429 protein-coding genes, 2 tRNA genes and 3 pseudogenes (1 of these 434 running past the window's edge) are annotated in these 446404 nt (G+C 64.7%); 205 read left to right on the forward strand and 229 right to left on the reverse strand.

The window, feature by feature from the left end; all coding sequences use genetic code 11:
• Window positions 1–23 precede the first annotated feature (23 nt).
• Window positions 24–275, reverse strand: coding sequence for a GlsB/YeaQ/YmgE family stress response membrane protein (locus ACSQ3Q_RS12035; RefSeq protein ID WP_436134606.1), 252 nt, complete (start codon window positions 273–275; stop codon window positions 24–26).
• 116 nt (window positions 276–391) lie between these two features.
• A complete protein-coding gene (locus ACSQ3Q_RS12040; RefSeq protein ID WP_436134607.1) occupies window positions 392–1060 on the reverse strand; it encodes an adenylate/guanylate cyclase domain-containing protein in 669 nt (222 codons plus the stop codon).
• Window positions 1061–1167: 107 nt separating this feature from the next.
• On the opposite strand from ACSQ3Q_RS12040, the gene ACSQ3Q_RS12045 reads away from it, so the two are divergent.
• Entirely contained in the window at window positions 1168–1557 is a 390-nt protein-coding gene (locus tag ACSQ3Q_RS12045; protein WP_436134608.1) for a hypothetical protein, read from the forward strand.
• A gap of 61 nt (window positions 1558–1618) precedes the next feature.
• Here ACSQ3Q_RS12045 and ACSQ3Q_RS12050 read toward each other — a convergent pair whose 3' ends face one another.
• Window positions 1619–2194: a C40 family peptidase gene (locus ACSQ3Q_RS12050; RefSeq protein ID WP_436134609.1), complete on the reverse strand. Its 576-nt coding sequence runs from the start codon at window positions 2192–2194 to the stop codon at window positions 1619–1621.
• Between ACSQ3Q_RS12050 and ACSQ3Q_RS12055 the strand changes: the two genes are divergently transcribed.
• The 3 genes from ACSQ3Q_RS12055 (at window position 2175) to ACSQ3Q_RS12065 (ending at window position 4286) form a co-directional block, all read left to right on the forward strand.
• A complete protein-coding gene (locus ACSQ3Q_RS12055; protein WP_436137072.1) occupies window positions 2175–2384 on the forward strand; it encodes a hypothetical protein in 210 nt (69 codons plus the stop codon). The genes ACSQ3Q_RS12050 and ACSQ3Q_RS12055 overlap by 20 nt on opposite strands.
• Window positions 2385–2397: 13 nt before the next feature.
• Window positions 2398–3555, forward strand: a complete 1158-nt coding sequence (locus ACSQ3Q_RS12060; protein WP_436134610.1) for a PQQ-dependent sugar dehydrogenase — start codon at window positions 2398–2400, stop codon at window positions 3553–3555.
• A 125-nt stretch (window positions 3556–3680) separates the two neighbouring features.
• Window positions 3681–4286: an isochorismatase family protein gene (locus ACSQ3Q_RS12065; RefSeq protein ID WP_436134611.1), complete on the forward strand. Its 606-nt coding sequence runs from the start codon at window positions 3681–3683 to the stop codon at window positions 4284–4286.
• A gap of 171 nt (window positions 4287–4457) precedes the next feature.
• On the opposite strand, the gene ACSQ3Q_RS12070 is transcribed toward ACSQ3Q_RS12065, so the two are convergent.
• The 3 genes from ACSQ3Q_RS12070 to ACSQ3Q_RS12080 are packed head-to-tail and all read right to left on the reverse strand — an operon-like array spanning window position 4458 to window position 7794.
• Window positions 4458–5384 (reverse strand): Fe-Mn family superoxide dismutase, encoded by a 927-nt coding sequence (locus ACSQ3Q_RS12070; protein WP_436134612.1) that lies wholly within the window; start codon window positions 5382–5384, stop codon window positions 4458–4460.
• 53 nt (window positions 5385–5437) lie between these two features.
• Window positions 5438–6814: a chromate efflux transporter gene (gene chrA / locus ACSQ3Q_RS12075; RefSeq protein ID WP_436134613.1), complete on the reverse strand. Its 1377-nt coding sequence runs from the start codon at window positions 6812–6814 to the stop codon at window positions 5438–5440.
• Entirely contained in the window at window positions 6811–7794 is a 984-nt protein-coding gene (locus tag ACSQ3Q_RS12080; protein WP_436134614.1) for a chromate resistance protein ChrB domain-containing protein, read from the reverse strand. Before ACSQ3Q_RS12080 ends, chrA begins: the two co-directional genes overlap by 4 nt.
• A 158-nt stretch (window positions 7795–7952) precedes the next feature.
• On the opposite strand from ACSQ3Q_RS12080, the gene ACSQ3Q_RS12085 reads away from it, so the two are divergent.
• Window positions 7953–9875: a propionate--CoA ligase gene (locus tag ACSQ3Q_RS12085; RefSeq protein ID WP_436134615.1), complete on the forward strand. Its 1923-nt coding sequence runs from the start codon at window positions 7953–7955 to the stop codon at window positions 9873–9875.
• Window positions 9876–10876: 1001 nt separating this feature from the next.
• Complete coding sequence (locus ACSQ3Q_RS12090; RefSeq protein ID WP_436134616.1) at window positions 10877–12046, forward strand: pyridoxal phosphate-dependent aminotransferase; 1170 nt, start codon at window positions 10877–10879, stop codon at window positions 12044–12046.
• A 158-nt stretch (window positions 12047–12204) separates the two neighbouring features.
• Here ACSQ3Q_RS12090 and ACSQ3Q_RS12095 read toward each other — a convergent pair whose 3' ends face one another.
• The 4 genes from ACSQ3Q_RS12095 to ACSQ3Q_RS12110 all read right to left on the reverse strand — a co-directional run bounded on the left by ACSQ3Q_RS12095 (window position 12205) and on the right by ACSQ3Q_RS12110 (window position 19450).
• Window positions 12205–16089 carry an EAL domain-containing protein gene (locus tag ACSQ3Q_RS12095; protein ID WP_436134617.1) on the reverse strand — a complete coding sequence of 1295 codons (3885 nt, stop codon included), beginning with the start codon at window positions 16087–16089 and terminating at the stop codon, window positions 12205–12207.
• Between the two features lie 154 nt (window positions 16090–16243).
• The gene (locus tag ACSQ3Q_RS12100) at window positions 16244–17170 is read right to left on the reverse strand and encodes a DMT family transporter (RefSeq protein WP_436134618.1); all 927 of its coding nucleotides are present in this window, start codon (window positions 17168–17170) and stop codon (window positions 16244–16246) included.
• Window positions 17167–17763 carry a methylated-DNA--[protein]-cysteine S-methyltransferase gene (locus ACSQ3Q_RS12105; protein ID WP_436134619.1) on the reverse strand — a complete coding sequence of 199 codons (597 nt, stop codon included), beginning with the start codon at window positions 17761–17763 and terminating at the stop codon, window positions 17167–17169. The genes ACSQ3Q_RS12100 and ACSQ3Q_RS12105 overlap by 4 nt, the downstream gene beginning before the upstream one ends.
• A 61-nt stretch (window positions 17764–17824) precedes the next feature.
• Window positions 17825–19450: a DNA-3-methyladenine glycosylase 2 family protein gene (locus ACSQ3Q_RS12110; protein WP_436134620.1), complete on the reverse strand. Its 1626-nt coding sequence runs from the start codon at window positions 19448–19450 to the stop codon at window positions 17825–17827.
• 146 nt (window positions 19451–19596) lie between these two features.
• On the opposite strand from ACSQ3Q_RS12110, the gene ACSQ3Q_RS12115 reads away from it, so the two are divergent.
• The 3 genes from ACSQ3Q_RS12115 (at window position 19597) to ACSQ3Q_RS12125 (ending at window position 23235) form a co-directional block, all read left to right on the forward strand.
• Window positions 19597–20985 carry a phosphomannomutase/phosphoglucomutase gene (locus ACSQ3Q_RS12115; RefSeq protein ID WP_436136989.1) on the forward strand — a complete coding sequence of 463 codons (1389 nt, stop codon included), beginning with the start codon at window positions 19597–19599 and terminating at the stop codon, window positions 20983–20985.
• Between the two features lie 79 nt (window positions 20986–21064).
• Window positions 21065–21856, forward strand: coding sequence for a carbon-nitrogen hydrolase family protein (locus ACSQ3Q_RS12120; RefSeq protein WP_436136990.1), 792 nt, complete (start codon window positions 21065–21067; stop codon window positions 21854–21856).
• Window positions 21853–23235: a 3-deoxy-D-manno-octulosonic acid transferase gene (locus tag ACSQ3Q_RS12125; protein ID WP_436134621.1), complete on the forward strand. Its 1383-nt coding sequence runs from the start codon at window positions 21853–21855 to the stop codon at window positions 23233–23235. The genes ACSQ3Q_RS12120 and ACSQ3Q_RS12125 overlap by 4 nt, the downstream gene beginning before the upstream one ends.
• Before the next feature lie 188 nt (window positions 23236–23423).
• Here the strand turns inward: ACSQ3Q_RS12125 and ACSQ3Q_RS12130 are convergent, their stop codons facing one another.
• The 6 genes from ACSQ3Q_RS12130 to ACSQ3Q_RS12155 form a co-directional block, all read right to left on the reverse strand.
• Window positions 23424–24761, reverse strand: coding sequence for a TolC family outer membrane protein (locus ACSQ3Q_RS12130; RefSeq protein ID WP_436134622.1), 1338 nt, complete (start codon window positions 24759–24761; stop codon window positions 23424–23426).
• Between the two features lie 79 nt (window positions 24762–24840).
• The gene (locus ACSQ3Q_RS12135; RefSeq protein ID WP_436134623.1) at window positions 24841–25182 is read right to left on the reverse strand and encodes a rhodanese-like domain-containing protein; all 342 of its coding nucleotides are present in this window, start codon (window positions 25180–25182) and stop codon (window positions 24841–24843) included.
• A gap of 23 nt (window positions 25183–25205) precedes the next feature.
• A complete protein-coding gene (locus tag ACSQ3Q_RS12140; RefSeq protein ID WP_436134624.1) occupies window positions 25206–25919 on the reverse strand; it encodes a protein-L-isoaspartate O-methyltransferase family protein in 714 nt (237 codons plus the stop codon).
• A gap of 44 nt (window positions 25920–25963) precedes the next feature.
• Window positions 25964–29176: an efflux RND transporter permease subunit gene (locus ACSQ3Q_RS12145; protein ID WP_436134625.1), complete on the reverse strand. Its 3213-nt coding sequence runs from the start codon at window positions 29174–29176 to the stop codon at window positions 25964–25966.
• A 14-nt stretch (window positions 29177–29190) separates the two neighbouring features.
• Window positions 29191–30372 (reverse strand): efflux RND transporter periplasmic adaptor subunit, encoded by a 1182-nt coding sequence (locus ACSQ3Q_RS12150; protein ID WP_436134626.1) that lies wholly within the window; start codon window positions 30370–30372, stop codon window positions 29191–29193.
• A gap of 2 nt (window positions 30373–30374) precedes the next feature.
• Complete coding sequence (locus ACSQ3Q_RS12155) at window positions 30375–31094, reverse strand: TetR/AcrR family transcriptional regulator (RefSeq protein WP_436134627.1); 720 nt, start codon at window positions 31092–31094, stop codon at window positions 30375–30377.
• Window positions 31095–31262: 168 nt separating this feature from the next.
• Here ACSQ3Q_RS12155 and msrA point away from each other — a divergent pair, with 168 nt between their 5' ends.
• Complete coding sequence (gene msrA / locus ACSQ3Q_RS12160) at window positions 31263–31802, forward strand: peptide-methionine (S)-S-oxide reductase MsrA (protein WP_436134628.1); 540 nt, start codon at window positions 31263–31265, stop codon at window positions 31800–31802.
• A gap of 22 nt (window positions 31803–31824) precedes the next feature.
• On the opposite strand, the gene ACSQ3Q_RS12165 is transcribed toward msrA, so the two are convergent.
• Complete coding sequence (locus ACSQ3Q_RS12165) at window positions 31825–32367, reverse strand: DUF6714 family protein (protein ID WP_436134629.1); 543 nt, start codon at window positions 32365–32367, stop codon at window positions 31825–31827.
• Between the two features lie 322 nt (window positions 32368–32689).
• On the opposite strand from ACSQ3Q_RS12165, the gene ACSQ3Q_RS12170 reads away from it, so the two are divergent.
• From ACSQ3Q_RS12170 to ACSQ3Q_RS12210, 9 genes are all read left to right on the forward strand, one after another.
• On the forward strand, window positions 32690–33115 hold the full coding sequence (locus ACSQ3Q_RS12170) for a transcriptional repressor (RefSeq protein ID WP_436136991.1): 426 nt from the start codon (window positions 32690–32692) through the stop codon (window positions 33113–33115).
• A complete protein-coding gene (locus ACSQ3Q_RS12175; protein WP_436134630.1) occupies window positions 33112–33783 on the forward strand; it encodes an ATP-binding cassette domain-containing protein in 672 nt (223 codons plus the stop codon). Before ACSQ3Q_RS12170 ends, ACSQ3Q_RS12175 begins: the two co-directional genes overlap by 4 nt.
• 5 nt (window positions 33784–33788) lie before the next feature.
• Complete coding sequence (locus ACSQ3Q_RS12180) at window positions 33789–35024, forward strand: FtsX-like permease family protein (RefSeq protein ID WP_436134631.1); 1236 nt, start codon at window positions 33789–33791, stop codon at window positions 35022–35024.
• A gap of 15 nt (window positions 35025–35039) precedes the next feature.
• Window positions 35040–35516 (forward strand): hypothetical protein, encoded by a 477-nt coding sequence (locus ACSQ3Q_RS12185; RefSeq protein WP_436134632.1) that lies wholly within the window; start codon window positions 35040–35042, stop codon window positions 35514–35516.
• Window positions 35517–35577: 61 nt separating this feature from the next.
• A complete protein-coding gene (locus ACSQ3Q_RS12190; RefSeq protein WP_436134633.1) occupies window positions 35578–35829 on the forward strand; it encodes a hypothetical protein in 252 nt (83 codons plus the stop codon).
• Between the two features lie 146 nt (window positions 35830–35975).
• Complete coding sequence (locus ACSQ3Q_RS12195) at window positions 35976–36569, forward strand: DUF3299 domain-containing protein (RefSeq protein ID WP_436136992.1); 594 nt, start codon at window positions 35976–35978, stop codon at window positions 36567–36569.
• 56 nt (window positions 36570–36625) lie between these two features.
• On the forward strand, window positions 36626–37192 hold the full coding sequence (locus ACSQ3Q_RS12200) for a hypothetical protein (protein ID WP_436134634.1): 567 nt from the start codon (window positions 36626–36628) through the stop codon (window positions 37190–37192).
• 265 nt (window positions 37193–37457) lie between these two features.
• Complete coding sequence (locus ACSQ3Q_RS12205; protein WP_436134635.1) at window positions 37458–39599, forward strand: TonB-dependent receptor domain-containing protein; 2142 nt, start codon at window positions 37458–37460, stop codon at window positions 39597–39599.
• 299 nt (window positions 39600–39898) lie between these two features.
• Window positions 39899–40726, forward strand: coding sequence for an NPP1 family protein (locus ACSQ3Q_RS12210; RefSeq protein ID WP_436134636.1), 828 nt, complete (start codon window positions 39899–39901; stop codon window positions 40724–40726).
• A 643-nt stretch (window positions 40727–41369) separates the two neighbouring features.
• Here ACSQ3Q_RS12210 and ACSQ3Q_RS12215 read toward each other — a convergent pair.
• Window positions 41370–41717 carry a response regulator gene (locus tag ACSQ3Q_RS12215; protein ID WP_436136993.1) on the reverse strand — a complete coding sequence of 116 codons (348 nt, stop codon included), beginning with the start codon at window positions 41715–41717 and terminating at the stop codon, window positions 41370–41372.
• A gap of 155 nt (window positions 41718–41872) precedes the next feature.
• On the opposite strand from ACSQ3Q_RS12215, the gene ACSQ3Q_RS12220 reads away from it, so the two are divergent.
• The 6 genes from ACSQ3Q_RS12220 to ACSQ3Q_RS12245 all read left to right on the forward strand — a co-directional run bounded on the left by ACSQ3Q_RS12220 (window position 41873) and on the right by ACSQ3Q_RS12245 (window position 50090).
• On the forward strand, window positions 41873–43753 hold the full coding sequence (locus ACSQ3Q_RS12220) for a PAS domain-containing hybrid sensor histidine kinase/response regulator (protein WP_436134637.1): 1881 nt from the start codon (window positions 41873–41875) through the stop codon (window positions 43751–43753).
• 138 nt (window positions 43754–43891) lie between these two features.
• A complete protein-coding gene (locus ACSQ3Q_RS12225; RefSeq protein ID WP_436134638.1) occupies window positions 43892–44584 on the forward strand; it encodes a response regulator transcription factor in 693 nt (230 codons plus the stop codon).
• Window positions 44581–45945, forward strand: a complete 1365-nt coding sequence (locus ACSQ3Q_RS12230; RefSeq protein WP_436134639.1) for an ATP-binding protein — start codon at window positions 44581–44583, stop codon at window positions 45943–45945. The genes ACSQ3Q_RS12225 and ACSQ3Q_RS12230 overlap by 4 nt, the downstream gene beginning before the upstream one ends.
• A 173-nt stretch (window positions 45946–46118) precedes the next feature.
• A complete protein-coding gene (locus tag ACSQ3Q_RS12235; RefSeq protein WP_436134640.1) occupies window positions 46119–48305 on the forward strand; it encodes an ABC transporter permease in 2187 nt (728 codons plus the stop codon).
• Window positions 48306–48348: 43 nt separating this feature from the next.
• A complete protein-coding gene (locus tag ACSQ3Q_RS12240) occupies window positions 48349–49428 on the forward strand; it encodes an ABC transporter ATP-binding protein (RefSeq protein ID WP_436134641.1) in 1080 nt (359 codons plus the stop codon).
• An 8-nt stretch (window positions 49429–49436) separates the two neighbouring features.
• On the forward strand, window positions 49437–50090 hold the full coding sequence (locus ACSQ3Q_RS12245) for an HAD family hydrolase (protein WP_436134642.1): 654 nt from the start codon (window positions 49437–49439) through the stop codon (window positions 50088–50090).
• A 75-nt stretch (window positions 50091–50165) separates the two neighbouring features.
• Here ACSQ3Q_RS12245 and ACSQ3Q_RS12250 read toward each other — a convergent pair whose 3' ends face one another.
• Both ACSQ3Q_RS12250 and ACSQ3Q_RS12255 read right to left on the reverse strand, forming a co-directional pair.
• A complete protein-coding gene (locus tag ACSQ3Q_RS12250; RefSeq protein ID WP_436134643.1) occupies window positions 50166–50393 on the reverse strand; it encodes a hypothetical protein in 228 nt (75 codons plus the stop codon).
• Between the two features lie 180 nt (window positions 50394–50573).
• A complete protein-coding gene (locus tag ACSQ3Q_RS12255) occupies window positions 50574–51116 on the reverse strand; it encodes a DUF1697 domain-containing protein (protein ID WP_436134644.1) in 543 nt (180 codons plus the stop codon).
• Between the two features lie 184 nt (window positions 51117–51300).
• On the opposite strand from ACSQ3Q_RS12255, the gene ACSQ3Q_RS12260 reads away from it, so the two are divergent.
• Window positions 51301–52257 (forward strand): AEC family transporter, encoded by a 957-nt coding sequence (locus ACSQ3Q_RS12260; protein ID WP_436134645.1) that lies wholly within the window; start codon window positions 51301–51303, stop codon window positions 52255–52257.
• A gap of 68 nt (window positions 52258–52325) precedes the next feature.
• Here ACSQ3Q_RS12260 and ACSQ3Q_RS12265 read toward each other — a convergent pair whose 3' ends face one another.
• The 4 genes from ACSQ3Q_RS12265 to pdxH form a co-directional block, all read right to left on the reverse strand.
• Window positions 52326–53030 carry an SDR family oxidoreductase gene (locus tag ACSQ3Q_RS12265; RefSeq protein WP_436134646.1) on the reverse strand — a complete coding sequence of 235 codons (705 nt, stop codon included), beginning with the start codon at window positions 53028–53030 and terminating at the stop codon, window positions 52326–52328.
• An 84-nt stretch (window positions 53031–53114) separates the two neighbouring features.
• The gene (locus ACSQ3Q_RS12270) at window positions 53115–54116 is read right to left on the reverse strand and encodes an NADP-dependent oxidoreductase (RefSeq protein ID WP_436136994.1); all 1002 of its coding nucleotides are present in this window, start codon (window positions 54114–54116) and stop codon (window positions 53115–53117) included.
• A 124-nt stretch (window positions 54117–54240) separates the two neighbouring features.
• Window positions 54241–54846, reverse strand: coding sequence for a TetR/AcrR family transcriptional regulator (locus ACSQ3Q_RS12275; RefSeq protein ID WP_436134647.1), 606 nt, complete (start codon window positions 54844–54846; stop codon window positions 54241–54243).
• A gap of 209 nt (window positions 54847–55055) precedes the next feature.
• Entirely contained in the window at window positions 55056–55703 is a 648-nt protein-coding gene (gene pdxH / locus ACSQ3Q_RS12280; protein WP_436134648.1) for a pyridoxamine 5'-phosphate oxidase, read from the reverse strand.
• A gap of 110 nt (window positions 55704–55813) precedes the next feature.
• On the opposite strand from pdxH, the gene ACSQ3Q_RS12285 reads away from it, so the two are divergent.
• From ACSQ3Q_RS12285 to ACSQ3Q_RS12295, 3 genes are all read left to right on the forward strand, one after another.
• Window positions 55814–56386, forward strand: coding sequence for a TetR/AcrR family transcriptional regulator (locus ACSQ3Q_RS12285; RefSeq protein ID WP_436134649.1), 573 nt, complete (start codon window positions 55814–55816; stop codon window positions 56384–56386).
• A gap of 194 nt (window positions 56387–56580) precedes the next feature.
• Entirely contained in the window at window positions 56581–57042 is a 462-nt protein-coding gene (locus ACSQ3Q_RS12290; RefSeq protein ID WP_436134650.1) for a (2Fe-2S)-binding protein, read from the forward strand.
• Between the two features lie 27 nt (window positions 57043–57069).
• Window positions 57070–59352 carry a molybdopterin cofactor-binding domain-containing protein gene (locus tag ACSQ3Q_RS12295; RefSeq protein WP_436134651.1) on the forward strand — a complete coding sequence of 761 codons (2283 nt, stop codon included), beginning with the start codon at window positions 57070–57072 and terminating at the stop codon, window positions 59350–59352.
• Window positions 59353–59381: 29 nt separating this feature from the next.
• Here ACSQ3Q_RS12295 and ACSQ3Q_RS12300 read toward each other — a convergent pair whose 3' ends face one another.
• Window positions 59382–60326: a LysR substrate-binding domain-containing protein gene (locus tag ACSQ3Q_RS12300; protein ID WP_436134652.1), complete on the reverse strand. Its 945-nt coding sequence runs from the start codon at window positions 60324–60326 to the stop codon at window positions 59382–59384.
• Between the two features lie 99 nt (window positions 60327–60425).
• Between ACSQ3Q_RS12300 and ACSQ3Q_RS12305 the strand changes: the two genes are divergently transcribed.
• Window positions 60426–61193: an SDR family NAD(P)-dependent oxidoreductase gene (locus tag ACSQ3Q_RS12305; RefSeq protein WP_436134653.1), complete on the forward strand. Its 768-nt coding sequence runs from the start codon at window positions 60426–60428 to the stop codon at window positions 61191–61193.
• Between the two features lie 50 nt (window positions 61194–61243).
• Window positions 61244–61834 carry a nucleotidyltransferase family protein gene (locus ACSQ3Q_RS12310; RefSeq protein WP_436134654.1) on the forward strand — a complete coding sequence of 197 codons (591 nt, stop codon included), beginning with the start codon at window positions 61244–61246 and terminating at the stop codon, window positions 61832–61834.
• Between the two features lie 106 nt (window positions 61835–61940).
• Here the strand turns inward: ACSQ3Q_RS12310 and ACSQ3Q_RS12315 are convergent, their stop codons facing one another.
• Both ACSQ3Q_RS12315 and ACSQ3Q_RS12320 read right to left on the reverse strand, forming a co-directional pair.
• Window positions 61941–62468, reverse strand: a complete 528-nt coding sequence (locus tag ACSQ3Q_RS12315) for a superoxide dismutase family protein (protein WP_436134655.1) — start codon at window positions 62466–62468, stop codon at window positions 61941–61943.
• A gap of 154 nt (window positions 62469–62622) precedes the next feature.
• Window positions 62623–63216, reverse strand: a complete 594-nt coding sequence (locus ACSQ3Q_RS12320) for a gamma-glutamylcyclotransferase (protein WP_436134656.1) — start codon at window positions 63214–63216, stop codon at window positions 62623–62625.
• Window positions 63217–63338: 122 nt separating this feature from the next.
• Here ACSQ3Q_RS12320 and ACSQ3Q_RS12325 point away from each other — a divergent pair, with 122 nt between their 5' ends.
• Window positions 63339–63857 carry an OmpA family protein gene (locus tag ACSQ3Q_RS12325; protein WP_436134657.1) on the forward strand — a complete coding sequence of 173 codons (519 nt, stop codon included), beginning with the start codon at window positions 63339–63341 and terminating at the stop codon, window positions 63855–63857.
• Between the two features lie 127 nt (window positions 63858–63984).
• On the opposite strand, the gene gloA is transcribed toward ACSQ3Q_RS12325, so the two are convergent.
• Complete coding sequence (gloA, locus tag ACSQ3Q_RS12330; RefSeq protein ID WP_436134658.1) at window positions 63985–64398, reverse strand: lactoylglutathione lyase; 414 nt, start codon at window positions 64396–64398, stop codon at window positions 63985–63987.
• A complete protein-coding gene (locus tag ACSQ3Q_RS12335) occupies window positions 64395–64946 on the reverse strand; it encodes a PaaI family thioesterase (protein ID WP_436134659.1) in 552 nt (183 codons plus the stop codon). Before ACSQ3Q_RS12335 ends, gloA begins: the two co-directional genes overlap by 4 nt.
• Window positions 64947–65188: 242 nt before the next feature.
• Between ACSQ3Q_RS12335 and ACSQ3Q_RS12340 the strand changes: the two genes are divergently transcribed.
• Genes ACSQ3Q_RS12340 through ACSQ3Q_RS12355 form a run of 4 tightly spaced genes read left to right on the forward strand, consistent with a single transcriptional unit; the run spans window position 65189 to window position 68981 of the window.
• Entirely contained in the window at window positions 65189–65680 is a 492-nt protein-coding gene (locus ACSQ3Q_RS12340) for a MarR family winged helix-turn-helix transcriptional regulator (protein ID WP_436134660.1), read from the forward strand.
• Window positions 65670–66989 (forward strand): MFS transporter, encoded by a 1320-nt coding sequence (locus tag ACSQ3Q_RS12345; protein ID WP_436134661.1) that lies wholly within the window; start codon window positions 65670–65672, stop codon window positions 66987–66989. Before ACSQ3Q_RS12340 ends, ACSQ3Q_RS12345 begins: the two co-directional genes overlap by 11 nt.
• A gap of 43 nt (window positions 66990–67032) precedes the next feature.
• On the forward strand, window positions 67033–67551 hold the full coding sequence (locus tag ACSQ3Q_RS12350; protein ID WP_436134662.1) for a MaoC family dehydratase: 519 nt from the start codon (window positions 67033–67035) through the stop codon (window positions 67549–67551).
• On the forward strand, window positions 67548–68981 hold the full coding sequence (locus ACSQ3Q_RS12355) for an MATE family efflux transporter (RefSeq protein ID WP_436134663.1): 1434 nt from the start codon (window positions 67548–67550) through the stop codon (window positions 68979–68981). The genes ACSQ3Q_RS12350 and ACSQ3Q_RS12355 overlap by 4 nt, the downstream gene beginning before the upstream one ends.
• A gap of 250 nt (window positions 68982–69231) precedes the next feature.
• On the opposite strand, the gene ACSQ3Q_RS12360 is transcribed toward ACSQ3Q_RS12355, so the two are convergent.
• Window positions 69232–70035, reverse strand: coding sequence for an SDR family NAD(P)-dependent oxidoreductase (locus ACSQ3Q_RS12360; RefSeq protein ID WP_436134664.1), 804 nt, complete (start codon window positions 70033–70035; stop codon window positions 69232–69234).
• Window positions 70036–70106: 71 nt separating this feature from the next.
• Window positions 70107–70493, reverse strand: coding sequence for a hypothetical protein (locus ACSQ3Q_RS12365; RefSeq protein WP_436134665.1), 387 nt, complete (start codon window positions 70491–70493; stop codon window positions 70107–70109).
• Between the two features lie 229 nt (window positions 70494–70722).
• Here ACSQ3Q_RS12365 and ACSQ3Q_RS12370 point away from each other — a divergent pair, with 229 nt between their 5' ends.
• From ACSQ3Q_RS12370 to ACSQ3Q_RS12485, 24 genes are all read left to right on the forward strand, one after another.
• A complete protein-coding gene (locus ACSQ3Q_RS12370; RefSeq protein WP_436134666.1) occupies window positions 70723–70881 on the forward strand; it encodes a hypothetical protein in 159 nt (52 codons plus the stop codon).
• 3 nt (window positions 70882–70884) lie between these two features.
• Window positions 70885–71088 carry a hypothetical protein gene (locus tag ACSQ3Q_RS12375; protein WP_436134667.1) on the forward strand — a complete coding sequence of 68 codons (204 nt, stop codon included), beginning with the start codon at window positions 70885–70887 and terminating at the stop codon, window positions 71086–71088.
• Complete coding sequence (locus ACSQ3Q_RS12380) at window positions 71085–71342, forward strand: hypothetical protein (RefSeq protein WP_436134668.1); 258 nt, start codon at window positions 71085–71087, stop codon at window positions 71340–71342. Before ACSQ3Q_RS12375 ends, ACSQ3Q_RS12380 begins: the two co-directional genes overlap by 4 nt.
• Before the next feature lie 236 nt (window positions 71343–71578).
• Window positions 71579–72682: a protein rep gene (locus tag ACSQ3Q_RS12385; protein WP_436134669.1), complete on the forward strand. Its 1104-nt coding sequence runs from the start codon at window positions 71579–71581 to the stop codon at window positions 72680–72682.
• Window positions 72682–73488, forward strand: a complete 807-nt coding sequence (locus ACSQ3Q_RS12390) for a DNA adenine methylase (RefSeq protein WP_436134670.1) — start codon at window positions 72682–72684, stop codon at window positions 73486–73488. Before ACSQ3Q_RS12385 ends, ACSQ3Q_RS12390 begins: the two co-directional genes overlap by 1 nt.
• Complete coding sequence (locus ACSQ3Q_RS12395; protein WP_436134671.1) at window positions 73488–73694, forward strand: hypothetical protein; 207 nt, start codon at window positions 73488–73490, stop codon at window positions 73692–73694. Before ACSQ3Q_RS12390 ends, ACSQ3Q_RS12395 begins: the two co-directional genes overlap by 1 nt.
• A gap of 4 nt (window positions 73695–73698) precedes the next feature.
• Window positions 73699–73989 (forward strand): hypothetical protein, encoded by a 291-nt coding sequence (locus tag ACSQ3Q_RS12400; protein ID WP_436134672.1) that lies wholly within the window; start codon window positions 73699–73701, stop codon window positions 73987–73989.
• Window positions 73990–73992: 3 nt separating this feature from the next.
• Window positions 73993–74430 carry a hypothetical protein gene (locus ACSQ3Q_RS12405; RefSeq protein ID WP_436134673.1) on the forward strand — a complete coding sequence of 146 codons (438 nt, stop codon included), beginning with the start codon at window positions 73993–73995 and terminating at the stop codon, window positions 74428–74430.
• Window positions 74427–75074: a hypothetical protein gene (locus ACSQ3Q_RS12410; RefSeq protein ID WP_436134674.1), complete on the forward strand. Its 648-nt coding sequence runs from the start codon at window positions 74427–74429 to the stop codon at window positions 75072–75074. Before ACSQ3Q_RS12405 ends, ACSQ3Q_RS12410 begins: the two co-directional genes overlap by 4 nt.
• A 94-nt stretch (window positions 75075–75168) precedes the next feature.
• Window positions 75169–75333, forward strand: a complete 165-nt coding sequence (locus tag ACSQ3Q_RS12415; RefSeq protein WP_436134675.1) for a hypothetical protein — start codon at window positions 75169–75171, stop codon at window positions 75331–75333.
• An 11-nt stretch (window positions 75334–75344) separates the two neighbouring features.
• On the forward strand, window positions 75345–76184 hold the full coding sequence (locus tag ACSQ3Q_RS12420) for a major capsid protein P2 (protein WP_436134676.1): 840 nt from the start codon (window positions 75345–75347) through the stop codon (window positions 76182–76184).
• 2 nt (window positions 76185–76186) lie between these two features.
• Window positions 76187–76468, forward strand: coding sequence for a hypothetical protein (locus ACSQ3Q_RS12425; protein WP_436134677.1), 282 nt, complete (start codon window positions 76187–76189; stop codon window positions 76466–76468).
• Window positions 76469–76470: 2 nt separating this feature from the next.
• The gene (locus tag ACSQ3Q_RS12430) at window positions 76471–76719 is read left to right on the forward strand and encodes a hypothetical protein (RefSeq protein ID WP_436134678.1); all 249 of its coding nucleotides are present in this window, start codon (window positions 76471–76473) and stop codon (window positions 76717–76719) included.
• On the forward strand, window positions 76698–77099 hold the full coding sequence (locus ACSQ3Q_RS12435; protein WP_436134679.1) for a hypothetical protein: 402 nt from the start codon (window positions 76698–76700) through the stop codon (window positions 77097–77099). The genes ACSQ3Q_RS12430 and ACSQ3Q_RS12435 overlap by 22 nt, the downstream gene beginning before the upstream one ends.
• On the forward strand, window positions 77092–77625 hold the full coding sequence (locus tag ACSQ3Q_RS12440) for a hypothetical protein (protein WP_436134680.1): 534 nt from the start codon (window positions 77092–77094) through the stop codon (window positions 77623–77625). The genes ACSQ3Q_RS12435 and ACSQ3Q_RS12440 overlap by 8 nt, the downstream gene beginning before the upstream one ends.
• Window positions 77622–78194, forward strand: a complete 573-nt coding sequence (locus ACSQ3Q_RS12445; protein ID WP_436134681.1) for a hypothetical protein — start codon at window positions 77622–77624, stop codon at window positions 78192–78194. Before ACSQ3Q_RS12440 ends, ACSQ3Q_RS12445 begins: the two co-directional genes overlap by 4 nt.
• 317 nt (window positions 78195–78511) lie before the next feature.
• A complete protein-coding gene (locus tag ACSQ3Q_RS12450) occupies window positions 78512–79189 on the forward strand; it encodes a transglycosylase SLT domain-containing protein (RefSeq protein ID WP_436134682.1) in 678 nt (225 codons plus the stop codon).
• A 4-nt stretch (window positions 79190–79193) separates the two neighbouring features.
• Window positions 79194–79583, forward strand: coding sequence for a hypothetical protein (locus ACSQ3Q_RS12455; RefSeq protein WP_436134683.1), 390 nt, complete (start codon window positions 79194–79196; stop codon window positions 79581–79583).
• Between the two features lie 2 nt (window positions 79584–79585).
• Entirely contained in the window at window positions 79586–79999 is a 414-nt protein-coding gene (locus tag ACSQ3Q_RS12460; protein WP_436134684.1) for a hypothetical protein, read from the forward strand.
• Entirely contained in the window at window positions 79999–80421 is a 423-nt protein-coding gene (locus tag ACSQ3Q_RS12465) for a hypothetical protein (RefSeq protein ID WP_436134685.1), read from the forward strand. Before ACSQ3Q_RS12460 ends, ACSQ3Q_RS12465 begins: the two co-directional genes overlap by 1 nt.
• A 3-nt stretch (window positions 80422–80424) precedes the next feature.
• Window positions 80425–80580 (forward strand): hypothetical protein, encoded by a 156-nt coding sequence (locus ACSQ3Q_RS12470; protein WP_436134686.1) that lies wholly within the window; start codon window positions 80425–80427, stop codon window positions 80578–80580.
• Window positions 80577–81005 carry a DUF1353 domain-containing protein gene (locus tag ACSQ3Q_RS12475; protein WP_436134687.1) on the forward strand — a complete coding sequence of 143 codons (429 nt, stop codon included), beginning with the start codon at window positions 80577–80579 and terminating at the stop codon, window positions 81003–81005. The genes ACSQ3Q_RS12470 and ACSQ3Q_RS12475 overlap by 4 nt, the downstream gene beginning before the upstream one ends.
• Window positions 81002–81166, forward strand: coding sequence for a hypothetical protein (locus ACSQ3Q_RS12480; RefSeq protein WP_436134688.1), 165 nt, complete (start codon window positions 81002–81004; stop codon window positions 81164–81166). The genes ACSQ3Q_RS12475 and ACSQ3Q_RS12480 overlap by 4 nt, the downstream gene beginning before the upstream one ends.
• Window positions 81163–81321 carry a hypothetical protein gene (locus ACSQ3Q_RS12485; RefSeq protein ID WP_436134689.1) on the forward strand — a complete coding sequence of 53 codons (159 nt, stop codon included), beginning with the start codon at window positions 81163–81165 and terminating at the stop codon, window positions 81319–81321. The genes ACSQ3Q_RS12480 and ACSQ3Q_RS12485 overlap by 4 nt, the downstream gene beginning before the upstream one ends.
• Before the next feature lie 196 nt (window positions 81322–81517).
• Here the strand turns inward: ACSQ3Q_RS12485 and ACSQ3Q_RS12490 are convergent, their stop codons facing one another.
• From ACSQ3Q_RS12490 to ACSQ3Q_RS12510, 5 genes are all read right to left on the reverse strand, one after another.
• A complete protein-coding gene (locus ACSQ3Q_RS12490; RefSeq protein ID WP_436134690.1) occupies window positions 81518–81865 on the reverse strand; it encodes a hypothetical protein in 348 nt (115 codons plus the stop codon).
• Between the two features lie 374 nt (window positions 81866–82239).
• Window positions 82240–82677, reverse strand: a complete 438-nt coding sequence (locus tag ACSQ3Q_RS12495; RefSeq protein ID WP_436134691.1) for a response regulator — start codon at window positions 82675–82677, stop codon at window positions 82240–82242.
• Complete coding sequence (locus ACSQ3Q_RS12500; RefSeq protein ID WP_436134692.1) at window positions 82664–84190, reverse strand: sensor histidine kinase; 1527 nt, start codon at window positions 84188–84190, stop codon at window positions 82664–82666. Before ACSQ3Q_RS12500 ends, ACSQ3Q_RS12495 begins: the two co-directional genes overlap by 14 nt.
• Window positions 84191–84754 carry a YfiR family protein gene (locus ACSQ3Q_RS12505; protein WP_436134693.1) on the reverse strand — a complete coding sequence of 188 codons (564 nt, stop codon included), beginning with the start codon at window positions 84752–84754 and terminating at the stop codon, window positions 84191–84193.
• An 8-nt stretch (window positions 84755–84762) separates the two neighbouring features.
• Window positions 84763–86658, reverse strand: a complete 1896-nt coding sequence (locus tag ACSQ3Q_RS12510; RefSeq protein WP_436134694.1) for a TonB-dependent receptor plug domain-containing protein — start codon at window positions 86656–86658, stop codon at window positions 84763–84765.
• A 220-nt stretch (window positions 86659–86878) separates the two neighbouring features.
• Between ACSQ3Q_RS12510 and ACSQ3Q_RS12515 the strand changes: the two genes are divergently transcribed.
• Complete coding sequence (locus ACSQ3Q_RS12515; protein ID WP_436134695.1) at window positions 86879–89905, forward strand: EAL domain-containing protein; 3027 nt, start codon at window positions 86879–86881, stop codon at window positions 89903–89905.
• 48 nt (window positions 89906–89953) lie between these two features.
• Here ACSQ3Q_RS12515 and ACSQ3Q_RS12520 read toward each other — a convergent pair whose 3' ends face one another.
• From ACSQ3Q_RS12520 to scpA, 16 genes and pseudogenes are all read right to left on the reverse strand, one after another.
• A complete protein-coding gene (locus ACSQ3Q_RS12520; RefSeq protein WP_436134696.1) occupies window positions 89954–90190 on the reverse strand; it encodes a hypothetical protein in 237 nt (78 codons plus the stop codon).
• 15 nt (window positions 90191–90205) lie between these two features.
• Entirely contained in the window at window positions 90206–90502 is a 297-nt protein-coding gene (locus ACSQ3Q_RS12525) for a response regulator (RefSeq protein WP_436134697.1), read from the reverse strand.
• A 14-nt stretch (window positions 90503–90516) separates the two neighbouring features.
• On the reverse strand, window positions 90517–91758 hold the full coding sequence (locus ACSQ3Q_RS12530) for an HD domain-containing phosphohydrolase (RefSeq protein WP_436134698.1): 1242 nt from the start codon (window positions 91756–91758) through the stop codon (window positions 90517–90519).
• A gap of 92 nt (window positions 91759–91850) precedes the next feature.
• Window positions 91851–92807, reverse strand: a complete 957-nt coding sequence (locus ACSQ3Q_RS12535) for an ATP-binding protein (RefSeq protein ID WP_436134699.1) — start codon at window positions 92805–92807, stop codon at window positions 91851–91853.
• Between the two features lie 12 nt (window positions 92808–92819).
• The gene (locus ACSQ3Q_RS12540) at window positions 92820–93662 is read right to left on the reverse strand and encodes an HDOD domain-containing protein (RefSeq protein ID WP_436134700.1); all 843 of its coding nucleotides are present in this window, start codon (window positions 93660–93662) and stop codon (window positions 92820–92822) included.
• Entirely contained in the window at window positions 93659–93988 is a 330-nt protein-coding gene (locus ACSQ3Q_RS12545) for a hypothetical protein (protein ID WP_436134701.1), read from the reverse strand. Before ACSQ3Q_RS12545 ends, ACSQ3Q_RS12540 begins: the two co-directional genes overlap by 4 nt.
• Window positions 93989–94006: 18 nt before the next feature.
• Entirely contained in the window at window positions 94007–96937 is a 2931-nt protein-coding gene (locus ACSQ3Q_RS12550) for an EAL domain-containing protein (protein WP_436134702.1), read from the reverse strand.
• Between the two features lie 373 nt (window positions 96938–97310).
• Complete coding sequence (gene bioB / locus ACSQ3Q_RS12555) at window positions 97311–98351, reverse strand: biotin synthase BioB (RefSeq protein WP_436134703.1); 1041 nt, start codon at window positions 98349–98351, stop codon at window positions 97311–97313.
• 390 nt (window positions 98352–98741) lie between these two features.
• The gene (locus tag ACSQ3Q_RS12560) at window positions 98742–99212 is read right to left on the reverse strand and encodes a VOC family protein (RefSeq protein WP_436134704.1); all 471 of its coding nucleotides are present in this window, start codon (window positions 99210–99212) and stop codon (window positions 98742–98744) included.
• Between the two features lie 86 nt (window positions 99213–99298).
• Complete coding sequence (locus ACSQ3Q_RS12565; RefSeq protein ID WP_436134705.1) at window positions 99299–100147, reverse strand: YdcF family protein; 849 nt, start codon at window positions 100145–100147, stop codon at window positions 99299–99301.
• 5 nt (window positions 100148–100152) lie between these two features.
• The gene (locus tag ACSQ3Q_RS12570; RefSeq protein ID WP_436134706.1) at window positions 100153–102201 is read right to left on the reverse strand and encodes an acetyl-CoA carboxylase biotin carboxylase subunit; all 2049 of its coding nucleotides are present in this window, start codon (window positions 102199–102201) and stop codon (window positions 100153–100155) included.
• Between the two features lie 23 nt (window positions 102202–102224).
• Window positions 102225–102668, reverse strand: a complete 444-nt coding sequence (locus tag ACSQ3Q_RS12575; RefSeq protein WP_436134707.1) for a PH domain-containing protein — start codon at window positions 102666–102668, stop codon at window positions 102225–102227.
• Window positions 102669–102689: 21 nt separating this feature from the next.
• Entirely contained in the window at window positions 102690–104222 is a 1533-nt protein-coding gene (locus tag ACSQ3Q_RS12580) for an acyl-CoA carboxylase subunit beta (RefSeq protein WP_436134708.1), read from the reverse strand.
• Window positions 104223–104274: 52 nt separating this feature from the next.
• Window positions 104275–105285, reverse strand: coding sequence for a methylmalonyl Co-A mutase-associated GTPase MeaB (gene meaB, locus ACSQ3Q_RS12585; RefSeq protein WP_436136995.1), 1011 nt, complete (start codon window positions 105283–105285; stop codon window positions 104275–104277).
• A gap of 315 nt (window positions 105286–105600) precedes the next feature.
• A pseudogene (locus ACSQ3Q_RS12590) lies at window positions 105601–105762 on the reverse strand (GIY-YIG nuclease family protein); the annotation flags it as partial.
• 641 nt (window positions 105763–106403) lie between these two features.
• A complete protein-coding gene (gene scpA / locus ACSQ3Q_RS12595) occupies window positions 106404–108590 on the reverse strand; it encodes a methylmalonyl-CoA mutase (RefSeq protein WP_436134709.1) in 2187 nt (728 codons plus the stop codon).
• Window positions 108591–108735: 145 nt separating this feature from the next.
• On the opposite strand from scpA, the gene ACSQ3Q_RS12600 reads away from it, so the two are divergent.
• Window positions 108736–109371: a GntR family transcriptional regulator gene (locus ACSQ3Q_RS12600; protein WP_436134710.1), complete on the forward strand. Its 636-nt coding sequence runs from the start codon at window positions 108736–108738 to the stop codon at window positions 109369–109371.
• 60 nt (window positions 109372–109431) lie between these two features.
• Here the strand turns inward: ACSQ3Q_RS12600 and ACSQ3Q_RS12605 are convergent, their stop codons facing one another.
• On the reverse strand, window positions 109432–109935 hold the full coding sequence (locus tag ACSQ3Q_RS12605) for a GGDEF domain-containing protein (protein WP_436134711.1): 504 nt from the start codon (window positions 109933–109935) through the stop codon (window positions 109432–109434).
• 9 nt (window positions 109936–109944) lie between these two features.
• On the opposite strand from ACSQ3Q_RS12605, the gene ACSQ3Q_RS12610 reads away from it, so the two are divergent.
• Window positions 109945–110334 carry a hypothetical protein gene (locus ACSQ3Q_RS12610; RefSeq protein WP_436134712.1) on the forward strand — a complete coding sequence of 130 codons (390 nt, stop codon included), beginning with the start codon at window positions 109945–109947 and terminating at the stop codon, window positions 110332–110334.
• A 687-nt stretch (window positions 110335–111021) separates the two neighbouring features.
• Window positions 111022–112881, forward strand: a complete 1860-nt coding sequence (locus tag ACSQ3Q_RS12615) for an AMP-dependent synthetase/ligase (RefSeq protein WP_436134713.1) — start codon at window positions 111022–111024, stop codon at window positions 112879–112881.
• Between the two features lie 18 nt (window positions 112882–112899).
• Here the strand turns inward: ACSQ3Q_RS12615 and ACSQ3Q_RS12620 are convergent, their stop codons facing one another.
• A complete protein-coding gene (locus ACSQ3Q_RS12620) occupies window positions 112900–113838 on the reverse strand; it encodes a GSU2403 family nucleotidyltransferase fold protein (RefSeq protein ID WP_436134714.1) in 939 nt (312 codons plus the stop codon).
• 45 nt (window positions 113839–113883) lie between these two features.
• Window positions 113884–115017: a saccharopine dehydrogenase NADP-binding domain-containing protein gene (locus ACSQ3Q_RS12625; RefSeq protein WP_436134715.1), complete on the reverse strand. Its 1134-nt coding sequence runs from the start codon at window positions 115015–115017 to the stop codon at window positions 113884–113886.
• 171 nt (window positions 115018–115188) lie between these two features.
• Between ACSQ3Q_RS12625 and ACSQ3Q_RS12630 the strand changes: the two genes are divergently transcribed.
• Entirely contained in the window at window positions 115189–115638 is a 450-nt protein-coding gene (locus ACSQ3Q_RS12630; RefSeq protein WP_436134716.1) for an Lrp/AsnC family transcriptional regulator, read from the forward strand.
• Window positions 115639–115861: 223 nt separating this feature from the next.
• Here the strand turns inward: ACSQ3Q_RS12630 and ACSQ3Q_RS12635 are convergent, their stop codons facing one another.
• Entirely contained in the window at window positions 115862–116449 is a 588-nt protein-coding gene (locus tag ACSQ3Q_RS12635) for a lysophospholipid acyltransferase family protein (protein WP_436134717.1), read from the reverse strand.
• A gap of 342 nt (window positions 116450–116791) precedes the next feature.
• On the opposite strand from ACSQ3Q_RS12635, the gene dusA reads away from it, so the two are divergent.
• Both dusA and ACSQ3Q_RS12645 read left to right on the forward strand, forming a co-directional pair.
• Window positions 116792–117820 (forward strand): tRNA dihydrouridine(20/20a) synthase DusA, encoded by a 1029-nt coding sequence (gene dusA, locus ACSQ3Q_RS12640; RefSeq protein ID WP_436134718.1) that lies wholly within the window; start codon window positions 116792–116794, stop codon window positions 117818–117820.
• A gap of 62 nt (window positions 117821–117882) precedes the next feature.
• The gene (locus ACSQ3Q_RS12645; protein WP_436136996.1) at window positions 117883–118383 is read left to right on the forward strand and encodes a GNAT family N-acetyltransferase; all 501 of its coding nucleotides are present in this window, start codon (window positions 117883–117885) and stop codon (window positions 118381–118383) included.
• A gap of 12 nt (window positions 118384–118395) precedes the next feature.
• Here ACSQ3Q_RS12645 and ACSQ3Q_RS12650 read toward each other — a convergent pair whose 3' ends face one another.
• The gene (locus tag ACSQ3Q_RS12650; RefSeq protein WP_436134719.1) at window positions 118396–121209 is read right to left on the reverse strand and encodes a bifunctional diguanylate cyclase/phosphodiesterase; all 2814 of its coding nucleotides are present in this window, start codon (window positions 121207–121209) and stop codon (window positions 118396–118398) included.
• A 217-nt stretch (window positions 121210–121426) separates the two neighbouring features.
• Here ACSQ3Q_RS12650 and ACSQ3Q_RS12655 point away from each other — a divergent pair, with 217 nt between their 5' ends.
• The 3 genes from ACSQ3Q_RS12655 (at window position 121427) to rsxB (ending at window position 125018) form a co-directional block, all read left to right on the forward strand.
• Window positions 121427–122518 (forward strand): GTP pyrophosphokinase, encoded by a 1092-nt coding sequence (locus tag ACSQ3Q_RS12655; protein WP_436134720.1) that lies wholly within the window; start codon window positions 121427–121429, stop codon window positions 122516–122518.
• A gap of 206 nt (window positions 122519–122724) precedes the next feature.
• A complete protein-coding gene (gene phaZ / locus ACSQ3Q_RS12660) occupies window positions 122725–124305 on the forward strand; it encodes a polyhydroxyalkanoate depolymerase (RefSeq protein WP_436134721.1) in 1581 nt (526 codons plus the stop codon).
• On the forward strand, window positions 124302–125018 hold the full coding sequence (gene rsxB / locus ACSQ3Q_RS12665; protein ID WP_436134722.1) for an electron transport complex subunit RsxB: 717 nt from the start codon (window positions 124302–124304) through the stop codon (window positions 125016–125018). Before phaZ ends, rsxB begins: the two co-directional genes overlap by 4 nt.
• 52 nt (window positions 125019–125070) lie before the next feature.
• Here rsxB and ACSQ3Q_RS12670 read toward each other — a convergent pair whose 3' ends face one another.
• Window positions 125071–126561: a methyl-accepting chemotaxis protein gene (locus tag ACSQ3Q_RS12670; protein ID WP_436134723.1), complete on the reverse strand. Its 1491-nt coding sequence runs from the start codon at window positions 126559–126561 to the stop codon at window positions 125071–125073.
• Between the two features lie 148 nt (window positions 126562–126709).
• Here ACSQ3Q_RS12670 and dapC point away from each other — a divergent pair, with 148 nt between their 5' ends.
• The 6 genes from dapC to ACSQ3Q_RS12700 all read left to right on the forward strand — a co-directional run bounded on the left by dapC (window position 126710) and on the right by ACSQ3Q_RS12700 (window position 134372).
• On the forward strand, window positions 126710–127915 hold the full coding sequence (dapC, locus tag ACSQ3Q_RS12675; protein ID WP_436134724.1) for a succinyldiaminopimelate transaminase: 1206 nt from the start codon (window positions 126710–126712) through the stop codon (window positions 127913–127915).
• 11 nt (window positions 127916–127926) lie between these two features.
• On the forward strand, window positions 127927–128760 hold the full coding sequence (gene dapD / locus ACSQ3Q_RS12680) for a 2,3,4,5-tetrahydropyridine-2,6-dicarboxylate N-succinyltransferase (RefSeq protein ID WP_436134725.1): 834 nt from the start codon (window positions 127927–127929) through the stop codon (window positions 128758–128760).
• A 79-nt stretch (window positions 128761–128839) separates the two neighbouring features.
• Window positions 128840–130003: a PilT/PilU family type 4a pilus ATPase gene (locus tag ACSQ3Q_RS12685; protein WP_436134726.1), complete on the forward strand. Its 1164-nt coding sequence runs from the start codon at window positions 128840–128842 to the stop codon at window positions 130001–130003.
• 151 nt (window positions 130004–130154) lie between these two features.
• A complete protein-coding gene (gene dapE / locus ACSQ3Q_RS12690) occupies window positions 130155–131336 on the forward strand; it encodes a succinyl-diaminopimelate desuccinylase (protein WP_436134727.1) in 1182 nt (393 codons plus the stop codon).
• Window positions 131333–132220, forward strand: a complete 888-nt coding sequence (gene prmB, locus ACSQ3Q_RS12695; RefSeq protein ID WP_436134728.1) for a 50S ribosomal protein L3 N(5)-glutamine methyltransferase — start codon at window positions 131333–131335, stop codon at window positions 132218–132220. Before dapE ends, prmB begins: the two co-directional genes overlap by 4 nt.
• Before the next feature lie 112 nt (window positions 132221–132332).
• Window positions 132333–134372 carry an ABC-F family ATP-binding cassette domain-containing protein gene (locus ACSQ3Q_RS12700; RefSeq protein ID WP_436134729.1) on the forward strand — a complete coding sequence of 680 codons (2040 nt, stop codon included), beginning with the start codon at window positions 132333–132335 and terminating at the stop codon, window positions 134370–134372.
• Between the two features lie 475 nt (window positions 134373–134847).
• On the opposite strand, the gene phbB is transcribed toward ACSQ3Q_RS12700, so the two are convergent.
• From phbB to ACSQ3Q_RS12720, 4 genes are all read right to left on the reverse strand, one after another.
• On the reverse strand, window positions 134848–135585 hold the full coding sequence (gene phbB, locus ACSQ3Q_RS12705) for an acetoacetyl-CoA reductase (protein WP_436134730.1): 738 nt from the start codon (window positions 135583–135585) through the stop codon (window positions 134848–134850).
• Window positions 135586–136002: 417 nt separating this feature from the next.
• On the reverse strand, window positions 136003–136776 hold the full coding sequence (locus tag ACSQ3Q_RS12710) for an EAL domain-containing protein (RefSeq protein ID WP_436134731.1): 774 nt from the start codon (window positions 136774–136776) through the stop codon (window positions 136003–136005).
• Between the two features lie 173 nt (window positions 136777–136949).
• On the reverse strand, window positions 136950–138128 hold the full coding sequence (locus ACSQ3Q_RS12715; RefSeq protein WP_436134732.1) for an acetyl-CoA C-acetyltransferase: 1179 nt from the start codon (window positions 138126–138128) through the stop codon (window positions 136950–136952).
• 178 nt (window positions 138129–138306) lie between these two features.
• Window positions 138307–140007: a PHA/PHB synthase family protein gene (locus tag ACSQ3Q_RS12720; protein WP_436134733.1), complete on the reverse strand. Its 1701-nt coding sequence runs from the start codon at window positions 140005–140007 to the stop codon at window positions 138307–138309.
• Window positions 140008–140135: 128 nt separating this feature from the next.
• On the opposite strand from ACSQ3Q_RS12720, the gene ACSQ3Q_RS12725 reads away from it, so the two are divergent.
• On the forward strand, window positions 140136–140510 hold the full coding sequence (locus ACSQ3Q_RS12725) for a hypothetical protein (protein ID WP_436134734.1): 375 nt from the start codon (window positions 140136–140138) through the stop codon (window positions 140508–140510).
• Here the strand turns inward: ACSQ3Q_RS12725 and pgeF are convergent.
• From pgeF to ACSQ3Q_RS12740, 3 genes are all read right to left on the reverse strand, one after another.
• On the reverse strand, window positions 140430–141308 hold the full coding sequence (gene pgeF / locus ACSQ3Q_RS12730) for a peptidoglycan editing factor PgeF (protein ID WP_436134735.1): 879 nt from the start codon (window positions 141306–141308) through the stop codon (window positions 140430–140432). The genes ACSQ3Q_RS12725 and pgeF overlap by 81 nt on opposite strands.
• A complete protein-coding gene (gene maiA, locus ACSQ3Q_RS12735; RefSeq protein ID WP_436134736.1) occupies window positions 141305–141973 on the reverse strand; it encodes a maleylacetoacetate isomerase in 669 nt (222 codons plus the stop codon). Before maiA ends, pgeF begins: the two co-directional genes overlap by 4 nt.
• Window positions 141974–142060: 87 nt before the next feature.
• Complete coding sequence (locus ACSQ3Q_RS12740; RefSeq protein ID WP_436134737.1) at window positions 142061–142516, reverse strand: MarR family winged helix-turn-helix transcriptional regulator; 456 nt, start codon at window positions 142514–142516, stop codon at window positions 142061–142063.
• A gap of 140 nt (window positions 142517–142656) precedes the next feature.
• Between ACSQ3Q_RS12740 and ACSQ3Q_RS12745 the strand changes: the two genes are divergently transcribed.
• From ACSQ3Q_RS12745 to ACSQ3Q_RS12755, 3 genes are all read left to right on the forward strand, one after another.
• The gene (locus ACSQ3Q_RS12745) at window positions 142657–143352 is read left to right on the forward strand and encodes a fumarylacetoacetate hydrolase family protein (protein WP_436134738.1); all 696 of its coding nucleotides are present in this window, start codon (window positions 142657–142659) and stop codon (window positions 143350–143352) included.
• A 117-nt stretch (window positions 143353–143469) separates the two neighbouring features.
• On the forward strand, window positions 143470–144021 hold the full coding sequence (locus ACSQ3Q_RS12750; protein WP_436134739.1) for an NUDIX hydrolase: 552 nt from the start codon (window positions 143470–143472) through the stop codon (window positions 144019–144021).
• A 45-nt stretch (window positions 144022–144066) separates the two neighbouring features.
• The gene (locus ACSQ3Q_RS12755; protein WP_436134740.1) at window positions 144067–144213 is read left to right on the forward strand and encodes a DUF1737 domain-containing protein; all 147 of its coding nucleotides are present in this window, start codon (window positions 144067–144069) and stop codon (window positions 144211–144213) included.
• 651 nt (window positions 144214–144864) lie between these two features.
• Here ACSQ3Q_RS12755 and ACSQ3Q_RS12760 read toward each other — a convergent pair.
• From ACSQ3Q_RS12760 to ACSQ3Q_RS12785, 6 genes are all read right to left on the reverse strand, one after another.
• The gene (locus ACSQ3Q_RS12760) at window positions 144865–147171 is read right to left on the reverse strand and encodes a penicillin-binding protein 1A (RefSeq protein ID WP_436134741.1); all 2307 of its coding nucleotides are present in this window, start codon (window positions 147169–147171) and stop codon (window positions 144865–144867) included.
• Window positions 147172–147197: 26 nt separating this feature from the next.
• Window positions 147198–149288 carry an NAD-dependent DNA ligase LigA gene (gene ligA, locus ACSQ3Q_RS12765; RefSeq protein WP_436134742.1) on the reverse strand — a complete coding sequence of 697 codons (2091 nt, stop codon included), beginning with the start codon at window positions 149286–149288 and terminating at the stop codon, window positions 147198–147200.
• Window positions 149289–149301: 13 nt separating this feature from the next.
• Complete coding sequence (locus ACSQ3Q_RS12770; protein ID WP_436134743.1) at window positions 149302–150435, reverse strand: cell division protein FtsZ; 1134 nt, start codon at window positions 150433–150435, stop codon at window positions 149302–149304.
• 100 nt (window positions 150436–150535) lie between these two features.
• Window positions 150536–154060 carry a chromosome segregation protein SMC gene (gene smc, locus ACSQ3Q_RS12775; RefSeq protein ID WP_436134744.1) on the reverse strand — a complete coding sequence of 1175 codons (3525 nt, stop codon included), beginning with the start codon at window positions 154058–154060 and terminating at the stop codon, window positions 150536–150538.
• Window positions 154061–154311: 251 nt separating this feature from the next.
• A complete protein-coding gene (locus tag ACSQ3Q_RS12780; protein ID WP_436134745.1) occupies window positions 154312–155382 on the reverse strand; it encodes a diguanylate cyclase in 1071 nt (356 codons plus the stop codon).
• Between the two features lie 48 nt (window positions 155383–155430).
• Window positions 155431–158586 carry a bifunctional diguanylate cyclase/phosphodiesterase gene (locus tag ACSQ3Q_RS12785; protein ID WP_436134746.1) on the reverse strand — a complete coding sequence of 1052 codons (3156 nt, stop codon included), beginning with the start codon at window positions 158584–158586 and terminating at the stop codon, window positions 155431–155433.
• A 502-nt stretch (window positions 158587–159088) separates the two neighbouring features.
• Between ACSQ3Q_RS12785 and ACSQ3Q_RS12790 the strand changes: the two genes are divergently transcribed.
• The 5 genes from ACSQ3Q_RS12790 (at window position 159089) to ACSQ3Q_RS12810 (ending at window position 165672) form a co-directional block, all read left to right on the forward strand.
• On the forward strand, window positions 159089–159661 hold the full coding sequence (locus ACSQ3Q_RS12790) for a hypothetical protein (protein WP_436134747.1): 573 nt from the start codon (window positions 159089–159091) through the stop codon (window positions 159659–159661).
• Between the two features lie 447 nt (window positions 159662–160108).
• Window positions 160109–161482, forward strand: coding sequence for a diguanylate cyclase domain-containing protein (locus ACSQ3Q_RS12795; RefSeq protein WP_436134748.1), 1374 nt, complete (start codon window positions 160109–160111; stop codon window positions 161480–161482).
• Window positions 161483–161568: 86 nt separating this feature from the next.
• The gene (locus ACSQ3Q_RS12800; RefSeq protein ID WP_436134749.1) at window positions 161569–161805 is read left to right on the forward strand and encodes a hypothetical protein; all 237 of its coding nucleotides are present in this window, start codon (window positions 161569–161571) and stop codon (window positions 161803–161805) included.
• 143 nt (window positions 161806–161948) lie between these two features.
• Window positions 161949–162416, forward strand: coding sequence for a CopD family protein (locus tag ACSQ3Q_RS12805; RefSeq protein WP_436134750.1), 468 nt, complete (start codon window positions 161949–161951; stop codon window positions 162414–162416).
• A 37-nt stretch (window positions 162417–162453) separates the two neighbouring features.
• Window positions 162454–165672 (forward strand): PAS domain S-box protein, encoded by a 3219-nt coding sequence (locus ACSQ3Q_RS12810; protein ID WP_436134751.1) that lies wholly within the window; start codon window positions 162454–162456, stop codon window positions 165670–165672.
• Window positions 165673–165718: 46 nt separating this feature from the next.
• Here ACSQ3Q_RS12810 and ACSQ3Q_RS12815 read toward each other — a convergent pair whose 3' ends face one another.
• Complete coding sequence (locus ACSQ3Q_RS12815; protein WP_436134752.1) at window positions 165719–166723, reverse strand: zinc-dependent alcohol dehydrogenase family protein; 1005 nt, start codon at window positions 166721–166723, stop codon at window positions 165719–165721.
• A 143-nt stretch (window positions 166724–166866) separates the two neighbouring features.
• Between ACSQ3Q_RS12815 and ACSQ3Q_RS12820 the strand changes: the two genes are divergently transcribed.
• On the forward strand, window positions 166867–167745 hold the full coding sequence (locus ACSQ3Q_RS12820) for a LysR family transcriptional regulator (protein WP_436134753.1): 879 nt from the start codon (window positions 166867–166869) through the stop codon (window positions 167743–167745).
• 222 nt (window positions 167746–167967) lie between these two features.
• Here the strand turns inward: ACSQ3Q_RS12820 and ACSQ3Q_RS12825 are convergent, their stop codons facing one another.
• Entirely contained in the window at window positions 167968–168930 is a 963-nt protein-coding gene (locus ACSQ3Q_RS12825) for a LysR family transcriptional regulator (RefSeq protein ID WP_436134754.1), read from the reverse strand.
• Between the two features lie 105 nt (window positions 168931–169035).
• Here ACSQ3Q_RS12825 and ACSQ3Q_RS12830 point away from each other — a divergent pair, with 105 nt between their 5' ends.
• The 4 genes from ACSQ3Q_RS12830 (at window position 169036) to ACSQ3Q_RS12845 (ending at window position 173267) form a co-directional block, all read left to right on the forward strand.
• Complete coding sequence (locus ACSQ3Q_RS12830) at window positions 169036–170139, forward strand: alkene reductase (protein WP_436134755.1); 1104 nt, start codon at window positions 169036–169038, stop codon at window positions 170137–170139.
• 300 nt (window positions 170140–170439) lie between these two features.
• On the forward strand, window positions 170440–170823 hold the full coding sequence (locus tag ACSQ3Q_RS12835) for a nuclear transport factor 2 family protein (protein ID WP_436134756.1): 384 nt from the start codon (window positions 170440–170442) through the stop codon (window positions 170821–170823).
• 268 nt (window positions 170824–171091) lie between these two features.
• Window positions 171092–172111, forward strand: a complete 1020-nt coding sequence (locus tag ACSQ3Q_RS12840; protein ID WP_436134757.1) for an alpha/beta hydrolase — start codon at window positions 171092–171094, stop codon at window positions 172109–172111.
• A 217-nt stretch (window positions 172112–172328) separates the two neighbouring features.
• Window positions 172329–173267 carry a LysR family transcriptional regulator gene (locus ACSQ3Q_RS12845; protein ID WP_436134758.1) on the forward strand — a complete coding sequence of 313 codons (939 nt, stop codon included), beginning with the start codon at window positions 172329–172331 and terminating at the stop codon, window positions 173265–173267.
• Window positions 173268–173331: 64 nt separating this feature from the next.
• On the opposite strand, the gene ACSQ3Q_RS12850 is transcribed toward ACSQ3Q_RS12845, so the two are convergent.
• Together ACSQ3Q_RS12850 and ACSQ3Q_RS12855 are read right to left on the reverse strand one after the other, a co-directional pair.
• Window positions 173332–174243, reverse strand: a complete 912-nt coding sequence (locus ACSQ3Q_RS12850; protein WP_436134759.1) for an amino acid ABC transporter substrate-binding protein — start codon at window positions 174241–174243, stop codon at window positions 173332–173334.
• A 9-nt stretch (window positions 174244–174252) separates the two neighbouring features.
• Complete coding sequence (locus ACSQ3Q_RS12855; RefSeq protein WP_436134760.1) at window positions 174253–174708, reverse strand: VOC family protein; 456 nt, start codon at window positions 174706–174708, stop codon at window positions 174253–174255.
• A 418-nt stretch (window positions 174709–175126) separates the two neighbouring features.
• Here ACSQ3Q_RS12855 and ACSQ3Q_RS12860 point away from each other — a divergent pair, with 418 nt between their 5' ends.
• Together ACSQ3Q_RS12860 and ACSQ3Q_RS12865 are read left to right on the forward strand one after the other, a co-directional pair.
• Window positions 175127–176956 carry an ABC transporter ATP-binding protein gene (locus tag ACSQ3Q_RS12860; protein ID WP_436134761.1) on the forward strand — a complete coding sequence of 610 codons (1830 nt, stop codon included), beginning with the start codon at window positions 175127–175129 and terminating at the stop codon, window positions 176954–176956.
• A 211-nt stretch (window positions 176957–177167) separates the two neighbouring features.
• Window positions 177168–177494 carry an EthD family reductase gene (locus ACSQ3Q_RS12865; protein WP_436134762.1) on the forward strand — a complete coding sequence of 109 codons (327 nt, stop codon included), beginning with the start codon at window positions 177168–177170 and terminating at the stop codon, window positions 177492–177494.
• A gap of 46 nt (window positions 177495–177540) precedes the next feature.
• On the opposite strand, the gene ACSQ3Q_RS12870 is transcribed toward ACSQ3Q_RS12865, so the two are convergent.
• Complete coding sequence (locus tag ACSQ3Q_RS12870) at window positions 177541–179586, reverse strand: tetratricopeptide repeat protein (protein WP_436134763.1); 2046 nt, start codon at window positions 179584–179586, stop codon at window positions 177541–177543.
• Between the two features lie 234 nt (window positions 179587–179820).
• Here ACSQ3Q_RS12870 and ACSQ3Q_RS12875 point away from each other — a divergent pair, with 234 nt between their 5' ends.
• Window positions 179821–180099: a helix-turn-helix domain-containing protein gene (locus tag ACSQ3Q_RS12875; RefSeq protein WP_436134764.1), complete on the forward strand. Its 279-nt coding sequence runs from the start codon at window positions 179821–179823 to the stop codon at window positions 180097–180099.
• 75 nt (window positions 180100–180174) lie between these two features.
• Here ACSQ3Q_RS12875 and ACSQ3Q_RS12880 read toward each other — a convergent pair whose 3' ends face one another.
• A complete protein-coding gene (locus tag ACSQ3Q_RS12880) occupies window positions 180175–181170 on the reverse strand; it encodes a Bug family tripartite tricarboxylate transporter substrate binding protein (RefSeq protein WP_436134765.1) in 996 nt (331 codons plus the stop codon).
• 58 nt (window positions 181171–181228) lie between these two features.
• The gene (locus tag ACSQ3Q_RS12885) at window positions 181229–182326 is read right to left on the reverse strand and encodes a lactonase family protein (RefSeq protein ID WP_436134766.1); all 1098 of its coding nucleotides are present in this window, start codon (window positions 182324–182326) and stop codon (window positions 181229–181231) included.
• Window positions 182327–182693: 367 nt separating this feature from the next.
• Between ACSQ3Q_RS12885 and ACSQ3Q_RS12890 the strand changes: the two genes are divergently transcribed.
• The 4 genes from ACSQ3Q_RS12890 to ACSQ3Q_RS12905 all read left to right on the forward strand — a co-directional run bounded on the left by ACSQ3Q_RS12890 (window position 182694) and on the right by ACSQ3Q_RS12905 (window position 186318).
• Complete coding sequence (locus ACSQ3Q_RS12890; protein WP_436134767.1) at window positions 182694–183665, forward strand: Bug family tripartite tricarboxylate transporter substrate binding protein; 972 nt, start codon at window positions 182694–182696, stop codon at window positions 183663–183665.
• A 101-nt stretch (window positions 183666–183766) separates the two neighbouring features.
• A complete protein-coding gene (gene kdgD, locus ACSQ3Q_RS12895; protein WP_436134768.1) occupies window positions 183767–184678 on the forward strand; it encodes a 5-dehydro-4-deoxyglucarate dehydratase in 912 nt (303 codons plus the stop codon).
• A 148-nt stretch (window positions 184679–184826) separates the two neighbouring features.
• Window positions 184827–185294: a nuclear transport factor 2 family protein gene (locus tag ACSQ3Q_RS12900; protein ID WP_436134769.1), complete on the forward strand. Its 468-nt coding sequence runs from the start codon at window positions 184827–184829 to the stop codon at window positions 185292–185294.
• A 64-nt stretch (window positions 185295–185358) separates the two neighbouring features.
• Complete coding sequence (locus ACSQ3Q_RS12905; protein WP_436134770.1) at window positions 185359–186318, forward strand: 2-hydroxyacid dehydrogenase; 960 nt, start codon at window positions 185359–185361, stop codon at window positions 186316–186318.
• Window positions 186319–186405: 87 nt separating this feature from the next.
• Here the strand turns inward: ACSQ3Q_RS12905 and ACSQ3Q_RS12910 are convergent, their stop codons facing one another.
• Both ACSQ3Q_RS12910 and ACSQ3Q_RS12915 read right to left on the reverse strand, forming a co-directional pair.
• Window positions 186406–187695 carry a M20/M25/M40 family metallo-hydrolase gene (locus ACSQ3Q_RS12910; RefSeq protein ID WP_436134771.1) on the reverse strand — a complete coding sequence of 430 codons (1290 nt, stop codon included), beginning with the start codon at window positions 187693–187695 and terminating at the stop codon, window positions 186406–186408.
• A gap of 90 nt (window positions 187696–187785) precedes the next feature.
• Window positions 187786–188652 (reverse strand): LysR family transcriptional regulator, encoded by an 867-nt coding sequence (locus ACSQ3Q_RS12915; protein ID WP_436134772.1) that lies wholly within the window; start codon window positions 188650–188652, stop codon window positions 187786–187788.
• A gap of 96 nt (window positions 188653–188748) precedes the next feature.
• Between ACSQ3Q_RS12915 and ACSQ3Q_RS12920 the strand changes: the two genes are divergently transcribed.
• Window positions 188749–189156, forward strand: a complete 408-nt coding sequence (locus ACSQ3Q_RS12920) for a nuclear transport factor 2 family protein (RefSeq protein ID WP_436134773.1) — start codon at window positions 188749–188751, stop codon at window positions 189154–189156.
• A gap of 15 nt (window positions 189157–189171) precedes the next feature.
• On the opposite strand, the gene ACSQ3Q_RS12925 is transcribed toward ACSQ3Q_RS12920, so the two are convergent.
• Window positions 189172–190098, reverse strand: coding sequence for a LysR family transcriptional regulator (locus ACSQ3Q_RS12925; protein ID WP_436134774.1), 927 nt, complete (start codon window positions 190096–190098; stop codon window positions 189172–189174).
• A gap of 109 nt (window positions 190099–190207) precedes the next feature.
• On the opposite strand from ACSQ3Q_RS12925, the gene metE reads away from it, so the two are divergent.
• Entirely contained in the window at window positions 190208–192616 is a 2409-nt protein-coding gene (metE, locus tag ACSQ3Q_RS12930; protein WP_436134775.1) for a 5-methyltetrahydropteroyltriglutamate--homocysteine S-methyltransferase, read from the forward strand.
• 36 nt (window positions 192617–192652) lie between these two features.
• Here metE and ACSQ3Q_RS12935 read toward each other — a convergent pair whose 3' ends face one another.
• A complete protein-coding gene (locus tag ACSQ3Q_RS12935) occupies window positions 192653–193606 on the reverse strand; it encodes a ketopantoate reductase family protein (RefSeq protein ID WP_436134776.1) in 954 nt (317 codons plus the stop codon).
• Window positions 193607–193742: 136 nt separating this feature from the next.
• Here ACSQ3Q_RS12935 and ACSQ3Q_RS12940 point away from each other — a divergent pair.
• The 7 genes and pseudogenes from ACSQ3Q_RS12940 to ACSQ3Q_RS12970 all read left to right on the forward strand — a co-directional run bounded on the left by ACSQ3Q_RS12940 (window position 193743) and on the right by ACSQ3Q_RS12970 (window position 200247).
• Window positions 193743–194082: pseudogene (locus ACSQ3Q_RS12940) on the forward strand (TA system antitoxin ParD family protein).
• Window positions 194083–194260: 178 nt separating this feature from the next.
• Window positions 194261–194428, forward strand: coding sequence for a hypothetical protein (locus tag ACSQ3Q_RS12945; protein ID WP_436134777.1), 168 nt, complete (start codon window positions 194261–194263; stop codon window positions 194426–194428).
• Window positions 194429–194637: 209 nt separating this feature from the next.
• Window positions 194638–195159 (forward strand): MarR family winged helix-turn-helix transcriptional regulator, encoded by a 522-nt coding sequence (locus ACSQ3Q_RS12950; protein ID WP_436134778.1) that lies wholly within the window; start codon window positions 194638–194640, stop codon window positions 195157–195159.
• A 44-nt stretch (window positions 195160–195203) separates the two neighbouring features.
• Complete coding sequence (locus tag ACSQ3Q_RS12955) at window positions 195204–196661, forward strand: efflux transporter outer membrane subunit (protein ID WP_436134779.1); 1458 nt, start codon at window positions 195204–195206, stop codon at window positions 196659–196661.
• 185 nt (window positions 196662–196846) lie between these two features.
• Window positions 196847–198187, forward strand: a complete 1341-nt coding sequence (locus tag ACSQ3Q_RS12960; RefSeq protein WP_436134780.1) for an HlyD family secretion protein — start codon at window positions 196847–196849, stop codon at window positions 198185–198187.
• Between the two features lie 15 nt (window positions 198188–198202).
• The gene (locus tag ACSQ3Q_RS12965) at window positions 198203–199849 is read left to right on the forward strand and encodes a DHA2 family efflux MFS transporter permease subunit (RefSeq protein WP_436134781.1); all 1647 of its coding nucleotides are present in this window, start codon (window positions 198203–198205) and stop codon (window positions 199847–199849) included.
• 239 nt (window positions 199850–200088) lie between these two features.
• Entirely contained in the window at window positions 200089–200247 is a 159-nt protein-coding gene (locus ACSQ3Q_RS12970; RefSeq protein WP_082516826.1) for a DUF3309 family protein, read from the forward strand.
• 139 nt (window positions 200248–200386) lie between these two features.
• Here ACSQ3Q_RS12970 and ACSQ3Q_RS12975 read toward each other — a convergent pair whose 3' ends face one another.
• The 6 genes from ACSQ3Q_RS12975 to ACSQ3Q_RS13000 form a co-directional block, all read right to left on the reverse strand.
• Complete coding sequence (locus ACSQ3Q_RS12975; protein ID WP_436134782.1) at window positions 200387–200959, reverse strand: hypothetical protein; 573 nt, start codon at window positions 200957–200959, stop codon at window positions 200387–200389.
• 221 nt (window positions 200960–201180) lie between these two features.
• Complete coding sequence (locus ACSQ3Q_RS12980) at window positions 201181–201642, reverse strand: YiiD C-terminal domain-containing protein (protein ID WP_436134783.1); 462 nt, start codon at window positions 201640–201642, stop codon at window positions 201181–201183.
• Between the two features lie 64 nt (window positions 201643–201706).
• Complete coding sequence (locus ACSQ3Q_RS12985) at window positions 201707–202519, reverse strand: expansin EXLX1 family cellulose-binding protein (protein ID WP_436134784.1); 813 nt, start codon at window positions 202517–202519, stop codon at window positions 201707–201709.
• A complete protein-coding gene (locus tag ACSQ3Q_RS12990; protein WP_436134785.1) occupies window positions 202519–203082 on the reverse strand; it encodes an NUDIX hydrolase in 564 nt (187 codons plus the stop codon). Before ACSQ3Q_RS12990 ends, ACSQ3Q_RS12985 begins: the two co-directional genes overlap by 1 nt.
• Before the next feature lie 129 nt (window positions 203083–203211).
• Window positions 203212–204054, reverse strand: coding sequence for a sensor histidine kinase (locus tag ACSQ3Q_RS12995; RefSeq protein WP_436134786.1), 843 nt, complete (start codon window positions 204052–204054; stop codon window positions 203212–203214).
• Between the two features lie 60 nt (window positions 204055–204114).
• Window positions 204115–204783: a LuxR C-terminal-related transcriptional regulator gene (locus tag ACSQ3Q_RS13000; RefSeq protein ID WP_436136997.1), complete on the reverse strand. Its 669-nt coding sequence runs from the start codon at window positions 204781–204783 to the stop codon at window positions 204115–204117.
• Between the two features lie 631 nt (window positions 204784–205414).
• On the opposite strand from ACSQ3Q_RS13000, the gene ACSQ3Q_RS13005 reads away from it, so the two are divergent.
• The 5 genes from ACSQ3Q_RS13005 to ACSQ3Q_RS13025 all read left to right on the forward strand — a co-directional run bounded on the left by ACSQ3Q_RS13005 (window position 205415) and on the right by ACSQ3Q_RS13025 (window position 210910).
• Complete coding sequence (locus tag ACSQ3Q_RS13005) at window positions 205415–205888, forward strand: hypothetical protein (protein ID WP_436134787.1); 474 nt, start codon at window positions 205415–205417, stop codon at window positions 205886–205888.
• Between the two features lie 160 nt (window positions 205889–206048).
• Window positions 206049–206510, forward strand: a complete 462-nt coding sequence (locus ACSQ3Q_RS13010; protein WP_436134788.1) for a hypothetical protein — start codon at window positions 206049–206051, stop codon at window positions 206508–206510.
• Window positions 206511–206550: 40 nt separating this feature from the next.
• Window positions 206551–208338, forward strand: a complete 1788-nt coding sequence (locus ACSQ3Q_RS13015) for a DUF4384 domain-containing protein (protein WP_436134789.1) — start codon at window positions 206551–206553, stop codon at window positions 208336–208338.
• 39 nt (window positions 208339–208377) lie between these two features.
• The gene (locus tag ACSQ3Q_RS13020) at window positions 208378–209646 is read left to right on the forward strand and encodes an SEL1-like repeat protein (RefSeq protein ID WP_436134790.1); all 1269 of its coding nucleotides are present in this window, start codon (window positions 208378–208380) and stop codon (window positions 209644–209646) included.
• Between the two features lie 415 nt (window positions 209647–210061).
• Window positions 210062–210910: an inositol monophosphatase family protein gene (locus tag ACSQ3Q_RS13025; protein WP_436134791.1), complete on the forward strand. Its 849-nt coding sequence runs from the start codon at window positions 210062–210064 to the stop codon at window positions 210908–210910.
• 152 nt (window positions 210911–211062) lie between these two features.
• Here the strand turns inward: ACSQ3Q_RS13025 and ACSQ3Q_RS13030 are convergent, their stop codons facing one another.
• Window positions 211063–211977, reverse strand: coding sequence for a LysR family transcriptional regulator (locus ACSQ3Q_RS13030; protein WP_436134792.1), 915 nt, complete (start codon window positions 211975–211977; stop codon window positions 211063–211065).
• A gap of 215 nt (window positions 211978–212192) precedes the next feature.
• Between ACSQ3Q_RS13030 and ACSQ3Q_RS13035 the strand changes: the two genes are divergently transcribed.
• From ACSQ3Q_RS13035 to ACSQ3Q_RS13075, 9 genes are all read left to right on the forward strand, one after another.
• Complete coding sequence (locus ACSQ3Q_RS13035; protein ID WP_436134793.1) at window positions 212193–213716, forward strand: CoA-acylating methylmalonate-semialdehyde dehydrogenase; 1524 nt, start codon at window positions 212193–212195, stop codon at window positions 213714–213716.
• Window positions 213717–213962: 246 nt separating this feature from the next.
• The gene (locus ACSQ3Q_RS13040) at window positions 213963–214349 is read left to right on the forward strand and encodes a lysozyme inhibitor LprI family protein (protein ID WP_436136998.1); all 387 of its coding nucleotides are present in this window, start codon (window positions 213963–213965) and stop codon (window positions 214347–214349) included.
• A gap of 46 nt (window positions 214350–214395) precedes the next feature.
• Window positions 214396–215562 carry an acyl-CoA dehydrogenase family protein gene (locus tag ACSQ3Q_RS13045; RefSeq protein WP_436134794.1) on the forward strand — a complete coding sequence of 389 codons (1167 nt, stop codon included), beginning with the start codon at window positions 214396–214398 and terminating at the stop codon, window positions 215560–215562.
• Between the two features lie 320 nt (window positions 215563–215882).
• Window positions 215883–216353: a TfoX/Sxy family protein gene (locus tag ACSQ3Q_RS13050; RefSeq protein ID WP_436134795.1), complete on the forward strand. Its 471-nt coding sequence runs from the start codon at window positions 215883–215885 to the stop codon at window positions 216351–216353.
• A gap of 52 nt (window positions 216354–216405) precedes the next feature.
• Complete coding sequence (locus tag ACSQ3Q_RS13055; RefSeq protein WP_436134796.1) at window positions 216406–216807, forward strand: DUF488 domain-containing protein; 402 nt, start codon at window positions 216406–216408, stop codon at window positions 216805–216807.
• A 123-nt stretch (window positions 216808–216930) separates the two neighbouring features.
• A complete protein-coding gene (gene mmsB, locus ACSQ3Q_RS13060) occupies window positions 216931–217824 on the forward strand; it encodes a 3-hydroxyisobutyrate dehydrogenase (RefSeq protein WP_436134797.1) in 894 nt (297 codons plus the stop codon).
• Between the two features lie 133 nt (window positions 217825–217957).
• Entirely contained in the window at window positions 217958–218620 is a 663-nt protein-coding gene (locus ACSQ3Q_RS13065) for a hypothetical protein (protein WP_436134798.1), read from the forward strand.
• A 115-nt stretch (window positions 218621–218735) separates the two neighbouring features.
• On the forward strand, window positions 218736–219161 hold the full coding sequence (locus ACSQ3Q_RS13070; protein ID WP_436134799.1) for a DUF2946 family protein: 426 nt from the start codon (window positions 218736–218738) through the stop codon (window positions 219159–219161).
• 241 nt (window positions 219162–219402) lie between these two features.
• A complete protein-coding gene (locus ACSQ3Q_RS13075; RefSeq protein WP_436134800.1) occupies window positions 219403–221571 on the forward strand; it encodes a TonB-dependent siderophore receptor in 2169 nt (722 codons plus the stop codon).
• Between the two features lie 156 nt (window positions 221572–221727).
• Here the strand turns inward: ACSQ3Q_RS13075 and icd are convergent, their stop codons facing one another.
• Window positions 221728–222987 carry an NADP-dependent isocitrate dehydrogenase gene (gene icd / locus ACSQ3Q_RS13080; protein ID WP_436134801.1) on the reverse strand — a complete coding sequence of 420 codons (1260 nt, stop codon included), beginning with the start codon at window positions 222985–222987 and terminating at the stop codon, window positions 221728–221730.
• Window positions 222988–223183: 196 nt separating this feature from the next.
• Between icd and ACSQ3Q_RS13085 the strand changes: the two genes are divergently transcribed.
• Together ACSQ3Q_RS13085 and ACSQ3Q_RS13090 are read left to right on the forward strand one after the other, a co-directional pair.
• Window positions 223184–223486 (forward strand): hypothetical protein, encoded by a 303-nt coding sequence (locus tag ACSQ3Q_RS13085; protein ID WP_436134802.1) that lies wholly within the window; start codon window positions 223184–223186, stop codon window positions 223484–223486.
• Between the two features lie 209 nt (window positions 223487–223695).
• A complete protein-coding gene (locus ACSQ3Q_RS13090; protein ID WP_436134803.1) occupies window positions 223696–224184 on the forward strand; it encodes a DUF192 domain-containing protein in 489 nt (162 codons plus the stop codon).
• A gap of 194 nt (window positions 224185–224378) precedes the next feature.
• Here ACSQ3Q_RS13090 and ACSQ3Q_RS13095 read toward each other — a convergent pair whose 3' ends face one another.
• Entirely contained in the window at window positions 224379–224960 is a 582-nt protein-coding gene (locus ACSQ3Q_RS13095) for a superoxide dismutase (RefSeq protein ID WP_436134804.1), read from the reverse strand.
• Between the two features lie 244 nt (window positions 224961–225204).
• Window positions 225205–226533 (reverse strand): exodeoxyribonuclease VII large subunit, encoded by a 1329-nt coding sequence (xseA, locus tag ACSQ3Q_RS13100; protein WP_436134805.1) that lies wholly within the window; start codon window positions 226531–226533, stop codon window positions 225205–225207.
• 363 nt (window positions 226534–226896) lie between these two features.
• Here xseA and ACSQ3Q_RS13105 point away from each other — a divergent pair, with 363 nt between their 5' ends.
• The 6 genes from ACSQ3Q_RS13105 to adk all read left to right on the forward strand — a co-directional run bounded on the left by ACSQ3Q_RS13105 (window position 226897) and on the right by adk (window position 231189).
• The gene (locus ACSQ3Q_RS13105; protein ID WP_436134806.1) at window positions 226897–227541 is read left to right on the forward strand and encodes a MotA/TolQ/ExbB proton channel family protein; all 645 of its coding nucleotides are present in this window, start codon (window positions 226897–226899) and stop codon (window positions 227539–227541) included.
• 172 nt (window positions 227542–227713) lie between these two features.
• Window positions 227714–228148 carry an ExbD/TolR family protein gene (locus tag ACSQ3Q_RS13110; protein ID WP_436134807.1) on the forward strand — a complete coding sequence of 145 codons (435 nt, stop codon included), beginning with the start codon at window positions 227714–227716 and terminating at the stop codon, window positions 228146–228148.
• Between the two features lie 5 nt (window positions 228149–228153).
• On the forward strand, window positions 228154–229221 hold the full coding sequence (lpxK, locus tag ACSQ3Q_RS13115; RefSeq protein ID WP_436134808.1) for a tetraacyldisaccharide 4'-kinase: 1068 nt from the start codon (window positions 228154–228156) through the stop codon (window positions 229219–229221).
• A gap of 82 nt (window positions 229222–229303) precedes the next feature.
• Window positions 229304–229486 (forward strand): Trm112 family protein, encoded by a 183-nt coding sequence (locus tag ACSQ3Q_RS13120; RefSeq protein ID WP_436134809.1) that lies wholly within the window; start codon window positions 229304–229306, stop codon window positions 229484–229486.
• A 5-nt stretch (window positions 229487–229491) separates the two neighbouring features.
• Window positions 229492–230319, forward strand: a complete 828-nt coding sequence (gene kdsB / locus ACSQ3Q_RS13125; protein WP_436136999.1) for a 3-deoxy-manno-octulosonate cytidylyltransferase — start codon at window positions 229492–229494, stop codon at window positions 230317–230319.
• 213 nt (window positions 230320–230532) lie between these two features.
• Window positions 230533–231189 (forward strand): adenylate kinase, encoded by a 657-nt coding sequence (adk, locus tag ACSQ3Q_RS13130; protein ID WP_436134810.1) that lies wholly within the window; start codon window positions 230533–230535, stop codon window positions 231187–231189.
• Between the two features lie 195 nt (window positions 231190–231384).
• Here adk and ACSQ3Q_RS13135 read toward each other — a convergent pair whose 3' ends face one another.
• The 3 genes from ACSQ3Q_RS13135 to ACSQ3Q_RS13145 all read right to left on the reverse strand — a co-directional run bounded on the left by ACSQ3Q_RS13135 (window position 231385) and on the right by ACSQ3Q_RS13145 (window position 233334).
• Window positions 231385–231855 (reverse strand): DUF6152 family protein, encoded by a 471-nt coding sequence (locus ACSQ3Q_RS13135; RefSeq protein ID WP_436134811.1) that lies wholly within the window; start codon window positions 231853–231855, stop codon window positions 231385–231387.
• Window positions 231856–231917: 62 nt separating this feature from the next.
• Window positions 231918–232340, reverse strand: coding sequence for a hypothetical protein (locus tag ACSQ3Q_RS13140; RefSeq protein ID WP_436134812.1), 423 nt, complete (start codon window positions 232338–232340; stop codon window positions 231918–231920).
• Between the two features lie 31 nt (window positions 232341–232371).
• Entirely contained in the window at window positions 232372–233334 is a 963-nt protein-coding gene (locus ACSQ3Q_RS13145; RefSeq protein WP_436134813.1) for an asparaginase, read from the reverse strand.
• Window positions 233335–233416: 82 nt separating this feature from the next.
• On the opposite strand from ACSQ3Q_RS13145, the gene lexA reads away from it, so the two are divergent.
• Both lexA and ACSQ3Q_RS13155 read left to right on the forward strand, forming a co-directional pair.
• Window positions 233417–234091, forward strand: coding sequence for a transcriptional repressor LexA (gene lexA, locus ACSQ3Q_RS13150; RefSeq protein ID WP_436134814.1), 675 nt, complete (start codon window positions 233417–233419; stop codon window positions 234089–234091).
• 868 nt (window positions 234092–234959) lie between these two features.
• Window positions 234960–235967, forward strand: a complete 1008-nt coding sequence (locus ACSQ3Q_RS13155) for a D-2-hydroxyacid dehydrogenase family protein (protein ID WP_436134815.1) — start codon at window positions 234960–234962, stop codon at window positions 235965–235967.
• A 196-nt stretch (window positions 235968–236163) separates the two neighbouring features.
• Here ACSQ3Q_RS13155 and ACSQ3Q_RS13160 read toward each other — a convergent pair whose 3' ends face one another.
• The 4 genes from ACSQ3Q_RS13160 to ACSQ3Q_RS13175 form a co-directional block, all read right to left on the reverse strand.
• Window positions 236164–237291 (reverse strand): branched-chain amino acid ABC transporter substrate-binding protein, encoded by a 1128-nt coding sequence (locus tag ACSQ3Q_RS13160; RefSeq protein ID WP_436134816.1) that lies wholly within the window; start codon window positions 237289–237291, stop codon window positions 236164–236166.
• A 120-nt stretch (window positions 237292–237411) separates the two neighbouring features.
• Window positions 237412–238038, reverse strand: coding sequence for a hypothetical protein (locus ACSQ3Q_RS13165; RefSeq protein ID WP_436134817.1), 627 nt, complete (start codon window positions 238036–238038; stop codon window positions 237412–237414).
• On the reverse strand, window positions 238038–238472 hold the full coding sequence (locus ACSQ3Q_RS13170; RefSeq protein ID WP_436134818.1) for a DNA polymerase III subunit chi: 435 nt from the start codon (window positions 238470–238472) through the stop codon (window positions 238038–238040). The genes ACSQ3Q_RS13165 and ACSQ3Q_RS13170 overlap by 1 nt, the downstream gene beginning before the upstream one ends.
• Before the next feature lie 6 nt (window positions 238473–238478).
• On the reverse strand, window positions 238479–240050 hold the full coding sequence (locus ACSQ3Q_RS13175) for a leucyl aminopeptidase (RefSeq protein ID WP_436134819.1): 1572 nt from the start codon (window positions 240048–240050) through the stop codon (window positions 238479–238481).
• 23 nt (window positions 240051–240073) lie between these two features.
• Here ACSQ3Q_RS13175 and lptF point away from each other — a divergent pair, with 23 nt between their 5' ends.
• From lptF to ACSQ3Q_RS13205, 6 genes are all read left to right on the forward strand, one after another.
• Window positions 240074–241180, forward strand: a complete 1107-nt coding sequence (gene lptF, locus ACSQ3Q_RS13180; RefSeq protein ID WP_436134820.1) for an LPS export ABC transporter permease LptF — start codon at window positions 240074–240076, stop codon at window positions 241178–241180.
• A complete protein-coding gene (lptG, locus tag ACSQ3Q_RS13185; protein WP_436134821.1) occupies window positions 241177–242283 on the forward strand; it encodes an LPS export ABC transporter permease LptG in 1107 nt (368 codons plus the stop codon). Before lptF ends, lptG begins: the two co-directional genes overlap by 4 nt.
• A 22-nt stretch (window positions 242284–242305) precedes the next feature.
• Window positions 242306–242680, forward strand: coding sequence for a sirohydrochlorin chelatase (locus tag ACSQ3Q_RS13190; RefSeq protein WP_436134822.1), 375 nt, complete (start codon window positions 242306–242308; stop codon window positions 242678–242680).
• A gap of 74 nt (window positions 242681–242754) precedes the next feature.
• Window positions 242755–243696 carry a CysB family HTH-type transcriptional regulator gene (locus ACSQ3Q_RS13195; RefSeq protein ID WP_436134823.1) on the forward strand — a complete coding sequence of 314 codons (942 nt, stop codon included), beginning with the start codon at window positions 242755–242757 and terminating at the stop codon, window positions 243694–243696.
• A gap of 134 nt (window positions 243697–243830) precedes the next feature.
• Window positions 243831–245003 (forward strand): pyridoxal phosphate-dependent aminotransferase, encoded by a 1173-nt coding sequence (locus ACSQ3Q_RS13200; RefSeq protein ID WP_436134824.1) that lies wholly within the window; start codon window positions 243831–243833, stop codon window positions 245001–245003.
• A 27-nt stretch (window positions 245004–245030) separates the two neighbouring features.
• Window positions 245031–245579, forward strand: coding sequence for a hypothetical protein (locus ACSQ3Q_RS13205; protein WP_436134825.1), 549 nt, complete (start codon window positions 245031–245033; stop codon window positions 245577–245579).
• Between the two features lie 65 nt (window positions 245580–245644).
• Here ACSQ3Q_RS13205 and ACSQ3Q_RS13210 read toward each other — a convergent pair whose 3' ends face one another.
• The 9 genes from ACSQ3Q_RS13210 to ACSQ3Q_RS13250 form a co-directional block, all read right to left on the reverse strand.
• Complete coding sequence (locus ACSQ3Q_RS13210; protein WP_436134826.1) at window positions 245645–246556, reverse strand: DMT family transporter; 912 nt, start codon at window positions 246554–246556, stop codon at window positions 245645–245647.
• A gap of 456 nt (window positions 246557–247012) precedes the next feature.
• Complete coding sequence (kdpE, locus tag ACSQ3Q_RS13215; RefSeq protein WP_436134827.1) at window positions 247013–247717, reverse strand: two-component system response regulator KdpE; 705 nt, start codon at window positions 247715–247717, stop codon at window positions 247013–247015.
• Between the two features lie 5 nt (window positions 247718–247722).
• The gene (locus tag ACSQ3Q_RS13220; protein WP_436134828.1) at window positions 247723–250491 is read right to left on the reverse strand and encodes a DUF4118 domain-containing protein; all 2769 of its coding nucleotides are present in this window, start codon (window positions 250489–250491) and stop codon (window positions 247723–247725) included.
• Between the two features lie 32 nt (window positions 250492–250523).
• Window positions 250524–251096, reverse strand: coding sequence for a potassium-transporting ATPase subunit KdpC (gene kdpC, locus ACSQ3Q_RS13225; protein ID WP_436134829.1), 573 nt, complete (start codon window positions 251094–251096; stop codon window positions 250524–250526).
• A 10-nt stretch (window positions 251097–251106) separates the two neighbouring features.
• Entirely contained in the window at window positions 251107–253206 is a 2100-nt protein-coding gene (gene kdpB, locus ACSQ3Q_RS13230) for a potassium-transporting ATPase subunit KdpB (RefSeq protein WP_436134830.1), read from the reverse strand.
• 9 nt (window positions 253207–253215) lie between these two features.
• Window positions 253216–255021: a potassium-transporting ATPase subunit KdpA gene (gene kdpA, locus ACSQ3Q_RS13235; protein WP_436134831.1), complete on the reverse strand. Its 1806-nt coding sequence runs from the start codon at window positions 255019–255021 to the stop codon at window positions 253216–253218.
• Window position 255022: 1 nt separating this feature from the next.
• Complete coding sequence (kdpF, locus tag ACSQ3Q_RS13240; RefSeq protein ID WP_436134832.1) at window positions 255023–255121, reverse strand: K(+)-transporting ATPase subunit F; 99 nt, start codon at window positions 255119–255121, stop codon at window positions 255023–255025.
• Window positions 255122–255384: 263 nt separating this feature from the next.
• Window positions 255385–256356, reverse strand: a complete 972-nt coding sequence (locus ACSQ3Q_RS13245) for a magnesium and cobalt transport protein CorA (protein ID WP_436134833.1) — start codon at window positions 256354–256356, stop codon at window positions 255385–255387.
• Between the two features lie 456 nt (window positions 256357–256812).
• Window positions 256813–257772 (reverse strand): helix-turn-helix transcriptional regulator, encoded by a 960-nt coding sequence (locus ACSQ3Q_RS13250; protein WP_436134834.1) that lies wholly within the window; start codon window positions 257770–257772, stop codon window positions 256813–256815.
• A 93-nt stretch (window positions 257773–257865) separates the two neighbouring features.
• On the opposite strand from ACSQ3Q_RS13250, the gene ACSQ3Q_RS13255 reads away from it, so the two are divergent.
• Complete coding sequence (locus tag ACSQ3Q_RS13255; RefSeq protein ID WP_436134835.1) at window positions 257866–258474, forward strand: glutathione S-transferase family protein; 609 nt, start codon at window positions 257866–257868, stop codon at window positions 258472–258474.
• Window positions 258475–258513: 39 nt separating this feature from the next.
• Here ACSQ3Q_RS13255 and rng read toward each other — a convergent pair whose 3' ends face one another.
• The 7 genes from rng to ACSQ3Q_RS13290 all read right to left on the reverse strand — a co-directional run bounded on the left by rng (window position 258514) and on the right by ACSQ3Q_RS13290 (window position 265925).
• Window positions 258514–260001, reverse strand: a complete 1488-nt coding sequence (gene rng, locus ACSQ3Q_RS13260) for a ribonuclease G (protein ID WP_436134836.1) — start codon at window positions 259999–260001, stop codon at window positions 258514–258516.
• A gap of 167 nt (window positions 260002–260168) precedes the next feature.
• Window positions 260169–260783 carry a Maf family protein gene (locus tag ACSQ3Q_RS13265; RefSeq protein ID WP_436134837.1) on the reverse strand — a complete coding sequence of 205 codons (615 nt, stop codon included), beginning with the start codon at window positions 260781–260783 and terminating at the stop codon, window positions 260169–260171.
• 104 nt (window positions 260784–260887) lie between these two features.
• Entirely contained in the window at window positions 260888–261355 is a 468-nt protein-coding gene (gene rlmH / locus ACSQ3Q_RS13270; protein ID WP_436134838.1) for a 23S rRNA (pseudouridine(1915)-N(3))-methyltransferase RlmH, read from the reverse strand.
• Window positions 261356–261432: 77 nt separating this feature from the next.
• The gene (rsfS, locus tag ACSQ3Q_RS13275) at window positions 261433–262365 is read right to left on the reverse strand and encodes a ribosome silencing factor (RefSeq protein ID WP_436134839.1); all 933 of its coding nucleotides are present in this window, start codon (window positions 262363–262365) and stop codon (window positions 261433–261435) included.
• Between the two features lie 217 nt (window positions 262366–262582).
• The gene (hemF, locus tag ACSQ3Q_RS13280; protein ID WP_436134840.1) at window positions 262583–263551 is read right to left on the reverse strand and encodes an oxygen-dependent coproporphyrinogen oxidase; all 969 of its coding nucleotides are present in this window, start codon (window positions 263549–263551) and stop codon (window positions 262583–262585) included.
• Between the two features lie 164 nt (window positions 263552–263715).
• A complete protein-coding gene (gene purD / locus ACSQ3Q_RS13285) occupies window positions 263716–264993 on the reverse strand; it encodes a phosphoribosylamine--glycine ligase (RefSeq protein ID WP_436134841.1) in 1278 nt (425 codons plus the stop codon).
• A 212-nt stretch (window positions 264994–265205) separates the two neighbouring features.
• Window positions 265206–265925, reverse strand: a complete 720-nt coding sequence (locus tag ACSQ3Q_RS13290) for a YebC/PmpR family DNA-binding transcriptional regulator (protein ID WP_436134842.1) — start codon at window positions 265923–265925, stop codon at window positions 265206–265208.
• Between the two features lie 236 nt (window positions 265926–266161).
• Between ACSQ3Q_RS13290 and ACSQ3Q_RS13295 the strand changes: the two genes are divergently transcribed.
• The 8 genes from ACSQ3Q_RS13295 (at window position 266162) to ACSQ3Q_RS13330 (ending at window position 275007) form a co-directional block, all read left to right on the forward strand.
• Window positions 266162–267694: a helicase HerA-like C-terminal domain-containing protein gene (locus ACSQ3Q_RS13295; RefSeq protein WP_436134843.1), complete on the forward strand. Its 1533-nt coding sequence runs from the start codon at window positions 266162–266164 to the stop codon at window positions 267692–267694.
• Window positions 267695–268118: 424 nt separating this feature from the next.
• Complete coding sequence (locus tag ACSQ3Q_RS13300) at window positions 268119–268970, forward strand: glycine-rich domain-containing protein (RefSeq protein ID WP_436134844.1); 852 nt, start codon at window positions 268119–268121, stop codon at window positions 268968–268970.
• Window positions 268971–269038: 68 nt separating this feature from the next.
• A complete protein-coding gene (locus tag ACSQ3Q_RS13305; RefSeq protein ID WP_436134845.1) occupies window positions 269039–269611 on the forward strand; it encodes a LysR family transcriptional regulator in 573 nt (190 codons plus the stop codon).
• Between the two features lie 92 nt (window positions 269612–269703).
• Window positions 269704–270552, forward strand: a complete 849-nt coding sequence (locus tag ACSQ3Q_RS13310) for an enoyl-CoA hydratase-related protein (RefSeq protein WP_436134846.1) — start codon at window positions 269704–269706, stop codon at window positions 270550–270552.
• A 274-nt stretch (window positions 270553–270826) separates the two neighbouring features.
• Window positions 270827–271840, forward strand: coding sequence for a threo-3-hydroxy-L-aspartate ammonia-lyase (locus ACSQ3Q_RS13315; RefSeq protein ID WP_436134847.1), 1014 nt, complete (start codon window positions 270827–270829; stop codon window positions 271838–271840).
• A 178-nt stretch (window positions 271841–272018) separates the two neighbouring features.
• Window positions 272019–272663 (forward strand): uracil phosphoribosyltransferase, encoded by a 645-nt coding sequence (upp, locus tag ACSQ3Q_RS13320; RefSeq protein WP_436134848.1) that lies wholly within the window; start codon window positions 272019–272021, stop codon window positions 272661–272663.
• A 248-nt stretch (window positions 272664–272911) separates the two neighbouring features.
• Complete coding sequence (locus ACSQ3Q_RS13325; RefSeq protein ID WP_436134849.1) at window positions 272912–273922, forward strand: BMP family protein; 1011 nt, start codon at window positions 272912–272914, stop codon at window positions 273920–273922.
• Window positions 273923–274032: 110 nt separating this feature from the next.
• A complete protein-coding gene (locus ACSQ3Q_RS13330; RefSeq protein WP_436134850.1) occupies window positions 274033–275007 on the forward strand; it encodes a 5'-methylthioadenosine/S-adenosylhomocysteine nucleosidase in 975 nt (324 codons plus the stop codon).
• A 111-nt stretch (window positions 275008–275118) separates the two neighbouring features.
• Here the strand turns inward: ACSQ3Q_RS13330 and ACSQ3Q_RS13335 are convergent, their stop codons facing one another.
• A complete protein-coding gene (locus tag ACSQ3Q_RS13335; RefSeq protein WP_436134851.1) occupies window positions 275119–275577 on the reverse strand; it encodes a DUF4087 domain-containing protein in 459 nt (152 codons plus the stop codon).
• An 88-nt stretch (window positions 275578–275665) separates the two neighbouring features.
• Here ACSQ3Q_RS13335 and ACSQ3Q_RS13340 point away from each other — a divergent pair, with 88 nt between their 5' ends.
• From ACSQ3Q_RS13340 to ACSQ3Q_RS13370, 7 genes are all read left to right on the forward strand, one after another.
• Window positions 275666–277234, forward strand: a complete 1569-nt coding sequence (locus ACSQ3Q_RS13340; RefSeq protein ID WP_436134852.1) for an ABC transporter ATP-binding protein — start codon at window positions 275666–275668, stop codon at window positions 277232–277234.
• 210 nt (window positions 277235–277444) lie between these two features.
• Window positions 277445–278506: an ABC transporter permease gene (locus tag ACSQ3Q_RS13345; protein ID WP_056165574.1), complete on the forward strand. Its 1062-nt coding sequence runs from the start codon at window positions 277445–277447 to the stop codon at window positions 278504–278506.
• 102 nt (window positions 278507–278608) lie between these two features.
• Window positions 278609–279532: an ABC transporter permease gene (locus ACSQ3Q_RS13350; protein ID WP_436134853.1), complete on the forward strand. Its 924-nt coding sequence runs from the start codon at window positions 278609–278611 to the stop codon at window positions 279530–279532.
• A gap of 85 nt (window positions 279533–279617) precedes the next feature.
• On the forward strand, window positions 279618–280256 hold the full coding sequence (locus tag ACSQ3Q_RS13355) for a LysE family translocator (RefSeq protein WP_436134854.1): 639 nt from the start codon (window positions 279618–279620) through the stop codon (window positions 280254–280256).
• Between the two features lie 3 nt (window positions 280257–280259).
• Complete coding sequence (locus ACSQ3Q_RS13360; protein ID WP_436134855.1) at window positions 280260–280928, forward strand: DUF4230 domain-containing protein; 669 nt, start codon at window positions 280260–280262, stop codon at window positions 280926–280928.
• Window positions 280929–281024: 96 nt separating this feature from the next.
• Entirely contained in the window at window positions 281025–281510 is a 486-nt protein-coding gene (locus ACSQ3Q_RS13365; protein WP_436134856.1) for a hypothetical protein, read from the forward strand.
• Between the two features lie 15 nt (window positions 281511–281525).
• On the forward strand, window positions 281526–282263 hold the full coding sequence (locus ACSQ3Q_RS13370; protein ID WP_436134857.1) for a helix-turn-helix domain-containing protein: 738 nt from the start codon (window positions 281526–281528) through the stop codon (window positions 282261–282263).
• Between the two features lie 56 nt (window positions 282264–282319).
• Here the strand turns inward: ACSQ3Q_RS13370 and ACSQ3Q_RS13375 are convergent, their stop codons facing one another.
• Complete coding sequence (locus ACSQ3Q_RS13375; protein ID WP_436134858.1) at window positions 282320–282721, reverse strand: VOC family protein; 402 nt, start codon at window positions 282719–282721, stop codon at window positions 282320–282322.
• A 123-nt stretch (window positions 282722–282844) separates the two neighbouring features.
• Between ACSQ3Q_RS13375 and ACSQ3Q_RS13380 the strand changes: the two genes are divergently transcribed.
• Window positions 282845–284119 carry an amidohydrolase family protein gene (locus ACSQ3Q_RS13380; protein WP_436134859.1) on the forward strand — a complete coding sequence of 425 codons (1275 nt, stop codon included), beginning with the start codon at window positions 282845–282847 and terminating at the stop codon, window positions 284117–284119.
• 256 nt (window positions 284120–284375) lie between these two features.
• On the opposite strand, the gene ACSQ3Q_RS13385 is transcribed toward ACSQ3Q_RS13380, so the two are convergent.
• From ACSQ3Q_RS13385 to ACSQ3Q_RS13415, 7 genes are all read right to left on the reverse strand, one after another.
• Window positions 284376–285041, reverse strand: coding sequence for a DUF1569 domain-containing protein (locus ACSQ3Q_RS13385; RefSeq protein ID WP_436134860.1), 666 nt, complete (start codon window positions 285039–285041; stop codon window positions 284376–284378).
• Between the two features lie 210 nt (window positions 285042–285251).
• Window positions 285252–286418, reverse strand: a complete 1167-nt coding sequence (locus ACSQ3Q_RS13390) for a GGDEF domain-containing protein (RefSeq protein WP_436134861.1) — start codon at window positions 286416–286418, stop codon at window positions 285252–285254.
• Between the two features lie 206 nt (window positions 286419–286624).
• Window positions 286625–287911, reverse strand: a complete 1287-nt coding sequence (locus tag ACSQ3Q_RS13395) for a hypothetical protein (protein WP_436134862.1) — start codon at window positions 287909–287911, stop codon at window positions 286625–286627.
• Between the two features lie 243 nt (window positions 287912–288154).
• Window positions 288155–288922: a hypothetical protein gene (locus ACSQ3Q_RS13400; RefSeq protein WP_436134863.1), complete on the reverse strand. Its 768-nt coding sequence runs from the start codon at window positions 288920–288922 to the stop codon at window positions 288155–288157.
• A gap of 156 nt (window positions 288923–289078) precedes the next feature.
• Window positions 289079–289657 (reverse strand): hypothetical protein, encoded by a 579-nt coding sequence (locus ACSQ3Q_RS13405; RefSeq protein ID WP_436134864.1) that lies wholly within the window; start codon window positions 289655–289657, stop codon window positions 289079–289081.
• Window positions 289654–289953, reverse strand: coding sequence for a J domain-containing protein (locus tag ACSQ3Q_RS13410; protein ID WP_436134865.1), 300 nt, complete (start codon window positions 289951–289953; stop codon window positions 289654–289656). The genes ACSQ3Q_RS13405 and ACSQ3Q_RS13410 overlap by 4 nt, the downstream gene beginning before the upstream one ends.
• A gap of 94 nt (window positions 289954–290047) precedes the next feature.
• Window positions 290048–290761 carry a YebC/PmpR family DNA-binding transcriptional regulator gene (locus ACSQ3Q_RS13415; protein WP_436134866.1) on the reverse strand — a complete coding sequence of 238 codons (714 nt, stop codon included), beginning with the start codon at window positions 290759–290761 and terminating at the stop codon, window positions 290048–290050.
• Window positions 290762–291036: 275 nt separating this feature from the next.
• Here ACSQ3Q_RS13415 and ACSQ3Q_RS13420 point away from each other — a divergent pair, with 275 nt between their 5' ends.
• Together ACSQ3Q_RS13420 and ACSQ3Q_RS13425 are read left to right on the forward strand one after the other, a co-directional pair.
• Window positions 291037–292266: a nucleoside recognition domain-containing protein gene (locus ACSQ3Q_RS13420; protein ID WP_436134867.1), complete on the forward strand. Its 1230-nt coding sequence runs from the start codon at window positions 291037–291039 to the stop codon at window positions 292264–292266.
• 194 nt (window positions 292267–292460) lie between these two features.
• Window positions 292461–292862: a lysozyme inhibitor LprI family protein gene (locus tag ACSQ3Q_RS13425; RefSeq protein ID WP_436134868.1), complete on the forward strand. Its 402-nt coding sequence runs from the start codon at window positions 292461–292463 to the stop codon at window positions 292860–292862.
• 223 nt (window positions 292863–293085) lie between these two features.
• Here the strand turns inward: ACSQ3Q_RS13425 and ACSQ3Q_RS13430 are convergent, their stop codons facing one another.
• Window positions 293086–293913 carry a ZIP family metal transporter gene (locus ACSQ3Q_RS13430; RefSeq protein WP_436137000.1) on the reverse strand — a complete coding sequence of 276 codons (828 nt, stop codon included), beginning with the start codon at window positions 293911–293913 and terminating at the stop codon, window positions 293086–293088.
• 678 nt (window positions 293914–294591) lie between these two features.
• On the opposite strand from ACSQ3Q_RS13430, the gene ACSQ3Q_RS13435 reads away from it, so the two are divergent.
• The gene (locus ACSQ3Q_RS13435) at window positions 294592–296874 is read left to right on the forward strand and encodes an EAL domain-containing protein (protein ID WP_436134869.1); all 2283 of its coding nucleotides are present in this window, start codon (window positions 294592–294594) and stop codon (window positions 296872–296874) included.
• A gap of 34 nt (window positions 296875–296908) precedes the next feature.
• On the opposite strand, the gene ACSQ3Q_RS13440 is transcribed toward ACSQ3Q_RS13435, so the two are convergent.
• The 3 genes from ACSQ3Q_RS13440 to sbcB form a co-directional block, all read right to left on the reverse strand.
• Window positions 296909–298237 carry a protein kinase domain-containing protein gene (locus tag ACSQ3Q_RS13440; protein ID WP_436134870.1) on the reverse strand — a complete coding sequence of 443 codons (1329 nt, stop codon included), beginning with the start codon at window positions 298235–298237 and terminating at the stop codon, window positions 296909–296911.
• Window positions 298238–298269: 32 nt separating this feature from the next.
• Window positions 298270–299517 carry a cystathionine gamma-synthase family protein gene (locus tag ACSQ3Q_RS13445; protein ID WP_436134871.1) on the reverse strand — a complete coding sequence of 416 codons (1248 nt, stop codon included), beginning with the start codon at window positions 299515–299517 and terminating at the stop codon, window positions 298270–298272.
• 221 nt (window positions 299518–299738) lie between these two features.
• Window positions 299739–301178: an exodeoxyribonuclease I gene (sbcB, locus tag ACSQ3Q_RS13450; RefSeq protein ID WP_436134872.1), complete on the reverse strand. Its 1440-nt coding sequence runs from the start codon at window positions 301176–301178 to the stop codon at window positions 299739–299741.
• 201 nt (window positions 301179–301379) lie between these two features.
• Here sbcB and ACSQ3Q_RS13455 point away from each other — a divergent pair, with 201 nt between their 5' ends.
• Window positions 301380–302843, forward strand: a complete 1464-nt coding sequence (locus ACSQ3Q_RS13455) for a lytic murein transglycosylase (protein WP_436134873.1) — start codon at window positions 301380–301382, stop codon at window positions 302841–302843.
• 28 nt (window positions 302844–302871) lie between these two features.
• On the opposite strand, the gene ACSQ3Q_RS13460 is transcribed toward ACSQ3Q_RS13455, so the two are convergent.
• The 4 genes from ACSQ3Q_RS13460 to dnaE all read right to left on the reverse strand — a co-directional run bounded on the left by ACSQ3Q_RS13460 (window position 302872) and on the right by dnaE (window position 309876).
• Window positions 302872–303138, reverse strand: a complete 267-nt coding sequence (locus ACSQ3Q_RS13460) for a DUF2789 domain-containing protein (protein WP_436134874.1) — start codon at window positions 303136–303138, stop codon at window positions 302872–302874.
• A 344-nt stretch (window positions 303139–303482) separates the two neighbouring features.
• Entirely contained in the window at window positions 303483–305831 is a 2349-nt protein-coding gene (gene clpA / locus ACSQ3Q_RS13465) for an ATP-dependent Clp protease ATP-binding subunit ClpA (RefSeq protein WP_436134875.1), read from the reverse strand.
• Window positions 305832–305888: 57 nt separating this feature from the next.
• Window positions 305889–306257 (reverse strand): ATP-dependent Clp protease adapter ClpS, encoded by a 369-nt coding sequence (gene clpS / locus ACSQ3Q_RS13470; RefSeq protein ID WP_409887207.1) that lies wholly within the window; start codon window positions 306255–306257, stop codon window positions 305889–305891.
• 79 nt (window positions 306258–306336) lie between these two features.
• Window positions 306337–309876 carry a DNA polymerase III subunit alpha gene (dnaE, locus tag ACSQ3Q_RS13475; RefSeq protein WP_436134876.1) on the reverse strand — a complete coding sequence of 1180 codons (3540 nt, stop codon included), beginning with the start codon at window positions 309874–309876 and terminating at the stop codon, window positions 306337–306339.
• 188 nt (window positions 309877–310064) lie between these two features.
• Here dnaE and ACSQ3Q_RS13480 point away from each other — a divergent pair, with 188 nt between their 5' ends.
• The gene (locus tag ACSQ3Q_RS13480; protein ID WP_436134877.1) at window positions 310065–310865 is read left to right on the forward strand and encodes an outer membrane protein assembly factor BamD; all 801 of its coding nucleotides are present in this window, start codon (window positions 310065–310067) and stop codon (window positions 310863–310865) included.
• On the opposite strand, the gene ACSQ3Q_RS13485 is transcribed toward ACSQ3Q_RS13480, so the two are convergent.
• Both ACSQ3Q_RS13485 and ACSQ3Q_RS13490 read right to left on the reverse strand, forming a co-directional pair.
• On the reverse strand, window positions 310828–312876 hold the full coding sequence (locus ACSQ3Q_RS13485; RefSeq protein WP_436134878.1) for an ATP-dependent DNA helicase: 2049 nt from the start codon (window positions 312874–312876) through the stop codon (window positions 310828–310830). The genes ACSQ3Q_RS13480 and ACSQ3Q_RS13485 overlap by 38 nt on opposite strands.
• Entirely contained in the window at window positions 312876–313187 is a 312-nt protein-coding gene (locus ACSQ3Q_RS13490; RefSeq protein ID WP_436134879.1) for a YdcH family protein, read from the reverse strand. The genes ACSQ3Q_RS13485 and ACSQ3Q_RS13490 overlap by 1 nt, the downstream gene beginning before the upstream one ends.
• Here ACSQ3Q_RS13490 and ACSQ3Q_RS13495 point away from each other — a divergent pair.
• Window positions 313186–313992 (forward strand): PP2C family protein-serine/threonine phosphatase, encoded by an 807-nt coding sequence (locus ACSQ3Q_RS13495; RefSeq protein ID WP_436134880.1) that lies wholly within the window; start codon window positions 313186–313188, stop codon window positions 313990–313992. The two genes, ACSQ3Q_RS13490 and ACSQ3Q_RS13495, sit on opposite strands and share 2 nt — an antisense overlap.
• A gap of 252 nt (window positions 313993–314244) precedes the next feature.
• Here ACSQ3Q_RS13495 and ACSQ3Q_RS13500 read toward each other — a convergent pair whose 3' ends face one another.
• The 5 genes from ACSQ3Q_RS13500 to ACSQ3Q_RS13520 form a co-directional block, all read right to left on the reverse strand.
• A complete protein-coding gene (locus ACSQ3Q_RS13500) occupies window positions 314245–314955 on the reverse strand; it encodes a hypothetical protein (RefSeq protein WP_436134881.1) in 711 nt (236 codons plus the stop codon).
• Window positions 314952–316049, reverse strand: a complete 1098-nt coding sequence (gene zapE / locus ACSQ3Q_RS13505) for a cell division protein ZapE (protein ID WP_436134882.1) — start codon at window positions 316047–316049, stop codon at window positions 314952–314954. Before zapE ends, ACSQ3Q_RS13500 begins: the two co-directional genes overlap by 4 nt.
• A gap of 81 nt (window positions 316050–316130) precedes the next feature.
• Window positions 316131–317558 (reverse strand): dihydrolipoyl dehydrogenase, encoded by a 1428-nt coding sequence (lpdA, locus tag ACSQ3Q_RS13510; RefSeq protein ID WP_436134883.1) that lies wholly within the window; start codon window positions 317556–317558, stop codon window positions 316131–316133.
• Window positions 317559–317650: 92 nt separating this feature from the next.
• Entirely contained in the window at window positions 317651–318931 is a 1281-nt protein-coding gene (odhB, locus tag ACSQ3Q_RS13515; RefSeq protein ID WP_436134884.1) for a 2-oxoglutarate dehydrogenase complex dihydrolipoyllysine-residue succinyltransferase, read from the reverse strand.
• A 57-nt stretch (window positions 318932–318988) separates the two neighbouring features.
• Window positions 318989–321868 (reverse strand): 2-oxoglutarate dehydrogenase E1 component, encoded by a 2880-nt coding sequence (locus tag ACSQ3Q_RS13520; RefSeq protein WP_436134885.1) that lies wholly within the window; start codon window positions 321866–321868, stop codon window positions 318989–318991.
• 230 nt (window positions 321869–322098) lie between these two features.
• On the opposite strand from ACSQ3Q_RS13520, the gene ACSQ3Q_RS13525 reads away from it, so the two are divergent.
• Window positions 322099–323163 (forward strand): AI-2E family transporter, encoded by a 1065-nt coding sequence (locus tag ACSQ3Q_RS13525; protein WP_436134886.1) that lies wholly within the window; start codon window positions 322099–322101, stop codon window positions 323161–323163.
• An 84-nt stretch (window positions 323164–323247) separates the two neighbouring features.
• Here ACSQ3Q_RS13525 and ACSQ3Q_RS13530 read toward each other — a convergent pair.
• The 5 genes from ACSQ3Q_RS13530 to tolB all read right to left on the reverse strand — a co-directional run bounded on the left by ACSQ3Q_RS13530 (window position 323248) and on the right by tolB (window position 326881).
• Window positions 323248–323323: transfer RNA gene (locus tag ACSQ3Q_RS13530), tRNA-Lys, on the reverse strand.
• A gap of 42 nt (window positions 323324–323365) precedes the next feature.
• On the reverse strand, window positions 323366–324184 hold the full coding sequence (locus ACSQ3Q_RS13535) for a tRNA threonylcarbamoyladenosine dehydratase (RefSeq protein WP_436134887.1): 819 nt from the start codon (window positions 324182–324184) through the stop codon (window positions 323366–323368).
• A 2-nt stretch (window positions 324185–324186) separates the two neighbouring features.
• Complete coding sequence (ybgF, locus tag ACSQ3Q_RS13540; RefSeq protein ID WP_436134888.1) at window positions 324187–324978, reverse strand: tol-pal system protein YbgF; 792 nt, start codon at window positions 324976–324978, stop codon at window positions 324187–324189.
• Window positions 324978–325517 (reverse strand): peptidoglycan-associated lipoprotein Pal, encoded by a 540-nt coding sequence (gene pal / locus ACSQ3Q_RS13545; RefSeq protein WP_436134889.1) that lies wholly within the window; start codon window positions 325515–325517, stop codon window positions 324978–324980. Before pal ends, ybgF begins: the two co-directional genes overlap by 1 nt.
• A gap of 44 nt (window positions 325518–325561) precedes the next feature.
• On the reverse strand, window positions 325562–326881 hold the full coding sequence (gene tolB, locus ACSQ3Q_RS13550; protein WP_436134890.1) for a Tol-Pal system beta propeller repeat protein TolB: 1320 nt from the start codon (window positions 326879–326881) through the stop codon (window positions 325562–325564).
• Window positions 326882–327088: 207 nt separating this feature from the next.
• Here tolB and msbA point away from each other — a divergent pair, with 207 nt between their 5' ends.
• Window positions 327089–328879 carry a lipid A export permease/ATP-binding protein MsbA gene (gene msbA, locus ACSQ3Q_RS13555; RefSeq protein WP_436134891.1) on the forward strand — a complete coding sequence of 597 codons (1791 nt, stop codon included), beginning with the start codon at window positions 327089–327091 and terminating at the stop codon, window positions 328877–328879.
• A gap of 149 nt (window positions 328880–329028) precedes the next feature.
• Here msbA and ACSQ3Q_RS13560 read toward each other — a convergent pair whose 3' ends face one another.
• From ACSQ3Q_RS13560 to mltG, 6 genes are all read right to left on the reverse strand, one after another.
• Entirely contained in the window at window positions 329029–329673 is a 645-nt protein-coding gene (locus ACSQ3Q_RS13560; RefSeq protein WP_436137001.1) for an ankyrin repeat domain-containing protein, read from the reverse strand.
• A 98-nt stretch (window positions 329674–329771) separates the two neighbouring features.
• Window positions 329772–330578 carry a TatD family hydrolase gene (locus ACSQ3Q_RS13565; protein WP_436134892.1) on the reverse strand — a complete coding sequence of 269 codons (807 nt, stop codon included), beginning with the start codon at window positions 330576–330578 and terminating at the stop codon, window positions 329772–329774.
• Between the two features lie 61 nt (window positions 330579–330639).
• Window positions 330640–330999: a PilZ domain-containing protein gene (locus ACSQ3Q_RS13570; protein WP_063460474.1), complete on the reverse strand. Its 360-nt coding sequence runs from the start codon at window positions 330997–330999 to the stop codon at window positions 330640–330642.
• Window positions 330996–332033 (reverse strand): DNA polymerase III subunit delta', encoded by a 1038-nt coding sequence (locus ACSQ3Q_RS13575; RefSeq protein WP_436134893.1) that lies wholly within the window; start codon window positions 332031–332033, stop codon window positions 330996–330998. Before ACSQ3Q_RS13575 ends, ACSQ3Q_RS13570 begins: the two co-directional genes overlap by 4 nt.
• On the reverse strand, window positions 332030–332704 hold the full coding sequence (gene tmk, locus ACSQ3Q_RS13580) for a dTMP kinase (RefSeq protein ID WP_436134894.1): 675 nt from the start codon (window positions 332702–332704) through the stop codon (window positions 332030–332032). Before tmk ends, ACSQ3Q_RS13575 begins: the two co-directional genes overlap by 4 nt.
• A complete protein-coding gene (mltG, locus tag ACSQ3Q_RS13585; RefSeq protein WP_436134895.1) occupies window positions 332701–333687 on the reverse strand; it encodes an endolytic transglycosylase MltG in 987 nt (328 codons plus the stop codon). The genes tmk and mltG overlap by 4 nt, the downstream gene beginning before the upstream one ends.
• Window positions 333688–333732: 45 nt before the next feature.
• On the opposite strand from mltG, the gene ygfZ reads away from it, so the two are divergent.
• Entirely contained in the window at window positions 333733–334647 is a 915-nt protein-coding gene (gene ygfZ / locus ACSQ3Q_RS13590) for a CAF17-like 4Fe-4S cluster assembly/insertion protein YgfZ (RefSeq protein ID WP_436134896.1), read from the forward strand.
• A gap of 165 nt (window positions 334648–334812) precedes the next feature.
• Here ygfZ and ACSQ3Q_RS13595 read toward each other — a convergent pair whose 3' ends face one another.
• From ACSQ3Q_RS13595 to ACSQ3Q_RS13605, 3 genes are all read right to left on the reverse strand, one after another.
• Window positions 334813–335670: a YbgC/FadM family acyl-CoA thioesterase gene (locus ACSQ3Q_RS13595; protein WP_436134897.1), complete on the reverse strand. Its 858-nt coding sequence runs from the start codon at window positions 335668–335670 to the stop codon at window positions 334813–334815.
• A 21-nt stretch (window positions 335671–335691) separates the two neighbouring features.
• Complete coding sequence (locus ACSQ3Q_RS13600) at window positions 335692–336615, reverse strand: alpha/beta hydrolase (RefSeq protein WP_436137002.1); 924 nt, start codon at window positions 336613–336615, stop codon at window positions 335692–335694.
• Window positions 336616–336733: 118 nt separating this feature from the next.
• Window positions 336734–337612, reverse strand: coding sequence for a 2-keto-4-pentenoate hydratase (locus ACSQ3Q_RS13605; protein ID WP_436134898.1), 879 nt, complete (start codon window positions 337610–337612; stop codon window positions 336734–336736).
• Window positions 337613–337682: 70 nt separating this feature from the next.
• On the opposite strand from ACSQ3Q_RS13605, the gene ACSQ3Q_RS13610 reads away from it, so the two are divergent.
• Window positions 337683–338819 (forward strand): iron-containing alcohol dehydrogenase, encoded by a 1137-nt coding sequence (locus ACSQ3Q_RS13610; RefSeq protein WP_436134899.1) that lies wholly within the window; start codon window positions 337683–337685, stop codon window positions 338817–338819.
• Window positions 338820–339054: 235 nt separating this feature from the next.
• The gene (locus ACSQ3Q_RS13615) at window positions 339055–341904 is read left to right on the forward strand and encodes an EAL domain-containing protein (RefSeq protein ID WP_436134900.1); all 2850 of its coding nucleotides are present in this window, start codon (window positions 339055–339057) and stop codon (window positions 341902–341904) included.
• 54 nt (window positions 341905–341958) lie between these two features.
• On the opposite strand, the gene ACSQ3Q_RS13620 is transcribed toward ACSQ3Q_RS13615, so the two are convergent.
• The 3 genes from ACSQ3Q_RS13620 to ACSQ3Q_RS13630 all read right to left on the reverse strand — a co-directional run bounded on the left by ACSQ3Q_RS13620 (window position 341959) and on the right by ACSQ3Q_RS13630 (window position 346574).
• A complete protein-coding gene (locus tag ACSQ3Q_RS13620) occupies window positions 341959–343161 on the reverse strand; it encodes a phospholipase (RefSeq protein ID WP_436134901.1) in 1203 nt (400 codons plus the stop codon).
• 151 nt (window positions 343162–343312) lie between these two features.
• The gene (locus tag ACSQ3Q_RS13625; RefSeq protein ID WP_436134902.1) at window positions 343313–344143 is read right to left on the reverse strand and encodes an HDOD domain-containing protein; all 831 of its coding nucleotides are present in this window, start codon (window positions 344141–344143) and stop codon (window positions 343313–343315) included.
• A gap of 61 nt (window positions 344144–344204) precedes the next feature.
• Entirely contained in the window at window positions 344205–346574 is a 2370-nt protein-coding gene (locus ACSQ3Q_RS13630; RefSeq protein ID WP_436134903.1) for a Tex family protein, read from the reverse strand.
• Between the two features lie 180 nt (window positions 346575–346754).
• Between ACSQ3Q_RS13630 and ACSQ3Q_RS13635 the strand changes: the two genes are divergently transcribed.
• From ACSQ3Q_RS13635 to ACSQ3Q_RS13655, 5 genes are all read left to right on the forward strand, one after another.
• Window positions 346755–347168: a hypothetical protein gene (locus tag ACSQ3Q_RS13635; RefSeq protein ID WP_436134904.1), complete on the forward strand. Its 414-nt coding sequence runs from the start codon at window positions 346755–346757 to the stop codon at window positions 347166–347168.
• A gap of 62 nt (window positions 347169–347230) precedes the next feature.
• The gene (locus tag ACSQ3Q_RS13640; protein ID WP_436134905.1) at window positions 347231–348370 is read left to right on the forward strand and encodes a DUF72 domain-containing protein; all 1140 of its coding nucleotides are present in this window, start codon (window positions 347231–347233) and stop codon (window positions 348368–348370) included.
• A 197-nt stretch (window positions 348371–348567) separates the two neighbouring features.
• Window positions 348568–348855 (forward strand): hypothetical protein, encoded by a 288-nt coding sequence (locus tag ACSQ3Q_RS13645; protein WP_436134906.1) that lies wholly within the window; start codon window positions 348568–348570, stop codon window positions 348853–348855.
• Between the two features lie 9 nt (window positions 348856–348864).
• Complete coding sequence (locus ACSQ3Q_RS13650) at window positions 348865–349632, forward strand: histidine phosphatase family protein (RefSeq protein WP_436134907.1); 768 nt, start codon at window positions 348865–348867, stop codon at window positions 349630–349632.
• Between the two features lie 5 nt (window positions 349633–349637).
• Window positions 349638–350582 (forward strand): NAD(P)H-hydrate dehydratase, encoded by a 945-nt coding sequence (locus ACSQ3Q_RS13655; protein WP_436134908.1) that lies wholly within the window; start codon window positions 349638–349640, stop codon window positions 350580–350582.
• Window positions 350583–350734: 152 nt separating this feature from the next.
• Here ACSQ3Q_RS13655 and ACSQ3Q_RS13660 read toward each other — a convergent pair whose 3' ends face one another.
• Window positions 350735–351913, reverse strand: a complete 1179-nt coding sequence (locus ACSQ3Q_RS13660) for a multidrug effflux MFS transporter (RefSeq protein ID WP_436134909.1) — start codon at window positions 351911–351913, stop codon at window positions 350735–350737.
• 249 nt (window positions 351914–352162) lie between these two features.
• On the opposite strand from ACSQ3Q_RS13660, the gene ACSQ3Q_RS13665 reads away from it, so the two are divergent.
• The gene (locus tag ACSQ3Q_RS13665) at window positions 352163–352540 is read left to right on the forward strand and encodes a DUF4288 domain-containing protein (RefSeq protein WP_436134910.1); all 378 of its coding nucleotides are present in this window, start codon (window positions 352163–352165) and stop codon (window positions 352538–352540) included.
• Between the two features lie 496 nt (window positions 352541–353036).
• The gene (locus ACSQ3Q_RS13670; RefSeq protein ID WP_436134911.1) at window positions 353037–353501 is read left to right on the forward strand and encodes a hypothetical protein; all 465 of its coding nucleotides are present in this window, start codon (window positions 353037–353039) and stop codon (window positions 353499–353501) included.
• Here ACSQ3Q_RS13670 and ACSQ3Q_RS13675 read toward each other — a convergent pair.
• Window positions 353478–353942: a hypothetical protein gene (locus ACSQ3Q_RS13675; protein WP_436134912.1), complete on the reverse strand. Its 465-nt coding sequence runs from the start codon at window positions 353940–353942 to the stop codon at window positions 353478–353480. The genes ACSQ3Q_RS13670 and ACSQ3Q_RS13675 overlap by 24 nt on opposite strands.
• A 542-nt stretch (window positions 353943–354484) precedes the next feature.
• Here ACSQ3Q_RS13675 and ACSQ3Q_RS13680 point away from each other — a divergent pair.
• From ACSQ3Q_RS13680 to ACSQ3Q_RS13690, 3 genes are all read left to right on the forward strand, one after another.
• Window positions 354485–354919: a DUF4279 domain-containing protein gene (locus tag ACSQ3Q_RS13680; protein WP_436134913.1), complete on the forward strand. Its 435-nt coding sequence runs from the start codon at window positions 354485–354487 to the stop codon at window positions 354917–354919.
• Between the two features lie 535 nt (window positions 354920–355454).
• Window positions 355455–355955: a hypothetical protein gene (locus ACSQ3Q_RS13685; protein ID WP_436134914.1), complete on the forward strand. Its 501-nt coding sequence runs from the start codon at window positions 355455–355457 to the stop codon at window positions 355953–355955.
• A gap of 627 nt (window positions 355956–356582) precedes the next feature.
• Window positions 356583–356975 carry a hypothetical protein gene (locus tag ACSQ3Q_RS13690; protein ID WP_436134915.1) on the forward strand — a complete coding sequence of 131 codons (393 nt, stop codon included), beginning with the start codon at window positions 356583–356585 and terminating at the stop codon, window positions 356973–356975.
• An 80-nt stretch (window positions 356976–357055) separates the two neighbouring features.
• On the opposite strand, the gene ACSQ3Q_RS13695 is transcribed toward ACSQ3Q_RS13690, so the two are convergent.
• The 5 genes from ACSQ3Q_RS13695 to merT form a co-directional block, all read right to left on the reverse strand.
• A complete protein-coding gene (locus tag ACSQ3Q_RS13695) occupies window positions 357056–357427 on the reverse strand; it encodes an SMI1/KNR4 family protein (RefSeq protein WP_436134916.1) in 372 nt (123 codons plus the stop codon).
• Between the two features lie 122 nt (window positions 357428–357549).
• A complete protein-coding gene (locus ACSQ3Q_RS13700; RefSeq protein WP_436134917.1) occupies window positions 357550–357948 on the reverse strand; it encodes a DUF6869 domain-containing protein in 399 nt (132 codons plus the stop codon).
• 97 nt (window positions 357949–358045) lie between these two features.
• Window positions 358046–358273: a GDCCVxC domain-containing (seleno)protein gene (locus ACSQ3Q_RS13705; protein WP_436133455.1), complete on the reverse strand. Its 228-nt coding sequence runs from the start codon at window positions 358271–358273 to the stop codon at window positions 358046–358048.
• The gene (gene merP / locus ACSQ3Q_RS13710) at window positions 358270–358569 is read right to left on the reverse strand and encodes a mercury resistance system periplasmic binding protein MerP (protein ID WP_436133456.1); all 300 of its coding nucleotides are present in this window, start codon (window positions 358567–358569) and stop codon (window positions 358270–358272) included. Before merP ends, ACSQ3Q_RS13705 begins: the two co-directional genes overlap by 4 nt.
• Window positions 358569–358943, reverse strand: coding sequence for a mercuric ion transporter MerT (merT, locus tag ACSQ3Q_RS13715; protein ID WP_436133457.1), 375 nt, complete (start codon window positions 358941–358943; stop codon window positions 358569–358571). The genes merP and merT overlap by 1 nt, the downstream gene beginning before the upstream one ends.
• Window positions 358944–358985: 42 nt before the next feature.
• Here merT and merR point away from each other — a divergent pair, with 42 nt between their 5' ends.
• On the forward strand, window positions 358986–359423 hold the full coding sequence (gene merR / locus ACSQ3Q_RS13720) for an Hg(II)-responsive transcriptional regulator (RefSeq protein WP_436133458.1): 438 nt from the start codon (window positions 358986–358988) through the stop codon (window positions 359421–359423).
• Here the strand turns inward: merR and tnpC are convergent.
• From tnpC to ACSQ3Q_RS13755, 7 genes are all read right to left on the reverse strand, one after another.
• Window positions 359412–360938 (reverse strand): IS66 family transposase, encoded by a 1527-nt coding sequence (tnpC, locus tag ACSQ3Q_RS13725; RefSeq protein ID WP_436136946.1) that lies wholly within the window; start codon window positions 360936–360938, stop codon window positions 359412–359414. The genes merR and tnpC overlap by 12 nt on opposite strands.
• Before the next feature lie 84 nt (window positions 360939–361022).
• Complete coding sequence (tnpB, locus tag ACSQ3Q_RS13730; protein ID WP_436133459.1) at window positions 361023–361385, reverse strand: IS66 family insertion sequence element accessory protein TnpB; 363 nt, start codon at window positions 361383–361385, stop codon at window positions 361023–361025.
• Complete coding sequence (gene tnpA / locus ACSQ3Q_RS13735) at window positions 361352–361690, reverse strand: IS66-like element accessory protein TnpA (protein ID WP_436133460.1); 339 nt, start codon at window positions 361688–361690, stop codon at window positions 361352–361354. Before tnpA ends, tnpB begins: the two co-directional genes overlap by 34 nt.
• Before the next feature lie 138 nt (window positions 361691–361828).
• Window positions 361829–362350, reverse strand: coding sequence for a hypothetical protein (locus ACSQ3Q_RS13740; protein ID WP_436134918.1), 522 nt, complete (start codon window positions 362348–362350; stop codon window positions 361829–361831).
• Window positions 362351–362753: 403 nt separating this feature from the next.
• Window positions 362754–363863, reverse strand: coding sequence for a diguanylate cyclase domain-containing protein (locus tag ACSQ3Q_RS13745; protein ID WP_436134919.1), 1110 nt, complete (start codon window positions 363861–363863; stop codon window positions 362754–362756).
• A gap of 282 nt (window positions 363864–364145) precedes the next feature.
• Entirely contained in the window at window positions 364146–364592 is a 447-nt protein-coding gene (locus ACSQ3Q_RS13750; protein WP_436134920.1) for a type II 3-dehydroquinate dehydratase, read from the reverse strand.
• 62 nt (window positions 364593–364654) lie between these two features.
• A complete protein-coding gene (locus ACSQ3Q_RS13755; RefSeq protein WP_436134921.1) occupies window positions 364655–365659 on the reverse strand; it encodes a TRAP transporter substrate-binding protein in 1005 nt (334 codons plus the stop codon).
• A gap of 202 nt (window positions 365660–365861) precedes the next feature.
• Here ACSQ3Q_RS13755 and ACSQ3Q_RS13760 point away from each other — a divergent pair, with 202 nt between their 5' ends.
• On the forward strand, window positions 365862–366647 hold the full coding sequence (locus tag ACSQ3Q_RS13760) for an IclR family transcriptional regulator (protein WP_436134922.1): 786 nt from the start codon (window positions 365862–365864) through the stop codon (window positions 366645–366647).
• A gap of 57 nt (window positions 366648–366704) precedes the next feature.
• Here the strand turns inward: ACSQ3Q_RS13760 and ACSQ3Q_RS13765 are convergent, their stop codons facing one another.
• From ACSQ3Q_RS13765 to ACSQ3Q_RS13860, 20 genes and pseudogenes are all read right to left on the reverse strand, one after another.
• A complete protein-coding gene (locus ACSQ3Q_RS13765) occupies window positions 366705–367304 on the reverse strand; it encodes a methylated-DNA--[protein]-cysteine S-methyltransferase (RefSeq protein ID WP_436134923.1) in 600 nt (199 codons plus the stop codon).
• A 50-nt stretch (window positions 367305–367354) separates the two neighbouring features.
• A complete protein-coding gene (locus ACSQ3Q_RS13770; RefSeq protein WP_436134924.1) occupies window positions 367355–368260 on the reverse strand; it encodes an SDR family oxidoreductase in 906 nt (301 codons plus the stop codon).
• 201 nt (window positions 368261–368461) lie between these two features.
• Window positions 368462–369397 carry a glutathione S-transferase family protein gene (locus tag ACSQ3Q_RS13775; RefSeq protein ID WP_436134925.1) on the reverse strand — a complete coding sequence of 312 codons (936 nt, stop codon included), beginning with the start codon at window positions 369395–369397 and terminating at the stop codon, window positions 368462–368464.
• A gap of 30 nt (window positions 369398–369427) precedes the next feature.
• The gene (locus ACSQ3Q_RS13780) at window positions 369428–371113 is read right to left on the reverse strand and encodes an isovaleryl-CoA dehydrogenase (protein ID WP_436134926.1); all 1686 of its coding nucleotides are present in this window, start codon (window positions 371111–371113) and stop codon (window positions 369428–369430) included.
• A complete protein-coding gene (locus ACSQ3Q_RS13785) occupies window positions 371110–371589 on the reverse strand; it encodes a GNAT family N-acetyltransferase (protein ID WP_436134927.1) in 480 nt (159 codons plus the stop codon). Before ACSQ3Q_RS13785 ends, ACSQ3Q_RS13780 begins: the two co-directional genes overlap by 4 nt.
• A gap of 2 nt (window positions 371590–371591) precedes the next feature.
• On the reverse strand, window positions 371592–372608 hold the full coding sequence (locus tag ACSQ3Q_RS13790) for an NADP-dependent oxidoreductase (protein WP_436134928.1): 1017 nt from the start codon (window positions 372606–372608) through the stop codon (window positions 371592–371594).
• A gap of 94 nt (window positions 372609–372702) precedes the next feature.
• Window positions 372703–373134: a PaaI family thioesterase gene (locus ACSQ3Q_RS13795; RefSeq protein ID WP_436134929.1), complete on the reverse strand. Its 432-nt coding sequence runs from the start codon at window positions 373132–373134 to the stop codon at window positions 372703–372705.
• Between the two features lie 153 nt (window positions 373135–373287).
• The gene (locus tag ACSQ3Q_RS13800; RefSeq protein WP_436134930.1) at window positions 373288–374082 is read right to left on the reverse strand and encodes an SDR family oxidoreductase; all 795 of its coding nucleotides are present in this window, start codon (window positions 374080–374082) and stop codon (window positions 373288–373290) included.
• A 186-nt stretch (window positions 374083–374268) separates the two neighbouring features.
• Window positions 374269–374478: a hypothetical protein gene (locus tag ACSQ3Q_RS13805; RefSeq protein WP_436134931.1), complete on the reverse strand. Its 210-nt coding sequence runs from the start codon at window positions 374476–374478 to the stop codon at window positions 374269–374271.
• A gap of 2 nt (window positions 374479–374480) precedes the next feature.
• The gene (locus tag ACSQ3Q_RS13810) at window positions 374481–376346 is read right to left on the reverse strand and encodes an acyl-CoA dehydrogenase (RefSeq protein ID WP_436134932.1); all 1866 of its coding nucleotides are present in this window, start codon (window positions 376344–376346) and stop codon (window positions 374481–374483) included.
• Window positions 376347–376394: 48 nt separating this feature from the next.
• Window positions 376395–376868 carry a hypothetical protein gene (locus ACSQ3Q_RS13815; protein WP_436134933.1) on the reverse strand — a complete coding sequence of 158 codons (474 nt, stop codon included), beginning with the start codon at window positions 376866–376868 and terminating at the stop codon, window positions 376395–376397.
• A 183-nt stretch (window positions 376869–377051) separates the two neighbouring features.
• Window positions 377052–377516: pseudogene (locus ACSQ3Q_RS13820) on the reverse strand (PaaI family thioesterase).
• Between the two features lie 27 nt (window positions 377517–377543).
• The gene (locus ACSQ3Q_RS13825; protein WP_436134934.1) at window positions 377544–378719 is read right to left on the reverse strand and encodes an acetyl-CoA C-acyltransferase; all 1176 of its coding nucleotides are present in this window, start codon (window positions 378717–378719) and stop codon (window positions 377544–377546) included.
• A gap of 37 nt (window positions 378720–378756) precedes the next feature.
• Entirely contained in the window at window positions 378757–380856 is a 2100-nt protein-coding gene (locus tag ACSQ3Q_RS13830; RefSeq protein ID WP_436134935.1) for a 3-hydroxyacyl-CoA dehydrogenase NAD-binding domain-containing protein, read from the reverse strand.
• 326 nt (window positions 380857–381182) lie between these two features.
• On the reverse strand, window positions 381183–381878 hold the full coding sequence (locus ACSQ3Q_RS13835; protein ID WP_436134936.1) for an ABC transporter ATP-binding protein: 696 nt from the start codon (window positions 381876–381878) through the stop codon (window positions 381183–381185).
• A gap of 3 nt (window positions 381879–381881) precedes the next feature.
• Window positions 381882–382673, reverse strand: a complete 792-nt coding sequence (locus ACSQ3Q_RS13840) for an ABC transporter ATP-binding protein (RefSeq protein ID WP_436134937.1) — start codon at window positions 382671–382673, stop codon at window positions 381882–381884.
• Between the two features lie 2 nt (window positions 382674–382675).
• Window positions 382676–384022 (reverse strand): branched-chain amino acid ABC transporter permease, encoded by a 1347-nt coding sequence (locus tag ACSQ3Q_RS13845; RefSeq protein WP_436134938.1) that lies wholly within the window; start codon window positions 384020–384022, stop codon window positions 382676–382678.
• A gap of 4 nt (window positions 384023–384026) precedes the next feature.
• Complete coding sequence (locus ACSQ3Q_RS13850) at window positions 384027–384980, reverse strand: branched-chain amino acid ABC transporter permease (protein ID WP_436134939.1); 954 nt, start codon at window positions 384978–384980, stop codon at window positions 384027–384029.
• Between the two features lie 68 nt (window positions 384981–385048).
• Window positions 385049–386281, reverse strand: coding sequence for a branched-chain amino acid ABC transporter substrate-binding protein (locus tag ACSQ3Q_RS13855; RefSeq protein WP_436134940.1), 1233 nt, complete (start codon window positions 386279–386281; stop codon window positions 385049–385051).
• Window positions 386282–386549: 268 nt separating this feature from the next.
• Complete coding sequence (locus ACSQ3Q_RS13860) at window positions 386550–388193, reverse strand: 3-(methylthio)propionyl-CoA ligase (RefSeq protein WP_436134941.1); 1644 nt, start codon at window positions 388191–388193, stop codon at window positions 386550–386552.
• A gap of 210 nt (window positions 388194–388403) precedes the next feature.
• Here ACSQ3Q_RS13860 and ACSQ3Q_RS13865 point away from each other — a divergent pair, with 210 nt between their 5' ends.
• On the forward strand, window positions 388404–389090 hold the full coding sequence (locus ACSQ3Q_RS13865; RefSeq protein WP_436134942.1) for a Crp/Fnr family transcriptional regulator: 687 nt from the start codon (window positions 388404–388406) through the stop codon (window positions 389088–389090).
• A 45-nt stretch (window positions 389091–389135) separates the two neighbouring features.
• Here the strand turns inward: ACSQ3Q_RS13865 and ACSQ3Q_RS13870 are convergent, their stop codons facing one another.
• A complete protein-coding gene (locus ACSQ3Q_RS13870) occupies window positions 389136–390842 on the reverse strand; it encodes a carboxylesterase/lipase family protein (RefSeq protein WP_436134943.1) in 1707 nt (568 codons plus the stop codon).
• A gap of 183 nt (window positions 390843–391025) precedes the next feature.
• On the opposite strand from ACSQ3Q_RS13870, the gene ACSQ3Q_RS13875 reads away from it, so the two are divergent.
• The 6 genes from ACSQ3Q_RS13875 to ACSQ3Q_RS13900 all read left to right on the forward strand — a co-directional run bounded on the left by ACSQ3Q_RS13875 (window position 391026) and on the right by ACSQ3Q_RS13900 (window position 395726).
• Entirely contained in the window at window positions 391026–392063 is a 1038-nt protein-coding gene (locus ACSQ3Q_RS13875; protein ID WP_436134944.1) for an AraC family transcriptional regulator, read from the forward strand.
• A gap of 78 nt (window positions 392064–392141) precedes the next feature.
• Window positions 392142–393623, forward strand: coding sequence for a protein adenylyltransferase SelO (locus tag ACSQ3Q_RS13880; RefSeq protein ID WP_436134945.1), 1482 nt, complete (start codon window positions 392142–392144; stop codon window positions 393621–393623).
• A complete protein-coding gene (gene msrB / locus ACSQ3Q_RS13885; protein ID WP_436134946.1) occupies window positions 393620–394033 on the forward strand; it encodes a peptide-methionine (R)-S-oxide reductase MsrB in 414 nt (137 codons plus the stop codon). Before ACSQ3Q_RS13880 ends, msrB begins: the two co-directional genes overlap by 4 nt.
• 32 nt (window positions 394034–394065) lie before the next feature.
• On the forward strand, window positions 394066–394605 hold the full coding sequence (locus tag ACSQ3Q_RS13890) for a septation protein A (RefSeq protein WP_436134947.1): 540 nt from the start codon (window positions 394066–394068) through the stop codon (window positions 394603–394605).
• A gap of 10 nt (window positions 394606–394615) precedes the next feature.
• Window positions 394616–394879, forward strand: a complete 264-nt coding sequence (locus tag ACSQ3Q_RS13895) for a BolA family protein (protein ID WP_436134948.1) — start codon at window positions 394616–394618, stop codon at window positions 394877–394879.
• A 61-nt stretch (window positions 394880–394940) separates the two neighbouring features.
• On the forward strand, window positions 394941–395726 hold the full coding sequence (locus ACSQ3Q_RS13900; protein ID WP_436134949.1) for a peptidylprolyl isomerase: 786 nt from the start codon (window positions 394941–394943) through the stop codon (window positions 395724–395726).
• A gap of 176 nt (window positions 395727–395902) precedes the next feature.
• Here ACSQ3Q_RS13900 and ACSQ3Q_RS13905 read toward each other — a convergent pair whose 3' ends face one another.
• The 4 genes from ACSQ3Q_RS13905 to ACSQ3Q_RS13920 form a co-directional block, all read right to left on the reverse strand.
• Entirely contained in the window at window positions 395903–396685 is a 783-nt protein-coding gene (locus tag ACSQ3Q_RS13905) for a DUF1624 domain-containing protein (RefSeq protein ID WP_436134950.1), read from the reverse strand.
• Window positions 396686–396837: 152 nt separating this feature from the next.
• A tRNA-Pro gene (locus tag ACSQ3Q_RS13910) sits at window positions 396838–396914 on the reverse strand.
• 225 nt (window positions 396915–397139) lie between these two features.
• The gene (gene infA / locus ACSQ3Q_RS13915) at window positions 397140–397391 is read right to left on the reverse strand and encodes a translation initiation factor IF-1 (RefSeq protein ID WP_436134951.1); all 252 of its coding nucleotides are present in this window, start codon (window positions 397389–397391) and stop codon (window positions 397140–397142) included.
• Window positions 397392–397722: 331 nt separating this feature from the next.
• A complete protein-coding gene (locus ACSQ3Q_RS13920; RefSeq protein WP_436134952.1) occupies window positions 397723–398946 on the reverse strand; it encodes an HPP family protein in 1224 nt (407 codons plus the stop codon).
• On the opposite strand from ACSQ3Q_RS13920, the gene ACSQ3Q_RS13925 reads away from it, so the two are divergent.
• The 8 genes from ACSQ3Q_RS13925 to asd all read left to right on the forward strand — a co-directional run bounded on the left by ACSQ3Q_RS13925 (window position 398838) and on the right by asd (window position 405964).
• On the forward strand, window positions 398838–399152 hold the full coding sequence (locus tag ACSQ3Q_RS13925) for a hypothetical protein (RefSeq protein ID WP_436137073.1): 315 nt from the start codon (window positions 398838–398840) through the stop codon (window positions 399150–399152). The two genes, ACSQ3Q_RS13920 and ACSQ3Q_RS13925, sit on opposite strands and share 109 nt — an antisense overlap.
• Window positions 399153–399319: 167 nt before the next feature.
• Window positions 399320–400507 (forward strand): ABC transporter substrate-binding protein, encoded by a 1188-nt coding sequence (locus tag ACSQ3Q_RS13930; RefSeq protein WP_436134953.1) that lies wholly within the window; start codon window positions 399320–399322, stop codon window positions 400505–400507.
• 167 nt (window positions 400508–400674) lie between these two features.
• Window positions 400675–401316, forward strand: a complete 642-nt coding sequence (locus tag ACSQ3Q_RS13935; protein WP_436134954.1) for a LysE family translocator — start codon at window positions 400675–400677, stop codon at window positions 401314–401316.
• Window positions 401317–401332: 16 nt separating this feature from the next.
• Window positions 401333–402196, forward strand: coding sequence for a branched-chain amino acid ABC transporter permease (locus ACSQ3Q_RS13940; protein ID WP_436134955.1), 864 nt, complete (start codon window positions 401333–401335; stop codon window positions 402194–402196).
• 208 nt (window positions 402197–402404) lie between these two features.
• Entirely contained in the window at window positions 402405–403415 is a 1011-nt protein-coding gene (locus tag ACSQ3Q_RS13945; RefSeq protein WP_436134956.1) for a branched-chain amino acid ABC transporter permease, read from the forward strand.
• Window positions 403405–404181 (forward strand): ABC transporter ATP-binding protein, encoded by a 777-nt coding sequence (locus ACSQ3Q_RS13950; protein ID WP_436134957.1) that lies wholly within the window; start codon window positions 403405–403407, stop codon window positions 404179–404181. The genes ACSQ3Q_RS13945 and ACSQ3Q_RS13950 overlap by 11 nt, the downstream gene beginning before the upstream one ends.
• Before the next feature lies 1 nt (window position 404182).
• Window positions 404183–404899: an ABC transporter ATP-binding protein gene (locus ACSQ3Q_RS13955; protein ID WP_436134958.1), complete on the forward strand. Its 717-nt coding sequence runs from the start codon at window positions 404183–404185 to the stop codon at window positions 404897–404899.
• Between the two features lie 213 nt (window positions 404900–405112).
• Complete coding sequence (gene asd / locus ACSQ3Q_RS13960; protein ID WP_436134959.1) at window positions 405113–405964, forward strand: archaetidylserine decarboxylase; 852 nt, start codon at window positions 405113–405115, stop codon at window positions 405962–405964.
• 68 nt (window positions 405965–406032) lie between these two features.
• Here asd and ACSQ3Q_RS13965 read toward each other — a convergent pair whose 3' ends face one another.
• From ACSQ3Q_RS13965 to ACSQ3Q_RS14060, 20 genes are all read right to left on the reverse strand, one after another.
• Window positions 406033–406242, reverse strand: a complete 210-nt coding sequence (locus tag ACSQ3Q_RS13965) for a hypothetical protein (protein ID WP_436134960.1) — start codon at window positions 406240–406242, stop codon at window positions 406033–406035.
• A 128-nt stretch (window positions 406243–406370) separates the two neighbouring features.
• On the reverse strand, window positions 406371–407195 hold the full coding sequence (gene hutG, locus ACSQ3Q_RS13970) for an N-formylglutamate deformylase (protein ID WP_436134961.1): 825 nt from the start codon (window positions 407193–407195) through the stop codon (window positions 406371–406373).
• 155 nt (window positions 407196–407350) lie between these two features.
• Window positions 407351–408763: a formimidoylglutamate deiminase gene (locus ACSQ3Q_RS13975; protein ID WP_436134962.1), complete on the reverse strand. Its 1413-nt coding sequence runs from the start codon at window positions 408761–408763 to the stop codon at window positions 407351–407353.
• Window positions 408753–410075, reverse strand: coding sequence for an imidazolonepropionase (gene hutI / locus ACSQ3Q_RS13980; protein ID WP_436134963.1), 1323 nt, complete (start codon window positions 410073–410075; stop codon window positions 408753–408755). The genes ACSQ3Q_RS13975 and hutI overlap by 11 nt, the downstream gene beginning before the upstream one ends.
• Window positions 410076–410142: 67 nt before the next feature.
• Window positions 410143–410820 carry a HutD/Ves family protein gene (locus ACSQ3Q_RS13985; RefSeq protein ID WP_436134964.1) on the reverse strand — a complete coding sequence of 226 codons (678 nt, stop codon included), beginning with the start codon at window positions 410818–410820 and terminating at the stop codon, window positions 410143–410145.
• Entirely contained in the window at window positions 410817–411704 is an 888-nt protein-coding gene (locus tag ACSQ3Q_RS13990; protein WP_436134965.1) for a phytanoyl-CoA dioxygenase family protein, read from the reverse strand. Before ACSQ3Q_RS13990 ends, ACSQ3Q_RS13985 begins: the two co-directional genes overlap by 4 nt.
• Before the next feature lie 65 nt (window positions 411705–411769).
• A complete protein-coding gene (hutU, locus tag ACSQ3Q_RS13995) occupies window positions 411770–413506 on the reverse strand; it encodes a urocanate hydratase (RefSeq protein WP_436134966.1) in 1737 nt (578 codons plus the stop codon).
• A gap of 204 nt (window positions 413507–413710) precedes the next feature.
• Complete coding sequence (gene hutH / locus ACSQ3Q_RS14000; protein ID WP_436134967.1) at window positions 413711–415252, reverse strand: histidine ammonia-lyase; 1542 nt, start codon at window positions 415250–415252, stop codon at window positions 413711–413713.
• A 63-nt stretch (window positions 415253–415315) separates the two neighbouring features.
• On the reverse strand, window positions 415316–416134 hold the full coding sequence (gene hutC, locus ACSQ3Q_RS14005) for a histidine utilization repressor (RefSeq protein WP_010465686.1): 819 nt from the start codon (window positions 416132–416134) through the stop codon (window positions 415316–415318).
• A 6-nt stretch (window positions 416135–416140) separates the two neighbouring features.
• The gene (locus ACSQ3Q_RS14010) at window positions 416141–416920 is read right to left on the reverse strand and encodes an ABC transporter ATP-binding protein (RefSeq protein WP_436134968.1); all 780 of its coding nucleotides are present in this window, start codon (window positions 416918–416920) and stop codon (window positions 416141–416143) included.
• Window positions 416917–417753 carry an ABC transporter permease gene (locus ACSQ3Q_RS14015; RefSeq protein ID WP_436134969.1) on the reverse strand — a complete coding sequence of 279 codons (837 nt, stop codon included), beginning with the start codon at window positions 417751–417753 and terminating at the stop codon, window positions 416917–416919. The genes ACSQ3Q_RS14010 and ACSQ3Q_RS14015 overlap by 4 nt, the downstream gene beginning before the upstream one ends.
• 137 nt (window positions 417754–417890) lie before the next feature.
• Entirely contained in the window at window positions 417891–418856 is a 966-nt protein-coding gene (locus tag ACSQ3Q_RS14020; protein WP_436134970.1) for an ABC transporter substrate-binding protein, read from the reverse strand.
• A 482-nt stretch (window positions 418857–419338) separates the two neighbouring features.
• Entirely contained in the window at window positions 419339–420745 is a 1407-nt protein-coding gene (locus tag ACSQ3Q_RS14025; RefSeq protein WP_436134971.1) for a HAMP domain-containing sensor histidine kinase, read from the reverse strand.
• Window positions 420742–421434: a response regulator transcription factor gene (locus ACSQ3Q_RS14030; RefSeq protein ID WP_436134972.1), complete on the reverse strand. Its 693-nt coding sequence runs from the start codon at window positions 421432–421434 to the stop codon at window positions 420742–420744. Before ACSQ3Q_RS14030 ends, ACSQ3Q_RS14025 begins: the two co-directional genes overlap by 4 nt.
• A 9-nt stretch (window positions 421435–421443) precedes the next feature.
• Entirely contained in the window at window positions 421444–421905 is a 462-nt protein-coding gene (locus ACSQ3Q_RS14035; protein WP_436134973.1) for a hypothetical protein, read from the reverse strand.
• 15 nt (window positions 421906–421920) lie between these two features.
• Entirely contained in the window at window positions 421921–422391 is a 471-nt protein-coding gene (locus ACSQ3Q_RS14040) for a Spy/CpxP family protein refolding chaperone (protein ID WP_436134974.1), read from the reverse strand.
• A gap of 176 nt (window positions 422392–422567) precedes the next feature.
• The gene (locus tag ACSQ3Q_RS14045; protein WP_436134975.1) at window positions 422568–422843 is read right to left on the reverse strand and encodes a hypothetical protein; all 276 of its coding nucleotides are present in this window, start codon (window positions 422841–422843) and stop codon (window positions 422568–422570) included.
• A 42-nt stretch (window positions 422844–422885) separates the two neighbouring features.
• Window positions 422886–423086, reverse strand: a complete 201-nt coding sequence (locus tag ACSQ3Q_RS14050) for a hypothetical protein (protein WP_436134976.1) — start codon at window positions 423084–423086, stop codon at window positions 422886–422888.
• Window positions 423087–423223: 137 nt separating this feature from the next.
• Window positions 423224–423535: a hypothetical protein gene (locus ACSQ3Q_RS14055; protein WP_436134977.1), complete on the reverse strand. Its 312-nt coding sequence runs from the start codon at window positions 423533–423535 to the stop codon at window positions 423224–423226.
• 139 nt (window positions 423536–423674) lie between these two features.
• Window positions 423675–423935 carry a hypothetical protein gene (locus ACSQ3Q_RS14060; protein WP_436134978.1) on the reverse strand — a complete coding sequence of 87 codons (261 nt, stop codon included), beginning with the start codon at window positions 423933–423935 and terminating at the stop codon, window positions 423675–423677.
• Between the two features lie 502 nt (window positions 423936–424437).
• On the opposite strand from ACSQ3Q_RS14060, the gene ACSQ3Q_RS14065 reads away from it, so the two are divergent.
• Window positions 424438–424638, forward strand: coding sequence for a hypothetical protein (locus ACSQ3Q_RS14065; RefSeq protein WP_436134979.1), 201 nt, complete (start codon window positions 424438–424440; stop codon window positions 424636–424638).
• 165 nt (window positions 424639–424803) lie between these two features.
• Here the strand turns inward: ACSQ3Q_RS14065 and ACSQ3Q_RS14070 are convergent, their stop codons facing one another.
• The 3 genes from ACSQ3Q_RS14070 to ACSQ3Q_RS14080 form a co-directional block, all read right to left on the reverse strand.
• On the reverse strand, window positions 424804–425160 hold the full coding sequence (locus ACSQ3Q_RS14070; protein WP_436134980.1) for a helix-turn-helix transcriptional regulator: 357 nt from the start codon (window positions 425158–425160) through the stop codon (window positions 424804–424806).
• A gap of 1004 nt (window positions 425161–426164) precedes the next feature.
• The gene (locus ACSQ3Q_RS14075; protein ID WP_436134981.1) at window positions 426165–426428 is read right to left on the reverse strand and encodes a hypothetical protein; all 264 of its coding nucleotides are present in this window, start codon (window positions 426426–426428) and stop codon (window positions 426165–426167) included.
• A gap of 367 nt (window positions 426429–426795) precedes the next feature.
• On the reverse strand, window positions 426796–427197 hold the full coding sequence (locus ACSQ3Q_RS14080; RefSeq protein WP_436134982.1) for a hypothetical protein: 402 nt from the start codon (window positions 427195–427197) through the stop codon (window positions 426796–426798).
• A 276-nt stretch (window positions 427198–427473) separates the two neighbouring features.
• On the opposite strand from ACSQ3Q_RS14080, the gene ACSQ3Q_RS14085 reads away from it, so the two are divergent.
• Together ACSQ3Q_RS14085 and ACSQ3Q_RS14090 are read left to right on the forward strand one after the other, a co-directional pair.
• A complete protein-coding gene (locus ACSQ3Q_RS14085) occupies window positions 427474–427836 on the forward strand; it encodes a hypothetical protein (RefSeq protein WP_436134983.1) in 363 nt (120 codons plus the stop codon).
• 1028 nt (window positions 427837–428864) lie between these two features.
• Complete coding sequence (locus ACSQ3Q_RS14090) at window positions 428865–429491, forward strand: SMI1/KNR4 family protein (RefSeq protein WP_436134984.1); 627 nt, start codon at window positions 428865–428867, stop codon at window positions 429489–429491.
• A gap of 235 nt (window positions 429492–429726) precedes the next feature.
• Here ACSQ3Q_RS14090 and ACSQ3Q_RS14095 read toward each other — a convergent pair whose 3' ends face one another.
• Complete coding sequence (locus tag ACSQ3Q_RS14095; protein ID WP_436134985.1) at window positions 429727–430125, reverse strand: DUF6869 domain-containing protein; 399 nt, start codon at window positions 430123–430125, stop codon at window positions 429727–429729.
• A gap of 90 nt (window positions 430126–430215) precedes the next feature.
• A complete protein-coding gene (locus ACSQ3Q_RS14100; RefSeq protein ID WP_436134986.1) occupies window positions 430216–430374 on the reverse strand; it encodes a hypothetical protein in 159 nt (52 codons plus the stop codon).
• 353 nt (window positions 430375–430727) lie between these two features.
• Here ACSQ3Q_RS14100 and ACSQ3Q_RS14105 point away from each other — a divergent pair, with 353 nt between their 5' ends.
• From ACSQ3Q_RS14105 to ACSQ3Q_RS14120, 4 genes are all read left to right on the forward strand, one after another.
• Entirely contained in the window at window positions 430728–431258 is a 531-nt protein-coding gene (locus tag ACSQ3Q_RS14105; protein WP_436134987.1) for a hypothetical protein, read from the forward strand.
• A 54-nt stretch (window positions 431259–431312) separates the two neighbouring features.
• Window positions 431313–431693 (forward strand): hypothetical protein, encoded by a 381-nt coding sequence (locus tag ACSQ3Q_RS14110; protein ID WP_436134988.1) that lies wholly within the window; start codon window positions 431313–431315, stop codon window positions 431691–431693.
• An 87-nt stretch (window positions 431694–431780) separates the two neighbouring features.
• Complete coding sequence (locus tag ACSQ3Q_RS14115) at window positions 431781–432101, forward strand: hypothetical protein (protein ID WP_436134989.1); 321 nt, start codon at window positions 431781–431783, stop codon at window positions 432099–432101.
• Window positions 432102–432402: 301 nt separating this feature from the next.
• Window positions 432403–432687 (forward strand): hypothetical protein, encoded by a 285-nt coding sequence (locus ACSQ3Q_RS14120; protein ID WP_436134990.1) that lies wholly within the window; start codon window positions 432403–432405, stop codon window positions 432685–432687.
• Window positions 432688–433283: 596 nt separating this feature from the next.
• Here ACSQ3Q_RS14120 and ACSQ3Q_RS14125 read toward each other — a convergent pair.
• Complete coding sequence (locus ACSQ3Q_RS14125) at window positions 433284–433958, reverse strand: hypothetical protein (RefSeq protein WP_436134991.1); 675 nt, start codon at window positions 433956–433958, stop codon at window positions 433284–433286.
• A gap of 59 nt (window positions 433959–434017) precedes the next feature.
• Window positions 434018–434572, reverse strand: coding sequence for a hypothetical protein (locus ACSQ3Q_RS14130; protein ID WP_436134992.1), 555 nt, complete (start codon window positions 434570–434572; stop codon window positions 434018–434020).
• Between the two features lie 130 nt (window positions 434573–434702).
• Here ACSQ3Q_RS14130 and ACSQ3Q_RS14135 point away from each other — a divergent pair, with 130 nt between their 5' ends.
• A complete protein-coding gene (locus ACSQ3Q_RS14135; RefSeq protein WP_436134993.1) occupies window positions 434703–435023 on the forward strand; it encodes a hypothetical protein in 321 nt (106 codons plus the stop codon).
• 93 nt (window positions 435024–435116) lie between these two features.
• Here the strand turns inward: ACSQ3Q_RS14135 and ACSQ3Q_RS14140 are convergent, their stop codons facing one another.
• Entirely contained in the window at window positions 435117–435473 is a 357-nt protein-coding gene (locus ACSQ3Q_RS14140) for a DUF6984 family protein (protein WP_436134994.1), read from the reverse strand.
• Window positions 435474–436102: 629 nt separating this feature from the next.
• On the opposite strand from ACSQ3Q_RS14140, the gene ACSQ3Q_RS14145 reads away from it, so the two are divergent.
• Complete coding sequence (locus tag ACSQ3Q_RS14145; protein WP_436134995.1) at window positions 436103–436498, forward strand: hypothetical protein; 396 nt, start codon at window positions 436103–436105, stop codon at window positions 436496–436498.
• 139 nt (window positions 436499–436637) lie between these two features.
• Here the strand turns inward: ACSQ3Q_RS14145 and ACSQ3Q_RS14150 are convergent, their stop codons facing one another.
• Together ACSQ3Q_RS14150 and ACSQ3Q_RS14155 are read right to left on the reverse strand one after the other, a co-directional pair.
• The gene (locus ACSQ3Q_RS14150) at window positions 436638–437003 is read right to left on the reverse strand and encodes a hypothetical protein (RefSeq protein ID WP_436134996.1); all 366 of its coding nucleotides are present in this window, start codon (window positions 437001–437003) and stop codon (window positions 436638–436640) included.
• Between the two features lie 37 nt (window positions 437004–437040).
• Window positions 437041–437199: a hypothetical protein gene (locus ACSQ3Q_RS14155; protein ID WP_436134986.1), complete on the reverse strand. Its 159-nt coding sequence runs from the start codon at window positions 437197–437199 to the stop codon at window positions 437041–437043.
• Window positions 437200–437904: 705 nt separating this feature from the next.
• On the opposite strand from ACSQ3Q_RS14155, the gene ACSQ3Q_RS14160 reads away from it, so the two are divergent.
• The 4 genes from ACSQ3Q_RS14160 (at window position 437905) to ACSQ3Q_RS14175 (ending at window position 441784) form a co-directional block, all read left to right on the forward strand.
• Entirely contained in the window at window positions 437905–438417 is a 513-nt protein-coding gene (locus ACSQ3Q_RS14160; protein ID WP_436134997.1) for a hypothetical protein, read from the forward strand.
• Between the two features lie 150 nt (window positions 438418–438567).
• A complete protein-coding gene (locus ACSQ3Q_RS14165; RefSeq protein ID WP_436134998.1) occupies window positions 438568–439437 on the forward strand; it encodes an alpha/beta hydrolase in 870 nt (289 codons plus the stop codon).
• A 797-nt stretch (window positions 439438–440234) separates the two neighbouring features.
• On the forward strand, window positions 440235–441113 hold the full coding sequence (locus ACSQ3Q_RS14170; RefSeq protein ID WP_436134999.1) for a hypothetical protein: 879 nt from the start codon (window positions 440235–440237) through the stop codon (window positions 441111–441113).
• An 8-nt stretch (window positions 441114–441121) separates the two neighbouring features.
• A complete protein-coding gene (locus tag ACSQ3Q_RS14175) occupies window positions 441122–441784 on the forward strand; it encodes a hypothetical protein (RefSeq protein WP_436135000.1) in 663 nt (220 codons plus the stop codon).
• Between the two features lie 62 nt (window positions 441785–441846).
• Here the strand turns inward: ACSQ3Q_RS14175 and ACSQ3Q_RS14180 are convergent, their stop codons facing one another.
• Window positions 441847–442677: a hypothetical protein gene (locus tag ACSQ3Q_RS14180; RefSeq protein WP_436135001.1), complete on the reverse strand. Its 831-nt coding sequence runs from the start codon at window positions 442675–442677 to the stop codon at window positions 441847–441849.
• A 660-nt stretch (window positions 442678–443337) separates the two neighbouring features.
• Between ACSQ3Q_RS14180 and ACSQ3Q_RS14185 the strand changes: the two genes are divergently transcribed.
• Complete coding sequence (locus ACSQ3Q_RS14185) at window positions 443338–443802, forward strand: hypothetical protein (protein ID WP_436134911.1); 465 nt, start codon at window positions 443338–443340, stop codon at window positions 443800–443802.
• On the opposite strand, the gene ACSQ3Q_RS14190 is transcribed toward ACSQ3Q_RS14185, so the two are convergent.
• From ACSQ3Q_RS14190 to ACSQ3Q_RS14200, 3 genes are all read right to left on the reverse strand, one after another.
• The gene (locus ACSQ3Q_RS14190) at window positions 443779–444243 is read right to left on the reverse strand and encodes a hypothetical protein (protein ID WP_436135002.1); all 465 of its coding nucleotides are present in this window, start codon (window positions 444241–444243) and stop codon (window positions 443779–443781) included. The two genes, ACSQ3Q_RS14185 and ACSQ3Q_RS14190, sit on opposite strands and share 24 nt — an antisense overlap.
• 135 nt (window positions 444244–444378) lie before the next feature.
• Window positions 444379–445035: a hypothetical protein gene (locus ACSQ3Q_RS14195; protein ID WP_436135003.1), complete on the reverse strand. Its 657-nt coding sequence runs from the start codon at window positions 445033–445035 to the stop codon at window positions 444379–444381.
• Between the two features lie 833 nt (window positions 445036–445868).
• On the reverse strand, window positions 445869–446404 hold the 3' portion of the coding sequence (locus ACSQ3Q_RS14200; RefSeq protein ID WP_436135004.1) for a tyrosine-type recombinase/integrase. 88 nt of this gene lie beyond the right edge of the window; the window shows 536 of its 624 coding nt (coding positions 89–624); its start codon lies off the right edge, out of view; it ends in the stop codon at window positions 445869–445871.

A 446404-nucleotide genomic window follows, 5' to 3' on the forward strand; every position in this document is an offset into this window, starting at 1 on the left:
CCTCACCGCAGGCCTCTGCGCCGTCATGGCTTGCTCTGGATAAGGCTGAACGCCGCCAGCAGCAGCATGGCGCCGACGACCGAGGCGATCCAGCCCGCTGCTTCGCCCTGTTCATACCAACCCATGGCCAACCCGAGGTAGGTGGTCAAGAAGGAACCCGCCACACCGAGCAGAATGGTCATCACCCAGCCCAGTTTGTCATCGCCGGGCTTGAGCGCCCGGGCCAGGAGTCCCACCAGCAGTCCGACGACCAATGTTCCAAGCACTGTTCCCATGATCTTTTCTCCCGCATGCGGCGAAGGCGATCTACAGAATCTAAGGATCGGGGGTGATGAAACTTGTCGGACAACGGGCATTGCGCGCGTCCCATCGCCGGTAGGCAGCCAGGGAATCAAGAGTTGCGCCAAGGCCGCTCAAACAGGCATTTCTCAAACAGGTGCGAGCGCAGCACCAGGCCGGATATGTCGTAGTCGGCCGGCGCACAGGCGTAGCGGTTGGCCGGCAAGCTGGCATGGGCCAAGGCCGTGAGCAGAATCTGGCCAGCACCGGCGATGTCTTCACCCAGCTTGCACGCGCAGTTCATCTCGGGTCCGAATAGGTCCTCGTGGGCCACCACCAGCGTGGGGCCAAAACCGATGCCGGCGCTGACGTGCAGCGCGCGCTCCGGCGGCAACACGGCGTTCATGGCATCCAGCGCGCGCAGGGTGTCCAGGGCCGCCTCCAGTGCCTGTTCTGCGGTGGCAAACACGGCAAACAGGTTGTCGGCCTCCTGCTTGATGACTTCGCCGCCGTTGCCGGCGATGGCAGGGCGTGCGGCCTGTTCCATCTGGTGCAGCATCGCCAGAAAGTGGACGATGCCGTGGCGCGCTGTGATGCGCGAGAAGCCGCACATATCGAGCACCAGGATGCCCACGTCCCGCACAAACGCGTTTTTGATCGTGGCATCAATGGCCGCCGCGTCGCCGGGCTGCTGATTGCGAAGCGACAGCAGGCGCCGCAAGAATGCCTTGTCGTGGGGCGTATTGAGGGCGGGGGAGTCCGAGGGCGGAGTGGCAGACATGGGCAGCGGGCTGTGGGCGGTGTCTGACATCGTAGCGCGGCAGGTGCTTGCTGTGCGAGCCTGCCTGCCGGCCTACATTGGGCTGTCTCCACAGAAAAGGAAGACCGATGAAAAGAACTTTCAAGAACCGATCTTTCCCCCTGATTTTCGTGGCTGTCCTCGCCATGGGCACCGCTCTGGTAGCACCTCACACAGCGGTAGCACAAAGCGGTGACGAGGCTTCGCTTTCGCGCGGCGCTGTGCCGGACACCACGCCGCAGCAACACTACCAGACCGCCATCCGCGAGGCGGGCGGCGGCCTCAAGGTCAGCTTGGAAGAATGCCGCGCGATGCCGTCTGGCGAGCGCAGATCTTGCGAATCCCAGGCTCGGGCGCGTTACCAGTCAGACATGGCCAAAGCCAAGGGCATCCTGCGCGGCGACCCCTCGGCCGGGCCGGTGAATGTGGTGGGGGGCCCGATTCGTGGCACCGAGACGACGTACGAGATCAAGAAGTAACCGCCAGGGGGCACAGCGGTTGTGCGCGAAGGGCGCCACAGCCGGGCGCCCGAGCCGAAAGTTACTTGGCGTTGGCCGAATCGTCGGCTGCAGATGCGGCCACGCGGCGCGCGCCATTGAAGCGGCGTGTCCAGTAGCTCACGCCCATATCTTCCACACGGATTTCGCTGCCGCTGCGGGGCGCGTGGATGAATTTGTTGTTGCCCACGTAAATGCCCACGTGGCTGAAATTGCGGCGCATGGTGTTGAAGAACACCAGATCGCCCGGTTGCAGGTCTTTCTTGTCTATGACCTGGGTGGCAGCGGCCTGCTGGTCTGCCCGGCGGGGGAGCAAAAGGCCGACGGTTTGCTCGTACATCGCGCGGACGAAGCCGCTGCAGTCAAAGCCGGTTTCGGCGCTGTTGCCGCCCCGCTTGTACGGTACGCCCAGGAAACCCATGGCGTTGACGACCAGGTGCGAGGCGTTGTCCGCCACGATATGGGCCTTGTCTGCCACCTTGTGGCTCACGTCCTCCAGCCGCGTGAGCAGGCCTTTGTCCGCGATCAAACGGTCCATTTCGTCAGAGTTTGCCGCTTGGGGCGCAGCCTGGGCGGAAGCCGCGCAGGTCAGGAAAAGAATGCAAAGCCATCTGGACATGGGGACGGAGGGTAACACGGTACGCTTACTTATCAAAAATAATTACATTCGCAACCCATTGATTTTGTTCAGAGAAATCAAATCCGGGCTTGGCGGTAGGCGTAAACCACGCGTGCCGGGGGACAGTGCTGGCGGCGTAAAAACAGGTGCGCAGGCCCAACTTTTAGCGGTAGATTGCTTCTCTTCGTGAGAGGAAATGGGTCATGTTCGGAATAAAAATCACGCCCCTGCGGCAGGGTGCAAAGGCCCAAATTGCTATTCTTTTGGTAGCAATGGGCATTCACGCCAGCTGCAGTGCCGATGGCCCACCGCCCGCTGTGTCCCTGGTGCCCGTGGCGAAGGGGCTCGATCACCCGTGGGCAGTGGCTTTTCTGCCGGATGGCCAGTTTCTGGTGACGGAGCGGCCGGGGCGAATGCGCGTGATCAGCCCCAGCGGGCAGGTGAGCCCGGCCTTGATGGGGATGCCCACCGTAGCCGCGGGCGGGCAGGGCGGGCTGCTGGATGTGGTGGTCGACACAGCTTTTGCGCGCAACCGGCGCATCTTTTTTTGCTTCTCTGAGCCCGCAGCTGCCGGCGCCTTGGGCAACAGCGCGGCGATGGCGCGGGCCACGCTCTCGGCCGATGGCCGCAGCTTGGAGGACGTCAAGGTCATCTTCAGCCAGCGCCCCAAGGTCTCGAGCTCCCAGCACTTTGGCTGCCGCATCGTGCAGGCGGCAGACGGCAACCTGTTTTTGACCCTGGGCGAGCGCTACCAGCGCCGGGATGACGCCCAGAAACTCGACAACCACCACGGCAAGATCGTGCGCGTTACGCCCGACGGCGCAGTGCCAGCGGACAACCCCTTCCGCCAGCAACCAGGCGCATTGCCAGAAATCTGGAGCTACGGCCACCGCAACCCGCAGGGCGCTGCGCTCGCGCCCGACGGCAAGCTGTGGATGCACGAGCACGGCCCGCAGGGCGGCGACGAAGTCAATCTGCCGCAGCCCGGCCGCAACTACGGCTGGCCGGTGGTCACCCATGGCGAGAACTACGGCGGCGGCAAGATTGGCGAAGGCACGGCCAAGGCCGGGATGGAGCCGCCGCTGCACTATTGGGTGCCGTCCATCGCCCCATCGGGCATGGTGTTCTTGACCAGCAGCAAATACGGCGACGCCTGGAAGGGCAGCCTGTTCATCGGTTCGCTGAAGTTCGGCACGCTGCACCGGCTGCAAGTGGGCCAGAACAAGGTGCTGCGCGAGGAAAAACTGCTGCAGGGCAACGGCGAGCGCCTGCGCGACGTGCGCCAGGGGCCAGACGGGCTGCTCTATCTATTGACGGACAGTCCGCAGGGCCAACTCTTGCGCCTGCAGCCTTCCTCCTGAATTTCACACCTGCCGCAGGCGCTGCAGCTTGCAAGCCCCGGCATTCGCCCGCGTGGCCGAGTCAGGCCAGGCTGCGACAATGCCGGCATTTCCGCGAACTGCCGCCCCGCGCGGCCCCCCCACCCATGCTGCTTGACGCCACTGAATCCCAACTCGTCCTGGTCGACTACCAGGAGCGCCTGATGCCCGCCATCTTTGAAGGCCCCGCCGTGCTGGCCAACGCCCGCCGCCTGGCCGAGATCGCCCGCATGCTGGATGTGCCCGTGTGGGGCACCGAGCAAAACCCCTCGCGGCTGGGCGCCAACGACCCCGCGCTGCGCGCCCTGTGCGAGAAGACCCTCGCCAAGATGCAGTTCAGCGCCGCCGAAGAAGGCCTAGGCGAGTGGCTGCGCCCACCCGCCAAGCCTCAGCAGGGCGGCAACGCGCGCAGCCTGCCCAAGCACCTGCAAAAGCCCGCCACCCAGGGCGACGAGCGCGGCACTATCGTGATAGCCGGCTGCGAAGCCCATGTGTGCTTGCTGCAGACGGCGCTGGACCTACTGGAAGACGAGTTCGAGGTGTGGGTGGTGACCGACGCCTGCGGCTCGCGCACCGAGCGCAATCGCGATGCGGCCTTCGACCGCCTGGCCGGTGCCGGCGCCGAGCTGGTGACGACTGAGATGGTGGCGTTCGAATGGCTGGGGAGCTGTGAACACCCGGCATTCAAGGACGTGCTTGGGCTGATCAAATAGCCGATTTTTTAGTATTTTTGGCCTCTAGCGCTTATTCCATAAGCCTCTAAAGCTACCAAATTAATAGCAATTGATATTTGGGGCGATGGCGGATGTGCGCAGCTGGCACCTGTAAACCGTCGGGTTCAATGGCCAGTCGCGCAGAGGACCACAGCCATCGCTGCCTCCGATTCACCCAGCCTGCAGCGCCTCCGCCTTGGCACAAACGGCGTTGCCGGAGGCCACCCAGCCGTCCATGCCACCTTGCAGAAACCGCGCGTCAAAGCCCGCGGCGCGCAAGCGCAACGCGGTCGAGCGGCCAACTTCATGGCCATAAACGCAGTACACCACCACGGCTTCGCTGGCAGACAGCTCAGGAGCCCAGGTGTCGATGGCGGTAGGGTCGCGCCAACGGGCATTGGGGATGGCCGTGGTGGCCGCCTCGTACACACCGGCGCGGCGTACATCGATGAGTTGTGTCGCTGCTTGCGCGTCTTGAATGGACGCATGCAGCCCTTCGCTCGCGGCGTGTACGGCGTGTTGATAGCGCTCGTAGACCGCGGTCCAGTGGATATTGGCCATGAACGCATCCACATAGGCGCCCGCTGCCGCGCCGTGGTCGAGGTGGTAGGCGTGCTCGTACATGTCGAGCGCGAGGATGGGCACGCCCCCCGCTGCAACCTGGGTGTGGTCGCTGGACCACTGGTTGACGAGCGTGCCTTCGCGCGGCTGGAACACTAGCAGCACCCAGCCGGAGCCGCCGCCCAGCGCCTTGCCCATGGCGACGAACTCTTCGCGCCAGCGCTCCACGCTGCCAAAGCTAGCAGCCAGCGCCAGCTGCATGCCGGGGGCAGGCGCCATACCAGCGCCGCCCAGGCTGCCAAAGTAGAGCTCGTGCAGCAGCATCGAATTGCCCGCGATCAGTTCCTCGCGCTTGAGGCCGTTGAGTGCAAAGCCGGGCGCCGAGGCGAAGGCCAGATCAGCGAGTTGCCCGCGGATGGCATTGAGCCGCGACACCGCGCCACCGTAGTTGTTCTGGTGGTGGCTGCGCAGCAGCTTTTCGGACAGACCCGGCAGCGTGGCTGGGTCAAAGGGGAGGGCTTGGGGGCGTGCTTGCATAGTGAGAGCCTTTATAAAAAATACCGGAGGAATCCGCGCTCTGGGGATCGGCTTCAGACGAGGTACGGCTTGAGAAGCGTCACCGCCAGCCCCACCGCGCCACAGGCGCCCAGCAGCGGCAGCACGCCGATCTTGAAGCGGAACAGCGCCACCCCGGCCGCCACGGCAACCACGGCCGAGACCGCGTCAAACCGGCCGCCAAAGCCCTGCGGCCACAGCAGGTGGTACGCAAAAAACAGCGCCAGGTTCAGGATCACGCCCACCACGGCGGCGGTGATGGCCGAGAGCGGTGCGGTAAACCCGAGCTTGCCGTGGGTGGCCTCGACCAGCGGGCCGCCGGCCAGGATGAAGATGAACGAAGGCAAAAAGGTGACGAAGGTCACCACCACCGCGCCCGCAGCCGCGCCGGCAAACACCGCATCCGGCCCCCAGACCTGCTGCAGCCAGGCTCCCACAAAACCCACAAACGCCACCACCATGATCAGCGGGCCGGGTGTGGTCTCGCCCAGTGCCAGGCCGTCGATCATCTGCGGGCCGCTGAGCCACTGGTACTGCTCCACCGCGCCCTGGTACACATAGGGCAGCACGGCATACGCGCCGCCAAAGGTGAGCAGCGCGGCCTTGGTAAAGAACCAGCCCATCTGCGTGAGCGTGCCCTGCCAGCCCTGCGTGGCTACCAGCACGGCCATGGCCGTGAGCCACAACACCAGGCCGGCGCCCAGCACCTTGGCCAGGTGGCTGCGCGAAAAGCGTGCGTGCTCGGGCGTGGGCGTGTCGTCGTCGATGAGCGCGGGGCCGTAGCCCTCGTGCGCATTGGCATGGCCGCCACCCAGTGCAAACACAGCGGGCCAGCGCCGCGCGCCAAAGTGCCCGATGAGGCCCGCAGCCAGCACGATGGCCGGGAAGGGCGTGTCAAACGCAAAAATGGCCACGAAAGATGCGGCTGCGATGCCCCACATCCACCCGTTTTTGAGCGCCCGCGTCCCGATGCGGTGCGCCGCATGCAGCACCAGCGCCGTCACCGCGGGCTTGATGCCATAGAAGATGCCCGCCACCACTGGCACGTCGCCAAAACGCAGATACACCCACGACAACGCAATCAGGATGAACAGTGACGGCAGCACAAACAAGGCGCCCGCCACGATGCCGCCCCAGGTGCGGTGCAGCAGCCAGCCAATGTAGGTGGCCAGCTGCTGTGCCTCGGGGCCGGGCAGCAGCATGCAGTAGTTGAGCGCGTGCAGAAAGCGCTGTTCGCTGATCCAGCGGCGTCGCTCCACCAGCTCGGCATGCATGATGGCGATTTGCCCAGCCGGCCCGCCAAAGCTGATGAAACCGAGCTTGAGCCAGAACAGCAGGGCTTCGCCAAAGCCGACGGGGGCGGGGCGCTCGGTGGCGGAGCTGGCGGGTGAGGTGGGGGTGGTCGTGCTCATGGTGCGGCGGTGGGGGAGGAGGGGGTGGATGGGTTTCGCGGCGGGGCAGATGCAGCAGGCGGCACGGCGTACAGCGCATCAAAGATGTGCCCGGCCGCTTGGACCAGGTGGTCGTCGCTGGAGTGCAATTCGCGCAGACCGGCCAGCACGGCCTCCAGCCCTGCTGCCTCGGCTACTGGCATGCCACCGGCGTCCAGGTAGTGCACGGCGCGCGCCACGCGCTGCAGCCGGGGGTCGAGCTCCAGCCCAAAGCTTGCGATCAGCACTTCAAAGGTGACCAGCGCGCCCACGTGGGTGAACCGCGCCCCGTCAAAATCAAAGCCCAGCACGTCCTGGGGCGCCGACGCCGGATCGGCCAGCCACACGAATTGCGCGCCCGGGTCGATAAAGCGGCGAATCAGCCAGGCACAGGCCAGCCGGTCCACCCAGGGGCGCGCGCGCGTGGCCCAGCGCTGGTTCTGAAAGCGGGCCGTTTCCAGCCGCGCAATGCCGTGGGCGGGCTCGGCGGTGGGCTCGCCCGGGGATAAATGCGCTTCGAGCGCATGGCGTAGCTGGGCCAGGTCGGCGTTGGCTTGCGCCGCGGCAATGCCCGGGTAGTAGTCGATGCGGTGCAGCGCCTGCAGTGCCTCCGCCACACTGCGCAGGCGGCGGCGCGCTTCGGTTTCCGTCAGATGGGGCAGGTCGGCCTGCAGGGCGGTGGCTGTGTTGCGCCATTCGGTGAAGGCGTCGGTGCGGTCGAACAGTGCTTCGATCTCTTGCCGTTGGGTGTCATCGCCCGGCGCCATGGTCAGCACCATGGCCGTACCGCCGTGTTCTCTGACTTCCACCGCGATGGGGGTCAGCAGGGCCGCATGGTCCTGGGGCAATAGGTAAGCGCCGTCGCGCAGGGCGGCGCAGCCCAAAGTCTTGAGATTGCGCCAGATGCGCAGCCGGACGGCGTTGGGCTGCGTGGGGAGCGTCATGATGAGTGTGGACCACATGAATTGAAGTATATGTGTTTGATGATGAAATAGATATATCTATTTCTGATATCAACATTCGGAAGAGGTTGGGGTAGGTTGGGGCTGTGGGTGATGTCCGCGTCAGCTTGCCGCAAGACCATCATGAATAATTAAGAATTCAGAACCCGAAAATTCAAGTGGGCGCGAAAGATGCCAGGAGACAACCCATGAGCCGTTATGCCGACTTCTACCGCCAGTCCATCGATGACCGCGACACCTTCTGGGCCGAGCAGGCCCGTTTGATCGACTGGCACACGCTGCCAACGCAGATTTGCGACTACAGCAATCCGCCGTTTGCCAAGTGGTTCGTCGGCGGCACCACCAACCTGTGCCACAACGCGGTAGACCGGCACCTGGCCGCGCGCTCCGCGCAGCCTGCGCTGGTGGCGATCTCCACGGAGACCGAGACCGAGCGCAGCTATACCTTTGCCGAGTTGCACGCCGAGGTGCAACGCATGGCCGCGGTGCTGCAATCGCTGGGCGTGAAGAAGGGCGACCGCGTGCTCATCTACATGCCCATGATTGCCGAGGCGGCCTTTGCCATGCTCGCCTGCGTGCGCATCGGCGCGCTGCATTCGGTGGTATTTGGCGGTTTTGCCTCGGGCTCGTTGGCCTCACGCATCGAAGACGCCGAGCCCGTGGCTGTGGTCAGCGCCGACGCCGGGTCGCGCGGCGGCAAGGTGGTGCCGTACAAGCCGCTGCTGGACGACGCGATTGCGCTCTCCAAACACAAGCCCACCGCCGTGCTCATGATCAACCGGGGCCTGGCGCCCATGCACCTGCAACCGGGCCGAGACCACGATTGGGCGGCGTTGCGCGAACAGCATCTGAACACCGTGGTGCCCTGCGAATGGGTCGAATCCACCCACCCCAGCTACACGCTGTACACCAGTGGCACCACCGGCAAACCCAAGGGCGTGCAGCGCGACACGGGCGGCTACACCGTGGCGCTGGCCGCCAGCATGAAGCACATCTTTGATGCCAAGGCGGGGGACACCTACTTTGCGACCAGCGACATTGGGTGGGTGGTGGGCCACAGCTATATCGTCTACGGCCCGCTGATCGCCGGCATGACGACCATCATGTACGAGGGACTGCCCACGCGGCCCGATGCCGGTGTGTGGTGGAGCATCGTCGAGAAGTACCAGGTCACGCACATGTTCTCGGCGCCCACAGCGGTGCGGGTGCTCAAGAAGCAGGACCCGGCGTACCTTAAGAAATACAACGTCAAAAGCCTCAAGGCCCTGTGGCTGGCGGGCGAGCCGCTCGATGAACCCACGGCGCAGTGGATCAGCGACGCGCTTGCGGTGCCCATCATCGACAACTACTGGCAGACCGAAACCGGCTGGCCCATCCTGACCCTGGCCAACGGGGTGGAGCCCCAGACCGCGCGCTTTGGCAGCCCGGGCAAGTCCATGTACGGCTACGACGTGAAGCTCATCGACGAGGTCACCGGAGGGGAGCTGACCGGCCCTCACCAGAAGGGCGTGGTGGCCATCGAAGGCCCGCTGCCTCCGGGCTGCATGCAGACCGTGTGGCGCGACGATGCGCGTTTTGTGAGTACCTACTGGAAAAGCATCCCCGGCCGCTTGATCTACAGCACCTTTGACTGGGGGATCCGAGACGCCGACGGCTACCACTTCATCCTGGGCCGTACGGACGACGTGATCAACGTGGCCGGGCACCGCTTGGGCACTCGGGAGATCGAGGAGAGTATTTCGGCCCACCCCAACATTGCCGAGGTGGCGGTGGTGGGAATTGCCGATGCGCTCAAGGGGCAGGTGGCGATTGCGTTTGCGGTGGCGCGGGATGCGTCAGCGCTGGGGGATGAGGCGGCGCGGTTGAAGCTGGAGGGTGAGGTGATGAAGCAGGTGGATGGCCAGCTCGGTGCGGTGGCGCGTCCGGCGCGGGTGTACTTTGTGACGGTGTTGCCCAAGACGCGCAGCGGCAAGCTGTTGCGGCGGGCGTTGCAGGCGGTGGCTGAGCGGCGGGATCCGGGAGATTTGACGACGATGGAAGATCCGGCTGCGTTGCAGCAGGTGAGGGAGTTGGTGGGGTGACCGGTTTCTTATCCGTTCGGGCTGAGCTTGTCGAAGCCAGGGCTCGGCGCTTCCCCCTTCGTTCTGGCTGGGCTCGTCGAAGGCTTGGCGTATTGCAGCCCCGTACCGTTCGGGTTGAGCTTGTCGAAACCTGGGCTTGATCGTTTCGTGCGCTGAATTGGCCGCATGCCTGGATTCAGGGCGGAGGCCGGGAGTCGCCCGGCGTGCGAGTAACTTTCTTTTGCGTCGCCAAAAGAAAGTCACCAAAGAAAAGGCGACCCCCAGTCTGCGACCCCTGCGCTTCGCTACGGGGCAACCTGCGTCGGGACGGTTGCAGGGTGCGCCGTGGAACTCGCTTTGCGCTGGCGCGCGCCGCTTGGACAGCCACGGCGAGCTAGATAACGAGGCATGCACGCTCCGACGCGCATGCTCACCCCGCAACCGCCCCGCCGCAGGCGCAGCCAGCAGGGGGTGGACAGCCAACAGCCCAACATCCACACGGGCCATTGCTGCGCTCGGCCCTGAACGCGCGTGCGCTTCGCGCCGCGACCGCGAGGCCGAGCGCAGCAATGGCCAGTATGGCTGTCCTCTCCCAGTCCCTTCAGGATGCGCCGAGGAGCGCAGCGGCCAGCGGATCAGGGCTCGCGATTGTTTGAGCGAAGCGAGTTCGAGCGAGACCCCGCTGGACGCGAGCACCGCAGGTTGCCCCACTCGCCCAACGGGCGAGTGGGGACGCAGGCTGTAGGGTCGCCCTTTCTTTGGTGACTTTCTTTCGGCGACGCGAAAGAAAGTTACTCGCACGCCGGGCGACTCCCGGCCTCCGTCCTTCAACCAAGCATGCGGTACAAACCAGCGAGCTTGCGAGCGCACCCCGGTTTCAACAAGCTCAACCCGAACGGGCGAGGGCGGGCGAACGCCTTGGCTTCGACGGGCTCAGCCTGAACGGGCGGGGGCGAACACCCCTCGAGCGGACGCTATGCTCCACCGTCGCCACATCCCCAGCCCGCCAAGGCCCCCTTCCCATGCGCCCCACAGTCCAAAACCTAGAAACCTCCAAAATCCGCGAAGTCGCCAACGCCGGCATGGGCCGCGCGGATGTCCTGGCCTTCTGGTTTGGCGAGAGCGACGAGGTCACCCCCGAGCCTGTGCGCCAGGCCGCCATCGAATCCCTGCAGCGCGGAGAAACCTTCTACTCCCACAACCTCGGCCTGCCCGAGTTGCGCCAAGCCATCGCCGCCTACGCCAGCGAACTGCATGGCGGCCCGATCGGGGCCGATCGCATCGCCGTCACCTCCGGCGGTGTGAGCGCATTGATGATCGCCATGCAGGCCTTGGTGGATGCCGGGGACGAGGTGGTGGCCGTCACACCCGTGTGGCCCAACCTCACGGCGCAACCCGCCGTGCTGGGGGCGCGGGTGCGCTGTGTACCCCTGCGCGCCGACGGCGGCGCGTGGACCTTGGATCTGCAGGCGCTGCTCGACGCCATCACGCCCGACACACGCCTGCTCATCGTCAACGCACCCAACAACCCCACGGGCTGGACGCTCACGCGCGCGGAGCAGCAGGCCATCCTGGACCACTGCCGGCGCACCGGGACCTGGGTGCTGGCCGACGAGGTGTACGAGCGCCTGTACTACGAACCCACACCGAACGGCTGCGCGCCCAGCTTCCTGGACATCAGCGCGCCGGAAGACCGGCTCGTGGTGGTACAGAGCTTTTCCAAGAGTTTCCTGATGACCGGCTGGCGCCTGGGCTGGCTGGTGCTGCCGCCCTCGCTGGTGGACGCGGTGGGCAAGCTGATCGAGTTCAATACCTCGTGCTCCAGCGTGTTCACCCAGCGCGCAGGCCTTGCAGCGCTGGCGCATGCGGGCGAGATCACGCCGCCCCTGGTGGAGCACATGCGCAGGTGCCGCGACACCTTGCTGCCGCGGCTGGCGGCGTTGCCGCAGGTGGAGGTGGCCAGCCCGCTCGGCGGCATGTATGCGTTTTTCCGGCTGCACGGCTTCGATGACTCGCTGGCGGTGGCCCAGCAACTGGTGGCCGAGGCGGGCCTGGGCCTGGCGCCGGGCAACGCGTTTGCCCCCGAGGCACAGGGCTGGCTGCGCTGGTGTTTTGCGTCCAAGGACCCGGCGCGGCTGGAGGCGGGCGTGCAGCGGCTGCAGGCCTGGCTGGCAAAGTCTGCCCGGGGTTGAGGTGGTGGGCGGTTGCGGGTCGGCCTGCAGCGCCGCTGCTGCGCCGTGGGCGCGCGATTGGCCGCTGAGCCGAGCCCGTCGGCTGCACCCTGCCGGTTTCCAAATACTCCTGAATTGATAGCTGGCAGCGCTTGATGGATAAGCGCTAGAGGGCTTTTTTATCGAAAACCGCCGTGCGCCGGCCGCTGCCAGCCCGCGGGTGGCTGCCACGTCGACACCCAGGCAAGGAAATCCGCCAGTGGCATGGGCCGCGCGATGCAGTAGCCCTGGGCTTGCGTGCAGCCCAGCTGCAGCAGCATCTGGCCTTGCTCGATGGTTTCCACGCCCTCGGCGATGACGCGGTAGCCGAAGGAGCGGGCGAGGCCGATGACGCCTTGCACGATGGCCAGATCACCCGGGTCGCCCATCATGCCGTGCACAAAACTCTGGTCGATCTTGAGCGTGTCCATGGGCAAGCGGCGCAAGTACGTCAGCGACGAGTAGCCCGTGCCGAAGTCGTCGAGCGACACCACCACCCCCATGGCCCGCAGCGCGGTCAGGGTGTGCGCCACGGCCGCCAGGTCGTAGAGCGCAGCGCTTTCGGTGATCTCGATCTCAAGCAGGTGGCCGGGCACGCCGGGGTGGCGCGCCAGGCACCCGGCCATCCAGTCGCCAAACTGCGGGTGCTGCAGGTGCTGGGCGGCGATGTTCACACTCAGCGGGAGGTTGAGCGGCAGGCCGAGCGGCTGCCCCGCCGGGGACGCGCAGCCCTGCATCTGCTCCAGCACCGCAAAGGCCGACTCGATCACCCACTCGCCAAAGCCGATCTCCAGTTCGGTGCCTTCCAGCAGCGGCAAAAACTCGCCCGGCGGAACCAGGCCGCGCTCGGGGTGCCGCCAGCGCGCCAGTGCTTCAGCGCCCACCACCGCGCCACTTTTCATGTCGACCTTGGGCTGCAGGTACAGCGTGAACTGCGCATCGGCCAGCGCATCGCGCAGGTGGCGGCCCTGTTCTCGCAGCAGCTGCAGCGCGCGGTCCTGTGCAGCGTCGAACTGGTGGAAGCGGTTGCGCCCGGCCTGTTTGGCAGCGTACATGGCCTGGTCGGCGTGGCGCAGCAGTGCGTCGGCATCGGCTGCGTCTTGCGGAAACACCGTAAAGCCGATGCTGGCCGTGACCACCACGCGCTCGGTGTCCAGCGTGTAGGGGGCCGACACGCTCTCCATCACCTGGCGCAGCATGTGCTCGCAGGCCTGCACCGATTCCAGCTCGGGCATCAGGATCACGAATTCGTCGCCACCCAGGCGGGCCACGGTGTCCAGCGGCCGCAGCGCGCGCGTCAGGCGGCCGGCCACCACCACCAACAGGCGGTCGCCTGCTCCATGGCCCAGGCGGTCGTTCACGGGCTTGAAGCCGTCGAGGTCGAGGTACGCCACGCCCAGCTGCGTGCCGCGGGCGCGCGCCTGCGCCATGCATTCCTGCAGTTTGCGCGCCAGCAGCACGCGGTTGGGCAGGCCGGTGAGCGCGTCGAACAGCGCCATGCGCTGCAGCATCAGTTCTTGCTCGCGCTGGGGTGTCACGTCGATCGCCACGCCCAGCATGCGCTCGGGCCGTCCGGCCGCGTCGTGCGCGACGATCTTGCCCAGGTTGCGCACCCAGCGCACGGCGTCGCCCGCCTGGCTTACGCGCCAGGTGGCGTCAAACGGGGTGCCGGGATGGGCGCTGTGGCGGGCCAGCTCGGCGTTGATGCGGTCGATGTCGTCGGGCGCGATACCGCTGGTCCACTGCGTGGCGGCCAGGGCGGCCTCGCCAGGGTCGGCGGGCGGCAGGCCGCGCATGGCCCGCCAGCGGGCGTCGCCGCTCACGGTGCCGGCCTGCAGGTTCCAGTCCCACAGGCCCAGCGATGCGGCCGAGATGGTGAGCGACAGCAGCTCCTCGCGTTCGCGCACCTGCTCTTCGTTGCGTTTGCGGTCGGTGATGTCGAGCACCGAAAACAGCCAGCAGGGCTCGCCGTCGAACTCGGTGGCCCGCATGGACTGCAGCACGGTGCGTGGCGCGCGGCCCCGCGGGTTCAGCGTGATCTCGTAGTTGCTGACTTGGCCGGTGCCGCCTTCGGAGGCGAGCAGGCGTTCGCGGTCCACGGCCGAGAAGATGCCCAGCTTGACAGCGGTGCTGCCAATGGCTTCCTCGCGTGGAATGCCCAGCATCTCCTCCCACGCGGGGTTGAGGTCCACATACCGCCCGTCGCTGCAGCGCGACAGGCCCATGGGGTAGGGCATGAGGTGAAAGATGCGCGAGAACCGCTCTTCGGACTGGCGCAGGCGCTGCTCGGCGCGCTTGGCCTCGTCGATGTCCTGCATCACGCCGCGCACGCGGGTGACGCGGCCGTTTTCGATCACCGGTTCGCCGCGCGCGCGCACCCACAGCAGCCGCCCGTCGGTGTGCAGCACTTCCATCTCCATGCTCCACTCGGTGCGCTCCAGGATGCTCTGGCGAAAACGCTCGCGCAGGGGTTCACGGTGGGCCGGCGCCACGTGGCGGTCGATGTAGTCGTGCGGCAGGGGCGAACCCGGGGGCAGGCCGTGGATGTCAAAACACACGTCAGACCAATAGATGAGGCCTTTGCCGCGCTCGTCCTCCCACGCGCCCAGCCGGGCCAGGCGGCCGGCCTGCTGCAGCAGGCTGTTGAGGGCGCGCAGCTCTTCGCTGGCGCGGTGGGCTTCGGTCATGTCGTGGAAAACGAAAACAAAGCAGTTTTCGCCATCGATAAGCACGGAGCGTGCCGACATCTGCCCGGGCACCCGCACGCCGTGGCGCTGCGCGACCAGCGGCAGGCGGTCGACCTTGCCGTCGCGCTGCAGGGCTTCCACCAACCGCGCGCGCTCGTGCTCTGTGGCCCAGATCTTGAGTTCGGTCGATGTGCGCCCGATCACGGCGTCGCGCGGGATGCCCAGCACTTCGCAAAACGCCGGGTTCACGTCGATGTAGCAGCCGTCCACCAGGCGCGAGATGCCTGCCGGGTCGGGCAGCGTTTGGTAGAAGGTGGTGTATTTGGCTTCCGATGAACGCAGCGCGTCTTCGACCTCGCGGTGGGCCGTGATGTCCACGTCCATGCCGATCAGCGCCGTGGGCCGGCCCTGGGCATCGCGCCGCGCCACCGTGCCGCGCGACATCAGCCAGCGCCAGCGCCCGGAGGTGTCCAGCACGCGGAACTCCGCCTCGTAGGTTTCCTCCTGGCCGTCCTTGGCGCGGGCCAGCTTGGCGGCGTTGCGCTCGGCGTCCAGCGGGTGGCGGCGCGCGTACCAACGCTCCCACAGGCCTTCCACCTTGTCTTCTTCCGGGCGGATTCCAAAGGTCTCGTAGAACTTGCCGTGGCAGCGGAACTGCCGCTGCAGCACATCCCATTCCCAGCGCCCGCCGCCCAGGGAGTCCATGGCCAATTGCAATTGCTGCTCGCGCTGGACCAGCGCCTGCTGGGTGCTGGTGCGCGCCAGCTCTGCCCGGGCCTTGCTGGCCAGCAAGAGGCGGCCCACCCCCAGCATGAGAAAACCAGCGCCGTGGTGCCAGGGCAGGGTGGTGGGCCAGGGGCCGCCCGCGCCCGGGACCTGGTTGGCCAGCCACAGGCACGCGGACACCGTGAGCGGCAGCGTGACCGTGAGGCCCGCCAGCGCCATCCACGCGGCCGAGCGCAGCGGCAGGCGCCGTGCCACGCGCCGCCACAGCCATGCCACCAGGCAGGTGGCGCCCAGCACCAGCACCGCGGGCGGCGTGGCCTCGGGTGCCATCAGCACCACGGCCAGCAGCGCCATCACCGCGGTGATGGCGGCGGGCAGCGCGCCAAAATAAAGGCCCATGAACGCGACCACGGTGGGGTAGGCCACCAGCCGCAGCTCGGGTGCGTTCCAGTGCAGCGCGGCAAACGAGGCGATCGACACCGCGCCGCCGGTTGCGCCCAGCAGCCACTGCGTGCGCCGCGAAGGGCGCAGGGCCTCCTGGGGCGGCAGCCAGTCGAGCACCAGCAGCAGCACCATCAGCACCGTGCCCGCCATGAGGGTGTTGTTACCCATGGCGGTGTGTGCTGGGGTGGAAGGTCAGAGGGGTGGGAGCGGTGTCAGCACCTGTGGGTGCAGCGCCCGGAGGCGCCCCGGTGGCGGCGCGGCCCGCGCGGCGGAACGCAGGGGTGGGGTCGCAGCAGCCGGGGGGGAAAACCATTCCCCGAGTTTATGGCCGTTCAGGCACCGTCCGGCAGGGCCACAGCGTCCTGATAAGCCCCGTTGACAGCATCGTGCCGCAGACGATCACCAGTGCGCAGCCCACCATCCATGGCGTGATGCGCTCGCCCAGGAACACCGCCCCGTACATCACCGCGAACACCGGGGCGATGAAGGTCACCGCCAGCGCGCGGCTGGGCCCTGCGTTGGCGATGAGGCGAAAGTACAGGATGTAGGCGATGCCGGTGCACAGCACCGCGATGGCCACGATGCACAGCCAGGCGCGTGTGCCGGGCATCTGCGCAGGCCACAGCCACACCGTAGGCAGCGCCAGGCCCAGTGCAGCCCCGAGTTGGCTGCCCGTGGCCGTGGCCAGCGGCGGAATGCCGACCAGGTAGCGCCGCGTGAAGCTGGCCGACAGCCCGTAAAAAGCCGACGCGAGCAGGCAGGCGCCGATGGCCCACTCGGCGCTGTCGCTCTTGAAGCCCGTGCCCGCCGGCGCGCGCCAGGCCAGCAGCGCCACACCCACAAAACCCAGCGCCAGGCCCACCCAGCGCAGGCCGGTGATGCGGTCGCGCAGCCAGAGCCACGCGATCAGCGCGCCAAACAGCGGCACCGTGGCGTTGAGGATGGACGACAGCCCGGTGGCGATGTGCAGCACCGCCCACGAGAACAGCGAAAACGGAATGGCCGAGTTGATGATCCCCGCGAACATGATGGGCCGCCAGTGCTGGCGAAACGCCGCAAGCTCCCCCTGGCGCAGCATGATCGGCCACAGGAACACGGTGGCCAGCGCCACGCGCAGCCCGGCAGTGGGCAGGGGGCCGAACTCCGACGCGCCCAGGCGCATGAACAGGAAGGACGAACCCCAGAGCGCGGCCAGCAAGATGAATTCGCCGATCCAGGTGATGACGGGTTGGTTGCCCGGGCTGTTCATGCAAGGCCTTTCTCTGAGTAGAACGACGGGATGAGGGGGTCGGGCGCAAACAGCCCGCGCGACGCGGCGGACGCCGCGGGCGCTGCCAGCGCTTTTTCCAGCGCCAGCAGCGCGGTCTTGCGGTCGAGCCCGCCAGCGTAACCGGTCAGGCTGCCGTTGGCACCCAGCACCCGGTGGCAGGGCACGACCACGCTGAGCGGATTGCGGCCCACCGCCGCGCCCACCGCGCGCACGGCCCGAGGCCGGCCCAGGCTGTGGCTCAGCTGCCCATAGCTTGTGGTGCCGCCGCGGCCAATCGCCAGCAGCGCGCGCCACACGTCTTGCTGAAACGGTGTGCCGCCCGACAGATCGAGTGGCAGATCGAACGCCTCGCGCTCGCCGCCAAGGTACTGCTGCAGTTGCAGGGCCGCCTCTTGCAGCAGCGGGTGTGCGTCGGTTTCGGCCCAGGCGGTGTCGCCCTGCAGCCAGCGGCTGGGCTCGTGCCGCTGGCCTTCAAACCAGAGGCCGCACAGCCCGGCCGGCGACGCGGCCAGGCGCACGGGGCCGAGCGGGGTGCTGGCACGGGACTGCACGGTGTGGGGGTGGTAGAGCATAAAAATCCTCAAGAATTTGAATAAAAATGGCCTCCAGCGCTTGTTGCATAAGCGCTGATAGCTATTGTTTTGATAGTAAATCGGGCGCGGCTGGGTTGGCCGCTGTCGGCAGTGCGGCCGGCGCACCCGCCGCCCAGGCGCGCAGCACCGCGTAGCTGCGCCAGGGCCGCCAGGCCTCTGACGCGGCCGTGGCTGCGCGGGCCGGGTTCTTCTGGCCTTGTACGCCCAGTGCCTTGTGCAGCGCCACGTCGCCGGCCGGAAACGCATCCGGCCAGCGCAGCACGCGCATGGCGATGTACTGGGCCGTCCAGTCGCCGATGCCGGGCAGGGCGCACAGCGCGGCCGTGGTGGTGGCGACGTCGGCGCCCGCGTGCAGCGCAAGATCGCCGCTGTCCACGGCCCGTGCCAGGGCCACGATGGCCGCCTGGCGCTGGCGCACGATGCCCAACTGGCCCAGGGTGTCGCCGCCGGCCGCAGCCAGCGTGGCGGCAGTGGGGAACAGCCGGTGGAGCTCAGGCCAGGGCGTTTCGATGGGCTCCCCCAGCCGCTCCACCAGCCGCTGGCCCAGCGTGCGCGCGGCGGCCACGGTGATCTGCTGGCCGAGCACAGCGCGCACGGCCAGCTCAAACCCATCGAAGGCGCCCGGCACCCGCAGGCCATCGCCGCCGGGGAAATGCGGGTGCAGCACGGCGTTGACGGCGGCGGGGTCGGCGTCGAGGTCGAGCATGGCGCGCACGCGGCGGATCACCAGCGGCAACACGGGATAAAGGCTGTCGCTGGTCTGCAGCAGCACCTGATGGCGGGCTACGTCAAAACGGGCGCTGAACCAGCCGGTGGTCTCCGTCGCCATGCCGGTGCAGGCCGCCGGCAGGCGCACGGTGCGCCGCAGTGTGGCTTCAGGCGGCAGCACCCATTCGACGCCATGGAACTGCCGGCGCTCAAAAAACGCCAGCAGCGCAGGCACATCAAACGGCGGGCGCCAGGCCAGGCGCAGTGTGTTGCCCGTGTCGGGCGCCCCGGCCTTGGGCGGCGCGGTGCCGCTGCGCCGCAGCTGGGTGGGGTTGAGCCCGTAGTGCCCCGCAAAGGCCGCGTTGAAGCGCCGCACGCTGGCAAAACCGCTGGCCAGCGCCACCTGGGTGACGGGCATGCGGGTGTCGGTGAGCAGCTGCTTGGCGGTGAGCAGGCGGCGCGTCTGCAGGTATTGGAGGGGCGAGACGCCCAGCGCGGCCTCAAAAATACGGCGCAGGTGGCGGTCGCTCACCCCCAGGCGTTCGGCCAGGCGGGCCACGGTGGCGCCGCTGTCGGCTTGGGTCGTTTGAGACGGGGCGGCCGTGGGCCACAGGTCCGGCGCATCCAGCAAGCGCACGGCCTGCTGCACCAGGATGCTGCTCGCGTCCTGCACCGACCACACCAGCGCCTGGGGCGCCAACTCGGGCCGGCAGCGCAGACAGGGCCTGAACCCCGCGCTCTCGGCTTGGGCGGCCAGGGCGAAGAAGCGGCAGTTCTCGCGCCGGGGCGCTCGCACGGCACACACCGGGCGGCAGTAGATGCCGGTGGAGGTCACGCCGGTGAAGAAGCGCCCGTCAAAACGCGCATCCCGCGCCAGCACGGCCAGGTAGCGGCCCTCGTCCGCGGCGATGTCGGGGGCGGGAGCAGTGGTCGTGGCGGTCGCGGCGGGCAGGTTCATGGGCCGGATCTTAGAAGGCTGGTACCAATGCACTGGCCGTTTTCGGACATGTGCCTCATGGCGTCCTGGGTACCGGCTGGAAGGCCGCAAGAGCGCCGCCTACAATGCGGCGGACTTATCCATTCCCCCTAGTGAAAGGCCCCTACGTGCAACCCACGCCCGCCATTTTCAAAGCCTACGACATCCGCGGCATCGTGCCGTCCACGCTGAACGAAGAAGTCGCCCTGGGCCTGGGACGGGCCTTTGGCACGGCCGCCCGCGCCGAAGGGCAGACGACCGTCGCCGTGGGGCGCGACGGGCGCCTGTCGGGCCCGGCGATGTCGGCGGCGTTGATCCAGGGCTTGGTCGAGGCGGGCATCGAGGTGATCGACGTGGGCCTGGTGACCACGCCCCTGTTGTACTTTGCGGCCAGCACGCTGTGCAACAGCGGCATCCAGGTCACCGGCAGCCACAACCCCAAGGACTACAACGGCTTCAAGATGGTGCTCAATGGCCGCGCCATCTATGGCGACGAGATCCAGGGCCTGCGCCGCACGATGGAAGCGAAAAGCTGGCAGCTGATGCCCGGCGGCTCGGTGCGGCATGTGGATGTGCTGCCCGCGTACACCGAGCGCATCGTGGGGGACATCAAACTGGCCCGCCCCATCAAGATCGTGGTGGATTGCGGCAACGGCATTGCCGGCGCGTCCGCCCCCGGCATCTTCCGTGCGCTCGGCTGCGAAGTGGTCGAGCTGTTCTCTGAGGTAGACGGCAACTTCCCCAACCACCACCCCGACCCGAGCAAGCCTGAGAACCTGCGCGATCTGATCGAGGCCCTGAAGACCAGCGACGCCGAGCTGGGCCTGGCGTTTGACGGTGACGGCGACCGCCTAGGGATCGTGACCAAGGAAGGCACCAACATCTTCCCCGACCGCCAGATGATGCTGTTTGCGCAGGACGTGCTCTCGCGCGTGCCCGGCGGCGAGATCATCTTCGACGTGAAGTGCACCCAGCGCCTGGCGCCGGCCATTGCCGCGGCGGGGGGCGTGCCCGTGATGTACAAGACCGGCCACTCGCTCATCAAGGCCCGCATGAAGGAGACCAACTCCCCGCTGGGCGGCGAGATGAGCGGCCACATCTTCTTCAAGGAGCGCTGGTATGGCTTTGACGATGGCACCTACGCCGGCTGCCGCCTGCTGGAGATCCTGAGCAAGAGCGCCGACCCGAGCGCCGTGCTCAACGCGCTGCCCACCAGCTTCTCGACCCCGGAACTCAACGTGGCCTGCGCCGAAGGCGAACCCCACCGCCTCACGGCCGAGCTGCAGGCGCTGGCCGCAGGCACCTTTGCTGCGCCGGCCGTCGTGAACAGCATCGATGGCCTGCGCGTGGACTGGCCGGACGGCTTCGGCCTGATCCGCGCGAGCAACACCACGCCCGTGCTGGTGCTCCGATTCGAAGGGCAGAGCCAGGAAGCCCTCAGCCGCATCGAAGCCGCCATGCTGGCCCTGCTGCACCGCGTGAAACCCGACGCGCACGTGGGCGCGGCCAGCCACTGACCGCAACCCTGCTTGAACGCGCGGCGCATTGATCCGCGCGGTTCCGACCTTTTCCGCAACCCTAGCCACCTTGCCTGCTGTGAACTCGCACCTGTCCACCCCTTTGCGCATTGCCGCCGCCCAGTCGCCGTCTGTCCCTGGCGACGTGGCGCGCAACGTGGTCACGCACCTGGCCTTTGTGCGCGCGGCGGTGCTCCAGGGCGTGCAGGTGCTGGTGTTCCCTGAGCTCTCGCTGACCGGGTACGAACCTGCGGCGCTGGCCGCCAACGTGCTGCATGCCGACCACGGCGCGCTGGCGCCGCTGCGCCAGGCGGCGCGCGACCACGGCATGGCCATCGTGGTGGGCGGGCCTGCGGCCCCCGCGGTCGATGGCGCATTGCCGGCCATCGGCGCCTGGGTGCTGGCGCCAGACGGCAGCGCCGCGCTGTACCGCAAGCGCCATCTGCATGCCAGTGAAGAAACATTTGCCAGCGCCGGCACCGAGGATGCCCAGGTGCACCTGCTGGCGGGCGAGCCCACGGCCATCGCCGTGTGCGCGGACATCACGCACCCCGAGCACGCCCAGGCCGCCCACAGTGCTGGCGCGGCGCTGTATGCCGCGGGTGCTGTGATCAGTGCCAGGGGCTACGGCCCTGAATCCGAATTGCTGCACGGCTACGCGCGCGACCATGGCATGGCCGTGCTGCTGGCCAACTTCAGCGGATCGACGGGCGGGTATGTGAGTGCAGGGCGCAGTGCGGTCTGGGAGCCCGGTGGCCGGTGCGTGGTGGCGGCGCCGGGCGACGCGCCCTGCCTGGTGTGGGCAGCGCGCGGCGACATGGGCTGGAGCGGCGGCGTGTTTGACGTGGACCTGCACCTCGCCGCGGCATGAACCCGGCCCGCGCGCTGTATTCGGTCGTCACCTGGGGCGCCCAGCCCCTGTTGCGCCGCAAGCTGCGCCGCCGCGCCGTGGCCGAGCCGGGTTATGGCCTGGCCATCGGCGAGCGTTTTGGCCAATATCCGGCCCCCATCGACAGCCTGATGCCCCACAGCAGCTCCGACCCGCTGGGCCGGTTCGTGTGGATCCACGCTGTCTCGCTGGGTGAAACCCGGGCCGCCGCCATCTTGCTGGCCGCGCTGCGCGAGCAGCTGCCCGGCATGCGCCTGCTGCTCACGCACGGCACCGCCACCGGCCGGGCCGAGGGCGAAAAGCTGCTGCTGCCTGGCGACGTGCAGGTGTGGCAACCCTGGGACACGCCCGGCGCCGTGGCCCGGTTTCTGCGCAAGTTCCGCCCGGCCATCGGCGTGCTGATGGAAACCGAGGTCTGGCCCAACCTGGTGGCGGGCTGCCGCCGCCGTGGTGTGCCGCTGGTGTTGGCCAACGCGCGGCTCAACGCCAAGTCATTGCGCAATGCCCAGCGGCTGGCCGCGCTGGCGCGCCCGGCCTATGGCGCCCTGACCGCCGTGTGGGCCCAGACCGACGACGACGCCGACCGGCTGCGCGCCATTGGCGCCCAGGTGCGCGGCGTGTTCGGCAACCTCAAGTTTGATGTGGTGCCGGACGCCCGCCAGCTGGCCCAGGGCCGCGCGTGGCGCGATCAGGCAACGCGCCCGGTCGTCATGCTGGCCAGCAGCCGCGAGGGCGAAGAGGCGCTGTGGCTCGAAATTTTCAAGCAAAAAAGGCCGCCAGCGCTTATTCAGAAAGCACAGGGTGCTATCAATAGTGAAGCAAATGGCGCCCAGGTCGCTGGCGGCGTGCAGTGGCTCATCGTGCCGCGCCACCCGCAGCGTTTTGACGAAGTGCACCAGCTTTTGCTGCGCGCGGGCCTCACGGTCTCGCGCCGCAGCACCTGGGCCGGGGTTCCAGAAGCCGCCGACGTGTGGCTGGGCGACTCGCTGGGCGAAATGGCGCTGTACTACGGCCTGGCCCACGTGGCGCTGCTCGGCGGCAGTTTTGCCCCGCTGGGCGGCCAGAACCTGATCGAGGCCGCAGCCTGCGGTTGCCCGGTGGTGCTGGGCCCGCACACCTTCAACTTTGCCGAGGCGGCCGAGTTGGCCTGCAGCGCGGGCGCGGCCCAGCGTGTGCCCGACATCGGCGCCGGTGTGGCCCATGCCACGGCGTTGGCACTGGACTCCAGCCAACAACGTGCCGCCAGTGAACGCGCTGGGCGCTTTGCGACAGAACACCGGGGCGGGGCAGAGGCGACGGCGCGGGCGATCCTTGAAATCGTGTTGCCGCGCGCGGCAGGCGCGGCGGCCCTGGCAGGCTAGGCGCTCTCAGTCCAGCGTAGGCGCTAGGGCTACCCGCTGCAGGGCGCGAGTCCCCCACCCGCATGCAGTTCGCAGGCACTGCATTCTTTTGGCCATCTCCAGAAAACTCCGAGCCCGGCACCCCAGTGTGCGGAGGGTGCTGCCGCTAGGCGCGTGGCCGGGCAACGCCAAGCCGAGCGCTGGGCCGTTTACCGGGCCAGCAGCGCGTTGATCGCCTCAACGTCCTGCTGCGTCAGCGTGCCCGCTGCCTGGCGCAGCTTGAGCGTGCCCAGCAGCACGTTGTAGCGGGCCTGGGCCAGGTCGCGCTTGGTCTGAAAGAGCTGGCTTTGGGCGTTGAGCACATCGATGTTGATGCGCACGCCCACTTGGTAGCCCAGCTTGTTGGCGTCGAGCGCGCTTTGGCTCGATGCCTCGGCGGCTTCCAGCGCCTGCACCTGGCCTTGGCCCGATTGAACGCCGAAGAACGCAGCGCGTGTGGCCTGGGCCACGTTCCGGCGCGTGGTTTCAAGATCGGCAGCGGCTTTTTCTTCGAGCGCCAGGGTTTCGCGGACGCGGTTTTGCACCGAGAACCCGGCGAACAGCGGCAGATTGAACGCCACGCCCACGCTCGCGCTGTTGGTGCGGTTGTTCACGCCCGGCGATGTGATCGTGCCGTTCGGGTTGCGGGTGACGTTGTAGCCCACCTGCAGGTCCAGGGTGGGCAAGTGGCCGGTTTCGGCTTTTTTGGTTTCAAGGCGCGCAATGTCGAGGGCGATGGCGGCCTGGCGCACGCCGGGCTGCTGGTCGCGGGCGGTGTCGACCCAGGTGATCACGTTGTCGGGCTGCACGGTGGGCAGCGGCACGGGCAGGGCCAGGGGCTTGGGCACGGTGCCGGTGATGCCCACCAGCTGGTCCAGGGCCAAACGCTTCACGCGCAGGTCGTTCTCGGCCGCGATTTCCTGCGCCACGACCAGGTCGTAGCGGGCCTGGGCTTCGCGCGAGTCGGTGACGGTGGTGGTGCCGACTTCGAAGTTGCGCTTGGCGGAGGCCAGTTGCTCGGACACGGCGGCTTTTTGCGCCCGCACAAAGGTCAGGGTGTCCTGCGCGGCCAGCACGTCAAAGTAGGCCTGGCTCACGCGCACCAGCAGGTCCTGCGTGGCGGCATCGAGCTGCGCCTGGGCCACGTCGACGCCGCGCTGGCCTTGCTCCAGCGTGATGCGGTTGGCGGGGCGAAACAGCGGCTGCGAGGCCTGCACGCCCACCGTTTGTGTCGTGCCCGTGTTCTCGATGGGCGGACGGCTCAGCTCCACATTCCCCCGGGACAGCCCTGCGGTCATCCCCACGCTGGGCAGCAGCCCCGCACGCGCCTGGTCGGCACGGCGCGCCGCGGCATCGAGCTGCGCGCGGGCCGATTGCCACGTGGTGTCATAGGTGCGGGCCGATTCCACCAGCTCCATCAGGCTCTGGGCATGCACCGGTGCGCACAGGGCCGCACCCAGTGCCAGGGACAAAAGAGACAGCGAAAGTGGCCGTAGCGGGGTCGTCATGAAGGTCCTTCGGAAAGTTCTGCGGATCGTCGGTGGAGGCAAAAGCGGGAGGCGTGGCGGCTGCGGTGGTGCCAGTGCGTCAGTAGCGCGGCACGGTGGGGTCGTTTTCGTGCGACCACGCATCAATGCCGCCCGAGATGTTGGCCAGGCGCTCGAAGCCGTGGTGCTCCAAAAAGGCTGCCACGCGCAGGCTGCGGGCGCCGTGGTGGCACAGGCAGGCCACGGACCGCGTGGGGTCCAGCTCGGCCAGGCGCCCGGACAGCTCGCCCATGGGGATTGCCAGCAGCTCGAAACCATCGGCGCGCACGCTGGCGGTTTGCAGCTCCCAGGGTTCGCGCACGTCCAGCACCAGGGGCTGGCTGCCTTCGGGGGCCGAGGCGAACCAGGCAGACAGCTGGGCGGGGCGGACGTGATCGATCATGCAGAACTCCGAAGAACGGAAAATCAGAACGTGAAGCCGGATGGCTCGGGGAAATTCACCAGGCGCGGCGCGATGGTGTCCCAGGGGGAGGTGGTCTCAAAGCGGTCGCCGGTGCGGCGGGTCAGCGTGAAACGCATCACGGGCTCGCCGCCCACGATGGCGCCCAGGCGGCCACCGTCGCGCAGCAGGGAGAGCAGGGCGGGGGGGACTTCGGCCACGGAGCCGCTGAGCACGATCACGTCGAAGGGGCCATCAGGAATCGCATCCAGCGCGCCGTCGGCCTGGCGCACCTCGGCGTTCTGGATGCCGGCGTCCAGCAGGTTTTCGCGGGCCATCTCGGCTAGCTCGGCGTTGATTTCCAGCGACACCACGCGGTGGGCGCGGTGGGCCAGCAGGGCGGCCATGTAGCCAGAGCCGGTGCCGATCTCGAGCACGCGGTCGGTCGGCTTGATTTGCAGGTCTTGCAGGATGCGTGCTTCCACACGGGGTTGCAGCATGCTCAGGCCCAGGCGCACGGCTTCTTCGGCATCGTTGCCCAGCAGCGGCACCTCGATGTCCATGAACGCCATGTTGCGATAGGCCGGCGGCACGAAATTTTCGCGGTGCACCACGGCCAGCAGCTCCAGCACATCGAAGTCGAGCACGTTCCAGGGGCGGATCTGCTGCTCGATCATGTTGTAGCGGGCCTGGGCGACGGGGTCGCTGGTGTTGGCGGAGGTGTTCAGGGGCATGTTCATGGGGGTTCTCCGTGGGCGGGTGTCGGGGCCAGAGGGGTCACCCTCTAGGACAAACCCTCGATTTTAGGGGGCGTTGCCCGGGCACCACCGAACTTGCGGCGGGCCCAAGCAGCCAGGTCATCCATGTAGCAGTAGACAACCGGGACCACCACCAGCGTGAGCAGCGACGAGGTGATGACGCCGCCAATCACCGCCTGGCCCATCGGGGCGCGCTGCTCGGAGCCTTCAGACAGCGCAAACGCCAGCGGCACCATGCCAAAGATCATGGCCAGCGTGGTCATGAGGATGGGGCGCAGCCGGACACGTGCGGCCAGCAGCAGGGCGTCGGCGCGGGGCAGGCCGGGCACGGTCTGGCCCTCGTCGTTCACATGCTCGTCGCGGGCGCGGATCGCAAAGTCCACCAGCAAGATGGCGTTCTTGGTCACCAAGCCCATCAGCATCACCACGCCGATGATGGAGAACATCGACAGCGTGGAGCGGAACATCAACAGCGCCAGCACCACGCCGATCAGCGTAAGCGGCAGCGCGGTCATGAGCGCCAACGGCTGCAAAAAGCTCTTGAACTGGCTCGCCAGGATCATGTAGATGAAGATGATCGCCATGACCAGGGCCGAGATGGCGTAGCCAAACGACTCGGCCATGTTCTTGGTGGAGCCGCCAAACTGGTAGCGGTACCCGGGCGGAAAGCTCACGCCGTCCAGCGTCTTCTTGATGTCTGCGGAGACTTCCCCGGCTGAGCGCTGCGATACGTTGGCGTTGACTGCCACTTCGCGCGTCAGGTCGCGCCGGTTGATCTGGTTGGCGCCGGTGGATTCGGTCACGCTCGCCACCTGATTCAGCCGCACGATGCGCGTGGTGCCGTCGGCGTTGGCCAAGGCAAAGGGCAGTCGCTCCAGGTCTGCGGTAGCGGTGCGGGCTTCAGGCGCCAGGCGCACATTCACGTCATAGGTCTGGTCGTCTGGCGCGCGCCAGTTGCCCACGGTGGTGCCCGCGACCAGGGTGCGCAGCGAGGTGGCCATCTGCGCCACCGACAGACCCAGGTCCGAGGCCGCGTCACGCCGCACCTCGACCGCGATCACCGGCTTGTCGGGCTTGGCGCTGGTATCGAGGTCTACCAGGCCAGGGATGTCGCGGATCTTGGCGGTGACCACCTTGGTCAAGCGCTCGAGCTCCTGCAGGTCGGGGCCCTGCAGCGAGAACTCCACCTGCTTGTTGCCGCCCACGGCGTCCAGCAGGCCCACGTGGGTGATGGTGATGCCCGGCACTTGCTTCAGCCGCTCGCGCAGCACGTCAGACATCTGGTCCACGCTGCGGCTGCGGTCCTTGCGGTCGACCAGGCGCACATAGATGTTCGCGTAGATCTTGCCCTGCGCGTTACCGGTGTTGATGGTGGCCAGCGTGTAGCGCACCTCGGGCATTTCGCGCAGGATGCCTTCTACCTGCCGCGCCTTGGACTCGGTGGCTTCGAGTGACGAGCCGACGGGGGTATAGAAGTTGAGCGAGGTCTCGGAGAAGTCGGCCTTGGGTACGAACTCGGTGCCCAAAAGCGGAACCATGAAAACGCTCAGTACAAAGATGCCGAGTGCGATCAGCATTGTGGCCACCTTGTGCACCAGCGACCAGCGCAGGATGCGTTGGTAGCCCTCGGCCAGCGCGTCGGTGGCGCGGTCGAACCAGCCGGTGACGCGCCCGATGGTCTTGTCGTAGAAGGTGACGGGCACCGTCTTCTGGCCATGCGCATGGATGCTGGGGTCGTGCCAGATGCTCGAGAGCATCGGGTCGAGCGTGAAGCTCACAAACATCGAGATCATCACCGCCGCAACGATGGTGATGCCGAACTCGTGGAAGAACTTGCCGATGATGCCGCCCATGAAGCCGATGGGCATGAACACCGCCACGATGGACAACGTGGTGGCCAGCACCGCGAGACCAATCTCCTGCGTGCCGTCCATGGCGGCTGCGTAGGCGCCTTTGCCCATCTGGACATGCCGCACGATGTTCTCGCGCACCACGATGGCATCGTCGATCAACAGGCCCACACACAGGCTCAGCGCCATCAGCGTGATCATGTTGATGGTGAAGCCGAACATGTTCATGAACAAGAACGTGCCGATCAGCGCAATCGGCAAGGTGAGGCCCGTGATCACGGTGGACCGCCACGAGTTCAGGAACAGGAAGACGATCAGCACGGTGAGGATGGCACCCTCGATCAGCGTCTGGCGCACGTTGTTCACCGCCACGCGGATGGGGCGGGAGCTGTCGCCGATGGTCTCCAGGCGTACGCCGGGCGGCAGCTGGTTCTTGAGTTCGGCCACGGCGGCGTTCAGGCCATCCACCACCTCGATGGTGTTCTCGCCCTGCGACTTCTGCACCGACAGTAGCAGCGTGCGCTGGCCGTTGTACAGGGCCAGGCTCTCGACCTCCTGCGCGCCGTCGTTGACGCGGGCGACCTGGTCCAGGCGCACGGGCGCACCGTTCTTGCGGGCCACGATGATCTTGCCGAAATCTTCCGGCCGTTCCATGCGCGCGTCGATCTGCACCACGCGCTCTTGCGCCAGCGAGCGGATCGCGCCGACGGGCAGGTCCTGGTTTTCGTTGCGCACGGCGCTGGCGACCTGGTCGGGCGTCACGCCAAAGGCTTCCAGCGCCTGCGGGTTCAGGTAGATGTTGATTTCGCGCTTGGTGGCGCCCACCAGGTTCACGGCGCCCACGCCGCGCACGTTCTCCAGGCGTTTTTTCAGCACCTGCTCGGACCACGTGGTCAGCTCCACCGCGCTGCGCGGGGCCACGCCTTCCTTGCCGGCCTGGGTGTCCTTGGTATCGGGCAACACGGCCAGCGACCACACGGCGCGGCTGGCCGGGTCAAAGCGCAGCACACGCGGCTCCTTGACCTCGGTGCGCAGCAGGGGGCGCACGGTGGCCACCTTTTCGCGCACGTCCTCGGCGGCCTTGCGGCCATCGATGTGGAGCTGGAACTCGATGATGACGACGGCCGTGCCTTCATAGCTGCGCGAGGTCAGCGCGTTGATGCCGGCAATCGAGTTGACGCCTTCTTCGATCTTCTTGGTGACTTCGCTCTCCACGATCTCGGGCGAGGCACCGGGATAGTCCACGGTGACCACCACGACGGGGAAGTCGATGTTGGGAAACTGATCGACCTTAAGGCGCTGGTAGGAGAACAGGCCCAGCACCACGATGGCGAGCATCACCATGGTGGCGAACACGGGGTTCTTAAGACTGACTTGGGTAAACCACATGGCGGGCGGCCCGGTCAGGGAGCGGTGCGGGGTGCGGATGCCGAAACAGCAGCAGCGGCGGCAACTGGCGCGGCCGCAGCCACGGCCGTGCCTTCGCGCAGCTGGCCGATGCGGCCGGCGATCACCGGCGTGCCCTCGGCCACACCTTCAATCGCCACCCAGGTCTGCCCGTTCACGACGGAGCGCGCACCGGTCTTGACGCCGACGTACGCAATGCGGCCGTCTTTCAATGTCTGCAAGTAGGGCGCTGGTTTGTCGGTGCGCACAGCATCCAGCGGCACGGTCAGCACCTCGGCACGGCCGGTGTCGAGCGTGCCCTGTACGAAGAGGCCCTGGCGCAGCGGTGTTTCACCCTTCGTCTGCTCCACCCGCAGGTATACCGGCACCGTGCGGCTGCCGACCTGGGCGCTGGGGCTGATGCGCGCCACGGTGGCGGGCACGGGCGCAGCCGTGCCTTCCGTGGTGAGCAGGGCCTTCTGGCCGACGCGCACCGCCAGCGAATCGGCGGGGCTGAGCAGCGCCTCGAGCTCCAGGCGCGAGAGGTCCACCACCTCGATGATGCGGGTGTCCACGGCCACGCGTTCCCCCGGCTGGGCCAGGCGCTGGGCCACCAGGCCGGTGATCGGGCTCTTGAGCACGGTGTCGTCCAGCGCCTTGCGCGCCACATCGGCGGCCGACACGGCGGCCTGGTAGCTTGCTTGCGCGGACTCCAGGCTGGCTTGCGAGGTGACGAGGGCCGTGGAAGAGATGAAGCCCTGGTCCACCAGCGCCCGGTTGTTGGTGTACTGGCGCTGGTTGATGTCCACCTGGGACTTGGCGGCGTCTGCCTGCTGCTGCGCCTGGCGCAGGCGGGCGCGGGCCTCGGTGGGGTCGATGCGGGCAACCTCCTGGCCGGCCTTGACGCTGTCGCCCTCGCGCAGCGTGAGGCCCTGCAACTCACCGCCCACACGGGCCTTGACCATGGCCGATTCGACCGCGCGCAGCGAACCCGACACCGGCACGCCCAGTGTGAGGTTCTGGCGCCGCACGGTGATGACCTCGTCCGCGGCCAGCTGCAGCGGCGCCTGCGCCTTCTGGGCCGTGGCCTCAGCCAGCGCTTTTTGCTGCGCCTGGCGGCCCGCCATGGCGCGCCATACGCCGCCACCCACCAACACGACAACGATGGCCACGGCCACCCAGGGAATCCAGCGTTTCATGGTCAGGCGCCGCGTGAGGGCGGAGAAGAAGGGGACGGGGGGACGGAGGAGGGAGCAGAAGCCGGGGGCCGCACCAGCAGCCCATGCAGAACGTTGTCGATCTGCGCCTCGATGTACAGCTCGGGCTTCAGGCCCAGGGCTTCTGGAATGCAGGCGCCTACCGAATGCTTCCACATCATGAGGAAGATCATCGGCGCCAGCACCACGTGCACGATGTAATCAAGCGGCACGGGACGAAACTCGCCGCGCTCGATGCCGCGCTCGATGATGCGGCGGATCAGCATCTGCCCTGGCAGGATCACCTCCTGCTGATAAAACTCGGTGATCTCCGGGAAGTTCTGGGCCTCGCTGAACATCAGCTTGGTGATGCCCGAGGCGTTGGTGGCGCCGATGCGCTCCCACCACACCTGGTAGCAATAGCGGAGCAGGTCGCTGGTGGTGCCGTCAAACGCCTGGAGCTCCGCGCGCCACTCCTCAAACCGCCCGGCAATGTTGTGGCGCACCACGGCCTTGAAGAGTTCTTCCTTGCTCGGGAAATACAGGAACAGTGTGCCCTTGGAAACCCCGGCCCTCGCCGCCACCTCATCCACTCGGGTCGCGGCAAAGCCCTTCTCGACAAAAAGGTCCAGCGCCGCTTCCAGCAGCTCGCCAGGGCGGGCTTCCTTGCGGCGCTCGCGCTTGGTGCCCTGTGGGGCTGAAGGGGGTTGGGGCGTGGGGGACAAGGGGAGAATCTAGTTAATGACTGACCGGTTAGTAATGTAGCAAGCGCCTGCCAGAGCGTCAAGGAAACATGGCATTCGTTGCTGGCGCGCGATGGGATCCGCTGACCGCAAGCAGTGCGGCACGTTGCCGCCACCCATAATCTTTTAAGTAGACCCAAGGAGCCATCCATGACTGTGCAAACCATCACCCTCGGAGGCGGCTGCTTCTGGTGTACCGAAGCCGTGTTCGACCGCGTGCGCGGCGTCACCGACGTCGAAAGCGGCTACACCAACGGCCACACCCTGAACCCCAGCTACGAGCAAATCTGCCAAGGCGACACCGGCCACGCCGAGGTGGTGCGCCTGAAGTTCGATGCCGACGAGATCAGCCTGGAAGAGATCCTGGAGATCTTCTTTCACACGCATGACCCGACCACGCTGAACCGCCAGGGCAACGACGTGGGCACGCAGTACCGCAGCGGCATCTATTACGAGACGCCTGGGGACGCCGAGATCGCCCACAACATGATCCGCCAGATGTCGCAGGACAAACTGTTTGGTGCGCCCATCACCACCGAGGTGAAGCCGCTGGAGAACTACAGCACGGCCGAGGCCTACCACCAGGACTACTTTGCGAAGAACCCGAACGGTGGGTACTGCGCGTTTGTGGTGGGCCCCAAGGTGGAGAAGTTTCGCAAGACGTTTGCGCGGTATGTGAAGGGCTCGTAAGGCCGACAAGAATACGGCGGGCTCAATTTTCGAGATATTTCTTCAGTTTTAGTAGGGCTATATATTCGTCTCTATTTTCTGTCTTGTCGATCGCCTCTGCACTGGAAAAATCGCACTCTACAATAAAATGCTCTACCCAACCTGAATAATCAGCAAGACGTTCGTAAACTTCCAGCAAACACGACTTTTGCTTGGATGTCAGTAATTGAAAAAGCTTGATGTACTCGGACGGCTGATTGTTTTCAATAGCCTCTAAAAATTGAGTTTGAAATAAATCCAATGCCGTGCCCGTCAGCAAAAAGATGGGCAGGTAGTAGTGCAACCCTGCAGCATCCATAAATAGCAAGGGTAATTCGTCGTGAGCCTTGCTGAATGCGCTTACTAAGGTTCTCCAGTCATTGCGTGTATCTTTTTCACGAGCGGAATTGTATTCGGGGGAATTTTTTTCCAAATATCCGTCTATTGCGTCCGCCTCGAAATAGCCGACGCCATCGTGCAATTGAACTCCATCAAATGCGGCGTAAATTCTTTGCTCCAAGTCGAGGGGTAGTCCAAGAAAGTTCATGGATTGTTTATTGCAATAGACATAGCTGTCACATGGATTGAACATGGCGGCGTCGGAGTTTCGTACCTCGTGAGCTAAGGTGCCATGGGCGATGATCTTCCGTGAACCGTATCCGCAATAGTTCGGCACCGCCTTCAGTCCTGTAGAGGGCGCCAGTGTTGATTAGACACGGCGACCACGGTCGCGTTGGCTGCTGGCACGCAGAGGTAGTGCACCGCGTGGCCGTGGCAGAGCATAATGCAACTCGATTGCGTTAAATCTCGCCTTCGCAACCATGCCTACATCTGAAATTCCCCGTTATCTCTGGTCGCTTCCGTCCGGCATGCGCGCCACGCGCGCCACCCGTGCCCTTGCTGCGCTGTATGCCGCCCGGCCAGAGGCAGCCCTCTCCGAGTCCGAAGTGGAGACCGCCCTGGCCGCCGCGGGCGCCCAGGTCAACAAAGTCACCGTGTACCGCATGCTCGACCGCTTTGCCGCCGCCGGTCTGCTGCACAAGCAGGTCGACGCCGCCCGTGTCACGCGTTTTGCGCTGGCGTCCGCCGTGGGCGACGGCGCCGCGCCGCGGTTTGAATGCGACGACTGCCACCGCCAGTTCCGCCTGTCGCAAGGCTCGGCCAAGGTGCAGACCGCCCTCAAGCAGGTGCTGCAGGCGCTGGCCACGGCCGGGCATGAAAGCCTGGCGGTCGACATTGCAGTGCGCGGCCGCTGCGCGGGCTGCGCACACCCTGGGCAGGGGGCGCCAGCGTGATCCGCACCCGGGGCCTGGCTTACCAATACGCCGGCAGCGACACACCGCTGCGTTTTCCCGACGTGGACCTGCGCCAGGGTGGCACGCTGCTGCTGCGCGGCCGCTCGGGCACGGGCAAGTCGACCTGGCTGTCGCTGATTGCCGGGCTGCGGGGCTCGGGCGGGGGCGATTTGTTTGTGGCCGGCATCCAGCTGGGCACGCAGCGGGGGGCCGAACTGGACGCCTGGCGCGCGCGCAGCATCGGTTTTTTGCCGCAAAAGCTGCACCTGTCCGGCGCGCTCACGGTGGCGGACAACCTGGCGCTGGTCTACTTTGCGGCCGGCTTGCCGCGCGACGATGGCGCGATTGACCGTGCGCTTGTGCAACTGGGCGTGGCCGAGCTGGCCGCACGCAAGCCGCACCAGATCTCCGGCGGGCAGGCGCAGCGCGTGGCGCTGGCGCGGGCCGTGCTGCTGGCGCCCGAGCTGCTGCTGGCCGACGAGCCCACCGCCAGCCTGGACGACGAAGCCGCCGCCGACGCGCTGGCCCTGCTGCGGCAAAGCGCTGCCGCCTGCGGCGCGAGCCTGGTCATCGCCACCCACGACCAGCGCGTGGTGTCAGCTTTGGCTGGTGCGCAGCAGCTCAATTTGAATGAAATAGTGCCCCAGCGCTTGTTGGACGGGCGGTAGTAGCTATGAAAAACATAGTAAAACTGGCCCGCCTGTCCTGGCGCTACCTGTGGTCGCGCCCACTGGCCGCGGTGCTGAATCTGCTGGTGCTCACGCTGGGCCTGGCGGCCATCACGCTGGTGCTGCTGGTGGCCACGCAGCTCGAAAAGGCGTTTGAGCGGGACCTCGACGGCATCGACCTGGTGGTGGGCGCTAAGGGCAGCCCGCTACAGCTCATCCTGGCGGGCGTCTTCCACATCGACGTGCCCACCGGCAACATCCCGCTGCAAGAGGTGCAGGCGCTGCAAAAGAACCCGCTGGTCGCCCAGGTCATCCCGCTGAGCCTGGGCGACAGCTACCAGGGCTTTCGCATCGTCGGCACCACGCCCGACTATGTGACGCACTACGGCGCCAAGCTGGCCCAAGGCGCGCTGTGGCAGCAGCCCATGGACGCCGTGCTGGGCGCCAACGTGGCGCGCAGCATCGTGGCAGCCAGCCACGGCGACGCGCCACTGGCAGGTGCCACCTTTGTCGGCAGCCACGGCCTGGGCGCAGGAGGGCACGCGCACGGCGACCACCCGTACCGCGTCAGCGGCGTGCTGGCGCCTTGCGGCTGCGTGCTCGACCGCCTCATCCTCACCAGCACCGAATCCATCTGGATGGTGCACGAGACCGCCACGGCCACCGAGCCCGAAGACCTGGAAATATTGAAGGAAGAGCGCGAAGTGACCGTGGCCCTGGTGCGCTACCGCACCCCCATGGCCGCCATCACGCTGCCGCGCCAGATCAACGCCGACACCGCCATGCAGGCTGCCGCGCCCGCCATCGAGGTCACCCGCCTGCTGCGCCTGCTGGGCGTGGGCGCCGATGTACTGCGCGCCTTTGGCGGCGTGCTGCTGGCCGTGGCGGCGCTCAGCGTGTTCATTGCGCTGTGGAACGCCGTGCGCGAGCGCCGCGCCGACCTGGCCATGCTGCGCATGCTGGGCGCCCCCCCGGGCCGTGTGGCCGGGCTGGTGCTGTGGGAGGCGCTGTGGCTGGCGGCCATCGCATCGGCCCTGGGCCTGCTGCTGGGCCACGGCCTGGCGCACCTGCTGGGCTGGGTGCTGCAGGGGCAGGGTCTGCTGCCGGTCACGGGCCTTATCTGGCTGCCCGCCGAAGCCGGGGTACCGCTGTTGGCTGCCGCCGTTGCCGCGCTGGCGGCGCTGCTGCCGGCTATGCAGGCGTACCGCACGGACGTGGCGGATCTGCTCAGCGAAGCATGAAAGCCCCGTAAGAACATGAAAGTCGGCGACCAAGTTCGAGTCCTGGCGATTCCCGAGTGGCTCACCCACGACCTCCCCGAGGAGGACATTGCTCGTCTCAATGCCCAAGTCGGAGAGGTTGTCCAGATCCGAGAACTTCAAAGCCACAGCCATCTTTGGTTTTCCTTCTCGGACGGAAGTGAGGGCTTCGCGCTCCACCGCCGAGATGTGGAACCAGTCAGGTCTGGCTCGCTATGGCGCGGGCCACTCTTAAGCTTTGTGATTGTCTTCGTGGCCTTTGGCGGCTATGCATTTGCCAGCGCACTAGCGGGGCCGTGGCGCATCGATGTGGCGTTTCTCGGCTTGCTACACGTAGGGTTGCCCTATGGGCTTGCAGCTGGCGCACTTCATCTTGGCCTGCTGGCCGTGTCACGTTGGCAGCGTTCTGGCAGTTTTGGAGCGCCTAACTATTCGCTCAAGCGGCCGCATCGATCGCTTCACCGGCGCCGCTGACTTGGGCCGCGCCAGTTTCAACCCCTTGTTTTCTCAGCATCACCTTGAAGGACCCAACATCATGAAAAAGCTCCTCACCGCACTCGCCCTGGCCCCCACGCTCCTCGTCGGCGCCCTGGCGCATGCCCAAACCCACAACGACAAAGAGACCAAAGAGGACATCGCCCGCCACCGCGCCATGGCCGCGGCGCACGAGGCTGCTGCCAAGTGTCTGGAGTCCGGCAAGGGCGAGGACACCTGCCAGAAGGAACTCCAGGCCGCATGCAAGGGTCTGGGGATTGGCAAATACTGCGGCATGAAGCACGCGCACTGAGGCGATGGGCCTCCCAGCTCACTCCCATCTCTGAAACGCTACAGGTCAGGTCTACCGCCATGGCAATCCACCGCACTCACCGTCACCCCGCAGCACAACCCGACGCCGAAGCCAGCCGCACCCGCGCAGCCCGGCACGCCTGTGCGATGTTGGTGCTGGCGTGGGCCGGGGCCGTGCTGGCACAGTCGCCGGCCGCTGGACCCACGGGCAAACCAGCGCCGGGAGAGTTTGAACGCGCTACAGGCAAAACGCCCGGTACCGCGCCCACCACGGCGCCAGCGCTCTCGTCCCCCGTGCCTGTGGGCGCGGGCACTGTCATGTCGTCGGGTAGTGGGGCGGGCTACCACAGCCCCAACAGCCCCATTGCGCCGCTGCCCCAGCGCAACGACGTGGTGCCGTGGTCGGTGCTGAGCGACCTGACCAAGAAGACCACCAAGGACGGCATCCTCCCTGTGTTCAGCGAGGTGCAAAAGGGCATGGACAAGACCGTGCAGCGCATCCAGGGCTTCATGATGCCGCTCGACGCGAAGGCGACCCAGACGCATTTTTTGCTCACCTCCGTGCCGCTCACCTGCTCGTTTTGCCTGCCCGGTGGGCCCGAGAGCATGGTCGAGGTCAAGGCCAAGACGCCCGTGCGCTACTCGCTGGAGCCGGTGGTGGTCGAGGGCAAGTTCACTGTGCTCACCAACGATCAGTACGGCCTGTACTACCGCGTGGTGGATGCCGTGCCGGTGAAATAATCGCCGGGTTGCCGCCGCTTTCTTTGCACGCCTCCCTCGCTCCTTAGTCTTCCCCAGTGACTTCCGCCTCGCGCCCCCGCCAGTCCAAGCCCTCGCGCGCCCAGCGCGGCGCGGGGCAGGGCGCGCCGTGGCGCGTTTTGGCCGGGCGGGTGCCCGCGCACATGGTGCACATGGCGCTGGCCTGGCTGCTGCTGGCCCTGGTGGCAGTGCCCACGCTGGGGCGCCTGCACCAGGTGGCGCACGGTGGCGCGCTCGACCGGGTGCACGCAGGCCAGGCGTTGGTGCAGGGTGGGGCGCCGGCGGGTGCTTCGGCTGCCTCTTCCGCTTCTAAACCATCTGCGTCCGCCGCGGTCGATGCTGCCGCGCTGGCCACCAGCCCCGTTCACAGCCATGACCACGGCCACGGCCATGAGTCCGCACAGTGGCTCCCGCTGCTCCTGGCCGGCCACGCCCCTGTCGATTGCCTTTTGCTCGACCAGCTTGCGCTGGGCGACACCTTGCACCGCGCCCCCGTGGCGCTGCCCCCAGCAGTGCCAGCGCAGGCACTGCCCACGCACCATGCCGGGCTCACCGCCGCCGCGCATGTCGCGCTGTTCCAGGCGCGTGGCCCGCCCCGGGCCTGAAGCGCCGCACCTCTGAGGCCGCTTTTGTTCCATGCACCTGCAGCGCTGCATTGCCAGCGCGACCGCAGGCCGGGACGCAAGCCGTTGCCCTAGGGGTTACTGCCGGCACTTTCTCCTTTTGCTCCTGATTTCATAGCTGACAGCGCTTGTGTATCAAGCGCTAGAGGCACTTTTATTCATAGCTTCCGCCCTGTGGCGCGAAGCCGCGCGCCGCGTGCCTGGCCCTGCCATCGCGGCGCGCACCTGCCCTGATGCAAGCACCACCATGACCAAGACCTCCGCCGTTCCCCACACCGCCGCCCGCCGCACCCGTCCAGCCCTTCGCCCTATTGCCCTGGCCGCCATGCTGGCGCTGTCGGGCACCGGCATCGCACACGCGCAGACAGCCCCGGCTGCGGCCCCGTCCGCGCCTTCCAGCACCGGCGTGGCCGACGCCGCACCCAGCCTGCCGCCCGTCACCGTCTCGGCCAGCGGCCTGCAGCTGGGTGCCAATGAGATGACCACCCCCGTCACCGTGCTGGAGGGCGACGAACTCGTGCGACGCCGCGAGGCCACGCTGGGCGAAACGCTCAACAGCGAGCCCGGCATCACCAGCAGCCACTTCGGCGCGGGCGCCAGCCGCCCCATCATCCGCGGCATGGACGGCCCGCGCGTCAAGGTGCTGAGCGACGGCGCCGAGCTGCACGACGCCTCCACCATCAGCCCCGACCACGCCGTGGTGTCCGAGCCGCTGCTGGCGACGCAAATCGAAGTGCTGCGCGGCCCCTCGGCCCTGGTGTATGGCAACGGCGCCGTGGGTGGCGTGGTCAATGTGCTCGACGGAAAAATCCCCACCGCCATCCCCCAGAAGGGCTACGAGGGCAGTGCCGAGCTGCGCGCCAACTCCGGCGCCGGTGAAAAAGCGGGCGCCTTCTCGCTCACGGGCGGCACCGGCAACTTGGCCGTACACGTCGAAGGCGTGGCGCGCGACGCCAGTGACTACCGCGTCGGCAAAGGCTGGGCGCCGGATGGCGAACCCACCCGCAAGGTGCTGGGCAGCTTCAACCGCACCGACACCGGCAGCGTCGGCCTGTCGTGGGTGGGCGACCGCGGCTACCTCGGCGCCGCCTACACGCGCCAGACCGCCAAGTACGGCCTGCCGGGCCACAATCACAGCTTTGAAGGCTGCCACACGCACGGCGACCACCTGCATTGCGGCGCCCATGCGGGCGATGAAGAAGACGGCCACGACCACGGCGCCGAGGCGGGCGACGTGCCCGTAGTCGACCTGCGCAGCGAACGTTTTGACATCCGCGGCGAACTGCGCAACCCGTTCGCTGGCTTTTCGGCTCTGCGCCTGCGTGCTGGGGTCACTGACTACGTGCACGACGAGGTCGAGGACGGCGCCATCAGCACCACCTTCAAGAACAAGGCCTACGACACCCGCATCGAGCTGCAGCACGAGCCCATCGCCGGATTCAAGGGCCTGATCGGCCTGCAAACCTCGCAGCGCAAGTTCAGCGCCGACGGCGAAGAGGCCTATGTGGAGCCCACCATCACCCGCAAGCTCGGCTTCTTTGCGCTGGAGGAATACCGCCTGGGCGACTGGCGCTTTGAAGCCGCCCTGCGCCACGACCGCCAGACGGCCGAAGCCCAAAACAGCAGCATCGAGCGCAGCCACAACGGCACGTCGGCATCGCTGGGCGCGGTGTGGAAGTTCACGCCCGGCTACCAGGTCGGCACCTCGTTCACCCGCGCCAGCCGCGCCCCGTCGGCCGAAGAGCTGTACGCCAACGGCCTGCACATGGCCACCAGCACGTACGAACGCGGCAACGCCGACCTGAAGTCCGAGATCTCGCAGAACATCGACCTGAGCCTGAAGAAGACCAGCGGCGACACCACCTTCGGCGTCAGCGTGTTCAAGAACCGCATCAACAACTACATCTACGGCCGCACGCTCGATGAAATCGATGGCCTGCAACTGCTGCAGTACAGCCAGGCTGATGCCACCTTCACCGGCATCGAAGGCCAGGTGCGCCAGCGCCTGAACCGCAACCTGGGCATCACCCTGTTCGGCGACACCGTGCGCGCGCGGCTGGCCGGCGGTGGCCTGCTGCCCCGCATCCCCGCCACCCGTGCCGGTGTGCGACTTGACGGCAACTGGAACGCGTGGGAAGGCCAAGTCGAATGGGTGCAGGTCGCCCGCCAGAACCGCGTGGCAGAGTTTGAGAGCGCCACGCCCGGCTACGGAATGTTGAATGTGGGTGTGAGCTACAGCAGCCAGCTCAGCGGCGGCACGCCGTGGCAGGTGTATTTGAAGGCGAACAACCTGACCGACCGCCTGGCGTATGCGCACACCTCGTTCATCAAGAACGCGGCGCCTTTGATGGGGCGCAATATCACTGTGGGGGTGAAGGTGGCGTTTTGAGGGTGTAGGCAATTGCCAAATGGTGTTTCGTAACCGGGCTGACAGGGACGGCAGCGCCCTGTCGGTAACGGTTGCGGTGTGTGAGTTGATTGGAGGGATTCTCAAACCGCGAATTCATGCGGTTGACTGCCATGTCGCGATTTCGGCGTAGCTTCTCAATTCATTTGACCGTTGCGCAGTGCGGCCGAGCCACGATCTTCAGATCCTCCGAAGTCAATGAAAATTTTGCCTGCATTATTTTTAGTGACAGACACTGCGACTAGCCCCTATAGTAATTTTTTCAATGGAGGCTATTCATCATGCGTAAAAGTCAGCAGTTCTGGTGCTTCGCAGTTTCATTGTGTCTAAATGTTTGTGCATCTTTTGGTGCGCTTGCTGCAGACCCTTCAGCAACATTTAATCCCCTTGGTCAAACGACGGATCCTTCCACGTTAGCGGTCGCACCAGTTTATGATTTCGACACGGATAGCTGCCTTCCTGCCGTAGCAATTTCAGATAATGTGGCGAATACTAGGGCCGCTGGTATCAAACCTTCAAAAGGAAGCATTACTAGTGGTTGTCGAGATCCCAGTTTTATGAACTCTTCCAATACCTACCACCGAAAGGTTTGTGCCGCACCATCAACAGGATCGCCAGACAAGGTTTTTTGCGTTCGCATGTTCGCCTTGTATTTTCAAAAGGATCAATCCACAACTACAGGATCGGGCCATCGGAATGACTGGGAGTACGCTCTGATCTGGCAGGAAAATGACAATGTGACACACGCAAGCTACAGTGCGCATGGAAAATTGTATACATCTGAGATAAGCAAGCTTCCGTTGGATCCTACTACTCACACTGTGAAATTTGTTTATCACAAAGACGGTGGCGGAACCCATGCTCTGCGATTCGCGAAAAAAGGAGAAACTAATCCAGAAAACCCTACCAAAACTTGGGTAACTCCGGCTATCGCTGACTGGCAAACAATGTCTTCTAGTGCATTGGCGACCGAACAATTGCAAGCAGGTTTCAATGATTTGAGCTATGGGAAGGCTAATACGCCGTTTGCCAAGCGTTTCGTTGGTGAAATTTCCAAGCACATACCAAAAGGTTATCCCGGGAAATCCGCTTGGACGTCTGGAATGTAACTCTATAAATCTGCTGTCTATTTAAACTCGAATAGGTGGCAGTATCTATTTGACGATTTTTATGTTGATTTCTGGCTGCGATGCCAGAGAGGGATTTAATAGTCACTATTAAAAAATTGACAGCCTTTTTCATATAGGAGAAGAAACTGCAATATCAAGCGCAGCACGTCTTCTCGCGTTTTGCTTTAAGTGCAACGCAATGGCCGCGGAGTCATCCTCGTGTCTAAAAGCCCCCGCCGTCCAGCTGCGATCTCCTGTAGCGGCCCGCTTGCCTAACTACATGTCCTCTTCGCCCAGCACCTCGGCAACTAAGGTGATCAGGCGCTGCCGCAACTCCGCGGTGTCGGCGGAGGTGATGGATGAAATAAGGCGCGTTGGCAGCATTGAGGGTTTGGGCTGGTAGCAGTGAGTCCCAGCAGGTCTGCGACTGTCAGGCAAGGGGGCGTGGTCGGGGATCGTCGCCGTGATCTCGATTTTTGCCGGAATTCCAAGCCATTTATACCTTTAGCGCTTGATGCATAAGCGCATATAGCTATAATTTTAATAGCAGTCAAGCCGAACCCGTTCAGTGAAGGTTGAGGGCCGGTGCGCCCACTTCTCGGCCCACAGCCGACCGCCTGCTACTCCGGGAGCCCGGAAACCATCACTCCGGAAACAGCTTGCGCACCTGCTCCAGAGTCACCGGCTTTTCAAAGTAGTGGTCCACTTCCACAAAGGTGGCCTGCACCCGGGGGTCGTCACTGGGGGAGCCCGTGACCGCCACCAGCACGACGTCGTCGCCGAACTGTTCGCGCAGGCAACGCACCAGGCCCAGGCCGTCCATGCCGGTCATCGCGATGTCCAGCATCACGCAGTCGGGTTTTTCTGCCTGTACCAGCTCCAGGGCCTGCTCTGCGCTGTAGCAAGCTAGCGCGTTGTGGCCCATGAGGGACAGCAGCGTTGCCAAAGAGTCAGCCGCATCCTTACAGTCATCCACTACATAGACCGTCATGCGCGACACGGGGACCTCCGACAATAGTTATTAAAGTTTCACGATTGTGAAAAATAGTATTTTGCCTTCGCCCTGACCCAACGCCAACCGAACCCATGTCCCGAGAGCAATATTTACAGCACCCTCCGCCGCACACTGCGGTTGACGAAAGCCACATGGATCGGTTTCGGTTGCTGGTGGAAGCTGTGCAGGACTACGGCATTTTCATGCTCGACCCGGCGGGCATCGTCCGGTCGTGGAACCTGGGTGCTGCGCGGCTCAAGGGGTATGAGGCTTCCGAGGTGATCGGCCAGCATTTTTCCATCTTCTACCCCGATGATGCGCGCGCGGCGCGGTGGCCGGATGAAGAGCTGCGCATCGCCACCCGGGTGGGCAAGTACGAGGAAGAGGGCTGGCGCGTGCGCAAGGACGGGAGCCGGTTTTGGGCCAACGTGGTGATTACCGCGCTGCGCGACCCGAGCGGCACCATCGTGGGGTTTGGCAAGGTCACGCGCGACCTGACCGAGCGGCGCGAGCACACGGAGGCACTGCGCCAGAGCGAGGAGCGTTTTCGCCTGCTCATCGAAGGCGTGCGCGACTATGCGATCTACATGCTCGACCCACAGGGCATCATCCAAAGCTGGAACAGCGGCGCGGAGCTGATCAAGGGCTACTCGGCGCAGGATGTCATTGGCAAGCACTACAGCATGTTCTTTCGCAGCGAGGACGTGGCCGCTGGCCTGCCCGAAAAGGAGCTGCATGACGCCCTGCAGGGGGGGCGCACCGAGGAAGAGGGCTGGCGCGTGCGCAAGGACGGCTCCACCTTCTGGGCCAACATCGTGATGACACCCATCCATGTGGGGGGCGTGCTGCACGGCTTTGCCAAGGTGACCCGCGACATGACCGAGCGTATCCGGCTGCGCGACCTGGAGCATTCGTCGCAGCGCATGAATGAATTTTTGGCCATGCTGGCGCACGAGTTGCGCAACCCGCTGGCGCCGATTCGCAATGCGGTGTCGATCCTGCAGCTGGAGCCAGCGCCCAGCACCACGGTCAGAACCAGCCGCGACATGATCGACCGCCAGCTCTCGCACATGACCCGGCTGGTCGACGATCTGCTCGATGCCGGGCGGCTCACCAGCGGCAAGATCCGCATCAAGCCCGAGCAGACCTTGTTCAACCAGGTGGTTGCCGTGTCGGTCGAGGCGCTGCGCCCCGAGATGGACGCCCGCTCGCACACCTTTGTGCTCGACATGCCGCCGGACAATATCTGGGTGAACGCTGACCCGACGCGGCTGGCGCAGGTGCTGCAGAACCTGCTGGGCAATGCGTGCAAGTTCACGCCCCACGGCGGTCATATCCGGCTGACGGCGCGCATTGCCAATGCGCGCCTTCGGGTGGAGGTGTCGGACAACGGAGTGGGCATCGAGCCGGCCGCGCTGGAGCATATTTTTGAGCTGTTCTCGCAGGGCGACGGCCTGGCCGCGTCGCGGCAGTCGGGGTTGGGCATCGGGCTGTCGCTGGCGCGGTCGCTGGTCGAAATGCATGGCGGCACCATCTCGGCGACGAGCGGCGGCACGGGCAAGGGCAGTGTGTTCAGCTTTGAGCTGCCAGGCGCGACGCACGACAGCGATGCGTTGTCGGACGGCGGCGCTGGCGATGACGGCCCCGGGGGCGGCGTCCTGGTGGTGGACGACAACCGGGACGCGGCGGACAGCCTGGCCGAAATACTGCGCCTGCTCGGGTTCAAGGTGCGCACCGCCTACGACGGGGCGGCCGCCCTGACGGCCGTGCGCCACGAGACGCCGGCGGCGATGCTGCTGGATATCGGCATGCCCGACATGGACGGGCCCGCCGTGCTGCGCGCGGTGCGCGAATTGCCCGGCGGCGACACCGTATTTGCCTGCGCCGTCAGCGGCTTTGGGGCCGAGGACGAAAAGGCCGGGCGTGCAGATTTCCGCGGTTTTGATGCGCGCCTGCAGAAACCGGTGGACCTGGAAGACCTGCGCGTGTTGCTGGAGAAGTCGCAGGCGGTGCGGTTGCCCGGCGGGATGTAGCACCAAGCGTCAGGGCACCACGGCAGGCACGCACGGCCAGTGCATCCAGCGCCGGCTTTCCCGCTTTCGACTTGCTTTCACCGCCCCTCGGTGTAAGCACAGTGGCTGGCCGGCACCCCAGGCGGCATCATTGCCGTCATGAAATTGCTGTTGGTCGAGGATGACTTTGATCTGTCGGGCGCGTTGAGCCGAAGCCTGGTGGCGCGCGGCTTTGAGGTGCTCTGCTGCGCCGACGGCAAAGAAGCGCTGCTGGCCGCACGCCGCACGGCGTTTGACGTGATCACGCTCGACCTGTCGCTGCCCAGCCTGGACGGACTGGAGGTGCTGCGGCGCCTGCGCGACGGCGGCAACAGCACACCGGTGTTGGCCCTCACCGCGCGGGGCGCCGTCAACGACCGCGTGGCGGGGCTGGAGGCGGGCGCCGACGACTACCTGTCCAAGCCGTTTGACCTGGACGAACTGGTGGCCCGGCTGCGGGCGCTCACCCGGCGGGTGGGGCGCGACGGGCAGTTGCGCTGCGGCTCGCTGTTTCGCGACCCGGACAGCGGGGTGTTCTTCAAGGATTCGACACCGCTTGATCTTTCGCCGCGCGAGGCCGAACTGCTGCGCCTGCTGATGTCGCGCGTGGACCGCGTGGTGGGCAAAGAGGAGTTGCGCACCCAGGTGTTTGCCGGCGCCGATGAACAGGTGCAGGCCGATGCCATCGAGGTGGTGGTGCACCGCCTGCGCAAGAAGCTGGCCGGCACCAACACCGAAATCATGACCCTGCGCGGGGTGGGCTACCTGCTGTGCGACGGCGACAGCCTGCTGGCGCAAAAGGGTGTCAAGTGAGCCGATCTGCCGCTTCCGGCACGCCGGGCACACCCGGCCTCCCCGGCACTTGGCGGCGCTGGCACCCGCGCGGCGGCTCGCTGCGCCGCCTGCTGCTGGTCTGGCTGCTGTCGGGCTTGTGGGTGGCGGTTGCCGTGGTGACGGCGGTGTACTGCGTGCAGCAGATGGCGCGCCAGGCCGAGCTGCAGGACAACACCTTGCGGGTGGCACTGAGCTTTTGGCCCAGCGCCCGTACCAGCGTGGCCTGGTCGCGCGAGAGCCGGCTGGACGGTGAGCGCCTGGCAGGCCACCCCGACTTGCCGCCCGTGCCGTCGACCGAGCTGCCGCTGCCTGCCGCGCAGGGCGCCGTGCATTTCTACACAGGGCAGATGGATGGGCGCATGGCCCGCGTGGCGGCGGCCCTGCACCGGGCTGCGGGCGATACCCCCGCCGTGGTGCGCCAGGTGGCCAGCCCGTGGAGCGAGCGCTGGCCCGATGTGGGTGCCCTGGTGCACGATCCCGGCCTGCGCACCGTCTATGCACTGGCCGCGGCCCTCAGCGTGCTGATCGCGGTGGTGGCCCAGGTGGCGGCCACTTGGCTGCGCGATGCCGACGTGGCCCTGACCCGTGGCGAGGGGGGCGACGCCGTCTACGCGGGCCCGTCCGAACTGGCCCCCTCGGTCACACACCTGCGCGAACTGCAGCGAAGCCAAAGCCGTTGGATCGAAGAGCAGCGGCGCTTTCTGGCGGACGCCACGCACCAGCTGCGCACGCCCATGGCGGTGCTGCGCACGCAGCTGCAGTCGGCCATCCACGGCGATGTGCTGGCCGCCGATGCGCTGCAGCAGATGCTGCACACGGTCGACCGCGCCTCGGGCCTGGCCAACCAGTTGCTGAGCCTGACGAAGGTCGAGCAGCTCAAGCGCGTGGGGCAGTTGCCCCAGGTTGATCTGCACACCATGGCGCGCGACGCAGTGATGGAGCTTGCCCCGCTGATTGCTGCCAAGCGGCTGGACTTTGCCTTGGAAGGGCCCGAACTTTCTGCCCCCGGCGACCACGCCCTGCTGGGCGAGCTGGTGCGCAACCTGCTCGCCAACGCCATCCACCACACCCCAGCCCACGGACGAATGGGCGTGTTGCTGCGCGACGGCACGGGGCAGGTGGAACTGCTGGTGTGGGACGAAGGCCCCGGCGTGGACGACGCGGTGCGCCCCCGGTTGTTCCAGCCGTTTTCTGCGGCCAAGGGCGGCGTGGGCCTGGGCCTGTCGATCTGCCGCCAGATCGGCGAAGCCATGGGGGCCGAAGTGGACCTCTTCAACCGGCTGCAGGACGGCCGGGTCATCGGCGTGGACGCGGTGGTGACCTGGGGGCAGGGGCCATGACGCCGTGCCTGCGATGCCCGACAACGCTCCTTTCGCAGTTCATTTTTACGAACGCAGCGCAGGCCCGGCCTGCGACTGCGGCCTCCGCGGGCCCGGCAGCAACGACTGGGAGCGACGCACGCCTGTTCCCGTACCCGCCCTGGCTTTTGCCCCTTTAACCACCGTGATCCAGCATGAAACTCCATAACAACCAACCCATCCTGGCGTGGTCCGCCCTGGGGCTTGTGGCCTTTGCGCTGCTGCCCTGGTATGCGCTGCCCGACGGCATTGGCAGCCTGCAAGGGCTTGGCCACCTCATCGGCGATCCACAAAGTGCCACGGGCCTGGCGCAGGTGCTGGTGCACCACCGCCACTGGCTGTGGCCTGCGCTCCTGGTGCTGGCGGCGGCACTGGCCAGTTGTGCGCTGCCCGCGGGGCGCCGGCAGGGCGCCATCCTTGCCACGCTGGGCTTTGCCGGTGTGGCGGCCATCGTGGTGCAGGGCGCACTGATCGGCTTGCCAGACATGGGCCACAACCCCCTGGCGCAATGGTTTGGCACGCCCACGCAGCCGGCGCTGGGCTGGGGAGCGTTTGGTGTGCTGGCGGCGATGTTGATGCTGGGTGCGTTCGGTGTGGCACGCATGGGCGCGTTTCGGGGCGACCTGTTTGTGGCCGCCGCGGTCGTGGTGTGTGGCGCGCTGCTGGTGACGTTTGTGGCCTACCCGGTCACGCGCACGCTGGCCGGGGCATTCTTCAATGAGCAGGGCGCTTTGGACCTTGCCCAGGCCTGGGCGCGCATTGCCAACGAGCGCATCTGGGGCCTGGCCTGCCTGTCGGGCAACCAGCGCTGTGGCGTGGCCTGGAACACGCTGCTGCTGGCGGTGATGACCGGCGCCGGCACGACTTTCTTGGGCACCTTGCTGGCGCTGATCGAAGACCGCAGCAACTCGCGCCTGCGCGGCGTGCTGCGCATCCTGGCGCCACTGCCCATCATCACACCGCCCTTCGTGGTGGGCCTGGGCCTCATCCTGCTGTTTGGCCGCGCCGGGCTGGTCAACCAGTTTCTGGAATGGGCCTTTGGCATCGAGCCCGGGCGCTGGTTCTACGGTTTTTTTGGCGTCTGGCTGGCGCAGATGTTCGCGTTCACGCCCATCGCTTTCATGATCGTGCGCGGCGTGGTGCAGGGCGTGAGCCCGTCGCTCGAAGAAGCCTCGCAGACCCTGCGGGCCGACCGTTCGCGCACCTTCTGGCGCGTGACCTTTCCGCTCATCCTGCCGGGCCTGGCCAATGCATTCTTGGTGGGCTTCATCGAGAGCATTGCCGACTTTGGCAACCCCATCGTGGTGGGCGGCCAGTTCTCGGTGTTGTCGACCGAAATTTTCTTTGCCATCGTGGGCGCCCAGTTCGACCAGGGCCGCGCAGCCACGCTGGCGTGGATCCTCACGGCCTTTGCGCTGGCCGTGTTTGCACTGCAGCGGGGCGTGCTGGGCAAGCGCAACTTCACCACCATGTCAGGCAAGGGCGACGCGGGGGTGCCCATGCAGTTGCCCAATGGCGTGCGCAACGTGGCGCTGGGCGTCGCCGGGCCCTGGCTGCTGTTCACGCTCATCGTTTACGTGTTTGCGTTTTGCGGCGGCTTTGTGCAGACCTGGGGCCGCGACTACACGCCGACGCTGGCGCACTTTCGCACCGCGTTCGACATCGGACTGGAGGGCGGCATCACCTGGCTGGGCGCCGCGTGGCCGTCGCTGTGGGTCACCGTCAAGCTGGCGGCGATTGCCGCGCCGCTGACCGCCGTGCTGGGCCTGTTGATCTCGTGGCTGCTGTCGCGCACCCAGTTCAAGGGGCAGGGCGCGTTCGAGTTCTCGGCGCTCATGGCGTTTGCCATCCCGGGCACGGTGCTGGGGGTCAGCTACATCCTGGCCTTCAACGTCCCTCCGCTTGAGCTCACCGGCAGCGGGCTGATCATCGTGCTGTGTTTCATGTTCCGCAATCTGCCGGTGGGCGTGCGGGCAGGCTCGGCGGCGTTCCGCCAGCTCGACGAGTCGCTGGATGAAGCCTCCATCATGCTGCGCGCCTCGACCGCCCGCACGCTCTGGACGGTGGTGCTGCCGCTGCTCAAGCCCGCCGTGGCTGCGGCGCTGATCTACAGCTTTGTGCGCTCCATGACCACGGTGTCGGCCGTGATCTTCTTGGTAACCGCAGAGACCGAGCTGGCCACCACCTTCATCCTGGGCCGCGTGGGCCAGGGCGACTACGGCGTGGCGCTGGCATACAGCACGGCACTCATCGTGCTGATGGCGCTGGCCACCGCGCTCATCAACTGGACCGTGGGCGACCGCAAGACCGGCCGCCGCGCCATGGGGGCTTCGGCCCACTGACCTCTTTCATCTCTCTATTCACTTACCTCCTCTGGTGATGACCATGAATCAAACTCCCTACGGTATCGAGTTCCAGGGTGTCAGCAAGCGCTACGGCGCCTCGCCCAAAGACCCGCTGGTGGTGGACCACATCAGCTTTGTGGTGCCGCGCGGCACGCTCACCACCATCCTCGGCCCCTCGGGCTGCGGCAAGACGACCACGCTGCGCATGATCGCGGGGCTGGAGTCGCCCTCGGGCGGGCGCATCCTCATCGAAGGCCACGACGTCACCACGCTGGGCCCGGCCGAGCGCAATGTGAGCCTGGTGTTCCAGAGCTACGCACTGTTTCCGCACATGAACGTGCTCGACAACGTCTGCTACGGGCTCACGATGTCGAAGATGAAGAAGCCCCTGGCGCGCGAAAAAGCCCGCGCCACGCTGGAGACGGTGGGCCTGCTTGGCCTGGACCAGCGTATGCCCAACGAACTGTCGGGCGGCCAGCAGCAGCGTGTGGCCCTGGCCCGCGCGCTGGCGCTGGAGCCCGCCGTGCTGCTGTTTGACGAGCCGCTGTCCAACCTGGACGCCCGCCTGCGCCGCGCCATGCGCGAGGAGATCCGCAGCATCCAGCAGCGGCTGCAGCTCACCGTGGCCTACGTCACCCACGACCAGAGCGAGGCCCTGGCCGTGAGCGACCAGATCATCGTGATGAACAAGGGCACCATCGCCCAGAGCGGTGCCCCCAGCGAGCTTTACGAGCAGCCGTCGTCCGAGTTTGTGGCGGGCTTCATGGGCGAGGCGATGTTGTTCGAGGGCCGAAACCACGCGGGCGAGGCAGCCAACAATGGCGCAGGCAGCTATGCCGAGCTGGGCCCGCTGCGTGTGCCATCGCCCGCATCGCTGGCATCAGGCACCGTCAAGATCGCCGTGCGGCCCGAGGCCTGGCTCATTGGCCCGGCCACCGCCCAAGGCCTGGCCGCGCGACTGACAAAACGCACCTACCTGGGCAGCATCATGGAATACACCTTTGCCAGCGCGCTGGGCGAGATTTTTGTGGTGTCGCCCCAGGTGCAGACCCCGCTGGACGTGGGCGCCCCGGTGAGCCTGAGCCTGGCCAGCCACGGCGTGTCGGTCGTTGCCGGGTGAGGTCCGCCATGCCCTACCAAGTCGCCATTTTTGATCTGGACAACTGCCTCATGGACGCCCGCGTCGTGGGGCCGCTGTTCGAGCCCGCGTTTGACGCCATCCGCCGCGCCAACCAGGGCATGCTCACACCCGCGGTGCTGGAGCAGTCGCTGCACCAGTGCTGGTACACCGCCTTCGACCTGGTGGCCAAGCGCTACCACTACACACCGGCCATGCGCGAAGCGGGGTGGAACGCGTTTTCGCAAATGCAGGTGGGCGACCGGCTGGAAGGCTATGCCGACCTGGCGCTGGTGCCCACCATCCCGGTGCGCCGGTACCTGGTCACCAGCGGGTTTCGCCGGCTGCAGGCGAGCAAGATCCGCGCGCTGGGCATCGGGCCGTGGTTTGAACGCGTGGACATCGACGCCATCGACGAGGGCGATGGCCCGCACGGCAAGCGGCCCCTGTTTGAGCAGATTCTGGAGGCCGAAGGCTGCGCTGCCGACGAGGTGCTGGTGATTGGCGACAACCCGCTGTCCGAGCTGGGCGTGGGCCAGGCGCTGGGCATGACCACCGTCCAGACCGTGCGGCCGGGCGTGCGGCCATGGGATGAAGCCGACCACCGGGTGGAGGGCTTGGGCGGTGTGCTGAAACTAGTGGCCACGGCGCACGAGCGTGCGTAGCCCGTTGCGGTGGCGTGAAGCCGGCAGACCGCAGTCCCATCAAAAAAGGGGCGACAGGCCGCCCCCGAGGCCGGGTCAACAGACGGCCGAGAGCGAATCCACGATGAGCTGCTGCCGCACGGTGAGCGCGGCGTAGCCTTGTTGAATGAGCCGTTTCACGGCGGCGTGGATTTCGGTTTCTGAGTAAAGCATCGATCCCTCCAGATGTGGCTTTGGGTTGGCAACCACCCCGAGCCGCGGCGTGCGGGGCAGGGCGGGGCGCGTTGAAGCGCCGTGGCCGATCGCGCAGTTTTTGATCTGCAAGTTGCGTTTTCCGAGGTGCAACTGGCGATGCGTCGACGGGCCAGCGCCTAGCTTCGTAGGTTTGGCCGCTACTCAAGCGCCGAAGGAAAAGGGCAAAAACCGGCTATTTCTGCCGCGGGGCGCGCGCCTCGGATGCCCGTCGTTGGGCAATCATGAATGTGGGGCATGAAACCGGCGGGCTCATCCATGCTTGTCCACCAGCCGGCACACCGTGCCCCACGTGCGGGTGGTGGCAGGCAGGGCGAACAGCGTCTCGGCAAACACCTGCGGGTTGCCCATGCTTTTGCCGCGTAGGTGGTTGAAGCTCATCATCTCGGCCGGCGCATAGGCCACCACATGCACATCGCCCCGTGCGTTTGTCACCGGCAAGCCCAGCGGCACTGCGGCGTCGGCATGCAAGAAGGTGACGTAGAAGTCGTAGATCGCATCGCCCGCGATTCCGCGAAACGGATCGCTGGCCGCCAGCGCAGCCAAGTGCGCCATGTCCCGCAAGAACACCGGCTCGACAAACCCGTGCTGCAACTGCAGGGCCGCTTGCACGCCGCGCAGGATGCTGCGGGCGCGGCGCGTACCCCCGCGTGCGTTGAACGCTACCGTGCCATTGGTCTGAAAGGACGCAGCGGCCTCCGCACCAGCCTGCAGGAACAAGTCTTCCAGCACCGCACGCGACGGCGCGTTGCCGTGCCCTAGATTGAGGTTGCGAAAGAAGGCGGCGAACTTCATTGGTGCTCCCTGGCGCTGGCCGCCGTCAGCTGGTCGTACGGGCCAAATTTATAGCAAAAATTGGCCTCTAGCGCTTGATGTATAAGCATTGGTAGCTATATAAACAATAGCAATTCACGCAATTGCACTCTGCGCCAACGGCCACAATAGACGCTTTTCCTGCGCCGCTGCCTGCTGTTTCGCAATGAATTCGCCCGTCGTCACCTCGCTGCTTCCCGTCATCCTGTTTATTGCCATCGGCTTTTATGTGGGGCGCCGCGGCTGGATACGCGCTGAGGCGGTGAAGGACCTGGCCAACCTCGTCTTCATGGTGCTTACACCCGCGCTGCTGTTTCGCACCATGAGCTCGGTCCACATCGAAGACCTGGACTTCGGCCCCATCGCCATCTACTTCGCGGCGGCCATGCTGGTTTTTGCCGCCGCCCTGGCGGTGCTGGGGTTCTCCAGCCTGGCGGCGGCCCGCGCGCTGGCCAACACCTTCAGCAACACCATCATGATCGGCGTGCCGCTGGTGGGCCTTGTGTTTGGCGAAGCCGGGCTGGTGACGCTGTTCACCTTGATCTCGGTGCACGCACTCATCTTGCTGACCGCGGCCACCGTGGTGTTCGAGCTGGCCTCAGCCCGCGAACACGCCGGCCGCGCGGGCGGGCCGCAGCAGGCCATGTGGCGCACGGTGCTGCAGGCGGTGCGCAACGGCATCGTGCACCCGGTGCCGCTGCCCATCATTGCCGGCCTGCTGTTCGCGCAAACCGGACTCGCCATCCCCGCGGTGGTGGACAAACCGATGCAGTTGCTGGGCCAGGCGCTGGGCCCCATCTCGCTGCTCCTGGTGGGCGTGACGCTGGCGTTCACCAAGGTGGGTCACCATTTCAAAGCCGCCCTGCGCATCGCCGTGGTCAAGTGCGTGGTGCACCCGCTGGTGCTGGCGGGGCTGGCCTGGGCGCTGGGCCTGTCGGGCATGCCGCTGGCGGTGATGATCGTGGCGGCCTCATTGCCGGTGGGCGCCAACGTCTTTTTATTCGCCCAGCGCTACCAGGTGGCAGAGGACGAGGTAACGGCCAGCGTGGCCGTGTCGACCACGCTGGCGTTGATTACGGTGCCAGTGGTGATCCTGGGTGTGACGCGCTGGGTGGCGAACTGACGGTTGGGGCGCAATGCCCCGGTGCCACCCAGAGCGGGAGCGTGGGTGTTGTCGGGACGGTGGTTCGCTTACTGAACTGGGGGCAGGTAGGCAGGGCGCGGCGCCGTCAAGCCTTGCTTGACCTGCTGGGTGATCTCGTCGGCGAGCACTTCGTCGGCACCGGCTTCCAGGCCATCGAGTGCGCGCTGAACAATGTCTTCAGCGCTCGTTTTGGGGACATCCAACCCGCGCGTCAGATCGGTATCCACATAGCCCATGTGCAAGCCCAGCACTTGAGTCTTCTGGCCGGCCAGTTCGTGGCGCAGAGCGTTGGTCAACGACCATGCTGCCGACTTGCTGGCCGAATACGCCGCCAGATCCCCCGCGTTGAACCACGATGCGACCGACAGTACGTTGAGCAGCGCGCCACCCCCATTGGCCTTGAGCACCGGCGCAAACGCTTTGCTCATGTTCAGCACGCCGAAGAAGTTGGTGTCGAAAATGCGGCGCGCCACCGCATCGCTGTCTTCTGCCAAAAAACCGCCGGGCTGGGCGATGCCTGCGTTGTTGATAACCAAGGTCACATCCGACGCCTGCCGTGCGGCCGCCTGGATCTGTTCAAGCGAGGTCACGTCCAGCTGCAAAGGTTGTACGCCCGCCAGAGTGACGGTGGACGGGTCTCGAGCGGCCGCGTAAACCTTGCGGGCACCCCGAGCAAGCAACTGGCGGGCAAACGCCAACCCGATTCCGCGGTTGGCACCTGTGACGAGAACGACTGCGTTCTGGATATTCATGAAAACTCCTGCGAAGACTGAAAATCAATGAGATATGACGGACGTCATATGAAAAATCAAAACCAATGGTTGAAGTGGCGTCAATTACCGCAGCTTGATCACCACCTTTCCTTTGGCGCGCCCGCTTTCTACGTAAGTCAGGGCTTTGTTGGTCGAAGCGAAAGGAAAAACCTTGTCCACCACCGGGCGGATGGCACCGGATTCGATGAGCGACGTGATCTGGCCCAACTGGCTGCCTTGGGCGCGCATGAAGAGAAATGAATATTTCACGTTGCGGCTTTGGGCCTTTTTACGGACGCCATAGCTCAGGATGCGGGTGGCTAGTTTCAGAAACCAGGGACCTCGGATCGACTCTGCAAACGCTGGATCGGGCGGTCCGGAGATGGAGATAAGCCGCCCGCCGGGCTTGAGTACCTCGAGGGATTTGGCGAGCGTCTTACCGTCCTGGCTGTTCAGCACCAAGTCGTAGTCGTGAAGGACTTTCTCAAAATCGTCCTTTCGGTAATCGATGACGGTATCGGCACCCAGGCCTTGAACCCACGCAACGTTGGCTGGCCCTGTGGTGGTGGCCACGGTGGCCCCAAGGTGTTTGGCCAGTTGAATGGCAAAGGTGCCGACGCCGCCAGAGCCTGCCTGGATGAATACCTTGTGCCCCTTTTTCAGCTGGGCCATTTCCACCAGGGCCTGCCATGCGGTCAACCCCACCAGCGGGATGGAGGCAGCCTCTTCCATGGTCAGGTTGCGGGGCTTCATGGCGACTGAATCCGCTTTGACCGCCACATATTCTGCGAAGGTGCCGATGCGGAAATCGTCAGGCCGGGAATACACCTCGTCGCCCACCTTGAAACGCGTGACGCGGCGGCCCACCCGGGTGACGACTCCCGCAACATCGTGTCCCAAAACAAAGGGGGTGCGGTAGGGCAGGATCAGCTTGAATTCGCCGTTGCGAATCTTGGAATCCAGGAGGTTGACACCGGCGGCGTGGACCTCTATCAGTACCTCGTCTTCACCCATTTCTGGATCGGGTATTTCGGCCGCCTTGAGGCTGTGGTTTTTGCCATAGCGCTCGACGATGAATGCTTTCATGGATTTTTGGTGCTCGCTGGAATGGATGTGACTTGGCAAACATTGCGGATCTCTAGTCATGGACATCCGCATGATGATCGTCATATTAATAAGGGAAAAAAGACGCGTGCGGATCTGGACTCCATCACGCGTCTGCGCTGTCCAGTCTTTTCAGGGTCGCTGCGCAGAATGCGTCGGACAGCGCAGGTTCATCCACCGCGCGGGCCAGCATCAGCGTACCCACCATCGCGGCGACCGTGGCCAGGGCGCGCTCGTGGGCGCCGGGCTGTCCCCAGTCAGGCATCTGCCGCGCGACCAGATCGATCATCTCCTTGATGCGCAGCGTGGCCGCGCGGCGCACCTCGGGCGACTGCCGCGGCATCTCAGACCCCAGGGCCGACACCGGGCAGCCGTTCTCGATGCCTTGGACGTGCTCTTTGGAGAGGTAAGCCGCGGCAAGTGCCCGCAGAGATTGCTCGGGCGGCACGGCCGCAACGATGTCGGCGGCGGCAGCATTTGCCGCGGCGCCGGCCCGGTCGGCAGCCTCGGCCAGCATGGCTTCGCGTGAGTCGAAGTGGGCGTAGAAGGCACCGTGGGTAAGGCCTGCTTCTTTCATGATGTCAGCGACGCCCGTCCCGCCGTAGCCGCTGCGGCGGATGGCACGCGACGCGACATCCACAATGCGTTCGTGCGAAGCCTCTTTGGCGGCAGTGCGCTGGTTGACGGGTGTTTTTCGCATGATGCGCATCATACAATGATGCGGTATTGCATGCAAATAGTGCGGCACTTCGCGCAGCAGTTGAGGTGCATGCCGGTTTGCGGGTAGCGTTTTAAGCGACCGACTGAGCGCGGCATGCCCCGCAGGGTTCGTGGCGTCGGAACTCAGACACGTACGCCGCATGCCGTTGGATTAGTCCTCCGTGCGGGGGCGGGCAACAATGAGCCGCCGATGGGGAGCGCTCAAGGCGCCAGCCGCTCCCGCACCCACGCACCCTGGTCCAGCCGGTAGCGCAGCCGGTCGTGCAACCGGCTCTTGCGGCCTTGCCAAAACTCCCACTGCTCGGGTTTGAGCCGGTAGCCGCCCCAGTGCGGCGGGCGGGGCGGTTGCAGCAAAAACTGCGCGCCGTACTTGGCGGCATTGGCCACCAGGGTGCCGCGGCCGGGGATGACCTGGCTTTGTGGGCTGGCCCAGGCGCCGATGCGGGAGTCCAGCGGGCGGCTGGCAAAGTAGGCGTCACTTTCCTCGTCGCTGACTTTTTCGACCGTGCCTTCGATGCGTACTACGCGCTCGAGCTCGACCCAGTGGAACTGCAGCGCCGCAAAAGGGTTGCCTGCAATCTGGCGGCCCTTGCGGCTGTCGTAGTTGGTAAACCAGACAATGCCGCGCTCGTCGTAGCCCTTGATGAGCACGATGCGCGTGCTGGGCCTGAGGTCGCCGCCCACGGTGGCGAGGGTCATGGCGTTGGGCTCAGGCACCTGGGCGCTGATGGCTTCGTTAAGCCACTGGTCAAACTGCTGCAGTGGCTCGGCGTGCGAGGCGTCTTCGTTGAGTTCGGCGCGCTCGTAGCTTTTGCGGAGGTCGGCGATGGAGGTCGTGGTCATGCACATGATTGTGCATGGGCGACCCGGGGCAGAGAATGCACACCGGAGCGAATGACGGCAGGGTATTTCGAGGCCCAGTTGTTGTCGAATGGATATTCGCTTATATTGCCGCACCGATGAAGCACAAAGACGACGAAAAGCAGCGTGCGATTGCCCAGGCCACCTTTGAACTGGTAGCCCAGACGGGTTTGAGCGGCCTGACACTGGCCGAGATCGCACGGGCTGCAGGCGTGGCTACCAGCACGCTGTACGTCTACTACCCGTCCAAGGACGAACTGATCAGCCAGCTGTACCAGGATGCAAAGACGGTGACGGCGGCACGCCTGATGGAAGGCGTGGAGCCTGGCATGCCCTACCGGGCGCGTGTGCGCCGCACCTGGTGCAACCTGCTGCGCCACCGGCTGGACCAGTATGCCGAGGTGATCTTCCAGGAGCAGTACTACAACTCGCCCTGGTTCACCGAGGGCAACCGCGAATTTTCGACCCGCCTGATGGCCGGTTTTTTTGCCCTGATGGAAGAGGGGCAGCAACAAGAGATCTTGAAGGCCGTGCCGGTGCCGCTGCTCACGGCCAGCCTGGTCGGGTCGGTGCGCGAGACGGCCAACCTCATCCGCACCAAGGTGTTGCCCGATGAGGATGCCATGCACCAGATGGCTTTCAGCCTTTGCTGGGACGCTCTCAAGGCCTAGGCCCGAAGCAGGGACAACAGACCGTTGGAAGCGCAGATGCGACGCACCCATACCTCTTTTAATCGAATGAAAATTCTCTTAACTGCGCGATACGCCCCGAACGCACTGCTGCAGGAGCGATGGCGTCGCTGACGCTGCTCCAACGATCAAAAACTGCTCGCCCCACACCTGAATCCACCCCACGGAGAACCACGATGCCCACGCTCAACATCAACGGCAAAAACACGGCGGTCGACGCCGACGAATCCACGCCCATCCTCTGGGCCCTGCGCGACACGCTGGGCATGACGGGCACCAAGTTTGGCTGCGGCCAGGCCTTGTGTGGCGCCTGCACGGTGCACCTGAACGGCGCGCCCATCCGCTCCTGCATCACGCCGATCTCCGCCGCGGCGGGGCAGAAGATCACGACCATCGAGGCGGTGTCCACCACCGACAAGGTCGGCAAGGCGGTGCACGCAGCCTGGGTCAAACACGATGTGGCGCAGTGCGGCTACTGCCAAAGCGGCCAGATCATGAGCGCCACCGCGCTACTGCAGGGCAAGAAGAAGCCCACCGACTCCGACATCGACGCCGCCATGGCGGGCAACGTGTGCCGCTGCGGTACCTACGTGCGCATCCGCGCTGCCATCCACGACGCCGCCAAGACGCTGGCTTGAGCCCACCACTGAGTCCAGGAGAACACCATGCACTTCGAATCTCAAGCCCTGCAGTTAGAGGCCCACAATTTCATGCCAAAACACCTTCTAGCGCTGATGGAACAAGCGCAAGATGCTAGTGATTTAGGAGCAACAGACGGGACAGGCGGTGTGGCGCGCCGCACCTTCCTCAAAGTATCGGCCGCCTCGGGCTTTGCGCTGGGCGCGTTCCCGTTGGTGGCCGCAGCCCAGGGCGCGGGCGCTGCGGCACCGGCGGGGCTCAAGCCTTTCGAGCAACCCTCGGCCTTTGTGCGCATCGACGCCGATGGCACCGTCACCGTCACGATCAACCGGCTGGACTTTGGCCAGGGCGTGCAGACCGGCCTGCCCATGATCCTGGCCGAAGAGCTGGACGCTGACTGGAGCAAGATGCGCAGTGTGCACGGCGACGCCAACCAGGCCTATGCCGACCCGGCCTTTGGCATGCACCTCACGGGGGGCTCCAACTCCATCAAGAACTCGTATACCCAGTACCGCGAACTCGGCGCACGCACCCGGGCCATGCTGGTCGGGGCGGCCGCAGCGCAGTGGGGCGTGGATGCATCGGCGCTGCGCACCAGCAACGGCTTTGTGGTGGGCCCGGGCGGCAAGAAGCTCGGCTACGGCCAACTGGCCGAGGCCGCGATGAAGCAGCCTGTGCCCGAGAAAGTCACCCTCAAGGACCCCAAGCAGTTCCGCATCATCGGCAAGCCCACAGGCCGGCTCGACGCCAAGGCCAAGTCCAGCGGCCAGCAGGACTACGGCATCGACGTGCGCCTGCCCGGCATGCTGACGGCCGTGGTGGCGCGCCCGCCGGTGTTCGGCGCCAAGCTCAAGTCGCTGGACGACTCCGCTGCCAAGGCCGTCAGGGGTGTGAAGGCCGTGCTGCGCGTGCCCACCGACCGGGGCGGCGAAGGCGTGGCCGTGGTGGCCGACGGCTACTGGGCCGCCAAGCAGGGCCGCGATGCGCTCAAGGCCGAGTGGGACCACAGCCGCGTGGGCCAGCCCGACACCGCCCGCTTGCTGGCGCAGTACCGCGAACTGGCCGCCAAGCCCGGCCTGGTGGCCATGCAAGCGGACACGGCACCGCTGGCGGGCGCGGCGCACAAGATCAGCGCCGAGTTTGTCTTCCCCTACCTCGCGCACGCGCCCATGGAACCGCTCAACTGCACCGTCAAGCTCGACGGCGACAAGGCTGAACTCTGGATGGGCACGCAGATGCCGGGCCTGGATGCCATGGCCGCCGCCAAGACGCTGGGCGTGCCACCGCAGAACATCAAGGTGCACACGCAGATGGCCGGTGGCGGCTTTGGTCGCCGCGCCATCCCCACCAGCGACTATGTGGTGGAGGCCTGCGGAGTGGCCAAGGCCGCGCGCATGGCGGGCATCACCGCCCCGGTCCGCACCCTGTGGAGCCGCGAGGACGACATCAAGGGCGGCTACTACCGGCCCATGCACGTGCACCGCGCCGAGATCGGGTTTGATGCAGAAGGCAAGATCCTGGCGTGGGACCACACCATCGTCGGGCAGTCCATCCTCAAAGGCTCGCCGTTCGAGGCCTTCATGGTCAAGAACGGCATCGATGCCACGGCCGTTGAAGGCATGAAAGAGCCCTACGACGTGCCAATGAAACTGTCGGTGCACCACCCCGAGGTCAACGTCCCGGTGCTCTGGTGGCGCAGCGTGGGCTCCACCCACACGGCCTACGCCATGGAGACGCTGATCGACGACGTGGCCCGCGCCACCCAGCAAGACCCGGTGGCCTACCGCATGCGCCTGATGGGCGACAAGCACCCGCGCCACAAGGCGGCGCTGCAGCTGGCCGTGGCGCAGTCGGGCTACGGCAAGAAGAAGCTGGCGCCCGGCCGTGCGTGGGGCGTGGCGGTGCATGAGTCGTTCCAGTCCGTGGTGGCGTACGTGGTCGAGGCCTCGGTGAAAGACGGCACGCCCAAGCTGCACAGCATCACGGCCGGCGTTCACTGCAATCTGGTGGTCAACCCCAAGAGCGTAGAAACGCAGGTGCAGGGCGCGGCGCTGATGGGCCTGTCGATGTGCCTGCCAGGCGCGGCCATCACGCTCAAGGATGGCGTGGTCGAGCAGAGCAATTTCGGGGACTTCGCCGTGCCGCGCATCACCGACATGCCGCTGGTGGCCGTGCACGTGGTACCCAGCGCCGAGCCGCCCACCGGCATGGGCGAACCCGGCCTGCCGCCGCTGGCGCCAGCGTTTGCCAACGCCATCGCCCAGATCACGGGCAAGGCCCTGCGCGAGCTGCCGTTCAAGCTGGCGTGATCTGACACCCGCGCCACCCAAGGGCCGCCTCAGGCCCCGGCTGGCGCCGGCGGCGGAGATCGCACGGGTAGGGTAGGTAACGCGAATGCCGAGTCCGCTTTGACAAGGTCCAAAAATGCGGCCAGCGTGGCCGTGGGGAGCCTGCGGCTGGGGTAGTACAGGTAAAAACCCGGGATGGGCGGACACCAGTCGCCCAGCACGCTCACCAGCGCGCCAGTGGCCAGCGCGGCCCGGGCGTACGGCTCGTACAGGTACGCAAAGCCGACGCCATCGAGGGCGGCCTGCAGGATGAGCGGCATGTCGCCCACGGTCAGGCGGCCGGGCACATCGACGGCAACTTTCTCGCCGGCTTTTTCAAACTCCCACGCAAAGCGCACTCCGCTGGGGAAGCGGATGCGCACGCAGGGCATTTGCAGCAGGTCGCGCGGGCTGCGCGGCGTGCCGACGCGTGCGATCAGCGCGGGGGAGGCCACCACCATCAGTTGCTGCGCTGTCCCGATGGGCAGCGCCACCATGTCCTGCTGCAGGCGTTCGCCGTAGCGCACGCCCGCGTCAAAACCGCCTTCCACAATGTCGACGAGGCCGTCGTCCAGCACCAGCTCGACCTGTGCCTCGGGGTACCGCGCCAAGAAGTCGGCGACGAGCGGCCCCAGCACAAGGTCGCCCGCAGACCGCGGCGCGTTGATGCGCAGCAGGCCCTGCGGCGTGTCACGGAAAGCATTGATGCCGTCGATGGCAGCGTCGATGTCCTGAAGGGCAGGGCCGACGCGCGCGAGCAGCTGGCGCCCTGCGGGCGTCAGGGCCACGCTGCGCGTGGTGCGGTTGAACATGCGCACACCCAGGCGCTCTTCCAGCGCACGCACGGCATGGCTGATGGCCGAGGCGGACAGGCCCAGCTCCTGCGCGGCAGCCCGAAAGCTCAAGTGGCGGGCGATGCTGGTCAGCAGCTTCAAATCGGCAAGGTCAAGGCTCATTGATGAATTAGCTTCATGGGTCCATGTATTTTGAGGCTATTTGTGTTCGCTTTATTCAACAATAAGCTGCCCGCTGATTTGCAAACCAAGGGAGAAAACATGCAAAACAGCGAGTGGAATCTGGCCGGGAAGACCTTTTTGGTCAGCGGCGCGTCGTCGGGCATCGGTGCCGCCACGGCCGTCGCGCTGGGGCGCCAGCGGGCCCAGGTGGTGCTGGCGGCGCGCCGCACGGCCGAGTGCGAAGCGGTGGCAGAACAAGTGCGCGCAGCGGGTGGCCAAGCCTATGTCACGGCGCTGGACGTGACCGACGAAGCTAGCGTGCAGCGCAGCGTGGAAGCCACGGTGCAGCACTTTGGCCGCCTTGACGGCGCCTTCAACAACGCCGGCACGCTGGGTGCCGCGGGCCCCTTGCACACGCTGAGCACGGCGGATGTGCAGGCGGTGCTACAGGCCAACACGCTGGGCATCTTCTATGCGCTCAAGCACCAGATCGCCGCAATGCTCAAGACAGGCGGCGGGGCGATCGTCAACAACCTGTCGATCTCGTCCCAGGTCGGCTTCAATGGCATCAGCGCCTATACCGCCAGCAAACACGCTGCGCTGGGGCTGACACGCAATGCAGCTATGGAATATTTTCAGCAAGGCATTCGCGTGAACGCGCTGAGCCCGGGCCCCACCGTGACCCCGATGGCGCTGGCCGCGTTTGGCAACGAAGACGCCATGCGCGGGAGCCTGCAGACGTCCCCCGCCGGGCGGCCGGCGCTGCCGTCGGAGATGGTGGGCCCGGTGCTGTTTCTGCTCTCGGACGCAGCCAGCTTCGTGAGTGGACACAGCCTGGTGGTGGACGGCGGATACACGCTGGCCTGACGTCGAGCGCACCACGCCAGACCACGCCGGTGTTGGCATAGCATGGCGCGATGCATGACCCGTCCGCCACCCACCTGCCACGCCCACTACAACCGGGTGCCCACGTCGTCCTGGTCCTCGCCTCGGGCCGGGGCGAGCGTTTTGCGGCATCGGGCGGTGCGGTGCACAAACTGCGCGCACCCCTGGCAGGCATGACGGTCTTGGAGCACACGCTGGCCGCCGTGCGCGCAAGTGGCCTGGCCTGGCACCTGGAGGATGTCGGCCACCCCGGCATGGGCGATTCGATTGCGGCGGCCGTGCGCGCCACCGCAGGCGCCGGCGGCTGGCTGGTGCTGCCGGGCGATCTGCCGCTGGTCCAGCCCGCCACATTGCTCAGTGTGGCTGCCGCCCTGGCACACAGTGCAGTGGTCGTGCCCCTGTACCGCGGCGAGCGCGGGCACCCGGTGGGTTTTGCGGCGCAGTGCCTGCAGGATCTGCTCGCGCTGTCGGGCGAACAGGGCGCCGCCGGCATCGTGCGCCAACATGCCCAGCAGGGCGGGGTGCAGAGCGTGGAAGTGCAGGACGAAGGCACGGTGACCGATATCGACACCGTGGCAGACCTGGCCCGCGCCGAGCGCATCCTTGCGGCCCGCAAAGACTGACCCACGCCAAAAAAGAAAACCCGCCGGCTGAAGCATCAGCGAGCGGGTGTGGGTGAGCTAAAGGCCGCGGCTTTGCGCAGCCCCTCGGCTCCGCAGCGCGCTTGTTTTACTTCGCTGCGATCACTGCGCAGGCCAAGCGCGGGCCTGCGTTACCAGTGGGCTGGGTCTTGTAGTCATCCGGGTCGCGGTGAACGATCAAGCCCTTGCCAACGATGTCGTTGGCGGTGCTGCCCACGCGAATCGTGCTGGATTCAAAGTTGAACGTGGCCGCGCCATTGGCGTCGGCCTTGAGACTGGGAAGGTCGCCGGTGTGGTGCTCGCCCATGCCGTGGTGGCCGTGGGACTTGCCGCCGGGGTTGAAGTGGCCGCCGGTGCTCATGCCGTCGCCACTGGAGCAATCGCCCTTTTCATGCACATGAAAGCCGTGTTCCGCATTGGGCTTGAGGCCGGTGATGGAGCCCGACACTTTCACAACGTCGCCCGACTGGACGAATGTGACCGTACCCGCGGCGGTGTTGCCGCGTGTGGGTTCGAGCTTGGCGGTCGCGCTGGGGCCTGACGACGAGTACGCCGCGCAGCCGGCCAGGGTGACGGCCGCAAGGGCTGACAGGGCAATTCCGAAACGATTTTTCATGTGACGCACTCCTTGATAAACAAATGAACAAAAAAACACGCAATGGTGACAACGGTTCGGGTACGCAGGGCGGTCGCAGTTGTATTTTTTTGTTGCCATGGCTCCTCACGCCCGATAGCCATTAGTACGCCCGGAAGGAAGACACAGCAAGGATCTACGCTTCTTTTTGAGCCAGCGCAATCAAACGTGCCAGGGCGCGGTCGTGAATGCCATGCTTGCGCAGCTCGTCGTAGGTGGCCTGGGCGTAGTCGCGGGTGGTGCCAAATCGCCCGCAGGCCTCTTCAAAAATGCGGCAGTACTCATGGTCGGCCAGCTCGCCCGTGTGGTTGGGGCTTTTGCGCGAGAGGGTGAACGCCAGCGCTTGCACTGTGCCATGGGGTGTGCGGCAGGGCAGCCAGCGCGGGTCGTACACGGCGGTGACCATCTCGCGCTGCCACAGGTTGATCATGACCTGCCGCGCATGCGCCTTGTCCACGCGGAACACCATGCCGCGGCAGCTGCCGCCCGACAGCATGCCGAACACGAGACCCGGGCATTCGGGGGTGCCGCGGTTGATGCGGCTCCACATCTTGAGCGCCCGGTGCCAGCCATGCACGGTGGCGGGGCGGCGCTCGGCGTAGTCGAAATCGGGACGCCAGATGAGCGAGCCGTAACCAAACACCCACAGGTCCTGGTGGCCGCCCCATTCCCCGAGCGCACGTTCCAGCATGGGGGCCGGGTCGCGAAGGGGCGCGGGAAGATTCGTCATGGGCTCACTCTACAATTGAAAACTTTGCTTTTGGGCGCTGCGGGTTTTTGCACTGGCAGGCCGCGCGGCAGCTCCGCCTTCATTCATTCATTCTTCATTTTTAACCACAACAGGAATCTCCCATGTCTAGTTCTGACGACGATAGCCAACAACGTTTTGCCCTGGGTTTCCTGTTTGCCTTGATCGCGCTGGTCATCTCGGTGGTGGTCGGCACCGTGGTGGTCAAGCGCGTGGGCGCCTCGGGTGCGGCCAAGCCAGGCGCCACCGCCGTGGCCAGCAGCGCGCCAGCCGCAGCCGTGGTGGCCGACGTTGCCAGCGTGCGGGTTGAAAACGGCGTCGTGAAGTTCTACTTTGCCAGCGCCAAGGCCGAGCTGGCGGCGGGCGCCAACGAGGCGCTGGCGGATGTGGTCAAGGGCGTGGCCGACGGCAAGAAGGCCGTGGTCTCGGGTTTTCATGACGCCACGGGCGATGCGGCACTGAACGCCGAGTTGGCCAAGCAGCGCGCCTTTGCGGTGCGCGATGCGCTCAAGGGCCTGGGCGTGGCGGAAGACAAGATCGAGCTGAAGAAGCCTGAAGTCACCACGGCCACCGGCAGCAACGCCGAAGCCCGCCGCGTGGAAGTGGCGCTGGGCGCCGTCTGAACGATCTTTGCCGGGCTTCTTGCCCGCACCCACAAAAAAACCCGGCCTCGCCGGGTTTCTTATTGCTCAAAAATGCCGCCAGCGCTTGATGTATAAGCGTGAGAGGCTATGAAAGTTATAGCACCAGCTACCGCAGGCCTGCACCGCCCGTGCCTTCTGCACGCTGGATCAACTCAATCTTGTAGCCGTCGGGGTCCGTCACGAACGCGATGACGGTGGTGCCGCCCTTGACGGGGCCGGCCTCGCGCGTCACGTTGCCGCCCGATGCCTTGATCTTTTCGCAGGCTGCGTAGGCGTCAGGTACCCCCAGCGCGATGTGGCCGTACGCCGTGCCCAGGTCGTAGCTCTCGGTGCCCCAGTTGTAGGTCAACTCGATCTCGGCCTGGCCGGGGTTGCCGCCATCAAAGCCCAGGAACGCCAGCGAGTATTTGTACTCGGGGTTCTCGGACTGGCGCAGCAGCTGCATGCCAAGGACTTGGGTATAGAAATCAATCGAGCGTTGAAGGTTGCCAACGCGCAGCATCGTGTGGAGGAATCTCATCCTTTGGATTGTGAAGGCAGATCAAAAACCAGGCAGGTGGTGGTGGCGTGGGCGTACAGCGTGCCGTCGGGGCCGACCAGGCGCGCCTCGGCGGTGGCCAGTTGGCGCCCGCAGTGGATCACCCGGCCTTCGGCGCGCACGCGCTGCACCTTGGGCGTGAGCGCCTTGACGAGGTTCACGCCCAGCTCGGCCGTGGTGTAGCCGCGGCCGGCCAGCATGCGCGTGTGCACCGCGCAGCCCAGGGCTGAATCGAGCAGCGTGGCAAACCAGCCACCATGCACCGTGCCCATGGGGTTCAAGTGCCCCGGGCCTGGCGTGCCCTGAAAGATGGCCAGGCCTTCGCCGACTTCCAGCAACTGGAAGTCGAGCGTACGAGCAATGGGCGGGTAGGGCAGCTCGCCGCGCAGCATGGCCTGCATGGCTTGCAGGCCCGTGAGGCCCGCGACCTGGTCAGGCCGGGCCACGCCCGCGCCCACGCCAGCTTCGAGGCGTGCGGTGATTTCGCGTTCCTGCGCGAGCCATTGTTCGAGTTGGTGGGTCTGGGTCATGCGGTACCTCGGAGGGGGTGGGGTGAAGAACTCTAGGGATCCTTGGCACGAATCATCGCGCCGTGTGCGCTGCGGCCTCGGGCGGTCTGCGTCGCAGCAAATACTCGCAATAGCTATGGCTAGTGCTGCGGTTTGCGCCTCGCAGCCCATCCCGATCCGCAGCGCACACTGGCCGCTCGATTCGTGCAGAGGATCCCTTGCAATAACTTGCATATACAATTATTGTAGATACAATTTACCGCATGCAAGCTCCAATCGCCTTTGATGATGCTCCTGCGACGGTGCTGCCCCAGGGCTGTACCAACTTCAAGCTGCGCCAGTTGATGCGTCGCGTGGCGCAGCACTACGACAACGAAATGGCCCGGTGCGGGCTCAAGACGACGCAGTATTCGCTGCTGTCCCACGTGCTCAAGCTGGGGCCGATCCGCCCTGGCGATCTGGCGGCGGAGATGAAGATGGACGCCTCCACGCTCACCCGCAATCTGCGCCCGCTGGTGGATGCGGGCTGGGTCACGCTGGAGGCCGGCGCCGATGCACGCAGCCGCCTGGTGCACATCACCGACGCCGGGCGCGAGAAGCGGGCCGAGGCGCAGCGCTGCTGGAAGGTGGCGCAATTGGCCCTCAACGAGACCCTGGGGGCAGGGCGGGTGAACGCCCTGCATGCCCTGGTGGACGACTCGCTGACGTTGCTGGCCAGCATGGAGGACAAGCAGGAGCACGGCGATGACCAATGAAACCCACCCCTCTCGCAACCTGGGCGGCGGCAACGTTTTTGTGACGCCACCAACCGCGCCCGACGACGCTCCGATAAAAAAGCCCGTCGCGCCCGTCGCGCTGTGGCTGGTGCTGCTGGCCGCTGCGGGTGCGTTTGCCCTCACCATGGGCACGCGCCAGACCATGGGCTTGTTCCTCTCGGCGCTCAATACCTCGACCGCTTTAGGCATTGGCAGCATCAGCCTGGCGTTTGCGTTTGGCCAGCTTTGGTGGGGCCTGACCCAGCCCTTTGCGGGCGCGGTGGCCGACCGCATCGGCACCGGCCGCGTGATCCTGCTGGGGGTGGCACTGGTGGCGCTGGGCACGTTTATCACGCCGTACATGACCACCACCGCAGGCCTCATCTTTGCCATCGGCGTGCTGGCTGCGGGCGGGGCAGGCATGGCGGGGCCGTCGGTGCTGATGGCCGCCACGGCGCGTCTTGTGCCGGCCCACAAGCGCGGGCTGGCCAGCGGCATCGTCAACGCGGGCGGCTCGTTTGGCCAGTTCATCATGGCGCCCATTGCCATCAGCCTGACCGCTGCGCTGGGTTGGGCCAGCGCCATGCAATGGCTGGGTGTGCTGGTGCTGCTGGCGCTGCCGGCGGTGTGGGTGCTCAAGGGCAATTCCAACGCTATGGCTGCGCAGGCCGCCGCGGCATCGGGCCAAAAGGCGCTGACGACACGCGAGGCCGTGGCCCAGGCGCTGGCCACACCCAGCTACCGCTACCTGGCCCTCGGGTTTCTGGTGTGCGGTTTTCATGTGGCCTTTTTGGCCACGCACCTGCCGGGTGTCATTGCCGCGTGCGGATTGCCTCCTGAAGTGGGTGGCTGGGCGCTGGCGGTGATCGGCCTCTTCAACATTGTGGGCAGCCTGGCCATGGGCTGGGCCGTGGGGCGCTGGCGCATGAAGTCGCTGCTGTCGCTGCTGTATGCCACGCGCGCTGTGGCGGTCCTGGTCTTTTTGTTCGCCCCCAAGACGGCCCCGGTGGTCATGGTTTTTGCGGCGGTAATGGGCGTGACGTTCCTCTCCACCGTGCCGCCCACGGCCGGGCTGGTCGCCAAGATGTTCGGCACGGCCAACATGGCAATGCTGTTTGGCGTGGTGATGTTGTCGCACCAGATCGGCGGTTTTTTGGGCGCGTACCTGGGCGGCAGCGTCTTCCAGGCCACGGGCAGTTACGACTGGGTCTGGTACATCGACATCGCGCTGGCCGCGGGCGCGGCGCTGGTGAACCTGCCCATCCGCGAGGCACCGCTGGCACGCCGCACGGTGGCTGCCGCGGCCTGATCTGAGCCACTCCCATCCTCCTCACCGCTGAAAGCAATCTGCCATGACTTCTCATCTGGCCGCGGCCGCCGCCGCCGCATTGCCGGCTTCCCCCGAGCCGTTGTACCTGGACGACCTGGCCGTCGGCGACCGCTTCACCAGTGGCGAGCACGCCATGGACGAGGCACAGATCAAGGCCTTCGCGGCCCAGTTCGATCCGCAGCCGTTTCACCTGGACGACGCAGCCGGCCGCGCCACATTGTTCGGTGGCCTGGCCGCCAGCGGCTGGCACACGGCGTCCGTCACCATGCGCCTGCAGGTGACCACCGGCCTGCCGATTGCGGGCGGCATCATCGGCGCCGGCGCGGAAGTCAGCTGGCCCCGGCCCACGCGCGCTACCGATGTTCTGCACGTGGTGAGCGAGGTCCTGGAGATCCAGCCGTCCAAGTCCAGGCCGGACCGCGGCATGGTCACGCTGCGCAGCGAAACCCGCAACCAGCAAGGCGATGTGGTGCAGATCTCCACGGTGCGCATCGTGGTGCCACGCAGGCCCGCGGCGGCTGAGCCCGGGGCGGCTTCATGAGCGGCGCAGCCACAGCGCCGGCAGCGCCCGCGCCACTCGATGCGCGCACCCGCATGCTGCTCGAGGCACCCATCGCCCCCACCTTGCTGCGCCTGGCCATGCCCAATGTGCTGGTCATGCTGGCGCAGGCCGGCGTGGGCCTGATCGAAACCTACTTTGTCGGCAAGCTCGGCACCGATGCGCTGGCTGGCATGGCGCTGGTATTCCCGGTGGTCATGCTGATGCAGATGACATCGGCGGGCGCCATGGGCGGCGGCATCGCATCGGCGATTGCGCGGGCGCTGGGCGCGCGCCGACGGGATGACGCCGATGCGCTGGTGCTGCACGCTCTGGTGATTGCCGCGGTGTTCGCGCTGGTCTTTACCGTGTCGGTGGTGGGAGGAGGGCGCTGGCTCTACACCCGCATGGGAGGCACGGGCGGCGCGCTGGAGGCGGCGTTGGTCTACTCCAACTGGGTGTTTGCGGGTGCTTTCCTGGTTTGGCTGTTCAACACGCTCTCGGCCGTGATCCGCGGCACGGGCAATATGGCCGTGCCCGCGTATGTGACGGTGCTGGGCGCGTTCGTGCTGCTGCCGCTGTCGCCGCTGCTCATCTTTGGCTGGGGCCCGGTGCCAGGCCTGGGCATTGCGGGCGGGGCGCTGGCGCTGATGGCGTACTACGCAGTGGGCAGTGTGGTGCTGGCGGGCTACCTGTGGTCGCCACGGAGCCTGCTGCGCCCCTCGTTTGCGCACATCCGTTTTCGCTGGACGCTGTTCAAGGACATCTTGCGGGTGGGGTTGGTCGGAACGGTGTCGACCGTGGCCACCAACCTGGCGATTGGCGTGACGACCGCGCTGGTCGGCGGCTTCGGCACGGCGGCCATCGCGGGCTATGGCACGGCGTCGCGGCTTGAATATCTATTGGTACCGCTCGTGTTCGGCCTGGGCGCACCGCTGGTGGCCATGGTCGGCACCTGCATCGGCGCCGGCCAGCGTGAGCGGGCCCTGCGCGCCACCTGGATCGGTGCCGGGATGGCGTTTGCGATGGCTGAGGCCATCGGCCTGTGGGCCGCTGCCTATCCGGGCACGTGGCTGCGGCTTTTCAACAGCGATCCCGCCATGCTGGACGCGGGCGCGCTGTACCTGCGCACCGTCGGGCCGGTCTATGGCTTCTTCGGGTTGGGGCTGGTGCTGTACTTCGCATCACAAGGGGCAGGGCGTTTGTTGTGGCCGGTGATCGGCAACATCGCCCGGCTGGTCGTGGCAGTAACGGGCGGCTGGCTGGCGCTGCGCTGGGGCGGTGGCCTGACCGCCGTGTTTGCCGCGCAGGGCGCAGCGCTGGTGCTCTACGGGGTGATCAACGCCTGGGCGATTGCCGGCGGCGCCTGGTTTGGGCGGGTGGGCTGGCCGCGCAGCATGTCGGGCTTGCTTAGCAGGGTCTCGCAGGCTTGAAATATGAGTAAAAACAGGCTCTAGCGCTTGACACATAAACGCTAATAGCTATTAATTTAGTAGCACATCGGAATTTTTGCCTTGCAGTGCGAGCGAACCTTTGGGCGAATCGGTTGAATTGAGGTCTCGCGGATGGGCGATAGCACCACGTGAAGCGCAGCCACAGCGACACTGTTTTGACAGCGCGACAGAGCCCGCCGCAGACCCCGAGGCCGCGGATTCGCACCACGCTGATCCGTGAGCAGTGTCCTCAGACCGGCACCGTGTAGTTGAGCGTCATGCGGCCGCCGTCCACGGTCACGATCTCGCCCGTGACGTAGCTCGCCGCGTCGCTGGCCAGCCAAGCGACCACATCGGCAATCTCGGAGGGCTCGCCCAGGCGCTTCATCGGCGTACGGCTCAAGATGCGGTTCTTGGCGTCATCGCTGGTCAGCACGGCCTTGGCGGCGAGCTCGGTGGCGATGGTGCCGGGCGCCACCGCGTTCACGCGGATGTTCTGGTCAGCCAGGGCCAGCGCCATGACACGGGTGAGTTGATTCACGCCGCCTTTGCTCACGTTGTAGCTGGAGATGCTGGGAATCGTCAGCACGCCGTTGACCGAACTCATGTTGATGATTGAGCCGCCACCCGTGGCCACCATGGCCCGCGCGACCGCCTGGCCGACCAGAAACGAGCCCTTGAGGTTGACGCGAAGCACCGCATCAAAATCCGCCTCGGTCACCTCCAGAAAGTCCGCCGCCCGAAAAATACCGGCGTTGTTCACCAGCACATCAATCCGCCCGTGCGCCGCCAAGGTCTGCGCCACTAGCGCATCCACCTGCGCCTTGTCGCCCACGTCGCAGCGCACATAAAGTGCACCCAGCTCCTGAGCCAGCGCCTGGCCGCGGCTGTCGTCCACATCCACGATCACCGGCTTGGCACCTTCGGCGGCAAAGCGGCGCACGCAGGCTTCACCAATCCCTTGCGCGCCGCCGGTGACGATGCAGACACGGCCTTGGTGGCCGAAGTGGACGGAGGATGGGCGGGTGGGAGCGAAGGTGTTTGGAATGGTCATGGGTGAATGGTAGCCAGATGGCATGAAGGCGGACTTGGGAGCTTGGCCTTGGCGACCCGACTGGACGCTGCTTATGACTTTATACGATGTATATCAAGTTGATTATTAGAACGATTATCTAACCTCGCGTCAGCATTAGAGAATCCGCCCAAACCCATTACAAGCAAAATGCTCGCGGCGGCCCCGCCGAGTTTCTTTACAAACCCCCGCCACTCCTCCGCGTCGTCGGTTTTCTCGGTCTTCTCGGCGCGCTCAAGTTCGAAGTCCGCGATCACGGCCGCTGGCTGATCCCCCAATATTTCCGCGATCTTGAACGCGACGAGGGGGCCCGGAACAACTTTGCCGGCCTGGTATTTCGCAATCAAGCTGGATGGCACGTTGAGCGCCTTAGACAGCTTGTAGTCGCTGGTGATGTTGCGTTTTGCCTTCACGGCGGCGAGGTATTCGAGGGTCTTCATGGGCTGGCTTCCTTAGGCAACATGCCTTAGGGGAGGCAATGTAGTGCGTGACGGCAACGCATGCAACAGGGGGATTGGTTAGCCGCATGCTTGACGATATTGCATGCATGCAGTTAAATCGCGCCGTCCCCCGGTCTGCACCCACAACCTGGCGGGCTGGCGCTTTCACCCGGTTTCTAGCTGATCGGGGGACACCCTTCCGAGGCGCTGGACCGTTTGAAAGCGCCACATGTCCTCAGCGTTCATCCGCTACCACTTCGACTACCGATATTTCTTCGTCGTGGCCCACGGCAGGGTCGGCAAGGCCTTCTTCGGCGAAGGCCCCCACTGTGGATTTGGCACCGCTGTCGTAGACGACTTCGGCAACCTCGTCGCGGTGGAGGTCTAGACCATGGCCACCACCGTCAAAACGGCTCACGGGCGAGCCATCACCGCATCCCCCCAGCTTGTCCCCGTCCTAGGCGGCCTTCCTCAGGAACGCGTGCAACTGATCGTGCGGCAGGGGCCCATGGTTATCTCGGACGCCCTGTCTAAGGCAGATGCCTACATGCTGGGCATGGGGCTGATCGCTGCCGCTGGCGACCTGGCCCCATGAGCGCCGTCGCCACGCCCGCCAAGCGGGTTCCGGTGGACGGCCTAGCCGGCATCACCCTTCCTCCGGCCGTTCTGGCCAAAGAGATCCACAACTCCATGCACTGCCTCGATATCGCGCGGATGTACCTGCGTGAGGCCCGCATGCGCGCTTGCAACGACTACCCGGTGGTCTGCCCCATCGGTATCGCTGTCGTGGCCCTGGAAGAGGCCATTGAGGCCGCTGTCGCTCGTCGCGCAGCACTGGAGGCCATGTGATGGGCGCAGCGTCTCAGGACACCCCGCGCGGGGGTGTCGCGCAGTCTCGGTATACACGCGAAATCCATACACACGGCGGGGGCCTACAGGAGAAGCTCGATACACGGCGCAATGGCCTGCGCCGGCGTCACACGGCCCTCAGGACCTCGCAATCCATCCTGTTCGTCAAAAACCTGGAACCGAAAGCCCAACACCGCACTGTGTGGTGCCACCGGCATGTGATCGACGATGTGGCCATGCCGGTTTTCCGGAAGCTCGACGGCGGCCGGGCCCGGCTGGGCAAAGTCAAGACCTGCGGCAGCGTCTGGGCTTGCCCCGTGTGCGCCGCCAAGGTGGCCGAGCAGCGCCGCCGCGAGCTGCAGCACGCCATGGTGGCCCACGTGGCCGCTGGTGGGCACGCCTACCTGCTGACCTTCACCTTTCCGCACTACGTGGGCCAGACGCTGGCCGATCTGATGGAGCCTTTCGGCAAGGCCCGCCAGTCGTTCCAGAACTGCAGGAAGTGGAAAGCGGTGATGGAGCTGGCCAACAAAGTCGGCGTGGTCAACAGCCTGGAAGTCACCTATGGCGGCGCGAACGGCTGGCACCCACACCTGCACATGCTCGTGTTTTGCGATGCCGGCGCCTTCGCCGAGGGCCCGGCCGACGACGCCGGCCGCCTCACGAGCCCGGCCATCGAGCATTTGCGCGGCCACTGGGTGCGCCTGCTGGAAAAGCGCGGCCTCGTGGACGCCAGCAACCGCAACTGGGCCGGCCAGTACGCATTGGACGTGCGGGGCGGCAAGGACGCGGCGGACTACATCGCCAAGTGGGGCCACGATGAGACCTGGGGCATGTCCTCGGAACTCACCAGCAGCCACGCCAAGATCGGCAAGCGCGACAACTGGGGCGCGCGCGAGCACTACACCCCCTTCCAGCTATTGGAGCTGGCCCGGGGTGGTGATGGGCACGCCATCTGCGCCTTCCGCGAGTTCGTGGCCGAGTTCGACGGGCGCCGCATGCTGACCTGGTCGCGCGGCCTCAAGGACCACTTCGGCATCGATGAGATCGACGACGACGAAGCCGCGGCCGAGCCCGAACTCACCCTTGACGACGAACACCAGGTGGGAACCATCGAGCAAGAGCAGCTGCAGGTGCTCACGCGCTTCGGCCGCCTGGGCGACTTCCTGGCCTTTGTCGCCGAGCACGGCCACCGCGAGGATCCCCAGCAGCTCATTGATGACTGGGTGGCCGCCGCCGCCGAGTTCGGGGGAAGGCAGGGCAGGGGGGACATCCTGGTCGACCGCCTGCGCATCACCGATCACAGCTACTTTTTCGTCCCCGACCTGGTGGAGGGTTGATGGCATCGAGCACCAACACCAGCGCCGATGCAGTACTGCGCTACCCGGGCGGCAAAAACGGCGCCGGCGTGTACCAAACCATCATCAGCGCGATTCCCCGGCATCACACCTACGTCGAACCCTTCGCAGGTTCGGCCGCCATCGCCAGGCGCATCGCGCCGGCACCCACCACCATCCTGATCGAGCGCGACCCCGCGCAGCTGGCAAAGCTGCAGGCGGCGATGCCAGCAGCTGACTTCATCTGCGCCGATGCAGTACCGGTGCTGCAAAACCTGACGATGGGTGATGACCTGGTCGGGTGGTTTTTTTACCTAGACCCGCCTTATCTGCACAGCACGCGCAAGGATGTCAGCCTGTACCGGTTCGAGCTGGACGACGCCACGCATCACCACCTGGTCACATCGCTGCTGCCGGCGCTGTCCGATCGCGGCGCGTGCTGGGCGCTGTCCGGGTACCGAAGCGCCATGTATGACGAGGCTGCAGCCAGCTCGAGCTGGCATCGCCTGGACTTCACGGCAATGACCCGGCGCGGCCCAGCCACTGAATCCCTGTGGACCAACTACGACCCGTCGACCATCGTTCCCCATGACCTGCGCTACATCGGCGGCAGCTTCCGGGAACGCGAACGCATCAAGCGCAAGGCCGGCCGCTGGGTACAGCGCGTTCTGGCGATGCCGGATCTAGAGCGCCAATTCATCATGGCCAGCCTCGCCGCTGTTGACGGTGGGATCCCATCGCCAGCAGCGGCGGGGCAGGCCTTGGACCCCGCGCCGGGCGGTCCCCGGCATTCAACTGGAGAACGCTGATGCGTCAATTCAACACCTGGAACAACGTGCAGGTCAAAAACGAGGATCACGAGAATTTCGGCCGCGCCGGCAAGGTCGCCGACACCAACGGATATGCCGAAAACGAGGTGCCGGTGATGCTGGATGCAACGCCTGAGACAGAGGATCAGCCAGCGCAGCCAGAAGAGCTTCTGGTGTTCGACGCTTCCGACCTGCGGGCGCTGTAAAGCCATGGCCCGCAAGTCCGAGCGAGTGGGGCGCGGCAAGTGCCCTATGTGCGGCGACCGCGTCACGTTCCATCGGACGGCGGGCGGCATGCTGAACTACGAGTGTGACGCCGACGACTGCGGCCACAACGGCTACGCGCACGTCGGCGGCGCGTGTGAAAAGAAGTGGCTGCGCAGCATCGAGAGCGCGCCGGGCCCGGTTGCCGCACCGGTACCGGTCCCCCCGGGCGATCCACAAAACCCGCCGCTGGGCGCCACCGCCAATGCCCGCAAATCCGCAACCCTGCTGGGATAGCCCATGACCGCCAAAACCGAAGCCATCGACCCCCTGGAAAACGCCGTGTTCACTCCGGTGGACGCGCCCAAGGGCCCCGCGCAAGAGCAGCAGCAAGCCGAAGCCGACGAGGCCGCGCAGCAAGAGGCGCAGATGCTGCAGGCCGTGAGCCTGGGTGTCTCCAAGATCGTGTTTGCCGGCCTGCGCGCCCTGCGCTCCGCCATCTCCAAAAGCATGCCGGAGATCCTGGAGGAGTGGCCGGACGAAGTGCTGCGCGGCCCTGCCGACGCAGCGGCGCCGGTCCTGCAAAAGTACATGGAGCGCATCACCGCGCTGGCCGGTCGCAACCCCGAGCTGGCAATGCTGGTGGTGGCATTGGTGCCCCTGGCCATGGGCTACGTGTCTGCCGTCGAGAAGCACTCGCGCACTATCGAGGCCGTGCCTGTGAAGGCGCCCACGTGAAGCCATTCCGCTGGGCCGCGTTCGGTGCCACCGGTACCGGAAAAACCGCATGGGTCGTGCAGCAGCTTGCAGCCATCAAGCCGCCCCGGCTGATGGTCTGGGACCCCAAGCACGATGACATGCTGAACGGGGTTGGCCAGCCCTTCACCGATTTCGGCGCGTTCGTGCGGGCGTGCAAGGGCAAGGCGTTCAAGGCGCGCTACCTGATGAACCACGACTTCAACCCGCACGAGCAGTTCGCCCGCTTCTGCGAGCTGGCATGGCGTGAGGGCAATGTGGTGCTGTTCGTCGACGAGCTGGCCGAGGTGACCAAGGCCAGCCACGCACCGGCGGCCTGGAAAAAGATCGTCAACGTGGGCAGGCGCTATGAGAACGGCACCAAGTCGATCAGCATCATCGGCGCGAGCCAGACGCCCACCGAAGTGGACAAGTCCTTTCTGAACAACTGCGACCTGATCCACACCGGCCGCCTGGGCAACATCGCGGCGGCCAAGTCCTTTGCGCAACAGTGGGGCATCAACGCGGCCGAGATCAGCGGCCTTGAACCCCTGCATTGGTTGGAAAAACGCGACACGTCGGCAGAAATAACACGCGGCGTCATCAAATTTTCGACCCGCTCCAAGGGTCCAAAACAGGCGCCTTAGGCGGTCCGCCTTAGGGGGCGGATTTTCTTTTTTGTCGGGCACAGGTTTTCATCGGGGCATCGTTTCAACAACCCCGGATGCCTGAGGCCCCGACATGAACCTGACCACTTCCCAGCTCACCAAAATTGCAATCGCGCTGGGCGGTTGCTTCGCAGCCTACAAGTTCATCGACAACCCCGCAGCGCGCACCATGGCGCTGGGTGTTGCCGGCGTGATCGTGGCGCGCCAAGTGCCCTACATCTCCGACGCGCTGAACTGATCGGGGCCGCTATGAACAAGCAAGTACCTCTTGATCCGTTTCAAAACGTCGTCGCCTCTGGTGTCGCGATCTCCGACCTGATCAAGCTCAAGGGCTCGGTTCTGGAGAAAATCACCCTCACGCTGGGTGGCACCTTCACCAAGTCGATGATCACCAAGATCGAGCTCAAGGCCAACGCCAAGACGATCTGGGAATCGGATGGCTCCAAGCTCGATGCGTCGAATCTGTACATGGGTGGCGCCGTCGATGCGACCATCCTCAAAATCGACTTCATGGACCGCAAGGCCGTGACACCCAACGCACGCCAGGCGGGTTCCATCGACCTGAGCCAGGGCTCGGGCATCGAGACCATTCGCCTCGAAGTGACCATTGCCGGCGCCACCTCGCCCACCATCAAGGGCCTGGCCGACGTCTCGCCGCCCACCAATGACCCGGCCGAGGTCTACATCCGCCCGCTGATCGCCCGGCGCCATCGCGCCACGCAGGTGATCGGCGGCGCGGGCACGTTCTCCATGCTGATCCCTCACATCGAGCCCTCGGGCGGCGGCAGCAACTACCGTCGTGTGTACTTCTACAGCGCCAACATGACCGGCATCAAGACGGTGCGCGAGGGTATCAACGAATACGAGTTCTCGAAGCTGGAAAACGAGGCATCGCAGAAGGACAACTTCCGCGTGCCGCAGGCCAACCTCGTGGTGTTTGACCCTGTGCAAGATGGCCAAATGTCCGGCCGCACCTGGGACACCCGCAAGGCGGTCGGCGTGGCCTCTGCCATCTTCTACGGCACGTTCTCGGCCGGTGAAACCATCACCATCGAGACCGAAGAGCTGATCCCTTACGCACCGTTCTGACCATGAACGAAGCGGAACTGATCGCAACGCAGGACCGCCTCCGTCCGCTCCGGATGTTTGTCGGGGCGTTCTCTGGCGCGCTTGCTGGCTATGACCAGGCTGTGCAGGGCCAGGATGGCTACTCGTGGAGCATCCCCGGGCAGTTCCAATCCATCGGCCCCAACGGCGTGGCTATCGAGGGCCGGCCTGTCACGATCTCTCGCAACGGCGGCGTGTTCATCTCGCCCATGGTTGTGTTGATCGGTCTGGGCGCGGCCGCTGTGCTGCTGCTTCGCAAGGGCTGACTATGGCGCTCAACCTGGCAATACCCGGTGTTGGAAGCCTGGGCTTCGGCATGGGCTTGCCCCCGCTGCAGCTCAGTAGCTCGGCCAGCTCGGGCATGGACCAACGCGGCGCGCACTTCGGCGCGAGCAACGGCGATTTCATCGTGAACATGGGCGGCTCTGGCACTTCGCTGCAAGGGGCGTCCGGTGGTGGGATCAACTGGTGGCTGATCGCTGCAGGGGTCGCCGCGTGGTACTTCCTCAAGAAGTAACCGCCACCGACTGGACGCCCGAGGCCGTGGAGGCCATGCGTCCATCGGTCGAGGCCAGCCCGTGGGGCGGCTTGGCCAACCCTCACGAGGCGCTGCGTGGCGCGCACCTCTTCACCTTCGCAGACGGCGGCCAGCGTGCGCTGGTGGCCCTGCGGCCGGTGGTCTTTGGTCGTGGCACACGCCTGGATGTGGTGGGCCTCGTGAGCCAGGGGGATCGTCTGCACGGTGCAGCGTTCGACCAGGCGCTGATGGCCACCGCCCGCTGCTTCGGCGCCAGCGTCCTCGCCATGACCACCGCCCGAGAACACATTGAACGCCAGTGCATCCGCCAAGGGTGGGAGCGCACTGGCTCCGTGATGACGAAAGCAATCCATGTCTGAAAGCAACAGCGACACCTCGCAGAGCACCAACCAGACCGACAACCGCAGGGTGATCGGGCAGGGCGGGGCGTCGGCCGAAGGTGGCTCTTCCATCACCATCAACACGCTGGACAACGGCGCGGTGAACGCTGCATTTGCCTATGGCAATGACGCGGGCAAAGCGGCCTTCGGCTTCGGTGGCCAGACCATCGATTTCGCGGGGGAGACCGTCATGGCGGCGCTCGGGTTTGGGGGCAAAGCGCTGAATGCGGCGCTCGATGCCAACAGCGATGCCCTGGCTTTTGCCGAGTCCACCAACAACACCGCGCAGCGCAACGCCTACAACTTCGCGGGCGATGCCCTGGGCGGCTCTCTGGGCCTTGCCACCTCGGCGATGAACAAAGCGTTCAACGCCTCGGAATACGTGGGCGCGATGGTCAAGGATGCCTACGCCGACGCCAAGGGCCGGGGCGCCCTGACCGACAAGATTCTGATCGGCGCCGTGCTGGCCATGGCCGTCGTCGCCTTTGCTGCGGTGAAAAAATGAAACCATCGGCCATTTACACCTTCTCGGTGCCCGCAAACAGCGTGTACCAGCTCCAAGTGAGCGGGGAATATTTCAAAATCCTCGCCGCCGATGGCGCCGTGGACATGCGCGCCGAGTGGGGCACCCTCAAGGGTCTGATTGCTGGCCAGGGCCTCGAAACGACGCCCTTCCAGCGCCTGGAGATCACCGACGTTTCGGGCTCCAGCAACAACATCCGCCTGTTCATCGGCGATGAGAAGTTCATCGACGGCCTGGCGGGCTCTGTCACTGTGTCTCAGATGGTGGTGCCGCGTTCCTCGGCCTTCTCCAACCTGAACAAGACGGTGACCAACGCCAGCGCGCAGCTACTCGCGGCCAATGCGGCGCGCCAGTACCTGCTGATCCAAAACAAGGACACCGCGGGCAATCTGTACATCTCCTTTGGTGCCGGTGCGGCCACGGTGGCGAACGGCGTGCGCATCATCCCTGGCGGCTCTTACGAGCTGCCGGGCGGCGTGTGCACCACGCAGGAAGTCCGGGCCATCGGGGATATCCCCAGCAACGCCAACATCGTGACGGTGGAGGGCTGAAGCATGCCTATTTCATCTGGATCAGCGGGCGGCCTGCCGGGCTTGAACCTCAAGGCCTATGCGTACATCACATCGGCAGGCGCATTAGTTCGGGGTCTGAATATCGCTTCAGTGACTCGGACGGGTGTCGGCCTTTATGACGTAGTTTTCACAACGCCAATGTCTGGGACCTCTTACGTGGTGCGGCTGACAACGGACCGCCAGGGCTTCTACCTGGGGGGTATGGCAAGCAAGGTAGCGGGCGGGTGCACTGTATCGCCAACCACGGCGAACTCGTTTGCAGCGGCAGACGCGGCGGGCCTCTGGGAGTTCTATGAATGAACCGCTTGCTCTACCTGCTGGCGGGCGTCGTGGTGGTGCTGGTGGCGGTGGACCTGGCGCAGCGCCAGGCCGCGCCGGGCGCACCGGCCTGGGACGGCATGTTGCCCGATGGCTGGCAAGGCCTCGTGCCCGAGTGGGGCGACCAGGCAGAGCCGCCAGAGCCAGTGCCTGACGACGGCCAATCAGGCAATGGGCAAGTCATCTCCACCAACCTCTTTGAAGACATGATCAATTCCGCGAAAACCTCCCTGGGCCTGTGGCGCCCGCCTGCCGCCTACGCCGGCATGATCGCCACCGCTGAGACCACGCACGGCATACCGCGTGACATGCTGGCCCGCCTGCTGTGGCAGGAGTGCCGCTACCGCGAAGACATCATCACCGGCCGCGTGGCCAGCTCGGCCGGCGCGCTGGGCATCGCTCAATTCATGCCAGCCACGGCGCGCGAGATGGGCATCGACCCGCTGAACGTGCCGCAGGCCATCGACGCGGCCGGCCGCTATCTGGCCAGGCTGTACAACAAGTTTGGCAACTGGACCGAAGCCCTCGCCGCCTACAACTGGGGGCAGGGGAACGTACAGCGCAAGGGCCTGGGCTCCGCGCCCCAAGAAACCCGCAACTACTACAGCCAAATCCTCGCGGACGTGAACGCGGGCAACGGCACCAACTGGGCTTGAGACCATGAGCGCTGCAACTTCCCCTGGCCCAAACAACCTGCTGATCCTGGCCGTGCTCGGCATCGGCGCCTACTACCTCATGAGCCGCCGCGCGATGGCGCAGCCGGTGTACCAGCAAGGCGGCCAGCCCGGGCGCACCGCGCAAAACGCGTCGATCATCGGCGCCGGCCTGGGCGCGCTCAACAACCTGTTCAGGGGTAGCGGGTCCAGCGGCTCTGGCGTCCCGCTCAATGGCACGTACGACGGCCGATCGCAAACCCAGTGGGATGTGACTCCGCAGGGCCCGGGCGGCCCGCAATACAACAACCCGAGTGCCTACGTGGCAAACGACGGCGTTGCGGCCAATCCGCCCTTCAACAGCGCGTACGACTTCTCTAACGAGTATTGGTACTGAGCATGGCCATCGACCGCAAAGCCATCATGGTGGTCGCCGCAGTGGCTGGCATCGGCCTGCTGCTGTACATGCGCAAGTCCGGCAACTCGGCGGCCTTGGGCAGCTCGGGCGGCCTGTTGGGCGCCGCCAGCTCAGCCGCCAACTGGGCCAGCCAGCCCATCGTGATCAACACCACCACGAAACCGCAGGTGGTCGACGGCACGGCCTCGGGCACCAGGCCAGCGGCTGCGCCTGCACCTGCCCCCGCCGACGTCGGCAGCACGCGGCCGACTGTTGCGCCAGGCGGCGCCGTGTGGGGCGGGACCACGGGAAGCGGCCCCCAGATCACCGGCGTGGACAACGGCAGCAGCTACGGCAAGCCAGGGCCCAACGGCACTTGGATTTGGCCTGACGGCACCACCTCGAAGCAGTTCTGATGCGAGTTGCGCCGGTCTCTGCCGATCTGTTGATAAAGCTGGCGCTGCTGGCCGGCGGCGTCATCGTCGTGGCCTACGTGGTGCGCAAGGCTTCCACGGCGGCCGGCGATGCTGCAGGCGCGGTCTGGAGCACGGCCAGCCAGGCGGTGCGCGATGGCGCCTGGGCAGTGACTCCCTGGAACAACGAAAACGTCGTCTACCAGGGCGTGAACAACACGCTCTTTCCAGACGGCTCCGACACCCTGGGCACCTGGCTCTACGGCATCACGCACCCAGAACCGCGCCCGGAAAACATCGGCACCAACAGCGCCTTCTACGTGCCCACCGGCTGGGACGTCACGCCCCAAGGCCCCAACGGTCCCCGATACAACAACCCCAGCGCCTACATCGCCCCCGTGGGCGCGCACTCGATTTACAGGTGACCCATGCACTTCAAGAAAACCGCCATTGCCCTCGCCATCGCTGTGCTGCTGTCCGGCTGCGGCGGCCTGCACGTGTCCTGGGTGGCCACTGCAAGCTACAACGCCACCGCGATCACGCAGATGGAGTCCACTCATTCCGGCGAGGAAAAGCGGAAGTGAAGTTCACCACCGCGTTAGACCTGCGCCGGGTCGAGGATGTGAGCCGCGACGGCCGGGGCACCTGGGTGCTGCTGGCCCCGCTGGGTTTCGAGTGCTCGAGCATCGGCGCCGGCAGCGTGCCTGCAGGGTTCGTGACAGACCTGGCCAGCGTGCCCCGCCTGCCGGTGGCCTTCTTTCTCGCCGGCGGCCTGGCCCACGCAGCCGCCGTGCTGCATGACTGGCTCTACACCACGCACCAGGTCGACCGTGCAACAGCGGACGCCCTGTTTGAAGAGGCCGCCATTGCCTGCGGCGTGAGCCCGTGGAGGGCCTGGGTGATGTGGCTGGGGGTGAGGGCAGGGGGCGCGAGTTCCTGGGCCGCCACGGGCCCCGCGCAGCCCGCCAACGTGGCAATACAAATTCAACAAGAGGGATTTCTTCCATGAGTTTCGAACTCCTGCTGCAGCTGGCTGGGCCGCTGGGCGTGGGCGTCGGCGTGTACGCCGCCATCCGCTCCGACCTGGCCCGCATCTCGCTGCTCGCCCAGCACGCGCACGAATCGGCCGGCAAGGCCCACGAGCGCATCGACCGGATCAACAGCAAATGAACCTGAAAGCCTTCATCCCCACGCCGGCCGAGTTCGGCCGTGAAGCCCTGATCTTGCTAGGCGGCGCGCTGATCGCCGCCTTCTTGATGCGCCAGCTCCCATCTGTGCGCCAGTACATCCGCGAAGCCTGGGGGGAGCCAGGCGGGCACACCTGACGATAGGAGATCCACATGGCCAAACGACGCATGCCACCCCGCCACAAATCCGGCCCCAAAAAGGGCCAGTTCAAAAAGCGCCGCTGACCGCAGCGCGAGAACTCCAAGGGTTTGAGCCGCCTCCGGGCGGCTTTTTCATTGGCAAATCAGGGTCTAGCGCTTATCCGACAAGCGCTGATAGCTATGAAATTGATAGTCAAACGAGCTGCAGCACCACCAGCGCACCAGGCGCCCGGAACTCTTGCTCATTGGCCGCGACCCAGCGCGCCGGCGCCCGCCAGTTGATCGCGGCCTCCAGCTCGCGCACCTTGCCCAACAGGAACTGATGCGACCAATGAGCCTCGGCGCAGGCATCGGCAAACCCCCAGCTCGTGAGCCAGTACAGCGCCTGCAGCGGCGCGGCCGGCACCGGCGATTCCTCGCGCAGCCACCGGCGCAACGTGGCCTCGTGGACGTCGAGCACTTTGCAGACCCGCACAAAACCAATCTCTTCGACAAACAGGCGCAGCTGTGCTGCACCACGGACACGTGGCACCTTCAACATGAATCACTCCTGGGGTTTTTGGTTATCGAGCTGGCGCCGCTCGATGGGGATGATGGGCGTGGCCCCGGAAGGCCAATGCGCCGAAAAGCGGGAGGTTGTCTTAGGCCAGGCTGGGCGCCAGGCCGTCGAAGAAGCCGGCCTTCTTCCTTGACTTGATACGATGTATATTATGTAAAATCAATCAGGCGAGGCAGCGTTGCAAATGTCTTGTCCCTCTGCCCAAAACCTTAGCCCCCCTGTCCGTCGTGAACTTAAGTTGTCGACAACGCGTCGATGCAAAGCCAAGTCCATCCTACTGTGGCGCGTAACACCGGCTGCTTTGAGAGCGCCCAAACGTATAGCCAGGACTTCGCTTCGGTCAATCTCTTGTGAGATCAGGGCGTGCGATTCACACCCAACCAGTACGACCCCGCTTGGCAGACAACGTCTGCCATTTCACCGAAGTCCATGGGTTTGACGACGTAGCTATTGACCCCCAGGTCATAGGATTGCGCCACATCGCGTTCTTCCTGCGAAGACGTCAGCATCACTACGGGAATCCGTCGCGTGCGCTGGTCTTCCTTCATGACACGGAGCACCTCCATGCCGTCGACACGGGGCATTTTCAGATCCAGAAGCACAAGCTTCGGACTGGCCTCATCGTGCTGCGAATACTCGCCACGGCGGAACAGATAGTTGATGGCCTGCTCGCCGTCTTTTACCCACAGCATCTTGTTGGCAAAGCCGCGTTTTTTCAGCGCCCGTATCGCGAGCTCTGCGTCGTTGGGACTATCCTCGACAAGGAGAATATCGACCTCTTCAAACAACTCCATCGCAGCTCTCCCGTGGGACGGTGAAATAAAAGGTAGCCCCTTCGCCTGGGTTTCCGTCTGCCCAGACCCGGCCTCCGTGCCGATGGACTATCCGCTGGACCAGTGCAAGGCCCACGCCCGTTCCAGGGAACTCGGTGGCGTCATGCAGCCGCTGAAACACCCCGAACAACTTGTCCTTGTACTTCGGGTCGAACCCGGCTCCATTGTCACGCACAAAGAAAATGTGTTCCATATCGTCGGAGATGGCTCCGATCTCAATGCGTGGATGGGGCTGTTTCGAGGTGAATTTGAGGGCATTCGACAAAAGGTTGGTCCATACCTGGCCCAGGAGCACCCGGTCTCCCAGCGCCACGGGCATCGCCCCAATGTGCAAGTTCACATTGCTGAAATCATCGCGTTCCTTGAGCGCATTCCAGGTGGTGAGGACCACATCGCCCATGTCTACCCCCCCTACTTTGAGCGCCCGTCGGCCGAGGCGCGACAGTGCGAGCAGATCGTCGATCAGCACGCCCATCCGTCGCCCTTCGTTCTGAATGATCTGGATCTTTCGCCTGGCTTCATCGTCCAGGCTGGCACCGTGGTCTTCCATCAAAGCGTCAGAAAAACCCACCACCCAGCGAAGCGGTGCACGTAAATCGTGCGAGACGGAATAACTAAAGCTCTCGAGTTCCTGGTTGGCAGTTTGCAGTTGCATTGTGCGCTGGGATACGCGTTGTTCCAACTCGGCATTGAGTTGGCGTATCTCCTGTTCAGCGCGCTCGCGCTCTTGCACTTCGCGTCCCATTGCCCGGTTGGCCATCTGCAGGTCTTCAGCGCGCCGCGCAATCTCTGACAGCATTTCATTGAAGGCATCAGCAAGGTAGCCGAGTTCGTCTTGCGTAGTCTTGGTAACGCGCAGGGAAAAGTCCTTGTGCTCAGTGACCTGCCGGGCTACCTCGGTGACAGCGAGGATGGGTTTCGTCAAAGCCGACTGCAGCCACGCTGAAATAACTGCAGCCACCAGCAAGCTCAGCGCAGTCACGCTGGCCAAGATGCCAAGGTAGCTGCGAAACCGCTGCACCAGTTCGTAGTCGGAACTCAGGTAGACCGTGCCCACGATCTCGTTATTTTCAAGAATTCTCTTGGAGACCGCCAACTCGTTGCCTTGCAGCTGCACTCCATCCGCTTGTGGCAGCGGGGGGATTTTGTGTCCTTCGGCGGCGCCCTCCCCTCTGTATTGCGCCACCAGCTTGCCCCGGGCGTTGTAAATGGCAGCGGCTCGGATCTGGCGTCGGGTTTCCAGCAAAGAAAGATTGGCCTTCGCTGACTTGTGATCATCAAACGCCAAAGCCGGGCCCGTCGCGCGGCCCAGGATTTCGGCCTGGGTCAGCAAATCACTGACGGCATGCTGTTTGTAGGTCTGAAGTTCGTACCAGGCCAGCGCGGACCCTGCCACGGCCAGCGAAACGAAGGTCGCTGCGAGCATGGCCAGCAAGAACTTGTAGCGGAGTGAGCGTGCAACAGCATTGAGCATCTAGCGCCCCTCGGCATGAACCTTCTGGGCGACCGCGAGCAATCGCGAGCTCAGACGCAACCCGCTTTTTTCCACAGGGTCGAGTGACACTTCGAAGCGAACATGCCGGTCTACCAACAGAAAGTTGATCATGGCCCCGTGCGCCAGACCCGTTGGCTCCTCGGTCACGACGAGGATAGGCCGCGTTTGCAAGGTGCTCCTCAGTGGTTTCAGCCGCGCAGCGTCCCCTTTGCCGACGAAGAGGATCGCCATGTCTTCCAGCGGGTCCCCTGCCTTGAAGCGGCGCACCGCAATGCTGCGCGATTGGCTCTTGCGGCCCTGAACGATGTGCGCCAGTTCGTCAGCGATGGCATCGGCGCCTAGCACCCCGATCGTGAAGGGGGTTTGCACGGACCCTAGGAATCCATCCGGCCATTCGACGTAGCCGGCAAACTTGTAGAGAAACGCCGCCTTCACTTGCGACTCTTCACTCGGTGAATCGGGTTGCGCGGCGCTGGGGCGGATGGCCATGCCGAGCAGAAGCACTACCAAGGTCAGGCTTTGCTTCCAGTGCAGCGCAGACATCCAAGCTCTCACAAAGTCCACCTGATGCGCAACGCAATATTGCGGGGAATCTCTCTGCGGCTCAGTGCTGAGCTGAATTCCGTGTGAGCGCTGTCAAACAGGTTTTGCCCCACGATCGAAAGATCAACGCCTGGGCGCACGGCCCAGCCAAAACGCACATCCACGGCTGTGTACCCCCGCACCGCCGGATCTGGCAAAGCCCCGACCCTGCGCACGATGACATCGAGCTCCTGGCGGTTGGGCAGATTGAACCCTGCGCGCAGCATCCATTGGTGGCCGGGGTCGTTGCCCAATGCACGCGGGCCCTCCGGGTCGGTGCTTCCGGGCAGTATGCGCAAGTTCTTGCGCAAGACCGACACCCCTCCCGCGAGCCGCAGATTGCGCGCTGCTTGCCATTCGCCCCATGCCTCCAGCCCCCAAGTCTTGCCCCCGATCATGTTCTGCACTTGTGCGCCGGGAGCCGGCTGCCCGCTGCGCAGTTTGTCCCAGTGGTGCTGAAATGCCGTGACCGAATAGGACAGCGTTGACGAAGGCTGGGCCCGGTATCCCAGTTCGAGAACCTTGGCAACTTCGGACTCGAAATCAGGGCCCCCTGCGATGATGAAGGGCGGATTGGGCGGCAGCCGGATGTCCCGGTCCAGGCGAGCCGGCGCGCGCACGGCACGCGAGACTGCGCCCCACCACAGTTGCTCCTGGGACGGCTTCCATTCCAAACGTGCGCTTGGAAGGGACTCCCATCCCGTGAAGTCATTCCTTTCGAATTTTGTGCCAACGGTCACGTTCAGGCGGTCCGTCAGGCGGAACTCATCTTGCACAAACAGGTTTGTCCAGCGCAATCTTGCTTGGGCCGGCACAAAGCCAAAAAGGACGCCAGGGCGAATGATGTCGTTCGCCTGCCTGTACCCCCCGCCCCAAAGCAACCGGTGCGAGCCTAGGGGCACCCCGTGCTGAAACTCCACGTCAAAAACGCGCTGCCGTGGTTGGTACAGCAATGCATCCTTGCGGTCCGTAAAGTCGTAATAAGCCTGAAGCCGGATGTCTTGCCCCGCGTCAAGTTTTCGCGACAGGCGTCCAAGGATGTTGGCGCCAGAGGCCTCGACCTTCCCGATGTCGGTGCGGCCAAAGAAGCCGCGGGCGTCCGTGGCCCCCTCGTAGACATCGCCTTGTACGGTCAGTTCGGTGGTGTGATCCGCCCAGTCGGCCCGCCAGCCCAGTTGTCCCCGTGAACGTCCGTCCGTAGCAGGTGCGGTACCTGCCTGCACCACCGGCCGCGTGGCATCGGCCTTGCCATAGACGCGAAAAGTGCCGCCTTCCCCCAGCACACCGCCGTATCGAAAAGAGGCGTCGCGCCCTTGGCTGCCGGCGCCAACCACCAACAACCCTCCCTGGGTGTTGGCAGACGACTTGCTGATCACATTGATCACGCCGTTGACCGCGTTGGCGCCCCACAAGGTTCCGCCTGGGCCGCTGATGACCTCGATCCGATCGATGTCCTCCAGCATGACGTCCTGCTGATCCCAGAAGACTCCAGAAAAGAAGGGCGTGTAAACCGTTCGCCCATCGATCAGGACCAGCAACTTGTTACCGATGGCGTTATTGAAACCCCGCGCACTGATGGCGTATTGGCTCGCGTCAAGGCGGGCCACCTGAAGATTGGGCGCCAGCCGCAACGCCTCCGGCAGGGTAGTGGCGCCCGAACGGCGGATGCTCTCGGACGTGATCACAAAGATGGAGGCTGAGGCATCCCGCAGCAGTTCGGGGTGCCTAGAAGCGGACGTGACCTGGATGTTCGCCAGCTCCTCGAGCGAAAGCTCGGCCAGGGCAAAGGCTTTGCTATCCTGCGCATGCACGGCAGACAAGGACAGCGCCAGCAGTCCGCTCAGGTACGTTCGGGTCTGTATCACTGCCTACCTCCCACGTGTGCGCCAGCTTTTGTAGCCGGACTTGAAACAATGGTAGGTTGAAAACCTTGCGCTGCAAACATTTCAACTGCGGTTGCGCACCCAAACGACGGAAACTAAGAATTTCTTGATGCGCGGGGTGTCGCCCCCTAGACTGTTCGCAGCACGGCAGTGTTCCACAGGCCAAGTCCTGTGGAAGGAGGAATATTTGCAAGCCGCCCCTTTGAACATCCTGATGGTTGAGGATGAGCCAAACGATGCAGAACTCGTAACACACGCGTTGCGGCGCGCGTCGTTGAACTTCACGAGCCGTCGCGTTGACAGCGAAGCGCGGCTGCGTGAGGAACTGACCGGCTGTACGCCGGACATCGTCCTCTCGGACTTCAGCATGCCGCGCTTCAACGGTATCGCTGCTTTTGCCATCGTTCAAGAGTTGTGCCCCGACGTACCGTTCATCTTTGTGTCGGGAACCATAGGAGAAGAAAACGCCATCAAGGCGCTCAAGAGCGGAGCCACGGACTACATCCTGAAGCACGACCTGGGACGCCTCGCCCCGGCAATACAACGCGCCCTCAACGATGCGGAGTTGGCGCGACAACAGCAGCGCACCCAGGAGGCCCTGCGGCACAGCGAGTTGCGGTTTCGACTGGCCGCGTCCACGGGCGACGTGTGGGACTGGTATGTCGAGACTGGGATTGCGCAGATTTCAGCCCAGTGGAAGCGTCGATTGGGCTATGAGGATCACGAAGTGGAGAACACGGCCGCGGGGTGGCTGAACCTGCTCGAGCCCAATGACCGGCGGATGGTGTTGACCGCTTTCGCAGAACATATCAAGAACCGCGTCCCCTACGACGTCGAGTACAGAGCGTTGGCCAAGGACGGAACCTATCGATGGTCCCATGCGAAGGGGCAAGCGATGTGGAATGAGAGTGGTCAAGCCACCTACATGGCTGGCTCGGTGGTCGACATCACCGAGCGAAAACATGCGGAACTCAAGGTCAAGCGCCTCAACCGGATTTATGCCGTCCTGAGCAGCATCAACTCATTGATAGTGAGGACCGAAAACCGCCAAGAATTATTCGATGAGGCCTGTCAAATCGCTGTGCAGTCCGGAGGCTTCCGCTTGGCTTGGATAGGCATCGCACAAGCTGATGCGAAAAATGTCACCCCCGTCGCATGGGCCGGTTCGGGAGAGGACTACATTGAACATATCCCCATGGGGCTCGACGAGCGCAATACCGGGGAATATGGGTTGGTCGCCCAATGCATAACCAATTCACAAGCGGTATTGGTGCAGGACGTTCAACAAGAAATTCGTATCAAGTTGCAGGACGAGGCCATTCGCAGAGGATTTCAGAGCTTTGGCCTGTTCCCCCTGTCGGTGAATCAGAAAACCTTGGGGTTGATGGCACTTTATTCAGAAGAGAAGAATTTCTTTGATGATGCAGAAATTCGCCTGCTGCAGGAATTGGCGTCGGATATTGCGTTCTCACTCGACCACCTTGAAAAGTCAGAACGACTCAATTACTTAGCGTACTACGATGCACTGACCGGCCTTCCCAATCGGAGCCTCCTCCAGGATCGACTCAACCAGGTGATCCAGCGCACCGGAAGCACTTCTGCGGAAGAAAACGGATCCGTCGCCCTGGTGTGGATGAATATAGACCGTTTCAAGAATATCAACGACACGTTAGGACGACACGGCGGTGATGCACTTATTCAGGCGTTTGCGAAGCGCATGATTGAGGCACTGGGATCCAGCGACAATCTGGCGCGCATGGGGTCGGACCAATTTGGCATCATCGTGACCTACAGTGGCGCTCCTGCCGAAATCGCCCATCTTCTGACCGAGAAAATATTCCCGCTGATGGACCAGCCGTTCAGGTCCGACGGAAAGGAGCTATACCTCACGTTCCGCACTGGAATTTCGCTTTTCCCCGACGACGGCGAGGACGCGGACTCCCTTTTTCTGCACGCGGAAGCTGCTTCGCGCGATGCGGGGTCGGCCAAGGGCCGGTATCAGTTCTATACCTCGGCGATGAACAAGCGCGTGCACAGTCAGCTCAGTATCGAGAGCAAGCTGCATAAGGCGTTGGAGAACCAAGAGTTTGTCTTGCATTACCAGCCCAAGGTCGCGCTTCTCGACGGACGCGTTAACGGGATGGAAGCGCTTATCCGCTGGAACAGCGCAGACGAGGGATTGGTTTCGCCTGCCGTGTTCATCCCCATTCTTGAGCAGACTGGGATGATCATCGACGTGGGACAGTGGGTGATTGAAAAAGCGATTGAGGATCATCAAACCTGGAGCAGCCAGGGATTGGTACCGCCGCGGATCGCCGTGAATGTTTCGCCAGTTCAGATGCGTCAATCCGAATTCACCAAAGTGCTGAGAACCTGCCTCGCAAAAGCCCAGAGCAAAGCGGTGCCTTTGGATATTGAGATCACCGAAAGCCTATTCATGGAGGATATTGATGCCAACATCCAGCGCTTGCATGACATCCGGGAGATGGGCGTGCGGATCGCGATCGATGACTTCGGAACCGGCTACTCTTCCCTGGCATATCTCAAGCGCTTCCCCATCGACTTCCTGAAAATCGACCAGAGCTTTGTGAGAGATGTAATTCATGACCCTGATGCCGCTGCGATCTGCACTGCCATCATCGACCTGGCACACAATCTCAAGCTAAAGGTGGTAGCCGAGGGCGTTGAAACGGAAGCGCAAATGAACTACCTCTACCGCAAGAATTGCGACGAGATTCAAGGCTACTTTTTCAGTAGACCCATCGCGGCCGATGAATTTGGCAGGCTGCTGGCAGATGGCAAGGCGCTTCAAATACCCAGCCAAACCTCGGGTATCGCCAAAAGAATTCTGGTCGTTGACGATGAGCCTGGCATTTTGGCTTCAATGCGGCGTTTGCTGCGGCGCGACGGGTACGAAATACTCACCGCCAACAGTGCGCGTGAAGGTTTTGATATTTTGGGCCGCCATGAGATTCAGGTCATCCTCTCAGACCAGCGCATGCCCGAAATGTCGGGTACGGAGTTTTTGTCGCGCGCCCGAGAACTCTACCCAGACACCATTCGAATCGTGCTTTCGGGGTATACCGATCTGGAGTCCATTTCGGACGCGATCAACCGCGGCGCAATCTACAAGTTTTTGACAAAACCTTGGGACGATGAGCTGCTGCGAGAAAACATCCGCGAGGCGTTCCGGCACCATGAGACGGCGCAGCGGAAGAACGCGCAGTAGCGACTGCCCAGAGCCGCGGCGGCAAGACCGCGCCGACTCCTTTGCTACCTAGCGTGGGACCGCATAGTGCTCCGGGCCCAAAACCTCGCCGTCCGGCCCCCATGCCACTTGCGTCAACCCGGGCTCCAGCGCCTCGAGCCGCCTGCGCTCGAGCTCCATCTCGCTCAACTGGCCGAACTCCTTGCGCCCAACGTCTGCCAGCTCATGCTCGTGGCGCAACTGGTCGGCACGCTCCAGCGCGGCCCGCACATGGCTCAACAGGTCTTTCTCATCCCACGGCTTCAAGAGATACCGAAAGACCTATGCATCATTGACGGCGCGCATCAAATTTTCAGAATCTGACGACGCACTCAACACCATCCGTATTGCCCGGGGTTGGATGGAACGAACCAGTCCCAGAAATTCCACGCCCGTCATGAGCGGCATCCGATAGTCGGAGATCACCACGTCAAATGGTGAGGCCCTCAGCTTGCCGAGCGCGACCTCCGGCTCCACCGTCTCTTCAATCCGCAAATCCGGGCCAAAGCCCGCGCGAAGGCACCGCTTGATTGCCATGAGTACATTGGGCTCATCGTCCAGCAACAGTATCTTCTGCATGTCAGGCCCTCAAATCACGGCTTGATCGGCAAGATCATGTCGACGCCGTCGCGCCCCTCACGTATCCGGAGCCGTCTGATCAACTCCTCTGTGAGCACATGGTCGGCGGCTAGCAACACCGCGCCTTCCGCGGACAAGAGATCGCGCGCCAACACCATGCCCGGGCGCAGCTGTGAGGTCCGCAGCATCCTGGGCGGTATTTCCGCCCCGGGCGCTGCCTTCAAGAGCATCTGCAAAAACACGTCCACCACCTCCGGGTGGAACTGTGTTCCCCGGCCCCGCGCGATCATCGACCTCGCATCGCTGGCGTTCAACGGAGTTGAGCTGAGGTGCCCCATCTGCAGGTCGTCGTAGGTATCGGCGACAGCCAGGATGCAGGCTGACATCGGGATCATCTCGCCGACCAAGCCGTCCGGGTACCCCAGGCCATCGTGGCGCTCGTGGTGGCTGCGAATGATGTTGCAAACGGCTTGCATGTCGTCAAGTGCCATCAGCGCCTGCTCGCCGAGGGTGGCATGGCGCCGGTACTGGGCGGTCTCATCGTCCGAGAACTTGGGCACGGGCCGCGCCAGCAAAGTATCTGGAAGCGAAATCTGGCCGATGTCATGCATGAGCCCCGCAATGAAAGCGTCCTGCTGGTCGGACTCGCTCATGTTCATCGCCCGTGCGGTCCGCCGCGCCAGATCGGCCACGCGGCGCGAATGGCCGGAGAGCTGCCCTCCCCTCCACTCCATCAGGTTGGAGAACACCTTGATCGATGTCAGATAGTTCTTTTTGAGCTTCTGGCTCAGCTGGAGCAGCTCGCTGGTGCGCGCGGCGACCTTTTCCTCCAAGGTTTCATTCAGTTCGGTCAGCGCCTGATTCTTGGTATGAAGAAGTGCCTCGAGACGCTCCTTTTCATGTTCAAGCGCCTGGCGCTCAAACACCTGATGGGCCGTGGCCAGCACCTCGCCGTCGTCCCATGGTTTGGTGATGTACCGGTAGACCTGGCCGCTGTTGATTGCCTCGATGGTCGAGCCAATATCGGCATAGCCCGTCAGCAGGACGCGTGTGGTCTTCGGCCAGCGCTTGCGAATCTGCTCTAGCAGCTGGGCGCCGCTCATGCCGGGCATCCGCATGTCAGAGAACACCAGATCTGCCGGATCCTGCTCCATGTGCTCCAGGGCGTCAGCGCCACTGGTGGCGGTGGCCACCACGTATCCGCTGCCCCTGAACAAGCGCTTGAGCGCAGCGACGATATTGGGCTCGTCGTCCACACAGAGAATGCGCCAGACGTGCCCGCCCTCTTGCGGCCCCGCGGTTGTCGGGGGTGTCGCCTCAGGCGCAGCGGTTAGGTCGATGTCAGAGCTCACACCTCGGCCTCCGCTGGATGGTGTATCGGCAGGGTCACCCGAAAGCGTGTACCGACGCCCTGCTCACTGAAGACGTCGATGCTTCCCAGGTGCTTTTTGACAATGCCATAAGAAAGCGACAACCCCAGGCCAGTCCCCTTGCCAACCGCCTTGGTCGTGAAGAATGGGTCGAATATCCTGCCCAGGTTCTCCTTTGCGATGCCCTCACCCGTGTCCTGAATTTCCACCCACACTTTTTCGTCGTCGGCTCCCGTACTGATGGTGATGGTTCCCCTTTCGGACTGAATGGCATGCGCGGCGTTGACGAGCAAGTTCATAAAGACCTGATTGAGTTCAGACGGCAGACATTCGATATCGGGAAGCTCCCCGTACACCTTGACGACTTCCGCCTTGTATTTGATTTCGTTGTTGACGATATTGAGCGTCGAATCAATGCCGTGGTGCAGATCTGCCATCACCCATTTCTGGGATGTATCTACCCGAGAGAAATCCTTCAGGTTTTGGACGATGTTCCGCACCCGCGTAATGCCATCCTTGGATTCGGCCATCAGCGACGGGATGTCTTCCTTGAGGTAATCGAGTTCAATTTTGTCGCGCAGCGCCTTGAGGCGCGCCGCGACAGGTGTACCCGCCAATGCCGACTCCGCTTCTTCGTAGGCAGTGAGCATCTGGAACAGGTCGCCCAGATAGCGCTCCAAAGTCCCGAAGTTGGAAAAAATGAAACCAATCGGGTTGTTTATTTCGTGCGCAACGCCGGCGGCAAGCTGTCCGATGGAAGCCATCTTTTCAGACTGCATCAGCTTGTCCTGGGCGTCTGACAGCTTTGCGTTCAACCGCGTCAGCTCCTCATTGGACCGGAGCAACTCTTTGACCCGGTCTTCCGTCACTTCCATGGAAGACAAGGCGGGCGCTACCGTTGCCCCGTTCGCTGATGGAGAGTCGTGAGAGTTCATGTCATTACCTCTTCAGGCCAGCAAAGCGTGGCAGACGATTTCGTGCTGCTCAGTGACCACTTCAAAAACTTCGGCATAGTCTGCATCGCTCAGCGCCAGGCGCCCCCAGGATTCCAGCGCCAACAGCGGCACCATGTCGTTTTCCTTATGGGATAGGTCAAGGCCGTGTGCAACGTTATCGGCCACATGGACCAGATCCGTCAGGCTTTTCGTACTGGAGGGTGGCGGGCGATGGTGGCATGAGATGGCGGCCACGATCTCGGGCGCAAAGTGCCAGTGCTCAGCCACGACTCCGCCCACTTCCGCGTGGTCCACGCCGAAATGGTGTCGCTCTGCGATATACATCAGGCAGTCATGCTCCACCTGGTAGGCGATGGCTTGCGCGTACTCCTCTTCGTAGGAGCTGACAAGCACCAGCCGCCCGATGTCGTGAACCAAGCCCAAAGTAAAGGCGGCATCCTCGTCAAGCTTGGCGCGTTTCGCCAGTGCCCTAGCTGTCAACGCCGTACCGATGGAATGGCGCCAAAAAGCGTCGAAGTCAAAACCCCGGCAGCGAACACCGGCGAATCCACCCACCAGGCCCGCGGCCGTGGCGACACTGCGCAAGGTGCGCAGTCCCAAAATGGCGGTGGCTTCTGCAATGGACGTGACCTGGCGGGGAAGGCCATAAAAAGAAGAATTTGCCAGACGCAGTGTCTTGGCAGCAATCGCCTGGTCGTGCGATATCTTCACTGCCAGCTGCTCCGCCGAAATTCGGCTGTCGCTAAAAGACTGGATCAACTCCAGCACCACGGCAGGCAGCGCGGGTAGCTCGTGAATACTGCGCAAGATCTCATCCGTAGTGAGGTGCTTCATGGCTTCTCCACAGAGCGGTAACTCAAGATGAGATGGAACAAAGGATTGAGTTGGCGCGCCTGCATGGCAGGCCGAAAAAGATGCAACAAGCGTTTTTCGGTGTCCGCCTGCAGGGCCGCAGGGTCCCCCTTGCTGTGGGCAGCCTCTGTCTCGGCAGGCGGGTTCACAAAGATGGTCTCCACGCCACGCCGCTGCAGGCTGTTCAAAGCGCTGCGCGTAATCGGTGCACCCGCTGGCAGCAGAAGCTGCCCGTGGGCGTCCAGCACCGGTTGGGCAAGGAGCAAGCCGTTCGGGATGACATCAACAGTGGTGGAAAGTGTTTGCATGGACGTCATTTCTGGACCTTAAGCCGCGCTGCTCGGAACCAGTACCAGCAAACGCCCGCGCGAGTGGTCGTCGCCCCCCACCGAACGACACACCACGCGGAAAGCACCCCCAGCGACTTGTACGTCGTGGTAGCTTTGATCCGCCGCCTGCCATACCTTGCGCAAGTCAGCGGGCAACACCTTCTCGGCGTCTTCGCCCAACAGCGGGGTCGCCGCGCCAAACAGGGCCTCGGCATCGGCGTTCACAAAAGCCACCATGCCCTCCAGGTCCACACCGATGACTGCGGCAGGAATGTTGTCGAGCACCTCGCGGGCCACGCTCAGGCTACTCTCTTCGCGGTGTATTTGCTCCCGTTGATTCGTGAGCAACTGTTGCAAGCGCTCATTGACCGCACTGAGTTCTTCGTTGGCGCTGAGCACGGCGCCGGCAAGGCGCCGGTTTTCGTCGACCATCTCCTTTTGGGAGAATGCTTCTGCCACATGGCCGCGAAGCCGCTCGTCGTCCCACGGCTTGGTGAGAAACTTGTAAATGGCCCCCTCGTTGATCGCGTCGGTGATGGATTGCAGCTCGGTGTAGCCGGACAGCACCATCCGCACCGTATCGGGGTACAGCTCCTTGGCGCGGCGCAAGAACTCCACCCCCGTCATGCCCGGCATGCGCTGGTCCGACACGATGACATCCACCGAGTTTTCTGCCAGTCGCTGCAGACCTTGCGCGCCGCTGTTCGCGGTAACGATGTGATAGCCGTCACGGCGCAACAGGCGGCGCAGTGCCGAGACGATGCTGTCTTCATCGTCCACCAGCAGCAGGGTGCGCTGATGGGTGCGGCGCAGCAGCAGATGGTCGGGCAGCGCCGTGCGTTCGCTCAACAGGGCGCCCATGGCTTCGGCCGAGATCGGCCCGCTGAAGTAAAACCCCTGCATTTGGTCGCATCGGTTTGCGATGAGCAGCGCCAGCTGGCCCTCAGTCTCCACGCCCTCGGCCAAGACCTTCATCTGAAGGCTGTGCGCCATATTGATGATGGCGCGGGTGATGGACACATCCTGCGATGCAGCAGTGACGTCATGGACAAAAGTGCGGTCGACCTTGACCACATCGATGGGCAGCGTGCGCAGGTAGCTCAGGCTGGAATACCCCGTTCCGAAGTCGTCGAGCGAAATCTCGATCCCCAACGCCTTCAATTCACCCAAAATGCGTGCGATGCGCGCGCTCTCACCCATCAACGCGCCCTCGGTCACCTCCAGGCCCAGCAGCCGCGGGTCGAGGCCGGTTTCGATGAGGATTTTTTGGATCTTCTGGGCCAGGTCGGGCTGCTGCAGCTGGCGGGCCGACAAGTTGACCGCGATCCGGAAGTTCGTGTGCCCCGCGCGCTGCCACTCCAGCGCTTGCCGACAGGCGGTCCGCAAAACCCATTCACCAATAGGCACGATCAGGCCGGTTTCTTCTGCCACCCGGACATAGCTGGACCTCGGTATTGACGTGCCGTCCGGGGGATTCCATTCCAGAAACGCTTCCGCCCCAATCACAGTGCCGCTGACCAGCTCCAGCTTGGGCTGGAAGTGCAGATCGAGTTCGTTACGCTCCAGTGCGCGGCGCAGGCCAGACTCCATGGCCAGCCGGGAGATGGCCTTGGAGTGCATCCCCGAGCTGAAAACACAGATCTGGTTCTTCCCCAGCTCATGGGCGCGGTACATGGCCGCCTGGGCCTGTTGCAACAGTTTTTCCGGATCTTCGCCATGGGCGGGATACAGGGCGATCCCGATGTTGCACGTCACCTTGATCTCGTTGTCGCCAATCGCGATCGGCTGCGAGAGCGCATCGACCAGGGTCGACGCAATGCTGCGCGCCTCCATCTCGTCCACGTCCTTGTCGCGGGCCAGCACCAGCGAAAACTCCCCACTGCCGAAGTGGGCGAGCAAATCACTTTGCAAGGCCTGGGGCTGAAGCCGCCTTCCGACCTCTATCAGCAACTGATCGCCAGCCGCGTAGCCCAGTGACTCACTCACGAGCTTGAGCCTGTCGATCTCCAGGTTCAGCAGCGCGATCTGGCGCCCCTCCCTGGCGGCCTCGCGGATCCGCGTGTCGAGATATTCCGTGAGCGCGTTGCGATTGGGCAGCCCCGTGATCTCATCCGTGTTGGCCAACTTGTCGATCCGCTGCTCGGCCGCGCGCTGTTGCGTGATGTCCTGCAAAAGCGTGACGGTACGCACCACCGTGCCGGTGCTGTCGGCCTCGGCAAGGACCCGGTGCAACACGGTGCGCAAACTGCCGTCGGAATAAACAATCCGGTGCTGGAACTCGCACACGTCGTCGGGGGACACGCCCTCGCTGATGGCCTGTACATACGGCCGCTCCACCGGGGGAACCCGTGACAGCAGCCAGTCGCTCCCGGCGGGGGCATCTGTCTGTGGAATTCCGAAGATCGCGTGCATTCCGGAAGACAGCGTGACGGTGCCCGTGACCAGGTCCGACTCGGCAGACCCGATGCGCGCCAGTTCTTCAGCATTGCGAAACAGCTGCACGCGCTGCTCGGCGTAACGGGTGGCCGTCTTGATGGCGCTGACATCGTGCAGGGTGACCAGGTCCGCAGGCTGCCCGCCCAGGAGGATCTTGGCGCCCCACACCTGGGCATTGAAGCGATCGCTGTTTTTGCGTTGGCATTCGATTTCGTACGCCATCCCGACCACACCCGCGATCCGGGCGCTGACTTGAGCTCGCACCATGTTTCTGTGTTCCGGCACACAGATCAGCATGGGGTCCATGCCTCCCAGCATTTCCTCTTTGCTGTAGCCAAAAAGCTCCAGGAGCTTTGGGTTGACAAAAAGGAACCGGCCGTTTTGCACGACAAACACCGCCGTCTGCACCTGCTCCATCAGCAGCCGGTAGTCGGCTTCGTAAAGCTCGGTGTCCGTCTGGGTCGCGTGGCCAACGGCTTCGTCGCTATGCATTGCCGTGGACTTTCGCAAACACGGCTGTGACGCAGCAACAAAGCAGCTTCAGCGGAATCAGGCGGTTTCGACTCAAGGAGGCACCTCGACGATGGGGGTGAACTCTGCGCCGAGGCACTGTGGCGGGTGCCCGGCGGAAAGAGTTGGAAATGAACCTTCCAAACAACTCTACCGAGGTCGCCGCCACTTGTCACGGCGTAAACCCCAAGCTGGTTGAATACGCGCCTCCATCCGTGTCGCGCCATGTCCACACAATCACCACGAGCGGCGTGTGTTCACAGGGGCCACTGCACTTCCCTTGACGGGCTGATGCCCTTGCTGACTCCGGGGCGTGATTTGCGCAGTCCCCAAAGTCAGCGGTGGGAATGCCCTCTTATTCTTCACCCACTGACGTGGTGGTGCGGTGCCCGTTAAGGCCCAGCTTGGAAAGCAGCTGCACATCGGCCTCCACATCGGGGTTGCCCGTGACCAGCAGCTTGTCGCCATAAAAAATCGAGTTGGCGCCCGCCAGGAAGCACAGCGCCTGCACGGCCTCGCCCATCTGCTGGCGCCCAGCGGACAGTCGCACGCGGGCTGTGGGCATGGTGATGCGGGCCACGGCGATGATGCGCACGAAGTCAAAGGGGTCCACCGGCTCACTGTCTGCCAGTGGTGTGCCCGGCACGCGCACAAGGCTGTTGATGGGCACCGATTCGGGATACGGGTTGAGGTTGGCCAGTTGTGCGATCAAGCCCGCGCGGTGCACCGGTGCCTCGCCCATGCCGACGATACCGCCGCAGCACACGCTGATCCCGGCTGCGCGCACGTGCTGGAGGGTATCGAGCCGGTCCTGGTAGGCGCGGGTGCTGACCACGTCGGTGTAGTACTCGGGCGCGGTGTCGAGGTTGTGGTTGTAGTAGTCCAGGCCCGCGTTCTTGAGCGCCAGCGCCTGGTGCGACTCGAGCATGCCCAGCGTAGCGCAGGTCTGCATCCCCAGGTCTTTCACGGCGCCGATCAGGGCGCTCACCTTTTCGATGTCCCGGTCCTTGGGGGCACGCCAGGCTGCGCCCATGCAAAAGCGGGTGGCCCCCGCGTCTTTTGCCGCCTGGGCGGCGCGCACAACTTCATCCACCTCCATCAACTTGCTGGCCGTCACGCCAGTGTCGAACTCGGCAGCCTGGGGGCAATAACCGCAGTTTTCGGGGCATCCCCCGGTTTTGACCGACAGCAGCGTGGCCAGCTCGATGTCGCCGGCAGGCCAGTGCTGGCGGTGCACGGTCTGCGCTTCAAACAAAAGCTCCATCAGAGGCTTGTCGAGCAACGCTTGGATGGCATCGACCGTCCACTGGCCTGGGTCCTGCTGCGCTACCGGCGTGGTCCGGCGGTGCAGTTGGACAGGTTGAGGTGCCGCTGGGGTAGAGGTGGCAATCGGCATGGCGTTCAGTTCCCTTCAAAACATCTGCGCTGCGCCGCAAGAGACGGCTGACAGGCAGGGGTTACACAGCAGCACTTTTCCGGTTGGACCGGCGTGCGGCGACTTGGGGCGGATTCTGGGGGAGAAAAAGGCGCACTTGCACACCTGGAGGGCACAAAAACTGCCAACAAAATCCCAGCAAGAACGCCGCGCAATTTCAGAGGTTTTTACGCGCCGAACCCTGGGGTTTGCGCGCCGTTACCTGCGTCGGAGGGATGGTCGCCAACGGCATCGCCGTAGTGCCTGCAACACCACGTTATCTGCTGCGATCTCCCGTCCGGACGGTCTAGCGCACGCTCAGAGATCGCCGACGTTACGGGCCGTTTGACGGCGCTGCCGAGGCAGTACCGCTCAGCCCAACGCCGCAATCACCTCCGGTGGCGCCTGTACCAGCTCGATCAGCACCCCCTCCCCCGCAATCGGAAACTCGTCATTGCTTTTGGGATGCAGGAAAGTGATGTCGTACCCCGCAGCGCCCTTGCGGATGCCCCCTGGCGCAAACCGTACCCCCTGGGCGGTGAGCCATTGCACGGCCTGGGGCAAATCGTCGATCCACAGCCCGATGTGGTTGAGCGGCGTGGTGTGCACGGCGGGTTTCTTGTCGATGTCCAGCGGCTGCATCAGGTCCACCTCCACCTTGTAGGCGCCCTGCCCCATGGCCAGGATGTCTTCGTCCACGTTCTCGCGCTCGCTTTGAAAGGTGCCGGTCTGCGTGAGGCCCAGCATGTCCACCCACAAGGTCTTCATGCGGTTTTTGTCGGTGCCGCCGATGGCGACCTGCTGAATGCCCAGGACCTTGAAGGGGCGGATGGGTGTCGTCATGGCGTTACTCCTAATTTGATAGCTACAAGTGCTTATAAATCAAGCGCTGGAGGCCTATTTTTCTCAGAATAGGACTTTCTAGCGCATCAGACCTCACCCAGCGCCCAACTGCTGAGCGTGGCGAAGTACTCGCGCAGCCAGGCGTTGTAGCGGAGGTAGAGCGGTGTGGGTGCCGCCACTGCAAATGCGCGCGAGTAGCCGATGCGGTTGGCAATGCGCTGCGCCCGCACGGTGTGGAAGTCGCTGGTCACCACAGCCACCGGCGTTGCCAGGCCCAGGCCACGCGCCTCCAGCAGCGGCAGGCTGTACCGCAGGTTCAGCTCGGTGCTGGTGCTGCGCTCCTCCTGCAGGACACGCTCAAGCGGCAGGCCCTGCGCGCGCAGGTAGTCGCCCATCACCTCGCCCTCGCTCAGGGTTTCACCAAAGTCCACACCACCGGAAACGACGACCCACGCATCAGGATGCGCTTGCGCCAGTTCGCGGGCCCTGTCGAGCCGCGCGCGCAACGCTGGCGATGGTTTGCCATGGGGCGTGCCGCTGCCCAATACGATGATGGCGCCCAACGGCATGTTGGCAGCAGCGCCGTTGAAGGCCTCTACCCGCTGGGCGAGCGTGGCCCAGAACACCGCCACGCTGGCCACCCACATCGCCAACAGCCACCAAGCCGCGCGCCACAAGCGCTTGCGCCACCGCGCCTGGGCCAGCCACGCGTGCACCGCATGCCAGCGCCACGCCAGCGCGCACAGCGTCAAACCGATTGCACCAGGCACCGTCACGCCCACAGTGAAGAGGCCCATGCCCATCAAGACCAGGCCGTCCACCAGCAAGACCGGCCCCAATGCAAGGCACGACAAACGCCCGACGGGCCAGCGGCGCGGGGTGGAAGGCGTGGACGGCGCGGCGGGCCGCACCTTAGCGGCTGATCCCGCAGTCATGCCGGTCACTGGAATTCAATGATCACGTCGTCCACCGCCAGCGATTCACCCTTGCTCGCCAGCACCTTGCCCACCACGCCGTCTTGCGCGGCAAAGAGGATGTTCTCCATCTTCATGGCTTCGATCACCGCCAGCTTTTCGCCCGCCTGCACCTTTTGGCCGGGCTGCACCGCCACGTCGACCAGCAGGCCGGGCATCGGCGAGAGAAGGAACTTGGACAGATCCGGCGGCGCCTTGAAGGGCATGAGCTGGTGCAAGCGCGCGCCCAGCGGCGACAACACGATCGCGTCAATCTGCGTGCCGTTGTGCGCGATGCGCAGGGCCAGCGGGTTCTTGCCTGCGCCCCGCTCGACCTGCGCGGTGAACCCTGCGCCATTGCACTGGCCCTGCACGCGGACCTGGCCCAACGTGGCGGCGCTACTGATCTGATAGCTCTTGTCACCCACAGCCACCACACTCGATCCAGACTTGTCCTGGAAGTCGGTCACCGACACGGCGTGGTGTTCGTTCTGGCCCTCGGCACCCATCACCACCACCACGAACTGCTCGCCCACCTTCACCTCGTGCCCCGCCAGCTGCCCGCTGATGCCCGAGGCACGCGCGCGGTAGCGGCGGTTCATGAAGGCCGCCAGCGCCACCAGGAACAGCGGGTCTTCGTGTGGCACGTCTTCGGAGTGGAAGCCCTTGCCGTAATGCTCCGCGATGAAGCCGGTGTTGAATTCGCCACTCACAAATTGCGGGTGTGCCAGCAGGGCCGCCTGGAACGGGATGTTGCTGCTGATGCCACGGATCACAAATCCATTGAGTGCCGCGCGCATCTTGGAAATCGCATGGTCACGGTCGGTGCCGTGCACGATGAGCTTGGCGATCATCGAGTCGTAGTACATCGGGATCTCGCCGCCTTCGTACACGCCCGTGTCCACGCGCACACCGAGTTTCTTGTCGGTGTCGCCCTGGAACATGGTCTCCTCGGGCGGCTGAAAGCGCACCAGGCGGCCGGTGGAAGGCAAAAAGTTGCGAAACGGGTCTTCGGCGTTGATGCGGCACTCGATGGCCCAGCCGTCGCGCTTCACATCGGCCTGCGTGAGCGGCAGCTTCTCGCCCGCAGCCACGCGGATCATCAGCTCGACCAGGTCCAGGCCGGTGATGCATTCGGTCACCGGGTGCTCCACCTGCAGGCACGTGTTCATCTCCAGAAAGTAGAAGTCCTGGTCCTTGCCGACCACGAACTCCACCGTGCCGGCCGACTGGTACTTCACCGCCTTGGCCAGCTGCACCGCCTGCTCGCCCATGGCCCTGCGCGTGGCATCAGAGATGAAGGGCGACGGTGCCTCTTCGATCACCTTCTGGTGGCGGCGCTGGATGGAGCATTCGCGCTCGTTCAGGTAGATCACGTTGCCATGGCTGTCGCCCAGCACCTGGATCTCGATGTGGCGCGGCTCCTGCACGAACTTCTCGATGAAGATGCGGTCGTCGCCAAAGCTGTTGCGCGCCTCGTTCTGGCAGCTGGCAAAACCTTCAAACGCCTCCTTGTCATTGAACGCCACCCGAAGGCCCTTGCCCCCGCCGCCAGCCGATGCCTTGATCATCACGGGGTAGCCGATTCCCTTGGCGATCTCGACCGCAGCTTCAGGTCCGGCGATGGCGTCGTTGTAGCCCGGGATGGTGTTGACCTTGGCCTCGTTGGCGAGCTTCTTGGACGCGATCTTGTCGCCCATGGCCGCGATCGAGTGCGCCTTGGGGCCGATGAAGGCGATGCCTTCGTCCTCGCAGCGTTTGGCAAAGGCTTCGTTCTCCGACAGAAAGCCATAGCCCGGGTGGATGGCTTGCGCGCCGGTCTGTTTGGCGGCGGCAATGATCTTGTCGGCCAGAAGGTAGGACTCTCGGCTGGGCGCGGCACCAATGTGCACGGCCTCGTCTGCAAGCTTGACATGGCGGGCTTCCCTGTCGGCGTCGGAGTAGACGGCGACGGTGGCGATGCCCATCTTCTTGGCGGTAGCGATCACGCGGCAGGCGATCTCTCCGCGGTTGGCAATCAGAATCTTGGTGAACATAAAGCGTTCCTCAAAAGGGGAATTCAAAAACCGGTAACTAAAACGTCGGGACAGCGTTGGCGCAGGGCATCAATGAAGCGTTGCTTCTCGCGCGGCGATACCAGGATGGTCCGTTCGTTGGCATAGCGGATGCGCAAGCGATCTAGCGACAGTGCAGGCGACGACACCCAGCTGCGCGATGGCGATATTTCGCGCACGTCTGTCAAGGCAATGCGCCAGCGAAATGGCCCACCGCGAATAGACAACTGCGCATCAGCCGTGAGTGTGTAGTTGGTGTCCAGCAGCAGCCACGCGGGCAGGATCAGGGCGAACGCAACCACCGCCAGCAACACCATCGCATCTGTCACCGAACCCGACTGCATGGCCAACGGCAACGCAACCGCGGCGGCGGACATGCCAGCCAGGGGACCAATAGCAAAAAGCCATGTATCCACCCTGGATGTGAAGAATGCGCGCGGTTGCGTCATCGCCCAAATCCCCTGACCCGCTTACAAAGGGATGTTCCCGTGCTTGCGCCAGGGATTTTCAAGTTTCTTATCGCGCAGCATCACCAGTGACCGGCAAATGCGCTTGCGCGTTTCGTGCGGCAGGATCACGTCGTCGATGAAGCCTCGTGCGCCCGCCACGAACGGGTTGGCAAAGCGCTCCTTGTATTCCGACTCGCGGGCGGCCAGTTTGACGGGGTCGTTCTTGTCCTCGCGGAAGATGATCTCCACCGCGCCCTTGGCGCCCATCACCGCGATTTCGGCCTGGGGCCAGGCCAGGTTGACGTCGCCACGCAGGTGCTTGCTGCTCATCACGTCGTACGCGCCGCCGTAGGCCTTGCGGGTGATGACGGTGATCTTGGGCACGGTGCACTCGGCATACGCGTACAGCAGCTTGGCGCCGTGCTTGATGATGCCGCCGTATTCCTGGCTGGTGCCGGGCATGAAGCCGGGCACGTCGACAAAGGTGACCACCGGAATGTTGAACGCATCGCAAAAGCGCACGAAGCGCGCGGCCTTGATGCTGGACTTGATGTCCAGGCAGCCGGCCAGCACCAGGGGCTGGTTGGCCACGATGCCCACGGTCTGGCCTTCCATGCGGGCCAGGCCGATGACGATGTTCTTGGCGTAGTCGGGCTGCAGCTCGAAGAAGTCGCCGTCGTCCACCACCTTGGTGATCAGCTCCTTCATGTCGTAGGGCTTGTTGGCGTTCTCGGGCACCAGGGTGTCGAGGCTGCGGTCCATGCGGTCGGCCGGGTCGTTGCTCGGGCGCACGGGCGGCTTTTCGCGGTTGTTCAGCGGCAGGTAGTTGTACAGGCGGCGCAGCATCATCAGCGCCTCCACGTCGTTTTCGAACGCCATGTCGGCCACGCCGCTCTTGGTGGTGTGGGTGCCGGCGCCGCCCAGTTCTTCGGCCGTGACTTCTTCGTGCGTCACGGTCTTGACCACCTCGGGGCCGGTGACGAACATGTACGAGCTGTCCTTGACCATGAAGATGAAGTCCGTCATGGCCGGGGAGTACACGGCGCCGCCGGCGCAGGGGCCCATGATCATGCTGATCTGCGGGATCACGCCGCTGGCCAGCACGTTCTTCTGGAACACGTCGGCATAGCCGCCCAGGCTGGCCACGCCTTCCTGGATGCGCGCACCGCCCGAGTCGTTCAGCCCGATGACCGGTGCGCCGACCTTCATCGCCTGGTCCATTACCTTGCAGATCTTCTCCGCATGGGTTTCACTCAGCGCGCCGCCGAATACCGTGAAGTCCTGGCTGAAGACGAACGCCAGGCGCCCGTTGATCATGCCGTAGCCCGTGACCACGCCATCGCCCGGAATTTTGTTTGCTTCCATGCCGAAGTCGGTGCAGCGGTGCTCGACGAACATGTCCCACTCTTCGAAGGTGCCGTCGTCCATCAGCAGTTCGATGCGTTCGCGCGCGGTGAGCTTGCCCTTGGCGTGCTGCGCGTCGATGCGCTTTTGCCCGCCACCCAGGCGTGCCTGGGCACGCTTTTTCTCTAGTTGATCCAGGATGTCTTGCATGGTCGTCCTTTGATGAAATTTCGGTGAAATGGTCAGGGAAGCTGCTTGCTATTTATTTGATAGCTGGTGGCGCTTGATGGGCTTGCGCTAGCAGTAGATTTCTTGCCGCAGTGGATGCAGCGATGCGCCCTGCGATCACATCGGCCTGCATCTGGGGCAGCAGCTCTTTCACAGCCGGGTGCTGGCGAAACGCGAGCTTGAGGCCCGCGTCGATGCGCTCCCACATCCAGGCCAGCGATTGTTTTTCGCGCCGCGCGGCCAGGCGGCCGTTGGCGGACTGCATGTCGCGAAACAACGCCACAGTGGTCCAGAAAGCATCCACCCCCTGCCCCAGCAAGGCGCTGATCTGCAGCACGCGCGGTTGCCACAGCGCGCCGTGCGTCGCGTGGTCAGGGTTGCCGTGCATGCCGAGCAGGCGCAGGCTGGAGGTGATCTGCGCCTCGGCCCGCGTGGCGGCGTTCTTGTCGATGTCGGCCTTGTTGATGACCACCAAGTCGGCGATCTCCATCACGCCCTTTTTGATGGCCTGCAGGTCGTCGCCAGCGTTCGGCAGCTGCATGAGCACGAACATGTCCGTCACGGCCGCCACGGCAATCTCGCTCTGGCCCACGCCCACGGTCTCGACGATGACGATGTCGTAGCCCCCGGCCTCGCAGACCAGCATGGCCTCGCGGGTCTTCTCTGCGACGCCGCCCAGGGTGCCGCTCGACGGGCTGGGGCGGATGTAGGCCTTGTCGTGCACCGACAGATGCTCCATGCGCGTCTTGTCGCCCAGGATGGAGCCGCCCGAGACAGTGCTGGAAGGGTCGATGGTGAGCACGGCCACGCGGTGGCCCAGGCCGATGAGGTACAGGCCGAGGGCCTCGATGAAGGTGGACTTGCCCACGCCGGGCACGCCGCTGATGCCCAGACGAAAGGCCTTGCCGGTGTGCGGGAGCAGCGCGGTGAGCAGCTCGTCCGCCTGCGTGCGGTGGTCGGCGCGGGTGGATTCGAGCAGCGTGATGGCCTTGGACATGGCGCGGCGCTGGATGGCGCCGGCGGGGCCGGTAATTCCGGAAAGCAGGTTGTTCGAGGGTTGAGGCTGGCCTTCGACAAGCTCAGGCTGAACGGTTTTGGGTGTTGGAGCTTCAAGGGTTGCAGGGATGCAAACGTCAGAGCTTCGGTATGTTTGCGCTTCGTCAGCGGCTCGATCTCCAGCGCCCGCGTCTCCCCCCACCCGTTCGGGCTGAGCTTGTCGAAGTCTGGGCGATCCTGCAAGCTTGCCCTGCGACCGCGCCAGTTCCTGAACGCGGTCCCAATCGCCGGCCATCAATGCTTCCTTCTTGGCCCGAGACCAGCCTTTAATTTGCTGCTCGAAAGCGATCGCGCCCTCACGGGTCTCAAACTCACCTTGCCAAACCAGTTCAACAGGCTTTCGCAGCGACGTGTAGCCGATGTCGCCGTTTTCATGCTGCTGCATGCGCAACGCAATGTCGTCGGTGTGGCCGACGTAGTAAGACCCGTCGGCACAACGCAGGATGTAGACGTAGAAGGGGCACATGCTTCAGCGATTGACAAGGCCGGGCGTTCGCACCGCGCCGTGGCGTTCAGCCCCACCCACCCAAAGCCGCTCAGCCAGAGGCTGTCGAACACCGTCACAGGTTTGTGCCCTGGCTTCGACAAGCTCAGCCCGAACGGGCGGGAACCCGATTGGGCCAAGGTTCCGCTCAGCTAGATGAATCCCCAACCGTTCAGCCTGAGCTTGTCGAAGGCCATCACAGGTTTGAGCCCTGGCTTCGACGAGCTCAGCCCGAACGGGCAGGAACCCGATTGGTCTAAGGTTCCGCTCAGCTAGATGAATCCCCAACCGTTCAGCCTGAGCCTGTCGAAGGCCTTCACAGGTTTGTGCCCTGGCTTCGACAAGCTCAGCCCTAACGGGCAGGAACCCGATTGGGCCAAGGTTCCGCTCACCTAGGTGAACCCCCAACTGTTCAGCCTGAACTTGTCGAAGGCCGTCGCAGGTTTGTGCACTGGCTTCGACAAGCTCAGCCCGAACGGGTGCGAGTCCGATTGGGCCAAGGTTTCGCTCACCTAAATGAACCCCCAACCGTTCAGCCTGAGCTTGTCGAAGGCCGTCGCAGATCCTAGCCCCGGCTTCGACAAGCTCAGCCCGAACGGGCAGGGAGCAAATGAACAGCTCGGTCACGCCGCCACTGCCTTGCGAATCTGCTCCAGCACATCCTTCGCACTAGCCGGAATCGGCGTGCCGGGCCCGTAGATACCCTTCACGCCCGCTGCGTACAGGTGCTCATAGTCCTGCGCTGGGATCACCCCGCCAACGAACACGATGATGTCGTCAGCACCCTGATCCTTGAGCGATTGGATGATGGCGGGCACCAGCGTCTTGTGGCCCGCGGCGAGCGTGCTCACGCCCACGGCGTGCACGTCGTTCTCGATGGCTTGGCGCGCGCATTCCTCGGGCGTCTGGAAGAGCGGACCCATGTCCACGTCGAAGCCCAGATCGGCAAATGCCGTGGCCACCACTTTGGCGCCGCGATCGTGGCCGTCCTGGCCCAGCTTGGCGATCATGACGCGGGGGCGGCGGCCCTCGGTGTCGGCAAATTCGGTGATTTCAGCCTTGAGTTTGTCCCAGCCTTCGGCCGAGTCATACGCGGCTGCGTACACACCGGTCACCTTTTGCGTGTCCGCGCGGTGGCGGCCGTAGACCTTTTCCAGCGCGTCACTCACCTCGCCCACCGTGGCGCGCAGGCGCACGGCCTTGATGGCCAAGTCCAGCAGGTTGCCGCTGCCGTCTTCTGCTGCAGAAGTGAGAGCATCCAGTGCTTGCTGGACCAGCGCTGGGTCGCGATTTGCCCTGATATTTTTAAGGCGCTCGATCTGCCCATCGCGCACCTTGACGTTGTCGATCTGCAGGATGTCGACCGGGTCTTCTTTCTTGAGCTTGTACTTGTTGACGCCCACGATCACGTCCTTGCCGCTGTCGATCCGCGCCTGCTTCTCTGCCGCAGCAGCCTCGATCTTGAGCTTGGCCCAGCCGCTGTCCACGGCCTGGGTCATGCCCCCCATGGCTTCGACCTCTTCGATGATCTTCCAGGCGGCGTCCATCATGTCCTGGGTGAGCTTTTCCATCATGTAGCTACCGGCCCAGGGGTCGACCACGTTGGTGATGTGCGTCTCTTCCTGGATGATGAGCTGCGTGTTGCGCGCGATGCGCGAGCTGAACTCGGTGGGCAGCGCGATGGCTTCGTCGAGCGCGTTGGTGTGCAGGCTCTGCGTGCCGCCAAACACCGCGGCCATGGCTTCGATGGTGGTGCGCACGATGTTGTTGTAGGGGTCCTGCTCCGTCAGCGACCAGCCCGAGGTCTGGCAGTGAGTGCGCAGCATCAGGCTCTTGGGGTTCTTGGCGCCGGTCTCCTTCATGATGCGGCACCACAGCAGGCGCGCGGCGCGCATCTTGGCGACTTCAAGGTAGAAGTTCATGCCGATGGCCCAGAAGAAGCTCAGTCGCCCGGCGAACTCGTCCACGTCCAGGCCCGAGGCGATGGCCGTCTTCACGTACTCCTTGCCGTCGGCCAGGGTGAATGCCAGCTCCAGCGCCTGGTTGGCGCCCGCCTCCTGCATGTGGTAACCCGAGATGGAGATCGAGTTGAACTTGGGCATGTTGCGTGCCGTGTAGCCGATGATGTCGCCGATGATGCGCATCGAGGGCTTGGGCGGGTAGATGTAGGTGTTGCGCACCATGAACTCTTTCAGAATGTCGTTCTGAATGGTTCCCGAGAGCTGGTCTTGCGAGACGCCCTGCTCTTCCGCCGCCACCACATAGCCCGCCAGCACGGGCAGCACGGCGCCGTTCATGGTCATGGAGACGCTGACCTTGTCCAGCGGAATCTGGTCGAACAGGATCTTCATGTCCTCGACCGAATCGATCGCCACGCCGGCCTTGCCTACGTCGCCGGTCACGCGGGGGTGGTCGCTGTCGTAGCCCCGGTGGGTGGCCAGGTCAAACGCCACGCTCACGCCCTGCCCACCAGCGGCCAGCGCCTTGCGGTAGAAGGCGTTGGATTCCTCAGCGGTGGAGAAGCCCGCGTACTGGCGAATGGTCCAGGGCCGCACGGCGTACATGGTCGCCTGCGGGCCGCGAAGGTAGGGCTCGAAGCCCGGCAACGTGTTGGCGTACGGCAGGCCGGCAGTGTCTTCGGCGGTGTACAGCGGCTTGACGGTGATGCCGTCGGGCGTTACCCAGTTGAGCGCTTCGACATTGCCTCCAGGGGCGGACTTGGCTGCAGCCTTGGCCCAGGCCTGCAGCGACGCGGGTGCAAACTCGGGCGTCGGCGTTGCGGACGGTGCGTTGTGGGGCGTGTCACTCATGGCGAAGCGGTCTCCGAAGATGGCGTTGGACTGGGGGCGGGCAATGCGCTGCAAGCTGCGCCGGGAGCCTCCCCCGATGTGGCGGCGAGTTTACATCATTCATAATTATTGATTCAAAATATTCCTCCCCGCTTACAATCCACCCATGTCCGCTGTCACCCTCACGCCCCGCGCCCTCTATGAAGAAGTTGCGGAGCAGCTGCGCCAGCGCATTTTTCGGCGCGAGCTGGAGCCTGGCAGCTGGATTGACGAGCTCAAGATCGCCGAGGAATTCGGCATCAGCCGCACCCCCCTGCGCGAGGCGCTAAAGGTGTTGGCGGCCGAAGGGCTGGTCACGATGAAGGTGCGCCGCGGTGCCTATGTGACCGAGATGAGCGAGAAGGATCTGCGTGATGTGTACCACCTGCTGAGCCTGCTGGAGAGCGATGCCGCCGGCGTGGTGGCCACCACCGCGAGCCCTGCCCAGCTGCAGGCATTGCAGGACCTGCACGACGAACTGGAGGCCGCGGCCAGCGAGCGTGAGCGGTTTTTTGCCGTCAACGAGCGCTTTCACATGCTGCTGCTGGACCTTGCCGACAACCGCTGGCGCAGCCAGATGGTGGCCGACCTGCGCAAGGTGATGAAGCTCAACCGGCACAACTCGCTGTTCAAGCAAGGGCGCATCGAGGATTCGCTGAACGAGCACCGCGCCATCCTGGCCGCCATGGTGGCCCGCGATGCCAAGGCGACGGTGAAGGCCATGCAGGCCCACTTTGCGCACGGACTGGAAGCGGCGACCTGACCTGAACCACCGCCTTCCGCCCCGCCTGCGGCGCACCCCAGGCCCAGGGGCTGCGGCGCGTCAGCCCGCCATCTCCACCCGGTTGCGCCCCCCGGCTTTGGCGATGTAGAGCGCCTCGTCCGCTCGGCGCAGCAAGTCGCTGAAGCTGCGGTCACCCCCGCCCGCAGCGGCCACGCCCATCGAAATGGTCATCGGGATCAGCGCGCCGCCCGCATGCAGCGGCTCCCGGGCGACCAGCGCACGCAGGCGCTCGCCAGCGGCCAGCGCAGCCGCAGCGTCCAGCCCGTCCCATAGCACCACGAACTCCTCGCCGCCATGGCGGGCCGCCAGGTCGCTGCCGCGGCATGCGGCGCGCAGGTGCTCCGCCACGTGGCGCAGCGCCACGTCGCCCACCTCGTGGCCATGGCGGTCGTTGACTTGAAGTGGTCGATGTCGATCACAGCCAGGGCCAGGCTGCGCCCCTGCGGGCGTTGCATTTCGACAAACCGCCGCTCCCCCACCGTGACCAGCGTGCGCCGGTTGGGCAGGCCGGTCAGGTAATCGGTGGACGCGGCCAGCTCCCATTGCCGGCCGATGCGTTCGGAGCACATCATCAAGAAGGCCGTGGTGCCCACCACGGGCAGCAGCGCCGTGATCATGGGGCTGGCGATGTTGATCCAGGCGCCGTCGCCGGTGATGTCGAACGACGGGCTGACGCCGCGCCCCAGAAAATACGCCGCCCTGAACACCATGAACCCCGCCACCAGGGCGAACAGGCCTGCCACCACACGGCGGCTGTGTACACCCTCGGGCGCTTTCTGCGAAACGAGCAACACGAAGCTTGCGAGCAGCAGGAAGGTGCAGCAGACCGACAGGATGAACACGCGCATGCGGGTGTCAGGCGCAAGCACCGCAAACCACAGGATGCCGATGAACCCGACCAGGGCCGGGGCAAACAGCCAGCGCGGGTCGGGCAACCCATAGAACTGGCGCAGCGCGCGCTGGTAGCCCGTGCAGCCCAGCATGACCAGGCCGTTGGCCAGTGGCGACGCCAAGCCCAGCGGCATCTGGTACTGAAACGCATACAGCACGGCGCTGCCGGCCAGCAGCAGCGTGGCAGTGCGCCAAGTCTCGGTACATGGGCGGAGCGCCGCGGGGAAGTCCTTGCGCATCAGACCCAGCACCCACCCGTTAGCCAGCATCATCAGCATGACAACAATGAAGATGGTGACGGGATCCATGGCGAAGACAGGGGTGATGGCAGGGTGCGGTGGAGTCAAATACCAATGGGCGGGCGGCAAGCGGCGTTGCGGCCCGTACCGGAGCGCTCAAGGTGGGGCATTGTGGCCGAGCCAGGCCCCGGCCACCACAGCATTCGCGCGTGTCCCTGGGTCCGAGGGCCATGCGGGCGCGAAGCCATGAGTGTGACCAGACGCACATGTGCCTGCACGCTGGCTACTGACACCGCGACTCTGGGTTCATGGGTCCGTCTCTGCGCGGCAGCACATCATGCTGGACTGATACGGCAGATCATTCCGGGAATCGGAACGCACCATTTGCAACACAAGTGCGCTCGGCGCGGGCGTTTGCGGTGGCTTCGATCGGTATGATTCCGCGGGTTTCTACTGAGGCTGTGCGCCCTCGGCGCGCACGGCCTTCACCGCAGGTTTCATGCTCCCCACACCCACCGATATCGCCAGCGTCCAGACGCTGCCCCAGCTTCTCGCCTACCGCGCCGCGCGCACCCCCGATAAAGAGGCCTACCGCGCCTTCGACAGCCCCACCCAGGCCTGGACCAGCCTCTCCTGGTCAGACACCGCCCGGCGCGTCGACCAGTGGGCCCAGGCCCTGGCCGCTATGCAGCTGCCCCCGGCTGCGCGCGTAGCCATCCTGCTGCCCAATGGCCTGAACGCCATGTGCGCAGACCAGGCCACGCTGGCCACGGGCGGCGTACCGGTGCCGCTGCACGCCATCGACAACCCCGGCAGCATCGCCTACATCCTGTCGGACTGCGAAGCTTCCATGCTGATCGTGGGCCAGGCGGAGCAGTGGGCCAAGGTTCAGGCCGTGGGTACGCCGTTTCCGGCACTGCGGGCCGTCGTCATTGCCGACGACGATGCCGCGGCCATTGCGGCCCTGCCACCCACCGAGGGCGGGCCCATCGTCGGGTCGCTGGCGCAATGGCTGGCGGGTGCGCAACAGGCGGGCACGCTCGCCGCATCGACGCCCCCTACCGAGGACGACCTGGCCGCCATCGTCTACACCTCCGGCACCACCGGTAAACCCAAGGGCGTGATGCTGACCCACCGCAATGTGGTGAGCGACGTGAAAGCGGTGCTCGACCGCATTGCGCCCACGGTGGACGACGTGTTTTTGTCGTTCCTGCCGCTGTCGCACACCTTCGAGCGTACGGGTGGCTACTACCTGCCCATCGCTGCGGGCAGCTGCGTGGCCTATTCGCGGTCGGTGGCGCTACTGGCTGAAGATTTGAAGACCGTGCGCCCTACCGTGCTGGTGTCGGTGCCGCGCATCTATGAGCGCATCCACGCCAAGCTGCTCGAAAAACTGTCGCCATCGCCCTGGAAGATGCAGCTGTACGAGGCCGCCCAGCACAAGGGCTGGACGCAGTTTTCCGCCACGCAGGGCCTGCCCGCCCCGGCGGCCGACGACGGCAAGGCCGCAGGCTGGATGGCCGCCCTGCCCTGGCCGCTGCTGCAGATGCTGGTGGCCAAGCCGCTGCTCGCGCAGTTTGGCGGGCGCGTGCGCGTGGCAGTCAGCGGCGGCGCACCGCTGTCGCCCACCGTCGCCAAGTGCTTTCTGGGCCTGGGACTGCCGCTCATCCAGGGCTACGGCATGACCGAGACCGCGCCCGTGGTGTCGGTGAACTCGCTGGACGACAACGACCCGGCGTGTGTGGGCAAGGCCCTGCCGGGCGTGGAGGTGCGCATCGGCGAGAACCGCGAGTTGCAGGTGAGCGGCCCCATCGTGATGAAGGGCTACTGGAAGCGGCCCGAAGACACCGCCCGCATTCTGAGCGCCGACGGCTGGCTGGGCACGGGCGACCAGGCCGATATCGTGGGCGGGCGCATTTACATCAAGGGCCGAATCAAGGAGATCATCGTCACCTCCACCGGCGAAAAGGTGCCGCCCGGCGACCTGGAACTGGCCCTGCTGGCCGACCCGCTGCTGGAGCAGGCCTTTGTCGTGGGCGAGAACCGTCCGTTCATCGCCTGCGTGGCGGTGCTCAAGCGTGACGAGTGGCAGCGCCTGGCCGCGGACCTGGGCCTGTCCGCTCAAGATGCCGACAGCCTGAACCACCCCAGCGTGCACCGCGCCGTGCTGGCCCGCATCGAAAAGAACACCGCCAGCTTCGCCCGCTACGCCGTGCCGCGCGCCGTGCACTGCACGCTGGAGCCCTGGACGATTGAAAACACCTTCATGACGCCTACGCTCAAGCTCAAGCGCAACAACCTGACGGCGTATTTTGCTGAGGCGATCGACGGGATGTACCTGAAGCCGGGTGGGCGCTGAGCAGCCCGATACTCGGCCTCACGACAGCAGCATTCCCTGGTCAAGCAGGCTTTGAACGATGTCGGCCTGGCGCCGATCCCGGTTGCGCTTGAGTGGCTCACGCGCGGGGGCTTTGTCTGCCATCCAGCGCTTGAATTCCACGAACGTCGCTGGAGCGATGGTGCGCATCATCGCCATGTGACCAGTGGCCGATGCCACCACGTGCTCAAAGCGCGGCGCATTGGTCAACACCGACGCGCGGACCGCCTGCACAGGCCACAGGTCGCCTTCGTCAGCCGAAAAGCGAAACGGATGCGGGTCGTCTCCTTCGGCCATTCTGCGCAAGAAATCCACTTCGAAGCCTTTGGCGTTGATCGCGGTCTCGTTCTGCCCTTCCTTGCGCTGAAAGGTGGAATCCGCGCGCTGAAGCACCTGCAGCATCGACACGTCGGAGCGCTTCATCTCGGTGATGAACCGCATCTTGCTGCGCGCATCCCACAGCAGATCCACGTCCTGCGTTGCCAGCGCGCCTTGCACGATGCGCACGCCCGCCGCGCTTTCGTACGCGTACAGCGAATGCGTGCCGACCACGGTGAAGTGATCCGCCAGGCCAGCAGTTTCGAGCGCCAGCAGAATGTCGATCACCATCGTCGGTGTTCGGCCCACTTTCAGGGCCTTGTTCAGCCGCTGCGCATCCGTCAGAGCAGTGCGCAGGGTCCTGAGGCGATCTTCCAACACAGCCTTACGACCGGTGAACTCCTTGTAAATGGCCTCGGTCTGTTCATTGCGCGGGCCGACGCGCTCCTGGCTGTTGTCGCGCTGGGTCTTCACGAGATACTCGTAGGCGCCCTGCACCTTCCAGTACATGCCGCCCGCATACTGAGACGCTTGTTTGCGCGTGCGCTGGTACTCCTCGAAGATGGTGATCGAGTCGATGAACTGCCGCGCAGCGCTGTCGGGAAGAGGGAGAAAGTCCATTAGCCGTGTAAATTTTGTTTTTGCATTTTATACGGCCAATGTTGGTCAAGCACATTTTTCGAGTGCCGGTGCGCCCTCTCCCGCATACGCTACCCCGAACCGATTCCTCAAAAAATCCGCAAGCTGCACCGCCTCCTGCCCCACAAACCCGTGCTGTGGCAGCCGCACCTGCGCCACCAGGTCCAGCGCCGTGCAGATACCCGCCGCTGTGGTGAGTTGAATCGCGCTCAACCTATGCCCTGCCACCTCGGTGCCCACGATGTGGGCCGAGTAAGAGTCCTGCACCAGCCGCCCGCCGCGCATGCCCGCCGCCGTGGCAAAGATGACGATCACGTCCTGGTCGGTGGTGGGCACCGCCGTCTCCAGAATGTCCTTGAGCAGATCGCGCCGGTCACGTAGGCGCAGGTCGTTCAGCAGCAGCTTGAGGATGGCGCAGTGGCCCGGGTAGCGGATGGACTGGTAGTCCACCTGCCGCGCCTTGCCCGCCAGCGTTTCGGTCAGCGTACCCAGGCCACCCGAGGTGTTGAAGGCTTCGTACTCGACACCATCCAGCGCAAAAGTCTCCAGCCCTTCCAGCGCCGGCACGGTGGTGCGCACGCCGTCCACGATGGCTTCGCACGGGTTGCAGTATTCGTTGATCAGGCCTTCGGTGCTCCAGGTCAGGTTGTAGCGCAGGGCACCCTGCGGATAGCGCGGCAGTGCCCCCACACGCATGCGCAGGGTGTGCAGGCTGTCGAAGCGGCGGGCCAAGTCGTTGCCCACGATGCCGATGAAGCCCGGAGCCAGGCCGCATTGGGGCATGAGCACGCTGCGGGCGTTGGTCGCCAGGGCGCGGATGGCCTGCGTGCTCTGCACGTCTTCGGTGAGGTCAAAGTAATGCACGCCCGCCTCGGCGCACAGGGTGGCCACGGGGACGGCGCAATGGAACGGCAGTGCGTTCAAAACCGCAAAACGGCCATCGATGGCGGCCCGCAGGCTTGCGTCGTCGGTGGCCAATTGGGTGGACACGCCCAGAGGCGCCACTTCGGCCAGACGCGCAGGATCGCGGTCCACCACCAGGACGTCGTAGTCGCCCGTTTGCTGCAGCAGCAGCGCCATGGCAAAGCCGACGTGGCCCGCACCCAGGATGGTGATGGCGCGGCCGGGGGCGATGTGGGAGGGGGTGGAAAAGATGGTCATGGCGGCACTCCCGGTGGTGGTCACCGCGGAAAGCAGTGAGTGGTGTTGCAGATGCCCTGATGCTAGGCAATGGCACTGTCAATGTGTAGCGTGCAAAGCGTCGAAAATCTCTTTCTGTTTTGTCATTTCGACGAATACCATGGTCGTAGTGATTTTCAAAGGAGCACAACGATGACCCCAGCCCTGGACGACACCGACCGCCAGCTGCTCAGCCTGCTGCAAGCCAACGCGCGCGAGGGCACGGCCACGCTGGCGCGCCAGCTGGGGCTGGCTCGCACCACCGTGGTGGCGCGCATCGCGCGGCTGGAGCGTTCGCGCGTCGTCGTCGGGTATGGGGTGCGGCTGGGCGCCCGGCTCGATGCCACGACCGTGCGCGCGTGGTGCTCGATCAGCGTGTTGCCCAAAACAGCGCCCACCGTGCTGCGCGCGCTGGAGGCCATGCCCGAGGTCGAAGAGGTATCTGCCGTGAGCGGCCCTTTTGATTACCTGGTGTTCTTGCGCTGCCCCAGCCATGAGCAGCTCGACGCCCTGCTCGACAAGGTGGGGCAACTTGACGGCGTGCACCAGACGCAAACCAGCATCGTGCTCAGCCGCAAGATCGACCGACGACAGGTGGGGTGACATCCCCCTGAGCGGCTTACGCCGCTTTCCCCCTTCTCTCGCCTTGCTGCGCGAGCCGGAAAGGGGGACGCTGCCGGCGCAACGGGGCGACCTTGCGCGGCAGCCCTCGCCTGGGCTGAGCCAGTAGCGACCGGCACGCTCGCAAAAGCCTTCAGATGCTATGTTTTTGGAGCTTCCAGCGCTTACCTAGCAAGCGCTAGAGGGTAATTCGACTACAAACTGCTCAGGCGTCGAACTGCGTCGGGTTCTTGCCCTGAATGGGCGCATAAAACGCTTTGATGCGCACCATGTCGCCGTCCAGATCTCCCGTGGGCTCGAACACCGGCCCCAGGCCCCCCACCTTGCGGCCATAGTCCACAAAGGCCAGCACGATGGGCACGCCCGCCTGCTGGGCGATGTAATAAAAGCCCGTCTTCCAATGCCGCGTCTTGCCGCGTGTGCCCTCGGGCGGCACGATGAGTTGCATGGGGCCGTCCGCGTCCCGCATTGCCTGGGCAGAGCTGGCCACCAGGTTGTTTGCCTGGTCCCGGTTCACCGGAATCCCGCCCAGCCAGCGCATCACCCCGCCAAACGGCGCCTTGAACAGGCTCTGCTTGCCCATCCAGTACACCCGCAGGCGCAGCGAAAACGCCAGCATCAGCGTGTACGGCAGATCCCAGTTGCTGGTGTGGGGTGCGGCGATCAGCACGCTTTTGGCAGCGTGGGCCGGCAGCACACCTTCCACCTTCCAGCCCGTCAGGCGCAAGGTCGCGCGCGACAAGGCGCGCAGCAGGGTGTTGACAACCGGCGTGTCAAAAATCGTGTGGTGCATGGGAAAACAGCGGCAGGCGGGGCCTTCAGAAGGGCGGGCCGCACTGCGGGCATCGATAAGTAACAAAAAGCGTCGCGAGTATCGCCGATGCCGGTGAGGCCCCGCCTTGCGGCAGGACAAGCCGGCGAGCACCGTTCACGGGGTCAAGAGCGTGCTGCTACTATATTTATAGCTATAAGAGCTTGTAGATCAAGCGTTAGGGCCAATATTTATCCATAACCACAGGCTGGCGCAGCCCCACAGCCGATGGGATAATCGCGCCTCCTCCCTGCAGCGCCGCCCGAGTCTCGGGCCAGCGCATCCTGCAGCCCTTTCCCCTTCTTCGTTGCCCTTTTGCCTGCTGTGGAATCCCCCGCTTTGAGCCCTTGGCGCATGTCCGTCGCGCCCATGATGGACTGGACAGACCGACACTGCCGCTACTTTCATCGGCTGCTGACACGCCAGACCCTGCTCTACACCGAGATGGTGAACGCGGGCGCCGTCATCCACGGTGGCACCGAGCGGCACCTGCGCTTCAACACCGAAGAGCACCCCGTAGCCTTGCAGCTGGGCGGCAATGAGCCCGACAAGCTGGCCCACGCCGCGCGCCTGGGCGAAGAGTGGGGCTACGACGAAATCAACCTGAACTGCGGCTGCCCCAGCGACCGTGTGCAGCGCGGCGCCTTTGGCGCCAGCCTGATGAAGGCGCCGCAGTTGGTGGCCGACTGCGTGAAGGCCATGAAGGACGTCGTGGATGTACCGGTGACGGTCAAGCACCGCATCGGCATCGACAAGGCCGAGGACTACGGCTTTGTGCGCGACTTCATTGGCACCGTGGCCGAGGCCGGCTGCACCGTGTTCATCGTGCATGCGCGCAACGCGTGGCTGCAGGGCCTGAGCCCGAAGGAAAACCGCGACATCCCGCCCCTGCGCTACGAGGTGGTGCACCAGCTCAAAGCTGAGTTTCCGCAGTTCACCATTGCGATCAACGGCGGCATCCAGGCCGACGAGGTGGTGCAGCAGCAGCTCGAGCACCTGGACGGCGTCATGATTGGCCGCGAGGCGTACCACAACCCCTGGTGGATGGCCCGCTGGGACCAGCTCTACTACGGGGGTACACCCTGCCCGCTGACCCGCGAAGAGGTGGAAGTGGCGATGGTGGAATACATGGAGCGCGAGGCCGCCCAACACGGCACGCCCTGGCCCCACATCGCCCGCCACATGCTCGGCCTGCGCCACAGCCTGCCTGGCGCACGCATCTGGCGCCAGGTGTGGAGCAACCACCTGCTCAAAGACCGCCCCGCGCGTGAGGTGCATGCGCTGGCCAAGGCGGCGTATGGCAATGCGGCACTGGACCCTACTCCTGAACCATTGACCCAGGCTGTGGCCTGACCTCCGCGTTGCGCCGCGTGCCAAAGCGCGATCTCACCCCAAGATCCGGCCCGCGCCCCGCGGTGTTTCTGCGTGCGCCAGTCTCGGCCGATGCCGCGCGCCTAACCGCACTGGCGCAAAAAAGCCGTGCACTCCACGCCCGCTGGACTAGTGCGCCCGCCAACCCTGAGGCGTTTTCCGCGTGGTTGGCGAGGATGGATTCAGACACGGCCCATGGCTTTCTGGTCTGTCGGCACGACCCCACTGGGGCGGAAGAGATTGCGGGCGTGATCAACGTCACGCAGATCGTGATGGGGTCCTTTTGCAGCGGTTACCTGGGCTACTACGCCTTCTCAGGCTATGAGCGGCAAGGGCTCATGCGCGAGGGCCTGATGCACGTGCTGCGGCACGCCTTCGGTAATCTCAAGCTGCACCGCCTGGAGGCGAACATCCAACCCGGCAATCTGGCCTCCATCACCCTGGTCCGGTCTTGTGGATTTGTGCAGGAAGGGTTTTCTCCACGCTACCTCAAGATCAACGGCCGCTGGCGCGACCACGAGCGCTGGGCGATCCTCGCCAACTGACACGCGCGGCGATCAACCTGGCCGCACGATGCGATCCACCCAAGCCGCGATGGGCTCAGGCCGCCCAAACAGGTAGCCCTGCAGGCATTCGCAGTCACTGCCGGTCAAAAAATCTGCCTGCGCCCGGGTCTCCACGCCTTCGGCCACCACCCGCAGGTTGAGGTGGCGGGCCACCGACAGGATCGACTGCACGATGGCCGTGTCGTTGGGATCGTCGGGGGTGTCCTGCACAAAACTCTTGTCGATCTTGAGTTCGTACAACGGGAGGCGTTTGAGGTACGCCAGGCTGGAGTAGCCGGTGCCGAAGTCGTCGATGGAAAAGCGCACGCCCAGCTGCACGATTTCGGTCATGCGGGCGATGGTGTCGTCGAGGTTCTCGATCAGCAGGCTTTCGGTGACTTCGAGGATCAGGTTGCGCGGATCGGCCCCGGTGTGGGCGAGCACGTGGCGGATGCGCTCCACGAAGTCGTCCTGGCGGAACTGCCGCTCGCTGACATTCACCGACAGCGATAGGGCCCGGCCTGCAGCCTGCAGGCGCGCCAGGGCTTCGCAGGCCTGCAGGATCATCCAGTCGCCCATGCGCAAGATGAGGCCCGAGCTTTCGGCGATGGGGATGAAGCGGCTGGGTGGTACGTTGCCGCGCACCGGGTGCTCCCAGCGCATCAGCAGCTCGCCGCCCACCACGCTGCCGGTGGCGTCCACCTGGTTTTGCACAAAGGCGGCCAGCTGGCCCTCGGCATGCGCCTTCTTCAGGTCTTGCTCCAGCGCCAGCCGCTCCTGCACGTCGGCCTGCATGGCGGCTTCATAAAAACGGATGCGGTTGCGGCCCAGATCCTTGGCGCGGTACATGGCAGTGTCTGCTTCGCGCAGCAAGTCCTCGACACCCTCGCCGCGCTTGGGAAACAGCGTGATGCCGATGCTGCCGGTGCTGCTGTAGAGGTGGGTTTCGATGGTGTAGGGCGTCTCCAGCGCGGCGCGCACTTCCTCGGCCACCAGCAGCGCGGCGCGGCCGGCCGATTCCACATCGGCGGCCACGTTGTGCAGCAGGACGACAAACTCGTCGCCGCCCAGCCGCGCTACGGTGTCGCCCCCGCGCAGCAGGGCCGACAGGCGTTTGCTGACTTGCAGCAGCAACGCGTCGCCCAGCGGGTGGCCGCGCGCGTCGTTGATCTGCTTGAAGTTGTCCAGGTCGATGTAGAGCAGCGCGCCGACCTGCCCCGCCTTTTGCGCGCTGTAGAGCGCGTGATCCAGCCGGTCGAGCAGCATGCGCCGGTTGGGCAGGCCAGTGAGGCTGTCAAAGTACGCCAGCTGGTGGGTGCGCGCCTCCGCCTGCTTGCGTTCCGTGATGTCGCGCGACAGCGCGATGAAGCGCGGCGCCCCCCCTTGCACTGCGCTTTCCTTGCGGGCGATGGACAGCTCAAACCAGTGGGTGTCTCCGCCCAACTCCAGCCGGTACTGGTGGCCGGCTGAGTAGCCCGTGTGGTGGGCTGCCGCCAGCGCGGCATGGCAACCGGTGGCAGCCTCGGGCGGCACCACGTCCACCAGGCGCCGGCCGAGGAACATCTCTGGCGGCACGGCCAACAGGTCGGAGCGGGCCGAGCGGTAGTGGTGGATGCGCCCGTCCAGATCAATCTCGAACAGCAGGTCCGGAATGGCGTTGAGCGTGCTCTCCAGGTCGTCGCGGGCAGCACGCAGTTCAGCCGTCATGCTGCGCGCCAGCGCCGCGGTCCGCTCGCGCCCGGTGGCCAGCAGCCAGGTGAACCAGCCCAACAGCAGGCTCATCGCAGTGCCGAGAACGGCCACAGGCAGGTGGCTGTCGTCCTGATGGCGCAGGGCAAAGGCCGAGAGGGGCGCCATCTGCAGCGTCCAGCGGCGCCCGCCCAGTTCGAGCACCCGGTTGCTGAGCAGCGTTGACGCGGTGGTGGACATCGGCGTGCCAAAGACCAGCGTGTCGGCACCGGTCGCGCCCGCGCTGTCCATGATCTGCAGGCCGATGTCGGCATCGATCTCCTTGCGCATGCCCCCCATCACATCGGCCAGCCGAAACTGTGCCGACACCCAGGCCACCAGGGCGTCGCGCCGCCCTTGCACCGTGCGCGTGTCGGCGCTGGCGCTGTAGATGGGTAAAAACACCCAGAAGCCGGGCTCGCCCCCAGACAGCAGCGCCACCCGGCTCGACAGGGCAAGTTCGCCGGTGTCGCGCGCGCGGTCCAGCGCCTCCTGCGCGGCGGGCACGGTCAAGGTGTCGAAACCCAGCAATTTGAGGTTGTCGCCCACCGGCGGCGCAATGTGGGTGATGGGCGCGTAGACAGCGCGCTCCCCGTCGGGTTGCATCCGGTAGGCCGGGAAACCGCGCGCGCGCATGTCCGCTGCATGTGACTGCAAGGCGGCCGCCGGTAGCCGCTGAATGAGCGAGATGGCCTTCAGGCCCGGCCGGGTTTCCGCCAGCCGCAGCGCCCCCACGTAGGCCTCGAATTCCTCGCGGTCGATGCGCTCGGAGCCTTCGAAGTACCCTTTGGCGCCGCGCAGCACGACCTCATAGGTCGCCATGCGGTCCTTGAGGTTGTAGGCAATCTGGTCGGCCGCGACCTGGAAGTTTTTGTCTCGATTGGCCCGCGCGCCACGCTCCTCGCTGTGCCAATACAGAAACGTGAGGCCCAGCATCAACAGAACGACCAGGGCCGGCAGCACCAGCGGCACCCAGGGGCGCCGGGTGGTGGCCTCGCGATCGCCCTCCTCCGCACTTAGCCCGCCAGCGCGCAGAGCGTCAGCTACCACGCTGTCGGCGCCGGGCTGGAGGTTTGTGGGTGGAAGTTGGGGTTTCATGCGCGTGGGCTACCGGCAGTGCCAGCGGGCAAATCGCTTCAAATCGTGACAGCTTACGGTGTCTGCACCATTATGAGCATCCGTCCGGCACGGGAAAACCAGCATTTGCACCCACACTGGGGCCCACCAGCCCCCGGGGCCCGACGGCTATGCTCCCCGGGGTCGCGGCACCGTGGGGCAGCGCGCAATTTGACCAACTACAACGCAGAGACCTGGCATGCCATCGCTTGATTTCGACCTGGAGGAATCCGCCTTTCGCGCTTTTTACGCGCAACACTCCCCCGCGCTCGAAGACGCCTGCGCGGCGTTGACGGGGCTGGTGGCCGCCACGGTCACGCTCGATGGTGGCGTGGACATCGCCAAGGTCGAGGGCCGAGTCAAGGACGCCGACGAATGCATCCGCAAGTTCGTGCGCAAGTATCGACCGGCGCTGGAAGAGAGCAACACCCCCTACGACATCCAGAGCTACATCACCGACCTGGTGGGCGTGCGGGTGGTATGCCTGTACGAGGACGAACTGGAGAAGATTGCCCAGATCGTGCGCGCCCATTTCGCGGTGATCGACGTCACTGACAAGGTGAGCGCGGTAGAAAGCACGGAGGCATCGTTTGGCTACAAGGGCCTGCACCTTGATCTGCGGCTGAGCGCCGCCGAGCGGGCCCTGCCCGAGCATGCGGCCTATGCCCACCTGCCCTTCGAGCTACAGGTGCGCACCATCATCCAGGACTCGTGGAGCGTGCTGGACCACCGGATCAAATACAAAAAATCGATCCCGGGCCAGCTCAAGCGGCGCATCAATGTGCTGTCGGCGCTGTTTGAGCTGGCCGACCGCGAGTTTCGCCAGATCCGCGATGCCACGGCCGAGGAACTGCTGCAGGCCCCTGACGAAACGGCCGAACCCCTGGAAGACACAGCGGAAGACGACAGCACCCTGGCGCCGAGCAAAACCCAAGCGCCCAGCAGCGAGCTCAATGCGTTCACCTTTCTCAAGATCGCCACGCACTTTTTCAAGGACTTCGAGTTTGAGCCGTCGAAGGTGGACAGTTTTGTGGACGATGTGCAGGCATGGTCGCGCGGGATGACGCGGGCGCGGTTTAACGCCCTGATGCGCGAGACTGTGGGCGTGGTCAAGCGCTACAAGCAGCACTTTGAGGAACAAAACCCCCAAGCCAGCTTCAACCCATACACGGTGATCCGGCACTGCCTGTACCTGAGTAACAAGGCAGCCTTCCGCCCAGCGCTGCGCAATTCGGCCAGGGAGTCGTTTGAGGCTTGGCTACATGAACACGGGGAACAGAAGGCCCATTAACTGAGTCAAATTGACACCTATCGCTTGCTCAGCAATGGTTTAATGCTATTATTTTAATAGCATCCACTGGATTGGCGGGTGGGGAGAGTGGAGGACTGGCCAAATCAACCCCGTGTCACAAAGGTGACTCCCGACTGGTGGTTTTCCTCCATGCGCTTGTTACCAAGTGCTGCTATATTGCACTGCAACATAACGGAGTTTCGCCCATGCTGTACCACATCTACGAGACACAGCGCTCTCTGATGGAGCCCTTCACCGATTTCGCTCAAGCGGCTGCCAAGCTCTACAGCAATCCCCTGTCCCCCTTCAGCCAAAGCCCTCTGGCCCAGCGCATGTCGGCGGGCTACGACCTGCTGTACCGCCTGGGCAAAGACTACGAAAAGCCGGCTTTTGATATCCACTCGGTGGACGTGGACGGCGTCGGTGTGGCGGTGCATGAGCGCATCGAAGTGGACAAGCCGTTTTGCGAACTCCGCCGCTTCAAGCGCTTCTCGGACGATCCGGCCACCCTGGTCAATCTCAAGACCCAGCCGGTGGTGCTGATCGTGGCGCCACTGTCCGGCCACTACGCCACGCTGCTGCGCGACACCGTGCGCACCATGCTCAAGGACCACAAGGTCTACATCACCGACTGGAAGAACGCCCGCCTGGTGCCGCTGGCCGACGGTGAGTTCCACCTGGACGATTACGTGAACTACGTGCAGGAGTTCATCCGCCACCTGCAAGGCATCTACGGAAACTGCCACGTGATCAGCGTCTGCCAGCCCACGGTACCCGTGCTGGCTGCGGTTTCGCTGATGGCCAGCCGGGGCGAGACGACCCCCCTGACCATGACCATGATGGGCGGCCCCATCGACGCGCGCAAGTCGCCCACATCAGTGAACAATCTGGCGACGAACCGCAGCTACGAATGGTTCGAGAACAACGTGATCTACCGCGTGCCGGACAACTTCCCAGGGGCCGGCCGCCGCGTCTACCCCGGCTTTCTGCAGTACACCGGCTTCGTGGCGATGAACCCTGATCGCCACGCGTCCAGCCACTACGACTACTTCAAGGACTTGATCAAAGGGGACGACACCAGCGCCGAAGCCCACCGCAAGTTCTACGACGAGTACAACGCCGTGCTCGACATGGATGCCGACTACTATCTCGAAACCATCGAGACGGTGTTCCAGGAATACAAGCTGGTCCACGGCACCTGGGACGTGCGTTCGCCTGACGGCAAGATCGAGCGTGTACGCCCCCAGGACATCACCGCCACCGCCCTGTTCACGGTAGAGGGTGAGCTCGACGACATCTCCGGCTCGGGCCAGACCGAAGCCGCGCACGACCTGTGCAGCGGCATCGTTCGCAAAGAGCAACGCCACCTGGAGGCCAAGGGGGCCGGCCACTACGGCATCTTCAGCGGCCGCCGCTGGCGCGATGTGGTGTACCCCCAGGTGCGTGCCTTCATCCATGAGCACGAAAAGCCGCAAAAGAACGCCGTCCCGGCCGTGATCGAGACGCCGGACGACAACCCACCCCGCCAAGTCGCAGCCAAGGTGGCGGTGCCCAAAAAGGCCCCGGCCCCCAAGGTCGTTGCCAAGCCTGCGGTAAAGACGCCGAGTGCGCCGGCAGTGGCCACACGCTGGGTCAAGCCAGCCGTAACGGGTCGCGGCAAGCCCGCTGGTGCAGCCGCCTCGGCTGAAGCGGCCGAGGCACCTGCGGCCAAGGGCAAGACGGCTGCTGTCACCGTCACCGCATCGGCGACGCCCCGCACCCGCCGCGGCACGGCGCGCAAGGCTTGAGCGTCCCACAGACGACTGCTCTCTCGCCCGCAGCCCTGTCCACGCTTGCGGCGCGGATTGACGCGGCCTTGCCCCAGACGCAGTGCACCCGCTGCGGCTATCCAGACTGCGCCGCTTACGCGCAGGCCATTGCGGGTGGCTTGGCCGCCATCAACCAATGCCCCCCCGGCGGCGCAGAGGGCATTGCCCGCCTGTCCGCCATCACAGGCCAGCCGGCGCTGCCGCTGAGCGCCGAGCACGGCGAGGAGGCGCCGAGGGCGGTCGCTTTCATTGACGAATCCTGGTGCATCGGCTGCACGCTGTGCATCAAGGCCTGTCCGACCGACGCCATCGTTGGCTCGAACAAGAAGATGCACACAGTCATCGAGCCGTACTGCACGGGCTGCAAACTGTGCGTCCCCGCCTGCCCGGTGGACTGCATCCAACTCGAAAACGTGAGCGGCACCGCCACCGGCTGGGCCGCGTGGTCTGCGCCCATGGCACTGCAGGCGCAGCAGCGCTACCAGGGGCACCGTACGCGCGTGCCACTGGAAGCCGACGAAGACGAAGACGTCGCAACGGCCAGTGCCGCAGCGCCCGCAGAAGGGCACCAGTGCGACAGCGCAAATTCCGTCAATGGCGGAGAAGCCGAAAAAGCGCAGGTGTTGCGCCAAGCCGCCATCGCTGCGGCAATGGAGCGGGCCCGTCAGCGGCGTGCTCAGGCGCCTCGGTAAGCAGTCTCCGGCGACCTAGCTTAGGACACACCCGAGCCCGGCAGCCCGGATCTCAGCGCGCAGCCAGGGTCTTGTACACCCCACAGCCCACATATTCATCGCCCACGCGGCTCACGTAAGACATCTTGGTCTGCACCGCGCCCGTCGCGGGGTTGGTGATGTCGTATTCCACCCATCCGGGCGCATGGTCGGCCTGGGCGGCGATGTCGCTCACGAGCCGGTCACCCGCGATGCCTGGGATGTCTTGGACTCGGGTGCCCACCTTGGCCGCGTTGCCGCCAAAAGCCAGGTAGGTGCCAGCGGTGTTCAGCACAAACACGTACATGTCCCGGTCGTGGTAGGGCTGGCTTTTATCGGTGATGCTGCGCAAGAACTGATCGCGCGAGGTGCTTTTGTGCAGCGCCACGGCACGGTTGACCAGGGCCACCGCTTCGTCCGCCGTGCCCTGTTGCAGTCTGAAGGCAGACACTGCCCGCGACAGGGTAGATGCCCGGCTTTCCAGGGCTTCGGCCTGCTGCACCGCATGGCCCACCATCTGTGCGTTGTGCTGGGTGATCTGGTCTAGTTGCTGAACGGCAGCGCTGACCTCGCGCAGGCCGGTGCTTTGTTCGGCGCTGGAGCCAGAAATTTCGGACATGCTGGCCGCCACGCTGCGGATGCCGCCGGCCATGTCAGAGATGCCTTCGCCCGCGGAGCGGATCAAGCCCGCACTCGCCTCCACCTGGCTGACCGACGCGCCGATCAGCTCGCGGATTTCGCGCGCTGCGTCACTCGAGCGCTTGGCCAGCGTGCGCACCTCAGCGGCCACCACGGCAAAGCCACGGCCTTGCTCGCCGGCCCGCGCGGCCTCCACCGCGGCATTCAGCGCCAGGATGTTGGTCTGAAAGGCAATGCTGTCGATCACGCCGATGATTTCGGTCATCCGCCGTGCACCTTGCTGAATGGCCTCGACCGACTGCACCGCGCGCCCCATGGCCTGCGCGCCGGCGTCGGCAGCGGTGCGCACCTGGGCGGCGCGCGCGTCGGCGCTTTGGGCTGTCTGGGCATTGTTCTGGACAGCGGACGAGAGCTGCTCGACGCTTGCCGCGGTCTGCTCGAGGTTGGCGGCTTGCTGCTCGGTACGGTCGGCCAGCGAGCGATTGCCCTGGGCCAGGCTTTGCCCTGCATGCGCGACCAGCGCTGCGTTGCTGCGGATGTCGGCCACCATCGACGACAGCGTGATCACCATGCGGTCCAGCGCCTTCGCCATCTCTGCGACTTCATCCTGGCCATAGTTGCCACGGGCTTGCGCGCGCAGATCACCGCCCTGCGTTAACTCTATGGTGCGCGCCAGCCCCGCAAGGTCTGTAGAGAGACTGATGAAAAGCGCCAACACGGCGTACGCCACGATCACGGCCGCCAGCGCAATCGCCCACCATGGTGCTCCCCACGCTGCGGTAGCCAGAGCGGCCGCCACCAACACGCTGAGCGAGACCAGTTTGCCAGGCAGATGCCACCTGCGCATCCACCAAAGTCCTGGGCGCAGCGGTAGGAATCCTGACATCGTGTCTCCTGTTTTCGTTCTGGCAATGGCGCGAATCCTAGGGGCGGCCACTTACGGCGGATTGACAGCCTTGAACACGGTGCATCGCCGAAGTGTTCCTCAGCTATGGCACCGAAGCGCCCGGGGCCATCGCCCATAATGGCGCCCCATGAATCCCCTGCTTTCCCATCTGCAGCCCTACCCTTTCGAGCGGCTGCGACAGCTCTTTACGGGGGTGACACCACCCACCGCCTACTCCCCCATCAGCCTTGGCATGGGAGAGCCGCGCCATCCTACACCGCAGTTCATCAGGGACGCACTCAGCGGAAACCTCCATGGGCTGGCCAGCTACCCGGCCACGGCCGGCGATCTGAAACTGCGCGAAGCCTTCACCGGATGGCTGCAAAAACGCTACGCACTCAAGATGGACCCGGCCACCCAGGTGTTGCCCGTCAACGGTTCGCGCGAGGCACTGTTCGCGTTTGCGCAAACCATTGTCGACCCCTCCAAGGGCGAGACCCTGGTCGTCTGCCCCAACCCGTTTTATCAAATCTACGAAGGCGCGGCACTGCTCGCCGGCGCCCAGCCTTGCTACGCGCCCAGCGACCCGGGCCGCAACTTCGCCGTCAACTGGGATACCGTGCCTGAAGCCGTGTGGGAGCGCACCCAGCTGCTATTTGTATGCTCACCCGGCAACCCTACGGGCGCGGTCATGCCGATCAGCGAATGGCAAAAGCTGTTCGAACTGAGCGACCGATACGGCTTCGTGATCGCCTCTGACGAGTGCTACAGCGAGATCTACTTCCGAGACGAACCACCGCTCGGTGGCCTGCAAGCCGCAGAGCAGCTGGGCCGACATGATTTCAAGAACCTGATCTCCTTCACCAGCCTGTCCAAGCGCAGCAACGTGCCGGGCTTGCGCAGCGGTTTCGTGGCTGGCGACGCGGCGCTGATCAAGGCGTTTTTGCTCTACCGCACGTACCACGGCAGCGCCATGAGCCCTATCGTGCAGGCTGCCAGCATCGCGGCCTGGGGCGACGAGCAGCATGTCGTTGAAAACCGCGCGCTCTACCGCACCAAGTTTGCTGAGGTCACACCGTTGCTGGCCGCTGTGATGGACGTGGCGCTGCCCGATGCCGGTTTCTACCTGTGGGCCAAGGTCCCCGATGCGCTGGCCATGACCGACGCCGAATTCGCCCGAGCGCTTCTGGCTCAATACAATGTCACCGTGCTCCCCGGCAGCTACCTGGCCCGCGAGGCCCAAGGCAGCAACCCCGGCGCCCAGCGCGTGCGCATGGCCCTGGTGGCCGAAACCGAAGAATGCGTGGAAGCTGCTCTGCGCATCGTGCAATTCATCCAATCCCGTACTGCCTGACAGACAACCACATGACCCAACAACTGCAAACCATCATCGACAACGCCTGGGAAAACCGCGCCAGCCTTTCGCCCGCCGCTGCCCCCAAAGAGATCCAGGACGCTGTCGAGCATGTGATCGCCGAGCTGAACAACGGCACGCTGCGCGTGGCCACGCGCCAGGGCGTGGGCCAGTGGACGGTGCACCAGTGGATCAAAAAAGCCGTGTTGCTGTCGTTCCGCCTGAAGGACAACGAGCTTGTGAAAGCCGGAGACCTGGGCTTTTATGACAAGGTGCAGACCAAGTTTGCGCACCTGTCCGAAGAAGAGATGAAAGCCACCGGCGTGCGCGTGGTGCCGCCCGCCGTGGCCCGCCGCGGCAGTTTCATCGCCAAGGGCGCAATCTTGATGCCCTCGTACGTCAACATCGGCGCTTACGTGGGCGAAGGCACCATGGTCGACACCTGGGCCACCGTGGGCTCGTGCGCGCAAATCGGCTCCAACGTGCATCTGTCGGGCGGCGTGGGCATTGGTGGCGTGCTGGAGCCCCTGCAGGCCGGCCCCACCATCATTGAAGACAACTGCTTCATTGGCGCCCGCTCCGAGGTCGTCGAAGGCGTGGTCGTCGAAGAGCATTCGGTGCTGGGCATGGGCGTGTACCTGGGCCAGAGCACTCCGATTTTCAACCGCGCCACGGGCGAGATCAGCTACGGTCGTGTGCCCACAGGCTCTGTGGTGGTCAGCGGCAATCTGCCCAAGACGGCCGCCAACGGCACGCCCTACAGCATGTACGCTGCCATCATCGTCAAGCAGGTGGACGCACAGACGCGCTCCAAGACCAGCATCAACGACCTGCTGCGCGACTGAGCACAGGTAAGCCAGCAACGCACACGCCAGGCGCGACCCACGCGGCCGCCGACGAAGACGACAACTTGAGGGACACCCCATGAGCACAATGGAACGGATTCTTCGGCTGATGGCCGAGAAAAAGGCCTCCGACGTCTACCTGTCGGCCAATGCGCCGGCGTTGATCAAGATCAATGGCGAGTGCGTGCCGATCAACAATCAAATCCTGCCGGCGGACGCGCCACGCAACCTGCTCTCCGAAGTGGTCCCCCCGGACCGCATCGAAGAGCTGGAAGAAACCGGCGAGCTCAACATGGGCGTGCCGCTCAGCGGAGTGGGTCGGTTCCGCGTCAGCGCCATGCGCCAGCGCGGCAGCTACGCGGTAGTGATCCGCTTCATCTCGCAGCACATTCCTGAGTTCGACTCGCTGGGCCTGCCGCCCGTGCTGCGCGATCTGATCATGGAAAAGCGCGGGCTCATCCTCGTCGTTGGGGCCACGGGCTCAGGCAAGAGCACCACGCTCGCGTCCATGATCGACACCCGCAATGAAGTGTTGACCGGCCACATCCTCACCATTGAGGACCCGGTCGAATACCAGTTCAAAAACAAGAAATCCATCGTCAACCAGCGCGAGATTGGCAGCGACACCCAGTCTTTGCAGACCGCGCTGAAGAACGCCCTGCGCCAGGCTCCCGACGTGATCCTGATCGGCGAAATCCGCGACCGGGAAACCATGTCGGCGGCCATTGCCTATGCGCAGTCGGGCCACCTGTGCCTGGCAACGCTGCACGGCAACAACAGCTACCACGCGCTCAACCGGATTCTGTCGTTCTACCCTGTGGAAGTGCGGCCCACCATGCTCGGCGACTTGGCATCGGCGCTCAAGGCCGTGGTGTCGCAGCGCCTGGTGCGCAAATCAGATGGCGGGCGCGTGCCGGCGGTGGAAGTGATGCTCAACTCCAAGCTGGTGTCTGAGCTCATCGAAAAAGGCGACTTCGGCGGTGTGAAGGAAGCTATGGAAAAGTCCATGGCCGAAGGCTCGCAGACCTTCGAGGAAGCCCTGGCCCACCTCATCATGGAGTCCAAGATCGACCGCAAGGAAGGCCTGGCGTACGCCGATTCGCCCACCAACCTCATGTGGCGCCTGCAAAATGACTTCTCTTTGGCCGCCAACGCCGCCAAGGCCCAAAAAGAAGCACGGGACACCCCCGACGACCAGCCCTCGTTCACCGAAATCGTGCTGGACGTCAAGCCGGCGGCTTGAGTGCCCCCCCTGAGTCGCCACCGGCGCCTTGCCCTCAGGAGGACGACGCCCTCGCTGCGGGGCGGCCCTTGCTTGGCGTCCCGCGCTTGGGCTGCGTCAGTAGTGCGACAGCGCCTTGAAACAATCACCGAGTCCTAACTCACTTGCCTCCATGTCCCGCACCCTGCACCTGGCCGAACAGCTTATCTCCCTGCCCTCCATCACCCCCGAGGACGCGGGTTGCCTGGATGTGCTGGCGGCCCGGTTGGCCCCCCTTGGCTTTGTGTGCGAGCGGCTGGACAGCGGCCCGGCCGACTTCCGCGTCAGCAATTTATGGGCAAAAAGGCCTCTAGCGCTTGATACGCAAGCGCAGAAAGCTATCAAAACCATAGTATTTGCAGGTCACACGGATGTGGTGCCCACCGGGCCGCTCGCGCAGTGGACCAGCGACCCCTTCGTACCCACGCACCGGGATGGCAAGCTTTTTGGCCGGGGTGCCAGCGACATGAAGACCTCGATTGCTGCCTTCGTGGTGGCGGTTGAAGAGTTTCTGGCGGCGACGCCTGAGCCGCTGATCCAGCTGGCGTTTCTGCTCACCAGCGACGAGGAAGGCCCTTCGGTCGACGGGACCAAAGTGGTGGTGGAGCAGCTCACGGCGCGCGGCGAGACGTTGCACTACTGCATCGTGGGCGAACCCACCTCGGTCGAGCGCACGGGCGACATGATCAAGAACGGCCGGCGCGGCACGCTCAGTGGCAAGCTCACCGTGCGCGGAATCCAGGGCCACATTGCCTACCCACAACTTGCGCGCAACCCCATCCACCAGGCGCTGCCTGCGCTGGCCGAGCTGGCATCAACCGTGTGGGACCAGGGCAACGCCTTCTTTCCGCCTACCAGCTGGCAAATCAGCAACATGCACGGTGGCACCGGCGCCACCAACGTGATTCCTGGCGAGGTCGTGGTGGATTTCAACTTCCGCTTCTCCACCGAATCCACCGCCGAGAGCCTCAAGCAGCGCGTGCATGCCATGCTCGACCGCCACGGCCTGGAATACGACCTTCGCTGGACGCTGGGTGGTCAGCCCTTCCTCACCACACCCGGTGAGCTCGTCAGCGCTGTGCAGCAAGCCATCACTGCAGAAACCGGTCTCACTACTGAGCTGTCGACTACCGGCGGCACCAGCGACGGCCGCTTCATTGCGCAGGTCTGTCCTCAGGTCATCGAGCTGGGCCCGCCCAACGCGAGCATCCACAAGATCGACGAGCACATCGTCGTGGCCGATATTGAGCCGCTCAAGAACATTTACCGCCGCACGTTGGAAAACCTGGATGCTGCGGCGAGGGCCACTGCATGACGACCGTACAGGAGCTCATCGACTCCGTCGCCGCGCGCTTGACCGCAGCGGGGGTTGCTTTCGGTCACGGCACCACCAACGCTTTCGATGAAGCCGCGTGGCTGGTGCTCTGGCAGCTGGGACTGCCGCTCGATGATCTGGACAGCGTCGAAGGCATGCCCGTCACCGGAGAGCAGCGTGACGAGGTAGAGGAACTGCTGAGCGAGCGCATCACCACACGCAAACCAGCCGCCTACCTCACGCAAGAGGCCTGGCTGCAAGGCATACCCTTCTATGTGGACGAACGCGCCATCGTGCCGCGCAGCTTCATTGCAGAGTTGCTGGCCGATGGCAGCGTGGACGAATTTTTGAGCGAGAACACCCGCCGGGTGCTCGACCTGTGCACCGGCAACGGCAGCCTGGCCGTGCTGGCTGCCATGGCCTGGCCCGAGGTGGTAGTGACGGGAGCGGACATCTCGCCCGATGCCCTGGCCGTCGCGCGCATTAACGTCGACAAGCATGGCCTGCAAGACCGCATCACCCTGCAACTGTCGGACGGCTTGGCGGCCCTGTCCGGTCCGTGGGACCTGGTCCTGTGCAATCCACCCTACGTGAACGCAGCCAGCATGGCAGCTTTGCCCGCTGAATACCGTGCAGAACCAGAACTCGCACTGGCGGGTGGTAGTGACGGCATGGATTTCGTCCGCCAGCTGTTTGCTGCTGCGCCCGCTTGCATGAGCGAAGACGCGGTGATCGTGCTGGAGATCGGCAATGAGCGTGCAAACTTCGAAGCGGCCTTCCCCCAATTGCCCGTTTTTTGGCTCGACACCAGCGCTGGGGAAGACCAGGTTTTGCTGGTGACTCGGCAGGCTTTGATCGCCCAACCCCGCCTCACGGCACAATAGAGGGTTGCGCGCCACGTCTTTGGCAGCGGTTTGTCCGTTGGCAAAAGGCCTTTCGCTCCTTGATTTTTCACGCCACCCGCCCTGCGCGGGTGCGCTTTTTTCTGAGCTCCGGATGATCACCCTTAAAAACGTCACCCTGCGACGCGGCGCCAAAGTCGTGCTTGGCAGCGTTTCCGCCACCATCAACCCGGGCGAAAGTGTCGGTCTCGTGGGCCGCAATGGCGCCGGCAAGTCCAGTCTGTTTGCGCTCTTGAGCGGCAAGCTGCACGAAGACGGGGGCGATTTCTACATCCCCACCAGCTGGCGCATGGCCGAGGTTGCGCAGAACATGCCCGAGACCGACCAGCCAGCCACCGAGTTTGTACTGGAGGGCGATACGCGCCTGGCCGAGGTGCAACGCCAATTGGTAGAGGCCGAGGCCAGCGACGACGGCATGGCTATTGCCCACGCCTATTCGGACCTGCACGATGCCGGGGCGCACGATGCGGTCGCACGCGCACAGGCGCTGATCCTGGGCCTGGGCTTTCGGGTCAGCGAGCTGGACCAGCCGGTCAACAGCTTTTCAGGCGGCTGGCGCATGCGCCTGCAGTTGGCACGCGCGCTGATGTGCCCTAGCGACCTACTACTGCTGGATGAACCCACCAACCACTTGGACTTGGATGCCTTGGTCTGGCTCGAAGCCTGGCTCAAGCGCTACGCAGGCACCATGATCGTGATCAGCCATGACCGCGAGTTTCTGGATGCCATCACCAATGTCACCCTGCAAATTCAGCAGGGCGAGCTGAACCGCTATGGCGGCAACTACAGCAAGTTCGAGGAATTGCGCGCCCAGCAGCTCGAGTTGCAACAGGCCAGCTTCTCCAAGCAGCAGGAGAAGATGGCCCACCTGCAGAAGTTCATCGACCGCTTCAAGGCCAAGGCCAGCAAAGCCAAGCAGGCGCAAAGCCGGGTCAAGCAGCTCGAACGCATGGAAAAGATTGGACCGGTGCTCGCGGAAGCGGACTTCACGTTTGAGTTCAAGGAACCGGCCAACCTGCCCAACCCGATGCTGGCCATCAGCGACGCCTCGTTCGGCTATGTGGACGAGGACGGCGTTCCGACCACCATTCTCTCGAACGTCAACCGCTCGGTACTGGCGGGCCAACGCATCGGCATTCTGGGCGCCAACGGCCAGGGCAAGTCGACCCTGGTCAAGACTATTGCGCGCACCATGAAAGCCCTGGGCGGCAGCGTGACCGAGGGCAAGGGCCTGAATATCGGCTACTTTGCCCAGCAGGAACTCGACGTGCTGCGCCCCGCAGAAAATCCGCTGGAGCACATGATCCGCCTGGCCAAGGAGTTGGGCCCCGACATTAAGCAGCCGAGCCGCGAGCAGGATTTGCGCAGCTATCTGGGTACGTTCAATTTCACGGGAGACATGGTCAAGCAAGCCGTGGGCACCATGAGTGGTGGCGAAAAGGCGCGTCTGGTGCTGGCCATGATCGTCTGGCAGCGCCCCAACCTGCTGTTGCTCGACGAGCCTACCAACCACTTGGATCTGGCCACACGCGAGGCGTTGGCCATGGCGCTCAACGACTTCGACGGCACCGTCATGCTGGTCAGCCACGACCGCTCGCTGCTGCGCTCGGTCTGCGAGGACTTCTGGATGGTGGGCCGAGGCGCTGTGGGCCCCTTTGATGGCGATCTGGACGACTACCAGCGCTATCTGCTCGACGAATCGAAGCGCCTGCGGGAGGAGGCACGTTTGGCCGACCAGGCGCGCCCCGCCTCCGATGGCCCAGTAGCGACGGCGGTGTCAGCGGTGCCCGTTTCGCCGCCACCTGTCGCGGTTGCAGTCGCATCGCCCCCTGCCCCTTCGTCTTCGAAGGACGGGCGGGAGCAGCGAAAGCTGGATGCGCAGGTCCGCCAGCAGCAGGCGGAAAAATCCAAGCCCCTCAAAAAAGAGCTGGAACAAATCGATAAACGCCTCGCCGCGTTGACCGCTGAGCGGGCCGCCCTGGAGCAAAAATTGACCCAGCCTTTGCCTGCCGCCGAAATCGCAGACTGCGGGAAACGGCTGAAAGCGGGCAGTGACGAAACAGCCCGATTGGAAGAGCGCTGGCTCGAAATTTCTTCAGCGATCGAAGAAATCCAGGGCGCCATGGCAAGCTGAGAATGTAAAACCCTGTAAATTTTAGATGACTCTTTAGCGGCTCTCCGCTTGCCACACTAGGGTTGTACGCTATAAATAGGATAGCAATAGGGATTGTAAGCGGCGGGGCCATTCCGGTTGCATTTTTTTGTGAAACGCTGTCAACGCAACCTGAATCGAACGCGTTGTTGGTACATCACAGGAGTTTTCCAGTATGAATACCACCGCAATCTTGTCCGCCTGGCCCGAAGACGAACGCGACCGCAAGCGCGCTCCGGCCCGTTTCTAAAGCGTTTCCATGGTCGTTCGCTCTAGTCAGACGACCCCTGTAGGGAGCAGCTTCCGGTGGTTTCCGCGAACCACTCCAACCGCAGCCGCGCACACTGACTTCAGGCGCTGAGCTTCCGAAAGTCCCTTGTAGTCAGTCTGCTGATTCAATTACCCAACAAAAAACCCCGCTTCGCGGGGTTTTTGTTTTTCTGGCACCAGGGCGAAATCAGCCCATGTGCAGCCCGCCGTTGACCGAGAAGTCGGCGCCGGTCGCGTAGCCGCCCTCATCCGAGGCCAGCCACGCGATGATCGAGGCGATCTCGCTCGGCTCGCCCAAGCGCTTCACGGGCACCGTGGCAACAATCTTTTCAAGCACGTCGGGCCGGATGGCCTTGACCATGTCGGTGCCGATGTAGCCGGGGCTCACGGTGTTGACCGTCACACCCTTCGTCGCCAGCTCCTGGGCCAACGCCATCGAGAAGCCGTGCATGCCGGCCTTGGCAGCCGAGTAGTTGGTCTGGCCGGCCTGGCCCTTTTCGCCGTTCACCGAGCTGATGTTGACGATGCGGCCCCAGCCCTTTTCCACCATGTCCGCCACCACCTGCTTGGTGACGTTGAACATGCTGTTGAGGTTGGTTTCGATGACCGCATCCCAGTCTTCGCGCGACATTTTGAGGAACATGCGGTCGCGGGTGATGCCGGCGTTGTTCACCAACACATCGATGGTGCCGTGCTCGGCCTTGGTTTTGCCGAATGCCTCCACCGTGGAGTCCCAGTCACCGACGTTGCCAACCGAGGCGTAGAAGCTGTAACCCAGGGCCTTTTGCTCGGCCAGCCATTTGGCGTGGTCGCGGGTGGGGCCGCACCCTGCAATGACCTTGAAGCCGTCCTTGTGCAGGCGCTGGCAGATGGCAGTCCCGATGCCACCCATGCCCCCGGTGACGTATGCAATTTTTTGGCTCATCAAACTCTCCTTTTTCGTTGGTGATTGAACTGCTCAGCAGCCACTCTACCCAAGAAATGGGACGCATCCGTGAAGGTAAACACTGAACCGATGGTCTTTTTGTGGGAGCTTTGAGCCCGCTAAGGAAACACGTGCAGCCCAGTCACGTTTTTGGTGCACGTTCGACGAAAAATTCGAGCCGCGGATCTTTCCACGCCAGGCAATTGTCACGGGATGTACGAACCGTCCGAGTTCAAAGTGAGCGGGAACCACGGCCCTGGGGGGCGCCCGCACCGATCGAATTCGCGAGAGATGTGCGTTTCGGAAAGGATCGTGCAGGACCAGCACACGCTGTAGTTACTTCAATCGTTTGCGATGCCGCAGACCGATCAAGCGCAGGTGCACGCGGCGCAGTGATTTCGTAGGGGCTTGCTTAAGTCATCGCGCCAGCGGCAGCGTCTCCCACCCCGGCTTGGCGAACAGATAGCCCTGCTGATACTGGATTCCCATGGATCGCAGATACGCCGATTCCGCCGACGTCTCCACACCCTCCGCGACGATGTCGATCGACAACTTCTGGCACACCAGCGCAATGCCCGCAACGATGGCTTGGCGCACAGGGTCGTCGTTCAGGTTGCGAATCAGTTCCATGTCGATCTTGAGAACATGCGGCTGGAATTGCGCCAGCATGTTGAGACCGGCGTAGCCGGCGCCAAAGTCGTCGATGGCAGTGATCAATCCTTGGCGGCGGTACTCGTTGAAAATCGATTTCAGGTGCGCGCCATTGCGCAATTGCTCGCCCTCTGTCACCTCGAACATGATGCGGTTGTGAGGGAAGTCAAACTCTTGAGCAGCCTCCATCGTGGCGCGGATGCAGGTCTCCGCGCGGTACACCGCGTTGGGCAGAAAGTTGATGCTCAACCGGCATTCGGGCAGTGCTGCCAAACCCAGGCGCGACGCGAGTTCGATGGCTTTCACCCGGCATGCCTGGTCAAAACGGTAGCGGTTGGCGTCGTCCACCCACGAAAGTACGGTGCCCGCTGGCTCTCCGTTGATACCGCGGACCAGCGCCTCGTAGGCAAACGGGCGGTCCCGTTCCAGGTCCATGATGGGTTGAAAGGCCATCGTGAACTCGAAAGGGAGCTGCGTCTTGTCGCGGCACGACTGGCAGCCGACGGGCTCAAAGGGTTGGGCAAAGATCGTCTCGGTCATCGTCAAAGCACGGTATCTCTGATTTGCAGGGACTCTCGATCCATGTTGCAAAAAGGCATGGGAGAAGAAAAGGCCCGTACACACTGCGCGAAGACCGCAGGCGCACGGGCCTTGGCACTGACGGACCGCGGGAACAAGTCCGGGGCCCGTCCCTTGCAAGTTACCCGGCGCTCTCAGCGCTCCAGCGCGAGCGAAACGCCCATGCCACCGCCAATGCACAGTGCGGCGATGCCTTTCTTCGCGTCGCGGCGCTGCATTTCGTGCAGCAGCGTCACCAGGATGCGGCAGCCGGATGCGCCGATGGGGTGGCCGATGGCAATGGCGCCGCCGTTCACATTGACCTTGGAAGGATCGATCCCCAGTTCCTTGTTCACGGCGCAAGCCTGCGCGGCAAAGGCTTCATTCAGTTCGAACAGGTCCACGTCGGCAGCGTTCCAGCCTGCACGCTCGAGCGCCTTGCGGGTAGCGGATACGGGGCCCATGCCCATGGTGGCGGGGTCGAGGCCGGTGGTGCCAAAGGCTGCGATGCGGGCCAGTGGCTTGAGGCCCAGGGCCGCTGCCTTCTTGGCACTCATCACGACCACGGCCGCAGCGCCGTCGTTCAGGCCCGAGGCATTGCCGGCCGTCACGCTGCCGGCTTTGTCGAAGGCGGGGCGCAGGCCTGCCAGCGCCTCGGCGTTGGTCTTGCGGTTGAGGTATTCGTCGGCGTTGAAGAGGATGGGATCGCCCTTCTTTTGCGCCAGGCTCACGCCCACGATTTCATCGGCGAACTTGCCGGCGTCCTGCGCGGCAGCGGCCTTTTGCTGGCTGGCAAGGGCCAGGGCATCCTGCATGTCGCGGGTGATGCCGTACTGCTTGGCAACGTTCTCGGCCGTGATGCCCATGTGGTACTGGTTGTACACGTCCCACAGGCCGTCCACGATCATGGTGTCAACCATCTTCCAGTCGCCCATGCGCTGGCCGTCGCGCGAGCCGTTGAGCACGTGTGGAGACAGGCTCATGCTTTCTTGCCCGCCGGCGACCACGATTTCGCTGTCGCCCCAGGCCACGGCCTGGGCGGCCAGCATCACGGCCTTGAGGCCGGAGCCGCACACGGCATTGATGGTGAGCGCCGGGGTCTCCTTGGCCACGCCAGCCTTGATGGAGGCCTGGCGCGCGGGGTTCTGGCCCACGCCCGCGGTCAGCACCTGGCCCATGATGACTTCGCCGACCTGGTCGGACGACAGACCCGCGCGCGCAATGGCTTCACGGATCACGATGGCGCCCAGTTCGGTCGCGGGTGTCTTGGCCAGCGCGCCACCAAACTTGCCCACAGCAGTGCGGGCGGCCGAAACGATGACGATGTCTTCCATGGAATGTCCTTGTGGTTGGAGATGATTGCTCAGTGATTTTGACAGCGCTGAAGGTCAGTGCTTTTGCGTATCCGTGGACAGCGCCATGAAACGGGCCTGGGACAGGTGCGGCCCGTCGGCCCAGGCGCAGTTCCCTTGCGACGGATAACGCTGGCGCCGACCCAGAGCCTGTCTCATCTCAAGCCTTTTGCTTGACATAGCTGCCCGGCGCCGGCTCGAGGGCCTTGAATTTGCTGCCTTTGCCATAGGCCTTGGGTGCCGCAATCTGCTTGCCGGCGTGGCCCTTGAGCCAACCCGACCAGTCGGTCCACCAGCTGCCGGGGTGTTCGGTGGCGCCGCCGAGCCATTGGTCCAGCGTGGCGGGCAGTTTGCCGTCGGCACGGATCCAGTGGCTGCGTTTGCCTTTGGCCGGCGGGTTGATGACGCCCGCGATGTGGCCCGAGGCGCCCATCACAAACCGCTTCTTGCCAGGCAGCACCTGGGTGGAGGCATAGGCGGCATTGATCGGCACGATGTGGTCCTCACGCGAACCGTAGATGTACACCGGCAAGTCGAGCGCCCCGAGGTCCATCTTTTCGCCACACACGGTGAGCTTGCCGGGCTGGACCAGGCTGTTTTCCAGATAGAAATTGCGCAGGTACCACGCGTAGAACGGCCCCGGCAGGTTGGTGCTGTCGCTGTTCCAGTACAGCAGGTCGAACGGCGGTGGCGTCTCGCCCTTGAGGTAGTTGCCCACCACGTAGTTCCAGACCAGGTCATTGGGACGCAAGAAGCTGAAGGTCGAGGCCAGGTCCTGCCCTTTCATGAGCCCGCCCTTCCCCAACTGCATCTCGCGGTACTTCACAAAAGGCTCGTCGATGAACACGTCCAGGATGCCGGTGTCACTGAAATCGATCAGCGTGGTGAGGAAGGTGGCGCTGGCCACCGGCTCTTCGCCACGCGCGGCGAGCACGGCCAGCGCGTTGCTCAGGATGGTGCCACCCACGCAAAAGCCCAGGGCATTGATCTGCTCGGCACCGGTGATGTTCTGCGCCACCTCGATCGCGGCCATAGCCCCGTCTTCGACATAGTCGTCCCAGGTCTTGTCGGCCAGGGTGTTGTCGGGGTTGCGCCAGCTCACCACAAAGGTGCGGTGGCCCTGCTCCACGGCATAACGAATCAGCGAGTTCTCGGGCTGCAGATCGAGGATGTAGAACTTGTTGATGCACGGCGGCACCAGCAGGAAGGGGCGCTCGTACACCTTGGCGGTGAGCGGCTTGTATTCGAGCAACTGGAACAGCTCGTTCTCGAACACCACGGCGCCCTCGGTCGTGGCCACGTTGCGCCCCACTTCGAACAGGCTCTCGTCGGTCATCGACACATGGCCCTGCGTGATGTCGTGCAGCAGGTTCTGCATGCCCTTGGCAATGCTTTCGCCCTTGGTCTCGATGGCTTTCTTTTGCGCTTCGGCGTTAAAGGCCAGGAAGTTGCTGGGCGCCATGGCCGCCATCCATTGCTCTACGCCAAAACGGATGCGGGCCTTGGTTTTTTCATCCGACTCCACCGCGTCCGCCAGGCCCATCAGGGTGCGCGCGTTGAGCAGATACGCCGCGGCAGAAAATGCGGCCACTGGGTTGCTCGCCCAGCCTTCGCCCGAGAAGCGTTTGTCCTTGACCTCGGGTGCGCCCTGCAGGCCCTGGGCCCAGAGGTCTTGTGCCTCCTTGAGGTACTGCTGCTGCAATGCCTGCAGCTTGGTGGGCGAGAATTTAAGCGCTGGGGAGGACTGTGCGGGTGCGCCCAGGTCCATCTTTTGGAACGACTGCAGCGCCTGTGACCAGCTTTGCCCGAAAATCTGCTGGAACTGCTGGGCGCTCTCGGCCCACGGTGATTCAGAATTCATGCTCTTTCCTCGATGGTGTGGTCGTTCGCAGCGGCTGGGCTTTCGCTGAGATTGTTGCCCACCGCGCTGTGCAAGGCAACGGGTTCGCCCCGTGCTGGCACCGACCACTTGTTCAAACCCCGCAACCAATGTACCTGATCGTCATCGCCTGGACCTACGTCACTCTCATGATGGCTGTGGCCGAAGCCACCAGCTCCACCGGCACCGTGCTGGGTGCGGTCATCACCTTCCTGCTGTATGGGGCGCTGCCGATGGGGATTCTTGTGTACATCCTGGGCACGCCGTCGCGCAAGCGGTCGATCAAGGCGCGCGAAGTGGCTGAGCAAGCGGCCTACGACGCGGAGCAGCACGCGAAGGCAGCGCAGCCAGCGCCAGATGAAAGCACTGCGGGCGACACTGCAGACGATGACAAAGCGCCCGCTTCAGTCGCGCCAGATGCAGGTCGCGAAACGTCCGCTGCCCCCGAGCACACCGGTGTCGCGCCGGTGCGAAAAGAACCGTGACGCGTTGGACACGGTGCACCACCGCGCGCTGCTGTCGTTGCCGTAGATGGCGGTGATGCCGAGCGCCTGCAGCCGCAGGCGCGCCAGGCCTGCCAGATCGCAGAAGTATTTGCCCGGCGCCCCGGTGGGCATAAAGCAGGCTTGCGCCGCAGGCGAGACATCGCAGAACGCCGCGCGCACCTCTTGCCCGACCTCGAAGGCCGCAGGGCCGATGCACGGGCCCAGCCAGGCCAGCGTGTCCGTCGCCACGGGTTCTGGCGGCCGCGCTATTGATTTGATAGCTGTATGCGCTTTACTGTCCAGCGCCAGGGCCTCAAAACGCTTGAATACCGACTCCAAAACCCCCTGCCCATCCGTTCCTGCCAGCCCGCGCCAGCCCGCATGCGCCGCTGCCACCACGGCGCCCGAGCGGTGGGCCAACAACACCGGCAGGCAGTCGGCCACCATGATCGTGCAAGCCACGCCAGCGGACGAAGCCAGGCAGGCATCGGCCTCGGTGCCGTCGGGCGTGTCAGTGTCCAGATGCGCCACGCCTTCGCCATGCACCTGCTGGAGGAACACCGGGCGTGTTCCGGCAGACACCGCCTGCACGCGGTCCTGCAGGCGCAGGCGGTTGGTGCGCACGGCCGCGGGGTCGTCGCCCACGTGGGTGCCCAGGTTCAGGCTGTCATAAGGCGGCAGGCTCACGCCGCCAGCGCGCGTGCTGCACAGCGCATGCACGCCCGCGGGCAACGGCCAGTCGGGCACCAGCCAGTCGGCTGGCACGTTGTCAGGGTTGAAAGGTGCGGCGGACGTCAAGTTTCGTGGTCCGGGCAGGCCGAGGGCTGGGCTTGCTGGAAGGCCGGCAGCGCCAGGCAGGCGTCGTGCGCGGCCAGGGTCAGCGGCAGGCCGTCCAGGTTCACCTTGAACCGCTGGGCGTTGAAGATCTGCGGCACCAGGCAGCAATCGGCCAGCGTGGGCGTGTCGCCCCAGCACAGCACCGACGGCGGCAAGCCCTGGCCCGCGCGTTCCTGGGCGAGCAGCGCCAGTTGCCGCTCGAAGGCCTCGAGCCCGCTGCGCGCCCAGTGGTGGTACCAGGCGTTCTTGGCGTCTTCATCCACCTTGAGTTCACGCACCAAATACTTGAGCACGCGCAGGTTGTTGATGGGATGGATCTCGCACGCCACCATCTGCGCCAGGGCCCGGACGCGGGCGCGTGCCAAAGGCTCGGCCGGTAGCAGCGCCGGCGTGGGGTGGGTTTCTTCAAGGTATTCGATGATTGCCATCGATTGGGCCAAAGCCACACCGTCGTCGGTCACCAGAGTGGGCACCAGGGCGTCGGCCGCGAGGCGGGTGTACGCGGGCTGCTGGTGCTCGCCCTTCACCAGATGCACAGGCACATAGTCGTAACCGAGCCCCTTGATCGCCAGAGCGATGCGCACGCGGTACGAGGCCGACGATCGGAAGTAGTTATAGAGCTGCATGCAAGAAATCCGTGAGTGAGTCGGCAAGCCTTGGTGCCCACCGGGCAGGCGCCTGAAGACGCGAACGGTGCGGCCCGGAGGCCCGTTTCAAGCGCCCGAGGCGCCGGCAGGGTCCTGGTGGTTGTAGACCACCTTGGTGAGGATGGCCATGAGGTCGCTGCGTTCCTGCGCGTTGAGCGGGGCCATCAGGCGCTCCTGCACGCGCTGCGCGGCATCGCGCATCTGCAAGGCGGCGACCTCGCCTTCGGGGGTGATCCACAGCAGCTTGCGGCGGCGGTCGCGGGTGTCGGGTTCGCGGCGAATCCAGCCGCGTTTTTCGAGCCGCCCGATCACCGAGCCCGACGTGGCCGCGTCGAAAGCCACGCGGGACGCCAGGGTGACCTGGTCTTCGCCCGGCTGGGCCAGCAGCTCGTGCAGGATGGCGAACTGCACGGGCGTCACGTCAAAACCGGCCGTCTCTTCCATGAAAAGCGCGACGGTCCGCTGGTGGGCGCGGCGCACCAGGTGGCCTGGCGTGTTGTGGAAATCGAAGCTCTTTGCCATGGGCGCGAGTGTAGCCTCAGAGAGCGCGGCGCCCTCAGCCATGGCACACTGCCAGGCTCCAGCCTGGGCGCCTGCAGCGCGGCCTGCAGATCCCATCGGCCCCCTTCTCCATCACATCCCGAGACAAGCGAAAGGCAGACATGAGCTACGTGTTTTCTCCCGCGCCGGTGGTCAGCGTGCCCGTGGTGGGCAGCGGCGACCGCTTTCCCGTGCACCGCATCTACTGCGTGGGCCGCAACTACGAAGAACACGCCAAGGAAATGGGCTTCACCGGCCGCGAGCCGCCCTTCTTCTTCATGAAGCCAGCCGACGCCATCGTGGTCGTCAATGCCGGCGAAACCGGCCAACTGCCCTACCCCACCCTCACCGCCAACCTGCACCACGAGATCGAGCTCGTGGTCGCCATCGGCAAAGGTGGCAAGAACATCGTCGCCGCGGATGCCCTGGCGCACATCTACGGCTACGCAGTGGGCCTCGACATGACGCGCCGCGATCTGCAAAACGACATGAAGAAACAAGGCCGCCCCTGGTGCATCGGCAAGGGTTTTGACGCCAGCGCGCCCATCGGCCCGATCACCCCCGCCGCGCAAGCGGGCGACGTGGCCAGCGCCGGCATCTGGCTGCAAGTGAACGGCGCAGACAGGCAGCGCAGCACCGTCGCCCAGCTGATCTGGAACATTGCCGAAACCATCGAACACCTGTCCGCCGCCTGGGAGCTGCAGCCCGGCGACCTGATCTACACCGGCACGCCCGAGGGCGTGGGCGCGGTGGTGCGCGGCGACGCGCTGGAAGGTGGCGTGGACGGCCTGGGCACGCTGCGACTGAACGTGGTGTAGGGCCCGGCGGGCGCCTGCCCTACCGCGGCAGTGGCGCCGCAACACTATGCTTTTCATAGCTGCCAGCGCTTATAGAACAAGCGCTGGCAACCTGTTTGACCAAAAATTCAACCCCGCATGACCTTCCGCAGCCCCATCAAACACTGCCGCACCTGTGGCACTGCCGTGGTCTACCGCCTGCCGGACGATGGCGACACCAAACTGCGCGCGGTGTGCCCGGCGTGCCACACGGTGCACTACGAGAACCCGCTCAACGTCGTCGGCACCGTGCCCGCGTTGCCCGACGGCCGCGTGCTGCTGTGCAAGCGCAACATCGAGCCGCGCTGGGGCAAGTGGACCTTGCCCGCGGGCTTTATGGAACTGGACGAAACCACGGCCCAGGGCGCCGCGCGCGAAACCGACGAGGAAGCCGGCGCGCAGATCGAGATGGGCCCGCTGTTTTCGCTGCTCAATGTGGCGCGGGTCGGCCAGGTCCACCTGTTCTACCGGGCCACGCTGCTCAGCGACCAGTTCAACCCCGGGCACGAAACCATCGAGGCCCGGCTCTTTACCGAGGACGAGGTGCCTTGGGACGAGATCGCCTTCCGCACGGTGAAGGAGACGCTGGAGGCTTATTTTGCGGACCGCAAGGCGGGCAGTTTTGGGCTGCATTGCATCGATATTGAGTAGACAGTGCAGCAGCCGCTGAGGACTCCACCCACACCCGCCCGTCCCATGCCGTCCCCTGCCCCATCGATACCCGCCGAGCCGGCTTTGGCCCCACCGGACAACCTGCCCCGCTACCGCCTGCTCACCGGTCCCGACGACTCGGGCTTCTGCCGGCGGGTGAGCGAGGTGCTGTCGCTGGGCTATGTGCTGTAAGAACCTGTTCAAGATCTTTTCGGGGTCGCGCAAGTGCCTTGCCGGGATGGGATGCAAGGCGCGGTGCGCAGTGGATAGCTTGGGCTTGCACAAGCGCCGCAACGCCGCAGACCGCCCGGCAAGTCACTGCCCGGAGGGTTGGAGTGAAATCGGGCGACTGGAGGCTCCGGTTGCACCCCAACGCGATCCCCGAAGAGATCTTGAACAGGTTCTCAGGCTCCCCGCGGCCACCTTCAATGGCGAAACGGTGGTCGTGGCCCAGGCCGTTATCTGGCCAAGCGTGCGCCACGCAGCGTCCTGATCGCGAACAGGACGGGTGATTCGCCGACAGGTGGTGAGGGCTCGAGCCAGCGAAAGCTGGCCTCCTCGACGCGCCCCCCCAGCTTGGTTAACCCTCCTCACCTCACAGCACGCAAGCGCCCTCCATCAAGTGATGCCTTGATGGGCATACGCAGCGGCGGATTCTTGATAAAAATGGCTTCCAGCGCTTGATACATAAGCGCCACAAGCTATTGAATCGATAGCAATCATCCACCTGGGCGTAAGACGAAAGTTCTATCTGCTTTGTTCGCAGCATCGCACCGCGACCCGACGAAAGACCAGTCCACACTCGCCGGCCCGGCACCCGCACTCGACCAACCTCAATGACCGTCAGCCGCCTGATCGTTCCTCCGCCGGTGGCGGCGGCATCGACGAACCCGGCGGGTCCTGCGTCACCGGCGGCAAGCCGCCCGGCCAGGGTGCCGGAGGCTGCCCGGGCGCCTGCGGCGCAGGCTGACCCTCGCCGCCGCCAAACAAACCGCGAATCCAGTCGCGCATGGTGCCCAGCGATCCATCGCCCGGCGGCGGTGGCATGGCGGCGGGCGGCGGGCTGGTGTCGAACTCGTCGAAGAAGCGTTCCTGCCCGTCGATCACCTTGTTGCGGATCGCCTGCTGCATGAAATCGCCCACCATGGGCAGCGCGCTGCGGGCGCCCTGGCCCCACTGGTCGCTGCGCAGCGTGACACGGCCGTCGTTGAAACCCGCCCAGGCACCCGCCACCACGCGCGGGTTCATCAGGATGAACCAGCCATCGGTGTTGTCTTGGGTGGTCCCGGTCTTCCCCGCCACGTCGGCCTGGATGCCATAGCGTGAGCGGATCGCCGTGGCCGTGCCCCGGTCCACCGCGCCGCGCATGGTGTTGCGCAGCGTTTGTGCGGCACGCGCATCAAACACCACTTCAGGCACCGGCTTGAGAAAAGTCTCCAGCACCTTGCCATGGCGGTCTTCGATGCTGGTGATCAGCACCGGCTCGATATAGCGGCCCAGGTTCACGATGCTGCTGTAAGCCGAGATCATCTCCTTGAGCGTGACCGGGCTCGTGCCCAGCGCGAGCGACGGCACTTCTTCCAGCGGCGACTGCCGCACGCCCAGCGCCCGCGCCACCTGGGCCACGCGTGCGGGGCCCACCTGGTGCATCACCTGGGCAGTGATGGTGTTCTTGGACAGCGCCAGGCCATCCGCCAGGGTCATCGGCTGGTCGCTCGGCGGCCCGCCATCGGTGGGGCGCCACACGCGTCCGCCGCCCAGCGGGATCTCGACCGCGGCATCCATCAGCACGTCATTGGGCGAGGCGCCGTTGGCAAACGCGGCGCCATAGACAAAAGGCTTGAAGGTGGAGCCCGGCTGGCGCCGTGCTGCCTGCACGTGGTCAAACGGGTCCTGCGCAAAGTCGCGGCTGCCCACCCAGGCCAGCACGTGGCCGGTGACAGGGTCCTGCGCCAAAAAGCCCGCCTGCACGCGCGTCTTCTCACCGCGCAGCTTCTGCAAAAAGGCGTCGTCGGCCAGGAGCGCCTTGAGCGCCTCGTCGGGCGCCTGGCCCTTGTCCACCGCGGTGCGGTACTCGGCGCTCTCGCGCACCAGCGTCTGCACCAGCTCGTTGCCCGGCACCCAGCCGTCACGTTTGCTCCAGGCCGCATCGGCCACGGTTTGCAGCTGCTTGCCCTGGCGCGCCACGGCCAGATTGGCGAAGTTTTGCAGGCGCGAATCGATGGTGGTGCGGATCACCAGACCATCGGCATACAGGTTGTAGCCATGGCTGTCGGCCCAGTCGATGAGCTGCTTGCGCAGCTGCATCGCAAAGTGCGGTGCCGGCCCCATCACCTCGGTCTGGCGTTCAAAATCGACGCGCAGCGGGCGCTTTTGCAGGTCGTCGAACTGCGCCTGCTCAAGCTTGCCGCGCTTGACCATCTGCGACAGCACAATGTTGCGCCGCGCCTGGGCGCGCTCGGGGTTGAGCACGGGGTTGTAGTAGGCCGTGCCCTTGAGCATGCCGATCAGCGTGGCGCTCTCCAGCACGTTGAGCTTGTCCGCCGACTTGTCGAAGTACGTGCGCGCGGCCATCTCGATGCCGTATGCGTTGTACAGAAACGGCACGGTGTTGAGGTACGTCTCCAGGATCTCGTCCTTGGTGTACGAGGACTCGATCTTTACCGCCGTGATCGCCTCCTTGAGCTTGCGCGTCAAGGCCTGCGGAAACACGCGCGAGCGGCCGATCTCTTCAGGGAACAGGTTGCGCGCCAGCTGCTGCGTGATGGTGGAGCCGCCCTGCGGAGCGCCGCGCAGCGTGTGCACCACCGACGACGTCGTGCGCTTCCAGTCCATGCCGAAGTGGTCGTAGAAGCGGTGGTCTTCGGTGGCGATCAGCGCGTCCACCACATTGGGCGATATCTTGTCGAGCGCCACCCATTCGCGGTTGGCCCAGCGGTATTCGGCCAACAGCTTGCCGTCGGCCGACACCAGCTGGGCGGGCAGCTCGCTCTTGGCCTTGCGGATGTCGCCCACGCTGGGGGTGAACGGCACCAGGGCCACGATGTACAGCAGCAGGATGGCCGGGCCGGTGGCCGCTGCCAGCAGCAGCCAGCGGTACAGGGGGCGGGCCCACAGGGCCGCGAAGAAGTTTTTAATGGATTGCAGCAACGCGTGGGTTCCAATGTTCAGGGTCGTCAGGCCGCGGGCCGCGCAGCCAGCAGTGCGAGCATGCCGGCTTCGTCCAGCACCGGCACGCCCAGCTCTTCGGCCTTGGCGAGCTTGCTGCCCGCCTCTTCGCCCGCGATCACGTAATGGGTCTTCTTGCTCACCGAGCCAGCCACCTTGGCGCCGGCGGCTTCCAGCATGTCCTTGGCCGCATCGCGGCTCAGCGTGGGCAGCGTGCCGGTCAACACCACCGTCTTGCCAGCCAGCACCTGCGGCGCCTTCTGCGCAGGTGCGCCTTCGGGCCAGGTCACGCCGCAGGCACGCAGTTGCTCCACCACTTCGCGGTTGTGCGGCTGTTCAAAAAAGGTGTGGATCGCCTGCGCGACCACGGGGCCGACGTCGTTCACTTCCAGCAACTGCTCCACGCTCGCTTCCATGATGGCGTCGAGCGTGCCGAAGTGGCGCGCCAGGTCTTTGGCCGTGGCCTCGCCCACATGGCGCAAGCCCAGGCCGAACAGAAAACGCGGCAGCGTGGTCTGCTTGGATTTCTCGAGCGCGGCCAGCACGTTCTGCGCCGATTTTTCAGCCATGCGCTCCAGGGCGATGAGCGAGGTCAGGCCCAGCCGGTACAGGTCGGGCAAGGTGCGGATGACGTTGGATTCGACCAGCTGGTCCACCAGCTTGTCGCCAAGGCCTTCGATGTCCATGGCGCGGCGCGCGGCAAAGTGCAGGATGGCCTCCTTGCGCTGTGCGGCGCAGAACAGGCCGCCGGTGCAGCGGTGGTTGGCCTCGCCCTTTTCGCGCACCACGTCGCTGCCGCACACCGGGCAGGTCTGGGGCATCTTGAAGTTGGGCACGTAGCCCACGCGGTTGCCCGGCATCACGCCCACGACTTCGGGTATCACGTCGCCCGCGCGCCGCACGATGACCTGATCGCCCACGCGCACGCCCTTCTTGCGGATCTCGAACAGGTTGTGCAGCGTGGCGTTGGTGACGGTGACACCGCCCACGAACACCGGCGCCAGGCGTGCCACGGGCGTGATCTTGCCGGTACGGCCCACCTGCACGTCGATGCCTTCCACCTTGGTGGCCATCTCCTGCGCGGGGTACTTGTGCGCCACGGCCCAGCGCGGCTCGCGTGTCTTGAAACCCAGGTCGCGCTGCAGCTGCAATGAGTTGACCTTGTAGACCACCCCGTCGATGTCGTAGGGCAGCGCGTCGCGGGCCGCGCCCACCTGCTGGTGATACGCTACCAATTCAGTAGCACCCACCGCAATCTGGACCTGCGCTGCGACCGGAAAACCCCACAATTTCAGCGTCTGCAGCAGCTCGTAGTGCGTTCTAAAAACCGGGCCGCCTTCGCTGGCTGGCGTGATCGCCCCCAGGCCGTAGGCAAAGAAGCTCAGGGGACGCTGGAGGGTGATGTTCGAGTCCAGCTGGCGCACGGCACCGGCCGCCGCGTTGCGCGGGTTCACAAAAGTCTTGCCGCCCTGCTCGCGCTGGCGCTCGTTGAGCGCATCGAAATCGGCGCGGCGCATGTAGACCTCACCGCGCACTTCCAGCAGCGCAGGCACCTCGGCGGGCAAGGTCAACGGGATCTGGCGAATCGTGCGGATGTTGTGCGTCACGTCCTCGCCCACTTCGCCATCACCGCGCGTGGCGGCCTGCACCAGACGGCCGCTCTCGTAGCGCAGGCTCATGGCCAGGCCGTCGAACTTGGGCTCGGCCACGTATTCGACGGCAGGGTCTGATTCGGCCAGCCCCAGCTCCCGCCGCACGCGGGTGTCGAACGCCTGCGCGCCCGTGGCTTCGGTGTCGGTTTCGGTGTGGATGCTGAGCATCGCCACGGCGTGGCGCACGGGCGTCAGGCCCTCCATCACCGCCCCGATCACACGCTGCGTGGGCGAATCCGAGGTGATGAGGTCCGGGTGTTCGTTCTCCAGCGCCTGCAGCTCGCGGAAGGCCCGGTCGTATTCGGCGTCGGGCACGGTGGGCTCGTCCAGCACGTAGTACTGATGCGCCCAGCGGTGCAGCTGATCGCGCAGCGCTTTGATTTTGATAGCAGCTTGCGCTTGACTGGTCTGCGCTGCGGCCGAAAAAAGATAGGAATTCTCCGTCATGCGGGTCCCAAGGCTAGCTGAACAGCCTGCGCGCCAGCACCGACCCCGCCGACAGATCGCGGCCGTCCAGCTGGTCGTACAGCAACTCAAGGTCCGCGGTGATCGGGTCCATGGCCATGGCTGGCAGGGGCTGGCCGTTCTGGTCGCAGAGCACGCCGTCCATGGCGTCGCACAGGGCCTTGGCCACATCGCGCAGGCGGGCGAAGGGTTGCTCGGAGCGGTGGACTTGCGCCACGTCCAGGCTCAGGGTGATGTCGCGGATCGCACTTTGCTCGGGGTCTTCGGCCAGGGCGGCGGCGGTGTCGTAGCCCAGCGTGAGCAGCGGCGGCAGGCCCTGGGCACTGGCGGGCAGCACCAGGCGCCCGGGCATCACGCCGGGCACAAACCCGAGGCGGCCTGCATTCTGCTGCACGTAGCCGGGGCTCCAGGCGGCCTGGCGGGCGCGCAGCATGAAGGCCAGCTGCGCGTCGTGGTCCCCGGCGAACTGGTCCAGCTCGCGGGCGCGGGCCACCTCCTGCAGCATGTCGGGGAAGTCCGGCGCGGCGTTGATCGCATCGGCAAACGCCTGTGCCTTGACCACGAACTCCGAAAACTCGATCTCGTTGAGCGCCCCGGTGCGGTTGGCCAGTTGCACCCCTGCCTGAAAGCTCTGGTAGCGCTGGCCGGGCGCGGGCGTCTCCCACTGCTGGGTGGCTTCGTTCAGGCCCTCGATGGCAAACGGTTTGCTGCCGGCGCGGCGCGTGGGCGGCATCGCCGCCAGTGCAGCATCGCCCGAGACGATGTGCTCGGGCTGCAGCGAGGCCATCACGTCGATGAGCGGGTCAAGCCCCGGCCGGCGCTCTGCCGAGAACGCGGGCACGGGCATCTGCAGCGCCTCGGTCGGGTCTACGGCGTGTTCGGACGAGGGATCGGTCCCCCGGTCCAAGGCCTCCAATTCGCTGGGGGTCAGCTCCACCGGGCTGACACCGTCGAAACCGGGCTCCTGGCGCAGCAGCGCCGGCTCGCCCGCACGGTCGCCATTGCGCTCAGGCTCTTGCGGCAGCGCGCGCTTGGGGGCGTTGCGGCGCGAAGTCCAGGTGTTGTAGGCCACGATGAGGGCCAGCACCAAACCGCCAATGATCGCCAGACTGAGTTGAAGTGTGCTCATAAAACGATATTGCTAGCTATTCCACTGCGCAGTGTGCCGCCGGGCTGGCCCGCACCATGCGTGGTGCAACGGCGCGTAGACGAAAGGCGCGGAGCGCGAGTCATACCTCAGCCATCGACAGTGCGCTTTCCATGTCCACCGCCACGATGCGCGACACACCCTGCTCCTGCATGGTCACACCGATGAGCTGTTCGGCCATCTCCATCGCGATCTTGTTGTGGCTGATGAACAGGAACTGCGTGCCCTTGCTCATGCTCGATACGAGCTTGGCATAGCGTTCGGTGTTGGCGTCGTCCAGCGGCGCGTCCACCTCGTCCAGCAAGCAGAACGGCGCGGGGTTGAGCTGGAAGATGGCGAACACCAGCGCAATCGCTGTGAGGGCCTTTTCGCCCCCCGACAGCAGGTGGATGGTCTGGTTCTTCTTGCCGGGTGGCTGCGCCATCACCTGCACGCCAGAGTCCAGAATTTCGTCGCCCGTGATGATGAGCTTGGCCTGCCCGCCGCCGAACAGCTCGGGGAACATGCGACCGAAGTGGCCGTTGACGGTGTCGAAGGTGCCCGAGAGCAGCTGGCGCGTTTCGCCGTCGATCTTGCGGATCGCGTCTTCCAGCGTGTTCATCGCTTCGGTCAGGTCGGCCGTCTGCGCGTCGAGGAAGATCTTGCGTTCGCTGGCCAGCTTGAGTTCGTCCAGCGCCGCCAGGTTGACGGCACCCAGGGCCGCAATCTCACGGTGCAGGCGGTCGATTTCGGGTTGCAGGCCGCCCACGCGCACGTTGCCGTCGGTGATGGACTGGGCCACGGCTTCCAGGTCGGCCTGGGCGTCGGCCAGCAGCGTGGTGTATTGCTCCAGGCCCAGGCGTGCGGCCTGTTCCTTGAGCTGGAATTCGGTGATGCGCGCGCGCAGCGGGTCGAGGGCGCGCTCGAGCTGCATGCGGCGTTCATCACTCGCGCGCAGCTTGGTCGTGAGGTCGTCGTACTCGCTGCGTTGGGCACCCAGCGCTTTTTCGCGCTCCATCTTTACTTCCAGCGCGGCCTGCAGGCCGCCTTGCGCAGCGGCGTCGGACAGGCGGGCCAGCTCGTCACGCGCGCGCTGCTCTTCGTCGGCCAGCGCCGTGGCCTGCTGCGTGGCGGTTTCGATGGATCGGTTGAGCTCGCCGCGGCGCGCCTCCAGGCTGCGCTGCGAGAAGGTGGCCTCTTGCGCCTGGCGCTCCAGCGCGCGTTGCTGCTCGCGGCAGGCCGCCAGCTTGCGCTCGGCTTCGATCACCTTGTCGCCCAATTGGGCCTCGCGCTCCTGGCTGTCGGCCAGCTGCATGTCGAGTTCTTCAAAACGCGCTTCGGCGGCCACGCGGCGTTCCTGCAAGTCGGCCAACTGCGCCTCCACCTCGGCCAGGTCGCCGTCGATCTGTTGGCTGCGGGCGCGGGTCTGCTCCGCCAGTTGGCTCAGGCGCAGGGTTTCGACCTGCAGCTCGTGCGCGCGGCTTTGGGTTTCGGTGGCTTCGCGGCGGGCGGCCACCAAGCGCTGGGAGGCATCGGCATACGCGGCCTCGGCGCGGACCAGGGCGGTGCGCGATTCTTCGGCGATGAGCGCCTGCGCGCGCAATTCTTTTTCGAGGTGCTCGATCTCCTGCGCGCGGGCCAACATGCCGGACTGCTCGGAGTCCTGCGCGTAAAAGCTCACGCTGTGGGCGCTGACCGCGTGGCCGGTAGGAACAAACACCACCTCCCCGGGTTGCAGTGTGCTGCGGCGGGCCAGGGCGTCGTCCAGCGTGGGGGCGGTGTAGCAGCCTTGCAGCCAGTCCACCATCACGGCGCGGAGGCCGGCATCGATCAGGCGCAGCAGGTCCGACAGGCGGGCGTGGGGCGACGATGGCTCGGGGTGGCCTGCCGCGGGGGCGCTGTAGAAAGCCAGCCGGGCTGGCGGCGCATCGTTGCCGCCGGAGCCGAGGAAGCCGCGCACCATGTCCAGGCGCCCTACTTCCAGCGCGGCCAGTCGCTCGCGCAATGCAGCTTCCAGCGCGTTTTCCCAGCCGGGTTCTATGTGGATGCGGCTCCACAGGCCTTGCAGGCCGTCGAGGCCGTGTTTGGCGAGCCAGGGGCGCAGCTTGCCGTCGGTCTTGACCTTTTCCTGCAGCGCCTTGAGCGCTTCCATGCGCGCCGACAGGTCGGCCTGGCGCGCACTTTCGGTGTTGACGGCCTGCTGGCGGGTGCGGCGGTCGTCGTCGAGCTGGGGCACCGACTCTTGCAGCTCGTGCAGGCGGGCTTCGGTGGTCTCGGCGATCTCCTGCGCTTCTTCCAGTTGCTCGCGCAGGTTCGTCAGCCGGGCTTCATCGGGCGCGGCCAGCGCATTGCGGTCGGTGCGCAGGCGCTCGAAGCGGCCATCGAGCTGGCGGCTTTGTTCGTCGATGCTGCGCTGCTCAGCCGCCAGCACGCCAATCTGTTGCTGCACCTGCACCACGCTGCTGCGCTGCTCTGCCGTGCGGCTTTGCGCCTGGCGCAGGGCGTCTTCCAGGTCGGGCAGCTGCAGGGCCTGCTCTTCGACCTGGGCGGCCAGCAGCTCGGCGCGCTCTTCGGCGTCTACGCCGGCGCCAGCCAGGTTTTCGAGCTCGATGTCGGCCTCTTCCTTGCGCGACTGCCACTGCGCAATCTGCTCGGCCAGGGTGACCAGACGTTGCTCCACGCGCTGGCGGCCTTCGACCACGTAGCGGATCTCGGCTTCGAGCTTGCCGACTTCGGCCGTGGCCTCGTACAGGCGGCCCTGGGCCTGGTTGACCTGGTCGCCCGCGGCGTAGTGCGCCTGGCGGATGGTCTCGAGGTCGGACTCCACCGCGCGCAGGTCGGCCATGCGGGATTCAAGGTCGTTGACGGCCTGCAGGCCATCCAGGCGCACCTTGTTCTGCTGCTCTTCGGCGTCGGCGCGCTTCAAGAACCACAGCTGGTGCTGCTTGAGCGTGGCGTCGGCCTGCAGCGTGTTGTATTTGGCGGCCACCTCGGCCTGCTTTTCAAGCTTTTCGAGGTTGGCGTTGAGCTCGCGCAGGATGTCTTCGACGCGGGTCAGGTTCTCGCGCGTGTCCGACAGGCGGTTTTCCGTCTCGCGGCGGCGCTCTTTGTACTTGGAGACGCCGGCGGCTTCTTCGAGGAAGAGGCGGAGTTCCTCGGGGCGGCTCTCAATGATCCGGCTGATCGTGCCCTGGCCGATGATGGCGTAGGCGCGGGGCCCGAGGCCCGTGCCCAGGAACACGTCCTGCACGTCGCGGCGGCGCACCGGCTGGTTGTTCAGGTAGTAGCTGCTGGTGCCGTCGCGCGTGAGCACGCGGCGCACCGCGACCTCGCCGTACTGCCCCCACTGGCCGCCGGCGCGGTGGTCGGAGTTGTCGAACACCAGCTCGACGCTGGCGCGGCTGGCCTGCTTGCGCGTGGTGGTGCCGCTGAAGATCACGTCCTGCATCGACTCGCCACGCAGCTCGCTCGCCTTGCTCTCGCCCAGCACCCAGCGCACCGCATCCATGATGTTGGACTTGCCGCAGCCGTTCGGGCCCACCACGCCCACCAGTTGGCCGGGCAGCATGAAGTTGGTGGGTTCAGCGAACGACTTGAAACCGGAAAGCTTGATGGAGGTTAGACGCACGGCTCAGAAGGCGGGCAAAAAGGGGCAGGTTTCAAGGGGCAAGGCGGCGCGGCACGGGCATTCCGGGCAGGGAACACACAGGCCGCGGCAAGGGCGGAATGATACCGCGCTGCCCGGGCCCCTCCCCTGCGGGCCGGCCCCTTGGCAGCGCCCAAGGGCCGCAACTCGGGAATATTTGGCAAAAATAGGCCCCAGCGCTTATTCCATAAGCACTTGTTGCTATCAATTTTGCAGAACCCTGCCCGAGGGTTTCAGGGCAGCACACACACCTGGTTGCGCCCGTCGGCCTTGGCCTGCAGCAGCGCCTGGTCGGCACGGGCCACGGCTTCGGTCAGGTGCTGCAGGCAGGGGATTTCGCAGACGCCGATGGAGACCGACAGCGGCACCGGGTCGGTGATGGCCCCTACGCTCTTGCGCAGCTTCTCGGCTACCACCAGGGCGTCGGCCAGCGGCGTCTGTGGCAGGCACACCATGAACTCCTCGCCGCCCCAGCGCACCACCTCGTCCCCCCGGCGCAGGGCGTCCTGCAGCGTGCGCGACACCGCCTGCAGGGCCAGGTCGCCCACCGCATGGCCGTGCTGGTCGTTGATGCTCTTGAAGCGGTCCAGGTCGAGCATGAGCAGCGACGACGCCGGCTCGAACAGCGACGAGCGGTACACGCGCCGGTCGATCAGGTCGAGCGCATGGCGATTGAGCAGGCCGGTGAGCGCATCGTGGTAGGCCGCGCGCTGCAGTTCGTTGCGCTCGGCGGCCACGGTCATGAGCGAGCCGAACAGCTCGGCCAGCGTGGCAAACAGGCTGAGGCCGACCTCGTCGAAATAGCCGTCACGGTCGGCATACAGCACAAAGATGCCGCTGTAGCCGTTGAAGGCGGAGTTGATCGGCAGCGCCACCACATGGTGGATGCCATGCTGGCGCGCCGCCTCGCGCCAGGGGCCGAACAGCGAAAACTGCGACACGGTAAAGGGCTCGGCGGTCGTGCCGGATTGCAGTGCAGAAAACGCCGGCCCGTTGCGAGTGAGCAGGTTGCGCTCAATGGTGAGGTTTTCAGCATAGGCACTGGCCGGGCCGGCGAACACCTGCGGGCGGATCGTCTCGGTGTCCGAGGGGCCGAACCATGTCCAGGCCAGGCGGACGTGGGGCGTGATGTCCACGATGGCCTGGCAGATGCCCCGGATGATCTCGAGCTCGCTGCGGCCCAGGATGAGCTGCGCCGAGCGCTTGAGCAGCATCTCGGCAATGGCGGATCTTTCTCGTTGGGGGTCAAACGCCCCGGTCGGCGTTGCGGGCGCGACAACGGGCTTCTTCTTCAACAGGAACATGGCGTGTGGTGTAAATCCTTGGGGTTGCAGTCGCGGTGACAAAACCGGTCACGCATGCTGCAGACCCGGGACATTGGTGCTGCGCACCAGCGCCTCGAACTCGGCCACCGGCACCGCCGGGCTGAACAGGTAGCCCTGCCAGGCGTGGCACTGATGGCGTTCCAGAAACTCGCGCTGGGCTTCAGTCTCCACCCCCTCGGCAATCACCTTCAGACCCAGGCTGGTGCCGAGGGCCACCACGGTGCGGGCGATCGCAGCATCGTTGGGGTCGGTGAGCACGTCGCGCACAAAGCTCTGGTCGATCTTGAGCTGGTCCAGCGGCAAGCGCTTGAGGTAGGCAAGCGACGAGTACCCCGTGCCAAAGTCATCCAGCGAGAAGCCCAGCCCATAGCCCTTGAGCTGGCCCATCTTTTCGATGGTGTCTTCCACATCCTGCAGCAGCAGGCCTTCGGTCATCTCGAGCTTGAGCTGATGCCCCTCGACCCCGGAGCTGGCCAGCGCCGCCAGCACCTGGGCCACAAAGTCGTCCTGGTGGAACTGGCGCGGGCTCACGTTGACGGCCAGGCTCAGCGCCGCGAGTTCGGGGTGCAGCGACCACTGCGCCAGTTGCGCACAGGCCGCGCGCAGCACCCATTCGCCCAGCGGCAGGATGAGGCCGGTTTCTTCGGCCAGCGGGATGAAGTGCGCGGGCGAGACAAAACCGTCGCGCGGATGGCGCCAGCGCAGCAGCGCCTCGGCGCCGGTGATGCGGCCCCGGTCGATCTGTGGCTGGTAGTACAGCTCGAACTGGCCCTCGGCCAGGCCGATGCGCATGTCGCGCTCCAGCGTGGCGCGCGCCGTTACCGAGGCCTGCATCTGCGGGTCGTAAAAGCGCAGCGTGTCGCGGCCCGCGTTCTTGGCCTGGTAGAGCGCCAGGTCGGCGCGCTTGAGCAGCTCGTCCACCGTCTCGCGCATGCCGCTGAAGATCGTGACGCCCATGCTCAGCGAGCTGTGGTGTGACGCGCCGTTCAGGGTGTAGGGCTCGCGCAGCGTGGCCAGAATGCGCTGGCCGACCTCTTCGCTGCGCGCCGCGGCGTCTTCGGGGTTTTCGCCCAGGTCCTCCAGCACCACCACAAACTCGTCGCCGCCCTGGCGCGCCACCGTGTCGTCCTCGTGCACGCAGCTGCGCAGCCGGTGCGCTACCTGCAGCAGCAAGTTGTCTCCGCTGTCGTGGCCGCGCGTTTCGTTAAGCGTCTTGAAGTTGTCCAGGTCCAGCAGCAGCAAGGCGCCGGTGCGCCCGTGGCGCGCGCTGGTGGCCAGCGCCTGCTGCAGCCGGTCCATCAGCAGGCGGCGGTTGGGCAGGCGCGTGAGCGGGTCGTAATAGGCCAGGTGGTTGATTTCTTCCTCGGCCGCCTTGCGTTCGCTCAGGTCCTGCATGGTGACCAGGTGCCCACCCTCGACCAGCACGCCCGACACCTCGACGGGCCGCATCTGGCCATCGCTGCAGCGGATGGTGTACTCGTGACCCGGAATCACGCCATCGCCCGCCGCGGCACGCGCGCCTGCGTCGCGCCAGCCCTGGCGCACCGATTGACGCTCCGCAGCATCGGGATACGCGCGCTGCCACCACGTGTCCACATCCGGCACGTCCACTTCGCTGTAGCCACAAATTTGCACATAACGCTGGTTGCGAAAGCTGATGCGCCCATCCGGCTGCACCAGGCACACCCCCATGGGCAGGCGCTCCAGGATGGCCCGCAGCCGGTGCTCGTTAGTGCGCAGGGTTTCTTCCATGCGCTTGCGCGACGTGATGTCGTGCACCACGGCAATGTGGTGGTCGGGCGTGGCGCCGGGCACCCACATGGGAGAGACCGTCAGGTCCACCCACACGGCATGGCCCTGCTTGTGGATGTAGCGCTTTTCGAGCCGGTACTCGGGCACCTCGCCATTTTTCAGGCGCTCCAGGTTCAGCGCATCGGCCTGCAAGTCAGCGGCGTGCGTGAGCGCGCGGATGTTCAGCGCCTGCATCTCTGCGGTCGTGTAGCCCACAATGTCGCCATAGCGCTGGTTGGTGCGCAAGAAGCGGCCGGTGGAGGTGTCCAGCAGCGCCACCCCCACGCTGGCCTGGTTGAACAGCGCGCGGAACCGCTCCTCGCTCTCGCGCCGCGCGGCTTCGGAAGCCTGCGCACGCGCCAGCGCCATCGTGCGTTGGCGCACCAACAGACCTACGGTGGACGCCAGCAGCAGCGACATCAACGCGCCGGCCAGCCCCGCCAGCAGCGGCAAGCGGGCCTCAGACGGTGACAGAAACGACCGCGTGGGATGGAACGTGAGCCGCCAGCGGCGGTCATGCACCACCAGATCCCGCACAAAAGGCTGGGCATCGGGCAGCGCCGCAGATGTCTGCGCCAGCAGCGGCCGCACCGTGGCGTCTGCGGCGCCGGAGCGCACCGAGCCGTGGTCGGCAATCGACAGCGCGATGCCGTTGAGCAGGCCCTGGCTTCCGAGCGCCTGCACCAGGTCGTGCACGCGGATGGTGGACGCGACGGCGCCCATAAAGCGAGGTTCGGGCGTGCCCGCCGTGTAGTCGAACACCGGCACGCGGATCACGAAGCCCTGGCGGTGCGTGGCCTCCTGCAGCAGGTCGAACGGGGCCGAAGCCACCGTGTTGCCGCTGTCGCGGCTGTATTGCATGGCAGCCAGGTTGGCGGGTTGGGTACTGATGTCCAGGCCCAGCACACTTTCGTTGCCGGCCATGGGCCAAAGGTACTCGGCCACGAAGTATTCGGCCCGCTCGCCCGGCGGCCGGATGGCAAAGTTAGGGAAACCCTGCGGCGACAACGAAGTGTCGGCCCGCACCCGCGCCTCGTAGGCTGCCCGCTCGGTGCCGGGCACCCAGCGTGTGAAGGAAAGGTTGCGCACCCCGGGGTACCGCTGGCCCACCTCCAGGTCGCCCGCTGCGCGTTCGAACTCAGCGCGCGTAAGGCGCGGATTGGCGGTGAACAGTCCGCGCAGGCCGTTGACGATTTCGGTGTGCCCTTCGATGCGCTGGCCCAGTGCGTCGGCAAAACCGCGCGACTCTTGCATGAACCGCGCCTGCCCGACCTGGGCGACCGACTCCGCCTGCTGCCACGCCAGCCACAAGCTGAGCGAGACCCCCAGCACAGCCACGCCCAGGCCGGCCATCCAGTGCCGAGCGGGACCATTGCGCGTCAGGGGTTCCATGGCATCGAACAGGTGGGCATTCAAAACGATCAGGACAACGTTTGCGCAGTGGGAGTGGGGGTCGCGGGCCTTGGCAGGGCAAGGCTGTCGCTCAACGCAGGATAGCGCCAATCCTTGTAGCGCTGGTGTCGGCGATCGAATAACAACTGGTTACCGTCATGTTTTCTGCAAAAAGTGCCGTTAGCGCAACACTGTCATGCGCGGGCCGCTATGAATTGATGAGCAAATTTCATCACCTGCCGCCGCACGGGCGGCGCTCGGCGGTAACCGCCACTGGGTGCTGAGCAGACCGGCTGCGGTTCATGTCCCCACTCCAGCGCCAAGACCGCTTCACGTGAACTCTCACACGCCATCCGCCGCCAAAATGGGACATGTGCCAAAGGACCTGTGACTTGCCGACTGAACGCGACCCAGGAGGTTGCGATCTCAGAAGCCCGCGGCGTCCTGCAGCGCCTCGCGCCAGGTTTTTTGGCGGCCAGCGTCGTGAGACGGAGTCAAAGCGATGAAAGGCCCCCGCCTGATCTTTATGGCCCAGCCGTCGCCTGACGTAACGGCGGCGATGCGGATGGCCATTGCACGCAATGGTCTGCAGAACAGCAACCTGTCGCCCGAGGACAACTGGCACCAGACCCTGTCGGACCGCTATGCAGACACACCGGCAACGCGCCACAAGATGTTGCGAGCAGGGGAGCAAGTCAGAGCGCAGGCCTGCACTTTGGAGCTCAATCGGATTCGAGACCAAGTGCACAAAGAGCAGGGTCACGAGACTATCCACTGGGCATTCCGAGCGCGCGGAAGGACTCCCTGCTTCAACGCCTTGCTCGCGGCCGTTCAACAGGCACTGAATGACGAAGGGCTGGCGACATCGTCGGGCCACACGCCGCACAGCACAATCAGCTATCGAGCGCCAACGCGGCTAGGGCCCACCAGGATGGACCCGATCGCCTGGACTATCGGCGAGCTTTTGCTGGTCGTGGGTGGCCAAAGCGAACGCTACAGCTACGAGGCCATTGGCCGGTGGCCACTGCAGCCCGCTGCGCCCGACCGCTCCAGCACGCAGCTCAGCCTGTTTTGAGTCGGCTCCATCCAAGTCCGGCTATGGCGGTTTGCTCTCTCTAGTGCTCACTCGAAGATGAATGCCCGTACTGGCGCAAGCGCCGTGCCAGCATGCACAAGGTGGTGACCGCACTGCGCAAGGAGCGTCCTGGAGGAGTATCCGACCCTGTGGCGCGTTTCGCCGAGCTTGAGGAAGCTGGCGCACACGCAGCGTGCGGCGGTGCCCATGAAAAACTTGAATAAAAAATGGCCCTAGCGCTTATTCCATAAGCACCAATTGCTACTCAATTGATAGTAAACATCACTGCACGCAACACGGCAGCTTGCCAAACGGCCGCCCGTTGGGGCCAGGCCGGCACACGTCAGGCCAGCACACGCCCCCGTCACGTTGGTGCACCTGGCACAACGCCCGCCGCGCGCCATTGCACAATGGGCTTCTCCCCCACAGGGTACGTACGGCCTGCCAATGCAAAGCATCCCTTCCGCGAACATCGTCGATCTGCTGCTGGACGCGGTCTGCATCGTGCAGCCGGACAGCACCATTGTTTTTGTCAGCCCGGCGTTCGAACGCATCTTTGGCTATGCGCCCGAAGAAGCCGTGGGGCGCCGCATGCTGGACCTGGTGCACCCCGAGGACTTGCCGAGCACCCGGCAACAGGCGCAGCAGGTGATGGACGGGCAGTTGCAGCTGCATTTTGAGAACCGCTATGTGCGCAAGGACGGCTCGCTCGCGCACATCCGCTGGACGGCGCGCTGGCTGCCCGACCTCCAGGTGCGCTTGGCCGTAGCGCACGACATCACCGAGCGCAAGCTCAATGAATTCATGCATGCGGCGATCTACGAGATCTCGGAGGCCGCCCACACGGCGCAAACGCTGGACTCGCTGTTCCAGCGCATCCACGCCATCATCGACCGGCTGCTGCACGCGGCCCACTTTTCGGTGGCGCTGCACGACGTCGACAGCGGCACGCTGAGCTTTCCGTACCACGCGCATCCCGGCCAGCGCGCACATTCGGCGGCGCCCCTGCCCATCTCGGCCGAGCAGATCCGGCTGTGCCGCGAAGTCATTGAGAACAGCACCACGCAGCTCATCACGCCCGAGACGCGTGGCGAGCTGCATGGGCATGAACCCGCGTGCGGCGCCCCGCTGTACTGGCTGGCGGTGCCTCTGACCACCCAGCGCGGCGTGCTGGGCGCGCTGGTGCTGCAAAGCGATGGCGAACAGGGGCGCTACACCGACAAGGACAAGGAACTGCTGCAGTTCGTGTCCATCCAGGTGGCGGCCGCCATCGAACGCAAGCAGCTGCACGAGCGGCTCGAGCGCATGGCCCAGTACGACCAGCTCACACAGCTGCCCAATCGCCAGCTGTTCCTCGACCGCTTGCGCACCGCGCTGGCGCGTGCGCGGCGGGACCAGAGCCTGCTGTCGTTGCTGTTCATTGACCTGGACCGGTTCAAGCAAGTGAACGACACCCTCGGCCACGCGATGGGCGATCTGCTGCTGCAGCGTGTGGCGCAGCGCCTGCAGGCCTGCGTGCGGGGCTCCGACACGGTGGCGCGGATCGGCGGCGATGAGTTTGTGGTGCTGCTGGAGGGCGGCCATGCGAGCGACCACGCCACCGCTGTGGCCGGCAAGATCCTGTCGGCGTTTGATGAAGCCTTTGACCTGAACGGGCAAGCGCTGGCCGTCCAGCCCAGCATCGGTGTGGCGGTCTACCCCGACCATGGCGCGGACGAGCACCATTTGCTCACGCACGCGGACGAGGCGATGTACCTGTCCAAAAAACACGGCGGCAACCAGGTGCGCACGGCTGCGCCGCGGGGCGTGGTGGGGGCATGACGCGGTCCGAGGGGCCCGCCCCACCCCGGCCGCCCTCTCGCTCTGGCTGGGCCGTGGTGCGCGGGCTGGCTGTCGCTTGCTTTGCCATGGCATTGGCAATGCCGGTCGCGTTCGCCATCACGGTGCTGCTGCACCCCTTCTGGTCGTGGCTGGAGGCCTCCATCGGCCTGGAGAGCATGGGCCGCCACGGACCCGATGAGTGGTGTTATGTCGCGGTGTGGGGCGTGATGGTGCTGGCGGTGCTGCTCGCGGGAGCAAGCCGCTGGAGGCGGGCAGACCGGCCGCAGCGCGAAGCGGGTGATCCGGGCCCGCGGCCCCGCTGAGACCGGCAGGGACGCCGGGCCTTGTGACGGCCTGCAGCCACGGGTGCTGGAGCAGTGCGAAATCAAATTGGCGCGGCACAATCCACACGCAGGCTTCACCGCCCGCAGTCTCTGACTTCTTTCGCCCCACACCCACGCACCCCATGCTCTACAACGCCCTCAAGCTCGCCCACCTCCTGTCCCTCATCGTGTGGATCGGCGGCATGGTCTTTACCCATTTCTTTTTGCGCCCCGCCGCCCAGTCGCTGGAGCCGCCGCAGCGCATCCGATTGATGCACGACGTACTTCAGCGTTTTCTGGCCGCGGTGACGGTCGCAGTGGTGGTGGTGCTGGCCAGCGGCCTGTGGATGATCGGCCGCGTGGCGAAGCAAGCCGTGCAAGCGGGCGGATCCTTCGCCATGCCGCTGGACTGGACGCTGATGGCCACGCTGGGCCTGGTGATGATGGCCATCTTTGGCCACATCCGCTTTGCGCTGTTCAAGCGGCTGCAGCGCGCCGTGGCCGCATCCGACTGGCCCGCGGGCGGCCAGGCATTGGCTGCCATCCGCACCTGGGTTGCCGTCAACCTTGCGCTGGGCGTGGCCACCATCGCGGTGACGCTGTTGGTCTGAAGGATTCCGCTGCCGCGCGCCACCAGTGCAGACCACCATGACACCGCACAAACACCTCGTCGCGAAACTCATCGCCTCGTTGATGCTGGTGGTGGCCTTCGGCGCGTTCCTGCAGGGCGCGTTGGACCCGGCGTGGTCCCGCCCTTTTGTGCCGTGGCAGGCCCGCAATGGCGTGATGGCACCGTTGCTGGTGGTGGTTGCCAGCATCTGCTGCCTGCTGCTGGCCTTTGAAGGACGCCGCCCCCGCTGGGTGGACCACGTGGCCTTGCTGGGCGAGGCTATCGTGGTGGCCGTCCCGGCCCTCGTGCTGCTGCAGCATGTGCTCGGACTGGACCTTGGGCTGGACCTTGTCCGCACCGATGCCGCGGCGGGCCACAGTGCTTCGCACCCAGGGCGTATTTCACCCAATGCCTGCATAGCGCTGATGTGCTGGGGTATTGCGCTGGCGCTGCTGCGGCGCGCCATCGGCGGCAAGCGCACGGCCAGGCTGTGGGCCATCGCCGCGTGGACCGGGGCAGCCATGGCGATCAGCGTGGCGGCGTTGGTGGGACACATGCTGCACCTGAAAGCGCTGTACAAGGTCGCCGACCTCAACCGGATGCTGCCGTCCACGGCCGCCGCGCTGAGCCTTCTGAGCGTGGTGCTGTGGCTGCTGCGGGACCGGATTTTCGAAAAAACGCAACGCTCCACCGACAAACATGGCGTGCTGATCGCCACCCGTTCGATCGCCATCCTGACCCTGGTGGCGCTGAGTTCGGGCTTGGCCGGCTTTGCCGTGCTCCGCGACACGCTCGAAAAATCGGTGACCGACAGCACGCTGTTGTCGGCCACCACCAACGCCACCTCGCTTGCCAATACGCTGGACATGGCTTTGTGGGTGCCCCGCACCATTGCCGACCGACCCGCAGTGCAGGAAGGCCTTTCGAGGATGGCGCGCGACCCCCTCGACGCGGCGGTGCGGCAGGCCCTGCTTGGGTTGGCAAACCACTTCGTCGCCACGGGTGCCGATGGAGTGCGGTTCGAGGCCGTTGACGGAAGCTTGATCGCATCCGCCGGTACGCTGCTCGGGGGCAATGCCGCGTCGGTGCATCCGCTCACGGTCGCGCAGCCCAGCGCCCGACTGCTCTGGCAGGACGGCTACGTGCTGGCTGCCGCGTCGGAGGTGCGTGTGGCGGGGCAGCTGGTGGGCCGGGTGCTGACCGAGCAGCGGCTGCCGATTTTCGACGCCCTGCTCAACGCCATCCGCGCCAGCAACGACAGCGCGGACGCGCTGATCTGCAGCCTTGACGGCGCCCACGCCTTGTGCGCTCCTTCCCGGTTCTACGCCCAGCCCTTCAAGGTGCCCATGTTCAATGCTGCCGGCGAGCTCAACCTGCCGGCCAACCGTGCCGTGGCTGGGGAGACAGGCGTGAGCATGGTGCAGGACCTTCGCGATGTCGAGGTGGTGGCAGCCTTTGCGCCGGTGGCGCGGTACGGACTGGGTTTTGTGGTGAAGTCCGATGTGCAAACGCTGTTTGAGCCCGTGCGCGCACAGATACGCATGTTGGGCCTGTTGCTGGTGGCGCTGGTAACTGCCGGCACGGGCGCGCTGCTGGTGCGCGTGCGGCCCTTGCTTCAGCAAGTCATGCACGAGCAGCGCAGAACCCGCGTCATCCTTGAAAACTCCAACGACGCCTTCATTGCCATGGACGTGCACGGCAAGATCACCGACTGGAACGCGGCGGCCGAGCGCACGTTTGGCTGGCCTCGGGACCAGGCCATTGGCAAGGACATGGCACGCCTCGTCATCCCCGCGAGCCAGCGGGCGGCGCACCACGCCGGGTTCGCGCATTTTCTGCGGACCGGTGAAGGCCCGGTGGTCAACCAGCGCCTGGAGGTGATGGCACTGCATGCCGACGGCCGCGAGATCCCGGTGGAGTTGGCCGTGGCGGTGCTGCAGGATCACAACGGCTACAGCGCCAACGCGTTTGCACGCGACATCAGCGAGCGGCGCGCTGCCGAGGCCCGGCTGGCCCTGAGCGAGCAGCGCCTGCGCGACATCACCGACAACGTGCCGGCGATGATCTCTGTGTTCGACCGGAATGAGCGCCTGACGTTCGTCAACCCGCAGTGCGCCGCCGTGTACCGCATGACCCGCGAAGAGATGCTGGGAAAGACAGTGCTTGATATCAGGGGCGGCCAGGACCACCGGCAGCTGCAGCCCTACATCGACCGCGTTCTGGCGGGTGAACAGGTCACGTTTGAAAGCACCTCGGTGCTGAACGGAAAGACCCACTGCTTTCAGCAGAACTACGTGCCGCAACTGCATGCCGACGGCACAGTGCAAGGCTTTTATTCGGTGTCTTTTGACGTGACCGAACGCCGCCAGTCGGAAGAGCGTGCCCGGCGCAGCGAAAAACGCCTGCGCGACATCACCGACAACTTGCCGGCCCTGATTTCGTACATCGACTCCGAACAGCACCTCACCTTCCTCAATGCGACGTTCCACGCCTGGCAGGGTGTGGATCCCGACAGCGTGCTGGGGCGAACCCTGCTCGATGTGATCGGCCCGATGCTGTACGCGGAGCGGCGTCCGTTTTTGGAGCAGGCGCTGGCGGGCCAACGGGTGGCGTTCGAGGTGGAGTCGCAGGCGCTGGGCATCCGCCGCTCCCTGCAGACCGAATACATCCCCGATCTGGCGCCCGACGGCAAGGTGCTGGGCATCTACACGATCAGCACCGATGTCTCGCGCCTCAAGAGCGTTGAGCGCCAGCTGGGTGTCCTGGCACGCAATGACCCGCTGACGGGCTTGGCCAACCGCTACGCCTTCAACGAGAAGCTGGCCGAAGCGCTGGCGCGGGCGCAGCGCACCCACGACGTGCTGGCGCTGCTGTTTCTCGATGTGGACCGCTTCAAGGCCATCAACGACCGATTCGGGCATGCGACCGGGGACGCGGTGCTCAAGGAGGTGGCCGCGCGGCTGGTGACCGCCGTGCGGGCCACCGACACCGTGGCGCGGCTGGCCGGCGACGAGTTTGTGGTGGTGCTGGAATCGTTGCGCAGCGCTGCCGAGGCGCAGCCGGTCGTGCAGAAAGTGCTGGCGCAGTTTGCCAAGCCGTTCTTGGTGGAGGGGCTGTCCCTGCACGTCACCACCAGCATTGGCGTGTCAGTGCACACGCAGGGCCCCGTCACCGCAGAGGACCTGCTGGCGCGCGCCGACAAGGCCCTGTATTGCGCCAAGGAGGCTGGGCGCAACCAATACGCTATTGAAGAGTAATGGGAAGCGCGGGGCGCAACCCCGCACAGCGCAGCCCGCCTCCCCCTCAATGCACGATGGCCAGTTTGCCAAAGTGCCGCCCGCCAGCGCTCAGCTCGGCATACGCGGCCTGCGTTTCGTCGATGCCAAATACGCGGTCGATGGCCGGGACGATGCGGTGGGCTGCAATGGCCTGCGCAGCCTGCGCCAGGTCGGCCACCGAGCCCGTGTTGTTGCCCACGATGCGCAGCGCCTTCACGATGACCGGCAGCATGTCGATGGACGCGACCGACCCCGTAATGAACCCGACCGTGAACACCGTGCCACCGAAGGCCGCGGCGGTCAGTGAGCGCGGCAGCGTGGCGGCACCCACGGTCTCCACCACCAGGTCGGCGCCGCGCCCGTTGGTGATCCGCAGCACTTCCTCATCCCATGCGGGCGTGGCGCGGTAGTTGATGAGGTGGTCTGCGCCCAGCTGGCGCGCACGCTCCAGCTTGTCGTCGGACGACGAGGCCAGGATCACGGTGGCACCGCTGGCCTTGGCAAACTGCAGCGCAAAGATGCTGACGCCACCCGTACCCAGCAGCACCACCACGGAGCCCGGGCGTGCCGACGCCGAACGCACCGCATTCCACGCCGTGGTGGCCGCAATCGGCAGCGCGGCACCCTGCACAAAGTCGAGGTGCGGCGGCAGCGGCACCAGGCTGGCCGCCGGCACGGCTACGTATTCGGCCAGGGAGCCTGGCAGCGTCACGCCGCGCAAGGCCGCCACATGGCCCGGCGTGATGGCGCCACCCAGCCAGCCGGGCATGAAGTGCGGGACCACCCGGTCGCCTATGGCAACGCCGGTCACGCCCTCGCCCAGCGCGGCCACTTCCCCTGCACCATCGGCCACAGGCACCATGGGGAAGCCCGCCACGGGGAACCCGCCCGTGGCAATGACCACGTCCAGAAAGTTGAGCGAGGCCGCCCGCAGGCGCACCACCACCTCGCCACGCGCAGGTTCGGGATCGGGCAGCTGGGTTACCTTGAAGGCGGTGAGTGAGGGTGCGGTGAGCTGGATGGCTTTCATGGGTGACAGGTCCTGAAAAAGGTTGGAACGGAGAAAAATGGAGCGGGCAACCAGCGGGGCTGCACCTGCCGCGTCAGTGTGATTCACCATCCAATCCAGATAAACTGCCAACCACTTCGATCATTTGAAATCAGGAATTGCAAATGGACATGCTCGACAGCATGCGGGTCTACGTGTTGGCGGTGGAGAAAGGCAGCCTCAGCGCGGCCGCTGTGGCCACAGGGATCTCGGCCACCATGGCGGGCAACCACCTGCGCACGCTGGAGAAGCGGCTTGGTATGCAACTGCTGCACCGCACTACCCGGCGCCAGCACCTGACGGCCTTTGGCGAGGACTACTACGCGCGCTGCAAGGAGATCCTGCGGCTGGTGGCCGAGACTGACGCGCTGGCGCAAAACCAGCAATTGGCCCCGGCCGGAAAGCTGCGCATCAGCGCGCCGGTCACCTTCGGCGCCGAGGCGTTGATGCCCGCGCTGTCCACCTACCTCGACCGCTACCCCGAGGTCAGCGTCGATGTGGTGCTCAACGACCGCGTGGTGGACTTGCTGGAGGAAGGGTTTGAAGCCGCCATCCGCATCGGCCCCCTGCCCGATTCCGCGCTGATCGCCCGGCCGCTGATGCCGTACCGGTTGATGGTCTGCGCGGCTCCCGCGTACCTCGCCCGCCGTGGCACACCGCAGCGGCCTGCCGATCTGACGGGCCACGATTGCCTGGCGTTCACGCCATCCGCACTGACGCCATGGAGCTTGGCGGACGACAGCGGCGTGTGCCGCGTGCCGGTGTCGGGGCGTCTGCAGGTGAACAACGGCCAGGCGCTGCGGGTGGCCGCGCTGCACGGCCTGGGCATCCTCCTGCAGCCGGCCATCCTGCTCGAAGACGATGTGCGCGCAGGCCGCCTGGTGCAGCTGTTTGCCGACTACGAACTCCCGAGCCGGCCCATGAGCGTGGTGTATCCGCCGGACCGCTACCGCTCGCCCAAGCTGCGCAGTTTTGTGGATTTTTTGCTGGAGCGGTTTCCGTAGTGGATGGACGGCGTGTGAAACCCAGCAGTTGCCGTCGACGCAAGAACGAGCGCCACTGTTTGGACGCCACTGGGTTCACCTGCACGAGCCGAGGAGCCCTGCTCAGTTGGGCCAGCGGTCCATGCCCGCATGTCCAGTAGACACACTTGCCTCAGTGCCGACGCGCCGCGCAGGTTTTACGAAAGCTTGCCGAGCCGCAGTGAGGCTCAATCAACAAGACCGTTACGGTGCGTTGGCATCCAGCATGAAATCAATGAATGCACGAAGCTTTCCGGGCATGTGCACCCGGTGCGGGTAATAAAGATGAAACGCGTCATCCAGCCCACTGTGCTGCTTCAATATATGTCGCAACTGGCCGCTAGACAGCTCTTGCTTCGCGAAATCCCTGAACACAAATCCGATGCCATGACCTTGGACGGCGGCATCCACGACAGACCTCATTTCGTCAAATATGAGCCGTCCATGAATATCGATTTGAACCACTTGGCCATTGGCATCGAAATTCCACTCAAACCACCGGCCTCCCACGGAGTAGCGTTGCCGAATACAGTCGTGTTTCAGTAAATCGTCGAGGGACTTGGGTTCATTGCGCCCATGAAAATAAGTCGGGGCGGCTATAACGATTCTTCTTTGGACCGGCCCCAGCTGCTTGGCCACCATGTCGTTCTGAACTCTTTTGCCCATGCGTATGCCGACATCAAAACCAGCATTAACGATATCGCTCAGCAGGTTGTCCAGTGATATCTCGACATGGATCAACGGAAAACTCGCAAGAAAGGCTTCAATATGGGGTTCGATCAACATACGGTAAGCGACGTATGAAGTGTTGATCCGCACGGTGCCAGAAGGCTGATCGGTCGCCAGCAAGGTTTCTGACAGCGAGTTTCTAATCAGCGCGAGTGCTGGCGCCAATTTTGAATTCAGCGTTGCTCCAGCCTCGGTCAGGCTCACGCTGCGAGTCGTACGGTTAAAGAGCCGCACATTCAACTGGGCTTCCACCGTCTTGATGGTTCGTGACACCGCCGTGGGCGTAACGCCCAATTCGGCTGCCGCCCGGGCAAAGTTCATATGCCTGGCCACAGCCTCAAACGTCAACAGTCCTGGCAAATGCACTGGCGGGGAGGCGAGCTCTACCGCGGTGCGTCCGCCCTGCAAATCCCGTCCCATTGTGACTTTCTTGTTCATACTGTATGTCGACGAGTGACTATTTACGTCATTATCACCGGCCTCCATACTTCTGGCATTCCACAAATTTGCCACGCAACTTAGTTGCCGAAGGGGTATAGAAAAATGACGTTTAGCAGCTCTTCCAATGACCTTTTTTCGCCAGTGACGATGGGGGCATTGACGCTAGCAAACCGCGTTGTTATGGCACCGTTGACGCGCAGCCGCATGGGCCCCGATGGCATACCCAATGAAATGCATGCCCGCTATTACGCACAGCGGGCCAGCGCCGGTCTGATCATCAGCGAGGCGACCAATATCTCCGCCCAAGGACGGGGCTACGCATTGACCCCCGGCATTTGGACGGAAGAACAGGTAGCCGGCTGGAAAAAAGTGACCGACGCTGTGCACGCAACGGGTGGCCTGATCGTGTGCCAGTTGTGGCACGTAGGTCGTTTCTCCCATGTGGATCTGCAGCCGGACGGGGCCGCTCCGGTGGCACCGTCGGAGATACGGGCAAAAGGGCAAACCTATACCGAAAAGGGAATGCTGGATGTCTCGATGCCGCGGGCCCTGGAAACGCGGGAGATCCCCGGCATCATCCAGCAGTACCGGCACGCCGCCGAATGTGCACAACGCGCCGGCTTCGATGGTGTGGAAGTGCATTCGGCAAACAGCTATTTGCTTGACCAATTCCTGCGCGACTCGACCAATCAGCGTGACGACGAATACGGCGGCTCCGTCGAAAATCGCAGCCGGCTCACGCTGGAAGTCGTTGAGGCAGTCGTGGGGGTGTGGGGACACGATCGGGTCGGCATTCGGCTTTCCCCTGTGACACCGGACGCAGGCAACACGCCGCTAGACAGCCAGGTCATGGAGACCTATGGCCACTTGATTGAGCAACTCAATCGTTTCGAACTGGCATACCTGCATTTTGTTGAGGGCGCGACGGCCACATCGCGGTCGGTGCCCGACGGGGTGGACCTCGACGCATTGCGTGCAGTTTTCAAAGGCCCCTATATCGGCAACAACAACTACGACTTCCAGCTCGCGGTGAATCGCCGCGCAGAACGCAAGGTCGACGCAGTGGCATTTGGTCGCCCCTTCATTGCAAATCCAGATCTGGTACGCCGGTTGAAAGAAGGCGTTGAATTGGCCGTAGCTCCGCGCGACACGTATTACGGCAACGGCGCCGAAGGTTATACGGACTGGCCTGCGCTCGCAGACTAAATCGGCAGGTTGCCGAACCAATGTCCCATTGGGACGCCGGTTTTGCAATCGGCCTTGCGGCTCCAGCGCATATTCCAATCACTAATCAATATTTCATGAAGCAAAAGTTGTCAGTAGGCCCCATGCCTGCTTTTGACGGTCTCACGGAATCTGCAATCGAATTCAACTTCCAGCAGGATTAATCAAGTGAAAAACACTTTCATCAAAACCTTTATTTTTTCGGCAATGGCTATCGGCATGGGCACAACGACCCTCGCCGCAGACCCGTTAACCCGTCTCCCAACCCACCAAGGAAACACCATGAGCAAGCCTACCTACGTGCAGGATTACCAAGCCATTTCCGAGATGCTCAACAAGTACACCGAGGGATGCAAGCAAGCCAAGAGCAGCATCATGAAGTCCGCTTTCAATGCCCAGGCGACGATGTACAGCGTCGGCCCCGATGGCAAGCTGACCGGCGGCGCGATTCCAATTCTGTTTGAAGGTGTCGACAAGGATTTCCGCCCGTCTCCTGATGCCGAGGCCGCGATCACCCGCATTGAGATCGTTGGTACAGCAGCAAGCGCCCGGATCGACGCCAATGGCATGTCGGGCATCTCCTTCACCGATTTTTTCCATCTGCTGAAGGTCGATGGCAAGTGGACGGTGGTCAGCAAGATTTTCCACACGCACGCCGCGCCTTAACAGCAATCTGCGCAGCCAATCCAACGCCCCAGTCATTCGGCTGCTCGGCACGAAAACGGCGGGCGCGCCGCGTGGGGGAATGACGCACGGCCGTCGCCGACCGCGGTCCGCCACGCCTTGACGCGTTCCCATCTGGCTTTTGTCGACCGCGTTTTCCCATGCCTGTACCACCACCAGGCCGTGACAGCTATCCCATTTACGCAACCGTACTAGGTCGGGACGCCGGTTCCAGCTTTGCTTCACGCGCCCTCACAAAAAAGAAAACACTATGAAAACCATCACCTCCGCCCTCGCCGTTTCCGCCCTCGCCCTGTCGATGGGTGAAGCGTCTGCCGCCATCCTGCCCGGGATGGAACACACCACAGCGAAATTCTTGCAGTCGCTCGAAGGTGGCAAGACGCTCGATTCCATGACGCCGGTCGAGGCCCGCGCCGCGCTGGTGGGGGCGCAGTCCGGCACCAAGGTGGCATTGGCGGCGGCTGATGTGAGCGAGAAGACGATCCGCTTCAATGGCAGCGACCTGAAGCTGACCATCGTGCGCCCGGCTGGCACCAAACAAAAGACCCTGCCCGCGTTCATGTACTTCCACGGCGGCGGCTGGGTGCTGGGCGACTTCCCAACCCACGAGCGGCTAGTCCGTGACTTGGTGTCTGGCTCGGGCGCGGTGGCGGTCTTCGTCAACTACACACTGTCGCCTGAAGCTGGATACGGCGTGGCCATCGACCAGGCGTATGCCGCGACCAAATGGGTGGCCGAACATGGCAAGGAGATCAAAGTCGACGGCAAGCGCCTTGCCGTAGCCGGCAACAGTGCGGGCGGCAACCTGGCCGCGGTGGTTGCCTTGATGGCGAACGAGAGAGGCGCGCCTGCGCTGCGATCACAAGTGCTGTTGTGTCCGGTGACCGACGCAAACTTTGACACGCAGTCATACAAACAGTTTGCCAACGGGTACTTTCTGACGAAAGACCTGATGGAGTGGTTCTGGAACAACTACACGACCGACGCCAATGCGCGCAAGCACATCTACGCTTCGCCGCTGCAGGCGACCGCCGAGCAACTCAAGGGCTTGCCGCCAACGCTCATCCAGACTGCCGAATTCGATGTCCTGCGCGATGAAGCCGAGGCCTACGGCCGCAAACTCGACGCTGCGGGCGTGAAGGTGAAGTCGGTGCGCTACAACGGAATGATTCACGATTTTGGGCTGACCAACGCGTTCAGCCATCTGCCGGCGCCCCGCAGCGCGATTGCACAGGCATCCCAAGAACTTAAAGGTCACCTTGGCAAGTAACTTCAAAAGGTATCCAGTCCTGCTGGTGGCGCAACAGCCGTTGAATGACTGAACGGCGAGGCCCGTCAAAATGGTTGCTGTCGGTGCAACGGGTCAGATAGGACCCGATGTCTGGGGTAATTCGTTGGAGGGTCCAAGCTGCGGTCAATAATTGACTCGCAGTGCCGTCAGGTCACGCCAGGGCCGGGCGCTAGGGAAGGATTGATCGGATAGACCCATGCTCAGCGAACTGAAGACCTTTATCGCCGTCTGCCGCCATGGCACCTTTGCCGCAGCCGGCGATCGCATCGGCCTCTCGCAATCGGCAGTCAGCAGCCAGATCAAGCGACTGGAGGAGACGCTGGGATTTGAACTGTTCGACCGCACCGGCCGCTCTGCCACTCTCAATGCGGCCGGACAGGCCACGTTGGTGCGTGCCGAGGAGATCCACGCCCTGTACGCCAAGCTGGCGGAACTGCCGAGTGAGGGAATCGCGACTGGCCTGCTGCGCATCGGCGCCATCGCTTCGGTTCAGCCCACCTTGCTCGCCCGGGCTTTGGCGTTATTGCGCGGTGAACATCCGCAGCTGCGTGTGCATGTGGTGCCGGGCGTCTCCATGAAGCTCATGGACGAGCTTGATGCAGGGAAGATCGACGCGGCCGTCATCATTCGCCCGCCGTTTGGGATGCTGCCGGACCTCACCTGGCAATCTCTGATTCGCGAGCCCTTCGTGCTGTTGGTGGCGGCGGACGTAAAGGGCACAGACTGGCGCGCGCTGGTGCAGGATCAGCCTTTCCTGCGGTACGAGCGCACGTCTTTTGGTGGGCGGATGGTGGAGAGGTTTTTGCGCCATGAAGGCCTGGCCGTCCACGACGCCGTCGAGGCGGATGAGATACCTGCGTTGATCCACATGGTGGCCAAGGGACTGGGTGTAGCGCTAGTGCCCCTGGTGGAGGCACACCAGCCCCTGCCCCCCAATGTGCGCGTGCTGACCCTGGGCGCGAAAACCTTCTACCGCGAGATCGGTCTGCTGCAGCGCCGTCCACGCGCCAGTACGCCCGCAGTAGCTCTTTTTTCCGAATGCCTTCGGCAAGCCGCCGAGGTGCAGACGCAAGCCCCAGGGACAGGGCGGGCACCCCCACTGCGCAAGAAAACCGGGCGCCGTGCCCGGTCGTGAAACCTGCGATTCGGCACCGCTGCCCAGGATGTGCAACGTCGAGGGAGACCGCATTCCCTGCACATCAGCGCGGGGCGTAATCCTCCATCGGCTTGTCGGAAGGATTGGCCCAGGCGGCCTTGGTCTGGGCATTGGCGGGCAGTCCTACTTTGATGCCCTGGGGCGGTATGGGCTGCATGAACCACTTGTCGTACAGGCGCGAAACTTCTCCACTTTTGGCGAGCGCGATCACGCTTTTGTCGACGACAGCCTTGAAAGCAGGATCGTCCTTGGGAATCATGATGGCGATGGGCTCCACGCTGAGAACGGGTTCAAGGATCTTGTATTGCGCGGGCTCGCGACTGCGGGAGATCAGCGTCGCGAGGATCTGGCCATCGGCGACAAACGCGTCCGCACGACCCGTCTCCAGCAGCAGAAATCCTTCGCTGTTGTCCTTGCCCAGCAGCTCCGTTACTTTCCCCCCTGCATCCTTTCCAATCTTGCGCACCGCCTGTACGGCCGTGCTACCGGTCGTTGCGGCCACCGTCTTGCCTTCGAGCTGGGAGGTCCCGGCAATGGGTGAAGACGCCTTGACTGCAATACGGACCCCCTCGACAAACAGCGTCGGCGCAAAGGCAACATCCTGCTGACGCGCCGCGTTGTTGGTGGTGGTGCCGCACTCCAGATGCACAGTGCCGTTGCGCACCAATGCAATGCGGTTTTGTGGGGTCACCAACTGGTACGTCACGTTGAGCTTGTCGAGCTTGGCGGCGGCCTTGATATCGGCCGCAATGCGCTCGCAAATCTCCACATGGAAGCCCGTGTACTGGCCTGGTCCTAGCGTGAAAGACATGGCGCCTGACGCGTCACGAACGCCGATCACCAGCTTCCCTGATTCCTTGATGGACTTGAGAGTATCGACCTGGGCAGCCGCGTTCCCCATGCTCAGAACCAGAGCGACAGCGGATGCGAGTGCGTGAATGCGGGGGAGTTGCATGGTGCCTCCTTATTTAGCGAACAGGGAGCCCAGGTCCGCGAAGGACTTCATCTCCACCGCGTTGCCCGATGGATCCAGGAAGAACATGGTCGCCTGCTCGCCGGGCTCTCCCTTGAACCGGATGTACGGCTTGATAACGAAATCGGTGCCGCGTGCTGTCAGCTTGTCCGCCATGGCTTGCCAAAGGTCCATGGGCACGACCGCACCGAAGTGCCGCACTGGAACGTCGTGGCCATCCACCGCGCTATGGCTCCGATGCCCGCATTCGTCAGGCGCCAAATGCGCAACGATCTGGTGCCCGAAGAAATTGAAATCAATCCACGCGTCCGAGCTGCGGCCTTCCGGGCAACCGAGCAGTTCTCCATAAAATGCCCGCGCCTCCGCCAGGTCGCGGACTGGAAACGCTAGGTGAAAAGGGATGGGGGACGAGAGGTGGCTGGCTTGGGAGAGGATCGCGGAAGTCATGGGAATGTCTGTTGAAGCGTTGATGACGATCAAACTGTAGGCAAACAGAAACACAAATAAAAACGATAAATATCGTTGCTGAGCATCAACATAAGTGATGAGTCGAGTTCTTTCGCCCGCAAAGAGAGTGCTTCCCAGCGAAGTGCCGCGCTCAACGTCTGGCGTGCCGCCCAAAGAAGCGATCCCGATCTTCTTGCCACGCTAGCCGACAGGGCGCACGGGGTGAACTCGCGTCAGTTCGTCAGCAGAATGACAGCGCGTCAAAACCCGCAAAAGATGACGTCAGCGACTGAGCATGGAAACACCACCGCAGGCAGGGGGCCGGCGGGTTCACCTACAGAAGCCGCGGTCAAGCCCACCGCTGACAGACCCTCAACGTTCCCGCCCCCTACCATCGGGTAAAGAGGAGCCTTGCTACGTGTTCAAGTTTTTCGAAAGCCGACTTCCCGCCTACCCCCCCGCCGAACCCCACCTGCCCCCGAAGGACTTCATGGCCTTTGTGTGGGACGGCACGCGTGGCCTGCGCGGCTACGTGGTCGCCATGGCGGCGCTCTCCGCAGCCATCGCGGTGTTCGAGGCCCTGTTGTTTGCGGTGCTGGGCCGTGTCATTGACTGGCTCTCTACCGTGGCGCCTGCCGCGCTGTGGGCCGAGCGCAAGGGCTCCATCGTGGCCGTCGTGGCGCTGCTGCTGGGCTCATTGCTGCTGGTGTCGGTGCAGACCTGCATCAAGCACCAGGTGCTGGCCATCAACTTTCCGCTGCGCCTGCGCTGGAACTTTCACCGTCTGATGCTCGGCCAGAGCATGGCGTTTTATGCCGACGAGTTTGCCGGCCGCATCACCACCAAGATCATGCAGACGGCGCTGGCGGTGCGCGACATGATCTTCACCACCACCGACGTGGTGATCGGCATGGGTATCTACCTCGTCACCATCCTGGTGTTGCTCGCCGGGTTTGATGCGCGGCTGATCGTGCCGTTTGCGGTGTGGATCGTGGCCTACGGCCTGGCGTGCTGGTACTTTGTGCCGCGCCTGGGCAAGGTCGGCAAGGCGCAGGCCGATGCGCGTTCGGTGATGACCGGGCGCATCACCGACGCCTACACCAACATCGCCACCGTCAAGCTCTTCTCGCACACGCGGCGCGAGTCCGAATTCGCGCGCGCCGCCATGGATGCTTTCAAGCTCACCGGCTACGCGCAGATGCGGCTGGTGAGCCGGTTCGAGATCGTGAACCAGATGCTGGTGGTGGGCATGATCCTGGGCGCCTGCGGCACCGCGCTGTGGCTCTGGTCGCTGGGCGAGGTGGGCGCAGGCGCTGTGGCCGCCGTCATTGCAATGACGCTGCGGGTCTCGGGCCATGCCCACTGGGTGATGTGGGAGATGACCACGCTGTTCGAGAGCGTGGGCACCATCCAGGACGGCATCAACACGCTGACGAAGCCCCGCACCGTGGTCGACGCCCCAGACGCGCAGCCACTGCACGTCACGCAGGGCGAGGTGCGTTTTGAGAACGTGAGCTTTGCCTACGGCAACGGACGTCCGTTCATCGACCAGCTGAATCTCACCATCCGCGCGGGCGAAAAGATCGGCCTCATCGGCCGTTCGGGCGCGGGCAAGTCCACGCTGGTCAACCTGCTGCTGCGTTTTCATGACGTGCGCTCAGGCCGGGTACTGATCGACGGACAGGACATTGCCCACGTCACGCAAGACAGCCTGCGCCGCAACATCGGCATGGTGACGCAAGACACCTCGCTGCTGCACCGCTCGATGCGTGACAACATCCTGTACGGTCGGCCCGACGCGACCGAGGAAGAAATGCACGCCGCCGCGCGCCGCGCCGAGGCTTCGGAGTTCATCGACAACCTGAGCGATCTGCAGGGCCGGTCCGGCTACGACGCGCAGGTGGGCGAGCGGGGCGTCAAGCTCTCGGGCGGGCAGCGCCAGCGCGTGGCGATTGCGCGCGTGATGCTCAAGGACGCGCCCATCCTGCTGCTCGACGAGGCCACCAGCGCGCTCGACTCCGAGGTCGAAGCTGCCATCCAGCGCAGCCTGGACAGTCTCATGCAGGGCAAGACCGTGATCGCCATTGCGCACCGGCTGTCGACCATCGCGGCCATGGACCGGCTGATCGTGCTGGACGCCGGTGCCATCGTGGAGGAAGGCACGCATGCGCAGCTGCTGGCGCAGGGCGGCGTGTACGCGCGGCTGTGGGGGCACCAGAGCGGTGGATTTCTGGGCGAAGAAGAGTAACCCCCTGAGGAGGGGCATCAGTCTTACGGCCGCGCGTCTTGCAGGGAACACTGCGCTACCGCCTGACCGAACTCTCACTGTGGTGGCAGCTATGAGTACGCCCCTTGCTCCGTTGAGGTGTCGCGCAGGAGGCTGCAGGCGCAGGCTGTGCGCGCTTACCGTGCGGACCCATGGCGGCCATCGCGGCGGCCCTTTATTGGAGACACCCTGCATGATCAAGATCACGGCCCTGTACCGCTGGCGCGAGGGCGCCACGTTCGACCACGACTACTACCACGGTGAGCACATGCGCATTGCCCGCGCCGCGCTGCAGCCGCTCGGCCTGGTGCGGCTGGAGAGCGACCGCGTGCTCTACCCCGGCGAGCCGCGCCCCGGCCAGGTGGTGGCGCTGACGAATGCGTTCTTTGCAGACCTGAAGCAGGCCCAGTCCGCCGCCAGGCAGACCGCGGCCGAGCTGACGGCCGACATCCCCAACTACACCAACATCCAGCCCGAGTCGTACATCGCGCAGATGCTGGGGCACGAGGTCGCGGCCTGATTGCCATCCGCTAGCGGCTGCGGAAGCGTGGAGGATGGATCGTCCGTCAGTCCCGCTCGCGCATCGCCTTGAACAGCAAGCCCAGGCACACCGCCATGCCCACCAACGGGACGGCCGCCAGCACCGCCACCACAGCCCGCGCAACGGGCGACCAGTCGAAGTCGCGCGCGGTGCGCCAGGCGCCGTACGCGGCCACCAGCCCCAGGATGAACATGCCCATGCGAAAGCTCGAACCGGGCTTGACGAAAGCAATCAGCAGCACCGCGTTGGCAACACCAACGGCCAGCGCGACGTGGCCGAGGTGCAGCGAGAAAGAGGTTTGAGAAGTCGCGCGGCTGCGCACTGGGGCGCGGTCATCGTCTTCGATGCCGCTGTCCTGGTCGTCATTCTTGTTGACCGGGTTGCGCGATCGCACAGCGGCTGGGCTCTTTGGGGCCGGCGCTGTGGGCGCTGTGGCCTGCGCTGCGCCCCCGGCCCTGCCCCATTCCGATGCGGAAATTCCGGCTGCTGCTACCCCGGCCGCCATCCCCACCGTGGTTGCAGCTGCGTCCCGCCCTCCCACCCTGATCTCCAGCCCGCGCTGCTGCAGCACGGCGCGCAACCGGCCCGGCTCGCGCAGGGCCGACACCAGTGCGCGCAACGGGCACTGCTCTGCCGGCGCAATGCGCAGGTCGTCCGCGCGCAGCGTGGCGCCCCGTGTGTTTGCCAACATGAAAAGCGCCTTGGCTACCAACGCGTCCTTGGGGCCACCCGCGCCGTCTTCGATAAAAACGGCCAGGTTGTACGTCGCGTTGCCGTGGCCGGCTTCGGCCGCCTGCGCGTACCAGGCGCGGGCCTCGGCCGGGTTCACCGGGCTGCCGTGCCGGCCGTGGTGGCAGGCCAAGCCCATCTCGTAGGCGGCTTCGGGGTGGCCTTCGCGCGCGTACCAGCCCACCAGGTCGCGGCGGATGGAGCCTGTCCACACCATGGGCCCGCCCGCCGAGTCTGGCGACCCGCGGGTGGGCGCTAGCGGCGCCAGGCTGAGGCCCCCCGGCGAGCCGCCCTCTTGCGCCTGCTGCTGCTTCTTTTCCTCTTGCTGCCGCTGCACCAGCGCGGCGGCGCTCCACTTGGCGGCCTCTTCGGCGTTCACTGCGCCACCCCAGCCCCGCTCGTACATCACCGCCAGCAGGCGCTTGGCCGGCTCGTAGTCCCAGTCGGCGGCGCGCTGGGCCCAGTAGCGGGCGCTTTCGTAGTTGGGCACTTCCCAGCCGGTGACCGCCTCCAGGGCGTGTTCATACGCCGCGATTTCGTGGCCCTGCGTGGCGGCGGCCTCCAGGCCGTCAGCAGCTTCAATACGTTTGCGGCTGTACAGCGCCATTTGCGAAAACTGGACAAAGGCGTCGTCCACGGCCTTGCGTTCGCTGTCGATGATCTGCAGCAGCAGCTCGCCCGATGCCGACTTCAACCGCGCCATCAAGGTCTGAATGCGGCCCTTGGCCTCGTCCGGAAACCTGTCATAAAAGCCCTGGGCATCAAGCTTTTTCTGCGCGTCGGGCGCCCCCATCAGTTGCAGCACTGCCGCCAGGTCAAAGTGCCGGCGCTGGCCCAGGGTGCCAAACCGCAGCGCGCGGCCCATGGCGTAGATGGCGTGCGGGTTGCCGCGCGCGGCGTGGCGGCGGTACTCGGTCCAGGCTGCGGCGTCGTCGCCCGCCTTGCGCGCACGCACTGCGCGCTCCACCTGCAGGTCGGGCTCCTCGGGCACGTCGCCATTGCCCAGGTAGTGCACGCCGCTTTGCGGGTCGTACAGGTTCAGGCCCAGCAGGGTGGCCTGCTCCCAAGCGTGGTCGAACGCTGCGGCCACGTGGTCGGAATGCATGTTGATGCCAAAGCCCAGCGTGGGGTCATCGGTAACGCCGTCTTCGCTCCCGTCGAGCCAGACCTCCATGGTTTCAGGGTAGCGCGCGTGCATTGCCCGGCCCCAGACGAGAAACTTCGGGTTCTGGACCCCTGGCGAGCCGTCGAACACGCGCTCAAATTGCGCATCGGCTTCGGCCTTGGTGGCGGGCCAGGGCCAGTCGGCCGGTTTCTCCCAGAGCTGCAGCGTGTAACTCATTCCATCCCCCAAGATGCGGCATCTTTTTTATGTCTGGAGATTCTAGGACTGGCTATGGGACCTTTGCCGGCTTGCCCAGCCGGGCGCGCGCGGCGCCACCAGCATGACACGCGAGCACTCTTGCGGCGAGAATTTGAATAAAAATAGGCCCTAGCGCTTATTCCTATTGCACTTATTGCTACATATTTAGTAGCAATTCAATTTCAACCCGTTTTTTTAACACTCGAACATCCCATGACCGCCCTCACCCCCATCCCCCTCGAGATGCCCATCCCCACGGGCGATCAGCTCAAGGCAGCGCGTGTTGCCGCCGGGCTCAGCCAGGCGCAGGCGGCGGAGCTGATGGGTTACCCGCTGCAGACGGGCAGCCGGGGCGGTGTGCAGTCGCGCACCTGGCAGGCGCTGGAGAGCACGAGCGACGAGCGCAACATGCAAGGGCCGGTGTTTGCGATGTTTCTGTTGCTCACGGGGCAGCATCTGGGGTTCGTGCTGACCCCACGTGCGCAAGGCTGACAGTGACGCGGCAGCCAAAAAAAAAGCGGGACAGCCCGCAAAGGCCATCCCGCCAAATCCCTGACAAAGGAAAACTTATTCAGCCTTGATGTTGGCCGCCTTGATCACTTGCGCCCACTTCTCCACTTCGGCTTTCTGGAAGGCGGAAATCTGCGCCGTGTTCATGTCGGCCGGCTCCATGCCAAAGCCCTTCAGGCGGTTTTGCATGTCGGGCTGGGCGAGGATCTTGCGGATCTCGTCATGCAGGCGCGTGACCACCGGCGTGGGCGTGTTGGCCGGCACAAAAATCGCCTGCCACGACTGCACCTGGAAGTCGGCCAGGCCGTTCACGCCGGACTCGGCCACCGTGGCCACATCGGGCATGGAGGCCAGGCGCTTGGGCGAGGTGACGGCAATGGCGCGCAGCTTGCCGCTCTGGATGTGCGGTGCAGCGACCACGGTGGTGTCGAACATCATGTCCACCTGGCCGCTGATCACGTCCTGGATGGCGGGACCGCTGCCTTTGTACGGAATGTGCGTGAACTTCACGCCCGACTTGTAGGCCAGCAGTTCCACGGCCAGATGCTGCGAGCTGCCGGTACCTGCCGATGCAGAAGACAGGCCGCCGTCCTTCTTGGCCTGGGCCGCAGCCAGCACGTCCTTGAGGGTCTTGTGCGGGCTGTTGGCAGCCACCACCAGCACCACGGGGTTGGTGCCGATCAGCGTGACGGGTGTGAAGGACTTGATGGGGTCGTAGCCCAGCTTGGGGTACAGGCTGATGTTGATGGCGTGCGAGCTCACGGTGCCGCCCAGCAGCGTGTAGCCATCGGGTGCGGCGCGCGCTGCGGCTTCGGACCCAATGCTGCCGGCCGCGCCACCCTTGTTCTCGACCACCACGGTGGTTCCCAGGGCGGTGCCCAGCTGCTGGCCGATCAGGCGGCCGAGCGTGTCGGTGGTGCCGCCAGCGGCAAACGGCACCACGTAGCTGATGGGCTTGCCCGTGGGCCAGGTGCCCTGCGCGGCGGCTGGCAGGCCAATGAAGCCCACGGCGGCGGCAAGGACCGCTGTGTGGATGAGGGTTCTGCGTTGCATGGGGTGTCTCCTGGGAATAAATGTTTGTGAGGGAAGTAGGAAGCGGGAGCGCATAGATTCAAGGCAGGTCCACGATCTCGATCCAGTTGGGGTTCTTGCCCGCGGGCACGCGTGTGGGGGTACCCAGGATGCCGGTGGCGGGGTCGATGGGGTGCAACGAAACTTGGTGGGACTCCTGCCCCGCCGCGATCAGGAAGCGGCCCGACGAATCCACTGCAAAACCGCGCGGAGATTTTTCAGTCGGCACCTGGCCCAGGGGCTGCAGCTGGCCCGTGGCCGCATCGACGCGGAAGCTGCTGAGCGTGCTGGAGGTGCGTTCGGACGCGTACAACGTGCGGCCGTCGGGCGACAGGTGGATGTCGGCCGCCCAGGGCTTGCCGGTAAAGCCGGCCGGCAACGCTGTGGTGCGCTGCACCGCGCGCAGCGTGCCGCGCGTTGCGTCATAAGCCATCACGTGGACGGAGGCGTCCAGTTCGTTCAGCAAATAAACAAAGCGCTGCCCCTTATCCCACACGAAATGGCGCGGTCCCGATTTTTCGGGCGTCACTGCGGTGAGTGCGGGCTCGTTGGCAGAGAGCTTGCCGGTCTCGGCATCGAAGCGCCAGGCTGACAGGTTGTCGCCGCCCAGGCTGGTGGCAAACACATTGCGGTTGGTGGCATCGGCATGGATGGCGTGCGCGTTGGGCGCCGTGGGGATGAGCTGCTGCACGGCGCCCACGGCCCCATCCTTGCCAATGCTGTTGACTGTAATCTTGTGGCCCGGGTAAGACGCCGCAAACAGCCAGCGCCCCGTGGCATCGGTATCGATATTGGCCATGCTGTCGGCCAGCGGCGCCTCGCCCAGCTTGCGCAGCTTGCCGCTGGCGGGGTCGATCGCCAGGCTCACCACCCGAAACGGCTGCGAGCGCAGTGCCACGTACAGCACCTTCTTGTCTGGGCTGACCGCCATGGGCATCGCCATGCCGCCCAGCGCGGTGGTGTCCACCGGCTTGAGCGCCGCAGCGTTTCGATCGAGCTCGAACACCGACACGTCCTGGCTGTCGGCGTTGGAGACATACACCCAGGTGGCCGCCCACGCGCCGGGTGTGGCCAGCGCCGCGGCGACTGCCAGTGCGAGTTGTGCGGCCCTGCGGCGGGCATGCGGTACAGCGTTCATTTGGCTCCCCTTTTTTTTTGATGGCGGGCCCGCGGCCAGTGGCTGGTCTGCGGGATATCTGGTTGTTGTCTTTGGCACCGCGCACTGGGTAGCGGAGCGTCATACCGCCGACTGGAGATATGTTGTCATACAACTAGAGCGACATTGTGGCGCGACCGGCACTGCTCTGTACAAAGGGATTACCCGAGGTTTTTTCGGATCTCTAAAATTTGATTTCCCCTCTGTGGAGATGACTAGATCAGCGCAAAAAACTCAGTGATTACCCTAATTTTTTGGCCGTATCGAAGCCTTTTTCAACGCCTTGGTTGATTTCCTCCCGCCTTAGTTGTACGATGACTAACAACAAGTTTAGCAACGGAGACATTCCATGACCTTGAACCGCCGCGCCATCCTGCTGGCCTGCACCGCCGCCCTGGCAGCCGCCTCTGCCACCGCCCAGACCGCCGAGTGGCCTGCCAAGACGCTGCGCATCGTTGTGCCTTACCCGCCCGGCGGCAGCTCGGACATCATTGCGCGCTCGATCAGCCAGTCGCTGTCTGAGGCGCTCAAGCAGTCGGTCATCGTCGAAAACAAGCCCGGCGCCAACGGCAACCTGGGTGCCGACTTTGTGGCCAAGGCCGAGCCGGACGGCTACACCATGCTGCTGTGCGACGTGGGAGCGCTGGCCATCAGCCCCTCGGTCTACACCAAGCTGTCGTTCGACCCGTCCAAGGATCTGCGTGGCGTGACCATGCTGGCCTACTCGCCCCACCTGCTGGTGGTGCACCCCTCCGTGCCGGTGAACAACCTCAAGGAGCTGGTGGCGTATTCGAAGAAGAACGACCTGAACTTTGCCGTCACCGCCACCGGCAGCGCCCCGCACGTGGCCGGCGTGGCGCTGGAGCGCGCCGCCGGTGCGCGCTGGCAGTACATCCCCTACAAGGGCGGCGTCACCGCCATCCAGGACACCGTGGCCGGCCAGACCCAGATCCTCATGAACGGCATGCTGGCCACCCTGCCCCACGTGCAGAGCGGCAAGCTCAAGGTGCTGGGCGTGTCCAAGGCCACCCGCATGCCGCTGATCGGCGACGTGCCCACCATCGCCGAACAGGGCGTGACCGGCTTCGAGTCAGGCACCTGGCAGGGCATTTTGCTGCCACGCGGCACGCCGGATGCCGTGGTGCAAAAGCTCAACAAGGCGCTCATCACCGCCATTCGCGCACCCGAAATCCGCTCGCGCCTGGCCGGCCAGGGCGCCGAAGTGGTGACCATGACCCCCGCCGAACAAGACCAGTTCTTCGCCAAGGAGCGCGCCCGCTGGGCGAGCGTGGTGAAGGCCGCCAACATCAAGCTCGACTAAAGAGCGTGTGAAAGAGCCCGGCCTGCCTGCTCGGACCAGCCGGATTCACGCCCCCCACCAAGCCGCCCGCCTGTTCTACTTTTTTTCAGCCCTGAACTCACATGAACCCGCAAGAACTCAAAACCATCATGGGCTCCGGCCTGCTCTCGTTCCCCATCACGGACTTCGACGAGCAGGGCGAATTCCGCCCCAAGACCTACCTTGAGCGCCTGGAGTGGCTGGCCCCCTACGGTGCCAGCGCCCTGTTTGCCGCTGGTGGCACGGGCGAATACTTCTCGCTGTCCGGCCCCGAGTACGGCCAGGTCATCAAGACCGCCGTGGACACCTGCCGCGGCAAGGTGCCGATCATTGCCGGCGCCGGTGGCCCCACCCGCACCGCCATCGCCCATGCCCAGGAAGCCGAGCGCCTGGGCGCCCACGGCATCCTGCTGCTGCCGCACTACCTGACCGAAGCCGGCCAGGAAGGCCTGATCGAGCATGTGGCCGCGGTCTGCAAGAGCGTGAAGTTTGGCGTGATCGTCTACAACCGCGACCGCACCAAGCTCACGGCCGAATCGCTGGCCATCCTGGCCGATCGCTGCCCGAACCTGGTGGGGTTCAAGGACGGCGTCGGCAACATCGAGACCATGTCTTCCATCTACATGAAGATGGGCGACCGCTTCTCGTACCTGGGCGGCCTGCCCACGGCCGAGGTGTATGCAGCGGCCTACAAGGCGCTGGGCACACCGGTGTACTCGTCGGCGGTGTTCAACTTCATCCCCAAGACGGCGATGGAGTTCTACAAGGCGGTGGCCAGCGACGATATCGCGACCCAGCACAAGCTGCTCAAGGAGTTCTTCATGCCGTATCTGGCCATCCGCAACCGGGTGGAAGGCTATGGCGTGAGCATCATCAAGGCAGGCGCCAAGATCGTGGGCCATGACGGCGGCCCCGTGCGCGCGCCACTGACGGACCTGAAGCCCAACGAGGTGGAAGAGCTCCGGGCGCTGATCGCCAAGCTGGGCCCGCAGTAAGCCCATGCAAGGGCCTGGTTCACCAGGCCCTTTTTTCATGCTCTTTTCAGTTTTTTGATCGCGATGCGCCTGGCCGTGCACGGTCGCACCGCGCAGCACTGGCACGCCCCTTTCCCTTCATCCAACACACAACAAGGAGACAAAGAGAATGTTCAAACAACTCGTCATTGCCGCTGCCACCGTGGTAGCCCTCGCCGCCTTCTCGGGCTGCGCCAGCAACGCCCCTGCAGGCGCCTCGTCGTCGGCCTCGTCCGAGCAAGCCGTGGCCGCCGCCGCTGAGCGCCTGCGCCTGGCGATGATCGACCCCACGCCCGCAGCGCTCGCCCCGCTAGTGGCCGACGACCTGAGCTACGGTCACTCGGGCGGCCGTGTGGACACCAAGGACAGCTTCATCGGTGACCTGGTCGCAGGCAAGTCCGATTTCGTGACCATCGCGATCTCGGACCAGACCATCAAGGTCGTGGGCAACACCGCCATCGTGCGCCACACGCTCACGGCAGACACCAACGACTCGGGCAAGCCCGGCAAGGTACAGATCAAGATCCTGGGCGTGTGGCAGCAGCAAAGCGGCAGCTGGAAGCTGCTGGCCCGCCAGGCTGTGCGCGTCGCTGCTTAAGCAATCCCCCGTCGGGGCCGCCGCGTGCGGCCCTTTTTCTTTTGAGCCCTGCGCGCCGCCTGCCATGTCCACCACCCCAAAGCCCTGCATCCTGCAAATTGGCCGCCTGCCCCTTCCTGCGCTGGAGGCCGAACTGGCCGCCCGGTACAGCGTCACCAGCCTTGCAGACCAGGCCGATCCCGTGGCCTTTCTTGCGGCACGGGGCGCCGAGTTCAACGCAGTGGTCACCACGGCATCCATTGGCCTTACGGGCGAGGTCATTGCCGCCCTGCCCCACCTGCAGGTCATCAGCAGCTTTGGCGTGGGTTTTGACGCGCTGGACGTCGATGCCGCCAAGGCGCGTGGTGTTCAGGTGGGCTACACGCCTGGCGTACTCAACGATTGTGTGGCCGACATGGCCTTTGCGCTGATGCTGGACGTATCGCGCGGCATTGCCGCCAGCGACCGTTTTGTGCGGCGCAGCGAGTGGCCGCAAGGGCGTTTTGCGCTGGGCAGCCGGGTGTCGGGCAAGCGCCTGGGCATCGTTGGCATGGGCCGCATCGGCCAGGCTGTGGCCGAGCGGGCGATCGGATTCCGCATGGAGGTGGGTTACCACAACCGCCGCCCCGCGCCCGATGCGGCGCTGCCGTATTTCGAGTCGCTGGTCGCGCTGGCGCGCTGGGCGGATTACCTGGTGCTCACCGTCGCTGGCGGCCCCGCGACGCGCCACATGGTGGACCGCCCGGTGCTCGACGCCCTGGGCCCCGAGGGCTTTCTCATCAACGTGGCGCGCGGCAGCGTAGTGGATGAAGCTGCGCTGATCGACGCCTTGGCAGAACGCCGTATCGCCGGCGCCGGGCTGGACGTCTTTGAAGAGGAGCCCCGCGTGCCCGCCGCGCTGATCGCGCTCGACAACGTGGTGCTCACGCCGCATACCGCCAGCGCCACCCATGAGACCCGCCGGGCAATGGCGGACCTGGTGCTGGAGAACCTGGAATCGTTCTTTGCGACCGGGGCTGTGCGCGTGCCCGTGCCGGGGACCTGAACTGAAGCGCCAGACTCTGCGGCCGCGCACCTCGCGGGCCGCGTGCCCTCTTCAGTAAAAGGCAAAAGGCGCAACCCGCCTCAGCGGTTACTTCAGCTTGTCGCGCGAGATGTCCATGATCATGCGCGTGGCCAGGTACAGCCGCGGCACGATGGTGTTGATCTGCACGTACTCGGCGTCGTTGGAATGCGCCCCATAGCCCGACAGGCCCATGCCCTCCACGACAGCGCCCTTGGTCTTGAGCGCCGCAAAGGCAGCATCGGTGCCGCCGCCCGTGGCCTTTTCGACCACGTTGAGCGGCAGGCCCAGCTCCTGGTAAATGACCTTGCCGTAGCCCGCCACGCGGCGTGATGCGTCACTGGCCTCCAGCGGCGGGCGGCGCACTTCGAACTTCACGTCCACCTTGGACGCGGGCAGCAACCTGGTCTTGATCTTCTCTTGCAGCGCCTTCTCCAGCCCATCAAAGTCCGCCACCTTCAGGGCACGCGCATCGGCCTGGGCCGTGGCCTCCGCCGGAATCACGTTGCGGTTGGTGCCGGATTTCGAGACGGTCCAGTTGAGCTTGAGGCCCTCGTCGTTCTTCGACAGATCCTTCATCTGCAGCAGCTGGTGCGACAGCTCGTACAGCGCGTTCACGCCATCTTCGGGCTTGGCGCCCGCGTGCGAGGCCTTGCCCTGCACGGTGATGTAGGCCGCGCCAATGCCGCTGGTGGCCAGGCGCAGCGTGCCATCGGTGCCGCCGCCTTCAAACGACAAGACTACGTCCTGCTCGGCGGCCACACGGGTGATGGTGCTGCGCCAGCCGGGCGAGCTGATTTCCTCGTCGCCATTGATCAGCACGGTGAGCGTGCCGTAGTCCTTGAAGCCGAGCTTTTGCAGCATGGCCACGGTGTGGATGATGAGCGCGATGCCCTGCTTGTCGTCGGAAATTCCCAAGCCGTAGGCTTTGTCCCCGTCGATGCGGAAAGGCTGGGCCTTGAGCATGCCCTTCAGGTACACCGTATCCATGTGCGCGATCAGCATGATCTTCTTGCTGCCCGTGCCCTTGAACACGGCCTGCACCGCAGGGCCCACCTTCTCGGGCGTGTCGTCCAGGCGGTAGATGTCGTTGGTCTGCATCACCTCCACCGCGCCACCCAGTTGCTTGAGCTGGCCCGCGATGCGCTCGGCTATCTGGTTCAGGCCCTCGATGTCCTTGCTGCCCGACTCGATGTGCACTAGGTCACGCAGCGTGTCGAGCAACGGCAGCTGCTGCGACTGGGCCAGGGCATGCACGTCGGCCACAGGTGCGGCCTGCGCCAGGGTGGCGCAAAAAGCCAAGGCGAGCGAGGCGATGAGCGGGCGGAATGTTGACGGAGCAGTGGGCAGGTAGTGCATGGTGCAGCGGCGGGTTGTGGAGCGAAGGAAAGCGATTATGGAGGTTTGCAACAGCGATTTCAAACCCTAAGCGAGTTTGCAATATCCGTATCAGCCCGCCGCCGACAAGGCCTGTGCGCCGATGCGGGAGGACCTGGTGCCCAACTCGAAAAGCCACATGCCGTAGAGCGGGAGTGACTCGGCCAGTCGCAACGGCACGACTGCAGGCGCGGCAGCACCCAGCAGCACCGGATGCGGCACGACCGCCAGCAGGTCCGACTGGGCCATCAGGTGCAGCATGCTGGCGAAGTCAGGGCAGCGCACTGCCATGCGGGGCGCAGGCATTCGCCGTACGCGGTGTGCCTCGGTCAGCACGTCCACGGGCCCGCTGACGCTGGGGCCCACACATGCCCAGGCAGCACCTTTCAACTCGGCCAGACCGCGGGCCTGGGCCAGTGGATGGCGGCGACGCGCATAGATGCGCGGTGCCAGTTCGTACAGGCGCCGCTCCACAACGTCCGGGTGCGAAAACCCGCGCGGCCGGGGGGCAATGACGGCGTCGAAACGCCCTTGCACCAGCCCCGCCAGCAAGCTGCCTTCGTCGGCGGTTTCCATCACCAGAGTGCGCCGGGTACCGGGCAGGCACCAGTCCTGGTACAGCAGCGGTCCACAGACCATGGCAGCGGACGACGTGAGCCCCACGCGCAGCGCACTGCGCCCCGCAGTAGCCGTGCCTGCCTGGGCCAGCCCATCGATACGCTGGGCGAGCGATGCAGCCTCTTGCGCCAGGCCCCGCGCAAGCGGCGTGGGTACATAGCGGCGCCCTTGCTTCACCCACAGCGGCTCAGAAAAACCCGCTTGCAGGGCCTTCATGCCCTGGCTGATGGCGGGCTGGGACACACCACAGGCTCGGGCAGCCCCGGCAAAGCTGCCGTGTTCGATAACGGCCTGAAGGTAGTGGAGATGGCGCAGATACATAAGGCATGATTATGTATAAAGCGCCATTGTCTCTTGCCCGGCGAGGCGGTTGGCAGGAAGCTCACCACAGCCTGACCAACCCTTCAAGGACACCACATGACCACACAGCCGCTCGACACCGTGAGAACCTACTTGGCCCACCTGCACGCCAGCAACACCGAGGGGCTGATCGCCTGTTTCGAGGAAAACGGCCAGGTGCACTCCCCCTTCCTGGGCACGATGCGTGCCGGCGACTTCTTCCGCAAGCTGGCCGCGGCCTCCAGCGGCAGCGTGATCACGGTGCTGGACCTGTTCGCCTCTGCGCAGCCGGCCGGGCAGGACGCGGTGCGCGTGGCCGCGTACTTTCGCTACGACTGGACCTTGAACGACGGACGCGAAGTGACCTTCACCTGCGTGGACGTGTTCACCTTCGATGCGGGCAGCGCGCGCATCCGGGACATGAACATCGTCTACGACACCCACCCGCTGCGCGAACAGGTGGGCGACAAGTACGCACCCGACTGACGGCGCCCGCTGCCGTTACAGCAGCGTCACACCCTTGAGCGTCACGAAACTCGTTTCGCGGACCACGCTCACGAAGTCTTGCAGATACGGCTTGGCCGACACCTGCGGCAGGCTCGCGGCATGCAGCTCGCCCCGCAATCCTTGCGCCCCCACGGGCCGGGCTGTGACGTAGCCCCGGTCCAGATAGCCCTGCACCGCCCACAGCGGCAACGCTGCCACGCCACGCCCGCTGGCCACCAGCTGCAGCATGGCCACGGTGAGCTCGGTGGTGCGCCGGGGCGGGCGCACGCCGGCGGGCTCCAGCACCTGGCGGATCAAATCGAGCATCTCGTCGGGCACCGGGTAGGTGATCACCGTCTGGTCGGCAAAGTCTTGCGCCGTGAGGAAAGGCTTGGCCACCAGCGGGTGCGCGTTGGCGAGCAGCGCACGGATCTCGAAGCCGAACAGCGGGTGGTAATCCACCCCCACTTCATCTGCATCCACCTCCGACACGATGGCCAGGTCGGCCCGCCCCTGGTGCAGCAGGCCCACCGGGTCGGCATGGAAGCCGCTCACGATGTCGAGCTCCACCTCGGGCCAGCGGGTGCGAAAGGCGTCCATGGCGGGCATCAGCCAGTCAAAACAGGTGTGGCACTCCACGGCGATGCGCAGCTGGCCGCCCTGCCCCAGCACCAGCCGGGCCAGGTCGCGTTCAGCGGCCTCGATTTGCGGCAACACCAGGTCGGCCAGGGCCAACAGCCGCTCGCCCACCGCGCTGAACTGCGGGGGCACCGATTTGCGCTCGAACAGCGGCGTGCCGTGCCGGTCTTCCAGCAGCTTTATCTGGTGCGACAGCGCCGACTGCGTGAGGTTGAGCAACTGCGCGGCGCGCACCAGGCTTCCGCTGTCGCGCAGCGCGACCAGGGTGCGCAGGTGGCGGACTTCCAGGACGGACTGGCTCATTACTAATTTTCAAGTTGAATCACAAAAACTTTCGTTTGAATAATAAGCGACGGCGCGCGACGATCGCTACCTTCATTGCATGCCATCGCAAAAACAGGAAAAACCCGCCATGTCGCTCGCCCAGCCCGTCCCCTCATTTCAGCCCGTCGCCGCCCGCCCGGTGCTCACCCACGCCCTGGGCTTCCCGCGCATGGGCGCGCAGCGCGAACTGAAATTCGCGCTCGAATCCTTCTGGCGCGGCGACAGCAGCGCTTGTGACTTGCAGGACACCGCCGCCCAGCTGCGCCAGCTCCACTGGCAGGCGCAGGCCGATGCAGGCCTTGGCTTTGTCACCGTCGGCGACTTTGCGCTGTACGACCATGTGGCCAACCATATTCAGCTGCTGGGATGCGAGCCCGCGCGATTTGGGTTTGAGGACGACACGCCAGAGCTGGCGCGCTACTTCGCCATGGCCCGGGGCGTATCGGCGGATGCCCATCACGGTCACCACGACCATCACGGCTGCGGCGCGGGTTGCACGGCCACACACACCTCTGACGGCCAGCCCGCGCTCGAGATGACCAAGTGGTTCGACACCAACTACCACTACCTCGTGCCCGAGTTCAGCGCCAGCACCCAGTTCCGCCTGGCCAGCGACCAGCTGTTTGACGAGGTCGCCCAAGCGCAGGCCCTCGGCCACCGGGTGAAGGCCGTGCTGCTGGGCCCGCTGAGTTTTCTGTGGCTGGGTAAGGCCAAGGAAGCGGGTTTTGATCGTTTCTGCCTGCTCGACCAGCTGCTGCCGGTGTACGAGGCCGTGCTGGCGCGGCTGAAGGCCCAAGGCGTGGAATGGGTGCAAATCGACGAACCCATCCTCGGCCTGGACCTGCCCGACACCTGGCGCCACGCGTTTGAGCCCGCCTACTGGCAACTGGCCCGCAGCGCGCCCAAACTGCTGTTGGCCACCTACTTTTCGCCCCTGGCCGAAAACCTGCGCCTGGCCTGCCAGCTGCCTGTGGCCGGCCTGCATGTGGACGCCGTGCGGGCGCCGGAAGAACTGGTGGGCGTGGCCGACTGGCTGCCCTCGCACAAGGTGCTGTCGGTGGGCATCGTGGACGGCCGCAATATCTGGCGCACCGACCTGGATGCGGCCCTGGCCAAGCTGCGCCCCGTGGCCGACAAGCACCAGGGCGGGCTGTGGCTGGCGCCGTCGTGCTCACTGCTGCATGTGCCGTTTGGTCTGCAGGCCGAGCACCAGCTCGATGCCGAGGTCAAATCCTGGCTGGCGTTTGCGGTCGAAAAACTCGATGAGTTGCGTGTGCTTTCCACCGCGCTGAGCCATGGCGAAGGCACTGTGGACGACGAACTGCACGCCGCCCGCACCGCCCTGGCCGCCCGGTGCGCCAGCCCGCGCGTGCACCGTGCCACCGTGGCCGCGCGCCTGGCCGCAGCCGCACCGGGGGCAGACCAGCGTGCCAGCGCATTTCCCGCCCGGCAAAAAGCCCAGCGCACGCGTTTGAAGCTGCCGCTCTTGCCCACCACCACCATCGGCTCATTCCCGCAGACCAGCGAGATCCGCGCTGCGCGTGCAGCCTTCAAGCGCAGCGCGCTGAACGCAGCCCACTACCAGCAGAAGATGCAGGCCGAAATTGCCCTGGCCGTGCGCAAGCAGGAGGCCCTGGGCCTGGACGTGCTGGTGCACGGCGAGGCCGAGCGCAACGACATGGTCGAATACTTTGGCGAGCAGCTCGACGGCTTTGTCTTTACCGCCAACGGCTGGGTGCAAAGCTACGGCTCGCGCTGCGTGAAGCCGCCCATCATCTACGGCGATGTGGCCCGCCCCGCGCCCATGACGGTGGCCTGGACGCAGTACGCGCAGAGCCTGACCGCCAAGCCCATGAAGGGCATGCTCACCGGCCCCATCACCATCCTGCAATGGAGTTTTGTGCGCGACGACCAGCCCCGCGCCACCACGGCCGACCAGATCGCCTGGGCGATCCGCGACGAGGTGTGTGACCTGGAGGCCGCTGGCATCGCCATCATCCAGATCGACGAGCCCGCGATCCGCGAAGGCCTGCCCCTGCGCCGCGCCGGGTGGAAGAGCTACCTGGATCGTGCCACCCGCGCCTTCCGCATCAGCGCCAGCGGTGTGCGCAACGACACGCAGATTCACACCCACATGTGCTACAGCGAGTTCAACGACATCCTGCCCGCCATCGCGGCCATGGATGCGGATGTGATCACCATCGAGACCAGCCGGTCGGACATGGAGTTGCTGCAAGGTTTTGGCGACTTCAAATATCCCAACGAGATCGGCCCCGGCGTCTACGACATCCACTCGCCCCGCGTGCCCGGCGTGCAGGAGATGGCCGCGCTGCTGGAGAAGGCCGCCGAGGTGGTGCCCGTCGAACACCTGTGGGTGAACCCCGATTGCGGCCTCAAGACCCGTGGCTGGCCTGAGACGGAAGCCGCTTTGCGCCACATGGTGCAGGCCGCGCAGGAAGTGCGCGAGCGGCTGCTGGAGGAAGCGGCCTTGGCATGACGGGGGGCCCGGCCGCGAGATCGGCCGGTCCCCCGCTCAACCCGCAGCGCCCTTCATCTCGGCCAGTTTGACCAGTACCTGCAAAGCGTGATTGAGTGGCGTGGGCACGCCCAGGGCCGCCCCGCGCTTGACGACGTAGCCGTTCAGATGGTCAATCTCACTGGGCTTGCCCCGCGCCAAATCCTGCGCGGTGGACGAGAACTGACCGGGCATGGTGGTGGCGATGCCGCGCACGGCAGCCTGCACATCGCCCGGGATCGCCACCCCATCGGCAGCGGCCACGGCCAGGCATTCGGCCACGATGTTGGCGATCACCTGATTCACGCCGGGCACCTGCACCAACGGGCCATAAGGCTGTTGAGACAGGGCAGAGAGCGCGTTGTAGGCGCTGTTGAGCACCAGCTTGGCCCACAGCGCACCGCGCACGTTGTCTGAAATCTGGGTAGGGATGCCCGCCGCCGTGAGCTGCCGGGCGGCCTCGTCGCTGCGCGGCGATGGCGCAATGACCAGCTCACCCCGGCCGTGGTGCACCACATGCCCCGGGCCGCCCATGGCGGTGGCCACGTAGACCACGGCTGCCGCCACCGAGGTGCTGGCATCGAGCACGGCGCGCACGCGTTCGTCGTTGTCCACGCCGTTTTGCAGCGTCAGCACCAGCGTGCCGGGAGCCAGGTGCGGACGGATCTGGCGCGCTGCGTCTTCTGAGTCGGAGGATTTCACGCAGAACAGCACCACATCCGCGCCCTGCACGGCGCTGGCCTTGGTGCTGGCCGCCATGGGCACCTGTACATCCAGCACCGCCGTCTGCAGCCGCAGGCCCTGCTGCAACACCGCCTGCACATGGGCGTGCCGCCCGATGAGCGTGACGGCATGGCCCGCCCGGGCGAGCAAGGCGCCGAAGTAGCAGCCCACGGCGCCAGCGCCCATCACGGCAAAGCGCAACGGTGGGGTGGAGGAGTTCACGGCAGCGGAAGCGGCGGTTTCGGACATGGAGCGGAATAGATTGGACGAAGCATTGGGGAGGTCGAAGGGCCCACAAATGGTATCGCTCGAAGAAACATGACCGGCACCACCGCCATTGCGCCCTCAACCCGATTGGCGCCAATGCGCCAATCAGGAGATCGCCGTGTCCGCCACCGCCTTTTCTTCCGTCAAGCTCCCCGCCCATCTGGTGGAGCAGGCCCGCCAGGCCGCGCAACCTATGCGCCGCTCAGTGGCGGGCCAGATTGAATACTGGGGCCACCCTGGGCCAGATCGTCGAACACAAGGGTCTGAGCGTGCAGGAAGCCCGCAGCGCCATCGCGCAGTACGAGGCGGCTGCTTCCCGTCAGACCGCCCTGGCCGCGCCCATATCAGTGGGCTCCCTCACCGCCCGCCTGCTGGCCGCACAAACGCGCGGCACCCTGGCGCAGCGGGTGCGTGAAGTGGTTCTGGAGAACCAGGCCAAAGCCACCGTCGACGTTTGATAACCACGGTGGCAACGTCTCAGCCGCCCACCGCGCCATCCCGCAGCCCCATGCCACCGCGTTGGTTTGACCTGCTGGCAGGCCCGAACGGCGCGGGCAAGTCCACGCTCTACCGTGCCCTGGTCCGCGAAGGCACGCGGTTCCGCCAGAACGCATCCTGGCCCGCTACCCCCGCACCATGGGCAACCTGGCCCGGGCAGTGCGCCAGGCGGATGTGTCGTATCTGTATGACGCGGCAGAGGTCGACGGCACCGGCCCGCAGCTGGTGGCGGTGTGCTCCCCCACCGAGGTCACCCCGCTGGTGCAGCCGCTGCCCGCCTGGGCGCTGCGCCTGACCGAGAGATAGCCCGGCCGCGGCGTGCTGCTTGCGGCAATGGAACGGGCCGCACCCTTCCATGTCTCAAATTTGATGTCAATTTGGCACCTAGCGCTTATTCCATAAGCGCTGATAGCTATATTTTGCATAGCAAACCTCTTTCTCAAAAACCCTGACAGCATTGCGGTCGTTAAGTAATTGCCAAGACAATCATTGTCTAGTCAATTAAATTTGCCGCCATGACTTCTGACACCCCCAAGCCTTCTCAGCCCGGCCCGGGCTTCTACCGCGCTGGCCAGCTTCAGCCTGAAAACAGCGTGGGCTACCTGATGCGCAAGGTGATGTCGTCCATCCGCACCCAGGCCGATGCGCAACTCGCGTCCCACGACCTGACATACGCCCAGTGGCTGCCGCTGTTCAAGCTCTCGCTGCGCGACAACTGCACGGTGGCCGGTCTGGCGCGCGACCTGGAGACGGATCCTGCCTCGATGACCCGCTCGCTCGACCGCATGGAAGCCAAAGGCCTCGTGGTGCGCGAACGCTCCACCGTCGACCGGCGGGTGGTGCAGCTCAAACTCACCCCCGAAGGCCAGCGCATTGCCGCGCTCGTGCCCCCGGTGCTGACCGACGTGCTCAACGGCCACCTGAGCGACTTCACCCACGACGAATGGCAACTGCTGCTGTCCATGCTGCGCCGCATGCTGACCAACGGCGAAGCGCTGCGCCAGCAAACGCCCCCCACCGATACCGCGGCTGGGTAGCACCTCACCCCCACTGCCGCCCTGCACCGCCCCTGGAGATTTCCATGACATCCACCACCATCCCTTCCCTGCCCTCGGTCCGCTCGGCCCTGGCGGCACACTTCGCGGTGTCGGCGCTGGCCCTTGCCGCCGCCATCCTGCTGGTCGGTTGCGCGAGCCCCGGCGCGCCGCACACCCCGCTGGCGCAGACCACGCCTGCCGCCCTGGGGCTGAACAACGCCACCGACACCGCCGCGCCCAGCCAGTGGTGGACCACGCTGGGCGATGCCGAGCTCAACGCGCTGGTCGACCAGGCGCTGAAGGGCAACCCCAGCCTGGCCGTGAGCCGCGCCCGGCTGGAACAGGCCGTGGCTCTGAGCCAGGTGCGCCAGGCCGCCAACGGCCCGCAGGCCAACCTGGGGGTGGACCTGACGCGCCAGCGCTACTCCGCCAACGGCCTGGTGCCCGCGCCAGTGGCCGGCAACACCTACAACAGCGGCACCGTGCAGGCCACGCTGAGCTGGTCGCCCGACTTTTTTGGCCAGCACGCGGCCGAGCTGCAGGCCGCACTGGGCCAGGCCAGGGCCGCGCAGGCCGATGCGGCGGCCGCTGCCAATACTTTGGCCGCCCAAGTGAGCCGCAGCTACGTGGCCCTGGCCCGGCTGGTGGGCCAGCGCGACGTGGCCGCCCGGGCGCTGGCGCAGCGTGAGGAGCAACAACGCCTGACGCAGGAGCGCACTGCCGCAGGCCTCGACAGCCAGGTCGAGTTGACGCAGGCTCAGGCCGCCGTGCCCGATGCGCGCACCCAGATCGAAGCGCTGGACGAACAGGTCACCCTGGCCCGCCGCCAGATTGCCGTGCTGACCGGCCAGGCGCCTGACGCCCTGACCGCCCTCACCCCGCAGCTGGCCCGGCTGCAGCCTACAGCCGTGCCCGAAGTGCTGGGCGCCGACCTGCTGGGCCGCCGCCCCGACGTGGTGGCAGCACGCTGGCGTGTAGAGGCCGCCACCCAAGGCGTGAAGGTCGCCCGCACGGAGTTCTATCCCAACATCAACATCGCCGCGTTCATTGGCCTGAATTCGCTGGGGCTAGACAACCTGTTCAACGCCGGCTCGCGCCAGATGGGCGTGACCCCCGCCCTGCGCCTGCCGATCTTTGACGGCGGCCGGCTGCGCGCGCAGTTGGGTGGCCGCCAGGCCGAGCTGGATGCCGCCATCGCCCAGTACAACAGCGCCGTGCTGGATGCCGTGAAGGAAGCCGGCGATGCGATGGCTTCGGTGCAGTCGCTCACGCGCCAGCAAGCACTGCAAGACGACGCTGCCGCGAGCGCCGAGAAGGCCTACCGCTTTGCGCAGGAGCGCTACCGCGCGGGCCTGGGCAACTACCTGGTGGTGCTCTCCACCGAAAACCAGGTGCTCGCCCAGCGCCGCCTCGCCGTCGACCTGCGCGCCCGACAGCTCGATACCCGCCTGCAGTTGATGAAGGCCTTGGGTGGCGGCTGGACGGATGACACGGCGGTATGAAACACCCCCTGAGCCGCTTCGCGTCTTCCCCCTCTCTCGCTTCGCGGGAGGGGAACGCACCCAGTGGCCTGGCAAAGCCAGCTCCACGGGTGCACTGGCCTCGGCCGCGCCAGTTGCGTAAGTAGCTCGCAAGGCCAGACCTGATCAAAAAACACATAACAACGCATTCCTGAAAGACCACTGCCATGAGCGAACCCCTTGCATCACCCAAAGAAGCCACCAACCCCGCCCGCCGCCGCGGCCTGACCGTGATCGCCGCTGCCGTGGCGATCGCCGCCATCGGCTGGGGCGCCTGGCACTGGGCCAACGGCCGCCACCGTGAAACCACCGACAACGCCTACGTGGCGGGCAACGTGGTGCAGATCACGCCGCAAGTCGGCGGCACCGTGGTGTCCATCGGTGCGGACGACACCGACTACGTGAAGGCTGGCCAGCTGCTGGTCAAGCTCGATCCCGCCGACGCCCGCGTGGCGCTGGAACAGGCCGAGGCTCAATTGGCACAGGCGGTGCGCGAAGTGCGCACGCTGTTCGCCAACAACTCCACGCTCAAGGCCCAGGTCAACCTGCGCAGCGCTGACCTGGCGCGTGCCCAGGCCGAAGCCGCACGCCTGCAGGACGACGTGAACCGCCGCGCACCGCTGATGGCCAGCGGTGCCGTGGGCAAGGAAGAGTTCCAGCACGCCACCGCCCAGGTCACCGCCGCCAAGAGCACCGTGGCCGCCGCCCAGTCGGCCGTGGTGGCCGCGCAAGAGCAACTGGCCGCCAGCCAGACGCAGACCGAAGGCACCTCCATCGAGCAGCACCCCAACGTGCAGCGCGCCTCGGCCCGCGTGCGCGAGGCCTACCTGGCCGTGCAACGCGCCCAACTGGTCGCGCCGCTCGACGGCCACGTCGCCAAGCGCGGCGTGCAGGTGGGCCAGCGCGTGCAGGCCGGCGCACCGCTGATGACGCTGGTGGCCCTGAATGATTTGTGGGTGGACGCGAACTTCAAGGAAAGCCAGCTGCAAAGCCTGCGCATCGGGCAACCGGCCGAGCTGGAAGCCGACGTGTATGGCACCAAGGTCAAGTACCACGGCACCGTGACCGGCCTGGGTGCCGGCACCGGTGCAGCCTTTGCATTGCTGCCTGCGCAGAACGCCACGGGCAACTGGATCAAGGTGGTGCAGCGCGTGCCCGTGCGCATTGCGCTGGATGCCAAGCAGGTGGCCGAGCACCCGCTGCGCGTGGGCCTGTCGATGGAAGTCAAGGTGGACACCGCCGACCAGAGCGGCAAGACCCTGGCCGACACGCAGCGCTCTGCCCCCGTAGCGGCCACTGCCGTGTTCGACCAGCAGTTCAAGGCCGCTGACGATGAAGTGGCGCAGATCATTGCCGCCAACCTGGGCCGCAGCAAGGCCGCCGCCACGGTGGCATCGCCCAAGGTAGGCAGTGCCGATGCCAAGGCCGGCACTGCTGCAGCCGCACGCACTAGTAATCAACACGCGTCGGCGCCCGTGGCCTCCCTGCGGTCGCCTGCGGTGCACTGATCCAGGGCTTGTTGCATGAGCACCGCCAACCCCACCGCAGACCAGGGCACCGCACCGGCGCCTGCTGCGCCATCCCCCGCATCCGCTGCGGGGCCGTCAGCCCCACCCGGGCCACCCGCCGCCTACCCACCGCTGCAGGGTACCGCCTTGCTGCTGGGCACACTGTCGCTGTCGCTGGCCACGTTCATGAACGTGCTGGATTCGTCCATCGCCAACGTCTCCATTCCCGCCATCGCCGGCGACCTGGGCGTGAGCCCCGGCCAAGGCACCTGGGTCATCACCAGCTTTGGCGTGGCCAATGCCATCTCGGTGCCGCTCACCGGCTGGCTCACGCAGCGCTTTGGCGCGGTGCGGCTGTTCACCATGAGCGTGCTGCTGTTTGTGCTCACGTCTTGGCTGTGCGGCTTTGCGTCGTCGCTGGAGACGCTGGTGTTCTTCCGCGTGCTGCAGGGCCTAGTGGCCGGGCCGATGATCCCGCTCAGCCAGACGCTGCTGCTGGCCAGCTACCCCAAGGCCCTGGCGGGCACGGCCCTCGCCCTATGGGGCGTGACCACGCTGGTCGCGCCGGTGGTCGGGCCGTTGTTGGGCGGGTGGATCACGGACAACATCTCCTGGCCCTGGATCTTCTACATCAACGTGCCCGTGGGCCTGCTGGCCGGGCTGCTCACCTGGGGCATCTACCGCAAGCGCGAGACGCCCATCCGCAAGCTGCCCATCGACACCGTGGGCCTGAGTCTTCTGGTGCTGTGGGTGGGCGCATTGCAGCTCATGCTCGACAAGGGCAAGGAGCTTGACTGGTTCGCCTCCGGCGAGATCATCATCATGGCCGTGGTCGCCGTGGTCGCGTTCGCAGTGTTCCTAGTGTGGGAGCTGACCGAAAAGCACCCTGTGGTGGACCTCAAGCTCTTTAAAGGCCGCAACTTCACCTTTGGCGCGCTGGCGCTGTCGGTGGCGTATGCGCTGTTCTTTGGCAACGTGGTGCTGCTGCCGCTGTGGCTGCAGCAGTGGATGGGCTACACCGCCACCTCGGCCGGCATGGCGCTGGCACCGGTGGGCGTGTTCGCGATCTTGCTCACCCCGCTGGTGGGCAAGAAGGTGGGCCAGTGGGACCCACGCCGCATGGCCACGGGTGCGTTCATCGTGTTCAGCACGGTGCTGTGGATGCGCTCGCAGTTCACGGTGCAGACGGACTTCATCCACATCCTGATCCCCACGCTGTTGCAGGGGGCGGCCATGGCGTTCTTCTTCATCCCGCTGACGACGCTGACGCTGGCGGGCATTGCGCCCGAGCGCATTCCGGCCGCTGCAGGCCTGTCCAATTTTGTGCGGATCACCGCCGGGGCCATGGGCACGTCGATTGCCACCACGCTGTGGGAAAGCCGCGCCGCCATGCACCACGCGCACCTGACCGAAGGGCTGGTGCAAGGCCAGGGGGTGTTTGCGCAAACGCTCGACAGCCTGACTGCGACCGGCCTTACGCAACTGCAGGCGCTGGCGCAGGTCAACCGGCTCATCGACCAGCAAGCCTTCACGCGGGCGGCCGATGACATCTTTCTCGGGTCGGCGGGCTTGTTTCTGTTGCTGATCGGGTTGATCTGGCTGACCAAGCGGCCGACACAGGGAGGAAGCTCGGGCGGCGCGGACGCCAGCGGGGCGCATTGACGGCCGCAGCTACCGACATGGGATGCGAAAAATTGAGTGAAAAACGGCCCCAGCGCTTGATCCATAAGCGCTGATAGCTATATTTTTTATAGCAACCTCGCTTGGAGTGGCGCGCTGCCGCGCGGGCTCCCACAGGCCGCGTCGGAAAAGGCTGACCCCCGTGTGAGCGCAGCACCTGCGAGAGCGCCGCGGTGCAGCCCAAACAATCCACTCACCGCAACCAACAACAAGGAACCACCATGTCGCTCTCCCTGATTCTGCTGATCGTCCTCATCCTCATCCTGGTCGGCGCCCTGCCAACCTGGGGCCACAGCCGCTCGTGGGGCTACGGACCCAGTGGCGGGATTGGCTTGGTGGTGCTGATCCTGGTGGTCCTCCTGCTCATGGGCAGAATATGACGCCCTGATGGGATGGCAGTAGGAGGTACTCGCAGCTAGCTGCTGAGCTTTCTTCTTCCGTCACCCCACAAAAAAGCGGCCCTTCGGGGCCGCTTTTTTTTGCCTGTGTGCAACGTGTTCGGTGCGAGCGCTGAGCCCTTCAAACCGAAGATCCGCGCTGCTGCCCAGCGTTGGCAAACGCGGTGGTAAACGCCGCAAATTCGTTCTGGCTCACCACGCCATCGGTGTTTCCTCCACGGTCCATCAATTGCAGCACCGCCTGCGAGAAGTCGGTGCCGGGCTTTTGGATCGAGGTGCTGGCCAGCCCCTTGAGAAATTCACCGTGCGAGATGCTGCCGTCCTGGTTGGCATCGAACCCTGCGGTGATCTGCGTTTTTTGCGCATCGTCGGCGCCAAAGCGGGTCAACAGCTCCTGAAAATCCTGCTTGGAAATGGCGCCGCCCGGGCCCGCGTTGGCGGCCAGGTGGCCGGCACCCACGCCGCGCTGGGTCGCGCCCAACGCACCATCGAGCTTGCCCTGCGATACCAAAATGCCTTTGCCGGCAAAGCCTGCAAGCGCTTCGGCCTGCGGGCTCAGTGTGACCACGGTGGACGGCTGCGCAGGCGCCGCATCGCTGCCGCGGCGCGCGGCGGAGGCCTTGCTGCTGCCCCCCGATGTGGCATTGAAGACGAGGGAGGCCAGAGAGGCCAGGCCAGAAATAAGAGGGGACATCGCCATGAACTCCTGTGTGGCGACACCTACGTGCCGTGGGGTGACGACCCCGGCCTGTGTTTCGCCTTGCGCCTTGAGGGTACGTCTTAGAGCGGCTGGGGAATGCCGCGATCAGCCTGCGCTTTCATGGCCACTTTCGCCGATGGCGGCACGCCCGCCCGGCGGTCTGTGCAACGCCATGGTCACCCGAGAAGCGCCCCCCAACCAGGCCGGCCCGCATGTCACGCTGCCGACACGTACCCCGCCCCGAAGGCCACGAACTCGCCTTCAAGCTGCCCGGCCACCCGGCCCTGGTAATGCAACTCAGACGTTTGCACGATCCGCCCCACCCCCTTGCGTTGCAGCATGCGCGTGAACGGCTGCCAGGCCTGGGGCGCCGGTGCCTGCGCCACGGCCGTGAAGCTGCCGTCCATGGGTGCAAGGTAGTCCATGGTGTTGCGCTGGATCACCAAGCGGCTCCCCAGCCCCTCGGCCGACAGGCGCAGGTGCAGCATCGACCACGCGGCGAGGATGGCCACCGCCGACGCGCTGCCGCCAAACACCGTGTCCCGGTGGTTGATATTGGGCGCGAGCGGCGCGCTCAGCACCACATGGTGGGCCGATGTCTCGACCACGGCTACCTCCATGGCGCGGGACAAGGGAATGTGCCGGTGCAGGTAGGCCTGGAGTTCGGCTGGGTTCACGGTGTGCGTCGACGGGCGTCGAGGAGTGATGGGTGGGAATGGCGTGGCCGAAGCTGCACGATTCTCACGGAAACTGTCCAGCCCCCGCGGTCAACACGCCGCCTGCGGGTTCGGGCAGCGTGTCGATCAAGGTCGCGCCGCCCAACGCCGTCACGCGCACCTGCACCGGGCCGCTGGCAATGGCCGTGGGGTACACAAAATAGTTGTAGTCCGTGCGCGGCACGGCAATCCAGTCGGCGTTGCCGCTGGGCTTGATCGCGAGGCCGGTGACGGGCAGGCGGTGGTTGCGCACCTGGATCGCCACCCACCAGCGGCTGCTGCCCTCCTTGTAGCGGTAGCTCACCGGCCCGCTCACATCACCTGGCACCACCTCCCAGCGAATGGGCACGCGCCCCGCCACGGGGTCGGCGATGCGCGCAAACGCAGACTCGCTCAGGTCCAGGTCGCCCGACTTGCATTCTGGGCATTGGTCGGTGATGCGCACGGTGACAGACCCCTTGGGCCCCGTGACCGCCACGTACTGTCCGCAGACCGCGCTGCCTGCGTAGTCCGGCGCATTCATCGCCGCCACCATCAGGTTGCCCGGGCTCGCATCAAAGCTGCAGTTGCCCTCGCCCGTGGCGCCGTAGAAGGTGCCCTCGCCGCTGTAGGTGGGCGACAGCGCGCCGGGTGCTGTGGGTCCGGGCGGCGAGCCAGGTGTTGGCGCAGGCGCAAGTGCCGGTGCCGGGGAAGGCGCGTCTGCGCCAGCGGCCGGCCCCTCGGCCGAGCCCCCGCCACCACAGGCCGCCAGGGAAACCAGGGCCGCCAATGCGGCAAGCCGAACCCAGCGGGCTCGGGTGGCGTGGGCGTGAGAGGAGGAATGTGGTTGCGCAGTCATCATCGTCCTGGGGTTGGGTGGGCTTGTGGTGCTGCGCCGGTGTCCTTCGGCGCAGGGGGATCGCGGTGCACGATGTGCAGGACGCCGGTGGGCTCCTCAGCCAACCGGTCAGCCAAAAATGCTTGCAAAAACGCGGGCCGTATTTCCAGGCGCGCCAGCTCTGCGCGGGCAAACCACGCAAACACCAGTTTGCGGGTGCCTTCGACACCGGGGTAGGGGCCGTCGGCCAACACCAGCGCGCCACCGGGCACGGGGCTGGCATGCAGGTACAGGCCGATCTCGTGGTACGCCGACCCTGCGTAGGTAAAAAAATTCTCGGCCACCACCGCCAAGGCGCCCACTGCAATACCAGCACCGAGACGGTCGCCCAGCTCCTCGCGCAGCTCGCGCGCCAGGGCTTCGCTGGCACTTTCGCCCGGTTCGATGGCGCCGCCCGGCAAGGCCCAGAAGCCGTCGCCTTCCACCTGGTGCAGCAGCACCCGGCCACCATGGGCAACGATGGCTGCGGCACGTTGGCGCACCTTGGGGGGCACGTGTGACAGGGTGGGATCGTCAGGGAGCATGGGGGTTGGGATGCGTGAATGAAGGGCAGGCGCGGCAATGCTATCCACTCCCGCACCCGCTCACCCACCTTCTGCCGACCAGCTTGCAAGCATTGGCAACAGAAGAGCCTGCAGAGCCGGTGCTTCGCCTCACACCGGCGTGATACACGGCACCACCGCACGGATGCAGGTGCCGCCCCCCTCTCCCCGCAGCACCAGCAGCTCGCCGCCCGCCAGCCGTGCCCGCTGGCTCATCCCGGCCATTCCCCGGCCTGCCGCGGCGAGGCGGTCAAAGGACCCAGGGGGCTGAATGCCTTTGCCGTTGTCGCTGACTTCGATGCACCAGGATTGCGCGCCTTCGAGGTACCTTGCGCTGACCTGGACCTCCGTGGCGTCGGCGTATTGCAGCGCGTTGCTCAGCGCCTCCTGAACAATCGCCACCAGGTGGGTGGAGCTGTCGGCGTTGGGCAACACGGCGCTCAGGGGCGGGTCCACTTCCCACGCCATGCGGATGCCGCGCCGCGCGAGGACGGGTTCGATCCGGTATCTGAGCTGCGCCAGGCGATCGGCAAACGGGGCACCGGCGCCGTCAATGGCGTCCACCACGAGGCGCATGTCCAACATGCATTTCTCGAGCGCCGCGTGAATCTCGCGTTCGCGCGGCCGTTCGGGGTCGAGCAGCACCAGGGCGCAGACCAACTGCGCGCCCAGGTTGTCATGCAGGTCTCTGGCAATGCGGCGCCGTTCCGCCAGCACCTCGGCGCTGGCGCGGGGGTTGAGCCGGGGGCGCCACCGCAGAGCCCGCGGCAGCTGCAACAGCAGCAGGGCGCCAAGCCCCGCGGTCGCGCCGAAGAGCGCCAGCTCGCACCAGAACCCATGCATGAAATAGGCTGCCGACCCGGCCCAGCGGAACGCAATCGCAAGCAACACGACTTGCAGCAGCCAGAGACCCACGCAGAGGACGGCAAAACCGGGCGGGCGGGTACGAAACATGGTGCGAAAGTGCGATGACTCAGGCAACGATTGCGTACGGGGCGAGCAGCGAATGGGTCGCTAGAACAAGCCCCGCAGGGAGGCAAACCGCACCGCCTGCGCGCGGGTGCGCACCTGCAGCTTGCGGTAGATGTTGCGCAGGTGGGTGTTGACCGTCATGCTGCTGATCAGCAGGCGCGAGCCGACCTCGGTGCTGGTGTAGCCGCTGGCCACCATCCGCAGGACTTCTTTCTCGCGCACCGAGAGCCGGTCTGCGTCGTCCGGCCGCCGCCGCTTGGTCTCGGCGGCATTCGCGCGGTCAAAACGCTGCAGCAGCCTTCGCGCAAGATTGGGCGTGATGGACGCACCGCCGTTGGCCACCTGCAGCACCGCCAGCGGGTAGTTGCGAAACCAGGAGTTCTTGCTCAGGTAGCCGGTGGCTCCGAGCTCGAACGCGCGGATCACCTGGTCATCGTCTTCCATGATTGAGATGACCACTGCCTGGGCCGAAGGGCGCGCCGTTCGGACGTATTCGAGCAGGTCAAAGGCATCGCCGTCGCCCAGGTTCAGGTCGACCAGCAGCACGTCGAACTCATGCTGCTTGATGGCCCTGCGCCCCTCCTTCACGCTCCCGGCCTGGGCGACCACCAAGGTGCGTGCATCGGACATCAGCTCCTGGGCGATCACCAGACGAATGTGCGCATCGTCATCCACCAGAAGCACCCGCACCGGGCTCTCCTTTTGCCCCATCAGGAACGCCGGCCAGACCGAAGGCGCGGTACCGAAGATGTCGAACTGCCCCGAGGACCACGGTGGCGGCGAAGACGTGGCGTCGGCAAAAGCCAAGGGGGGCGCCGTGGGGATAGCGGGGTTTCCAAAGTTGCCAGGCTGCAATTCGTTCATACGAAAAAACTCCTGCGGACTGTGTCCGTGCTGACTCACGCCCGTTTGACTTCGCCACCCTGCACGCGGTCCTGGAGCCGGCCGGGCTTTGGCTCCATCTTTTGTGCCCGTCGAGCGGCACGGCATCCAAGATGCGGCAAATAAAAGTTGAAATCCATAACTAAATGTGGACCTCACAAATTTAACAATTGGTTACTACCTCGTATTTTGCGTCGTTTTCCCCGTTTTTTCCATACGCGCGGTATGCCGTCGTCCGAGGTAACAACCAAACACAGGGTTGGGGAGTTCCACCGAACTGGCTACCTCAATCGGTGGATTCGCCGCCAGCGGGTGCCGCAACACACTGAACCCAGACAGCACGAGAGGGGCCGGTTTCGTTGGAGAAGCGAGAGACGAGCCCCACTCCACTGTCCATACCCTGCCCGCAGCCACGCTGCATGGCAGACCCGTGTTGAAGTTCACCTTTGAAGGATCCGTCATGAAAACCCTTGCATTCATCGCCCTCAGCGTGGCCACCTCTGCTGCCCTGGCCACAGGCCCTGTGGCTTCCAGCCCCGACATCACGATCACAGGCAACTCCACCCAGGCTGTTTCGCTGACCTCGGTCTCCGTGAACAACAACTCGACCGGCTCCAAGAGCGAGGCGTTCCAGAACCTGGGCTCCAACACCGGGAACGTCACCATCAGCGGAAACTCGCTCCAGACCGTGACCGGATCTGGTGGCAACGTGACCAACACTGCCAGCGGCAGCGAGGCTTATGCCAGCCAGAACCTTTCCTCCAACGTGGGTGAAGTCACCATCGGCGGCAACTCCACACAGATCACCGCCATGAGGAATTCGTCGATCAACAACCTGTCCAGCGGCAGCAACAGCAAGGCCGTGCAGAACATTGCGACGAACAACGCCTGCTTTACCTGCCAGCCCACCAAGCCCGCCGGCTGGCCCTACTGAGCACTGCCGGCACGGCAGCACCAACGGCCTCTTGGCCCAGCGCGGCCTGGGTCTCCGTCTGGGCAGCATCCTGCTGCCCAGACCTGCGAGCAGATGGCGTGCAGACCTGGCGCCCTCGCCAGCCGCGCGGCAGCCCCCTTTCTCCTTCTGGAGGTGTTCCATGAAGACACGTTTTTCTGCGCACTGGGTCACCTGGGCGATCTGGGCCCCGTGGGCTACCTGGGCCGTCGCCCTGTCCGCCTTGTCGATCGCAGGCCCCGCGTGGTCGCAAGCCCCCGGCGAAGACCCGGTCGTGCTCAACCAAAAACTCAATGTACAGATGCTCCCCATGGGCGCAGGCCCTGCCTCGACCGGCCTGGACAGTACCAACGCCATGCCCTCATGGCTGCGCGCCCGCATCGCACGCTACGAAGCCAAGGCTTTCTCGGACGACACCAGCGGCGTGCTGACCAACAACGATGTGGTCACCACGGCCAACGCGCAGGGCATGCAAAAGACCTGCGTGCAAGAGGTGGGCAGCAACACCGCATCGGGCAGCGCCACGGGTGCAGGCAAATACGGCCCCAACCAGGCCCCCCAGGTGGTGGTGCTGCGCGGCGACCTCGTCAACATCTGCAAGTGATCCGGTTCGCACTGCAGCCACTGCAGCGAGGAGAGACAACATGCCGCCCTTCAACCTCGGCCAGGCAGGTGCAGACCCGCGCGGCGCAACAGGCGCCCACCGCACAACACTGTGGGTATTGCTGCTGGCCTTGGGGCTTAGCGGCTGCGCCACCCCGCGGGACCCGCGGAAGGACCAGGAGTTTCAAGCGCTGGCCTCCATCACCGACCGGCCCGTGGTGCGCCCTACCCGCTCCATCTCCAGCTTTTCCGATTCGCTCATGTGCATGGACCACCTGCTGCGCGACGCACAGCTGCCCACCACGCTCATCACCAGCAAGCAGATCCCCGACTACTCCACCCGCGTGACCGTGGGCACCAAGGACATGGTGATCACTGCGCTGTCGCAGATGTCGCGCCTGAGCAATGCGTTCAGGTTTGTCGACTACGAGGTGGACATTGCGCGCCAGGACACGGTGCAGAACCTCACGACCATCCTGCTCAACAACAACCAGATGCAGCTGCAGCGGCCGGCGCTGTACCTGTCGGGCTCGATCTCGTTCGTGGACCAGAACGTCATCAACAACCGGTTCGACACCGGGCTCTCGGGCCCACGCATCGACCTGGGCTACAGCCAGAGCCGTAACGCCACCATCATCGGCCTGGAGATGCACCTGGGCGACTTCCGCACCCGCACGCTGATTCCAGGTCTCGACTCTGCCAACGAGGTGGTCATCGGCAACGGCGGCCAGGGGGTCGATCTGGCCGGCCGCATCGGCACCTACGGCGTGCAGTTCAACGTGGGGCGCGACTACACGCAGGGCTCGGGCGGCGCGGTGCGAACGCTGGTGGATCTGGCCACCATCGAGCTCATCGGCAAATGGGCCCGCGTGCCGTACTGGCAATGCCTGACGCTGGAGCAGAACCACCCGGACTTCCAGCGCCAGCTGCGCGACTGGTTTGACGAAGGCTCGCCCGCCGTGCGCACCCAGCTGGTGGCGCGCTCGCTCAGCAGCCAGGGCTACCTGGCGCCCAGCGCCACCCCGGTGCCAGACCACAGCCCCGTGTTGCGCGGGGCGCTGGCGCGGTTTCAGGCCGACAACGGCATGGTGGTGACGGGGGTGGTTGACTTTCCTACTTACGAGCGCGCACTGCGCAATTTTGTCGGCCTGTCGGCCCAGGGCACGCTGGCCCGCATCGGGTGGGCCAGCACCCACGCCGAGCCTGTGGTGCAGGTGGCAGATGCCGCGGCAACGGCCGCAGCCCCACCGACATCCGCACCCGGCACGCCGGCCCGTGGCGCCAAAGTGGTCACGCAAGTGCCGCCGGCCCTGCAGTACGGCGCCCCACCGCCACCGCGCACCATCGACCTGCAGATCGAGAACGTGCTGCTGGAGCGCACCGCGTTTGAAGTGGGCGAGCAGATCTTTCTGTCGGCCACCGTATCGCGGGCGTCGTACCTGCAGTGCTTTCTGGCCGATGCCACGGGCACCCTCATCCGCCTGATTCCCAACCGCGCCAACCCCACGGGCTGGGTGTCGGCCAACCATGCCATCCGCATCCCCGACTGGATGAGCCCGAACCCTGGCTTCATCATGGACGCGGCCAGCCCGGGCACCGAAGGCATTGCCTGTTTTGCCACCGACGAGGACAGCACCCCCCTGCTGCCCGAAGAGCTGCGCGGCCCGCCGCTCAAGCCGCTCAAGAACTACCCGACGCTGGAGCGGGTGAACGAGGCGTTTGCCGCGGCGCTGGGCACTGAGGGCTACACGGGCAACGCGGTGTACTGGCATGTGGTGCCGCGCAGGCCGGTAGCCGCCGCGGCCGCGCAACCCGCAGCGCGCAAGTAGGCCAGCGGCTGCACGGCAAAGCCATCAGCGGCGTCCACCATGGCCTCCGTAATTGCGCCGCATGACACCACCCCGGCGGGGTTGGCAGCGCCGGCGTGGGCACGGTCTGCGCGTGGGCGCCTCACACGCCAATTGGCAGCCGCCTGCATCGCTGTGCTGGGCGGCTCGGTGCATGCCGTGGCGTCGGTGCACGCGCTGCCGGCCCCGGTGCAAGCGCCTATCGAACGCGCGACCCTGAACGCGGCGTCGCCCCACGCCCCGGGGCCCGACAACCCCGCCCGGGAGAAAATCTTGAACACACTCCGCAGCATGGCGCAGGGCGACGGCACGCCGCCGCGCAAGCCACGCGCTCCAGCGGCCCGCTCCGCCGCAGACCTGCCGCCCGCCGACGCAGCCTGGCTGCTGGGCTTGCTGGCCCTGCATGGCCTGGCCATGCCGGCCAACCCGCCGCAAGCCCAACACTGGTTTGAACGTGCGCAAATGCTCGGCCACCCTTTGGCGCCCGCGGGCCTGGCGTGGTGCCAGCTCAGCGGGTGCGTGGCGCCGCCCAACCCTGCCGCGGCCCTGCCGTGGATCGCGGTGGTGCGGCGCACCCACGCTGCGTTGGCAAAGTACCTCGAATGGCATGCCGCCAAGGCCCTGGCACCGCTGACCGAACCGAACCCAGCGCCACCACGCCGGGACACGGGCCGTGACGCAAGGCACGACCCCGGGCGTGATGCCGGCCGCGACACCAGCGCGCTCGCCTCTCCCGCCTCCAGCCCCGCCCTGCTCAAGCTGCTGACAGAAGCCAGCCGCGCGGGCAGCGCGCAGGCCACCAACGAACTCGGGCTGGAATACCTGGCCTCAGGCGATCTGGACAAGGCCGCCGCGCAATTCCAGGCCGCATCGGCACGCTCAGCCGCGGCCGCCGCCAACGCGAGCCTGCTCGCCAGCCGCCTGCACGTCGGCGCCGCAGAACGCACACGCCCTGCCGCCCACAGCGCAGCAGACTGGTACGCCGAGGCACAGCGCTACCACCGCGGCGACGGTGTTCCGGCCAACTACGCCGAAGCCGTGCGCCTGTACCAGATCGCGGCCAGCAGCGGCGACGCACAGGCGCGCCGCATGCTGGCGCTGATCTTCTCCCGCCCCGCACCGGACGGCACAGTGGACGTCGCCTGGATGCAGCAGCTCGCGTCGGTAGAGACGGGCCCCAGCGGCCTGCCCCGCGCCGCCGCCAAACCCCTGGCACCCCACGGCTGGCAGCGCGACCCCACACCGTTGTATGAGCTGGTGCCGCCCGAGTGGCGGGCGCCTCCGCGCTGAGGTGTGGGGGGCGCCGGTAGCGGCGGCGGGCATTTCGGCTGACGTGCCGTGCGGCGCGACTGCACAGCCGCGCACACGCTCCGGCTGCCTACTTTATGAATAAAAGCAGGGCCTAGCGCTTATTCCATAAGCGTTAATAGCTATTTATTTAGTAGCATTCTTCGATATAGCAACCTTTGCTGCACCGCCGCCGACTTCCGCAGAACCGTCCAGGCGGCGTGACGCGCGCCACGAGTTCCGCGCGGCACGGCGGCCATTCAGGCTTTGCATGAAACGCGTGCCATGGCTGATTTTCGCGCGCAGCGCTCAACCACAATCGAAGGTGCGCGCCCGAGGCACAGCATCGCCCGAGTGGCCGCCCCGAACCCACCATCTACAACGCTGTCAGCACGACCTGTACAGCCTGTACCCCCCGATGATCGATCACGTCACCCAGCTCCTTCGCCACGCCGCCGCACAGGCGGTGCTCCCCCGCTACCAGTCCCTGCGTGCGCAGGATGTGGTGGAAAAGTCCCCCGGCGAACTCGTCACTGCAGCCGACCGGGAGGCCGAGTCCATCATCACCGAGGGGTTGCTGCGCCTGCTGCCGGGCTCGGTGGTGCTGGGCGAAGAAGCCGCCAGCGCCCAGGTGCAGGTGCGCGACCGCCTCTCGCACGATGGCGATCTGTGGCTGGTGGATCCGCTGGATGGCACCGCCAACTTCGTGGCGGGCCAGCCGTGTTTCTCCATGATGGTGGCGCTGGTGCGGCGTGGCCAGACCGTGGCGGCCTGGATGCTGGACCCGCTCGCGGACAGCATCCACATCGCAGAGCAGGGAGGCGGCGCATGGACCGACGGCACGCGCGTGCGTGCGAACCCGGCAGCGCCTGCAGACCAAGCCCTTCGCGGCGCAGTGTTCACCCGCTTTCTACCGGCGCACTTGCGTGACCAGATTGGCGCACGTGCACACCGCATCGCCGCCGTGCTGCCCGGCCTGCGCTGCGCGGGCCATGAGTACCCCGCCATCGCCACGGGGGCGCAGCACTTCGCCCTGTTCTGGCGCGCTGAAGCCTGGGACCATGCACCGGGCGCCCTCTTCCTGACCGAAGCCGGTGGGCGGGTGGCCCGCTTGGACGGGCGCTGGTACGTGCCGACGGATGTGCGCCCCGGTTTGCTGGCGGCGCAGAACGCCGCGGTGGGGACGCGGTGGAGCGCGTGCTGCTGTCCACCTGAACCCATACACCCACTGTTAAGGATGGCCTGCATAACCCTCGCGAGGCGGTGATAGTGCGGATCGGGATGGGCTACAAGGCGTCTTTTTGCAGCCAATAGCCGGGCTATTGGCAAGAAAAGCGACGCAGTAGACCGCCCGAGGCCGCGCTGTCACCGACCGCAGGGAGTTACGCAGGCCATCCTTAAAGGGTCGGTGGCGGAGCGTCAGTCGCCTGGGGTAGGTTCGACCGGCCCGGGCAGCAGCAACCCCTGCTGCGCCGTCACCGTCTCACGCAGAAAGGCCCAGGTGGCCTGCATGCGTGCCACGTGCTTGTTCTCCTCGGGCATCGACATCCAGAAGGTGCGGGTGAAACGTGCCGTCTCCGGCAGCACGGCGGTCAGCGACGGGTCTTGCGCCGCCACAAACGCCGGCAGCACCGCCAAGCCAGCGCCTGCGCGCACCGCTTCGTACTGCGCCAGGATGCTGGTGCTGCGCAGCGCAAAACGTGCGGGGCGGTGCAGCTCGTCCAGGATCTGCAACTCCTTGGTGAACAGCAGGTCGTCCACATAACTGATGAAGCTGTGGCCGCGCAGGTCGTCCGCGGTGTGGATGGGCGTGTGCCGGGCGAGATAGCTGCGCGTGCCATAGAGCTGCAGCACGTAGTCGGTGAGTTTGACCACCAGCACCGCGCCGCGGGCCGGGCGCTCCAGCGATATCACGATGTCCGCCTCGCGCCGCGACAGGTGCACCAAGCGCGGCAGTGCCAGCAGGTCCAGCACCAGGCCGGGGTGCTCCAACGCAAAGTGCGCCAATTGCGGCGCCAGCACCAGGTTGCCAAATCCTTCGGTCGTGCCGATGCGCACCAGGCCCTGCAGGCCCTGACGCACGCCGGGCGCGGCGTTCTCCACCGCCAAAAACGCGGCCTCCATGGCCTCCACCTGGGGCAGCAGTGCGCGGCCGGGCTCGGTCAGCCGGTGGCCGCCCGCCTCGCGGGCGAACAGGGCCGAGCCCACCTGCTTTTCCAGCGCCTGGATGCGGCGGGCCACCGTGGTGTGGTCCACCGCCAGACGGCGCGCAGCGCCTACCAGCGTGCCGGCGCGGGCCAGCTCCAAAAAGTAGCGCAGATTGTCCCAATCCATCAAAGCCCCTCGTCGCTGTGCGCGCCCATGCCGGCAGGCAGCGCCCATAGTCCGTGCCTCCGTCGCGATCTGCATTTTTGCAAACCTTGTGCGCAGTATTGTCTATTGTCTTCACAATTTTGCACAGCTACGATGCACGGGTTGCCCGCTGCTTGCCCTTGCTCTTTGCCCTTTCCACGGGCTTCTCGCGCCCTCACTTTTCAGGAGACAAATCCATGAATGCACCCACTTCCCAGGCCGTCCTGGCTCCCACCGTTAAGCTGCTCATCGGCGGCCAGTTTGTTGAGTCCAAGACCACCGAGTGGCGCGATGTGGTCAACCCTGCCACGCAAGAAGTTTTGGCGCGCGTGCCGTTTGCCACGGCCGAAGAGATCGACGCCGCCGTGGCCTCGGCCAAGGAAGCCTTCAAGACCTGGAAGAAGACGCCCATCGGCGCGCGCGCTCGCATCTTCCTCAAGTACCAGCAACTGATCCGCGAAAACATGGCCGAGCTGGCCGCCATCCTGACTGCCGAACAGGGCAAGACCCTGCCCGACGCCGAAGGCGACGTGTTCCGCGGGCTGGAGGTGGTGGAGCACGCCGCCAGCATTGGCAACCTGCAATTGGGCGAGCTGGCCAACAACGTGGCCAACGGTGTCGACACCTACACGCTGATGCAGTCGCTGGGTGTGTGCGCGGGCATCACGCCCTTCAACTTTCCGGCCATGATCCCGCTGTGGATGTTCCCGATGGCGATTGCCACGGGCAACACCTTCGTGCTCAAGCCTTCTGAGCAGGACCCGATGGTGACCATGCGCCTGGTGGAGCTGGCACTGGAAGCCGGTGTGCCACCCGGCGTGCTCAACGTGATCCACGGCGGCGAGATGGCCGTGAACGCGATCTGCGACCACAAGGACATCAAGGCGATCAGCTTTGTCGGATCGACCAAGGTCGGCACCCACGTCTACAACCGCGCCAGCCTCAACGGCAAGCGCGTGCAATGCATGATGGGCGCGAAGAACCACGCCATCGTGCTGCCCGATGCCAACAAGGAGCAAACCCTGAACGCCCTGGCCGGTGCGGCCTTTGGCGCGGCAGGCCAGCGCTGCATGGCGCTGTCGGTGGTCGTGCTGGTGGGCGAGGCGCAAAACTGGATCCCTGAACTGGTCGCCAAGGCCAAGACCCTCAAGATCAGCGCCGGTACCGAAAAGGGTACGGACGTGGGCCCCGTGGTGTCGTGCGCCGCGAAGGACCGCGTGCAGGGCCTGATCGAGCGCGGCGTGGCCGATGGCGCCAAGCTGGAACTGGACGGCCGCAACCCGGTGGTCGCAGGCTACGAGAAAGGCAACTTCGTGGGCCCCACGGTGTTCAGCGGCGTAAAGCCCGGCATGAGCATCTACGAGCAGGAAGTCTTCGGCCCTGTGCTGTGCCTGTCGGCGGCGGCTGATATTGACGAAGCCATCGCCTTCATCAACGACAACCCCAACGGCAACGGCACCGCCATCTTCACGCAATCGGGTGCGGCGGCACGCAAGTTCCAGGAAGAGATCGACGTGGGCCAGGTCGGCATCAACGTGCCAATCCCCGTGCCCGTGCCGCTGTTCTCGTTCTCGGGTTCGCGCGCTTCCAAGCTGGGCGACCTGGGCCCCTACGGCAAGCAGGTCGTGCTGTTCTACACGCAGACCAAGACCGTGACGGCGCGCTGGTTTGATGACAGCACCATCTCGCATGGTGTGAATACGACCATCAGCCTGAAGTGAGGCGCAGGGGCGGTGCGTGCTGCGACGCGCGCCCCGCTGCCCGCAAAAAATAGCAACCCGTTCACGCTGAGCCTGTCGAAGCGCCGCGCAAGGCTTCGACAGGCGCGGCCCAAACGGTTGGGGGCACTGAGTGTTTAGCGTTACGCCGGGGCGTGTCAAAGACCCTGCCAGCCGGACGCAAGCCGCGCAACGGCAGTGTTAAAAGAGGCCATGCAAACTTTCAAGACGACCCGCTGGCTATCGGCCATGGCGCTGTGCACCGCCTTCTTCGGCACGCTGCTGGCAAGCCCCGGCGCGCTGGCACAGGCCGGCGCTGCCTGCCGGGACGCTGGCACGGTGGAGGAGACCAATGCCTGCGCCGTCAAGGCCTACCAGGAGGCCGACACGCAGATCGCAATCCTCTACGGCGACGTGATGCGGGCGCTGTCTGCGCATGAACGCCCCCTGCTGCGCCAGGAGCACAGCAGCTGGCAGCGGGACCGCACCACACGCTGCAAGAAGGCTACGCGCAGCACCGAGTCAGACGCCGAGGGTCCGCGGCTGTACCACGAATGCCTGACCGCAGAGACCCAGGCGCGCCGCAAGGGGCTGATGCGCTGGCTGACGCTGGAGCACCCCTCGGCCAAGCCCTGACCTGGGCATGCAGAACAACAAGAACTGACGAGACGAGCAACACACCATGGACTTTGAACTCACCGAAGAGCAGCGCGCCTTTGCCCAGACCGCACGCGACTTCGCCCAGGCAGAGCTGGCCCCCCACGCCGCGCACTGGGACGAGGAAAGCATCTTTCCGCGCGAAGCGATTGCCAAGGCGGGCGAGCTGGGTTTTTGTGGCCTGTATGCGCCCGAGGCCGCAGGAGGCCTCGCCCTGCCCCGGCTTGATGCCACGCTGGTCTTCGAGGAAATGGCGGCGGTGGACCCCTCCACCACCGCCTTCATCACCATCCACAACATGGCCACCTGGATGCTGGGCACCTGGGCCACACCCGCGGTGCGTGACCACTGGGGCCCGCTGCTCACCACGGGCGAAAAGCTCGCGTCGTACTGCCTGACCGAACCTGGCGCAGGCTCGGACGCGGCCTCGCTCAAAACGCGTGCCGAGTTGGTGGGGCATGAGTACGTCATCAACGGCAGCAAGGCCTTCATCAGCGGCGCAGGCGCCACCGATGTGCTGGTGCTGATGGCACGCACGGGCGATGCGGCCTCCGGTGCCGGCGGCATCAGCGCGTTTGTGGTGCCGGCCGATGCGCCGGGCATCAGCTACGGCAAGAAGGAGCAAAAGATGGGCTGGAACAGCCAGCCCACGCGCACCATCAGCTTTGACAACGTGCGCATCCCTGCCGACCACCTGCTGGGGCGCGAGGGCGAGGGCTTCAAGATCGCGATGAAGGGCCTGGACGGCGGCCGCATCAACATCGCCACCTGCTCGGTGGGCGCAGCCCAGGGCGCGCTGAACGCGGCGCAGCAGTACGTGCAAGACCGCAAGCAGTTCGGCAAGCCGATCGCGAGCTTTCAGGCGCTGCAGTTCAAGCTGGCCGACATGGCCACCGAACTCGTCGCCGCGCGCCAGATGGTGCGCCTGGCCGCGAGCAAACTCGACGCCGGTGCGCGCGACGCATCCACCTACTGCGCCATGGCCAAGCGCTTTGCCACCGACGCCGGCTTTACCGTCATCAACGACGCCCTGCAACTGCACGGCGGCTACGGCTACATCCGCGAGTACCCGCTGGAACGCCTGCTGCGCGATGCGCGCGTGCACCAGATTCTGGAAGGTACGAACGAGATCATGCGGGTGATCATTGCGCGGCGGATGCTGGATGGGGATGCGCCGGAGGCGATCCGATAGGTGGTGAAAATACCGCTCCATGACACACAGTCCCGTTCGCTACACCCACTTTCCACGCTTTGAGGAAACCACGCTGCCGCGATGTCCCGGATGCCAATCGGAGCGCCTGCAAGCGGGACACATCCAGATGGGCGAAGGCCCGGGCACATGCGAGTTCATCCCGGCGGGTTACAAGTGGAAGTTTTTGCGGGCGTCCTATGGTGTGGCTGTTCACTCGAACCAATTCCAAATGTGCAAAGACTGCGGCTTGCTCTTCCGACACGAAGACCCTCGCGCTCTTCAAGCCTACATAGACCGCAACGCCAAGACCTGAGTACGCTATGCCCGCCCGCCCCCTCTCCGACGAAACGCTGCACCTGATCGACGCCGTGCGCACCGCGCTCGCGCAATGCTGCGATGTGGAAGAACGCCCGCTGTTCGGCACACATGCGTTCTTCGTGGACGGCAAGATGTGCATCGCGGTCAAGGGCGAAGAACTGCTGGTACGCCTGCCGCCTGAGCGCCATGGCGAGCTGCAGGAGATGCAGAACACCCGCGAGTTGTCACCCGGCGGGGGCATGAAAGGCTACTTCTGGGTGGAGCCCAACGGCTACTCCACGCGAGCGCAGTGGAGCTTTTGGGTCGAAGAGGCTCTGGCGTACAACCCGCTGGCCAAGGCCAGTCCGCGCAAGAAAACCGCGTCCGCAGCAGCCAGCAAAGCGGCACCCGCCACTGGCAAGAAGCCAGCAGCCAAAGCGGCAACGAAGACAGCGGCAACCAAGAAGCACAGCATCTTCGAGGCCGACGACTGAGCCCCCGCCCCGCAGGCATACCATCCCTCCAGCCCACCCCGGAGCCACCACCATGCCCATCCGCATCGTCCGCCTCGGCACCCCGCGCGCCACCGGCGAAGGCACGCGCATTGGCACCGTGCGCCGCCCGCCGCGCGGTGTGCCCAAGGCCGAGTTCGCCCGCCGCGATTTCTATGACGTGTGGTACCCGCTGCTGGCGCCCACGCAGGAGCTGATGGCCCAGGGCCAGCAGGTGCCATCCGGCCACGAAGGCGACAAGGACTGGCAGGCCTTCGTCAAACAGTTCCGCAAACAACTGGCCGAGCCCGAAGCCAGCCGCACACTCGATTTGCTGGCCGCGCTGTCGCACCACAGCGCAATGTCGATGGGCTGCTACTGCGAGGACGAAGCGCGCTGCCACCGGTCGGTGCTGCGCGCCGAGCTGCTGGCGCGCGGGGCCAGCGTGCACGACTGAATTTGAAGCATTTTTGGCCTGCATCGCTTATCTCATAAGCGCTTATCTCATAAGCGCTTATAGCTACAAAATGCATAGCACAACCTTTCCCATCATCCCAACGACATCAAGGAGCAACACCGCATGAAAATCGCATTCATTGGCCTCGGAAACATGGGCGGCCCGATGGCCCTGAACCTGCACACGGCGGGCCACGATGTGGGCGCTTTTGACCTATCCAAACCCGCCTGTGACAAGCTGGCGGCCGACGGCGTGCGCATTGCCACCGATGCCGCCAGCTGCGTGGTGGGCGCCGAAGTGGTCATTAGCATGTTGCCTGCCAGCCAGCATGTAGAGGCGCTGTACCTGGGCAACGACAAACAACCCGGCCTGGTGCCCCAGCTGGCAGAGGGCGCGCTGGTGATCGACTGCTCGACCATCGCGGCCGCCACCTCGCGCAAGGTCGCCGAGGCGGCCAAGGCGCGGGGCCTGGCCTTTATCGACGCACCCGTGTCCGGCGGCACAGGCGGCGCCATTGCCGGCACGCTGACCTTCATGGTGGGCGGCGACACCGCAGCGCTGGAGCGCGCCCGCCCCATCCTCGAAAAGATGGGCGCCAACATCTTCCACGCGGGCGACGTGGGCGCGGGCCAGACCGCCAAGATCTGCAACAACATGCTGCTGGGCATCCTGATGGCCGGCACCAGCGAGGCGATTGCCCTGGGCGTGGCCAATGGACTCGACCCGAAGGTGCTGTCCGAAATCATGCGCCGCAGCTCTGGCGGCAACTGGGCGCTGGAGAAATACAACCCCATGCCCGGCGTGATGGAGACCGCGCCCGCCAGCAAGGGCTACGCGGGTGGCTTTGGGACAGACCTGATGCTGAAGGACCTGGGCCTGGCGCAAGAGAACGCGGCTGCGGTGAAGGCATCCACTCCCCTGGGTGGCCTGGCGCGCAGCCTGTATGCGGCGCACAGCCTGGCGGGGCATGGGGCGCTGGATTTCTCCAGCATCATCAAGCTGGTGCAAAAGCGCTGATTCGACCGCCCTGCCAGGGGCCGCGAAATGCCTGCGCACAGCGGCAACGTCGGTTACCCGACAGCGCCGCGCGCGCATGCTCTCTATCATCCGGCGCTTCGTTCTTCCACCCGCCCGTTGACGAGGCCACCGCATGACCCCTTGGCACCCTGCCCCCTCCACCCGCGCGCTGGCCATGGCCGGCGCCGCTTTGCTGGGGCTGCTAGGCCTGGCCTTTGCGGCGGCCGCATGGACGCGCCAGATCGACCTGTTCTCCTTGGTGCCTCCCGGTGGCACGTCGGCAGACTTCAGCGACGCGCAGCGGCAAGACCTGTACCGCACGTTCTTCACCATCTGGGCTGCTCTGGTGCTGGTCACTCCCGCCCTCGTGTTCTTTGTGTGGCGGCGCGGCTCGGCGCTTGCCGGGAGCCTCTGGCGTGCATTCTGGACGGCATCGCTGCTGGCATTTGCGGTGCATTTCTATTGGGCGGTGGTCGTCATGTTCGGTAACGACTGGGGCCGCATCCTGCACACACCGCGTGTGTCGGCACCGGTGCTCGACACCGTGTTCGCGGTGTGGTGGTGCATCGACGTGCTGCTCGCCTGGGCCTACCGGGGCGAACCCGGTTGGGTGCGGGTGCAGCGCTGGCTGGTGCACATCCTGGCCTTCATCCTGTTCTTTATGGGCGCGGCGCGCGAGGGCGAGTTGCTGGCCTCCCGTGCGCTGGGCTGGTCCATGGCAGTGATCGTGGCTGCGGCCCTGGGCTGGGCGCTGTGGCAGCGCCTGCGTCAGCGTCGCCCTGCCGCGGTAGTTTGAAGCCGCACGGGCGGGCACGCAGGTCCTGCAAGCCGCACCGCCGCTCCATTCCAGGCACCTGAGTCGCCACCACAAACCGTGCAAGCCGGCGTCCCGGCGCGCATCGCAGTTGAGTATGATTCGCACCCTCATGCTGCGCCGCACCATCCCACTCCACGCTCTGCTCTTGCTGGTGGTGTGGTTCAACGCACTGGTGGGCACGCCGCTGCACGAAATCCGCCACTTGCGCGAGGCGTTGCATGGCATCACTACCGCTGCGGCGCCAGCGGGCATCGGCCAAGCCGCAAAAGCCCATGCGGTCGCAGAGCTGGAGGCCGGTGGCGACGCTGAAAGCGGCACCGAAGAAGTCCATGCCACCTGCACTTGGTGCCTGACCCACGCGCTCGATGCGCCGCTGGTCACGATCACCCCACCCGCCCCACGTCTGAGCGCCGACGTGCTCGTGTTGGGGCCACCGGGCGATGCGGCACCTTTTACCGCCAGTCGGGTGCGCTGGCCTTTTGCGTCCCGCGCGCCTCCTTCTTTTACCGCTGCGGCCTGACGCGTTTCGCGGGCGCGGGAGCATGGAAAACCGTGCCCCCGCCCCGTCGCGCCGCCCTGCCCTTGTGCAGCGCGGTGGGGTGCCCTTGCCGTTGTGGTGCTGCGCCGTTGCGCGGCGCATGGCGCACTCGACAACTCCTTCGCCCCATTTGCAAACCCAGATCAGCCCTGAACGCGCCAGCTGCGTGTTGGCTCTCTACGTGCACGTTTGTTTGTTTTGCCCCCTATTCCATTTGCTAGCCATGCTTTCTTCCTTCTTTAAAACCCCGCCCGCCGCCCGCCGCACCTGGTCCGCAAAAGCCGCCGCGGCCTTTCTCGCGTCCCTGGCCCCCTGTGCTTTTTCCGCAGACGGCGAAATAGCCGCCACTCCCACCTTGTCCGCAGTAGACGTGGTGGGCCGCAGTGCCTCGGGCACCTACTACGCCGACGAGGCCGAAGGCGCCAAGACCAGCCTCCCCCTGCGCGAGCTGCCGCAGTCGGTGCGCGTGATGTCACGCCAGACGCTGGATGACCTGGGCGCCACGCGGCTCGACGATGTGCTGGACTACGTGGGCGGTGTCTCGCGCCAGAACAACTTTGGCGGGCTCTGGGACAACATCGCCATCCGCGGCCTGCCGGGCAACGAGAACACGGGCATGGCGACGCTGCTCAACGGCTTTTCGTCCAACCGCGGTTTCAACGCGCCGCGGGACCTGGCAGGCGTGGAGCGCATCGAGTTTCTGAAAGGCCCGGCCGCCGCGCTGTATGGCAGCAGCGAGCCAGGCGGCACGCTCAACATCGTGAGCAAGAAGCCGCTGTGGAAAGCGGCGCATTCCGTGGAGGCCTACGCTGGCAGCTACGGCCTGGGGCGCGCGGCACTCGACACTACCGGCCCCATCAACGACAGGCTGGCCTACCGCCTGAACGTGGCGGTGGAAGACCGGGGCAGCTTTCGCGACCACGTGGGCGCGCAGCGGCAGGTGGTGGCGCCCGCGCTGACCTGGAAGCTCACGCCCGACACGGTGCTGGAGTACACGGCTGAGTTCCTGCGCCACGCGACGCCGCTCGACCGCGGGGTGGTGGCTGTCAACAACCGCCTGGGGGTCGTGCCGGTGGGTCGGTTCCTGGGCGAGCCAGCGGACGGCGATGTCACCGTGCGCAACCAAGCGCACCAGCTGGTTTTGTCGCACGAGTGGAGCGCCGACTGGCGCAGCCGGGCCGGGCTGTCGTACCGCGAAACGGGCCTCAATGGTTTTTCGACCGAAGCCACGGCGCTGGCCAGTGACGGCCGCACGCTCACGCGGCAGCGCCGCTACCGCGACTTCCAGTCCGACGACGTGGCACTGCAGGCCGAGCTGCAGGGCACGCTGCGCGCAGGCGCCCTGGAGCACGAAGTGCTGGCGGGCGTGGATAGCTTTCGCTTCAGCATGGATTCAGTGATGCTGCGCGTGAACCCGAGCGCCGGGGCCCCCTATTCCATCGACATCTTCAACCCCGCATACGGTCAGGCCCAGCCCACGCCAAGGCCCAACACCAGCACGCTGGAAAAGCAGCGCAACACCGCGCTGTACGTGCAGGACACCATCAAGCTCGCACCACAGTGGCGCCTGATGGCCGGCCTGCGCGCAGACAACTACGACCAGTCGCTGCGCAATCGCCTGAGCGACCGCACCGCCGTGCAAAGCCCTTCCGCCGTCTCCCCGCGCCTGGGCGTGAGCTGGCTGCCATCGAGGCAGTGGACGGTGTATGCCAACACCGGCCGGTCGTTTCGGCCCAACAGCGGCAGCGATGTTGCTGGCAACGGGTTCGACCCCGAACGCGCACGCGCCATGGAGGTCGGCGCCAAGTGGGAAAGCGCGGACCAGCGCCTGGGCGCCACGGGTGCGCTGTTCGACATCCGCAAGCGCAATGTGCTCACCGGCGATCCGGTCAACGCTGGCTTTTCGGTGGCGGCGGGCGAGGTGCGCAGCCGCGGGCTGGAGCTTGACCTGGCCGGCCGCCTGAGTACGCACTGGCGCATTAACGCCAGCCTGGTGCTCAACGACGTGAAGGTGACCCAGGACAACACGCTGCAGACCGGCGGGCGGCTGCTGAACGTGCCCAGGGTTAACGGCAGCGTGCTGGCGGTGTACGAAGACACGCTGGCCAACGGCCAACGCTTTGGCGTGGGCGGCGGCGTAACACACGTGGGCAAACGCCTGGGTCAGGCGCGCACGCAGGCCGAGGCCAATGCCGGCTCGGCCGCGTTCGACCTGCCCTCGTACACCACCGCCAAGCTGATGGCCTATTGGCGCCTGAGCCCGACACTGAACCTCTCGCTGGACGTGGACAACCTGTTCGATGCCACGCACTACACCAGCTCGTACAGCCGGGTGTGGGTGACGCCAGGTGCGGCGCGCACGGTCACGGTGGGGCTGCAGGCCAAGTTCTGATGTGGACGAGCGGGCGGTCCGTGGCGACATGCGTAGCGGCGAGCTGTGATGAGGGCCGCGCCCGAAGCTCAGCAATCCAAACAGACGTAAAAAAAGCCCGGCGCGCACAAAGAGCCGGGCTTTTTTCGGGGCATCAAAGGACGCCCTGAAACGCGATCACATGTGGTCAATCATTACTTGCCCGAAACCCGAGCAGCTGACCTGCGTGGCGCCGTCCATCAAGCGTGCAAAGTCGTAGGTGACCTTCTTGGAGCCAATCGACTTTTCGAGCGAGCTCAGGATCAGGTTGGCCGCTTCGACCCAGCCCATGTGGCGCAGCATCATTTCGGCCGACAGGATTTCGGAGCCGGGGTTCACGTAGTCCTTGCCGGCGTACTTGGGCGCCGTGCCGTGGGTGGCCTCAAAACACGCCACCGAGTCGGACATGTTGGCGCCCGGGGCGATGCCGATGCCGCCCACTTGCGCTGCCAGCGCGTCGGAGATGTAGTCGCCATTGAGGTTGAGCGTGGCCACCACCGAATACTCGGCCGGGCGCAGCAGGATCTGCTGCAGGAAGGCATCGGCGATACTGTCCTTGATGGTGATTTCTTTGCCATTCTTGGGGTTCTTCAGCCGGCACCATGGGCCGCCGTCGATCAGCTCGGCGCCAAACTCGCGCTGCGCCAGGGCGTAGCCCCAGTCGCGAAAGCCGCCCTCGGTGTACTTCATGATGTTGCCCTTGTGCACGATGGTCACGCTGGGCTTGTCGTTGTCGATGGCGTACTGGATGGCCTTGCGCACCAGGCGCTCGGTGCCTTCGATGGACACGGGCTTCACGCCCAGGCCGGAGGTGTTGGGGAAGCGGATTTTCTTGACGCCCATCTCTTCCTGCAGGAACTTGATGAGCTTCTTGGCCTTGTCGGATTCGGCTTCGAACTCGATGCCGGCGTAGATGTCTTCGGAGTTCTCGCGGAAGATCACCATGTTAGTCTTCTCGGGCTCCTTGAGCGGCGAAGGCACGCCCTTGAAGTACTGCACCGGGCGCAGGCACACGTAGAGGTCGAGTTCCTGGCGCAGCGCCACGTTCAGCGAACGGATGCCGCCGCCCACGGGCGTGGTCAGCGGGCCCTTGATGGACACCACGTACTCGCGCAGCACCTGCAGCGTCTCTTCGGGCAGCCACACATCCGGGCCATAGACCTTGGTGGATTTTTCGCCCGCGTAGACCTCCATCCAGTGGATCTTTTTCTTGCCGCCATAGGCCTTGGCCACCGCGGCATCGACCACCTTGATCATCACCGGGGTGATGTCACGGCCCGTGCCGTCGCCTTCGATGAACGGGATGATGGGCTGGTCCGGCACATTCAACGACATGTCTGCGTTGACGGTGATCTTCTGGCCTTCGGCAGGCACCTGGATGTGCTGGTAGCTGGTCATACGGGGAATCTCCTGTGGGGCCGCACCCGGCTCGGGCGACGCTGGGCAACGCGGTCAAAACCAAACAATTCTAATGACAAAAAAATCGCAGAGGACCCCTGCTGCGCGGTGCTGACGCTGCTATCGTCGCCACCGGGACCACGCGCTTCGCGTGGCATCCCGACCTTCGTTCAACACAACACTGGAAACGGCATATATGAAAAAACTCCTCGCTGTACTGGTGGCTGGCTTGTTTGCTGCGGGTGCCATTGCACAAGCACCTGCTGCGGCCCCTGCCCCTGCACCTCAACCCGCCGCGGCACCCACCGCCGCGCCGGCGCCCATGGCTGCGCCTGCAGCTGCCGGGGCTGCGCCCGTAGCCAAGGCTCCAACCAAGGCCAAGACCGCCCACTCCACCAAGTCCGCCAAGAAGAAGACGACGACCGCAAAGAAGAAAGCGGCGACGAACAAGTCCACCAAGAAGGTCGCCAAGAAAAAGACTGCGCACAAGGTCGCCTGATGCGCCGCATGGACGGGCCGCACGCCTGAGCACGTTGCCCGGCCTCACAATCGCCCGCATTTGCGGGCGTTTTGCTTTTTGTGGCCCGCGTGTTGGCGGCGAGGAATTTTCTACAGGCCTGCGCCTCCATACACTGCTCTCAACGCAGCATTCAACGCCAGCGCGTCGCCTTCTCCCTTCAAGCCCAAGCCGTACCGAAAGCCTCGTCCATGAAGACCTCCTCCGCCGCTTCCACCTCCGTCGCACGCCGCGCGCTCACCGCCAGCCTGCTCCTCGCCATGGGCCTGTGGACAGGTGCCACCGCGGCGCAGGAAGGCCCCCAGCTGGATCTGCAGCGCGTGGAGCTCACCGTCGGCATGCACCGCATCGACGCCCAAGTGGCCGCCACGCCGCAGCAGCGTCAGACCGGCCTGATGCACCGCAAGGAAATGCCGCAGCACGAGGGCATGCTCTTCGTGTTCGAGCAACAGGCGCAGCAGTGCTTCTGGATGAAAAACACCTTGCTGCCGCTGACGGCCGCGTTTGTGGACGATGACGGCACGGTGGTAAATCTGGTGGACATGAAGCCGCAGACCCTCGACTCGCACTGCTCGACCAAGCCCGTGCGCTATGTGCTCGAGATGAACCAGGGCTGGTTTGCCAAGAAGGGCATCAAGGCAGGTGCCAAGCTCGGTGGGGCGCTGTTTCGGCGGCAGTGAACCTGGGGCGTGGTGACATGCCTCTAACCAAGTAGCTATTATATTTATAGCTACAAACGCTTGTTATACAAGCGCCAGGGGCCTAAATAACTCAAAAATCATGGTGCGCCCCACAAAAAAAGCGGCCTCGAGCCGCTTTTTTTTTGTGCCCCGCGCATTGCGCAACGGGGCGGCGCTTCATCAACCGAAGTCGATCAGGCGAAGTTTGCTTCGGCAAACTTCCAGTTCACCAGCTTGTCGAGGAAGGTCTCGACGAACTTGGGACGCTGGTTACGGTAGTCGATGTAGTACGCGTGTTCCCACACGTCCACTGTCAGCAGCGCCTTGTCGGCGGTGGTCAGGGGCGTGCCGGCGGCGCCGGTGTTGACGATATCCACGCTCCCGTCGACCTTCTTCACCAGCCAGGTCCAGCCCGAACCGAAGTTGCCCACGGCGCTCTTCACAAAGGCTTCCTTGAAGGCGGCGTAGCTGCCCCACTTGGCGTTGATGGCTGCAGCCAGCGCGCCCGATGGCTCGCCGCCACCTTGGGGGGCCATGCAGTTCCAGAAGAACGTGTGGTTCCAGATCTGCGCGGAGTTGTTGTAGATGCCGCCGCTGGACTTCTTGATGATTTCTTCGAGCGTCATGCTCTCGAATTCAGTGCCCTTTTGCAGGTTGTTGAGGTTCACCACGTAGGCGTTGTGGTGCTTGCCGTGGTGGTATTCCAGCGTCTCCTGGCTGTAGTGCGGCGCCAGGGCGTCGATGGCGTAAGGCAGCGGGGGAAGGGTATGTTCCATGGTGTTTCCTCGTGGTTTGAAATTCTGGGATGCGTGCCACCTGCTGCGTTCACCTCGTCACTGCAGTCGGGCACGGCGCGAAAGGGGCATTGTAGGAAGATCGGGTGACGCGTGCAGGCTTGGCGACGATTGCTTGCAAAGCAAGTTTGAGAAGGGAGGCGCCTGACAGGAGCCGGTAGCCAGGCTTGCTTGCATTGCGCCCTCTCACCTTGCTGGCACTGAGCAGCCCAGACGGTAGGCACGATTACAGCAGCCGAGGCTGGGCGGCCACCGTCACATCCACCGCGCCATCGGCCAGCGTGGCACGCAGCGCGTCGCCTGGCCGGGCCTGCTGGACGCTGGTCACCGCGTGGCCATCGCCATCGGTCAACAAGGCGTAGCCCCGCTGCAGCACCAACCGGGGGTTGAGCAGCTCCAGCCGCAGGGACGCGCGGTCGAGCCGGTCGGCGTGTTGCGTCAGGCGGCGTTGCAGTTTCACAGGCAAATCGGCACCCAGCGCTTGTTGCGTATGCGCTAGGCGCTGCAATTTCAGGAGCACGCCGTGGCGCATGTGCTGCGCCAGGCGTGCCAGCTGCATCTGCTGGCGCGCAACCAGGCCCGATGGGCGCCCGAGGCGCGCGCCGGCCTGGTCCAGCCGCTGGTGGCGGGTATCCAACTGCCGCTGCACGCCATCGGCCAACCGCTCGGCCATCAGGTCCAGCGCCCCCAGCCACACCGCCCGCGGCTGCGCCACCAGCTCGGCTGCGGCCGTGGGCGTGGGTGCCCGCAGGTCAGCGCAAAAGTCGGCAATCGTAAAGTCGGTCTCGTGCCCCACGCCGCAAATCAGCGGCACCGGGCTTTGCACGATGGTGCGGGCCAGCTGCTCGTCGTTGAAGGCCCAGAGGTCTTCCATCGACCCGCCGCCGCGCACCAGCAGGATGGCGTCGATGGGCGGATGAAGGCTGTTATCGGCCCCTGGCGCTTGCCCTGCTTGTGCCAGGCGATACAGTTTTGATAGCGCCGCCACCAGCGATGCGGGGGCGGCGGCACCCTGCACCTGCGCAGGCACCAGCACCACCTGGATGTGGGGCACACGGCGGCGCAGGGCTGTGACCACGTCGTGCAAGGCAGCGGCCCCAAGCGAGGTGACGAGGCCGACGCCGCGCGGCATGAGTGGCAGCGCACGCTTGCGGGCCGCGTCGAACAAACCCTCGGCTTCGAGCTGGGCCTTGAGGCGCAGGAACTGCTCGAACAGCGCGCCCTGCCCGGCCCGCTGCATGCTTTCCACAATGAATTGCAGGTCGCCACGCGCTTCGTACACCCCCAGGCGCCCCCGCACTTCCACCAATTCGCCATCGCGCGGCGAAAAGTCAAGCAGGGTGGCGGCTCGGCGAAACATGGCGCAGCGCAACTGGCCGTTTGCGTCCTTGATCGAAAAATAACAATGCCCGCTGGACGCGCGCGAGAAGCCCGTGATCTCGCCGCGCACCGCGACAGGATTGAACTTTGCCTCCAGCGCATCAGCAATGGCGCGGCATAGCGCGCCAACTTCCCAGATTCGCGGCGTGGCTGCGAGGCCCGGGCGCTCAAACATGCGCCGCTGCGGCCTTTGGCGCCGCCTCCCAAGCTGAAGTACTCCACAGTGCAGGGCGAGCGGCGCCCCCCTCTTGCCTGCTTCCGTCCATTGGCCGCAAAACACGGAGGCACGTGCAAGTCATTGATTTATAAACGTTTTTCACTGCCCAAATTTTCATCAATTTGTTGCAACCACGGCGTGGTGCGACTTGGCGGGCCACGGGGACCGGGTTTCCCACAAAGTTATCCACAGTTTTTGTGGGTGAGCGTCGGGCGCGCAGGGCTGGTCTACAAGGTAACTATTTGTGACGCCAAACCGCGGCGGCGGCCCGCGCAAGCTAGGCCATAATCGCCGATTGCTTTCATCTGCGCGGAGAGAGATTTGCTGTCCATCATACAAGCCGCAGGCTGGCCCATCTGGCCCCTGATTGCGTGTTCCGTCCTGGGAATGGCGCTGATTTTCGAACGTTTTGTGGCTTTAAAAACCGCCCGCGTTGCCCCCCCGAAATTGCTGGATGAAGCGATCACGGTGTCCTCCAAGGCCGTGCCCACCCCCGACGTGGTGAACCAGCTGGCGCAGAACTCGGCGCTGGGCGAAGTGCTGGCCAGCGGCCTGCGCACGCTGAACAGCAACCCCCAGTGCAGCGAGACCGACGTGCGCGCGGCTATGGAAGGCGCGGGCCGTGCAGTAGCCCACCGGCTCGAAAAATACCTCGCCGCCCTGGCCACCATTGCCTCCGCCGCCCCGCTGCTGGGCCTGCTGGGCACCGTGATCGGCATGATTGAAATCTTTGGCTCCCAGGCCGGCGGTGGTGGCGTGGGCCAAGCCGTGGGTGGCGGCAATCCGGCGCAACTGGCGCACGGCATCTCGGTGGCGCTCTACAACACGGCGTTCGGCCTCATCGTGGCGATCCCGGCGCTGATCTTCTGGCGCTACTTCCGGGCACGGGTCGATGCGTATCTGCTCACGCTGGAGCTGGCCTCCGAGCAGTTCGTGCGCCATATCCTGCGGCTGCGCAAGAAGTGAACTCTCCCCTGAGGCGCTATCGCGCCTTCCTTCGCCTCTCGCAGCACTGCGCGCCGCGGGTAGGTGGACGCCGCCAGTGTGGCGGGGCGGCCCTTGCACGGCGGCCGCTCGCGTGGGCCGCGCCGGTTTCAAAAGCCCGCTGGTGACGCCTGCGGCACATTGGATCGTTGACATGAATTTCCGCCCCCGCGCCAAGGAAGAGCCCGAGATCAACCTGATCCCGTTCATCGACGTGCTGCTGGTGATCCTCATCTTTTTGATGTTGACCACCACGTACAGCAAATTCACCGAACTGCAACTCACCCTGCCGGTGGCCGATGCCGACCAGCAGCGCGACCACCCCAAGGAAGTCATCGTGTCGGTGGCGTCCGATGGGCGCTATGCCGTCAACAAGACGGGCGTGGACGGCAAGGGCGTGGAGGCGATTGCGCAGGCGCTGCGCGGTGCGGCCACCGCCGGCCAGGGCAGCGTGGTGATCATCAGCGCGGACGCCATGGCGCCGCACCAGGCCGTGGTGTCGGTGATGGAAGCCGCCCGCCGGGTGGGCCTCACGCAGATCACGTTTGCCACCCAGTCTTCCGCGGCGGGGCGCGCCCCCAGCCGCTGACCCGCATGGCGGGCTCCGGGCCGCAGCCGTCGGCCCCCTCTTCTCCTCCGCATTCTTCAGCCGATTCCGGCCGCGCCGCCGCGCAGGGCCTGCAGCAGGCATGGCACAAGCGCGGCCTTGTGGCCTGGGCGCTGTGGCCGCTGTCGCTGGTGTACCGGGCGCTGGTGGCTGTGCGGCGCGGGCTCTACCGCACGGGCGTGTTCTCCTCCAGCCACCCCGGGCGGCCGGTGATCGTGGTCGGCAACGTGATTGCGGGCGGCGCGGGCAAGACCCCGGTGGTGATCGAACTGGTGCGGCACCTGCAGTCGCGCGGCCTGCGCGCGGGCGTGATCTCGCGCGGCTACGGCCGGCGCACAACCGACTGCCGCGAGGTGCGCCCCGACAGCTCCGCCGCCGATGTCGGCGACGAACCGGCCCTCATCGCCCGCAGCCTGGCCAGCGGCTTGGCGGCGGTACCGGTGTTTGTGGCACGCCAGCGCTCCGACGCGGCACGTGCGCTGCTTGCCGCCTACCCCGATACCGACGTAATCGTCTGTGACGACGGCCTACAGCACCTGGCGCTACGCCGCGACGTGGAGGTCTGCATCTTCAACGACCAGGGGGTGGGCAACGGCTTTCTGCTGCCCGCGGGGCCGCTGCGCGAGCCCTGGCCCCGGCCAGTGGATCTGGTGCTGTACGCCGGCGACGCTCCCCCAAATAGCGCTGCGCCTGCCTTCCGCCTGGAGCGGCGGCTGGCGGGCTACGCGCTGCGAGCGGACGGCAGCAAGGTTCTGCTGTCCGACCTTCAAGGCCAGCCCCTGCACGCCGTCGCCGCAGTGGCGCGCCCGGCCGACTTCTTCGCCATGCTGCAGGCGCGGGGGTTGGCGCTGGCGCATACCGAGGCGTTGCCCGATCACTATGATTTTGATAGCTGGAAGTGCTTGCAAGACAAGCGCCAGGCGCTGATTTGCACCGAAAAAGACGCAATCAAGCTCTGGCAGCAGCACCCGGACGCGCTGGCTGTGCCCCTGCAATTGCACATCGACCCTGCGTTCTTCAGCGCTCTGGACGCGCACCTTTCGATTCCAAGCTGATCGGCTGGTACCTTCCTGAACACGGCCGCCGCTATCATCCCCGCCTGCCCGACGAACGACCCATTTCCCAGAAAGCCAAGCCATGGACCCCAAACTGCTCGAACTGCTGGTCTGCCCCGTCACGAAGGGCCCTCTGACCTTTGACCGCGAGGCGCAGGAGCTCGTCTCGCGCAGCGCCCGCCTGGCCTACCCGGTGCGTGATGGCATTCCGGTGCTGCTGGAGAACGAAGCCCGCACACTGACCGACGAGGAACTGGAGCAGTGAGCGCAATGCCTGCAGCTGGCGGCGCCGCAGGTGGCCAATTCACGGTGCTGATCCCTGCGCGGATGGCCTCAAGCCGCCTGCCCGACAAGCCCCTGGCGGACATCGGCGGCGTGCCCATGGTGGTGCGGGTAGCGCAGCGCGCAATGCAGAGCGCCGCCAGCCGTGTGGTGGTGGCCGCCGACGACCCGCGCATCCTGCAGGCCTGCGCCCAGCACGGGGTGGAGGCGATCCTCACGCGCGCCGACCATGCCAGCGGCAGCGACCGGCTGGCCGAGGCCAGCATTCAGCTGGGCCTGGATGGCGACGACATCGTGGTCAACGTACAGGGCGACGAGCCTTTGATGGACCCGGCCCTCATCAACGCCGTGGCCGCCCTGTTGCCGGCACGGCCCGAGGCCAGCATGGGCACCGCAGCCCACGCGCTGGCCACGCTGGCCGATTACACCAACCCCAACGTGGTCAAGGTCGTGCTGGACGCGCGTGGTTTGGCGCACTACTTCAGCCGCGCCCCCATCCCCTTTGCGCGCGACCATGCCGGCACGGCCTGGTGGCAAGACGGCGCGGCCCAAGCCGCCGCTCCGGGCGTTGCGGCACTGGCCGGCTTTGCGCCGCTGCGCCATGTGGGCATCTACAGCTATCGCGCTGGTTTTTTGCGGCAGTTCCCTGGCCTTGCGCCCGCGCCGACCGAGGCTGTCGAGGCGCTGGAGCAGCTGCGCGCGCTGTGGCACGGACATCGGATCGCGGTGCACCTGACCGATGCAGCGCCGGGCCCCGGCGTGGACACGCCGCAGGACCTGGAGCGCGTGCGCGGGCTTTTCGCCAGCCTGTCGTAACCGCAGCGCGAGCCCTGCCAAACGCACCCAAGACCGGTGCTGCCGCGGGGTTCCCCTTTAAGTCAGGGCAAGGTTGTCACATGCTATCCTCGACTGTAACGAGACAAAGCACCGCATCCCGGGCACCCCAGAAGCCACCGCTTTCCGCATGCGGTGGCTTTTTGCACGCCCTCGCCAGCGACGCCAAACGATTTCTAACCTTCGAGGAGTTCCATGAGACTGATCCTGTTGGGCGCGCCTGGCGCCGGAAAGGGCACGCAAGCCACGTTCATCTGCCAGAAGTACGGCATCCCGCAAATCTCCACCGGCGACATGCTGCGTGCTGCCGTCAAAGCCGGCACACCCCTTGGCCTGCAGGCCAAGGCTGTGATGGATTCGGGTGCCCTGGTCAGTGACGACATCATCATCGGTCTCGTGAAGGAACGCATCACCCAGCCCGACTGCGCCAAGGGCTTCCTGTTCGACGGCTTCCCCCGCACGATTCCCCAGGCCGACGCCATGAAGGCCGCCGGCGTCAAGCTCGACTATGTGCTGGAGATCGACGTCCCCTTCGACGCCATCATCGAACGCATGAGCGGCCGCCGCTCGCACCCTGCCAGCGGCCGCACCTACCACGTCAAATTCAACCCGCCCAAAGTGGAAGGCAAGGACGACGTGACAGGCGAGGAGCTGATCCAGCGCGAAGACGACAAGGAAGAAACCGTGCAGAAGCGCCTGCAGGTTTACAGCGACCAGACGCGCCCCCTGGTGGACTACTACAGCAGCTGGGCCAAGGCCGAGCCGGACGCCGCCCCCAAGTACCGCGCCATCAGCGGCACCGGCAGCGTGGACGAAATCACCACGCGCGCGCTGCAGGCGTTGGCCAGCTGATCAGCGCAGAACTCAGCTGAGCGGCTCCGACCCTCAGCGTGGATGCGCACCGGACGGCGCCTTGGTTAACCCAAGGCGCCGTTGTCTTTGTGGGCGGTTGCAAGCGTAAGCGGCTGGCGCTGGCGTGCAGCTAAGGACCAGTCCTAGCGGCCACCGAGGCATCTGTTCACTCAGGGCGCTCGACGTCAGCGCCGATCAAGCCGGGCTGGATCGCAGGCCATACGCCTTGCCATCCACAAACAGGTACTCGGCGCGCAAAACCGCGTCGCCCTGTTCATCGCGCAACGTGAAGCCCACCACCGATAACGCGGTGCCCGGCTTGATCTCCTGCACCTGCCAGGCCTGCATGCGCGTCAGCGGCGCCAGTTCGACCTCCCACTGGCGGTCCTTGCGCGTGGGTACCACCGCCTTGGCGAGCAAGGCCTTGCCGTCCACCGGGGCGGTCTGGGCCGGGAGCGCACGCTGCGCCAGGTTGGTCGGCAGCTTCAAGTCGGCCGGGACATCCAGCTGCAGCTCGGCGTGCGGGTTCTGCCAGCGCACGGAACGTACCGTGCCCTCCAGATAGATCGGGCGGTCGGCTTCAAAACTGCTCCATCCGTGGTGCGCATGTGCGCCCAGCGGCGCGGCGGCAGCGGCCACAAGCAGGTGGCGGCGTTGCAGGCTCATCGGGACTCTCCTAGTGGTCAATGAAACAGGCAAGGCGCGCCAAACAGCGGTGGTCAGGCGGCCTACAGGTAGGCAATCCAGCGGCCGCAGACCACGACCGCAAGCCAGATGACGGTGGAGACCAGCATCTGCGCTTTGGCCAGCCCATCCAGGCGTGCCAGCGAGCCGCGCCCATGGAACCACGCCGCATTGCAGCCCGCAAGCATTAACAACAGCATCTTCAAGGTAAATGCACGGCTGGCGAGCAGTTCGGCAGGCTGGGTGGCAAACATCAACAGACCGGATGCGGCGGCCAGCGCAAATCCGCACAGCGCCACCGACAGGCTCAAGCGCGCGAGATCCTTGACCGGCAAACCCGCCCCCCGGCCAAACACCCGCAGCTCCAGCAACACCAGGTTGCCCAGCAGCATCGCAATCCCCACGATGTGTGCCACTTCCAGAGCCGGGTAGGCCCAGGCATGGGTCTTGAGGGAGGCGAGGAACATGGCGACGGGTGGGTGGGTGGCTAAGTGGCGGTTAATGCTGAAGAAGGTCGAGCATCAGCGAGATCCGGGCCTTCACCGGCGACAGCCCGCGCGAATCGGGCAACGCATCCCCCGGCTTGGGCAGCACCTGTCCCTCCGGGCAGCGCGTAGCACGCACCACCCGCACGCCCACGTCCTGCGCCCGCAGCAGCGCCGCCTCCAGCGCGTGGTGGATGGTGCCGTTACCGGTGCAGGCAACCACAAGGCCCTGCACCCCGTCGCGCACCAGTGCGTCTACCAAAGCGCCGGTAGCGCCCGCGTGGCTCACGACGATCTCGACCCGGGGCCATATCTGGATGTTTGCTATGCTTTTAATAGCTGATAGTGCTTTTGCATCAAGCGCTAGCGGCCAATTTTGTGCCAAACGAGCCGTCCCCTCCTCCACCCACCCGAGGGGGCCGGCCTCCCCGGAGCTGAAGGCATTGACGCGGTACGGATGCACTTTCTGAATTTGCCGGGCGCCGTGGATTTCACCCGCCGCCACCAAAAGCACGCCCCGCGCACCAGGGGTTGTTGCCACGGCCATGGCGTCCAACAGGTTCTGAGGCCCGTCGGGTGTGAGCGCGGTAGCGGGCCGCATGGCGCAGGTCAACACCACCGGCTTGGAGCGTGTGTCGAGCGCCTCGTGCAAAAACCAGGCGGTTTCTTCGAGGGTGTCCGTGCCGTGGGTGATTACCACCCCCTGCACGGCCGGGTTCTGCAAATGGTGTGCGCAGCGCAGGGCGAGCGCCTGCCAGACGGCCGTGTCCATGTCCTTGCTGTCGATCTGGGCTACCTGCTCGGCCTGCAGCAAAGCGCCACTGGCGGCCAATGCCAAGCCGGGGGCTGCGGCCAACAGCTGCTCCACACCGACCTGCGCTGCGGTGTAGCCAATGTTGTCGCCGGCCAGCGCAGAGGTCCCGGCGATGGTCCCGCCTGTGCCCAAAACCACAATTTTTTGCCCACTCACTTGCATACTCCGAAAAACTGGTGAAAAATACAGTTACTGGATTAAAAAACAGTTGTGCGCCACTGTAGCGTCTTCACCGGAAAGCACCATGCTCGACAACCCGAAACTGACCGCCCGCCAACAGCAGATCCTGGACCTCATCCAGACCGCCATTGCCCGTACCGGTGCGCCCCCAACCCGCGCGGAAATCGCCTCGGAGCTGGGCTTCAAGTCGGCCAATGCTGCTGAAGAGCATCTGCAGGCACTGGCCCGCAAAGGGGTGATCGAGCTGGTCAGTGGCACGTCGCGCGGCATCCGGCTGCGCAGCGAAACGGTGCGCTCCATCAACGCAGCCCGCGGCAATCAGTTCAGCCTGCCCATCCCCGGCCTGTCCCAACTGGTGCTTCCCCTTGTGGGCCGCGTGGCGGCGGGCTCGCCGATTCTCGCGCAAGAACATGTCGACCAAACCTACAGCGTGGAAAACAGCCTCTTCCAACACAAGCCCGACTACCTGCTGAAGGTCCGCGGCATGTCGATGCGCGACGCCGGCATCATGGACGGTGACCTGCTAGCCGTGCAGTCCACACGCGAAGCACGCAACGGCCAGATCATCGTGGCCCGCCTGGGGGACGACGTCACCGTCAAGCGCCTGCGCCGCACAGCCACTGCCATCGAACTGCTGCCTGAAAACCCTGACTACCCCGTGATCGTGGTGCAACCCGGCGAGCCCTTCGAGATTGAAGGCCTGGCTGTCGGTTTGATCCGCAACACCATGCTCATGTAGGCCTTGCGCCTTTACCGCACCGCAGGTGGCGGGCGTTTGGTGTGCCGGCAAAACCGGTACGCCAGCCCTGCGGTGCCGGTTTCGTTGCAATCCTGCCTATGTCCAACCCCCGAACTTCGGAGATTTCACATGGGAATTGCCTTGTCCACTCTGGCTTTTTTGTCGTCCTCGCTGCGCGCATTCCAACGCTGGCTGCGGGATACGCCCAACCTCGAACAACCGTCTGCGGTAGCAGCGCTGCCCTCCCGCGAAAACCCTGGAAGCGGTAGCAACAAGGCCACCACGGGCGCCAAAGTCCAAGGCCGCCCGTCAGCAGCCCCCGGCCCACGCCCCTTGCGTGGAAACTGGCCTTTTACGGTAGGCCCGCAGACCCCGCCTGCAGAGACTCCATCCTGCCCTCAAAACGGGACGGGCAGGACATCGGTTCCAGCACTCCCAGAGCGGAACCTTGGCATGGCGCGAGGCTGCGGTAGCGCTGTTGCAAGATCGGTAGCTGAAACAGGCGCCCGCACTACGAAGGTTGTGCGCAAGGCTTCGGTGTCGGGCGCAGGCCGCTTGGTGATCGCAGGCCGGATGGCCGACGTGTGCGCAGAGCTGGACCGTATGGTGGCATCCGAGGCGGCATTGCGAACCTGCTGAGAACCGATCTACGCCTGCGTGTACGAACAGCGATGTTTGCTGGCTGTGTATCTTCAGGTGGGCGCTGACGCATGCAGGGTGGCAGCCGTTCACGCATGCCGAGGTTCGTGAACCTGCGTTGGCGGTTCCAGGGCGCAGCTCAACAATCCGTCACCAAAACACCGCCGTTTGACGTGCAGGAACCATTCCCGGCGCCTTGCACGTTGCCACGCCAAGGCACAATGTCGGGATGAACATCGTGATCCTCGACGACTACCAGGACGCAGTCCGCAAGCTCCACTGCGCTTCCCGGCTCGACGCGTACACCGCCAAGGTCTACACCAATACAGTCAAAGGCCTGGGCCAGCTTTCCGTCCGCCTCAAGGACGCTGACATCATCGTGCTGGTGCGGGAACGCACCCAGATCACGCGCCAATTGGTAGAAAAGTTGCCCCGGCTCAAGCTCATCGCTCAGACCGGCAAGGTCGGCGGCCACATCGACGTGCAAGCCTGCACCGAGCGGGGCATCGCAGTGGCCGAGGGGGTGGGCTCTCCGGTGGCGCCTGCAGAGCTGACCTGGGCCCTCGTCATGGCGGCCATGCGCCGGTTGCCGCAGTACATCTCCAACCTCAAACATGGGGCTTGGCAGCAGTCGGGCTTGAAGACCGCGTCCATGCCCGCCAACTTTGGCCTGGGCAGCGTGCTGCGCGGCAAGACGCTGGGCGTCTGGGGCTATGGGCGCATCGGCCAGCTCGTGGCGGGCTATGGCCGGGCCTTTGGGATGAACGTGCGTGTGTGGGGCCGTGAGGCTTCACGCGCCCAGGCGTTGACGGATGGCTACCAGGCTGCGACCACACGCGAGGAATTTTTCTCGCAGTGCGACGTGATTTCGCTGCACCTGCGCTTGAACGACGACACCCGGGGCATCGTGTCGCTTGAAGACCTGTCGTGCATGAAGCCTACGTCGCTGCTGGTGAACACCTCGCGGGCCGAACTCATCGAACCCGATGCCCTGATCGCTGCACTGAACCGTGGCCGCCCTGGCATGGCAGCGGTCGATGTTTTCGAGAGCGAGCCAATTTTGCAAGGGCATGCGCTGCTGCGGCTGGAGAACTGCATCTGCACGCCCCACATCGGCTATGTCGAACAGGACAGCTACGAGCTGTACTTTGGTGCAGCCTTCGACAATGTGGTGAATTTCATCAAGGGAACGCCCACCAACATCGTGAATCCTGGCTCGCTGCAAGTACGGCGCTGACGCTGACGCGCACAGGCTCGCTTGTTAACGCCCTTCGCACCGATCCTTTAACGGACTGGGAGATATAGGCCAGGAATCTCGACCTCCGCACTGTTGTCGTTGACCCTGCCCATGAAAAAGGCCTCCCAAAGGAGGCCTTTCTTGTTTCGCCATTACCCGCAAGGCATTGCTGCCTTAGCGGGCCATGTCGATGCAATTACAGAGGGGTCTTCTTGCCGTCTTTGTAGTTGTACAGCGTGATGGAAGGGTTCTTCATTTCGCCGTTGGTTTCAAACTGGATCGTCGAGGTCACGCCCTTGAAGTTGGACTTGGCCAGTTCGGCGGTGTAGACCTTGGGATCCACGGAGTTGGCGCGCTTCATAGCGTCGACCAGCAGGAACGTGGCGTCGTAGGTGTAGGGGCTGTACACCTGGAATTGGTTGGGGTACTTGGCATCGTACTTGGCCTTCCAAGCCGTACCGCCAGGCATCTTGGCCAGCGAGGAGCCGCCTTCTGCGCAAATCACGTTGCCCAGGGTCTTGGCACCAGCCGCCAGCTTGGCCAGTTCTGCCGTGCAGACGCCGTCGCCGCCGAAGTACTTCACGTTGCCCATGCCCAGTTGTTCCAGCTGACGCAGCATGGGGCCGGCTTGTGGGTCCATGCCGCCGTAGAACACAGCGTCAGGGTTCTTGGCCTTGATGGCGGTCAGGATCGCCATGAAGTCAGTGGCCTTGTCGGTCGTGAACTGCTCGTCCACCACCTTGATGCCCTTGGCTGCAGCGGTCTTCTTGAACACGTCGGCAACGCCTTGGCCGTAAGCGGTGCGGTCATCGATGATCGCAACGGTCTTGAGCTTCAGGGTGTCCGCAGCGTAGAAAGCCAGGCCAGCGCCCAGGGCGTTGTCGTTGGCGATGATACGGAACGTGGTCTTGTAGCCTGGCTTGGTCAGGTTGGGGTTGGTCGCAGCGCCGGTGACGTGGGGGATGCCGCAGTCGTTGTAAACCTTGGACGCAGGGATCGTGGTTCCGGAGTTGAGGTGACCCACAACGCCAGCAACCTTGGAGTCGCACAGTTTTTGTGCGGCAGCGGTGCCTTGCTTTGGATCGGCAGCGTCGTCTTCGGCCTGCAGTTCGAACTTGATCTTCTTGCCGCCGATGGTGACGCCTTGGGCGTTCAGCTCTTCAATGGCCATGCGGGCGCCATTTTCGTTGTCCTTGCCGTAGTGAGCCTGGGCGCCGGAAACCGGAGCCACGTGACCGATCTTGACGACCTGCTCTTGTGCAGAGGCCATACCGGCAACAGCCGCGATAGCAGCAACCACGGTCAGTTTCAACTTCAATTGCATATCAATCTCCAGTAAAGATAAACGCTGAGAATGTTCTTGTGTCTCAACGCAGGCGAACATATCGCAATTTATGGGCCAGATCATTAGGGAACACGATTAAATGCACAGGGGAATACCCTGTCATCCCCGTGGCACTGGCGGAGCACCGCTGGCAAGCTCATCGGCAACGGCCTCGTATACCGAATGGCGGACCACCGATTCGATCTCTTCACGCAGCCGCGGCAGCACCGATCTCGTCTGTTCCTGCACCACCGTGGCGATCGCCTCGCGCAAACGCTGATCCAGCACAACGTCCACGCGCTGCATCACGCGATGCACCATGTACTCTTCAAAGCCATCTGGCAACGGACGGGCGGCCGTGGGCGAAGGCGCAGCGGATCTCTGCAGGGTGGTCGCAGAGGCAGCAGGCAGTGCGGCAGGGGGAGGCCGGCGCGCTTCGATGCCGGCATTTAATGGAGCCGTGCCCGTCGCCGGATGCGTGCTTGTTGCGTGTGTGGGAGCGGGTCGTTGCGCCATCACCGCAGGCGGCTGGGCACTGGGCAACGGAGGGCGAGCGCTGGACACTGGCGCCGATGCCGCCGCTCTGGCAACGGGCCGCGCGACCGGAGGCAGGGGCGACGTCATCACCGTGGTGCGCGAAGGCCCGGTGGTGGCCCCTTGCGCTGGCAATCCGCCCGGCGTCTGCACCACTTCGGTGAGGGTGGGAACAAAGCGCGGCGGTGCGCGCGGGGGTTGCTGTGGTGCCATCAGCCGCCTTTCAACACGAGGTCATGGCGGGTGATGGCGTACCCGCGGGACGCATAGTGTTTCCAGCGGGCGCGTGCCTCGGTGCGGTCCACTTCGTCCAGCGCGCTGACCACTTCCACCAGCCGTTCAAACCGGCCAAAACCTTCTGGCACCTCTGCATGCAGATTCAACAGGACCTCATGGTGGGGCGCAGTGCGCGGGTCGGCCGCGAGCAGCACCGGCGAGGCATGCACCAGCTCCTCGTCCGCATCGTCGCGGCAGTGCGCCACAAAGTCCTGCGGGGCCAGGGCCCAGAGCATGCGGTCCAGCGCCACCAAAGTCTCTGCCGGCGCCGCAATCACCAGCCGGGACCCGCTGCGCTGCACCTTGCGCGCGAACCGGCACGCATAGGCCAGCTTGTCCGGCGCATTGAAGTGAAAGGAGACCTCGGTCATGAAGCGTCAGACGCTGCCGGATTTGACGGCGCGTTTCGCCGCGGCGGGCTTGGTCTGCGCCGTGCGCTCGCTCGCCGGGGCCGGGGCTGGCTTTGCCTCTTTCAGCCCCTTCGCAGCCTTCTCGGCCTTGCCCGGCTTGACTTGCGCCTGGTTCAGCAGGTATTGCACCAGCAGACCCACCGGCCGGCCTGTGGAACCCTTGGCCGCACCGCCCTTCCATGCCGTGCCGGCGATATCCAGATGCGCCCAGGGAAGCTCGCCCACATACTTTTGCAGGAATTTCGCCGCAGTGATGGAGCCCCCCGCGCGGCCAGCCACATTGCCCATGTCCGCAAAATTGCTCTTGAGCCCGTCGGCGTAGTCGTCATCCAGCGGCATGCGCCAGCACGGGTCCTGGGCAGATTCACCGGCCTCCTGCAGCGCGGTGGCCAGCGCATCGTTGTTGGCAAACAGCCCGCTGCGCACGCCGCCCAGGGCGATCACGCAGGCCCCCGTGAGGGTGGCGATGTCCACCACGGCAGCTGGCTTGAAGCGGGCGGCGTAGGTGAGCGCATCGCACAGCACCAGCCGGCCTTCCGCATCCGTATTGAGAATCTCGATGGTCTGCCCGCTCATGCTGGTGACCACATCGCCGGGCTTGACCGCGCGGCCGTCGGGCATGTTCTCGCAGGCCGGAACCAGGCCCACGACATTGATCTCGGGCTGCAGCTCGCCCAGCGCACGGAACACGCCCAGCACGCTGGCGGCGCCGCACATGTCGAACTTCATTTCATCCATTTCCGCCGCAGGCTTGATGGAGATGCCGCCCGTGTCGAACGTGATGCCCTTGCCCACCAGCACTATCGGTGCCTTGTCTTTGGCCGCGCCGTTGTAGCGCAACTCGATCAGGCGCAAGGGTTCTTCAGACCCACGGGCCACCGCCAGGAAGGCTCCCATGCCCAGGCGTGCAACTTCGGCCGGGCCATGCACCTTGCATTGAATGCGTGGCAACTTCGCGAGGGTCTTGGCGGCATCGGCCAGCAGTGTGGGCGTGGCATGGTTGGCGGGGCGGTTGCCCCATTCGCGCGCAAACTCCACACCGGATACCAGGGCCACGCCGGTATCGAAGGCCTCCTGGACTCCAGACGCGCTCGGTACGCCCACCACACAGCGGCTCAGGCTGCGGGCCTCGACCTTGGACTTGGTCGTGGTGTACACATAGCTCGCCTCAGCAACCGCCTGCACAGCCGCGCTGACGGCGCCAGCTTGCATGGCGCCTGCAAAGCAGATCACCACACGCTTGGTCTGCGGCGCCTTGATGGCCCCGCCTACGGCCAGCAGCGCCTGGCGCACGGCCCGCCCTGCTCCATCGCCTGCACCCAGCAGAATCACGCGGCGCGCGGCCACCGCAGGCGCTTGGTAAAGCTGCAGGTTCTTGCCTGCCTTGGTGGCCAGATCTCCATTCTTGAGCGCCTGCGCGGCCAGGGTGGACAGTGAATCCTTCCCGGGCTTGAAGCCTTCGGGGATCAGCGCGATGAGCAAATCGCATTTTTCCGAAGCTGCCGCAGCGAGTTCAAGGGTCTTGAGATCAAAGTTCATAATCGGTGTTTTCCTTCGAGCCAATGTTATTCGATTCATCCATCCGCAAGGAGCTTGCGCGCAGCTTTGGCGCGACGCTGGTGGTGCTGGTGACCGTGGTCATGACCATGATGCTCATCCGCACGCTGGGTCAGGCCTCCCGGGGCAGCGTCAGCCCCTCTGACGTCATGCTGGTCATGGGGTTCACGGTCTTGGGGCAGCTGCCCACCATCCTGAGCCTGAGCCTGTTCATCGCCGTGGTGGGCACGCTCTCGCGCATGTACCGCGACAGCGAAATGGTCATCTGGTTTGCCAGTGGCCGTGGCCTCATCAGCCTGCTCAAGCCGCTGGTGCGATTTGCATGGCCCGTCATGGTGGTGATTGCGGTGCTGTCGCTGCTCGTCTGGCCCTGGGCCAATTCGCAGATCCAGGAGCTCAAGACGCGCTACGAGCAGCGCAGCGACATCGACCGCATCGCGCCCGGCGAGTTCCAGGAGTCCTCCAACGGCAGTCGCGTTTTCTTCATCGACAAGGAAACAGCGGACACGCAGACCGGCAACAACATCTTCATTGCCGCCACGGACGGCACCCGCGAATCCGTGACTTCGGCGCGCAGCGCCCGGCTCGAAACCCAGGGCGGCGAACGCATGGCCCTGCTGACCGACGGCCAGCGCCTGGAGACCACGCGCGACAAGCCCGGCGTCAAGATCAGTGAGTTTTCCGAGTACGGCACGCGCATCGGATCGGCTCCTGCAGGGTCGGCCGAAGAGCTGTCGGTCAAGACCCGCGCCACCCATGAACTGGTCATGCAACCCCTGCCCGCGTACCGCGCCGAGCTGGGGTGGCGCATTGGCCTGGCACTGGCGGCCCTCAACTTTGTGGTGCTCGGGCTGGCGGTGGCCAGCGTCAACCCGCGCGCCGCGCGCAGCACTAGCCTAGTGTTTGCGCTTTTTGCATTCATCGTCTACTACAACCTCATGACCCTGGGGCAAAGCTGGGTGGGGGCCGGGCGGCTCGGCCTGGTCAGCTTCATGGTGCTGCTGCACGGCGGCATGCTGATGGCGTCGCTGCTGGTGCTGGCCGTGCGGCACAACCAGTGGACCGTCCAGCGGCTTTGGCAACCCAAGGCGCAGCCCGGGAGCGCGACATGAAAACCATCCGCCGCCTTATCCACCGCGAAGCGCTCCTGGCGGTGACCTTTGTCACCGCGGGCTTTCTGGCGCTGTTCTTCTTCTTCGATCTGGTGGACGAGCTGCGCTGGGTCGGCAAGGCCGGCGCCCAGGGGTACCAGCTTTCGCATGCCTTCCTGTTCGTGGTGCTGAGCATTCCCAGCCACCTGTACGAACTGCTGCCCATCACGGTGCTCATCGGCACCATTTTTGTGATGGCGCGCCTGGCTCAGAGCTCCGAGTTCACCATCATGCGCACCAGCGGCATGGGCCCCTGGCGTGCTCTGCGCACGCTCCTCACGCTCGGGGGCGTCTTCGTGTTGTTCACGTTTGCGGTAGGCGACTACATTGCGCCGCTGACGGACCGCGCGGCCCAGTTGGTCAAGGTGCGATACCTTGGGCGCCTGACCACCGGTGCCACGGGCGCGTGGCTCAAGGAGCGGCAAGAGGACCACTCCTTCGCTGTAAACGTGCGCGCCCTCACGCCCAACGGCGGCATGCTGGATGTGCGCATCTTCGAGTTCGATGCCAAGGGCCGCCTTGCGTCGCAAACCCGGGCCGCCTCCGGGCAGTTCGCGGCCAACGGGGCCTGGTCGCTCGAGAAGGTGCAGCGCAGCCGCTTCGAGCAGCGAGGCACCGACGAGGCGCGCGTGGAACATCTGGACGCCCCCGCGCTGGAATGGCCCACCCGCATCAGCGCCGACATGGTCGCCGCATCGCTGCTCAAGCCCGACCGCATGGCCACCATCGACCTGTTCCAGTACATCCGGCACCTGGACGCCAACGGCCAGTCGGCCCAGCGCTACGAGATCGAGTTCTGGCGCAAGGTTTTCTACCCGCTCTCCTGCCTGGTGATGGTGGTGCTGGCCCTGCCGTTTGCCTACCTGCATTTCCGCTCGGGCGGCATTGCGGGCTATGTGTTCGGCGGCGTGATGGCAGGCATCAGCTTCTTCCTGCTGAACAACGTGTTCGGCTATGCGGGCAACATTCAGAACTGGTCGCCCTGGCTCACGGCGGCAGCGCCGGGGCTGATTTATTCCGTGCTGTCGCTCGCCGCGTTTGGCTGGCTGGTGCTCAGGCGGTAGTCCCTTCAGCGCACTGATACCCATGAGCTCCCCCGCCATCATCCTTTTCTCGCACGGATCCCGCGACCCGCTGTGGCGTGCCCCCATCGAAGCCGTGGCCAGCCGGATCGCCACCCAGCACCCCGGGCAGCGTGTTGTCTGCGCCTACCTGGAGCTGTGCACACCCACCCTGGGTGAGGCCGCCGCCGAGCTCGTCGCACAGGGGGCGCCAGCGATCACCGTCGTGCCCATGTTCCTGGGCACTGGCAAACACGCGCGCGAGGACCTGCCGGTGCTGGTCGATGAATTGCGCAGAGCCCACCCAAAGACACATTTCCACGTCCAATCGGCCATTGGTGAAGACGTCCGCATGACGGCTCTCATGGCCGAAATTGCCTGCGAACCTCCACCCGCCTGACAAAACAACGATTTGCGTCTCATTCCTTTAGATGCTTGCAGCATAATGATGCAACTCTTTAGGCGATATCAGATATGAATCTGCACCAATTCCGTTTTGTGCAAGAGGCTGCGCGGCGCAATCTCAACCTCACCGAAGCTGCCAAGGCCCTGCACACCTCCCAACCCGGGGTCTCCAAGGCCATCATCGAGCTGGAAGAAGAACTTGGCGTCGATATCTTTGCCCGCCACGGCAAGCGGCTCAAGCGCATCACCGAACCCGGCCAGCACGTCCTCAAGAGCATCGAGGTCATCATGCGCGAGGTCGGTAACCTCAAACGCATCGGCGAGCAGTTCAGCGCGCAGGACAGCGGCACCCTGAGCATCGCCACCACACACACCCAGGCGCGCTACGTGCTGCCCGTGCCGGTGGCCCGCTTGCGCGAGGCTTACCCCAAGGTCAACATCAGCCTGCACCAGGCCACGCCGCACGAAGTGGCCCGCATGATCATCGACGAGGTGGCCGAGATCGGCATGGCCACCGAATCGCTCGCCGACTACCCCGAGCTCGTCACCCTGCCCTGCTACGAATGGCAGCACGTGCTGGTGGTGCCCAACGAACACCCTCTGGCACAGAAGGAGCGCATCGGCCTTGATGACCTCGCCCACGAGGCGCTGATTACCTACCACCCCTCCTTCACCGGCCGCGGCAAGATCGACCATGCCTTTGCCGCGCGCAAGCTGCAGCCGCGCATCGTGCTCGAAGCCATCGACTCCGACGTGATCAAGACCTATGTCCGCCTGGGCCTGGGCATCGGCATCGTGGCCGAGATGGCCATGCGCGACGACCCGGTGGGCGACCTGGCGGTGCGCCCCGTCGGCCACCTTTTTGGCCAGAGCGTGGCGCGCGTGGCTTTCAAGCGCGGCGCCTACCTGCGCAATTTCGTCTACAAATTCGCCGAACTGCTCAGCGACCGCCTGAGCCGCGAGCTGATCGCCCGCGCCATGACCGGCCACGTGAACGATTACGAACTTTGAAAGCGCTGCGGGAGCGGGCGCGCATGGTTCACCAACGCCCCATCACGCCGCTGACTACCGCTGACCACCACAGGCCACCGCTAACCGCCTCCGCCCTGATTTCACCCCCGCATTGACTCCTCAGACGCTGCGCCATGACACAGACCACCGCCACCGCCCGCACCCCCGACTTCCAGAGCAAGCTGCCCCAGGTAGGCACCACCATCTTCACCGTGATGTCGGCCCTGGCCGCAGAGCACGGCGCGGTCAACCTCGGTCAAGGTTTCCCTGACTTTGAATGCGCACCCGAGCTGGTGAACGCGGTGACCCAGGCCATGCAGGCCGGCCACAACCAGTACCCGCCCATGCCCGGCATTCCGGCGCTGCGCGAAGCGGTGGCCGGCAAGATCGCCGCGCTGCACGGCCGCCGGTACGACGCAGGCACTGAAATCACCATCACGGCCGGGGCTACGCAAGCCATCATCACCGCCATCCTCGCCGTCGTGCACCCTGGCGAAGAGGTCATCGTGCTCGACCCTTGCTACGACAGCTACGTGCCCAACATCGAGCTGGCTGGTGGCAAGGCCGTGCGGGTGCCGCTCACGCCCGGCACCTTCCGCCCCGATTTCGCCAAGATCAGCGCGGCCATCACGCCGCGCACGCGTGCCATCCTCATCAACAGCCCGCACAACCCCAGCGCCACCATCTGGACGGCCGAGGAAATGCGCCAGCTTGAAGACCTGCTCGCGCCCACCAACATCCTGCTCATCAGCGACGAGGTGTATGAGCACATGGTGTTCGACGGTGCCGAGCACCAGAGCGCCGCACGTTTTCCGGGCTTGGCGGCGCGCGCCTTCATCGTCTCCAGCTTTGGCAAGACCTTTCACGTCACCGGCTGGAAGGTCGGCACCGTGGCGGCGCCCGCAGCCCTTACCGCCGAATTCCGCAAGGTGCACCAGTTCAACGTCTTCACCGTCAACACGCCCGTGCAGCATGGCCTGGCCACCTACCTGCAAGACCCTGCGCCCTACCTGCAGCTGCCGGCGTTCTACCAGGCCAAGCGCGACCTGTTCCGCGCGGGCCTGGCCGGCTCGCGCCTGAAGCTCTTGCCCAGCACCGGCAGCTACTTCCAGTGCGTGGACATCTCGGCCGTGAGCGACCTGAACGAGTCCGACTTCTGCCAGTGGCTCACCCGCGAGATGGGCGTGGCGGCGATTCCGCTGTCGGCGTTCTACGGCGACGGGTTCGACCAGCGCGTGGTGCGTTTCTGTTTCGCCAAGAAGGACGACACGCTGCGCGCCGCGCTGGAGCGGCTGCGCAAGCTGTGAGGTAGCGCAGCGCGCCCAGACTCGACGATGAAAAACAAGAAGCTGCAGATATCGCTTTTCGAGTTTCTTCAGACCGGCCGGTTTGGGCCGTTTACGCCACAAAGAAATTGTTCGCCCGAAGACATTACGAAAATCTTCGGTCAACCAGACAGCATCGAGATCTACGGGGCCATCGGTCCCGATGGCTCCTATCGTGCTGGAGATGAGCGCTGTTTTCCAGTCATCCTGGCTTATGGCGTCATCGAATTTCATTTCGATGCGCCGTTGCTGATGTATACGTTGTTCTCGGACTGTTTCTTCTCAGGACGCCCTCGCGGCGGCTCCCTCAAACTGAAGGACACGGCGCTGCTGCGCCACAGCAGGCCACTCAATGAATTCTTGATCCTGGCGAAATCAAGAGGCCTCGAAATCCGCTCGGCCGTTCCCACACAACCACCGCTCGCAGTGATACTCACAACGAGTGAGGGCGTCACCCTTCACTTCGAGCACGAGGATGCGAGCGCTCCTGGCTCGCAGCCCACCTTGCGGGCTTTCTCATGGGCACACGACTTCCGAGACCGCTCCAACCCTGCATAGCAAGGTAGGAGCAGCGCGAGTTCAGACAATGCCAGCATCACACCCATCGGAGGGACACGCGACCGCTACCGAGTCTGCCGTGCCAGCCAGACCCCCGCAGCCGCCAACGCCATGCCCGCCAGCGCCCAGCCGCTGAGGGTTTCGCCAAACACCGCCCAGGCCACCAACGCGGTCATAGGCGGGGTCAGGTAGAACAGGCTGGCCACGTTCACTGCGCCGCCGCGGCGGATCAGCAGGTTCAACAAGCTGACAGCGCCCAGGGAGAGCACCAGCACCAGCCAGCCCAGTGCAAAGAGAAACTCGCCGCTCCACTGCACGGCCATGGTTTCCGTCGCGTACGCCAGCACGGCCATGGCCACCACACACGGCAAATACTGGATGACCGAGCCGGTGCGCAGGTCGAACGCGGGGCAAAAGCGCTTTTGATACAGCGTGCCGGCCGTGATGCCCAGCAGCGCCACCACCGCCGGCATCAGCATGCCCACCAGCGCGCCGCCCGGCACGGTGGCCACCTTGCCGGCCACGACCAGCGCCACGCCGGTAAACCCCAAGGCCAGGCCCGCCCACTGCGCGGGCCGCACCTTCTCGCCCAGCAGGGCGCCCGCCACCAGCGCCGTCAACAGCGGCTGCAGCCCCACCACCAGCGCCGTGATGCCCGACGGCAGCCCGTGGCCGATGGCGATGAACACCCCGCCCAGGTACACCCCGTGCACCAAGAGGCCCGACGCGCCGATGTGAACCCACGCCTTGCTCGACGCAGGCCACGGAGCGCGCACCAACGCCACCACTCCGAGCATCAGCACGATGACGATGGCAAACCGCAGGGCCAAAAATGTGAGCGGCTCCACATAGGGCAGCCCGAGCTTGGCGCCGATGAAGCCGGTGCTCCAGAGCGCGACGAAGAGCAAGGGAATAAACGCGTCAAGCGTGCCGGGCGCGGCCGGCGCGGAGGAATGCGGTGGGGTTGCCTGGGTCATGGAACGAAGACACGAGAAAAGTGAAGATCTCGCAGCTGCGCGTTAGCGCAACGGCATAGCGACAGGGTTAGAGGCAGAAGCCATTCGGACGACGGATCCGCGTCCATGGATTGGGGCGCCTGACGAATGCGAGGCCGAAGCCTTTGATGATCGCACTTGCACGAGTCCTGCGCATGGCCCCTGCCGACGTAACTGCTCGGGGCCTCGCCGCACGGCAACCGGCAAGACGGTTTGCCCGCCAAATGCATGCGAAATAACTCTGGCGCCCACCACCACAACCTCTGACAGCAATATTTCCACAGCATGCGGCTGGCGGTGCTCGCAGCCCCGCGCTCGGCCGCCAGACTGAAATATTGAAAGAAACGGCCTCTAGCGCTTATTCCATAAGCACTCTTAGCTACTATTTGTATAGCAAATACATGTTACGCCCCGCAATCGACGTGGGGTGGCGCTTGTTTACACCGCCAGCCGGTACCCCACCCCCGACTCGGTCAGCAGGTGTTTGGGTTGCGCCGGGTCGGCCTCCAGCTTTTGGCGCAAGTGCCCCATGTAGATGCGCAGGTAGTGCGCCTGGTCGGACCGCATCGGCCCCCAGACCTCGCGCAGCAGCTGCTTTTGCGTGATCACCCGCCCCGCGTTGGCCACCAGCACGCACAGCATGCGGTACTCCGTCGGCGTGAGGTGGACTTCCACCCCTGCCTTGCGTACCAGGCGCGCGCTGCGGTCCAGCTCGACATCGCCAAAATGAAAAAGCGGCTCCACCACGTCCGCCGTGAGCCCATTGCCCGTGGCAGCGCGGGGCCGCCGCAGGTTGGCGCGCACGCGGGCCAGCAGCTCGCCCGTGCCAAAGGGCTTGGTCAGGTAGTCGTCCGCACCGGCATCCAACGCCGCAATCTTGTCCGCCTCATCGGTCCGCGCAGACAACACGATGATGGGCACGGCCGACCAGCCCCGCACATCGCGGATCAGGTCCACGCCATCGCCATCGGGCAATCCCAGGTCCAACACCAGCAAATCGGGCCGGCGCGTACCGGCGGCCGACAGGCCCTCGCGCAGCGTGCCTGCCTCGTGCACCTGCCAGCCCTCGGCCTCCAGCGCGCTGCGCACAAAGCGCCGGATCTGGGGCTCGTCCTCTACCACCAACACGGTTCGTATCTGCATCGTCTTCAAGGGGCGGCAACGCCCTGCTCCATGTCATCCCAACCCGGGGCCGGGGGGGGCGCGCGCCGCGCCAGCACCACCGTGAACTCCGCCCCGCCCCCCTCGGCGTTGGTGGCAGAAATCGTGCCGCCATGGGCCTGCACCACTGCCTTGCAGATCGCCAGGCCCAGCCCCACGCCCGGCGTCACCGATTCAGCCTGACCGCGCGTGAATTTTTCAAACAGCGTGTGCTCCTTGCCGCGCACCGACGCCGGAAGCCCGGGGCCATGGTCCCGCACGCTCACTACCAGCGTGCTGTCGGTGGCCGACGCCCTCACGACGATGGGCGCCGCACCGTACTTGGCTGCATTCTCCAGAAGGTTCACGAGCACACGTTCGATGAGCACAGGGTCGAACTCCACCAGCGGCAGGTCGGCAGGCAGCTCGGTGCGCACGGCCATGTCGCCCAGCGCCGGCCTGGCAGCACGAATGGACGATCCCACCACCTCCTCCACCGACTGCCAGTCGCGCCGCAAAGTCACACTCTGGCCCGACACATCGCTCTCCAGCCGCGCCATGTCCAGCAGGTTGCTGACCAGCGCGTTGAGCTGGTGCGCCTGACGGACGATGGCCTCGGCTGCGGCTTTGCGCTCGGGCTCCGGCGCGCTCTTGAGCGATTCAGCCAGCGTGATCAGGGCCGTGAGCGGCGTGCGCACGTCGTGCGACACCGCGCCCAGCAAGGCGTTGCGCAGCCGCTCGGATTCCATGTCCACCACCGCTTTTTGTGCGATGTCGACGTAGTGCACCCGCTCCAGCGCAATGGCGATCTGCCGCGCGAGGGTTTCCAGCTGCTGCGCCTGTTCCGGTATCAACAGCCACCGGGGGTGGGCAGGCTCCAGCGCCAGCACGCCACGCACGCGCATCGGCGCCTTCAGCGGCACATAGCGCCAAGTCTGGGCAGCCAGGGTGCTGGTGGCCAGGCCCGCACTCTGGCCCTGCCGCAGGGTCCAGTCGGCCACGCTTTTGTCGAAACCTGGTGGCAGGTCGTCCGGGTAATGCAGGCGGTCCGAGGCATCCAGTGCCACCACCACCGCGCGGCCACCAAAGTGGCCCTGCACCGCCGCCGCACCGATCTCGGTGACCTGGCGGGTCTCCAGCGCCGCAGATAACTCGCGCGCCAACTCGAACAGCGACTGCGCCCGGCGCTCCCGGCTGATCGACACGCCCGCAGCAAAGCGCAGCCCCGCCGTAAGCTGCCCCACCAGCAGCCCCACGCCCAGCATCACGGCAAAGGTGACCACGTATTGCACATCGCCCACCGCGAACGACAGGCGCGGCGACACAAAGAAAAAGTCGAACGCAAGCACGTTGAGCAGCGCCGCCATGGCCGCCGGCACCCGGCCGAACCGCATGGCCACGGCCACCACGCCCACGAGGTACAGCATGACGATATTGGTCAGCTCCAGCAGCCCGTGCAGCGGTGTCGCGAGCAGCGTGACTGCGATGCTGGCGACAAGCGCCCACAGAAATCCCAGCCAGCGCTCGCGGCCGGCGTTGTCCTCGTCAGCCTCGCGGGCGTCCGGTCCGGCGCTGTGGGCCCACAGCGCTTGCGGCAGGCGCCGAGAGCTGCCCGCGTGCGCGGCCTCCACGATGTCGAGCGATGGCGCCAGTGCAGTCAGTTGGCGCGCCACGCCCTGGGCCGGCATCCATCGCTGCCACCAAACTGACGCAACGGGCCGCCCCAGAACCATGGTGGCGCAGTTGAGGTGCAGGGCCTTGGCGGCCAGCGCGGGGGCTACGCTGTCGCCGGTCAGTACCGCCGTCTCGGCCCCCAGCTCTTGCGCCAGTTGCAGCACCGCCAGGATCTTGTCCCGCTGCGCGGCATGGAGCCGCTGCAGGCGCGGCGTTTCCACATATGCCGCGTGCCACTTCACGTTCAGCTGGCCCGCCAGGCGCGCAGCCGTGCGCACGGTCTGCGCTGCGTCCTCGTACGGTCCCACGCAGGCGAGGATGCTGCCTGAGGTGTTCCAGGCCGCGGCCACCCGGGCGCCCGGGTGGCCCGATTGCTCCACCCGCCAGCCCCGCACGTCGTCCTCCACATGCTCGGCGGTGCGCCGCAGCGCAATCTCGCGCAGCGCGATCAGGTTGCCCTTGCGAAAAAAGCTCTGCGCGGCGCGCTCGGCCTGCTGTGGTACATAGACCTTGCCCGCGCCCAGCCGCGCGATCAACTCGTCTGGCGTGGCATCGACCAGCACCACTTCGTCCGCATCGTCCAGTACCGTGTCAGGCACAGTTTCATGCACGCGAATGCCCGTGATCGCACCCACGGTGCCGTTCAGGCTCTCCAGATGCTGCACATTGAGTGCCGTCCATACGTCGATGCCCGCGGCCAGAAGCTCCTGCACATCCTGCCACCGCTTGGCATGGCGCGAGCCCTGCACGTTGGAATGCGCAAGCTCGTCCACCAGCAGCACCGCCGGCTTGCGCGCCAGCGCGGCGTCGAGGTCGAACTCGTTCAGGCGCCGGCCCCGGTACTCCACTGACTTCTGAGGCAGCGCCTCCAGGCCCCCCAGCAGCGCCGCCGTCTCTGCCCGGCCGTGGGTTTCCACCACGCCGATCAGGACGTCGCGGCCGGCGCGGTGCTCCTGCTGCGCAGCGCTGAGCATGGACCAAGTCTTACCCACCCCCGCGTTGGCACCGAAGTAAATGCGCAGCTTGCCCCGGCGGATCTGCGCTTCTTCGGCGCGCAGCTGCGCGATCAGGGCATCGGGGTCGGGGCGCGGGATTTCAGCCATGTGCCGCCTGCGGTGATGGCTGACGAGGCTTCCTAGCGCGCATCGTCCAGAGCCAGGTTCAGCGCCAGCACATTCACCCGCGGCTCGCCCAGCGGGCCCCACAGGGGTTGCTCCGTGTGCTGACCCACAAGAGCAATCACGCGGTCGAGCGGCAGGTGGCGGGCCCGTGCCACACGCGCCGCCTGGTACTGCGCGGCGGCGGCGCTGATGTGCGGGTCAAGCCCACTGGCAGAAGCCGTCACCAGATCCACCGGCACCGGCGCGGTGTTGGTGGGGTCAGCCTCGCGCAAGGCCGCGACACGGGTCTTTACCGCGCCGGCCAGCGCGGGGTTGAGGGGCCCCTGGTTGGAGCCCCCTGAGGCAGCCGCGTTGTACGGCATGGGCGCCGTGGCCGAAGGGCGGCCCCAGAAGTGCCCGGGCTCCGAAAAGTTCTGGCCGATCAGCGCAGACCCCACGGTCTGGCCTTGGCGCTGTACCAGGCTGCCGGCAGCCTCGTGGGGGAACACGGCCTGCGCTGCACCCGTGACGGCCAGCGGGTAGAGGAGGCCAGTGAGCGCGCTCAGCACGGCAAACAAAACCAGCGCGGGGCGAAGAATGTTTTTCATCATATTTTCCTCAAGTCAGCCCTACGGCCACCAGTATCCAGTCAATCAGCTTGATGCCCACGAACGGCACCACCAGCCCTCCCAAGCCATAGATCGCCAGGTTTCGCCGCAGCAGCGCAGCCGCGCCCACGGGACGATACCGCACGCCCCGCAAGGCCAGCGGGATCAAAAACACGATCACCAACGCGTTGAAGATCACGGCCGACAGGATGGCGGACGATGGGCTTGCAAGGTGCATGACGTTGAGCGCCGAGAGCTGCGGGTAGGTCGACACAAAAATCGCCGGCACGATGGCGAAGTACTTCGCCACGTCGTTCGCAATCGAGAACGTGGTCAGCGAGCCGCGCGTCATGAGCAGCGCCTTGCCGGTCTCAACCACCTCCAGCAGCTTGGTCGGGTTGGAATCCAGGTCGACCATGTTGCCTGCCTCCTTGGCGGCCTGCGTTCCGCTGCCCATCGCCACCGCCACGTCGGCCTGCGCCAGCGCGGGCGCGTCGTTGGTACCGTCGCCGGTCATCGCCACCAGCCGGCCTTCGGACTGGTACTTGCGGATGAGCGCGAGCTTGTCTTCCGGCGTTGCCTCGGCCAGGAAATCGTCTACCCCGGCCTCGGCGGCGATTGCGGCCGCAGTGAGCTTGTTGTCGCCCGTGATCATCACCGTCTTGATGCCCATGCGGCGCAGCTCGACGAAGCGCTCCTTGATCCCCGTTTTCACGATGTCCTTGAGCTCGACCACGCCCAGAACATGGGCGCCTTCTGCCACTGCCAGCGGCGTGCTGCCACGGTAGGCCACCTGGTCGGCCGCGTTCAACATGTCCTGCGGCATCTTGCCGCCCAGGGATTCGACGTAGCGTGCCAGTGCTGTCACTGCACCCTTGCGCAGCGCGACGCCGGCCGACTCTGGTTGGCCATCGCCGGCCGGCAAATCCACGCCGCTCATGCGGGTCTGCGCGGTAAACGGCACCAGCTTCACGCCCTCTGCGTTCTGGCCGTCGACACCAGCGCGGCGGGCCAGCTCGACAATGCTGCGCCCTTCGGGCGTTTCGTCTGCCAACGACGCCAGCAAGGCGGCGCGGGCCAGGCGTTCCTTCGTCACACCCGGTGCCGGCAAAAACGCGCTGGCCTGCCGGTTGCCGTGGGTAATGGTGCCGGTCTTGTCCAGCAGCAGCACATCCACATCGCCCGCAGCCTCCACAGCCCGGCCCGAGGTGGCGATTACATTGGCCTGCATCATGCGGCTCATGCCGGCCACGCCCACGGCGGACAACAGCCCGCCAATGGTGGTGGGGATCAGGCACACCAGCAGCGCCACCAGCGCCGTCAGCGAGACCACCGTGCCCGCGCCAGAAGCTTGCACGCTGAAGATCGAAAACGGCAGCAAGGTCACGGTGACGACCAGGAACACGATGGTCAACGCGACCAGCAAGATGGTCAGCGCAACCTCGTTGGGTGTCTTCTGGCGCTTGGCCGCCTCGACCATGCCGATCATTCGGTCGAGGAACGACTCGCCCGGGTTCACCGAAATCCGCACGACCAGCCAGTCGGACAACACGCGGGTCCCACCGGTCACGGCCGAAAAGTCACCGCCCGATTCCCGCACCACGGGGGCGGATTCGCCGGTGATGGCGCTCTCATCGACCGAGGCCACGCCCTCGATCACCTCGCCGTCCAGCGGGATGACGTCGCCCGCCTCTACGAGCACCACGTCTCCACGACGCAGGTTGGTGGCCTGCTCTGGCAAGAAGGGCGCGCCGTGGACGGGCTCCTTGAGCTTCTTGGCCCAGGTCTCGCGGCGCAGCCCGCGCAGCGATGCGGCCTGCGCCTTGCTGCGGCCCTCGGCCAATGCCTCGGCAAAATTCGCGAACAGCACGGTAAACCACAACCACACGGTGATGGCCAGCACGAAGGCCGGGCGCATGCTGGCGTCCTGCGGCGCACTGAGCGCATGCAGCCACAGCAGCGTGGTGAAGATGCTGCCGATGTACACGATGAACATCACCGGGTTGCGCCACTGCACCAGGGGACTCAGCTTGGCAAATGCGCCCCAGAGCGCTGTCCGCACCAAGGCCGCATCCAGCAGCGAGATGGAAGAAGAATTTTTCTTGATCATGGCCAAACCTTATTGAGCCCAGAGCACCAGGTGCTCCACCATCGGCCCCAGGGCCAGGGAGGGCACGTAGTTGAGAAGCCCCACCAAAAGCACCGTCCCCACCAGCAGCGTGACAAACAGCGGCCCGTGCGTGGGCATGGTGCCCGCCGTGACCGGCAGGCGCTTTTTTGCAGCCAGCGATCCGGCGATGGCCAGCACAGGCACGATCACCCCAAAGCGGCCGAACCACATCGCCACTGCCAGCAGCACGTTGTAAAACGGCGTGTTGGCCGACAGGCCCGCAAAGGCGCTGCCGTTGTTGTTGGCGGCGGACGTGAGGGCGTAGAGGATTTCCGAGAAGCCATGCGTCCCCGGGTTGGCAATGCCCGCCCTGCCCGCGTCCACGCTCACGGCAATGGCCGTGCCCACCAACACAAGGATGGGGGTGACCAGGATGGCGGCTGAGGTGAGCTTGATCTCGCGCACCTCGATCTTCTTGCCCAGGTACTCCGGCGTGCGGCCGATCATGAGACCCGCCATGAACACCGCGAGGATGGCGAACACCAACATGCCATACAGGCCCGAGCCCACGCCGCCGAACACCACCTCGCCCAGTTGCATCAGCACCAGGGGCACCATGCCGCCCAGGGGCGTGAACGAGTCGTGCATCGCATTCACGGCGCCACACGATGCCGCCGTGGTCACCGCCGCAAACAACGCTGACGCAGTGATGCCAAAGCGCACCTCCTTGCCTTCCATGTTGCCGCCTGACTGCAGCGCGCCTGCAGCCTGGTCCACGCCCAAGGCCGACCACTGCGGGTTGCCGGCCTGCTCCGCCGCCACCAGGGCCACCACGGCCACCGCAAATATCACCGTCATGGCCGCCAGTAGCGCGTAACCCTGGCGCTGGTCACCCACCACCCGGCCGAATGCAAAACACAATGCGGCGGGGATGAGAAAGATCCCCAGCATCTGCACAAAGTTGGCCAGCGCGGTCGGGTTCTCATACGGATGGGCGGAGTTGGCGTTGAAGAAACCGCCGCCGTTCGTGCCGACCATCTTGATGGCCTCCTGCGATGCGACAGGGCCCATGGCAAGCGTCTGCGTGTTGCTTACCTTGGCCTCCGTCACGGGGGCACCGTCTGCGCCATGCACCGGCTGGCCCGCCGCGTCGAGCTTGGGCACTTCGTAGGCCGTTTGCTCCAGCGTTGCCACGTCCTTGTACGCGTCAAAATTCTGGATGACGCCCTGCCCGACCAGCACGATGGCAACCACCAGCGAAATCGGCACCAGCACCCAGGAGATGATGCGCGTCACGTCGGTCCAGAAGTTACCCACATGGCCCTGGCCATCGGTGCGCCGCGCGGCAAAGCCCCGGGCCAGCGCAAAAGCCACCGCAATGCCCGTGGCGGCCGAGAAGAAGTTCTGTACCGCCAAGCCCAGCATCTGCGTGAGGTAGCTCATCGTCGCCTCGCCCACATAACCCTGCCAGTTGGTGTTGGTGACAAAGCTGACCGCAGTGTTGAACGAGGAATCTCTGGACACGGCGCCCATTCCCTGTGGATTGAGCGGAAGCAAATGCTGCAAGCGCTGCAGCCCATACACCACCAACGCGCCGAGGGCATTGAAGGCCAGCAGCGCCAGTGCGTAGGTGCGCCAGTGCATGGACTGTTCAGGCGCGACTGCGGCGAGCCGGTACAGCGGCTTTTCCACTGCATGCATCCATCGCGGTAGTTGCCCATCGCACACGGCGGCCAGCCAGCGGCCCAGCGGCCATGCCAGCACGCCCAGCACGATCAGAAAAACCCCAAGCAGGGTCCAGGCAGAGGTGTCCATGTCAGAACTCCTCGGCGCAGATCAGCGCAAACACCAGATAGGCCAGCAAACCGATGGCCACGATGGCGCCGAAGCCATACAGCACTTCAAGGCTCATCATGGCCGTTCACCCTTGGCCGGGCCGTGTTGGCCCAGCAAAACGACGGCCTCGGCCACCACTACCCACAGCGCCGCCATTGCGGCCAACCAGATCACGTCCATCGACAACTCCTGCATCAAAACCTGTGTTTGATTCTCAAGAGCCGTCCGTAAAAAGTGTGCACAGACTGCAGGGAGCGCCGTAAAAACGCCGTAAAAATGCAGGCGGCGCGGACGGCGTGAATGGCCCGCGGAGGGAACTCAGCAGGGGGCCGCGGCGCGGCCCTAGAGCCAACCCGCCTTGCGAAAGCGAAAGTACAGAAAGCCGCAGGTGCTGGCGATGAGCGTGAGTGCCACCGCATACCCGTAGCGCCATTTCAATTCGGGCATGTGCTCAAAGTTCATGCCCCAGATGCCCGCAAACGCGGTGCACACCGCAAACAGGCTGGCCCATGCAGCCAGGCGCTTGACCACCTCGCCGTCCTCAATGGTGACCATGGACAGGTTGACGTGGATCGCTGTGCCGATGGTGTCGCGGATGGAGTCGATGGAGGTGTTGATGCGGGCCAAGTGGTCGACCACATCGCGGAAGTAATCCTGCGACCCCGTGCAGATCTGCGGAACGCGTCCGCCGTGCAGCTTGGACGCCCCTTCGAGCAGCGGCGCGACCGCGTGCCTGAGCACCGTGAGCCGCTGCTTGAGCTCATACAACCGCTTGATGCTGGCGCGCCCGGCCCGCTGCGTAAATATCTGCTGCTCGATGGTTTCCAGCTCGACTTCCAGCGCGTCGATGACGGGGAAGTAGCGGTCCACCACCGCGTCCATGAGCGCATAGAGCACAAAACCAGGTCCGTTGCGCAGCAACTCCGGCTCGCGCTCGCAACGCTCGCGCACATCGACGAAACCATGCTCGCTGCGGTTGCGCACCGAGACCACGTAGTTCTCGCCCACAAACACATTGAGCTCGCCGATGGTCAAGCCCGCTGCCACGCCGCTGGATTCGAGCAGATGCATGACCGCAAACAGCGAGTCGCCGTACTCCTCGACCTTGGGCCGCTGGTGGCCATGGTGGGCGTCCTCTACCGCGAGCGGGTGCAGGCCGAACTCGCCCTTCAACTTGTCAAGCTCCTCGGGCGTCGGGTCCTGCAAGGCCACCCAGACAAAACATCCAGGCAGCGCAATGTGGTCCCTGATCTCACTGACGGGGATATCAGCCCGCTTGGTGCCGTTTTCATACACAACACAATTGATCAACATCGCCGCACCTCTGCAAATCAGAAATGCGGACGATCTTGCCAGCAGCGCTGCAGGCGCAATGCCGGCCAAGGCGCCGCAGCGGCGTGCGCAACCAGCGGGTCAACGTGGCGGACCGTGCAGCGGGCCGCAAGGGGGATTGGTTCGCGACCGGTCTTTAGAACGTGTTCACGATCTCGCAGGGGTCGCGTTGGAGCGCAATCGGGAGGAGTGGATGCTTCGGATGCGCCGCATGCGCCGCATGGGCTCATGCCCATGCAAGCAGCCGGGGCGCCAAACATTTGAGTTCATCGGCCCGATTTCGCTCCAACCCTTCGGGCAGTAGTCTTGGCGGGCGGTCTGCGGCGTTGCGGCGCTTGTGGATAGCCGGGCTATGCACTGCGCCCCGCGCCCAGCATCCCATCCGCCAAGACCGCTGCGCGACCCCTGGGCGATCCCTGGGCGATCGTGAACACTTTCTTAGGCCGTGCACCGCATGGCCCGCTCGGCCGCCACCCGCAACCGGTCCTTCAACGATGTCGGCGCCAGCACCTCGAAGTCGACATCGAGCGCCATCAGCCAGTACGTGAGCGAGTCCAGCGCATGCGCACCACACTCCAGCTGGCAACGCTGCCCGCCGTCCAGGGGCGTCAACAGCCCCGCAGCGGGCGGGATGCGCCGCGCCATCTCGGCATGGGGTGCGTGCAGCACGATGCGCGCCTGTTCGTCGTAGGGCGACACGGACACGGCGCGCGAGACAAAGGCCTTGAGGTCTCCCCCTTCGGGAGAGGCCCGCGGCGAGAAATGCGCGCCCATCGCGGGCAGGCCGACGATGCGATCAATGCGAAAGGTGCGCCAGTCATTGCGCGCAAGGTCCCACGCCACCAGGTACCAGCGCAGGCCCGTGTGCACCACGCCCTGCGGCTCCACCGAGCGTTCGGCGCTGCGCCCGCGGATGTCCTGGTACGTGAACCCAAGGCGCAACTGGTCGCGGCAGGCGAGCGCCAGCGTGGCCAGCAGTGATGCATCGACCACCGGCCCCACCCGGTCCATGGGCACGATGGCCGAGCGCAGTGCGTCGAGCCGCTGCCGCAGCCGCGCGGGCATGGCCTGCTCCAGCTTGACCAGCGCGCGCAGCGCAGGTTCTTCGATCCCGCCCACCGCTCCGGCGGTGGCGGTGCGCAGGGCAATCGATACGGCAAGCGCTTCCTCGTCGTCCAGCAGCAGGGGCGGCAGCGCCTGCCCTGCGCGAAAGGCATAACCCCCCGCCACACCGCTGCTCGCGTGCACCGGGTAGCCCAGCTGGCGCAGGCGGTCGATATCGCGCCGCAGCGTGCGTGGGTGCACCTCCAGGCGCTCGGCCAGCTCCTGCCCCATCCAGTGGTTGCGGGTTTGCAGCAGGGAGAGCAGGCGCAGAAGGCGGGTGGATGAGGTCAGCATGGCATCACTCTACTGCGCATTGAGGGCGGAAACTGTCCGCAATCGCTTCTACAGTGGACCCACCTTTTCTTCCACAACCCTAAGGAGCTCTCCATGTCCATCGTTCTCTATTGGCACCCCATGTCCAGCGCCAGCCCTATCGCCTGCACCCTTGCCGAGCTGGGCGTGCCCCACGAACGCGTGAAGGTCGACATCCGCGCCGGCGAGCAGCACCGCCCCGAGTACCTGGCCCTCAATCCCAACGGCAAGGTCCCGACCCTGACCGTGGACGGTGCCCCGATGTTCGAGACCCTGGCCATCCACCTGTGGTTGGGCCATCGCTTTGGCATCGAGCGCGGTTTGTGGCCCGCAGCGGGCACGCCCGAGGCGCTGCAGGCCCTGTCGTGGTGTGCTTGGTCGTATGTGACCTACGGCGCGGTGCTGGTGCGCCTGCAGGTGGCGACGCAGGGTGAGGAATCGCTGCGCAGCGGCGTGCATGCGCAGGCCGCCACGGCCGGACTGAACAGCTTGCTGGCGGTGCTGGACGCGCGGCTGGCCGCGCAGCCCTGGATGCTGGGCGCCGACTATTCGCTGGTGGACCTGGTGGTGGGGTCGGTGCTGGGCTACAGCGTGTACCTGGGCGCGCCGGTGAATGACCACCCGCATGTGAAGGACTGGCTGGCCCGGGTGCAGGCGCGCCCGGCGATGCAGATCGAAAGCTGAATCACGCCCCCATCCGCTGGGCAAGGGGGCGCAGGAGCGCTAGAGCAGCACGATGTCGTACTGCTCCTGCCCCATGGCGCTTTCCGACTGCAGAGAAATCGGTTTTCCGATGAAGTCCGACAGCCCGGCCAGATGCTGGCTCTCTTCGTCCAGGAAGAGTTCCACCACACGCGGTGACGCCACCACGCGGAACTCGCGCGGGTTGAACTGCCGGGCTTCACGCAGGATCTCGCGCAGCACGTCGTAACACACGCTGCGTGCAGTCTTCACGATGCCCTTGCCCTGGCAGGCCTCGCAGGGCTCGCACAGCATGTGGGCCAGGGATTCGCGGGTGCGCTTGCGTGTCATTTCCACCAAGCCCAGCTGCGAAAAACCGCCGGCCATGGTCTTCACGCGGTCGCGCGCGAGTTGCTTTCTGAACTCGGTAAGCACCGCATCCTGGTGGTCGTCCCGCACCATGTCGATGAAGTCCACGATGATGATCCCGCCGAGGTTGCGCAGGCGCAGCTGGCGCGCAATGGCCTGCGCGGCCTCCAGGTTGGTCTTGAAGATGGTGTCGTCAAAATTGCGGGCGCCCACGTAGCCCCCGGTGTTCACGTCGATGGTCGTGAGCGCCTCGGTCTGGTCCACGATGAGGTAGCCGCCTGATTTCAAATCGACCCGCCGGCCCAGGGCCTTGGCGACTTCTTCGTCGATGGAGTACAGGTCGAAGATCGGCCGCTCGCCTTTGTAGTGCTGCAGCTTGGGCGCAGCGGCGGGCATGAACTCCTGCCCGAACGCGCGCAGGCGCTGGAATTGCTCCAGCGAATCGAGGCGGATGGTCTGCGTGTGGTCGCCCACCAGGTCGCGCAGCACGCGCTGCAGCAGATCGAGGTCCTGGTGCAGCAGCGACATCACAGGCAGCTTGAGCGATGCCTCCTTGATGCGGGCCCAGGTCTTGCGTAGGTAGGCAATGTCTTCGGCCAGTTCTTCGTCGGTGGAGTCTTCGCCATTGGTGCGCAGGATGAATCCGCCGCCACCGCCCGTGGACTTGTCGCCCACGAGTGCTTGCAGGCGCGCACGCAGCGCGTCGCGCTCGGCGCCGGGGATCTTCTGCGAGACGCCCACGTGGTCGTCCTGGGGCAAAAACACCAAGAGGCGGCCCGCGATGCTGATCTGCGTGGACAGGCGCGCGCCCTTGGTGCCGATGGGGTCCTTGATGACCTGCACCATGAGGGCCTGGCCCTCGAACACCTGCTTTTCAATGGGGATTTGCGGTTCGGTCTTGCGCGCGAATGCGGGCGGCTCGCCATCGGGCTGGCGGTGCCACACGTCGGCCACATGCAAAAAGGCCGCGCGCTCCAGCCCGATGTCGATGAAGGCCGACTGCATGCCCGGGAGCACGCGCGAGACCTTGCCCAGGTAGACGTTGCCCACCAGGCCACGCTCCAGCGTGCGCTCGATGTGCAGCTCCTGCACGGCGCCATGCTCCACGATGGCCACGCGCGTCTCCTGCGGCGACCAGTTGATCAAAATGTCTTGTTGCATGGCGTTGTGGCTGTCTCGGGTTGTCGTCGTCGCTGGCTGAAAATTTCGCAGGTCACCACAGCACATATCCGTTCATGGGCGCTTGTCGAGTGCAGCGCGCCTCGGCGCAAACGCTTCGACAAGATGGGGGCGAACAGATGGATGCGTGTCGTGAACTCGAAAGCGCCCTAGACGGCAAAACCCGCTGCGTGCAGCAGTTGTGCCGTCTCGTACATGGGCAACCCCATGATGCCCGAATAACTCCCTGCGAGGTGTTCCACATGGGCGGCCGCGCGGCCCTGGATGCCGTAGGCGCCGGCCTTGCCCAGCGGCTCGCCCGTGGCCACGTAGGCATCGATCTGTGCGGGCGTCATCGCGGCAAAGGTCACGCGCGAGACGGACAGGCCCGTGAGCCGCTTGGCGCCCACCTGCAGCGCCACGGCGGTAAGCACGCGGTGCTCGTGCCCCGCCAGCTCGGCCAGCATGCGCGCGGCGTGCGCGGCGTCGTCCGGCTTGCCGTAGATGGTGCGGCCCAGCGCAACGGTGGTGTCCGAACAAAGGATGGGCGCATCGGGCAGCTGGCGCCGCGCGCGCCGCGCCACGGCGGCGTCGAGCTTGAGGCCGGTCACCCGTTCAACGTAGGCGGTCGGGGCCTCGCCGGGCAGCACGACCTCGATGGCTTCGGTGTCTTCGACCTCATCGCCGGCGACATTGGGCAGCAGCAGTTCATGCCGCACGCCCAGTTGTTCAAGCAGCTGTCGGCGGCGCGGGCTCTGGGAGGCGAGGTAGATGAAGTCAGGCATGAAAAGATTTGATTAAAAACCGGCCTCAACGCTTATTCAGCAAGGGTTTATAGCTACCAAAATAATAGCAAATGCCCCCTAGGCCATGCGCCGGCTCGGTGCGCTCACTCGCGGTGGTACGGGTGGCCGGCGTTCACTGACCAGGCGCGGTAGAGCTGCTCGATCAGCAGCACGCGCACCATGGCGTGGGGCAAGGTCAGGTCCGACAGGCGGATGCGCTCGTGCGCGGCCTGGCGAAAGGCCGGGTCAAGCCCGTCAGGGCCACCGATGACCAGCGCCACGTCGTCCCCGCCCAGTTGCCAGCCTTTGAGCCGCTCGGCCAGCGCCTTGGTGGTGAGGTTGGTGCCGCGCTCGTCAAGGGCCACCACCCGCGTGCCGCGCGGGATGGCGGCCTCAATGCGATCACGCTCAGCGGCATAGAGCGTCTCCAGCGTCTTCGAGCCACGGGGCTCGGTCTTGACGGCCTTGAGCTCGACCTTGAGCTCAGGCGGGAAACGCTTGGCGTAGTCGTCGTAGGCGGTTTGCGCCCAGTCGGGCACACGCTGGCCTACCGCCACGATCAGCAGCTTCATGGAATCTCAGCCTGGGTGCGTGGTGGACCAGATGGTGACCGATGCGTGCGCGTGGCGCACGGCAGTGCGGCCCCCGATCAGCGCTTGCGGCCAGGCGCCTTCTTGGCAGCGGGCTTGGCCGCGCCAGAAGCAGACGTGCGGGACGCTGGCCGGCCTTCGCCGCGGGCGGGTGCCTTGGCTGCGGGCGACGACTTCTTGGCTGCAGGCTTCTTTGCGCCGCCGGGCTTGACGACCACCGTCTTGATGGGCGTCGACTTGGGGCTTGCGGGCTTCTTGGCGGGTGCTGCGGTGCTGCCGCCGGCCTTGCTGGCAGGCTTCGTCGCCGGTTTGCTGGCTGGCTTGCTGCCGGCCCTGTTGTCTGTGCGGGCCGCTGGTTTGCTCGCGCTGGTTTTGGCGGCGGGCTTCGACGCGGTCTTGGCGCTGGCCGACTTGGCCGGTGCGGCAGCGGCCGTCTTGGCTGCAGTCTTGGCCACGGCCTTCACCGTTGCCTTGCCGGAGCGGGCTGCCACCGTGGGGGCTGCCGACTTCTTGGCCGGAGTCTTTGCTGCGGCCTTGGCGCCCGACTTGGCGGCCTTCTGGGCCGATTTCTTTTCGGCCAGGTCAGCGGCAGCGGTCGAAAGGGGCTTGGCAGCGCCGAGCTTCAGGCGCACGGGCATTTCGCCCCACAGCTCTTCCAGGCGGTAATACTGGCGGATGGCGGGCTGCATGATGTGCGCCACAGCGGCGCCGCAGTCCACGATGATCCATTCGCCGTTGTCTTCGCCTTCGATGCGCGGCTTGTTGAAGCCGGCTTCCTTGACCGCATCGCGCACGCTGGCGGCGAGGGCCTTGGTCTGGCGGTTGGAAGTCCCCGATGCCACGATCACCCGTTCAAACAGCGGCGAGAGATGCTCGGTGTTGAAAACCTGGATGTCTTGCGCCTTGACGTCCTCCAGCCCATCGACGATGGCGCGCTGGAGCTTGGTAACGTCTTTTTTGGCGGCGGTTTCCGATTTGGTGGAGGTGGTCATCAGGTCGTGAATAGAGAGGGAAATGGATTCAATATAGCGTGCAACGCTGCGCGCAGCCAGTAGGGCTGCGCCTTGGGTGTTGCGCTGGCGTCGCGTTGGGGCGGCGCGGCAGTTTGAGGTGTTTTTGGCCTCTGGCGCTCATGTGAAAAGCGCGTACAGCTATTGAAATTATAGCTTTCACGCTTTTTCTACCTTCTGGCGCCATCATCCCGGTGCATCAGGTCGCGGGTTGCGCCGCGCTGCCCAGCCAGTCGCGCCGCACCAGAAAGCGCTGGGCAAGCTCCGCTTCGGGTGAGCCAGGAGCCTCTGAGCGCTGGTATGACCACGCTACCAGCGGCGGCATCGACAACAAAATGGATTCGGTGCGCCCACCCGACTGCAAGCCAAAGTGCGTGCCCCGGTCCCACACCAGGTTGAACTCGACATACCGGCCGCGGCGGTAGAGCTGGAAGCCGCGCTCGCGCTCGCCAAACGGGGTGTGCTGGCGCCGCTCGACGATAGGCAGGTAAGCCGCCAGAAAGGCGTCGCCTACCGACTGCGTCATCGCCAGGCTTTGCTCAAAGCCCAGTTCCGAGAAGTCGTCGTAGAACACGCCACCCACGCCGCGCTGCTCGCTGCGGTGCTTGAGGAAAAAATACTCGTCGCACCACTGCTTGAAGCGGGGGTATTTGTCGTCACCAAAGGGGGCCAGCGCATCGCTGCAGGTGCGATGAAAGTGCACCGCGTCGTCCTCGAAGCCGTAGTACGGCGTGAGGTCCATGCCGCCGCCAAACCAGCAGGTGGGCGCCTGGCCGGGGTGGCCTGCCGCGATCATGCGGACGTTCATGTGCACCGTGGGCACATACGGGTTCCGAGGGTGAAACACCAGCGATACACCCATCGCCTCGAACGGCGCGCCAGCCAGCTCAGGCCGGTGCTGCGTGGCCGAAGGCGGCAACTGCGGCCCCCGCACGTGGCTGAAGCCGCAGCCGGCGCGCTCGAACACGCGGCCGTTTTCCAGGATCTTGGTGATGCCGTCGCCTTGCAGAGGCTCGCCTGGGGCCTTGCTCCAGGCGTCGGCTACAAAACGCGCACCACTCTCGCCTTCCACGGCTTCGAGCGCACCGGTAATGCGGGCCTGCAGGCCCTGCAGATAGTCGCGTACGGTTGCCATGGTGGCCGGGTTCAGTCCAGGTTGTTGTTGCATTTCAGTAATCTATTGCGCACGCACCACTCGCGGTCCATAAAACTGGCGCTGCCAGGACCAGTGCCCCCGCGCAAGGGCCGCCCCGCCGCGCTGGGGGCGTCCCCCTCACGCTTCGCGCAGCGAGGCGAGAGAGGGGAAAGGCGCCGAAGGCGACTCAGGGGGAGCTATTTGACAGCCCTGAAGCCAATGTCGCGGCGGTACTGGGCGCCATCAAACTGAATGCCGCGCGCCACGTCGTACGCCCGCAGCTGCGCCTGCTTGACGCTGTCGGCCAGCACCGTCACGCACAACACGCGGCCACCCGTCACGCTGACTACACCGTCCTTGAGCTGCGTACCGGCGTGGAACACCACGGCATCGTCCGCATCCTGCGGCAGGCCGGTGATCGCATCGCCCTTGCGCGGGCTTTCGGGGTAGCCATGGGCGGCCATCACCACACCCAGCGCGGTGCGGCGGTCCCACTGCAGTTCCATCTGGTCGAGCTTGCCGTCGGCCGCCGCGGCCATGACATCGCTGAAATCGCTTTTCAGGCGCATCAGGATGGGCTGGGTCTCCGGGTCGCCCATGCGGCAGTTGAATTCGAGCGTCTTGGGATGACCTTTGGCGTCGATCATCAAACCGGCATAGAGGAAGCCGGTGTACGGGATGCCGTCTTTTTCCATGCCGCGAATCGTGGGCAGGATGATCTCGCGCATGGCGCGGGCGTGTACGTCGGCCGTGACCACGGGCGCCGGCGAATACGCGCCCATGCCGCCCGTATTGGGGCCTTCGTCGCCGTCTTTGAGGCGCTTGTGGTCCTGACTCGTGGCCAGTGCCAGCACGTTCTTGCCGTCGCACAGCACGATGAAGGAGGCTTCCTCGCCTTCGAGGAACTCCTCGATCACCACGCGCGCACCACCTTCGTTGTGCGTCACGCCGTACTTGTTGTCCACCAGCATGAAGTCGACGGCGTCATGCGCTTCCTTCAGCGTCATGGCCACGACCACGCCCTTGCCTGCAGCCAGGCCATCGGCCTTGATGACGATGGGCGCACCCAGGCGGTCTACAAAGGCGTGGGCGGCCACTGGGTCAGTAAAGGTGTCGTAGTCCGCGGTGGGGATGCCGTGGCGTCGCATGAAGGCCTTGGAAAAGGCCTTGGAGCTTTCCAGTTGTGCAGCGGCTTGCGTGGGGCCAAAAATGCGCAGGCCGTGCGCGCGGAACTCATCCACGACGCCGGCAGCCAGAGGCGCCTCGGGGCCGACCACCGTGAGGGCGATCTTCTGCTCCTGCGCCCACACCCGCAGCGCCTGCACGTCGGTGATGGCCACGTTTTCGAGCTTGGAGTTGAGCGCCGTGCCGCCATTGCCGGGCGCTACAAACACCTTGGTGACCTTGGGAGACTCGGCCAGCTTCCAGGCCATTGCGTGTTCACGGCCGCCGCCACCAATCACAAGTACTTTCATAGAACCTTTGTGAACCTCTGGCGCAGCGCTGGGCCACGGACAGGGTTCGGGAAAAACATCTCGATCGCAGTTATTCAAAATTCTTTGCGCCGGGCGCCAGGGCCCTCGAAACCGACGCGGCCCCATCGCCAGTGCACCCGTGGAACTGGCTTCGCCAGGCCACCGGGTGCGTCCCCCTCAGGGGGAAGGCGCGCAGCGCCTCAGGGGTAATCTCACAGTGCCGCGTTGTGATAGACCTCTTGAGCGTCGTCCAGATCTTCCAGCACGTCCAGCAGTTTTTGCATGCGCGCAGCGTCGTCGCCTTCCAGTTCGATGGTGTTCTCCGCACGCATCGTGACCTCGGCCACCTCGGGCACCAGACCTGCGGCCTGCAGCGCATCCTTGACCGCTTCGAAATCAGCCGGGCTCGTCAGCACTTCGATGGCACCGTCTTCGCCGGTGACGACGTCTTCGGCACCGGCCTCCAGCGCGACCTCCATCACCTTGTCTTCGCTGGTGCCGGGGGCAAAGATGAGCTGACCGCAGTGCTTGAACTGAAACACCACCGAACCCTCGGTCCCCATGCTGCCACCGTGCTTGCTGAAGGCGTGGCGCACTTCGGCCACGGTGCGCACGCGGTTGTCGGTCATGGTGTCGATCATGATGGCCACGCCGCCGATGCCGTAGCCCTCATAGCGGATTTCTTCGTAGGTCAAGCCCTCAGCGTTGCCGGTGGCCTTGTCGATGTTGTACTTGATGCGGTCGGCGGGCATGTTGGCCGCCTTGGCCTTGTCCACCGCCAGGCGCAGGCGGGGGTTGGCAGACAGGTCGCCGCCGCCGGAACGGGCAGCGACGGTGATTTCGCGAATGATGCGGGTCCAGATCTTGCCGCGCTTTTCATCCTGCCGCCCTTTGCGGTGCTGGATATTCGCCCATTTGCTGTGTCCTGCCACGGGAAGTCCTTTTGTATTGATTTAATCTAGCCATGCTGGTTCGGTCCGGCGCGGCAGTAAACCGTGTCTTTTGCGCCACGGCTGTGTTGCAACTCGTGGCGGAAAGCGCGTGCCGTGGTGAGGCTTGCGCATCGCGGTGGTGCGAAATCCCCCCGTTTCACGTCTGTCGCCCCTGGGCCGAACCCGTCATCCGCCGATTTTACTTTTTGCCGCCCGCTCCCCCGAGGAAACCCGACATGGCCGAACCCCTGCTCATTGCCAAGCACGACACGACTGAATGCCACCTGCTGCCCGGCCTGGCCAACCGCCACGGGCTCATCACCGGGGCCACCGGTACCGGCAAGACCGTGACACTGCAGACCCTGGCCGAGAACTTCTCGCGCATTGGCGTGCCGGTGTTCATGGCCGACGTGAAGGGCGACCTCACCGGTGCGAGCCAGCCCGGCAAGATCGGCGACAAGCTGGCCGCCGTGCTGAAAGAGCGAGGTCTGGACCTGCCTACACCGCTGGCCTGCCCCACCACGCTGTGGGATGTGTTCGGCCAGCAGGGCCACCCCGTGCGCGCCACGGTGTCGGACATGGGCCCGCTGCTGCTGGGCCGCATGCTCAACCTGAACGAGACCCAGCTCGGGGTGCTCAACCTGGTGTTCAAGATCGCCGACGACAACGGCATGCTGCTGCTGGACTTGAAGGACCTGCGTGCCATGCTGCAGTACGTGGGCGACAACGCCAAGGAGTTCACCACCGAATACGGCAACGTCAGCGCCGCCAGCGTGGGCGCCATCCAGCGTGGCCTTTTGCAGATCGAGCAACAGGGCGGCAGCGAGTTCTTTGGCGAGCCGATGCTCAATATCCAGGACTTCATGCAAACGGTGGATGGCCACGGCGTGGTCAACATCCTGGCGGCCGACAAGCTGATGAATTCGCCGCGCCTGTACGCCACCTTCCTCTTGTGGATGCTGTCTGAACTGTTCGAGCAACTGCCTGAAATCGGCGACCCCGACCAGCCCAAGCTGGTGTTCTTTTTTGACGAGGCCCACCTCTTGTTCAACGAGGCGCCCAAGGTGCTTGTCGAACGCATCGAGCTGGTGGTGCGCCTGGTGCGCTCCAAGGGCGTGGGCGTGTATTTCGTCACGCAGAACCCGCTCGACATCCCTGACAGCGTGCTCGCCCAGCTGGGCAACCGCGTCCAGCACGCGCTGCGCGCCTTCACCCCCCGCGACCAGAAGGCCGTCAAAGCCACGGCCACCACCATGCGGCAAAAGCCGGGCCTGGACATCGAAACCGCCATCACCGAACTGGCTGTGGGCGAGGCGCTGGTGAGTTTTCTGGACGCCAAAGGCCGCCCCAGCGTGACCGAACGCGTCTTTGTTCTGCCCCCAGGCAGCCAGCTTGGCCCCATCACCCCACAGCAACGCCAGGCGCTGGTGGCCGGGTCACTGGTGGCGGGCGTGTACGAAAAAGTCGTGGACCGCGAGTCGGCGTACGAAAAGCTCAAGGGCCGCGCGGACAGCGCCCCCGCGACACCGGCCGGCACGCCTGCTGCCCGCACGCCCGGCGGCACCCCCGTGGGCACGGCGCCAGGCGGCGCGCAGGACGGCGGCTTCCTCAACGACCTGCTCTTCGGCACCACCGGCCCGCGCGGCGGGCGCAAGGACGGCCTGGCGCAGACCATGGCCAAGTCGGCCGTGCGCACCATGGGCACCACTTTGGGCAAGGAGATCCTGCGCGGCGTGCTGGGCGGCATCTTCGGTAGCAAAAAGAGGTAGCCCCCCCTGAGGCGCTGCGCGTCCTCATACTGACGTCTTTACTGAAGCGGTACGCGCCGCAACGAGCGAGAGCAGCAATGTCCGCTGATGCGGGTCCCGAACATGGCCGATTCAACCGAACCGTTCGGGCTGAGCTTGTCGAAGCCTCACGCGGCGCTTCGACAAGCTCAGCGTGAACGGTGGTTGTGTTTTTGACCGCAGGTGGTGACACAGCACTACGCTGCGCCAGGCCTTCTTTGCGGCCTGCAGCAAAGAGCACCATTGCTGGCATTGCAAAAAGCCTCTACCGCTTGTCCATCAAGCGCCAGAAGCTATCAATTCAATAGCGTTCAGCATCCTCGCCACACCCCTTAAATTCTTCTCCCGGCGCGCGTGCAGGCATGGCACCATGCGCGCACAAAACAACACACAACAGGAGGATGGGATGGGACGCATCGACAACCTGCTCGTGCGCTGGGGCCCCCGCACGGTGCTGCTGGCCAGCGGTATCTGGGTGCTGGTCTTTGTGGGCATGTTCGCCGGGCTGTGGCGCATGCGCTGGACGTGGGCGGCTTACATGGTCACCACCGTGGTGCTGGCGGCCATCGTCATCCAGTGGACCAACGTGGTGCGCGAGCGCTACGTGCGCGAGGCCGTCTTGCCCCAGTTCCTCAAGCGCAAGCTGCGCGAGGCCTACCCCCACCTGAACCAGAAGGACTGCGAACTGGTCGAGCGCGGGTTGCGCCAGTTCTTCATAGCCTGCATGCGCAGCAAGAAGCAGTTCGTGGCCATGCCGTCCAAGGCGGTGGACGCCATGTGGCACGAGTTCATCCTGCACACCCAGGCCTACAAGACCTGGTGTGAGCGCGCACTGGGCTTCTTTTTGCACCACACGCCCGCCGAAGCGCTGGGCGCCCGCGCCAAGAACAACGACGGCCTGCGCCGCGCCTGGTACTGGGCGTGCAAGGACGAGGGCATCCACCCCAAGTACCCCTCGCGCCTGCCGCTGCTGTTTGCGCTGGACGCCAAGCTTGCGATTGCGGGCGGCTTTGCCTACGTGCCCGACTGCCGCGACATCATCCGCAAAAGCGATGCCGGGGGCGACGCCAGCGGCACCTATTGCGGCACCCACTTCGCCGACCACAGCTACAGCGGCAGCTCGGGCGACTTTGGCGGGGCAGAAAGCTCCAGTAGCTCCGGCAGCTCCAGCAGCAGCGATGGCGGTAGCAGCAGCAGTGACGGAGGCAGCGATGGCGGAAGCTGCGGCAGCGGATGCGGCGGGGGCGGCGGGGACTGACGCGCTACCGGCCCACACCGCGCCCCATGGCGCCCACCACCCGTCCCTCAGAGAAAGCGCTTTCGCCCATGCACTCCATCCCGCCGCTGCACCTCATCGCCGCCTTCGACGCGGTGATGCAGTGGCGCAGCTTTCAAAAAGCGGCCGATGCGCTCAGCCTCTCGGCCAGCACCGTGAGCCACCGTGTGCGCGAACTGGAAAAGACCCTGGGTGTGCCCTTGTTCACGCGCAGCACCCGGTCGGTGGCGCCCACGCCCGAAGGCCTGCACCTGCACCAGCAGACCAAGGCTGCGCTGCAGGCCCTGCAGGACACGTTTGCCGGCTATGCGCACCAGCAGCGCAGCGTGGTGCGCATCAGCGCCCTGCCCTCGTTCGCGCGGCTGCGGCTGGTCCCGTCCCTCGCGGGGCGCTGCATCGAAGCGACGGACAGGATGAGGGCGGGCGCCGGACGGCGGCATGGAAAGCAATTGACACAAGGCCTTTCTTGCAACGAAGAAAAGCCACCGAGGCTAAACACGCTGCCGCTGCGATTGCGGACGATTGCGCAGCAGCGGCGTGCCACGGCGCAGCAATCGCACCGCAGCCCTATGCGCCCCCGGCCTCCGCTCTGCTACGCAATCCATAGCACCCTGCGCACATAGGGAAAGCGACAGGGCCCCTTTCGCATCCAAGTCGCCCCCAAGTCACCCACGCGACGACACAGCGCCGCCCGCCGGGTCTACAGTGCCTGCCCATGAACACACCACCCTTCACCTGCTTTTCGCTCAGCATCGACAGCCACGTCGCCCATCTGGTGCTGAACCGCCCCGAGGCCATGAACACCATGCACCCGACCTTCTGGCGCGAGCTGGACGAGGTGCTGGCGCAGCTGAACAAGACAGGCGAGGCGCGGGCGCTGGTCATCAGCAGCACCGGCAAGCACTTCAGCGCGGGCATGGCGCTCGAGACCTTCGGCGGCGCCATCACCATGGACGACCAGAGCCCCGAGGGCCGCGCCGCCATCTTCGACCTGCTCACCGACATGCAGGCCACCTTCAGCCGCATCGAAAGCCTGCGCATCCCCGTGATCATGGCGATCCACGGCGGGTGCATCGGCGGCGCGGTAGACATGGTCACTGCCGCCTGCGTGCGCTACGCCACGGCCGACGCGTTCTTCTGCATCCAGGAGATCAACATCGGCATGGTGGCCGACGTGGGCACGCTGCAGCGCCTGCCCAAGCTGATCCCTCTGGGCGCGGTCAAGGAGCTTGCCTACACCGGCCGCCGGCTTCCTGCCGCCAAGGCACTGGGCTACGGTCTCGTCAACGAGGTGTTCGACACGCAAGAAGCCATGGTCGCAGCCGCGCTGCAATGCGCGCAGGAGATTGCCACCAAGCCGCCCGTCGCCATCTGGGGCACCAAGCAGGCCGTGAACTACGCCCGCGACCACAGCGTGGAAGACAGCCTGCGCCAGATGGGATGGCTGCAGGGCGCGATCTGGAGCAACCAGCATGTGCGCGAATCGGTCACGGCGATGAAGCAAAAGCGCGCGGGCGACTTCCCTGCCCTCACGCCGCTTGTCCGCTTCAGCGAGCTGGGGTGAAGGCAGACACTGAGACCCGGCCCGCGCAGAGAAGGCATCCCCTTTTGGCTGGGCAATACGGTGCGCACAGCAGGCGTGGTCCAGTGACTACCGGCGTCTCGCTCAGTGGGCCGTTAGGCAACGGCTCCGTGGGGCACTACATATTTCATAGCTGCTAGCGCTTACCCATCAAGCGCTGGCGGCTATTTTGATGCCATAACTTCGGTTGGCGGGCTATCATGTGCCGACAGGGGCTGGCACTGCACTGCGCCGCTCCGCCATCAAGGACATCACCATGACCCTGCCCGCCCCGACCGCCGCCCACTCCACCATCGCGCCACCCACCTACGACGACGTGGCCGCCGCCGCGCACCGGCTCAAGGGCATGGCGCACCACACGCCCGTACTGCGCTCTTCCACGGCAGACGAGATGCTCGGCGCCCAGCTCTTTTTCAAGTGCGAGAACCTGCAGCGCACCGGCGCCTTCAAGTTTCGCGGCGCCTTCAACACGCTGGCCCAGTTCACCGACGAACAGCGCGAGCGCGGCGTGCTGGCCTTCTCGGCCGGCAACCATGCGCAGGCCATTGCACTGTCGGCCCGGCTGCTGGACATGCCCGCCGTCATCGTCATGCCCGAAGACGCACCCGCGGCCAAGATGGCGGCCACCCGGGGCTACGGCGCCCAGGTCGTCACCTACGACCGCTACACCGAAGACCGCGAGGCCATCAGCCGCCAGCTGGCGCAAGAGCGCGGCATGACGCTGGTGCCGCCGTTCGACCACCCCCACGTCATTGCGGGCCAGGGCACCGCCGCCAAAGAACTGTTTGAAGAAGTGCCCGACCTGGACTATCTGTTTGTCTGTGTGGGTGGCGGTGGCCTGCTGGCCGGCAGCCTGCTGGCCGCGCAGGCGCTGGCGCCGCAATGCAAGGTGATCGGCGTCGAGCCCGAGACTGGCAACGACGGCCAGCAGTCGCTGCGCGCTGGCGCCCTGGTGCGCATCCCCACCCCGCACACCATTGCCGACGGCGCACAGACCCAGGCCCTGGGCGACCTCACCTACCCCATCATCCGCGACCACGCCGAAGACATCATCACCGTCAGCGACGAAGAGCTGATCCACGCGTTGCGCTTCTTTGCCGAGCGCATGAAGATCGTCGTCGAACCGACGGGCGCGCTGGCCTACGCGGGCGTACAGGCGTTCTCGGGCGAAGACAGGGGCAGCAAGCTGCTGCACGGCGAGCGCGTGGGCATCCTCATCAGCGGCGGCAATGTCGACATGGCGCGCTACTCGCGCTTTCTGGCGGATTGACTCCCCCCTGAGTCGCCTTCGGCGCCATCCCCTCGAGGGGACGACGCCAGTGGCCTGGCAAAGCCAGTTCCACGGCGTCCGCTGGCTTGGGCCGTGCCTGTTTTACGAGCGGTGGCACAAGTACCGTCAAAATACCGCCACCGCTTTTTATCCATCCCCGCAGACCAAAGGCCGCGCCATGAGCACCGCTACCGATAGCAACGTCACCGTCATCACCCACCCCCTGGTCCAGCACAAGCTCACGCTGATGCGCCGCAAGGACGCCAGCACCAACAGCTTTCGCCGCCTGCTGGGCGAGCTCTCCACGCTGATGGCCTACGAGGTCACGCGCGACATGCCGCTGCAGGACTTCGAGATCGAAACCCCGCTCGAGACCATGACCGGCAAGGTCATCGACGGCAAGAAGCTGGTGCTGGTCTCCATCCTGCGCGCCGGCAACGGATTTTTGGACGGCATGCTCAACGTGGTGCCCGGCGCCCGCGTCGGCCACATCGGCCTGTACCGCGACCCGGCCACACTGCAGCCCGTGGAGTACTACTTCAAGATGCCGTCCGAAATGGAAGAGCGCGACATCATCGTCGTCGACCCCATGCTCGCCACGGGCAACTCGGCCGCCGCGTGTGTAGATCGGCTCAAGAAGCTCAACCCCCGCTCCATCAAGTTCGTCTGCCTGCTGGCCGCCCCCGAAGGCGTGGCCACGCTGCAAAAGGCGCACCCCGACGTGCCGATCTTCACCGCCGCCATCGACCGTGAGCTGAACGACCATGGGTACATCCTGCCGGGGCTGGGGGATGCGGGGGACCGGATTTTTGGCACCAAGTAGGCGCAAGATAGCAGCGCAGACTTCGCGACTGCATCCCTCCAACGTAGCCTCCGGCCACCCTATGCGGTGGCCTTTTTTGTGGGCGCTGCGGCAGTGGCCGCGGATTTTTACCACTTGGTGGCTTTCCTCTGGCAGACTGGCGCCGGTCTGCCGCGACGCAGGCGCTGACTGGCGCGCTCCTTGCTTGATGGCATGTACACACCCTTTCCTCGCTGTCCTTTCTTTTCATACTGAAGGAACTCCCCACCATGACCACCCGCCGCATCTTCACCGGACGCCTGCTCTGCACCTCTATGGCCCTGTCTGCCGCCATGGCGATGGCACCCTCTTTGGCCACGGCGCAGTCCAAGATCAAGGTCGCGGCGATTTACACGGTGCCTTACGAGCAGCAATGGGTGAGCCGCATCCACAAGGCGCTGAAAGCCGCCGAGGCGCGGGGCGAGATCGAATACAAGTCGAGCGAGAACGTCACCAACGCCGACTACGAGCGCGTGATGCGCGAGTACGCCACGGGCGGCAACCAGCTCATCGTGGGCGAGGCCTTTGCGGTGGAAGCCGCCGCCCGCAAGGTGGCCAAGGACTTCCCCAAGACGTCTTTCCTGCTGGGCTCGTCCGGCAAACCGCAAGCGCCCAACTTCAGCGTGTTCGACAACTACATTCAGGAGCCCGCCTACCTGTCCGGCATGGTCGCGGGCGGAATGACCAAGACGAACAAGATCGGCATGGTGGGCGGCTTTCCCATCCCCGAGGTGAACCGCCTGATGCACGCCTTCATGGCGGGCGCGAAGGAGACCAACCCCAAGGTCGAGTTCACCGTGAGCTTCATCAACAGCTGGTTTGACCCACCGAAGGCCAAGGAAGCGACGTTTGCCATGATCGACAAGGGCGCCGACGTGCTCTATGCCGAGCGTTTTGGCGTGTCCGACGCCGCCAAGGAAAAAGGCAAGCTCGCCATCGGCAACGTGATCAACACGCAGGACAAGTACCCCGACACCGTGGTCGCCTCGGCCCTGTGGCACATGGAGCCCAGCATCGACCGCGCGCTCAAGCTGGTCAAGGAAGGCAAGTTCACGCCCGAGGACTACGGTCCGTACTCGATGATGAAGCACAAGGGCTCGGAACTCGCGCCCCTGGGCACGTTCGAGAAGAAGGTGCCCGCCGACATCGTGGCCAAGGTCAAGGCGCGCGAGGCGGAAATCCTGGCGGGCAAGTTCACGGTGAAGGTGGACGACACCCAGCCGAAATCGACTGCGAAATAAGCGCGGCTGCCGGCTTCGGTGCTCAGGCCCCGCGCACCGGGCTGCCTTGCTGCTCCCACCGCCGGCGCGCGGTGGTCACTGTTTGGCTCTTCCCTTCCATAAGGCACTCCATGCACGCGCTGCGCTCTCTCCATCTTGCAAAACAAGCCCTCGCTAACCGAGGCCTGCGCCTGCTGAGCGCCCTGGCCTTTGCCGGTGTGTTGGTTGGTTGTGCGGCAGTCGGCCCCGCCAAGTCCGTCCGGCTGGACGACACCCCACGCATCGCCGTGATTTCCGCCTTTGCACCTGAACTCACCGTGCTGCTGCCGCAGGTGCAGCAGCCCAACAAGCACAGCGTCAACGGCGTGGAGTTCACCACCGGCACGCTCGAAGGCAAGCCCGTGGTCGTGTTCCTCTCAGGCATCAGCATGACCAACGCGGCAATGAACACCCAACTGGTGCTGGACCGCTTCAACGTGAGCCACATCGTGTTCTCTGGCATTGCCGGCGGCGTGAACCCCGGCCTGCACATCGGCGATGTGACGGTGCCTGCCCAGTGGGGCCAGTACATGGAATGGCTCATGGCCCGCGAAGACAAGCCGGGCCAGTACAGCGCGCCGGCTTGGATGAAGAGCGAACTCACCCTGCCCGCGTTCGGGATGATGCATCCGCGCCCGGTGGAGGTGCGCAGCGCCGCCCAGCCCGCCATCACCAAACAGTTCTGGTTTGCGGCGGATGCGCGCATGCTCGCCGTGGCCCGCAACCTGGACACCGGCGTGGCGCTGGACCACTGCCACGCCAGCAAATGCCTCAAGGAACGTCCGCGCATGGTGGTCGGCGGCAACGGCGTATCGGGCCAGGCCTTTGTGGACAACAAGGCCTTCCGCGAGTACGCGTTCAAGACCTTTGAGGCCAACGTACTCGACATGGAAACCGCCGCCACTGCCATGGTGGCGCACAGCAATGGTGTGCCCTACATCGCGTTTCGCTCGCTGAGCGACCTGGCGGGCGGCGGTGAAGGAGAAAACGAGATGGACACCTTCATGCATCTGGCGGCGGCCAATTCGGCAAAGGTACTGCGCGCGTTTCTGGCCAGCTGGAAGTGAGCTGGTTAACGGCTCGGCAGCCGCTGCATCAGCTTACCGACCCGACCTGAGCCTTCATTGCAGCACACCTATGCCTGTACCACAGCTCTCCTACCAGGGCCGGGTCAAGTGCTACTTCCACGGATTGGACGGCTCCAGGCTCTTGAGCGCTTTGTCCCCACGACACGCGCTGAGCGGCCGCGTGCTTGATGTTGTGACGGACAGAACCGTGTGATCGGCTCCATCGAAATGTCCCGTCAGGCAAGCACAACCGTAGCCGTAGCTACCTGCACCGGTACGGACCCAGCGTTTCGACGGAAATGCGGGCCACGGCCCCTCGGCCTGGTGCCCGGCCTGTTGGGCCACGGACCAGCTACCGCCAGCGTCGATCAGATCTGCGTTGCCGGGCGAGGGGTTATCGAACCAGCCGCACCGCGTCATTGGTGTCGCCGGGGCCAAGGCAGCTTCGGCGCTTGCGGCGCCATGGGCAGGGAGCAGGCACAGCCCCACGAGAAACGCCGCGGCGGATACGGTGGCTGGGATGGGGATGAAACGGCAGTGATGCATCATGAATGGACCGGAGTTTGTCATGGCGCGGGGCGACCTTGCCAAGGCCCTATCGCCAGCCAGAGCACCGCTGAATCTGCGCACTCAGCATTCGTTTGAACCACATCACACTATGGCCGACGTTGTCCTGCAGCTGAAGAACATCACCAAGCGCTTTGGCAAGCTGGTCGCCAACGACGGCATCAGCCTCACGCTGCAGCGTGGCGAGGTGCTGGCGCTGCTGGGCGAGAACGGTGCGGGCAAGTCCACGCTGATGTCCATCCTGTTCGGGCACTACGTGGCGGACGAGGGCCACATCGAAGTGTTCGGCAAGCCGTTGCCGCCGGGCCTGCCGCGCGCGTCGCTCGATGCGGGCATTGGCATGGTGCACCAGCACTTCACGCTGGCCGACAACCTGACCGTGCTGGACAACGTGCTGCTGGGCACCGAGCCGCTGTGGCAGCCGTTTTCGCGGCGCACGGCGGCGCGGGCCAGGCTGCTGGCGGTGTCGCAGCAGTTCGGGCTGCCGGTGCAGCCCGAAGCGCGCGAAGGCGCGCTTTCGCCGGACACGCGGGTGGGCAGCCTGTCGGTGGGCGAGCGCCAGCGGGTGGAGATCCTGAAGGCGCTGTACCGCGGCGCGCGCATCCTGATCCTGGACGAGCCCACCGCGGTGCTCACGCCGCAGGAGAGCGAAGCGCTGTTCGGCACGCTGGCCCAGATGGTGGCGCATGGCCTGTCGATCATTTTCATCAGCCACAAGCTCGCCGAGGTGCTGCGCGTGTCGCACCGCGTGGCCGTGCTGCGCCAGGGGCGGCTGGTGGCCGAGGCGCCAGCGCAAGGCACCACGCAGAGCCAGCTCGCGCAGTGGATGGTGGGGCATGCCGTTGAGGCCGCAGCACGCCGCCCCGCGCGCCATGTGGGCGCACCGGTGTGCGTGCTCGACCGCGTCAGCACCGCCGCCACCGGGCGCGACCGGTTGAGGGACGTTTCCCTCACCCTGCATGCAGGCGAGATCGTCGCCATTGCCGGCGTGTCGGGCAACGGGCAGGTGGCGCTGGCCGATGTGCTGTGCGGCGTGCGCGCCGCTGTGTCGGGCAATGCCACGCTGCTGGGCGCACCGCTGCGCGCACAGCCCGCGTGGCTGGTGGACCAGGGCGTGGCCCGCATCCCGGAAGACCGGCACGCCGTGGGCGTGGTGGGCGACTTGCCGGTGTGGGAGAACGCAGTGTCCGAACGCCTGCGCAGCCGCTGGTTCGCGCAGCCCTGGTTCAGGGCCTGGTGGGTCAAGCGCGGCGCAGCGCGTGCGCATGCCGAGCACCTGGCCCGCACCTTCGACGTGCGCGGCGGCGGGCCCGACGCGCCCGCCCGCGCGCTGTCGGGTGGCAACATGCAAAAACTCATCCTGGGCCGCGCCCTGCTGCCGCCCCAGGATGCCACCGGCAGCGCCGCCGCCCCGCGGCTCATCGTGGCGCACCAGCCCACCTGGGGTCTCGACATCGGCGCGGTGATGTTCGTGCAGCAGCAGCTCATCAACGCGCGCGACGGCGGTGCGGCCGTGCTGCTGATCTCGGACGACCTGGACGAAGTGCTGGCGCTGGGGGACCGGGTGGCGGTGATGCACGAGGGGCAGCTGAGCGATGCAAGGCCCGTGGACGGCTGGACGCGCGAAGCCATCGGGCTGGCGATGGCGGGTGTGACATGAAGCTCCCCATGAGTCGCTGCGCGCCTCGGTGCTGGCGCCCGAGGCACCGGTTCTTCGAGGCCGTCCAAGCCTGCGCAGGCAGGCTTGGAGCCGCGGCCCTCAGCACCTCTCCTTCGGGAAGGGGCGCACCCGGTGGCCTGGCGAAGCCCGTTCCACGGGTGCACTGGTATCGGCCTCGCCAGTTTCGCGGGCTGCAAACCACGGACAACGATGAGACTTGAAAAACGCAACCACACCTCCCCGGTCGCCTACATCCTGGCACCGGCAGGCGCCGTGGTCTTCACCCTGCTGATCAGCGCGCTGCTCGTGCTGTGGGCCGGCGCGCCGGTGGGGCAGACCTATGCACTGCTTTTGCAGGGCGCCTTCGGCTCGGTGTTTGCGCTGACCGAAACGCTCACGCGCGCCACGCCGTTGATCCTGACCGGGCTGGCGGCTGCCGTGGCGTTTCGGGCGCGGCTGTTCAACATCGGGGCGGAAGGCCAGTTGTATGCCGGCGCGCTGGCCGCCGTGGCCGTGGGCGGGATGCATGGCGGCACGGGGCTGGAATGGTCGCCCTGGCTGCTCTTTCCGCTGATGATGCTGGCAGCTGCGCTGGCCGGGGCGCTGCTGCTGCTGGGCCCGGCGCTGATGAAGGCGCGGCTGGGGGTGGACGAGGTGGTCACCACGCTGCTGCTCAATTTCATCATGCTGCTGCTGGTGTCGGCGCTGCTCGACGGCCCGATGAAAGACCCGCTCTCGATGGGCTGGCCGCAGAGCGTGGCGCTGCAGGGCGAGCTGGAGCTGTCCCGCCTGGTGCCGCAGACGCGGCTGCACACGGGGCTGCTGTGGGCCGTGTCGCTGGCGGTGATGCTGTGGGCGCTGCTGGCGCGCACGGTGCCGGGTTTCGACATTCGCGCGGCGGGCGCCAATGCGCGAGCGGCGGCGTTTGCGGGCGTGCCCATCACGCGCACCGTGGTGCTGGTGGCGCTGCTGTCGGGCGGCCTGGCGGGGCTGGCAGGCGCGATTGAGGTGGCGGGCCGCACGGGCTATGTGACGCTCGACATGTCGCCGGGCTACGGATACAGCGGCATCGTGATCGCGATGCTGGCGGGGCTGCACCCGCTGGGGGTGGTGGCGGCGGGCGTGTTCGTGGCCGGCGTGCTGGTGGGCGCCGACAGCATGAGCCGCGCGGTGGGTGTGCCGACCTACATTGCGGACGTGATCGTGGCCACGTCGCTGATCGCGGTGCTGGTGGCGGGGCTGCTCACGCAGTACCGGGTGCGCTGGAAGTGAACCCGCCATGCACTCAAAATTCAAACAAAAAATGCCTCCGCCGCTTGTCTATCAAGCGCTAGCAGCTATTAATTTGATAGTGACAGCCTGGAGCACCACCGCATGACCGAGTTGCTCGATATCCTCGCCAACCCGGCCTTCTGGATCGCCACCCTGCGCGTGGCCACACCGCTCATCCTGGGCACGCTGGGGGTGCTGCTGTGCGAGCGCGCGGGCGTGCTGAACCTGGGCATCGAGGGGATCATGGTGGCGGGGGCTTTCACCGGCTGGCTCACCGTGTATGCCGGGCATGGCCTGTGGACGGGGGTGCTGGTGGCGGCGCTCACGGGCGCGGTATTCGGCTTGCTGCATGCGTGGCTGACGGTGGGCCTTGCGCTGTCGCAACATGTGTCGGGGCTGGGCATCACGCTGCTGGCCACGGCGCTGTCGTACTACGGCTACCGGGTGAGCTTCCCGAAGGTCAACACGCCGCCAACCATCGAGCCGTTCGCGCCCATGGAGTGGCTGGGCATTCCCATCTTGTCGGCACAAACGCCGCTCACGCTGCTGGCGCTGGTGCTGGTGCCGCTGCTGGCTTGGGGGCTGATGCGCACCCCACTGGGCCTGGCGGTGCGCATGGTGGGCGAGAACCCGCAGGCGGCCGAGGGCCAGGGCATTCCGGTGGCGGCCACGCGCACCGGGGCCATCGTGGCGGGCTCGGCGCTGATGGGCGTGGCGGGCGCTTTTCTCACGCTGTCGGCGTTCAACGCGTTTTTCTTCAACATGGTGAACGGGCGCGGCTGGATCTGCGTGGCGCTGGTGGTGTTCGCGTCGTGGCGGCCCGGCAAGGCACTGCTGGGCGCCCTGCTCTTTGCCTTCTTCGATGCGCTGCAGTTGCGGCTGCAGCAGGCGGGCGATGCGTGGCTGCCGTACCAGGTGTATCTGATGCTGCCGTACCTGCTGTCCATCTTGGCGCTGGTGCTGGTGGCGCGCAAGGCGGCGTATCCGCAGGCGTTGATGAAGCCCTACCGCAAGGGCGAACGCTGACGCAGCCGATCAGCACAGCATCGAGCATCGGCGCCCCCGCAGTCCCGTACCATGCGGGCGGTAGACACCCCCATGGATGACCCACATGCCGACGCTCCAGACCTTGCTGATGTTCGCCGCCGCCTCCCTGGCGCTGGCCGTGATCCCCGGCCCCACGATGCTGCTGGCGTTGTCCAACGGCATGGCCGGGGGCATGCGCCGCGCGGCCTGGGGCATGGCGGGCGCGGGGCTGGGGGCAGGCATGTTGATCGCCGTGGTGGCCGTGGGCCTGGGCTCGCTGCTCAATGCGTCGGCCACGCTATTCAACGTGGTGCGCGTTGCTGGCGTGCTGTACCTGCTGTGGCTGGCGGTTCAGCTGTGGCTCAGCCCCCCGGTGGATGTGCAGGCGGCACTGGCCCAGGTGCCGGGGCAGCAGGCCGTAGGGCGCGCGGCCTTTGTGCGCAGCCTGGGCGTGGCGCTGTCCAACCCCAAGACGCTGCTGTTCTTTGCGGCCTTTTTGCCGCAGTTCGTGGACCCGGCCCAGCCGCAGGCCCTGCAGTACGCGGTGCTCGGCGCGATCTTTGTGGGGCTCGATACGCTGGTCATGGTGGCTTACGCCGCCGCAGGCTGGCAGGCCGTGCGGTGGCTGTCGCAGCGCGGGCTGCGCTGGCTTAACCGCAGCTGCGCCGTGGGCATGGGCATGCTGGCGGCCTTGATGGCGGGCTACCGGCGCCACGGCGCCTGAGCCATGGAACATTCCGCCATTGCCGCTTCTGTTGCCGCTTCTCCGCGCAAGCCCTGGGCCCTGGCCATCGGCAGCGCACTTCTGGGGGCCGCGCTGGCCGGTGGGGGCCTGTGGTGGGCGCTGCGCCAGCCTGCAGCCCCTATTCCCCCGCCAGCACTGCTGGCGCTGGAGGACATGGGCCACCTGGTATCGGTCAAGGTGCGATATGCCAACGTCATTGAGTTCACGCAGCAGATCACGCAGGGCATTCCATGGACGCAGTGGGAGCTGAAGCTGGGCGGCACGCAGGTGCTGCTGGTGGCCCGCGGCGACTGCCTGGTGGGCGCCGACATGCGCCAGGCCCGCTATGAAGCGGTAGACACTGCAGCCCGCACCGCCGTGCTGCGGCTGCCTGCGCCCATCGCACTGTCGGCCCGGGTGCACCACGGCCCGCGCGACCAGGGCGGCTCGTACTTCTACGCGGTGCAGGGCACGGGCATCGAGCTGCTCATTCCGGGCTCGGCCAACCGCACGCAGGCCATCGACACCGCCCTGCAGCGCGCCCAGCAGGATGTGGAGCGCACCTGCCAGGCCAGCAGCACCGTGGCCACTGCCAAGGAGAATGCCGAGGCGGTGCTCAAACCCTTGTTCGCCGCCACGGGCTGGGCGGTGCAGGTGCAATGGCAGCCTTGAGGGCACCCGCTGCGATTCGCCTGCTGCAAACCGCCACTTGATACTCCAGCCCCATCCTGATCACCGCCTTGCTCGACACCTCACTCGATGACTCCCATGCCACACACCGTCCGGGCCGCCCTGCTGGCCATGGCCTCGGCCATCGCGCTGACCCTTGCAGCCGCAGGCAACGCCCACGCACTGGGCATGGACATTCCGTACGGTTCTTTCGCCGCTGAGCCCGATGTGGACTGGGTGCAGGCTTGTGGCGAATGGCCTGCCCCGGCCGGCAAAGACGGCAGCCGCAGGGGCATGTACCGCATCGTGCATGCCACGCGGTACGCCCAGTCCTTCCTGTACATCCAGTGGCTGCGGCGTGACGACAACGACACCGCGCACGAAGTGAAGACCGTGGGCGTGGCGGCGCTGAACAACGACCACGCCTCCATTTCCCTGAGCCAGATGCGCTGCCAGGCCACGCCGCAGGGGATCCGGTTCACGGCGCGGGCCGAGTCGGGCCATGACAACAGCGTGTTTCGCATCACCATCGATGCAGGGCACCGGCCCGGCGCGCTGCGCTACCGCACTACGCCCTTGCGCTGACGGCGCCAGCCCGCCATGGATCTTTTGCAATCCCCGCACGCGCCGCCCGCCGCTGAGCTGCTGCCCCACAGCCTGCTAGCCCGGTGGCAGCAACGGACCACCGAGCCCGGATCCACAGTGGTGCTGCCCGATGGCTGCTGCGACCTCATCCTGCATGTGGATGGCACGGGCCAACCCGACTGGCACGTTTCGCCGCTGGCCGATGCTGCGGTGACGGTGCCTGGGGCTGCCCACGAGTTCTGGCGCGGCTACCGCCTGCGGCCGGGCACCGTGGTGCAAGCCCCGGCGCTGATCCGCGCTGCGCAGGCCATCTGGTCGCGGGCTGTTGCCAGGGATTGGGGGAGCAGCGCACCAGAGCGCATCGACCACACCGTGGAGCAGCAGTTGCTCGAGGCTATCGACACGCACACGCACCAGGAAGCGCGCGTGCAGGAAGCCCTGCACACATTGGCCCACGCGGCCACCGTGGCGGGCGCCGCCCGGTCCCTGGGGGTGTCGGAGCGCAGCCTGGAACGCCTTACCCGTGCAACGACCCGGCAGCCGCCCAGCTATTGGCGCGCCCTGGCCCGCGTGCGCCGCGCGGCGCAGGCACTGGGCGGCGGCGAGGCGCTGGCCGGCATTGCGGCAGACCATGGCTACGCGGACCAGGCCCATTTCAGCCGCGACTGCCTGCGCTGGCTGGGGCAGTCACCGTCATTGCTGCGCCGCTCGCCCGGCCTGCTGGCCACGGTGGCGCAGGCAGGGTATGGCTGAGTCGGCTTCCTGCGAATCGGCAGCGGCCATTGCGTCCTCAGCCACCAGGTGCAGGTTCAGCCTGCGGTGGCGGGCGGGGGCGCCATGGGCGTGCACAGCTCCACCAGCGCATCGTTGATGTCCGCCACGTAGGCCACCGTCTGGCCCCAAGGCATCTGCTCGGGCGCATGAACCAGGCGCGCACCGGCGGCCACGGCGCGCTGCACGGAGGCAGCTACATCGGCGGTGGTGAACGCGATCTCGAAGCTGGGGGCCTGGGCGGTGGCGCGCTGCGGGTTCTTGCCCAGCTCGGTCATCAGGCGCAATGACGAGAAAGCCAGAGCGGTCGCGCCGGTTTCCAGCTCGCCGTAGTCGCCCGCCTCGTGCACAAAGCGGCGGACCAGGCCAAATGCGGCCTCGTAGAAAGCAATGGTTTTGGGAACGTCTTCGACGTAGAGAATGGTGTAGCCAAATTGCATAGAAACTGCCTCGGTCAATAAAAATGCGCTCCAATGGGCGAGCCGCGCAAAGCCGATAGCTTGACCCACAAAACCCGCGCTGGCTTGAAGAAACCCGACACCTCGCCCCCCACGACACACGCCATGCTCGACCTTCTCATCACCCACGCCACTCTGCCCGACGGCCGCACCAATGTTTCGATCGCCGTGCAGGACGGCCGCATTGTCGAGGTGACCGAAGGCCTGGCAGCGCCCGCGCACGAAACGCTGGACGCTGGCGGCCTGCTGGTCAGCCCGCCGTTTGTTGACGCGCACTTCCACATGGATTCGACGCTGAGCTACGGCCAGCCGCGGGTGAACGAAAGCGGCACGCTGCTGGAGGGCATTGCGCTGTGGGGCGAGCTCAAGCCCCACCTCACGCACGACGCGATCGTGCAGCGCGCGCTGGCGTATTGCGACTGCGCAGTGGCGCGCGGGCTGTTGGCGGTGCGCTCGCACGTGGACACCAGCCACCCCGACCTGCTGCCCGTGCAGGCGCTGCTCGACGTCAAGCAGCGTGTGGCGCCCTACCTCGATTTGCAGCTGGTGGCGTTCCCCCAGGACGGCGTACTGCGCACGCCCGGCGGGCTGCGCAATCTGCAGCGTGCCCTGGACATGGGCGTGGACGTGGTGGGCGGCATCCCGCACTTTGAGCGCACGTACGCACAGGGCACCGAGAGCGTCAAGCTCCTGTGCGAGCTGGCCGCAGACCGCGGCAAGCGCGTGGACATGCACTGCGACGAGAGCGACGACCCGCATTCGCGCCATGTCGAGACACTCGCGTTTGAAACCCAGCGCCTGGGCCTGCACGGCCGCGTGACCGGCTCGCACCTCACCTCCATGCACAGCATGGACAACTACTACGTGAGCAAGCTCATCCCGCTGATGGCCGAGGCGCAGCTGGGCGTGGTGGCCAACCCGCTCATCAACATCACGCTGCAGGGCCGTCACGACACCTACCCCAAGCGCCGCGGCATGACGCGCGTGCCCGAGCTGATGGCCGCCGGCCTGACGGTCGCTTTCGGCCACGACTGCGTGCTGGACCCCTGGTACAGCGGCGGCAGCGGCGACATGCTGGAGGCGGCCCACATGGGCATGCACATCGGCCAGATGACCAGCCAGGCCGCCATGCGCCAATGTTTCGATGCCGTCACCACCCACCCCGCCAAACTGCTGGGCCTGGAAGGCTACGGCCTCGTGCCTGGCGCCCATGCGGACTTTGTGCTGCTGCACGCGCGCAATCCGGCCGAGGCGATTCGCCTGCGCGCCACCCGGCTGGCGGTGTACCGGCGCGGCAAGAAACTGGCGGGTAGCCCTGCGCCCGTGGCGGCGCTGCACTTGGCAGGACGGCCGACGGGCGTCGACTTCCTTGCTGGTTGATGCTTCATAAGCTCGTTTTTATATAAAAACAGCCCCTAGCGCTTGTTCCTATTGCACTTGTAGCTATAGTTTTTATAGCAATCGAGCTTGTGTTTTTCACGCATTCGCATGTCCGTTCGGTGGGCCGTCGAGGGGTCCCGCCAGTGCACAGCTGGCGCCGTGGTCCACCGTCGCCCGGCGCCTCAACAGTCCCTGCGGCATAGTCCCAGCGGCACCCGGATGCCTCCGGCGCATACGCAGGAGAGGGCCAGTCAGCCTAGCCCGCTCGCACGTCAAACGCCGACAGGTGGTTGGCCAGATGCATGGCATGTGCTTGCTCGTACTGCGCCTTGTTCAGGTCGCCGTAGGCAAAGTGCGAGTGCAAAGGCCCCGTGTGGTCTTGGAAGTGCTGCGCGGCGGTGCGCAACCGGGCCAGCATCGCGGATGCGCTGGCGGCCGAGGCACTGAGCACAGGCGCGCCGGGAATCGGCTCTGCCAGGTTGTGGCTCATGCGGCCGCGCAGCGCAAAGACCTGAAAAGCCGCCAAGCCCACGGTGTTTTGAAACAGCGCAGAGCGCGGCGCCGGAAAGCCGTTCAATGAGAACTCGATGCTCTGCGCACAGTGCTCCAGCGTCTGGGCCCAGCTCCAGGCGGTGGCGGGCTCCAGGGCCTGCGTGTGCGCCGACGCGGCGGCCAGGCGCTCCACCTCGCGCATTGCTTCGGCCACACTGGTGAACACCAGTTGCCGATCGTTGCCGGGTCGGCTCAAGAGGGAACCCGCCCCTGCGACACCCACCGCCACCACCACCCCCGCTGCTGCCAGGCCCGTGCCGCGCCGCAGGATGGACCTGCGCGTGGACGGCGGGACTTCAACCGGTGCGGGCGTGGACGGGCTAGGCGGGTGCGCGGCGCGCTCGGCGCCGGTACGGGGAGTCATGGCCATGGGTGTCTGCTCAGTCGGTGGATGGCCGCGAGATCAACGGGTGGATGGCCATTGTGTGATGGCTGCTGCGGCGCGTGCCCCTGGCGGGCTGCGCGAAGGTCGTGCAGCCGACACATTTCGCCTTTGCCCTGCCCTCTCCCATTCCTTGCCGCGGCGCTGACTGATGCTGCGAGCGCCCGTGCGCCAGCAAGCCATCCGCGCTGCGCCGCGCTAGGCAGCGGCGGTCTGCACAGCCGCCGAGACGAACTCCACCCGGTTGCGCCCCAGTTTCTTCGCGACGTACATCGCCTCGTCCGCACGCTGCAGCACCGATTGCGCCGAGTCGTTGCTGGCAGACAGCGCAATGCCGATGCTCACCGTCAACGGCGTGCTGCCGCCATCGATGGCCGGCGGCTGGGTCTCGACCAGGGCGCGCAGGCGTTCTGCCACTGCGCCCGCGCCCTGCCGGTCGGTGCTGGGCAGGAAGATCGCAAACTCCTCGCCCCCCAGGCGGCCCATCACATCCTCCTTGCGCAGGCAGCGCTGCGCCAGCATCACGAAGTGGCGCAGCGCATCGTCGCCGGAGCGGTGGCCCCAGGTGTCATTGATCTTCTTGAAATGGTCCAGATCCATCACCAGCACCGGCAGCGCGGCCTGCGAGTGCTGCGCGGTGGCCAGGCCTTTGTCGAGCAGGGCGAGGAAGGCACGGCGGTTGAACACGCTGGTGAGCGGGTCCACCTCGGCCAGATGGCGCAGCTCGGTAGTGATGAACTCGTTGATCAGCATCAAGGTGCCAAACGCAATCATCACCAGCGCCACCGTGGCCTCGAGCAGCACGAACTGCGATATCTGCACCAGCAGCCCGGCATCAGACGGAGCCGCCAGGCGAAAAAGCAGCGGCCGCACCAGCACGAAGACCCCGTGGACACCCACCATGCCCGCAAACAGGTAGCGCGCTGGCATGTTGCGAAACCCGCCCCGGGCCACCGTGCGCGCCGTGAGCAGAAAACAGGTGGCGGCCACGCAGCCTGCCAGCGCAAACCGTGCGCCCGCGTGGGGCTGCACCAGAGTGAAATACACCGCAATGCAAAGGACTGCGGCCAGGACCGCCGCGGCATACCCATGCGGGCTCGGCGGGCGCCCCATGTACGCGCGGCTTCCCTGCCAGCACAGGTAGGCGGCCAGCGCGTTGGCGGTCTGCGTGAGCACCACCGAAGCCACCTCGGGCAAATGCGCCCGGAACAACAGCGTGGCGCAGAGCACCGCCCCTCCCAAGAACGCCCAGGTCCACAACCGCAGCCCTGGAATGCGGCGGTTAAAAAACCAGACGGCAAACAGCACCGTGGTGACCAAGGCCGACAAAATGGCCGCGACGATGACGAGGGTGGGGGTGTGCACTGGCAACGTACTGACTGACGGATGGGTGAAAGGCGGGCCCGGTAGGCCGGGCTACTCCGCAAAGAAATTGCAGCAAGATGTTACCGCCAGTGCATGACCTCGGGCTGACACAGCGGCAGTTGCGTTGGCAAGCGGGTATCCAGGGCGCCGGACGGCGCCTGCGTGCAAAGCCTTGCGGCCGCTGCTGTGGGAGCCGCTGGGCGCGGTCAGGCGGTGACGTTGCACTCCCGGCGCAGCAGCGCCAGGGCGTCGTGCATCTGGTAGTCCATGTCGCTCAGCAGCGTCTTCTCTGCGTCCTGCACAAAACTCGTCCACAGGGTGATGTAGTCCTGCTGGTGGACAGCAGGCGCATGGCTCTGAATGAACTCAGTGGCCAGCGGCGGTTGCCAGCCTGATTTACGGACCTTGCGCACCAGGCTGGCGGCAGTCTTTTCGGTCAGCAGTGTCTTCTTTGGCACGCCCGCGGCCAGGCACAGGAACAGCGTGAGCAGCGAATGCTCGTCGTCGTTGCCCTGCACTGTTTTTGTCCAGGTCTTGCTGGCAGGCTGGGGCGGCTCGTCGTCGCCATCCAGATCATCGAGGCTGCGGTGGTAGTCGTCCACGGCGGCCAGGGGGTCGTCCAGCAGAAAGTAGCGCGCCCGAAAAGCGCTGGTAGGCCGCAGCAAGCCGCGCAGCGGTGTGGCGGATTCGACCAGCTTGGGCAGATCGGCCAGCACTGCGGCGCATTGGGCCTGCACCACCTCACGCAGATCGACGGGCAGGCCGGGGGGCAGGCGCAGCTGCGTGGGGGCAGGCAGCTTCTTCTTGCGCAAGGCGGCAACGATCTTCTCGAAGCGCACCGCGCTGGGCCACTCGTCCAGGTCTGCCGATTTGGGCGCGAGAGCCTGCATCAGCAGGCCGGTGCGAATCACCGCTTCGGCGTCGGCGCCGGCCGCCTCGAGCTCGTCCGGGTCAAGGTCGTACTGTTCGGCGAGCCACTGGGCAGCACCGAGGGTCTGGGCAATCAAGGTGCGCCGGGCCAGCTCGGCCCGGTAATCCGCATGGCTGCGCAGCGACCACGTGGCCAGCAGCGGGGTTTCGGCATCGGCGTAGCCGCCCATGCCGAAGTTGCTGCTCTCGGGCAGGGCAATCAGCCGCTTGAGCATGTCGGAGCCGCCCTTGGAGCGCGACAGGAACGAATGGTCGCGCAGCGACACCGCAGCCTCGTGCAGATCGCCGCCCGTGGTCTCCAGCAGGTACAGGCTGATCAGGTTGACCATGCGGTCGCGCGCCTTCTCCAGCTCGGGCCGCAGGAACTCGCTGCCGAAGTAGCGGGCGATCTGCACCATGCCTTTGGGGGCATCGGCGTTGATGGCTGCCAGCCGGTCCCCGCTGACGATGCCGTGCGACACGCCGTAGGCCAGGGCTTTGTCGAAGAACGGGCGGGCGTCGTGGAGTTGCAGCGCGCTGGGTGCGGCAGGCAAATCGGTGGGTGGTGTATGAGGCACTGTCATTTAGGTTTTCTCGCGCTGTGCATCGTCACGGCTGATGGAAACTGGCGCGCCCCATGCCAGGACCGCCGCGCAAGGGCCGCCCCGCGGCGCTGGCGGTGTCCCCCTTCCCAAATTGCGCAGCAATTTGAGAGAAGGGGCTGAGGGCCGCGGCTCCAAGCCTGCCTGCGCAGGCTTGGACGTGCCCGAAGAGCCGCAGCCTCTGGCTGCGGCACCGAGGCGCGAAGCGCCTCAGGGGGTTGCCCTCTATATCGCAGATTCTTCATCAGAGGCCCGGGCCGCAGGCGTGGCCTTGCCGCGGTCGGTGTCGCTGGTCTCGAACTTGCCGTCGTCCTCTTCCGCCGGCTCGTCGCCCTCCTCCAGCCCCAGGTCGTAGGCGCGGGCCTTGGCGCGCAGCACCAGCAGCATCTCGATGAACAAATCGCGGCACTCGTAGCGCAGCAGCCAGGCCATTTGCATCCAGTCGCGGTCGGCCACTTCGTCCTGGTCGACGCGGGGCTGCACGTAGCCCGATGCCAGCAGCTCATCATCGGTCAGCGTGAGGCCGTAGTCCTCGGCGGCGTCGAAGGTGCCGGTGCGGGCAAACGCCTCGATGCGGCTCCACTTCTCGGCAAAGTAGTTGGCCAGCGCCTCGGCACCGCCTTCCAGGTCGCCAATGGCGGTGAGGAACTCCACCGGGTCGGCATCGTCGCGGAAGATGACCGCATTGACCATGCTGCGCAGGTGCGTGTGCGTGAGGTCCTTGTATTGTTTCTCCAGCACCATCGCCCGCGCAAACTGCTCGGGCGTGACGAGCATGTTCACCACCGAGGCCTTGGACTCGTCGTACTCACGCATCACGGCCAGGATGTCCTTGGGCGCGAGCTGGTCGAGCACCACCATCAGCGCGCGGTCGCCCTCGGTATCGGCCAGCTCAGCCAGCGCCGACTCCGCACCCACGATGTCGCCCGCCGCGATCAGGCTGGTGGTCTTGGTGATGAGGGCGAGGTGGGTGTTATTGCTGTCGTTGCTCATGGTCATCTCTCGGGTCTTTGCAAAATCTCTCGTCGCTTCCCGAAGGCGGTCAAAACCGGCGCGGGTTCATCGCCGGTGCCACCGTGGATCCGGCTTCGCCGGTCCACCGGAGGCGTCCCCCCTCGGGGGGGATGGCGCGAAAGCGCCTCAGGGGGGCTAGTCCTTCCGGTCGAACCCTACGTCCGCCAACCAGTTGGAACTCGCTTCATCCCGGGTGCGGCTGTTTTGTGGGTCCGCTGCGTCGTCGGCGCTCAGCGCGTTGAAGTCGTCGTCGTGCTCGGCCGCATCTGCCGCGTCTTCGTCCTGGTCACCATCGGCCCCTTCAGCATGCGCAGCCGGTGCCATGCGGGCGTGCTGGTGCAGGTACTCAAGCCCTGCGGCCACCACCAGGAAACGCGCGCCCTGCGGCTCGCGCAGCACGGCTTGCGCCAGGCTCTGGGCCCAGGGCTCGAGCGTCACGGCTTGGGTCAGGCTGTGCCAGTCGGGCAACTCCTCCTGGGGCAGGCCCAAGAAGCGCTCCACCGCGGCGGGCTTGGCAAAACGGAACCCCTGGTGAAAGACCACAGCCACCATTTCAGGCGCCATCTCCAGCATCTGCACCAAAAAGCCGATTTCGTTGCGCTTTTCGGCGAGCCGCTTGCGCAGCACGTCCTTGCCTTCGGAGTCGGACACCAGATCGTCGAGCTCGGCTTGGTAGGCCGAACGCAGGTCGTAAAAGTAGGGAGAAAGTTTCACTGAACGCCAGAAGAGGAAGAAAGAATGTTGTGGGCGTACGCCTGCCAGATTTCCTGCGCGGTTTGCAGCGGGTCGTCGAGCAAGTTGCGGCGGCGGTTGTCGTCGTAGGCCTGGCGTGCGGTGTCATCCGACAGCACCTCGTAGGCCTTTTGCACGGCCTGAAAGCGCTGCGCAGCATCCGGTGCGTCGTTGCGGTCCGGGTGGTAGAACGACGCTTTCTGCCGAAAGGCCTTCTTGATGTCGGCCAGCGATGCGTTGGGCGCCAGCCCGAGGGCCGCGTAGTGGTCTGCAGTCATAAAAAGTGCGAAGGCTGCAACGGCATGCGCGAAGGTTGCACGCACAAATCAGGCGGGCACTCAGCAGGCCGGTACCCCCGGTTGCGGGTCGTCTTCAACTGCCCAGGCTCACAAACACGTTCTGCACGTCGTCATTGGCGTCGATGGCCGCCAGGAAGGCCTCGACCTCTTCGAGCTGCTCGGCAGTCAGGTTGGCGGGGTTGACGGGGTTCTTGGGCTTGTAGCCGAGCTTGGCCGACAGCACCGTAAAACCCTGGGCTGGCAGCGCGCGGCTCACCAGGTCCAGATCGGTCGGGTCAGTCCAGAAGGTGGTGGTGCCTTCCTCGTCGCCGGCTTCAAAATCCTGCGCGCCGGCTTCGATGGCGGCCAGCTCCGGGTCGGCATTGCCATGGGTGGGCTCGGCTTCGATCATGCCCACGTGGTTGAAGTCCCAGGCCACCGAGCCCGAGGTGCCCAGCTGGCCCTTGCGGAACAGCACGCGCATTTCGGGCGCGGTGCGGTTGACGTTGTCGGTCAGGCATTCGACCATCACGGCCACTTGGTGGGGCGCAAAACCCTCGTAGATCACATGTTCGTAGTGGACGGCATCAGCCCCGGTGCCAGAGCCCTTCTTGATGGCGCGCTCCAGCGTGTCCTTGGGCATCGACGCCTTGCGGGCCTGCTCGACCACCAGGCGCAGCCGGGAGTTGCTGGCCGGATCGGCACCGCCGCGTGCGGCCACGGTGATTTCCTTGACCAGCTTGCCAAACAGCTTGCCCTTGGCGTCGGCGACCAACGCCTTGCCCTTTGCCTTCCACTGTGCGCCCATGATGGATCTCTTTCCCTTGGAGTTGTTGCGGCGCGCCGGGGCGCCTGAGACGGGGTGGCTCACCGCTCACCACAGGAAAACGACCCTCTGGATGCCCCTGCGGTGAACTGAACCGAACCCTATAGGGTACCACTGCGGCCACCGTTGCCTGCCAGCCACGCCAGCAGACCCTGCCCCGGACAAGGAAAGGTAACCTCGCAGCCAGTAGTCAGCGGATTCAAAGTCCGCAGCTCATCCCAAGCGACCGATCCACCCCTTGCCCTGGCGAACTCCTGATGCTCAATACCCTGTGGCTGGGTTTTTTTCTGACCGCGGCCGTGGCCGCGCTGGCGCAATGGCTGGTGGGCGGCAACGTGCAGATCTTTGCCGCGATGGTCGAGGCCCTGTTCGCCATGGCCAAGCTGTCAGTCGAGGTGATGATGCTCCTCTTCGGCACGCTCACGCTGTGGCTCGGGTTTTTACGCATCGCCGAAAAAGCCGGGATCGTTGACGCCCTGGCGCGGTGGCTGGCGCCGCTCTTTACCAAGTTGATGCCAGGCGTGCCCCGCGGCCATCCTGCCCTGGGCCTGATGACACTGAACTTTGCCGCCAATGCCCTCGGGCTCGACAACGCGGCCACCCCGATGGGACTCAAGGCCATGAAGGCGCTGCAGGAGCTGAACCCCGAGCCCGAGACCGCCACCAACGCGCAGATCCTGTTTTTGGTGCTCAACGCCTCGTCGCTCACGCTGCTGCCTGTCACCATCTTCATGTACCGCATGCAGCAGGGCGCGGCGGACCCGACGCTGGTGTTCCTGCCCATCCTGCTGGCCACGTCGGCGTCCACGCTGGTCGGGCTGGTGAGCGTGGCGGTGGTGCAGCGACTGCCGTTGTGGAGCCCCGTGGTGCTGGCCTATTTGGTGCCTGCGGCGCTGGTGCTGGGGGGCTTCATGGCGCTGCTGGCCACGCTCAGCGGGGCTGCGCTGGCCCAGCTGTCGTCCCTGCTGGGCAACCTCACGCTGTTTGGGTTGATCGTCGCATTTGTGGTGATCGGCGCCTGGCGCAAGGTGGCTGTGTACGAGGCCTTCATCGAAGGCGCTCGCGAAGGCTTTGACGTGGCCAAGGGCCTGCTGCCCTACCTGGTGGCCATGCTCTGCGCGGTGGGCGTGTTCCGTGCCTCGGGCGCGCTCGGCTATGTGCTTGGCGGTATCCGCTGGTGTGTGGAAGCCCTGGGCGCAGACACCCGCTTTGTGGATGCGTTGCCGACCGCGCTTGTCAAGCCGTTTTCGGGCAGCGCGGCCCGCGCGATGCTGATCGAGACCATGCAGACCCACGGCGTGGACAGCTTTGCCGCCCTGGCTGCGGCCATCATCCAGGGGAGCACCGAGACCACCTTCTACGTGCTGGCGGTGTACTTTGGCGCCGTGGGCATTCAGCGCACCCGGCACGCGGTGAGCTGCGCGCTGCTGGCGGAGCTGGCGGGCGTGGTGGCGGCGATTGGCGTGTGCTACTGGTTCTTTGGGTGACTGCCGACGGGCGCTGCGGCGCGGGAGCAGAGCCACCAGATACTGGACAGGTCTTCGCCCACCAAACGCACGCCTCACCGGCGCTCTGGCGCACCCACAAGACGCCGCCTCATCCAACACCGTTTTCCATCTCAACAAAAGCCAGCGACATGCACGCCCAGCCCTTACTGCACCGGTACCGAAAAATTTGCGCCATGGCGATCTGGGCGGCGCTCGCCTTGGCTGCCGACGCCCGTGCCACGGCCTCGACCACCACCGATTGCGATGCCTACTCCCAGGCCGGCCGGCTCACCTGCCTGCGCACAGCGGCGGCGGCCAGCGAGGTCAAGCTGGCGCAATCGCACCAGGTGCTGGTGGTGGCCATCGCAGCTTGGTACGAGGACGCCCGGTACCAAGCCGCCGCCAAGCGCAGCCTGGTCGCCGCGGACCGGGCGTTTGCCAGATACCGCGCTGCGCAGTGCGAACTGAACAATGCGCTGGGCGGCGGCGCGATCGGCGCTGCCCTCCAGATGCGGCAGCTGCTCTGCGTGGAGGCGCTGAACACTGCGCGGGCGGCACAGCTGGAGCAATGGGGCACGAACCTGGGGCAGCGCTGAACCGCGCTTTGAGTGCCTATGCCTCAGAAAATCAAGTCAAAAAGGGCTCTAGCGCTTATTCATCAATCACATGTAGCTAATATTTTTATAGCAAACTGCTTGAAATTGCTTCCGGCGCTCGTGAGCAGGGCCTCCCCGAAACCCAGGCATGTACAGCATCTGCAGGCCATCACAGAACGGCGTCCTCACACTGCACGGGTGCGGCCCAGGTGAGGCCGAGTGGTCACCCCAAGGCCGTGTCCAGCAGCATCATGATCACAAACCCCACCATCAGCCCGCCGGTGGCCCAAGCCTCGTGGCCCTTGCGGTGCGACTCGGGGATGATTTCGTGGCTGATCACGAACAGCATGGCCCCGGCCGCAAAACCCAGGCCCCAGGGCAGCAGGCTGGCTGAATAGCTGACCACGGCTGCGCCCAGCACGGCCCCCACGGGCTCTACCAGCCCAGACGCCATGCCCAGCCCTACGGCCAGCGCGCGCCGGTACCCTGCAGCCAGCAGCGCCACGGCCACCACCAGGCCTTCGGGCACGTCCTGGATCGCGATACCGGTGGTCAGGGCGCTCGCGCGCAAGGCGTCGCCGCCCGCATAGGCCACGCCGATCGCCAGGCCCTCAGGCAGGTTGTGCAGCCCGATCGCAAACACAAAAAGCCAGGTGCGCCGCAGCGTGCGCGAAGTCTGCCCGCCCTCCACGCCCTTGATGAAATGCTCGTGCGGCAGCAGCCGCTCCATCGCCAGAAGCGCCAGCGCGCCCAGCAGGATCGCCGCGCCCAATGTGCCACCCGCCGCCCAGGCACCGGCGCCGCTGGCGCGTGCTGCAGAAAGGCCGGGAATGATCAGCGAGAACGAGCAGGCCGCGAGCATCACGCCCGCGCCAAAGCCGAACAGCGTGTCCTGCGTGCGCTCAGACAGGCGCTGCGACAGCAACACGGGCACCGTGCCGAGCGCGGTGGCCAGTGCCGCCGCCAACCCGCCCCAGAGCGCGCCCAGCACTGCGGGCTGGCCGGCAATCCAAGCCCATGCCTGTGCCCCGGCCGCGACGATGCCCAGCAGCACGATGGCCCACCCGAGGAGCCTGCGCGGCAAGGGACGGCGAAACGAAACCTGCGTAAGCCGAAGTGCGCCGGGCAGACTCGCCACGCCGTGAGCAACGCCCTGGGCACCAACTGACATTTCGGGTAAGACCGCTTCCTCATGGATCGGACCAGACGGTTCGTTACCCATGCCAGCCACTGCGGCGCCCGCCCGATGCGGCGCGCGCACGACTGCGCCGCTGGGCGTCAGCAAGGTGGCGGCGGTGGGGGAAAGGCTCGAATCCATTGGCATTGCTCCTGTGGAAAGCCCTTTGCGGTGGACGGATGTGACGTACTCAGGCCAGTAAATGATATTTATTCTCATTTGAATTGTCCAGCCGGGGACCCGCCCCCCTACCCTGAGTGCTTGTTTCGACCCTTCGAACGCCGGTTGGGGAAGCGCTAAAACCAGCGGCAGGACCGGAAACGAAGGCTGCGCATTTGGGCTGTCGCCGGGGAAGCCGTGATGTGGTCCTGGCAAGCTCCCGGCGCAACGCGCCAATTGGTGGTTTCCACCATGCGGGGCCGCCACGCTGTATCTATGCTGACCTGGGTCAAGACGTAGGACAGATCCGGGGTTCTTCGTGTTGCCTGTTGTGCAGGCAACTCCCTCCACCCTTCGTGCTCTGCGCGTTACCCGCGCTCCCGAACACACCGCATGACCCTGATCTTCGATACGCCCGCCACGGGAGACATCCCGGAGCCCACGCATTCCCAGGCGCTGTTGCAGCTGTGCAAGCGGCTGGAGCGCGCGTGGACGCTGTCGGACGTGCTGGACGCCGTCACGCCCATGGGCGAGGCCGTGTTCGACTATCCGAACGTCTGGCTGGCGCTGTTCGATAGAGACTCCGATTCGCTCGACTTTCTCACCCACGCCACGGCTGGGCATGCAGGCGCCATCAGCCGCCAGTTGCAGACGATGAAGATCCCGATCCGTGGCGACGTGCTGCTCGAAGAAATCATGGAGGCCACCCACGTGGTGGTGGTCGAAGACGCACGCACCGATCCGCGCACCAACAAGGCCGTGGTCGCTGCGCTGCAAAACCGCACCATCATCAACGTGCCGCTCATCATGGCCGAGCAGCGGCTGGGCGCGCTGGGGATGGGCACCTATGGCGACGAGGAAGGCGTGCGGCCCCCGAAGCCTTGGCAGATGGAGCTGATGCAGGCCACGGCCGGCCACCTGGCCGTGGCGCTGGACCGGGTGCGCTTCATGACCGCGCGGCGCGAGGCCGAAGAGGCGCTGATGCAGGAAAAAGAACGCCTGCAAGTCACCCTGCATTCGATCAGCGATGCGGTGGTGACGACGGACGCCGACGGCCTGGTGCGCTATCTCAACCCCGCCGCGCAAGCCCTGACCGGCTGGCCCCTGGCCGCAGCCACCGGTTGCAGGCACCAGGACGTGCTGGGCCTCGCGGCCGAGCCCGGCAGCCAGACCGCCCCTGACTTGGTGGGCCGTGCGCTGGCCCAGGGCAGCACGCAGCTGCACGCCAAGCTGCGCGCCACACCGCGCACAGGTACGCCGCTGTTGATGGATTTGTCGGCATCGCCGCTGCTGCGCCCGGGCGGCGAAGCCGATGGCGTGGTGCTGGTATTCCGCGACGTGACCGAGGCGAGCCGGTTGAGCCGCGAGATGGAGTTTCAGGCCCTGCACGACACGCTGACCAGCCTGGGCAACCGCCGCGCGTTCGAACATCTGCTGGGCCAGGCGTTCACCGCCACGCGCGGTTCCAGCGCGCACCACTGCGTGTGTTACCTGGACCTGGACAACTTCAAGGTCATCAACGACACCTGCGGACACGCCGCGGGCGACGAGTTGCTGCGGCAAATCTCGCGCTTGTTCCTGGCGCACCTGGAGCCGCAAGACCTGCTGTGCCGATTGGGCGGCGACGAGTTCGGCATCCTGCTGTGGCAGCGGGACCTGCCCCAGGCCATGCAGGTGGCGGAGCGCCTGCAGCAGGGCCTGGCCGCATTCCGATTTTTGTGGCGCGACCATGTTTTCAGCGTGAGCGTGAGCGTGGGCGCCGTGATGCTGGACGCGTCCACCGAAAGCGTGGGCGCGGTGCTGCAGGCCGCCGACAGTGCCTGCTACGTGGCCAAGGACGGCGGCCGCAACCGCATCCATGTTTATGCCGAGAACGACCCCGCACTGGCGCAGCGTTACGGGGTGATGGAATGGGTGAGCCGGATTGAGTACGCGCTCCAGAACGACCGCTTCGAGCTGTTCTGCCAGCCCATCGTGCGCCTGGGCGTTGCCGCAGACGTCGAACCGCCGCCGCGCCTGCACTGCGAGGTGCTCCTGCGGATGCGCACCGCCGATGGCACCCTGGCTTTGCCCAGCGAGTTCATGCCGGCGGTAGAGCGCTACCACCTCGCCGCCCGGGTGGACCGCTGGGTGATCCGCAAGACCCTGGCCTGGATGGTCGAGCACCAGGAGCATGTGGAGTTGTGCTGCATCAACCTGTCGGGGCAGTCCGTGGGCGATGCAGCTTTCTTGAGCCAGGTGCTGCAGGCCATTGACGAGACGCCGGTGCGCTGCGACCGGCTGTGTTTTGAAATCACCGAGACCGCGGCCATGGGCGACCTGGCCGCGGCCAACCGATTCCTTCACGCGCTGCGGGCCCGTGGTTGCCAGTTTGCCCTGGACGATTTCGGCAGCGGCCTGGCCTCCTACGCCTACCTGCGCGAACTGGCGGTGGACACGCTCAAGATCGACGGCCAGTTCGTGCGGCGCATGGCCGACGACCCGGTGAGTTTTGCCATGGTGAAGTCCATCCACGAGATCGGCTGCCTCATGGGCAAGAAGACCGTGGCGGAATTTGCTGAAAGCGCAGCCATCGTGGATCTGCTGACCGGGCTGGGCGTGCACTACGCGCAGGGGTATGCATTGGGGCGGCCTGCCCCCATCGACCAGGTGTTTCTGGAGACAGTGCCCCGCTGAACCCACGCGGCCGCGCGGCGCATGGCGCGGCTTGTCAGCCCGGCGGGCCGGACGGCGCAGCCACCAGCTCCCACTCCGCCAGTTGTTCGTTGGTGGCAATCAGCCGCCCCACCAGCAGCTTGATGAAAGCCTTGTCGAAGCGGGACTGCAGGTCTTCCGAGGCCTCGCGCAGCGCGGGGTTGCGCACCTTGAGCACCAGCACCTCGGTTTCGGCCACGGCAGTGGCGGTGCGCATCTTGTTGTCGGGGCGCAGGTAAGTCATCTCACCCAAGGTCACGCCCGGGCCCAGGGTGCTCAGGTTCCAGCCCTGGCGGCTCACGGCCACCTGGCCTTCGATGAGGATGCAGAACGAATCGCCGGGCGTGTTCTCGCGCATGAGCACGGTGCCCTGCTCCAGCCGCCGCCAGTTGCCCAGGCGCATCAGCTCCCACAGCGCCACATCGTGAAAGTCCGCAAAAAACGGGAGGGCGCGCAGGCGTGCAAACCGCTCGGCCTCGGTGTCTTGCGAGCGCTGGCGCGGCAGCCCCTGGTGGGCAGCCAGCAGCGCCTGCGCAAAATCCTGCCAGGTGGCAAAACGATCCGCGGGCTGCTTGGCCATGGCGCGCAGCAGGACGTCGTCCACGTGTTTTGGCAGCGCGGCGCGCAGCAGGCTGGGCGGCGTGGGGGCTTCGTTGCTGATCTTGTAGAGCGTGGCGAAGTCGGTGTCGCCGTCAAACGGCCGGCGGCCCGTGAGCAGCTCGTACACCACCACCGCCAGCGAGAACATGTCGCTGTGGTGGGTGAGGTCCTGCTCGCGCACCTGTTCGGGCGACATGTACGACGGCGAGCCCACCAAGCCCGACAGCTGCGTGGCATCGCTGCGCAGCGACAGCGCCGCGCCAAAGTCGGTGAGCTTCACGTCGCCCCCCTGCGCCAGCATCAGGTTGGCAGGTTTGATGTCCCGGTGCACCAGACCTTCGCGGTAGGCGTACTCCAGCGCGTTGCAGCACTTGAAGGCAATGTCCAGCACCTGCGGCACGGGCAGCAAGGCATCGGGCGTGGCGTAGGCCGACAGGGGCTGGCCGTCCACGTACTCGAGCACCAGGTACGGCGGCAGCGCCTCTTCGTCGGCATCGAGCAGCCGCACGATGTTGGGGTGCCGCAGTCGGCCCGACAAAGCCGCTTCGTTGCGCAGCAGCTTGCGGTAGCGTTCGGCCTGGTCCGGGATTTTCAGCAGGTGCGCGTGGGTCTGCTTGATGGCCACCTTGCGGCCCCGAAAGCCGTCGAGCCCCAGAAACACGATGCCGCTGGCGCCCCGCCCCAGTTCGCGTTCGATGCGGTACTTGCCAATGCTGGCGGGCAGTGCCGAAGGGGTGGTGGCCATGTTTGGTGCGACGGCGGGGGTGGAGTGGGGCTTCAGCAGCCTGCCAGAGCCTGCTCGAAGTCGGCGAGCAGGTCCTCGGGATCCTCGAGACCCACCGACACGCGGACCATGCTGTCGCCGATGTCCATCGTGGCGCGCACGGCCGGGCCGGCCTCCCAGAAGATCGTGTGCGCCACCGGGATGATCAGCGTGCGCGTGTCCGCAAGGCCCGTGGCCTTGATGGGCAGCTGCAGGCGGTTGCACAGCGGCAGGCACTGCGCCGGGTCATGCAGCTCGAACGACAGCAGCCAGGAGCCCGACTTGAAATGCTTGCCCGCAAAAGCATGTTGCGGGTGCGAAGGCAGGCCGGGGTACAGCACGCGCGAGACCGCAGGTTGTTGCTCGAGCCACTGGGCCAGGGCCAGTGCCGTGGCGCTGGTGCGGTCCATGCGCAGGGCCAGGGTCTCGGCGCCCAAGGCCAGTTGGTGCGCAGCGTGCGATGACAGCGTGCCGCCCATGTCGCGCAGCCCCTTCTTGCGCAGCTGCTGCAAGCCCCAGCCCTTGGCATCGCCCTTGCGGTAATTGGCAAAGATGTTGGGATAGGCCGACCAGTCGAACAAGCCGGTGTCGGTAATAGCCCCGCCCAGCGCATCGCCATGGCCGCCAATGCTCTTGGTCAGCGAATTGACCACCAGGCCGGCACCGACCGTGACCGGGCGAAACAGATAGGGCGAGGCCACGGTGTTGTCCACCACGTACAGCAGGCCATGCTGGCGGCAGAGCGCACCGATGCCGTCCAGGTCGGGGATCTGCGTGCCGGGGTTGGCAATGGTTTCGACAAACACCATCCGGGTATTGGGACGCAAAGCCGCCGCGACCTTGGCGCTGTCGGTGGCGTCCACCACGCTCACTTCGATGCCCAGGTCCGCCAGCGTGCCGAGTACGCTGTTGGTATTGCCAAACACAAATTGGCTGGCCACCAGGTGGTCGCCCGCCTTCAGCAGCGTGAGGAACACCGCACACACCGCCGCCATGCCCGTGGAAAACACGATGGTCCCCTGCCCCTGCTCCATCTGCGTGAGCTTGGCTTCCAGCGCCGCGGTGGTGGGCGTGCCCTGGCGCGCATAGTTGAAGCCACCCTTGCTCGTGCCCTGGAACACGGCGATCAGGTCCTCGACCTTGTCGTAGCCGTATTGCACGGAGGTGTGGATGGCCTTGTGGATCGCGCCATGCTCAGCGCCGCCCAGGCGGTCAGCATGCAGGATTTGTGTGGTGAAGCGGTTGTTCTGCGGTGTCGTCATATAAGTTTGCGGGTATCTCTGTCAGCAACAAGCACAGGCCCTTCGAAACCGGCGCGCCGTCATCGCCAGCGCCCCCTTGGAACCGGCTTTGCCGGGCCACCGGGGTGCGTCCCCCCTCAGGGGCGGAGGGGCCGCGGCTCCGAGCCTGCCAGTGCAGGGTTGGACGGCTCCGAAGAGTTGCCTCCTCTGGCGGCAACTCCGGGCGTTTGCGCTCAGGGGGCTTACCTTTCAGGCGCGATGTGGTCGGCGTAATCGTACAGGGCGCCCAAAATATCTTGCGCGCGGTCGTCGGCGGTTTCCGACATTTCATCGATCTCGGTGAAGAGCTGCTCCACCGTCCGCGCGCCGCCCTCGCCATCGAACAGGCACGCGGCGCGATGCGCCTCCCAGCGCTCAGCTTCTTCGGCCGACAGCGTTTGCGGAAAATTGCGTGCCCGGTAGCGCCAGAGCAGCTCTGCCAGGCGCGGGTCGTCAAACGCAGCCCGCGCCTTGGCCAGCTTTTCGCCGCTCTGGGTGCGCAGGTCGTTGAGCAGGCGGCGGTCGTTGTTGCCGACGAAGCCGCCGTAAAGGTCCTGGTCCACATCAAGTGCGGCCTCGGCCGGGCGCACGAACACCGCGGGCCAAATGCCGCTCATGTCGGGCATACCGCGGGCTGCTTCGGCGTGCTGGGCGGCCTGGTCCAGATCGATGCCCCAGCGCTGCGCCAGAGCGGGTGTGAGCGTGTTCACATTGCCCACCACCATGGGTGACTTGTTGAGGTGGATGGTCTTGACCGGCAGGCGCGACACGCCCTCGGGCAGCGCATCGGCCTTGCTGAACATGCGCAGGCGGATTTCATCGACGCCCATGGTCGACAGCGGCGTCGGGTCCTGCGACAGATCCCACGCGATGAGCTCGTTCTTGTTGGTGGGGTGGCTGGCCAGGGGCCACATCACCGCCAGGCAGCCACGCTCGGCCGGGAACATGCCCGACACATGCAGGAATGGCCTTGCCGTGATGGCGGTGGCCGGCAGGCGCAGCTCCGTCGCCACGCGGTCCTTCTTGTGCAGCGACAGCGCAAAGTCAAAAAGCTTGGGGTTGTGCTGGCGGATCAGCCGCGCCAGCGCGATGGTGGCGCGCACGTCCGAAAGCGCATCGTGCGCGGCCTCATGCAGCAGTCCGTTGGCCTTGGACAGGTGCTCCAGCTTGAAGCTCGGCGAGCCGTCTTCCTTCTTGGGCCAGGTGATGCCGTCGGGCCGCAGCGCGTAGGTCATGCGCACTACGTCCAGCAGGTCCCAGCGACCGCACTGGTTTTGCCACTCGCGCGCATACGGGTCGATGAGGTTGCGCCAGAACATGAAGCGCGTGATCTCGTCGTCAAAGCGAATGGTGTTGTAGCCCACGCCGATGGTGCCGGGCTGGGCGAATTCGCCTTCGATGCGCGCGGCGAACTGGTGCTCGGGCACGCCTTTTTCCAGGCACAGCTGGGGCGTGATGCCGGTGATGAGGCACGACACCGGGTCCGGCAGGTAGTCGTTGGCGGGCTGGCAGTAGAGCATCAGCGGCTCGCCGATTTCGTTCAGCTCCGCATCGGTGCGGATGGCCGCGAACTGCGCGGGCCGGTCACGCCGCGTGTTGGCGCCAAAGGTTTCGTAGTCGTGCCAGAGGAAGGTGTGGGCCATGGGCTAAGGGCAATCGGCAACAAGAAGCGGGAGGGGTGGGAAGGGCCAAATGTACCCTGATTTATGGTCTTTTTGGGCTCTAGCGCTTGCTCATCAAGCGCTAGCAGCTATCAAAATAGTAGTAAAGCCTTCCAGCACCTGCTTCACGCAGTGATACACCTGTACGGGCAGCGCTGACGCGGTAGCGCGGGACAATGGCCCATGCCCCGTATTACTTCTATCTCCCCCGTGCGCCTGCCCCGTTCGCTGTCGGCCTCTGCGCAACCTTCGATGCTTGCCATGCCCGCCCCGCGGGTCACGCTGCTGGTCGCAACCGCCGTTTTGGCCGCCTGCGCCGCCGCCCCGGCGGACAAACCATCGGCCCCGGCGCCGTTGCCTAGCGCACCGCGCGCATCGACGAGCCCCCTGCCCGCCCCGCAGCTCCCTGCGCCTGCCGCGGCGCCGACCGTGACCTCTGGCCCAAACGCCGTGGCTGCGCCGCCTGCTCCCGCCACCGACGCAGACCACGCCGCAGGCTTTGCCAGCTGGAGAACCGCCTTCCAGGCGCAAGCCCTGCAAGCCGGAATCAGGCCCGACACCGTGCGCAACGTGCTGGCCAACGCGCAGTGGCAGCCCCGCGTAGTAGAGCTCGACCGCGCCCAGCCAGAGTTCACGCGCACGCCGTGGGCTTACCTCGACAGCGCCGTGTCACCGCAGCGCATTGCGCAGGGCCAAGGCAAGCTGGCTGAGCATGCGGTGGCGCTCCAGGCCGCATCAGCCCGCTACGGCGTGCCCGCCGCAGTGATCACCGCCATCTGGGGCATGGAAAGCAACTACGGCAGCAATTTCGGCACCTTCCGCACGGTGGATGCGCTGGCCACACTGGCGTATGAGGGCCGGCGCCGCGCGTGGGCGCAGAACGAATTGCTGGCCGCCTTGCGCATCATCGACCAGGGCGACATTGCCGCCGACCGCATGGTCGGATCGTGGGCAGGGGCCATGGGGCACACGCAGTTCTTGCCGTCCGTATTTTTGCGACACGCGGTCGACGCCGACGGCGACGGCCACCGCGACATCTGGGGCAGTGTTCCCGATGTCGCAGCGTCCACTGCCGCGTTTTTGGCGGGTGAAGGCTGGCGGCGCGGCGAAGCCTGGGGCGTAGAAGTCCAGTTGCCAGCGTCGTTTGACTACGCGCGCACCGAACTCACGGTGCGCCAAAGCTCGGCGCAGTGGGCCGCCGAAGGCGTGTTGACGGTGGGTGGTCAGGCACTGCCGGCGCTCGACAACGCCTCGATCCTCACGCCCGCGGGCGCCCGGGGACCGGCGTTTTTGGTGGGGCACAACTTTCGCACCCTGCTGCGCTACAACAACGCTGTGACCTACGCGCTGGGCGTCGCGCAGCTCTCGCAACAAATCGAAGGCGGAGCCACTATTGCGGCCCCCTGGCCGCGCGACCTCCAGCCGTTGTCGCGGGACCAGGTTCAGGCCTTGCAAACCGCGCTGAACGCGCGGGGCTTTGATACGGGTACGCCTGACGGCGTGCAGGGCCCGGCGACCCGGGCCGGCCTGCGGCGCTATCAGCAGAGCGAGGGATTGGTGGCGGACGGCTACGCCACCCTGGATTTGCTCGACCGCTTGCGCGGCGGCGGCGTTGCGCCAATGACCTCTGTGGCGCCCGCCCGGTGAGTGGGTCACCGCTGGGCACGCAGCTGGGCTATACCTGTTCAAGCCCCGCGCCGAGCTCCACCGCGTCGGAATGAAGCGCCTGGTTGAGCTGGTCCACCACCATCGCCCAAAGAGCGTCGGCCTTCAGTTGCTCGACCAAAAACTGGCGTTGCGAATCGCTCCAGAACGGGGCCTGTCCCAAAGTCACGTCTGTCGGCAGTTGATGGCTTTTGATGAACTGTGCGATGTCCTGCTCGCCGGCGTCGAGCCCCAGTTGCAGGAAAAGGTTGGTCATGGTGGGGTCGGTCGTAATCATGCGCAGAACTCCTTGTGATGCTGATGAAGAGCGGCCTCTACGCCGCATGGTGCGAGCGCGTTGCCGCCTGTGCATCGAACATAGCAGCCGGAATGGCACTAAAAACGCTGCGGCACCGCCCATGGCCGGGTTCACCGCAAATTCAGGGTTTGCCGTAGAGCAGCTTGCGACGATCGCTGTCCAGCATTGAAGCCGTTGGCTGACAGACGCGTTATTTCGCTGACTCCCTCGGCCAGCAAAAGAAAAGCCAGCCATCGGTGCGATGGGCTGGCTTGGTGTGCAGAGCAAGCACTGCAGATGCCGACGGCGGGGGCGTGCGAGCCCCGACACCGATAGGAAAGGGCTTAGTCGGCCGTGGCTTCTTCCGGCTCGGCGGGTTCCGACTTCGCCGAACGCTCCTTCTTAGGCAGCGGCTGGATGTCGAGCAGTACGTCGGGCGTTTCCACGCCCTTGTCGTCGGTCTTGATCTCGATGTCCACCGTGAGGCGGCCGCCTTCGGTGAGACGCCCGAACAGCAGCTCGTCGGCCAGCGCACGGCGAATGGTGTCCTGTATCAGGCGCTGCATCGGACGCGCACCCATCAGCGGATCGAAGCCCTTCTTGGCCAAGTGCTTGCGCAGCGTGTCGGTGAAGGTGACTTCCACCTTCTTCTCGGCCAGTTGCGTCTCCAGCTGCAGCAGGAACTTGTCCACCACGCGCAGGATGATCTGCTCGTCGAGCGCCTTGAAGTTGACGATGGCATCCAGCCGGTTGCGGAACTCGGGCGTGAACAGGCGCTTGATGTCGCCCATTTCGTCGCCCGCTTGCCGCGGGTTGGTGAAGCCAATGGTCGCCTTGTTCATGGTCTCGGCGCCGGCGTTCGTGGTCATGATGATGAGCACATTGCGGAAGTCGGCCTTGCGGCCGTTGTTGTCCGTCAGCGTGCCATGGTCCATGACCTGCAGCAGCACGTTGAAGATGTCCGGGTGCGCCTTCTCGATTTCGTCGAGCAGCAACACCGCGTGTGGCTTCTTCGTGATGGCTTCGGTCAGCAGACCACCCTGGTCGAAACCGACGTAGCCCGGAGGCGCGCCAATCAGGCGGCTCACGGCATGGCGTTCCATGTACTCCGACATGTCGAAGCGCAGGAGCTCGATGCCCATGATGTAGGCCAGTTGCTTGGCGGCCTCGGTCTTGCCCACGCCCGTGGGGCCGCTGAACAGGAACGAGCCGATCGGCTTGTCGCCCTTGCCCAGGCCCGAGCGCGCCATCTTGACAGCGCTGGCGAGCACTTCCAGGGCTTTGTCCTGGCCGAACACCACGCTCTTCAAGTCGCGTTCCAGGGTCTGCAGCTTGCCGCGGTCGTCGTTGGACACATTGGCCGGCGGAATGCGGGCAATCTTGGCCACGATTTCTTCGATCTCGGCCTTGCCGATGGTCTTCTTGCGCTTGCTCGGCACCATGATGCGCTGGGCAGCACCGGCTTCATCAATCACGTCAATCGCCTTGTCGGGCAGGTGGCGGTCGTTGATGTATTTGGCGCTCAGTTCGGCAGCGGCTTGCAGGGCGGCCGCCGCGTACTTCACGCTGTGGTGCTCTTCGAAGCGCGTCTTCAGGCCCTTCAGGATGTCGATGGTTTCCTGCACGGTCGGCTCGACCACATCCACCTTCTGGAAGCGGCGTGACAGCGCGGCGTCCTTTTCGAAGATGCCTCGGTATTCTGTAAAGGTGGTCGCGCCAATGCACTTGAGCTGGCCACTGGAGAGCGCCGGCTTGAGCAGGTTGGAGGCATCCAGCGTGCCGCCTGACGCTGCACCCGCACCGATCAGGGTGTGGATCTCGTCAATGAACAACACGGCGTTGGGCTTGTCCTTGAGCGACTTGAGCACGCCTTTGAGGCGCTGCTCGAAATCACCGCGGTACTTGGTGCCTGCCAGCAGTGCGCCCATGTCGAGCGAATACACCACAGCCTCGGCCAGGATCTCGGGCACGTCATTCTGGGTGATGCGCCAGGCCAGGCCCTCGGCGATGGCGGTCTTGCCCACGCCAGCTTCACCCACCAGCAGCGGGTTGTTCTTGCGGCGGCGGCACAGGATCTGGATCGTGCGCTCCACCTCATAATGGCGACCGATCAGCGGATCGATCTTGCCTTCCTTGGCGGCCTGGTTCAGGTTCTGGGTGAACTGCTCCAGCGGCGACGCCTTTTCGCTGCGCTCGCCGCCACCGCCCTCTTCGCTTTCAGCCTGGTTCTCGGCCTTGGCAGGCTCTGGCGGCTCGCCCTTCTTGATGCCGTGGGCGATGAAGTTGACCACGTCCAGGCGCGTCACGCCCTGCTGGTGCAGGTAGTACACGGCGTGCGAATCCTTCTCGCCAAAGATCGCCACGAGCACGTTGGCGCCGGTGACTTCCTTCTTGCCGTTGCCAGTGGACTGCACATGCATGATGGCGCGCTGGATCACACGCTGGAAGCCCAGCGTGGGTTGCGTGTCCACCTCGTCAGTGCCGGCCACCTGGGGCGTGTTGTCTTTGATGAAATTCGACAGCGATGACCGCAGATCATCGATGTTGGCCGAACAAGCGCGCAGCACCTCCGCTGCGCTGGGGTTATCGAGCAGTGCAAGCAACAGATGCTCCACGGTGATGAACTCGTGGCGCTGCTGGCGGGCCTCAACGAAGGCCATGTGCAAGCTGACTTCCAGTTCCTGGGCAATCATGTGAACTCCTTTGTGCTTGCGTGGAAGGGATAACTTTAGATCGGGACAAAAGACCTGTTATTCAACAGGCTCACTGACACATTGCAGTGGGTGGCCCGCCTTGAGGGCGGCGTCAAGCACTTGTTCCACCTTGGTAGCAGCAACGTCGCGGGAATAAACCCCGCAGACGCCTTTGCCGTCCAGATGGATCTTCAACATGATCTGGGTCGCTTGTTCGCGGTCCTTGCTGAAAAACTCCTGCAACACCACGATGACGAACTCCATGGGGGTGTAGTCATCGTTGAGCATGACCACCTGGTACATCTGGGGGGGCTGGGTCTTTTGGGTGCGTCTTTCGAGCACGACCGAACCGCCATCATCCCGCGCTGGCCGTGTCACGGGCGGCGCGGTGGGGGGTGAAGGTGGTTTAGTTGCCATGAAATTCATTCTAGCCATCCGCGCGACCTACTGCCGCGAGAGAAATCTGGCGTTGATCCTGTTTTTTTCAAGGCCATGCCCCATCGCCTCACCCGTGGTCGTACACCACGGTCGCCGAACCGGTGCCCACCTGGGCCGTCCAGGCCGCCAGCGCAGCGTCGGTGGGGTAGAAACGCGCGCTTTCGCCGAGTTGCAGTTCCGCTACGGCGGCAGCCCCCTCGGCGGTGCAGCGCACGCCCATGCGCACACGCAGGCCGTGCGTGAGGGGGTCGCCCTCCAATACCTCCTCTCGGCGGGGCGGAAATTCCCGCACCAGGCGTGGGACGTCCGGGCCTTTCTCGCCGACGATCACATGCAGGTATTTGCCAAATCGGCAACGCGCTCCGGCCAAGTCCCACACCTGTTGCACCTTCACCCGAAGGCCGCCGCTGAAATGGTCGAGCTGCAAGCGCCCCACCATGACGACAAATTCGTCTTCCTTGAGCTGGTTGCGGTAGGTATTGAGCAGCGCCTCGTCGGCGGACGCCTCAATCACGCCAGATTTGTCTTCGAGCTTGAAGAGGCCCAGCTTGCCACGCTGGCCGTTGATGACGCGAAAGTCGCTGATGATCCCGGCCAGCACCTGAGGTTCGCGGCTGTCGAGCAACTCGTCGATCGACGTGCGCACGAAACGCCGCACCTCGGTCGCCACCTCATCGAAAAGGTGACCAGAGAGGTAGAACCCTACGGCAGTCTTCTCAAGCAGGAGGCGCTCCTTGATGCCCCAGGGCAGCGCGTCGACCAGTTCGGGCTCCTGCGTGCTAGAGCCATGGGCGTCGTCGCCCATCATGTCAAACAGGCCGCCCTGGTTGACATTTGCCAGCGTGGCGGCTGCAAAGTCAAAAGCCCGGTCGATGGATGCCACCATCGCAGCGCGGTTCATGTTGATCGAGTCGAAGGCGCCGGCCTTGATCAAGGCCTCCACGGACCGCTTGTTCATGCGGGCCTTGTCCACACGCAGGCAGAAATCGAATAGGCTCTTGAACGGGCCGATGGTGGAGCCTTGCGGGCCCTCGCCACGCCCCTCGCGGGAGGCAATGATCGCTTCGACTGCCTGCTGGCCTGCGCCTTTGACGGCGCCCAAGCCATAACGAATGATCTTGTCGGTGACAGGCTCGAACCGATAAAAGCCCCGGTTGACATCCGGCGGCTCAAACGAGAGCCCCATCTTCTGCGCATCCTCGAACAGCACCTTGAGCTTGTCGGTGTCGTCCATTTCCACGGTCATGTTGGCGCAGAAGAACTCGGCCGTGTAGTGCACCTTCAGCCAGCCGGTGTGGTACGCGAGCAAAGAATACGCGGCAGCGTGCGACTTGTTGAAGCCGTACCCCGCGAACTTCTCCATCAAGTCGAACACTTCGTCGGCCTTCTCCTGGCCAATGCCCTTCTCGGCAGCACCCTTGCGGAAAATCTCGCGGTGCTCGGCCATCTCCTCGGCCTTCTTCTTGCCCATGGCCCGGCGCAGCATGTCGGCCCCGCCCAGGCTGTAGCCGCCCAGCACCTGGGCGGTCTGCATCACTTGCTCCTGGTAGACCATGATCCCGTAGGTTTCGGCCAGCACAGGCTCCACCAGCGGATGCGGATACTCCACCGGCTCCTTGCCGTGCTTGCGGTTCACGAAGGTGGGAATCAGGTCCATGGGACCGGGGCGGTACAGCGCATTCAGCGCGATCAAATCTTCCAGACGGCTCGGGCGTGCCTCTTTCAACATGCCTTGCATGCCGCGGCTTTCAAACTGGAACACCGCCTCGGTCTTGCCTTCGGAAAACAGCCGGTAAGTGGGCCCATCGTCGAGCGGAATGTTCTCGTATGAGAAGTTCTCCTGACCCTTGTGGCGCTTCATGATGAATTCGCGCGCGATCTCCAGGATCGTGAGCGTGGCCAGGCCCAAGAAGTCGAACTTCACCAGGCCGATGGCTTCCACATCGTCCTTGTCGTACTGGCTCACAGCCGACTCGCTGCCGGGCTGCTGGTACAGCGGGCAAAAATCGGTGAGCTTGCCCGGCGCGATCAGCACGCCCCCGGCATGCATGCCGATATTGCGGGTCATGCCCTCGAGTTTTTGCGCCATCTCGATGATGGTCTTGACGTCTTCTTCCTTGCGCACGCGCTCATAGAGCATGGGCTCAAGCTCCAGCGCGTAGTTGTTCTTGTCGCCTTCTTTCTTCACCTCGGGGGGGTACGCCAGGGTGTAGGACATGCCGGGCTTGCCGGGCACGAGCTTGGAAATCCCATCGCAGAACATGTAGCTCATGTCCATCACACGGCCCACGTCGCGGATGGCCGCCTTGGCCGCCATGGTCCCGAAGGTGGCGATCTGGCTCACCGCGTTCTTGCCGTACTTGTCCTTGACATAGTCGATCACGCGGTCGCGGTTGGACTGGCAAAAGTCGATGTCGAAGTCGGGCATCGATACCCGCTCCGGGTTCAGGAAACGCTCAAACAGCAGGTTGTATTCGAGCGGGTCCAGGTCGGTGATCTTGAGTGCGTAGGCCACCAGCGAGCCCGCACCCGATCCCCGGCCCGGCCCCACCGGGCAGCCGTTGGCCTTGGCCCACTGGATGAAGTCCCCAACGATGAGAAAGTAGCCCGGAAAGCCCATCTTGAGGATGGTGCCCAGCTCGAACTCCAGGCGCTCCACATAGCGTGGGCGCTCCTTGTCGCGCTTGGCCTCGTCGGGGAAGAGGTGCTTCAAGCGCGCTTCCAGCCCTTCAAACGACGCATAGCGAAAGTATTCGTCGGCCGGCATGCCGTTGGGCGTTGGAAAATCGGGCAGCTGCGGCTTGCCCAGCACCAGGGTCAGGTTGCAGCGCTTGGCCACCTCCAGCGTGTTCGTGATCGCCGTGGGCACATCGGCAAACAGGGCCTCCATCTCGGCACTGGACTTGAAATACTGCTCGCGCGTGAACTTGCGCACCCGGCGCTGGTTGGCCAGAATCTCGCCTTCGGCAATACAGATGCGCGCTTCGTGGGCTTCGTAATCTTCGGCGGTCGCAAATTGGACCGGGTGCGTGGCCACCACCGGCAGATTGAGGCGCGCCGCCAGCTGCACGGCGGCAATCACGTGGGGCTCGTCGTCCGGACGGCCCGCACGCTGAATCTCCATGTAAAAGCGGTGGGGGAAAATCCCCGCCAGCTCCAGCGCCACGTTGGCCGCGCCAGCGTCGTCACCCTTGATCAAGGCCTGCCCCACCGGGCCTGCCTGGGCGCCGGCCAGGGCGATCAGGCCCTCGCCCAGTTCACGCAGCCAGTCCCAGGTGCAAACGGGCACGTTCTTCACCACATTGCGTGTCCACGCGCGCGCCAGCAGTTCGCACAGGTTCAGATATCCCTGCTTGTTCTGCACCAGCAGCACCATGCGCGCGGGCCCGCCGGACTCCGAGGCGACATTGATCTCGGCGCCCAGCAATGGTTTTACGCCCTTGCCTCGCGCCTCCTTGTAGAACTTGATGGCGCCAAAGAGGTTGTTGAGGTCGGTGATGGCCAGCGCGGGTTGACCATCCTTGGCGGCGGCCTTGGCCACCTCATCGATCCGGTTGGTACCGTCGACGACGGAAAATTCGGTGTGCAGGCGCAGGTGAACAAACATGGGAGCATTGTAGAAAGGCCGGCAGCCCTCCCGACGCGCAAGCGGGGCTTGAAACACCTCTTGACAGATACACCCCCGGTACAATGCCCTGCTGCGCGCGCCGGGATGCCCTAGGCGCTTGGGCCCCCGGGGCCCGCCCGGATACCCTGCGCCCCCTGTTCCTCTTTTGCTGAAAGCTGCTTGCGATGATGCTGCGTGCTCCACTGCCCCTCGTTTCCGCCCTGCTGGTGGCTGGCCTGCTGTCTGCCTGCTCCAATACGACTGTAGACAAAACGGCGGGATGGAGCCCCAACCGCATCCACTCCGAAGCCAAGGACGAAATGAACAGCGGCGCCTACGACAAGGCGGTTCCGCTGCTGGAAAAGCTCGAAGGCCGTGCTGCCGGCACGCCGCTTGCACAGCAGGCGCAGATCGACAAGGCCTACTCCCACTACAAGGCCGGTGAAAAGGCCCAGGCCATCGCCACGCTCGACCGCTTCATGAAGCTGCACCCGGCGAGCCCCGCGCTGGACTACGCGCTGTATCTCAAAGGGCTCGTGAACTTCAACGACAACCTAGGCTTGTTCTCTTTCATCTCGCGCCAGGATCTGTCTGAGCGTGACCAGAAAGCCGCCAAGGATTCGTTTGAGTCCTTCAGCGAACTCTCTACCCGTTTCCCCGATTCGCGCTATGCGCAGGACGCGCGCCAGCGCATGACGTACATCGTGAATTCGCTGGCGCAGTACGAAGTGCATGTGGCGCGCTATTACTTCCAGCGTGGCGCCTATGTGGCAGCCATCGGCCGAGCGCAAGTGGCGGTGGCCGACTACCAAGGCGTGCCCGCGCTGGAAGAGGCCTTGTACATCCTGGTGCAGTCCTATGACGCCCTGGGAATGACGCAACTGCGCGACGACGCTCGCCGCGTGATGGACACCACATACCCCCAAAGCGCCTACCTGCGCGGCAACGGCCTCAAAGAGAAGTCGGACCCGTGGTGGAAGTTCTGGTAAGCGCCAGCAACGCCGAGTCAAATTCCTGCGGTTCCTGAAGGCGCCGCATCGGCGGCAACGCTGCCAGCAGGCGCTTGCCGTAACCCATGGTGACCAGGCGCGTGTCACCCACCACCAGAATCCCCTGATCAGTTTCACGCCGGATCAGGCGCCCCGCCCCCTGTTTGAGTGCCACGGCCGCTTCGGGCAGGGCATACGACTTGAATGCCTTTCCGCCCGATTGCTCGATGCGCTGGGTGCGCGCCTCCACCAATGGATCCCCGGGGGGCGGAAACGGCAGCTTGTCGATGACGACGAGTTGCAGCGCGTCGCCCGGCACATCAAACCCCTCCCAGAATGTCGCCGAGGCCACAAGCACGCAGCCGGGTTGCCCGTGGTCAGTCCCCTCACGAAACCGTTCCATCAGGCGCCGCTTGGGCCATTCGCCCTGCACCAGCACCTCCACGTTGCCGGATGCGGCAAACCGCGCCTTGAGCACCTCACCAATCGTGCGCAAAGCTTTGAGCGTCGTGGTCAGCACGAGGGTTCGTCCGCCCAATTGCTCGATGGCTGGCACCAGCCACCGACCAAGAACATCACTGTGTGATGGGTCGGCGGGCGACGGCAAATGACGCGGTACATACAAAGCCGCCTGGGCAGCATAGTCAAACGGACTTGCAACCCGCAGGATGCGCGCATCCTGCAGCCCTGCCCGCTCGGTAAACCAGCTCAACTGGTCGTCGTCCCCCAAAGTAGCTGACGTAAACACCCAAGCCCTCTGGGGTTCCCCGGCTGACTCGGCAGGCCAGCCATCGTCCTCCGCCGGCTCTGCGGGTGCGGCCAGCAGACGCGTGCGCATGGTCTCTGCAATGTCCAGCGGCGACTCGATGAGCCGCAATTGCCCGCCTACATCCACCCAGCGCACCACGTCCGGGCCCGCGGGCCCTGAAAACCGGGCCAGCCGGGCCAGCAGCTCCCGGCCGCGTTCGTACAGACGCCCGAAGTCGGGGGCGATCTCACTGACCATATCGAGTGCGTCCTGTGCCTGGGCGCAGGCCAGCGCCACAGCGCGCAGCGCGGATTGCCAAGCGCCTTCTTGAACACCATCTGGGACTTCGGCCAGCCAGCGCAGCCGGGCCCCTGTGCGCAGCTCGCCAGCGGTCTGCCGCAAATCGTGTGCGGCGTGGTCCAGGCCCTGTGCCACACGCGCCCAATCGCACAGGCCGCGGGCGTGCTGAAGCCCCGCCGCCAACACGTCGCGGGCGAAATCAGCCAATTGCCCGGTCGACAACTGGGTGCCCAGAAACTGCACCCCCGTCTCATTGATCTGGTGGGCTTCATCAAATACCACCACCCGCACCGATGGCAAGAGTTCGGCCATGCCCGACTCGCGCACCGCCATATCGGCAAAGAAAAGATGGTGGTTGATGACCACGATGTCTGCGGCCAGCGCCTCGCGCCGTGCCAGGTGCACGTGGCATTCGCGAAAACGGGGGCATTGCGATCCGAGGCAGTTCTCGCGGGTGGACGTGACCAGCGGGATCACCGGCGAGCGTTCGTCCAGCCCGGTCAGTTCGGCCAAATCCCCAGATCGCGTGGCATGTGACCACGCTTCGACTTTGGCCAGCACGCGCGCCACACCGCGGTCCTGGGCAAATGCGTCGTGGCGTGCCTGCTCCATGCGATGAAGGCACAGGTAGCTGGCCCGCCCTTTCAGCAGCGCCATGCGCACAGGGATGCCTAGCGTCTGCGCCAAGCCCGGCAGGTCGCGCGCAAAAAGCTGGTCCTGCAGAGCCTTGGTGGCCGTGGACAACAGTACCCGCTCGCCGCTGAGGAGCGCAGGCACCAGATACGAGTAAGTTTTGCCCACGCCCGTGCCCGCCTCGACCACCAGCGCGCCACCGCGCTCCACGGTCTCGGCCACGGCAATCGCCATCTGCGTCTGTCCCTCTCGGGGCTGGAAGTGCGCATCGGCCCGCGCCAGCATGCCGCCGGGAGCGAACACCTCCCGAACCATATCGACCAGGGCCATCAGGCGGGCTCTGGTGGCACCAGGTCCCTGGCGAGCCGGTCCATCGCATCGCACAGCGCAAGACGGTGTTTCTTCAGGCGGCGAAGCACCAGCTCGTCAGGCCTGCACTGGGAGACGCTTCGGTCAATCAGGGCGTCCAGATCCGCATGGTCGATGCGCAAGGCAATGAGCTGCCGGTGGGGCGAATGGTGGTTGGGGTTCAAGGCGTGGCTGCCGTGGATGGCAAAAATGCCACAGGCGGGCGGATAATACGCGTTTGGCCCGCCTCCCGCGACGGCTGTTTGCGTACGCGCCCCCACAATCACCAGCATGACCAAAGCGTTTCGCCTCATTGCGTCCACCGGCATCCACAAGGGTGACCGGGAGTACCAGCAAGATCAGGTCACCCTGATCTCGCACGAACGGCACAACGGCTGCGTGCTGGGTGTCCTCGCCGATGGCATGGGCGGCCGCAGCGGCGGACGCAAGGCCTCGGACCAGGTCATGATGACCGCCCGCCAACTCTTCGAGCGTTACTCGCCCGATACCGACGACCCAGTGGCCATGCTCAAGAGCATGGTGGAAGAGGCGCACATCGTCATCCGCCTCACGGCGATCTCGGCCGAGCAGGAGCCCCACAGCACGATCGCCGCGTTCCTGATCAACCCCCGCGGCGACTGCCACTGGGTGCATGCAGGGGACTCGCGGATCTACCACTTCCAGGGTGCTCGCATGCTGTCTCGCACCAGCGACCACTCCTACGTTCAGGCCCTGGTGGACCGCGGTGAGCTGACTGAGGCCGAAGCCAACAACCACCCGCACTCGAACATCCTGGTCGGCTGCCTGGGCACGGAAAGCGACCCGCCTGTCACCACCCACGTGATTCCCCAACTGCAGCCGGGCGATGTGCTCATGGCGTGCAGCGATGGCGTATGGCACTACTTCTCGCCGACCGAACTCGGCTCGGTCGTGGACTCGCTCACGCCCCGCGAAGCCACGGAGTTCCTGATCGAAAAAGCCCGCTCGCGGGCCCGCGGCGGCGGCGACAACCTGTCGCTGGTGATCGTCAAGATCGAGGCTCTGGTGGAAGAAAAACCAGTCGCGCGGCTTGCGCCCACCGACGCTGGCCGGCCCTGACGGCAGGAGCAGGGAGTTCCGCTCTGACGCGTGCGCCTTGTCTTGCCGGCGGTCGGTAGCGACACTGGCATCTGCTCCCTGCCCCGCGCTGCCCCGCGCCTGCCCCCGACACCCTCTCCTATTGCGCAGCCACGGCCATCGTGGTGGCTCTAGGGTTGGGTTAAGTCGCTATCTCTCTGAAGTCGCTTGGACCTGAGGCGTCGTCACCGAACATAAGCCCCAGGGTGCGCATTGCTCCCCCATCGACTCCCCCTATCGGCTCGCCGCCGGAGCTGGCAACGGCGCAGCAGGCTTGCGCCCCTCGGCCGCCGCGTCCGCCTGGGCCTTTTCCACACGTGCGCGGCGCTCCTCAGCGGCCTTTAAGGTTTCCGCATGGCGGGCCCGGGCTTCGGCAGCACGCTGTGCGTTTTCGGACGAGCGGCTTGCCTGCTCCTGCGCCTGGGTCTGCGCGCGGCTGCGTTGCTGCTGCGCCCGCTGTTCCGCGTCGTGATCGCGTTGCGCCTTGGTGGCCTGTGGGTCGGCGCCAGACTTGCGCACCACCGCACCGGGCCCATCGGCGGCGGGGGCGCTCGCGGGCACGGCGCGCTGTTTCTCTTCGATGGACTGGCGGCGCTCTGCCGCCTTTTCCTTGCGCTCGGCGTCGTTGAGTTCGATCTCTTGCGCGCGCAAGCGGCTCTCTGCATCGCGCACGCGCTCGCGCACGACTTTCAGACAATCTTCAACAGCAAAGCGTTGGTAGCACACCGCCTCGTCGCTGACGCGCTGGGCTTTGATGGCTTCTCGCTCGCGGCGGATGCGGTCGTGCTCCGCCTTGCGCAGAGTCGCCGCCGCGGCTGTACGGGCAGATTCATCACCCGGGGTTGACGCAGACGCCTGGGCCGCAGGGGCTGGCTGCGCCGAGGCATTGGAGCCCGGCACGGCAAAAGCCAGTAGCCCGGCCAGCGAAAGCACTATGTGTTTCATGTCAGTCCCGTATCCACGTCACGGCGTTCCAGGGCCAGGAACTCCTTGGATTGCATCTCGTTGAGGCGCGAGACTGTGCGCGGAAACTCATGCGCCAGGGGCCCTTCGGTATAGAGCTCTTCTGGCGCCACGGCGGCCGACATGATGAGCTTGACGCGACGGTCGTACAGCACGTCGACCAGCCAGGTAAAGCGCCGCGCCGGCGACGCCATGCTGACAGGCAGGTGGGGCACATCGGACAGCAGCACCGTGTGGAACTGCGTGGCGATCTCCAGGTAGTCGTTCTGCGACCGGGGGCCGCCACACAGCGTCCTAAAATCGAACCACACCACGCCACCCGCCTTGCGCCGCGCGCGAATCTCGCGCTGCTCGATGTGGAGTACCGGGTCTTCGTCGTGCACCTCGGCCAGCCTGTCAAACGCCTGGCCCATCTCGGCATCCGCCTCTGCGCCCAGCGGCGTGTGGTAGAGCTTGACGTGTTCCAGCGTACGCCTGCGGTAGTCGGTGCCGTTGTCGACATTCACGACTTCCAGCTTTTCATTGAGCAGTGCAATCGCCGGCAAGATCCGGTCGCGGTGCAAGCCTCCCGGGTACAGGTCATCGGGCTTGAAATTGGACGTCGTGACAAAGCCCACGCCATTTGCAAACAGCGCCGCCAGCAGGCGGTGCAGGATCATGGCGTCGGTAATGTCGGCCACGTGGAACTCATCAAAGCAGATGAGTTTGTAGCGCTTGGAGATGCGCTCGCCCAGCACGTCAAGCGGGTTCACCGTGCCCTGCAACGCAGCCAGCTCGCGGTGCACCTCGCGCATGAACTCATGGAAGTGCAGGCGCACCTTGCGCTTCAAGGGCACTGCATCGAAGAAGCACTCCATGAGGAAGCTCTTGCCGCGCCCTACCCCGCCGTACATGTACACACCGCGGGGAACATCGGGGCGGTTGATCAGCTTCTTGATCGCATTGGAGCGCTGGGCCTTATAGGCAGCCCACTCGTCGGCGCAGCGCTGCAAAGCGTCCACTGCGCGCAGCTGGGCAGGGTCGCTTTGATAGCCTTTGGAGGCCAGTTCGGCCAGGTAAGCCTGTTTGACGGTCACGTAGCGAATGCCTCTGTGCTATGAATTTAATAGCTACCAGCGCTTGATGATCAAGCGCTGGAGCCTGTTTTCACTCAAAACTCAGAAGTTCAGCGTGCGCTTGTCGACTGCGAGGGCCGCTTCCTTGGTCGCTTCGCTCAGGGATGGGTGCGCGTGGCAGATGCGCGCGATGTCTTCGCTGCTGGCCTTGAACTCCATCGCCACCACGGCTTCAGAGATCAGCTCGCTGGCCTGCGGCCCCACGATGTGCACACCCAGAATTTCGTCGGTCTCGGCATCGGCCAGCATCTTGACCATGCCGGTCGTGTCGCCCAGCGCGCGTGCGCGGCCGTTGGCCAGGAACGGGAAGGTGCCGGCCTTGTACTTGACGCCATCGGCCTTGAGCTGCTGCTCGGTGCGGCCCACCCATGCAATCTCGGGGCTGGTGTAGATGACCCAGGGCACGGTGTTGAAGTTCACGTGGCCGTGCTGGCCGGCAATGCGCTCGGCCACGGCAACGCCTTCTTCCTCGGCCTTGTGCGCCAGCATCGGGCCGCGCACCACGTCGCCCACCGCCCACACGCCGGGCAAGTTGGTCTTGCAGTCGGCATCGACGACGATGGCACCGCGCTCGTCAAGGGCCAGGCCCACGGCTTCGACGTTCAGGCCGATGGTGTTGGGCACGCGGCCGATGGAGACGATGAGCTTGTCCACGTCCAGCGACAAGGCTTCGCCCTTGGCATTGGTGTAGGCGATGGAGACGCCCTTCTTGCCGGTCTTGATCTCGCCGACCTTCACGCCCAGCTCGATCTTCAGACCCTGCTTGTCGAACGCCTTCTTGGCTTCCTTGGCGATCTGCTCGTCCACCGCGCCCAGGAACGTGGGCAGGCCTTCGAGGATGGTGACTTCGGCACCCAGGCGGCGCCACACCGAGCCCATTTCCAGGCCGATCACGCCCGAGCCGATGAGGCCGAGCTTCTTGGGCACCGCGCCCACGCGCAGCGCGCCGTCGTTGGACAGCACGAACTCTTCATCGAACGGCGTGCCGGGCAGCGCACGGGCGTTGGAGCCGGTGGCGATGATGATTTGCTTGGCCGTCAGCGACTCTTCGGCGGCGCCGGCCACCTTGATCTCGTAGCCGCCTTCGGCAGCTTTGACGAACGAGCCACGGCCGTGGAAGAAGCTGACCTTGTTCTTCTTGAACAGGTACAGGATGCCGTCGTTGTTCTGCTTCACGACGGTGTCCTTGCGGGCGATCATCTTGGCCACGTCCATCTTGACGTCGCTGGCCGTGATGCCGTGCTCGGCAAAGTGCTTGTTGGCGTGCTCGAAATGCTCGGACGACTGCAGCAGCGCCTTGGACGGAATACAGCCCACGTTGGTGCAGGTGCCGCCCGGTGCGGGGCCGCCCTTTTCGTTCTTCCACTCGTCGATGCAGGCTACGTTGAAGCCCAGTTGTGCTGCGCGGATGGCGGCGATATAGCCGCCGGGGCCGCCACCGATGACGATCACGTCGAATTGTTTGCTCATGTCGGTCTCACTCAATCAATCGTTCATTGGAAAAAAACCCACCGGCGGGCAAGGCCAGAGGCCGGCCACGCGGGTGGGTCGATTCAGGCGCTTCAGATGTCGAACAGGAGGCGCGATGGGTCTTCCAGCGCATCCTTCATCGCCACCAGGCCCAGCACGGCTTCGCGGCCGTCGATGATGCGGTGGTCATACGACATGGCCAGATAGTTCATCGGGCGCACCACGACCTGGCCGTTTTCGACCATGGCGCGGTCCTTGGTGGCGTGCACGCCCAGGATGGCCGATTGCGGTGGGTTGATGATGGGGGTGGACATCATCGAGCCGAAGGTGCCGCCGTTGGAGATGGAGAACGTGCCACCGGTCATCTCTTCGATGCCCAGCTTGCCTTCGCCAGCCTTCTTGCCGAATTCGGCGATCTTCTTCTCGATGTCGGCAAAGCTCATCTGGTCTGCATTGCGCAGGATGGGCACCACCAGCCCACGGGGAGAGCCCACGGCGATACCGATGTCGAAATAGCCGTGGTAGACGATGTCGTTGCCATCGACCGACGCATTCAGCACGGGATACTTCTTGAGCGCATGCACCGCTGCCTTCACGAAGAAGGACATGAAGCCCAGCTTGGTACCGTGTTCCTTGGTGAAGGAGTCCTGGAACTTCTTGCGCAGGTCCATCACCGGGGCCATGTTCACTTCATTGAACGTGGTCAGGATGGCGTTGGTCGACTGCGACTGCAGCAAACGCTCGGCCACGCGGGCGCGCAGGCGGCTCATGGGTACGCGCTGCTCGGGGCGACCGCTCAGGTCTTCCTTGGCAGCGGGGGCCGACACCTGCGGCAGCGCCTTGGTGGGCACGCCGGTAGGGATGGAGCTCGGGGCTGCAACTGCTGCCTTGGCGGTACCGCCAGCACCACCGGCGACTGCGCCGAGCACGTCGCCCTTGGTCACGCGGCCATCCTTGCCCGTGCCGGCCACGGCCGATGCGGACAGGTTGTTCTCGGCCAGGAGCTTGGCAGCAGCTGGCATGGCGACGTCGCCCTTGGAACCGCCCGCAGCGGCAGCTGCAGGAGCCGCAGCGGCGGGTGCCGATGCTGCAGCGGCCGGTGCGGCTGCAGGCGCAGCAGCGCCAGCCTTGCCTTCGGTGTCGATCTTGGCGATGAGCTGCTCTGCCACCACGGTGGCGCCGTCGCCTTGCACGATTTCGGCCAACACGCCAGCCGACGGCGCGGGCACTTCCAGCACCACTTTGTCGGTTTCGATCTCGATCAGGATTTCGTCCACGGCCACGAATTCACCGGCCTTCTTCTTCCACGTCAGCATGGTGGCTTCGGCCACGGATTCGGACAGCTGGGGGACTTTGACTTCTACGATAGCCATATCAATCTTTCGGAATGGGGTTTTGTCTGTTCTGTTCTGGAATGGGGTAAGCCGGCCTTACTTGGTCAGGACAAAACCCTTGAGCTTGGCGAACGCGCCGTCCACCAGCGCCTTTTGCTGTTCCTGGTGCAGGTGCGCATAACCGACGGCAGGCGATGCCGATGCCGCGCGGCCGGAGTAACCCAGCTTCTGGCCTTCGAGCATGTTCTCGTGGATGTTGTGCTGGATGAAGAACCAGGCGCCCTGGTTCTGTGGCTCGTCCTGGCACCACACCACGTCGGTGGCGTTGGGGTACTTCTTGAGCTCGGTGGCAAACGCCTTGTGCGGGAACGGATAGAGCTGTTCCACGCGGATGATGGCCACGTCGTCGTCTTCGCGCTCGGTGCGCTTCTTGACGAGGTCGTAGTACACCTTGCCGGAACAGGCAATCACACGCTTGACCTTCGCGGCCTTCTTCACGATGGCTTCGTCCTGCTCAGGAATCACCGTCTGGAAGCTGCCCTTGGTGAACTCGGACAGCGGCGAGGTCGCATCCTTGTTACGCAACAGCGACTTCGGCGTCATGATGATCAGCGGCTTGCGCAGATCGCGCACCATCTGGCGGCGCAGGACGTGGAAGATCTGGCTGGCCGTCGTGGGTTGCACCACCTGCATGTTGGCATCGGCCGACAGCTGCATGAAGCGCTCCAGGCGCGCCGAGCTGTGCTCCGGACCCTGGCCTTCATAACCGTGGGGCAGCATCAGCGTGATGCCGTTCACACGGCCCCACTTCACTTCGCCCGAGGCGATGAACTGGTCGATCACGACCTGCGCGCCGTTGGCAAAATCGCCGAACTGCGCTTCCCAGATCACCAGGGTGTTGGGGTCGTTGGATGCGTAGCCGTATTCGAAGCCCAACACGGCTTCTTCAGACAGGATCGAATCGATCACGACGAACGGGGCTTGGTTCTCGGCCACGTTTTGCAGCGGCGTGTAGGTACCGATGTCCCATTTCTCGCGCTTTTGGTCATGGATCACGGAGTGTCGGTGCGTGAACGTGCCACGGCCGCAGTCTTCACCCGACAGGCGCACGGGATAGCCCGAAGCCACCAGCGACGCGTACGCCATGTGCTCGCCCATGCCCCAATCCACGGGGATCTCGCCGCGGCCCATGGCAGCGCGGTCGTCGTACACCTTCTTGACCAGTTGGTGCGGCGTAACGCTTTCTGGGATGGTGGTGATCTTCTCGGCCAGGCGCTTCCATTCGGCCAGCGGGATGGCCGTATCGCCAGCGTCTGTCCACTTCTTGCCCAGGAACGGGCTCCAGTCCACAGCGTACTTGCTCTTGAAGTTGGTCAACACGGGGTCGACCGTATGCTTGCCAGCATCCATGGCAGCGCGGTAGGCCTTGACCATGTCGTCGCCCAGCGTATCGCCCAGGCCTTGCGTGGCCAGCTTGTCGGCGTACAGCTTGCGCGTGCCGGGATGCTGGCCGATCTTCTTGTACATCAGCGGCTGCGTCAGCGCGGGGGTGTCCTGCTCGTTGTGGCCCAGCTTGCGGAAGCAGATGATGTCCACGACCACGTCCTTCTGGAATTCCATGCGGAATTCGAGGGCGAGCTGGGTGGCCAGCACGACGGCTTCTGGATCGTCACCGTTGACGTGCAATACGGGCGACTCGACCATCTTCACGATATCGGTGCAATACAGCGTCGAGCGTGCATCGCGCGGATCAGAGGTGGTAAAGCCGATCTGGTTGTTGATGATGATGTGCACCGTGCCGCCCGTGGAATAACCACGGGTTTGCGCCAGCGCCAGGGTTTCCTGGTTCACGCCCTGGCCGGCAAAGGCGGCGTCGCCGTGCACCAGCACAGGCAGCACCTGCTTGCCTTGCAGGTCGGCGCGCCGGTCCATGCGGGCACGCACCGAGCCTTCGACCACCGGGTTCACGATTTCGAGGTGCGAGGGGTTGAACGCCAGCGACAGGTGGACTGGCCCGCCGGGGGTCGTCACGTCGGAGCTGAAGCCCTGGTGGTACTTCACGTCACCCGATGGCAGCTCTTCGGGCGCGGTGTGGTCGAACTCGGCGAACAGGTCCGCAGGCATCTTGCCCAGGGAGTTGACGAGCACGTTCAGACGGCCACGGTGGGCCATGCCGATCACGATTTCCTGTACGCCCTTGGCACCAGCAGACTGGATGAGCTCGTCCATCGCGGCGATGAAGCTCTCGCCCCCTTCGAGGGAAAAACGCTTCTGGCCAACGTACTTGGTGTGCAGGAAGCGCTCCAGGCCTTCAGCGGCCGTCAGGCGGTCGAGGATGTGCTTTTTCTTCTCGGCACCGAAGCTGGGCTTGCTGCGGATGGTTTCGAGCTTTTCCTGCCACCAGCGCTTTTGGTTCTGGTCGGTGGCGTACATGTACTCGGCGCCAATGGAGCCGCAGTAGGTTTCGCGCAGGGCGTTGATCAGTTCGCGCAACGGCAGGGATTCCTTGCCGAAGAACGTGTTGCTGATGTTGAAGACGGTTTCCTGGTCGGCGTCGCTGAAACCGTAGAACGAAGGTTCGAGTTCGGGAATCGCGGGGCGCTCGGTGCGCTTGAGTGGGTCCAGATCGGCCCAGCGTTGGCCCACGTTGCGGTACGCAGCAATCAGCTGCTGAACGGCGGTGCGCTTGCGACCCAGTTCCGAATCTGCTCCCGTGGCGACGACGACCTTGGTGCCACCTTGCTTTGCACGTTCGGCAAAGGCATTGATCACGGGAAGGTGCGGAACGTCCTTGGCATTGCTGCCATCCACTGCCGGCACGTTTTGAAGTGCGTCAAAGTACTCGCGCCAGTTGTCTGGCACGCTACCTGGGTTGGCAAGGTAGTTTTCGTACATCTCTTCGACATAGGGCGCATTGCCGCCGAAGAGGTAGGTGTTGCCTTGGTAGGCTTGATAGACGGATGTCGTATCGCTCATATTCCGCTGACCTCCGCTTTCCTTGGGAAAGCATTAGCTGGTTGAGAAACCTTCCGCGACACGGCTTGACCGATTGGCGGATGCGACAGTGGCTGGGGAAGGGCCTGGTTGCGGGCGCAATTGTGCCACCGAACACGCACCCGCCCTAATTCGCGACGTTGTCCAGGTGCAAAAAGCAGGCCGCGTGGCAGGGCTCGCTTACATTGCGTGTATTCCACTGCCGACCTTTTATGAAGCCCGCCCACCCCCAGTCCAAAGCCTTCTTGTTGTTGTTGACCCTTGTGACCATCGCCTTCGGGGCGATCCTCTGGCAGTTCCATGGAGCGGTCTTCTGGGGCGTGACATTGGCCATCCTGTTTGCGCCTTTGCACCGCAAGCTGTTGCAGCGCATGCCCGGGCGCACCAATCTGGCAGCGCTGTGTACTCTGGGGCTGTGTCTGGTTGTTGTCATCCTGCCAATGACGGCCATTACTATCTCACTGATCCAGGAGGCCACGGTGGTGTATGAGCGGGTGCGCTCCGGGCAGCTCAACTTTGGCCTGTACCTGCAGCAAGTGATCTCCGCACTGCCCGCCTGGGCCGCGGGCCTGCTGGACAGCTTGAATCTCACCTCCATCACCGAACTGCAAGAAAAATTCTCATCGGTGGCTGTGCAAGCCAGCCGGTTCGTTGCAGGCCAGGCGCTGAGCATTGGCCAGAACACCCTGGAGTTTGTGGTCAGCTTCGGTCTCATGCTGTACCTGCTGTTTTTCCTGCTGCGCGACGGCTCGAGCCTCGCGCAGCGCATCGGGCATGCCACTCCGCTGGACGATGGGCACAAGCGCCAGCTGGTGGACAAATTCACCACCGTGATCCGCGCCACGGTCAAAGGCAACATCGTGGTGGCCGCATCTCAAGGAGCCTTGGGCGGCATGATCTTCTGGATTCTGGGAATCCAGGGCCCTGTACTGTGGGGCGTGCTGATGGCATTCCTGTCGCTGCTGCCCGCTGTGGGCGCCGGCCTGATTTGGGTGCCTGTTGCCATCTACTTCCTTGCCACGGGTGCGGTATGGCAAGGGGTTGTGCTCATCGCGTTTGGTGTGTTCGTGATCGGGCTGGTGGACAACGTGCTGCGCCCCATTCTGGTGGGCAAGGACACCAAGATGCCGGACTATGTGGTGCTGATCTCGACCCTGGGCGGCATGTCGTTGTTCGGCCTTACCGGATTTGTCATCGGCCCGGTGATCGCGGCCTTGTTCATCGCGACCTGGGATCTTTTTGCGCCGACCAAGGGCAACGGTTCCTCGTTCTCGTAACGGGTAAAACCTATCTGAGCGCACCCTCTAGCACGGGGCGCCAAAAGAAAAGGCCCTGTATCGCTACAGGGCCTTCGTATTGGATGGTAGGACGTACAAGATTCGAACTTGTGACCAACGGATTAAAAGTCCGCTGCTCTACCAACTGAGCTAACGTCCCATCCTGTTGCAGCCGTTGATTTAACTGCTGCAAAGCCTCAAATTATAACGTCTTTTTATGCCGTTTTTTGAAGCCGGCGGCAAGCTGATCAAGTACCCATCCTGCGGCGCATTGGCCAAAAGTCGCGGTCACCGCCACGACCGAGCCGTAGCCATGGCAATTCAGCGAGCCATCTCCGTCCCCGTCGATGTTGCACGACGCGTCCGGCCCAGCCACCGCCTCTCTGCTGAACACACAGATAGTGCCGATCTTCTTTCCTTCGCGTGGAGCCCCATGCTGCTTGCGCAAGCGGTAACGCAACTGCGCCAGCAGCGGATCGTGCGTTGTCAGGGCGAGGTCTTCGATATCAACCTTGTGCGCATGGCGCTTGCCCCCGGCGGCCCCCACCGCAATGTGCAGCACGCGCTCGTCACGCGCCCAAGCGGCGATAGCCGTCTTCGCCTTGACCTGGTCGCAGGCGTCCACCACAGCGTCCACCGGGTAGGGCAGCAGGCCTGGCCAGTTCTCGGGTGTGGCGAAGTCGTCCACACAATGCACTGTGCACGCCGGGTTTATTTGCGCTATCCGGTCCCGCATGGCCAAGACCTTGGCCTGGCCGACGGTGTCAGTCAGCGCATGGATCTGGCGATTGACGTTGGACTCGGCCACATGGTCCATGTCGACCAGCGTGATCTGCCCCACGCCGCTGCGCGCCAGCGCCTCCGCAGCCCACGACCCGACGCCGCCGATGCCGATGACGGCAACATGTGCTGCGCGGATGCGTGCGGCACCGGCCACGCCGTAAAGCCGCTCAAGCCCGCCAAAGCGGCGCTCGAGTTCGGCAGCCGGCAATACCGGCGCCGGAGGTGCCTCGGCAGACATGCTTACTTCAGGCGCGAAAGCCGCTCTTTGGCCGCCATAGCGGCTTCAGACTGCGGATACATACGCACAAGATCTTCGAGGGTCTTGCGGGCTGCGCGGGTGTCTTTGAGTTCGATCTGACAGTTGGCAATCGACAAAGCCGCCTCCGGAGCACGGGCGTGCGATGGAGCATCCGACAACATCTGCTTGAAGTTGTTGATGGACTCCTTGTAGTCGCGGTTCGCGTACTGCGCATTTCCGAGCCAAAAGCGGGCAGAGGGCACGTAGCCGCTGCGCGGGTATTGCCGGACAAAGGCTGCAAACGCGGCACCGGCCTCTGTGAACTTGCCAGAACGGAAAACACCCAGCGCCGCTTCAAAGTCACGTTTCTCCGCCGGGTCCGCCTGGAACTCCAGACCATCCACCGTGACCTTCACCGGTTCGAACTGACGCAGGCGGTCGTCCACGCCTTGGGCGATGTCTTTTTGCCGGCGCTGCAGATCCGCGGCATCCCGAAGCAGCTGCTCGTTTTGCCCGCGCAACTTGGCCTGCTCCACACGCAGCGTCTCAATCTGCGTCTGCAGATCGAGAAGGCTGCGGCGCAACTGGCTGTTGTCCTCTCCCAGCCTGCGCACTTCGTCGGAAGTGCGTTGCTGAGACGCCTGCAAACCATCGACGCGCTGGCGCATTTCGATGATCGCTCGGCGGGCTTCATCGTCCTCGAAGAGCGCCGCATGGCTGGCCGGCACCAAGGCCGCCAGCAAGGCCGCTGCCGCGAGGGCCTTGCGAGGGAAAGACAGAGGAAGCACGCGCATCAACGATAGGACAGTTCAGCGCGACGGTTTTGAGCGTGCGCATCTTCGGAATTGCCTTGCGCAGCAGGCTTTTCCTTGCCAAAGCTCACGGCTTCAACCTGGCTGTCCGGCACGCCGAGCAGGCCCAGCGAGCGGCGCACGGCTTCAGCACGCTTTTGACCCAGCGCCAGGTTGTACTCACGGCCGCCACGGTCATCGGTGTGGCCTTCGATCATGACCTTGCGGTTGGTGCCGGCCTTGATGAAGCGCGAATGCGCTTCGATCAGCGACTGGAACTCTGGCTTGATGACGTAGCTGTCGTAGTCAAAGTACACGATGCGGGCCACGCCCTGTGGGCCGGCAGCGTCGCGCGCCGACTGACCCAAGTCCACGCCCGCCACGCCGCTTTGTGCGGTGTTGCCGGAGTTCGCGCCACTGTTCGTGCCCATCGTGGACGTGGCGTTTTTGTCTTCGACAGGCACGTCATCCAGCTTCACGCCAGAACTGCAACCGGCCATCAGTGCGACCACGGAAAGGGCAAGGGTAAAACGTTTGATCATCCGAAATTCTCCTGAAAACTTGATAAATAGAAAGGATTGAAAGTTCACTGCTTCTGGTACGGACCCCAGTCCGGTTCGCGAATGTCGCCGCCCTGGCCTGCAAGGCGTGCCTTGATCTTGCCGTCGAGCGTCGTGGTCATGAGGGCTTCACGGCCCTGCTGCTGGGTTGCGTAGACGATCAGGCGGCTGTTGGGGGCGAAGCTGGGGTTTTCGTCCGCGGTCGAATCGGTCACCGCGTTCGCCGTGCCAGACGCCAGGTCCATCACATAGAGCTTGAACGCGCCACCGACGCGGGAAACGTAGGCCAGCCAGCGGCCGTCCGGGCTCACGCTGGGCGAGATGTTGTAGCTGCCGGTGAAGGTGACTCGCTCTGCATTGCCGCCTGACGCAGGCACCTTGTAGATCTGGGGGGCACCCCCGCGGTCGCTCACGAAGTAGATGCTGCGGCCGTCGCCGGAGTACGCGGGTTCGGTATCGATGCCCGCGCTTTGCATGAGGCGGCGTGGCTCGCCACCATTGGCATCGATGGTATAGAGCTGAGAGCCCCCATCGCGACTCAGTGTCACGGCCAGCGATCGCCCGTCCGGAGCCCATGCTGGCGCACTGTTGGAGCCGCGGAAATTCGCAATCAGGCGGCGGCGGCCGGATGCGACGTCATGGACATACACCACTGGCTTCCGGGACTCGAACGACACATACGCGAGTTGGCCGCCGTTGGGCGACCACGCAGGCGAAATGATGGGCTCGGGGCTCGACAGCGCAGACTGCGAGTTTTCGCCGTCGGCATCTGCCACCCACAGGCTGTAGCGGGAGCCCGTTTTGGTGACGTAGGCAATGCGGGTCGAAAAAACGCCGCGCTCGCCGGTGAGCTTTTCATAGATGAAATCCGCGATGCGGTGCGCCACCAGGCGCAGGTCGCCCTGCGTGACAACGAAACTCTGGCCGCCGAGGTCCTGGCCCTTGACCACGTCCCAGAGGCGAAAGCGGATGTCAAAGCGGCCGTCGGGCAGTCGTGTGATGCTGCCGGTCGCCAGCGAATCCGCACTCTTTTGCCGCCAGAGGGCGACGTCGGGACGCGCCGTTTCATCCAGAGCCACACCCGACGCGTCGACCGCGCGGAATTGGCCGCTGCGCTCCAGGTCCGCCTGCACGATGGCTGAAATTTTCTGGGGGGCCTGAGCCTCGCCCCGGAAGGGCGCGATGGCAATGGGCAATTGGGTTAGGCCGACCCCCGTAACCTCGACGCGGAACTGCGCAAGGGCCGGAACGGCGGGAGTGGCGACCAGCGCAGCCAGCACGTGGCGGCGCAGGGGTTGCGGCAAAGCCGCATAAGATTTTTGAGATGGGATTCGATCTGTGGTCATTGGCATCCAGCTGTGGCCGAACAAGCGCCTGGGGGCTTGTTCAATGTCATTTTGGAGATCGCTAAGCAAACCCGAATGTTACACACAGCGGGGAAACCCCTGTGACAAACTGTGCGCCACCGCTGCGATTGATGCTCCTATTTTTGACAAGCTGCGGCACGGGTGGCTGTAAGCCACTGCCGGACGCAAACGTAGAATTCGGCCCACATGCACGCCAAAGACCCGGGCTCCGCGCCTGCCGACACCCCCTCCTCGCCCCCTGCCAGCCTGACGCATCGCCTTCAGCGCTTGTCGGTCTACTTCGGAAATCAACGCGTGGCCTGGGGCCTGGCCATCGTGGCCACCCTCGTGGGCGCGGTCACAGAGCCCCTGATCCCTGCCCTGTTGCAGCCGCTGCTCGACCGCGGTTTTACCCAAGGCACTTTGCAGCTGTGGATGGTCCCCCTGGCCATCCTGGGCATCTTCTTCGTACGGGGCGTGGCGCAGTTTGTCGGCCAGTACGCGCTTGCCCGCATTGCCAACGAAGGCATGCTGAAGCTGCGGCAGTCGCTGTTCGACCGGGTCCTCGCGGCCGAGACGGGCCTGTTCACGCGCCAGTCGGCCAGCGCGCTGTCCAACACCGTCGTTTACGAGGTCCAAACCGGCGCAACGCTGCTGGTGCAGGCGCTGATGGGCCTGTCGCGCGATGGCTTCACCCTGATCGCGCTGCTGCTGTATCTGCTGTACCTCAACTGGCAGCTCACCTTGATCGTCGCGGTGGTCGTGCCGGGGGTGGCTTGGATCATGAAGACGCTGTCCAAGCGCCTGTACCACCTCACCAAAAGCAGCCAGCAGGCCACAGACGAATTGGCCTACGTGGTGGAAGAAAACGTGCTGGCGCACCGCATGGTCCGGCTGCATGGCGCGCAAGAAGGCCAAGCCGCGCGTTTTGCCGGCCTGAGCGGCAGCCTCCGGCGCCTGGCGATCAAATCCACGATTGCTTCGGCGGCGATGACACCGTTGACGCAACTGCTCGCGGCTGCGGCGCTTTCGGTGGTGATCTGCATCGCGCTGTGGCAAAGCCGGGGTGCTGTCGACTCCAAGGACGTTACGGTGGGTGGGTTTGTGTCCTTCATCACGGCCATGCTGATGCTCATCGCGCCCATCCGTCGGCTGGCCGATGTGGCGAGCCCCGTCACACGGGGGGTGGCGGCGCTCGAGCGCGGCCTGGCCCTGCTGGGTGACACCGGTGCGGAAAGCGGTGGGCAACACCGTGCAGAACGCGTGCGCGGTGAGCTGGAACTGCGCGATGTGACCGTGTCTTTCGGCCCTGACCACGCCCCTGCCCTCGACCGCCTGAGCCTGCGCGTGGCCCCGGGCGAGATCGTGGCCCTGGTGGGGCCGTCGGGTGCGGGCAAGACCACCCTGGTCAACCTTCTGCCGCGGTTCGTGATGCCAAGCGCCGGCGACATTCTGGTGGACGGGCATCCCCTGCCCGAGTGGGACCTCGGCTCGCTGCGCTCGCAGTTTGCGATGGTGAGCCAGGATGTCGTCATGTTCAACGACACCATCGCCGCCAACGTGGCGCTGGGCCGCAGCGTGGACGAACAGCGTGTGCGCGACTGCCTGGACGCCGCCAACCTGGCCGCGCACGTGGCGGCACTGCCGCAAGGCATCCACACCCTGGTGGGCCACAACGCCACGCAATTGTCTGGCGGTCAGCGGCAGCGGCTGGCCATTGCGCGGGCGTTGTACAAGAACGCGCCGATCCTCATCCTTGACGAGGCCACCTCGGCGCTCGACACGGAATCGGAGCGCCTGGTGCAGGACGCGCTCCAGCGCCTGATGCAGGGGCGTACCACGCTGGTGATCGCCCACCGCCTGTCCACCATCGAACATGCGGACCGGGTGGTAGTGATGGAACGCGGGCGCATTGCCGAGCAAGGCACCCATGCCGAGCTGATGGCGCAAGGCGGCCTGTACGCCCGCCTGCAGTCACGGCCCGCAGAAGCCAGTTAGTTCAAAAATAATAGCTAACAACGCTTACTGGATAAGCGCTGGAGGCCATTTATATTCAAAATTTCAGCTCCAAGGGCCGCGCAGCCGTGTGCTACCGCTCCTGGCGGCTTGCTTGCGGCCACCGATGCGAAGCAACCGCTCCCACGCCGCTACCACTTGCCCCGGTCCGGCTGCCGGCGCCGGATGGCCTCCGCGATCTTCGCGGCCGACTCCGTGCGGCTCACGCGCATCGCAAAGTCGGCAGCTGTCAGCCCCAGCTGGTTCTTGAGCGTGGGGTCGGCCCCTTCGTCCAGCAGCAACTGCACGGAAGCGGTCGAGCCATAGTGCGCCGCCATCATCAGCGGCGTCGTGCCGTTGGGTGACGTGGCGTCGATGTAGGCATAGTTCTCCAGCAGCAGCGCAATGATCTGCGTGTGCTGCGCCGACCCGGCAGAGGCCGCGTAGTGCAGGGGTGCCCAACCGGTCTTGTTCACGTCGGCGTTGCGCGCGATCAAGGCTTTCACGGCATCGACATTGCCCTTCAGCGCCGCCAGCATCAGCGGGCTTTCGTCCTCTGCGTTGCGGGCTTCCACGTTGACCGTGCGCGATGCCAACAGTGCGGCAAACGCTTTCATCGACCCGTTGTGCAGCGCGATGGCGAGGCCTACCTGCCCTTTGGGATCGCGCGTGTTGGGATCGAACCCGCGCCGCAGCAAAGCCGCAATGGCATTGGGGTCGTCGCGCAGGATGGCCACAAAAAAATCTTCGTAGGCCCCGGCCTGGGCCAGGGGTGTGATCAACAAACCCGCGGCCATTGCGGCCAGCGCCTTTCGGCGATGCAGCGTACTCACTGGCAGACCTCCATGCTGTGCACTGGGGTGCAGATTTGGGCTGGACAAGCTGGGCGCTGCGCTCATGCGGTCACCCCCTTGAACAGCGTCTCGAAATTGCGGCTCGTGGCCTGCGCCACGTCCTCAATCGCCACACCCTTGGTCGTGGCCACCTGTTTGGCCACAAAGGGCACATACGCCGGGCTGTTGGTCTTGCCGCGATAGGGCACGGGCGCAAGGTAGGGGCTGTCGGTCTCGATCAGCGTGCGGTCCAGGGGCACGTAGGCGATCACGTCGCGCAGATCCTGCGCGCTCTTGAACGTCACGATGCCCGAGAACGAGATGTAGTAGCCCCGGTCCAGCGCCGCGCGCGCCACTTCCATCGACTCGGTAAAGCAGTGAAACACGCCGCCCGCCTGGTTGCTGGCGCCGTCCTCGCCCTCTTCCCGCAGGATGGCCAAGGTGTCTTCCGACGCGCTGCGGGTGTGGATGACCAGCGGCTTGCCACAGGCGCGGGCTGCGCGGATGTGGTTGCGAAACCGGTCGCGTTGCCACTCCAGGTCGGCAATGCTGCGCCCGCCCTTGCGGTCTTCCATGCCGTAGTAATCCAGCCCCGTCTCGCCGATGGCCACTACGCGCGGCAAGGCTGCGCGGTCCAGCAGGTCCTGCACGGTGGGCTCCTGGATGCCTTCGTTGTCCGGGTGCACGCCAACCGTGCTCCAGAAGTTGTCGTGCGCCATGGCCAGCGCATGGACGCCTTCGAACTCTTCCAGCGTTGTGCAAATGCACAGGGCGCGGTCCACCTTGGCCTCGGCCATGGCTTGGCGAATCGCTGGCAGCTGGCTCACCAGTTCCGGAAAGTTGAGATGACAGTGCGAATCAGTGAACATGCGGTTTCAAAATAAAAATGCCGACCAGCCAGCGCGGGTCGGCACGAGGAAGCCGGTGGCGTCAGATCGTCTGCGTCGGGCGGTCAGACCCGAGGGCGGTGCCCAGCAGTTCCTCGATCTTGGCCTTGAGCTGGCGCGATTTTTCGTCCTTGGGGAACTGGATCCCCACACCCTGCGTGCGGTTGCCCGCTGCGCGGGCCGGGGTGACCCAGGCCACGCGGCCCGCGACCGGGTAGCGCTGGGTGTCGTCCGGCAGGGTCAACAACACGTAAACATCATCGCCCAGCTTGTAGTCGCGCTGGGTGGGGACAAAAATGCCCCCTTCGGCAAAAAAGGGAATGTAGGCCGCGTACAAGGCCCCTTTCTCCTTGATGGCCAGCTGCATGACGCTGGGACGGGGTGCGGTGGATGGACTGCTCATGAGTGGGGGCTGGCGGCGGGTTGCCTGGAGTGTAGGGTGTTTCGCGCCTGGGCGACAAGCGCCTCCAGCATGAGCCCGGCGTTGAACGGATGCTCCGCCGTGCGCGCCGCCTTGGACAGCGCGCGCGACCAGCGGGTGAGCGCGGCCAGGGGCGGCAGCGCCTTGGGGAGGTCGGCCGGCGCAAAGTAGCGCGGCGCGGCGCCCACGCTGGCGGCCAGAAGGTCGTGGCAGAGCTTTTGCAGCGCATCAATCACCTGGGGCGGCGCCCAGTCGCCCAGGGCCGTCACGTCGCCCTTGGCCATGGCCTGCGGCAAGGCCGACCAGGCCTGTGGGCTGCGTCCGGACTGGGCCCAGGCCAGGGCGTCGTCGGGCCGGCCGCCGGCCGCGCGCAAAAACGCTCTCGCCGCGTCGTCGCCCACGCCCTGCATGCCCAGCCACTGCAGCATGTCGGCCTCGCCGGGCCAGACCATCGCGTGGCCCAGACAACGGCTGCGGATGGTGGGCAACAGCTGGTGCGCCGCTTCGCTGGCCAGCACAAAACGCACATCGCCTGGCGGCTCCTCCAGCGTCTTGAGCAAAGCGTTCGCCGTGATGTGGTTCATCTGCTCGGCCGGGTACACCAGTACCGCCTTGCCCCGCCCCCGTGCCGATGTGCGCTGTGCAAACTCGACGGCATCCCGCATGGCCTCCACGCGGATCTCGCGGCTGGGCTTGCGCTTCTTGTCGTCGATGTCGGCCTGCGCTTTTTCAGACAGCGGCCAGCCCAGCGCCATCATCTGCACCTCGGGCATCAGCACACACAGGTCGGCATGCGTGCGGACGCTGATGGCGTGGCAGCTGCCGCACTGGCCGCAGGCGCCGTGCGCGGTGGGCGCATCACACAGCCATGCGCGCACCAGCTCCAGGCCCAGCGCGTACTGGCCCAGGCCCGACGGGCCCTGCAGCAGCCAAGCGTGTCCGCGCTGCGCGAGCAGGCTGGTGCGCTGCGCGGCAATCCATGGAGCCAGAGCGGTCGCGGGCGCGGCATCGCTCATTGCGGGCCCCCTTGCGACGCCACCATGATCGCCAGCCAGCCCTTGCGCACGAAAACGGCGGTCAACTGCTGCCACACGCGGTGGCGGTCCTGCGCCGCATCCAGGCGCGCAAAACGCTGCGGCGCTGCCGCGGCGCGGTCGGCATAACCTTGTGCCACGCGGCGGAAAAACTCGACCGGCTGGGACTCGAAACGGTCCGGCACACGCGCACCGGCCAGCCGCTGCGCTGCAAGCTCGGGCGCCAGGTCAAACCACACCGTCAGGTCCGGTTCACGCATCAAATCGGCCTCTGGCGCAAGTCCTGTCTGGGCCATGCGCTCCAAAGTTGATAGCACACTGATATCGAAGCCCCGCCCCCCGCCTTGGTAAGCGAAGGTCGCATCGGTAAAACGGTCGCACAGCACCACGTCGCCGCGCGCCAGGGCCGGCTCGATCACGTTGAGCAAATGGTCGCGCCGCGCCGCAAAGATCAGCAGCGATTCGGTGAGCGGGTCCATGGGATCGCTCAGCACCATTTCACGCAGCTTCTCTGCCAGGGGCGTGCCTCCGGGCTCACGGCTCACGGTGACGGTGCGGCCCTGGGCGCGGAACGCCGCTGCCAGCCCCTCGATGTGCGAGGACTTGCCCGCGCCATCGATGCCCTCAAACGTGATGAACAGGCCCCGCGTCACTGCGCGCCCTTCTGGTAGCGGTTGACCGCGCGGTTGTGCTCTTCGAGCGATGCGCTGAAGTGGCTGGTGCCGTCGCCCTTGGCCACAAAGTAGAGGGCGCGCGTAGCCTCTGGCTGCACGGCGGCCAGCAGCGCGGCCTTGCCCGGCATGGCGATGGGGGTGGGCGGCAGGCCCGCGCGGGTGTAGGTGTTCCAGGGCGTGTCGGCCAGTAGGTCGCGCTTGCGCAGATTGCCGTCAAATTTTTCGCCCAGACCGTAGATGACTGTCGGGTCGGTCTGCAGCAGCATGCCGGTGCGCAAACGGTTCGCAAACACGCCGGCAATTTGCCCGCGATCACTCGCGCGGCCGGTTTCCTTCTCGACGATGCTGGCCAGGATCAGCGCCTCGCTCGCAGACTTGAGCGGCGTGTCGGCCGCGCGCTGGGCCCAGGCGGCTTCGAGCTTGCGGTCCATCGCATGCATCGCGCGGCGCAGCAGGGCGATGTCACTCGATCCCTTGGCGTAGGCGTAGGTGTCCGGAAAAAACCGCCCCTCGGGGTGCACACCCGGGCGGCCCAGCTGTGCCATCAGGGCTTCGTCGGTGAGCTTGGCGGCATCGGGCTTGAGTTGATCCTCTTTGGCCAGCGCCTGACGCACCTGCCGCCAGTTCCACCCCTCGACGATGGTCAGGGCACGCAGGGATTCTTCGCCACGCACCAGTTTCTGCAGCAGGCTGCGCGGCGTGGTGCCCGGCGGGATCTCGTAATTGCCGGCCTTCATGGCCCGGTCCTGCCCCGAAAAGCGGAACCACAGGTACAGCAGGCGCGCGTCGGTCTTGGCGCCAGCGGACACCACATCGCGGGCGATGCCTCGCGGGGTGGTGCCGGGTTCGATCGCCAGCTCGAGCGGCTCGCCCCCCGCCACCAACGGCTCATGCAACCACCAGAAGGCGGCGCCGCCCGCGGCAATCAAAACCAGCGCGATCAAAACAAAGAAACGTCGCACAACCCTGATGAATGTATGTGTAGAGCCGGGCATCATAATTCAGCGATGACTTCCCCCTTGAACGGTATTGCCCCCCTGTCCCACCTCGGCGTGATTCGCGTGGAAGGCGAAGACGCCGCCAAGTTCCTGCACGGCCAGCTCACCCAGGATTTCGCACTGCTCGGCATGGGCGATGCGCGCCTAGCGGCCTTTCTGTCGGCCAAGGGCCGGATGCAGGCCACATTCATCGGATTCAAGCGCAGCGCCAGCGAGGTGCTGCTGGTGTGCAGCCTTGATCTGCTGCCACCCACGCTCAAGCGCCTGTCGATGTTTGTGCTGCGTGCCAAGGCCAAGTTGACGGACGCAACCGGCGACTTTGCGCTCTACGGCCTGGTGGGCGATGCGGTCGCCGCCCTGCCCGCAGGCCCTCAGCCCGCATGGGTCAAGTCGGACATCGGTGCGGCATCGGTGGTGCACCTGTACCCGGTCGACGGCCAGCCGCGCGCACTGTGGGTGGCGCCGGCGGCAGAACCTGCGCCCGCTGGCGCTGCATTGGACCCGGCCCTGTGGCTGTGGAGCGAGATCAAGAGCGGCATCGCCACGCTGACCACGCCCGTGGTCGAAGCCTTTGTGCCGCAGATGCTCAACTACGAATCCGTGGGTGGCGTGAACTTCAAGAAGGGCTGCTACCCGGGCCAGGAGGTGGTGGCGCGCAGCCAGTTCCGCGGCACGCTCAAGCGGCGCGCGTACATCGTGCACGCCGCCGCCGAGGTCGCCGTCGGCGCCGAGGTGTTCAGCACCAACGACCTGGAGCAGCCCTGTGGCACGGTGGTGCAGTCAGCGCCCGCCCCCGGTGGCGGTTTCGACGCCATCGTGTCGCTGCAGATTGCGGCGGCACAAGACGGCTTGCAGGTGGGCGCTTCCGATGGGGTGGCGCTGACGCTGCACCCCCTGCCCTACGCGTTGCTCGACGATATCTGAGCCGCTGTCGCACGGTTTTGACGGCCCTGGGGCACGGTGAACTACGCTGGAGGCGGCATGAGCCTCCCGGCGCATAAATTTAGGTCAAAAGCGGCGCTAGCGCTTGCCCTACAAGCGCTAGCAGCTCACTTTTTTATAGCATCAAGTCTACGGCTTGCTTGTAGCCTACAGCCGCTGCACCATCGCAATGTGCGCGATGCCGGCTTCCTCCCAGGGCTCGCCTGTCAGCACAAATCCGGCACGGCGATAGAAGCCTTCGGCGCTGCGCTGCGCATGCAGTTGCACCTCGCTATCGCCCCGCGCACGGGCCGCGCCCACCAAGGCGTCGAGCAATTGGCGCCCCCAGCGGCCGCCGCGCACCGACCGGTCTACCGCCATGCGGCCAATGCGGCCGGTGCCGGGCTGGGGCTGCAGCAGCCGCCCCGCGGCAATCGGCATGCCCAGGCGGTTGTAGACCACCGCGTGGCGCGCCGAGATGTCGTGTGCGTCAGCCTCGATCTCAGCCGGAATACCCTGCTCGCGCACAAACACAGCCGTGCGCACGCGGCCCGCGTCGCGGCCCAGCGTGTTCCAGTCGCCGGTCTTGACCTCGGCCATGTCGTGGCCGGCTTCAAAACCTTCAAAGATGGCGCGCAGCGTGGGCGGCACGGGGCGCGATGTCTGTGTGGCCGGGTCGGCAAACACATAGACGAGCTCGGCCGAGATCAAGAGCCGGTCGCCGCTGAAGATGCCCGCCACAAACAGGCACGACGAGTTGCCGATGCGCGCGCACTTCAGGCCCACGTCCAGCGTGTCATCCAGCCGCGCCGACGCGTGGTATTCCACCGTCGCCTTCTTCACATACATCTCGCCGCCCAGGGTCAGCATGCTGTCCTCGTACGGCAATGCCAGCGCCCGCCAGTAGTCGGACATGGCGGTGTCGACGTACATCAGGTAGTGGGCGTTGAATACGATCTTTTGCATGTCCACCTCAGCCCAGCGCACGCGCAGGCGGTGGAAGAAGCGGAAATCACTGCGTTGCATGGTGTGGGGGTCTCCAGTTTTTTATGACGGCATGCCAAAGGCACCGCGCAGCGCGCGCGCGGCATCGGCATGGGCCTGGCGCGCCTCAGGAATCGCGCGGCCCATCTTGATGAATTCGTGCGTCACGCCGCGGTAGATCTCAAGGTCGACCGGCACGCCCGCAAGCCGCAGCTTGTCGGCATAGTCCACGCCTTCATCCACCAGCGGGTCGCACTCGGCCAGGCCCACCCAGGCGGGCGCGACGCCGTCCACGTCGGGCGCGTGCAGCGGGGCAAAGCGCCAGTCCTCACGCTCGGCGCGGCTGTGTACGTAGTTGCCAAAGAACCAGCTGATGGCAGGCTCCTCCAGCACCAGGCCGTGCGCGAAGGTGGTGTGCGACGGCGTGTCCTGGTGCGCAGCGCAGCCGGGGTAGAACAGCAGCTGCAACGCCAGCGGCAGCCCGGCATCGCGCGCCAGGATGGCATTCACGGCGGCCAGCGTGCCGCCCGCGCTGTCGCCTCCGACGGCCAGGCGCGCGGGATCTGCGCCCAGCTCGCCGGCATGGGCCGCCAGCCACGCGAGCGCATCCCAGGCATCGTTGCTCGCGGTGGGAAATCGGTGTTCCGGCGCCAGACGGTAGTCCAGCGACACCACCATGCAGCCTGAGAGCCGCGCGAGCTCGCGGCACAGAATGTCGTGCGTGGCAATGTTGCCGATGGTGAAGCCGCCGCCGTGCATGTACAGCAGCAGCGGCAAACCAGCGACGGTGCTCGGTGCATAGAGCCGGGCTGGCAACGCATGCCCGTCGCGCGCGGGGATGTGCAAGTCCTCGACGCGTGCGAGTACGGCCTTGGGCACCTCGAGCACATCGGCACCCGCCTGATAGGCCACGCGTGCATCCTGCGGCGAGCGGGTGTGCAAAGGTGCGTGCCCCGCGCGGGCCATGCGCTGCAGCACGCTGCGCATCTGTGGGGTCAGTCGGGTTTGGTGGATGGGCAGATCGGTCGTCAAGGTCGAGTCTCGGAGAAGGCTGCCTGCGCAAGCCCGCAAACAGGCACGCGCAGAGGGGCGTTGGCGCTGGCGCCTATTTGAAAGTCACACGCACGGGGGTCGCGCCGGGCAGGCCGTCATAGGTGGCCGTCACCGACAGACCCGCCTTGGGCGGCAGCAGCGGCGAGAACGAGCCCAGGCTGATGAGATCGCCGGGTTGCATGCTCAGCCCCTCTTGCTGTAGCGCGCCGGCCAGCCACACCACGGCGTTGAGCGGGTGCTCCAGGATGTCGCTGCCCTTGCCGCCTCCCAGGCGCGCGCCGCCGCCGTCGGTGAGCGACACGTTCATGTCGGCCAGCGCCTGCAGCAGTGCAAAACGCTCGCCCCGGTAGCTGGGCACCGCCAGCGGTGCCCCGGCCACCCCAAGCCGTGCGCCGACGTTGATGGCGGCCACGCCGGCACCGTTGAGCTGGGGCGGGGCCTGCACCATCAGGTCAGGCAGTTCGATGAAGGGGATGACCTGGTCCACGGCGTCGAGCACTTCCATGGGGGTCTTGGCGTGGTTGATGGCCGCGCTTTTCACGCGCACCAGCATGTCGGCCTCGTACAGCGGGCGGGCGCCAAAGGCCGCGTCCACCGATGCGCCGCTGGGCAGGATCATTCCTTCGTAGAGCTTTCCCCACACGGGCTTGTCGGTGTTGAAGCGCTTTTGCACCGCCGGGTTGGTGAGCCCGGCCTTGTAGCCCACCACCTTGCCCAGGCGCTGCGCGAGCAGCTGATTGACCTTGCCGCGCGTACAGGCTGCGTCGGCGTCCGACAGGTTCTGCGGGTTGGCGGCCGGGGTCTTGGCCACATAGTTCGCCACCAGGTCGGCGGCCTGCGCGTCGGTCAAACAATCGGCTTGCGCAGTTGTCGCAAAAGCGACGGCGGCGGCTGCCAGGGCGAGGGAAATGCGGGTTTGCTGCGTGGTCATGCGGGCCTCCGGGTTGTAGAGTTCTTGGCTTGGCGGCGCATCGTAAACGCAACACCCCACCCACACCACCATGGCTTTCATCTACTACGTCACGCAGATCCAGTTCGAATTTGGCGCCGTCAAGCTGCTCCAGCAGGAATGCGAGCGCGTGGGCATCACCCGCCCGCTGGTGGTGACAGACCCGGGCGTCAAGGCCGCGGGCGTGCTGCAAAAGGCGCTGGATGCGCTCACCGGCCTGCCGGTGGCAGTGTTTGACCAGACCCCCGCCAACCCCACGGAAGCCGCCGTGCGCGCAGCCGTGGAGGTGTACAAGGCCCAGGGCTGCGACGGCCTCATTGCCGTGGGCGGCGGCTCGGCCATCGACTGCGCCAAGGGCATCGCCATCGCTGCCACACACGAAGGGCCGCTCACGCACTACGCCACGATCGAAGGCGGCTCTCCACGCATCACCGAGCGCGCTGCGCCGCTGATCGCCGTGCCCACCACCAGCGGCACCGGCAGCGAAGTGGCGCGCGGCGCGATCATCATCGTGGATGACCACCGCAAGCTGGGCTTCCATTCGTGGAACCTGGTGCCCAAGACCGCCATCTGCGACCCCGAGCTGACGCTGGGCCTGCCCCCTGCGCTGACCGCTGCCACCGGCATGGATGCGATTGCGCACTGCATGGAAACCTTTATGTCTGCCGCGTTCAACCCCCCGGCCGACGGCATTGCGCTCGACGGCCTCACGCGCGGCTGGGCGCACATCGAACCCGCGACGAAGAACGGCAGCGATCGCGACGCACGCCTGCACATGATGAGCGCCAGCATGCAAGGCGCGATGGCGTTTCAGAAAGGCCTGGGGGCGGTGCACTCGCTCAGCCACAGCCTGGGCGGTGTCAACCCGCGCCTGCACCACGGCACGCTCAACGCCATCTTCTTGCCCGCCATCGTCCGTTTCAATGCCAGCGCCGAGTCGGTGCAAAAAGAAAAGCGGCTGCAGCGCATGGCACATGCGATGGGCCTGGCCTCTGCCACCGACATCCCCGACGCGATCCGCGACATGAGCGCGCGCCTGGGCCTGCCCACGGGCCTGGCCGCCATGGGCGTGACCGAGAGCATGTTCGACGACATCATCAAGGGCGCGATGGCAGACCACTGCCACAAGACCAACCCGCGCGTGGCCACGCCCGAGGAATACCGCGAGATCCTGCAGCAATCGCTGTAGCGCGTGCAGGCGCTGCCTGCATTGAGGCACGCCGTGGTACCTGTCAGCCCAACCGAGGGCAGGTGCCGCGTTCGCGCCAACCCACAAACCACGGCCCTGGCTCGCCGTTCGTCGGCACACGGGATTGCGCTGTCCAACTCCCGCCATCGCCCCCTCACTCCGCGCTAGACTCGCACCGATCACAATCGATTAACAATTTATTACCCTGGTGTTCGGGGGGAGAGGGTCTTGGGCGATGCGCACCGGAAAACTCAGCACCTGGCTCCTTCGGGGCACCTACCCCCGGCTGTATGTCCCCATCGTCCTGATCATCCTGCTCGTCAGTGCGGTGCGCTACCACTACCTCGTGGCGACCGAGATCCAGGAGGTGCGCCGCCAGGGGGCTATCGAGCTGCGCCGCGCGGGCGATGCGCTGCTGCCGGGGCTGGCTGAGCTGCCCCCGGTCGACCTGGACGCGGCCGCCACCCTGCTCAACGATGGGCTGGCGCGGCTGGGGCCGTGGATCGGGACGCTCAAGTGGCAGGTGCCGGGCCAGCCCGAGGTAGAAGCCACGGCACCCGCAGTACCGAGCGGCGCCCCGGCATGGTTTGCCCAGTGGGTGCAGATCGACCCGCCAGTGCAGCAGTTCGGCCAGGCCGTGGTGGGGGGCCAGACGGGGCGCCTGTCGGTGGCGCTGCAGGCCGCCCCGCTCATCAACCATGTCTGGGACACGGTGGTGGTGCAGCTGCGCATCTCGGCGCTCAACATCTTCACGATCCTGTTTCTGCTCACGCTGCTGCTGCGCGCCAATGCGCGCATGCTGCGGCGCCTGGCCGAGGCGACCAACGCGTTCCGCCACGGGCGGCTGGACACCCGCATGGAGGTGGCCGGCACGCTGGAGTCGCGCGCCATGGCCGAGACCTTCAACGACATGGCGGGCAAGGTCCAGTCGCTCGTCCTCTCGCTGCGCGAAACCCAGCATCTGCAAAGCGAGCAGTTGCACTTCACGCGCCAGTTGATCGACGCCCTGCCCCTGCCCGTGTTTGTGCGTGATGCCAATGGCACGTACCTCGAGGTCAACCGCGCCTGGCGGCGGCTGTTCCATGTGCCCGGCAACGCCAAAAACGGCCACACCTCGGCGCCCGCCTATCCTGAAGAGCTGTCCCCCGAACGCTCGGCACAGATCGCGCAGGCGCTGGACAACGAGATCCGCATCCGCCCGGCCAACCACCAGCCGGCGCGCGACATGGCGTACTACGAAGCGCCTTTCACCACCACGCGGGGCACGGTCGCCGGCACCATCGGCACGCTGGTGGACGTGACCGAACGCAAGCGCGCCGAAGAGGCCCTGCGCGCCGAGAAAGAGCGCGCAGAAGTCACGCTGGCCTCCATCGGCGATGGCGTCATCACCACCGACCTGGTGGGCCGCATCGACAGCATCAACGAAGCCGCGCAGCTCATGACCGGCTTCACCGCCGACCAGGCCGTGGGTCGCCAGCTCGACGACGTGTTTCGCCTGTATGAAGACCTGGCCAGCCGCAACGCCAGCTCGGCCGCCGAGCGCGACACCGTGCCCGGCACGCTCCAGCAGGTCACGCACGAGGTGCTGATGCACCGCTCCGGCGAGCGCTATGCGATCGAGTACACGGCGTCGGCGATCCGCAAGGGCGACGGCACGGCCGTGGGCTGCGTGCTGGTGTTCCGCGACGTGACCGAGACGCGCGACCTGCGCAACCAGATCTCTTGGCACGCCCGCCACGACGCGCTGACGGGGCTGTACAACCGCGCCGCGCTGGCCGAGCGCCTCACCCACGCGATCTTTGTGGCCCGGCAAAAGGGCACGCTGCTGGCCGTGTGCATGCTCGACCTCGACCACTTCCAGGCCGTGAACGACGCCCATGGCAACCGCGTGGGCGACCGCCTGCTCAAGGAGACCGCGCGGCGCCTGGGCGCCTTCATCACGCCGCAGGATGCGGTGGCGCGCATGGGGGGCGACGAGTTCGTGCTGCTGCTGGGCGAGCAGACCGACGTGCCCACCATCGCGGCGCGTGTGAGCGTGCTCATGCAGCAGCTGGCCGCGCCATACGCCATCGACGATCGCGTGCTCTACACCACGGTGAGCGTGGGCGTGGCGGTGTTCCCGCAGGACGATGCCAACCCCGACACCCTGCTGCGCCACGCCGACCAGGCCATGTGCCAGGCCAAGAGTTTTGGCCGCAATCAGATGCATGTGTTTGATGTGCAGCTGGACCACGCAGTGCAGACCCAGCACACCCGCCAGACGCGCGTGGCCCAGGCGCTGCATGCGGGCGAGCTGGTGCTGCACTACCAGCCCAAGATCAACCTGCGCACCGGCGAGATCCTGGGGCTGGAGGCCCTGCTGCGCTGGCAGCACCCGGACCAGGGCCTGCTGGGCCCGCAGCATGTGCTGCCGCTGATCGAAGACGCCGAGCTGGAGGTGGAACTGGGTGAATGGGTGCTGCGCCAGGCGCTCACGCAGATGCGGCAGTGGACCGATGCCGGCATGCTGTGGGAGGTCAGCGTGAACATCGCCGCGGCGCACTTCCACCGGCCCAATTTCGTGGACCGGCTCAAGGACATCCTGCACACCTGCCCCGAGGTCTCGCCCACGCGGCTGGAGCTCGAGATTCTCGAATCTGCCGCGCTGGAGGACATGCAGTACATGCGCCACATGATGCAAAGCTGCCAGGCGCTGGGGGTGCGTTTTGCGCTCGATGACTTTGGCACCGGATTCTCGTCGCTGTCCTACCTCAAGCGCCTGCCGGCCGAGACGATCAAGATCGACCAGTCGTTTGTGCGCGGCATCCTGGACGACGGCGACGACCTCACGCTGGTGAGCGCCATCGTTGCCCTCGCGGCCGCCTTCGAGCGGCATGTGGTGGCCGAAGGCGTGGAGACGGCCGAGCAGTGCGCAAAACTGCTGGAGCTGGGCTGCGAGCGCGGCCAGGGTTACGGCATTGCCCGGCCCATGCCCGCGCACGAGGTGCTGAGCTGGGCGCGCGACCACGCTGCGCGCCACGCGGCCAAGGCCGTGCAGGATGCCGCGCGGCGCCCCGGCACACCCCACGGTGGCATGCGGCCGTGACGGGCTAGCGCTGGCCTGGCTGCCCGCCGGCCGGCCGGCCGGCCGCGCGCACCCCTACAGCGGCTGCACCACGCGCATGTCCGGCCGCTGGAGCCAATCCGCCCACTCGTCCACCAGCTGCTGGCTGGCCCGCGTGGCCGCCAGCCAGGCTTTGGCCCGCGCGGCGGCGTCGGTCCCATAGTGGGTGAAGTCGTTGCGGTCGGGCAGCTTGGCGTTGGGCAGCGTGCGCACCCAGTCCGGGTCGGGTGAAAGCACCACCATGTTGTCGAGCGCGGCCGTGGAACGGTGGCGCCACTTGAGCCCCTTGTCCAGCCACCCGGGCACCACACGGTGTTGGAAGTGGGGGTACAACACCAGGCCGGCCGAGGCACGGGACTGGTTTATGGAGTCTTTTTGGCCTCCAGCGCTGGATGGATAAGCGCCATTAGCTATTATTTTTGTAGCATCACGGTTTAACTGCTTGCCGTAGGCCAGGTGCAGGTGGTAGTCGGTGATGCCGCCATCCCAATACGCCCCGGGTGGTGCGCCCGGGATGTTGTGCACGGCCTGCAGCACGAAGGGGATCGAGCAGCTGGCCTGCAGCGCAGGCATGAAATTGCCGCCCGTGAGCAGCACCTGCCGCGTGCGGTAGTCCGACGTGGCAAACGGCAAGACCGCGCATGCATTGGGGCCGCCAGCATCGCACCCGCCGGGCACATCCGGCGACGAGAACACCACGCGCTCCAGCCACGCGCCCATCGCCTTGCGGTGCACGGTGTTCGTCAAAAACGCACCGAAGTACCCTAGCGGGGTGGCCACGCCATGCTCGCGCCGCAGCATGTGCCGGCCGCGTGACGTGACGATGTGCAGCCGGTAGCGCGGGTGCGCCAAGACCTCGGCAACCCTGCCGCCGTAGAAGGCCTCCAGGTTCTTGCCAAACCGCTCGCTCACATGCGCCGCCGTGGGCCGCTTCTTGCCGGGCGGCAGCTCGTAGTCCTGGTGGATGTAGTCGTGCTCCAGCCGCTCGAACGCGGCCACGGATTGCTGCAGGCAGGCCGTGGCCATGCGCCACGCACCGATGGAGGCGCCGACCAGGTGCACCGGCTGGCTGGACTGCGGCAGCCATTCGCCAAAGATGAACCGGTCCAGCGGCCCGAGGATGAGCCCCTTAGGGCCACCCGCAGCCCCAGGGATCACGCCCACATCGCCGGGCTGCAGGCCGTGTTGTTCAAGGTGTTGGCGGGCGCGGGGGCCGGCATGGATGCGCAAGGCTTTCATGCGCGGCATTGTCGCAAAGCGTGTGGTTCGGAAATGTCGCCTGTGGGAGTGCCGGCCACGAACACTGTGAGGTGAAGGTCGGGGCGAAATGTTTGAAGGCTCAACATGCCCGACATGCCAAGGCCGCTGCAGGGGCGCGGCCCGCGCGCTCTCAGACCACGTAGTCCTCGCCAGACTCGGGCCTGGCAGTCCAGTCGATGGGGTCCTGCTGCAACACCATGTCGATGTCCAGCCCGAGCGTCAGGCCGACTTCGCCCGGGAAGGACACAGCGAGTTCCCTTTCGCCCAGCTCCGCCTCGCGCGCCCGGGCGCGCCACGAGGCCAGGTGGATCACGCCGGCCAGCGGCTCGTACACGTTGCTGTCAAAGGGCGCGCTCTGGTGCTGCAGGGCATCCACCACCACCTCGGGCAGTTGCCAGCGGCGTGCCAGCCCGGCGGTGACGTGGCCGTAACAGTAGCCAAAGATGCGCTGCTCGATCTTGCCGCGCCGCAGGTCAAACGGCGCCACCAGCGTGTTGACCGACTGCGCCTTGTCAGGGTCGGCCAGGTGGATGACGAGTTCACCCAGGCTGTGCAGCAGGCCCGCGGTGTAGGCCGCAATCTGGTTCTGCTGCGCAATGCCCGCCAGCGATCGCGCGAGCTTGGCGGTGTTGAGGCTGTAGCGCCAGAACTGCTGCATGTTCACCCCCGGCACCGACCGCGACGTGGTGCCGAGCGGCGCCGAGTTCACCAGCGCGCGCACCTGGGCCGTGCCCAGCAGCGCCAGCGCTTCGGGGATGCCCGCGATCTGGCGGGGCAGTTGGAAGGTGGGGGAATTGGCCAGCTCCAGCAGGCGCCCGGCCAGCGCCGGGTCGGTGCCGAAAAGCTGGTTCAGGCGGCGCAGGCTGGGGTCCTCATGGGCCAGCTCGCTCATCAGCAGCGCCACGGCGCGCGGAAGGCTGGGCAGTGCCACGGGTTGGGCCAGCAGTGCGTTCAACTCCATGTAGATCAGGCGCCAGAGTTTCGGTTGCTGGCGATTATGGGCCCCTGCTCCGGTCCCCGGACTAGCGGCCCTTGGCCTGTTGCAACTTTGCGAATGCGGATGCCATTGCAGACTGCTGCGTGGGCTCCGGCCCCCGGCGCTGCGGCTGCGCGTAGCCGCGGCCCGCGCCCTCAAAGCGGTTGTCACGCGGGGCACCACGGTCACCGGCCTGACGCGGCGGCGCGTCGCCCAGCTTCATCGACAGGCCGATGCGCTTGCGCTCCACGTCCACCTCCATGACCTTGACCTTGACGATGTCGCCGGTCTTGACCACTTCGCGCGCGTCGTTCACGAACTTGTGCGCCAGCTGGCTCACATGCACCAGGCCGTCCTGGTGCACCCCCAGGTCGATGAAGGCGCCGAACTGGGCCACGTTGCTCACGGTGCCCTCCAGAATCATGCCTTCCTTCAAATCTTTGATGTCTTCCACACCATCGTTAAAGCGCGCCACCTTGAAGTCCGGGCGCGGGTCGCGGCCGGGCTTTTCCAGCTCGGCCAGGATGTCCTTGACGGTGATAACGCCGAATTTTTCGTTGGCGAACAGCTCGGGCTTCAAGGTCTTGAGCATGTCGGCGCGGCCCATGATTTCGGCCACGGGCTTGCCGGTCTTTGCCATGATCTGCTCGACCACGGGGTAGGTCTCGGGGTGCACGCCGGTCATATCGAGCGGGTTCTCGCCGCCGCGGATGCGCAGAAAGCCCGCGCTCTGCTCAAAGGTCTTGGCGCCCAGGCCAGCCACGTCCATCAGTTGCTTGCGGCTCTTGAACGCGCCGTTGGCCTCGCGCCAGCGCACCACGGCCTTGGCTACGCTGCCCGACAGGCCCGACACGCGCGAGAGCAGCGGCACGCTGGCCGTGTTCAGGTCCACGCCCACCGAGTTCACGCAGTCTTCCACCACCGTGCCCAGGGTGCGGGCCAGCTCGCTCTGGTTCACGTCGTGCTGGTACTGGCCCACGCCGATGCTCTTGGGGTCGATCTTGACCAGTTCGGCCAGCGGGTCCTGCAGGCGGCGGGCGATGGAGGCCGCGCCGCGCAGGCTCACATCCACATCGGGCATCTCTTGCGAGGCGTATTCGCTGGCAGAGTAGACGGACGCGCCAGCTTCGCTCACCACCACTTTTTCAATCGCGCGGTCCACCTTGGCCGCCAACTTGATGAGGTCGGCGGCCAGCTTGTCGGTCTCGCGGCTGGCCGTTCCGTTGCCAATCGCAATCAGGTTCACGCCGTGTTTTTCAGCCAGCTTGGCCAGGGTGTGCAGCGAGCCTTCCCAGTCGCGGCGTGGCTCGTGCGGGAACACGGTGGCCGTCTCCACCAGCTTGCCCGTGGCGTCCACCACGGCCACCTTCACGCCCGTGCGGATGCCGGGGTCCAGCCCCATCACCACGCGCGGGCCGGCAGGTGCGGCCAGCAGCAGGTCGCGCAGGTTGTCGGCAAACACCTTGATCGCCACCTTCTCGGCGTCGTCGCGCAGGCGGGCGAACAGGTCGCGCTCGGTCGACAGCGACAGCTTCACGCGCCAGGTCCAGGCCACGCTCTTGCGGATCAGGTCGTCGGCGGGGCGGCCTGCATGGCTCCAGCCCAGGTGCAGGGCGATCTTGCCTTCGGCCAGGCTGGGCTTGCCCGGCTCAGGCTCGACAGGCAGCACCAGCTTGGCTTCCAGAATCTCCAGCCCGCGGCCGCGGAACACGGCCAGCGCGCGGTGCGACGGCACGCGGCCGATCGGTTCGTCGTATTCGAAGTAATCGCGGAACTTGGAGACTTCAGGGTCGTTCTCGTTCTTGCCCTCGACCTTTTTGCTGCGCAGCAGCCCTTCGGCCCACAGCCATTCGCGCAGGCTCTGCACCAGCACCGCGTCTTCTGCCCAGCGCTCGCTCAGGATGTCGCGCACGCCGTCGAGCACTGCCGGCACCGTCGAGAAATCGGCGCCGGGCTTGCCATCGTCCAGCACTTCAGCGGGCTTGGTGAAGGCCGCGGCCTCCTTGGCGGGGTCGAGCGTGGGGTCGGCAAACAGCATGTCGGCCAGCGGTTCGATACCGAATTCGCGGGCGATCTGGCCCTTGGTGCGGCGCTTTTGCTTGAAGGGCAGGTAGATGTCTTCCAGCTCCTGTTTGGTGGGGGCGGCGGCAATCGCAGCCCGCAACACGTCCGTGAGCTTGCCCTGCTCGTCGATGCTCTTCAAGACCGCAGCGCGGCGGTCTTCGAGTTCGCGCAGGTACGACAGGCGGGCTTCGATCTCGCGAAGCTGGATATCGTCCAGGCCACCGGTCACTTCCTTGCGGTAGCGCGCGATGAAAGGAACCGTCGCCCCGCCGTCCAGCAGCTCCACCGCGGTGCGCACCTGTGCTTCACTAACCCTTACTTCCGAGGCCAACTGGCGAATGATCTGCTGCATGGGGGCGAACTCTCTCTGACTCGATTCAAACAAACAAAACGCGAAGCGCGCGAGTTTGCCACAGGAGTTTTGGGTGCCCGGCGCGGGCAGGCGCGCCAAGCCCAAGGCACCCCGGCGCCTCGCCGCGCCAGCGCAAATACCTGGCGCGCATCCAAACGCTCCCTAGAATGCCGGCTGGCCATGAACCCTGCGTCCCCCCTCACCTTCCCCATCCGCACCGAATGCCCGCCTGGCACTTGTGTGTGTGATCGTGACGCGTTGCTCGCGTCACCGCAGGGCGACCATCGCATCCTGCGGCTTACCCGCAGCGAAGAGAAAAAGCTGCTTGAACGGCTGGAAAACCTGGCAAGCCTGGCCGACCTGCGCCGCATGCAGGAGCGCCTGGAGCAGCAGCTGGGTGTGCGCCTGTCCATCACGTTGAGCCCCCACGAAGTGCGCAGCCTGCGCGGTATCGCGATCCTGGTGCTGGAGCAGCCCGGCCTGTGCCGCAAGACGCGCCAGGCCATTCCCGCCGCGATCCGCAAAAGCATGGACCAGCGCCCGGAGATCACGTACGAGCTGCTGAACGAGGGTGGGCTGTTCGGAGGTTTGTGAGGCGCGCGCCCATCTGTCGCACCGCACCCACCATCCGACCGCCTCTACTGTCGATGACCCCCATGCAAAACGACCTGTTTGGTGGCCCGCCCGACATGCCCCCCGCGCCAGCAGCTGGGGGCACGGGTGCACCCGAGGCCCAGACCCGCGCACCGGCGCCGGACCAAGAAGACAGCGAATCAGCACCCGCCAAGCCCCCTCGCCGCACTGGCGTCCACCCTGCCCCCGGCCTCGACGGCCTCAAGTCCCTCGCTGCGGCCCTGCCCCCGCAGCTGCGGCTGGGCACGTCGTCGTGGAGCTACCCGGGCTGGCAGGGCCTGGTGTGGGAAGGCGCACATTCCGAATCGATGCTGGCCCGGCAAGGCCTCGCGGTGTATGCGCAGCACCCGCTGGCGCGCACGGTCAGCATCGACCGCGGCTTCTACCGCCCGCTCACGGTGAGCGAATACGAGCGCTACGCATCACAGGTGCCCGACGACTTCCGCTTTGTGGTCAAGGCGCCGAGCCTGGTGACCGACGCCCTGGTGCGCAGCGAAGACGGCCGCGGCCGCCAGCCCAACCCCGCCTTTTTGAACCCCGACCTGGCCCGCAGCGAATTTGTGGAGCCCGCCCTGCAGGGCCTGGGCCGCAAGCTCGGGGCCCTGGTGTTCCAGATCAGCCCGCTGCCGCTGGCGCAGCTGGACCGCATGCACGAACTGCTGGTGCGCCTGCGCGCCATGCTCGCGGCGCAGCCGGCGCTGGCCCCACACGCACCCGACGGCGTGTTGGCCGTGGAGGTGCGCGACCCGGAATGGCTCACGCCCGAATTTGCTGCCGTGTTGCGCGATGCCGGCGCCACCTACTGCCTGGGCCTGCACCCCAAGATGCCGTCGCTGCAAGACCAGCTTCCGCTGCTGCGCGCGCTGTGGCCCGGCCCGCTGGTCTGCCGCTGGAACCTGAACCCGGTGTTTGGGCCCTACGGTTACGAGGAAGCGGAGCGGCTGTACAGCCCGTACGACCGCTTGCACCACCCTGACCTTGAAACGCGGGCCGCGCTGGCGAAGGCTATCGCCGGCATCACCAGCAGAGGGCAGAACGCGTTCGTCACCATCAGCAATCACGCCGAAGGCTGCGCGCCGCGCTCGGTGCATGCGCTGGCGCAGGCCGTGGCGCAGGCCTGCGGTGTGTCAGGTGCGCCGATGCGGGCCGCTGCAGGCCAGTAGCAATCCTGCGCAAATGCGGCGGTGTCACCCAGCGCTGGGTGACATGCGGCGGTCACCCAGCGTGGGTGACCAGGGCAGCGGCGTGTGCGGGGGCGCCGGTGTAGGACGCGGATCACCTGCGACAACACCCAACGCCGACACCGCGGTGCCGCCGCGTTGCGACACGATGAACGCTCTTCAACCAGCAGAACTACGCCATGGACATCCCCCAAGACATCAGAGACGCGGTACACAAAGCCCAGCAGCCCGGCAACGCTCGCCCCGGCTTCCCCGGCGAGCACTGGCTGACCCTGGGTGCGGGCCTTCTGATCCTGCGCGGCGCCGGTCGCCGCAAAGGCTTGGTCGGCAAGACGGTAGGCCGGCTGGTCGGCGGCGCACTGATCGCGCGCGCCGCGTCGGGCCGCGACGGCGTGATGGGCAAATTGCTGCGCGGGACTTCCAGCGTTGCCGGATTGCCGAGCTCTTCACGCCGTTCCGGCAGTTAGTCGAGCGCCATGGAGACACGCTGGCCATCAATCCTGTGGGTGGTGCGGCACGGCCAGAGCGCGGGCAATGTGGCCCGCGACACGGCCGAGGCCGCCGGTTTGGAGACCATCGATCTCGCGTGGCGCGACATCGACGTGCCGCTGTCCGACCTGGGCACCGCGCAGTCGGTGGCCCTGGGCGAATGGTTTGGCCGCCAGCCGGTGGACGCACAGCCCCAGGTCATCCTGTGCTCACCCTACGTGCGCGCGCAGCAGACGGCGCAGCTGGTTGCGCAGCACAGCCGGCTTGAGCATGTGACGCTGCGGCTGGACGAACGCCTGCGTGAAAAAGAGTTCGGCATCCTCGACCGCCTCACCCGCTTTGGCATCCAGCAACAACACGCCAAGCTGCATGAACAGCGCACCCACGTGGGCAAGTTCTACTTTCGCCCGCCCGGCGGCGAGAGCTGGTGCGACGTGATCCTGCGGCTGCGCAGCCTGCAGGAGATGGTGACGCGCGAATACGCCGGACAGCGTGTGCTGGTGGTGGCACACCAGGTCATCGTCAACTGCATGCGCTACCTGATCGAGCATATGACCGAACAGGAGATCCTGGACATCGACCGCCAGGGCGATGTGCCCAATTGCGCCGTGACCATCTACCGCGCGCATGCAGCCGACGAAGGCCGGACCGATAAGGCCATGCACTTGGTGCAGGCCAACTTTCTTGCACCGCTGCGCGACGCGCAGACTCCGGTGACGCGCGAGCCGGACGAGTCCGCAGCCCCCAGCCCCTGAGCCCCATGCCCACTCCTGCACTCCAACCGGCTGGCAGCGGTCGTCTGCCCCGCCCGCGCGCGCTGACCGAAGCGCTGCTTTCGCGTTGGCCCTTGCCCGACCCTGGCGACCACGCCGACAAGGAAACACGGGGTCATGTGCTGGTGGTGGCAGGCAGCCACGAGATGCCCGGCGCCGCGCTGCTGGCGGCCATTGCCGCGCTGCGCGCCGGTGCCGGCAAGCTGACGGTGGCCGCGCCCGAACGGGTGGCCCAGGGACTGGCGCTGGCCATCCCTGAAGCCCGCGTGATGGGCCTGGCCGAGACCCGCGGCGGCGGTTTTGCTGCGCGTGACTGCGACCGCCTGGGCCCGCTGGCCGCCCAAGTGAGCGCGGTGGTGCTGGGCCCCGGCATGCTGGACGAGGCGCGCAGCGTCGCGTTTGTGCGCACGATGCTGCCGCTGTTTCGCGAGAGCACCGTGGTGCTGGATGCGTATGCGATGTCCGCCGTGGGCGACACCCCTTTCGACCAGCCTGTGGTGATGACGCCGCATGCGGGCGAGATGGCGCACCTGACGGGCCTGTCGAAAGAGGCCGTGCTGGACGACCCGCTGGCCACGGTGCTGGCCGCCGCCCAGCGCTGGGGCGCCTGCGTGGCGCTCAAGGGCAGCACTACCTACATTGCCCAGCCCGACGGCAGCGCGCTGCGGTTTGCCGGGGGCACGCCGGGGCTGGCGACCTCGGGCTCGGGCGACACACTGGCCGGGCTCATCGGCGGGCTGGCCGCACGCGGAGCGCCGCCGCTGCATGCTTGCGCCTGGGGTGTGCTGCTGCACGCGCGGGCGGGCGCAGCGCTGGCGCGGGACCAGGGCACGCTGGGTTATCTGGCGCGCGAGCTGTCAGCGCAGGTGCCGGCGTTGATCCACGCGCTGGGCCGGCGCAGCCCGGGCAAGAACGCCGCACGGCGTGGTTGATCTCGGCGACAGGTGGTGCGGGTAAGACGGCCCGAACGGCCGTGACGGTCGCCAGCCGAATGTTTTTCAAGTCAAATTGGCCGCTAGCGCTTGTTCCATAAGCGCTAGCAGCTATTTATTTAATAGCGCTTGATCCAGGAGCAGCAACATCCTCACGCCGGCACCCGCGCGGGGCGACTGCGCCCCAGCGTGATCCAGGTCAGCACAAACCCCGCCAGTGCCCCGCTGGCCATGCCCACCACCATGGGCAGTGGCTTGCCGTTAGCAAACAAACCCACCACCCCCATGGCCGCGGCGCCCACCAGCATCTGCAGGGTGCCCAAGAGGGCAGACGCCGTGCCCGCAATCGCGCCGTGCTCTTCAAGTGCCAGCACTGAGGTGGTGGGGATGACCAGCCCCATCAGCGCGCTGGCCACAAAGTACAGCGACAGCAGCACGGCCAATTCATCGCCACCCGTCAGGTAGTACGACAGCATGGCGATCATCACCACGGCCGCGCCCGTCACGGCCGCCTTCACGGTAGGCACCATGCCGAAGCGGCGCCCGAGCTTGGCGTTGAACTGCGCAGCGGCAAAAAAGGCGGCGGCGTTGACGGAGAAAGCCAGGCTGTACTGCACCGGCGTGAGCCCGTAGTGGTTGATGAGCACGAACGGCGAGCTGGCCAGGTACACGAAGAACCCCGCCATCGAGCAGCCACCAATGAACACCAGCCCCAGGTAGTGCCCGTCGCGCAGCAGCAGCCAGTAGCCCGACAGCGCACTGGCCAGGCTGCTCTCCAGCCGCTCGGCCGCAGGCCGCGTTTCGCGCAGGCCCTGGGACACCAGCAGCAAGCCCGCGACGGCAGCCACGGCCACCGCCCAGAACACGCCACGCCAGCCCGCCAGCGCAATCACCCCGCTGCCCGCCAGCGGCGCCAGCAGCGGCGAAATGCTGAACACCAGCATCAGCAGCGACATGAGGCGCGCCGCCTCGGTGCCCGTGTGCAAGTCGCGCACCACCGCGCGCGGAATCGCCATGCCCGCCGCCGCCCCCAGCCCCTGCACAAACCGCAGTGCGACCAACGTTTCGATGTCGGTGGCCAGCGCGCAGCCCACGCTGGCCAGCGTGAAGACCACCAGCCCGGCATACAGCGGCGGCTTGCGGCCCACCATGTCGGAGAAGGGGCCGTAAAAGAGCTGGCCCGCGCCCAGGGAGACAAAAAATGCCGTCAGGCTCCACTGCACCGCCCCCACGTTGGCCCCCAGGCTGGCGCCAATCTCGGGCAGCGCAGGCAGGTACATGTCGATGGCAAAGGGTCCGATGGCCGAGAGCAGGCCCAGGATCAGGGCCATGTGGAAAAAGCGGGGTTCTTGCATAGCGGGCCATTGTCACCAGTTCGGTGCGCGACCACGGGAAAACCCGCAATGGCGATGGCCGGCGGGCACTCAGGCGTGCCGCTCACTCCAGCCGCGGCTGGGCGTGATGCCAAACGGCCGAAGCAGGCGGCTAGACTTCGGCTATCGGCTAGGAGCAGACGCTCAGGGTACCGGTTGAGCGATTGGCGCTTTGTTTGGTACTGGCTGCAGGTTTGAGAGTTTTTGATGACACACGACAAAAATCTTTCCCCAGTGGGCTGGTATGTGGTCTCGTATCTGATGCGCTTCGTTGAGTTGGAAGACGACCGAAAGGACGATGATGAAGCTCGATTCCTGTCGTGGGAAAACACAATCCTCGTACGTGCATCGGCCCTTGAACAAGCCTATGAAAAGGGCATGACGGTAGCTCGCGAGAATGCGAAACCATACAAGGGCGGAACTCAAGGCGTACCTGTTCAATGGAAGTTGGTAGGTATCACCGATGTCCTTCCAATCTACGAGGAGCTGGAAGATGGGGCGGAAATTTTGTGGACTGAGCGCGCGCCTCGAAAGCTCAAGAATCTCAAACAGATGGTGGGACAGAAGGGCTCGTTTCGCCAGTAGCTGCCAACTTAGAGCAGAGGCGACGAATGTGAACTGGAGGCCCGCTTTCCAGAAGTTTTATGTCGCGTCAGGGCCCGCTAGCGCACTTCGCCGTAGGGCAGAATTCGGCCTGTAGCCGACATTGGAATTGCTTGCCTACCTGCCATGCCTCTTCCACATCGCAAACGGTCAGCCGCATCTTTAAAGCGTTTTTGACCCACGCCGTATTGCCTGAGGGCAATGCTGCGATCCGTTTCGTCAATGCAAGTCTCGACGAGCCCGTGCAACAAGCAGTGCTACTGGAGGAATTTCGAGCAAGTGCCTTTGGACTTACTGGTGGAATCCGTCAAGTCTGGTTTGTAGTCAGGGACGACCCTCAGTCGGTGTTCTACGACCTTCAGACCGGGTCCTTCGGGGCTTGCTGGGGGCCAGATGCGGCAACAGGTCGGTACGTCGACCTTGGGTTCAGAGACGAAAACCCGTTCGAAATGTTCATTGCATGAGCACTCCAATCGGCATGAACCTCATTCTCGAAAAATCCGAGCAAATATCGTGGTTCACAGATATGGCTGCGACCTTCTCAGCTATGGGAGTGAACCCTCGAACATACGACTGGTATGTGAGCGACGTTGAAACCAACGCGTCGATCCCCGCTCTCAATAAAGGCGATAGTTGGATGACGGGTGATGAGCTTGCGTCGGCTTTACTCGGACAGCCGATACAGTTCATCTGGGCGGTGTTTAGTGCGTTCCCACCTGGAGTGCGCGTTGAGGTGGGCAGCCGCCCAAGTGCTGACGGAAATCCCAGCTTTTGGAGGCCGCCCGACGTTTGTCCACAGTTGCCTGGGGCCTGCTTCGAGATCGTGTGCTGGGATTCTTCAGCCACGCTTCTGGTGGGCGTGTCTCAAGAGCAAGCCGACAGATATTTGCGAACCTACTCCAACGCCCAGCTGCTGGCTTCAACTTGGTCTACTGAAGGTTGAAGCCAGGTCGGCTTTTGGCGCGCTGGGGTCCTTCGGCGGGGGCAGAATTCGGCCAAGCGCGGCCCGCGGCTTAGACCCTGCGGCACAACGCTGCGCCTTTCGGATGCGGCGCACTTCCGCTCGAACGAATCTCCTAAAGCGGCGCTCTGGGCCGTCTAGTGCGTGCGCAAGTATGTCTAGGCCTGCCGTGTCGAGGAGGTTTACTGAAGCGCCATGCCTGACTAGGCTGCGAAACATCCTCTTGCGTTCGCGAAAGTGGTTGTCATGCATTCGACAGAGCCACATCAGAGCGGTGTAACCGTTTTGGTCTTGTGCGTTTGGATCTGCACCCGCACGGATTTCGCGGCTGAGACCGCTTGGATAACAACACAAAGCGAAATTCATCAGCGCGGTCATTTGACGCTCCCCTACCAAGGGAGATACGAGCAATGGCTTTTCCATGTGGCTTAGTGTCGAGGGAACAGAATGCGAATCGGGTATTAATAGGACGGCTTCTTGGATTGCGGCACTCTGGATCGGCCGCCTGCGGAGCAATCTCAACGGCGCCTTTGGGCCCGCTACCGCCCTCGCAGTCGGGCAGAATTCGGCAGAAGCGGTCTTAGGCGAAGCCCCGCAAGACGCCTTCGAATCTTCAATCTTCAATCTTCATATGGTCTACCTTGCAATAACCTCAGAGGGCCTAGCTCAAGCGCTGCATGCAGCAGGGACCGGTGACGCGGTTTGGGGTGGTGCCGATGCGATTTCAGAGGAAGCATGGGCCGCGCTACCCACGCCTAAATGCACTCGTTTTATCTATGAGTTAAGGGATCGGTTTCTGCTGGATGACGCTGTAGGCACTATCGAAGAGCATCACCCCGGGCAGACCATTTGGGTCGAGGGTACATCTCCTGCATGACCAATAACGGCCAACAGCGGTCCCTTGTCAATCTGAATAGGCATCATTGATGGCACATCTAGCGCGGTCTGTGGCGACATTGCGCATCATGGGCGACGAACTTCTTCCCGAGGAAGTCTCGAGACTGCTTGGGGCAGAGCCGACGTCGGGTCATGCAAAAGGGCAGCATCTCTCAACGGGTCCATCGGGGCGCACACTCACGAGAAACTCTGGCATGTGGCGTCTATGCGCGACGGAGACCAAGCCAGAGAATCTCGACCATCAGGTTTCTGAGTTGCTTGGACAAGTCACTTCAGACTTGTCAGTCTGGAGCGGCATTGCGGCTCGGTTTCGCATTGACTTGTTCTGCGGATGGTTCATGGGTAGCGGAAACGAGGGTGTGGCGATTTCGCCCGCGACCATGGTCGCATTGGGGCAGCGCGGCATACAGTTGTCCGTCGACATCTACGGGCCCGAAGCGTTGGATGCTGACAGGGTTGTGCCGGGTGCTTTGGCTGCCCCGCCAATGTCAGCTATGGAGTAAATGGTAGGCCTGCTTAAGGCCCGCTAGCGTCCCTCGCCGTGGGGCAGAATCCGGCCAGCAGCGGATCCCCGGCAAGTGGCGTTGCATCAGCCAAAAATCCCAAAATCACCTTGAGACACTGCACTTATGGGTAGAACTTGCGAATCAATGTTGCACCGCGATGCGCTCCTTCGCAGTGAGGTCGCCGCGTGCTACTACTGCCTAGAGAAATATGCGCCGAGCACCATCATTGAATGGTGCGATGTAGACAACCAGAATCAAACGGCCATCTGCCCCCGATGCGGCGTTGACGCCGTAGTTGGTTTCAATGGACCGCCCGATGATGTTTGGCTGAGGACTACTCGCGCACGCGCCTTCGGCGAGGATTGAGCTTCAGCTTTGGGCCCGAAGCCGACAGTGGATAAACTTCCCGACAGCGGTCACCGAGCCTGCCTCAATTGCTTGGAGCCTAAAACGTGACTGTCAACTTTAGATGAATACATTTCCACGGTCATTCGGCGGGCGAATTTTGGCCATCACCTGGCTACTACTCTGCATGGCAGTACTGCTCTTCGCGTTCGTACGGCGTGACATGCCGAACATGTCGATTGCATTCACTTGGCTCCTAATTCTTCTAACTGCCCCCGCTGGCTTCCTAGCCCTGGTGGCAGCAAAGGTAGGCGTGGCCGGGGCGCTCGGCCTTGCATCCGATCCCTTCATAAGTGTTTTTTCGCTCTGGGCTGCGGCAGTGCTAGCTGGGTACTTCCAATGGTTCATGGCTGTGCCCTGGATCATGCGAAGCTCAGTTCGTCATTTCAACGGTGTATTCAGCAATCATCCACGCCAGATCACTATTTATATTCTGGCTGGGGCATCAGTACTTTGCCTATTCACCGGCCGCATTCTTGCCGGAGTGGCCTGCGTGCTTTTGGTGGGTGTGGTCGCAATGGCGCGTGGACAACGGGTGACAGCAGCGGGACTTGCCGTCGCGGTTGGCATTATGGTAGTCCTGGTGTTTCTCATTTCCGTTGGGGGCGCATTCGTCCATTCCCGATAGTCCTGTTGCGACTGACCGCGCCTACATGGACCAATGTCGACCGGAATCTACGTCGCTGCGTGGCTGGGCAATCCAACGGCGGTTGTCACCACTCTCTTGGACGGCAAGATTGCAAACATAGCGCGACGCTGGAGGCTCATCGCGCCATCCAAAACTGAACGGCTGCTCCCGCACTCTGGAGATGTCCGCTTCTGGCCGACTGCAGCTGATGTTCAACAGGCGGCTTCTAGTGCCGCAATATAGGGCACAACGCGCGGATGCTCCTGGACCCATTGGATGCCCAGGTATGAGGATACGGAGCCTGAGCCAATGACGGTCGCAAGCGACCCGGACTTGCTGGCCTGCAGCAGTTGGTGGGCGGAATGCATGACTGCCTCGCTCGCGGCCGACCCCGGCTCCCCAGCTTCGGAATGCCACTCCTTTTGAATCGCACTTATCAGTTTGCCCGCCGCAGCCTCAAGCTCGGTTCGTGAATTTGTCATTGGGGCGAAGGTCCGGTTGTGGCCGGAACCGGACCGTAGGCTGTCTCAGAGATCGACGCCGCGCCCCGTTTGGCTGTCTCAGACTTCGTTTGCCAGCAACACCAACTAGCCACTGCCCTGCAAAGGATGGGTCTGGTCCCTACTCATGTTTCACCGAAAACTGCTCTCCTTAACCGCTGTGCTTGCGCTGCTTGCTGGGTGCTTCGGTGCCGCAGACCCCGTCCATGTCTGGATCTCATCCGACGAATACAAGACGGGTACTGTCAAATCGCCCCTCGCCACGCCCATCGTGGATGAGGTGGTCCGCCAAAAGCCGAAGGTGGTCCAAGTAACGATGTGCGGCGCGCACACAGCACCAAAGATGGTCCAGTTTCACACTGAACTGCGCGCCCGGATGGATGCAAAAATGACAGCCGGGTTTTACGAGACTTGCCCAGGTAAAAAGGTTGCAACGCCGCCCCCCGCACCGCAAATCCTGCGTTTTCGTACGGACGGCAGGCTGGAATCGATTGCGCCATCACTAAGTCAATACCACTGAGTCCATTGTTGAAGACATGTGGCTTTTCGCGAACCCGCTCACCGGCTATCTCACGTTGAGCCGACATTCCGTTCTGCGTTTCACCGCCGCTCAACGCAGCATTGCTTGAACCAATCCTCGAAAGACGGCCAGCTTTCCTGTGACCGGCCGTTGTGCGACCAGAACGCAACCTCACCACTTGGAGACACAAGGAAATAGTCGCCGTTGTCCTGGATGAATGGGAGCCAGCCGCGCGGTACTACATCACGTTCCCACGCCTCCTTGGCGACGTTGGGGAGATACAGACGCTCTATCCCAGGCCGAACTAGTGCCGGTTCGTACAAGGCGTTGTGAACGTCCCCGCCAGATTTCAAAAACTCGCGATACGCCATCGGGAATTTGAAGCTGAGTACCGATTCAATCGCAGAAATTTCGGCGTCCGTGGGGAGGTCGTAGGCTGTGACGTTGTCCATTTTAAATGTCCGCTTCTGGTCGAATTCTGCCCCACGGCGGAGGACGCTAGCCTTAGCTGCTCTTGAATATTCCAGTATGCCGAGTCACTAACGAAGCAGGCGCCGACCCCCTTATCAAAAGTCTATTCAACAGGGACTCCATCCCAACCCCGACGGTCCCAAGCAGCTTGCACCCTGGCCCAAATTTCTTCCGCCATAGAACTTTCCCAAACGCCGCCAAGCAACTGGGCGAATTTAGGATTTTTCTTGGCCTCTGCTTCAACTAGCTCAATGACCAAGTAGCCATGCTTATCCAAAAGGTCCTCCAAGGGACCCGCCGATAAAACCTCTTGAATCTTGTTGCTTGTGTCGAGTTTCAGAATTTCTAGAATCATGGACCACGCTAGTAGAGGCTCATTTCGCACCAAATCCCACTCGCGATCAAACACCCATGAAAGAGCTTCTTTGTCAGGCGAACTCTTGTCGGCTTGCCAATAGGCGATCCAGCACTCGGCAAGCGTTCGAAGTTCTATTGCATTCATGTGCAAAAATTTCCAGGAGCAGCCCTGTTCGATCTGCGGTAAGCGTCCGGGCATCCCACATTGATCTGTAGTTGAAGGTTGCTGAGTAGGCGAACCTCTACGTTTTGGAACCGCAGCAGGTGTCGTCGCCACCGGCTTGGATTGGAGGGCACGGCACCGAACCGAACGAGCAGAACACACAACAATCGCCCGGTTTTGGACGCAAGACGGTGTGGCACCTTTCACACTCGTAGAACCATTGGCACGCGTCCGTCGGCATTGTTTCGTTCTTGGCATGCCCACACACTGGGCATGTCAGAACAGAGTCCAAGATCAAACCTGTCATGGCTTTGCCGCGGCAACAGATGACGGGAACCCGGCTTCCGCGGTGGCCTTGGTCAGCACGTCCACCTTGACCCTGGTGTCATCAAAGACCACCGTGGTCTCTCGTTTGGCCAGGTTGGATTTGACGCCAATGACTCCGTCAATCTGGGTCAGTGCCTTCTTCACCGTGATGGGGCAAGTGGCACAACTCATGCCGGGCACCGAAAGAGTGACGCTCTGTTGGGCAGCCCAGCCGGGCGTCAGCAGCAAGACTGCTGCAGTGGTCATGATCAACCGCTTCATGTCGGAGCCTTTCATCAGTAGAACCAGTGGGCGAACAGGGGGAACACCAGCGCGGCCACCAGTAACAGGGTCACCATGGCAAACAGCACCTTGTAGGAGAGGCTGACCATCGGCCGCTGACATACCTGTCCCGCTTCACAGGCCACAACCGGGCGCCATAACCGGCGCGCCGCAAAGATCAAGGCGATAGTGGCTGCACCAATGAACAGTGGTTGGTACGGCTCCAGCAGCGTCAACGTGCTGATCCATGCCCCAGAGATGCCCAGCATGATCAGCACCAGAGGGCCAAGACAGCAGGCCGACGCCAAGAGCGCGGACAGGCCCCCCGCGATCAAAGCCTTGCCACCGCGAGCGGAACGGTCAGAGCTATCGGTAGATTTTGTTGACATGGCTTAAGCTTAGTCCCGTACATTGGTACGGAGTCAAGCACCATGAGCCTTCCTCTTCCGCATGCCCACCCCGGCTTGACCATTGGTGATCTGGCCAAGGCGGCCGGTGTCAATGTAGAGACCATACGGTTCTACCAACGCAAGGAGCTGATGCCCGAGCCAGAACGGCCCCAGGGCAGCATTCGGCGATATGATCGAAATGACCTATCGCGATTGCATTTCATCAAGACTGCGAAGCGGCTGGGGTTCAGCCTGGATGAGACCGCGCAGTTGCTGCAACTCGACGATGGTGCGAGCTGCGCTCAAGCCCGTACACACGCGGAGTCCAAACTCGCCGAAGTTCAACTCAAGCTTGCAGACCTGCACCGAATGGAAGCCGTACTCTCTGAACTGATCGATCTCTGCGGTTCTGGGAGAGGCAAGGTCCGCTGCCCGCTGATCGCGGCAATGGTGAGGCAGTCGCCCCCTCTACAGATTTGAAGCAGTGGTGGACTGCCAGTAATGTGGCAACAGATCTTGAATGCGGCTGGCGCGCTGCATGGGCAGGCGTGCCATCACATCGTGCAGGTAGGCATACGGGTCGTGGCCATTCATTCGCGCTGACTGGATCAGGCTCATGACGGCCGCCGCCCGCTGGCCCGCGCGCAGGCTGCCAGCGAAGAGCCAGTTATTGCGGCCAATGGCGATGGGCCGAATCTGGTTCTCGATCCAGTTGTTGTCCGCGGGCAGCTGCCCGTCATCGACGAACCGCGTCAACGCTTCCCAGCGCCGTAGGCTGTAGTCCAGCGCCTTGGCGCTTGCAGAACCCTCAGGCACCTTCTGGCGTTGCAGCAGCATCCACCGGTGCAAGGCATCGAGCAGCGGCTTCGTTTGCTGTTGCCGGATGGCTTGGCGATGATCGGCGCTGAGCTCCTTGACTTCACGCTCAATCTCGTAGACCCGACCGAACTGCTGCAGCGCGAACTCTGCGATCTGACTTTGATTGGCCGCATGCAGATCGAAGAACTTGCGCCGCGCGTGCGCCAGGCAGCCAACCTCGGTCACGCCGCTGGCGATCAAGGCCTTGTAGCCGCTGAAGTCGTCACAGGTGAGGCTGCCTCTCCAGTCACCCAGGAAGCGCCGGGCGTGTTCGCCCGAGCGTGATTCACAGAAGTCGTAGACGACCACCTTCGTGTCCTCGAAGGCCCCCGTGGCGTAGGCCCAGAGGTATGCGCGGTGCGTCTTGCCATTGCCCGGTTTGAGCATGGACACCGGCGTCTCGTCGGCATGCAGCACGCGGTGCTGCAGCAGCTCGTTTCTCATGGCATCCACCAGCGGCTGCAGCTGCACGCCGCAGGAGCCCACCCATTGCGCCAACGTCGAGCGTGGGATGGCGAGACCAGCTCGGCCGAAGATCGCTTCCTGGCGGTACAGCGGCAGGTGATCGGCGTACTTGGCCACCAGCACCTGCGCCAATAGACCGGTGGTGGGGATGCCCTTGTCGATAACGTGAGGATCGACAGGCACTTGGGTGAGCGTCTCGCACTTCGCGCAAGCCCACTTACCCCGGATGTGGCGCTCCACGGTGAACACACCAGGCACGTAGTCCAGCTTCTCGGCCACGTCCTCGCCCACGCGCTTCATCTGGCAGCCGCACTGGCACAAGGTGGATTCGGGCTCGTGGCGGATCTCGCGCCGCGGCAGGCTCGATGGCAGCGGCGCGCGTTTGGGAACCTTCTTCTCTTCCAGCTTGGCTGGTGCCTGCGCTTCCTGCAGCGCATCGATCTCCGTGGCCACGGCCGCCAGGTCAGCTTCGATCTCGTCTTCGAGCAGGCTCTTCTGCTCGGGGTTGAAGCGTTCGGACTGAGCGGCAAACTTCATGCGCTTCAAGAGCGCGTTCTCGTGCGTGAGTTTGTCCAGCAGCGCGCTCTGGTGGCGCAGCTGCGTCATGAGGCGCGTGGTCAGCTCACGCAGCTCTTCTGCGCTCAGGCTCTGCAGGGATTGAGGCTCGACCACCATGGGCATTCACTGTGCCAGCACTGGCACATGCGCACCATTGGCGCATGCCCCAATTGGCAAGCACCGGTCCGCGCTTCAGAGTCAGACCACGGTGATGACTCCGCCGTCTGCCAGGCGCTGCCAGGGCAGGCCCAGCACCAGCGCATCGAACTGCGCGCGGGTGAGCGAGGCGGTGCTTGCCGCATCACGCGGCCAGACGAACTTGCCGCTGTTCAGGCGCCGCGCCGCCAGCCACACACCAATGCCATCGTGCACCAGCACCTTCATGCGGTTGGCGCGTCGATTGGCGAAGAGATAGGCGTGGTGCGGGCGCGCTGCGCCGAAGACCGACACCACGCGCGCCAGCGCCGTCTCGGTCCCAGCTCGCATGTCCAGAGGTTCAGTGGCCAGCCACAGTGCATCCACCCGGATCACTTGAGCAGCTCTCGCATCCACACGCCGCACTGCTCGGCCGCCGCCAGGGGCCAGGTCACCGAGACGCTGGTGGCGCCACGGCGCAGCTCGATGCGGATGTCTGGTGCAGGCGCGCACGTCGCGGGCGGCAGCGCTACAGGAACGAATGCAGGGGCCTGCAGTCCAGGCAGCGCGTTGCCATCCTGGCGGCGCCACTTGTGCACGACGTTGGCGTTGATGCCGTGCGACAGGGCAATGCCGGCCACCGAAGCGCCTGGCTCGGCGCACTTGGCAAGGATCTGCTTCTTGAGCTCGGCGCCGTATCTCCGGCGGGTCTTCTTCTTGGCTTCATTCATGGTGTCCACCTAACGCTTGGTGGACACCATCGTTGCCGCTTAGGTCAATGCATTCAAGGGTGGGATGACCGCGCGCTTACGATCTGCGTGCAGGTGTTGCGTGTGATTAAAGACCGTTAGCGGCCGAAAGCTTCTTGCCTAATTCTGAACCGTGATCCACACCGCTCGGGGATCGCACTGCTGCGTACACGCAAACACATAGACCTCATTGCCAAGCAAAAGCACATAGCTTCTTGCCGAGCAACTGTCCAGCTGCTCCGGTGCGCTTGGTAGCTTGGGGAATTCGAAACCGTCGCTGACCTGGCACACGAACTCCATCGGCGAGCCGCATGCGCAGAATAAGGTTTCGGCATCCTGTACCCAGTCGGGCGCACCGCCGACTGCGATGCGGTAGTCCTTGTCGTCGGGTTGATCGGCCAGTACGAGTTCAGCCGGCTGAAGTATTGCGGGACCCGTCACGCGCTGCGTCGCTCCAGGCTTTTCCAGCGATGCGTACCAGTGACCTTCACCTCGCTCCCAATAGGCTGGAGGAAGCGCACCAAACGATTCGAAGCTTGGAATTTCGTTGTGCTCGGGGCACATGAGTACCGACAACCTGCTGCCTTCGACGAAAGGGAGCTCGGCCGCAATGGGGAGCGCGAACTGCAGAAACGGAATCATCTGCCTGTCGCACTGGGTGCAACACGGCAGAGCTTGGCCCTCCGGGGCCAGATAGGCCCCACCCACGGAGTCTGGAGAGGTCTGCCGCTCGAAGCACAAGTTGAAGAATTTTCTTGGCACGTGTCATCTCACTGATTCGGCACGATTTTTCGCATTGTGCGAAATTCGGCCCGTGGTCAGAGTCCCAGACCGGCCGCTTCCGGTCCAATTTACTCGCTGTCGCGAACGGCTGGTTGTGGCCGATTTCGGTCCTCGAATCAGCGCCAGCGCTTCCATTTGCTCCAAACTCACGCCTTCCCGAAGAGCAGTGAGCAAAATTCAAGCTAGCAAATCTACTTTGCTCACGCAACGGAAATTCATCAGCGCAACCCGGGCGCTTCGGTGCGACTGCTGACGACTTTCCCTAAAGATCAACGTCGTTTCTCACCGAACCGGCACCCCAAGCCTGCGCTAACTCGATCCGGTTGCCCCCGGCTTGCTTCGCGCGGACCATCGCGCGGTCGGCCTCGCGCAGCAGTTGCTCGGCCACATCGTCGCGCTGCGGCGCCAGGCTGGCTACGCCAAAGCTCGCGGTGACGACGCCGGCCGGCGCGCCTTCGTGCGGCAGCGCTAGCTGCACGATGGCGGTCTGGATAGTGCGGGCCACCTCGGCCGCGGCCGCCAGGTCCAGGCCCGGCAGCAGCACCACGAACTCCTCGCCGCCGAACCGCGCCGCCAAGTCGCCGTCGCGGCGTGCACCCGTCTGCACGAGCGTGAGGGCCAGCGCCTGCAGGCAGGCGTCGCCCGCCAGGTGCCCGTAGTGGCCGTTGAAGTGCTTGAGCCCATCCACGTCCAGCAGGATGAGCGCCAGCGGCGTCTGGCCCCGCTGCGCGCGCGCCCATTCGCGTGCCAGGGCTTCGTCAAGGTGCCGGCGGTTGGCGATGCCCGTGAGGGTGTCGGTGTGAAGCAGCAGCTCCACGCGTTGTAGTGATTCCTCCAGCGCCTGGGTGCGTTCCTGCACCAGCGCTTCCAGTTCTTGGTTGCGCTGCAGCAGCTCCTCAATGGGGCGGATGGCATTCCTGCGGGCCCTGCCGAACGGAATGGAAACGCTCACGTGGGCGATCTTCCAGTCGCCCGCGCTGCGTGCTCCGCGGTCTTCGCCGTCTTTGTTGTGCTGACCCTCGCCCACCTCGCGGCGAAACAGCACCACCTTGCGCGCCGTCTCCTGCGCAAACGTCGTGTCAGGGATAGGCAAGTGGATGTGAAAAAACGCGGTGGCGGCCAGCAGGTCGTCGCCCAGATCCTGCACGAAGAGGTCCACCAGCTCGATGCCGATGCGCGTGGGCACCTGCGCAAAGTCCTGCCGCGTGACCTCGATCCACCCGGCGCGCGTCTTGACGAGCTGCTCGCCGCTACCGGAGAAGCCGCTGAAGTTTTCACTGAAGCGCTCGAGCAGCCGGACATCGCGCGCGGCATACATCTCGATGTACTCATCGAAAAGCATGCGGATGAGTCGCGCGCGGTCCGGGTGCATGCGGGGGTCCTTGGGGTGCGGGTTGAAAGCGCCGGCGAAGGGCTCGGGGCGCCAGGGTGGCGGCAGGCGCGTTTGAATGTAACACCCGGTTTGCACCGCTGAGAAGGCGGGATGACCCTGCGCAAAGAGGTGGTCGGCGGGTTCAACAACGCCGCCGGCTCGACGGTTTCAGGAGGCCACTTCCTTCCACCCCAAAGCGCCAAGCACCTGCGCAGCACGGCTGCTGGCAAGAGGGAGCGAAAGCACGCACTGTCTGCCGGGCGCCCCGCTCCGTTGTGCGCCTCAAGTCCCCGCAGCTTCCCGCAGGCTTTCCACCAGCGATCGCAGCCCGGCCAGGTACGAGTGCGGCCCGAAGCCCTGCACCGTGGCCTTGACAGCCGGCGAGATGATGGAATGCGCGCGCCAGGCCTCGCGCGCGGCGATGTTGGACATGTGCACCTCGATCACCGGGAACGGCATGGCCTTGATCGCGTCGTGCAGCGGCACGCCATGCTGGGTAAGGCCCGCGGGGTTGACCAGCGCGCCCTGCGCGGCGTCGATGTGGTCGTGCAAAAAGTCGATCAGCACGCCTTCGTGGTTGGATTGCAGGATGGCCAGTTCCACCCCCAGCTCAGCCGCGAGCTTTTGCAGGCGCTCGTTGATCTGCGCCAGCGTGGTCGTGCCGTAGATGTGGGGTTCGCGGCGGCCGAACAGGTTGAGGTTGGGGCCGTGGAGCACAAGGATCTTCATGGTGCGGGCTCGGTCAGTGAACTGGTTGCGATGCAATGCAATGTGGTGGGACGTGATGCGGACTACTTCTTGCCGATGCGGGCCAGCTCGCTCGTGTAGAGCTGCACGATGGCCGGGTCGTAGCTGGCGGCGAACTTGTCGACCACGGGCTTGGCGATCTGCTGCATGCGCTTTTGCTCGGCCACCGTGACGGCGTTGAACTGCATGCCCTTGGCCTGCAGGTCGCCCACGGCCCGTTGCGCTGCGGCGCGGCTCACCTGGCGCTGGTAGGCACGCGACTCGTTGGCGGCGTCGTGCATCATCTTTTGCTCGGCCGGCGTGAGCTGGTCCCAGAACTTCTTGCTCACCAGCACGATGTTGGCGGCGTACACGTGGTTGGTGGCGCTCACGTATTTCTGCACCTCGAACATCTTGTTGGACAGGATCACGGCAAACGGGTTTTCCTGGCCGTCCACGGCCTTGGCCTCCAGTGCGCCGTACAGCTCGGCAAACGGCATGGGCACGGGGTTGGCCTTGAAGGCCTTGAAGGTGTCGAGGAACACGGGGTTGGGGATCACGCGCAGCTTGAGGCCGTCGAAGTCTTCGGCGCGGGTGATGGGCCGCTTGCTGTTGGTGACGTTGCGAAAGCCCAGGTCCCAGTAGCCCAGGGCGATCAGGCCCTTCTCGGGCAGTTTGGCGATCAGCGCTTGGCCCAGCGGGCCGTCGAGCAGCGCGTCGGCCTGCTCGAAGTTGGCCACGGCAAAAGGAAAGTCCACCAGCCCGAACTCTTTGACGATGCCGGCCAGCGACGTGGTGGCAGGTGCGGACATCTGCTGCACGCCGCCCTGCAGGGCCGACTGCTGCTGCAGCTCATTGCCCAGCTGCGATGCGGGGTACTCCTGCACCTTGAGCTTGCCCCCGCTCTTGGCCGACAGCAGTTCGGCAAAGCGCTTCACGCCAAAGCTCACCGGGTGGTCGGCATTGTTGAGATGGCCAAAGCGGATCACGCGCTCTTGCTGGGCTGCGGCGGGCCAGGCCAGCAAAAGGAACAGGCCGGCAGTTGCCAGAAGGCAGGCGGTTTTTCTCACAGGGCATCTCCATCAAAAAGGGGGACTACGGTGGCGCGGACTCAGCGGAAAGACCAAACGGTGAACAGCTGAGCCCTTGGAGACGCATCGTAGAAATAAGTGGAAACTGTTTCCATAGTAGAAACCCTTTGGCAGTTTTGCTACATTGCGGCCGAGACAAACTTGGCCAGACCCCGCCCCCCTTTGATCGAAAGCCTTGCCCATGAGCAGCATCCTTGAGCGCAGCTTCAAAGTCCTGGAACACCTCGCGCCCCACCCCGAGGGCAAAGCCTTGTCGAGCCTTGCGTCCGAACTGGACATGCCGCTGAGCGCCACGCACCGCCTCCTGGCCGAGCTCATCCGCTGCGGCTACGTGCGCCAGGACCGCAGCCAGGGCAACTACATGCTGACGATCAAGCTCGTCTCGCTGGGCCTGGGCTTCCTCAGCGCCAGCGGCATCGTCGACATCGCCCAGCCGCTGCTCGACCGACTGGCGGCAGACTCCGGCGAGCTGGTCCGCTTGGCGGTGGTGGATGGGGACGAGCTGACCTTTGTGGCCAAGGCCCAGGGCGCTGTGCGCGGCCTGCGCTACGACCCGGACATGGGCTTGTCAGTGAACTTGTCGTGCAGCTCGGCCGGCCATGCCTGGCTGTCGACGATGAGCGACGAGGACGCGCTGGCGCGGGTGGCCAAGCGCGGTTTTGGCAAGCCCGAGGACTACGGCCCGAACGCGCCCACCACGGTGAAGGCGCTGCTGGCCTACCTGGAGGCGGCGCGCGAACGCGGCTTCAGCATGATCGTGGAAGTGTTTGCGCCGGCCATGACGGCCATGGCCGCGCCCATTCGCAGCAGCCACAACGGCGCGGTCATCGGCGTGGTCACCATCGCCGGGCCGCTGGTGCGGCTGACCGAAGAGCGCATGTTCGCCCTGGGCCCGGCGCTGTTGGCCACCACCGAGGAGCTGGCGATGGCCAGCAGCGGATCGGCGTTGCTCAAGAAACGCGGCTGAACAGGGCCCAGTGCGGCACGCACCGATGCCACGCGCAAAAAGGCGTCGAACACCGCCTCAGTCTCTGGGCGCAAACAGCGCCAGCGTCTCGTGCGCAAAGGCGCCCTCGATGTCGAGCATGCGCATCTTGGTGGCCGCGCCGCCGCCTGCTGAAAACCCACCCGTCTTGCCCTGGGCTGCCAGGATGCGGTGGCAGGGCACCACGGGCGCAAACGGGTTGTGCCCCAGCGCCTGGCCCACGGCACGCGCCGCACCGGGCTCGCCCAGCGCCGCGGCCATCTCGCCATACGTCATCGTCTTGCCGGGCGGAATGCGGCGGGCCAATGCGTACACGCGGGCGTTGAAGGGCGGCACGGCCTCCAACGCCAGGGGCACATCGCACAGGTCGTCGTGCACGCCAGCCAGCAGGGCCACCACGCGGCTCGCCCACGCCGCCACCTGGGGTGGCATTGCGCACTCGGCCAGATGCGGAAACCGGCGCTGCATACGGGCGCGTGTCTGGGCCTCGCCCGCGTCCTCGGGCAGCTGCACGCCCACCAGCAACGCGCCCTGCCAAGCCATGCCGCAATGGCCCACCGCCGTGGCAAACAGCGCATAGCCGCGCGCTTCGCCTGGGGTGCAGGCGGTGGTGTCAGCGTCGTGTGGCTCCGGGGGCATTTGCTACTTCTTTGATAGCTATCAGCGCTTGTTTAACAAGCGCTGGAGGCCTATTCAGCCCTCAAAGCCGTGCGCAGCTGCGCGCCGACTTCCGGCTTGCCCGCAAAAGGATCGGTCGGGTTGCGGCCCAGCATGATGTCTTCCATGCGCACCTGCACCGAAGCGATGGCCTTGGGGTGGCTGTAGATGTAGAACTGGCCCTGGGCCGCAGCGTCGAACACCTTTTGCGCCACTTCGGCGGCGGTCACCTTGCCGCTGGTTACGGCCTTGTCGCTCATGGCCTGGCCGATGAGCTGGCTCTTGGTGGGCTTCTCGGCCGGCATGTCGTCGGGCCGGTTGCGGTGGCTCTGGTGGATGCCGGTGGGCACGAAGAACGGGCACAGCACGCTGGCCTTGATTTGGTCGGTGACCAGCGACAAGTCCTGGTACAGCGTCTCCGACAAGCTCACCACTGCGTGTTTGCTCACGTTGTAGATGCCCATGTTGGGCGCCGCCAGCAGGCCCGCCATGCTGGCGGTGTTGACGATGTGGCCGCGCCAGGCCGGGTCGGCCTTGGCCGCGGCCAGCATCATGGGCGTGAACAGGCGCACGCCGTGCACCACGCCCCACAGGTTCACGCCCAGCACCCATTCCCAGTCCTTGACCGAGTTCTCCCATACCAGGCCGCCCGCGCCCACGCCGGCGTTGTTGAACACCAGGTGCGGCGCGCCAAAGCGCTGCTCCACATCCGCAGCCAGTTGCTCCATCTGCGCGGCACTCGATACGTCTACCTTGCGCGCCAGCACCTGGGCACCGGCGGCTTGCATCTCCGCGGCGGCGGCGTCCAGCGCGTCCTGCTGCACATCCACCAGCACCAGGTTCATGCCCAGGCGGGCGCCAATGCGCGCGCATTCGAGGCCAAAGCCCGAGCCTGCGCCGGTGAGGACGGCGGTTTTGCCGGCAAAGTTGTCGATCATCTGTGTGTCTCCTTGAAGTGGTAAGTGGTTTGTTGGGGTGCGCCGATATCGGCCATGAATCCGTTTGCCCCGAGCTTCTTGCCAGAAGGGTTGGCGCCAAAGCAGGCCCTGGCCTCGGCAGGCTCATCCCGAACGGGAGGGCTGGGTTGGCACGATTCGGTCAGGGGAGACGCTCAGGAGGCTGGGGCAAGGCCCCGCCGTTCAGGACGAAACCGCCCGCAGTACGTAGCCAATGCGCGGAAAGTGCACGTGCACCGTGCCCGCGCGCGGATCGGTGCGGCGCAGCGTGTAGCGGGTGCGCGTGGCGGCTATCAACTCGCCCTCGGTCGGCTCCGTGCCAAAGCTCTCGGCGGCGATGGCCACCTGCGAGCCCAGCGGGATGCCGTGCTCGTCCTGGAACACGTCGTCCATCAGCGGCAGCGGATCGGCCCCCGCCGCCACCGTGATGGCATCCTCGGACGCAAATTTTTCCATGCGCCCGTGGCCCAGCGCGGCGATGCGGTCCATCCATTCGAGCACTGCCGGCGTGGCGGTGAAGATGTCCGCCATCAGCGGCACACACTGGCGCGTGAACCACAGCGGGTGGTAGGTGGCAAAGTCCGCCAGGCAGGGCTCGGCACCGAAGAGGAACTCATGCTCCTCGGCCATGTGGGCCACGCGGCGCAGGTACGAGCGGTACGCGGCCGTGGCGTCCGCGGGGCGCAGGCGGTGCATGCCGGCGCTCATCTCGCGGCGGTCTTCGCTGAAGGCCTGGGCGACGGCAGGCGGCACATTCGCAAACAGCACCGCAGCGCCCTTGGGCTGCAGGTTGTAGGCCATGGCGGCCCAGAACAGGCTGGTGTCTGCCCACTGCGCAAACACGCGCGCCACACCCTTGATGTGCGGTGGGTACAGCACCGGCTCGGGCTGCTCGTGCTCCAGCACGTCGCAGATCAGGGCCGAGTCGCAATAGATGTCGGCGCCGATCTGCAAAAACGGAGTGCGCCGGTAGCCGCCCGTGAGCGCCACCACATCCGGCTTGGGCGCGATGCTGGGGATGATCACGGACTTCCAGGCCAGCTTCTTGAAGCCCAGTACCAGGCGGATCTTTTCGGAAAACGGCGACGAGGGGTAGTGGTGCAGGATGAGGTGGGACATGGGTTTCTCCGCAAAATTCTGTGGCGTGAATCAAATCGGAAGCGCGCGGGCCAAGATGGCGTCAAGGTTCACGCCCGCGCCCAGCGTGCCAAAGCTGTAGCCCCAGTCGCCGCCCAGGCGCGAATCGCAGAAGGCACTGAACACTGGGCCGGGTGCACTGCGGTACAGCAGCGCGGCCTGCAGGGCCAGGGCCACGTCCTGCGCCAGGCGGCGGGCCTCGGCTTCGGTGGTCATCGCGTCCACGCGCAGGGGCAGCGCGCTGGCCAGGCGGTCGAGTGCAGGGTGGGCGCCACGCGCAGGAGCCAGTTCGTCGGCCAGGGCCGCAGCAGTGTCGGCGCGGCGCACGGCGCGCAGCAGGTCCAGCGCCATGATGTTGCCCGCGCCTTCCCAGATGGAGTTGAGCGGCATCTCGCGGTAGATGCGGGCCATGGTGCCTTCACCGCCCTCTTCCACATAACCGTTGCCGCCCAGGCATTCCATGGCCTCCTGCGCAAACACGCTGCCGCGTTTGCACACCCAGAACTTGGCCACGGGCGTGAGCAGGCGGGCCATGACGGCCTCGTGCTCGCTAGTGGCCTTTTTGTCGAAGGCGCTGGCCAGGCGGATGGACAGCGCGGTGGCGGCCTCGCTTTCCAGCGCCAGGTCGGCCAGCACGTTGCGCATGAGGGGTTGCTCGATCAACTTCTTGCCAAAGGCGGACCGTTGGCGCGTGTGGTGCAGCGCAATGGTCAGCGCCTGGCGCATGAGCCCGCTGGTGCCCAGGGCGCAGTCCAGCCGCGTCATCGTGCCCATCTCCAGGATCTGCGCCACGCCGCGGCCCTCTTCGCCCACGCGCCAGGCGGTCGCGTCGATGAACTCGACCTCGGAGCTGGCGTTGGCGTGGTTGCCCAGCTTGTCCTTCAGGCGCTGGATGCGGATGCTGTTGAGCACGCCGTTGCGGTCGTCCGGCAGCACGCGCGGCAGGAAGAAACAGGTCAGCCCGCCGGGCGCCTGCGCCAGCACCAGGAAGGCATCGCACATGGGGGCCGAAAAGAACCACTTGTGGCCCGTCAGGCGGTAGCGCGGGCCCCAGGCATCTTCGCCATCGGGCACGGCCTGGGTGGTGTTGGCGCGCACGTCCGATCCGCCCTGCTTCTCGGTCATGCCCATGCCCATGGTGAGCGCGGATTTTTGCGAGAACAAGGCCAGGTGTGGGTCGTACCGGGTGCTGGCCAGGCCCGCGCTCCAGTCGGCCCACACGGCCGCATTGCCGCGCAATGCGGGGGTCACGGCATAGCTCATCGACACGGGGCACAGCACCGAGGGCTCGGTCTCGGTGAACAGCATGAAGCCGGCGGCGCGCTCGGTGTGTGCGTACGCCGCAGCCTCGCCGGTGCGCGACCAGGGCGTGGCGTGCAGGCCGTGGCGCAGCGCCGCGCCGATCAGCGCGTGATAGCTGGGGTGAAACTCCACCACGTCGGTGCGGTGGCCGAAGCGGTCGTGCGTGTGCAGCTGCGGCTTGTGGGTGTTGGCCAGGCGCGCGTGGGTCTGCATCTCGGCCGAGCCCATCTCTGCGCCCAGGGCCGTGAGGCTTGCCAGCGGCAGGCTGGGGGCGTGCAAACGCAGCGCATCCTGCAGCGGCTGGTTGGTGGTGAACAGGTTCACATCCGCCCAGGGCGTGCTCTGGTTGAACACAACGTGGGTGCGGGCCAGGCTCGCAGCAGGTGCAGTCGTCACGACGGGCTCCGCAGCATTTCGACGTGGGGGATGCCGTCTTCGAGGTACTCGTCCGACACCGCGACAAAACCCAGGCTGCCGTAAAAGCGCTGCAGGTGCGCCTGGGCGCTGATGCGAATGGCGTGGCCCGGCCACGCTGCGGTGCAGCGGGCGATTCCCTCCTGCATGAGCACACGGCCCGTGCCGTTGCCACGCGCTTCCTTGGCGGTCACCACGCGGCCGATAGAGGGCTCGGGGTAGTTCACGCCCGGGGCTGCCACGCGCAGGCAGGCTTGCAGCACACCGGCCTCGTCGTAGCCCAGCAGGTGGTGCGACTGCTTGTCGGCGCCGTCCGGGTCCTGGTAGGGACCCTGCTCCAGGATGAAGACCTTGCAGCGCAGGGCCAGGGCGTCGTGCAGCGCATGCACGCCCAGGTCGTCGAATCGGGCCCAGGTCCAGCGCAGGTGGGGCGACGGGCTGCCGGTGTCCATGCCCATGCTCAGATCAATTTCACGAGCTGCTTGCCGAAGTTCTTGCCCTTGAGCAGGCCCAGGAAGGCTTCGGGCGCCGCCGCAATGCCGTCTGCCACCGTCTCGCGCGGGCGCAGCTTGCCGATGCCGACCAAGGTGCCCAGCTCCTTGAGTGCGTCGGGCCAGACTTCCATGTGCTCGCTCACGATGAAGCCTTCGACCTTCATGCGGTTGATGAGCATGAGCGCAGGGTTGGCCATGGGCATCGGCGCGCCGTCGTAGCCGGCGATCATTCCGCACAGGGCCATGCGGCTGAAGGCGTTCATGCGCAGCATCACGGCGTCCATGATCCAGCCGCCCACGTTCTCAAAGTAGCCATCGATGCCGTTGGGGCAGGCTTCTTTCAGCGCCTTGGACATGGCCTTCACGTCGCTGTGTTCCTTGTAGTCGATGCAAGCGTCAAAGCCCAGCTCTTCCACCGCGTACTTGCATTTTTCAGCACCACCGGCAATGCCCACCGCGCGGCAGCCGCGCGCCTTGGCCAGTGCGCCGAAGGCGCTGCCCACGGCGCCGGTGGCGGCACTCACCACCACGGTGTCGCCTTCCTTGGGGGCGATGATCTTGACCAGGCCATACCAGGCCGTCACGCCGGGCATACCCACCGCGCCCAGGTAGTGCGACAGCGGCACGTGGGCCGTGTCCACCTTGCGCAGTGCGCCGGGAGCGTTGGCGTCGACCACGCTGTATTCCTGCCAGCCGCCCATGCCCACCACCTTGTCGCCCACGGCGTACTTGGGGTGCTGGCTCTCGGCCACTTCGCCCACGGTGCCACCAATCATGACCTCGCCCAGGCCCTGCGACGCGGCGTAGCTTTTGCTCTCGTTCATGCGGCCGCGCATGTACGGATCGAGGCTCAGGTAGTGGTGGCGCACCAGCACCTGGCCGTCTTTGAGCGCCGGCGTGTCGGACGCCACCAGCTTGAAGTTGCTGGCCACGGCCTCGCCATGGGGGCGGTTGTCGAGCACGATTTGTTGATTGCGTGGCATGGAAAGCTCCTTGAAGGGTGTTGCTATTATTTTTATAGCTATCAGCGCTTATCAATCAAGCGCTGGGGGCCATTTTTATTCAGATTTTGGGCTGTCAGTCGGTCGAAATGACCTTGAGCCCATTGGCGCTGCGGCTGTCCACCGGCAGGCGCCGCACGTACTTGAAAGTACCCGTGGCGTGGCTGCAGATGCGGCCCTGCGCGTCATACACCGTGCCTTCGGTGAACGCCATGGTGGCGGTGCGGTGGATGAGCCGCCCCTTGGCCACCAGCGGGCCGCGGGCGGGCTGCATGAAGCTGGTCTTCATCTCGATGGTCACCACGCCCATGTCTGGCGTGTCGCTGCGCGCGGCCGTGGCCATGGTCACGTCCAGCAGCGTCATCGATGCGCCGCCGTGGGTCACGTCAAAGGAGTTGAGGTGCTCGGGCTTGGCTTCGTAGCGCAGCTCGGACTCTCCTCCTTCCATGCGGTGCAGCGTGAAGCCGAGGTGGCTGACAAAGGGGATCTCGACACCAAAACTTTTCACGGCATGTCCTCAACACACAAACTCAAAAACTGGCGCGGCCCAAGCCAGCGACCGCCGCGCCAGGTCCGCCCCGCCGCGCTGGCGGTGTCCCCCTTCCCGGCGAAGCCGAGAGAAGGGGGAAGGCGCGAAGCGCCTCAGGGGGTTGTACTCTATCTATCCTCCAGTGACGATGCTCACGCCGCCGTCCACCGCCAGCCACTGGCCGGTGATGTGCTTGCCCGCGTCGGACGCATACAGCGCGCACAGGCCCTTCAGGTCCTCGTCGTCGCCCAGGCGGCCAAGCGGGGCATGCGCAGCCAGTGCTTCTTCGCCCATCGCCTTCAAGGTACCCACCGTCATCTTGCTCGGGAAGAACCCCGGGCAGATGGCATTGACGCGGATGTTGTACGCGCCCCATTCGGCCGCCAGCGCGCGGGTGAAGTTGATCACCGCGCCCTTGGACGTGTTGTAAGCGATGGTGTTCATGCCCTTGGGGTTGCCGCCCAGGCCGGCAATGGACGCCACGTTGATGATGCTGCCGCTGCGGCGCGCAATCATGCTGTGCTTGGCGATGTGCTGGCTCAAGATGAAATAGCCGCGCACGTTGAGGTTCATCACCTTGTCCCACGCATCCACGGGGTGATCTTCGGCCGGTGCGCCCCAGGCGGCGCCGGCGTTGTTGACCAGGATGTCCACGTGGCCCAGGCGCTCCAGCGACTCGGTGGCCAGGCGGCGGATGTCCGCCTCGTTGGAGCAATCGGCGGCGATCCAGCGCGCGTCGATGCCGGCGGCCTGCAGGTCGGCTGCGGCTTCTTCCAGGTCGGACGCCTTGCGCGAGCTCAGCAAGATCTTGGCGCCCGCCTCGCCCAGCGCGTGGGCCAGTTGCAGGCCCAGGCCGCGCGAGCCGCCGGTCACGAGCGCGGTCTTGCCAGACAGGTCAAACAGTTGTTGGATGGTGCGGGTGGTCATGGTTGTCTCCTTGGGTTTGTAGGTCTGCGATCAGGGTGCGAAGGGGTCAGTTCTGCGGACAAAAAGCCCCTCATGTCACAAAGGGAAGTTACTCAATCATTGTGCGACGCAACGCGGGGCTTGCGTGTCTCGGTGGTGTCGCGATGGTGTCGTGGGACCCCACAGTGCTGCGTGTCGTGCAGGCAATCACAGCCCGGATGCCTCGTCCAGCCGCGAGCGCACCCCGATCAGCACCACCCCGGCCACGGCGGCCAGGCCGCCCACGGCGATCAAGCCCCAGCCCACGGCAGCATCGGTGCGGGCCGTGGCAATGCCCAGAACCAGCGCAGACAGGCCGCCGTAGATCAGCGCCCAGATGAGCTGGTGCAGGCGCTGCAACGTGCGTGATGAAGCCACGATCAAAACGCCTCTTCGGGAAAGCTGGCGCAAGTGGCATCGCGTGTGCTCACCACCTGCAGCCAGGCACCGATCTTCGGCAGCTCGTAGCGGAAGAAGTAGCGCATGGCGCCCATGCGGCCGACGCTCGCGGGCCGCTCCAGCGCCGCGTCGTCGGCGAGCGTCGCGAGCGCCAGGTCCAGCCAGACCCAGGACAGCACCATGTGGCCAAACGCCTGCATGTACGGCACCGCGTTGGCCAATGCATCGGCCGGCTGGCCTGTGGCCCAGGCGGCCTTGGTGGCAGCGCCCACTTGTTGGAGGGCCGCGCCCAGCGCGTTGGCGTGCTCAGCCAGCGCAGGCACCTGGATCGCGCGCTCAATGGTGGCGTTGATGCGCCCGGCCAGCAGTTGCAGGCCGCGCCCGCCTTCCATCAGCACCTTGCGGCCCAGCAGGTCCATGGCCTGGATGCCGTGCGTGCCCTCGTGGATCATGTTCAGGCGGTTGTCGCGCCAGTACTGCTCCACCGGAAAGTCGCGCGTGTAGCCGTATCCGCCGTGGATCTGGATGGCGAGCGAGTTGGCCTCCAGGCAGAACTCGCTGGGCCAGCTCTTGGCAATGGGTGTGAGCACCTCCAGCAGCAGGCGGGCCTCGTCGGCCGCGGCCGCATCACCGGTGTGTTGCTCGTCCACCAGCTTGGCGCAGAACAGGTTGAGCGCCAGCGCCCCTTCGCCATACGACTTCTGGGCCAGCAGCATGCGCTTGACGTCGGCGTGTTCGATGATGCGCACCTGCGGCTGCGCGGCATCCTTGACCACGGCGGCGGGGGCGCCGCCTGCCGCGTCCTTGGCGCCCTGCACCGGCCTGCCCTGGGGGCGGTTCTTGGCGTAGTCCAGGCTGGCGTAGTAGCCCGCCAGGCCCAGCATGGTGGCCGCCATGCCGATGCCGATGCGCGCCTCGTTCATCATGTGGAACATGCAGTGCAGGCCCTTGCCCGCCTGCCCCACCAGGTAGCCCACGGCGCCGGCCTGACCGCCCACCGGGAACTTGCCTTCGCCAAAGTTCAGCAGCGTGTTGGTGGTGCCGCGCCAGCCCAGCTTGTGGTTCAAGCCCGCCAGCGCCACGTCGTTGCGCTCGCCGGTCAGCTGGCCTTGTGCATCGACCATCTTCTTGGGCACGATGAACAGCGAGATGCCGCGCGTGCCGGGCACCAGCTTGCCGTCCGGCCCCGGTATCTTGGCCAGCACCAGGTGCACGATGTTCTCGGTGAGTTCATGGTCGCCCGAGCTGATCCACATCTTGTTGCCCGTGAGGCGATAGCGCGCGCCCAGCGGGTCGGCTTCAAAGTCGGCTCCATCGGGCACCGCGCGGGTGGCCACGTCCGACAGCGACGAGCCCGCCTGCGGCTCGGACAAACACATGGTGCCCGACCAGCGGCCGTTGAACTCATTGAGTGCGAAAACTTCTTTTTGCAGCGCCGTGCCGTGCGCCATCAGCAGGTTGGCGTTGCCCGACGTGAGCAGGTTGGAGCCGATGCTGATCGAGGCCACCGCGAAGAAGCTGTTGGCCGCCGCTTCGAGCGCATAGGGCAGCTGCATGCCGCCGATGTCGTAGTCCTGCGCGGCCGACAGCAGGCCCGATTCGGCGTAGGCCTTGCGGGCTTCGTAGGTCGCCTGGGGCAGGATGACCTTCTCGCCGTCGAAGTGCGGCTCCTCAATGTCCACCGTGCGGTTGAACGGCGCGTACTTTTCGCGCGCGATGCGCTCGCAGGTGTCGAGCACCGCGTCGAAGGTCTCGCGTGAATGGTCAGCGAAACGTTCGCGGGTGGTGAGCGACTGCGCGTCGAGCCAGTCGTACAACAGGAAGTCGAGCGTGGAACGCAGGGTCATGAGGTCTCCTTGAATGCGGCATGCCCTGCCTGCTCCTCGGCGTGAGGATCAGCGTGCGGGCAGCGCGATGTTCTTGAAACACCAGTAGTCCATGTCCGAATTGGGCTTGGGCTGGCAGTTGGCCTCTCCCATCTGCAAGCGCTTGGCACCTGCCGGGAGCGGCGGGAAAGTGATCTTCAGAAACTTGGTGCGGCCGGGTTTGACCGTGTCCATCTTCACGTTGCACAGCGTGAGGCCGCTGATCGCGCGCTGCGGCAGCACCGCACCGCTGTCCAGGTCCTTGAGGGTGAAGGCGTCGGGGGAGCCGGTGGGCTGCGCGCAGGCTTCGAACGACTCATCGGTCGTGTTCTTCACGAGCAAGGTGACGCGGGTCTGCTGGGCGTCCAGCACGATCTCTTGCAGCACCACGTCGGCATCGGACTCCAGCGGCTGCTGGAGCTTGAAGCTCTGTGCGTGGGCACCGCAGGCCACGGCAAGCGCCGAGAGTGCGGTGAAAAAGCGAAGGGAAGCAGTGCGACGCATGGGATGTACCGGTGAAGGAGAACAAAGAATGGGGGGAGAGACCAGGCACCGGGCTGGCCGGCTGCCGCGGCGGATTCTGCCCGCCCGGCCGCCACCAGATGGCACCGCCGCATCCCCACAAGGCAACAATTTGTAGCCCTTCCTTCAGCCTCCTGTCACGGCATCGTTGTCAGCCACACGCAATCAGTCGCCCGGTGCCGCGTCTGTTTGGGGTGCGCCGGCCGGCAACGCGGCAATCGTGCCCTGCGCCACGGCACACAACTTCTCTTGCCCGCCCTGCACGGCATACACCTCACAGCGGCACACCGCTTGGCTCTTGCCGTGGTGCACCGCCTCGGCGCGCGCCACCAGCCGCTCGCCCACCGCAGGCCGCAGGTAGTTGACCTTGAACTCGGACGTGACCACCGGCACCTGCATGGCTGTGCCACCGGCTTAGGTGAGCGCGTTGTCGGCCAGGTAGCTCACCACCCCGCCGTGCGCAAACCCATGCTGCTGGCGCAGCTGCGGCGTGAGCGCCAGGCCCAGTTCGCAGCGCCCCGGCGACAGTGACAGCAGCTCGGCCCCCAGCAGCACGCTGAAGGGCTGGTTGGCCAGCACCTGCCGGCCCAATTCCAGAAAAGCCTCGGGCGAGGCCGTGCCGCTGCGCATGTCGGTGGGGCGCTCCGAAGCCATGGGTCAGAACACTTCGAAGATGCCCGCAGCACCCATGCCGCCGCCGATGCACATGGTCACGCACACCTTCTTGGCGCCGCGGCGCTTGCCTTCGATGAGCGCGTGGCCGGTGAGGCGCTGGCCGGACACACCGTAGGGGTGGCCCACGGCGATGGCACCGCCGTTCACGTTCAGGCGGTCGGCCGGGATGCCCAGCTTGTCGCGGCAGTACAGCACCTGCACTGCGAAGGCCTCGTTCAGCTCCCACAGGTCGATGTCCTGCACCGTGAGGCCCAGCTTCTTGAGCACCTTGGGCACGGCGAACACGGGGCCGATGCCCATTTCATCGGGCTCGCAGCCGGCCACGGCAAAGCCGAGGAAACGGCCCAGGGGCTTCAAACCCTTCTTGCTGGCGTACTCCTCGCTGGTCACCACGCAGGCACCGGCGCCGTCGGAGAACTGGCTGGCGTTGCCCGCCGAGATCAAACCGCCGGGCAGTGCCGAGCGCAGGCCCTGAATGGCCTCCACCGTGGTGCCTTCACGCGTGCCTTCGTCCTTGCTCACCGTGACCTGCTTGGTGATCAGGCCCAGTGTCTTGTCGGCAATGCCGGCGGTGACGGTGATGGGCGCGATCTCGGCATCGAACAGGCCGGCGGCCTGCGCGGCGCAGGCCTTTTGCTGGCTGGCCGCGCCGTATTCGTCCATGGCTTCACGGCCGATGTTGTAGCGCTTGGCCACCTGCTCAGCGGTCTGCAGCATGCTCCAGTAAATCTCGGGCTTTTGCTTGGCCAGGGCCAGGTCCTGGATCATGTGCAGGTTCATCTCTTGCTGCACGCAGGAGATGCTCTCCACACCACCGGCCACATACACGTCGGCTTCGCCGGCGATGATGCGCTGGGCCGCCAGGGCGATGGTCTGCAGGCCCGACGAGCAAAAGCGGTTGACGGTCACGCCCGATGCGGTGATGGGCAGGCCGGCCTTGAGCGCGATCTGGCGCGCGATGTTGCTGCCCGTGGCGCCTTCCGGCGTGGCGCAGCCCATGATGACGTCGTCGACATCGGCGCCGTCGATGCCGGCGCGCTGCACGGCATGCTGTACGGCGTGGCCACCCAGCGTGGCGCCATGGGTCATGTTGAAGGAGCCCTTCCAGCTCTTGGCGAGCGGGGTGCGGGCGGTGGAGACAATCACTGCGGAGGTCATGGGAAATCCTTTAATCGGTGAACGGTGGCACGCGGGCTTACTGGAAGGCCTCGCCTTCGGCGACCAGCTTGGCCAGCAGCGGCGCGGGCTTCCAGGCGTTGGCGTCGTCCATGGGGTTCTGGGCAAAGCGGTTCATCGCCTGCACCACGTTGAACAGGCCCACTTCGCTGGCGTAGTGCATGGGGCCGCCGCGGTGGATGGGGAAGCCGTAGCCCGTCAGGTACACCATGTCGATGTCGCCGGACTTGCTGGCAATGCCCTCTTCCAGAATGTGCGCACCTTCGTTCACCAGGGCGAACACCAGGCGCTGCACGATTTCCTCGTCGGAGATCTTGCGCGGCGCCGTGCCCAGCGTCTTGCGGTGCTCTTCGATCATCTTGTTCACCACGTCGCTCGGGATCGCATCGCGCTTGCCGGCCTGGTAGTCGTACCAGCCTGCGCCGGTCTTCTGGCCGAAGCGGCCCAGTTCGCACAGCAGGTCTGCCGTCTTGCTGTACTTCATGTCGGGCTTTTCGCTGTAGCGGCGCTTGCGGATCGCCCAGCCGATGTCGTTGCCGGCCAGGTCACCCATGCGGAACGGGCCCATGGCAAAGCCGAACTTCTCGATGGCCTTGTCCACCTGCTGGGGCGTGGCGCCCTCGTCCAGCAAAAAGCCGGCTTGCTGGCTGTAGCGCTCGATCATGCGGTTGCCGATGAAGCCGTCGCACACGCCCGAGACCACCGAGGTCTTCTTGATCTTCTTGCCGATGGCCATCACGGTGGCCAGCACGTCCTTGGCGGTGGCCTTGCCACGCACCACTTCCAGCAGCTTCATCACGTTGGCGGGGCTGAAGAAGTGCATGCCCACCACGTCCTGGGGGCGCTTGGTGAAGTTGGCAATCTGGTCCACGTCCAGCGTGGAGGTGTTGGAGGCCAGGATGGCGCCAGGCTTGGCCACGGCGTCCAGCTGCTTGAACACGGCTTCCTTCACGCCCATCTCTTCGAACACGGCTTCGATGATCAGGTCGCAGTCCTTGAGCTCGTCGTAGCTGAGCGTGGTGGACAGCAGCGCCATGCGCTGGGCGTACTTGTCTTCCTTGAGCTTGCCCTTCTTGACCTGCGATTCGTAGTTCTTCTTGATGGTGCCGATGCCGCGGTCCAGCGCTTCCTGCTTCATCTCCAGCATCTTGACGGGGATGCCGGCGTTCAGGAAGTTCATGGCGATGCCACCACCCATCGTGCCCGCACCGATCACGCCCACGAGCTTGATGTCGCGCTTGGGGGTGTCCGACGGCACGTCCGGAATCTTGCTCGCAGCGCGCTCTGCCATGAACAGATGGCGAAGCGCGCGGGACTCGGGGGTCCACATCAGGTTGATGAAGATCTCGCGCTCGACCAGCATGCCGTCGGCGAACTTCTTCTTGGTGGCGGCTTCGACTGCGTCCACGCACTTGGCGGGTGCAGGGAAGTTCTTGGCCATGCCCTTGACCATGTTTCGTGCGAACTGGAAGTACGCATCACCTTCTGGGTGCTTGCAAGGGAAGTTGCGCACCAGCGGCAGTGGACGCGCATCGGCCACGCTCTGCGCAAACGCCAGGGCTTCTTCGGCCAGCGACTCGGGCGATGCCGCCAGCTTGTCGAACAGCTTCTGACCGGGCACGCCGGCGATCAGTTCGCTCTTCACGGGCTCGCCGCTCACGATCAGGTTGAGCGCGGCTTCGACGCCGATCACGCGCGGCAGGCGCTGCGTGCCGCCCGCGCCGGGGATCAGGCCCAGCTTGACTTCTGGCAGTGCGATGGAGCAGCCAGGCGCCGCAATGCGGTAGTGGCAGCCCAGCGCCAGCTCCAGCCCGCCGCCCATGGCGACGGAGTGCATGGCAGCCACCACGGGCTTGGCCGAGTTTTCGACGGCCTGGATCACAGACAGCAGGTTGGGCTCTTGCAGCGACTTGTCGGTGCCGAATTCCTTGATGTCCGCACCGCCCGAGAAGGCAGCGCCGGCACCGGTGATGACGATGGACTTGACCGCTGCATCGGCATTGGCACGGGCCAGGCCGTCCACGATACCTTGGCGGGTGGCCAGCCCGAGCCCGTTGACGGGAGGGTTTGCCATGGTGATCACGGCGACGGAGCCGTGGACTTTGTATTCAGCGGTCATGGTGCTGTTGTTCCTTGGAGAGTGAAAAAGAACGATCGTGCGTTTTTATTGTAGAGACTTCAAACCAGTTTGGCGTGTCAATTTGTCCCGGGCGGGACAAGGGGGTTTGCCGCGCCCATCAGGACTGCGGCCGAGCGGGCAAAAAAAGAGGCGCCACCGGAGACCGGGCACCTCTGTAGACCGATGCGAAAAAGCCTCCTCCGACCTCAGTCACGCCCTCAGCCCGCGGAACTGGCGCGCTCCAGGCCAGCGCCCTCGCGCAAGGGCCGCCCCGCCGGGGGCGTCCCCCTCCGGGGGAAGGCGCCGCAGGCGACTCAGGGGGGCTTCTAAACCTCCAGCCATTCCTTGCGGATGTAGTTGTCGGCCCGCAAACTATCCGGCGTGCCCTGGAACACGATGGAGCCGTGTCCCATCACCAGCGCCCGGTCCGATATCTTCATCGCGATGGTCAGCTTCTGCTCGATGAGCAGCACCGAGATACCGCGCGCTTTCAGGGTCTGCAGGTACTGCCCCACCAGCTCGACGATCTTGGGCGCCAGGCCCTCGGTGGGCTCGTCGATGATGATCAGATCCGGGTCGCCCATCAGCGTGCGGCACAGGGTGAGCATTTGCTGCTCGCCGCCGGACATCACGCCTGCCTCGGTGTGCTGGCGCTCCTTGAGGCGCGGGAACATCTCGTACATGTCGTCAAACGTCCAGCGGCTGCCCTTGCCGCTGCCCTTTTGGCCGAGCAGCAGGTTCTGGTGCACGGTGAGGTTGGGAAACACGTCGCGGCTCTCGGGCACGTAGCCCAGGCCCAGGTGGGCGATCTCGTAGGCCTTCTTGCCATTCAGGGCCTGGCCCTTCCATTCGAGCGTGCCTTCCCAGTCCACCAAGCCCATGATGGCCTTGGCGGTGGTGGAGCGGCCCGAGCCGTTGCGGCCGAGCAGCGCCACAATTTCACCGGGCTGGACTTCAAAACTCACACCATGCAGCACATGGCTCTTGCCGTAGTAGGCGTGGAGGTTGTCAATTTTCAGCATAAGTCAGTGTCCCGCGCCTTGCTCGTCGGCCACGACGGAGCCCAGGTAGGCCTCCTGCACACGCGCATTGGCGCGCACCTTTTCGGGGATGTCGAAGGCGATCACCTCGCCATAGACCACCACGGCGATCTTGTCGGCCAGGCCGAACACCACGCCCATGTCGTGCTCCACCGTGAGCAGCGTGCGGCCTTCGGTCACTTCCTTGATGAGGTGGATGAACCGCGTGGTTTCGCTCTTGCTCATGCCGGCGGTAGGCTCGTCCAACAGGATCACGTTGGCACCACCGGCGATGGTGATGCCGATCTCGAGCGCCCGCTGCTCGGCATACGTGAGGTTCATGGCCAGCGTGTCGCGCTTGCGGTCGAGCTTGATCATCTCCATGAGCTCTTTGGCGCGCTCGTTGGCATCGTGCAGGTTGGACAGGAAACGCAAGAACGTGTACTTGTAGCCCATGCTCCAGAGCACACCGCAGCGCAGGTTCTCAAACACCGAGAGCTTGGGGAAGATGTTCGTGATCTGGAAACTGCGCGAGAGGCCCTTGCGGTTGATCTCGTACGGTGCCAGGCCGTTGATGCGCTGGCCGTTCAGGATCACGTCGCCACTGGTGGGCGCGAAGCGCCCGCTGATGAGATTGAACAGCGTGGACTTGCCGGCGCCGTTGGGGCCGATGATGGCTACGCGCTCGCCGGGGGCCACAACCAGGTTGGCGCCGCGGATGATCTCGGTCTTGCCAAAGCTCTTGCGCAGGTCGCGCAACTCAAGAGCTGGGGTGGGGGTTGCGTTGTCAGCTGCCATATTCACAGCGCCTCCGCACGCTTGATTTCATGTTCAATTTCTTCCTGGATCGTGCTCCACTGGCGCAGGAACTGGCGACGGCACAGCTCAAACAACCCGAAGCCGGTGACCATCACGAAGACGGCACCAAACCAGCTGGTAAAGCCCTTGGCGTTAAGGGTGGCGCCGAGGAAGGTGAGCTCTGGCCCGAGCGCCGCGTTGAGCTGCAGGTGGTAGGTCATCTCGATCATGCAGGCCGCACCGAGCACGCCCACCAGGGCCGTGCCAGCCAAGGCCAGGTAGGAGCTCGACAGCTGGCGCAGCTTGCCGTACTTGGCAAGACGCACGTTCATCATGATCAGGCTGGCGATGCCGCCGGGCGCATACATCACCATGAACAGGAACACGAGGCCCAGGTACAGCAGCCACGCCTTGGACAACTCGGACAGCAGGACCGAGGCCAGCACCAGCAGCACCGCACCGATGATGGGGCCGAAGAAGAACGTGGCCCCGCCGAGGAAGGTGAACAGCAGGTAGCCACCGGAGCGGATCACGCTCAGGCTGTCCGCACCGGTAATGATCTCGAAGTTGATGGTGGCAAGGCCACCCCCAATGCCCGCAAAAAAGCCCGCGATGATGAAAGCGAAGTAGCGCACACGCTGCGTGTTGTAGCCAATGAACTCCACGCGTTCGGGGTTGTCTCGCACAGCGTTGAGGATGCGGCCGAGCGGCGTGCCGGTAAAGGCAAACATGGCCGCCGTGCAGACAAAACAGTACGCAGCGATCAGGTAGTACACCTGCATGCCCGAGCCGAAGGTGAGGCCAAAAAATGGCTTGCCATACACCCGGTCGGTCGTGATGCCGCCCTCGCCCCCGAAAAACTCGGGGAACATCAGCGCCATCGAGGCCACCAGTTCGCCAATGCCCAGAGTGATCATGGCAAAGGTAGTGCCCGACTTCTTGGTGGTCACAAAGCCCAGCACGATGGCAAAGAAAGCCCCGGCCAGGCCGCCCACCAGTGGGATGAGCACCAGCGGTATGTTGACGGTGCCTTTGGTCGCCATGTTCATCGCATGGATCGCAATGAACGAGCCCAGCCCCGTGTACACAGCGTGCCCGAAGCTCAGCATGCCGCCCTGCCCCAGCAGAATGTTGTACGACAGGCAGATGATGATCAGGTAGCCGATCTGCGAAAGCATCGTCAGCGCCAGGCTGCTGCGAAACAGCATAGGAGCCACGATGAGCATGGCCGCAAACAGCGTCCAGATGACGAACCGGCCCACGTTCCAGGGCTTGAAGCGGTAGTAGGAAGCGGCGCCGGTTCCGGCGCTGGAGCCGGCGGCAATGATGGGTGTCGAAGTGGTATTCATGGCTTCAGTCTTCCCGTGTGCCCAACAGGCCCTTGGGGCGGAAGATCAGGATCAGCACGAGGAACAGGTACGGCAGGATGGGTGCCACTTGCGAAATCGTGAGTTTGAGAAGGGGGTAGCCAAAGGTTTGATCAGTGACTGCCACACCCACGGCCTTGAACACATGGATCAGCGAATAGTCGAGCGCCACGGCAAAGGTCTGCACCAGCCCAATGAGCAGCGATGCCAGAAAGGCCCCCGCCAGCGAGCCCATGCCACCCACCACCACCACCACGAAGATGATGGAGCCGACCGATGCCGCCATCGCGGGCTCGGTCACATAGGTATTGCCGCCGATCACACCCGCCAGGCCAGCCAAGGCAGCTCCGCCACCGAACACCAGCATGAAGACGCGCGGCACGTTGTGGCCCAGCGCCTCGACCATGTGCGGGTACTTGAGCGCCGCCTGGATCACGAGGCCGATGCGTGTGCGCGTGAGCAGCAGCCACACCGACACCAGCATCAGCAGTGCCACCAGCATGACGAAGGAGCGCGACTTGGGAAACTGCGTGCCATACAGCGTGAACAGCGGCCCTTGCAATTGCTCAGGCAGGCCGTACGGCACGGTGGAGCGCCCCCACACCAGTTGCACCACTTCCAGGATGAGGTAGGAGAGCCCGAAGGTGATCAGCAGCTCTGGCACATGGCCAAACTTGTGTACGCGGCGCAGGCAGTAGCGCTCGAACGCGGCGCCTAGCGCAAACACGACCAGCGGTGCCAGCACGAGGGCAGGCCAGAAGCCCACCAGGCCGGAGATCGTGAACGCGAAGTAGGCACCCAGCATGTAGAAGCTGGTGTGCGCGAAATTGAGCACCCCCATCATGCTGAAGATCAGCGTGAGGCCGGAACTCAGCATGAACAGCAGGAGCCCGTAGCTCACGCCGTTCAGCAAAGAGATCACGAAAAACTCAGGATTCATTGGAATTTTTCAATGCTGGGGTGAAAAAAAGGCCCGAGCAGTCGGGCCTCGATACAGTCGCAAAGGCCTTATGGGCGCTTCATCTGGCACGAGGTGGGCGTGCTGGCCACAAAGGGCTCGTAGTACTTCACAGGCACGAAGGTGTGGCCGGTGTTTTCAGAATCGAGCGGGTACTTGCCGCCGGCCTTTTCCCACTTGGAGATGAAAAGGCCCTGCTGCAGCTGGTGGTCCGTCTTGCGCATCTCGACTTCGCCGTTGAAGCTCTTGAACTTCATGCCTTCGAACACAGCAGCCACCTTCACAGGGTCGGTCGACTTAGCCTTGGCAAAGCCCTCCGACAGCATGGTGAAGGCGTGGTAGACCGCGCCGGTGTACATGTCGTCGTTGAACTTCTTCTTGTAGTCCACCACGATCTTGTTGAGCTCGCCTGGCAGGTTCATGTGGGCGTAGGCCACCATGTACACGCGGCCGGCGGCGGCCGAACCCATCGCAGTGGGGCTGCCGGTGACGGAACCGTAGTACGTGTAGAAGTTGACGTTGTTCAGGCCCGCATCGTTGGCAGCCTTGATGAGCAGCGCCAGGTCGGAACCCCAGTTGCCGGTGATCACGCTGTCGGCACCCGACTGTTTGATCTTGGCAATGTAGGGCGCAAAGTCGCGCACCTGGGCCAGCGGATGCAGGTCGTCGCCGACGAATTGCACGTCGGGGCGCTTGCGCTGCATCATTTCCTTGGCGAATTTCGCGACCTGGTGGCCGTGCGAATAGTTCTGGTTGATGAGGTAGACCTTTTTGACCTCAGGCACGTCTTTCATGTACGTGGTCAGGGCTTCCATCTTCATGGAGGTATCAGCATCCAGACGGAAGTGCCAGTAGCTGCACTTGCTGTTGGTGAGGTCCGGGTCCACGGCCGCGTAGTTCAGGAACAGGACTTCCTTGCCGGGGTTGCGGGAGTTGTGCTTTTCCAGCGCATCCATGATGGCGAGCGCGGGGCCGGAGCCGTTGCCCTGGACGACATAGCGTGCGCCCTGGTCCATGGCCGAGCGCAGGGCGCTGGTGGTCTCCTGTGGGCTGAGCTTGTTGTCGATGCCGATGATCTCGAATTTGACCCCCGCAGCATTCTTCTTGTTGAACTCCTCAGCAATGAACTGGAAGCTCTTGAGCTGGTTGGTTCCCACGGCTGCCATCAGGCCGGAAAGCGGGTCGAGCCAAGCGATTTTTACGGTCTCGCCTTTTTGAGCGAACGCGCCGCCAGCGCTTGCCAGGATTACCGAGGCTGCTACAGCCTTAATAGCGAACTTCATGGTCTTGTCTCCTTGTAAATCAACACAACGCAGCGTACCGCGTTGCAACACGACGACCGTCAGGGATTGCCCCTACCGGCGTCACACACGTGACTGGATTTGGTGTCACCCCCTGAGGCGCTGCGCGCCTTCACCCCTCTCTCGCTGCGCGGGAGGGGGACGCACCCGGTGGCCTGGCAAAGCCAGTTCCACGGGTGCACTCGCGTGGCCCGGGCCAGTTTCTTAGATCGTGACGGTGTCGGTGTTCTGTCGCGACCCGTGGTTTGTCTCAAAGCCCCGGAAGTTTGTAATCCTTCAGTTGCTCGCGCAACTTGGTCTTGAGCATCTTGCCGGTGGCGCCCAGCGGAATGGCGTCGACGAATACGACGTCATCGGGAATCTGCCACTTGGCGGTCTTGCCCTCGTAGAAAGCCAGCAGCTCTTCGCGCGTGACCTCCGTGCCGGGGCGCTTGACCACGACCACGATGGGGCGTTCGTCCCACTTGGGATGCGGCATGCCCACGCAGGCCGCCATGGCGATTGCGGGGTGGGCCATCGCGATGTTCTCGATATCGATGGAGCTGATCCATTCACCGCCGGACTTGATCACGTCCTTGCTGCGGTCGGTGATCTGCATAAAGCCGTCAGTGTCGATGGTGGCCACGTCGCCCGTGGGGAACCAGCCGCGGCCTTGTGCGTCCTTGATCAAAGGGTTGCCGCCCTCGCCCTTGAAATAGCTGTCCACGATCCACGGTCCTTTGACCAGCAGGTCACCGTAGGTCTTGCCATCCCAGGGCAGTTCGGCCCCGTCGCCGCCCACGATCTTCATGTCCACGCCGTAGATCGCGCGGCCCTGCTTCTGCAGGACCTTCATCTGCTCGTCCTTGGACAGCACCAGATGCTTGTTCTTCAGGGTGCACAGCGTGCCCAGCGGGCTCATCTCGGTCATGCCCCAGGCGTGGAGCACTTCCACGCCGTAGTCTTCCTTGAAGGCATGGATCATGGCGGGCGGGCAGGCCGAGCCGCCGATGACGGTGCGGCGCAGTGTGGAGAATTTGAGGCCCGCGGGCTTCATGTGGCCCAGCATCATCTGCCACACGGTAGGCACGCCGGCGGCGTAGGTCACCTTCTCGGCTTCGATGAGTTCGTAGATGGATTTGCCGTCCATGGCAGGGCCGGGGAACACCAGCTTGCAGCCCGTGAGCGCGGCCGAGTACGGAATACCCCACGCGTTGACGTGGAACATGGGCACCACCGGCAGCACCGAATCGCGCGCCGACAGGCACATCACGTCGGGCAGCGCTGCGGCGTAGGCGTGCAGCGTGGTCGAGCGGTGGCTGTACAGCGCGGCCTTGGGGTTGCCGGTGGTGCCGCTGGTGTAGCACATGCTCGATGCCGAGTTCTCGTCAAATTCGGGCCAGACATAGTCGGCCGGATAGGCGCCAATCCACTCTTCGTAGCTGCTGAGCCCGGGCACGCCGGAGTCCGCTGGCAGCTTGTCGGCATCGCACAGCGCCACCCATTTCTTGACCGTGGGGCACTTGGCGTGCACGGCCTGCACCAGGGGCAAAAAGGTCAGGTCAAAACACAGCACCTGGTCTTCGGCGTGGTTCACGATCCAGGCGATCTGGTCTGGGTGCAGGCGCGGATTGACGGTGTGCAGCACACGGCCGGAGCCGGAGACACCGAAGTACATCTCCATGTGGCGATAGCCGTTCCAGGCCAGCGTGGCCACGCGGTCGCTGAACTGCAGCTTCAAGGCGTCGAGCGCATTGGCCAGTCGGCGTGCGCGCGCCCCCAGGTCGCGGTAGGTGTAGCGGTGGATGTCGCCCTCGACCCGACGGGAGACGATTTCGGCGTCGCCGTGGTGGCGCTCCGCGAACTCGATCAGCGACGAAATCAAGAGCGGTTGGCTCTGCATCAGGCCCAGCATGGATGCTCCTTGGATGTTGTTGTGAAGGGAAAGATCATCGTAGCGCGGTGGCAGTCGCCGGAATGTCGCTCGCGGCGAAAACCCGTGCATCCGCTGCGTTGATTGCACGGCAGTGTGCGCTGGTGGGGCAGCCCTGCCAACACCTGTCGCCCGGATGACAAACGCACAGGGATTACCCTGCACGTCGGGTGACCAAAGACAATGCGCCGCATGCTCTCTTTTGTGCCGACCGCCCAGCGCTTTATCGAAACCCAGCCCTGGTTTGCCAGCGCCCCGCTGGGTCTGCAGGAGCGCCTGCGTGCGGAGGTGTTTGCCACACAGGGCGACAAGGGCACGGTGATGCTGCCCGCTGGCAATGCCGTGCAGGGCTGGCATGCCGTGCTGTCAGGTCTGGTGATGCTGCAAAGCCCCGCCAGCAAGGGACGTTCGTCGGCTTTTATCGGCGTGCCCGACGGCGAGTGGTTTGGCGAAGGCTCAGCCATGAAGCCCGAGCCGCGCAAGTACAACGTGGTCGCGCTGCGGCCCACCACCCTGCTCTGCCTGCCGCTGCCATTGTTTGATGTGCTGCGCGAAACGCACCTGGCCTTCAACCAGTTTCTGGTGCTGCATCTCAATATGCGCCTGGGCCAGGCCATGACCATCATCGAGGCGGGCCGCACACAGTCGACCGAGCACCGCGTGGCGCTGTACCTGAGCCGCCTGTTCTGGCGCAGCACGCGCCGGCTCAACCTGACGCAGGACGAGCTGGGCCAGCTGGTGGGCCTGTCGCGCCAGACGGTGAACCGCGTGCTGCAAACGCTGGAAGGGCTGGGCATCGTGTCGCTGGATTTCGGCAAGGTGGCCATCGTGGATGACGACGCGCTGGTCGCGTACTTGGCAGCCACGGCGGCATCGTGAACGGACATGGGCTTGGACGTCACCGGGCAGGCTGACTGACCACGCTTATTGAACGCTGAGCCGCGTGGCCTTCTGGTCCGCGTCGAAGATGAACCTGCGCGGCCAGGCCTGCCACTCCTGCCCCAGGCCGGCGTGGTTGGGGTTGCCGGTGTGCACGAAGGCCCGCACGCTGTCCATCATCACGCCCGACAGGGCCAGGCGGCCCGGCTGGTTGGCGGTGCTGTTGGCCGCCTTGGCCAGCAACGAAGGGCCGAAGTTGCCGAACACGAATGGCAGATCGAAGCCGTGGGCTGCGCCGTACACATCATTCCAAGGCGATGGCTGCTGCGCCCAGTTGAACTGGTAGCTCCACACGTTGGCCTGCTGGGCGCGCAGTGTGTTGAGCAGGTTGTCGCGGCTCGGGTCGATGAAGGCGGCGCCCAGCAGCTTCATGCGGGCGTTGTAGCCGGTGACCGGCGCGGTGACGGGCAGGTACGACGCGTCAATGACGTCGGCCGTCGTGAGCGTGGTGGGCGCGTCGGGGTTGAATTTTTGCGTCATCGCAAAGCGCTCGGCGTCGCTGATCTTCATGCCGGGCTTGCCGCCCAGCAGCGCGAGGAAGGGTGCGAAGAGCTTGGCCTCGTCCAACGTGTAGCCCGACAGCACGGGCACCTTGTGGTAACGCCCTGCCCCGATGGCGGCGATGGGGTCGACCGGAATCACCACGCCGTCGGGAATGGGGCCTGAGCCCGTGAGGCCGCTCTTGAGCACGGTCTGCAGCACCACGCGGCCGTCCTTGCCGCGCAGGTAGCTGGCGGTTTGCGCGGGCGTCCAGCCGGCCACCAGCGCGGCCGCCGCTGCCGCGTCGGGCGCCAGTCCGTCGGCCAGTGCCAGGGCCGCCAGCAACCCACCCGCCTGCGCCGCGTATTTGCTGACGGGGTTGAGCGTGGGGATCGTGCCCGCAGGCAGGTTGGTAGGCAGCGAAATGCCGGCGCTGACCGGCAGTGCCTTGTGGAACAAGCCTGCGGCCGGCTGTGCCGTCAGCAGGGCCAGCACGTTGGTAGCACCCGCCGACTGGCCCATCAGAGTGACGTTACCCGCGTTGCCACCAAAGCGGCTGATGTTGTCCTGGATGAAGCGCAGCGCCTGGATGTTGTCCAGCGGCGCGTAATTGCCGCTGTACGCCTGGCTGCCGGTGTGCAGCGCGGGCAGCTGAAAGAAGCCCATCACATCGAGGCGGTAGTTGGCCGTGACGACCACCGCATTGGCCTTGCGGGCCAACGCCGCGCCGTCGTACACCGGGTCTGCCGTGTAGCCGGAGATGCCGCTGCCGCCGTGCAGGAACAGCAGCACGGGCAGGTTGTCCTGCGTGTTGGCCGGGCGCCAGATGTTGAGGGTCAGGCAGTCTTCGCTGCCCACGGGGGTGCCCAGGGTCTGGCCGATGGTGTCGTCAATACGGTTGTTGGTGCCGGGGCCGTAAAGGCGCCCCATCTGCAGGCAGGCGCTGCCAAAACGCGTGGCGTCGCGCTCGCCCGTCCACGGTGCGGGCTCTGCGGGCGCTTGCCAGCGCAGGTCGCCCACGGGGGGCTTGGCAAACGGCAGGCCCTTCCAGGCGTAGGTGCCGGTGGTGGCGCTGTCGTCGGTTCCGCGCACCGCGCCGTAGCGGGTCTCGCGCAGTTCGGGCGGCGTGCCGCTGGAGCCTCCGCAGGCAGTACCCATCAATGCTGCCAGCACGGCGGCGCCAAAGCGCACGCGGCGTTGAAAATCAGCCATGTCTTGTCTCCTTGGGGGTTTTCAGGAATGGGTCGGGCCTCTGCAAAGCGTCACACTTGCGACAGGGCCAGACCTCAGCGACGATTGTGTGAACGCATCGCCATCGGCCCACTATCGCAACCGCGCCAAAACAGTGACTTCAGAACACCACCCTCGCGTTAACCCTGACCTGGCAGCCCGGCCATGACACCGCGGACCAGCTCCGCCGCGTGGGTGCGCAGCATCGCGGACATGTTTGCGGCAGAAGGCTTGCCTGCCGCAGACCTGTGCACCGAAGCCGGCATCGACCTGCCCGCCCTGCAGCAACAGCACACCCGTGTGGACGTGGACCGTGTGAGCCGCCTATGGGAGGCAGCCGCGGCGCGGTATGGCCAGCCCGGCCTGGGCCTGGCGCGCGATCTGGCCGCGCGCTACGGCAATGTGGACCTGGTGGGCTATGCGCTGGCCTCTGGCCCCAACCTGCTGATCGGCTTCGAGCACCTGCAGCGGCACATGGCGCTGATCTCGGACGCCACCACCTTCGAGATGCAGCGCGACCCGCGCGGCCAGGGCCACTGGCTGGCGATCAGCCACATCGGCGCCAGCCGGCCCATCCCGCGCCAGCGCATCGAATTCGCGGTGCTGACCCTGTTCATGCTGTGCTGCTGGCTGACCCGGCGCGACCTGGTGCCCCAGGCCGTGGAGCTGACCACTGCGCCGCCACACGACGACGACGCCCGCTACCGCGCAGCATTCGGGCTGCTGCCGCGTTTCGGCCAGCCGGCCAACCGGTTCCTGTTGGCAGACGCCGATCTGCTGGCCCCCATACCCACCCACAACCCCAGCCTGTGGGCGCTGCACGAACGCATGGTGGAGTCGGAGCTCGACCAGCTCGGCCAAACGCTGGCCAGCACCCGGGTGCGCACCGAGATCGCGCGCGTGCTGCACCTGGGCGAGCCGCGGCGCGAGGACATCGCAGCGCGGCTGCACCTGACCGACCGCACCCTGCAGCGGCGTTTGCAGGCCGAATCCGTGAGCTACCAGCAGCTGCTCGACGACACCCGCTGCGAGCTGGCCCGCCAACACCTGAGCGATGCGCGGCGCAGCCTGGGCGAGATCGCCGACCTGCTGGGCTTTGCTGACCAGAGCAACCTGTTTCGGGCGTGCAAGCGCTGGTTCGGCATGCCGCCAGGCCAGTACCGCGCGCAGGTGCTGCAGCCCGAGCACGAAGCGGCCTCTTGACCTGAGGGACGGGGCAAGCGGGCGCGCCCAAGGCCCTGCCGATGCCCGGGGGAACGGCGCTGCGAGACAATCCACCCCATGAACCTCAGCGTCGACAGCGACACCTCCGCCGACATCGGCCTGGCCTGGAACCACGGCTTTGCCGCTCTGGGGCCAGACTTCTACACCGAACTGCGCCCCACCCCGCTCCCATCGCCCCACTGGGTGGGCACCAGTGCCGACGTGGCGCGGTTGATTGGGCTGGACCCTGCCGAGCTGCAGCGCGACGAGGCCTTGCAGGCTTTTACCGGCAACACGCTGCTGACCGGGTCGCGCCCGCTGGCTAGCGTGTACAGCGGCCACCAGTTCGGCGTCTGGGCCGGGCAACTGGGCGATGGCCGCGCCATCCTGCTGGGTGAGACGGCCAGCGGGTACGAAGTCCAGCTCAAGGGCGCGGGCCGCACGCCGTATTCGCGCATGGGCGACGGTCGCGCGGTGTTGCGTTCGAGCATCCGCGAATTTCTGTGCAGCGAAGCCATGCACGGGCTGGGCATCCCCACCTCCCGCGCGCTGTGTATCACTGGTTCGCCCGGGCCGGTGCGGCGCGAAGAAGTGGAAACGGCTGCCGTGGTTACCCGGGTAGCCCCTAGTTTTGTACGCTTTGGCCACTTCGAGCACTTTGCGGCCAACGGCCTGGAAGCCCAGCTCAAGCAGCTGGCCGACTACGTCATCGACCGCTACTACCCTGAGTGCCGTGGCACTACCGAGCTTGACGGCAATGCCTACGCCGCGCTGCTGCAGGCCGTGAGCGAGCGCACTGCGCGACTGATGGCGCAGTGGCAGGCCGTGGGGTTTTGCCACGGCGTGATGAATACCGACAACATGAGCATCCTCGGGCTCACGATCGACTACGGGCCATTCCAGTTTCTGGACGCGTTCATCCCCGGCCACATCTGCAACCACAGCGATACCCAGGGCCGCTATGCTTACAACCGCCAGCCCAACGTGGCGTACTGGAACATGTTCTGCCTGGCGCAGGCGCTGATGCCGCTGATTGGCGACGAGGAATTGGCCCGGGCAGCGCTGGAGTCTTACAAGGCCGTATTCCCGCAAGAGTTCATGGCCCGCATGCGCGCCAAGCTGGGCCTCGCCTCGCCGCGGGAACAAGACGGCGAACTGATCGATGCCATCTTGCTGCTCTTGGCCCGCAATGGCGTGGACTACACCATCTTCTGGCGCCGGCTCTCGCACGCAGTGGGCAACAGTGATTTCGAGCCGGTGCGCGACCTGTTCGCTGACCGCGAAGCCTTTGATGCATGGTTGCTATCATATTCAGAGCTACCAGTGCTTGATAATCAAGCGCTGGCGGCCAATTTGATGCTTAAAACGAATCCCAAGTTCGTGCTGCGCAACCACCTGGGCGAGCAAGCCATCCGCGCTGCGAAGCTGGGCGATTTCTCAGAATTCCAAACCTTGCAGCGGCTGCTGGAGCGCCCATTTGATGAGCACCCCGGGCACGACGCGTACGCAGCCTTCCCGCCCGACTGGGCGTCCTCCATCGAGATCAGCTGTTCATCATGACCTACCCCGTTCAGAAGACCGACGCCGAATGGCAAGCCGTACTGCGTGAGAAAGGCGCCGAGCCCGTGGCCCTGCAGGTCACGCGCCACGCCGCTACTGAGCGCCCGTTCACCGGCAAATACGAAGCCCACTGGGCCGATGGCAGCTATCACTGCGTCTGTTGCGGCGCAAAACTGTTTGATTCCGTAACCAAGTTCGACGCCGGATGCGGCTGGCCCAGCTTCTCTGAAGCGATCCCTGGCGCCATCGCCGAGATCGTCGACCGCACCCATGGCATGGTACGCACCGAGACGGTGTGTGCACAATGCGGGGCCCATCTGGGCCATGTATTCGAGGACGGCCCGACACCGACCGGCCTGCGCTATTGCATGAACTCGGCTTCGCTCGACTTCGAATCCGACAAAAGCTGACCGCACTGCGGCTGCGACTTCTCCCCGATTCCATGAAAATCCTGATCGACTTTTTCCCCATCCTGCTGTTCTTCGGGGCCTACAAGTTCTACGGCATTTATGTCGGCACTGCGGTGTTGATGGCGTCCACCGTCGTGCAGATGGGCCTGATCTACGCCATCGACCGGCGTCTACAGACCATGCACAAGGTGACGCTGGCCTTAATCCTTTTGTTCGGCACGCTCACGCTGGTGCTGCAGGATGACCGTTTCATCAAATGGAAGCCTACCGTGCTCTACGGAGCAATGTCGGTGGCACTGGCCGTGGCGCTGTGGGCGCTTAAGAAGAACTTTCTCAAGATGCTGCTCGGCGGCCAATTGGCTTTGCCCGACGCCGTCTGGACGCGCCTGAATGTTGCGTGGATCGTCTACTGTGCATTCATGTCCGCGGTCAACGCCTACGTGGTACTCAACTTCAGCACCGAGGCCTGGGTGGACTTCAAACTCTGGGGCTATGCGTTCCCGCTGGTGTTCCTGGTGGGCCAGGGCTTCTACATTGCGCCGCACCTTCAGGGTGATGAGCCTGCTGCGTAAGGATGCCCTGATGACTGCGCCCCTTGCTCAGCAAATGCACGAGACCCTTGTTCAAAGGCTTACTCCCACGGCGTTGGAAGTGATCGACGAAAGTGCCGACCATGCAGGCCACGCCGGTGCCAACGGCACCGGTTTTGGCACCCATTTTCGGGTGCGTATTTCGTCACCTTTGTTTACAGGCAAGCCCCGGGTCGCACGGCATCGCCTTGTGTATGATGCGCTGCAAGAATTTATTGACCAAGGCGTCCACGCCCTTGCCATTGAAGTTCTCTGAACCGGCGCTACGTATAAGTCTGCCGGCTCGGCAAAAAATCAACTCAATTTTTGGATACCGAATGAAGAAACAGCTCCTGTCCGGCCTCGTGGCCGCTGCCGTGCTGGGCACAATGGCCCTGCCAGCTTCCGCCCAGAACGTTGCCATCGTCAATGGCAAGGCCGTGCCGAAAGAGCGCGTTGAAATGCTCAAGCAGCAAGTGGAACGCTCGGGCCGCCCCGTGACGCCCGACATCGAAGGCCAGATCAAGGAAGAAGTGATCGCCCGCGAAATCTTCATGCAGGAAGCGCAAAAGCGCGGCCTCGAAGGCTCCGCGGACTACAAGGCCCAAATGGATCTGGCCCGCCAGACCATCCTGATCCGCGAACTGTTCGCCGACTACCAGAAGAACAACCCCGTGACCGACGCCGAGATCAAGGCGGAGTACGACAAGTTCGTGGCGGCCAACAGCGGCAAGGAATACAAGGCCAGCCACATCCTGGTCGAGAAGGAATCCGACGCCAAGGCCATCATCGCGTCCATCAAAAAGGGCGGCAAGTTTGAAGACATCGCCAAGAAGCAGTCCAAGGACCCAGGCTCCGGCGCCAAGGGTGGTGATCTGGATTGGGCCAATCCCTCCAGCTACGTAGCTGAATTCTCCGGCGCGCTGGTGAAGCTCGAAAAGGGCAAGATGACCGACACGCCCGTGAAGAGCCAGTTCGGCTACCACGTCATTCGCCTGGACGATGTCCGTCAGGCCGAGCTGCCCAAGCTGGACGAAGTCAAACCCCAAGTGGCCCAGCAGCTGCAGCAGCAAAAGCTGGCGAAGTTCCAGGAAGACCTGCGCGCCAAGGCCAAGGTGGAGTAAAGGCTCTGGCGACGATGGCGCAGCCCTTCATATGGGATGCGCCCACAAAAAACGCGGCCTTGGCCGCGTTTTTTATTGCCCGCCTGATTGTGTTTGGAAAGTCGACCGGGCTAGTTATCTACGTATGACGTAGCAAACCATGGTGAGAAATGTGGTGCCGAGCGGCACGAAGCTGCTCAGCCCCGGAGCCAGACAAATGTTGACAAGAGTCCAATCATCACAGGCTGGTGAAGCATGTAGTAGCTCAGGCTCCAACGCCCCAGCCCCGCGAGCAACCTCCCCGCTGTCGGGAGCCGCCACTGCAGCCAGCTCGTATGCCGCGCCAGCAGCCACTGCCCGCTCGCCAGCCCCCACCACAGCACACCCAGCCAGGGCAGCACCGGTACGTAGTCTTCTGTAAAGGGTTTACGGGAGACCAGGCCCAGCCAGTTCAAAGCCCGGCTGTTGAACCAGGGAGCAAGTTCGGCCCAAGCGCCGGACAACAAATGCTGTGCCAGGGGAGGCAGTGCCACGGCCACCAGCCCCGCCAACCAAAGCCAGCGACCCCAGCCCGCCGTGCAGCGCGCAATCACCAGCATGGCCGCCATGCCGTGCAGAACCCCGAAGTAGATGAAGCTGCGCGGAAACATCACCGCGGAGCCCGCCGTCACCAGCAAGGCGCACGCAGCAACTTGCCCCCACCGCCGCCAAAACCGCGGCCAGCCCTGACCCTGGTGCAGCGCAATGGCCTGGCCCAACCCAGCGCAAAAGAGAAACAGGCTCACGATCCCTGTGCGCTGCCAGGTCCAAAATGGGTCCGCCCGGAAATCCTGGGGCCACAAGCCCAGATGGCTGAGATCGAAGCAGAAGTGGAACACGGTCATCCACACCATCGCCAGGCCTCGGAGGGCATCTACGGCGTCAAAGCGCGCAGAGACTGGCTTGAGGACGGGGGCCGAGGGCGACATCGCACGGATCATTGTGTGGCTGGTCGGGCAGTTTGGCGGTGCGGGAACCGCGGCCGGCGGTCCCGATGGTACGAAAGAAATCCGCTCGCCCGGTTCCATGAGCACCGGAACTCGACGGACATGAAAAAAGGCCCTGCAGCATATGCTGCAAGGCCTTCAAACATTGGTCGGAGCGGCGGGATTCGAACTCGCGACCCTCTGCTCCCAAAGCAGATGCGCTACCAGGCTGCGCTACGCTCCGACAGCTCGTATTCTAACCTGCCAAATTGCCACTTTTTGGCTTGCCGCCCGCTTTTTGCAAATTTTTTAAAGCGGGCCGATGGGGTCAGCTTGAAACCCAAGCGCTGCCAGAGGGAGAGCAGCGCGGGAGAGGCAATCTATTGGGGAGAAATCAACCGTCAGGTTGAGAAATCAAGGTGCGACACGGAGCAATGGATGAGACCACTCACGTGATGGCACACACCGCTTAACGGTTGCCCGAGGGGCCTGGGCCACGACCGGCCAGATGGCGGAAGGTGATTCGGCCCTTGCTCAAATCGTAGGGCGACATTTCCAGCGAAACCTTGTCGCCTGCGAGGATACGGATGTGGTGCTTGCGCATCTTGCCGCCCGTATAGGCGATCAGTTGGTGACCATTCTCCAGCGTCACGCGAAAGCGCGAATCGGGCAAGACTTCCGTCACGGAGCCTTGCATTTCAATAAGTTCTTCTTTGGCCATGTTCTATCTCTTCAAAACAAATATTCTGTGATCGCGCCTGATGCTGGGTGCATGCACCACGGAAGCGCTACCGCAGTCGATGCTCGACACGCGGTGCGTTGCGGGCGGTGGGAGTCGCTGCACCCGGGGCGCAGATCAGGCAGGAGGCCGGGAGACGGCGTCAATGGACAGGCAATGTGCGCTGTGCAAAGCCTTCCAATTGTACTCCGACGCGCTACTGCGTGTGGATGGAGCCACCCTAGCAGTGCAGTGATCGCCAGCCGGGCGGCACAGTCGCGCGCCGCCAGCACGTTGGCGACCGATGGGCAGCCAACCCTGCCAGCCTCGCCCCTCAAGCGTCACGCCCCTGCACAGCCACCGCCAACGTACGCACCAAGTCTGTCTGGGTGATGACGCCTACCAAGCGGTCTTCACTATCCACGATCGGAATATGGTGGTGACCGCCGTGTGAAAACAGCGGCACGAGGTCCATCGCATGCTGCGCCACGCGCGCCACCTGCACGGGGTGCGACATGATCTGCCCCACAGCACTCGGCTGCCCTGCCCGCCCCATGACCAGCGTGCGCAGGCGCCGCCCCAAGCCTTCGTGGGTGTCCAGATTGGCCAGCCGCATGAAGTCCGCCACAGTCACAATGCCGATCACCAAGCGGGATGCGTTGACCACCGGCAACGCCTTGATCCGCTCCCTGCGCATCAGAGCCCAGGCTTCATTGAGCGACGCATCGGCCTCCACCGCAAACGGAGGGCTCGACATGATGTCGGCGCAACGCACTTCGCCCAGCGTCCGCTGGAAAGCTGCGCGCCCTGCCAGATGCAACAACCCTTCGAGATCGTCCCGGCTCACGTCCAGCACCTGGTTGTAGCGCGCAAGCGCCGCATCCACATCTGCCGCAGTGAAAGCGCCTGGCGCAACCTGGGTTCTTGATGCAGCGCGCTGCGGATGGGGATATCTGCGCCCGGTGAGGCCGTTGTAAACCATGGCCGCAATCAGCAGCACCACGGCATTAAAGAGAATGGGAAACACCGCCAGATGCCAGCCATCGCCCGCTGTCAGCACCACGTACAAAGCCATCGCACCGCCGGGGGGGTGCAGGCACCGCAGCGGCACCATGACTGCGATGGCAAGGCCCACCGCCAGTGCCCCTGCGATGGCGGGATCGGGCACCAGTGCCGCACATACGGCGCCCACCAGCGCCGAAAGCGTGCTGCCGCCCAGCACTGGCCAGGGTTGGGCCAGCGGGCTCGACGGCATACCAAATACCAAGATCGCACTGGCCCCCAGAGACCCCAACATCCACGGTCCGTGGACATTGCCCCCCGCCCAGGCCCGGCTGAGCACCGCCGTCAACAACACTCCCAGCACTGCCCCTGCAATAAAACGGACGCGCTCACGTCCATTGATGCCCAGCGGCGCTGGCCAGAAGTGGCGCAACCAGAGAAATATCCGTGTGGCAACAGCTGGCGCGCGAGCCACGCCGACACCTGACTCACGTGCCGGAGTTGGGCTGGGCTCTGGTGCTGGACGGGGTGGAATGGAAGACGGGGGCAAAGACATGGCATTTAAAGGTCGAGCCACACGCCTATGAGCGGGTGTCGCATTACATGCAGCTTTCTATTGTGCCAACCACAGTCGATTCATGCACCAAATGGGTGCAAATCCATTGGAAAGTGCCGGACTATGCTCGAAAGTACCTACTCCTGGGATCGAGCAAACAAGGACATTGTTTGCAAACAGGTTTTATACTGCATGAAAATCAATAAAAATGCACTTTAATTCACATTGACATATTTCCCTGGCCAGAGCAATTGAGGGATGGAAACGACCAGCGCAATCCCTGCACACAACGGCCGATACGGGTAAGCCATAGGTTTTCACCAAGAGGCCTTGAAGTTAAATTACTTTAAGCCTAAACAAAGGAGCCCTCCCCATGACCACTCGCCGTCTTGTCATCAGCCGCAGCGCCGCCCTCGTTGGCGCCGCCTCCACCGGCCTGCTCCTGCCCTCCATCGTGCGCGCACAAAGCGGCAAGGTGCGCGTGGGGTTCATGCTCCCCTACACGGGCACTTTTGCCCAACTCGGCGTGGCCATCGAGAACGGCGTGCGCCTGGCCATCGATCAGCAAGGCGGCAGGCTGGGGGGGCGCGAGATCGAGTGGTTCAAGGTGGATGATGAGTCGGAGCCCAGCAAAGGTGTGGAAAACGCCAGCAAGCTCGTGCAGCGCGACAAGGTGGATGTGCTCATTGGCACCGTCCACTCGGGCGTGCAGATGGGTATCCAGAAAGTAGCGCGCGATACCGGGGTGCTCAATTTGATTCCCAACGCTGGCGTGCACGCTGCCACGCGCGCGCTGTGCGCTCCCAACGTGTTCCGCACATCATTCAGCAACTCCCAGCCCACACTCGCGCTGGGCAAGGCCATGGTCGACAAGGGCCACAAGAAGGCCGTGTGGATCACCTGGAAGTACGCGGCAGGCGACGAGGCCTTTGAAGGCTTCAAGCAAAGCTACACGGCTGCAGGCGGCACCATCGTGAAGGAACTGGGCCTGCCCTTCCCCAACGTGGAGTTCCAGGCGCTGCTCACCGAGATCGCGGCCCTCAAGCCCGACGCGGTGGCCTGCTTCTTCGCCGGTGGCGGTGCGGCCAAGTTCATCCGCGACTATGCGGCTGCCGGCCTCAAGGACAAGATCCCGCTGTACGGATCTGGCTTCCTGACCGAAGGTGTACTGGACGCTGCAGGCCCCGCGGCCGACGGCATCATCACCACGATGCACTACAGCGATTCGCTGGACACGCCGCGCAACAAGCAGTTCCGCCTGGAATACGCCAAGGCCTTCCGCAGCCAGCCCGATGTGTACGCAGTGCAGGGATACGACACCGGCCTGCTGCTGGTGCAGGGCGCCAATGCCGTCAAGGGCGACCTATCCTCCAAGCCTGCCGTCATCAAGGCCATGGAAAACGCCACCATCGACAGCCCCCGCGGCAAGTGGACGATGAGCAAGGCCCACAACCCGGTGCAGGACATCTACCTGCGCCGCGTCGAGAACAAGGAAAACAAGGTCATCGGCATCGCCGCGAAAGCGTTGGCCGACAGCGGTGCCGGATGCCGCATGGGCTGACGCACCACAAGCCGCCGGGCTGACCCCGCGGCCCGCCCAAGGCGGCCCCGTTTTAGCTGCTACAGCGTTTGACACAATGCGCCATGGGTTGCCCATGCGCATGGTGGGCAGGCCTGTCTGCCGTGCGCCCGGACCTTGCGGCCACCTTCCTACCCAATTGTTCTTCCATGACACTCAGTACCTACCTGCTCTATCTCGCCGCAGTGGCCCTGCTGGTTCTCTCGCCCGGCCCGACCATGCTCATGTGCATGACTTATTCGCTGCAGCACGGCCCGCGCAAGGCACTGGCAGCAGCAGCCGGCAGCGTGACGGCGGTATTGGGCACCATGCTGCTGTCCGCGCTGGGTTTGGGCGCACTGCTGGCAGCATCCGAAACCGCCTTCTGGGTGCTCAAGGCCGCCGGCGCGGCCTACCTGATCTGGCTTGGCATCAAGACGTTTCGCAGCAGGACCACCGTGTTTGACGGCCTGCCCGTTGACGGCCAGCCTGCCAAGGCCGCCGTCCCTGCGCGCAAGCTCTACATCCAGGGCCTGATCGTGGGCGGCAGCAATCCCAAGGCCCTGCTGTTCTTCACGGCGTTCTTCCCCCAGTTTCTGGACCCCGCAGCGGCCTGGGCACCCCAGTTCGCCGTGCTTGCCAGTACCTTCGTGGCGTTTGAATTCACGGTGCTCACCTTGTGCGCCTTGGGTGTGGCACGCCTGGCACCGGTACTGCGCTCAGGCACCCGCATGCGCTGGTTCAACCGCGTCTCCGGCGGCCTGTTCACGCTGATGGGCACGCTCTTGCTGGCCACGCGCCGCGCCACCTGACCTGGTCATCCAAGCCATGGATTTCGCCACCTTCCTGATCCAGCTGCTCAACAGCGTGCAGTACGGGCTGCTGCTGTTCATGCTCGCAGCCGGCCTCACGCTCATCTTCGGGATCATGGGGGTGGTGAACCTGGCGCACGGCAGCTTCTACATGCTGGGGGCGTACCTGGGCTATTCGCTGTCGGGCCACTTCGGCAGCCTCACGCTCGCCATCCTCGGCGGTGCGGTGCTGGCCGTGGCATTCGGGCTGGCGCTCGAATGGCTGCTGTTTCGCCACTTCTACCACCGCGACCATCTCGACCAGGTGCTGCTGACGTTCGGCCTGATCTACATCTTCGAAGAACTGCGCTCCATCCTGTGGGGCGACGACGTGCACGGCGTGGCCATTCCGAAGATGCTGGAGTGGTCGATCCCGCTCACCGACACCCTCTCCTACCCGGTGTACCGGCTCTTCATTTCAGGCGTGTGCATCGCGCTTGCGCTGGGCCTGTACCTGCTGATCTCCAAGACCCGGCTGGGCATGAAGATCCGCGCTGGCGCATTCAACCGCGACATGGCCGAGTCACTGGGCGTCAACATCAAGCTCATCCATGCCATCGTCTTCGCACTTGGCGTGGGACTGGCGGCAGTGGCCGGCATGGTTGCTGCACCCATCTCCAGCGTGTACCCCAACATGGGTTCGTCGGTCCTGATCATGTGCTTCGTGGTGGTGGTGATCGGCGGCATCGGCTCGGTGCGTGGTGCACTTATCGCAGCATTGCTGGTGGGCTTTGTCGATACCTTCGGCAAGGTGCTGCTGCCGTCGATGGCAGGCATGCTGGTCTACATGCTGATGGCGGCCGTGCTGCTGTGGAAACCGGAAGGCCTCTTCAAGCAATGAAAGCAGTTGACTACCTCCTGAGTCGTTTCGCGCCTTCCCCCTGGGAGGGGAACGCCGCCCCTGCTGCGGGGCGGCCCTTGCACGGTGGCCGCTGGCTTGGGCAGCGCCAGTTTCATAGGCTGCAGGATGCGCTTCGCACTGCGAAGGCAGCTGTAGCGCAGCAACCCCATTTGATCAGGCAGTGCACCGTCGTACTTCGGAGAGCCGCATGAGTGCGCCCCGCAGCAACCTGGAGGTGCTGCCCCGCAGCGCGCAATTCACCCTCGCGTTGGGCCTGGTGGCGCTGCTGGCTTTTCCGTTTGTCGGCAGCGACTTCTACGTGCAGATGGTCACGCGCATGATGATCATGGCCATCTTTGCGATGAGCCTTGACCTGCTGCAGGGCGTGACCGGGCTGGTGTCCTTGGGCCATGCTGCGTACTTCGGCGTGGCCGGCTATGCGCTGGCCTTCCTCACGCCCGCCGACACGCCTGTGAGCCTGTGGTGGAGCTTGCCGTTGGCCGTGGTAGGCGCCGGGCTGGTGGCCCTCATCATTGGCTTCTTCGTGGTGCGCACCCACGGCATCTACTTCATCATGGTCACCATGGCGTTCGCGCAGATGGTGTTCTACCTGTTCTTCGACAACAAGATTCTGGGTGGCTCGGACGGCCTGTACATCAACTTCCGACCCGACGCGTCCATCTTCGGCTGGCTGCCCTTCGACCTGGAAGGCCGCAAGACCTTTTACTACTTCACGCTCGCGCTGGTGGTCATTGTCTATGTGCTGCTGCGCCGCCTGCTGTGGAGCCCGCTGGGCCGTGCACTGGCAGGCATCCGCATCAACGAGCACCGCATGCGCGCGATGGGCTTCGGCACGCGCGGCTACAAGCTCACGGCCTTTACCGTAGCGGGAGCGCTGGCAGGGCTGGCTGGCTACCTGTGGGGTGCGCAAACAGGTTACGTCAACCCGGAGCTCATGGGTTTTCACATGAGTGCGCACGCCATCATGATGGTCATCCTGGGGGGCATGGGCAACTTTGCAGGAGCCATCGTGGGTGCCTTCGCTTTTGAATACCTTCTGCATGTATTCAAGGACATCACCAAACACTGGCAACTGCTGATGGGCGGCTTCATCGTGCTGGTGGTGGTGGCCGCGCCGCGCGGCCTGCTGGGCATGCTCAACTGGCGCCGGGCCCAGGCACAGGCGAATGGATCGAAGGGACCGCACCATGGCCAATGACGTGCTGCTCTCGGCCCGCGGTCTGACGAAGCGCTTCGGTGGCTTGGCCGCCGTGAACGGTGTCTCGGTGGACCTGTGGCGTGGCCGCATCCATGCAGTCATCGGGCCCAACGGCGCGGGCAAATCCACGCTGACCAATCTGCTCTCGGGCGACCTGCCCCCCACCTCGGGCCAAGTGCAGCTCGGTGGCAGCGACGTGACCGGCTGGGCGCCCGAACGCATCTCGCGCCAGGGCCTGGGGCGCAGCTACCAGAAGACCAACATCTTCATGCCGCTGACAGTGCACGAGAACGTGCGCCTGGCCGCGCAGTCCCGCGACCCGCAGCAGCCCTGGAACCCGCTACGCTGGTGGCGTGACACACGCAAGAACACTATTAAAAACAGAGCAGTCAACGCACGCCTGGAAAGCGCTATCGAGCTCTCTGGCTTGAAAGACAGGCGCACGGCCATTGCCGGCACCATGAGCCATGGTGAGCAGCGCCAACTGGAGATCGCGATGACGCTGGCCACCGAGCCCCAGGTGCTGCTGCTCGATGAACCCCTGGCCGGCATGGGCGTGGCCGAGGCCGAGCGCATGGTCGAGCTGCTGCAGCGCCTCAAGCCCGCGCACGCCATCATGCTGGTGGAGCACGACATGGACGCCGTGTTTGCGCTGGCCGACCGGCTCACCGTGATGGTCAACGGCGAGGTGATCGCGCACGGCACGCCCGCCGAAGTGCGTGCCGATGCCGGCGTGCAAGCCGCCTACCTCGGCGAGGACCACTGAGATGAGCGACACCCCCTGGATCGATGCCCGCGGCATTCACACCTTCTACGGCCCCAGCCACATCCTGCACGGCGTGGATTTCCGCGTGGGCCAGGGCGAGACCATCGGCCTCATGGGCCGCAACGGTATGGGCAAGAGCACGCTGCTCAAGTCGCTGATGGGGCTGGTCAAACCGCGCTCGGGCAGCGTCACTGTGGCCGGCCAGGACATGACGGGCCGCCCGCCTTACGAAGTGGCGCGCCTTGGCATCGCCTACGTTCCCGAAGGGCGAGGCATCTTCGGGAACCTGAGCGTGGTCGAGAACCTGCAGATGGCGGCGCGCTCAGGCACACGGGGCCAGCGCGACTGGACGTATGAGCGCGTGCTCGAGACCTTCCCGCGCCTGAAGGAACGCCTTGGCCATGGCGGCCAGCAACTGAGCGGCGGCGAACAGCAGATGCTCACCATCGGTCGCGCGCTGATGACCAACCCCGACGTGCTCATCCTGGATGAAGCCACCGAAGGCCTGGCCCCGCTGATTGCCCGCGAGATCTGGCGCATCTGCAGCCTCATCAAAGACAGCGGGATCAGTAGCGTCATCGTGGACAAGAACTGGAAACACGTCACGCAGATCACCGACCGCAACGTCATTCTGGTGAAGGGGCAAGTGGTCTTCGAGGGCAGCTCCGACGCGCTGCAGGCCCAGCCCGCGCTGCTGGAGCAGTACCTGGGCGTATAACGCTGCCGCGCCGGATTTTCTGGAGCGCTTCCCACGTTCCTCATGGAGTCGGCATCAAGAATTTGAAGCCGTTCACGCTGAGCTGTTAAAGCGCCGCGCGAGGTTTCGACAAGCTCAGCCTGAACGGGCGTTATAAGCCAAAAATACCGACTCCATCAATGCTTTGCAGGCCCCGTAGAATGGCCCGCTCCCTCCCAACAAGGAAGCCCCTCCGTGTCTGACCGCCTCGCCGTTCTTCCGCAGTACCTCTTTCCCAAGCAGGCGCTGACGTCGCTTGCAGGCAAGTTCGCATCGGCCCAGTTGGGGGGCCTCACTACCTCGGTGATCCGCCGCTTTGTGGCGCGCTACAACGTGAACATGGCCGAGGCTGCCAACCCCGACATCACAAGCTACGCGTCCTTCAACGACTTCTTCACGCGCGCGCTCAAGCCCGGCGCCCGCCCACTCGCCGACGCCGACCTGGTCTGCCCGGTGGACGGCGCCATCAGCCAGTTCGGCCCGATCGCGCGCGACCAGATCTTTCAGGCCAAGGGGCATTCGTACTCCACCACCGCCCTCGTGGGCGGCGACGCGGCGCTGGGTGCACGCTTTGAAAACGGCCACTTCGCCACGCTGTACCTGAGCCCGCGCGACTACCACCGCATCCACATGCCCTGCGCCGGCGAGCTCACACGCATGATCCACGTGCCCGGCGAGCTGTTTTCGGTAAACCCCACCACGGCGCGCGGCGTGCCCGGGCTGTTTGCGCGGAATGAGCGTGTGGTGTGCGTTTTCGAAACTGCGCGCGGCCCGTTCGTGCTCGTGCTGGTGGGCGCCACCATCGTGGGCAGCATGGCCACGGTGTGGCACGGTCAGGTGAACCCGCCCCGCCCCGGCAAGCTGCGCGAGTGGGACTACGCGGCGGGCCAGGTCCGCCTGCAAAAGGGCGAGGAGATGGGCCGCTTCCTGCTCGGCTCTACCGTGGTGATGCTGTTCCCCCAAGGCCCGCTGCAGTTCAACCCGCAATGGGCACCCACACGGCCGATTCAGTTGGGCGAAGCGATGGCGCAGTTTGCGCCGACCTAACGGTTTTTAATGCTGGGGCCTCGCCCTCAGCGAAGCCCTGCGCAGCTGAAGCGCTCGCGGCGAGCGCTTCAGAGTTGGTCTGGCACGCGGGACAGCTGAAATGCCGAAGGTGCCAGTTGCAGGGCATCCGGGTGCACGGCGATATCGTTCCCCACCAAATAGACCATCATTGCGTTGCGGCGAATGACCACATGGCTCACGGTTTCGCGCTGCTGCTTCCAATGCACCGATGCTCCGGGCTTGAAGTGGGGCATGTAGTAGTACGCGGTGGGATCCATCGGGTGCGGCTCCTTCCGCGTGAGGGGCGATGATTGCCCTGCTCTGCGGCCTGGTGCGGACCGCTGTCTCATGGTAGCACCGAAGGCCTCGCCAAAGTGAGGCATTTACCCCACCAGGTTGAGCAGGCTCAAGCCCTTGATGCCGCAGCGGCAAACGCCAAAGCCGCAGCCAGCATGCGCTGCAGATGGGGCTGCACGCGGGCGGCCACCGCGGGCAGGTAGTCGAATGGCAAGGCCTCCTGCATGTAGCTGCACTGCGTCATCTCCAGCTGGATGGCGTGCACGCCCTGCCCCGGCTGGCCATAGTGGCGCGTGATATGCCCGCCTTTGAAGCGGCCGTTGAGCACGGCCGTATAGCCACTGGCTTCCTTGGCGATGGACAGCAGCTGCTGCGCCAGTGCAGGGTCGCAGCTTTCGCCGTTGGCCGTGCCCAGGTTCAGGTCGGGCAGCTTGCCTTCAAAGAAGCGCGGCAACACCGAGCGGATCGAGTGGGCATCCCACAGCACCGCCAAGCCGTGTTGGGCGCGGATGCGGTCCAGCTCGGTGCGCAGTTGCGCGTGGTACGGCGCCCAAATGGCATCGCGGCGCGCAGCGACTTCGGCGTCATCCGGCACATCGCCTTGCGCGTAGATGGGCGTGTCGTCGAACGTGTCTACCGGGCACAGGCCGGTGACGCTCTGGCCCGGGTAGAGGCTCGCGCCGTCCGGCGGGCGGTTCAGGTCGACCACGTAGCGCGAGTGTGTCGCCACGAGGATGGACGCGCCCATGTCGCGCGCAAAGCCATACAAGCGCTCCATGTGCCAGTCGGTGTCAGGGACTTGGCGGGCTTCGTCGGTGAAACGCGCAGCCAGCTCGGGCGGCACGTAAGTGCCCGCGTGTGGCATGGAGATCAGCAGGGGCTGGGTGCCCTGATGGAAGAGGAACGGTGGTGGGGGTGTGACGGTATCGATCATGGTGGGAAGTGCGATAGAACAAGTCGTGCGTTCAGGCTGGCATTGCGGTGGCAAGCCGCACGCAGTGCAGCTGTCGACGGCTGGTTGCGAGGGGCGTCCTGGCTTCAACGGGCTCACACAGAACGATCGGGGAGCAAGCAAAGGACTGCGCCATCTCAGGCATCCGTCGCAATGGTGGCGGACCGCGCGGCTACGAAGGCCTGGGCGGCGGCTTCGTGCAACGCATGGCGGCCCTGCACCACGCGCTGCACGCCGGCCACCCACAGGCTGTCGATGGCCGAGGTGCGGTGGCTGGCAAACACGTGCGCAGAGAGCATGCTGTGCGCGGGCAAATCGCGCAGCGCCACATGGTGTGCGTCCAGCGCCACCAGGTCGGCTGGCTGGCCCACGGCCAGGCCGGCCGCGCCGCCCGCACTCGCGCGGCCAGATGCCTGCGTGCCGCCCGCCACGGCCTGCAAGGTCATGGCGGTCGCCACCTCGGCCTGGGTGCTGCTCGCCAGCACATTGCGCTGGCGGCGGGACAGACGCTGACCGTACTCGAGCATCAGCAGCTCTTCGGCCGCGTTCACGCAGGCGTGGCTGTCCGAGCCCACGCCCCAGCGGCCACCGTGTTTCAGCCACAGCGGCATGTCGAAAATGCCGTCGCCCAGATTGGCTTCGGTGGTGGGGCAGATGCCGGCCACGGCGCCGGTGCGCGCGGCGGCGGCGTACTCATCGGGCGTCATGTGTGTGGCGTGCACCAGGCACCAGCGTGCGTCCACATTGGCGTGGTCGAGCAGCCACTGCACGGGGCGCTGGCCGCTCCAGGCGATGCAGTCGTCGACCTCTTGCGTCTGCTCGGCAATGTGGATGTGGACGGGGGCCCTTGGGTTCACCGCCGTGAGGCCCTGCACGGCAGCGCGCAAGCTGTCAGGCGGCACCGCGCGCAGCGAGTGTGGCGCCAGGCCCAAAACAGCCCCCTGCGCTTGCGCAGCGGGCGCCAGGCGCTCCAATAATGAGAGCATGCTGTCGGTGCTGCGGATGAACCGGGCCTGGTCCGCACGCGGCGGCTTGCCGCCAAAGCCGCTGGTCTGGTACAGCACCGGCAGCAGCGTGAGGCCGATGCCTGCGTTGCGTGCGGCGCGCAGCAGGGCCAGCGACATTTCACCATCGGTGGCGTACGGCGTGCCGTCCTGGTTGTGGTGCACGTAGTGGAACTCGCACACGGACGTGTAGCCCGCCTCCAGCATCTCCACGTACAGCCAGGTGGCTATGGCCTCCAGCGACTCGGGCGTGATGCGCGCGGCAAAGCGGTACATCAGGTTGCGCCAGCTCCAGAAGCTGTCCTGGCTTTCGCCGCGGTACTCGGTAAGCCCGGCGAACGCGCGCTGAAACGCGTGCGAATGCAGGTTGGGCATGCCGGGGATCACCGGGCCCGCGGCCACCGGCGTGCCCGCTGGTGCCGTGGCGTTGGGGGCCACGCTGGTGATGCGCCCTGCCCCATCCCACTGCACCAGCACATTGCGCGCCCAGCCGGTGGGCAGCAGCGCGTCGGCTGCGAAGAGGTTGCGTGAAGCCTCAGATGCCATTGCGGCCTCCATGTGGCAGATCAATGCCCAACCCGTCAGCAGCCACGCACCCTTGCCGCACGATGGTGCAGGCGGGTTTGTGGCCGTACCAATAGGCGAGCTCTGCCGGCTCGCTCAACGGCCAAAGCACAAAGTTGGCGGGCCGGCCCGCGGCGATAAGGCCATGCGTGTCCTGCAGCCCCAGCGCACGCGCGGCGTGCGTGGTGATGCCCGCCAAGGCCTCGGGCACCGTCAGGCGAAACAGCGTGCACGCCATGTTGGCCATGAGCAGCAGGCTGAGCGCGGGCGATGTGCCAGGGTTGTGGTCGGTGGACACCGCCATGGGCACACCGGCTTCGCGCAGCTGCGCAATGGGCGGCAGGTGCGTGTCGCGCAGCGTGTAGCAGGCGCCGGGCAGCAGCACGGCCACGGTGCCTGCGGCCTTCATGGCGGCGATGCCGTCCTGCGACAGGTGCTCGATGTGGTCGCACGACAGCGCGCCGTAGCGCGCGGCCAGTGCGGCGCCGCCCATGTCGGAAAGTTGCTCGGCATGCAGCTTGACTGGGATTCCGAGCTTTTGCGCAGCCTGGAAGACCTGTTCGGTTTCGGCCAGCGTGAAGGCGATGCGTTCGCAGAACACGTCCACTGCATCGACCAGGCCTTCGGCCGCGAGCGCGGGCAGCATCTCATTGCAGACCAGGTCGGTGTAGTCCTGGCTGCGGCCTGCGTATTCGGGCGGCAGGGCATGCGCGCCGAGGAAGGTGGTGCGCACGATCACCCCGAATGCTGTGCCCAGGCGTCGGGCCACGCGCAGTTGCTTGCGCTCGTGCTCCAGGGCCAGGCCGTAGCCGGATTTGATCTCGATGGCGCAAACGCCTTCGTCGAGCAAGGCCTGCAACCGCGGTGCAGCCAGGGCGAAGAGTTCGTCCTCCGACGCCTCGCGCGTGGCCTTGACAGACGACACAATGCCGCCGCCGGCCTTGGCCACTTCTTCGTACGTGGCACCCGCCAGCCGCATGGCGAACTCGTTGGCGCGCTGGCCGCCGTAGACCAGGTGCGTGTGGCAGTCCACGAGGCCCGGCGTGGCGAGCGCGCCGTGCGCGTCCCAGCGGCGCAACGCCTGATATTCGGCAGGCACCTGCGCCTGCGGCCCCACCCAGGACATGCGGCCGCCCTGCACCACCACGCAGGTGCATTGGCCGTCAGGCACCGGCACATTGGCTATCACGAGCCCTGGCACGGGATTCAGGTTGACCCATACACCGTCGGCACTGGGGCCCTGCGGAATGCCCCGCGCGCCGGGCTGCGTCTTTTTGTCTACCGAAGGGCTCATGGCTTGAAATACTATAAAAATAATAGCTACTATCGCTTATGGATCAAGCGCTGGCGGCCAATTTTGCTTAAATTTTGGCGTGGGAGCCGCGCTCCAGCGCGATCCAGACCAGCGCCGGGGCGTCCGCCGAATCGCCTGCGCCCGTACCCGCTGCCACACGGCCGGCGGCGTGCAAAGGCTCCAGGCGCCCTTGCAAGGGCTCGCCTTCACCTACCCACCAAAAGCCCTGGCCAGCTTGCAGCACGCGGGGTTGAGCGCCCTGCTCGACCGGCTCCAACCACCGCCAATTGCCCCGCAGCACCATACAAAAACCAGCTTCAACACCAGCTGGCGACTGCGCACCATCCACCACCCGCTGCGCGCCTTGCCACACGTCGCGGCGCAGCATCAGGTTGAAATCCTTGGATGTGTCGCCCAGCATCGCGCCGTCCACGGCGTCGTCGCCCGAAAACGCAAACGGCTGCCAGCGCTGGTCGAGCGCGTGTTCCCAGCCGGCACTGCGCAGGTGCAACCCATCGCCCCCCAGCAGCATGATCTGGCGGTCGATGGCTGGGAAGACCGAGAACGGCCCGGGCCGGTCCACCGTGGCCAAGCTCACGCGCCACTCGAAGCCGTTCATGTCCGCGCCGGGCGGCCAGCAGGCCAGCTCTTGTGTGCTGCCGCCGCCGTTCTTCCAGGGTGTGTTGGGGATCGTTGCCAGGTCAAAGAAATTCATCGCCATCGTTGTTGGGGTTGTCATGTTCATGAGGGCGTCTCCGCCGTGGTCTGCGCTGCGCCCGGCACCAGCAGGGGGAACAGCGGGTGGTCCATCTCCGCGCCAGCGGGCAGCACATCGGCCAGACCGGGGAACTCGGGCGAAGTCTTCCACGCCCGGGGCGCATGCCGCGTGTCGTCCCCAAGGAACCGCACTGAGAACACGCGGCGGCGGTGGGTGCCCTCTACGCCGCCCGCCGCATGCAGCGTGAGCATGTGAAAACACACCACGTCGCCAGGCTCGATCTCCCACCCCACGATGGGGAAGGCAGCGCGGTCGGCCTCAACGTTGGGCAGGTCCTGCAGGCTGCCCTCTGGGAACCACTTGGCCTGGTTGTCCATGAAGGTGCGTGGCATGAGCCAGGGGCCTTTGTGTGACCCGGCCACGAATTCGAGCGTGGCGGCACGCGAGACCGGATCCACCGGTATCCACATGCTCACGTTCTGTTTTCCGTCGATGTTGTAGTACGGCTGATCCTGGTGCCAGGGCGTCTTCTGACGTGTGCCCGGCTCCTTGACCAGCACATGATCGTGGTACAGCCGCACGGTGTGCGACTGCATGAGGCGCTGCGCGGCCAGGGCCAGGGGCGTCTCGTGCACAAAGCGGCCGAACTGCGGGATGTCCTGCCAGTTGCAGAAGTCCTCGAAGAAACGGCCGGGGTCATCGGGCCGGCTGGCGACCTTGGCGCGTGGGCTGGGTGCTGCCAGATTGGCATCGATGCCTTCGCGCAACAGGGCCACTTCTTGGGGCGTGAGCAACTGCTTGATGCAGATGGCTCCGTCGCGGGCAAAGTCAGCGACCTGCTGGTCGCTCAGCCGCTCGCGCAAGCGCGCCTGCCATGGCTGCTGCAAGCCGTCGGACGAAACATCAGACATGGACCATCACCTCCAGATCGAACGCACACACAGACCAGAAACAGAACCAGCGAGTATCGGCTGGGCTACTTGATCATCGGCAGTTTGAGCCCCTGCTTCTTGGCGGTTTCCACAGCCAGTTCATAACCCGCGTCCGCATGGCGCATCACGCCGCTGCCGCAGTCGTTGACCAGCACGCGCGCCAGGCGCTCGGCTGCGTCATCCGTGCCGTCGGCCACGATGACCATGCCAGAGTGCTGCGAGTAGCCCATGCCCACGCCGCCGCCGTGGTGCAGGCTGACCCAGGTGGCGCCGCCCGAGGTGTTGAGCAGCGCGTTGAGCAGCGGCCAGTCGCTCACGGCGTCGGTGCCGTCCTTCATGGCTTCGGTCTCGCGGTTGGGGCTGGCCACGCTGCCGGTGTCCAGGTGGTCGCGGCCGATGACGATGGGGGCCTTCAACTCGCCGCTCTTGACCATCTCGTTGAAGGCCAGGCCCGCAATGTGGCGCTCACCCAGGCCCAGCCAGCAGATGCGCGCGGGCAGGCCCTGGAAGGCGATGCGCTCGCCGGCCATGTCGAGCCAGCGGTGCACGTGCTTGTTCTCGGGGAACAGCTCCTTGATCTTGGCGTCGGTCTTGCGGATGTCCTCGGGGTCGCCCGACAGGGCCACCCAGCGGAACGGGCCCTTGCCTTCGCAAAACAGCGGGCGGATGTAGGCGGGCACGAAGCCGGGGAAATCGAACGCGTTGGCTACGCCTTCGTCGAACGCCACCTGGCGGATGTTGTTGCCGTAGTCCACCGTGGGGATGCCCATCGACTGGAAGTCGAGCATGGCCTGCACATGCACAGCGCACGACCGGGCTGCGGCTTTCTTCAGCGCCTCGTGCTGGGTCACGTCCTGCTGCGCGGCGCGCCACTGCTCCACCGTCCAGCCCGCGGGCAGGTAGCCGTTGACGAGGTCGTGGGCCGAGGTCTGGTCGGTGACGAGGTCGGGCTGGAGGCCGCCCGCTTTGGCACGCTTGACCAGCTCGGGCAGTATGTCGGCGGCATTGCCCAGCAGCGCGATGGAAATGGCTTCCTTGGCCGCCGTGTGCTGTTGAATGAGTTCAAACGCATGGTCGATGTCGCGCGCCTGCTTGTCCACATAACGTGTGCGCAGGCGAAAGTCGATGCTGCTTTGCTGGCACTCGATGTTGAGCGACACCGCGCCCGCGAACGTGGCCGCCAGCGGCTGTGCGCCGCCCATGCCGCCCAGGCCCGCAGTCAAAATCCACTTGCCTTCGAGCGAGCCGCCGTAGTGCTTGCGGCCGGCCTCGGCAAAGGTTTCGTAGGTGCCCTGCACGATGCCTTGCGTGCCGATGTAGATCCAGCTGCCGGCGGTCATCTGGCCGTACATGAACAGACCCTTCTGGTCCAGCTCGCTGAAGTGTTCCCAGTTGGCCCACTTGGGGACAAGGTTGGAGTTGGCCAGCAGCACGCGGGGCGCGTTGGCGTGGGTCTTGAACACGCCCACGGGCTTGCCGGACTGGATGAGCAGGGTTTCGTCGTCGTTCAGCTCCTTGAGCGAGGCGAGGATCTGGTCATAGCACTCCCAGTTGCGCGCGGCGCGGCCGATGCCGCCGTACACCACCAGGTCTTGCGGGCGCTCGGCCACTTCGGAGTCCAGGTTGTTCTGGATCATGCGGTAGGCCGCTTCAGTGAGCCAGCTCTTGCAGGTGAGCTGGTTGCCGCGCGGTGCGCGGATCACGCGGCTCGCGTCGTGGCGGGGGTCGGTGCTGGGGGTGGAGGAAGCTGCGGCAGCGATGATGGCGTCGTTGGCGTTCATGGTGGGCTCCTGGGTGAATGGGGATGGCGGTGAACGGTGGATGGGATTTGCGGGAGGTCAGTGAGGTGCTTGGCTCCGGTCATCCACCCCGTTCGCCCTGAGCTTGTCGAAGGGCTTGCACAGGGAGGGCCCTGGTTTCGACAGGCTCAGCCCGAACGGTTGGAGGGGGAACACGTGATGGATGAACCGAACCATGGGCAGGCTTCAGGCGAAGCTGGGCAGGCACTGCGTCAGCGCTGCGGGCCACGCAGATTGCTGGGCCCAGTCGCGCATGGCTTCGATGTCGGTGGCGAGGTACCGGTCTTGCTCCAGGTAAGCCACACGCTGGCGGATCGCGGCGAATTGGTCTTCGATCAAGGCAGAGCTCTTGATCGCACGGTCAAACTCCATGCCCTGGGCAGCGGCCATGGCTTCGATGCCCACCATCACCGCCGCATTGCGCACCATGTCGCCCAGGCGCCGGGCGCCGTAGGTGGCCATGGAGACGTGGTCTTCCTGGTTGGCCGATGTGGGCAGGCTGGTCACGCTGCTGGGGTTGGCAAGGCACTGGTTCTCTGCGGCCAGCGCGGCGGCGGTGACCTGGGCGATCATGAAGCCCGAGTTCACGCCGCTGTCGCGGATCAGGAAGGCCGGCAGGCCCGACAGGCCAGGGTCGAGCAGCAGCGACAGGCGGCGCTCGGAGATGGCACCGATCTCGGCCACGGCCAGCGCGATGATGTCCGCCACGAAGGCCACAGGCTCGGCGTGGAAGTTGCCGCCGGAGATCACGTCCCCGTTGTCGAACACCAGGGGGTTGTCCGACGCAGCGTTCGCCTCGATGGTCAGCACGCGCGCGGCGTGGTGCAGGTTATCCAGGCACGCGCCCATGACCTGCGGCACGCAGCGGATGGAGTACGGGTCCTGCACGCGGCCGCAGTTGGGGTGCGAGGTGTCGATGGCGCTGCCGTCGAGCAAGGCGCGCACGGCGGCCGCCACGGCGATCTGCCCGACCTGGCCGCGTGCTTCGTGGATGCGTGCGTCGAACGGCTTGACCGAGCCCTTGATGGCCTCGAGCGACAGGCAACCTGCGACCAGTGCGGCAGCGAACACGCTCTCTGCGCCGAACAGCCCGGCCAGCGCGAGCGAGGTGGACACCTGCGTGCCGTTGAGCAGCGCCAGCCCCTCCTTGGGGCCCAGCACGAACGGCGCCAAGCCGATGGAGCGCATGGCCTCGGCACCCGACACCACTGCGCCGTTGACCTTGGCCTGCCCTTCGCCGATCAGCACGCAGGCCAGATGCGCCAGCGGCGCCAGGTCGCCCGACGCACCCACCGAGCCCTTGGCCGGGATCACGGGCAGCACGTTGGCATTGGCCATGGCCAGCAGCGCATCCACGATCTCGGGCCGGATGCCGGAGTGCCCGCGCGCCAGGCTGATGGCCTTGGTCGCCAGGATGAGGCGCACCACATCGTCCGCCAGCGCATCGCCCGTGCCCACGCTGTGCGACAGCACCAGGTTGCGCTGCAGCTCGGCCAGGCGCTCGTGGGCGATCTTGGTGCTGGCGAGCTTGCCGAAGCCGGTGTTGATGCCGTAGACCACCTGGTCTTCGTCCACGATGCGCTGCACCGTGGCCAGCGATGCCTGCATGAGGGCGCGTGCCGACGGGTCGAGCGACAGCTGCACGGGCGCGGCGTAAATGCTGCGCAGCGCGGCCAGCGAGACGCGGCCAGGGTTCAAGGTCAGGGACGAGGCACTTGTTTTTGTCATGGCGTTGATCCTGTATATACAAGTAGTCACAAGCGGAAAAATTGGCAGTTTTCAGGCAGAGGTTCAGCCAGCGACGGGATTGCCGTCGGCTCGAAAGCGGCTGCCCAGGCGGTAGCGAGTCGCGGGGTGCAGGCAGCGCACCACGGTGATCGGCACGCCGCGCGACCAGGTGCGGCGGGTGAGCAGCAGGCAGGGCTCTTGCGGCGACATCTCCAGCAGCGTGGCCTGCTCTGCGGTGGGCATGACGGCGTCGACCACGTGCTCGATCTGGTCGAACGGCACGTTGCGCACCAGGTATTCGGAGGGCTGCAGCAGCGTGAAGTCCTGCGCGGCGAACTGGGGCACCTGGCGGGGGTTCACGTGGCGGTCTTCCAGCTGCACGGGCACGCCGTCTTCGCGGTGGATGCACAGCGAGTGGAACACCGACTCGCCCGTGCGCAGGTCCAGCGCGGCGGCCACTTCGAGCGTGGCCGATATGCGCTCCACCGCCAGCACGTCGCAGCGGTAATCGTGCCCGCGCTGGCGGATCTCGCCGGCGAGATTAGCGATCTGCAGCAGCGTGGACTGGGGCTTGTCTTCGGCCACAAAGCTGCCCACACCGGCCACGCGCACGATGCGACCCTGCTCCACCAGCTCGCGCAGCGCGCGGTTTACTGTCATGCGCGAGATGCCGAACTGGGTGACCAGCTCGTTCTCGGACGGCAGGCGGTCGCCCGCGCGCCAGATGCCTTCCTGGATCTTGCGCGAGATGTGGTCCTTGACCTGCTCGTACAGCGCCATGGCCTGCGCCGGGGCAGCCACGGCCACGACCGCCTTGGCTGCGGCGGCACGGGGCCCGCTGCGCGGAGCATCTGCAGGACGGCGGGAAGGACGGGCGCTCATAAAGCCTTAATGCAGGTCCGCCGCCATGGACTCGGCGCGGATCTCTTCCGTCAGGCGCGCCTTGAGGTCCATGAACTCGGGGCTGGTCTTGATCGTGTAGTGGCGCGGGTGCGGCAGGTCTACCGCCAGCTCGGTCTTGATGCGGCCGGGCCGGGCGCTGAACACGGCCACACGGTTGGCCATGAAGATGGCCTCGTCGATGTCGTGGGTGACAAACAGCACGGTCTTGCGCTCCGCCTCCCAGATGCCCAACAGCAGCTCCTGCATGAGCACGCGGGTCTGGTTGTCGAGCGCGCCGAAGGGCTCGTCCATCAGCAATATCTTTGGGTCGTTGGCCAGCGCGCGCGCAATGGCGGTGCGCTGCTGCATGCCGCCCGACAGCTGCTTGGGAAAGTGCTGCTCGAAGCCGCGCAGACCCACCTTGGCGATGAAGTACGCGGCGCGTTCTTTCTGCTGCGCCTCGGGCATGCCGCGCTCGCGCAGGCCGAAGCGGATGTTCTGCTCGATGGTGAGCCAGGGGAACAGCGTGTAGCTCTGGAACACCATGCCGCGCTCGGGCCCGGGGCCTTCGACCGGTGCGCCATCGAGCAGCACGCGGCCGCTGGTGGCGTGGTCCAGCCCCGCCACGATGCGCAGCAGCGTGGACTTGCCGCAGCCCGAGGGGCCGAGGATGGTGACGAAGTCGTTGTCCTTGACCTCGAAGTCGACCGGCTGCAGCGCCTGTGTGCGCTGGCCCTTGGCGGTCTCAAAGACGCGCGAAACGGCTTGTATGGAAACGCGGCTCATCGCACAAAACTCCAGGCAAACAGACGGTGGTTGAGCGCCTTGAAGGCGAAGTCGGACACCAGCCCAATGAGGCCGATGACGATGATGCCGAAGATGATCTGGCCGGTGTTGAGCAGCGACTGGCTGTCGGTGATCATGTGGCCGATACCGCTCGACGAGCCGATCAGCTCGGCCACGATGACGTAGGTCCAGGCCCAGCCCAGCACCAGGCGCAGGGTCTCGGCGATCTCGGGCGCGGCGCCGGGAATGAGCACCCGCGTGACGATGCCCTTGTGGCCCGCACCCAGCGTGTACGCAGCCTCCACCAGGTCGCGCCGCGCGCCACCCACGGTGACGGCCACCATCAGCGTGATCTGAAAGACCGAGCCGATGAAGATGACGAGGATCTTCTGCGTCTCGCCAATGCCGGCCCACAGGATCAACAGCGGGATGAAGGCCGACGCGGGCAGGTAGCGGCAGAACGAAACGAAAGGCTCGAAGAAGGCCTCGATGCCCTTGTACGCGCCCATCGCTATGCCCAGCGGCACGGCCACCACAGCGGCCAGGATGAAGCCGCCGAACACGCGCCACACCGTCATGCCGATGTCTTTGTGAAAGCCGTATTCGCTGAACAGCAGCCAGCCCTCTTTGGCCATGGTGACGGGGCTGGCCAGGAACGTGGGCGACACGAATCCGCCCAGCGTGAAGAACGCCCACACCAGCACGAACAACACAAAAAAACCAAAGCCCAGCATCCAGCGGGCGCGGGCACTCACAGGCTCCAGCGGAGCGAGCGAACGCCGGCGCACGGGGGCGTGGGGCTCGGTGGCGGACAGGGGTTGCACAGCAGACATGGAGCAGTTTTTCTGGGGTGTGGAATGGCCAAGACAACTCAGCGAAGCGGTTCTGACTAGGCGCTTCCTCGAAGACAGTACGGCTAGTACGACAAGAGGGAGCAACGACGCCAGAAGAGTTGTGTTAGCCGCGCCTGTTACTTGATGAAGCTCGCGTCGAAGGTGACGGCCAGATCCTCATTCGCCTTGCGGATGATGCCGGCCTCCAGCAGGATGGCCGTGGCGTCCTTCATGAAAGTCTGCAGCTCGCCCGCAAAGAACTTCTGGTTGGCGGCCTTGTCCTGCCAGCGCAGGAAGGACGACGACTTGGCAAACTGCTCACCCGTCTGCTTGACGGCTGCGCCCATGATCTCGTTGGACTTGGTGGGGTCGGCCTTGATCATGTCGATCGCCTGGAAGTACGAATTGGCCAGGGCCTGCGCGGCCTTGCCGTTGGCCTTGAGCCAGGTGGGGTCGCAACCCACGGTGTCCATCACCATGGGGTAGTCGAGCGTGGTGGCCAAGATCTTGCCCGCGGCAGGGTTGTCACGCACGGTGGAGAGGTACGGCTCGTACGTCATGGCGGCGTCGTTCTGGCCGGCCACGAAGGCCTGCGCGGCCGCCTGGGGCGACAGCGTGGTGGTCTTCACGTCCTTGAGGCTCATGCCGTTTTTGCTGAGCATCCAGGCCAGGCCGAAGTACGGCGCAGTGCCGGGCGCATCCACGCCGATGGTCTTGCCCTTCAAGTCCGCAAAGCTCTTGATGTCGCCGCGCACCGCGATGCCATCCGCGCCGTAGGACTTGTCCATCTGGAAGATCTGCACGATGGGCACGCCGTTGGCGTTCCAGGCCACGTGCGTCTCGACCGTGGTGGCAGCGCACTGGATGGACTTGGAAGCCAGGGCCAGGTGGCGGTCCTTCTGCGGGATCATCTTGATCTCGACATCGAGGCCGTTCTTCTTGAAGATGCCGGCCTTGTCGGCCAGGGTGAGCGGCGCAAAGCCGGTCCAGCCGGACATGCCCAAAACAATCTTGGTGTCCTGCGCCTGGGCCGATGTGGCCAGTGCCATCACGCAAACCGCGGCGGCTGCCAGCGACGTCCATTTCACAACCGATCGAGTCATCATCTGCTCCTGTTTGTAGAAAGTACCGAGAACCTGTTTTCGAACCCACCCGGCCGGGACGTACCCGCTTCCAGCCGCGATGATGACAGCCGGAGCATACCTGTCTATACAGGGTAAACGCTAGGACAGCTGCCGCCATGGTGGGATGGTCAGGTTGAGCAAGAACGGGGCCAATTGGGGAGCGGGCGAACAACCAGCGCATGCAATCGTTATTTGCTATTTTATTGATAGCAACAAAGTCTTATAGAAAAAGCGCTGGCGGCCAATTTCATTTGGAATTCGAAACCAGCGCAAACGTCTATACCCGTTTGACAGCCGCCTCGCACCCCGCACCACCTGCGGGCGCCGTGTCGAGAACTGTGCGGCGGGTCAGCGCAGAGGACACAGGATGCCCCGGCAAGGGAGGTGGCTGCGGGCCTTCTCCCCCTCGCCGCAGCCAGAGCCGCGGCGTCAGCCGGAGAAATGGCGAAACCGCGAGCGCCTCAGTCCACGACAGGCAACCGCACCGAAACCGACAAGCCGGGTTCAGCATTGCGCATCTGCAGCGTTCCACCATGGGCTTGCGACACAAGGCGGCACAGGTACAGCCCCAGGCCTACGCCGCCGGTGGTGCGCTGGCGCGCGGTATCAGGCCGATAGAACGCTTGCGCCAAGTGCGGCAGGTGTTCCGCGGGAACGCCCGGCCCGTGGTCGCGCACTTCCAATTCGATCGACTGCTGCACCAGCCGCAGGTGCAGTTCGGGCGGCGGCGCGGTCGGGTCGTTGCTGTGGCGCAGGCTGTTGTCCAGCAGGTTGCGCAGCAACAGGCGCATGCGGGACCGGTCGAGCGACAGCGGCGGCAGGCCGGCCTCGGCGTGGAGCACGATGGCCGCTGCGCCCGCATGGCGGCCGCCCAGCTCAACGATCACTTCGCGCGCGAGTGTGGCCAGGTCCACGGGCTCGCGGTGCAGCGCGGCGTGGCGGCCGGCGAGCCGTTCGCTTTCCAGCAGGTCGGTGATGAGCCCCGCCATCTCGCTCAAATCGCGCATCAGAGCATCGCGCTGGGCCTGCACTTCGGCAGTTTCGGGGAGGAGTTCGGTGTTCAGTCGTGCGCGGGTCAGGGGGCTGCGCAGCTCGTGGCTCATGGCGAGCAGCAGGGCCCGCTTGGCTTCCAGCATCTGGTGAATGTCGTCGCCCATGGTGTTGATGGTGGCCGCCAGCTGTCCGAGCTCATCGGGCCGGTGCGCGTGGCGCACGGGGATCGCCTGGGCAAAGTTGCCCTCGCCAAAGCGCTGCGCGCCGCGGCGGATGTCGTCGAGCGGGCGCAGCAGATGCCGCACGTAGACATATGCCAGTGCGGTGAGCAGCAACAGCACGGTGAGCGTGCCCCATGCAATGCGCGGGCGCTTGTCCCATGACAGGGCATTGAGTCCGAACTCGATGGTGTGTCCGTCGGCCGTGACGCGCTGCAAGAGCCGCCGGCCCTGGTCATCGGCGCCATGGCCGTTCCAGTGTTCCTCGCGTCGGACCTTGTCGCTCATCCAGTCGGAGCGCGGCTGGTCGGGGTGCGATGCCCAGTTGACCAAAGGCCCGTCGATGCGCAGCGTGACTGGCAGCCGCTTGGCGATGGCTTCGGCCCGCTCCGTGCTCGGGGGGCTGCCGATCTCGGCCGCGAGCCGGTCGACATAGTCCATCAGCAGCGGCCGGGCGGCTTCGCGCCAGCCGACCGACACTGCTTTTTGCACCCCGCCCATGAAGGTGACAGCCACCGTCACCGCCAGCGCCATAAAGACCAGCACCAGCCGGATGCGCAGCGAATAACCCACCGCCCGCCGTGCACGCCGGTGCCAGGGGCAGTCGCGCTCGTCGTCGGTGCCGTCCAGGCAAAGCAACCGCCGCACCAACTTCATGGCGCAGCCCGCCGCAATGCCAGCGAGTAGCCGGCGTTGCGCAAGGTCTTAATGCAGTCGAGCGGCTCGAGCTTCTTGCGCAGGCGACTCACCACGATATCCACGGCGCGGGTGTACAGCTCGGCTTCGTGCCCGCGCAACTGGTTGAGGATGTCGTCGCGGCTGAACACCTTGCCCGGCTCGCGCGCAAGCAAGTGGAGTAAGTCGAATTCGGTGCCCGTGAGCTCGACCACCGTGCCGTGGCGGTGGATGCAGCGCCGTGCGGCATCAATACTGAGGCCCTCGAATTCCAGCGTGGCCGACTCGCCGCCCTGCCCCGCTGCTGGCGCGCGGCGACGGCGAAGGACGGTCTGCAGCCGGGCCACCAGTTCCCGCGGCTCGAACGGCTTGGGCAGGTAGTCGTCGGCACCCAGCTCCAGCCCCACCACGCGGTCCATCACCTCGCCGCGCGCCGTGAGCATGACCACGGGCAAGTCGCCCTGGCGGCGAATGGTGCGGCACAGCTCAAAGCCATCCATCTCGGGCAGCATCACATCGAGGATGGCGGCATCAAAGCCGCCCGCCCCGAGCTGTGCCAAACCGTCGCTGGGTTTGAGTGCGTGGACCAACTCCAGCTCGAAGCGCTTGAAGTAAATGGCAAGCGGCGGGCCGAGCTGGGCGTCGTCGTCAATGAGCAGGATGCGGTGCATGCGCGATTCTTACATTGGCAGGCTGCAGGCAGCTGCACGGGCGCCGTCAGGGCCGCGGAGCGCAATGCTCCACGGCTGCGTGCCCTCTTCCGCCATGCCCCAATCGAGAGGCTGCCGCTGCCGCGCGGGCTGCGTGGTGGGTGGCGATGCCGCATCGCCTGTCAGCAAGTCTCCTTCAGTGGCCGTTGCGCTCAATGCGCGGTGCCGCCGGATGAGTTGGCGCAAGCGCTGCTGCGCAGGAACATGCAGCGCGTCGAATGCGTCGGCGGCTGCCAGCAAGGCAGGCAAGGCCGGCACCGCCAACGCAGGCTGGCGGGCGATGAGGCCCAGCGCATGCTCGCGGTCAAACCGAGGCCCCCACACCAGGGACATCAGTTCGTCGTGGGGTTCGGGCATGTCAGCCAGCAGCGCAGGGCCGTGCAACCGCACCTCGCGCGCCAGCCGGTGGATGGGTTCCAGCAAGGGGGACATTGCGGAACTCCCGGCTCAGCCGTGCGCCATCCAACCACCCCTGCGCCGCTGCATCAGGTCGCGCACCTTTTGCTGCTGCTCGGCGTTAAGGCTGTCGTAAAAATCAGCCAGGGCGTTGATCACCTCAGGGCTGCTGGTTTGCACGGCCCGGGTTTTCTCCTCCAGCAGACCTTGCGCACGCGCCCGGTCAAACTTGCTGCCCGCCACGATCGCCTGCACTTCGGCACGTGGATCGGCCGTCTTGCCGATGACCGCTGTGCGCTGCGCTTCCATCTTGTCCGCCAGCACATTGAGCTTTTGTTTTTGCGCGTCGTTCAGGTCGAGCTTGCTGCTCACCCGGTTGACGACCTTGCCTCGCACCTCGGCCATCTTCTCGGGGCTCATCGGCCCGTGTCGATGGGCGCCGCTCGAACACGCCGTAAGGCCACCGACCATGATGGAGGCGCCAAACAATCCCACCAGCGTTCTCTTGATCCAGGGTTTCATGATGCTGTCCTTTCGGGACGGTTTTGAACATGACCCTGATGGTGCCGACAGGCGCGTCTGGCGTGGTCTCGATGCAGTTTCGGTTTATTTCACTTTGTTTCTTGTTGGGGAGGCAAAAGCGTCCCCGCGGTGTTAGCGGCGCCTGATGAAGATGGGAGAAAGTTGCGCCGGTAATCTCAGCGCAGTACGGCAGAGAGAACGATAAGCCGGCTGGCCAATTCGGCGGACTCGGTACGCATACGGGCGACGGGGATGAGCCCTACGCTCCAGCCCGCATACCAAATATTAAAAGCGGCGGCGTGGGGGAAGGCGGGGGAGCCTGAATAGGCCCGAATGGCTTCTTCAACAGTGGAATGCAGCGTGGGTTCGCCCACGAGTTCTTTGCCGTCAAACACCCGGGCCAAGTAATGCCGCGCGCCTTCAGGCCGGATGTGCAAGATCAACTCAGGCACGTCAGTCAGCCTCCGGCAGTTCGCGGAGTCAGACCCCGCAAGCTACCCCATGGCCTGCATTTCGCGGTAGTCGAGATCAGCAAACTGCACTTCGCGTTCCAAGCCATGTACATCGCCGCGGGACGAAGGGAGGTTGTCCGTGAGCTGACGCTGGAAGACCCGATCGGTCGGTTGGCCCATTTGAATCAGGGGCGCGTCCGGCCAATCTTCCAAATGATGGGACCGTGGATCGATGGAAAACATGCTGCACTCCTTGAATGGGCCTGGGCGGCGGCCCGCTGCAGTCATTGGGTCACGGGCTGCAAAAGGGCTCTGTCGGAACGCCATGAGGGCGCGCGTAGGACTGCACTGACACCGTATCTACCGCCGACTGCTATTGCTCAGGCGGCCTTAGCGAGCAAGGGCGTCTCTTCGACACCTAGTGCATCCCCTTCGCCCGCCAGCAACCCAATGCAGTCCAAGGCAGTCGGGGGATCACAAGGCTCTGCGTAGACCCTGACCGCAATGTCTTCGGCCGCCGGCGAAAAGTACAGCCAGAGATGATCTTTCTCTTTGTCATAGCAAGAGAATAGTGCCCTGCCGGAGCCGGGCGGACACATCAGGAATTTCGACATGAACATCTGCTGGATGCGCAGTGTCGGCTCGAAGGCCTGTTCGTCATTGCCCAGTCCCAATTTGTACCAACTGCTCATATGCGCCTTTCACCTGGACAAGCCAGTAATACGAAAGGCCCATCGTATTTTCAGTGCGCGCGCCGCAGGGCTTCTGCTGCAGCGCATCAATTTGTAGGACAGTTTCGGAAGTGGTCCTGAACCGCAGTGCCTGCAGCGCTCAATCGTAGGAAGACTCCAGATCCATACTCGACTGTCGTCGGGGGATTTTCAAGCGCGGCCCAAAGGCCCTGAGCGTTGCGCATCCGAGGCCGGTGACATAGAGCACCTGGGCCTTTTGCTGTGGTGAATCGACGGGAGGAAGCTGCACCTCCACCATTCCCGCCGCGCGCAAGACACGCAGTTTGTCGATGTTCCCTACATCCGATTCAATGAGAGGTAAAGCATCGCGCTCCAGCTCCCGCAAGTACTCCATTGGCATGGTGGCCTCCGGCTGAATGAGCGAATATTGTGCGGCGCGCGTTCAGGCGATTCAAGAATTGATACATGAAGCTACACTTGTCGATGGAGGAAGGCTCTTACTCACTGCGGGGCGGTTCGTAATGCCGTCTCGAACCAAAACGCCAAGCATCACTATGACTGCTATCGGTATTTTTAACAAGGCTCGGTGTGAGCTGGTTGGCGGCTTGTAGGCGTTTTGGCTCACGGTCGCGCGCTGACCATTGAGCCTCCTGAGTGCCTGCACCGGGGAAATGTCAATCCTTGTGGTTGCTTGCCGGCTAACTTATTGCCGGAGCCTAAGCGGTGGGGAGTGGAGGCGATCTTGAGTTCTGCCCAACCTCCGGTTAGCGAGGCCGAAGTTCTTACCTCAGCGCTGCAATCGCGATAGGCGATGGGCATTGAGACAGCAGCGACGCTTCTAGCGCCTCAAGCCGCGGGCAAATTGCTGAAGCGGACTTATTTGCAAAACCAAGTCACAAGGCGTGGCCATCACCGCTTCGTTAAACAGCGGCGGACAAAGAAAAACCGCCACAGCCTGGGGTTTCCAGAGTGTGGCGGTGTCTTGTATGGTGGGCTGGCGTCAATTGAATAAAGGTGCAAAGACCTTATCAATTCACAATTCCATAAAATTTCTGGGTATTTTGTTCCCCCACTTGTTCCCCCGGATTGCCGTGGTTTTTTAAATCATCTGCTTAGGCTTCAAAGTTCCCAAGCTACATTAGGACCTGTGGAATTGAAGTCACCTTGAGCATAGGTGTCGCAACATCTGCTGAATCCCGCACGCCAATAAAGCAGTGGCATCATTCAACCCTGCCCCCCGCGTACCTCCCTTACCCTATCCCCCGGACCTAGGTACCCGGTCCGGCCTGCCTACCATCGACGCGCTCCGTGATCCATGTATTTACCGCCCTTGCCGACCACGAGCTCGCGCGCTCTCCGATCTTTACAGAACTAGGAAAGGTGCCCTGCGCCATCTGGGAGTAAAGGGCCGAGCGACACATCCCCGTCAAGCGCAGTACCTCAGGCAAACGCAATAGGCGATCCTCGACACCCCGAGCCTCGGGGAAACGCTGGCTTATCGGCCCCTCCCCCTCCATCAACGACAATGCCTCCCTGATCAACTGAGCAGCACGGGCAATTGTTTCTTTTTCCGTTACGCATCGTTGGCATTCACGCTGTTGTTGAGTCAATGGAGTTGGTCTCATGCTGGTCCCTTCTGTTTCTGTGGTCGATTCCACAGAGTGCCAAGGACATCTAAATCCCCTTACCCATCCTGGCGCAGCCTAGCGCAGTAGGGCAGAAGTTCTTCGCGCGATAGCTGGTGTTCGCACCCGTCGGTCCCACAGCCTAGATATAGCCCGCCGCAACAGGGCCGACGCTGGCGGGGATTGCACTGAGAGCTAGCGATGCGCCAGCCTTGTAGGCGGCTGTCCGCTGGTGTCCGCCGCCTTGGCCATCCCGCCGGTGCCCGCAGGTGGCCGATCCGCCCTTAGCGCTCTTTACTTAGCGGCACTTGCCTCACGCGTGCGCACCATGGCTAGCGCGCTTTTCGCCGATTCCTCAATCAACTGCGTCAACGGCTTACGCGGCGGCTTTGCAGCGGTTGCTGCCGTTCGCATATCGGTCACGAATGAGTACTATCGGCCAGAAGCAGCCGGTCACCGCAAAGGAAAGCGGACGTTCAACATTTCAACGTGAGGCGGCAGGCAAAGCCCGCCGTGACATGTGCGCTCATTGGAGGTGTTAGGCGCCGGGCTCACGGAAGTGGTTTAGTTCACTTCAGGAACCCCAGGTAGAGGTGCGCAACCAATGCGGAACCTACCAAGCACCAACCCAGACGCGATGCTGCCCACCTGAACGCCCTGTAAAACCTCTCGTTGTCTCTTGTATCGTAGTGATCGACCACCACCGAGAACAACACAGCAGCCCCGACGAGGAACGCAGCCCCCATAAGCCAGGCTGGACCGCCTTCCAGGACTGCGATACGTGTCCGCCGGCCGCTTAGATCCATGCGGTGGCTCACCAGCCCTAGCACGCCATACGCGACCAGCACCACGCCCATCAAGATGTTGGCATAACGCTCCGTGGGCGGCACAACGTTCGGCTTGTGCGGCCGTGGCTCTGACTCGCGCTTCATCTGGAGGGCACCTCACCTTGAAGCTGAGCCGCGAGCGGCGGCTTGCCGTCGCGAGCCGGCTCAAGCGACTGGCTAGGCCACACCTTCGGCCTTCCACTCGAAAAGGTCCGAGAAGTCAGAGAAGCAGGTTTTGCACACCCAGCGATACCTATCAGCGGTGGCGTACCCGCTCGTGAGTATGTTTGTTGATTCGATGGCCATGAATTTGGCAAAGCAAAACTCGCAGTGATCATGATCGTTCAGCGTTGACGCCGGTGCATATGGCTGCCAAGAGAAGATTGCACCCTTCAGATAGCAAAGCTGATTCGTTAACCGCCAATCGTCAAGCTCGCGCATGGTGTGGCCTAACGTGATGTATCCCCCGAAACCTGCGGGATAAATTGGACCGTGCGGGATACTCTGGACACTGTTTTCTCCTGGAAGTGGCTTGCAGCACAGGATTGCAAGGGACGACCTGTTCAAATGTCCAGGTATAAAAATTCCGTTAAACCCGGCACGCGTCAAGTCGGCAAACTATAGCTCGTCGTAGGGAGACAACGGGAGCTCCAACAGCAGCGTGCAGCAAGCCAAAGGCAGCTTCCGGGCGGCGCTTCTGAACGACGGCTCAGGGCCCAACTCGGTCATTCGCTCTTCTCCAAAGCAGTCATCTAGTAAGCCCTGATAGTTGGCAAACTTCCTTGAGATACAGCTAAGGGGCCATGCCCTATGCTGCCCGAGAGTCCAGCAGTGGCGCCAACACAGTGAGGACCTTGGCAGCGCTTTGCCGAGGAACCTCCCACGAGGGGTGCTGCATGTCCTTGAGCGACGCCGCTGCATTTGGTCCACCGCTTCGAGCTTCCAAAGGCACCGATCGGACACTTTGCCGTAGCACTTCGATAGCGTTTTTTTGCTCCACCGAAAGAGGCATGGAAGGATCTGTCAGCAGAGATGTTGGCTGGAGCAGGAAGTGAAACAGCTCGCCTGCGACAAGATAGTTGCCCTGATCGGCGCAACACTCTTCCGGCGTCATAGCGAGAGCTCGCACGTGGCCGATGTACCACGAGAATTCGGTATCAAATCTCTGAATCACATCCTGTGATAGCGGCTGCAATGACGTGTGGTCCATTCGATCTTGACTGTCCGGTTGTGGGCGATGGAGATCATCCTAGCGCGCGCTGGCATTTCAGCCGGCACCGGTAATTTTTGCCGATGAGTAAGCTTACAACCGTAAACTCTTTAACTAAAAAGCACTTTTCGAATGCCTTATGGTCTTTCTCCCAAATGTTGTTGAGCGATATTTAAGTTGACGTACTACTGCACCCTCTTTCTGAAGTCCAACGATTCTGGGGCTGCTTCAAGAATTTTGTCTCGCGAACTGCTCGAAACTATTGAAGTCGATGACATGCGTTCCCCTGCCCGGATAGCGAGCGCCGAACGCTGGAAAGCCGCGGGATTTGTGCAAAGGTTCGACCTTCCGCGGTATGCCTGGAGCTACGATTCACAAAACGCTGTCACCTCTGACGTATGGGACCCATACCCTCACGTGGAATGGCTTCTCAGTCAATTGAAGTCTGGCATATCACTCGCTACAGAACGCGCGCTAGGAACTGAAACTCACCTTGGCTTCTTCTGGGGCGGCGGAGGCACTGGTGGAGGTCCCTTTATTTCGGTGCAGCTCGCTGAACTGCTAGTTCATCACCAGATCGCACTTGACATCGGCTTTTACTACCAAGATCCTGAAGAAGAGGATGCCAAACCGTCATAAGAAGGGTGCCGAGCACGACACCCAGAAATGGCTGAAAGCTAGCCAACTTTTTCGCGCTGCTCACTACGCCGTGGGTCCGATCCTGTAGCACGAGTGACTGGTAATGGCCGGATTCTGCCCCACGGCGAGGGACGCGACCGCAGCACGACAGTGCGATGGAGGGCTGGTCCCTGCCCGCCGGCAAGCTACAGTTGCCCAGTGCACGCTTGCCGCGTTTCGTAGCGAGATACATCACATAGTCTTCCTTGAATTCAACTTGATGAATCAAATTTGCATTAAATCCGAGCCGTATAACGAACACGGAGTTCTAAATCTGCTTGTCTGGGCATCAAGTGAAGGCTTTTCCGGGTTCGCGGAGGTTTATGTGACTCCGCAACACGTAAAGAATTTTGCACTCGATCTCACTACTTTCCCCGCCTCTGTTGATGACACTGTAGTCCTCGAATACGGAGATGAATCAGGTGAGTATCCGTATCACCTCTTGATGCGAGCAGAAGTGGTGGACCAGGTTGGGCACTCTGCAATGCTGGTGCACGTTTCCTCGCACATTGGCAGTCCATTCGTCGCACGAGCGGAGTTGCGCGTCCTGTCTGAGCCCGCGTCAATAAATGAGTTTGGACATTGTCTTGCAAGGTGGGTGGATGATCCCTGTGAAGCGCTTGTTTGGAAGCCGAAAGCCTGACCCCCTATGCGGCCGACACTGCCTCACCGCTCGGCTGACCTAACGTTGAGCGTCCGCTTTATCTGTCGCTAAGGGCTGCTCCTGGCCGAATTCTGCCCTACGGCGAAGGGCGCTAGCGGGCCCTCAGCAGCCGGTGGACACCATTACCCAAAGCGGCCGTTGGTTAACTAACCGCTGGCGGGCAGGCCAAAAGGTGCTGCGAAGGGGCCAGCCCCTGCCCGCTGGCAAACTATAGTTTTGCCGCGTTGACGCCTGCCGGGTTTCGAAGTCTTTGTACCAGGACGTTTGAACAGCCCTGCGCTTGCATACCCAGGCTGCAAGGCACTTTACTCCCCCGTGAGCACATATGACTACAGAGAACCCTTCGGAACAGTGGCCACCTGCAAATTGCGCGCCCTTGGCTTGGCCAATACTATCCAGTCAAGCGGAAAGATTTGTTTGGTATCGGTCAGTCATCGAAGTCTATTCGCTATTGTGGGAGGGCCATGTAACCCAAGCAAACTTGGCGCCCGTCAGCGAAAGCGACCTGTCTGGACTTGAAGCGCGCTTGGGGTGCCCATTACCACCCGCGTTGCGTGCTTACCATTCCGAATTTGGCGCTTTGTCATTGGCGGAAAAGCTCTGCAGTGTCACTGATGGAGATACGCCTATTCAACCTTTGCTTCATGCGTATTCTGGTATTTCTGACATTGCCGAGAACGAAGCAGATATAGCTTTGGCTAGTGAGTTGGTTGTTTTTGGTGACTATCTTGGTAATGGCAACATGTTCTGTTTTCATAGACAAACCGGCGAAGTATATTTCTTCGACCATGACACAAGGGGCATGCTGACTCCGTTCTTTTCATCCACGCAGGTATATTTAGATGCTCTTATGATCCGTTGCATTGCTGAGGTTCATGAAAACGATGAAGGCGGAGAAGCCGTTTTAGTTGAGCGTTTTGGTAATGCTCTGGTAAGGAAATGGCTTTACTGATCCGCCAATTGCCCAACCTGGCGCTCAACCTCGCTCCTTCCAGTCGTTGGACGCTGCGCGATAAAACCGCGCAGCGCCGGCTAGCTCTACGTTGAGTGTCCGCTTTACCCAAGTGCCTCCGGCTGCTCCTGGCCGAATTCTGTCCCACGGCGAAGGACGCTAGCCTAAGCTGCTCTTGAGTATTCCAGTATGCCGACTCACTAACGAAGCAGGCGCCGACCCGCTTATCAAAAGTCTATTCAACAGGGACTCCATCCCAGCCCCGACGATCCCAAGCAGCTTGCACCCTTGCCCAGATTTCTTCGGCCATAGAACTTTCCCAAACGCCGCCAAGCAACTGGGCGAATTTAGGATTTTTCTTGGCCTCTGCTTCAACTAGCTCAATGACCAAGTAGCCATGCTTATCCAAAAGGTCCTCCAAGGGACCCGCCGATAAAACCTCTTGAATCTTGTTGCTTGTGTCGAGTTTCAGAATTTCTAGAATCATGGACCACGCTAGTAGAGGCTCGTTTCGCACCAGATCCCACTCGCGATCAAACACCCATGAAAGAGCTTCTTTATCAGGTGAACTCTTTTCGGCTTGCCAATAGGCGATCCAGCACTCGGCAAGCGTTCGAAGTTCTATTGCTTTCATGTGCGAAAATTTCTAGGAGCAGCCATGTTCGATCCGCGTGCAGGTGTTGCGTGTGATTAAAGACCGCTAGTGGCCGTTTGCTGCTGGCCGCTACTTGGTGGCCATGTCGCAACGAGCTTGGTTGTAGTCCCACGCGCCTCCACGGTCCAAACACCTGTCGATCGACATTTCGCGCACAAACCAGATGCCGCCAGCAGCAAACGCTGCGGCGATGCACAGTGTGATTCCAACGCGAAGAGGTTTGGTCATGTGAATGTCTGCTCCTGGCCGGATTCTGCCCCACGGTGAGGGACGCTAGCGGGCCCTGAGCCGACGTTCGACAACACATCCGCAAAGCTGCCGTTCATACGCCATCCGCTGCCTGACAGCCAAAAACGTTCTCTCTGAGTGCGCGGTCCCTGCTTGATAGCGAGCTATAGTTTCCCTTGTTGATGCCTGCCGGGTTTCGCGCAATTTTTATACCTGGATGTAAACAGTCAATTGCATGCAAACCCATGCTGCAAGCCACTTCCAGGAGAAATCAGTGTCTAGAATATCCCGCACGGTCCAGTTTATCCCGCAGCGTTTGCGGGATACATCACGTTAGCCATCAGGGGGAAGAATTGTTCGGACTCTTCAAGAAGAAATCTCCGCCACCGCCGAAACGGCCGGCGCAGTTTCCGCCCGTCCCAGATTGGCAACCGGACATTCCGCAGCCGCTTGATCGGATCGCCGAGCGCATTCGCTTCTACACCAATGGAACGCGCGACTTCGCCATGTTCTCGCATGGCACTGTGGCGGTTCTTCCTTCGGGGCTAAGCGATGTTGATGCAGAAGCGCATGCGCTCAAAGCAATTCATGGCGTCTTTCATGCGCATCCTGACTTCAATCCGATGAACATGAAGGACGGCAACATCCTTGTTCAGTACAACCATGACGTCACCACCGTTCTGTTAGCAGATGTGGTCGAGCAGAATTGGACCGAAATCGATACCAACCATCAGCGGGCCATTGCAACGTCTGAGGTACTCATGACGCCGCTCGGCCCTAATCGGTTCGATGACTTCGGCAAGAAGGCCTTGTTCGGGCGTTGCTACATGTTCATGGACTCGCAGGCGCCCAAGGTGGTTCGAATTGAGCGCTGTGATGGCTAACCGGTCATTGCAGCGGACGCCTTCGGCGCCCGCTGAATTTCAACGTTAGACCGCATGAACTACTGGGCCAAAGACGACCCACTCTTCGCCGATGGTCACTATGTAGAGGAATGGGAGCTTCGGCGATTCGACGCTTTGACTGATGCCGTTCAGGCATTCGTCCGCGTCGAAGCCGCCCTCGGCAACAAGTTGCAGTCGGTTATTGAGCGCACCGTTGTTCTGTCCCATCCACCGCACTGCGGAGTGTTGGGCCTGCCCGAGGGGTTGGCGTTTGTATGTCCTCTTCAGCACAGCGGGGTACGTGTGTACGATGGAGACGAGGATGGTGTGATCCTTGCAATCGAGGGACACGTACGGGTCTTTCCAAGCGGCTTCGAATCCCCAAATCCTTTCGCTCCGGCCGGCATGGAGGTGAGTGGTGGCACTGCGGTCTAACACGCTAGTCGACACGGACGCCTTCCGGCGTCCCGCGGCTTCGCCGCTTTCCGCCGCCAGTCGCCGGCCACACGCACGTTAAAGCTCATGTCACGCAACCAGTTGATCGTCCAGCTACCAATGTCAGCGAGTGGTGACTTTGACAAGCTTTTGCATGTTGAGGAAACGCTCATAACAGCCTTCTCGCAGAACGATTCCGCTGAAGTTGATGGTCATGATGTGGGGCAAGGGCGCTTCAACATCTTCATCTACCCGACAGGTGCGTGGGCGCCAGTCATTGAGCGGGTCGAGGCATTTCTAAAGTTGCGCGGTGTGCTGAAGGAGGCGCTCGTCGTTAAGCGCCTGAAGTCGAGCGAAAAATACGTGGTCGTCTGGCCAAAGGACTTCAATGGCACATTCACGCTTTAACTGGGCAACCCAGTCGGACGCCTGCGGCGCCGCTGGTCTTCGACGTTGAACGTCCGCTTTCATTTGCGGTGACTGGCTGCTAATGGCCGAATTCTGCCTTACGGCGAAGGGCGCTACCGGGCCCTAAGCAGCCGGTGGACGAAACTACCCCGAAGCTGCCTTTGAGACTCACCCTTTGCTCGAGCGGACCTCCACCGGCTTGGCACTTGGCCCGCGAACCGGCCAGTGTCATCATCCGCTTCGCAGGCCAAGCACCAATACGGTGGCGTCCGCTCAGCTCAACCGTTGAAAGTCACCTCTCGTGGAACTCGTCCTTACGCTTGCTGTTCTTTCCATCCCGATGGGGCTCAATATTTGGGCCACGTGGCTCGTAGTGAATGACTCGCTGACGGAAGGAAAGCAGAAGGTTGGTCAACTTGCGGTGGTGTGGATTCTTCCGGTTATCGGTGCCATCATCACCCTGGCTGTGCATCGAAAGAATGAGCCGCCTTCACGTCGATACCGGGAGCCAGCAGAACCAGGCGATGACTTTGCACGGTCTGGAATGGCGGTCAAAACTCTTCGGCAAGCGATTGATGATGAGTAGGCCGACCATGACATCTCACTTCACGTTGAACGTCAGCTTTCGCTAGCCGCCACCGCAGTTTCTGGCCGTTATGAGCCAAACTACCGAGAGATATGGTGTGCGAATTGGCGCGAACTACACTGGGTTGGAGTTATGCCTGCATATCAATGGTCTTGCTTATCCTGCGGGGCATCGAACAGCCCAGCAACCTTGGAATGCAGCGCATGCAGTTGCCCTGCAGCATGTAGCTCTGATGAGCTACTGAAATATCGAGAGCAATATGTGCAGCAAGGCGGTATCGTTGGGCCCGCCGCTGCCCCCACCTTTGATGCAACGGACTATGCCGCACTAAAGGCACTTCTGTCCCTTCCACTTTTTTTGCTAGGTTGGTGGCCATTTGGTCAGCAAAAACGGAAGACAAAGTAGCGTTTAAGCGTCTAACCCACCGCTCAAGCGAACCAACATTCTGCGGGCCGCTAGCTCAGTTCTTTGAGCGGCCGCTTTCACGGTTCACCGCCGGCAGCTTGTGGCCGAATTCTGCCCCACGGCAAAGGACGCTAGCGGGCCCAGAGCCGCCGGTCACGCCCTCTTCAAGCGGTCGCTGGACGAGTTGTAACCTACCGCTGAATGGGAGAGAAAGACCCGATCTCAACTTGCGTGAAGCCCATCTCTTCGAGCACTGACAGTAGATTTTCCAGCGACTTTAGTTCGGCCGAACCTAGGTCAACCATCGTTTGCCAGTAGCCACGACTGGTTGATGGATAAACGACGCTGTGAACGACTCCCAGCAGCTCGCCCTTCTGCACGCTTTTTGTGTCGGAGATGTCCATCCATTGCTCAGCCCATTCCGTCAGAGGTCTGTCTGTGGTCGGACGCTGCTTCGAGCGAACCTCAACTCGATTCCAAACGAACGGGTGGATAGTCACTTTAAGCTTCGCTGAATACTGAATAGTTTCAGGCTTGAAATTCTTGAACGGCTTTTCGTGCTCATACCGAGACACCTCGAACTTTCCGTTGAGGTTCGACACTAGGTCCATGCGAATCTGATCGTAGGGGGGTGGGACGGCCATGCCGCCGGGCCGAATCAAAAGTTCGTTGACGCAAACATTGGCCTTTTCGTTGCACCACCGCGCGTAGGCTTCTTTCAAATTGCGAACGTAGTGACCACGCTCCTGCAACGCAATCGTTCGTAGCCGAGGATGACCATTGCTCAGTTCCTCAGCGATTGCCTGGGTAACGACAAATGTAGTGGCCAAAAGGATGGCGCAGACGCGGCAATTTATGAAGGGCATAAATATCGAGCTTAGCATCGGCCCTGCACTGCAAAAGACCTCTCTTGGCCGCAAGCCGACTAGGCCCAGAACCAGATCATTCCCTGGTTCGCACAGGAAGCCTGTATAAGAAATTCGCGCAGAGATCTGATGTCGTTGAGCGCAACGTCCACCAGCTCTCGCTCATCCTGCTCAGCCTCCAGCGCATATGCACGCGCTCGATGCTCAGCTGTAGCTACGTCCAAGGCGCCCAATGCAGCTTGAAGCTCAGCCACCTGCGCATCTCGAAAAGCGTGCGAGTGTCCCAGTCCTACTTCTCCCAGCTCAATAGCTTGTCCGAGCATCTCACCTCGGTAGCGACCTCCGACATTCGGGAAATTGGTGACCCCGTCAAGTTTGGCCGCTGTTCCATTGAGGACGAAATAGAGAGCCCCCCCGGAGTACAGCGTCGTACATGCGGCGGCTGATTCCGGCCAGACACATCCGACGTCTACCTCGACTCTTCTTTCTACCTCGCGCTTCGAAAACCAAGAACCAACCTTCTCGGATTTAGTCAACGTCGGGCGCCTGCCCTCGATGAAATCGCGCGTGTACTGGGCGTGGGCCCGAAGATAAGCTAGTTGCTCGTCACTCACGGCGCACAGTCTCAGGTCGTATCCCATTGTCCTCCCTCAAAACTTCCGATTGGCCGTAATGTCTGCTGTTGGCCGGCTGGAGCCTGTTGCATGCTACCTTCCGGGCCGACACGGCTAATTGGAATCATAGATGGACGAATGGCTTGAAAGACAAGCACCGCTGGACGCAGCGGTAGCGAATGCCCTCATTGCGGCGACCCCGGATTGGTGGAGGGCAGCTAGCCTTGTCGCCGACAGGGAACAGGAAGGCTCGCATGAGCGGATGACCATCGTCATCACGTCGCCTGACGGGCAGCCGGAGCCTGTTAGCCCTACCGAGGAAATCTATGCGAGCCTCTACGCGCTCGCCGACCTTTTCCGTGAGCGCGGGACCATCTGGCGCTCCGCGTCGTACTCCGTCAGTCAGGAGGAAAACGGGGACTGGAGGTACTCGGTGCAGTTCACCTACTAGAAGCTGGAGGTCGACGTCGAAGGTCCGGTTTTGGCCGGGTCCGGCCTCACGGCTCGGATGATTGTGCAGCAGCGTCGGGCCCATCGCGGCCATTCAGGAATGTCTAGCTCGGGACCCAAGAGACGCAGACGAAAGCGGTCGAATTTCGGCTCTTTTAGGCCATTGAGTGATAGGTGTGAAGTTCACTTTCCATACGTCTACTTCCATCGGCCTACCAGCGGTGTCACAGTTCAGCGAAGCCTGAATATTTACTCCGTCTGCATCATGGAACTCGCACTGCGCGACGCAGCAGCCAAATCTCAGTGCCGTGTTCACGCGGTCAATAGCGAGACTGCCCATTCCGCCGTCGGCCGTTGATTCCACAAGCAACTCGCCCAAGTCGTCGTCGATGCCCGGTACCGCAAACAGGTACGAAATCAACGGCAATTCATACGGGTAAAGTTTTCTCATATTTGAACGTCCGCTTGTGGCCGCAATCAATCTCAGCAGTGGAATGTTGAAGGACTCAAACCAGCAATTTACGCGGCGGTTCGACAGGCCGTCAGACCTCTCTGCGACAGTTGGAAAAGTAGATGCTGAGCACAGCCCTCAGGGTCGTCGATACATTCGCAAGGTCCAAGGGGCAATGCGGTTGATACCGGGTCTTTAAAAATCTGTACAGACCGCACGGCACCTAGTGGCGCTCTAATCTCCACATGCCCCTCCTGAAACTGCAATGGGATGTGAATGCAGTCATGAAAAAGCAAACTCTGCACCCCTGCTGCCGCTAATACGGCGTGGAGTTCATCAAGGCCATCGGGGCTTTGCATGTATCGATTCTCCGTTGAGACGGTACACCGACCGTCAGCTCCTGGCCGAATTCTGCCCGACGGCGAGGGCGGCGGCGGGCCCTGAGCCGACAGTCGCATCCCAACCCCAAAGCGGCCATTGATCCCAAATGGATTGATCGGCCCCGAAGAGCACAGTCGGTCGGCCCAATCCCAACTGTGGGCACGCTATAGTTTGCTGCCTTGACGCTTGCCTGGTTAGTGTCCAGCTGATCCCGCCAGTGTTTTGCGGTCTAAATTACGTTAGGTGCCATGGACTCACACGAGCAACTCCACCGGACTTTAAGGGCTGCAGCGCAGCTTCTCGATAGTGCAGCCAGTCAAATTCGTGATCTTCCGCTGCACCCCACGCGCGAGAACATTCGTCTTGTCGCAGAAGCGCTCGCAATTACATTTCAAGTACGGCGCAATGTTGAGGTAGAGCTGCCGGCCTTGGCAAAACAACATCCTGAGCCGATTGAGGAAGACAGTGCGGCCAACAAGCGGCTTGGGGATGCGCTGGTCGCAGCTGACGATATGGCGGAAGGCCGTTCCAATGCTGAGGCGGCGGTCTTCCTTGAGCATTTTGCTAGACAAGAACCTTCGGCGTTTCACCGTGATCTTGCACTCCTTGAAGCGGGCCGTTACAGACTGCGAGATGAAGCCTAAGACCTCCATCGAGTGGACTTTTCAAAATGTTGAGTGCCCGCTTTGCCTAAGAGCCAACGACCGCTTCTGGCCGAATTCTGCCCCACGGCGAGGGAAGCTAGGGGGCCCACTAGAAGACACTGCCGCTGCTCGGAATCGGTCACTCGTCGACTTCGTTGGTGCCGTGTTCGGAGTCACCAAGTTCTTGTCGCGACATCTTCCTCCCGGCCGCGCGGCGAAGGGTTGTGAATAGTTCGCTGGCCAGTTGCATTGTCCGCGTCCCCTGACGGTCGTCGCCCTGCCTATAGAGCGCGTGAGCGGCTTGCATCTTCCCGCGCGACTCCTCCCATTGGGCAATGCGTTCTACATCCGTAAGCTTCGGACGAACTGACTGATAGCCATGTTCGAGCCCTGCAAAAACCTCATCGAGGCTCAGCCCATATTTGAACGTCGGCGCGCTGAGCATGACCCAGATGAGCGCGTCGCGCGTTTCAGTGAAACCCTCTACCTTGTAGCGTAGTGTCATGTGTCAAGGTCCGCTCATGGCCGTTTGCTGCTGGCCGCTACTTGGTGGCCATGTCGCAACGAGCTTGGTTGTAGTCCCACGCGCCTCCACGGTCCAAACACCTGTCGATCGACATTTCGCGCACAAACCAGATGCCGCCAGCAGCAAACGCTGCGGCGATGCACAGTGTGATTCCAACGCGAAGAGGTTTGGTCATGTGAATGTCTGCTCCTGGCCGAACCCTGCCCTTCGGTTTGTCGCCGGGTTAGGGCTTTTTGCGTACGAATTGGAAAGGTAAGCCCGGCGTTTCAAAAAAGACAATGCGATGCGTTCCCTGGACGGTTAACGTGTTTATAACGTGCAGCGCGCGATCATTCGCAAGGTATTGAAAGCCTCGCGCAGTGATGATGTCTTGGGGTAGCGCTCCTTGATCCACGCAGTCACGGAGCGAGCAAGATCCTCCTCGGATTCTGCTGAGAGGACTTTCACTGCGGCCTCGGCCGAAAGACCACTTCCGTCTGAAAAATCAGCAGCGCGACTAAGACGCACTGACCCTGATACCAGTGCCAAGCCAAGAAAGAGCAGGAGGTGATGGGCCGTTTGTGCGCTGATCTTGCCCCCCGAAAGTTAGCCTTTTTTCCTTGCTCGCCTCACAGGCCCCGCATATCGCAACGAGCAGCCCAAAAATAACCGTCCCGTCTCCACGATTTCAGGATTCTGGGCAACATTAGGGATTCGCCATTTCCACGTCCTCTGCGAATCGAGCGCAGCATACTGCCACCGCTAATGGCGGGTGACTCAGCTTAGCAACGGCCCAAGCTGCCATGTGTTGGCCATAATTGAGTCGCTCTTCCTTTGGCGATGACTGGTAGCTGAGCGTGCCTCACGCGACAGCTGCTGGTGAGCTCTGCACTGAACACCTATGAAACACGCGTTCGTCTACGCTTTTGCTTCCTTCGTCCTTTGTTCCGTCGTCCATGCTGGCACCACTGAAAGCGGAAAAACTGACGTGATTGCAGAGCGCACGACCGTCAAGAAATACGGTGTTCGCAATGAACTTGCAGCACATAAGTGGGTTTTGCATCAGATAGTCGGTCCCGCGGGGGAAACGGTTGCTGATTGGCCGAAGTGGACAGAAGGCCGAGAAGTGGCACTTACGTTTGATCGTGTCGGCCGTATGTTCGGGGGCGTGTGCAACTTCATCACTTGGCAGTACTCGCTTGGTCCAAAGCGGGACTTCAACGCCTCGCAGCAGTTCATGACCTATGCAGGATGTCCTAGCGCAGCGCTCACTCTTGAGGAGCTGCAAATTCGACAGATGGCAATGGCCAACACCCTCCGCTTAGTAGCGGCTCAAGGTCTTCCACCGCTGTTGGTAATCGGCATTGCTGATGGCAGCCGCTGGGAGTTTTTTGGGCTACCCTCGAGCAACTAGCGCCAAGTGCACATTCAGTTTGGTGATGCTTGGACGGCCTGCACCTCAAAACCCGGACTGCATACCGCTCCCGGGAGGTGCCACTGTTCAGAATGGCTCGGACGGTCCGTTTTTGATCGCAGCTTTGCGGTCTGAATTCGGTTAGGCCACATGTTCCAACGCCTAATCCTCATCACCGCATGCGCATCCTCGGTGATCGCCGCTGTTCTCTACTTTGGCGCCGGGGAGTTGCTCAGCCGACCCGCGTTGCGACTAGTTGGCAAGCGTCCGTCTGATTTCCCAGCCAAAGTCGTCCGGATCGACACCGCGCCAGGCCAATTCGTGGTCGGTTGGTTCGCGCCCGGCGAACAGTCACGCGGCGCCGTCTTGCTGCTCCATGGCATACGCGCAGACCGTACGCAGATGCTCAGAAGAGCGCGATTTCTTGCAAGAGCGGGTTATTCGACGCTACTGATCGACCTCCCTGCCCACGGCGAGAGCTCGGGCGATCGCATCACTTTCGGCGCGAGGGAAAGCGCTGGCGTTCTGGCAGCGGTTGGGTTTCTTCGGCGCGAGTTGCCCAGAGAGCGGCTGGGCATCATCGGTGTTTCATTGGGAGCTGCGTCAACCCTCCTTGCGCGCCCACAGCCAGCGGCTGATGCAGTCGTGATCGAGTCGATGTACCCAACGATTGAAGAAGCAGTGAATGACAGGCTAAGGATGCGGCTGGGAAAAATTGGTGCTGTACTGGGACCGGTTCTGCTTTGGCAGTTGCCTTTAAGAACCGGAGTAAGACCTGCAGACTTGCGCCCCATTGAGAAACTGCCGACCTTTGACTCGCCTTTGTTAGTCGCCTCCGGATCGGATGACGAGCACACGACATGGGCGGAAACGCAGCGGATTTATGACGCGGCGGAGGGACCGAAGGAAATCTGGCAAGTCCTTCGCGCAAAGCACGTGGACCTGCATTCGTTCCAACCCGAGGAGTACGAGCGAAGGATCCTCCGGTTTCTCGCCAAGTACGTGCGCAATGAAATCTAGCGCGACATGTTCGAGTAATGGTCAAGACGTGTTCGCGAACTCGGTCAAGGAATGGCCCTGCGGCGAGGTACAGCAGTCTCCCAGTCGAACGTTGAGCGTCCGCTTCCGTTTGCTCCATGGCTGCTTATAAATGCCTTTCGAGATGCCACGACTTGGGGTGTTCTAAGTCGCAACGCTTGCGATGAACGAGGGCCGCAGCGGACTTCATGATGGTCTCCCATCAAGTGGGGGCCAGGACCGATGGGAACCATCGTCTGCTTTCGCCCGCAGTCGTCCCACCCGAGGGGTGCTGCTTAGACTGACGCCCCGACCGTGGTGAGACCCGGCCGCGGGCGTTTTGGTTTTGAAGTAGCGCCGGATGGGGGTAGATCGATAGCAGCGGGTCAGGTGCGATCGAAGGAAGTCCGAGGCTCGCACCTCAGGCTTTCGGCTCGAACATCCTCTCAGCCTTCCCGGTTATGGGCGCGAGAAGACGCAGTTGAGGTCGACAGATCGTTGGTGCTGGGCATACCGAACCAAGCAAGCGCACCGCCCGCCTCTTCAGCTGGAGATGGCGTGTCGGGCCTAGCGAACTGATCGGGGGTGCCTCGTTTGCACGCCCTCGATCGCTTTGGTGCAACCTACAGGAACGGAACGAGGCGATCTGTCATTTCTAGCCCGTGGCCAGAGAAACTTTCATGTGGCCAACCGGCACGTTCAGCTGTGCAAGCAATGGCCCTCGGACGAGGCTCAAAACAGCACTTTTTTTCGACTACATTTCTTGCAGCAAATTGATACATCTTGAGGAATGAAGACGCATGCTGATATTTCGTATTGCCGCAATTGCTGCGACCCTAAGTCTGGGGGCTTGTGCAGTTTCGTTTCACAAGCCCTTAACGGCCGAGAACAAGCAGCGCATCCAATCGGTTGACATTCGGATGGTGATACCGCAAGAGAGCTTCATGGTGTCGGCAAAGTCACCGGGCGTTTCTTTGGTCACCGGCGGGGGGTTGATCGGGGCAATGATCGACTCCGGAATTCAGAAATCTCGCCAAACCGATATGGCAGGCGAGATCCGAAGTACGGTTGGGCCCTTGGCGCGATTTGACTTACGAAATGAGGCCGATATCGCCCTTCAGGCAGCCTTGCAAGAGCCAGCGGCTGGTAAAGGGTTGCCTTTTAAGGTTCGCTCAGCCCAGGTGTCAGCAGCGGTTCCTGGAAAGGCTGATTCGGAGCGTCTCTTCGCGGACACCAGCAATGGCCCCGCGGTGATGATGCTGCTGGTGCACTACGCGCTAGAACCTGGGCTGGGGGCATTTACGACACGGACTAGCGCTGTGTTGCGGCAAAACGGCAAGACAGAGCCTTCCTTCCAATCTGCAGCGGTCTACCAAATACCGCTTCCAACGGGATCACGGGATTCAGTTCTGACTCAACTCAAGGCTAATGATGGCCAACTTCTGCGCTCCTACATGCGCGAGTCGGTTACCGAGACCCTGCGAATGGTCGCGCTGGATTGGGAGGGGGTGCCAGTGAGCGCGAACCCTGGCGCCGCTGGAAACGCGCGGTCACACCGATTCAACATGCAAGGAACCTTAGTAGACCTGCCCGCAACCACCGTTGTGTCAGCGGGAGCCCGCATGGTTGTTCGAAGCGAAACGGGAGCGCTGTTCTCGCTCCAAAAGGAATCCAAGTGAAGATAAGCATGACTGGCAAATCCACTTTCTCGATGCGCATAGCCGCAGGCCTTGCCTGCATGTTCCCATTGGCGGGCCACGCGCTATCCGAAGAGCCGCTGGACATGATCTATGAGGCTCCTTATGTATCCGCCTCGCGCGACGCTGTAGGGGCCGTCACATCGCCCTCGACGGCCAAGCCCTGCGCGTTGTCGCTTCAGTTGAAGGATATCCGCCCCAGCAAGACGACCTTAGGCGCCAATATTTTCATGCTGCCTCAGGTGGGGGGCACGCCACTCATGGTGCAGAGCATCCGGAGTGGGGAAGGTCTGCCGTGGCTACGTGGCGCTGTCCGTTCTTTGCAAACTCACGGAATCAGCCTCGCAGAAAGTGCCAATGCACAGGAGTCGTCAGCTGCGCAGCCGGGATTGGAAGTGCAGTTGCAATTGGCTCATGCTTGGCCGGAAGGTATGAATTTGGCTTCGGCGGTGGTATTAGTGGCTCAATATCGTGCTCCAGCGGGCGATGCGAAGCGGACTTACGTCGGCCAGGGCATGAAAGCGAACTGGGCTAACGGCAACGGTGAATTCATGGGGGTTTTGAATGCAGCCATGGCGGATGCGATAGCTGCCTTGGCACAGGATGTCGTCTCGCTTTGCGAGGGACGTGCGTTAACTGCTTCTCTCCCCTAGCATGCGCGCCTAAGGCAATTGCAGTGAAGTACCGGGTACTCCAACACTTTCCTGCTTTGTTCCTACTCCAGCCCGAGCTGCCGCGCGGAGCACCGGTCTGGCAGCATAAAGACCGATCCTCCTCCCTGGCAGACACCTGCTAGGTCGTCTGGAGGGCCAAAAGGAAGCCCTTCGGAATCCAGATAGTGGATTCGACCACTTAGCATTCCGAACTCGTTGACCTGTAGGTTTTCAATGCGGTATCTGGGCGCACTGAAGTCAAAGCTGCACTCGCGCTTTCCAGTCGATTTGAACCCTTTGCCGACTTGGACTAGATCACCGCTAAAAGTGCAAACCTTGTTTGTCTGATTGATAAGCACGTGCTCAATCGTCAGCGTGTCGGCAGTCGGCTTCATAGCCATGTAGCCCGGCGTCATCGTTGCCAGTGAACCAATAGTGACGACTGAGAAGCTACGGTCGAGCCGCTTGTGAAAATTTTCGAACCCAAAGCGAAATAGCTTTTGAGGTTCCTCGCCAGGCAGTAAAACAACCCCCTCAGTTGCAGATTCAAACGTCACTGAGACAGGGCCAATGACTCTTGCGGTTTCCCCATCACGAACCGGACCGCCCAGAGCGCGCCCATTCTTGAATTCCACAAGATCGCCAGTGAAGCTCTTGCCGCCCTGAAGTTGTCCGCTCGCTTGCATAAACGTGGCAGTGCCATCTGTCCGATAGCCAAAGTAGGTGAGGATCACGGTTTTGCCACCCTGGCTATCTACCTGGATCCCACGCCCGGGTTTGCCGTTGACCTCAGCACCGATCGCCCACATACCTGATTCAGGAAGAGCCGCGATCGACGAAAGAGAAAGCGAGGCGGCAACAATGCCAGCCAGCAGGTTCTTAACTATTGACATGGTGCTCCTTGACATGGACGAGCACGAATGTACGACTTTTGATGACGATCTATAAGTCGAAGCATCGCGCATGAGACCCTGCCATCGCGCGAGCCGCTCGTTTGGGCGGAACGCTACTTAGCTCATCGTCAGGGACCGTCCTGTACCACCTGGTTCGGGGAGCACTCGGTGGCTTCGTTGCGTTGGTCGCACTGAACATGCCCAAGTACGGCCGAGTTAAGTCAAAGGCCGCTTCCGACCTGCTGCGCCCTTCACACTGGGGCAGAATTCGGCCAGTAGCCGACATTGGAATTGCTTGCCTACCTGCCATGCCTCTTCCACATCGCAAACGGTCAGCCGCATCTTTAAAGCGTTTTTGACCCACGCCGTATTGCCTGAGGGCAATGCTGCGATCCGTTTCGTCAATGCAAGTCTCGACGAGCCCGTGCAACAAGCAGTGCTACTGGAGGAATTTCGAGCAAGTGCCTTTGGACTTACTGGTGGAATCCGTCAAGTCTGGTTTGTAGTCAGGGACGACCCTCAGTCGGTGTTCTACGACCTTCAGACCGGGTCCTTCGGGGCTTGCTGGGGGCCAGATGCGGCAACAGGTCGGTACGTCGACCTTGGGTTCAGAGACGAAAACCCGTTCGAAATGTTCATTGCATGAGCACTCCAATCGGCATGAACCTCATTCTCGAAAAATCCGAGCAAATATCGTGGTTCACAGATATGGCTGCGACCTTCTCAGCTATGGGAGTGAACCCTCGAACATACGACTGGTATGTGAGCGACGTTGAAACCAACGCGTCGATCCCCGCTCTCAATAAAGGCGATAGTTGGATGACGGGTGATGAGCTTGCGTCGGCTTTACTCGGACAGCCGATACAGTTCATCTGGGCGGTGTTTAGTGCGTTCCCACCTGGAGTGCGCGTTGAGGTGGGCAGCCGCCCAAGTGCTGACGGAAATCCCAGCTTTTGGAGGCCGCCCGACGTTTGTCCACAGTTGCCTGGGGCCTGCTTCGAGATCGTGTGCTGGGATTCTTCAGCCACGCTTCTGGTGGGCGTGTCTCAAGAGCAAGCCGACAGATATTTGCGAACCTACTCCAACGCCCAGCTGCTGGCTTCAACTTGGTCTACTGAAGGTTGAAGCCAGGTCGGCTTTTGGCGCGCTGGGGTCCTTCGGCGGGGGCAGAATTCGGCCAAGCGCGGCCCGCGGCTTAGACCCTGCGGCACAACGCTGCGCCTTTCGGATGCGGCGCACTTCCGCTCGAACGAATCTCCTAAAGCGGCGCTCTGGGCCGTCTAGTGCGTGCGCAAGTATGTCTAGGCCTGCCGTGTCGAGGAGGTTTACTGAAGCGCCATGCCTGACTAGGCTGCGAAACATCCTCTTGCGTTCGCGAAAGTGGTTGTCATGCATTCGACAGAGCCACATCAGAGCGGTGTAACCGTTTTGGTCTTGTGCGTTTGGATCTGCACCCGCACGGATTTCGCGGCTGAGACCGCTTGGATAACAACACCATGCGAAATTCATCAGCGCGGTCATTTGACGCTCCCCTACCAAGGGAGATACGAGCAATGGCTTTTCCATGTGGCTTAGTGTCGAGGGAACAGAATGCGAATCGGGTATTTATAGGACGGCTTCTAGGATTGCGGCACTCTCGATCGGCCGCCTGTGGAGCAATCTCAACGGCGCCTTTGGGCCCGAAGCCGAATTCCGGACTTCTCAAATGCGGACATCCATACCGCGCAAGAACGCGATGCTCTTTGAGAGCTGCGACCTCGCATCACCAGGCACAGTCGTCAGCGTCAAGGTCACCATCTCGGAACGCCTGACGAGTTCGCTGCATCGCCCGGCATAGTTTGACCAGAACAAATGCATGCCTGGCTCACCCTTCCAATTCCGAGCCATCGAGTAAGGCGTTTCCTGCAGATAGGTCGAGACTTTGTAGGACCAGTCCGCGCCACGATGGGCCGCCACATTGCGCGAATGTGCCCGCGCATTGTCCGTACATAGATAAATGAGGGCGGGCGAAAGCGGCTGAATGATCTCGACAAACCGTCGGAAATACACATCAGTGTTGGGGTGCTCCTGCTCCATCAGGAATCGAACAGTCGACTGCAACGCGCTGCCTTCCAAAATATGGAGGCCGCCATTACTTCCGACGTGCTGGACGAAATGATGCCAACTATCGAGGCAACGGTTGGCGAAGGTAAGCTCGTTCCGTGTTTGTCTGAGTGAGGCAGGGTGTACCGGATGATCGCCTGCCTCTTCAAGGTACCAAGCTGCTTCGAGGCCGCCTTCGCGAAGGACTTCGCAAAGGCTCCGTGCAAGAGTGCTCTTGCCAGTGCCAGGAAGTCCGTCAATAAGAACAAGTTTCACGGTAGCGAGTTGGTGTTTTGCGGGTGCCGATGCCCCATCTTGACTTGAGCCTCGAACGGCCGCTCCTGGCCGAAAGCGGGTATGGTAATAAAGGTTGTCTGGCCTTACCTGACCACCTCAGCCTTCCTTTCATGCATTCGGGTGAGCGAGAGAGCTTACAACCGCAAACGTTAGTACTCAATGCGACCCTTCCTGAATTTCGCAAGAGCCATTGCGCGCGCGAGCGTCTTCGCAATACTCGTCGCCTGTACTACTGCCGAGCCAGCAGGTGCGTTCAGCACAGCCCTCGGAAAGCTGGTTCGATCCGAGAAGGTCCACGAGGTAGATCTGGCAAACGTACTCCCGCTGGACTGGAATGAACTGTTCGCCTTTGGCCCTTACTCAACCCGCGAGAGCAACTGCCGGACGTTAAAACTTGGCTGGCTCAAGTGCCGCATGACACTACCTGCCGAAGTGAATGAGGGCGAATTCGTCTTGGTCTTTCAATCAAACTCTAAAGTGGTGCACATGGAGCATCATCGGAGGTGGAATGGCGACTTCAAGTCGCAGACCAGTTCCCCACCCCAGCCAATACTGCGGTCAGCTGCAAAGTTCTCTGTCACGTTGGTGTCCAACCGCGCGCAAGAGGCTGATCAGTGGTATCAACTCGAGCATCTGGTTCATCACTAGCCACCTGCAACGATGAGGTCTAACCCTTCAATAAAGGGGTGCGTGCTTTCAACTAGTCCCACCGACCGCACCTGGTCGCGGGATGCCCTTCGTGATCCCACAGCTTCCGGTGATCTTAGGCCCACAGCTCAGCCGCCCACTGTGAGAATTTTGTGCTCGTCAACTCAAATCTCAGTCTGTTCGGATAGCTCAAGAGCATCGTCGACCTCAATGCCAAGGTAGCGGACAGTTGACTCGATTTTGGAGTGGCCAAGTAGAAGCTGGACCGCACGTAGGTTCTTCGTTCTACGGTAAATGAGCGTAGCCTTGGTGCGCCGCATGGAGTGCGTTCCATACTCTGCTGGATCCAAGCCAAGCTGCAACACCCAGCCCTCAAGAATTCGGGCGTACTGACGCGTCCCGAGATGCGGTGACTTGTGAAGTCGGCTCGGAAAGATAAAGTCATCTGATTTCAGCTTGGCGGTCTTGATCCATTGCTGAAGCGCTTCACGAGTAGTCGCCGTCAGCTCGAACTGGACGGGGTGATGAGTTTTGTGCTGCATGACAGTTGCTCGTGAAGCGACTTGGTCACCATGGCACACATCGCGGACTTTGAGGCCGACCAGGTCGCACCCGCGTAGCTTGCTGTCGATTCCCAGATTGAAAAGCGCAAGCTCGCGCACCCGGTTCTCCATCTGTAGGCGCACGCGCAACGCCCAGA

Source organism: Acidovorax sp. LjRoot129 (assembly GCF_964253765.1).
GTDB lineage: Bacteria > Pseudomonadota > Gammaproteobacteria > Burkholderiales > Burkholderiaceae_C > Acidovorax.

Coding starts and splice junctions, on each gene's coding strand:
- ACSQ3Q_RS12035 (WP_436134606.1), bottom strand. CDS start 275: ATGGGAACAGTGCTTGGAACATTGGTCGTCGGACTGCTGGTGGGACTC.
- ACSQ3Q_RS12040 (WP_436134607.1), bottom strand. CDS start 1,060: ATGTCTGCCACTCCGCCCTCGGACTCCCCCGCCCTCAATACGCCCCAC.
- ACSQ3Q_RS12045 (WP_436134608.1), top strand. CDS start 1,168: ATGAAAAGAACTTTCAAGAACCGATCTTTCCCCCTGATTTTCGTGGCT.
- ACSQ3Q_RS12055 (WP_436137072.1), top strand. CDS start 2,175: ATGCAAAGCCATCTGGACATGGGGACGGAGGGTAACACGGTACGCTTA.
- ACSQ3Q_RS12050 (WP_436134609.1), bottom strand. CDS start 2,194: ATGTCCAGATGGCTTTGCATTCTTTTCCTGACCTGCGCGGCTTCCGCC.
- ACSQ3Q_RS12060 (WP_436134610.1), top strand. CDS start 2,398: ATGTTCGGAATAAAAATCACGCCCCTGCGGCAGGGTGCAAAGGCCCAA.
- ACSQ3Q_RS12065 (WP_436134611.1), top strand. CDS start 3,681: ATGCTGCTTGACGCCACTGAATCCCAACTCGTCCTGGTCGACTACCAG.
- ACSQ3Q_RS12070 (WP_436134612.1), bottom strand. CDS start 5,384: ATGCAAGCACGCCCCCAAGCCCTCCCCTTTGACCCAGCCACGCTGCCG.
- chrA (WP_436134613.1), bottom strand. CDS start 6,814: ATGAGCACGACCACCCCCACCTCACCCGCCAGCTCCGCCACCGAGCGC.
- ACSQ3Q_RS12080 (WP_436134614.1), bottom strand. CDS start 7,794: ATGTGGTCCACACTCATCATGACGCTCCCCACGCAGCCCAACGCCGTC.
- ACSQ3Q_RS12090 (WP_436134616.1), top strand. CDS start 10,877: ATGCGCCCCACAGTCCAAAACCTAGAAACCTCCAAAATCCGCGAAGTC.
- ACSQ3Q_RS12095 (WP_436134617.1), bottom strand. CDS start 16,089: ATGGGTAACAACACCCTCATGGCGGGCACGGTGCTGATGGTGCTGCTG.
- ACSQ3Q_RS12100 (WP_436134618.1), bottom strand. CDS start 17,170: ATGAACAGCCCGGGCAACCAACCCGTCATCACCTGGATCGGCGAATTC.
- ACSQ3Q_RS12105 (WP_436134619.1), bottom strand. CDS start 17,763: ATGCTCTACCACCCCCACACCGTGCAGTCCCGTGCCAGCACCCCGCTC.
- ACSQ3Q_RS12110 (WP_436134620.1), bottom strand. CDS start 19,450: ATGAACCTGCCCGCCGCGACCGCCACGACCACTGCTCCCGCCCCCGAC.
- ACSQ3Q_RS12125 (WP_436134621.1), top strand. CDS start 21,853: ATGAACCCGGCCCGCGCGCTGTATTCGGTCGTCACCTGGGGCGCCCAG.
- ACSQ3Q_RS12130 (WP_436134622.1), bottom strand. CDS start 24,761: ATGACGACCCCGCTACGGCCACTTTCGCTGTCTCTTTTGTCCCTGGCA.
- ACSQ3Q_RS12135 (WP_436134623.1), bottom strand. CDS start 25,182: ATGATCGATCACGTCCGCCCCGCCCAGCTGTCTGCCTGGTTCGCCTCG.
- ACSQ3Q_RS12140 (WP_436134624.1), bottom strand. CDS start 25,919: ATGAACATGCCCCTGAACACCTCCGCCAACACCAGCGACCCCGTCGCC.
- ACSQ3Q_RS12145 (WP_436134625.1), bottom strand. CDS start 29,176: ATGTGGTTTACCCAAGTCAGTCTTAAGAACCCCGTGTTCGCCACCATG.
- ACSQ3Q_RS12150 (WP_436134626.1), bottom strand. CDS start 30,372: ATGAAACGCTGGATTCCCTGGGTGGCCGTGGCCATCGTTGTCGTGTTG.
- msrA (WP_436134628.1), top strand. CDS start 31,263: ATGACTGTGCAAACCATCACCCTCGGAGGCGGCTGCTTCTGGTGTACC.
- ACSQ3Q_RS12165 (WP_436134629.1), bottom strand. CDS start 32,367: ATGAACTTTCTTGGACTACCCCTCGACTTGGAGCAAAGAATTTACGCC.
- ACSQ3Q_RS12170 (WP_436136991.1), top strand. CDS start 32,690: ATGCGCGCCACGCGCGCCACCCGTGCCCTTGCTGCGCTGTATGCCGCC.
- ACSQ3Q_RS12180 (WP_436134631.1), top strand. CDS start 33,789: ATGAAAAACATAGTAAAACTGGCCCGCCTGTCCTGGCGCTACCTGTGG.
- ACSQ3Q_RS12185 (WP_436134632.1), top strand. CDS start 35,040: ATGAAAGTCGGCGACCAAGTTCGAGTCCTGGCGATTCCCGAGTGGCTC.
- ACSQ3Q_RS12190 (WP_436134633.1), top strand. CDS start 35,578: ATGAAAAAGCTCCTCACCGCACTCGCCCTGGCCCCCACGCTCCTCGTC.
- ACSQ3Q_RS12195 (WP_436136992.1), top strand. CDS start 35,976: ATGTTGGTGCTGGCGTGGGCCGGGGCCGTGCTGGCACAGTCGCCGGCC.
- ACSQ3Q_RS12205 (WP_436134635.1), top strand. CDS start 37,458: ATGACCAAGACCTCCGCCGTTCCCCACACCGCCGCCCGCCGCACCCGT.
- ACSQ3Q_RS12210 (WP_436134636.1), top strand. CDS start 39,899: ATGCGTAAAAGTCAGCAGTTCTGGTGCTTCGCAGTTTCATTGTGTCTA.
- ACSQ3Q_RS12215 (WP_436136993.1), bottom strand. CDS start 41,717: ATGACGGTCTATGTAGTGGATGACTGTAAGGATGCGGCTGACTCTTTG.
- ACSQ3Q_RS12220 (WP_436134637.1), top strand. CDS start 41,873: ATGGATCGGTTTCGGTTGCTGGTGGAAGCTGTGCAGGACTACGGCATT.
- ACSQ3Q_RS12225 (WP_436134638.1), top strand. CDS start 43,892: ATGAAATTGCTGTTGGTCGAGGATGACTTTGATCTGTCGGGCGCGTTG.
- ACSQ3Q_RS12235 (WP_436134640.1), top strand. CDS start 46,119: ATGAAACTCCATAACAACCAACCCATCCTGGCGTGGTCCGCCCTGGGG.
- ACSQ3Q_RS12240 (WP_436134641.1), top strand. CDS start 48,349: ATGAATCAAACTCCCTACGGTATCGAGTTCCAGGGTGTCAGCAAGCGC.
- ACSQ3Q_RS12245 (WP_436134642.1), top strand. CDS start 49,437: ATGCCCTACCAAGTCGCCATTTTTGATCTGGACAACTGCCTCATGGAC.
- ACSQ3Q_RS12255 (WP_436134644.1), bottom strand. CDS start 51,116: ATGAAGTTCGCCGCCTTCTTTCGCAACCTCAATCTAGGGCACGGCAAC.
- ACSQ3Q_RS12260 (WP_436134645.1), top strand. CDS start 51,301: ATGAATTCGCCCGTCGTCACCTCGCTGCTTCCCGTCATCCTGTTTATT.
- ACSQ3Q_RS12265 (WP_436134646.1), bottom strand. CDS start 53,030: ATGAATATCCAGAACGCAGTCGTTCTCGTCACAGGTGCCAACCGCGGA.
- ACSQ3Q_RS12270 (WP_436136994.1), bottom strand. CDS start 54,116: ATGAAAGCATTCATCGTCGAGCGCTATGGCAAAAACCACAGCCTCAAG.
- ACSQ3Q_RS12275 (WP_436134647.1), bottom strand. CDS start 54,846: ATGATGCGCATCATGCGAAAAACACCCGTCAACCAGCGCACTGCCGCC.
- pdxH (WP_436134648.1), bottom strand. CDS start 55,703: ATGTGCATGACCACGACCTCCATCGCCGACCTCCGCAAAAGCTACGAG.
- ACSQ3Q_RS12285 (WP_436134649.1), top strand. CDS start 55,814: ATGAAGCACAAAGACGACGAAAAGCAGCGTGCGATTGCCCAGGCCACC.
- ACSQ3Q_RS12290 (WP_436134650.1), top strand. CDS start 56,581: ATGCCCACGCTCAACATCAACGGCAAAAACACGGCGGTCGACGCCGAC.
- ACSQ3Q_RS12295 (WP_436134651.1), top strand. CDS start 57,070: ATGCACTTCGAATCTCAAGCCCTGCAGTTAGAGGCCCACAATTTCATG.
- ACSQ3Q_RS12300 (WP_436134652.1), bottom strand. CDS start 60,326: ATGAGCCTTGACCTTGCCGATTTGAAGCTGCTGACCAGCATCGCCCGC.
- ACSQ3Q_RS12305 (WP_436134653.1), top strand. CDS start 60,426: ATGCAAAACAGCGAGTGGAATCTGGCCGGGAAGACCTTTTTGGTCAGC.
- ACSQ3Q_RS12310 (WP_436134654.1), top strand. CDS start 61,244: ATGCATGACCCGTCCGCCACCCACCTGCCACGCCCACTACAACCGGGT.
- ACSQ3Q_RS12315 (WP_436134655.1), bottom strand. CDS start 62,468: ATGAAAAATCGTTTCGGAATTGCCCTGTCAGCCCTTGCGGCCGTCACC.
- ACSQ3Q_RS12320 (WP_436134656.1), bottom strand. CDS start 63,216: ATGACGAATCTTCCCGCGCCCCTTCGCGACCCGGCCCCCATGCTGGAA.
- ACSQ3Q_RS12325 (WP_436134657.1), top strand. CDS start 63,339: ATGTCTAGTTCTGACGACGATAGCCAACAACGTTTTGCCCTGGGTTTC.
- gloA (WP_436134658.1), bottom strand. CDS start 64,398: ATGAGATTCCTCCACACGATGCTGCGCGTTGGCAACCTTCAACGCTCG.
- ACSQ3Q_RS12335 (WP_436134659.1), bottom strand. CDS start 64,946: ATGACCCAGACCCACCAACTCGAACAATGGCTCGCGCAGGAACGCGAA.
- ACSQ3Q_RS12340 (WP_436134660.1), top strand. CDS start 65,189: ATGCAAGCTCCAATCGCCTTTGATGATGCTCCTGCGACGGTGCTGCCC.
- ACSQ3Q_RS12345 (WP_436134661.1), top strand. CDS start 65,670: ATGACCAATGAAACCCACCCCTCTCGCAACCTGGGCGGCGGCAACGTT.
- ACSQ3Q_RS12350 (WP_436134662.1), top strand. CDS start 67,033: ATGACTTCTCATCTGGCCGCGGCCGCCGCCGCCGCATTGCCGGCTTCC.
- ACSQ3Q_RS12355 (WP_436134663.1), top strand. CDS start 67,548: ATGAGCGGCGCAGCCACAGCGCCGGCAGCGCCCGCGCCACTCGATGCG.
- ACSQ3Q_RS12360 (WP_436134664.1), bottom strand. CDS start 70,035: ATGACCATTCCAAACACCTTCGCTCCCACCCGCCCATCCTCCGTCCAC.
- ACSQ3Q_RS12365 (WP_436134665.1), bottom strand. CDS start 70,493: ATGAAGACCCTCGAATACCTCGCCGCCGTGAAGGCAAAACGCAACATC.
- ACSQ3Q_RS12370 (WP_436134666.1), top strand. CDS start 70,723: ATGTCCTCAGCGTTCATCCGCTACCACTTCGACTACCGATATTTCTTC.
- ACSQ3Q_RS12375 (WP_436134667.1), top strand. CDS start 70,885: ATGGCCACCACCGTCAAAACGGCTCACGGGCGAGCCATCACCGCATCC.
- ACSQ3Q_RS12380 (WP_436134668.1), top strand. CDS start 71,085: ATGAGCGCCGTCGCCACGCCCGCCAAGCGGGTTCCGGTGGACGGCCTA.
- ACSQ3Q_RS12385 (WP_436134669.1), top strand. CDS start 71,579: ATGCCGGTTTTCCGGAAGCTCGACGGCGGCCGGGCCCGGCTGGGCAAA.
- ACSQ3Q_RS12390 (WP_436134670.1), top strand. CDS start 72,682: ATGGCATCGAGCACCAACACCAGCGCCGATGCAGTACTGCGCTACCCG.
- ACSQ3Q_RS12395 (WP_436134671.1), top strand. CDS start 73,488: ATGCGTCAATTCAACACCTGGAACAACGTGCAGGTCAAAAACGAGGAT.
- ACSQ3Q_RS12400 (WP_436134672.1), top strand. CDS start 73,699: ATGGCCCGCAAGTCCGAGCGAGTGGGGCGCGGCAAGTGCCCTATGTGC.
- ACSQ3Q_RS12405 (WP_436134673.1), top strand. CDS start 73,993: ATGACCGCCAAAACCGAAGCCATCGACCCCCTGGAAAACGCCGTGTTC.
- ACSQ3Q_RS12415 (WP_436134675.1), top strand. CDS start 75,169: ATGAACCTGACCACTTCCCAGCTCACCAAAATTGCAATCGCGCTGGGC.
- ACSQ3Q_RS12420 (WP_436134676.1), top strand. CDS start 75,345: ATGAACAAGCAAGTACCTCTTGATCCGTTTCAAAACGTCGTCGCCTCT.
- ACSQ3Q_RS12425 (WP_436134677.1), top strand. CDS start 76,187: ATGAACGAAGCGGAACTGATCGCAACGCAGGACCGCCTCCGTCCGCTC.
- ACSQ3Q_RS12430 (WP_436134678.1), top strand. CDS start 76,471: ATGGCGCTCAACCTGGCAATACCCGGTGTTGGAAGCCTGGGCTTCGGC.
- ACSQ3Q_RS12440 (WP_436134680.1), top strand. CDS start 77,092: ATGTCTGAAAGCAACAGCGACACCTCGCAGAGCACCAACCAGACCGAC.
- ACSQ3Q_RS12445 (WP_436134681.1), top strand. CDS start 77,622: ATGAAACCATCGGCCATTTACACCTTCTCGGTGCCCGCAAACAGCGTG.
- ACSQ3Q_RS12450 (WP_436134682.1), top strand. CDS start 78,512: ATGAACCGCTTGCTCTACCTGCTGGCGGGCGTCGTGGTGGTGCTGGTG.
- ACSQ3Q_RS12455 (WP_436134683.1), top strand. CDS start 79,194: ATGAGCGCTGCAACTTCCCCTGGCCCAAACAACCTGCTGATCCTGGCC.
- ACSQ3Q_RS12460 (WP_436134684.1), top strand. CDS start 79,586: ATGGCCATCGACCGCAAAGCCATCATGGTGGTCGCCGCAGTGGCTGGC.
- ACSQ3Q_RS12465 (WP_436134685.1), top strand. CDS start 79,999: ATGCGAGTTGCGCCGGTCTCTGCCGATCTGTTGATAAAGCTGGCGCTG.
- ACSQ3Q_RS12470 (WP_436134686.1), top strand. CDS start 80,425: ATGCACTTCAAGAAAACCGCCATTGCCCTCGCCATCGCTGTGCTGCTG.
- ACSQ3Q_RS12480 (WP_436134688.1), top strand. CDS start 81,002: ATGAGTTTCGAACTCCTGCTGCAGCTGGCTGGGCCGCTGGGCGTGGGC.
- ACSQ3Q_RS12485 (WP_436134689.1), top strand. CDS start 81,163: ATGAACCTGAAAGCCTTCATCCCCACGCCGGCCGAGTTCGGCCGTGAA.
- ACSQ3Q_RS12490 (WP_436134690.1), bottom strand. CDS start 81,865: ATGTTGAAGGTGCCACGTGTCCGTGGTGCAGCACAGCTGCGCCTGTTT.
- ACSQ3Q_RS12495 (WP_436134691.1), bottom strand. CDS start 82,677: ATGGAGTTGTTTGAAGAGGTCGATATTCTCCTTGTCGAGGATAGTCCC.
- ACSQ3Q_RS12500 (WP_436134692.1), bottom strand. CDS start 84,190: ATGCTCAATGCTGTTGCACGCTCACTCCGCTACAAGTTCTTGCTGGCC.
- ACSQ3Q_RS12505 (WP_436134693.1), bottom strand. CDS start 84,754: ATGTCTGCGCTGCACTGGAAGCAAAGCCTGACCTTGGTAGTGCTTCTG.
- ACSQ3Q_RS12525 (WP_436134697.1), bottom strand. CDS start 90,502: ATGCAGAAGATACTGTTGCTGGACGATGAGCCCAATGTACTCATGGCA.
- ACSQ3Q_RS12535 (WP_436134699.1), bottom strand. CDS start 92,807: ATGAACTCTCACGACTCTCCATCAGCGAACGGGGCAACGGTAGCGCCC.
- ACSQ3Q_RS12540 (WP_436134700.1), bottom strand. CDS start 93,662: ATGAAGCACCTCACTACGGATGAGATCTTGCGCAGTATTCACGAGCTA.
- ACSQ3Q_RS12545 (WP_436134701.1), bottom strand. CDS start 93,988: ATGCAAACACTTTCCACCACTGTTGATGTCATCCCGAACGGCTTGCTC.
- ACSQ3Q_RS12550 (WP_436134702.1), bottom strand. CDS start 96,937: ATGCATAGCGACGAAGCCGTTGGCCACGCGACCCAGACGGACACCGAG.
- bioB (WP_436134703.1), bottom strand. CDS start 98,351: ATGCCGATTGCCACCTCTACCCCAGCGGCACCTCAACCTGTCCAACTG.
- ACSQ3Q_RS12560 (WP_436134704.1), bottom strand. CDS start 99,212: ATGACGACACCCATCCGCCCCTTCAAGGTCCTGGGCATTCAGCAGGTC.
- ACSQ3Q_RS12565 (WP_436134705.1), bottom strand. CDS start 100,147: ATGACTGCGGGATCAGCCGCTAAGGTGCGGCCCGCCGCGCCGTCCACG.
- ACSQ3Q_RS12570 (WP_436134706.1), bottom strand. CDS start 102,201: ATGTTCACCAAGATTCTGATTGCCAACCGCGGAGAGATCGCCTGCCGC.
- ACSQ3Q_RS12575 (WP_436134707.1), bottom strand. CDS start 102,668: ATGACGCAACCGCGCGCATTCTTCACATCCAGGGTGGATACATGGCTT.
- ACSQ3Q_RS12580 (WP_436134708.1), bottom strand. CDS start 104,222: ATGCAAGACATCCTGGATCAACTAGAGAAAAAGCGTGCCCAGGCACGC.
- scpA (WP_436134709.1), bottom strand. CDS start 108,590: ATGAGTGACACGCCCCACAACGCACCGTCCGCAACGCCGACGCCCGAG.
- ACSQ3Q_RS12600 (WP_436134710.1), top strand. CDS start 108,736: ATGTCCGCTGTCACCCTCACGCCCCGCGCCCTCTATGAAGAAGTTGCG.
- ACSQ3Q_RS12605 (WP_436134711.1), bottom strand. CDS start 109,935: ATGGGAGCTGGCCGCGTCCACCGATTACCTGACCGGCCTGCCCAACCG.
- ACSQ3Q_RS12610 (WP_436134712.1), top strand. CDS start 109,945: ATGCGTTCGGAGCACATCATCAAGAAGGCCGTGGTGCCCACCACGGGC.
- ACSQ3Q_RS12615 (WP_436134713.1), top strand. CDS start 111,022: ATGCTCCCCACACCCACCGATATCGCCAGCGTCCAGACGCTGCCCCAG.
- ACSQ3Q_RS12620 (WP_436134714.1), bottom strand. CDS start 113,838: ATGGACTTTCTCCCTCTTCCCGACAGCGCTGCGCGGCAGTTCATCGAC.
- ACSQ3Q_RS12625 (WP_436134715.1), bottom strand. CDS start 115,017: ATGACCATCTTTTCCACCCCCTCCCACATCGCCCCCGGCCGCGCCATC.
- ACSQ3Q_RS12630 (WP_436134716.1), top strand. CDS start 115,189: ATGACCCCAGCCCTGGACGACACCGACCGCCAGCTGCTCAGCCTGCTG.
- ACSQ3Q_RS12635 (WP_436134717.1), bottom strand. CDS start 116,449: ATGCACCACACGATTTTTGACACGCCGGTTGTCAACACCCTGCTGCGC.
- ACSQ3Q_RS12650 (WP_436134719.1), bottom strand. CDS start 121,209: ATGAAACCCCAACTTCCACCCACAAACCTCCAGCCCGGCGCCGACAGC.
- ACSQ3Q_RS12655 (WP_436134720.1), top strand. CDS start 121,427: ATGCCATCGCTTGATTTCGACCTGGAGGAATCCGCCTTTCGCGCTTTT.
- phaZ (WP_436134721.1), top strand. CDS start 122,725: ATGCTGTACCACATCTACGAGACACAGCGCTCTCTGATGGAGCCCTTC.
- ACSQ3Q_RS12670 (WP_436134723.1), bottom strand. CDS start 126,561: ATGTCAGGATTCCTACCGCTGCGCCCAGGACTTTGGTGGATGCGCAGG.
- dapC (WP_436134724.1), top strand. CDS start 126,710: ATGAATCCCCTGCTTTCCCATCTGCAGCCCTACCCTTTCGAGCGGCTG.
- dapD (WP_436134725.1), top strand. CDS start 127,927: ATGACCCAACAACTGCAAACCATCATCGACAACGCCTGGGAAAACCGC.
- ACSQ3Q_RS12685 (WP_436134726.1), top strand. CDS start 128,840: ATGAGCACAATGGAACGGATTCTTCGGCTGATGGCCGAGAAAAAGGCC.
- dapE (WP_436134727.1), top strand. CDS start 130,155: ATGTCCCGCACCCTGCACCTGGCCGAACAGCTTATCTCCCTGCCCTCC.
- prmB (WP_436134728.1), top strand. CDS start 131,333: ATGACGACCGTACAGGAGCTCATCGACTCCGTCGCCGCGCGCTTGACC.
- ACSQ3Q_RS12700 (WP_436134729.1), top strand. CDS start 132,333: ATGATCACCCTTAAAAACGTCACCCTGCGACGCGGCGCCAAAGTCGTG.
- phbB (WP_436134730.1), bottom strand. CDS start 135,585: ATGAGCCAAAAAATTGCATACGTCACCGGGGGCATGGGTGGCATCGGG.
- ACSQ3Q_RS12710 (WP_436134731.1), bottom strand. CDS start 136,776: ATGACCGAGACGATCTTTGCCCAACCCTTTGAGCCCGTCGGCTGCCAG.
- ACSQ3Q_RS12715 (WP_436134732.1), bottom strand. CDS start 138,128: ATGGAAGACATCGTCATCGTTTCGGCCGCCCGCACTGCTGTGGGCAAG.
- ACSQ3Q_RS12720 (WP_436134733.1), bottom strand. CDS start 140,007: ATGAATTCTGAATCACCGTGGGCCGAGAGCGCCCAGCAGTTCCAGCAG.
- ACSQ3Q_RS12725 (WP_436134734.1), top strand. CDS start 140,136: ATGTACCTGATCGTCATCGCCTGGACCTACGTCACTCTCATGATGGCT.
- maiA (WP_436134736.1), bottom strand. CDS start 141,973: ATGCAGCTCTATAACTACTTCCGATCGTCGGCCTCGTACCGCGTGCGC.
- ACSQ3Q_RS12740 (WP_436134737.1), bottom strand. CDS start 142,516: ATGGCAAAGAGCTTCGATTTCCACAACACGCCAGGCCACCTGGTGCGC.
- ACSQ3Q_RS12745 (WP_436134738.1), top strand. CDS start 142,657: ATGAGCTACGTGTTTTCTCCCGCGCCGGTGGTCAGCGTGCCCGTGGTG.
- ACSQ3Q_RS12750 (WP_436134739.1), top strand. CDS start 143,470: ATGACCTTCCGCAGCCCCATCAAACACTGCCGCACCTGTGGCACTGCC.
- ACSQ3Q_RS12755 (WP_436134740.1), top strand. CDS start 144,067: ATGCCGTCCCCTGCCCCATCGATACCCGCCGAGCCGGCTTTGGCCCCA.
- ligA (WP_436134742.1), bottom strand. CDS start 149,288: ATGACGGAGAATTCCTATCTTTTTTCGGCCGCAGCGCAGACCAGTCAA.
- ACSQ3Q_RS12770 (WP_436134743.1), bottom strand. CDS start 150,435: ATGAGCACACTTCAACTCAGTCTGGCGATCATTGGCGGTTTGGTGCTG.
- ACSQ3Q_RS12780 (WP_436134745.1), bottom strand. CDS start 155,382: ATGTTCCTGTTGAAGAAGAAGCCCGTTGTCGCGCCCGCAACGCCGACC.
- ACSQ3Q_RS12785 (WP_436134746.1), bottom strand. CDS start 158,586: ATGGAACCCCTGACGCGCAATGGTCCCGCTCGGCACTGGATGGCCGGC.
- ACSQ3Q_RS12790 (WP_436134747.1), top strand. CDS start 159,089: ATGAAAGGCCCCCGCCTGATCTTTATGGCCCAGCCGTCGCCTGACGTA.
- ACSQ3Q_RS12795 (WP_436134748.1), top strand. CDS start 160,109: ATGCAAAGCATCCCTTCCGCGAACATCGTCGATCTGCTGCTGGACGCG.
- ACSQ3Q_RS12800 (WP_436134749.1), top strand. CDS start 161,569: ATGGCATTGGCAATGCCGGTCGCGTTCGCCATCACGGTGCTGCTGCAC.
- ACSQ3Q_RS12805 (WP_436134750.1), top strand. CDS start 161,949: ATGCTCTACAACGCCCTCAAGCTCGCCCACCTCCTGTCCCTCATCGTG.
- ACSQ3Q_RS12810 (WP_436134751.1), top strand. CDS start 162,454: ATGACACCGCACAAACACCTCGTCGCGAAACTCATCGCCTCGTTGATG.
- ACSQ3Q_RS12815 (WP_436134752.1), bottom strand. CDS start 166,723: ATGAAAGCCATCCAGCTCACCGCACCCTCACTCACCGCCTTCAAGGTA.
- ACSQ3Q_RS12820 (WP_436134753.1), top strand. CDS start 166,867: ATGGACATGCTCGACAGCATGCGGGTCTACGTGTTGGCGGTGGAGAAA.
- ACSQ3Q_RS12825 (WP_436134754.1), bottom strand. CDS start 168,930: ATGAACAAGAAAGTCACAATGGGACGGGATTTGCAGGGCGGACGCACC.
- ACSQ3Q_RS12830 (WP_436134755.1), top strand. CDS start 169,036: ATGACGTTTAGCAGCTCTTCCAATGACCTTTTTTCGCCAGTGACGATG.
- ACSQ3Q_RS12835 (WP_436134756.1), top strand. CDS start 170,440: ATGAGCAAGCCTACCTACGTGCAGGATTACCAAGCCATTTCCGAGATG.
- ACSQ3Q_RS12840 (WP_436134757.1), top strand. CDS start 171,092: ATGAAAACCATCACCTCCGCCCTCGCCGTTTCCGCCCTCGCCCTGTCG.
- ACSQ3Q_RS12845 (WP_436134758.1), top strand. CDS start 172,329: ATGCTCAGCGAACTGAAGACCTTTATCGCCGTCTGCCGCCATGGCACC.
- ACSQ3Q_RS12850 (WP_436134759.1), bottom strand. CDS start 174,243: ATGCAACTCCCCCGCATTCACGCACTCGCATCCGCTGTCGCTCTGGTT.
- ACSQ3Q_RS12855 (WP_436134760.1), bottom strand. CDS start 174,708: ATGACTTCCGCGATCCTCTCCCAAGCCAGCCACCTCTCGTCCCCCATC.
- ACSQ3Q_RS12865 (WP_436134762.1), top strand. CDS start 177,168: ATGATCAAGATCACGGCCCTGTACCGCTGGCGCGAGGGCGCCACGTTC.
- ACSQ3Q_RS12870 (WP_436134763.1), bottom strand. CDS start 179,586: ATGAGTTACACGCTGCAGCTCTGGGAGAAACCGGCCGACTGGCCCTGG.
- ACSQ3Q_RS12875 (WP_436134764.1), top strand. CDS start 179,821: ATGACCGCCCTCACCCCCATCCCCCTCGAGATGCCCATCCCCACGGGC.
- ACSQ3Q_RS12880 (WP_436134765.1), bottom strand. CDS start 181,170: ATGCAACGCAGAACCCTCATCCACACAGCGGTCCTTGCCGCCGCCGTG.
- ACSQ3Q_RS12885 (WP_436134766.1), bottom strand. CDS start 182,326: ATGAACGCTGTACCGCATGCCCGCCGCAGGGCCGCACAACTCGCACTG.
- ACSQ3Q_RS12890 (WP_436134767.1), top strand. CDS start 182,694: ATGACCTTGAACCGCCGCGCCATCCTGCTGGCCTGCACCGCCGCCCTG.
- kdgD (WP_436134768.1), top strand. CDS start 183,767: ATGAACCCGCAAGAACTCAAAACCATCATGGGCTCCGGCCTGCTCTCG.
- ACSQ3Q_RS12900 (WP_436134769.1), top strand. CDS start 184,827: ATGTTCAAACAACTCGTCATTGCCGCTGCCACCGTGGTAGCCCTCGCC.
- ACSQ3Q_RS12905 (WP_436134770.1), top strand. CDS start 185,359: ATGTCCACCACCCCAAAGCCCTGCATCCTGCAAATTGGCCGCCTGCCC.
- ACSQ3Q_RS12910 (WP_436134771.1), bottom strand. CDS start 187,695: ATGCACTACCTGCCCACTGCTCCGTCAACATTCCGCCCGCTCATCGCC.
- ACSQ3Q_RS12915 (WP_436134772.1), bottom strand. CDS start 188,652: ATGTATCTGCGCCATCTCCACTACCTTCAGGCCGTTATCGAACACGGC.
- ACSQ3Q_RS12920 (WP_436134773.1), top strand. CDS start 188,749: ATGACCACACAGCCGCTCGACACCGTGAGAACCTACTTGGCCCACCTG.
- ACSQ3Q_RS12925 (WP_436134774.1), bottom strand. CDS start 190,098: ATGAGCCAGTCCGTCCTGGAAGTCCGCCACCTGCGCACCCTGGTCGCG.
- metE (WP_436134775.1), top strand. CDS start 190,208: ATGTCGCTCGCCCAGCCCGTCCCCTCATTTCAGCCCGTCGCCGCCCGC.
- ACSQ3Q_RS12935 (WP_436134776.1), bottom strand. CDS start 193,606: ATGTCCGAAACCGCCGCTTCCGCTGCCGTGAACTCCTCCACCCCACCG.
- ACSQ3Q_RS12945 (WP_436134777.1), top strand. CDS start 194,261: ATGGGCAACCTGGCCCGGGCAGTGCGCCAGGCGGATGTGTCGTATCTG.
- ACSQ3Q_RS12950 (WP_436134778.1), top strand. CDS start 194,638: ATGACTTCTGACACCCCCAAGCCTTCTCAGCCCGGCCCGGGCTTCTAC.
- ACSQ3Q_RS12955 (WP_436134779.1), top strand. CDS start 195,204: ATGACATCCACCACCATCCCTTCCCTGCCCTCGGTCCGCTCGGCCCTG.
- ACSQ3Q_RS12960 (WP_436134780.1), top strand. CDS start 196,847: ATGAGCGAACCCCTTGCATCACCCAAAGAAGCCACCAACCCCGCCCGC.
- ACSQ3Q_RS12965 (WP_436134781.1), top strand. CDS start 198,203: ATGAGCACCGCCAACCCCACCGCAGACCAGGGCACCGCACCGGCGCCT.
- ACSQ3Q_RS12970 (WP_082516826.1), top strand. CDS start 200,089: ATGTCGCTCTCCCTGATTCTGCTGATCGTCCTCATCCTCATCCTGGTC.
- ACSQ3Q_RS12975 (WP_436134782.1), bottom strand. CDS start 200,959: ATGTCCCCTCTTATTTCTGGCCTGGCCTCTCTGGCCTCCCTCGTCTTC.
- ACSQ3Q_RS12985 (WP_436134784.1), bottom strand. CDS start 202,519: ATGACTGCGCAACCACATTCCTCCTCTCACGCCCACGCCACCCGAGCC.
- ACSQ3Q_RS12990 (WP_436134785.1), bottom strand. CDS start 203,082: ATGCTCCCTGACGATCCCACCCTGTCACACGTGCCCCCCAAGGTGCGC.
- ACSQ3Q_RS12995 (WP_436134786.1), bottom strand. CDS start 204,054: ATGTTTCGTACCCGCCCGCCCGGTTTTGCCGTCCTCTGCGTGGGTCTC.
- ACSQ3Q_RS13000 (WP_436136997.1), bottom strand. CDS start 204,783: ATGGGGCAAAAGGAGAGCCCGGTGCGGGTGCTTCTGGTGGATGACGAT.
- ACSQ3Q_RS13005 (WP_436134787.1), top strand. CDS start 205,415: ATGAAAACCCTTGCATTCATCGCCCTCAGCGTGGCCACCTCTGCTGCC.
- ACSQ3Q_RS13010 (WP_436134788.1), top strand. CDS start 206,049: ATGAAGACACGTTTTTCTGCGCACTGGGTCACCTGGGCGATCTGGGCC.
- ACSQ3Q_RS13015 (WP_436134789.1), top strand. CDS start 206,551: ATGCCGCCCTTCAACCTCGGCCAGGCAGGTGCAGACCCGCGCGGCGCA.
- ACSQ3Q_RS13020 (WP_436134790.1), top strand. CDS start 208,378: ATGGCCTCCGTAATTGCGCCGCATGACACCACCCCGGCGGGGTTGGCA.
- ACSQ3Q_RS13025 (WP_436134791.1), top strand. CDS start 210,062: ATGATCGATCACGTCACCCAGCTCCTTCGCCACGCCGCCGCACAGGCG.
- ACSQ3Q_RS13030 (WP_436134792.1), bottom strand. CDS start 211,977: ATGGATTGGGACAATCTGCGCTACTTTTTGGAGCTGGCCCGCGCCGGC.
- ACSQ3Q_RS13035 (WP_436134793.1), top strand. CDS start 212,193: ATGAATGCACCCACTTCCCAGGCCGTCCTGGCTCCCACCGTTAAGCTG.
- ACSQ3Q_RS13040 (WP_436136998.1), top strand. CDS start 213,963: ATGGCGCTGTGCACCGCCTTCTTCGGCACGCTGCTGGCAAGCCCCGGC.
- ACSQ3Q_RS13045 (WP_436134794.1), top strand. CDS start 214,396: ATGGACTTTGAACTCACCGAAGAGCAGCGCGCCTTTGCCCAGACCGCA.
- ACSQ3Q_RS13050 (WP_436134795.1), top strand. CDS start 215,883: ATGCCCGCCCGCCCCCTCTCCGACGAAACGCTGCACCTGATCGACGCC.
- ACSQ3Q_RS13055 (WP_436134796.1), top strand. CDS start 216,406: ATGCCCATCCGCATCGTCCGCCTCGGCACCCCGCGCGCCACCGGCGAA.
- mmsB (WP_436134797.1), top strand. CDS start 216,931: ATGAAAATCGCATTCATTGGCCTCGGAAACATGGGCGGCCCGATGGCC.
- ACSQ3Q_RS13065 (WP_436134798.1), top strand. CDS start 217,958: ATGACCCCTTGGCACCCTGCCCCCTCCACCCGCGCGCTGGCCATGGCC.
- ACSQ3Q_RS13070 (WP_436134799.1), top strand. CDS start 218,736: ATGATTCGCACCCTCATGCTGCGCCGCACCATCCCACTCCACGCTCTG.
- ACSQ3Q_RS13075 (WP_436134800.1), top strand. CDS start 219,403: ATGCTTTCTTCCTTCTTTAAAACCCCGCCCGCCGCCCGCCGCACCTGG.
- icd (WP_436134801.1), bottom strand. CDS start 222,987: ATGACCAGCTACCAGCACATCCAGGTGCCTGCCGAAGGCCAGAAGATC.
- ACSQ3Q_RS13085 (WP_436134802.1), top strand. CDS start 223,184: ATGAAAAAACTCCTCGCTGTACTGGTGGCTGGCTTGTTTGCTGCGGGT.
- ACSQ3Q_RS13090 (WP_436134803.1), top strand. CDS start 223,696: ATGAAGACCTCCTCCGCCGCTTCCACCTCCGTCGCACGCCGCGCGCTC.
- ACSQ3Q_RS13095 (WP_436134804.1), bottom strand. CDS start 224,960: ATGGAACATACCCTTCCCCCGCTGCCTTACGCCATCGACGCCCTGGCG.
- xseA (WP_436134805.1), bottom strand. CDS start 226,533: ATGTTTGAGCGCCCGGGCCTCGCAGCCACGCCGCGAATCTGGGAAGTT.
- ACSQ3Q_RS13110 (WP_436134807.1), top strand. CDS start 227,714: ATGAATTTCCGCCCCCGCGCCAAGGAAGAGCCCGAGATCAACCTGATC.
- lpxK (WP_436134808.1), top strand. CDS start 228,154: ATGGCGGGCTCCGGGCCGCAGCCGTCGGCCCCCTCTTCTCCTCCGCAT.
- ACSQ3Q_RS13120 (WP_436134809.1), top strand. CDS start 229,304: ATGGACCCCAAACTGCTCGAACTGCTGGTCTGCCCCGTCACGAAGGGC.
- kdsB (WP_436136999.1), top strand. CDS start 229,492: ATGCCTGCAGCTGGCGGCGCCGCAGGTGGCCAATTCACGGTGCTGATC.
- adk (WP_436134810.1), top strand. CDS start 230,533: ATGAGACTGATCCTGTTGGGCGCGCCTGGCGCCGGAAAGGGCACGCAA.
- ACSQ3Q_RS13135 (WP_436134811.1), bottom strand. CDS start 231,855: ATGAGCCTGCAACGCCGCCACCTGCTTGTGGCCGCTGCCGCCGCGCCG.
- ACSQ3Q_RS13140 (WP_436134812.1), bottom strand. CDS start 232,340: ATGTTCCTCGCCTCCCTCAAGACCCATGCCTGGGCCTACCCGGCTCTG.
- ACSQ3Q_RS13145 (WP_436134813.1), bottom strand. CDS start 233,334: ATGCAAGTGAGTGGGCAAAAAATTGTGGTTTTGGGCACAGGCGGGACC.
- lexA (WP_436134814.1), top strand. CDS start 233,417: ATGCTCGACAACCCGAAACTGACCGCCCGCCAACAGCAGATCCTGGAC.
- ACSQ3Q_RS13155 (WP_436134815.1), top strand. CDS start 234,960: ATGAACATCGTGATCCTCGACGACTACCAGGACGCAGTCCGCAAGCTC.
- ACSQ3Q_RS13160 (WP_436134816.1), bottom strand. CDS start 237,291: ATGCAATTGAAGTTGAAACTGACCGTGGTTGCTGCTATCGCGGCTGTT.
- ACSQ3Q_RS13165 (WP_436134817.1), bottom strand. CDS start 238,038: ATGGCACCACAGCAACCCCCGCGCGCACCGCCGCGCTTTGTTCCCACC.
- ACSQ3Q_RS13170 (WP_436134818.1), bottom strand. CDS start 238,472: ATGACCGAGGTCTCCTTTCACTTCAATGCGCCGGACAAGCTGGCCTAT.
- ACSQ3Q_RS13175 (WP_436134819.1), bottom strand. CDS start 240,050: ATGAACTTTGATCTCAAGACCCTTGAACTCGCTGCGGCAGCTTCGGAA.
- lptF (WP_436134820.1), top strand. CDS start 240,074: ATGTTATTCGATTCATCCATCCGCAAGGAGCTTGCGCGCAGCTTTGGC.
- lptG (WP_436134821.1), top strand. CDS start 241,177: ATGAAAACCATCCGCCGCCTTATCCACCGCGAAGCGCTCCTGGCGGTG.
- ACSQ3Q_RS13190 (WP_436134822.1), top strand. CDS start 242,306: ATGAGCTCCCCCGCCATCATCCTTTTCTCGCACGGATCCCGCGACCCG.
- ACSQ3Q_RS13195 (WP_436134823.1), top strand. CDS start 242,755: ATGAATCTGCACCAATTCCGTTTTGTGCAAGAGGCTGCGCGGCGCAAT.
- ACSQ3Q_RS13200 (WP_436134824.1), top strand. CDS start 243,831: ATGACACAGACCACCGCCACCGCCCGCACCCCCGACTTCCAGAGCAAG.
- ACSQ3Q_RS13205 (WP_436134825.1), top strand. CDS start 245,031: ATGAAAAACAAGAAGCTGCAGATATCGCTTTTCGAGTTTCTTCAGACC.
- ACSQ3Q_RS13210 (WP_436134826.1), bottom strand. CDS start 246,556: ATGACCCAGGCAACCCCACCGCATTCCTCCGCGCCGGCCGCGCCCGGC.
- kdpE (WP_436134827.1), bottom strand. CDS start 247,717: ATGCAGATACGAACCGTGTTGGTGGTAGAGGACGAGCCCCAGATCCGG.
- ACSQ3Q_RS13220 (WP_436134828.1), bottom strand. CDS start 250,491: ATGGCTGAAATCCCGCGCCCCGACCCCGATGCCCTGATCGCGCAGCTG.
- kdpC (WP_436134829.1), bottom strand. CDS start 251,096: ATGAAAAACATTCTTCGCCCCGCGCTGGTTTTGTTTGCCGTGCTGAGC.
- kdpB (WP_436134830.1), bottom strand. CDS start 253,206: ATGATCAAGAAAAATTCTTCTTCCATCTCGCTGCTGGATGCGGCCTTG.
- kdpA (WP_436134831.1), bottom strand. CDS start 255,021: ATGGACACCTCTGCCTGGACCCTGCTTGGGGTTTTTCTGATCGTGCTG.
- kdpF (WP_436134832.1), bottom strand. CDS start 255,121: ATGATGAGCCTTGAAGTGCTGTATGGCTTCGGCGCCATCGTGGCCATC.
- ACSQ3Q_RS13245 (WP_436134833.1), bottom strand. CDS start 256,356: ATGTTGATCAATTGTGTTGTGTATGAAAACGGCACCAAGCGGGCTGAT.
- ACSQ3Q_RS13250 (WP_436134834.1), bottom strand. CDS start 257,772: ATGCTGACCTCATCCACCCGCCTTCTGCGCCTGCTCTCCCTGCTGCAA.
- ACSQ3Q_RS13255 (WP_436134835.1), top strand. CDS start 257,866: ATGTCCATCGTTCTCTATTGGCACCCCATGTCCAGCGCCAGCCCTATC.
- rng (WP_436134836.1), bottom strand. CDS start 260,001: ATGCAACAAGACATTTTGATCAACTGGTCGCCGCAGGAGACGCGCGTG.
- ACSQ3Q_RS13265 (WP_436134837.1), bottom strand. CDS start 260,783: ATGCCTGACTTCATCTACCTCGCCTCCCAGAGCCCGCGCCGCCGACAG.
- rlmH (WP_436134838.1), bottom strand. CDS start 261,355: ATGAAGCTGCTGATCGTGGCGGTAGGCCAGCGTGTGCCCGACTGGGCG.
- rsfS (WP_436134839.1), bottom strand. CDS start 262,365: ATGACCACCTCCACCAAATCGGAAACCGCCGCCAAAAAAGACGTTACC.
- hemF (WP_436134840.1), bottom strand. CDS start 263,551: ATGCAACAACAACCTGGACTGAACCCGGCCACCATGGCAACCGTACGC.
- purD (WP_436134841.1), bottom strand. CDS start 264,993: ATGAAAGTACTTGTGATTGGTGGCGGCGGCCGTGAACACGCAATGGCC.
- ACSQ3Q_RS13295 (WP_436134843.1), top strand. CDS start 266,162: ATGGCCGAACCCCTGCTCATTGCCAAGCACGACACGACTGAATGCCAC.
- ACSQ3Q_RS13300 (WP_436134844.1), top strand. CDS start 268,119: ATGGGACGCATCGACAACCTGCTCGTGCGCTGGGGCCCCCGCACGGTG.
- ACSQ3Q_RS13305 (WP_436134845.1), top strand. CDS start 269,039: ATGCACTCCATCCCGCCGCTGCACCTCATCGCCGCCTTCGACGCGGTG.
- ACSQ3Q_RS13310 (WP_436134846.1), top strand. CDS start 269,704: ATGAACACACCACCCTTCACCTGCTTTTCGCTCAGCATCGACAGCCAC.
- ACSQ3Q_RS13315 (WP_436134847.1), top strand. CDS start 270,827: ATGACCCTGCCCGCCCCGACCGCCGCCCACTCCACCATCGCGCCACCC.
- upp (WP_436134848.1), top strand. CDS start 272,019: ATGAGCACCGCTACCGATAGCAACGTCACCGTCATCACCCACCCCCTG.
- ACSQ3Q_RS13325 (WP_436134849.1), top strand. CDS start 272,912: ATGACCACCCGCCGCATCTTCACCGGACGCCTGCTCTGCACCTCTATG.
- ACSQ3Q_RS13330 (WP_436134850.1), top strand. CDS start 274,033: ATGCACGCGCTGCGCTCTCTCCATCTTGCAAAACAAGCCCTCGCTAAC.
- ACSQ3Q_RS13335 (WP_436134851.1), bottom strand. CDS start 275,577: ATGACAAACTCCGGTCCATTCATGATGCATCACTGCCGTTTCATCCCC.
- ACSQ3Q_RS13340 (WP_436134852.1), top strand. CDS start 275,666: ATGGCCGACGTTGTCCTGCAGCTGAAGAACATCACCAAGCGCTTTGGC.
- ACSQ3Q_RS13345 (WP_056165574.1), top strand. CDS start 277,445: ATGAGACTTGAAAAACGCAACCACACCTCCCCGGTCGCCTACATCCTG.
- ACSQ3Q_RS13350 (WP_436134853.1), top strand. CDS start 278,609: ATGACCGAGTTGCTCGATATCCTCGCCAACCCGGCCTTCTGGATCGCC.
- ACSQ3Q_RS13355 (WP_436134854.1), top strand. CDS start 279,618: ATGCCGACGCTCCAGACCTTGCTGATGTTCGCCGCCGCCTCCCTGGCG.
- ACSQ3Q_RS13360 (WP_436134855.1), top strand. CDS start 280,260: ATGGAACATTCCGCCATTGCCGCTTCTGTTGCCGCTTCTCCGCGCAAG.
- ACSQ3Q_RS13365 (WP_436134856.1), top strand. CDS start 281,025: ATGCCACACACCGTCCGGGCCGCCCTGCTGGCCATGGCCTCGGCCATC.
- ACSQ3Q_RS13370 (WP_436134857.1), top strand. CDS start 281,526: ATGGATCTTTTGCAATCCCCGCACGCGCCGCCCGCCGCTGAGCTGCTG.
- ACSQ3Q_RS13375 (WP_436134858.1), bottom strand. CDS start 282,721: ATGCAATTTGGCTACACCATTCTCTACGTCGAAGACGTTCCCAAAACC.
- ACSQ3Q_RS13380 (WP_436134859.1), top strand. CDS start 282,845: ATGCTCGACCTTCTCATCACCCACGCCACTCTGCCCGACGGCCGCACC.
- ACSQ3Q_RS13385 (WP_436134860.1), bottom strand. CDS start 285,041: ATGGCCATGACTCCCCGTACCGGCGCCGAGCGCGCCGCGCACCCGCCT.
- ACSQ3Q_RS13395 (WP_436134862.1), bottom strand. CDS start 287,911: ATGACAGTGCCTCATACACCACCCACCGATTTGCCTGCCGCACCCAGC.
- ACSQ3Q_RS13400 (WP_436134863.1), bottom strand. CDS start 288,922: ATGAGCAACGACAGCAATAACACCCACCTCGCCCTCATCACCAAGACC.
- ACSQ3Q_RS13410 (WP_436134865.1), bottom strand. CDS start 289,953: ATGACTGCAGACCACTACGCGGCCCTCGGGCTGGCGCCCAACGCATCG.
- ACSQ3Q_RS13415 (WP_436134866.1), bottom strand. CDS start 290,761: ATGGGCGCACAGTGGAAGGCAAAGGGCAAGGCGTTGGTCGCCGACGCC.
- ACSQ3Q_RS13420 (WP_436134867.1), top strand. CDS start 291,037: ATGCTCAATACCCTGTGGCTGGGTTTTTTTCTGACCGCGGCCGTGGCC.
- ACSQ3Q_RS13425 (WP_436134868.1), top strand. CDS start 292,461: ATGGCGATCTGGGCGGCGCTCGCCTTGGCTGCCGACGCCCGTGCCACG.
- ACSQ3Q_RS13435 (WP_436134869.1), top strand. CDS start 294,592: ATGACCCTGATCTTCGATACGCCCGCCACGGGAGACATCCCGGAGCCC.
- ACSQ3Q_RS13440 (WP_436134870.1), bottom strand. CDS start 298,237: ATGGCCACCACCCCTTCGGCACTGCCCGCCAGCATTGGCAAGTACCGC.
- ACSQ3Q_RS13445 (WP_436134871.1), bottom strand. CDS start 299,517: ATGACGACACCGCAGAACAACCGCTTCACCACACAAATCCTGCATGCT.
- sbcB (WP_436134872.1), bottom strand. CDS start 301,178: ATGGCCCACACCTTCCTCTGGCACGACTACGAAACCTTTGGCGCCAAC.
- ACSQ3Q_RS13455 (WP_436134873.1), top strand. CDS start 301,380: ATGCCCCGTATTACTTCTATCTCCCCCGTGCGCCTGCCCCGTTCGCTG.
- ACSQ3Q_RS13460 (WP_436134874.1), bottom strand. CDS start 303,138: ATGATTACGACCGACCCCACCATGACCAACCTTTTCCTGCAACTGGGG.
- clpA (WP_436134875.1), bottom strand. CDS start 305,831: ATGATTGCCCAGGAACTGGAAGTCAGCTTGCACATGGCCTTCGTTGAG.
- clpS (WP_409887207.1), bottom strand. CDS start 306,257: ATGAATTTCATGGCAACTAAACCACCTTCACCCCCCACCGCGCCGCCC.
- dnaE (WP_436134876.1), bottom strand. CDS start 309,876: ATGTTTGTTCACCTGCGCCTGCACACCGAATTTTCCGTCGTCGACGGT.
- ACSQ3Q_RS13480 (WP_436134877.1), top strand. CDS start 310,065: ATGCTGCGTGCTCCACTGCCCCTCGTTTCCGCCCTGCTGGTGGCTGGC.
- ACSQ3Q_RS13485 (WP_436134878.1), bottom strand. CDS start 312,876: ATGGCCCTGGTCGATATGGTTCGGGAGGTGTTCGCTCCCGGCGGCATG.
- ACSQ3Q_RS13495 (WP_436134880.1), top strand. CDS start 313,186: ATGACCAAAGCGTTTCGCCTCATTGCGTCCACCGGCATCCACAAGGGT.
- ACSQ3Q_RS13490 (WP_436134879.1), bottom strand. CDS start 313,187: ATGCTGGTGATTGTGGGGGCGCGTACGCAAACAGCCGTCGCGGGAGGC.
- ACSQ3Q_RS13500 (WP_436134881.1), bottom strand. CDS start 314,955: ATGAAACACATAGTGCTTTCGCTGGCCGGGCTACTGGCTTTTGCCGTG.
- lpdA (WP_436134883.1), bottom strand. CDS start 317,558: ATGAGCAAACAATTCGACGTGATCGTCATCGGTGGCGGCCCCGGCGGC.
- odhB (WP_436134884.1), bottom strand. CDS start 318,931: ATGGCTATCGTAGAAGTCAAAGTCCCCCAGCTGTCCGAATCCGTGGCC.
- ACSQ3Q_RS13520 (WP_436134885.1), bottom strand. CDS start 321,868: ATGAGCGATACGACATCCGTCTATCAAGCCTACCAAGGCAACACCTAC.
- ACSQ3Q_RS13525 (WP_436134886.1), top strand. CDS start 322,099: ATGAAGCCCGCCCACCCCCAGTCCAAAGCCTTCTTGTTGTTGTTGACC.
- ACSQ3Q_RS13535 (WP_436134887.1), bottom strand. CDS start 324,184: ATGTCTGCCGAGGCACCTCCGGCGCCGGTATTGCCGGCTGCCGAACTC.
- ybgF (WP_436134888.1), bottom strand. CDS start 324,978: ATGCGCGTGCTTCCTCTGTCTTTCCCTCGCAAGGCCCTCGCGGCAGCG.
- pal (WP_436134889.1), bottom strand. CDS start 325,517: ATGATCAAACGTTTTACCCTTGCCCTTTCCGTGGTCGCACTGATGGCC.
- tolB (WP_436134890.1), bottom strand. CDS start 326,881: ATGACCACAGATCGAATCCCATCTCAAAAATCTTATGCGGCTTTGCCG.
- msbA (WP_436134891.1), top strand. CDS start 327,089: ATGCACGCCAAAGACCCGGGCTCCGCGCCTGCCGACACCCCCTCCTCG.
- ACSQ3Q_RS13560 (WP_436137001.1), bottom strand. CDS start 329,673: ATGGCCGCGGGTTTGTTGATCACACCCCTGGCCCAGGCCGGGGCCTAC.
- ACSQ3Q_RS13565 (WP_436134892.1), bottom strand. CDS start 330,578: ATGTTCACTGATTCGCACTGTCATCTCAACTTTCCGGAACTGGTGAGC.
- ACSQ3Q_RS13570 (WP_063460474.1), bottom strand. CDS start 330,999: ATGAGCAGTCCATCCACCGCACCCCGTCCCAGCGTCATGCAGCTGGCC.
- ACSQ3Q_RS13575 (WP_436134893.1), bottom strand. CDS start 332,033: ATGAGCGATGCCGCGCCCGCGACCGCTCTGGCTCCATGGATTGCCGCG.
- ygfZ (WP_436134896.1), top strand. CDS start 333,733: ATGACTTCCCCCTTGAACGGTATTGCCCCCCTGTCCCACCTCGGCGTG.
- ACSQ3Q_RS13595 (WP_436134897.1), bottom strand. CDS start 335,670: ATGCAACGCAGTGATTTCCGCTTCTTCCACCGCCTGCGCGTGCGCTGG.
- ACSQ3Q_RS13600 (WP_436137002.1), bottom strand. CDS start 336,615: ATGCGCAGCGTGCTGCAGCGCATGGCCCGCGCGGGGCACGCACCTTTG.
- ACSQ3Q_RS13605 (WP_436134898.1), bottom strand. CDS start 337,612: ATGACCACGCAGCAAACCCGCATTTCCCTCGCCCTGGCAGCCGCCGCC.
- ACSQ3Q_RS13610 (WP_436134899.1), top strand. CDS start 337,683: ATGGCTTTCATCTACTACGTCACGCAGATCCAGTTCGAATTTGGCGCC.
- ACSQ3Q_RS13615 (WP_436134900.1), top strand. CDS start 339,055: ATGCGCACCGGAAAACTCAGCACCTGGCTCCTTCGGGGCACCTACCCC.
- ACSQ3Q_RS13620 (WP_436134901.1), bottom strand. CDS start 343,161: ATGAAAGCCTTGCGCATCCATGCCGGCCCCCGCGCCCGCCAACACCTT.
- ACSQ3Q_RS13625 (WP_436134902.1), bottom strand. CDS start 344,143: ATGGAGTTGAACGCACTGCTGGCCCAACCCGTGGCACTGCCCAGCCTT.
- ACSQ3Q_RS13630 (WP_436134903.1), bottom strand. CDS start 346,574: ATGCAGCAGATCATTCGCCAGTTGGCCTCGGAAGTAAGGGTTAGTGAA.
- ACSQ3Q_RS13635 (WP_436134904.1), top strand. CDS start 346,755: ATGAACCCTGCGTCCCCCCTCACCTTCCCCATCCGCACCGAATGCCCG.
- ACSQ3Q_RS13640 (WP_436134905.1), top strand. CDS start 347,231: ATGCAAAACGACCTGTTTGGTGGCCCGCCCGACATGCCCCCCGCGCCA.
- ACSQ3Q_RS13645 (WP_436134906.1), top strand. CDS start 348,568: ATGGACATCCCCCAAGACATCAGAGACGCGGTACACAAAGCCCAGCAG.
- ACSQ3Q_RS13650 (WP_436134907.1), top strand. CDS start 348,865: ATGGAGACACGCTGGCCATCAATCCTGTGGGTGGTGCGGCACGGCCAG.
- ACSQ3Q_RS13655 (WP_436134908.1), top strand. CDS start 349,638: ATGCCCACTCCTGCACTCCAACCGGCTGGCAGCGGTCGTCTGCCCCGC.
- ACSQ3Q_RS13660 (WP_436134909.1), bottom strand. CDS start 351,913: ATGGCCCTGATCCTGGGCCTGCTCTCGGCCATCGGACCCTTTGCCATC.
- ACSQ3Q_RS13665 (WP_436134910.1), top strand. CDS start 352,163: ATGACACACGACAAAAATCTTTCCCCAGTGGGCTGGTATGTGGTCTCG.
- ACSQ3Q_RS13670 (WP_436134911.1), top strand. CDS start 353,037: ATGAACCTCATTCTCGAAAAATCCGAGCAAATATCGTGGTTCACAGAT.
- ACSQ3Q_RS13675 (WP_436134912.1), bottom strand. CDS start 353,942: ATGGAAAAGCCATTGCTCGTATCTCCCTTGGTAGGGGAGCGTCAAATG.
- ACSQ3Q_RS13680 (WP_436134913.1), top strand. CDS start 354,485: ATGGGCGACGAACTTCTTCCCGAGGAAGTCTCGAGACTGCTTGGGGCA.
- ACSQ3Q_RS13685 (WP_436134914.1), top strand. CDS start 355,455: ATGGCAGTACTGCTCTTCGCGTTCGTACGGCGTGACATGCCGAACATG.
- ACSQ3Q_RS13690 (WP_436134915.1), top strand. CDS start 356,583: ATGTTTCACCGAAAACTGCTCTCCTTAACCGCTGTGCTTGCGCTGCTT.
- ACSQ3Q_RS13695 (WP_436134916.1), bottom strand. CDS start 357,427: ATGGACAACGTCACAGCCTACGACCTCCCCACGGACGCCGAAATTTCT.
- ACSQ3Q_RS13700 (WP_436134917.1), bottom strand. CDS start 357,948: ATGAATGCAATAGAACTTCGAACGCTTGCCGAGTGCTGGATCGCCTAT.
- ACSQ3Q_RS13705 (WP_436133455.1), bottom strand. CDS start 358,273: ATGACAGGTTTGATCTTGGACTCTGTTCTGACATGCCCAGTGTGTGGG.
- merP (WP_436133456.1), bottom strand. CDS start 358,569: ATGAAAGGCTCCGACATGAAGCGGTTGATCATGACCACTGCAGCAGTC.
- merT (WP_436133457.1), bottom strand. CDS start 358,943: ATGTCAACAAAATCTACCGATAGCTCTGACCGTTCCGCTCGCGGTGGC.
- merR (WP_436133458.1), top strand. CDS start 358,986: ATGAGCCTTCCTCTTCCGCATGCCCACCCCGGCTTGACCATTGGTGAT.
- tnpA (WP_436133460.1), bottom strand. CDS start 361,690: ATGAATGAAGCCAAGAAGAAGACCCGCCGGAGATACGGCGCCGAGCTC.
- ACSQ3Q_RS13740 (WP_436134918.1), bottom strand. CDS start 362,350: ATGATTCCGTTTCTGCAGTTCGCGCTCCCCATTGCGGCCGAGCTCCCT.
- ACSQ3Q_RS13745 (WP_436134919.1), bottom strand. CDS start 363,863: ATGCACCCGGACCGCGCGCGACTCATCCGCATGCTTTTCGATGAGTAC.
- ACSQ3Q_RS13750 (WP_436134920.1), bottom strand. CDS start 364,592: ATGAAGATCCTTGTGCTCCACGGCCCCAACCTCAACCTGTTCGGCCGC.
- ACSQ3Q_RS13760 (WP_436134922.1), top strand. CDS start 365,862: ATGAGCAGCATCCTTGAGCGCAGCTTCAAAGTCCTGGAACACCTCGCG.
- ACSQ3Q_RS13765 (WP_436134923.1), bottom strand. CDS start 367,304: ATGCCCCCGGAGCCACACGACGCTGACACCACCGCCTGCACCCCAGGC.
- ACSQ3Q_RS13770 (WP_436134924.1), bottom strand. CDS start 368,260: ATGATCGACAACTTTGCCGGCAAAACCGCCGTCCTCACCGGCGCAGGC.
- ACSQ3Q_RS13775 (WP_436134925.1), bottom strand. CDS start 369,397: ATGTCCCACCTCATCCTGCACCACTACCCCTCGTCGCCGTTTTCCGAA.
- ACSQ3Q_RS13785 (WP_436134927.1), bottom strand. CDS start 371,589: ATGGGCATGGACACCGGCAGCCCGTCGCCCCACCTGCGCTGGACCTGG.
- ACSQ3Q_RS13790 (WP_436134928.1), bottom strand. CDS start 372,608: ATGCCACGCAATCAACAAATCGTGCTCGACAACCGCCCCCATGGCGAG.
- ACSQ3Q_RS13800 (WP_436134930.1), bottom strand. CDS start 374,082: ATGACCACCCGCACCATCCAACAACTGTTTGACCTGTCTGGCAAGACC.
- ACSQ3Q_RS13810 (WP_436134932.1), bottom strand. CDS start 376,346: ATGACCCTGCGTTCCACGCTCGACTTCCTGTTGTACGACTGGCTCGAC.
- ACSQ3Q_RS13815 (WP_436134933.1), bottom strand. CDS start 376,868: ATGCGTCGCACTGCTTCCCTTCGCTTTTTCACCGCACTCTCGGCGCTT.
- ACSQ3Q_RS13825 (WP_436134934.1), bottom strand. CDS start 378,719: ATGACCTCCGCAGTGATTGTCTCCACCGCCCGCACCCCGCTCGCCAAG.
- ACSQ3Q_RS13830 (WP_436134935.1), bottom strand. CDS start 380,856: ATGACCGCTGAATACAAAGTCCACGGCTCCGTCGCCGTGATCACCATG.
- ACSQ3Q_RS13835 (WP_436134936.1), bottom strand. CDS start 381,878: ATGCTGAAAATTGACAACCTCCACGCCTACTACGGCAAGAGCCATGTG.
- ACSQ3Q_RS13840 (WP_436134937.1), bottom strand. CDS start 382,673: ATGGCAGCTGACAACGCAACCCCCACCCCAGCTCTTGAGTTGCGCGAC.
- ACSQ3Q_RS13845 (WP_436134938.1), bottom strand. CDS start 384,022: ATGAATACCACTTCGACACCCATCATTGCCGCCGGCTCCAGCGCCGGA.
- ACSQ3Q_RS13850 (WP_436134939.1), bottom strand. CDS start 384,980: ATGAATCCTGAGTTTTTCGTGATCTCTTTGCTGAACGGCGTGAGCTAC.
- ACSQ3Q_RS13855 (WP_436134940.1), bottom strand. CDS start 386,281: ATGAAGTTCGCTATTAAGGCTGTAGCAGCCTCGGTAATCCTGGCAAGC.
- ACSQ3Q_RS13860 (WP_436134941.1), bottom strand. CDS start 388,193: ATGCTGGGCCTGATGCAGAGCCAACCGCTCTTGATTTCGTCGCTGATC.
- ACSQ3Q_RS13865 (WP_436134942.1), top strand. CDS start 388,404: ATGCTCTCTTTTGTGCCGACCGCCCAGCGCTTTATCGAAACCCAGCCC.
- ACSQ3Q_RS13870 (WP_436134943.1), bottom strand. CDS start 390,842: ATGGCTGATTTTCAACGCCGCGTGCGCTTTGGCGCCGCCGTGCTGGCA.
- ACSQ3Q_RS13875 (WP_436134944.1), top strand. CDS start 391,026: ATGACACCGCGGACCAGCTCCGCCGCGTGGGTGCGCAGCATCGCGGAC.
- ACSQ3Q_RS13880 (WP_436134945.1), top strand. CDS start 392,142: ATGAACCTCAGCGTCGACAGCGACACCTCCGCCGACATCGGCCTGGCC.
- msrB (WP_436134946.1), top strand. CDS start 393,620: ATGACCTACCCCGTTCAGAAGACCGACGCCGAATGGCAAGCCGTACTG.
- ACSQ3Q_RS13890 (WP_436134947.1), top strand. CDS start 394,066: ATGAAAATCCTGATCGACTTTTTCCCCATCCTGCTGTTCTTCGGGGCC.
- ACSQ3Q_RS13895 (WP_436134948.1), top strand. CDS start 394,616: ATGACTGCGCCCCTTGCTCAGCAAATGCACGAGACCCTTGTTCAAAGG.
- ACSQ3Q_RS13900 (WP_436134949.1), top strand. CDS start 394,941: ATGAAGAAACAGCTCCTGTCCGGCCTCGTGGCCGCTGCCGTGCTGGGC.
- ACSQ3Q_RS13905 (WP_436134950.1), bottom strand. CDS start 396,685: ATGATCCGTGCGATGTCGCCCTCGGCCCCCGTCCTCAAGCCAGTCTCT.
- infA (WP_436134951.1), bottom strand. CDS start 397,391: ATGGCCAAAGAAGAACTTATTGAAATGCAAGGCTCCGTGACGGAAGTC.
- ACSQ3Q_RS13920 (WP_436134952.1), bottom strand. CDS start 398,946: ATGTCTTTGCCCCCGTCTTCCATTCCACCCCGTCCAGCACCAGAGCCC.
- ACSQ3Q_RS13930 (WP_436134953.1), top strand. CDS start 399,320: ATGACCACTCGCCGTCTTGTCATCAGCCGCAGCGCCGCCCTCGTTGGC.
- ACSQ3Q_RS13935 (WP_436134954.1), top strand. CDS start 400,675: ATGACACTCAGTACCTACCTGCTCTATCTCGCCGCAGTGGCCCTGCTG.
- ACSQ3Q_RS13940 (WP_436134955.1), top strand. CDS start 401,333: ATGGATTTCGCCACCTTCCTGATCCAGCTGCTCAACAGCGTGCAGTAC.
- ACSQ3Q_RS13945 (WP_436134956.1), top strand. CDS start 402,405: ATGAGTGCGCCCCGCAGCAACCTGGAGGTGCTGCCCCGCAGCGCGCAA.
- ACSQ3Q_RS13950 (WP_436134957.1), top strand. CDS start 403,405: ATGGCCAATGACGTGCTGCTCTCGGCCCGCGGTCTGACGAAGCGCTTC.
- ACSQ3Q_RS13955 (WP_436134958.1), top strand. CDS start 404,183: ATGAGCGACACCCCCTGGATCGATGCCCGCGGCATTCACACCTTCTAC.
- ACSQ3Q_RS13965 (WP_436134960.1), bottom strand. CDS start 406,242: ATGGATCCCACCGCGTACTACTACATGCCCCACTTCAAGCCCGGAGCA.
- hutG (WP_436134961.1), bottom strand. CDS start 407,195: ATGATCGATACCGTCACACCCCCACCACCGTTCCTCTTCCATCAGGGC.
- ACSQ3Q_RS13975 (WP_436134962.1), bottom strand. CDS start 408,763: ATGGCATCTGAGGCTTCACGCAACCTCTTCGCAGCCGACGCGCTGCTG.
- hutI (WP_436134963.1), bottom strand. CDS start 410,075: ATGAGCCCTTCGGTAGACAAAAAGACGCAGCCCGGCGCGCGGGGCATT.
- ACSQ3Q_RS13985 (WP_436134964.1), bottom strand. CDS start 410,820: ATGAACATGACAACCCCAACAACGATGGCGATGAATTTCTTTGACCTG.
- ACSQ3Q_RS13990 (WP_436134965.1), bottom strand. CDS start 411,704: ATGTCTGATGTTTCGTCCGACGGCTTGCAGCAGCCATGGCAGGCGCGC.
- hutU (WP_436134966.1), bottom strand. CDS start 413,506: ATGAACGCCAACGACGCCATCATCGCTGCCGCAGCTTCCTCCACCCCC.
- hutH (WP_436134967.1), bottom strand. CDS start 415,252: ATGACAAAAACAAGTGCCTCGTCCCTGACCTTGAACCCTGGCCGCGTC.
- hutC (WP_010465686.1), bottom strand. CDS start 416,134: ATGAGCGCCCGTCCTTCCCGCCGTCCTGCAGATGCTCCGCGCAGCGGG.
- ACSQ3Q_RS14010 (WP_436134968.1), bottom strand. CDS start 416,920: ATGAGCCGCGTTTCCATACAAGCCGTTTCGCGCGTCTTTGAGACCGCC.
- ACSQ3Q_RS14015 (WP_436134969.1), bottom strand. CDS start 417,753: ATGTCTGCTGTGCAACCCCTGTCCGCCACCGAGCCCCACGCCCCCGTG.
- ACSQ3Q_RS14020 (WP_436134970.1), bottom strand. CDS start 418,856: ATGACTCGATCGGTTGTGAAATGGACGTCGCTGGCAGCCGCCGCGGTT.
- ACSQ3Q_RS14025 (WP_436134971.1), bottom strand. CDS start 420,745: ATGAAGTTGGTGCGGCGGTTGCTTTGCCTGGACGGCACCGACGACGAG.
- ACSQ3Q_RS14030 (WP_436134972.1), bottom strand. CDS start 421,434: ATGCACCGCATCCTGCTCATTGACGACGACGCCCAGCTCGGCCCGCCG.
- ACSQ3Q_RS14035 (WP_436134973.1), bottom strand. CDS start 421,905: ATGTCCCCCTTGCTGGAACCCATCCACCGGCTGGCGCGCGAGGTGCGG.
- ACSQ3Q_RS14040 (WP_436134974.1), bottom strand. CDS start 422,391: ATGAAACCCTGGATCAAGAGAACGCTGGTGGGATTGTTTGGCGCCTCC.
- ACSQ3Q_RS14050 (WP_436134976.1), bottom strand. CDS start 423,086: ATGTTTTCCATCGATCCACGGTCCCATCATTTGGAAGATTGGCCGGAC.
- ACSQ3Q_RS14055 (WP_436134977.1), bottom strand. CDS start 423,535: ATGAGCAGTTGGTACAAATTGGGACTGGGCAATGACGAACAGGCCTTC.
- ACSQ3Q_RS14060 (WP_436134978.1), bottom strand. CDS start 423,935: ATGCCAATGGAGTACTTGCGGGAGCTGGAGCGCGATGCTTTACCTCTC.
- ACSQ3Q_RS14070 (WP_436134980.1), bottom strand. CDS start 425,160: ATGAGACCAACTCCATTGACTCAACAACAGCGTGAATGCCAACGATGC.
- ACSQ3Q_RS14075 (WP_436134981.1), bottom strand. CDS start 426,428: ATGCGCGAGCTTGACGATTGGCGGTTAACGAATCAGCTTTGCTATCTG.
- ACSQ3Q_RS14080 (WP_436134982.1), bottom strand. CDS start 427,197: ATGGACCACACGTCATTGCAGCCGCTATCACAGGATGTGATTCAGAGA.
- ACSQ3Q_RS14085 (WP_436134983.1), top strand. CDS start 427,474: ATGCGTTCCCCTGCCCGGATAGCGAGCGCCGAACGCTGGAAAGCCGCG.
- ACSQ3Q_RS14090 (WP_436134984.1), top strand. CDS start 428,865: ATGACTACAGAGAACCCTTCGGAACAGTGGCCACCTGCAAATTGCGCG.
- ACSQ3Q_RS14095 (WP_436134985.1), bottom strand. CDS start 430,125: ATGAAAGCAATAGAACTTCGAACGCTTGCCGAGTGCTGGATCGCCTAT.
- ACSQ3Q_RS14100 (WP_436134986.1), bottom strand. CDS start 430,374: ATGACCAAACCTCTTCGCGTTGGAATCACACTGTGCATCGCCGCAGCG.
- ACSQ3Q_RS14110 (WP_436134988.1), top strand. CDS start 431,313: ATGAACTACTGGGCCAAAGACGACCCACTCTTCGCCGATGGTCACTAT.
- ACSQ3Q_RS14115 (WP_436134989.1), top strand. CDS start 431,781: ATGTCACGCAACCAGTTGATCGTCCAGCTACCAATGTCAGCGAGTGGT.
- ACSQ3Q_RS14125 (WP_436134991.1), bottom strand. CDS start 433,958: ATGCCCTTCATAAATTGCCGCGTCTGCGCCATCCTTTTGGCCACTACA.
- ACSQ3Q_RS14135 (WP_436134993.1), top strand. CDS start 434,703: ATGGACGAATGGCTTGAAAGACAAGCACCGCTGGACGCAGCGGTAGCG.
- ACSQ3Q_RS14140 (WP_436134994.1), bottom strand. CDS start 435,473: ATGAGAAAACTTTACCCGTATGAATTGCCGTTGATTTCGTACCTGTTT.
- ACSQ3Q_RS14145 (WP_436134995.1), top strand. CDS start 436,103: ATGGACTCACACGAGCAACTCCACCGGACTTTAAGGGCTGCAGCGCAG.
- ACSQ3Q_RS14150 (WP_436134996.1), bottom strand. CDS start 437,003: ATGACACTACGCTACAAGGTAGAGGGTTTCACTGAAACGCGCGACGCG.
- ACSQ3Q_RS14155 (WP_436134986.1), bottom strand. CDS start 437,199: ATGACCAAACCTCTTCGCGTTGGAATCACACTGTGCATCGCCGCAGCG.
- ACSQ3Q_RS14160 (WP_436134997.1), top strand. CDS start 437,905: ATGAAACACGCGTTCGTCTACGCTTTTGCTTCCTTCGTCCTTTGTTCC.
- ACSQ3Q_RS14165 (WP_436134998.1), top strand. CDS start 438,568: ATGTTCCAACGCCTAATCCTCATCACCGCATGCGCATCCTCGGTGATC.
- ACSQ3Q_RS14170 (WP_436134999.1), top strand. CDS start 440,235: ATGCTGATATTTCGTATTGCCGCAATTGCTGCGACCCTAAGTCTGGGG.
- ACSQ3Q_RS14175 (WP_436135000.1), top strand. CDS start 441,122: ATGACTGGCAAATCCACTTTCTCGATGCGCATAGCCGCAGGCCTTGCC.
- ACSQ3Q_RS14180 (WP_436135001.1), bottom strand. CDS start 442,677: ATGTCAATAGTTAAGAACCTGCTGGCTGGCATTGTTGCCGCCTCGCTT.
- ACSQ3Q_RS14185 (WP_436134911.1), top strand. CDS start 443,338: ATGAACCTCATTCTCGAAAAATCCGAGCAAATATCGTGGTTCACAGAT.
- ACSQ3Q_RS14190 (WP_436135002.1), bottom strand. CDS start 444,243: ATGGAAAAGCCATTGCTCGTATCTCCCTTGGTAGGGGAGCGTCAAATG.